Source organism: Vibrio sp. K4 (assembly GCF_051122595.1).
Taxonomy (GTDB): Bacteria; Pseudomonadota; Gammaproteobacteria; order Enterobacterales; family Vibrionaceae; genus Vibrio; species Vibrio owensii.
Genome location: NZ_CP178577.1, coordinates 1,671,549 through 2,132,921, shown reverse-complemented (window position 1 = coordinate 2,132,921; position 461,373 = coordinate 1,671,549). Strand labels below are relative to the sequence as shown.

At 45.4% G+C, this 461,373-nt stretch carries 391 protein-coding genes, 2 tRNA genes, 2 pseudogenes, 1 riboswitch and 1 other annotated feature (1 of these 397 cut by a window edge); of the genes and pseudogenes, 232 read left to right on the top strand and 163 right to left on the bottom strand.

The window, feature by feature from the left end:
* From ACLIIY_RS09535 to ACLIIY_RS09515, 5 genes are all read left to right on the top strand, one after another.
* Positions 1 to 2,802: the 3' portion of a DEAD/DEAH box helicase gene (locus tag ACLIIY_RS09535; protein WP_434527519.1), read on the top strand. It extends 441 nt beyond the left edge of the window; 2,802 of the gene's 3,243 nt are visible here — the last part of the coding sequence; its start codon lies beyond the left edge, outside the window; it ends in the stop codon at positions 2,800 to 2,802.
* A 153-nt stretch (positions 2,803 to 2,955) separates the two neighbouring features.
* Complete coding sequence (mads1, locus tag ACLIIY_RS09530) at positions 2,956 to 3,126, top strand: methylation-associated defense system helix-turn-helix domain-containing protein MAD1 (RefSeq protein ID WP_012127126.1); 171 nt, start codon at positions 2,956 to 2,958, stop codon at positions 3,124 to 3,126.
* An 88-nt stretch (positions 3,127 to 3,214) separates the two neighbouring features.
* On the top strand, positions 3,215 to 5,803 hold the full coding sequence (locus ACLIIY_RS09525) for a type I restriction-modification system subunit M (RefSeq protein ID WP_434527518.1): 2,589 nt from the start codon (positions 3,215 to 3,217) through the stop codon (positions 5,801 to 5,803).
* Between the two features lies 1 nt (position 5,804).
* The gene (locus ACLIIY_RS09520) at positions 5,805 to 7,070 is read left to right on the top strand and encodes a restriction endonuclease subunit S (RefSeq protein WP_434527517.1); all 1,266 of its coding nucleotides are present in this window, start codon (positions 5,805 to 5,807) and stop codon (positions 7,068 to 7,070) included.
* 12 nt (positions 7,071 to 7,082) lie between these two features.
* Positions 7,083 to 10,853: a type I restriction endonuclease subunit R, EcoR124 family gene (locus tag ACLIIY_RS09515; RefSeq protein ID WP_434527516.1), complete on the top strand. Its 3,771-nt coding sequence runs from the start codon at positions 7,083 to 7,085 to the stop codon at positions 10,851 to 10,853.
* Positions 10,854 to 11,365: 512 nt separating this feature from the next.
* Here the strand turns inward: ACLIIY_RS09515 and ACLIIY_RS09510 are convergent.
* Both ACLIIY_RS09510 and ACLIIY_RS09505 read right to left on the bottom strand, forming a co-directional pair.
* Positions 11,366 to 11,737, bottom strand: a complete 372-nt coding sequence (locus tag ACLIIY_RS09510; RefSeq protein WP_045400727.1) for a zf-TFIIB domain-containing protein — start codon at positions 11,735 to 11,737, stop codon at positions 11,366 to 11,368.
* Between the two features lie 117 nt (positions 11,738 to 11,854).
* Positions 11,855 to 12,652: a class I SAM-dependent methyltransferase gene (locus tag ACLIIY_RS09505; RefSeq protein ID WP_434527515.1), complete on the bottom strand. Its 798-nt coding sequence runs from the start codon at positions 12,650 to 12,652 to the stop codon at positions 11,855 to 11,857.
* 306 nt (positions 12,653 to 12,958) lie between these two features.
* Between ACLIIY_RS09505 and ACLIIY_RS09500 the strand changes: the two genes are divergently transcribed.
* From ACLIIY_RS09500 to ACLIIY_RS09465, 8 genes are all read left to right on the top strand, one after another.
* Positions 12,959 to 13,408, top strand: a complete 450-nt coding sequence (locus ACLIIY_RS09500) for a DUF3291 domain-containing protein (RefSeq protein WP_434527514.1) — start codon at positions 12,959 to 12,961, stop codon at positions 13,406 to 13,408.
* A gap of 498 nt (positions 13,409 to 13,906) precedes the next feature.
* Entirely contained in the window at positions 13,907 to 14,143 is a 237-nt protein-coding gene (locus tag ACLIIY_RS09495) for a hypothetical protein (protein WP_020195642.1), read from the top strand.
* 160 nt (positions 14,144 to 14,303) lie between these two features.
* Positions 14,304 to 15,851, top strand: a complete 1,548-nt coding sequence (locus ACLIIY_RS09490; protein WP_009707066.1) for an arylsulfatase — start codon at positions 14,304 to 14,306, stop codon at positions 15,849 to 15,851.
* Between the two features lie 171 nt (positions 15,852 to 16,022).
* Positions 16,023 to 16,235 carry a hypothetical protein gene (locus ACLIIY_RS09485; RefSeq protein WP_050567678.1) on the top strand — a complete coding sequence of 71 codons (213 nt, stop codon included), beginning with the start codon at positions 16,023 to 16,025 and terminating at the stop codon, positions 16,233 to 16,235.
* A complete protein-coding gene (locus tag ACLIIY_RS09480) occupies positions 16,232 to 16,747 on the top strand; it encodes a hypothetical protein (protein WP_208444199.1) in 516 nt (171 codons plus the stop codon). Before ACLIIY_RS09485 ends, ACLIIY_RS09480 begins: the two co-directional genes overlap by 4 nt.
* A gap of 349 nt (positions 16,748 to 17,096) precedes the next feature.
* Positions 17,097 to 18,590 carry a PTS cellobiose/arbutin/salicin transporter subunit IIBC gene (ascF, locus tag ACLIIY_RS09475; RefSeq protein ID WP_045413890.1) on the top strand — a complete coding sequence of 498 codons (1,494 nt, stop codon included), beginning with the start codon at positions 17,097 to 17,099 and terminating at the stop codon, positions 18,588 to 18,590.
* A 63-nt stretch (positions 18,591 to 18,653) separates the two neighbouring features.
* Positions 18,654 to 20,081, top strand: coding sequence for a 6-phospho-beta-glucosidase (locus ACLIIY_RS09470; protein WP_434527513.1), 1,428 nt, complete (start codon positions 18,654 to 18,656; stop codon positions 20,079 to 20,081).
* A 140-nt stretch (positions 20,082 to 20,221) separates the two neighbouring features.
* Positions 20,222 to 20,557 carry a zinc ribbon domain-containing protein YjdM gene (locus ACLIIY_RS09465; protein ID WP_005426222.1) on the top strand — a complete coding sequence of 112 codons (336 nt, stop codon included), beginning with the start codon at positions 20,222 to 20,224 and terminating at the stop codon, positions 20,555 to 20,557.
* Between the two features lie 74 nt (positions 20,558 to 20,631).
* On the opposite strand, the gene ACLIIY_RS09460 is transcribed toward ACLIIY_RS09465, so the two are convergent.
* Entirely contained in the window at positions 20,632 to 21,318 is a 687-nt protein-coding gene (locus tag ACLIIY_RS09460; protein WP_434527512.1) for a Crp/Fnr family transcriptional regulator, read from the bottom strand.
* 212 nt (positions 21,319 to 21,530) lie between these two features.
* On the opposite strand from ACLIIY_RS09460, the gene ACLIIY_RS09455 reads away from it, so the two are divergent.
* Together ACLIIY_RS09455 and ACLIIY_RS09450 are read left to right on the top strand one after the other, a co-directional pair.
* Positions 21,531 to 22,337, top strand: coding sequence for a class I SAM-dependent methyltransferase (locus tag ACLIIY_RS09455; protein ID WP_434527511.1), 807 nt, complete (start codon positions 21,531 to 21,533; stop codon positions 22,335 to 22,337).
* Between the two features lie 3 nt (positions 22,338 to 22,340).
* Positions 22,341 to 22,664, top strand: a complete 324-nt coding sequence (locus ACLIIY_RS09450; protein ID WP_009698239.1) for a cupin domain-containing protein — start codon at positions 22,341 to 22,343, stop codon at positions 22,662 to 22,664.
* Between the two features lie 80 nt (positions 22,665 to 22,744).
* Here ACLIIY_RS09450 and ACLIIY_RS09445 read toward each other — a convergent pair whose 3' ends face one another.
* Together ACLIIY_RS09445 and ACLIIY_RS09440 are read right to left on the bottom strand one after the other, a co-directional pair.
* Positions 22,745 to 23,614, bottom strand: coding sequence for a nickel/cobalt transporter (locus ACLIIY_RS09445; RefSeq protein ID WP_434527510.1), 870 nt, complete (start codon positions 23,612 to 23,614; stop codon positions 22,745 to 22,747).
* On the bottom strand, positions 23,614 to 24,279 hold the full coding sequence (locus ACLIIY_RS09440; RefSeq protein WP_434527509.1) for a DUF1007 family protein: 666 nt from the start codon (positions 24,277 to 24,279) through the stop codon (positions 23,614 to 23,616). Before ACLIIY_RS09440 ends, ACLIIY_RS09445 begins: the two co-directional genes overlap by 1 nt.
* 268 nt (positions 24,280 to 24,547) lie before the next feature.
* On the opposite strand from ACLIIY_RS09440, the gene ACLIIY_RS09435 reads away from it, so the two are divergent.
* From ACLIIY_RS09435 to ACLIIY_RS09380, 12 genes are all read left to right on the top strand, one after another.
* Positions 24,548 to 24,835: a DUF2607 family protein gene (locus ACLIIY_RS09435; RefSeq protein ID WP_434527508.1), complete on the top strand. Its 288-nt coding sequence runs from the start codon at positions 24,548 to 24,550 to the stop codon at positions 24,833 to 24,835.
* A 280-nt stretch (positions 24,836 to 25,115) separates the two neighbouring features.
* The gene (gene nikA, locus ACLIIY_RS09430; RefSeq protein ID WP_434527507.1) at positions 25,116 to 26,702 is read left to right on the top strand and encodes a nickel ABC transporter substrate-binding protein; all 1,587 of its coding nucleotides are present in this window, start codon (positions 25,116 to 25,118) and stop codon (positions 26,700 to 26,702) included.
* A 108-nt stretch (positions 26,703 to 26,810) separates the two neighbouring features.
* Positions 26,811 to 27,755 (top strand): nickel/cobalt ABC transporter permease, encoded by a 945-nt coding sequence (gene opp1B / locus ACLIIY_RS09425; protein WP_434527506.1) that lies wholly within the window; start codon positions 26,811 to 26,813, stop codon positions 27,753 to 27,755.
* Positions 27,752 to 28,576 (top strand): nickel/cobalt ABC transporter permease, encoded by an 825-nt coding sequence (gene opp1C / locus ACLIIY_RS09420; RefSeq protein ID WP_434527505.1) that lies wholly within the window; start codon positions 27,752 to 27,754, stop codon positions 28,574 to 28,576. The genes opp1B and opp1C overlap by 4 nt, the downstream gene beginning before the upstream one ends.
* The gene (locus tag ACLIIY_RS09415) at positions 28,573 to 29,379 is read left to right on the top strand and encodes an ABC transporter ATP-binding protein (protein ID WP_434527504.1); all 807 of its coding nucleotides are present in this window, start codon (positions 28,573 to 28,575) and stop codon (positions 29,377 to 29,379) included. Before opp1C ends, ACLIIY_RS09415 begins: the two co-directional genes overlap by 4 nt.
* A complete protein-coding gene (locus ACLIIY_RS09410) occupies positions 29,379 to 30,161 on the top strand; it encodes an ABC transporter ATP-binding protein (RefSeq protein ID WP_434527503.1) in 783 nt (260 codons plus the stop codon). The genes ACLIIY_RS09415 and ACLIIY_RS09410 overlap by 1 nt, the downstream gene beginning before the upstream one ends.
* Positions 30,158 to 31,462 carry an MATE family efflux transporter gene (locus ACLIIY_RS09405; protein ID WP_434527502.1) on the top strand — a complete coding sequence of 435 codons (1,305 nt, stop codon included), beginning with the start codon at positions 30,158 to 30,160 and terminating at the stop codon, positions 31,460 to 31,462. The genes ACLIIY_RS09410 and ACLIIY_RS09405 overlap by 4 nt, the downstream gene beginning before the upstream one ends.
* Before the next feature lie 172 nt (positions 31,463 to 31,634).
* On the top strand, positions 31,635 to 32,396 hold the full coding sequence (locus ACLIIY_RS09400; protein ID WP_434527501.1) for an ATP-binding cassette domain-containing protein: 762 nt from the start codon (positions 31,635 to 31,637) through the stop codon (positions 32,394 to 32,396).
* 20 nt (positions 32,397 to 32,416) lie between these two features.
* Complete coding sequence (locus ACLIIY_RS09395; RefSeq protein ID WP_434527500.1) at positions 32,417 to 33,265, top strand: ABC transporter ATP-binding protein; 849 nt, start codon at positions 32,417 to 32,419, stop codon at positions 33,263 to 33,265.
* A complete protein-coding gene (locus ACLIIY_RS09390; protein ID WP_434527499.1) occupies positions 33,255 to 34,769 on the top strand; it encodes an ABC transporter substrate-binding protein in 1,515 nt (504 codons plus the stop codon). Before ACLIIY_RS09395 ends, ACLIIY_RS09390 begins: the two co-directional genes overlap by 11 nt.
* Positions 34,770 to 34,773: 4 nt before the next feature.
* A complete protein-coding gene (locus ACLIIY_RS09385) occupies positions 34,774 to 36,525 on the top strand; it encodes an ABC transporter permease subunit (protein WP_434527498.1) in 1,752 nt (583 codons plus the stop codon).
* Between the two features lie 164 nt (positions 36,526 to 36,689).
* Positions 36,690 to 37,181 (top strand): hypothetical protein, encoded by a 492-nt coding sequence (locus ACLIIY_RS09380; RefSeq protein ID WP_434527497.1) that lies wholly within the window; start codon positions 36,690 to 36,692, stop codon positions 37,179 to 37,181.
* A 45-nt stretch (positions 37,182 to 37,226) separates the two neighbouring features.
* Here ACLIIY_RS09380 and ACLIIY_RS09375 read toward each other — a convergent pair whose 3' ends face one another.
* The 5 genes from ACLIIY_RS09375 to ACLIIY_RS09355 form a co-directional block, all read right to left on the bottom strand.
* On the bottom strand, positions 37,227 to 39,977 hold the full coding sequence (locus tag ACLIIY_RS09375) for a cation-translocating P-type ATPase (protein WP_434527496.1): 2,751 nt from the start codon (positions 39,975 to 39,977) through the stop codon (positions 37,227 to 37,229).
* A 68-nt stretch (positions 39,978 to 40,045) separates the two neighbouring features.
* Positions 40,046 to 40,876 (bottom strand): magnesium transporter, encoded by an 831-nt coding sequence (locus tag ACLIIY_RS09370; protein WP_434527495.1) that lies wholly within the window; start codon positions 40,874 to 40,876, stop codon positions 40,046 to 40,048.
* A gap of 10 nt (positions 40,877 to 40,886) precedes the next feature.
* Positions 40,887 to 41,216 carry an SMR family transporter gene (locus ACLIIY_RS09365; protein ID WP_005437032.1) on the bottom strand — a complete coding sequence of 110 codons (330 nt, stop codon included), beginning with the start codon at positions 41,214 to 41,216 and terminating at the stop codon, positions 40,887 to 40,889.
* 18 nt (positions 41,217 to 41,234) lie between these two features.
* Positions 41,235 to 41,609 (bottom strand): SMR family transporter, encoded by a 375-nt coding sequence (locus ACLIIY_RS09360; protein ID WP_029789077.1) that lies wholly within the window; start codon positions 41,607 to 41,609, stop codon positions 41,235 to 41,237.
* Between the two features lie 330 nt (positions 41,610 to 41,939).
* On the bottom strand, positions 41,940 to 42,602 hold the full coding sequence (locus ACLIIY_RS09355) for a Crp/Fnr family transcriptional regulator (RefSeq protein WP_029789078.1): 663 nt from the start codon (positions 42,600 to 42,602) through the stop codon (positions 41,940 to 41,942).
* A 219-nt stretch (positions 42,603 to 42,821) separates the two neighbouring features.
* Between ACLIIY_RS09355 and ACLIIY_RS09350 the strand changes: the two genes are divergently transcribed.
* From ACLIIY_RS09350 to ACLIIY_RS09340, 3 genes are all read left to right on the top strand, one after another.
* A complete protein-coding gene (locus ACLIIY_RS09350) occupies positions 42,822 to 43,907 on the top strand; it encodes a hypothetical protein (protein WP_434527494.1) in 1,086 nt (361 codons plus the stop codon).
* Positions 43,908 to 44,039: 132 nt separating this feature from the next.
* Positions 44,040 to 44,450, top strand: a complete 411-nt coding sequence (locus ACLIIY_RS09345) for a hypothetical protein (RefSeq protein WP_041055028.1) — start codon at positions 44,040 to 44,042, stop codon at positions 44,448 to 44,450.
* 267 nt (positions 44,451 to 44,717) lie between these two features.
* A complete protein-coding gene (locus tag ACLIIY_RS09340; RefSeq protein ID WP_434527493.1) occupies positions 44,718 to 46,355 on the top strand; it encodes a methyl-accepting chemotaxis protein in 1,638 nt (545 codons plus the stop codon).
* Between the two features lie 473 nt (positions 46,356 to 46,828).
* Here the strand turns inward: ACLIIY_RS09340 and ACLIIY_RS09335 are convergent, their stop codons facing one another.
* Complete coding sequence (locus ACLIIY_RS09335) at positions 46,829 to 47,455, bottom strand: winged helix-turn-helix domain-containing protein (RefSeq protein WP_434527492.1); 627 nt, start codon at positions 47,453 to 47,455, stop codon at positions 46,829 to 46,831.
* Between the two features lie 497 nt (positions 47,456 to 47,952).
* Here ACLIIY_RS09335 and ACLIIY_RS09330 point away from each other — a divergent pair, with 497 nt between their 5' ends.
* The 3 genes from ACLIIY_RS09330 (at position 47,953) to ACLIIY_RS09320 (ending at position 53,176) form a co-directional block, all read left to right on the top strand.
* The gene (locus tag ACLIIY_RS09330) at positions 47,953 to 49,089 is read left to right on the top strand and encodes an efflux RND transporter periplasmic adaptor subunit (RefSeq protein WP_020195666.1); all 1,137 of its coding nucleotides are present in this window, start codon (positions 47,953 to 47,955) and stop codon (positions 49,087 to 49,089) included.
* A 2-nt stretch (positions 49,090 to 49,091) separates the two neighbouring features.
* Positions 49,092 to 52,253 carry an efflux RND transporter permease subunit gene (locus tag ACLIIY_RS09325; protein WP_009707045.1) on the top strand — a complete coding sequence of 1,054 codons (3,162 nt, stop codon included), beginning with the start codon at positions 49,092 to 49,094 and terminating at the stop codon, positions 52,251 to 52,253.
* Positions 52,254 to 52,723: 470 nt separating this feature from the next.
* The gene (locus tag ACLIIY_RS09320; protein WP_005437051.1) at positions 52,724 to 53,176 is read left to right on the top strand and encodes a MarR family winged helix-turn-helix transcriptional regulator; all 453 of its coding nucleotides are present in this window, start codon (positions 52,724 to 52,726) and stop codon (positions 53,174 to 53,176) included.
* Positions 53,177 to 53,204: 28 nt separating this feature from the next.
* Here ACLIIY_RS09320 and ACLIIY_RS09315 read toward each other — a convergent pair whose 3' ends face one another.
* Positions 53,205 to 53,951, bottom strand: a complete 747-nt coding sequence (locus ACLIIY_RS09315; protein WP_434527491.1) for a FadR/GntR family transcriptional regulator — start codon at positions 53,949 to 53,951, stop codon at positions 53,205 to 53,207.
* Between the two features lie 239 nt (positions 53,952 to 54,190).
* On the opposite strand from ACLIIY_RS09315, the gene ACLIIY_RS09310 reads away from it, so the two are divergent.
* From ACLIIY_RS09310 to ACLIIY_RS09300, 3 genes are all read left to right on the top strand, one after another.
* The gene (locus tag ACLIIY_RS09310; RefSeq protein ID WP_434527490.1) at positions 54,191 to 55,438 is read left to right on the top strand and encodes a M20 family metallo-hydrolase; all 1,248 of its coding nucleotides are present in this window, start codon (positions 54,191 to 54,193) and stop codon (positions 55,436 to 55,438) included.
* A gap of 132 nt (positions 55,439 to 55,570) precedes the next feature.
* Positions 55,571 to 56,962: a YfcC family protein gene (locus tag ACLIIY_RS09305; protein ID WP_005437061.1), complete on the top strand. Its 1,392-nt coding sequence runs from the start codon at positions 55,571 to 55,573 to the stop codon at positions 56,960 to 56,962.
* A gap of 21 nt (positions 56,963 to 56,983) precedes the next feature.
* Positions 56,984 to 57,685, top strand: a complete 702-nt coding sequence (locus ACLIIY_RS09300; RefSeq protein WP_434527489.1) for a DUF1028 domain-containing protein — start codon at positions 56,984 to 56,986, stop codon at positions 57,683 to 57,685.
* Between the two features lie 96 nt (positions 57,686 to 57,781).
* Here the strand turns inward: ACLIIY_RS09300 and ACLIIY_RS09295 are convergent, their stop codons facing one another.
* Positions 57,782 to 59,926 (bottom strand): TonB-dependent receptor, encoded by a 2,145-nt coding sequence (locus tag ACLIIY_RS09295; protein WP_434527488.1) that lies wholly within the window; start codon positions 59,924 to 59,926, stop codon positions 57,782 to 57,784.
* Positions 59,927 to 60,068: 142 nt separating this feature from the next.
* Here ACLIIY_RS09295 and ACLIIY_RS09290 point away from each other — a divergent pair, with 142 nt between their 5' ends.
* From ACLIIY_RS09290 to ACLIIY_RS09270, 5 genes are read left to right on the top strand one after another with little or no spacing between them, the layout of a single operon-like run.
* The gene (locus ACLIIY_RS09290; protein WP_434527487.1) at positions 60,069 to 61,028 is read left to right on the top strand and encodes an ABC transporter substrate-binding protein; all 960 of its coding nucleotides are present in this window, start codon (positions 60,069 to 60,071) and stop codon (positions 61,026 to 61,028) included.
* Positions 61,012 to 61,995, top strand: coding sequence for a FecCD family ABC transporter permease (locus ACLIIY_RS09285; RefSeq protein WP_434527486.1), 984 nt, complete (start codon positions 61,012 to 61,014; stop codon positions 61,993 to 61,995). The genes ACLIIY_RS09290 and ACLIIY_RS09285 overlap by 17 nt, the downstream gene beginning before the upstream one ends.
* The gene (locus ACLIIY_RS09280) at positions 61,995 to 62,957 is read left to right on the top strand and encodes a FecCD family ABC transporter permease (RefSeq protein WP_434527485.1); all 963 of its coding nucleotides are present in this window, start codon (positions 61,995 to 61,997) and stop codon (positions 62,955 to 62,957) included. The genes ACLIIY_RS09285 and ACLIIY_RS09280 overlap by 1 nt, the downstream gene beginning before the upstream one ends.
* Positions 62,957 to 63,760, top strand: coding sequence for an ABC transporter ATP-binding protein (locus ACLIIY_RS09275; RefSeq protein ID WP_009705685.1), 804 nt, complete (start codon positions 62,957 to 62,959; stop codon positions 63,758 to 63,760). The genes ACLIIY_RS09280 and ACLIIY_RS09275 overlap by 1 nt, the downstream gene beginning before the upstream one ends.
* On the top strand, positions 63,760 to 64,620 hold the full coding sequence (locus ACLIIY_RS09270) for a (2Fe-2S)-binding protein (protein ID WP_434527484.1): 861 nt from the start codon (positions 63,760 to 63,762) through the stop codon (positions 64,618 to 64,620). The genes ACLIIY_RS09275 and ACLIIY_RS09270 overlap by 1 nt, the downstream gene beginning before the upstream one ends.
* Before the next feature lie 66 nt (positions 64,621 to 64,686).
* Here ACLIIY_RS09270 and ACLIIY_RS09265 read toward each other — a convergent pair whose 3' ends face one another.
* From ACLIIY_RS09265 to ACLIIY_RS09250, 4 genes are all read right to left on the bottom strand, one after another.
* The gene (locus ACLIIY_RS09265; protein WP_434527483.1) at positions 64,687 to 65,643 is read right to left on the bottom strand and encodes an AEC family transporter; all 957 of its coding nucleotides are present in this window, start codon (positions 65,641 to 65,643) and stop codon (positions 64,687 to 64,689) included.
* A gap of 179 nt (positions 65,644 to 65,822) precedes the next feature.
* Complete coding sequence (locus ACLIIY_RS09260) at positions 65,823 to 67,439, bottom strand: polysaccharide lyase 6 family protein (protein WP_434527482.1); 1,617 nt, start codon at positions 67,437 to 67,439, stop codon at positions 65,823 to 65,825.
* Between the two features lie 58 nt (positions 67,440 to 67,497).
* On the bottom strand, positions 67,498 to 69,285 hold the full coding sequence (locus tag ACLIIY_RS09255; protein ID WP_132697634.1) for a sodium:solute symporter family transporter: 1,788 nt from the start codon (positions 69,283 to 69,285) through the stop codon (positions 67,498 to 67,500).
* A 414-nt stretch (positions 69,286 to 69,699) separates the two neighbouring features.
* Positions 69,700 to 71,481 (bottom strand): sodium:solute symporter family transporter, encoded by a 1,782-nt coding sequence (locus tag ACLIIY_RS09250; protein WP_434527481.1) that lies wholly within the window; start codon positions 71,479 to 71,481, stop codon positions 69,700 to 69,702.
* 1,412 nt (positions 71,482 to 72,893) lie between these two features.
* Here ACLIIY_RS09250 and ACLIIY_RS09245 point away from each other — a divergent pair.
* The 3 genes from ACLIIY_RS09245 to ACLIIY_RS09235 all read left to right on the top strand — a co-directional run bounded on the left by ACLIIY_RS09245 (position 72,894) and on the right by ACLIIY_RS09235 (position 76,543).
* Positions 72,894 to 74,153 carry an alginate lyase family protein gene (locus ACLIIY_RS09245; RefSeq protein WP_434527480.1) on the top strand — a complete coding sequence of 420 codons (1,260 nt, stop codon included), beginning with the start codon at positions 72,894 to 72,896 and terminating at the stop codon, positions 74,151 to 74,153.
* A 71-nt stretch (positions 74,154 to 74,224) separates the two neighbouring features.
* Positions 74,225 to 74,941: an oligogalacturonate-specific porin KdgM family protein gene (locus tag ACLIIY_RS09240; RefSeq protein WP_020195684.1), complete on the top strand. Its 717-nt coding sequence runs from the start codon at positions 74,225 to 74,227 to the stop codon at positions 74,939 to 74,941.
* Between the two features lie 153 nt (positions 74,942 to 75,094).
* Positions 75,095 to 76,543, top strand: coding sequence for a lytic transglycosylase F (locus tag ACLIIY_RS09235; protein WP_045478794.1), 1,449 nt, complete (start codon positions 75,095 to 75,097; stop codon positions 76,541 to 76,543).
* Positions 76,544 to 76,649: 106 nt separating this feature from the next.
* Here ACLIIY_RS09235 and ACLIIY_RS09230 read toward each other — a convergent pair whose 3' ends face one another.
* The 4 genes from ACLIIY_RS09230 to ACLIIY_RS09215 all read right to left on the bottom strand — a co-directional run bounded on the left by ACLIIY_RS09230 (position 76,650) and on the right by ACLIIY_RS09215 (position 81,024).
* Positions 76,650 to 77,534, bottom strand: a complete 885-nt coding sequence (locus tag ACLIIY_RS09230; protein ID WP_434527479.1) for a DMT family transporter — start codon at positions 77,532 to 77,534, stop codon at positions 76,650 to 76,652.
* Between the two features lie 18 nt (positions 77,535 to 77,552).
* Positions 77,553 to 78,269 (bottom strand): 3'-5' exonuclease, encoded by a 717-nt coding sequence (locus ACLIIY_RS09225; protein WP_041055069.1) that lies wholly within the window; start codon positions 78,267 to 78,269, stop codon positions 77,553 to 77,555.
* On the bottom strand, positions 78,269 to 80,131 hold the full coding sequence (locus ACLIIY_RS09220; protein WP_434527478.1) for a putative nucleotidyltransferase substrate binding domain-containing protein: 1,863 nt from the start codon (positions 80,129 to 80,131) through the stop codon (positions 78,269 to 78,271). The genes ACLIIY_RS09225 and ACLIIY_RS09220 overlap by 1 nt, the downstream gene beginning before the upstream one ends.
* A gap of 173 nt (positions 80,132 to 80,304) precedes the next feature.
* Positions 80,305 to 81,024, bottom strand: coding sequence for a FadR/GntR family transcriptional regulator (locus tag ACLIIY_RS09215; RefSeq protein ID WP_020197014.1), 720 nt, complete (start codon positions 81,022 to 81,024; stop codon positions 80,305 to 80,307).
* 368 nt (positions 81,025 to 81,392) lie between these two features.
* Between ACLIIY_RS09215 and ACLIIY_RS09210 the strand changes: the two genes are divergently transcribed.
* From ACLIIY_RS09210 to ACLIIY_RS09195, 4 genes are all read left to right on the top strand, one after another.
* Positions 81,393 to 82,169: an SDR family NAD(P)-dependent oxidoreductase gene (locus ACLIIY_RS09210; RefSeq protein WP_005437107.1), complete on the top strand. Its 777-nt coding sequence runs from the start codon at positions 81,393 to 81,395 to the stop codon at positions 82,167 to 82,169.
* 119 nt (positions 82,170 to 82,288) lie between these two features.
* Entirely contained in the window at positions 82,289 to 83,005 is a 717-nt protein-coding gene (locus ACLIIY_RS09205; RefSeq protein ID WP_434527477.1) for a FadR/GntR family transcriptional regulator, read from the top strand.
* A 183-nt stretch (positions 83,006 to 83,188) separates the two neighbouring features.
* Positions 83,189 to 84,478, top strand: coding sequence for an MATE family efflux transporter (locus tag ACLIIY_RS09200; protein WP_434527476.1), 1,290 nt, complete (start codon positions 83,189 to 83,191; stop codon positions 84,476 to 84,478).
* Between the two features lie 261 nt (positions 84,479 to 84,739).
* The gene (locus ACLIIY_RS09195) at positions 84,740 to 85,810 is read left to right on the top strand and encodes a polysaccharide lyase family 7 protein (RefSeq protein ID WP_270051034.1); all 1,071 of its coding nucleotides are present in this window, start codon (positions 84,740 to 84,742) and stop codon (positions 85,808 to 85,810) included.
* Positions 85,811 to 85,932: 122 nt separating this feature from the next.
* Here ACLIIY_RS09195 and katG read toward each other — a convergent pair whose 3' ends face one another.
* Positions 85,933 to 88,113, bottom strand: coding sequence for a catalase/peroxidase HPI (katG, locus tag ACLIIY_RS09190; protein WP_434527475.1), 2,181 nt, complete (start codon positions 88,111 to 88,113; stop codon positions 85,933 to 85,935).
* A gap of 377 nt (positions 88,114 to 88,490) precedes the next feature.
* Here katG and ACLIIY_RS09185 point away from each other — a divergent pair, with 377 nt between their 5' ends.
* From ACLIIY_RS09185 to ACLIIY_RS09160, 6 genes are all read left to right on the top strand, one after another.
* Positions 88,491 to 88,988: a prepilin-type N-terminal cleavage/methylation domain-containing protein gene (locus tag ACLIIY_RS09185; protein WP_038867011.1), complete on the top strand. Its 498-nt coding sequence runs from the start codon at positions 88,491 to 88,493 to the stop codon at positions 88,986 to 88,988.
* A 625-nt stretch (positions 88,989 to 89,613) separates the two neighbouring features.
* On the top strand, positions 89,614 to 90,636 hold the full coding sequence (gene trpS / locus ACLIIY_RS09180; RefSeq protein WP_434527474.1) for a tryptophan--tRNA ligase: 1,023 nt from the start codon (positions 89,614 to 89,616) through the stop codon (positions 90,634 to 90,636).
* 100 nt (positions 90,637 to 90,736) lie between these two features.
* Positions 90,737 to 91,723, top strand: coding sequence for a permease (locus ACLIIY_RS09175; protein ID WP_434527473.1), 987 nt, complete (start codon positions 90,737 to 90,739; stop codon positions 91,721 to 91,723).
* Between the two features lie 33 nt (positions 91,724 to 91,756).
* Positions 91,757 to 92,005 (top strand): thioredoxin family protein, encoded by a 249-nt coding sequence (locus ACLIIY_RS09170; RefSeq protein WP_005437129.1) that lies wholly within the window; start codon positions 91,757 to 91,759, stop codon positions 92,003 to 92,005.
* Positions 92,006 to 92,087: 82 nt separating this feature from the next.
* Entirely contained in the window at positions 92,088 to 92,603 is a 516-nt protein-coding gene (locus ACLIIY_RS09165; RefSeq protein WP_434527472.1) for an RNA polymerase sigma factor, read from the top strand.
* 100 nt (positions 92,604 to 92,703) lie between these two features.
* Positions 92,704 to 93,258, top strand: coding sequence for a hypothetical protein (locus ACLIIY_RS09160; protein ID WP_434527471.1), 555 nt, complete (start codon positions 92,704 to 92,706; stop codon positions 93,256 to 93,258).
* 762 nt (positions 93,259 to 94,020) lie between these two features.
* On the opposite strand, the gene ACLIIY_RS09155 is transcribed toward ACLIIY_RS09160, so the two are convergent.
* Both ACLIIY_RS09155 and ACLIIY_RS09150 read right to left on the bottom strand, forming a co-directional pair.
* On the bottom strand, positions 94,021 to 94,980 hold the full coding sequence (locus tag ACLIIY_RS09155; protein WP_434527470.1) for a chromosome partitioning protein ParA: 960 nt from the start codon (positions 94,978 to 94,980) through the stop codon (positions 94,021 to 94,023).
* The gene (locus tag ACLIIY_RS09150) at positions 94,977 to 96,305 is read right to left on the bottom strand and encodes a sphingomyelin phosphodiesterase (RefSeq protein WP_039987305.1); all 1,329 of its coding nucleotides are present in this window, start codon (positions 96,303 to 96,305) and stop codon (positions 94,977 to 94,979) included. The genes ACLIIY_RS09155 and ACLIIY_RS09150 overlap by 4 nt, the downstream gene beginning before the upstream one ends.
* Before the next feature lie 341 nt (positions 96,306 to 96,646).
* Between ACLIIY_RS09150 and ACLIIY_RS09145 the strand changes: the two genes are divergently transcribed.
* The 3 genes from ACLIIY_RS09145 to ACLIIY_RS09135 all read left to right on the top strand — a co-directional run bounded on the left by ACLIIY_RS09145 (position 96,647) and on the right by ACLIIY_RS09135 (position 100,597).
* Positions 96,647 to 97,504 carry a YDG/SRA domain-containing protein gene (locus tag ACLIIY_RS09145; protein WP_434527469.1) on the top strand — a complete coding sequence of 286 codons (858 nt, stop codon included), beginning with the start codon at positions 96,647 to 96,649 and terminating at the stop codon, positions 97,502 to 97,504.
* 68 nt (positions 97,505 to 97,572) lie between these two features.
* Complete coding sequence (locus ACLIIY_RS09140) at positions 97,573 to 97,902, top strand: GFA family protein (RefSeq protein ID WP_434527468.1); 330 nt, start codon at positions 97,573 to 97,575, stop codon at positions 97,900 to 97,902.
* A 256-nt stretch (positions 97,903 to 98,158) separates the two neighbouring features.
* A complete protein-coding gene (locus ACLIIY_RS09135; protein ID WP_434527467.1) occupies positions 98,159 to 100,597 on the top strand; it encodes a M9 family metallopeptidase in 2,439 nt (812 codons plus the stop codon).
* An 89-nt stretch (positions 100,598 to 100,686) separates the two neighbouring features.
* Here ACLIIY_RS09135 and guaD read toward each other — a convergent pair whose 3' ends face one another.
* Positions 100,687 to 102,087 carry a guanine deaminase gene (gene guaD, locus ACLIIY_RS09130; RefSeq protein WP_434527466.1) on the bottom strand — a complete coding sequence of 467 codons (1,401 nt, stop codon included), beginning with the start codon at positions 102,085 to 102,087 and terminating at the stop codon, positions 100,687 to 100,689.
* Between the two features lie 404 nt (positions 102,088 to 102,491).
* Between guaD and ACLIIY_RS09125 the strand changes: the two genes are divergently transcribed.
* Together ACLIIY_RS09125 and ACLIIY_RS09120 are read left to right on the top strand one after the other, a co-directional pair.
* A complete protein-coding gene (locus tag ACLIIY_RS09125; RefSeq protein ID WP_434527465.1) occupies positions 102,492 to 102,749 on the top strand; it encodes a hypothetical protein in 258 nt (85 codons plus the stop codon).
* A 158-nt stretch (positions 102,750 to 102,907) separates the two neighbouring features.
* Positions 102,908 to 103,936 carry a metal-dependent hydrolase gene (locus ACLIIY_RS09120; protein WP_009705729.1) on the top strand — a complete coding sequence of 343 codons (1,029 nt, stop codon included), beginning with the start codon at positions 102,908 to 102,910 and terminating at the stop codon, positions 103,934 to 103,936.
* Between the two features lie 166 nt (positions 103,937 to 104,102).
* On the opposite strand, the gene ACLIIY_RS09115 is transcribed toward ACLIIY_RS09120, so the two are convergent.
* From ACLIIY_RS09115 to ACLIIY_RS09105, 3 genes are all read right to left on the bottom strand, one after another.
* Positions 104,103 to 105,446 (bottom strand): polysaccharide lyase family 7 protein, encoded by a 1,344-nt coding sequence (locus tag ACLIIY_RS09115; RefSeq protein WP_434527464.1) that lies wholly within the window; start codon positions 105,444 to 105,446, stop codon positions 104,103 to 104,105.
* A gap of 403 nt (positions 105,447 to 105,849) precedes the next feature.
* On the bottom strand, positions 105,850 to 108,015 hold the full coding sequence (locus ACLIIY_RS09110) for a heparinase II/III domain-containing protein (protein ID WP_434527463.1): 2,166 nt from the start codon (positions 108,013 to 108,015) through the stop codon (positions 105,850 to 105,852).
* A 2-nt stretch (positions 108,016 to 108,017) separates the two neighbouring features.
* Positions 108,018 to 110,183, bottom strand: a complete 2,166-nt coding sequence (locus tag ACLIIY_RS09105; RefSeq protein WP_434527462.1) for a heparinase II/III domain-containing protein — start codon at positions 110,181 to 110,183, stop codon at positions 108,018 to 108,020.
* Positions 110,184 to 110,603: 420 nt separating this feature from the next.
* Here ACLIIY_RS09105 and ACLIIY_RS09100 point away from each other — a divergent pair, with 420 nt between their 5' ends.
* The 4 genes from ACLIIY_RS09100 to ACLIIY_RS09085 all read left to right on the top strand — a co-directional run bounded on the left by ACLIIY_RS09100 (position 110,604) and on the right by ACLIIY_RS09085 (position 114,897).
* Positions 110,604 to 110,939 carry a cupin domain-containing protein gene (locus ACLIIY_RS09100; RefSeq protein ID WP_005450851.1) on the top strand — a complete coding sequence of 112 codons (336 nt, stop codon included), beginning with the start codon at positions 110,604 to 110,606 and terminating at the stop codon, positions 110,937 to 110,939.
* 34 nt (positions 110,940 to 110,973) lie between these two features.
* Complete coding sequence (locus tag ACLIIY_RS09095; protein WP_005437155.1) at positions 110,974 to 111,906, top strand: sugar kinase; 933 nt, start codon at positions 110,974 to 110,976, stop codon at positions 111,904 to 111,906.
* Positions 111,907 to 111,984: 78 nt separating this feature from the next.
* On the top strand, positions 111,985 to 112,608 hold the full coding sequence (locus ACLIIY_RS09090; protein ID WP_005388506.1) for a bifunctional 4-hydroxy-2-oxoglutarate aldolase/2-dehydro-3-deoxy-phosphogluconate aldolase: 624 nt from the start codon (positions 111,985 to 111,987) through the stop codon (positions 112,606 to 112,608).
* A gap of 531 nt (positions 112,609 to 113,139) precedes the next feature.
* Entirely contained in the window at positions 113,140 to 114,897 is a 1,758-nt protein-coding gene (locus ACLIIY_RS09085) for a sodium:solute symporter family protein (RefSeq protein WP_005437156.1), read from the top strand.
* Between the two features lie 130 nt (positions 114,898 to 115,027).
* Here the strand turns inward: ACLIIY_RS09085 and miaE are convergent, their stop codons facing one another.
* Positions 115,028 to 115,798, bottom strand: coding sequence for a tRNA isopentenyl-2-thiomethyl-A-37 hydroxylase MiaE (gene miaE / locus ACLIIY_RS09080; protein WP_005437159.1), 771 nt, complete (start codon positions 115,796 to 115,798; stop codon positions 115,028 to 115,030).
* A gap of 124 nt (positions 115,799 to 115,922) precedes the next feature.
* The gene (locus ACLIIY_RS09075) at positions 115,923 to 116,687 is read right to left on the bottom strand and encodes a hypothetical protein (protein ID WP_009705733.1); all 765 of its coding nucleotides are present in this window, start codon (positions 116,685 to 116,687) and stop codon (positions 115,923 to 115,925) included.
* A gap of 341 nt (positions 116,688 to 117,028) precedes the next feature.
* Here ACLIIY_RS09075 and cysB point away from each other — a divergent pair, with 341 nt between their 5' ends.
* On the top strand, positions 117,029 to 118,003 hold the full coding sequence (gene cysB / locus ACLIIY_RS09070) for an HTH-type transcriptional regulator CysB (RefSeq protein ID WP_005437164.1): 975 nt from the start codon (positions 117,029 to 117,031) through the stop codon (positions 118,001 to 118,003).
* Positions 118,004 to 118,056: 53 nt separating this feature from the next.
* Positions 118,057 to 119,253: a methyltransferase gene (locus tag ACLIIY_RS09065; RefSeq protein WP_434527461.1), complete on the top strand. Its 1,197-nt coding sequence runs from the start codon at positions 118,057 to 118,059 to the stop codon at positions 119,251 to 119,253.
* 93 nt (positions 119,254 to 119,346) lie between these two features.
* Here ACLIIY_RS09065 and ald read toward each other — a convergent pair whose 3' ends face one another.
* The gene (gene ald / locus ACLIIY_RS09060) at positions 119,347 to 120,471 is read right to left on the bottom strand and encodes an alanine dehydrogenase (protein WP_005437167.1); all 1,125 of its coding nucleotides are present in this window, start codon (positions 120,469 to 120,471) and stop codon (positions 119,347 to 119,349) included.
* Positions 120,472 to 120,627: 156 nt separating this feature from the next.
* On the opposite strand from ald, the gene lrp reads away from it, so the two are divergent.
* The 8 genes from lrp to ACLIIY_RS09020 all read left to right on the top strand — a co-directional run bounded on the left by lrp (position 120,628) and on the right by ACLIIY_RS09020 (position 130,210).
* Complete coding sequence (lrp, locus tag ACLIIY_RS09055) at positions 120,628 to 121,122, top strand: leucine-responsive transcriptional regulator Lrp (protein ID WP_005437169.1); 495 nt, start codon at positions 120,628 to 120,630, stop codon at positions 121,120 to 121,122.
* A 152-nt stretch (positions 121,123 to 121,274) separates the two neighbouring features.
* A complete protein-coding gene (locus ACLIIY_RS09050; RefSeq protein WP_434527460.1) occupies positions 121,275 to 124,574 on the top strand; it encodes a DNA translocase FtsK 4TM domain-containing protein in 3,300 nt (1,099 codons plus the stop codon).
* A gap of 61 nt (positions 124,575 to 124,635) precedes the next feature.
* Positions 124,636 to 125,262, top strand: a complete 627-nt coding sequence (gene lolA, locus ACLIIY_RS09045; protein WP_009705737.1) for an outer membrane lipoprotein chaperone LolA — start codon at positions 124,636 to 124,638, stop codon at positions 125,260 to 125,262.
* Complete coding sequence (locus ACLIIY_RS09040; protein WP_434527459.1) at positions 125,263 to 126,618, top strand: replication-associated recombination protein A; 1,356 nt, start codon at positions 125,263 to 125,265, stop codon at positions 126,616 to 126,618.
* Between the two features lie 91 nt (positions 126,619 to 126,709).
* Positions 126,710 to 128,017, top strand: coding sequence for a serine--tRNA ligase (serS, locus tag ACLIIY_RS09035; RefSeq protein WP_005437179.1), 1,308 nt, complete (start codon positions 126,710 to 126,712; stop codon positions 128,015 to 128,017).
* A gap of 203 nt (positions 128,018 to 128,220) precedes the next feature.
* Positions 128,221 to 129,090: a hypothetical protein gene (locus ACLIIY_RS09030; RefSeq protein ID WP_434527458.1), complete on the top strand. Its 870-nt coding sequence runs from the start codon at positions 128,221 to 128,223 to the stop codon at positions 129,088 to 129,090.
* Positions 129,090 to 129,803: a hypothetical protein gene (locus tag ACLIIY_RS09025; RefSeq protein WP_434527457.1), complete on the top strand. Its 714-nt coding sequence runs from the start codon at positions 129,090 to 129,092 to the stop codon at positions 129,801 to 129,803. Before ACLIIY_RS09030 ends, ACLIIY_RS09025 begins: the two co-directional genes overlap by 1 nt.
* Positions 129,804 to 129,943: 140 nt before the next feature.
* Positions 129,944 to 130,210 carry a DksA/TraR family C4-type zinc finger protein gene (locus ACLIIY_RS09020; RefSeq protein ID WP_005437185.1) on the top strand — a complete coding sequence of 89 codons (267 nt, stop codon included), beginning with the start codon at positions 129,944 to 129,946 and terminating at the stop codon, positions 130,208 to 130,210.
* A 69-nt stretch (positions 130,211 to 130,279) separates the two neighbouring features.
* Here ACLIIY_RS09020 and bioA read toward each other — a convergent pair whose 3' ends face one another.
* Complete coding sequence (bioA, locus tag ACLIIY_RS09015; RefSeq protein ID WP_434527456.1) at positions 130,280 to 131,560, bottom strand: adenosylmethionine--8-amino-7-oxononanoate transaminase; 1,281 nt, start codon at positions 131,558 to 131,560, stop codon at positions 130,280 to 130,282.
* 130 nt (positions 131,561 to 131,690) lie between these two features.
* On the opposite strand from bioA, the gene bioB reads away from it, so the two are divergent.
* Genes bioB through bioD form a run of 4 tightly spaced genes read left to right on the top strand, consistent with a single transcriptional unit; the run spans position 131,691 to position 135,367 of the window.
* Positions 131,691 to 132,743, top strand: coding sequence for a biotin synthase BioB (bioB, locus tag ACLIIY_RS09010; RefSeq protein WP_005378222.1), 1,053 nt, complete (start codon positions 131,691 to 131,693; stop codon positions 132,741 to 132,743).
* Positions 132,730 to 133,881 carry an 8-amino-7-oxononanoate synthase gene (gene bioF / locus ACLIIY_RS09005; RefSeq protein ID WP_434527455.1) on the top strand — a complete coding sequence of 384 codons (1,152 nt, stop codon included), beginning with the start codon at positions 132,730 to 132,732 and terminating at the stop codon, positions 133,879 to 133,881. The genes bioB and bioF overlap by 14 nt, the downstream gene beginning before the upstream one ends.
* Positions 133,881 to 134,687: a malonyl-ACP O-methyltransferase BioC gene (gene bioC, locus ACLIIY_RS09000; protein ID WP_039841673.1), complete on the top strand. Its 807-nt coding sequence runs from the start codon at positions 133,881 to 133,883 to the stop codon at positions 134,685 to 134,687. The genes bioF and bioC overlap by 1 nt, the downstream gene beginning before the upstream one ends.
* Positions 134,684 to 135,367 (top strand): dethiobiotin synthase, encoded by a 684-nt coding sequence (gene bioD / locus ACLIIY_RS08995; RefSeq protein ID WP_434527454.1) that lies wholly within the window; start codon positions 134,684 to 134,686, stop codon positions 135,365 to 135,367. Before bioC ends, bioD begins: the two co-directional genes overlap by 4 nt.
* A 93-nt stretch (positions 135,368 to 135,460) precedes the next feature.
* On the opposite strand, the gene ACLIIY_RS08990 is transcribed toward bioD, so the two are convergent.
* Complete coding sequence (locus ACLIIY_RS08990) at positions 135,461 to 135,628, bottom strand: hypothetical protein (RefSeq protein WP_005450789.1); 168 nt, start codon at positions 135,626 to 135,628, stop codon at positions 135,461 to 135,463.
* A 338-nt stretch (positions 135,629 to 135,966) separates the two neighbouring features.
* On the opposite strand from ACLIIY_RS08990, the gene htpX reads away from it, so the two are divergent.
* The 9 genes from htpX (at position 135,967) to ACLIIY_RS08945 (ending at position 143,191) form a co-directional block, all read left to right on the top strand.
* Entirely contained in the window at positions 135,967 to 136,836 is an 870-nt protein-coding gene (htpX, locus tag ACLIIY_RS08985; protein ID WP_009705745.1) for a protease HtpX, read from the top strand.
* Positions 136,837 to 137,048: 212 nt separating this feature from the next.
* Positions 137,049 to 137,468: a nuclear transport factor 2 family protein gene (locus ACLIIY_RS08980; RefSeq protein WP_005437198.1), complete on the top strand. Its 420-nt coding sequence runs from the start codon at positions 137,049 to 137,051 to the stop codon at positions 137,466 to 137,468.
* On the top strand, positions 137,465 to 138,190 hold the full coding sequence (locus tag ACLIIY_RS08975) for an SDR family oxidoreductase (RefSeq protein WP_434527453.1): 726 nt from the start codon (positions 137,465 to 137,467) through the stop codon (positions 138,188 to 138,190). Before ACLIIY_RS08980 ends, ACLIIY_RS08975 begins: the two co-directional genes overlap by 4 nt.
* Positions 138,191 to 138,202: 12 nt before the next feature.
* Complete coding sequence (locus tag ACLIIY_RS08970) at positions 138,203 to 139,513, top strand: NAD(P)/FAD-dependent oxidoreductase (RefSeq protein WP_434527452.1); 1,311 nt, start codon at positions 138,203 to 138,205, stop codon at positions 139,511 to 139,513.
* Between the two features lies 1 nt (position 139,514).
* The gene (locus tag ACLIIY_RS08965) at positions 139,515 to 140,333 is read left to right on the top strand and encodes a DUF1365 domain-containing protein (protein WP_434527451.1); all 819 of its coding nucleotides are present in this window, start codon (positions 139,515 to 139,517) and stop codon (positions 140,331 to 140,333) included.
* A complete protein-coding gene (locus ACLIIY_RS08960; RefSeq protein ID WP_434527450.1) occupies positions 140,327 to 141,583 on the top strand; it encodes a class I SAM-dependent methyltransferase in 1,257 nt (418 codons plus the stop codon). The genes ACLIIY_RS08965 and ACLIIY_RS08960 overlap by 7 nt, the downstream gene beginning before the upstream one ends.
* Before the next feature lie 6 nt (positions 141,584 to 141,589).
* Positions 141,590 to 142,102, top strand: a complete 513-nt coding sequence (locus ACLIIY_RS08955) for a DUF2878 domain-containing protein (protein ID WP_434527449.1) — start codon at positions 141,590 to 141,592, stop codon at positions 142,100 to 142,102.
* Positions 142,062 to 142,655 carry a chalcone isomerase family protein gene (locus ACLIIY_RS08950; protein WP_434527448.1) on the top strand — a complete coding sequence of 198 codons (594 nt, stop codon included), beginning with the start codon at positions 142,062 to 142,064 and terminating at the stop codon, positions 142,653 to 142,655. Before ACLIIY_RS08955 ends, ACLIIY_RS08950 begins: the two co-directional genes overlap by 41 nt.
* 17 nt (positions 142,656 to 142,672) lie before the next feature.
* Complete coding sequence (locus ACLIIY_RS08945) at positions 142,673 to 143,191, top strand: DUF3833 domain-containing protein (RefSeq protein ID WP_434528545.1); 519 nt, start codon at positions 142,673 to 142,675, stop codon at positions 143,189 to 143,191.
* A gap of 352 nt (positions 143,192 to 143,543) precedes the next feature.
* On the opposite strand, the gene purB is transcribed toward ACLIIY_RS08945, so the two are convergent.
* From purB to mnmA, 3 genes are all read right to left on the bottom strand, one after another.
* Complete coding sequence (purB, locus tag ACLIIY_RS08940) at positions 143,544 to 144,914, bottom strand: adenylosuccinate lyase (protein WP_005378198.1); 1,371 nt, start codon at positions 144,912 to 144,914, stop codon at positions 143,544 to 143,546.
* 153 nt (positions 144,915 to 145,067) lie between these two features.
* Entirely contained in the window at positions 145,068 to 145,685 is a 618-nt protein-coding gene (hflD, locus tag ACLIIY_RS08935; protein ID WP_005437207.1) for a high frequency lysogenization protein HflD, read from the bottom strand.
* Positions 145,686 to 145,695: 10 nt separating this feature from the next.
* A complete protein-coding gene (mnmA, locus tag ACLIIY_RS08930; protein WP_009705752.1) occupies positions 145,696 to 146,820 on the bottom strand; it encodes a tRNA 2-thiouridine(34) synthase MnmA in 1,125 nt (374 codons plus the stop codon).
* 190 nt (positions 146,821 to 147,010) lie between these two features.
* On the opposite strand from mnmA, the gene ACLIIY_RS08925 reads away from it, so the two are divergent.
* On the top strand, positions 147,011 to 147,280 hold the full coding sequence (locus ACLIIY_RS08925; protein WP_005437209.1) for a hypothetical protein: 270 nt from the start codon (positions 147,011 to 147,013) through the stop codon (positions 147,278 to 147,280).
* Positions 147,281 to 147,396: 116 nt separating this feature from the next.
* Positions 147,397 to 148,701: an inosine/guanosine kinase gene (locus ACLIIY_RS08920; RefSeq protein ID WP_009705753.1), complete on the top strand. Its 1,305-nt coding sequence runs from the start codon at positions 147,397 to 147,399 to the stop codon at positions 148,699 to 148,701.
* 135 nt (positions 148,702 to 148,836) lie between these two features.
* Here ACLIIY_RS08920 and ACLIIY_RS08915 read toward each other — a convergent pair whose 3' ends face one another.
* The gene (locus tag ACLIIY_RS08915; RefSeq protein ID WP_005437211.1) at positions 148,837 to 149,244 is read right to left on the bottom strand and encodes an H-NS family histone-like protein; all 408 of its coding nucleotides are present in this window, start codon (positions 149,242 to 149,244) and stop codon (positions 148,837 to 148,839) included.
* Positions 149,245 to 149,845: 601 nt separating this feature from the next.
* A riboswitch (Lysine riboswitch) is annotated at positions 149,846 to 150,026 on the top strand.
* Between the two features lie 109 nt (positions 150,027 to 150,135).
* Between ACLIIY_RS08915 and tet(35) the strand changes: the two genes are divergently transcribed.
* From tet(35) to hisIE, 9 genes are all read left to right on the top strand, one after another.
* Positions 150,136 to 151,737 carry a tetracycline efflux Na+/H+ antiporter family transporter Tet(35) gene (gene tet(35) / locus ACLIIY_RS08910; protein ID WP_009705754.1) on the top strand — a complete coding sequence of 534 codons (1,602 nt, stop codon included), beginning with the start codon at positions 150,136 to 150,138 and terminating at the stop codon, positions 151,735 to 151,737.
* Between the two features lie 180 nt (positions 151,738 to 151,917).
* Positions 151,918 to 152,056, top strand: a sequence feature (His leader region).
* Between the two features lie 53 nt (positions 152,057 to 152,109).
* A complete protein-coding gene (gene hisG, locus ACLIIY_RS08905; protein WP_020196974.1) occupies positions 152,110 to 153,006 on the top strand; it encodes an ATP phosphoribosyltransferase in 897 nt (298 codons plus the stop codon).
* A gap of 5 nt (positions 153,007 to 153,011) precedes the next feature.
* Positions 153,012 to 154,304: a histidinol dehydrogenase gene (gene hisD, locus ACLIIY_RS08900; protein ID WP_005437216.1), complete on the top strand. Its 1,293-nt coding sequence runs from the start codon at positions 153,012 to 153,014 to the stop codon at positions 154,302 to 154,304.
* 12 nt (positions 154,305 to 154,316) lie between these two features.
* Entirely contained in the window at positions 154,317 to 155,357 is a 1,041-nt protein-coding gene (gene hisC, locus ACLIIY_RS08895) for a histidinol-phosphate transaminase (protein ID WP_020196972.1), read from the top strand.
* A gap of 71 nt (positions 155,358 to 155,428) precedes the next feature.
* Positions 155,429 to 156,502 carry a bifunctional histidinol-phosphatase/imidazoleglycerol-phosphate dehydratase HisB gene (gene hisB, locus ACLIIY_RS08890; protein WP_005389832.1) on the top strand — a complete coding sequence of 358 codons (1,074 nt, stop codon included), beginning with the start codon at positions 155,429 to 155,431 and terminating at the stop codon, positions 156,500 to 156,502.
* Between the two features lie 26 nt (positions 156,503 to 156,528).
* Positions 156,529 to 157,143, top strand: a complete 615-nt coding sequence (gene hisH, locus ACLIIY_RS08885; RefSeq protein ID WP_017821716.1) for an imidazole glycerol phosphate synthase subunit HisH — start codon at positions 156,529 to 156,531, stop codon at positions 157,141 to 157,143.
* 12 nt (positions 157,144 to 157,155) lie between these two features.
* Complete coding sequence (gene hisA, locus ACLIIY_RS08880) at positions 157,156 to 157,893, top strand: 1-(5-phosphoribosyl)-5-[(5-phosphoribosylamino)methylideneamino]imidazole-4-carboxamide isomerase (RefSeq protein ID WP_434527447.1); 738 nt, start codon at positions 157,156 to 157,158, stop codon at positions 157,891 to 157,893.
* Positions 157,875 to 158,648 (top strand): imidazole glycerol phosphate synthase subunit HisF, encoded by a 774-nt coding sequence (hisF, locus tag ACLIIY_RS08875; protein WP_004749837.1) that lies wholly within the window; start codon positions 157,875 to 157,877, stop codon positions 158,646 to 158,648. Before hisA ends, hisF begins: the two co-directional genes overlap by 19 nt.
* Positions 158,645 to 159,280 (top strand): bifunctional phosphoribosyl-AMP cyclohydrolase/phosphoribosyl-ATP diphosphatase HisIE, encoded by a 636-nt coding sequence (gene hisIE, locus ACLIIY_RS08870; RefSeq protein WP_434527446.1) that lies wholly within the window; start codon positions 158,645 to 158,647, stop codon positions 159,278 to 159,280. The genes hisF and hisIE overlap by 4 nt, the downstream gene beginning before the upstream one ends.
* Positions 159,281 to 159,558: 278 nt before the next feature.
* Here the strand turns inward: hisIE and ACLIIY_RS08865 are convergent, their stop codons facing one another.
* From ACLIIY_RS08865 to ACLIIY_RS08850, 4 genes are all read right to left on the bottom strand, one after another.
* Positions 159,559 to 160,062, bottom strand: a complete 504-nt coding sequence (locus ACLIIY_RS08865) for a YchJ family protein (RefSeq protein WP_434527445.1) — start codon at positions 160,060 to 160,062, stop codon at positions 159,559 to 159,561.
* An 87-nt stretch (positions 160,063 to 160,149) separates the two neighbouring features.
* On the bottom strand, positions 160,150 to 161,364 hold the full coding sequence (locus ACLIIY_RS08860) for an EAL and HDOD domain-containing protein (protein ID WP_434527444.1): 1,215 nt from the start codon (positions 161,362 to 161,364) through the stop codon (positions 160,150 to 160,152).
* Positions 161,365 to 161,463: 99 nt separating this feature from the next.
* Entirely contained in the window at positions 161,464 to 162,201 is a 738-nt protein-coding gene (lpxH, locus tag ACLIIY_RS08855) for a UDP-2,3-diacylglucosamine diphosphatase (RefSeq protein ID WP_027726594.1), read from the bottom strand.
* 60 nt (positions 162,202 to 162,261) lie between these two features.
* On the bottom strand, positions 162,262 to 162,756 hold the full coding sequence (locus ACLIIY_RS08850; RefSeq protein ID WP_005437228.1) for a peptidylprolyl isomerase: 495 nt from the start codon (positions 162,754 to 162,756) through the stop codon (positions 162,262 to 162,264).
* Between the two features lie 204 nt (positions 162,757 to 162,960).
* On the opposite strand from ACLIIY_RS08850, the gene cysS reads away from it, so the two are divergent.
* Both cysS and ACLIIY_RS08840 read left to right on the top strand, forming a co-directional pair.
* The gene (gene cysS, locus ACLIIY_RS08845) at positions 162,961 to 164,343 is read left to right on the top strand and encodes a cysteine--tRNA ligase (protein WP_005437232.1); all 1,383 of its coding nucleotides are present in this window, start codon (positions 162,961 to 162,963) and stop codon (positions 164,341 to 164,343) included.
* 84 nt (positions 164,344 to 164,427) lie between these two features.
* Complete coding sequence (locus ACLIIY_RS08840; RefSeq protein WP_045413752.1) at positions 164,428 to 165,006, top strand: thymidine kinase; 579 nt, start codon at positions 164,428 to 164,430, stop codon at positions 165,004 to 165,006.
* 75 nt (positions 165,007 to 165,081) lie between these two features.
* On the opposite strand, the gene ACLIIY_RS08835 is transcribed toward ACLIIY_RS08840, so the two are convergent.
* The 3 genes from ACLIIY_RS08835 to ACLIIY_RS08825 are packed head-to-tail and all read right to left on the bottom strand — an operon-like array spanning position 165,082 to position 167,445.
* The gene (locus ACLIIY_RS08835; RefSeq protein WP_434527443.1) at positions 165,082 to 165,720 is read right to left on the bottom strand and encodes a YdcF family protein; all 639 of its coding nucleotides are present in this window, start codon (positions 165,718 to 165,720) and stop codon (positions 165,082 to 165,084) included.
* Positions 165,717 to 166,544: an NAD(P)H-binding protein gene (locus tag ACLIIY_RS08830; RefSeq protein ID WP_434527442.1), complete on the bottom strand. Its 828-nt coding sequence runs from the start codon at positions 166,542 to 166,544 to the stop codon at positions 165,717 to 165,719. Before ACLIIY_RS08830 ends, ACLIIY_RS08835 begins: the two co-directional genes overlap by 4 nt.
* A 28-nt stretch (positions 166,545 to 166,572) precedes the next feature.
* A complete protein-coding gene (locus ACLIIY_RS08825; protein ID WP_434527441.1) occupies positions 166,573 to 167,445 on the bottom strand; it encodes a LysR family transcriptional regulator in 873 nt (290 codons plus the stop codon).
* Positions 167,446 to 167,534: 89 nt separating this feature from the next.
* Here ACLIIY_RS08825 and ACLIIY_RS08820 point away from each other — a divergent pair, with 89 nt between their 5' ends.
* Complete coding sequence (locus tag ACLIIY_RS08820) at positions 167,535 to 167,957, top strand: PACE efflux transporter (RefSeq protein ID WP_434527440.1); 423 nt, start codon at positions 167,535 to 167,537, stop codon at positions 167,955 to 167,957.
* A gap of 86 nt (positions 167,958 to 168,043) precedes the next feature.
* On the opposite strand, the gene ACLIIY_RS08815 is transcribed toward ACLIIY_RS08820, so the two are convergent.
* Complete coding sequence (locus tag ACLIIY_RS08815; RefSeq protein WP_005437251.1) at positions 168,044 to 168,280, bottom strand: TIGR02647 family protein; 237 nt, start codon at positions 168,278 to 168,280, stop codon at positions 168,044 to 168,046.
* Between the two features lie 299 nt (positions 168,281 to 168,579).
* On the opposite strand from ACLIIY_RS08815, the gene focA reads away from it, so the two are divergent.
* The gene (gene focA / locus ACLIIY_RS08810; protein WP_009705769.1) at positions 168,580 to 169,440 is read left to right on the top strand and encodes a formate transporter FocA; all 861 of its coding nucleotides are present in this window, start codon (positions 168,580 to 168,582) and stop codon (positions 169,438 to 169,440) included.
* Positions 169,441 to 169,497: 57 nt separating this feature from the next.
* On the opposite strand, the gene ACLIIY_RS08805 is transcribed toward focA, so the two are convergent.
* Together ACLIIY_RS08805 and ACLIIY_RS08800 are read right to left on the bottom strand one after the other, a co-directional pair.
* Complete coding sequence (locus tag ACLIIY_RS08805) at positions 169,498 to 169,635, bottom strand: hypothetical protein (RefSeq protein WP_086027709.1); 138 nt, start codon at positions 169,633 to 169,635, stop codon at positions 169,498 to 169,500.
* A gap of 248 nt (positions 169,636 to 169,883) precedes the next feature.
* On the bottom strand, positions 169,884 to 170,684 hold the full coding sequence (locus tag ACLIIY_RS08800; RefSeq protein WP_041055232.1) for an ABC transporter permease: 801 nt from the start codon (positions 170,682 to 170,684) through the stop codon (positions 169,884 to 169,886).
* 463 nt (positions 170,685 to 171,147) lie between these two features.
* Here ACLIIY_RS08800 and torE point away from each other — a divergent pair, with 463 nt between their 5' ends.
* The 4 genes from torE (at position 171,148) to ACLIIY_RS08780 (ending at position 176,990) form a co-directional block, all read left to right on the top strand.
* Positions 171,148 to 171,327: a trimethylamine N-oxide reductase system protein TorE gene (gene torE / locus ACLIIY_RS08795; protein ID WP_005450728.1), complete on the top strand. Its 180-nt coding sequence runs from the start codon at positions 171,148 to 171,150 to the stop codon at positions 171,325 to 171,327.
* A gap of 50 nt (positions 171,328 to 171,377) precedes the next feature.
* Positions 171,378 to 172,562, top strand: a complete 1,185-nt coding sequence (torC, locus tag ACLIIY_RS08790; RefSeq protein WP_038894748.1) for a pentaheme c-type cytochrome TorC — start codon at positions 171,378 to 171,380, stop codon at positions 172,560 to 172,562.
* A gap of 26 nt (positions 172,563 to 172,588) precedes the next feature.
* On the top strand, positions 172,589 to 175,051 hold the full coding sequence (gene torA, locus ACLIIY_RS08785) for a trimethylamine-N-oxide reductase TorA (protein WP_434527439.1): 2,463 nt from the start codon (positions 172,589 to 172,591) through the stop codon (positions 175,049 to 175,051).
* Positions 175,052 to 175,250: 199 nt separating this feature from the next.
* On the top strand, positions 175,251 to 176,990 hold the full coding sequence (locus ACLIIY_RS08780; RefSeq protein WP_434527438.1) for a glycoside hydrolase family 36 protein: 1,740 nt from the start codon (positions 175,251 to 175,253) through the stop codon (positions 176,988 to 176,990).
* Positions 176,991 to 177,063: 73 nt separating this feature from the next.
* Here the strand turns inward: ACLIIY_RS08780 and ACLIIY_RS08775 are convergent, their stop codons facing one another.
* On the bottom strand, positions 177,064 to 178,278 hold the full coding sequence (locus ACLIIY_RS08775) for a putative manganese transporter (protein WP_434527437.1): 1,215 nt from the start codon (positions 178,276 to 178,278) through the stop codon (positions 177,064 to 177,066).
* Positions 178,279 to 178,485: 207 nt separating this feature from the next.
* Here ACLIIY_RS08775 and ACLIIY_RS08770 point away from each other — a divergent pair, with 207 nt between their 5' ends.
* Both ACLIIY_RS08770 and ACLIIY_RS08765 read left to right on the top strand, forming a co-directional pair.
* The gene (locus ACLIIY_RS08770; protein ID WP_005437259.1) at positions 178,486 to 179,391 is read left to right on the top strand and encodes a manganese-dependent inorganic pyrophosphatase; all 906 of its coding nucleotides are present in this window, start codon (positions 178,486 to 178,488) and stop codon (positions 179,389 to 179,391) included.
* 74 nt (positions 179,392 to 179,465) lie between these two features.
* Entirely contained in the window at positions 179,466 to 179,855 is a 390-nt protein-coding gene (locus tag ACLIIY_RS08765; protein ID WP_434527436.1) for a DUF2750 domain-containing protein, read from the top strand.
* Between the two features lie 122 nt (positions 179,856 to 179,977).
* On the opposite strand, the gene ACLIIY_RS08760 is transcribed toward ACLIIY_RS08765, so the two are convergent.
* The 6 genes from ACLIIY_RS08760 to pspF all read right to left on the bottom strand — a co-directional run bounded on the left by ACLIIY_RS08760 (position 179,978) and on the right by pspF (position 186,497).
* On the bottom strand, positions 179,978 to 180,760 hold the full coding sequence (locus ACLIIY_RS08760; RefSeq protein WP_005437261.1) for a peptide ABC transporter ATP-binding protein: 783 nt from the start codon (positions 180,758 to 180,760) through the stop codon (positions 179,978 to 179,980).
* Positions 180,757 to 181,752: a peptide ABC transporter ATP-binding protein gene (locus ACLIIY_RS08755; protein ID WP_039842531.1), complete on the bottom strand. Its 996-nt coding sequence runs from the start codon at positions 181,750 to 181,752 to the stop codon at positions 180,757 to 180,759. Before ACLIIY_RS08755 ends, ACLIIY_RS08760 begins: the two co-directional genes overlap by 4 nt.
* On the bottom strand, positions 181,752 to 182,639 hold the full coding sequence (locus ACLIIY_RS08750) for an ABC transporter permease subunit (protein ID WP_009705777.1): 888 nt from the start codon (positions 182,637 to 182,639) through the stop codon (positions 181,752 to 181,754). The genes ACLIIY_RS08755 and ACLIIY_RS08750 overlap by 1 nt, the downstream gene beginning before the upstream one ends.
* Positions 182,626 to 183,588 (bottom strand): ABC transporter permease, encoded by a 963-nt coding sequence (locus ACLIIY_RS08745; protein ID WP_005437264.1) that lies wholly within the window; start codon positions 183,586 to 183,588, stop codon positions 182,626 to 182,628. Before ACLIIY_RS08745 ends, ACLIIY_RS08750 begins: the two co-directional genes overlap by 14 nt.
* Positions 183,588 to 185,207 (bottom strand): ABC transporter substrate-binding protein SapA, encoded by a 1,620-nt coding sequence (gene sapA, locus ACLIIY_RS08740; protein WP_434527435.1) that lies wholly within the window; start codon positions 185,205 to 185,207, stop codon positions 183,588 to 183,590. Before sapA ends, ACLIIY_RS08745 begins: the two co-directional genes overlap by 1 nt.
* 279 nt (positions 185,208 to 185,486) lie before the next feature.
* Positions 185,487 to 186,497 (bottom strand): phage shock protein operon transcriptional activator, encoded by a 1,011-nt coding sequence (gene pspF, locus ACLIIY_RS08735; RefSeq protein WP_409929757.1) that lies wholly within the window; start codon positions 186,495 to 186,497, stop codon positions 185,487 to 185,489.
* Positions 186,498 to 186,730: 233 nt separating this feature from the next.
* On the opposite strand from pspF, the gene pspA reads away from it, so the two are divergent.
* The 7 genes from pspA (at position 186,731) to ACLIIY_RS08700 (ending at position 194,045) form a co-directional block, all read left to right on the top strand.
* Positions 186,731 to 187,402 (top strand): phage shock protein PspA, encoded by a 672-nt coding sequence (pspA, locus tag ACLIIY_RS08730; RefSeq protein ID WP_005425704.1) that lies wholly within the window; start codon positions 186,731 to 186,733, stop codon positions 187,400 to 187,402.
* A gap of 14 nt (positions 187,403 to 187,416) precedes the next feature.
* Positions 187,417 to 187,650, top strand: a complete 234-nt coding sequence (gene pspB, locus ACLIIY_RS08725) for an envelope stress response membrane protein PspB (RefSeq protein WP_005437276.1) — start codon at positions 187,417 to 187,419, stop codon at positions 187,648 to 187,650.
* On the top strand, positions 187,643 to 188,032 hold the full coding sequence (gene pspC / locus ACLIIY_RS08720) for an envelope stress response membrane protein PspC (protein WP_005437277.1): 390 nt from the start codon (positions 187,643 to 187,645) through the stop codon (positions 188,030 to 188,032). The genes pspB and pspC overlap by 8 nt, the downstream gene beginning before the upstream one ends.
* Before the next feature lie 156 nt (positions 188,033 to 188,188).
* The gene (locus ACLIIY_RS08715) at positions 188,189 to 189,220 is read left to right on the top strand and encodes an efflux RND transporter periplasmic adaptor subunit (protein ID WP_005437278.1); all 1,032 of its coding nucleotides are present in this window, start codon (positions 188,189 to 188,191) and stop codon (positions 189,218 to 189,220) included.
* Between the two features lies 1 nt (position 189,221).
* Positions 189,222 to 190,307 carry an efflux RND transporter periplasmic adaptor subunit gene (locus ACLIIY_RS08710; RefSeq protein ID WP_009705780.1) on the top strand — a complete coding sequence of 362 codons (1,086 nt, stop codon included), beginning with the start codon at positions 189,222 to 189,224 and terminating at the stop codon, positions 190,305 to 190,307.
* Entirely contained in the window at positions 190,304 to 193,414 is a 3,111-nt protein-coding gene (gene vmeI, locus ACLIIY_RS08705; protein ID WP_039842538.1) for an efflux RND transporter permease subunit VmeI, read from the top strand. The genes ACLIIY_RS08710 and vmeI overlap by 4 nt, the downstream gene beginning before the upstream one ends.
* A 70-nt stretch (positions 193,415 to 193,484) precedes the next feature.
* Entirely contained in the window at positions 193,485 to 194,045 is a 561-nt protein-coding gene (locus ACLIIY_RS08700) for a DNA-3-methyladenine glycosylase I (protein WP_122067764.1), read from the top strand.
* 8 nt (positions 194,046 to 194,053) lie between these two features.
* Here ACLIIY_RS08700 and ACLIIY_RS08695 read toward each other — a convergent pair whose 3' ends face one another.
* The 4 genes from ACLIIY_RS08695 to cls form a co-directional block, all read right to left on the bottom strand.
* Positions 194,054 to 194,911, bottom strand: coding sequence for a lipase secretion chaperone (locus ACLIIY_RS08695; protein ID WP_434527434.1), 858 nt, complete (start codon positions 194,909 to 194,911; stop codon positions 194,054 to 194,056).
* Between the two features lie 13 nt (positions 194,912 to 194,924).
* A complete protein-coding gene (locus ACLIIY_RS08690) occupies positions 194,925 to 195,827 on the bottom strand; it encodes an esterase/lipase family protein (protein ID WP_434528544.1) in 903 nt (300 codons plus the stop codon).
* Positions 195,828 to 196,106: 279 nt separating this feature from the next.
* On the bottom strand, positions 196,107 to 197,312 hold the full coding sequence (locus tag ACLIIY_RS08685) for a cystathionine beta-lyase (RefSeq protein WP_434527433.1): 1,206 nt from the start codon (positions 197,310 to 197,312) through the stop codon (positions 196,107 to 196,109).
* 190 nt (positions 197,313 to 197,502) lie between these two features.
* A complete protein-coding gene (cls, locus tag ACLIIY_RS08680; RefSeq protein ID WP_009705786.1) occupies positions 197,503 to 198,960 on the bottom strand; it encodes a cardiolipin synthase in 1,458 nt (485 codons plus the stop codon).
* A 372-nt stretch (positions 198,961 to 199,332) separates the two neighbouring features.
* Between cls and ACLIIY_RS08675 the strand changes: the two genes are divergently transcribed.
* The 4 genes from ACLIIY_RS08675 (at position 199,333) to ACLIIY_RS08660 (ending at position 204,333) form a co-directional block, all read left to right on the top strand.
* Entirely contained in the window at positions 199,333 to 200,760 is a 1,428-nt protein-coding gene (locus tag ACLIIY_RS08675; RefSeq protein ID WP_032802678.1) for a sodium-dependent transporter, read from the top strand.
* A 253-nt stretch (positions 200,761 to 201,013) separates the two neighbouring features.
* Positions 201,014 to 202,627: a methyl-accepting chemotaxis protein gene (locus tag ACLIIY_RS08670; RefSeq protein WP_409378299.1), complete on the top strand. Its 1,614-nt coding sequence runs from the start codon at positions 201,014 to 201,016 to the stop codon at positions 202,625 to 202,627.
* 49 nt (positions 202,628 to 202,676) lie between these two features.
* Positions 202,677 to 203,369 (top strand): TIGR01621 family pseudouridine synthase, encoded by a 693-nt coding sequence (locus tag ACLIIY_RS08665; protein WP_434527432.1) that lies wholly within the window; start codon positions 202,677 to 202,679, stop codon positions 203,367 to 203,369.
* 31 nt (positions 203,370 to 203,400) lie between these two features.
* The gene (locus ACLIIY_RS08660) at positions 203,401 to 204,333 is read left to right on the top strand and encodes a class I SAM-dependent methyltransferase (protein WP_434527431.1); all 933 of its coding nucleotides are present in this window, start codon (positions 203,401 to 203,403) and stop codon (positions 204,331 to 204,333) included.
* 92 nt (positions 204,334 to 204,425) lie between these two features.
* Here the strand turns inward: ACLIIY_RS08660 and ACLIIY_RS08655 are convergent, their stop codons facing one another.
* The 3 genes from ACLIIY_RS08655 to norR form a co-directional block, all read right to left on the bottom strand.
* The gene (locus ACLIIY_RS08655; RefSeq protein WP_434527430.1) at positions 204,426 to 205,469 is read right to left on the bottom strand and encodes a 2Fe-2S iron-sulfur cluster-binding protein; all 1,044 of its coding nucleotides are present in this window, start codon (positions 205,467 to 205,469) and stop codon (positions 204,426 to 204,428) included.
* A 76-nt stretch (positions 205,470 to 205,545) separates the two neighbouring features.
* A complete protein-coding gene (gene hcp, locus ACLIIY_RS08650; RefSeq protein WP_434527429.1) occupies positions 205,546 to 207,207 on the bottom strand; it encodes a hydroxylamine reductase in 1,662 nt (553 codons plus the stop codon).
* 544 nt (positions 207,208 to 207,751) lie between these two features.
* Positions 207,752 to 209,281 carry a nitric oxide reductase transcriptional regulator NorR gene (norR, locus tag ACLIIY_RS08645; protein WP_434527428.1) on the bottom strand — a complete coding sequence of 510 codons (1,530 nt, stop codon included), beginning with the start codon at positions 209,279 to 209,281 and terminating at the stop codon, positions 207,752 to 207,754.
* Between the two features lie 271 nt (positions 209,282 to 209,552).
* On the opposite strand from norR, the gene ACLIIY_RS08640 reads away from it, so the two are divergent.
* Positions 209,553 to 209,705, top strand: coding sequence for a hypothetical protein (locus ACLIIY_RS08640; RefSeq protein WP_434527427.1), 153 nt, complete (start codon positions 209,553 to 209,555; stop codon positions 209,703 to 209,705).
* Positions 209,706 to 209,774: 69 nt separating this feature from the next.
* Here the strand turns inward: ACLIIY_RS08640 and ACLIIY_RS08635 are convergent, their stop codons facing one another.
* The 8 genes from ACLIIY_RS08635 to ACLIIY_RS08600 form a co-directional block, all read right to left on the bottom strand.
* Positions 209,775 to 210,383 (bottom strand): CDP-alcohol phosphatidyltransferase family protein, encoded by a 609-nt coding sequence (locus tag ACLIIY_RS08635; protein ID WP_005450653.1) that lies wholly within the window; start codon positions 210,381 to 210,383, stop codon positions 209,775 to 209,777.
* On the bottom strand, positions 210,376 to 211,023 hold the full coding sequence (locus ACLIIY_RS08630; protein WP_009705796.1) for an ATP-binding cassette domain-containing protein: 648 nt from the start codon (positions 211,021 to 211,023) through the stop codon (positions 210,376 to 210,378). The genes ACLIIY_RS08635 and ACLIIY_RS08630 overlap by 8 nt, the downstream gene beginning before the upstream one ends.
* A complete protein-coding gene (locus ACLIIY_RS08625; protein WP_434527426.1) occupies positions 210,989 to 212,698 on the bottom strand; it encodes an ABC transporter permease in 1,710 nt (569 codons plus the stop codon). Before ACLIIY_RS08625 ends, ACLIIY_RS08630 begins: the two co-directional genes overlap by 35 nt.
* 9 nt (positions 212,699 to 212,707) lie before the next feature.
* The gene (locus ACLIIY_RS08620; RefSeq protein ID WP_434527425.1) at positions 212,708 to 213,865 is read right to left on the bottom strand and encodes an ABC transporter substrate-binding protein; all 1,158 of its coding nucleotides are present in this window, start codon (positions 213,863 to 213,865) and stop codon (positions 212,708 to 212,710) included.
* Positions 213,866 to 214,202: 337 nt separating this feature from the next.
* Entirely contained in the window at positions 214,203 to 214,880 is a 678-nt protein-coding gene (locus tag ACLIIY_RS08615) for a TVP38/TMEM64 family protein (RefSeq protein ID WP_434527424.1), read from the bottom strand.
* 69 nt (positions 214,881 to 214,949) lie between these two features.
* Entirely contained in the window at positions 214,950 to 215,720 is a 771-nt protein-coding gene (locus ACLIIY_RS08610) for a (Fe-S)-binding protein (protein WP_005442306.1), read from the bottom strand.
* Entirely contained in the window at positions 215,717 to 217,513 is a 1,797-nt protein-coding gene (locus ACLIIY_RS08605) for an FAD-dependent oxidoreductase (protein WP_434528527.1), read from the bottom strand. Before ACLIIY_RS08605 ends, ACLIIY_RS08610 begins: the two co-directional genes overlap by 4 nt.
* 21 nt (positions 217,514 to 217,534) lie before the next feature.
* Complete coding sequence (locus tag ACLIIY_RS08600) at positions 217,535 to 218,518, bottom strand: sulfurtransferase (protein ID WP_009705802.1); 984 nt, start codon at positions 218,516 to 218,518, stop codon at positions 217,535 to 217,537.
* 307 nt (positions 218,519 to 218,825) lie between these two features.
* Between ACLIIY_RS08600 and ACLIIY_RS08595 the strand changes: the two genes are divergently transcribed.
* The 4 genes from ACLIIY_RS08595 (at position 218,826) to ACLIIY_RS08580 (ending at position 223,871) form a co-directional block, all read left to right on the top strand.
* A complete protein-coding gene (locus ACLIIY_RS08595) occupies positions 218,826 to 220,631 on the top strand; it encodes a sensor histidine kinase (RefSeq protein ID WP_032802684.1) in 1,806 nt (601 codons plus the stop codon).
* Positions 220,621 to 221,217: a response regulator transcription factor gene (locus tag ACLIIY_RS08590; RefSeq protein ID WP_005442298.1), complete on the top strand. Its 597-nt coding sequence runs from the start codon at positions 220,621 to 220,623 to the stop codon at positions 221,215 to 221,217. Before ACLIIY_RS08595 ends, ACLIIY_RS08590 begins: the two co-directional genes overlap by 11 nt.
* Before the next feature lie 166 nt (positions 221,218 to 221,383).
* Positions 221,384 to 222,052 carry a hypothetical protein gene (locus ACLIIY_RS08585; RefSeq protein ID WP_045413692.1) on the top strand — a complete coding sequence of 223 codons (669 nt, stop codon included), beginning with the start codon at positions 221,384 to 221,386 and terminating at the stop codon, positions 222,050 to 222,052.
* A gap of 328 nt (positions 222,053 to 222,380) precedes the next feature.
* The gene (locus ACLIIY_RS08580) at positions 222,381 to 223,871 is read left to right on the top strand and encodes a SulP family inorganic anion transporter (protein WP_039842559.1); all 1,491 of its coding nucleotides are present in this window, start codon (positions 222,381 to 222,383) and stop codon (positions 223,869 to 223,871) included.
* Positions 223,872 to 223,976: 105 nt separating this feature from the next.
* On the opposite strand, the gene ACLIIY_RS08575 is transcribed toward ACLIIY_RS08580, so the two are convergent.
* Positions 223,977 to 224,423: an META domain-containing protein gene (locus tag ACLIIY_RS08575; RefSeq protein WP_020194913.1), complete on the bottom strand. Its 447-nt coding sequence runs from the start codon at positions 224,421 to 224,423 to the stop codon at positions 223,977 to 223,979.
* A gap of 220 nt (positions 224,424 to 224,643) precedes the next feature.
* Here ACLIIY_RS08575 and ACLIIY_RS08570 point away from each other — a divergent pair, with 220 nt between their 5' ends.
* Complete coding sequence (locus ACLIIY_RS08570) at positions 224,644 to 224,892, top strand: DUF1289 domain-containing protein (protein ID WP_020194912.1); 249 nt, start codon at positions 224,644 to 224,646, stop codon at positions 224,890 to 224,892.
* A 226-nt stretch (positions 224,893 to 225,118) separates the two neighbouring features.
* On the opposite strand, the gene ACLIIY_RS08565 is transcribed toward ACLIIY_RS08570, so the two are convergent.
* Together ACLIIY_RS08565 and ushA are read right to left on the bottom strand one after the other, a co-directional pair.
* Positions 225,119 to 225,340: a hypothetical protein gene (locus ACLIIY_RS08565; RefSeq protein WP_009705808.1), complete on the bottom strand. Its 222-nt coding sequence runs from the start codon at positions 225,338 to 225,340 to the stop codon at positions 225,119 to 225,121.
* Between the two features lie 446 nt (positions 225,341 to 225,786).
* Positions 225,787 to 227,490 carry a bifunctional UDP-sugar hydrolase/5'-nucleotidase UshA gene (gene ushA, locus ACLIIY_RS08560; protein ID WP_054822706.1) on the bottom strand — a complete coding sequence of 568 codons (1,704 nt, stop codon included), beginning with the start codon at positions 227,488 to 227,490 and terminating at the stop codon, positions 225,787 to 225,789.
* A 348-nt stretch (positions 227,491 to 227,838) separates the two neighbouring features.
* Here ushA and ACLIIY_RS08555 point away from each other — a divergent pair, with 348 nt between their 5' ends.
* Positions 227,839 to 228,543, top strand: a complete 705-nt coding sequence (locus ACLIIY_RS08555; RefSeq protein WP_434528526.1) for a GNAT family N-acetyltransferase — start codon at positions 227,839 to 227,841, stop codon at positions 228,541 to 228,543.
* Positions 228,544 to 228,558: 15 nt separating this feature from the next.
* Positions 228,559 to 229,074, top strand: a complete 516-nt coding sequence (locus ACLIIY_RS08550) for a GNAT family N-acetyltransferase (protein ID WP_032802687.1) — start codon at positions 228,559 to 228,561, stop codon at positions 229,072 to 229,074.
* Positions 229,075 to 229,305: 231 nt separating this feature from the next.
* Here the strand turns inward: ACLIIY_RS08550 and rplY are convergent, their stop codons facing one another.
* Complete coding sequence (gene rplY / locus ACLIIY_RS08545; RefSeq protein ID WP_005442281.1) at positions 229,306 to 229,584, bottom strand: 50S ribosomal protein L25; 279 nt, start codon at positions 229,582 to 229,584, stop codon at positions 229,306 to 229,308.
* Between the two features lie 422 nt (positions 229,585 to 230,006).
* On the opposite strand from rplY, the gene ACLIIY_RS08540 reads away from it, so the two are divergent.
* Positions 230,007 to 230,741 (top strand): glycosyltransferase family 2 protein, encoded by a 735-nt coding sequence (locus tag ACLIIY_RS08540; protein ID WP_020194908.1) that lies wholly within the window; start codon positions 230,007 to 230,009, stop codon positions 230,739 to 230,741.
* Positions 230,742 to 230,755: 14 nt separating this feature from the next.
* On the top strand, positions 230,756 to 232,117 hold the full coding sequence (locus ACLIIY_RS08535; RefSeq protein WP_434528525.1) for an LssY C-terminal domain-containing protein: 1,362 nt from the start codon (positions 230,756 to 230,758) through the stop codon (positions 232,115 to 232,117).
* Here ACLIIY_RS08535 and ACLIIY_RS08530 read toward each other — a convergent pair.
* The 3 genes from ACLIIY_RS08530 to ACLIIY_RS08520 form a co-directional block, all read right to left on the bottom strand.
* Positions 232,114 to 233,463, bottom strand: coding sequence for an ATP-binding protein (locus ACLIIY_RS08530; RefSeq protein ID WP_005442275.1), 1,350 nt, complete (start codon positions 233,461 to 233,463; stop codon positions 232,114 to 232,116). The genes ACLIIY_RS08535 and ACLIIY_RS08530 overlap by 4 nt on opposite strands.
* A complete protein-coding gene (locus ACLIIY_RS08525) occupies positions 233,453 to 234,112 on the bottom strand; it encodes a response regulator transcription factor (RefSeq protein WP_005442273.1) in 660 nt (219 codons plus the stop codon). The genes ACLIIY_RS08530 and ACLIIY_RS08525 overlap by 11 nt, the downstream gene beginning before the upstream one ends.
* Positions 234,113 to 234,200: 88 nt before the next feature.
* Positions 234,201 to 234,620 (bottom strand): PepSY domain-containing protein, encoded by a 420-nt coding sequence (locus ACLIIY_RS08520; RefSeq protein ID WP_005442271.1) that lies wholly within the window; start codon positions 234,618 to 234,620, stop codon positions 234,201 to 234,203.
* Between the two features lie 339 nt (positions 234,621 to 234,959).
* Here ACLIIY_RS08520 and ACLIIY_RS08515 point away from each other — a divergent pair, with 339 nt between their 5' ends.
* Positions 234,960 to 236,303, top strand: coding sequence for a GGDEF domain-containing protein (locus ACLIIY_RS08515; protein WP_258491833.1), 1,344 nt, complete (start codon positions 234,960 to 234,962; stop codon positions 236,301 to 236,303).
* A 74-nt stretch (positions 236,304 to 236,377) separates the two neighbouring features.
* On the opposite strand, the gene ACLIIY_RS08510 is transcribed toward ACLIIY_RS08515, so the two are convergent.
* Entirely contained in the window at positions 236,378 to 238,132 is a 1,755-nt protein-coding gene (locus tag ACLIIY_RS08510; RefSeq protein ID WP_434528524.1) for a DEAD/DEAH box helicase, read from the bottom strand.
* A gap of 74 nt (positions 238,133 to 238,206) precedes the next feature.
* On the opposite strand from ACLIIY_RS08510, the gene rsuA reads away from it, so the two are divergent.
* The 3 genes from rsuA (at position 238,207) to ACLIIY_RS08495 (ending at position 241,240) form a co-directional block, all read left to right on the top strand.
* Positions 238,207 to 238,908, top strand: a complete 702-nt coding sequence (rsuA, locus tag ACLIIY_RS08505; protein ID WP_009705818.1) for a 16S rRNA pseudouridine(516) synthase RsuA — start codon at positions 238,207 to 238,209, stop codon at positions 238,906 to 238,908.
* 467 nt (positions 238,909 to 239,375) lie between these two features.
* Entirely contained in the window at positions 239,376 to 240,578 is a 1,203-nt protein-coding gene (locus ACLIIY_RS08500) for a Bcr/CflA family multidrug efflux MFS transporter (protein ID WP_434528523.1), read from the top strand.
* A complete protein-coding gene (locus ACLIIY_RS08495) occupies positions 240,578 to 241,240 on the top strand; it encodes a DUF2913 family protein (RefSeq protein ID WP_434528522.1) in 663 nt (220 codons plus the stop codon). The genes ACLIIY_RS08500 and ACLIIY_RS08495 overlap by 1 nt, the downstream gene beginning before the upstream one ends.
* A gap of 153 nt (positions 241,241 to 241,393) precedes the next feature.
* Here the strand turns inward: ACLIIY_RS08495 and ACLIIY_RS08490 are convergent, their stop codons facing one another.
* Together ACLIIY_RS08490 and ACLIIY_RS08485 are read right to left on the bottom strand one after the other, a co-directional pair.
* A complete protein-coding gene (locus tag ACLIIY_RS08490) occupies positions 241,394 to 243,298 on the bottom strand; it encodes an alpha/beta fold hydrolase (protein ID WP_434528521.1) in 1,905 nt (634 codons plus the stop codon).
* Between the two features lie 210 nt (positions 243,299 to 243,508).
* Positions 243,509 to 244,948, bottom strand: coding sequence for a DUF2867 domain-containing protein (locus ACLIIY_RS08485; protein WP_434528520.1), 1,440 nt, complete (start codon positions 244,946 to 244,948; stop codon positions 243,509 to 243,511).
* A 95-nt stretch (positions 244,949 to 245,043) separates the two neighbouring features.
* Between ACLIIY_RS08485 and ACLIIY_RS08480 the strand changes: the two genes are divergently transcribed.
* From ACLIIY_RS08480 to fabV, 8 genes are all read left to right on the top strand, one after another.
* A complete protein-coding gene (locus ACLIIY_RS08480; protein ID WP_039842568.1) occupies positions 245,044 to 246,420 on the top strand; it encodes an MATE family efflux transporter in 1,377 nt (458 codons plus the stop codon).
* A 129-nt stretch (positions 246,421 to 246,549) separates the two neighbouring features.
* Entirely contained in the window at positions 246,550 to 247,221 is a 672-nt protein-coding gene (locus ACLIIY_RS08475) for an ABC transporter ATP-binding protein (RefSeq protein ID WP_005428554.1), read from the top strand.
* Positions 247,202 to 249,655 (top strand): ABC transporter permease, encoded by a 2,454-nt coding sequence (locus tag ACLIIY_RS08470; protein ID WP_009705823.1) that lies wholly within the window; start codon positions 247,202 to 247,204, stop codon positions 249,653 to 249,655. Before ACLIIY_RS08475 ends, ACLIIY_RS08470 begins: the two co-directional genes overlap by 20 nt.
* Complete coding sequence (locus ACLIIY_RS08465; RefSeq protein WP_434528519.1) at positions 249,655 to 250,779, top strand: lipocalin-like domain-containing protein; 1,125 nt, start codon at positions 249,655 to 249,657, stop codon at positions 250,777 to 250,779. Before ACLIIY_RS08470 ends, ACLIIY_RS08465 begins: the two co-directional genes overlap by 1 nt.
* A 329-nt stretch (positions 250,780 to 251,108) precedes the next feature.
* Positions 251,109 to 252,281, top strand: coding sequence for a Na+/H+ antiporter NhaA (gene nhaA / locus ACLIIY_RS08460; protein ID WP_009705825.1), 1,173 nt, complete (start codon positions 251,109 to 251,111; stop codon positions 252,279 to 252,281).
* Between the two features lie 428 nt (positions 252,282 to 252,709).
* Entirely contained in the window at positions 252,710 to 253,336 is a 627-nt protein-coding gene (locus tag ACLIIY_RS08455) for a TetR/AcrR family transcriptional regulator (protein ID WP_020194896.1), read from the top strand.
* Between the two features lie 69 nt (positions 253,337 to 253,405).
* On the top strand, positions 253,406 to 255,691 hold the full coding sequence (locus ACLIIY_RS08450) for an acyl-CoA dehydrogenase (RefSeq protein ID WP_434528518.1): 2,286 nt from the start codon (positions 253,406 to 253,408) through the stop codon (positions 255,689 to 255,691).
* Between the two features lie 178 nt (positions 255,692 to 255,869).
* Positions 255,870 to 257,072, top strand: a complete 1,203-nt coding sequence (gene fabV, locus ACLIIY_RS08445; RefSeq protein ID WP_132697567.1) for an enoyl-ACP reductase FabV — start codon at positions 255,870 to 255,872, stop codon at positions 257,070 to 257,072.
* Between the two features lie 114 nt (positions 257,073 to 257,186).
* On the opposite strand, the gene ACLIIY_RS08440 is transcribed toward fabV, so the two are convergent.
* Both ACLIIY_RS08440 and ACLIIY_RS08435 read right to left on the bottom strand, forming a co-directional pair.
* On the bottom strand, positions 257,187 to 258,869 hold the full coding sequence (locus tag ACLIIY_RS08440; protein ID WP_005442250.1) for an aspartate:alanine antiporter: 1,683 nt from the start codon (positions 258,867 to 258,869) through the stop codon (positions 257,187 to 257,189).
* Between the two features lie 180 nt (positions 258,870 to 259,049).
* Positions 259,050 to 259,316: a GrxA family glutaredoxin gene (locus ACLIIY_RS08435; RefSeq protein ID WP_005428550.1), complete on the bottom strand. Its 267-nt coding sequence runs from the start codon at positions 259,314 to 259,316 to the stop codon at positions 259,050 to 259,052.
* A gap of 359 nt (positions 259,317 to 259,675) precedes the next feature.
* Between ACLIIY_RS08435 and ACLIIY_RS08430 the strand changes: the two genes are divergently transcribed.
* On the top strand, positions 259,676 to 260,920 hold the full coding sequence (locus tag ACLIIY_RS08430; protein WP_045478596.1) for an iron-containing alcohol dehydrogenase: 1,245 nt from the start codon (positions 259,676 to 259,678) through the stop codon (positions 260,918 to 260,920).
* 78 nt (positions 260,921 to 260,998) lie between these two features.
* Here the strand turns inward: ACLIIY_RS08430 and ACLIIY_RS08425 are convergent, their stop codons facing one another.
* The 5 genes from ACLIIY_RS08425 to ACLIIY_RS08405 form a co-directional block, all read right to left on the bottom strand.
* Positions 260,999 to 261,853, bottom strand: a complete 855-nt coding sequence (locus ACLIIY_RS08425; protein WP_005442248.1) for a MurR/RpiR family transcriptional regulator — start codon at positions 261,851 to 261,853, stop codon at positions 260,999 to 261,001.
* Positions 261,854 to 262,165: 312 nt separating this feature from the next.
* Positions 262,166 to 263,812 carry a pyridoxal-dependent aspartate 1-decarboxylase PanP gene (gene panP, locus ACLIIY_RS08420; RefSeq protein ID WP_009705831.1) on the bottom strand — a complete coding sequence of 549 codons (1,647 nt, stop codon included), beginning with the start codon at positions 263,810 to 263,812 and terminating at the stop codon, positions 262,166 to 262,168.
* 121 nt (positions 263,813 to 263,933) lie between these two features.
* On the bottom strand, positions 263,934 to 264,446 hold the full coding sequence (locus tag ACLIIY_RS08415; RefSeq protein WP_005442243.1) for a hypothetical protein: 513 nt from the start codon (positions 264,444 to 264,446) through the stop codon (positions 263,934 to 263,936).
* A 208-nt stretch (positions 264,447 to 264,654) separates the two neighbouring features.
* A complete protein-coding gene (locus ACLIIY_RS08410) occupies positions 264,655 to 265,560 on the bottom strand; it encodes a lysine exporter LysO family protein (protein ID WP_045413660.1) in 906 nt (301 codons plus the stop codon).
* A gap of 103 nt (positions 265,561 to 265,663) precedes the next feature.
* Entirely contained in the window at positions 265,664 to 266,584 is a 921-nt protein-coding gene (locus ACLIIY_RS08405; RefSeq protein ID WP_009705833.1) for an HDOD domain-containing protein, read from the bottom strand.
* 370 nt (positions 266,585 to 266,954) lie between these two features.
* Between ACLIIY_RS08405 and ACLIIY_RS08400 the strand changes: the two genes are divergently transcribed.
* Positions 266,955 to 267,542, top strand: a complete 588-nt coding sequence (locus ACLIIY_RS08400) for a TfoX/Sxy family DNA transformation protein (protein ID WP_009705834.1) — start codon at positions 266,955 to 266,957, stop codon at positions 267,540 to 267,542.
* A gap of 211 nt (positions 267,543 to 267,753) precedes the next feature.
* Here the strand turns inward: ACLIIY_RS08400 and ACLIIY_RS08395 are convergent, their stop codons facing one another.
* The 3 genes from ACLIIY_RS08395 to ACLIIY_RS08385 all read right to left on the bottom strand — a co-directional run bounded on the left by ACLIIY_RS08395 (position 267,754) and on the right by ACLIIY_RS08385 (position 270,943).
* A complete protein-coding gene (locus ACLIIY_RS08395) occupies positions 267,754 to 268,302 on the bottom strand; it encodes a hypothetical protein (protein WP_005442235.1) in 549 nt (182 codons plus the stop codon).
* Between the two features lie 206 nt (positions 268,303 to 268,508).
* Positions 268,509 to 269,006, bottom strand: coding sequence for a response regulator (locus ACLIIY_RS08390; protein WP_434528517.1), 498 nt, complete (start codon positions 269,004 to 269,006; stop codon positions 268,509 to 268,511).
* Positions 269,003 to 270,943 (bottom strand): ATP-binding protein, encoded by a 1,941-nt coding sequence (locus ACLIIY_RS08385; RefSeq protein ID WP_434528516.1) that lies wholly within the window; start codon positions 270,941 to 270,943, stop codon positions 269,003 to 269,005. Before ACLIIY_RS08385 ends, ACLIIY_RS08390 begins: the two co-directional genes overlap by 4 nt.
* Positions 270,944 to 271,128: 185 nt before the next feature.
* On the opposite strand from ACLIIY_RS08385, the gene ACLIIY_RS08380 reads away from it, so the two are divergent.
* The 4 genes from ACLIIY_RS08380 to ACLIIY_RS08365 all read left to right on the top strand — a co-directional run bounded on the left by ACLIIY_RS08380 (position 271,129) and on the right by ACLIIY_RS08365 (position 276,885).
* Complete coding sequence (locus tag ACLIIY_RS08380) at positions 271,129 to 272,391, top strand: DUF945 family protein (protein WP_020194890.1); 1,263 nt, start codon at positions 271,129 to 271,131, stop codon at positions 272,389 to 272,391.
* Positions 272,392 to 272,522: 131 nt separating this feature from the next.
* A complete protein-coding gene (serC, locus tag ACLIIY_RS08375) occupies positions 272,523 to 273,617 on the top strand; it encodes a 3-phosphoserine/phosphohydroxythreonine transaminase (protein ID WP_033006684.1) in 1,095 nt (364 codons plus the stop codon).
* A 233-nt stretch (positions 273,618 to 273,850) separates the two neighbouring features.
* Entirely contained in the window at positions 273,851 to 274,954 is a 1,104-nt protein-coding gene (locus ACLIIY_RS08370; RefSeq protein WP_009705839.1) for a sugar ABC transporter substrate-binding protein, read from the top strand.
* Entirely contained in the window at positions 274,951 to 276,885 is a 1,935-nt protein-coding gene (locus ACLIIY_RS08365; RefSeq protein WP_434528515.1) for a diguanylate cyclase domain-containing protein, read from the top strand. Before ACLIIY_RS08370 ends, ACLIIY_RS08365 begins: the two co-directional genes overlap by 4 nt.
* Before the next feature lie 174 nt (positions 276,886 to 277,059).
* Here the strand turns inward: ACLIIY_RS08365 and ACLIIY_RS08360 are convergent, their stop codons facing one another.
* The 5 genes from ACLIIY_RS08360 to ACLIIY_RS08340 form a co-directional block, all read right to left on the bottom strand.
* Complete coding sequence (locus tag ACLIIY_RS08360; RefSeq protein ID WP_009705841.1) at positions 277,060 to 277,446, bottom strand: hypothetical protein; 387 nt, start codon at positions 277,444 to 277,446, stop codon at positions 277,060 to 277,062.
* A 576-nt stretch (positions 277,447 to 278,022) separates the two neighbouring features.
* Positions 278,023 to 279,036, bottom strand: a complete 1,014-nt coding sequence (locus ACLIIY_RS08355; protein WP_027726588.1) for a helix-turn-helix domain-containing protein — start codon at positions 279,034 to 279,036, stop codon at positions 278,023 to 278,025.
* A gap of 574 nt (positions 279,037 to 279,610) precedes the next feature.
* On the bottom strand, positions 279,611 to 280,558 hold the full coding sequence (locus tag ACLIIY_RS08350; protein WP_020194885.1) for a helix-turn-helix domain-containing protein: 948 nt from the start codon (positions 280,556 to 280,558) through the stop codon (positions 279,611 to 279,613).
* 68 nt (positions 280,559 to 280,626) lie between these two features.
* Positions 280,627 to 281,562, bottom strand: a complete 936-nt coding sequence (locus tag ACLIIY_RS08345) for a helix-turn-helix domain-containing protein (protein ID WP_270050636.1) — start codon at positions 281,560 to 281,562, stop codon at positions 280,627 to 280,629.
* A gap of 166 nt (positions 281,563 to 281,728) precedes the next feature.
* Positions 281,729 to 282,736 (bottom strand): helix-turn-helix domain-containing protein, encoded by a 1,008-nt coding sequence (locus tag ACLIIY_RS08340; RefSeq protein WP_434528514.1) that lies wholly within the window; start codon positions 282,734 to 282,736, stop codon positions 281,729 to 281,731.
* Positions 282,737 to 282,810: 74 nt separating this feature from the next.
* Between ACLIIY_RS08340 and ACLIIY_RS08335 the strand changes: the two genes are divergently transcribed.
* The gene (locus ACLIIY_RS08335; protein WP_132697556.1) at positions 282,811 to 283,611 is read left to right on the top strand and encodes an EAL domain-containing protein; all 801 of its coding nucleotides are present in this window, start codon (positions 282,811 to 282,813) and stop codon (positions 283,609 to 283,611) included.
* Between the two features lie 3 nt (positions 283,612 to 283,614).
* Here ACLIIY_RS08335 and dsdC read toward each other — a convergent pair whose 3' ends face one another.
* Complete coding sequence (dsdC, locus tag ACLIIY_RS08330; protein ID WP_122067727.1) at positions 283,615 to 284,556, bottom strand: DNA-binding transcriptional regulator DsdC; 942 nt, start codon at positions 284,554 to 284,556, stop codon at positions 283,615 to 283,617.
* A 211-nt stretch (positions 284,557 to 284,767) separates the two neighbouring features.
* Between dsdC and ACLIIY_RS08325 the strand changes: the two genes are divergently transcribed.
* Positions 284,768 to 286,099 (top strand): D-serine ammonia-lyase, encoded by a 1,332-nt coding sequence (locus tag ACLIIY_RS08325; RefSeq protein ID WP_434528513.1) that lies wholly within the window; start codon positions 284,768 to 284,770, stop codon positions 286,097 to 286,099.
* Between the two features lie 87 nt (positions 286,100 to 286,186).
* Here the strand turns inward: ACLIIY_RS08325 and cydC are convergent, their stop codons facing one another.
* From cydC to trxB, 3 genes are all read right to left on the bottom strand, one after another.
* On the bottom strand, positions 286,187 to 287,911 hold the full coding sequence (gene cydC, locus ACLIIY_RS08320) for a heme ABC transporter ATP-binding protein/permease CydC (protein WP_038895754.1): 1,725 nt from the start codon (positions 287,909 to 287,911) through the stop codon (positions 286,187 to 286,189).
* Complete coding sequence (cydD, locus tag ACLIIY_RS08315) at positions 287,904 to 289,691, bottom strand: heme ABC transporter permease/ATP-binding protein CydD (RefSeq protein ID WP_434528512.1); 1,788 nt, start codon at positions 289,689 to 289,691, stop codon at positions 287,904 to 287,906. Before cydD ends, cydC begins: the two co-directional genes overlap by 8 nt.
* 103 nt (positions 289,692 to 289,794) lie before the next feature.
* Complete coding sequence (trxB, locus tag ACLIIY_RS08310; RefSeq protein WP_009705851.1) at positions 289,795 to 290,754, bottom strand: thioredoxin-disulfide reductase; 960 nt, start codon at positions 290,752 to 290,754, stop codon at positions 289,795 to 289,797.
* A gap of 371 nt (positions 290,755 to 291,125) precedes the next feature.
* On the opposite strand from trxB, the gene ACLIIY_RS08305 reads away from it, so the two are divergent.
* The gene (locus ACLIIY_RS08305; RefSeq protein WP_009705852.1) at positions 291,126 to 291,782 is read left to right on the top strand and encodes a 2OG-Fe dioxygenase family protein; all 657 of its coding nucleotides are present in this window, start codon (positions 291,126 to 291,128) and stop codon (positions 291,780 to 291,782) included.
* Positions 291,766 to 293,001 carry a cysteine desulfurase-like protein gene (locus ACLIIY_RS08300; RefSeq protein ID WP_434528511.1) on the top strand — a complete coding sequence of 412 codons (1,236 nt, stop codon included), beginning with the start codon at positions 291,766 to 291,768 and terminating at the stop codon, positions 292,999 to 293,001. The genes ACLIIY_RS08305 and ACLIIY_RS08300 overlap by 17 nt, the downstream gene beginning before the upstream one ends.
* Before the next feature lie 79 nt (positions 293,002 to 293,080).
* On the opposite strand, the gene ACLIIY_RS08295 is transcribed toward ACLIIY_RS08300, so the two are convergent.
* Positions 293,081 to 293,905 carry a DUF2797 domain-containing protein gene (locus ACLIIY_RS08295; protein ID WP_434528510.1) on the bottom strand — a complete coding sequence of 275 codons (825 nt, stop codon included), beginning with the start codon at positions 293,903 to 293,905 and terminating at the stop codon, positions 293,081 to 293,083.
* A 341-nt stretch (positions 293,906 to 294,246) separates the two neighbouring features.
* Between ACLIIY_RS08295 and ACLIIY_RS08290 the strand changes: the two genes are divergently transcribed.
* Complete coding sequence (locus ACLIIY_RS08290) at positions 294,247 to 295,584, top strand: GGDEF domain-containing protein (RefSeq protein WP_005443285.1); 1,338 nt, start codon at positions 294,247 to 294,249, stop codon at positions 295,582 to 295,584.
* Between the two features lie 243 nt (positions 295,585 to 295,827).
* On the opposite strand, the gene ACLIIY_RS08285 is transcribed toward ACLIIY_RS08290, so the two are convergent.
* From ACLIIY_RS08285 to ACLIIY_RS08275, 3 genes are all read right to left on the bottom strand, one after another.
* Entirely contained in the window at positions 295,828 to 297,198 is a 1,371-nt protein-coding gene (locus ACLIIY_RS08285) for an SLC13 family permease (RefSeq protein ID WP_005443284.1), read from the bottom strand.
* Between the two features lie 246 nt (positions 297,199 to 297,444).
* Positions 297,445 to 298,191, bottom strand: a complete 747-nt coding sequence (locus tag ACLIIY_RS08280; protein ID WP_005443283.1) for a SanA/YdcF family protein — start codon at positions 298,189 to 298,191, stop codon at positions 297,445 to 297,447.
* Positions 298,192 to 298,357: 166 nt separating this feature from the next.
* Entirely contained in the window at positions 298,358 to 300,046 is a 1,689-nt protein-coding gene (locus tag ACLIIY_RS08275) for an NAD-dependent malic enzyme (RefSeq protein WP_434528509.1), read from the bottom strand.
* A gap of 237 nt (positions 300,047 to 300,283) precedes the next feature.
* Here ACLIIY_RS08275 and ACLIIY_RS08270 point away from each other — a divergent pair, with 237 nt between their 5' ends.
* The 4 genes from ACLIIY_RS08270 (at position 300,284) to ACLIIY_RS08255 (ending at position 306,099) form a co-directional block, all read left to right on the top strand.
* Positions 300,284 to 302,638, top strand: coding sequence for a helicase-related protein (locus ACLIIY_RS08270; protein WP_434528508.1), 2,355 nt, complete (start codon positions 300,284 to 300,286; stop codon positions 302,636 to 302,638).
* A gap of 119 nt (positions 302,639 to 302,757) precedes the next feature.
* Positions 302,758 to 303,516, top strand: a complete 759-nt coding sequence (locus ACLIIY_RS08265) for a phospholipase A (RefSeq protein ID WP_005443280.1) — start codon at positions 302,758 to 302,760, stop codon at positions 303,514 to 303,516.
* A gap of 235 nt (positions 303,517 to 303,751) precedes the next feature.
* On the top strand, positions 303,752 to 304,129 hold the full coding sequence (locus tag ACLIIY_RS08260) for a hypothetical protein (RefSeq protein WP_005443279.1): 378 nt from the start codon (positions 303,752 to 303,754) through the stop codon (positions 304,127 to 304,129).
* Positions 304,130 to 304,422: 293 nt separating this feature from the next.
* On the top strand, positions 304,423 to 306,099 hold the full coding sequence (locus tag ACLIIY_RS08255) for an alkaline phosphatase D family protein (RefSeq protein WP_434528507.1): 1,677 nt from the start codon (positions 304,423 to 304,425) through the stop codon (positions 306,097 to 306,099).
* Positions 306,100 to 306,203: 104 nt separating this feature from the next.
* Here the strand turns inward: ACLIIY_RS08255 and ACLIIY_RS08250 are convergent, their stop codons facing one another.
* The 8 genes from ACLIIY_RS08250 to ACLIIY_RS08215 form a co-directional block, all read right to left on the bottom strand.
* Positions 306,204 to 307,307, bottom strand: a complete 1,104-nt coding sequence (locus ACLIIY_RS08250; RefSeq protein ID WP_434528506.1) for a phosphoribosylaminoimidazolesuccinocarboxamide synthase — start codon at positions 307,305 to 307,307, stop codon at positions 306,204 to 306,206.
* Positions 307,308 to 307,511: 204 nt separating this feature from the next.
* Complete coding sequence (locus tag ACLIIY_RS08245) at positions 307,512 to 307,904, bottom strand: SulA-like leucine-rich domain-containing protein (protein ID WP_434528505.1); 393 nt, start codon at positions 307,902 to 307,904, stop codon at positions 307,512 to 307,514.
* A gap of 458 nt (positions 307,905 to 308,362) precedes the next feature.
* Positions 308,363 to 308,650 (bottom strand): hypothetical protein, encoded by a 288-nt coding sequence (locus ACLIIY_RS08240; protein WP_434528504.1) that lies wholly within the window; start codon positions 308,648 to 308,650, stop codon positions 308,363 to 308,365.
* Between the two features lie 279 nt (positions 308,651 to 308,929).
* Positions 308,930 to 309,115 (bottom strand): hypothetical protein, encoded by a 186-nt coding sequence (locus tag ACLIIY_RS08235; RefSeq protein ID WP_009705862.1) that lies wholly within the window; start codon positions 309,113 to 309,115, stop codon positions 308,930 to 308,932.
* 177 nt (positions 309,116 to 309,292) lie between these two features.
* Positions 309,293 to 310,273, bottom strand: a complete 981-nt coding sequence (locus ACLIIY_RS08230; protein WP_009705863.1) for a J domain-containing protein — start codon at positions 310,271 to 310,273, stop codon at positions 309,293 to 309,295.
* A 76-nt stretch (positions 310,274 to 310,349) separates the two neighbouring features.
* On the bottom strand, positions 310,350 to 311,009 hold the full coding sequence (locus ACLIIY_RS08225; protein ID WP_005443271.1) for an OmpA family protein: 660 nt from the start codon (positions 311,007 to 311,009) through the stop codon (positions 310,350 to 310,352).
* 165 nt (positions 311,010 to 311,174) lie between these two features.
* On the bottom strand, positions 311,175 to 311,870 hold the full coding sequence (locus tag ACLIIY_RS08220) for a DUF2786 domain-containing protein (RefSeq protein ID WP_005443269.1): 696 nt from the start codon (positions 311,868 to 311,870) through the stop codon (positions 311,175 to 311,177).
* A 153-nt stretch (positions 311,871 to 312,023) separates the two neighbouring features.
* On the bottom strand, positions 312,024 to 312,707 hold the full coding sequence (locus tag ACLIIY_RS08215) for a DUF3334 family protein (RefSeq protein WP_418106002.1): 684 nt from the start codon (positions 312,705 to 312,707) through the stop codon (positions 312,024 to 312,026).
* A 257-nt stretch (positions 312,708 to 312,964) separates the two neighbouring features.
* On the opposite strand from ACLIIY_RS08215, the gene ydiJ reads away from it, so the two are divergent.
* Complete coding sequence (ydiJ, locus tag ACLIIY_RS08210; protein WP_171370207.1) at positions 312,965 to 316,000, top strand: D-2-hydroxyglutarate dehydrogenase YdiJ; 3,036 nt, start codon at positions 312,965 to 312,967, stop codon at positions 315,998 to 316,000.
* Positions 316,001 to 316,094: 94 nt separating this feature from the next.
* Entirely contained in the window at positions 316,095 to 316,556 is a 462-nt protein-coding gene (locus ACLIIY_RS08205) for a methyltransferase family protein (protein ID WP_033006935.1), read from the top strand.
* A 115-nt stretch (positions 316,557 to 316,671) separates the two neighbouring features.
* Here ACLIIY_RS08205 and ACLIIY_RS08200 read toward each other — a convergent pair whose 3' ends face one another.
* From ACLIIY_RS08200 to hutC, 6 genes are all read right to left on the bottom strand, one after another.
* Positions 316,672 to 317,397 carry a DUF3581 domain-containing protein gene (locus tag ACLIIY_RS08200; RefSeq protein WP_009705868.1) on the bottom strand — a complete coding sequence of 242 codons (726 nt, stop codon included), beginning with the start codon at positions 317,395 to 317,397 and terminating at the stop codon, positions 316,672 to 316,674.
* Positions 317,398 to 317,655: 258 nt separating this feature from the next.
* A complete protein-coding gene (gene hutH / locus ACLIIY_RS08195) occupies positions 317,656 to 319,191 on the bottom strand; it encodes a histidine ammonia-lyase (protein ID WP_033006955.1) in 1,536 nt (511 codons plus the stop codon).
* Positions 319,192 to 319,202: 11 nt separating this feature from the next.
* Positions 319,203 to 320,900, bottom strand: a complete 1,698-nt coding sequence (hutU, locus tag ACLIIY_RS08190) for a urocanate hydratase (RefSeq protein ID WP_020194865.1) — start codon at positions 320,898 to 320,900, stop codon at positions 319,203 to 319,205.
* A 65-nt stretch (positions 320,901 to 320,965) separates the two neighbouring features.
* Complete coding sequence (gene hutG, locus ACLIIY_RS08185) at positions 320,966 to 321,979, bottom strand: formimidoylglutamase (RefSeq protein ID WP_434528503.1); 1,014 nt, start codon at positions 321,977 to 321,979, stop codon at positions 320,966 to 320,968.
* A 1-nt stretch (position 321,980) separates the two neighbouring features.
* Positions 321,981 to 323,231, bottom strand: a complete 1,251-nt coding sequence (hutI, locus tag ACLIIY_RS08180) for an imidazolonepropionase (RefSeq protein ID WP_434528502.1) — start codon at positions 323,229 to 323,231, stop codon at positions 321,981 to 321,983.
* Positions 323,232 to 323,351: 120 nt separating this feature from the next.
* A complete protein-coding gene (hutC, locus tag ACLIIY_RS08175; protein WP_005536165.1) occupies positions 323,352 to 324,059 on the bottom strand; it encodes a histidine utilization repressor in 708 nt (235 codons plus the stop codon).
* A gap of 193 nt (positions 324,060 to 324,252) precedes the next feature.
* Here hutC and ACLIIY_RS08170 point away from each other — a divergent pair, with 193 nt between their 5' ends.
* On the top strand, positions 324,253 to 324,996 hold the full coding sequence (locus ACLIIY_RS08170; RefSeq protein ID WP_005443164.1) for a sporulation protein: 744 nt from the start codon (positions 324,253 to 324,255) through the stop codon (positions 324,994 to 324,996).
* 5 nt (positions 324,997 to 325,001) lie between these two features.
* Here the strand turns inward: ACLIIY_RS08170 and ACLIIY_RS08165 are convergent, their stop codons facing one another.
* The gene (locus ACLIIY_RS08165) at positions 325,002 to 325,991 is read right to left on the bottom strand and encodes a DUF3187 family protein (protein WP_434528501.1); all 990 of its coding nucleotides are present in this window, start codon (positions 325,989 to 325,991) and stop codon (positions 325,002 to 325,004) included.
* 295 nt (positions 325,992 to 326,286) lie between these two features.
* Here ACLIIY_RS08165 and thrS point away from each other — a divergent pair, with 295 nt between their 5' ends.
* From thrS to pheT, 17 genes are all read left to right on the top strand, one after another.
* Positions 326,287 to 328,215 (top strand): threonine--tRNA ligase, encoded by a 1,929-nt coding sequence (gene thrS, locus ACLIIY_RS08160; RefSeq protein ID WP_009705874.1) that lies wholly within the window; start codon positions 326,287 to 326,289, stop codon positions 328,213 to 328,215.
* A 3-nt stretch (positions 328,216 to 328,218) separates the two neighbouring features.
* Positions 328,219 to 328,770, top strand: coding sequence for a translation initiation factor IF-3 (infC, locus tag ACLIIY_RS08155; RefSeq protein WP_074050532.1), 552 nt, complete (start codon positions 328,219 to 328,221; stop codon positions 328,768 to 328,770).
* 117 nt (positions 328,771 to 328,887) lie between these two features.
* Positions 328,888 to 329,082 (top strand): 50S ribosomal protein L35, encoded by a 195-nt coding sequence (gene rpmI / locus ACLIIY_RS08150; protein WP_009705876.1) that lies wholly within the window; start codon positions 328,888 to 328,890, stop codon positions 329,080 to 329,082.
* 40 nt (positions 329,083 to 329,122) lie between these two features.
* Positions 329,123 to 329,476, top strand: coding sequence for a 50S ribosomal protein L20 (gene rplT, locus ACLIIY_RS08145; RefSeq protein WP_004727974.1), 354 nt, complete (start codon positions 329,123 to 329,125; stop codon positions 329,474 to 329,476).
* 214 nt (positions 329,477 to 329,690) lie between these two features.
* Positions 329,691 to 330,236, top strand: coding sequence for a GNAT family N-acetyltransferase (locus ACLIIY_RS08140; RefSeq protein ID WP_434528500.1), 546 nt, complete (start codon positions 329,691 to 329,693; stop codon positions 330,234 to 330,236).
* A 59-nt stretch (positions 330,237 to 330,295) separates the two neighbouring features.
* Positions 330,296 to 330,580, top strand: coding sequence for a MazG nucleotide pyrophosphohydrolase domain-containing protein (locus tag ACLIIY_RS08135; RefSeq protein WP_331404503.1), 285 nt, complete (start codon positions 330,296 to 330,298; stop codon positions 330,578 to 330,580).
* A 15-nt stretch (positions 330,581 to 330,595) separates the two neighbouring features.
* Positions 330,596 to 330,976, top strand: a complete 381-nt coding sequence (locus tag ACLIIY_RS08130) for a RidA family protein (protein ID WP_009705879.1) — start codon at positions 330,596 to 330,598, stop codon at positions 330,974 to 330,976.
* Between the two features lie 10 nt (positions 330,977 to 330,986).
* Positions 330,987 to 331,376 (top strand): VOC family protein, encoded by a 390-nt coding sequence (locus ACLIIY_RS08125; RefSeq protein WP_434528499.1) that lies wholly within the window; start codon positions 330,987 to 330,989, stop codon positions 331,374 to 331,376.
* Between the two features lies 1 nt (position 331,377).
* Complete coding sequence (locus ACLIIY_RS08120; RefSeq protein ID WP_434528498.1) at positions 331,378 to 331,692, top strand: heavy metal-binding domain-containing protein; 315 nt, start codon at positions 331,378 to 331,380, stop codon at positions 331,690 to 331,692.
* A gap of 547 nt (positions 331,693 to 332,239) precedes the next feature.
* Positions 332,240 to 333,049, top strand: a complete 810-nt coding sequence (locus ACLIIY_RS08115) for a helix-turn-helix domain-containing protein (RefSeq protein ID WP_009705881.1) — start codon at positions 332,240 to 332,242, stop codon at positions 333,047 to 333,049.
* A 170-nt stretch (positions 333,050 to 333,219) separates the two neighbouring features.
* Complete coding sequence (locus ACLIIY_RS08110) at positions 333,220 to 334,008, top strand: TetR/AcrR family transcriptional regulator (RefSeq protein WP_009705882.1); 789 nt, start codon at positions 333,220 to 333,222, stop codon at positions 334,006 to 334,008.
* Between the two features lie 202 nt (positions 334,009 to 334,210).
* Positions 334,211 to 336,589 carry an efflux RND transporter permease subunit gene (locus ACLIIY_RS08105; RefSeq protein ID WP_434528497.1) on the top strand — a complete coding sequence of 793 codons (2,379 nt, stop codon included), beginning with the start codon at positions 334,211 to 334,213 and terminating at the stop codon, positions 336,587 to 336,589.
* A 40-nt stretch (positions 336,590 to 336,629) separates the two neighbouring features.
* Complete coding sequence (locus ACLIIY_RS08100; RefSeq protein ID WP_434528543.1) at positions 336,630 to 337,421, top strand: outer membrane lipoprotein-sorting protein; 792 nt, start codon at positions 336,630 to 336,632, stop codon at positions 337,419 to 337,421.
* 9 nt (positions 337,422 to 337,430) lie between these two features.
* Positions 337,431 to 338,612 carry a hypothetical protein gene (locus ACLIIY_RS08095; RefSeq protein ID WP_434528496.1) on the top strand — a complete coding sequence of 394 codons (1,182 nt, stop codon included), beginning with the start codon at positions 337,431 to 337,433 and terminating at the stop codon, positions 338,610 to 338,612.
* Positions 338,613 to 338,788: 176 nt separating this feature from the next.
* A complete protein-coding gene (locus tag ACLIIY_RS08090; protein ID WP_009705886.1) occupies positions 338,789 to 339,913 on the top strand; it encodes a GGDEF domain-containing protein in 1,125 nt (374 codons plus the stop codon).
* A 284-nt stretch (positions 339,914 to 340,197) separates the two neighbouring features.
* A complete protein-coding gene (pheS, locus tag ACLIIY_RS08085; RefSeq protein WP_434528495.1) occupies positions 340,198 to 341,181 on the top strand; it encodes a phenylalanine--tRNA ligase subunit alpha in 984 nt (327 codons plus the stop codon).
* Positions 341,182 to 341,199: 18 nt separating this feature from the next.
* Entirely contained in the window at positions 341,200 to 343,587 is a 2,388-nt protein-coding gene (pheT, locus tag ACLIIY_RS08080; protein WP_009705887.1) for a phenylalanine--tRNA ligase subunit beta, read from the top strand.
* Positions 343,588 to 343,688: 101 nt separating this feature from the next.
* Here pheT and ACLIIY_RS08075 read toward each other — a convergent pair whose 3' ends face one another.
* On the bottom strand, positions 343,689 to 344,414 hold the full coding sequence (locus tag ACLIIY_RS08075) for a metallophosphoesterase family protein (RefSeq protein ID WP_434528494.1): 726 nt from the start codon (positions 344,412 to 344,414) through the stop codon (positions 343,689 to 343,691).
* Positions 344,415 to 344,751: 337 nt separating this feature from the next.
* Here ACLIIY_RS08075 and ACLIIY_RS08070 point away from each other — a divergent pair, with 337 nt between their 5' ends.
* Complete coding sequence (locus tag ACLIIY_RS08070) at positions 344,752 to 346,383, top strand: glycoside hydrolase family 32 protein (protein ID WP_434528493.1); 1,632 nt, start codon at positions 344,752 to 344,754, stop codon at positions 346,381 to 346,383.
* Between the two features lie 85 nt (positions 346,384 to 346,468).
* On the opposite strand, the gene ACLIIY_RS08065 is transcribed toward ACLIIY_RS08070, so the two are convergent.
* Complete coding sequence (locus ACLIIY_RS08065; protein WP_434528492.1) at positions 346,469 to 347,386, bottom strand: aminoimidazole riboside kinase; 918 nt, start codon at positions 347,384 to 347,386, stop codon at positions 346,469 to 346,471.
* Positions 347,387 to 347,622: 236 nt separating this feature from the next.
* Here ACLIIY_RS08065 and ACLIIY_RS08060 point away from each other — a divergent pair, with 236 nt between their 5' ends.
* Complete coding sequence (locus tag ACLIIY_RS08060; RefSeq protein WP_334422172.1) at positions 347,623 to 348,618, top strand: LacI family DNA-binding transcriptional regulator; 996 nt, start codon at positions 347,623 to 347,625, stop codon at positions 348,616 to 348,618.
* 11 nt (positions 348,619 to 348,629) lie between these two features.
* Here the strand turns inward: ACLIIY_RS08060 and ACLIIY_RS08055 are convergent, their stop codons facing one another.
* Entirely contained in the window at positions 348,630 to 349,508 is an 879-nt protein-coding gene (locus tag ACLIIY_RS08055; RefSeq protein ID WP_434528491.1) for an AEC family transporter, read from the bottom strand.
* A 526-nt stretch (positions 349,509 to 350,034) separates the two neighbouring features.
* Here ACLIIY_RS08055 and ihfA point away from each other — a divergent pair.
* Complete coding sequence (ihfA, locus tag ACLIIY_RS08050; protein WP_005427969.1) at positions 350,035 to 350,331, top strand: integration host factor subunit alpha; 297 nt, start codon at positions 350,035 to 350,037, stop codon at positions 350,329 to 350,331.
* Positions 350,332 to 350,474: 143 nt separating this feature from the next.
* On the opposite strand, the gene ACLIIY_RS08045 is transcribed toward ihfA, so the two are convergent.
* A complete protein-coding gene (locus ACLIIY_RS08045) occupies positions 350,475 to 351,251 on the bottom strand; it encodes a RelA/SpoT domain-containing protein (RefSeq protein ID WP_005439815.1) in 777 nt (258 codons plus the stop codon).
* A gap of 336 nt (positions 351,252 to 351,587) precedes the next feature.
* Here ACLIIY_RS08045 and ACLIIY_RS08040 point away from each other — a divergent pair, with 336 nt between their 5' ends.
* Entirely contained in the window at positions 351,588 to 352,238 is a 651-nt protein-coding gene (locus ACLIIY_RS08040; RefSeq protein WP_434528490.1) for a thiopurine S-methyltransferase, read from the top strand.
* A gap of 79 nt (positions 352,239 to 352,317) precedes the next feature.
* Here ACLIIY_RS08040 and purT read toward each other — a convergent pair whose 3' ends face one another.
* Positions 352,318 to 353,493, bottom strand: a complete 1,176-nt coding sequence (gene purT, locus ACLIIY_RS08035) for a formate-dependent phosphoribosylglycinamide formyltransferase (protein WP_180825435.1) — start codon at positions 353,491 to 353,493, stop codon at positions 352,318 to 352,320.
* 207 nt (positions 353,494 to 353,700) lie between these two features.
* Between purT and ACLIIY_RS08030 the strand changes: the two genes are divergently transcribed.
* Complete coding sequence (locus tag ACLIIY_RS08030; RefSeq protein ID WP_009705895.1) at positions 353,701 to 354,399, top strand: hypothetical protein; 699 nt, start codon at positions 353,701 to 353,703, stop codon at positions 354,397 to 354,399.
* 49 nt (positions 354,400 to 354,448) lie between these two features.
* Here the strand turns inward: ACLIIY_RS08030 and cdd are convergent, their stop codons facing one another.
* From cdd to ACLIIY_RS07995, 7 genes are all read right to left on the bottom strand, one after another.
* The gene (gene cdd, locus ACLIIY_RS08025; protein ID WP_005439818.1) at positions 354,449 to 355,336 is read right to left on the bottom strand and encodes a cytidine deaminase; all 888 of its coding nucleotides are present in this window, start codon (positions 355,334 to 355,336) and stop codon (positions 354,449 to 354,451) included.
* Between the two features lie 265 nt (positions 355,337 to 355,601).
* On the bottom strand, positions 355,602 to 356,279 hold the full coding sequence (locus ACLIIY_RS08020) for an LrgB family protein (RefSeq protein WP_434528489.1): 678 nt from the start codon (positions 356,277 to 356,279) through the stop codon (positions 355,602 to 355,604).
* Between the two features lies 1 nt (position 356,280).
* Positions 356,281 to 356,655: a CidA/LrgA family protein gene (locus ACLIIY_RS08015; protein ID WP_005439820.1), complete on the bottom strand. Its 375-nt coding sequence runs from the start codon at positions 356,653 to 356,655 to the stop codon at positions 356,281 to 356,283.
* A gap of 58 nt (positions 356,656 to 356,713) precedes the next feature.
* On the bottom strand, positions 356,714 to 358,135 hold the full coding sequence (gene sbcB / locus ACLIIY_RS08010) for an exodeoxyribonuclease I (protein ID WP_434528488.1): 1,422 nt from the start codon (positions 358,133 to 358,135) through the stop codon (positions 356,714 to 356,716).
* A 162-nt stretch (positions 358,136 to 358,297) separates the two neighbouring features.
* Complete coding sequence (locus tag ACLIIY_RS08005; protein ID WP_434528487.1) at positions 358,298 to 358,978, bottom strand: DUF1826 domain-containing protein; 681 nt, start codon at positions 358,976 to 358,978, stop codon at positions 358,298 to 358,300.
* 224 nt (positions 358,979 to 359,202) lie between these two features.
* Positions 359,203 to 360,576, bottom strand: a complete 1,374-nt coding sequence (locus ACLIIY_RS08000) for an L-cystine transporter (RefSeq protein ID WP_020194842.1) — start codon at positions 360,574 to 360,576, stop codon at positions 359,203 to 359,205.
* Between the two features lie 192 nt (positions 360,577 to 360,768).
* A complete protein-coding gene (locus ACLIIY_RS07995) occupies positions 360,769 to 361,464 on the bottom strand; it encodes an NAD(P)H-binding protein (protein ID WP_208445438.1) in 696 nt (231 codons plus the stop codon).
* 676 nt (positions 361,465 to 362,140) lie between these two features.
* Here ACLIIY_RS07995 and ACLIIY_RS07990 point away from each other — a divergent pair.
* The 9 genes and pseudogenes from ACLIIY_RS07990 to btuD all read left to right on the top strand — a co-directional run bounded on the left by ACLIIY_RS07990 (position 362,141) and on the right by btuD (position 370,778).
* The gene (locus ACLIIY_RS07990; protein ID WP_017190319.1) at positions 362,141 to 362,752 is read left to right on the top strand and encodes a flavin reductase family protein; all 612 of its coding nucleotides are present in this window, start codon (positions 362,141 to 362,143) and stop codon (positions 362,750 to 362,752) included.
* A gap of 19 nt (positions 362,753 to 362,771) precedes the next feature.
* Positions 362,772 to 363,815: a nicotinate-nucleotide--dimethylbenzimidazole phosphoribosyltransferase gene (gene cobT, locus ACLIIY_RS07985; RefSeq protein WP_434528486.1), complete on the top strand. Its 1,044-nt coding sequence runs from the start codon at positions 362,772 to 362,774 to the stop codon at positions 363,813 to 363,815.
* Positions 363,815 to 364,621, top strand: coding sequence for an adenosylcobinamide-GDP ribazoletransferase (locus ACLIIY_RS07980; RefSeq protein ID WP_434528485.1), 807 nt, complete (start codon positions 363,815 to 363,817; stop codon positions 364,619 to 364,621). The genes cobT and ACLIIY_RS07980 overlap by 1 nt, the downstream gene beginning before the upstream one ends.
* Complete coding sequence (gene cobU, locus ACLIIY_RS07975; protein ID WP_434528484.1) at positions 364,618 to 365,166, top strand: bifunctional adenosylcobinamide kinase/adenosylcobinamide-phosphate guanylyltransferase; 549 nt, start codon at positions 364,618 to 364,620, stop codon at positions 365,164 to 365,166. The genes ACLIIY_RS07980 and cobU overlap by 4 nt, the downstream gene beginning before the upstream one ends.
* A pseudogene (gene cobC, locus ACLIIY_RS07970) lies at positions 365,163 to 365,777 on the top strand (alpha-ribazole phosphatase). The gene cobU and the pseudogene cobC overlap by 4 nt, the downstream one beginning before the upstream one ends.
* Positions 365,778 to 365,859: 82 nt before the next feature.
* On the top strand, positions 365,860 to 367,659 hold the full coding sequence (locus ACLIIY_RS07965) for a M3 family oligoendopeptidase (RefSeq protein WP_017190315.1): 1,800 nt from the start codon (positions 365,860 to 365,862) through the stop codon (positions 367,657 to 367,659).
* A gap of 238 nt (positions 367,660 to 367,897) precedes the next feature.
* Complete coding sequence (locus ACLIIY_RS07960; RefSeq protein ID WP_005439838.1) at positions 367,898 to 368,926, top strand: succinylglutamate desuccinylase; 1,029 nt, start codon at positions 367,898 to 367,900, stop codon at positions 368,924 to 368,926.
* Positions 368,927 to 369,028: 102 nt separating this feature from the next.
* Positions 369,029 to 370,024: a vitamin B12 ABC transporter permease BtuC gene (btuC, locus tag ACLIIY_RS07955; protein ID WP_434528483.1), complete on the top strand. Its 996-nt coding sequence runs from the start codon at positions 369,029 to 369,031 to the stop codon at positions 370,022 to 370,024.
* The gene (gene btuD, locus ACLIIY_RS07950; protein WP_434528482.1) at positions 370,011 to 370,778 is read left to right on the top strand and encodes a vitamin B12 ABC transporter ATP-binding protein BtuD; all 768 of its coding nucleotides are present in this window, start codon (positions 370,011 to 370,013) and stop codon (positions 370,776 to 370,778) included. Before btuC ends, btuD begins: the two co-directional genes overlap by 14 nt.
* A gap of 53 nt (positions 370,779 to 370,831) precedes the next feature.
* On the opposite strand, the gene ACLIIY_RS07945 is transcribed toward btuD, so the two are convergent.
* The 4 genes from ACLIIY_RS07945 to ACLIIY_RS07930 form a co-directional block, all read right to left on the bottom strand.
* Entirely contained in the window at positions 370,832 to 371,155 is a 324-nt protein-coding gene (locus ACLIIY_RS07945; RefSeq protein WP_434528481.1) for a hypothetical protein, read from the bottom strand.
* Positions 371,156 to 371,390: 235 nt separating this feature from the next.
* Positions 371,391 to 371,966: a nucleoside triphosphate pyrophosphohydrolase family protein gene (locus ACLIIY_RS07940; RefSeq protein ID WP_005445519.1), complete on the bottom strand. Its 576-nt coding sequence runs from the start codon at positions 371,964 to 371,966 to the stop codon at positions 371,391 to 371,393.
* Positions 371,967 to 372,076: 110 nt separating this feature from the next.
* Positions 372,077 to 372,658 carry a DUF1415 domain-containing protein gene (locus ACLIIY_RS07935; RefSeq protein WP_009697385.1) on the bottom strand — a complete coding sequence of 194 codons (582 nt, stop codon included), beginning with the start codon at positions 372,656 to 372,658 and terminating at the stop codon, positions 372,077 to 372,079.
* A gap of 82 nt (positions 372,659 to 372,740) precedes the next feature.
* Positions 372,741 to 373,952 carry an MFS transporter gene (locus ACLIIY_RS07930; protein WP_434528480.1) on the bottom strand — a complete coding sequence of 404 codons (1,212 nt, stop codon included), beginning with the start codon at positions 373,950 to 373,952 and terminating at the stop codon, positions 372,741 to 372,743.
* 112 nt (positions 373,953 to 374,064) lie between these two features.
* Here ACLIIY_RS07930 and ACLIIY_RS07925 point away from each other — a divergent pair, with 112 nt between their 5' ends.
* Complete coding sequence (locus tag ACLIIY_RS07925) at positions 374,065 to 374,934, top strand: LysR family transcriptional regulator (RefSeq protein WP_434528479.1); 870 nt, start codon at positions 374,065 to 374,067, stop codon at positions 374,932 to 374,934.
* Positions 374,935 to 375,000: 66 nt separating this feature from the next.
* On the opposite strand, the gene ACLIIY_RS07920 is transcribed toward ACLIIY_RS07925, so the two are convergent.
* The 4 genes from ACLIIY_RS07920 to ACLIIY_RS07905 form a co-directional block, all read right to left on the bottom strand.
* Positions 375,001 to 376,020 carry an FUSC family protein gene (locus tag ACLIIY_RS07920; RefSeq protein WP_434528478.1) on the bottom strand — a complete coding sequence of 340 codons (1,020 nt, stop codon included), beginning with the start codon at positions 376,018 to 376,020 and terminating at the stop codon, positions 375,001 to 375,003.
* 133 nt (positions 376,021 to 376,153) lie between these two features.
* Positions 376,154 to 377,155, bottom strand: coding sequence for a DUF2955 domain-containing protein (locus tag ACLIIY_RS07915; protein ID WP_434528477.1), 1,002 nt, complete (start codon positions 377,153 to 377,155; stop codon positions 376,154 to 376,156).
* Positions 377,145 to 378,251: an HlyD family secretion protein gene (locus tag ACLIIY_RS07910; RefSeq protein WP_434528476.1), complete on the bottom strand. Its 1,107-nt coding sequence runs from the start codon at positions 378,249 to 378,251 to the stop codon at positions 377,145 to 377,147. Before ACLIIY_RS07910 ends, ACLIIY_RS07915 begins: the two co-directional genes overlap by 11 nt.
* 284 nt (positions 378,252 to 378,535) lie before the next feature.
* Entirely contained in the window at positions 378,536 to 378,763 is a 228-nt protein-coding gene (locus tag ACLIIY_RS07905) for a glutaredoxin family protein (RefSeq protein ID WP_005439862.1), read from the bottom strand.
* Between the two features lie 284 nt (positions 378,764 to 379,047).
* On the opposite strand from ACLIIY_RS07905, the gene ACLIIY_RS07900 reads away from it, so the two are divergent.
* The 10 genes from ACLIIY_RS07900 (at position 379,048) to ACLIIY_RS07855 (ending at position 390,309) form a co-directional block, all read left to right on the top strand.
* The gene (locus ACLIIY_RS07900; protein WP_010446562.1) at positions 379,048 to 379,968 is read left to right on the top strand and encodes an IS5-like element ISVa2 family transposase; all 921 of its coding nucleotides are present in this window, start codon (positions 379,048 to 379,050) and stop codon (positions 379,966 to 379,968) included.
* Positions 379,969 to 380,323: 355 nt separating this feature from the next.
* The gene (locus tag ACLIIY_RS07895) at positions 380,324 to 380,665 is read left to right on the top strand and encodes a hypothetical protein (RefSeq protein WP_434528475.1); all 342 of its coding nucleotides are present in this window, start codon (positions 380,324 to 380,326) and stop codon (positions 380,663 to 380,665) included.
* 480 nt (positions 380,666 to 381,145) lie between these two features.
* Entirely contained in the window at positions 381,146 to 381,649 is a 504-nt protein-coding gene (locus ACLIIY_RS07890; protein ID WP_270050688.1) for a hypothetical protein, read from the top strand.
* A gap of 75 nt (positions 381,650 to 381,724) precedes the next feature.
* Positions 381,725 to 382,138: a hypothetical protein gene (locus ACLIIY_RS07885; RefSeq protein ID WP_434528474.1), complete on the top strand. Its 414-nt coding sequence runs from the start codon at positions 381,725 to 381,727 to the stop codon at positions 382,136 to 382,138.
* 64 nt (positions 382,139 to 382,202) lie between these two features.
* Positions 382,203 to 383,123, top strand: coding sequence for an IS5-like element ISVa2 family transposase (locus ACLIIY_RS07880; RefSeq protein WP_010446562.1), 921 nt, complete (start codon positions 382,203 to 382,205; stop codon positions 383,121 to 383,123).
* A gap of 185 nt (positions 383,124 to 383,308) precedes the next feature.
* Complete coding sequence (locus ACLIIY_RS07875) at positions 383,309 to 386,080, top strand: TcfC E-set like domain-containing protein (RefSeq protein WP_434528473.1); 2,772 nt, start codon at positions 383,309 to 383,311, stop codon at positions 386,078 to 386,080.
* A gap of 8 nt (positions 386,081 to 386,088) precedes the next feature.
* The gene (locus ACLIIY_RS07870; protein ID WP_005439867.1) at positions 386,089 to 386,811 is read left to right on the top strand and encodes a hypothetical protein; all 723 of its coding nucleotides are present in this window, start codon (positions 386,089 to 386,091) and stop codon (positions 386,809 to 386,811) included.
* 2 nt (positions 386,812 to 386,813) lie between these two features.
* Positions 386,814 to 387,863, top strand: a complete 1,050-nt coding sequence (locus ACLIIY_RS07865) for a hypothetical protein (RefSeq protein WP_045423624.1) — start codon at positions 386,814 to 386,816, stop codon at positions 387,861 to 387,863.
* A gap of 1 nt (position 387,864) precedes the next feature.
* Positions 387,865 to 388,617, top strand: a complete 753-nt coding sequence (locus ACLIIY_RS07860; RefSeq protein ID WP_434528472.1) for an outer membrane beta-barrel protein — start codon at positions 387,865 to 387,867, stop codon at positions 388,615 to 388,617.
* A 213-nt stretch (positions 388,618 to 388,830) separates the two neighbouring features.
* A complete protein-coding gene (locus ACLIIY_RS07855; RefSeq protein ID WP_180825413.1) occupies positions 388,831 to 390,309 on the top strand; it encodes a hypothetical protein in 1,479 nt (492 codons plus the stop codon).
* A 162-nt stretch (positions 390,310 to 390,471) separates the two neighbouring features.
* Here ACLIIY_RS07855 and ACLIIY_RS07850 read toward each other — a convergent pair whose 3' ends face one another.
* A complete protein-coding gene (locus ACLIIY_RS07850; RefSeq protein WP_078607284.1) occupies positions 390,472 to 390,819 on the bottom strand; it encodes a winged helix-turn-helix domain-containing protein in 348 nt (115 codons plus the stop codon).
* A gap of 165 nt (positions 390,820 to 390,984) precedes the next feature.
* On the bottom strand, positions 390,985 to 391,230 hold the full coding sequence (locus ACLIIY_RS07845) for a hypothetical protein (protein ID WP_041055587.1): 246 nt from the start codon (positions 391,228 to 391,230) through the stop codon (positions 390,985 to 390,987).
* Positions 391,231 to 391,570: 340 nt separating this feature from the next.
* Between ACLIIY_RS07845 and ACLIIY_RS07840 the strand changes: the two genes are divergently transcribed.
* The 5 genes from ACLIIY_RS07840 (at position 391,571) to ACLIIY_RS07820 (ending at position 398,473) form a co-directional block, all read left to right on the top strand.
* Positions 391,571 to 391,885, top strand: a complete 315-nt coding sequence (locus tag ACLIIY_RS07840) for a hypothetical protein (protein ID WP_052447901.1) — start codon at positions 391,571 to 391,573, stop codon at positions 391,883 to 391,885.
* 11 nt (positions 391,886 to 391,896) lie between these two features.
* The gene (locus ACLIIY_RS07835; RefSeq protein ID WP_434528471.1) at positions 391,897 to 394,227 is read left to right on the top strand and encodes an ATP-binding protein; all 2,331 of its coding nucleotides are present in this window, start codon (positions 391,897 to 391,899) and stop codon (positions 394,225 to 394,227) included.
* Positions 394,228 to 394,399: 172 nt separating this feature from the next.
* Positions 394,400 to 395,260, top strand: coding sequence for a helix-turn-helix domain-containing protein (locus ACLIIY_RS07830; RefSeq protein WP_005439877.1), 861 nt, complete (start codon positions 394,400 to 394,402; stop codon positions 395,258 to 395,260).
* Positions 395,250 to 396,434, top strand: coding sequence for an EAL domain-containing response regulator (locus ACLIIY_RS07825; protein WP_434528470.1), 1,185 nt, complete (start codon positions 395,250 to 395,252; stop codon positions 396,432 to 396,434). Before ACLIIY_RS07830 ends, ACLIIY_RS07825 begins: the two co-directional genes overlap by 11 nt.
* A 326-nt stretch (positions 396,435 to 396,760) precedes the next feature.
* Positions 396,761 to 398,473 carry a GMC oxidoreductase gene (locus ACLIIY_RS07820; RefSeq protein ID WP_045482690.1) on the top strand — a complete coding sequence of 571 codons (1,713 nt, stop codon included), beginning with the start codon at positions 396,761 to 396,763 and terminating at the stop codon, positions 398,471 to 398,473.
* 211 nt (positions 398,474 to 398,684) lie between these two features.
* On the opposite strand, the gene ACLIIY_RS07815 is transcribed toward ACLIIY_RS07820, so the two are convergent.
* Entirely contained in the window at positions 398,685 to 399,890 is a 1,206-nt protein-coding gene (locus ACLIIY_RS07815) for a collagen-like protein (protein WP_434528469.1), read from the bottom strand.
* 396 nt (positions 399,891 to 400,286) lie between these two features.
* Here ACLIIY_RS07815 and ACLIIY_RS07810 point away from each other — a divergent pair, with 396 nt between their 5' ends.
* From ACLIIY_RS07810 to ACLIIY_RS07795, 4 genes are all read left to right on the top strand, one after another.
* On the top strand, positions 400,287 to 402,215 hold the full coding sequence (locus ACLIIY_RS07810; RefSeq protein ID WP_167371675.1) for an Ig-like domain-containing protein: 1,929 nt from the start codon (positions 400,287 to 400,289) through the stop codon (positions 402,213 to 402,215).
* Between the two features lie 564 nt (positions 402,216 to 402,779).
* The gene (locus ACLIIY_RS07805; RefSeq protein WP_418097276.1) at positions 402,780 to 403,295 is read left to right on the top strand and encodes a M48 metallopeptidase family protein; all 516 of its coding nucleotides are present in this window, start codon (positions 402,780 to 402,782) and stop codon (positions 403,293 to 403,295) included.
* The gene (gene rlmF, locus ACLIIY_RS07800; protein WP_434528468.1) at positions 403,282 to 404,448 is read left to right on the top strand and encodes a 23S rRNA (adenine(1618)-N(6))-methyltransferase RlmF; all 1,167 of its coding nucleotides are present in this window, start codon (positions 403,282 to 403,284) and stop codon (positions 404,446 to 404,448) included. Before ACLIIY_RS07805 ends, rlmF begins: the two co-directional genes overlap by 14 nt.
* Positions 404,449 to 404,648: 200 nt before the next feature.
* The gene (locus ACLIIY_RS07795; RefSeq protein ID WP_434528467.1) at positions 404,649 to 405,779 is read left to right on the top strand and encodes a GGDEF domain-containing protein; all 1,131 of its coding nucleotides are present in this window, start codon (positions 404,649 to 404,651) and stop codon (positions 405,777 to 405,779) included.
* A 43-nt stretch (positions 405,780 to 405,822) separates the two neighbouring features.
* Here the strand turns inward: ACLIIY_RS07795 and ACLIIY_RS07790 are convergent, their stop codons facing one another.
* From ACLIIY_RS07790 to ACLIIY_RS07775, 4 genes are all read right to left on the bottom strand, one after another.
* A complete protein-coding gene (locus ACLIIY_RS07790; RefSeq protein WP_041055605.1) occupies positions 405,823 to 406,593 on the bottom strand; it encodes a hypothetical protein in 771 nt (256 codons plus the stop codon).
* 27 nt (positions 406,594 to 406,620) lie between these two features.
* Positions 406,621 to 407,295 (bottom strand): GntR family transcriptional regulator, encoded by a 675-nt coding sequence (locus ACLIIY_RS07785; protein ID WP_434528466.1) that lies wholly within the window; start codon positions 407,293 to 407,295, stop codon positions 406,621 to 406,623.
* 140 nt (positions 407,296 to 407,435) lie between these two features.
* Positions 407,436 to 408,968 carry an aldehyde dehydrogenase (NADP(+)) gene (locus ACLIIY_RS07780; RefSeq protein WP_434528465.1) on the bottom strand — a complete coding sequence of 511 codons (1,533 nt, stop codon included), beginning with the start codon at positions 408,966 to 408,968 and terminating at the stop codon, positions 407,436 to 407,438.
* A gap of 18 nt (positions 408,969 to 408,986) precedes the next feature.
* The gene (locus tag ACLIIY_RS07775) at positions 408,987 to 409,988 is read right to left on the bottom strand and encodes a 4-hydroxyproline epimerase (protein WP_434528464.1); all 1,002 of its coding nucleotides are present in this window, start codon (positions 409,986 to 409,988) and stop codon (positions 408,987 to 408,989) included.
* A gap of 110 nt (positions 409,989 to 410,098) precedes the next feature.
* On the opposite strand from ACLIIY_RS07775, the gene ACLIIY_RS07770 reads away from it, so the two are divergent.
* The 9 genes from ACLIIY_RS07770 to tsgA all read left to right on the top strand — a co-directional run bounded on the left by ACLIIY_RS07770 (position 410,099) and on the right by tsgA (position 420,126).
* On the top strand, positions 410,099 to 411,355 hold the full coding sequence (locus ACLIIY_RS07770; RefSeq protein ID WP_434528463.1) for an NAD(P)/FAD-dependent oxidoreductase: 1,257 nt from the start codon (positions 410,099 to 410,101) through the stop codon (positions 411,353 to 411,355).
* 121 nt (positions 411,356 to 411,476) lie between these two features.
* The gene (locus tag ACLIIY_RS07765) at positions 411,477 to 412,550 is read left to right on the top strand and encodes a polyamine ABC transporter substrate-binding protein (protein ID WP_434528462.1); all 1,074 of its coding nucleotides are present in this window, start codon (positions 411,477 to 411,479) and stop codon (positions 412,548 to 412,550) included.
* Positions 412,551 to 412,655: 105 nt separating this feature from the next.
* Positions 412,656 to 413,627: an ornithine cyclodeaminase family protein gene (locus ACLIIY_RS07760; protein WP_434528461.1), complete on the top strand. Its 972-nt coding sequence runs from the start codon at positions 412,656 to 412,658 to the stop codon at positions 413,625 to 413,627.
* Positions 413,628 to 413,683: 56 nt separating this feature from the next.
* Positions 413,684 to 414,598: a dihydrodipicolinate synthase family protein gene (locus ACLIIY_RS07755; RefSeq protein WP_009705942.1), complete on the top strand. Its 915-nt coding sequence runs from the start codon at positions 413,684 to 413,686 to the stop codon at positions 414,596 to 414,598.
* Between the two features lie 74 nt (positions 414,599 to 414,672).
* A complete protein-coding gene (locus tag ACLIIY_RS07750; RefSeq protein ID WP_434528460.1) occupies positions 414,673 to 415,812 on the top strand; it encodes an ABC transporter ATP-binding protein in 1,140 nt (379 codons plus the stop codon).
* The gene (locus tag ACLIIY_RS07745; RefSeq protein ID WP_434528459.1) at positions 415,809 to 417,089 is read left to right on the top strand and encodes an ABC transporter permease; all 1,281 of its coding nucleotides are present in this window, start codon (positions 415,809 to 415,811) and stop codon (positions 417,087 to 417,089) included. Before ACLIIY_RS07750 ends, ACLIIY_RS07745 begins: the two co-directional genes overlap by 4 nt.
* 2 nt (positions 417,090 to 417,091) lie before the next feature.
* Positions 417,092 to 417,940: an ABC transporter permease gene (locus ACLIIY_RS07740; RefSeq protein WP_434528458.1), complete on the top strand. Its 849-nt coding sequence runs from the start codon at positions 417,092 to 417,094 to the stop codon at positions 417,938 to 417,940.
* A 224-nt stretch (positions 417,941 to 418,164) separates the two neighbouring features.
* A complete protein-coding gene (gene deoD, locus ACLIIY_RS07735; protein ID WP_434528457.1) occupies positions 418,165 to 418,872 on the top strand; it encodes a purine-nucleoside phosphorylase in 708 nt (235 codons plus the stop codon).
* Between the two features lie 87 nt (positions 418,873 to 418,959).
* The gene (gene tsgA, locus ACLIIY_RS07730) at positions 418,960 to 420,126 is read left to right on the top strand and encodes an MFS transporter TsgA (protein WP_171370259.1); all 1,167 of its coding nucleotides are present in this window, start codon (positions 418,960 to 418,962) and stop codon (positions 420,124 to 420,126) included.
* A 72-nt stretch (positions 420,127 to 420,198) separates the two neighbouring features.
* Here the strand turns inward: tsgA and ACLIIY_RS07725 are convergent, their stop codons facing one another.
* Positions 420,199 to 420,873 (bottom strand): Crp/Fnr family transcriptional regulator, encoded by a 675-nt coding sequence (locus tag ACLIIY_RS07725; RefSeq protein ID WP_005439924.1) that lies wholly within the window; start codon positions 420,871 to 420,873, stop codon positions 420,199 to 420,201.
* 9 nt (positions 420,874 to 420,882) lie between these two features.
* On the bottom strand, positions 420,883 to 421,311 hold the full coding sequence (locus ACLIIY_RS07720) for a hypothetical protein (RefSeq protein ID WP_434528456.1): 429 nt from the start codon (positions 421,309 to 421,311) through the stop codon (positions 420,883 to 420,885).
* 305 nt (positions 421,312 to 421,616) lie between these two features.
* On the opposite strand from ACLIIY_RS07720, the gene ACLIIY_RS07715 reads away from it, so the two are divergent.
* Entirely contained in the window at positions 421,617 to 424,061 is a 2,445-nt protein-coding gene (locus ACLIIY_RS07715; protein WP_434528455.1) for a collagenase, read from the top strand.
* Between the two features lie 116 nt (positions 424,062 to 424,177).
* Here ACLIIY_RS07715 and ACLIIY_RS07710 read toward each other — a convergent pair whose 3' ends face one another.
* From ACLIIY_RS07710 to ACLIIY_RS07670, 9 genes and pseudogenes are all read right to left on the bottom strand, one after another.
* Complete coding sequence (locus ACLIIY_RS07710) at positions 424,178 to 427,888, bottom strand: M66 family metalloprotease (protein ID WP_434528542.1); 3,711 nt, start codon at positions 427,886 to 427,888, stop codon at positions 424,178 to 424,180.
* A 412-nt stretch (positions 427,889 to 428,300) separates the two neighbouring features.
* Positions 428,301 to 430,097 carry an aminopeptidase P family protein gene (locus ACLIIY_RS07705; protein ID WP_434528454.1) on the bottom strand — a complete coding sequence of 599 codons (1,797 nt, stop codon included), beginning with the start codon at positions 430,095 to 430,097 and terminating at the stop codon, positions 428,301 to 428,303.
* Positions 430,094 to 431,027, bottom strand: a pseudogene (locus ACLIIY_RS07700) (ABC transporter ATP-binding protein). Before ACLIIY_RS07700 ends, ACLIIY_RS07705 begins: the two are co-directional and overlap by 4 nt.
* Before the next feature lie 9 nt (positions 431,028 to 431,036).
* Positions 431,037 to 432,020 (bottom strand): ABC transporter ATP-binding protein, encoded by a 984-nt coding sequence (locus tag ACLIIY_RS07695; RefSeq protein WP_434528453.1) that lies wholly within the window; start codon positions 432,018 to 432,020, stop codon positions 431,037 to 431,039.
* A 9-nt stretch (positions 432,021 to 432,029) separates the two neighbouring features.
* Entirely contained in the window at positions 432,030 to 432,962 is a 933-nt protein-coding gene (locus ACLIIY_RS07690; RefSeq protein ID WP_434528452.1) for an ABC transporter permease subunit, read from the bottom strand.
* A gap of 9 nt (positions 432,963 to 432,971) precedes the next feature.
* Positions 432,972 to 433,892, bottom strand: coding sequence for an oligopeptide ABC transporter permease OppB (oppB, locus tag ACLIIY_RS07685; protein ID WP_434528451.1), 921 nt, complete (start codon positions 433,890 to 433,892; stop codon positions 432,972 to 432,974).
* Between the two features lie 163 nt (positions 433,893 to 434,055).
* Complete coding sequence (locus tag ACLIIY_RS07680) at positions 434,056 to 435,666, bottom strand: peptide ABC transporter substrate-binding protein (RefSeq protein WP_434528450.1); 1,611 nt, start codon at positions 435,664 to 435,666, stop codon at positions 434,056 to 434,058.
* Between the two features lie 317 nt (positions 435,667 to 435,983).
* Positions 435,984 to 437,090 carry a M20/M25/M40 family metallo-hydrolase gene (locus tag ACLIIY_RS07675; protein WP_434528449.1) on the bottom strand — a complete coding sequence of 369 codons (1,107 nt, stop codon included), beginning with the start codon at positions 437,088 to 437,090 and terminating at the stop codon, positions 435,984 to 435,986.
* A 610-nt stretch (positions 437,091 to 437,700) separates the two neighbouring features.
* A complete protein-coding gene (locus ACLIIY_RS07670; protein ID WP_331419911.1) occupies positions 437,701 to 438,165 on the bottom strand; it encodes a TetR family transcriptional regulator in 465 nt (154 codons plus the stop codon).
* A gap of 391 nt (positions 438,166 to 438,556) precedes the next feature.
* Here ACLIIY_RS07670 and hppD point away from each other — a divergent pair, with 391 nt between their 5' ends.
* The 5 genes from hppD to ACLIIY_RS07645 all read left to right on the top strand — a co-directional run bounded on the left by hppD (position 438,557) and on the right by ACLIIY_RS07645 (position 443,349).
* Positions 438,557 to 439,630, top strand: a complete 1,074-nt coding sequence (hppD, locus tag ACLIIY_RS07665; RefSeq protein WP_434528448.1) for a 4-hydroxyphenylpyruvate dioxygenase — start codon at positions 438,557 to 438,559, stop codon at positions 439,628 to 439,630.
* Positions 439,623 to 440,753, top strand: coding sequence for a homogentisate 1,2-dioxygenase (locus ACLIIY_RS07660; protein ID WP_434528447.1), 1,131 nt, complete (start codon positions 439,623 to 439,625; stop codon positions 440,751 to 440,753). Before hppD ends, ACLIIY_RS07660 begins: the two co-directional genes overlap by 8 nt.
* A gap of 9 nt (positions 440,754 to 440,762) precedes the next feature.
* The gene (locus tag ACLIIY_RS07655) at positions 440,763 to 441,800 is read left to right on the top strand and encodes a fumarylacetoacetate hydrolase family protein (RefSeq protein ID WP_434528446.1); all 1,038 of its coding nucleotides are present in this window, start codon (positions 440,763 to 440,765) and stop codon (positions 441,798 to 441,800) included.
* Between the two features lie 20 nt (positions 441,801 to 441,820).
* Entirely contained in the window at positions 441,821 to 442,489 is a 669-nt protein-coding gene (maiA, locus tag ACLIIY_RS07650; RefSeq protein WP_434528445.1) for a maleylacetoacetate isomerase, read from the top strand.
* Between the two features lie 197 nt (positions 442,490 to 442,686).
* Positions 442,687 to 443,349: a DUF2726 domain-containing protein gene (locus tag ACLIIY_RS07645; RefSeq protein WP_005439975.1), complete on the top strand. Its 663-nt coding sequence runs from the start codon at positions 442,687 to 442,689 to the stop codon at positions 443,347 to 443,349.
* A gap of 108 nt (positions 443,350 to 443,457) precedes the next feature.
* Here the strand turns inward: ACLIIY_RS07645 and ACLIIY_RS07640 are convergent, their stop codons facing one another.
* On the bottom strand, positions 443,458 to 444,390 hold the full coding sequence (locus ACLIIY_RS07640; protein WP_434528444.1) for an alpha/beta hydrolase: 933 nt from the start codon (positions 444,388 to 444,390) through the stop codon (positions 443,458 to 443,460).
* 170 nt (positions 444,391 to 444,560) lie between these two features.
* Here ACLIIY_RS07640 and ACLIIY_RS07635 point away from each other — a divergent pair, with 170 nt between their 5' ends.
* The 4 genes from ACLIIY_RS07635 to ACLIIY_RS07620 all read left to right on the top strand — a co-directional run bounded on the left by ACLIIY_RS07635 (position 444,561) and on the right by ACLIIY_RS07620 (position 446,319).
* Entirely contained in the window at positions 444,561 to 444,899 is a 339-nt protein-coding gene (locus tag ACLIIY_RS07635) for a hypothetical protein (protein ID WP_009697431.1), read from the top strand.
* 179 nt (positions 444,900 to 445,078) lie between these two features.
* Positions 445,079 to 445,155 (top strand) — tRNA-Val (locus tag ACLIIY_RS07630).
* A 46-nt stretch (positions 445,156 to 445,201) separates the two neighbouring features.
* Positions 445,202 to 445,278, top strand: a tRNA-Val gene (locus tag ACLIIY_RS07625).
* Between the two features lie 219 nt (positions 445,279 to 445,497).
* Positions 445,498 to 446,319: a mechanosensitive ion channel family protein gene (locus ACLIIY_RS07620; protein WP_009705994.1), complete on the top strand. Its 822-nt coding sequence runs from the start codon at positions 445,498 to 445,500 to the stop codon at positions 446,317 to 446,319.
* A gap of 54 nt (positions 446,320 to 446,373) precedes the next feature.
* Here ACLIIY_RS07620 and ACLIIY_RS07615 read toward each other — a convergent pair whose 3' ends face one another.
* The 3 genes from ACLIIY_RS07615 to ACLIIY_RS07605 all read right to left on the bottom strand — a co-directional run bounded on the left by ACLIIY_RS07615 (position 446,374) and on the right by ACLIIY_RS07605 (position 451,801).
* Positions 446,374 to 447,297, bottom strand: a complete 924-nt coding sequence (locus ACLIIY_RS07615; protein ID WP_434528443.1) for a LysR family transcriptional regulator — start codon at positions 447,295 to 447,297, stop codon at positions 446,374 to 446,376.
* 181 nt (positions 447,298 to 447,478) lie between these two features.
* The gene (locus ACLIIY_RS07610) at positions 447,479 to 450,613 is read right to left on the bottom strand and encodes an efflux RND transporter permease subunit (protein WP_434528442.1); all 3,135 of its coding nucleotides are present in this window, start codon (positions 450,611 to 450,613) and stop codon (positions 447,479 to 447,481) included.
* A 9-nt stretch (positions 450,614 to 450,622) separates the two neighbouring features.
* Positions 450,623 to 451,801, bottom strand: coding sequence for an efflux RND transporter periplasmic adaptor subunit (locus ACLIIY_RS07605; protein WP_409584819.1), 1,179 nt, complete (start codon positions 451,799 to 451,801; stop codon positions 450,623 to 450,625).
* Positions 451,802 to 452,165: 364 nt separating this feature from the next.
* On the opposite strand from ACLIIY_RS07605, the gene ACLIIY_RS07600 reads away from it, so the two are divergent.
* The gene (locus ACLIIY_RS07600) at positions 452,166 to 453,086 is read left to right on the top strand and encodes a LysR family transcriptional regulator (RefSeq protein ID WP_434528441.1); all 921 of its coding nucleotides are present in this window, start codon (positions 452,166 to 452,168) and stop codon (positions 453,084 to 453,086) included.
* A gap of 169 nt (positions 453,087 to 453,255) precedes the next feature.
* Complete coding sequence (locus tag ACLIIY_RS07595; protein ID WP_434528440.1) at positions 453,256 to 454,230, top strand: porin; 975 nt, start codon at positions 453,256 to 453,258, stop codon at positions 454,228 to 454,230.
* Between the two features lie 370 nt (positions 454,231 to 454,600).
* Here ACLIIY_RS07595 and ACLIIY_RS07590 read toward each other — a convergent pair whose 3' ends face one another.
* The 4 genes from ACLIIY_RS07590 to ACLIIY_RS07575 all read right to left on the bottom strand — a co-directional run bounded on the left by ACLIIY_RS07590 (position 454,601) and on the right by ACLIIY_RS07575 (position 458,853).
* On the bottom strand, positions 454,601 to 456,418 hold the full coding sequence (locus ACLIIY_RS07590) for a DUF3413 domain-containing protein (RefSeq protein WP_434528439.1): 1,818 nt from the start codon (positions 456,416 to 456,418) through the stop codon (positions 454,601 to 454,603).
* Positions 456,419 to 456,536: 118 nt separating this feature from the next.
* Positions 456,537 to 456,881: a DUF3316 domain-containing protein gene (locus ACLIIY_RS07585; RefSeq protein ID WP_033006832.1), complete on the bottom strand. Its 345-nt coding sequence runs from the start codon at positions 456,879 to 456,881 to the stop codon at positions 456,537 to 456,539.
* A gap of 308 nt (positions 456,882 to 457,189) precedes the next feature.
* Complete coding sequence (locus ACLIIY_RS07580) at positions 457,190 to 457,786, bottom strand: short chain dehydrogenase (protein ID WP_418097097.1); 597 nt, start codon at positions 457,784 to 457,786, stop codon at positions 457,190 to 457,192.
* 167 nt (positions 457,787 to 457,953) lie between these two features.
* Positions 457,954 to 458,853 (bottom strand): LysR family transcriptional regulator, encoded by a 900-nt coding sequence (locus tag ACLIIY_RS07575; RefSeq protein WP_418097096.1) that lies wholly within the window; start codon positions 458,851 to 458,853, stop codon positions 457,954 to 457,956.
* Positions 458,854 to 459,016: 163 nt separating this feature from the next.
* On the opposite strand from ACLIIY_RS07575, the gene ACLIIY_RS07570 reads away from it, so the two are divergent.
* Positions 459,017 to 459,313, top strand: coding sequence for a DUF1330 domain-containing protein (locus ACLIIY_RS07570; RefSeq protein WP_418097095.1), 297 nt, complete (start codon positions 459,017 to 459,019; stop codon positions 459,311 to 459,313).
* Between the two features lie 520 nt (positions 459,314 to 459,833).
* Complete coding sequence (locus ACLIIY_RS07565; protein WP_230599413.1) at positions 459,834 to 461,300, top strand: lytic polysaccharide monooxygenase; 1,467 nt, start codon at positions 459,834 to 459,836, stop codon at positions 461,298 to 461,300.
* Positions 461,301 to 461,373: the final 73 nt, after the last annotated feature.

Genomic DNA, 461,373 nt, shown 5'->3' with positions numbered 1-461,373 from the left:
TCGGGTAACTGCCGGGAAAGAGCGATCTTAGCGGTTCTACTGTCTCAAACGACGAATTTATGTGAAGTCGTGAAGCCAGTTCGTGAGCTATTTAAAACCAACCAGATTACCAAAGAGGGTCGATGGGAAGATGAATTGAGGTATCTGGATCAATATTTTGATACAGATCCGTTAGTCGTTTCTCAGCTTGAAAGCAGTTTGAGCAAGCCTTGTGAATCTGATGTGTTAAGAGAACACTTTTCATCGCTTCAAGATGCGGCGCTCTACCTAGCTAATTGTTGGAACAAAGACTCAGGCGAAACCGATGAAACTAGCCATCTATTTTACCATTTTAGAGTGGAAATTCGTCGACTAGTGGCGCGCTGTTGTGCTGGAAGCTTGCAAGCAGACTTGTTCATCCTAGACGAGTTCCAACGCTTTCAGTCTTTAACAGATCAAAGCTCCGATTCCGAAGAGTCGTTAATTGCTAGGCAGGTATTTAGTGATAAGGACAAAGCCCAAAAAGCAAAATCCAAAGTACTTTTGTTGTCGGCAACGCCTTTTAAAGCGATGACGACAATTAACGATGAGGACGATGAAAGCAGTCATCATGAACAATTGCATAAGTTACTCGATTTTCTATCGCACAATGACGTGGACTTTGTTTCTCAATACGAAATGAACCGTAATCTGCTTCATGGGGATATGTTAACCCTGTCTTCTGGCAATGCAGATTTTGAGTCTATCAGCGATACCAATGCGCGTTCAGTCGAAAAGTTACTGCGAGAATACATTGCCAGAACTGAGCGGAGCCAAATTAGCAAAGGCTTTGAGCAGCTTATTTATTCCAATGAACTATGTTGTGGTTCTGACTTTAGTGTTGAAGAAGTCCAAGGTTACCGAGCGATCGAAGCGTTAAACGCAGTGCTGCCTAAGGGGCGTGGAGGTGTATCTCTTATCGAGTTCGCTAAGTCAGCACCTTGGGCTATCTCCTTCCTAAATGGTTATGCATTTAAGGAACTATACCACCGCAATATCAATAATCCTGATGTACGTACGCTGCTAAGAAAGTCTAAAAGTAGTGACCAAACTCAGGCTTGGCTCTCTCATGCGAACATCCAAAACTATAAATTGAATGTTGAACAAAATGCCCCGAACGCAAAGATCAAAGCGTTAAGTAAAGTGATTTTCGAAGGTTCGCCGGAGAACTTGCTTTGGTCCCCACCTTGCAAACCTTACTACCAATTTGACGGTGTATTTAAAGGAAATGAGAGTTTTACCAAAACGCTGTTATTTTCATCGTGGGCGCTTGTGCCAAAGGCTTTAAGTTGCCTGTGGTCTTATGAGGCCGAACGTCGAGTCATAAAAGGGAAGGGTAAGAGGCCACAGTACCATAGTGATAAAAACGCTTCACCTTTACTTCGATTTGAAGGTCAATCAACTCTCAACGTATGGCATTTACTTTATCCTTGTAAATCGCTAGCTGAGGTGTCGTATTTGGGTGGGAGCCTAGATGAGGTATTGGCTCAACAAACCATGTTAATCCAGAGTAAATTAGCTTGTTTAAAGCAATATGAAAGCGAAGAAAGGACCAGTAGCGATTGGTACGTGCTTGCTCCTATGCTGCTGGATCGACAAGCTGGGAAGACAGGACATTTCGAGCAATGGTTAGAGGTGATTAAGTCTCGCTTGAGCACAGAAGGCCGCATTAAGCATTTTGCCAAAATTAAGCAATACTTTGAGGGGAGTGAGCCATTCTCTCTAGGAAAAATGCCAGATGACTTAGCCAAAGTACTGGCATATTCAAGATTAGCTAATCCTGCTACCTGCGCGATGAGGACCATTCAAGCGCTGTGGTCAGAGGGCATATCTGAATTCGATTTGGTTAGTTACTCTGTTCAATTTGCGGAGCTTACAACCAGACTGTTCAATCATGAGTACGCAATTCCCATTGTGAAGCGTAACGTTAAACACACTCTGCTATCTGGACAGACGGCTTCACCCGCTTGGTATAAGGCCTTGGTCTATTGCGCACATGGTAACTACCAATCAATGTTGGATGAATACTGTCACTTACTTGCGACATCAGGCAGTGATGTTCATGCCGCAACAAGTAAGCTGGAGCATGCCATGGGAATACGAAGTTCATCGGAGCAGGTTCACTTCTGGGAGAATAGAACAAAAGCGAAAGATAAATGTTCATCGTCTATGCGTTGTCATTTTGCTGTTCCGCTCGGTAATCAAAAACTCAATGATGATAGCGGCTTGAAACGAGTAGTGAGCGTACGTGACGCGTTTAACTCCCCATTCCGACCATTTGTGTTGAGTTCGACATCAATAGGTCAAGAAGGGCTCGATTTTCATTGGTATTGCCGTCGAGTCGTTCATTGGAACTTACCCAACAACCCTATCGATATTGAGCAACGAGAAGGGCGGGTGAACAGGTATAAGTCGCTTGTTGTTCGTCAACGTATAGCAGAAAACCACACTCCAGATTTTGGCAACAAAGCGGATGTTTGGGAGCAGCTATTCGCACAAGCAGCCAATGATGATGCGAATAAAACGAGTGACTTAGAGCCGTACTGGTTTACTCCTAATGGGAAGGCTCGAATTGAACGAATTGTGCCGACTTACCCAATGAGTAAAGAAGTTGCGAAATATGCTGAAGTGAAAAAAATACTGGTGCTCTATCGCTTAGCGTTTGGGCAACCGAGACAGCAAGAGCTCTTGGAAAGCTTCGCAGCCTGCGATATAGAAAGTGAAGAATTTAATCGAGCGAAGGACTCGTTGATCATCGACCTTGCCCCTTTGAATGCTGTCTGATTCATCCCCACTAGCTTTCGCTGGTGGGGATATGTATTTTTTCTATGCACTCAGTCTTGTATTGAGTTATCTCACATTGCCCATTCCCCAATTTTTCCATATTCTCTCACTATTAATTCTGATGAATAAAACCAACATGAGATAATACTCTGAATGGTAGACCAAATTTTAACCTTGAAAGAGGTGGCTGCTTACCTAAAGTTGGCCGAAAAAACAGCGTATAGATTAGCGAGTGAAGGAAAGCTTCCTGGTTTCAAAGTTGGCGGCTCTTGGCGCTTCAAACGTGAAGACCTTGAAGCGTGGATACAAGAACAAAAAAGCTAAGACTGACTAACCTCAAAAATACCGAATTACTTCAATGGGCGACTATCTTTTCAAAGTCGCCCAACAGTAGAAATGAATTGAGCAGAACATGAATAAACAACAACTAGCAGCAAAAATCTGGGAATCAGCAAACCAGATGCGTTCAAAAATCGAAGCCAATGAATACAAAGACTACATCTTAGGCTTCATTTTCTACAAATATCTGAGCGATACCCAAGTAAGCTTCCTTATCGAGCAAGGGATGACACAGGATGACATCAAAGCATTGGTCGAAGATGACACAGAAACAGTAGATTATATTCGAAGAGAGAAAGGGTACTTCATTGCCTATGGCAACCTATTCTCAACTTGGGTGGATTCAAGTACAGAGTTTGATGAGTCGAATGTTCGTGATGCATTGTCTGCCTTTAACCGTCTAATCAATAAAAAACACAAAAAACTGTTTGAAGGAATCTTCACCACGTTAGAAACGGGGTTGAGTAAACTCGGTGAAACTTCTGGCAAGCGAACCAAAGCAATCAGCGATTTACTTCACCTCATTAAAGCTATCCCGATGACGGGTAATCTTGGCTATGATGTGCTGGGTTACATTTATGAATACCTGATCGAAAAGTTTGCCGCCAATGCGGGCAAAAAAGCGGGCGAGTTCTATACGCCGCATGAAGTTTCTCTGTTGATGTCTGAAATCACCGCGCACGAGCTCAAACATAAAGATGAGATTGAGATTTACGATCCAACCAGTGGTTCAGGCTCATTGTTGATTAACATCGGTAGCTCAGTGGCCAAATACGCTAAGAGCAAAGATGACATCAAATATTACGCCCAAGAGCTCAAACAAAGCACCTACAACTTAACTCGTATGAATCTGATCATGCGTGGTATTTTGCCAGATAACATCACCACCCGTAACGGCGATACACTAGAAGACGACTGGCCTTACTTTGATGAAAGTAATCCACAAGAGTCTTATCAACCTCTGTATGTGGATGCAGTGGTCTCTAACCCACCTTATTCACAAAAGTGGGACCCAGAAAACAAAGAGAACGATCCACGTTACGCACGCTTTGGCCTAGCACCAAAAACCAAAGCCGATTTTGCGTTTCTTCTCCATGATTTATACCACCTAAAACCCGATGGCATTATGACCATTGTGCTGCCACACGGTGTACTTTTCCGTGGTGGTGAAGAGGGCGAGATCCGTAAACAACTGATCGAGAACAACCATATTGATGCCATCATCGGCTTACCAGCCAACATCTTCTTTGGTACGGGTATCCCAACGGTTATTTTAGTGCTCAAGCAGAAGCGTGAAAACAATGACGTATTGATTGTGGATGCCTCAAAACACTTTGTGAAGGAAGGCAAAAACAACAAACTGCAAGACTCAGACATCAAGCGCATCACCGATGCGGTGATTCATCGCCAAGATAATGACAAGTTCTCGAAAGTGGTGAGCAAGAAAACTATTCAACAAAACGAGTACAACCTCAATATTCCGCGCTATGTGGACTCATCACCCGCTGCGGAAACGTGGGATCTCCACGCGACCATGCTAGGTGGTATTCCAAACCGTGAAATAGCCGCCCTAAAAGAGTACTGGGATGCCTTGCCAGAGCTTCATGATGCTCTGTTTACTGCGAAATCATCTGACTACAGCGAGTTGGCGGTTGAAAAGAGCCAAGTGCAAACCACCATTGTACAGCATCCGCAACTGCTTGCGTTTATTGAAACATACAATCAAGCATTTGATGGCTTTGATGCGTACCTAAAAACCACCTTAATTGAGGGGTGGGAAAGCGTCAACCGTAACCAACAACAAGCGCAATTGAGTGTTGAACTGTTTAAGCGGATGCAGCCGATTGCCTTGGTGGATAAATACCAAGCCTACCAGCTCCTTAGTGACCTGTGGCAGATCATTAGCGCCGACCTAGAGATGATGCAAACCGAAGGGTTTAAGGCAACCACGCAGGTTGATGCGAATATGATTATCAAGAAAGTCAAAGGCAAAGAGAGTGAAGTACAAGACGGCTGGAAAGGACACATTATGCCGTTTGACTTGGTACAAAAAACGCACTTAAACAATGAATTGTTGGCCTTAGCTAAACAAGAAGCTCGCTTAGCAGAGATCACTTCACTATTTGAGGAGATTTTAGAGTCACTTTCTGAAGATGAAAAAGAAGCGGAAACCGTAAAAGAGTCGGGTGATGGTTTTGTCAACGCGCAAGTCAGCAAAGAGGCCAAGGTGCTAGCGAAAGAAGCGAAAGCAAACGGTTCATTTGATGAAGACAGCTATGAAGCCAAAATCATTAAAGTTGCTACGTTGATTGAAGAAGAGAAAAAACTCAAGAAAGCCTTTAAAGAAGCGACAATCGCACTGCACCTAAAAACCAAAAAGACAATTGAAGCACTAACCGACAGCCAAGTGAATGACTTATTAGAGCTTAAGTGGATCACGCCGCTATGTGGTGAACTGGTAGAGTTGCCGAATGCCGTGGTTAATCGCCTAACCAACAAAGTGCAGCACCTTGCAGACAAATACGCTGTGACCTACTCCCAAGTGGCAAGTGAAATTGAAACTTCAGAGCATGAACTGGCTGAAATGATGGGGCAACTGACAGGTAATGAGTTTGATATGCAGGGTTTGGCGGAACTGACTAAATTGTTGAAGGGGGCTTGATATGGGCGCTGAGAAAAAAATGCCTGAAGTACGCTTTAAGGAATTTAGTGACAGTTGGAAGTCCTCATCACTGAATAAAAACATTGAAGTACTAGATGGAGACCGTGGTCATAATTACCCTAGTACTGGTGATCTTAAAGAACAAGGGCATACGCTATTCTTGAGTGCGTCAAACGTCACAAGGAGAGGGTTTGAATTTAATTCTAAACAATATATTACACTCGAAAAATCACAGAGTATGGGCAATGGAAAGCTAGCTCTAAATGATATTGTATTAACATCGAGGGGCTCTATTGGACATATCGCTTGGTACGACGAAATCGTAAAACAGAAAGTTCCTTACGCAAGAATTAATTCAGGTATGCTAATACTGCGTTCAAATGACAGTATGTGTCCAAGTATTGTTTCACAATATTTAAAATCACCCATAGGGGCTAAGAAAATAGATTTGATTAGCTTCGGTAGTGCACAGCCACAGTTGACGAAGGCTAGTGTTTCAAAGCTAAAAATCACTATCCCAGAGAACAAAACTGAACAATCTTTAGTAGGCAGCTACTTCCAAAAACTTGACACCCTTATCAACCAACACCAACAAAAGTACGACAAGCTCAGCAACCTGAAAAAAGCCATGTTGGAAAAAATGTTTCCTAAGGTAGGCGAAACTGTGCCGGAAATTCGTTTTGATGAGTTTAGCGGAGATTGGGAATCAAAAACTTTAGGAAGTGTGGCATCGTTTCATAAAGGTAAAGGCTTACCTAAAAGTTCGATACAAGACGATGGTGTTTACTCTTGTATTCATTATGGGGAACTGTTCACCAAATACTCTGAAGTAATTGAAATGGTCACGGGTCGAACCAACCAAAATGATAATTTCTTTTCGGTTAGTAATGATGTTTTAATGCCTACATCTGATGTTACTCCGAAGGGTTTGGTTAAACCTTGTTGCGTTAAACAAAGTGGTGTTGTTTTGGGTGGTGATATTTTGGTCATTAGACCCAATGTTCAAAACCTTATCGATGGTGCGTTTTTAAGCCGCTTCATTAGGACTAGAGAGCAACAGGTGTTGCAAAATGTTACTGGATCAACAGTTTTCCATTTATATGCGTCCTCAATAGAAAACCTAGATATTGCGTTTTGTTCTATTGACGAACAAAAGGCTATCGCAAACTATTTCCAAAAGCTCGATTTGCTAATTAGTCAAAATAACCAACAAATCACCAAACTCAAAAACATCAAGCAAGCATGCTTAGATAAAATGTTCGTGTAACAAGGATAGCCGATGACCATTTTTAAAAGAGAAGCGGATTTTGAACAAGCTTTTATCGAGGTATTGATTGATAAAGGTTGGGAGCGCGAGGTTCTTAAAAACAAAACCGAAGCCGACTTGTTACAAAACTGGGCAAAAATTTTATTTGAGAACAACCGTCAACGTGATCGCCTTAACGATGTGCCTCTCACGAGCGGTGAGATGCAACAGATCATCGAGCAAATCAAAGAGCTTAAAACTCCGTTTAAGCTCAATGGTTTTATTAACGGTAAAACTGTAGCGATCAAGCGCGATAACGAAAATGACCCAGAACATTTGGGCAAAGAAGTTAGCTTAAAAATCTACGACAGACAAGAGATAGCGGCAGGGCAAAGCCGCTATCAAATCGTGCAGCAACCTAAGTTTGAACGTGGCAGCCCACTGCGTAATGATCGCCGTGGTGACATTATGCTGCTGATAAATGGCATGCCTGTGTTCCACATTGAGTTAAAACGCAGTGGCATTCCTGTCAGCCAAGCGGTGAACCAGATAGAGAAGTATTCCAAGGAGGGGATCTTTAGCGGCTTGTTCTCACTGGTGCAAGTGTTTGTCGCCATGCAGCCAGAAGAGTCGAAGTATTTCACCAACCCAGGTGCTGATGGCAAGTTCAACCCCGACTACCAATTTAATTGGGGTAATGTGAACAATGATCCAATCAATCACTGGAAAGAGGTCGCGTCAAAACTGCTTTCGATTCCTATGGCACATCAGCTGATAGGTTTTTACACCGTAGCGGATAATACCGATGGGGTGCTCAAAGTGATGCGTAGTTATCAGTACTACGCTGCTAATGCCATCTCTGATAAGGTTGCGAAAACCAAATGGCGACAGATTAACTCGAATACTGATCGGCTTGGTGGTTATGTTTGGCATACCACGGGTTCGGGCAAAACCATGACGAGTTTTAAGTCGGCTCAATTAATTGCTCAATCTCGTGATGCCGATAAAGTGGTGTTCTTGATGGACCGCATCGAGCTTGGCTCCCAGTCACTCAAAGAATACCGCAACTTTGCCGATGACAGGGAAGAGGTGCAAGCCACCGAAAACACCGATGTGTTGGTCACTAAGCTAAAAAGCTCAGACCCAAAAGAGACATTGATTGTTAGCTCTATTCAAAAAATGAGCAATATCTTTGAAGCGGTCGACGACCAAGGTACCGCCACCAACTCTGCGGATATTGATCTCATCCGAGAGAAGCGAATCGTATTTATTGTTGATGAGGCACACCGTTCAACGTTTGGTGACATGCTAACCGTTATCAAAAAAACGTTCCCTAAGGCGCTGTTTTTTGGCTTCACCGGCACACCAATTCAAGGTGAAAATGAGATAAAGGGTACAACCACCCCCGATATTTTTGGCGATGAGCTGCACCGCTATAGCCTTGCCGATGGTATCCGCGATAAAAATGTGTTGGGTTTTGACCCATACAAAATACGCACCTTCAAAGAGCGGGAACTCAGGCAAGCGGTCGCTTTGCAGCAAGCAAAAGCGCAAACAGTGGCTGAGGCAATGGCAGATTCCAAAAAGAAGAAAAAATTTAACCACTTTATGAACGATGTGCCGTTGGCTGGGGTACGGTTGCCTGATGGTAGTTATGAAAAAGGCATTGAAGATTACGTGCCTAAAACTCAATATGAAACGGATACACATCAAGAGCAAGTTGTCGTAGATATCATTGAGCAGTGGGAAGTATTAAGCCAAGCGAATAAATTTCATGCCATTTTAGCAACCAGCAGTATTGCGGAAGCGATCGATTACTATCGTCGATTTAAAGCCGCCAAACCTGAGCTCAAAGTGTCGGCGCTGTTTGACCCTAACATCAACAATGAAGGGGAAAATAGTGTAGATGGTTGCGCAGAACGTGGTCCAACCTTTAAGGCAGACGGCCTTGAAGAGATTATGGCGGATTATAACGCGATGTTTGGTCAAGACTTCGACTTCGGCCGTCACCCGAAGTTCAAGCAAGACATGGCGGCGCGGATGTCGCACAAACAGCCGTATGAAGGCATCCATAAAGAGCCAGAGAAACAGCTTGATTTGATGATTGTAGTTGACCAGATGTTGACGGGGTTTGACTCTAAATGGGTGAACACGCTCTATTTAGACAAGGTGATCAAATACCAGAATATTATTCAAGCTTTCTCACGCACAAACCGCTTGTTTGGTCCAGACAAGCCGCATGGCACCATTCGTTATTATCGCTATCCAGACACAATGGAACGCCATATTGATGAGGCAGTGAAGCTCTATTCTGGAGATAAGCCTTTAGGCCTGTTCGCGGACAAGTTAGAAAGCAACATTGAGGCGATGAACGAAATTTTTGCTGAAATCCAAACTGTGTTTAGCAATGCGGGTGTGCAAGATTTTGAGTGTCTGCCAGAAGATGATGAAGCCTGTGCGAAATTTGCAGCACTGTACCGTGATTTCAATAAGCACCTTGAAGCAGCGAAAATTCAAGGTCTAGATTGGACAGATGATTTGCTAGACTGTGGTGAGCAAGTGTATCTTGGTTTGGCTCTGCGATACCGAGAACTGGCAAGTCAAAGTGAGCGCGATCCTAGCGGCTCACAATCAGATATACCATTCGATATCGTGGGCTATTTGACTGAGATTGATACGGGTCGAATCGATTCGGACTATATGAATAGCCGATTCGAGCGATATTTACGAGTTTTGAGCAGTGGTGTTAGCGCTGAGGAGACAGAGCGGACGCTTAATGAGCTGCATCAGTCGTTCTCATCCCTCACACAAGAAGAGCAGCGATATGCTAGGTTGTTTTTAAATGACTTGCAGCGTGGTGACGCTCGCCTTAGTGAAGGCAATAGCTTTAGAGATTACATTAATCGCTATCAAAACCAAGCAGAGCGTGCCCGCATCGATGGTATTGTGAATGCGCTAGGGTTAGACAAAGACTTATTGTTGCAACTCACCAATGGGGTAATCAACGAAGAAAATCTTAATCGTTTTGGGCGTTTTGATACTCTTAAATCCACTGTAAACAGAGATAAAGCGAAAGCGTTCTTTGAGCAGTTGGAAGGAAGAACGATTCCACCATTTAAAATGAATATGCTCATCGATAAGCACCTAAGAGCGTTTATCTTTGAACAGTCGGAAGTGTTTAATGTGGATGAGCCAGTTAACGATGATGTTCAACAGTCATTGAAGCCAGAACCTTTAATGATTGGTGATGTGAAGCTTTATCGCGCTGACCAGCTGCAATCTCTACCAGGGGCACTAGAATTAGGTTCAATTACGTTTAAAACTGATGCGCCATATCTAGATAACCCAGCTTCGCTATTAGCAATGAGCTGCTATGGCGAGTTAAAAGCGCTAGGAGTTGTCTCTTCTGACGTTTTGGATATCACCGTGACTGCACTTCTAGAGCTTGAGCAGGTTACTAAGGAGCTTGACCTTCCTCTTTATCAAGAAGGCCAGAGTGGTATTGTGTGGGCGCTTAAAGAGGTAAGAGAAGGGAGTGTTTATGATACTTTCGTCGCATTTTTTGTAGAGGCAGCATCTGATCCTGCCGCCTATGTAACAACCGCTGTATGGGAAGGATCAAAGTGGATTGCAGGCAAGGCAATCGAAGCTGGTTTTACTTTGATTCCTGAACGCCTAAAAGCGAGTAAAAAAGCAAGGGTTGAAGCACAAGAAACCCAAGATGCAATTGATCGTTCTCCGAATGTAATTGATTGCAAAATACATCCAAAGTTGAAGGAAAAATGGAAAGGCACTACGCACTAATCTTAAGCTCTCCACTAGTGCTATCACAGGCTCTTGCAAGGCCTGCGATAGCAACATATGAGCATTAAAAATGACAGTGAAGGTTCCACATATTATCCACATTGATAATTTTTTATGTAATGCTTTTGATTTATCTTTTAAGTTATTATTAAAATCCTGTTATTTAACTCACCGCCACATTCTAAAGCCCCAGCAGAAATGCTGGGGCTTTTTCGTTTCTGAATGTCTTTGTCGAAGCTTGAAAAATATATTGGCTGAGTTTTTACATGAGTGCATGTTTAGAGCGAAGTGGGACTGTTTCGAAATCTATAGAGCGTAGCGTGTTCAAGAAGGTGCTCGTCAGTCAGTTCAGCCCGTATATCAATATTTTCTAGCGGTTGTTTTGGTGTTCAGTAGAGAAACACTTTCAGTACTTCACTGGTTTCTTGATTGATAACATCGATTTTGACTCTACGGTAACCGTCTGATTCATGAATGCGCTCTAACTCATCTATCTCAAGTGTTGTCATCAACTAAACACGTTCAACCAAGCCGAATTTCTTGAAAAAATCCGATAGGTCGAGTGTTGCTAGGTCTTTAAATTCACCAGCGTCGTAGAAGCGGCCTTTACACGTCGGGCAGCTTTCAAACCAGATATGTGGCTGTTTAGGGTCTACTAAACGAAGCAATTGGTTATTTGGACAGACTGGGCAGTCGATACGGTCGATAACATTAAACGCTTTACCGATTTCTTCATCCCCAGAATCAATCACATCTGCTAAGGGTTTCATTGCCTCCACTTCGTAAGCGTCTATCCATAAGCCTTTACATTCTGTGCATCGTTCGACATCACCTAGCGGAGTTTGAAGCTGTTCAAAGTCAGAATTACATTTCGGACATTTCATTTGGTTTTCCTTTTTTATTTTCTAAAGAGAAGCGAGCCTAGTACTCTCAGCTCTCTTTGACGACAAATCAAAATACGACATCTCTCGTGCCATATGTTTTGAATCTTCTAATGCTATCTAGATCGTTTTCTTAGCAACGACGAGTCCATGATTGCTTGAGCCTAATAAGCTACTTTGTCTGCATGTATTTAAGTGGTATTCCAACCATGTTTGATATTGCGAAGGCGTAAAGCTATTAATGCCTTCCGAGATATAGCGACCAAACCCATCAGTAGCGGCATGGTCGAGGATGTTGAAAGTGTGCGAGCGCAACAAATGTTCAATTTCTTCAGGAGAGGCAAAGTAGCCAACTCTGAAAAAACGATCTGCCTCAGAGGCTGTGACTGTGCCATTTGTATAAAGCTCAGATAAAGTCGATGGAGTTACGAGGTGAGGAAACTTTTGTGCGAATAGTCCTGCGACGAAGAATCTAGAAATATACGCTACCGCTAAGATTCCATTTGGTTTTAGGATGCGCTTTACTTCACTGATTGCTTGATCGCGTTCATTCTTGGTTTTCAAGTGATACAGAGGACCAAGTATTACGCAAAGGTCTTGTGAGTCGGATTCAATGAAAGGGACATGACAAGCACTGCCTAGATGGATATCTATGGGTAAGTCCTTTCTTTCCGCATTTTTTTTCAAGATCTCTACTTGGTCTGGAACCAGTTCTACCGAGGTCACGTTACAACCCATCTTTGCAAAGCTAAGAGAGTAGCGACCTGTTGCTGCTCCAAACTCACATACATTGGCACCTGACTTTAAATAGGGAGCGAGTAGGTGCATTGTGGTATCAAACTCTATCTTCGTAATGTTCTGACGAGTAAGTCGAGAGTCTTCATCTGCTCCAGTATATTGAGCAATCAGTTCATCCATAAATATTAAGTCTTTAACCAGCTGTCACTTGCTTTCGAATTCGATCGAGAACAGTTTCATCTTTGCCGAATGTCACGCTTTTGAATGATTCAATTTGCTTAGAAACATATTGCTTATTTCAATGTGTTAAAAGGTATTGAAAAGTTATTTGAATTAAAAGAGGTAGCGCGTCGAAGTGAGACGAGTAACCGCACAATCTTATAAATTTGAAAAACATAGAAAAGACAAAAGATAGCTCGGGTTGGAAGAGGGGAATGAAAGGAAGGCCGATCGCTGTTTTTGTTAGGAACGATCAGGGAGGATCGAATGAAGCTTGCTCAATTGAATATTGCGTTGTCAAAGTATCCGCTGGATGCACCGGAGCTAAGGGATTTCGTCGATAATCTCGATTTGGTGAACGGTATAGCGGAACAGAGTGAAGGCTTTGTTTGGCGGCTCAAAGACGAATCCGGTGATGCGACCAATATTAAGTTGTTCGATGACCCAAATATGATCGTCAATATGTCGGTGTGGGATAACGTGGATGCGCTGAAGAACTTTATGTTCCGAACCCATGATCGCGATTTCATGCGTCGTAAGGGGGAATGGTTTCATCGCTTGGCAGAAGATACCTACGCATTGTGGTGGGTTCAAGACAATCATCAGCCCACGCCAGAGGAAGCTCTAGAAAGGTTAAAATATCTGCGTGAAAATGGAGATACACCATACGCGTTTACCTTTAAAACGAACTTTACTGCTAAGGATTTGGGCGAGTAATCCAATGAGCCAAGACCGTAAAAAGCAGCTTTGAGCTTTTGGAAAGTCGTAGGATTCGCCTTTCTGCCTATTGTCATCGGCTATCAAGTCTTATGGAGTCGATACTTTGCCGACGCCCCTCAAGAGTTTTGGACAAATGGGATGTATCACAACGCATTGCTTGTAAAGTTAAGCAGCGAGTTGCTTATGTATTTGTTTATGCTGTGGTATTTAATGTTCAAGACGTCTTCTAAATATACGATCAGCAAGCCCATAGTGAATAGTATTTTCCTTATTATCATTCTTTATACCAGTTACGGACTATTAATAGAGTTATATTCAATATAACTTTTAGTTTTTAAATAATTTGTTTTCTTATATATATCCACATTGGAAAGGTCATCTTTCCTTGTCTGTTTTTTATTATCTCTACTACTATGAAAATGAAGTTTGAGTAGAAACGTTCTCAAATTATTAGAAGTAAAATATTTTAGAAAAAGATTAAGAGAGAGGGTATTTATGAAAAGACTGATAATCCTAAGTCTCGCAATTTGTTTTGGCAACGCAGCTGTCGCGGGTGAAGGCACATACACTGGTACGATTGATATGACGATGCCAGAAGGCAATCAAGTACAGTATGAGCGTGTTCAACCAGAAATGACGCTCAAAGGTCGAAATGACTCACGTGCTGGTGGCTCAGTGACCCGAAGTGAAGTTGATGAATCTCAGCCAATTGAATTGAGAGGCCGTAGTTAACCCTTCGTCGTATATTCAATAAAGGTGGTTGTTTATATATCACCACCTTTACTCTTCTTAATTAAATAATGTTCTTGTGCTCTATAGAAAGTGAATACGCTTCTTTTTATTTAAATACTCATTAATTCACTCAACCAAGAACTATTATAGAAATAATATTATGAAGATAAATAAATCTACACTAACGCTTGCGATGGTGGCCGCCACATCATCAGTTGCAGCCCATGCGGCCTCTAAACCTAACATGCTGGTTATTTTTGGGGACGATGTCGGTTACGGCAATATTTCTGCATATAACCAAGGCATGTTGGGTTACGAGACGCCAAATATTGACCGTATTGCTCAAGAGGGTGCTTTATTTACCACTTACTATGCACAACAATCTTGTACCGCAGGACGCAGTACATTTATTACAGGTCAGATGCCAGCTCGTACTGGTTTGACGAAAGTAGGTCTACCTGGTGCCGCGCAAGGCATGCAAATGCAAGATATCACCATGGCAACAGCGCTAAAAGACATGGGCTATGCCACGGGGCAATTTGGTAAAAACCACTTAGGCGACAAAGACGACATGTTGCCAACCAATCATGGTTTTGATGAGTTTATGGGGAACCTGTACCACCTAAATGCGGAGGAAGAACCAGAGAACCCAGACTACCCGAAAGATCCCGAGTTTCGTAAGAACTTTGGCCCGCGTGGTGTGATTCACTCTTATGCGGATGGCAAGATCGAAGATACAGGGCCGCTCACACGCAAACGCATGGAAACGGTCGATGAAGAGACCCTTGATGCCGCGATGAACTTCATGGAGCGTCAGGTCAAAGCCGATAAACCATTCTTCTTATGGTATAACGCAACGCGCATGCACATCAGCACTCATGTGAAAGCAGAGCACCGCACAACAGGGCTTGGCGAATACGCAGACGGTATGGTTGAGCACGACAACATGGTTGGGGATTTGCTTGATAAGCTCGATGACTTGAAGATTGCGGATAACACCATTGTGATTTACACCACGGATAATGGCCCAATGAATGCGACGTGGCCAGATGCGGCATTTAGCCCATTCCGTGGCGAGAAGAACACCGGCTGGGAAGGGGGCTTCCGAGTACCAGCAATGATTCGTTGGCCTGGTCATATACAGCCAAACACCAAGCTGAACGACATGTTCGCGAGTGAAGACTGGTTCCCAACGCTACTATCCATTGCAGGTAATGACACCATCAAGCAAGACTTGCTAAAAGGATATAAGTCTTCGTCGGCAGACCAGACTTACAAAAACCACCTTGATGGCTACAACCAAGTTGATTTCATTACGGGTAAAACAGACAAATCAGCGCGTGATGAGTTCTTCTATTGGTCTGATGATGGTGAGCTGCTTGCTATGCGTGATAAACGATTCAAGATGCACTTCAAGATCCAAGAACACGAAGGCTGGGATGTTTGGACCAAAGAGCTGACTAACTTGCGTTTACCAATGATCTTCGATCTTCAAGTCGACCCACTTGAGAAAGGCGATCAAGGCTTTGGCTACAAGAAATGGCAGTTTGAGCATGTGTTCTTGTTGGTTCCTGCTCAACAGAAAGTCGCAGAGATGTTGAAATCATTTAAAGAGTTCCCTCCACGACAAGAGATCCCAAGCTTCTCAGTCGACAAAGTCATGGAGCAAATGACCAACCTTCGTAAGTTGGAAGAAGCGAAAAGCTAGCAATCACCCCTACTAAAGCAAAGCCAGAGCATGACTCTGGCTTTTTTGGTTCCAAACTTAACGTTTTATAAATGTCACTTGCTCTATTTATTGAAAAATGACATGTTACGAGCTTCATTGATAAGCAACCTTTTGATTAAAGGTGTGAGAAGTTCACGATAGGGAAATGAGATGGACATCGTTGTAGGAATGATCATGACTGCAATTATCGTAGTCGGTTGGGCCTTACCCTTTATGTTAATTACCACCTCTCGACAAACGGGAAGACCTGAAAAAGTCTTATGGGTTTGTGCGTTGTTGTTTTTGTCGTGGTTCTGCTGGGTTATTTATTTGCTTGTTGCACCACTCAAACCGATTCACGAAGAGGATTGGGAGGGGAAATGAGCTATCTCTTATCATTCATGCGTTTCCTTAACCCTAATTACACCAAAACACACCTCTACTTGGTAACGTTAATCTTACTCTCCATTGTTGGTTTGATTGTCTATCAAGTTAACTCAGGACCAACCGAGGAAGAAGTTAAGTACTATAAAGGAACGGTCACGCGCGCATCAGGTGGTGTGGTGGTTTTTGATGTCCCGCCTGAAGGGTTTATTGTCTCGTCTGGCAGCTATTACGATCTGGAAATCCACCCGAATGGATTGATTGTGGAAGCTTTTACTGACTCTGGCACTGCAAACGGACTGCTCAATCAAGAGGTGAAGTTTGGTGTGATCTTCGCAACAGGCAGACATGTTGCTGCGCCCTATAAATTGGTTTATCTAGAGCAAAATCGACAGGTAATCCTTTCTCTGGAAGAGGGCTTGGATAGCCGTTTTAGTTGGCTCCATCTGTGCTTGACTATATTTGCGCTACTCGCATTGATGTTACGCGTTAGTCGCATGACATTTCATTAGTTCTCGTTTGAACCCAACTCACATTTATCTGCTTAATCCTCTCAAATGATGGTTTCTTGCTCATATGCAACATCATTAGCTTCATCAATGAAATGGCGGATCAGATTTACGTCTTTGAGAACGTGAATCATGTTTAGATTTCGCTGTTTCATTCACCTTGCAGTGGATTCCAGCCATTATCCCACTTTGAACTTGTTCTCCGAATACGCGGTTTATTTACCGATAGTTACCAGTAACATGTTACCGGTAACTTGGTTGTTGTGTTCGATTTCGTTGATTCTCATTTGAAGGTTCGCAGCAAGAAAACAACCTCCCTACAGGTTGATGAATAATAATTGGAGTGAGAAAGATGGCGAAAGATTACGGCATCATTGCTCGTTCAGTACTAGAGAAGCTGGGCGGTGCAGAAAACGTAGTGGCACTAACACACTGCATGACGCGATTGCGTTTTGTATTAAGCGATGAAAGTAAGATAGATGCAGAAGCACTGAAGGGCATCAAAGGTGTGATGGGCGTGGTTCACAACGGTGACAAATGTCAGGTCATCATTGGCAATAACGTCTCTTATGCGTACAAAGAAGTGATGGCGTTGTGCAACCTTTCTTCATCAGAATCGAGTGAACCAGAGAAAAAGGTCAAGCTTACTCCAAAAGTGATTGGCGCAAAGATCCTTGATGCATTAGTCGGCACGATGTCGCCACTGATTCCAGCGATCATCGGTGGCTCAATGGTGAAGCTGCTGGCTATGGTTCTTAAGATGACAGGCTTGCTTGATGATGATTCTTCAACACTGATCATCCTCAATGCGATTGGCGACGGTGCGTTCTTCTTCCTACCCGTTATGGTTGCCGCGTCTGCTTCAATTAAGTTCAAAACCAACATGTCCCTCTCCATCGCGATTGCGGGCGTGTTGATTCACCCGAACTTCATGGAGTTGATGGCGCAAGCGGCTGATGGTAAGCACGTTGACTTCTTCAGCATTCCAATTACTTCGGTGAAATACACTTACACCGTTATTCCTGTGTTGGTGATGACTTGGGCGCTGTCTTACATCGAACGTTGGGTTGATAGCATCACACCTGCAGTGACGAAGAACTTCCTAAAACCGATGCTGATCGTATTGATTGCAGCACCGCTAGCCATTGTTTTGATTGGTCCACTAGGTATTTGGATTGGTACTGCGCTTTCAGCATTGGTTTACACCATTCACAGCACACTAGGTTGGTTGTCGGTCGCGATCATGGGCGCACTTTGGCCACTATTGGTTCTGACAGGTATGCACCGCGTATTTACACCTACCATCATTCAAACCATTGCTGAAACTGGCCGTGAAGGCATGGTTATGCCATCGGAAATTGGTGCCAACATCGGCATGGGTGGCGCTTGTCTTGCGGTTGCATGGAAAACTAAAAACCGCGAACTGAAACAAACCGCGAGTGCAGCGGGTGCGTCTGCTATTTTTGCGGGTATCTCAGAGCCTGCGCTTTACGGCGTGCTTGTTCGTCTGAAACGACCACTTATCGCGACCATGATCACTGGTTTCATCGTGGGTGCACTTGCTGGCATGGCAGGGCTGGCGAGTCACTCAATGGCAGCGCCGAGCTTGTTCACTAGTGTGCAGTTCTTTGATGTGAACGACCCGATGAGTATCGCTTGGGTATTTGGTCTGATTGCACTGTCGATTGTGCTTTCTTTCGCTCTGACTTTAATCCTTGGGTTTGAAGACATCCCGAACGATGAAGACGAAGAGGGCGAAGCTATCGCAAACAAAGACGTCGCAAATAAAGAAAAAGCCGAAGAACAAGAAACGGTGTTAGAGCCTGCAAAACCAGCTTCCGCATAACCAAGATTTGAATAATGGATAGAGCCGCCTTTGCTGGTGGCTCTATGTTAAGAGGTAAATAAGATGTCTAAATCTGTGTTTCCAGAAAACTTCCTATGGGGTGGGGCAATCGCAGCAAACCAATCAGAGGGTGGATACCGAGAAGGTGGCAAAGGGCTGACGACTGTGGATATGATCCCTTATGGTGAGAACCGAATGCCAATCAAACTCGGCCTTGTCGATTCGGTGGAATTGAGTGAAGAAGAGTTCTACCCAAGCCATCAGGCCATCGATTTTTATCACCGTTATAAAGAAGACATCGCGCTTCTAGCCGAGATGGGTTTTAAGACCTTTCGCATGTCGATCGCATGGAGTCGAATCTTCCCGAAAGGCGATGAACTCGAGCCAAACCAAGCAGGCATTGATTTCTACCGCAGCGTATTTGAAGAGTGCCACAAGTATGGTATTGAGCCGCTTGTCACGCTGTGCCATTTCGATGTGCCAATGCATCTAGTGAACGAGTATAGCTCTTGGCGAAACCGTAAGATGATCGGCTTTTTTGAACGCTACGCAAGAACCTGTTTTGAAGCTTTTGATGGGCTAGTGAAGTACTGGCTGACGTTCAATGAAATCAACATCCTTCTGCATAGCCCATTCTCAGGTGCGGGTTTGTTGTTCCAAGAGGGTGAAAACCGCGATCAAGTAAAATACCAAGCTGCGCACCATGAGCTTGTTGCAAGCGCCTTGGTGACTAAGATTGCTCATGAGATCAATCCAGAAAACCAAGTAGGTTGCATGCTGGCGGGTGGTAACTTCTACCCATACAGCTGTAAGCCGGAAGATGTGTTCACCGCGATGCAAAAAGATCGTGAGAACTTATTCTTTATTGATGTTCAATCTCGTGGCTACTACCCATCTTACGCACAGAAAGTGTTTGATGAAAAAGGCGTGAAGCTGGAGATTCTTGAAGAAGATTACGAGACGCTGAAAAACACGGTCGATTTCATCTCATTCAGTTACTACGCCTCACGTTGTGCATCAGCAGAGATGAATGCCAATAACACCAGTGAAGCCAACGTCGTGAAGTCGATTAGGAACCCGCATTTGCCTGCCAGCGATTGGGGGTGGGTGATTGACCCGCTTGGCCTGCGTATTACTATGAACACCCTTTATGATCGCTACCAAAAGCCATTGTTCTTAGTAGAAAACGGTCTGGGCGCGAAAGATGTGCCGGATGAAAATGGCGAGGTACAAGATGATTACCGCATTGACTACCTGCGCCAACACGTAGAAGCCATGGCCGATGCGATTACCGATGGCGTTCCGCTGATGGGCTTTACACCATGGGGTTGTATCGATTTGGTTGCGGCATCAACGGGTGAGATGAGTAAGCGCTATGGCTTTATCTACGTGGACAGAGACAACCTAGGCAACGGTACGTTAAACCGCACACCGAAGAAGTCTTTCCATTGGTATAAGCGTGTCATTGCGTCTAACGGTGCAGATCTTTAATCAAACAGAAACACGCCCTTATCTTAAATGCCTTTCCAAAGAGGGAAGGCTAAGTTGTGAGGGCGTTTTTTGACAAATCTACTCGATAAGGTGAGCAATACCCTTTACCATAACGGCAAATTCATAACTCGTAATTACTTATGTCTCTACCTCCTTGCCCAAACTGTAACTCAGAATACGTTTACCCAGACCAAGACCATCTTGTTTGCCCAGAGTGTGCCTATGAGTGGAACCCGACTCAGGCGGCAGATGAAGATGCCGTAAACGTGAAAGATGCCAACGGCACGTTGCTGCAAGAAGGTGATAAGGTCACGTTAGCGAAAGACCTAAAAGTAAAAGGCAGTTCGCTGGTACTTAAGATCGGTACCAAAGCGGTGATTCGTCGCATTAAAGACGGCAAAGATCATCAGCTAGATTGCAAAGTTGATGGCGCTGGCGAGATGATGGTGACGGCGCAGTTTGTGAAGAAGGCGTAATACCTGCATTGGAATATCGCTTTCAGAAACAATAAAAAACAGCTCACTAGGAGCTGTTTTTTGTTTTAGGGCGCTTAAGCTAAATCTCGCTGGAATATTTCTGGAGCTAACTCCACCGCTTCGCACATGGCGGGAATATCTAGCAGCGTGATATGACTTTCGCACTCAGAAATAAAACCATCGTTTTTCAGTTTTTTGAACGTTCTAGAAAGCGTCTCTGGCGTCATCCCTAGCTGTGTTGCAAGCAGCTTTTTTGTCACGGGTAACGTGATTTTCCCTTCGTTTCTTGATTGAGCGCGATAGAAGTCAGCCAATTTCATCACCAGTCTTTGGTTCGCGTTTACTTGCGTCAAAATGTTCACGGTATCCATCAGCTGGTGGATGCGATTGGTCATGTAGTTCATGACTTTTAATGAAGTTTGTGGAGATTGCGTAAACACCGTTAACACATCTTGGTAATGGAACACAGACAACTCCGTATCCTGATCGACACGGGCACTCATCGGATAGGTTCTTGGAGACATAAACATCGCCATTTCCGCAATCATTTCTCCCGCCATAAACACCCGAAACAGCTTTTCGTCGCCGTTTGGCATCAAACGAAACAGCGAGACTTTTCCTCTCTCTACCAAATACATATTTTCCGCAGGTTCCCCACGTTCAAACAGTTGATGTCCTGCATCGCAATGCAAAGGCGAGCGTTTTGAAAAGAGTTGCGTTTTTTCTTCTTCGTTAAGTAGCGAAACAATAGAGCCGGGCACGCTGTTTTCCTTAGCTTGATAATTATCAAGCAGCAAATTCGGAATTGGGGGATAAGATACAAATAATAATCATTATTGATTGATGTGCCAACTTATCCAACCTGAGAAAGGAGAACAGTTATGGACGGTATTAGCCACGTATTTCGATGGGTTGCCTTGTGCGGTCTGGTCGTTCTTTTTGTTCCCGTCGTCATCTTTGCATAGGAGTCATTATGTCTAAACGATTAGCGATGCCCAATGAAGGGCGAGAAGTGACAAAAACACCGGGACACTGGGTACTCGCTCAACTGGGTAAGAAAGTACTGCGTCCTGGTGGCAAAGAGCTAACACAAAAAATGCTGCAAGGGTTGGCAATTACCAGTGATGACCGCGTTGTCGAATTCGCGCCCGGTATGGGTTACACGGCACGTTTGTGCTTGGAAAAATCCCCTGCAAGCTACACCGCTATCGAACAAAATGAGCAGGCAGCGGAGATTGTTCGCTCTTACTTACACGGTTCAAACCAACGTTGTCATGTCGGGAATGCACAAGAGACAGGGTTAGAGCCAGAATGCGCTTCTGTGGTTTATGGCGAAGCTATGCTGACGATGCAATCCGATGCGCGTAAAAACGAAATTATTGCTGAGGCTGCTCGAATCCTCGCGACTCATGGTCGTTACGGTATCCATGAGTTATGCATTACGCCAGATACTATCGATGAAGATAAAAAGCGCGCGATTCAAAGAGAAGTTTCCGAGACCATTCAACACCCCGCCAAACCCATCACACCCGCAGAGTGGAAATCTCTGATGGAAGAAAATGGTTTTGTCGTTGAATTTGAAGCCGTTGCTCCAATGCATTTACTCGAACCAAAACGCGTTATCGCCGATGAAGGCTTGAGTGGGTTCTTAAAAATCGTGAAAAACGTACTGACTAAACCGCAAGCGAGAAAGCGTGTGTTAGGCATGCGTAAGATTTTCCGTAAGCACGAAAAGAACCTATCTGCGATAACGCTTGTCGCAAGAAAGAAGGAAAGCTAAATCATGTTTGAATACACTTTATATGAAGATCTCGCCAGCGAAGTGGATATCCCCAAAGCAGGTATCACGAGTTGCCCTGTGTACAAAAGTGAGCGTTTGCGAGGTGTTATCTTCGGGTTCGCTGAAGGTGAAGAAATGAGTGAACATACTGCAGCAGTACCAGCGATTGCACAAATACTCGAAGGAGAATGTACGTTCACGTTAGAAGAAGAGGCGAAGGAACTAAAAGCTGGCGCTTGGTTGCTAATGGACGCACATTTGCCTCACAGCATTATCGCAAAAACGCCATTGAAGCTGATGCTGTACCTGTTGCGAGAGCCCAAGTAACACGCAGTATTGAAATACAAATCAATATAAATTCAGCCCCAACCAAGTGTTGGGGCTTTTGCGTTTTTTGCTGTTGGTACTTATCTGACGAAGTTCTGCAATCCTGCCACGCTGGCAAAGTTATAGAGAATAAAACCCGATGCCACCATAGTAACTGCCAAAACAAGGTTAAGCGTATCGCTCAAGTTGGCATTAGGTTTGGCGCTGTGGTTTTTCATTTGGCGTTGAATCGTTAAAGCGTTGAACACCAATATCGAGTTGGTCATTGCCGTTCCTAAAGCCATCACGAATGTCGCGACCATGCCCCACATTAAGTTGCCTAGCATGTTAGAGAGAAACAGGACCAGCACCGCACCGGTACAAGGGCGGAAGCCGATAAGCAGTAGTGCTTTCCATGAAATATTGCCGTTAGACTCTGCGGAATCATCATCTTCTTGAGAGGGTGTTTGTTTGATGCGGCGTTTAACCACCGACGCAAATTCTTTCAACGCCAATAAGATAATAAACACCGCACAACCTTGCGTCAGCAGACGAACATTATCGGAAAGGCTGAAAGCAAACTGCTCTGCAATCTTAGCGGTAATCACGAAAAGAATGCACGCGCTTGCGGCTTGCAGGGCGGCAATAATCACGACCAATACAAGCGCTTGTCGACGACGGTAGCCATGAATCAGGCTCATTGATGTCACTGCCGTTTTACCGTGCCCAGGGGCAACTGAATGCAACAAACCATACAGAAAGCTAAAACCCAACAAGTACCAACCGTACAACAGTTGCCCTTGGCTGATGAGCATCAGGTATTCACTGAGCGAGTTTACCGTGTCACGTTGAAGCCGAATCAACTGCATCCAGTAAGCAGGGAAGTGATTCCAAATATGCAGAGTAATGGCTAACAGCACCACGCTAAACACAGCGAACAGGGCACGTTTGAAGGCTAACGAGTTTCCCATTAGCTCTCCTCCGGATCACAGGTGAAGAGGGCTTTTTGGGTAAAAAGCTGACCGAGTTCGTTATCTGGGTCTGCATCAACAGAGAGTGACATCGCGTAAGTCACTTGCTCAGGCGTTGGGTTTGGTTCAACCACGTCGATATGACAACGATCTGCATAAGGCTTATTGATGGTGATGGCATGTTTGTGTTCCCAACTCATATCTACGAAGTAACTCGGGTCAAAGATAAGCAGGCGTAGATCAGGTGTGTAGATACTGGTGGGCTTAGCGAGTTCAAGGTTGAACTTCAATGTTGCTTTTGCGCCATTCATCTCGATAGACCCTTCTTCCACCATCTTGTAGCGAATCGGTTCATCGTCGGCATAAAAGTAGGTGAAGTAATGGCTAGATAGAAGGTTGTAAATCACCTGACTAGAGAGTGTCGAAAGTACTTCATCTCGATTTTCGTCGGTGAGTTTCTCTCCCGCGAGCATGTAAGCCGTGGTCATGGCGTCAAACTCCCAGTTCATTGAGAGCGATTGAATCTTATCTTCTTTGATATTGATTTTGGTTTCCATCGTCACCCAAGAATGAGGGTGGGCGTGGACAAAACAAGAAAACAGCAGTGAGAGAGCAGTAAGAGTTAGGCGTAATCTAGAAAGAGAAAACGATCCAAAAATGGACATCCGATTACCTATGTGTGAAGCAATATGAAAAGTGGAAATTGTTATAACATAACATTTTGGTGATTTGAACGCGGTTCATTTCTTATCACTAAATTTTATAAGAATTTGCCTGTTTGAGGAGAAGAGGGCGAGGTTTGATGAATATGTATCGAAAGTAAGATTAATTCTCATTATTTTTCAAACTTAGGGTGTTAACTTGATCTAGATAAAGATTTAGCACGCAATGCGGTGTTACATTTCGCCCCATCATCATCACTGGATGTGGAATTTGAACTACTTTTCTCGCTTTACCCACAATGCGCTGTTAATGCTCGCACTGCTCATGCTGCCTGTTGGCTTGAGTACGCTGTCGATCGTGCACGATTTGGAAATGGAGCCAGAAACGCATCTTCAACATCAGTGCGAAATCTATGACGCGATTCAAACGGCTGTTCACAGCAGCGATTTTGAATTGCCTGTCATCAACCAAACCCCAGAATATCATCATACAATTCTGACCGAGGCGCATCTCAATGTTTATGAGCTGCCACGTACTCGGTCGCCTCCTCACGCGTAATTGCGTGCTCATTTCCTATCAGCTTTAAACTTCTGTTCGTCTGCCGTAGTTGCGAGATTGCGGGACTTAACGCCTGTTGTTTTCAGCATGTTTTCTGGTGACTGTGCCAGATACGCCCACGAGCACAACTAAATATTTTTCTATCTAAATCATTGTCTTATTTTTTATGAGCCAATGAACATCAGTTTGATGCCATTAAGGGCTTGATGATTATTGCCCTTATTGTAGTATTAATATAATTAAAGATAATAATTATCATTAACATTTAAAGGTTTTGTTTATGCCGTCTAAAAAACTGATCGCCGCGGTTGCGGTAGCTGCTTCTGCCATTCTTCCCATTCAAAGTGCTTTCGCAGAAGAGAGCACACTGACGTTTGCCAATTACCGCGACATTCGCGACCTTAACCCGCATCTTTATGGCGGTGAGATTTTTGCGCAAAACCTGATCTTCGAAGGTTTGGTTCACCTTGGTGACAACGGCGTTCTTGAACCTTGGTTAGCAACCAGCTGGAGCACATCAGAAGACGGCAAAACCTACACATTTAAGCTGCGCGATGACGTCACTTTTTCTGATGGAACAAAGTTTGACGCTAACGTCGTGAAGGCAAACTTTGATGCATTGCTAGATAATGCAAACCGCCACACTTGGCTTGAGTCAATTCGCCTAATGGTTGAAGTCGAGAAGTCTGGTAAAGAGAGTGTTCGCGTGGTTGACAACAACACCATCGAAGTTGAATTTGCTGAATCCTACTACCCATTCCTTGTTGAGCTTGGTGTGACACGCCCGTTCCGTTTCCTTTCTCCAAAATGTTTCAAAGACGGTACAACCAAAGATGGCACTAATTGCTACGTCGGTACGGGTAGCTATGTCCTAACGGACAACTTAGTAGATCAACGTGCAACGTTTGAACGCAACGAAAACTACTGGGGTGAAAAGCCTCAGGTTGACAAGATCATCGCGAAAGTGATTCCAGACAACCAATCGCGCCTGTTGTCACTACGCAGTGGCGAAGTAGACATGGTTTACGGTTTGCAGCTGATCAGTGCTCAATCATTCAAACAGTTTGAAAAAGATCCACGTTTTGGCACTAACCTGTCAGATCCGGTTTCTACACGTATGCTGATTCTGAACTCAGCGAGTGAAAGCCTGAGTGATACACGTGTTCGCCAAGCGTTAAGCCATCTAACCAACAAAGCGATCATTGCTGAGCGCATTATGCTAGGTCTTGAAAAACCAGCAGACACGCTATTGGCGCAAAACGTACCTTACGCAAACATCGAGCTGACGCCATACCAATATGACGTTGCTCAAGCAGAAAAACTGCTGGATGAAGCGGGTTGGAAGAAAGACGGCAAAGTGCGCAAGCTTAACGGTAAGCCTTTTGAAATCACGCTTTCTTACGACAGCGACAAAGTGGTTGAGCGTACTATCGCGCAATACCTACAAAGTGAATGGTCAAAAGTGGGTTTGAAAATGAACCTTGTTGGTGAAGAAGAACAGGCACACCGTGACCGTTTGAAACAAGGTAACTTTGACCTATCGTTCAACATCTCTTGGGGTACGCCTTACGATCCTCAATCGTTCCTAGGTGGTATGCGTAAACCGGTTTACGGCGATTATGCAGCGCAGCAGGGCATTCCTGAAAAAGCAGAAATCGATAAGAACATCCTTGAAGCACTAGAAGCGATTGATGAAACAGAGCGTCAAGCGCACTACACCTACGTATTGAAAACACTGCACGAGCAAGCGATCTACATCCCGATCAGCTACGAGCAAAACCGTGCGATTTTCAACAAACGTGTAGAAGGTGTGGGCTTTAACCCATCTCAATTTGAGATTCCTTTGCAACGTATGTCTGTTAAGTAATCTCACCAGTCGGTGGACAAAACACTGACTCAAAGTATCACGACTGACACTCTGAATTGGGTGTCAGTCTTTTTACTTTTCTAACTAAAACGTAGAGAAAGTATCTGCATGGCGAAATACATAATCAAGCGGCTACTGAGTGCAAGCGTGACACTTTTCTTTGTCTCCTTTATCGCTTTTGCCTTGGTCAATATCATTCCCGCTGATCCTGCCGAAGTTGCATTGCGTGTTAACGACACGACGCCAAGCCCAGAGGCGATTGAAGAAATTCGCCAAGAGCTTGGTTTAGATAAACCGTTTTTGGTGCGTTACGCTAATTGGCTGGTGACATCACTACAAGGTGACTTTGGTGTGTCTTACACCAACACCAACCGCCTTGTGTCTGAAGAATTGGCGCGCAGCTTCCCTTACACCTTAAAGCTTGCAGGGTTGTCGTTGATTTTGCTGGTGTGCGTGAGTATTCCGATGGGCGTGCTCAGTGCTGTGTATAAAGATCACTGGTTTGATCGCATTGTGAGAGTGTTTATCTTCGCCAGCACAGCGATGCCAAACTTCTGGCTCGCGTTTATTCTGATTTGGTTCTTCTCAATTTACATGTACTGGCTGCCAAGCAGCGGGGCATCGACCTTCAGTCATTTTATTCTGCCATCGATTACGTTGTGTATGGCGTATGTGGCAACGTACATTCGTCTGATCCGCAACTCGATGTTGGATTCGATGAATCATAACTACGTGGTTTATGCGCGAGCGCGTGGCATTCCCGAATATCGCGTGGTGTGGAAACATCTTCTTAAGAACTCGCTGCAAACCTCTATGACAGCTTTTGGTATTGGTATCGTGCGATTGATCGCGGGAACCGTAGTTATCGAAAGCATCTTCGCCATTCCGGGCTTAGGGCGTCTTGCACTCGCAGCAATCTTCAATCGAGATTACCCAATCATTCAAGCTTACATCTTGGTGATGGGTAGCTTGTTCGTGGTATCGAACTTACTGATCGATATCTTACATACGGTGGTGGATCCTCGCCTGAAATCAGGAGGTAAGAACCAATGATGCAACGTCTCTTTAGCAACAAAACCGTTGTCGCTTGTTTGTTTATTCTTACCGTGATTTGTTTGATGGGGGTATTTGCACCTTATCTTGCGCCGCACGATCCAAACTTAGCCGACGTAATTAACACCTTGATGCCAATGTCGGCGGAATACCCGCTGGGCACAGACCATTTAGGGCGTTGTATTTACTCACGTCTTCTTTTTGGTATTCGCACCACGCTTTACTACTCCTTGTTGACCATGGTGATCACCGCTTTGGTCGGTGGCTTTATTGGTGTCGTTTCTGGTTACGTGCGTGGCAAAGTTGATGCTCTGATCATGCGCGGTTGTGAGGTCATGCTGTCTTTTCCTTATAAAATCATCGTGCTAAGCATCGTCGGCATCATGGGGCCGGGCATCACCAACATCATCGTGGCGAACTTCATTGCCAAGATTGCATGGTATGTACGCATCGTGCGTAGCTCGGTGATCGCGTTTAATCATCAGAACTACATCATGTATTCGCGCACGGTAAAAACACCGCAAAGCTTTATCTTCCGTAAGCACTTGGCTCCGAATATTGCTGCTGAGGTCATCATTCTCGCTACCTTGGACTTGGGGTGGATCATCCTAAGTATTTCGACCCTGTCTTTCTTGGGGTTGGGCATTCAACCGCCGACACCGGAGTGGGGCGCAATGCTTAGTGATGCTAAAGAGGTGCTTTTCTCTAACCCTGAACAAATGTTGATTCCGGGCGCGGCGATTATGGTGGTGGTAGCGTGTTGTAACTTGCTCGGTGACTCACTGCGCGATGTGTTAGACCCAAGAACGGAGCAACGATGATGTTAGAAGTGAAGAATCTTGCTGTTACATTGGAGAAACCTACTCATCGTGAATTGGTTTCTGATGTCAGCTTCACGCTGAAAGAAGATCAATGCTTGGGCATTTTAGGTGAGTCAGGCAGTGGCAAAAGCTTGACTTGTAATGCGATTAACGGCTTGTTGGGCGAGCACTTTACCATCTCTGGTGAGGCTATTTTTGAGGGCGAAGATTTATTCTCGATGCCGCAAAAGCAGCGCCGCCAAATGCGTGGCGAAAAAATCTCGATGATCATGCAAAGCCCAATGACGGCGTTCAACCCGCTGTTCACGATTGGCAACCAAGCCGTCGAGACGATTAAACAGCACTCAGCGATGAGCAGTAAAGACGCGACCGAGTTATTCTGCGATGTGCTCACCCGAGTTAACTTAAAATCGGTGCAATCTTTATTGAAGAAATACCCGCACGAGCTGAGTGGCGGCATGCTGCAACGCATCATGGTAGCGCTGGCTTTGGTGTTAAAACCTAAGCTGGTTATTGCCGATGAGCCAACCACGGCGATCGATTACATCTCACAACGAGAGGTCATCAAAGAGCTGCAATTTGTGCGAGAGCAGTTTGGCACTAGCCTGATTTTCGTCAGTCACGATTTAAGTTTGGTTTCGCATATTGCCGATAACGTGATGGTGATGAATCAAGGCAAGGTCGTGGAATATGGCGACACCAAGCAAGTGTTTACCAACCCACAAAGCGAGCACACACGTTATTTGGTTGATACCCGTATGGCGTTGATTAATCGTTTTAAATCCGTGATGGAGAGTGCCTAATGTTGATTGATGTTCGAAAAGTCACTAAGGCTTTCAAAAACGATGACAGTTGGTTGTTCCCACGCTATCAGCATGTTCTCAATGGTGTGTCGATCACCGTAAATGAAGGCGAATGTGTCGGTATCGTTGGCGAATCAGGCAGCGGAAAAAGCACTTTGGGCAAAGTTGTTTTAGGCTTGGAATCTGCCGATAGTGGTGAGGTGGTACTAGGTGAAGCGATTGCTAGCTTACCGACACACAAAGCCATCAGTGTGGTCTTTCAAGATTACAACACCTCGGTGAATCCACGCTTAACCGTGCGTGAAATCATTAATGAACCGCTGATTACTGAAGCAATGAGTAAAGCGCAGCGCGAAGCCTTGTTAGTTCAATTGCTCGAAGAAGTGGGGCTAAAAGCAGAAATGCTGGAGCGTTACCCGCATCAATTGAGTGGCGGTCAATTGCAGCGCGTTTGTATTGCGCGTGCAGTCGCACCGAACCCTAAATTCATCCTGCTTGATGAAGCGGTAAGCTCGCTTGATGTGTCGGTTCAGGTACAGATCCTCGACTTGCTACAAAAGCTCAAACAAGAGCGCAATATTTCATACCTGTTTATCACTCACGATATTGCGGTAGCGAGTTTCTTGTGTGATCGTCTGATGTTTTTCAAAGGCGGTCAGATTGTTGAACGCGTTGATGATATGCGTAATCTCAAGCACGTACGCGACCCATATACGAAAGAACTGCTAGAAGCCGCTGGCTACCTAGAAATCCCATTTGAAACTGAGTTTAACCAAGAATGAATCTGACTCATAAAGACTATTTTAAAATCGCATTTCCTTTCATCGTTTCTACTGTTACCCAACCATTATTGGGGGCGGTGGACACCGCGGTGATCGGTAAACTCGGTGTGGCTGAGATGATTGGTGGTGTGGCGATCGGCACCGTCATCATGAATACCTTGTATTGGCTGTTTGGCTTTTTCCGCGTCAGTACTACCGGGCAAAGTGCAATTGCATTAGGTAAAAATAGCCCAGAAGATCAAGCGAGCAGCTTATTCCGCCCTTTCGTGCTTTCGCTCTGCCTTGGCTTGATTTTCATTGCGTTGCAGTCCGTGATTTGGTTGGGGGCAGAGCTGATTATCTCCCCTGATGCCGTCGTGGCAGAAAACGCGAAGATTTACTTCGATATCATGATCTTTGGTGCGCCGTTTGTGCTGCTGAACTACACCGTGATTGGTTGGTTGATGGGGCAGGCGAAAGCCAAAGAAACCTTGTTCACGCAAGTGTTTGGTAACGTTCTGAACATCGTGCTGGATATCGTATTTGTGTTGTACTTCGATATGGGCATTGCTGGTGTTGCGGTGGCGACACTTATTGCGCAAATCTCGACGTTTGTTATTGGTGCGGTGCTGGTGTTGAAAACCTGTCGCTTCCCACTGTTTGATTACATTCAAACAGCGAAAATGACGCGTAAAGATCTTAAAGTTATCGCGTCTTCCAATATGGATCTGCTGCTTCGTACTGTGTGTCTATTGGTATTCTTCAACATGATGGCGCGTGTAGGCTCTCAGCTTGGTTCTGATGTGCTCGCGGCGAACGCAATCTTGATGCAAGTAACCTTCATCGTTAGCTATATGTTTGATGGTGTGGCGAACGCGTCGAGCGTCTTTGCAGGTAAAGCGGTAGGGCAGAAGAATCCGACATTGCTTGATAACGTGATTAAGCTAAACACGCAATGGACCGCGGCGTTCGTTGTTGTATTGACCTTGTTGTTGGTACTGTTCAAACACCAATTAGTGTCGTTATTTACCACTTTGCCAAACCTTGTTGAGCTGTATCTAGACATGAGCCCTTGGTTATTGGCATTCCCGTTGGTTGCTGGTTTTGGTCTGACGTTTTACGGCATCTTTACTGGCACAGGGACGACGCGACCAGTTCGTAACTCTACCTTCCTAACCATGGTGTTGTTCTTAGTGACTCAATTTATTGCGGTGCAATATTGGGGTAACCACGGTTTGTGGCTGGCATTCACTTTGTTCTACGTTGGGCGCTTTGTCTTCTTGTTCCCATACCTCGATCAAGTCAAACAAAAGTGTCAGTAATTCACGCTTTTACAATCGGTTTTATTTCAATTTTTTATCGCAAGGGCGGAGCCATCTGCCCTTGCTGATAAAAGCGTGAAAAAGGTGATGAAATAACCCCTCTGAGTTGTTTTCTTGCTCAGACCTGCGTGATATTATCGTTATGTTATATTGTTACATTTAGTTTGATGTCGTGATTTCTCAACCAATACTCTCCGTTAATAATCTCAGCCTTACAGACTCAGAACGCACACTCTTCAAAGACATTTCTTTTGAGCTGTTTCAAGGTGAAGTTCTTGCCATTATGGGACCTTCCGGCATTGGTAAATCCATGTTGTCGAAAGCCGTCGCAGGTTTTTTGCCGTCTGATATTTGGGTAGACGGAAGTATCCAGCTTAACAGCACTGAAGTCGCACAAACTGCCATGCTGCAACGCAGTCAATCACAGCGTCCCGCGGTCATTTTCCAAGATGCACTTAAAGCGCTGAATCCATTGGCGTCTGTTGAACAACAACTGTGTTTGGCATTGACGGGCAACAAAACACGCTTGTCTTCAGCAAACCGAGACACGGTGACGACCTTGTTGTCTCAACTCGGATTTGCGGATCCAAAAGCAGCATTGGCGCAGCATCCGAGCCAGCTATCTGGTGGTCAGCGCCAGCGTATTTGTATTGCGATTGCGTTGCTTGGTAGTGCCAACTTGATCATCGCAGATGAGCCCACCAGTGCGCTCGATCCAATCACCGAAGCGGAGATCCTTGAGTTGTTCCGCAGCAGTGTTCAGCAACGCAACATCAGTGGTTTGTTGATCACGCACGATCTGTCTGCGGCTTTGGCATGTGACAAAGTCTTGGTGATTGCGGACAACACCATGGTGGCTTATGGCGCACCGTGGCAAGCCATTCAGCAAAGTTCGCATCCTTTCTGCCAACAACTTGCGCAACTGCTGCCTTAACCTCATCTCTGGAGCCTATTTTGACTAAGCACAACTTGAGCGGGCACACGCAGCCTAAATCGGCGGAAGTTCGCTTTGAGCAAGCCAGTGTTAACTATTACTCCAAACCAAGTTGGTTGGGGGGCAAACCGTTTAAAGCGCTCGAACAATTGGATCTTTCCATCGACACAAAGAACATTGCGATTGTTGGTCCTTCTGGTGCGGGTAAATCGACTTTGATTGAGCTTCTGTTTGGTCTTCGTAAACCCACATCTGGTGAAGTGTATGTGTGTGGTTATCCGTTATCGCGTAGCTCGGCTAAGCTGCGACAAGAGTTGTGTCAGCACATTCAGCTGATCCCACAAGAGCCGCAATCGAGCTTGAATCCGTACTACACCGTTCGCCAGATCTTACTGGAGCCGCTAAGCAACATTGGTTTGACGCAAGAGCTCAACGAGAAAGTGGAAAAGGTCTTGGCGGATGTCGGTTTGGATCTCTCATTGTTGGATCGTAACCCGCAGCAATTATCAGTTGGGCAAGCGCAACGTGTGGCTATCGCCAGAGCGTTGATTGTCGAGCCTTGCGTGTTGGTTGCCGATGAGCCAACCAGCAGCCTAGATCCCGTCAGTCGTAAACAGATTCTCGACTTGTTGGCAGGCATCCAAAAGAGTCGTCAGATGCGCCTAATTTTGGTGACACATGACCTCGATGCGGCACAAACCCTATGCGATGAAATCCTAGTGTTAGACAAAGGACGCGTTGTCGAGCACGGCACAGCACAAAACGTGACAAATAACCCATCACACTTGATCACGAGAGCCTTGATGAGCGCTCAACACAAAAGTAATGAATTCACAAAAACCATTGGAGAGGTTTCTTATGCACCTTAGTACTCCCAAGTTAGCTTTGTCGCTGGCTTTAAGCGCACTGCTGACGGGTTGTTTTGACTCTGGCGAAAGCAAGCCAGAAGCGGAAAAAGCAACTGCACCGCAAGCGACGGAAATTCGCGTTGCCATGATGCAACCACCACGCACAGGTTTGTCGCCACTTTCAGATGACGCGTTCAAACTGTCACGTTGGAGCACGGCAGAAACGCTGGTGAACCTAAACGATCAGTCGGTAGCAGAGCCTATGCTGGCAACAGAGTGGGAACAAGTTGACCCGATGACGTGGCAATTTAAGGTACGTAAAGGCGTGAAATTCCACGATGGTTCTGAGCTTGATGCCAACGCGGTCGTGAACTCTCTGCAAAAAGCATTAGATGCCGCACCTAAACCACGCATCTTGGACGGTATCGAATGGCAAGTTCGCGCATTGGACGACTTCACTGTTGAAATCAAAACGACCTTTAACGATCCACTGTTGCCAAGCCGTCTTTCTAGCCCACAGCTAGCGATCCTTTCTGGTGCTGCATATCAAGAAAACGGTCGTGTTGTGCCAATCAATGCGGGTACGGGTCCATTCGTTCTGACAGAAATCAACGGGACAACCAGCGCGAAACTGAAGCGTTTTGACGGTTACTGGGGCGAAAAAGCAAAAGTAGACAGTATCTTTGCTGAATACGTACCAAACGGTTTTGCTCGTGCTGCTGCACTACGTACCGGTGAGGCGGATGTAGTTGAAGCCGTTCCTGTTTCGCAAATCGCGATGATGGAATCTTCACAACTGCATGAAGTTGCAATGCCACGTACCAACACGCTTTACCTAAACAATAAATCAGATGTGTTTAGCCAGTTCGGTTTGCGTAAAGCAGCGGCTCAAGCGGTTAACCGTGAACAAATCATCAAAACGGTTTACGAGAACCACGCCGATTCAGCAAAAGGTTTGTTAGGTCCTGCATTGGCATGGGCTCAACCAATTCGTGATGCGAACCCTCGTATGGAAACCATGGAAATGCGCCACGCGAACGGTGAGAAGATCACCATCGGTACATTTACCGACCGTGCTGAGTTGCCAGAAGTAGCGGTGCTGCTAAAGCAACAACTTGAAGCGGCTGGCTTTGTGGTTGAGCTAGACGTTCGTGAGTACGCACAAATCGAAAACGATGCACTAGCAGGTAAGTTCGATGCGTTCTTGTTGTCACGTGCAACAGTGCTGGATTCTGGTGACCCAGTGGCGTACATGCAAAGTGACTTTAGCTGTAAAGGTTCTTACAACCTAGGACAGTTCTGTTCTGAAGAGGTGGACGCAGCATTGAAACACGCTGATCGTCAACCATTGGGTGAGAAACGCCAACAAGCGATCATCGAAGCAGAAAGCAAAATCCTTGAGCAATACGCTGTGATTCCACTGCTTCACGAGCGTGTAATCCAAGGTGAGAGTGACCGCGTGAAGAATGCACAACGTGACCCACGTGAGCGTCGCCTGATCGACCAGTTTACTGAGGTGAACTAACTCGATGTCGTCTGTTGCCAACATGCGCTCTCGTTGGAGCGCTTGTATGCCTGAATGGTTTACGCGTTTTTTGTCGCGCTTCCTGTCACTCGGGGTAGTGGTTGTGCTGGTGGGTTTGATGCCGGATATTGCCGGTATCGACCCAAGCCAATCAATCCTCCGTGCTCGTGCGGGTGCTCAACAATTGCTGACGGCAGAAGCTCTGCAAGCAATTCGAGAAGATCTTCAACTTGACCGCAGCGCTGCTGAGCGATTGTGGGATTGGCTGACGCTTGCCATGCAAGGTGACTTAGGTGTCTCTTGGGTGAGTGGCGCATCCGTGATGGAGAGCGTTCAACAAACCGCAAAAACGTCGCTATTACTGATGCTTACAGCGCTAGGCATGGCATTTGTAATGTGCATGGCGAGCGTGTTTTACACTGTGCGTCGTTGGCAACAGAATCGTTTAGACAAACATCATGACACGCTCAGTTCGGTGCTGGTCTCACTGCCAGAATACGTGATTGCTTCATTGCTGATCATGGTGTTTTCCATCTGGTTAGGTTGGTTCCCACCTTATGGTTGGCAAGGCGTACAAAACCTCTGGCTACCCAGTTTGGCAATGGCATTGCCTGCTGCTGGCTTGTTCGGGCGCCTACTCAATGACAGCCTCAAGCGTGTATTAGATGAGCCTTGGGTGATCACTTGGCTATCGGCGAACGTCAGTCAGTTTCAAATCTTACGCTTTGCCTTGTGGCGTGCCGTTAGTAACTTGATTCCTCAAATCGCAATGACGGTGATTGGTTTAACCGGCGGTGCGGTTGCTGTGGAACAAGTGTTTTCCATTCCGGGTATCGGACGACTAATCTTAGGCGCAGCGAAGTCACAAGATCTGCCGATGCTTCAAGGTGGCTTGTTGGTGTTGCTGGTGTTCTCAATGTTGATCAGCAGTGCGAGCATCTTATTGCAACGCTGGTTACTCGGGCACAGTGTCACGAGTGGCAAGTTGATCAGCAGTCACAGCACGTTCCGTTTTACCCAAAGCACCACCAAACGTATCGTCAGTGCGACAATCTTTGCCTTGCTGATTGGTTGTGCGGGATGGGCGTTAATGCGCGATCCTTACACTATCCAATTTACTCGCCTTGAATCGCCTAGCTTAGCAGCACCGTTTGGTGCCGATGCGGTTGGTCGAGATCTGCTTGCTCGTGTTGGCGGCGGTATGATGTCGACAATCAAAATGGGCATCATCGCAACCTTCCTTAGTTTGGTGATTGGTTTGCTGCTCGGCTTTGTGACTCGTTATAGCCAAGGCTTAATTGAGATTACCAAAGGTGTGCCATACATTGTGGCGGGTCTGCTGATTGCTGGTCTAACGGGGATGAATCCAAATAGTGCCTTGATTGCGATTGTTATGGTGTCATGGGCACCATTAGCAGCGCACTGTGCGAGCTTGTTGATGGAAGCCAAAGCGCAGCCTTACACGCATCTTGCGCCCATTTGGGGAACCAGTCAGTGGCGAGTACTCCGTTACTACTTGTTGCCTTATGTGCTGCCGCCATTGATTCGCCACGCGTTTCTGCGTTTGCCGTACATTACGCTTAGCCTGACTTCTCTGAGTTTTATCGGACTTGGCGTTAAACCGCCAGAACCTGAATGGGGCTTATTGATTGCGGAAAACTTGCCTTACATCGAGCGCTCACCATTAGGTGTCTTGCTGCCAATCTCAGGCTTAGTTTTGATGGCAATTGCAATCAACTTGTTGTTCGACGATTAAACCGGACTCGTGAACTTTCCAACAGCCTCAATAGCGATATTGAGGCTGTTTTCTTTCTGTTTCATTATTCGCCATTGTGCGTCCCAAAAGCCACCCATACATTTGCGCTCTGACGTGCCATTCTTAAGCTGACTTTCTCGGTTTTTATCATGATAGGAAAGGGCATGAAGGAATACGCGCCGCAGTACAGCAAAAAAGAAAAGATCATCAGAGTCGCTATCGCTGGCGTATTTGGCCTTCTAGTTGGTGTGCTGTTTAAGCTTGAGGGAGAGCCTCTGCTGCAAGCAGTCGCCGAAGCGCCGGAATGTTATGAAGTGTTCGGTATGCAGGGATTAGAACTTCTGGTTCACATACTGTTCTTTTGGATGCCACTGTCCGTGTTTTTACTTTCTGCGGTATTGATGTTGCCTCTCGGTGTACGTGGCTTGATTGAAGGTCAGTTCCCACCAAAAGGCGTCAAAGTATTCAGACCCACAGTGATTCAACGCGGCAAACTTGGTACGCTTAAATCCCTTATTCATCTGTTGTTCCCCTTATTGTGCTTTGGTTTTGTTGTGTGGGGTAATGTTCAAATTGAACCCATGATGGAGATGCTTAATGGTGAAGATATGAATGTGACTTGCCAAAGTGGAAAAAGAGGGGACAAGCCCCTCTAAGATAATTTATGTGGATGGTTTAAGGTCAACGTCTTTTGTTCATGATTACAGAACCTTAGTTTTGGTGAGCTCTTTGATGGCAGACAGTACCGCGGTTGGCAGTGCTGCAACGCCTAAAATCATGGCAAGGTGCCTAAGCTCAATCGCCTCGGTGCTTAAAATCAGCTGACCCAAGTTGGTGTAAATCACCCCTAATGACAGAATTGCCGATGTGGCGATAGCGCCTAGCAGGTATTTGTTAGTAAACGGGTTTACTCGATACAGAGACGTGAACGTTCGGCTATCAAACAAGTGCCACAACTGACCAAAAATCAAAGTAAGAAACGCCACGCTCTGTGCGTACTGGGCACTGAAACCATGACTCAAAGCCATTAAGAAAGCGCCAAAACTTACCCCGCCTAATGCTAACCCTCGAATCACGATTCGGGTTCCTAAACCATCGGAGAAGAATCCTTGGTCACGCTTACGTGGCTTTCGCTCCATCAGGTCTTTTTCTTTTGGTTCAACCCCTAATGCTAGGGCAGGTAAACCATCCGATACCAAGTTCACCCAAAGAATCATCAGCGGCGTTAGCGGAAGGATAGCCTCTGGTCCCATCACTAAGAATGCAAACAGAATCACCGACACTTCTGCTACGTTTGCGGTTAGCGCTTGGCGGATAAACTTACGCAGGTTATCGAATATTTGACGACCTTGGCGTACCGCTCGAACGATGGTGCTGAAGTTGTCATCCAGCAAAATCAGATCGCCGGAATCTTTGGCGACAGAGGTTCCCGTAATACCCATAGCGACGCCGATATCGGCGCTTCTAAGTGCTGGTGCGTCATTGACTCCGTCTCCAGTCATGGCGGCAATTTCGTTGTTTCTTTGTAGCGCTTGGACGATGCGCAGTTTGTGCTCTGGTGTTACTCGGGCAAACACAGCGGTTTCTTCAGAGGCATATTCTAAGGTTTGCTCGCTCATGTTATCGAGTTCAGTACCCGTGACCACACGTTTGTATTGTCCATTGATAATGCCAATATCTTTGGCAATCGCCGCCGCCGTTGCTGCATGATCTCCGGTAATCATTACGGTGCGAATGCCAGCGTTGTAACACTCTTTTACCGCAGAGCGGACCTCCGGACGAGGCGGATCCATGATGCCAAATACCGCCAGCATACTGAGGTCGTTTTCCAGTTCGCTCACATCTGCGTCAAGCTCAGTTTTGTCCAATCGACGGCAACCTACCGCCATCGTACGCAAGGCTTGCTTGGCAAAGCTTTCAATCGCGCCATCAAAACGCTTGCTGAGATCTTTGCCGATACACTGGGAGAGTTCATTGAATCGGTTTGGCTGCTCTTCCATAGGCACTAATCCACCTTCAACCATATAGTTGCTCGATTTCTGCAGCATAAAGTCGGGCGCTCCAGCCACGGCTAAAAAGTGCTGTCCGCTTGGATCTTGGATAATCACCGAAGACATCTTACGCTCAGAATCAAACGGGAAGCGTTTTAGAATCTGATAACCTTGTTTCTCTAGATTCTTTGGCGTAATTCCAAGCTTTGCGGCTGCCACTAATAACGCTCCCTCCGTTGGGCTGCCTCGCAGACTCCATGCGTCTTCGATAAAGGCGAGCTCAGACTCATTCGACATCGCTGCAACGATCAATCCCATCTTCATTGCAGAGCTTTCTAGAGCATGTACACCGTGACTCTGAGGGACAAATTTACCTTTCGGTTGGAAGCCGTTTCCGGTCACTTCCCAGTAACGTCCAAAACTGTCGTACGCTTGCATCACCTGCATTTGATTTTGGGTTAATGTCCCCGTCTTATCGGAGCAAATGACAGTTGTTGAGCCTAAGGTTTCGATTGCCGAGAGTTGCTTTACCAAGGCGTTGTTCTTTGCCATTTTGGTTGAGCCCATGGTCAGCACAATGGTGAGCACGGTAGGCAAGCCTTCTGGAATAGCTGCAACAGAGAGCGAGATACCCGTGGTTAGGATGTCCAGCCAATCCATGCCGTAGGCAAAACCAATCGCGCAGATAACAGCAACCACGCCCAAACCAATAAACAACAAGGCTTTGGCTAAGGTATCCATACGCACTTGCATCGGTGTTTTTGTGGTTTCAGTTTGCGTCATCATGTGCGCAATACGACCGACTTCCGTCTGCATGCCCGTGTTGGTGACGATCCCTAATCCGGAGCCAGTTGTGACGATGGTCGTCATAAAGCCCATATTAATTTGGTCACCCAAGCTGACTTGTTTGCTATGGATAGCACTGACTTGCTTTGTCACTGGTTCTGATTCACCAGTGAGTGCCGCCTCATCAATCGACAGGCGGTTTGCTTCGACAATGCGCACATCGGCAGGAAGAATGTCACCTGTGCTGATTTTAATCACGTCGCCAGGCACTAAGGTTCGAGCTGGAACATGTATCCATTTGTTGTCACGCAGAACATCCGCTTCAGGTGCCGCCATATCACGCAGTGCTTCCATGCCTTTCTGGGCTTTGTATTCCTGCCAAAAAGAGATGCCGGTATTAATTACGATGATGGTGCCAATCGCAATGGCATCAATGAGGTGTCCGGTAAACCAAGACACTAAAGCACCAACCAATAGGATGTAAATCAAAGGGTTTTTGTATTGCTCTAAATAGAGTTGCCAAGCCGATTTCGATTTGTGCGTCGCCAGTGCGTTGTCACCATACTTATTGAGGCGTTGTTGATGTTCTGTATGAGAAAGTCCGGCATTGGTATCAGTAGCCAAATGCTGCTCTATCTCTGACGTTGATTGCTTAAACCAAGGTTTTATAGTCATAAAAATTACTCCAAATTTCCTTCCGGTGGAGTGGTGAATGAGTGAGTTTGTGTTGTCTTCTGATGTGCTCAGAACAAGATGAAATTAACGATGTTGAAATAAATCCAGATGCCCGAGATATCGACGAGAGACGCTAAAACCGGACTCACCAAGATGGCTGGGTCGAGCTTTAGCGCACGCGCACCAATGGGCAGTAAGCCGCCTAATACCGTCGATATCGTGACTTGAATAAACAGTGCGATGGCAACCGCAGTGGCGATCAGTGACAACCCAAATCCTTCCGACGAAGCGGCGGGTGTAAACAGGGCTATTCGACCGACAATTACCAAAGCCAGAATACCTGCGAGTAGGAGCGCAACACGGCTTTCTTTCCACAGTACGGCTCGCCATTGGCGGTTTTTAATCTCTCCGGTGGCTAATGCTCTCACCACCAAAGTCGCAGCTTGTGATCCTGTGTTACCGCCGGCAGCCGCGATCACTGGCATGTAGATCGCAAGCAAAACCAACTGGCTGAGTAAATCTTCGTAGCTGGCGATGATAAAGCCCGAAAAAATGCCGAAGATGGCAAGTAACACAATCCATCCCACGCGCTGCTTAACGTGTTCCAACACACCAGTTGAGAGATAGTCGTCAGCGGGCTCTGCTTCCGAATGAACAAAGCCCAACTGAAATGAGAGATGGCTAGCGGCTTTGTCGAAGCCATATTTTTCCATCTTTACTATCCAATATTGCACGTAACCTAAAGGGCAGTAGGAGAGCAAATCGACGACCTCATCGGTATTGGTATGAGCAAGCCAATGGATTTTTTCTGCTTCACTTAGCGCGTAAAACTGAGCTAAATGCGGTTGCTGATGTTCGCCAAGGTTGATTGGCTTACCGGACTCGCTAACAGTAATCATGGTGACGTCACTAAGCGGTTTTCATGATGATCACCGAAGCAATCACCGTAAAAATGCCGACCCAACCAATTGGTTTGAGTTTTTGTTTAAACAAGAACCAACCACCGAGTGCGGTTCCTAAAATACCGATGGCTCCCCAACTGGCGTAGGCAATGGCAAGGTCGATTTCTTTCACGGCTTGTGCTAGTAAAGTGAATGCAGCGAGCACAAGTACAATGGCAGAAATACCCCAACCCTTGTGTTCAAAGCCGCGTGATTTAGTCAAAGACATGTTCGCCGCGATATCGAGCAGTGCCGCTAAAACGACGTAACCGAAAGAGACGGTGAGAAAAGCGTTCATGGTTATACTCCAAGGCAATTAGTGAGGTTGAATTAGCATTGCGTGTTCGTCTTTCTTACTTGGCTGGTGGTGCTCTTCACCCAGTGTGACTAGTACCACTCCGACAACCACAAGCGCGAGACCAAACAGCTCTTGTGCATTGAGCTGAGAATCGAAATAGAACATGGATACGATGGTGATTAAGGCAATGCCAAGTCCTTCCCAGCAGGCGTAAGCCACGCCAATGGAAATCTTTTTCGCTGCGAGAGAAAGGAAGTAATAAGAGAGCGAAATAAGAACGTACATGCCGAGATAACCGGCGTAGCCTTCGTTGCTGCCTGCGACATTCATGAGGCTAGTGCCCGCAACTTCAGCGATGATAGCGAGTAATAAAAATAGTCGTGCTAATAACATGATTTAAAAACCTGAAAATAAAGAGTCGTTAAACAAGTCCATGTTTATTGCCACGTCACTGTGAAGAAATATTCGAAGCAATATTTGTTGTCTCGAACGATATTTATGGTGGCATAGATAATTTAAAACCTGATGCACTGAGAGTGCATTTGGCGTGATAAATATGTTGTGGAGAATATAAGTGTTTATTTCCGTGTGGGAATTAGACGTAAAGTGACATGGCAGAAAATAGAAATAAAACCAAGAAGAGAAGATGATAGAAAACAAAAAAGACGGCTGAGATAAGCCGTCTTTTTATAAGCAGGTAGAGAGAGAATAGGCTGAGAAAGGTTAAAACACCATGCCATCCGTGATGGAGGAGAAAGGCTCTGTTGAGTTAAACGTCACTCTGGCTTTACTGTTGGTGATCGCACCTTGCTCCTCCCAATAATCGAGCGTCTTACTGACGGTGTTACGAGACATACCCAGCATGCCTGCGAGGTCTTCGACCGAGATTGGGATGGAACGTTTATTCGTGACGCGGTAGAGGCTATCTAGTGCCAAGCCGACTTTGCGATTGGAGTTTCTCTCGTGGCTAATGAAGAGAATGCGGGAGGTAAATAAGAGTTTCTGTGAAAGGTGTTGTGCCGTTAACTTATTAAACTCTAGGCTGTTTTCGTACAGTTCCAACACTGTACTTATCGGCAGAACAAGGGCGGTCATGGTCTCTTGAATGTGGTAGCGCCCATACAATTTGGTTTGATTCAAAATTGCCGATTCACTGTACATAAAGCCTGGAGGAATAAAACCCGCAAAGCGTTCTGCACCATCAAAGTTCTGTCGGTAAACGCTGATTAGCCCACTAAATACAAACAAAAAGTTTTCTAACTCTTGTCCCTGTACCTCAAGAATTTCTCCTGCTTCGATGGTTTGAACTTCTCCAGCTTCAAGTAACTGTGTTGCGAACTCTTCAGAAAGACCGAACAAATCCATGAGTGATTGTTTGGGTGTCATCGTTATTTAACCAAGCGCTATTAATCAACCACTTAGATCTTAGCCAGACAAAACAGGCTTTGCAAACCGATTATTTTTCCTCAAATGCACTCTGAGTGCATTAGGCTGATTGGTATTTTTGTTAGCTTAATAATTAACTTATGAACAGTGTTCATTTAATCATCATTGATTGAATGGAAATAATTCATTCGAGATTCGATTAATAATTAAAGGTTAGTTATGAAAAATACGATTAACGATATTTTTGAAGTGTTGCGATGTTACTTATTATTGCATGAAGACAATCGTTCAAAAATTCTCAGCTTATACATTAATACTGACAGTAAAAATCCAGCCAACCATCGTGAACGCCCTGCTTGGCAGATCGAAGTGAGCAATCAACTGGCCGCATTGCGTGAAGAGCACGGTGACGAAGGTATTCGACATATTGATTCCACACTCACATGGAAAGAAGTGGAACAACGATTGGTCAACAAGGTACTGGAAATGCGCCCGACAGGACGTTCTTTGGTGATCTTTACTGATTTGCTCGACGACATCCTGATCGAGTTGCCGATGCCTGTCGAAACAAAAGCGTACTTTGGTCAACCTCAGGTAAAGCACTTACTCTCTCAGCTCCATCGATACGGCAAATATCTCGTTATCCTTTTCTCTGAAACGGAGCACCGAGTAGTTTCCATAGACGTTCCGACGAGTTTGGGAGAGGGCACGATGGAATCGAGTATTGAATCGGGTGTATTTCTTCGCCCTGGCGGAAGAAAGTCGCGAACTCAAGCCTCAGAGCGTCGAGACTTGGATTCTGAGCGTCGTGTTATTCGCGAAGCGGCGAACGAAATCAATCGCTACTTTATGGGTGACCCGACGTTTGACCGCATTGTGTTCGGCGGCAACCTAAAAATCGCTCATCGCGTAAAGGGTGCGCTGCATCATACGGTCTCTGAAAAGTTGGTTTCTATCGAACCAATTCCTTTTGATGCCACCACAGAGCAGCTAGAACGCACGGTTAAACTGCTGGCGGATGAGTACGAAGAGTTGCATGACAATACATTGGTATTGGAACTACTGATTCGTCGAGATACTTGTGGTCGCGGCGTAGCGGGCTTGGAAAATGTATTGGAAGCACTGGAAAACGGACAGGTAAGAAAAGTCTTTTTGCCTTACCCAATTCAATCGGATGCGTTCGACCTCATCCTCGTCGAAGCTTTGATGGCTAATGTTGAGGTTGAGTTGGTGCATGGTAAAGCGGCGGATACACTGAATGAACTCGGTGGTGTGGGCGCATTGCTTTATTACATCATTCACTAATTCGTTTATAAGATTAAAGGCAGCGCTTCACCCTAATGATTCCTCGAACATTGATCGCTGATCACTGATCGCTTGATTGCTCATTGGACACCCCTAAAGAAGTGTTGCCACTCTCTACTTTCCAATATCACTATGAATACCGTTACCTCTACAAATGACGTCGTTGACGATGTGTATCCTTTGTTTGATCTGAATGAAGATGAAATGTCAGCGCTCGTCGCCTTATATACGCTTGAGAAAACTGAAGGCACAGCCGCGTATGCTGTCGATGAACAAATTGGTGTTTGGCTGTCCGATCTCAAGTTCGATTTGAACCAACAGCTGCATAACGACCTCGGTATCTACACCATTGAGTGGCAAGTTCTGGAGCAACTCAAAGCAAAACGATTCGTTACTCATGAACGCTTACCGAATACAAAAGTCGATTGGCTTAAGGATGGCGTATGCCTGTACCGTCTGTGTCCGAACGCAAAACAAATGGTTGGCGCGTGGCTAACAGTCTGCCAAGTCGAAATGCCGCTGTTGGTTCACTTCAATATCTAGTGATCAAAAACGACTCGGTCTGAATGCACTGTTTTAATTTATCTAAGCCTCGTCCTGAGGCTTTTGTTATTTGGCACAAAGAAGGTTTCAGTTTGTGACCTTGCTTCCTAGAAAAATCGTCCAATAAATCAGTTATTTGTTGAATCTAAAATATTAGTCGAAAAGACAAAAATAATTAGAGGACGTTGAACTGTATAAGCAATTTTATACGCCTTTTGTTTGATAAACTCGGTGGTGAATTGAACAATAAAACAAAGGTATCTATTCATGTTCAACAACCTTTCCATCAAGCAGAAGATAGTTCTCCCGCTGTCTTTGATGATTGTATTACTGACGGTAAGTTCAGTATTAAATGTTCTCACCATGTGGAAACAGACCGAGCTTAGTGACACGCTCAATGACCAAGTCATTCCGAGCTTATTCACTCTTGAAGATGCGTATCGCGACCTTTATCAAGCGACTTCTGCGATTCAAGGTTTGGCGTTGGCACAGACTCAAGAAGAAATTGACCACCACTTGTTTGAATACAAAGACAACGCTTACAAAGCTCTGCCTCGTATGAAGAAAGTCATGTCACTTTCTGATCAAGGCGTTCTGCCGCGAAGCCACGGTAGTGAAGTTCAACAGTTGGTCTCAACGGGTGAGCAATGGCTGCAAAGTTATGAGGCAATGATCAGCAAGCCACAATCACAGTGGGTAAACTACTACGAATCAAACAAAGCCGAATTTGAACACCAATTTGGTGCGGTCCGCGATCAATTGAACGTAGTGAAAGATGCGATTGAAGCAAAGCAAAATACGCTAAAAACGGACATTGCGGCAGCGGCGTTTCGTGCAGAAGTCATTTTAGAAGCAGGTATTGCGATTGTAATTCTAGCGGCACTTGGCATGGTGGTTTTGTTGCTTAAAACTGTAGTGAAGCCAATCAACGACATCAAAGAAGCAATGGTGCAAATTGCGTCTGGAGAAGGAGACTTAAGCCAGCGCATCAGCATCAATTCTCAAGATGAAATTGGCCAACTGGCTGGTGGCTTTAACCAGTTCGTCACTAAGATCCAAGCGACGGTGTCACAAGTGGTAGAAAGCTCAAACACACTGCGTCAGGAAATGAATAACCTAAATGCGCTGACTTCGACCATCGCAGATTCAACGGTAGGCCAACAGCGTGACAGCGAAGCCGTTGCCGCAGCTGTTCATGAAATGCAGGTGACCAGTCGTAACGTGAGTGATAGCGCAACAGAAGCTGCATTGGCAAGCCAAACCGCGAACGAGGAGTTGTCGAATACCAATGTGATTTTGGAGCAGACAGTCGCAGCTATCCGTGACCTTGCGGGTGAGATTGAAAGCGCAAGCCAAGTCATCAACACACTAGACAATGACGTAAGCAACATTGCTTCGGTATTGGACGTTATCCGTGGCATTGCAGAGCAGACCAACTTGTTGGCATTGAACGCGGCGATTGAAGCAGCGCGTGCTGGCGAACAAGGTCGTGGTTTTGCTGTCGTGGCAGATGAAGTTCGTTCCCTAGCGAGCCGAACGCAAAAGAGCACCGGCGAGATCCAAGCCATGATTGAGAAACTGCAAGCAGGTGCTGCTCAGGCGGTGGAGGTGATGCAGGGCAGTAAAACCAGCAGCGAAGACACCATCCAATCGGCAGGCTTGGCGACAGAGTCGTTGGCTGAAATCCTCAACGCGATCGCACGTATGAACGAGATGAACACGCACATTGCAACAGCAGCAGGCCAACAAAGCTCAGTGAGTGATGAAGTGAACAGCAACGTTCAAGGTATCGCAGACAGCAGCACGTCCATTGTGGATGTAGTGAGCCAAGCGCAACAGTCACTGTCTATGCTGTCTGAACAGACACAGCAGTTAGATAAGCAAGTCAGCCAGTTCCGCGTATAAAACAGCGCTATACCTATTACGCTCTACCTGAAATAAAAAAAGGCACCTTTGATTATCAAAGGTGCCTTTTTGTAAGTTTCTTTAGAAGCGGTAAGCATCAGTATAAGCAGCGGAGCGTCATATTCTTTAGAGTTCTCTCTGCTCTGCCGAAAAAGAGCAAACTGCATTGTTCATCTAGATAGTAGATACGATTGTGGCGCATGGTCACCGGCTTTTCATAGCTCAATACAATGTATTCGTTTCCCTTAGATTTTGAATATTCATATTGATAGTCAAGCGATTGATACTCTGTCACTGCGCCACCGATAGGTGAGTAGTGATTGCGGGTCTCAATGTTATCTTTATAGAGCCTAGTATAGGTCGTCCACCTGTATTGCATCGCTTCTACTTTGCCAAAAAGTTGTACTTTTGACTGGTGTGCTGTGAACAAGAGAATGCCGTTGAACACAACCAATGCGATCAATATTTTGAATTTATGGGCATTGAAGTAAAAGCTGATCTTTGTGATAAATGCATTCATGGTTGTTAATTGTCACTACCGTTTTTCCGTCATCGGAACGTTTTATTTCTGGGTAAACTTTGGCTCTTAGCACTTGTTCAAAGTCGTGCTTGAAATACAGTGCTTTCGTCGTTTCATAAAGATTAAACAGCGTCACAAACAGCATGACTATAAAAAGTGCATTCCATAGTTTTGCGTTTTGCTTGCTGGTTGACTTGAGAGCACACTGTTCTGGCTTGGTCATTGGCTTTAAAACTGGCTCTTCTGGAGCAAATTTAAAATTGAGGGAATAGCCAACCCCAGGGGTATTAACCAGAATGGTCTTTTCGTTATCTTCCAACGTTCGTCGGGTGCGATTAATCAGCTGCGGCAAGCTCTCTTGTGAGATATGCTCATAGCCCCAAACCTGCTGAATAATCTCTTTATTGCTGATCGTGTTTGGATACGCATCAACAAGGCAATTTAACAACGCTTTTTGTTTATTGGTCAGCTTAACCGCTTCTTGTTCTTCTGCTTTGCCATTCAAAGGGGATGGCTGTAAATAGTGAGTCGTCCTGTCCCAAAGGTAATTCCCTAATACTAAAGAGTTATTATTGTTCATAACCAACTTATTTCGTATGTCAGGTTGTTTAGGGGGAGCGAATTATAGGGTAATAAATACGGAAATCAACGCTTATATTTGCAATTTATTTAATCAAAGCGAGCTTTAAATGTTCAATTAATGATGCAATGTTAAGCGAGTGTAAATTCTTGTTTTTTCATTTATTCTCACGATATTTAATAAGCTTTCTTTTCTCTGCGATAGCAAGATCACTGACTAATAGGTTTGCTTTGTCACGAATTCTCTGGTTTTGTCTACTCTTTTTTACTGTTTTTATTAAGAAAAATCTGATTTCGATTGCTCACAGAAAATTTATTTTTCCAATAAAAAAGCGTTCAAATTGAGAGATCAACGACAGCTTTCGAATAAACATTTTTGTCTATCGTAAAGAACGTTAAATTTTGTTGTATGTACAACATTGAATAATTATCATCCCGACTAATATTTGCTGACTTTTTATTGAGTCACGTTGTTTTAGTTAGGAAGAGAGAATTTTCATGACACGTAGAACCACGCTATCGCTCTTGATTGCGTCGAGCCTATTATTGGTCGGGTGTGAACAGAGCCAAGAAGGACAAGCGCAAGGTGGTCCAGCGCCGACACCAGAAGTGACGGTATTGACGGTAGAACCTGTTCGCCAAGCGCTAACAGTAGAACTGCCAGGCCGCAGCCGAGCGTTTAAAGAAGCAGAAGTTCGCCCACAGGTAACGGGTATTATTTCTGAGCGTAATTTTGAAGAGGGTGGTGTGGTTGAGAAAGGTCAATCGCTTTACCAGATCGACGATTCTACGTTCCAAGCAGACCTATTAAGCGCAGAAGCTGAACTGATCCGTGCTCAAGCATCGGAAGAGTCAACGTACTCAACGGTTCGTCGTTACCGTGCGTTGATCACCAAGAAGTCGATCAGCCAACAAGATCTAGATGAAGCAGAAGCGGCTTACAAAGAAGCAAAAGCGCAAGTGTTGGTCGCTAAAGCGAGAATCAACACAGCGAAGATCAACCTGTCTTACGCACAAGTGAAAGCGCCAATCAGCGGTGTGATCAGCAAGTCTAACGTAACGGCGGGTGCGCTGGTAACGGCAAACCAAGCGGCGACGCTAACGACTATCCAGCAGCTAGACCCAATCAATGTTGATATCGTGCAATCTTCTGCTCAGTTACTCCGTTTGAAAGCAGCGATGTCACAAGGTCACTTGCAAAAAGACGAGTCTGCTCAAGTAACACTAACACTTGAAGACGGTTCGACTTACGCGCACAAAGGCACCATGAAGTTTACTGAAGTAAACGTAGACGAAAGTACGGGCAGCGTAACGCTACGTGCAGAATTCGCGAACCCAGATGGCTTATTGCTACCAGGCATGTTCGTGCGCGCAACGGTAACAGTAGGTGTGGACCCTGTGGCGATTCTTATCCCGCAAAACACAGTAACGCGTGACGCAACTGGCAAAGCTTCAGTCATGACTGTGGGTGCGGACAACAAAGTGTCTATCACTCCAGTGACGACGGCAGAGTCTATTGGTAACCAATGGCGCATCACAGAAGGCTTGAAAGTGGGTGATAAAGTCATCACAACTGGTCTGCAAATGGTGCAACCGGGTAACCCAGTGACCATTCAATCAGGTGAGCAGGCATAATCATGGCACGATTCTTTATCGATCGTCCGGTATTTGCTTGGGTACTTGCGATTCTGACCATGTTGGCGGGCGTAATGTCCCTGTTCAACTTGCCGGTTTCTCAATACCCGACGATTTCACCGACCACGATCTCAATCAATGCCCGTTACCCGGGTGCTTCTGCGAAAACCGTAGAAGACTCAGTGACTCAGGTTATCGAGCAAAACATGACGGGTCTGGACTACCTACGCTACCTAAACTCAAGTAGTGATGCGTTTGGTAACGCGACCATTACGCTGACGTTTGATAGCGAAGCGGATCCAGATATCGCGCAAGTTCAGGTGCAGAACAAACTGCAATTGGCGATGACGTCGCTTCCGATGGAAGTACAAAGCCAAGGTATCATCGTAAACAAATCCAACACCTCATTCTTGATGGTTGTGGCGGTTTACTCTGAAGACCCTGAATTCACAGAAAACGACATTGGCGACTTTGTTGTTACCAATATTCAAGACCCGATCAGCCGTGTTACTGGTGTAGGTCAAGTGCAAGCGTTTGGTTCTCAATACGCAATGCGTGTTTGGCTAGACCCATTCAAACTGACTCAGTTCAACCTAACAGCAATCGACGTTGCGAACGCGATTCGTGAACAAAACGCACAGGTTTCTTCGGGTCAGTTAGGCGCAGCACCTGCTCAGTCTGGTCAGTTGCTTAACGCGACGATTTCTTCAGCAAGCCGACTAACCAGCGTGGCTGAATTCAGAAACATCATTCTTAAATCAGAAGCGAACGGTTCGAACGTTTACCTGAAAGACGTGGCGCGTGTTGAGCGCGGCGCAGAAAGCTACGACATCAAAGGTCAGTACAACGGCTTCCCAGCGGCAGGTCTTGGTATCTCTCTCGGTACTGGTGCGAACGCGCTAGAAACGGCAGAAGCTGTAAAAGAACGCCTTGGTCAGCTAAGTGCGACTTTCCCAGATGGTTTGAAGATCGCTTACCCGTTTGAGACAACGCCATTCGTTGATGCGTCGATCAAAGAAGTAATCAAGACACTGCTTGAAGCGATCGTATTGGTATTTTTGATCATGTACCTGTTCTTGCAGAACTTCCGTGCAACGATCATCCCAACGATTGCGGTTCCGGTGGTATTGCTCGGTACTTTCGCGATCCTTTACGCGACCGGCTTTAGTGTTAACACCTTAACCATGTTTGCGATGGTTCTGGCAATCGGCTTGCTGGTGGACGATGCGATCGTAGTAGTTGAGAACGTGGAACGTGTAATGCACGAAGACGGTCTCGATCCAAAAGAAGCGACGAAGAAGTCAATGGGGCAGATCACTGGCGCGCTAGTGGGTGTTGGTCTGACGCTGTCTGCGGTATTCGTACCGATGGCATTCATGTCTGGCTCAACCGGTGTTATCTATCGTCAGTTCTCTATCACTATCGTAGCGGCGATGACGCTCTCAGTATTGGTGGCGATCATTCTTACTCCGGCACTTTGTGCGAGCTTGCTGAAGAAAGGCGATGCAGAATTTTCGGATAAGAAAGGCTTCTTTGGTTGGTTCAACCGTAAGTTTGATGCAGCAACGGCGGGTTACGAAGCGGGCGTAGCGAAAATGCTAAAACGCACTGGTCGTATGCTGTTGGTGTTCGCGGCAATGAGTGCGGGCGCAGGTTGGTTGTTCATGAACCTACCAACGTCGTTCCTGCCTGATGAAGACCAAGGGACGGTGTTCTCAATGGCAATCTTGCCACCGAACTCGACTCAAGAGCAGACTGAAAAGACACTAGAGAAAGTCCGTAACTACTTCCTAGAAGAAGAGAAAGACAACGTTGCGTCAGTGTTCTCGGTAGCGGGCTTCAGCTTCGCGGGTCAAGGTCAGAACATGGGTATGGCGTTTATCGGTCTGAAAGATTGGTCAGAACGTGAAGCACCGGGTTCGGATGCGGCTTCGCTGACAGGTCGTGCGATGGGTTACTTCTCAACGATTAAAGAAGCAATGGTGTTTGCGTTTGCACCACCAGCGATTCAAGAGTTGGGTAACGCGACTGGTTTCGACTTCTACCTACAGGACTCAACCGGCAACGGTCATGAAGCATTGGTAGCGGCTCAATACCAAATCCTAGGTATGGCAGCACAAAACCCGAAACTGGTGGGCGTGCGTCCTAACGGTCAGGCAGATGCGCCGATGTACCAAGTTCATATCGATCACGTAAAATTGCGTGCGCTTGATGTGAGCATCAACGATGTAAACCAAATCCTAGCTTCGGCATGGGGTGGTGCGTACATCAACGATTACATCGACCGCGGACGCGTGAAGAAGGTAATGGTGCAAAGTGATGCTGAACACCGCATGCAGCCGAAAGATTTCGACTCATGGTATGTGCGTAACTCACAAGGCGAAATGGTGCCATTCTCGGCATTCGCAACGGGTGAGTGGACTTACGGTTCTCCGCTATTGCAACGCTTTAACGGCCTGCCTGCGATGAATATCCAAGGTGGTGCGGCTCCGGGCGTAAGTACTGGTGAAGCGATGGCAGAAATCGAAGCCATGGTAGAAAAACTGCCTCCTGGCTTTACGGTAAACTGGAACGGCATCTCTTACGAGGAACGTCTGTCTGGTAACCAAGCGCCAATGCTTTACGCGCTGTCGATTCTGGTTGTCTTCCTTGTACTAGCTGCACTTTATGAGAGCTGGTCAGTACCATTCGCGGTTGTACTTGTAGTACCTCTAGGTGTGCTAGGTGCGGTACTTGCGGTCATGACTCGCGGCATGGATAACGACGTATTCTTCCAAGTAAGCTTATTGACCACTGTTGGTTTGGCAACGAAGAACGCGATTCTTATTGTGGAATTCGCCAAGGAATACTATGAGAAAGGCGCGGGCTTGATTGAAGCAACGCTGCACGCGGTACGTGTTCGTCTTCGTCCTATCATCATGACCTCGCTTGCGTTTGGTCTGGGTGTAGTGCCACTAGCGATCAGTGCGGGTGTAGGCTCTGCGGGTCAGAACGCGGTAGGTACGGGCGTACTTGGTGGTATGGTAAGTGCGACCTTGCTTGGTATCTTCTTCGTGCCTGTGTTCTTCGTTGTGGTTGAGCGTTTGTTCGACCGCCGCGCAAGAAAGGAAGCACAAAAAGAGCAAGTGGAATCTACTTCACAGCCAACGGCAAGCCAAGAGTAAGACTTAGCGCTCAAGACTAAGTTATACTATTGCTAATAAGTACAAGAAAAGGGCGCTTCGGCGTCCTTTATTTTTGGATTCAATTGGATAGTTTGCGTTTGAGGTTTAATTTTTACGTCATTCTGAACAGCGAGGGGCGAGCATGATTCAGAATCTGCTCACCGAGTGCTGCAACTTGATGTGAAACATTGAGCCAAGAGCGTGTGGCAATTAGATTCCTGATCTCGCCTAGGCTCGTCGGAATGACCGAGATTTGAGTGTTGAAAGAGATCCCCAACTCGCTCGTCCCTCGCTCTTGAGGATGACGGACGTAGGGTCTCTGAGGCTCATCAGAATGCTCGGAATATTGAATTGAGCATGTCACTCAACAACGCGTCATTCCCGAAGGCGACGAAGGAGCGTAGTCGGGAATCTCTTGTAAACGCAGTACTATCCAAATGAAAACAAAGCCGAAAGTAGAATAGGCAAGTATGAAAGATCAGAAGATTTCTCCGATATCCGTGTTGGATCAAAGCCCGATGTTTGTGTGCAGCGTGATGAACCGAACCTTCCGCAATCGTGCCCAAGCAGAGCTATCGCGTCAGGACTTAATGACGTTGGAAATGGCGAGTGCCTTGGCGGCGTTAGAAGAGTTTCAACCGATGAGTCAGCAAGAACTGGCGGATGCGGTTCTAACGGAGCGAAGCGTCGCAAAACGCATGGTGGATAACTTAGAGAAACGAGGTTTTGTTAAAGTTTCTAAGAGCGAAACCAATCAGAGATTAAAGATTCTGACACTCACCAAAGAAGGGGTAGAAGCGGTACGCAAAGTGCACCGCATCATGACCAACCTTAAGCAAGATTTCTTTTCTTGTTTGACGGAGGAAGAGTCCGACGAATTCTTCCGTTTGGTGCGTAAAATGACCTTAGCCAATCACGCTTAATTCTGCATTTCAAACGATGGCGAACCAATTAGCTTTCTGTGAGGAAACGGTTCGCCACTTCAGCTTCTTGCTTCTTCATCAATTGGTGCGCGGTCAGCATGTGTTGTTCCATCACTTGTTTGGCTTTTGAAGCGTCACCTTTACGCAATGCTTCCACCAGTGCACGTTGGCTTTGCACGCCCGTTTGCCACAGTTTGTGGTTACCCGGTTCATACAGTTTTCGATAAATCGTTAGCTCGGTAAGCATCTGCGCAGTAAAACGAACCACAAACTTCAGCAGTTCATTTCCAGAGTAACTGGCTAATAGACTGTGAAACTCTATCGATGCAATGTGGTGTTCGCGCTCTTGATACACGTCTTCTGGTGGCGTTTGATACTTATCGATTTGCTGATCGAGCGTAACAAGCTGTGCTTCTGTTAATGTGCCTGCTAATGAGGCAGCGATTTCTGGTTCAAGTGACAAGCGGATTTGGTACAGGTCAGAAATCGAAACGTCTTTAAAGAACAGGTAGTTGCTTAGCAGTGCCTGAGCTTTGTTCTCACTCATCTCGCTAACAAACACACCGCCTTTTGGCCCTGTCTTGGTTGATAGAATGCCTTGTGCCTCAAGGATTCGCATGCTTTCTCGCACCGTGCTTTTGGAAGCATCAAAGGTTTCCATGACTTCGATTTCACTCGGCAGACGATCACCGGGCTGCAAAGCTTGATCGACGATCCAAGTTTTGATCGACTCGGCCAGTTGTTGAGTTCTACGTCCTTTCGCGCTGTTTGCCACATTTTCCTCGCTGGGTTATCTCGCGGTATCTATTGAATTTTGAAGGAAATTCAAAGGATGTCACCTGTTTTCTGCCTTTCATTTTCTGAAAAACGAACACGGTTTTAGTTATGAAACCATCCGATTATCGATCGAATCGCACTCACAAAAAAGTCTATTTATCATGATAAATGTCTTTCATTTGATATTTATCATGATAAATTAAAAAATGAACATGGTTAGAAATAGAGCGATTCAAGATGGAAAAATTTGTAGAAACGGCCAGTCTAGCGTGGGAATGGTTGGAAGATATTGCTCAATGCAGCCAAACCAATGACCCGGATAGCGAAGGCGTGACGCGTTTGTGTGCCAGTGAAGAGCACGCGAGAGCAAACGAAAAGCTACGCGAGTGGATGTTGTTGTCTGGCATGGAAGTGCGCATGGATAACGCGGCTAACCTTATTGGTCGTTACCACAGTCCGAACCCAAATGCGCAGACGCTGATCTTTGGTTCCCACCAAGATACCGTGCCAAATGGTGGCAAGTACGATGGTATTTTAGGTGTCATCCTACCTATCGCTTTGGTTCATTATTTCCATCAGCATAAATTTGAATTTCCTTTCCATATCGATGTGATTGCCTTTAGCGATGAAGAGGGCACTCGATTCCAATCGACATTACTTGGTTCAAAAGCCATTGCCGGAACGTTTGACCCGAGCGTTTTGGATGCACGCGATGCTTACGGTATTACGATGCGTGAAGCACTGACTTCATTCGGTTGCCATCCAGAACTTATTGCGCAAGATGCTTACGACAAAGACAAGGTGTTGGGCTTTGTGGAACTCCACATTGAGCAAGGCCCGCAACTTGAGCAAGCGAATTTGCCTGTGGGTGTGGTTACGGCCATCACCGGTATCGAGCGCCATACTTTGTCGGTTATAGGGAAAGCTGGTCACGCGGGTACAGTGCCAATGGACATGCGCCAAGATGCGCTAGTTGGGGCTGCGCAGGTCATTCATATGTTCGACCAACTGTGTAAGCGTGAAGACGACCTTGTGGGTGTAGTGGGCAAAATTGCCAACTTCCCGAACGGTGTGAATGTGATTCCTCAGCAAACGGACATCACCATCGAATTGCGCTCACCAAATGATGCTTCCCGTATTGCCGCACGACAAGAAATGTTGGCAAACATCGAAACTTTAATGTCGCAGTACAATCTTGCGTATCGTCACGAACAGACTTACGAGCAAGCGGCAGTTACTTGTTCTGATTCGCTCTCTTCGGCACTCACTCAGGCGATCTCGCTATCCAATATTGAAGCTAAGCACCTATTTAGTGGTGCAGGGCATGATGGCCTTGCGGTGTGTGAATTAACGGAAATTGCGATGTTGTTTATGCGTTGTACGGACGGGGTTAGCCACCATCCAGATGAAGCGATTCTACAAAAAGATCTGATGGCCGCAGTCGAAGTGCTGAACCATTTCTGCATGCTGATGAAGCATCAATAACACGCGAATAAAACAAGAGAGGGTGGGGATTCATCCTCTTTTTTACTTTTAAAACCAAGTGTTGGTTTTGCTTGCAAACGTGATTGCTCAAACGAGTGAGCTTTCATTCCTATACTAAGGAGAGATTTTGTTATGGATATGACAAAGAAGATGGAGACGACAGAGAAAAAGGCTTGGTACAAAAGCATGCCGGACCCGATGGTCCTGATCTTTATGATTTTAGTGGCGACTTACCTACTGACCTTTGTTGTGCCTGCGGGGGAATTCTCACGCGTTGTTGTCGATGGCCGAACCACGGTTGTGCCGAACTCATTTGCCTATCTGAATGACGTTCCTGCGGTGCATTTCTTTGATATTTTTGTCGCGATTCCGAAAGGCTTGATCAGTGCGGCGCCTTACTTGTTCATCGTATTTATTGCTGGTGGCTTGTTCCACATCTTGCAACGCACCGGAGCATTAGAGAACGCAATTGGTGTGGCGGTAAACAAAGCGGGTGTGAAGAACCGTAATTTGATCATCACCATCGGCACCTTTATCTACGGCTTCTTTGGCGTGGCGGTAGGCTTTGAGAACAACATCGCACTTGTTCCGGTTGCAGTTCTGATTTCTGCAGCGGTTGGTTACTCCAGCCTTGTCGGTACGGTAATGGCAGTGGGCGGCATCGGAGTGGGCTTTGCGCTGTCACCAATCAACCCTTATACCGTGGGTGTGGCTCAAGGTATTGCTGAACTGCCAACTTTCTCGGGCGCTTGGCTGCGTGCAGCGATGGTGATTTCCTCTCTTGCATTGTTGTCTTACTACATCTGTACTCGCGTGGCGAAGATGGAGTTTAAAGAGCCAGATTCAGCAGAAGGCTTAAGCAAAGATCTATCGGAATACCATCTAGAGAAGAAAGACAAACTGACGCTGGGCGTATTCCTAGCAGGTCTAGGTGTGATGCTTTACGGTGTATTTGCCAATGGCTGGTACATCAACGAGATCGCAGGCTTGTTCTTATTGATGGCTATTGTGATCGGCGCAGTCAACGGCTTAAGCGCCAATGGCATTGTGAAGCAAATGATGGAAGGTGCATCGGGCGTAACCGCAGGTGCATTGGTGATTGGTGTTGCGGCATCGATTCAAATCATCCTCGACCAAGCACAAATCATCGACACCATCGTTAACGCGTTAAGCTCACTGATCCAAGATATGCCGATTGCCATCTCTGCGATTGTTGCGAGTGTGGTGCAAGGTGTAATCAACCTATTCGTACCATCGGGCTCTGGTCAGGCAATGGTGACCATGCCAATCCTAATTCCTGTAGCTGACCTTACTGGCATGAGCCGTCAGCTGATGATCACCGCATTCCAAGTGGGTGACGGTCTGACCAACCTTATCGTTCCGACTTCTGGTGGTACGCTAGCAATGTTGGCACTTGGTCGCGTGTCTTACGAGCAGTGGCTCAAAGCTATCATGCCATTCATGGCGTTCGTTTATGTTCTATGTTGGGTAGCCTTGTTTGTTGGACAAATGGTTGGTTACTAACGCCTTTTATATTGAGAATCTATGACGATTTCACTTATCCACGTTAACCCAGAAACAGGGTTATCGGCTTCCATTACAGCGACTGGCGGCGTTGCCGTCGGTGGCTACGTAAACCACAGTTGGCGTGGGATTGGCGCGTGTGCCACCCAAGGCTTGTTTACCAACCCTTGGTATGCGGACAACGCTAAGCGATGGTTATCTCAAGGGCTTTGTTGCCATGATGTGGTTGAGCGTTTGAAAGAGGGCGATGCTGAATTTGCTAAGCGCCAATGCATGGTAATGGATAAACATGGCCACGCGGCGTTTATCAATGGTGAAGAGAACATCGCGCACGTGGGTTCTCTTGCTTTTCAAGATCTCGCCGTTGCAGGCAACATGCTAGAAAGTGACGCGGTCATAGAAGCTTTTGCGGATTCGTTTATGGCTCAAACAATGTTGAATGCCGATCAAGTGAGAGCTGGGGACAAACCTCATTATCATGAGAACTACGAAGCAAGGTTAGCGGAAGTGCTCATTACTGCACTAGAAGCCGCGTTGGAAGCGGGTGGCGATAAGCGCGGAACGTATTCCGCTTCGCTTCGTATTGAAAGCTACACGCAAGCACCGATTGATATTCGCGTTGATTGGTCTGATGACAGCTTGATTGAAGACATGAGAAAGGTACTGAGCCGCGTACAAGCGCCGAGCTTCCAAGAGTTTCTCGACGGATTGCCGAATCAATAAATCGATAGTTTTTCTGAGATTTGTTAATAGACAAAAACAAAAAAGCCGAACAGCGTATCACTGTTCGGCTTTTTCATATCTTAACGAGGTGAGGGATTAGTACCTCACTTCGTAGTTCAAGTGGAAGCGGCGACCCGGTGCGTTGTAGTAACGTGAGTTGTTACGCTCTGATTGCGCGTACGCCGTCATGTAGTCTTCGTTGAATAGGTTTTCTACAGCGAAGCTTAACGTACCGAATGGAAGATCGTAGTCCACACCTGCGTTTGCAACGAAGTAGCTGTCTACTGCGTATTTCGCGCCAGAAGTGATTTCATCTTCTTTATCACGGTTGCCTGAGTAAACCAGCGTCATGTTGTAGCGACCGAATTCGTAAGCGTCGTAACTGATAACAGACGTTACTTTCAATGGTGCGATACGCGTGCCGTCTAGTGGTTCCCAGCCGCTGTCTTCGTTAAGTTTACGCTCACCTTCTTGCCAAGAGATTGTGCTGTCTGTACGAAGGTTAGCAAGAATGCTGTAACCAAGCGTTGCTTCCGCACCCCAAACTTTCTCTGGTGCACGAGTACTTTCTAGCGCATCGCCTGCTTCGTTTACGTTCAGCGTCGAACCTAGGTCAGATTCACTGTAGAACGCTGCAAGAGAGTAGTCCGCTTCACCAAGGAAGCCGCGCACACCCACTTCGTAGTTGTCTGTAGTAATTGGCTTGATAGCACCTTCAACGGTCGAGCTGTTACCAGAACGAATGTCACGTAGTGCTTCGTTCGTTGACATACCTTGCGCGAAAGATGCAAACAGCTGGTGGTTGTCGGTCAGATCGTGTGTCACACCAATGTTGAATAGGAACTCGTCAAAGTACGGATCACCGCCTTGAACTTGATCACCTGCATTGTTGTGTGTGTTACCTACCGTGAAATCATCCACGCTTAGACGTACGTACTCGTAACGGATACCGTAAGAAAGAACGGTGTTGTCGCTTACATCAGTGATGAACTGTGCGAATGGTGCGATAGCAAACTGCTCTACATCCGGTGTGTTGTTGTAGAAACCGACGCTGTTTGGCTGTTTGAACGACTGTTGTTCAACGTCCATACCCCAAGTCACGAAAGCCCAATCAATTTGGCTAGAGATGTTGGCTTTCACGCCGAAACGATCAAAATCTGTCTCGTTGTGGCCATATAGCGTTTGACCAAAGGTTGGAGAATTTGGGTTCTTATCTTTCATCGCAAGCGTGAACGTCTCAGTATCTTGAGCCATCCAGTAACCCGTTACATCGAGCATACCTAAGCTAAAGCCCAGATCTTGGTAACGCGCTTGGTAGTTAGCGAACGTACGTGTCACATCGTTTGGTTTCGCGCCATCTTTGCCTGCAACGCCGTTGTTGTAACCTGGGCCACAGTGAACCGCTTCTGCAGGTTTGCCGTTAGCTGCATCGCCATTCGCTGCACACCAACCGTCGTTGTCAGTAATGTTACGAACGCCAACAGTCAAAGTCAGTGAACGATCTTCGTCGATGTTACGGTTCCAAACGCCGTTTACGTTTAGGTTGTCCATGTCATCTTCGTTGTTTACCGAAGGTAGGCGATCACCATTAGCATCGTAGCTGCCGCCACGTTGCTCGTAACCCAGACCAAAACGCCATTGATCTTTCTCATCACCGCCAGTCGCTTCTTGGTACACGTTCCAAGTGAACGCATCGCTACCAAACTCTTGGAAGCTTGTGCCAACTTTAGTGCGGTATTCTACTGCGCCTTCTTCTGGCATTTTGGTGATCACGTTGATGATACCGCCCTGTGCGCCAAGGCCGTAAACCGCAGAACCACCACGGATAACTTCGATACGCTCTACGTTTTGCGGATCAATAGCCGACAACTCTTGGCCGAAGTCTAGGAAGCTGTTGTTTTGTGCAACGCCGTCAATCAATAACAGAACGCGACGACCACGAATTTGGTTTTGACCTTTGCTGCTCAGGTTACCGTGAACAGAAGTACCCATACCCGGAACCAACGTTGAAAGCACATCGTTGATGCTGCGGCTTTGGTTTAACTGAGATTGAAGTTGTTCTTGATCGATAACGGTCACAGAGCGAGGAACGTCGTTAAGCAGCTGTTGAGAACGGCTTGCGGTAACAACCATTGTTTCCATTGCTTGGACTTCGTCGTTACTTTCTGCTGAAACGCCGAAAGATGAAAGAGTAATTGCACTTACCACTGCAATATTTAGCTTAGATAGTTTGAGTTTCATAACTTCCTGCAACTAAAAGTTGTCTTTTATAAACTTGTTAATAAATCGATTTAGCTAGCGATTATTGAGCACTTTGTAATTGCGTGGTAGTCTAGCACGCAAAGAAGTAATGTAAATATCAATAATTATCATTTGTCATTTAATGAGCAATTTTACTGCAGTCGTTATCATTTCAATAATTAGCCAAATGCTGTCTATTCAGCTTGCTTATGCAAGTGGATTAAACGCATCAGTTGTCGATGATCTAGACCATACGATATCGACATCGAATGTGACCCATTTCCCGCGTGTTGCAAGCGTATCTACTTTTGGTGCAGAGCTAGTAATCGCAATGGGTGAGAAGCCTGTTGGTGTATCCAATTATCCTGGTGGATTTCCTCCTTATCTCTCTGCTTTAAATGACGTGCCAAGTCTTGGTAATCGTTCAAGAACCAGCTTTGAAGCTTTGTACGATGTTAAGCCAGATTTGGTCGTTGGTTTGGGGCGAATGTTAGAGCCTTACTATCAGCGCTTCGTCGAAATCGCACCGCCTCTCGGTTTTGATTTGATTACTTTAGAAGACAGTTTTTCTGCGGTAGAGCGTGCAAGCATGGCAATGGGGCGAGAAGAGCAAGGAAAATCACTAAACATGTGTTTTCAGGCTTTTCTTGATGAAATGCAATCAAATCTCGGTAATAGACAGTTTTCTGGTTTATTTCTGACAAGTGCAGGCGTCACTCCGCGAGCATACTACTCACACTTTATGTCCGTCGCTCTTATGGAAAAATTGAATATCCGAAGTGCGAATGGTGACTCGCCGTACGCGACGAAAACGCCTTTTTCTGGGCAAGTGGGTCTTGAGTGGTTGGTGAAACTCGATCCCGATGTGATTTTCATGTACCAGAACGCCGAGCCACAATTTACCGAATCGAAAATTTGGCAAAGCCTAAAAGCGGTGAAGAACAATCGAGTTTACTTGGTTGATATGACATGGCGAGAGCCAGAAGGGCCGCTTTCACGAATTTGGGTTGCGATGGATATCGCCCACAAAGTGTATCCCGATCTTTTCCCTGCGCCTTCTGTTGAACGAGTTTATGAGGTGATCAATGGCTCATGTTCTTAGGATAACCAAACCAAGTGTGGTGATGGTTCGCAGTTTGGCGACGGCTTTGTTACTAGCTGTGGTTTATGTGTCTTTGTCGAGTGGCATTTACCATTTTGATGCCCAGCAGATCATGGCGTTTTTGATTTCTGATTCAAGCAGCCAAGCATCTTTAGTGTTTTGGGAACTACGTTTACCTCGCACCTTAATCGCACTCTTTGGTGGGGCGGCGTTGGCGGTATCCGGCTCGCTCATGCAAGACATCGTTCGCAACCCGCTAGCGTCTCCAAACCTGACCGGTGTGATGTCTGGCGCTGCGCTTAGCGTGTTAACGGCGACCATGTTCTTGCTGCCATTGCCAACTTTGTTTTGGGGGATTGTAGGTGGTTTGTTTGGCGGCGCCATTACCTTATCCATCAGTTGGAAACAGGGCGTCACACCAGCGCGTTTGGCGTTAGCTGGCATTTCCGTGAGTGCGTTTTGCCAAGCAGCGGTGACCTACATTCTTCTGTCGGATCGCGTAGACAGTGAGTCACTGTTTTTCTGGTTAACGGGCAGTAACGCAGGCGCGAATTGGTCGGTGTTTATGCCGCTTATCTACACCGTCATTCCTGCGTTTATCTTGCTTGCGGTGACACATCGACAGCGTAGTTACTTACTACTGGATGACACGGTTGCTCGTGGTCTAGGTATCGCAATTAACCGTTATAGGTTGGCGTTTGGTTTTGTCTCTGTCGTGCTTACTGCGGTTGCGGTTGGTGCATTTGGCCCTGTTGGTTTTGTTGGCCTTGTTGCTCCTCATCTCGCTCGCATGATGGGGTTGGGACTTGGCGGTGCAGCTGTGATTGGTGCGGCACTCGTTACCGCAGCGGATCTCCTTTCTCGAACCCTGCTTATGCCGTTGGAAATTCCTATTGGCGTCATTACCGCGACTTTAGGTGCGCCTTGGTTTCTTATGTTGATTGTTCGTAAGCTGAGAGGGAATTAATGAAAACACGTTTCCTATTCCCTTGCTTGGCATTGCTGGTGTTCGCTCCTGCACTGTTTATCGCTTCTAACCCAGAGCTTAGACAAGCAGGCGAGCTGTTTATTACTCACGGTACTTATCACCCATTTTGGTCGCTAACCCTACCAAGGTTTTTGCTGGCAATAATGGCGGGTATGATGCTGGCAGTATCAGGCTTATTGCTGCAAACCACCCTCAAAAACCCGTTGGCAGATAGCGGTATTTTAGGTGTGAACGCTGGTGCTTCTCTTGGTGCCGTCTGTGCGATTTTGTTGCCCGCCTGGTTTAATTGGAAAATCACCACAGAAAGCGCGTTGTTGCTGTTCTCAATGGCGGGAGGTTTGCTCAGCGCGATTCCTGTTTTGATCGTTAGCAGAATCGGAAATACCAGTCTCACTCTACTCACAGGTGTGGCGATCACGGCCATTCTTGGCGCGTTTAGTTCGGCGCTGATCTTCACTATTGGTCAGGGTAAAACCGACATCGCATTGCAATGGATGGCGGGTGGTATGTATGGACGAGGTTGGGAGCAAGTAAGTTATCTTCTGCCTTGGTTCTTGGCCTGTTTAGCGTTCATTGCTTTGGTGTATTTGCCACTAAAATGGGTACGCTACGATGACGCGATTTTGCGTGGTATTGGTATCAACGGTGCTTTGCTGCGTTTGGGGATTCTTTTAGGTACGGTATTTATTACTGCACCTGCCGTTTCAGCGGTTGGGCCGATTGGTTTTGTGGGATTGGTGATTCCGCACATTGCACGTTTGCTCAGTGCGAATGATCCTTTGCGAACCATGTTCACGACTTTGATTTTTGGCGCTGGCTTCCTCGCACTTTCAGATGTTTTAGCCAAACACTTACTGTTCCCAACCGAAATTCCTGCGGGTGTGATTACCGCACTGCTTGGTGTGCCATTTTTCCTCTTCTTGTTAAGGAAACACTCATAATGACCCTATCTTCAAAAGGGCTTGAAGGGCAATCGCTCACTTCAGGCTACAACGATACGATGATCTTGAACGATGTGAACATCCGTCTTCAAGAAGGTAAGGTGACGGCGTTCATTGGCCCAAATGGGTGCGGTAAAAGTACGCTGATGAAGACCTTAACCGGTGCGATAAAAGCGAAAAAAGGCGACGTGACTTTTAAAGGCAAAGCACTTAACCAATGGAAGCTTAAAGATCTCGCTAAGCACATTGCGATTCTGCCTCAACATCCTACGGCACCAGAAGGTGTATTGGTCGAGCAGCTTGTTGCGCTTGGTCGTGTTGCGCATCGCAAGTGGTATCAGGGCAACAGTGAGCGTGACCAAGAAGTGATTACTGAATCGCTTGCTTCTGTCGGGTTGGCTGGTTACGAAAAGCGTGTAGTGAGTACGTTGTCGGGTGGTGAGCGTCAGCGCGTTTGGCTGGCAATGTGTTTGGCGCAAGAAGCTCAGTGGTTATTGCTGGATGAACCAACCAGTTATCTCGATTTAGGTCACCAACTCGAGCTACTCGAAGTACTCGATAAGTTGAACAAGGAACGCAACTTAACCATCGTTTATGTTCTCCATGAACTCAGCCAAGCTGCACAGTTCTGCGATGAACTGGTACTAATGAAAAAAGGCCAGATCTTAAAACAGGGAGCGCCTTTGGATGTGCTCACTGAATCGACCCTTGAATCGGTGTTTAAAGTGGAAGGGAAAATGGAAGTCATTGATGGCTACGTTTACTGTTTACCAAAAGCTTATGTTCGTGAGGAAGTGCGTTAATGGAAAACCTGTTTAATCAGTTTCGTACTTTGGTGGCTTTGCCTGAGAATGTTAAAGCTATGAGTATCAGCGATCAGCAAGCCATCTTGAATCGACACGAACCTTTCTTCCGCTTACGTTTTGTTGAACAGCCGAAAGGCACTAAAGCCAGTGAATGGTTTGAGAATGATTTTCCTGCTGTTGTGCAAGATTACGCAGATTCTATTGAGGCGAAATTGCCATTTGCCGTGCCTATCTGGCAGAAAGTGTTCAACGCGATTTTGCTGACTTCGCTGGTCGGTCACCGTGTGGTGTTTGATCGTGTGTTGCAGTTAACACTCGATGATCTGTATCTGACGATTGGTGAAGACCATCGCGTAGCAAGCATTGAAGTGTCGAGTGCAACGCCTTTCTTTGCTCTTGAGAGTAGCAACGAAAACGCAATGCAAGTGGAATCGGAACTGGCCTTAGACGAGAAACTCGCGCAAGTTATTACGACGCTCTCTGAGCCATTGGTGCCGTTGTACAAAAAGCAGAAAGTTAGCCCGAAAGTGTTTTGGGGAAATGCCTTGTACGCGTGTGATTTGGCGTTTTCTAAACTTGCGCATCAGCCATTAGCCGATGACACGGTAGAGCTAGACGTGAAAGCTACATCAAAGTGGCAGCAAAACCTATTTAACGCCGTAACACCCAAAGGCGGTGAGTTAAACGCAGTGAAAAAGGTGACCTTTAATGGCTTTCAAAAGGTCTACGTGAGACGAGAAACGTGCTGTCTGAAATACAAAATTGAAGGCAAAGAGAAGTGCTCAACCTGTAACTTGCACGATTCAGAAATCCAAGAAAATATCATGCGTAACAAGCTGCTCAGTGCCATCGCATAGCTTTGCCTGCACCGCTTGTTGATATCTCTTCTCTCATCGGCGATTTTCCAATTGAGAATCGCCGTTCTAAATCAAACCATACGCTTTTAAAATCACAATCCCTACGGTACAAGTCACTGTTGAAAGCACGGTTGTTAAAGCAATGATGTTCGCTGCTAAGACGGAGTTCCCTCCCATCGAGCGTGCCATCACATAACTTGCTGCCGCCACAGGAGAGGCGTTCATAAAGAACAGAATGCCAAGCTCAATCCCTCTAAAGCCAACTAAATATGCACCTGTGGTAATCACGATAGGGGCGACGACCAGTTTGTAGCTGCTAGCAAACCAAGATGGTCCTTTCTCTTTCTTCATCAAACTTAAATCGAGTGAGCCTCCGGTACACAAAAGGGCGAGGGGAAGTGTCATTTTCGATAGATAGTTGCCAGCATCAATCGCCACATCCGGAACCGGAATCGACAGAAGGTAGAACACCATGCCAGAGACAATTGCGATGATCAGTGGGTTGCGCGTTAAGGTTCTCACCATCATTTTGGCGGCTTGAGATCCAGACGTTGCCCCTTTTGGAGACAAACAAATCACCGCTTGCACGTTATAGATAAAGGTGGTCACCGCAACATAAAGGGCGGCCAGAGCGACACCTTGTGAACCATAAGCATTCGCCACATACGCAATGCCGATGATGCCCGTATTGGCACGAAAGCCACCTTGGATTAAAACGCCTTGGTCGGGTGAAGATTTGAAGAACAGTTTGACGGAAATAAAAGTGAAGATGAAAAACGCGATGCTGGCAACAATGCCGTAATTGACGAAGCCGCTAGCCGCAGAGAAATCATGCTCGGAGACGACGATACTCAAGAACAACATCGCAGGTAGCGTGACCTGAAACACCAGTTTAGAACCGACTTCGATAAAGTTGTCGTTGATAAGCCCAATGCGTTTGAAGATAACGCCCAAGACAAGCATTAAGCAGATGGGGCCAGTGATCGACAATGAGAATTGCAACTGATGTAAAACAGCATCCATGAGTGTATCCGCAGCAAAAGAAAAGAGTTTTATAATTGTCATACAATTAAACCACAACTCAATCTTGGGAGACAGTAGGGTGGTGAAATTTTCTTCAGTTATTGTGGGGTTACTGGTGAAAGGAGAGGAAAACCAGTCTGGCTTGTATCACCAGACTGGAAGCAAACTCTAAAGCAGAATTACTTTTGAGCGTTTGAAAGGAGGTAATCAGGACCGGCTGTTTCCGCCGTTACTACAGACAGCTTGCTAGTATCCGCACCAACGTCTTGGTATTGAGTAAAGCCTTTCACTTGTTCGCTTTTTGGTAACTCTACCGAGTAAGAAGCGATTTGCTCTGCGTTAGTCACCGTGCCGACGTACACTTCGTTGTTGTAAGTAGGATTCACCAGCGGTAACTCTTCTGTCGCACGTACGCTGACGAATTGCTCTTGCTGGTGGTTATCAACCACGTTGCTGTCGAAGTGAACGTCAACGCCAGCGAAAATGTTCTTCACTTCACTGTTATTGAACAGGCTCACACGGTGCGTTTGGTTGCCGTAGACAATGCCCCATTCTGTATCCACAAGCGTGTTATTACGAATGGTGATGTTCTTTGGTGTCCATTGTTTGTTGAGCTCTTTGCCTTTCACTGCTTGGTCGAGCTTCTCGCCGTTTGCTACATCAATAATGCCCGTATTAATCACGATGCCGCCGCGCAGATCCGCATTACCTTCAATCTTGCCATCACGACCGCGCGTGCCAGTGATGTAGTTGTTCTCAATCACGTGGTCTTCATCGTAAATACGCATACCGCCAGTCAGTAGTTTTTCGTTACCGAGAATTACGTTGTCTTTCACCACGTTCGCTTTACCGTGACGAAGAGAAATTAGAGAGGCACTTTCAAAGATGGTGTTGCCAGAGATTTCATTGCCGCCTGACTTAATCGAAATCAGCTCGCGCTCACCATCCATATCGATCATCAGGTTGTTGGTGAACTTAGAGTTTGATGCCCATTGAGACGATTTAGAGTCACCAATTCGAATCGCTTCCCAGCTGTTACCGTTGTAGCGAATCGCTTCTTTGATATCGAATTCATTGAACTGGTTTGGTTTTTGGTCCAAGAAAATGTTGTTAGCAATAAGGTGGTTGTCTGGTGTGTCGTCTTTTTGTACGCCAATTAAGGTGCCGCGCTTTTGCTTACCTTCAAAACGGTTATTGATCACCTTGCCATCTTTACCCCACAGTGAAACCCACAAGTATTTCGGGTATTCAGAGCGACGTTCGTCCGGTTGGTATTCGTAAGCGTGGTTGAAGTAGTAGAACGTAGAGTTTTGCAAAGTGTTGTTGTTACCCATCATACGCACGCCGCCGAAACGTTCAGCAGGGCCGCCTTCGGTAAACACCAAACCGTCGACAGTGATGTTGTTACCTTCAAGGCGAAGCTGAGCCAAACCCGTTAGCCAAACGCTGCCAGGTTGCTCCGCCTTGATGGTAATGTCGTTAGATTTCACCGTGACGATATCAAGATCCGCGTATTTACCCGCAGGAATCGTGATTGTTGTACCGTCTTCGGCATTCTCCATTTGTTGTTTCAATGCTTGCACAGTGTCTGCTGATTGCGCTTCAAGTGCGCTGCCATCCACTGTGTTTAAGCGATCCGTAGCAAGCAAGTAATCGCGAGTGATGTCATTCACTGCGGTTTCAACAACAACGGGAGCTGCAGCTTCCGTAGTTTGAGAAGGTGAAGTGTTACAACCTACTAGGGTTAGGGCAGAAATGGACGCGGCAACCACGCCAGCAAGCATTGTTTTTTTCATAATGTATCTCTTTGTAGAAGCACAAAAAGCGGTTGAATACTCAACCGCTTGTTTCTCGTTATGAGTTCTCCGTTATTGGAGCCCCCTCAGAAGCGCGCTCTGCGTTGCCATCGACTGCTCTCATCAGCGCCACGCCGACGCCAAGAACAATCACACCACAGAACACGAAAATCATGCGTCCCCAGAATGGGTTAGGCAGTAAGAACATCGCCATCACACCCACACCAGACACCGCAATCAACGAACCCAACATTTGGCGTTGTTTGTTATCCAGTTTTTTCTGTTCCGTTGAGTCAGAAACCAACGGTGTTGCTAAGTTATTGAAGAAGCGGTCAACGTCTTGTTGGCGTTTCTCTTCAAGCGGTTTGTAGAACAGTGTCGACAGAGCAAAGAAGCCTGCGGTAAACACCAAGTGACCAATCAAACCAACCGCAACTTTTAGATCTGACCATTCACGACCTGTTAGAGGCTGAAGATCAAACCAGTTTTGAATCATTTCCGGTGTGATGACAAAACCAACCGTGTAAGACACGATGCCACCTACCACCAATGTGCCCCAGCCAGCCCAGTCCGGTGTTCTCTTGATGAAGAAGCCACAGAACGCAGGAATCGTCATTGGGAAGCCAATCAACGCGCCAACGTACATCATGGTGTCGAACAGGCTCAGACCTTTTAGCGAGTTGATGAACAGAGCAATCAAGATGATCGCGATGCCGAAGAAGGTAGAGGTGATTTTCGATACGATCATCAACTCTTTTTCTGTCGCGTTCGGGCGCAGAATCGGCAAGTAGAAGTTCATCACGAAGATGCCTGAGTTACGGTTCAAACCTGAGTCCATTGACGACATCGTCGCTGCAAACATCGCTGAAATCAGCAGACCAACCATGCCCGCTGGCATGTATTTCTCAACAAAGTACAAGTAAGCAAAATCACCTGCTTTAGAGCCTGCTTCTGGGTAGTGCGCCGACAGGTCAACACCTTGGCTTGCAATGAACCAAGAAGGGGTAAACCAAATCAATACGCCCACTGTCATTAGTACACACGCAAGCAGTGCAGCTTTCTTAGCGTTCTTAGAGTCTTTTGCCGCTAGGTAACGGTGACAGTTCAACATGTTGTTGTTGATAGAGAACTGCTTTAAGAAAATGAACACTGCCCAGATACCAAAAATACTGAGGTAGTTCAGGTTGTTACCCGTTACGAAAGACCCGTTTTCTTGAACAGGGAAGTTCGCAATGATTTCTGTAATACCGCCGCCTTTTACGACCGCAACCACTGCACACGTCACTGTTACTGCCATGATGATGACCATCTGCATAAAGTCAGATGCGATAACCGCCCATGAGCCGCCCGTTACGGACATCATCAGTACCACTAAACCCGTGATCCAAATGGTGGTTGTCATATCGAAGCCGAAAATGCCCGATGCGATGATCGCCAAACCATTCAACCAGATACCCGCAGAAATCACGCTGCTTGGCATGCCAGACCAAGTGAATACTTGCTCGTTAAAGCGACCAAAGCGCATGCGAATCGCATCGATCGGCGTGATAACGCGCAGCTGGCGGAATTTCGGTGCGAAGTACAGGTAGTTCATCAAGTAACCGAACGCATTCGCTAAGAAGATAGTCGCTACAGCGAAACCATCGGTGTACGCTTTACCGGCCGCACCAGTAAATGTCCAAGCACTGAACTGGGTCATAAACGCCGTTGCGCCTACCATCCACCACAGCATGTTGCCGCCCCCGCGGAAGTAGTCACTGGTGGTGCTTGTAAATGTTCTAAACATCCAGCCTATCGCAATGAGGAATAGGAAATAGATGCCAACAATCAGGGTATTGAGTTCCATTTTTCGACCTTCTCATAGTCATTGATTTCTGCCGGATATATTATCCGTTCGATTATTTATTTGTACTACAATAATTCAATTGTGTGATGAAGTGATTAATACTGGAAATCTGCTTGACCCAGTACATTCTTCTACTTCTATCTACACAAACTGATGGTTGTGAACTTAAAATATATTATTCAATGGCTTATGATGAGTTTTGTCAGTATGGAACCCCGTTAATTACATTCGCTTATCGTTTCAACAAGAAACTTTGGTTATACATTTCGCTTATTTTGTATGATTATTTCTTTGTTAAATTCGCTGGTTATTTAATGTCTCAACCGCAACGGACTTAACAAAAAAGTAAACAAATAGACCTGAGTGATAAGGGAGGAATGAAGCGGCTGTGTACAACCGCTTCATAAGGTAGATTTAGCTTTCGGTTACCGCTTGTTGGGTTTGAGTACCGTTGTCGTCAACCGCTTTAACAAGTAGTAGACCAACACCACCAACAATCGCACCACACAAGATGAAGACTAAGCGTCCCCACATTGGGTTTGGCAGTAGCGCCATCAACATTACGCCTACACCAGCGACTGCGATGAGTTTGCCAAGCATTTGACGTTGCTTGTTATCAAGAACTTTCTGTTCTGCAGATTCAGCAACAAGTGGTGTTGATAGGTTGTCGAAGAACTTATCTACGTCTGCCTGACGTTTCTCAGTTAGAGGCTTGTAGAACAGCGTTGATAGAACGAAGAAGCCACCCGTTAGCGTAATGTGGCCAACTAGACCAATCGCGACTTTAACGTCTGACCATTCACGGCCTGTAAGCTGTTCAAGACCGAATGCTGAAGAAACCATGTCAGCAGTGATAACAAAACCAACAACGTAAGAGACAAGACCACCGACAATCAGCGTGCCCCAACCAGCCCAGTCTGGCGTTTTCTTAATAAAGAAGCCTAGGAATGCAGGGATTGTCATTGGGAAGCCGATCAAGGCACCAACGTACATCATGGTGTCGAACAGGCTCAGGCCTTTTAGTGAGTTGATGAATTGCGCAACCAGGATGATGGCAATACCAAATACCGTTGAGGTAATTTTCGATACCGTTACCAGCTCTTTCTCTGATGCTTGGCCACGGCGAATCACTGGTTCGTAGAAGTTCTTAACGAAGATACCAGAGTTGCGGTTTAGACCTGAGTCCATTGAAGACATGGTCGCGGCAAACATTGCTGCTACGAGAAGGCCAACCATACCCGCTGGCATGTACTCTTGTACGAAGTAAAGGTAAGCGAAGTCGCCTGCTTTGCTACCTGCATCTGGATAAGCGGCTGATAGGTCTACGCCTTGACCCGCAATGTACCAAGAAGGCATGAACCAAATGAATACACCGCCTAGCATTAGAACACATGCTAGCAATGCTGCTTTCTTCGCATTTTTCGAGTCTTTTGCTGCAAGGTAGCGGTAAGAGTTCAACATGTTGTTGGTAATAGAGAACTGCTTAACAAAGATGAAGAACGCCCAAATGCTAAAGATGCTTAGGTAGTTCAGGTTGTTACCAGAGACGAAAGAACCACCTTCTGCGACAGGGAAGTTACTGATGACTTCAGTAATGCCGCCGCCTTGAACGATCGCAACAACTGCACAAGTTACCGTTACCGCCATGATGATCACCATCTGCATGAAGTCAGACGCGATAACTGCCCAAGAGCCACCCGTTACTGACATCATCAGTACCACCAAACCGGTAATCCAGATGGTTGCTGTCATATCAAAGCCGAAAATACCAGAAGCGATGATCGCCAGTGCATTCAACCAAACACCAGCAGATACCACACTGTTTGGCATTGAAGACCAAGTAAAGACTTGTTCGTTCGTGGTGCCGAAACGCATACGAATCGCTTCAATTACCGTTACTACACGTAGCTGGCGGAACTTTGGTGCGAAATACGCAAAGTTCATGAAGTAACCGAATGCGTTTGCTAGGAAGATAACCGCAACCGCGAAACCATCGTTATAAGCTTTACCAGCAGCACCAGTAAACGTCCATGCAGAGAACTGCGTCATGAAGGCCGTTGCACCAACCATCCACCAAAGCATGTTGCCGCCGCCTCGGAAATAGTCACTAGTCGTATTGGTAAACGTTCTGAACATCCAACCTATTGCAATTAAGAATAGAAAGTAGATGCCTACAATAAGGGTATTGAGTTCCATCTTTAGACCTTTTGATCGTTATTTAATGTCTTGAGGCAATACTAACTATCAGTTTACTTATTTGTAGTACAATAACTCAAAAGCGTGACGAATGATCCGGAATGGGTCATTTCAATAATCATACAAGTGATCGTGATCGGATATTGACATTGCACTCAAAAGGGGAAGGGTGCACCAAGTCAATATCACGGCAACTTATCAATGACTTTGGCGTGCACTCGATTGGTTCAATAGCGTTTATAGCCTTAGTTAATAAGGGTTATAACGGCGTAAGAAGGTGTGAAGTATTGTCAGATTTGTATGACTATTGCAGATAAAAAAACGCCCACGACATGCCTGTAATGCGTGGGCGAAAACGGTATTGATACCGTCTGAGCCAAGGGTTCTGTTGGATTGCAATAGAACAGTGAAACGAGGTTCTGGATGTAGCTGAAAGATACTCGAGGGGTATATCTCTCATCGCTGCTAAGCACGTTACGCTGTAAGATCTTCGACAATCATTGCAAAGTTCAACAAAGCTAGGCTCTGTAAAGTGTTGTTATGATATGGGAGCAACTATACCAATCGACACAAGTCATCATCCTCGTCTGATCGATCTCGGCGCTTTTCTTATGCCGATTGGTATTAAACATTTCCCACTTAAGTAACTACTCCTAAAAACTCAATTAGTCATAACCAATTAAGCGTTTTCCTTGGCTTGTTACCTATTGATAGCGAAACCAGGCTGTTGATTTGTCTCTATAAGTGTCTGTTACAAAAGACAAACCGCTACAGCCACTTAAGTCCAATGAGAACCACAACCGTTGGAAGCAACAACAAGCTGCTTAGAACCATCAAGACTTGAGCAACAGCGAGTAGGGATGACAAAACAGTATTCTTCAATGTCGAAAGTTTCACTGGTCGCGTCCATCTTGTTCGCTGCACTTTGCTTCTATTTGCTATTTCTTGTGCTTACTTATTTCTTCTATCCCCTTATGTCTCAGCCTGACATAAGTGACCTTTGCTTATATAGCCTCGGCCTTTCTCATTTCATCTCTATAACCAAGCGATGCTTAACCTGTTATTGGACTCTATGTAGAAAAGGACAGAGCGAAAAAGTGCGCGTCAATAGCAATTTGATGTTCTGTGTCTCAAAAACTTGAAATGATTATATTGTATGACAAATAAAAATGAACTCATTTGGTGCAAAAATATGCGGTAGAGCACATTTTTAGCCTAAATATTAAGACAATTAATGAGCCGTAAATATCGGTAATATATTTAATATCAATAAGTTAATGTCAACTTTGGTGGTTGTAACAAAGTTTGATAGCGTGGATAAATCATACAATTAGATCTAATTCACAGAACGCTCAACATCGGCTGGGTACTATATTTGTAGTATTTTAACTCAAGATATAAGGCCGATAATAATGAAACCCCTACGACCTCTACATCTAGCAACCTGCCTCAGCGCCATTCTTTTCAGTGCTAACACTCTTGCTGCAGACTTTGTGTTCCTTGATGAAGCAACGCTTGAACAAAACCGCGCTGTTTTACAGTCAGATAAAGCGAGCGATTCAATGAAAGACGCGTACGACCGTCTTATTGAAGAAGCAGAACTGGCGATGAAAGATGGCCCGTTTACGGTAACGGCGAAAGGTATGACGCCACCAAGCGGTAGCAAAAACGATTACATGAGCATCAGCCCGTACTGGTGGCCAGATGAATCGAAAGAAGATGGCCTTCCTTGGGTTCGTCACGATGGCAAAACTAACCCAGCATCGAAAACAGCTGAAACAGATTCTAAACGTATTGGTCACTTCACTCGTTCTGTTCGCGCATTGGCATTGGCTTATTACTTCAGCCAAGACGAGAAATACGCAAAACAAGGTATCGAATACGTTCGTACTTGGTTCATGAATGATGAAACTAAGATGAACCCGAACGTGAATTACGGTCAGGGTGTACCTGGTCGTGCAGAAGGTCGTCGTGGCGGCATTATTGATACACGTACTCTGGCCGATCGCATGCTGGATTCGATCGCCATCCTTTCGCTTTCTCCTGCTTGGACGGATAAAGACGAACAGCAAATCACGAAGTGGTACGGCGAATACCTAGATTGGTTGATCATTGATGACCTATCAGGTGGCCCGAAAGGCGAAGCTGCTGCGGCAAACAACCACGGTACTTGGTATGACTTCCAAGTCGCCAGTATTGCTTACTTCTTAGGTAATGAGCCTCTCGCAAAGCAGATGGTTCAAAAAGGCAAGATGCGTGTAGACACTCAGTTCGAAAAAGACGGCTCTCAGCCTCATGAAATCGAACGTACTCGTGCATACCATTACCACTACTTCAGCTTAGATCCATTGGTCGGCATCGCTCAAATCGGTGACAAAGTCGGCATCGACCTATGGCACTACCAAAACAAGAAAGGTGGCTCATTAGCGCAAGGTATTCAGCTAATGGCGACTTATCAAGATCCTGCGTCTGACTGGCCATACACCGCGAAAGACAATCCACGCCGCGTAGAGCGCATGACACCGATTTACCTAAAAGCAGGTGTGGCGATGGAGAAACCTGAGTGGGTGAAACTGGCAACCGAAACTGACTTTAGCCGCTTCACAGTGAAGAAGAACTTGGCAGAAGTTTGGGCTCAGCGCGATATCGAATTGCTTTACCCAAAACAATAAAACCCTAAAAAGGGCGGCGTGTATGCGCGTCGCCACTTTGAAATACAATTTATTTACAGTGGAACATTACTATGACTTCTAAAAAACAAATTGCTTTAGCGATCGCGACAACCCTTTTTGCAGGTAGCATTTCAGCCGCGTCACTAGACTTCCGTGAAGAATACAAACACGATTCAGAGCAGTGGGCAGGTCGTATCAAAATTGGTGGCAGCACAGGTAACCATTACTACGGCGTCGAGATGAAGCACACTGGCAACTTGAGCGAGCTTCAGCGTGGTGATAGCGAATTCGAATACGGCTACCACTTCAAATTTGATAACAACTGGCGTGTAACTACATCGATGCCAATTACTTTTGGTGACGAAGCCGTAACGTACAAACCTCAGGTTCGTGTTCAATACAAATTCGATTCTGGTATCACAACCAAGCTTCGCTACCGTCACGAGTTCCGCAACTACGCATCTGGTAAAACATCAACAGGTCTAGACGGCAAACAACACGATTCACTGAACGCGAGTAAAATCACGGGTAACATCGATTACAACTGGAACGCTTGGCAATTTGGTTTTGAAGCAAACTACAAAGAAGATTTCTTCAGCGATGAGTGGAAGCTAGGTAACCGCGATGGTAAGTACGAATGGGACTACAACTTTAAACTAGGCTACAAAGAGAAAGGTTGGGATTGGCGTCCATACGTAGAATTCGGTAACGTTCAATGTAACAGCTCTTGTGATGACAGCTCATCACGTCAGCTACGTAGCCGTGTTGGTGTGACGTACAGCTTCTAATCCAAGCCACAAATAAATTAAGATTCTTCCCAATAGCCCGCCGCCGAAGCGGGCTATTTTTGTTTTTGAACAAGGTCAGGCTCAGACCTAAGACATGCCAGCGAGCTTTTATTGCTAAAATTGTCATTAATGATTTGGCGAACGGATAAGCTCATGGTGGGTAAAATACTTTGCATCGTCCTATGTCTTTGGTCTTTCTCTCATACCAGTGTCGCATTGGAACTCTCTCCTTTAAAGTCTGACCCCTACGTGGGGGATTTAGATACCCTGAAGGAAAAGAAAGCCGTTCGTATTTTGGTGTCTGCTGATCTGGGTTTTTACTACATCCAAAATGGTAAGCCGAAAGGCATTATCTCTGAGCTTATTTATGAATTTGAACGCTATTTAAGGAAGAACAAAAAGGCGATCAACATTCAGGTTATTCCGGTCGCAAGAAACGAACTCATCCCCAAATTGATTGCTGGTTATGGTGACGTCATAGTTGCGAATCTAACCATTACCAATGAGCGCAAAGAGCAGATTGCGTTTAGCGACCCGGTGCGAGAAAACGTCTCAGAAATCATTGTGACCAACACCAGATACTCGGACATCAAAACCGTGGATGATTTGAGTGGGCTGGATGTTTGGGTGAGAGAAAGCTCGAGTTACCATAAGAGCCTAACCAAGGTAAATAACTACTTCACGATACAAAACAAACCGTTGATTAATATCTTGTTTCTTGATGAAATCATGCAAGATTATGAGGTTCTGGAAATGGTCAGTGCGGGCATTATCGATATCACCGTACTCGACCGACACAAGACGGGGATGTGGGGGAATATCTTTCCCGGCGTGGCGTTTCATAATCAAATCACCATCAGGGAAAATGCCCAGATTGGATGGGGAATACGACAAGATTCGCCTCAGTTAGAAGAGGCGGTGAACAAGTTCATCAAGGAAGTTCGGATAGGAACTTTGTTCGGCAATGTTGTTAATGAAAGGTATCTCGAAAACGACAAATGGTTGAGAAAGTTCCTTAACCGAGACAATGCAGTTCGTTCTAAAGAATTGCTAGATATCTTCTACGCGTATTCTCAGGAGTATCAATTCAACCACCTGTTGATGTTGGCTCAAGGCTTTCAAGAATCCGGATTGAACCAAAACGTCATTTCTCACAAAGGGGCGGTGGGCATCATGCAGATCTTGCCGACTACGGCGAGAGATAGAGCCATCAACATTTCCAATATCTACGAGAAAGAACCCAATATTCACGCTGGTTTGAAGTACATGCATTATCTTCGAAAGTACTTTTTTAACGATGAAAACATCAGCGAAAACGACATCATTTACTTCTGCCTCGCAGCCTACAATGCAGGGCCGGGTAACATGAGGAAGATGAGAAGAATCGCCAAAGAGAAAGGGTATGATCCCAATGTCTGGTTTGGCAATGTCGAAGTGGTGACGAGGCAATACATTGGACTTGAGCCGATACGTTACGTCAGCAACATTAACCATTATTTTATTGCCTACAAGTTGCTAGAACGACTCAACAATCGTCGTAGTGAGCTCGAACCTTACCTTCATCCGCCATACAAACTCGAAACCATTAAGCTCTATTACTAACGAGAAAAGTGTTAGCGGAAAAGGTATTCGCAAGATAGCTTAAGCACACTAAAGAAAAGAGGAGTGTTGTGCTCTTCTTAAGTATTTATCTTATTGCTTAAAGTGATTAAGACACTTCTTGCGCAGTCTCTACTCGGCGCTTGTTACCCAGTAAACGCTGCCAATTGAGCGGCATCATCGGCAGCACAATCAGGACGATACCGAGTGCAGTAAACAAGTCGGGTATTTCATCAAACCACATCACACCAAACAGTGTTACAAACGCCAGTCCGGAATACTCAGCCAATGCAATCTGGCTTGCTGGTGCACGCTTAAACGCTTTGACCACCAAGGCATGGTAGGCAAGTACAAACAAGTTAATCGCCACAATCCACATCAGGTGTTGCCATGTAATGGCTTGCCATTGAGGGTAGGCGAGCAATAAAGCGACTGGTAATGTCATTAACGTTGTCCAAAATAAGGTGCACACCAAAGGCTGCTCTTGTGGCATCCGGCGAATAAGAATGTTGCCCACTCCGATGGCAAGCGCGCTGCCGAGAGCAATGATCGCAGCCCAATGGAAATGTTCGGGACGAAGTACAATTAAGACGCCACCAAAACCAATCAAAGTACCGAAAATCTTTCCTTTGGAGGGCTTTTCTTTAAGGAAGATAACCGACAGCGGCAGCACCAATAGTGGGCTGACATAGAAAATCGCATTCGCTGTCGCCAATGGTAGATGCGTGATCGCTACCATAGCGCTGGCACTGCCTATCAGAATTAATTGCGCGCGCCAGAAGGTGATCCAATCGCATCCCATTTGACGTTCTCGTTTATCCAAACGAAGCCAAAGAGGTAACAGCAACACCAGACTGATTAATTGGCGAATAAAGACGTATTGAAAAGTGGGTACTTCGCCATTAAGCATTTTGAGGGAAACGTCAGAAAGAGACGCAACCAAGTTCGCCGCCACCAAAAGGAAGATGGCGCTAGAGACATCAGATTTTTTCATATTGGAATGGTTAGAGAGTTAGAGACTCAATCGATAAAGGGTACCGATGGTGGTTTTTCCTTGAGGAGTAATGCGAGTTTTTTGTGCTAACAACAGCTCTGCCGTCGCAACCGCATCCGCTAACGCATTGTGTCCGTTGTACTCAGGCAAGCCATAACGAGCGCGAGTGCCAGAGAGAGTGACATCAATTTCGTCACGAGGATTAATCGCTTTCTGTAGATGCTTTTCAATGCACATGGTGTCGAGCCAAACCAAAGGTGGTTCGCTGAGTTTAAACACCCGCTGTAGATATTGATTGATGAACTGGGTTTCGACCACACACGCGTGAGCGACCAAGATCTTACCTTTGGCGGCATGAAAAAATGCGCGCATGGCATCATGGATAGAAACGCCTTCGGACAGCATTTGCGGCGTAATATGGTTGATCACCGCGGTTTCTGGTTTGATTTGCGAATCACTATTGATATACATGTGCTGGCTGGTGGCCAGATCCACTTTGCCATTCGCTATGTCTACCCAACCGATCGACAAAATCAGATCTTCTTCGCTGTCTAAGCCGGTCGTTTCCAAATCTAGCACAATGTAATTGGCGTCTTGTGCGAATTGCGCCGCTTCCAGACGTGGCGTTTGAACCAGCGCTTTGATGTGCTCTGGCATGGTTGTCTGTTTCACGTATTGCTCGCGCTTTCGATTCAGACGCGAGCAAGGATGAAAGTGTTCTAGGATTCGCTTCATTAACGGCTCCCAAAGCGCACTTTCGCCGCTTCCTGCAAATCAGCAATGATACGGAACGCGTCTTTCAGGTGTTGGCGTTCAAAGCTACCGAACGTATTTGGATCGATGTGGTTATTTGGCTCTTCGCCACGTTTCAGCGCCTCTAACTGATGACCAAAACGGAACGACAAGATGAACTGGTACGCGTTAAGGATGTTCTTGTACGCATCTTCACTTAATACGCCCGCTTCATTCGCGGCTTTGAAACGCTCGTCGGTTGCCGTTAAATCACACTCAACCGCCAAACCGTAAATGCGCGCCAAATCGATGATCAGATTGATGGCGTACTTCTTCACATCGAGCGTCTTCTTGTTCTCACCTGACTTCTCCAAAACCAAACTGTTGAAGATGCCCAACGGTGGGTTGGTGTTCACCGCATCGTTCACAAGCATGGAGAGGAACTCACGATTGCTGCGGATGTTGGTGTGCAGCTCATCTCGCAAGATGCTTTCGTAATCTTTATTGCCGTAAAGGGTACGAATTTCCAAGAACACGCTGATGTTTAGCAAGCGCTCGTACTCTGGGTTGGCAACCCATTTCTTGTAGTACTTCTTCCAGACGCTCAGAGGTTGGCACCACTTTGGCGTTGCGGCCATAAATTTGCCAGGACACAAAGGGTAATCACAGCTCGCAAGGCCGTTACTGACGATCATAGCAAGGTGCTTGAAGTAAATTCGGTCGTTCTCTGTCGCGTGGTCAGCAAGGACGATCGCGCTGTCTTGATCCGACAACATGTGGACTTCGTTTCGAGCGTGAGAGCCAGCCACGATCCATGAGAACTTACATGGCGGTGGACCAAGTTTATCAATCGCGATTTGAATCAAGCGCCGCGTGTAAGCATCCATGATCATCGTCATCACTTTACCGATGACTTCTGGTGAAACGTGCCCATCAACTAGCGCTTCAAAGATCGCTTGGCGCTCTGGGGTAAAGCTCGACAGGGATTTTACGCTGCCTGCGTACTTGATTTTCTCGATCAAGAAGATCGCTTGCACACGGTGGTTTTGCACAAGGTGTGTCGTAGTCAGTACGCCGACGACCTTGTTGTTTTCCACTAATGGCAGGTTGCGAATATTGTGCTGCATCATCATCGATGCGGCATGCAAAACGAGATCATCCGGCTTGATGGTTTGTGGATCGTACGTCATCACTTCAGAAATAGGGCGGTCAGTACTTACCCCTTGTGCGATAACGCGCTTGGTCATATCGCGGTCGGTAATCAAGCCAACGATTTTGTCGTTCTCGTAAACCACGGCGCAAGGCGAGCATTTGGTTAGCATCTCGTTTGCAACGGTTTGAATCGACTGGTCGGCAGTCACCACTGCAACGCGACCGCTGGCAACCTCACCAACGCGGCGAATGAACAAGCCTTTCTCTTTGTTTGACCACACCACATCCAGCGCGGATTTCAAACGAACTTGCGCTTGAGAAGCAAAGTGCTCTGCACATTCAGGGTGGGTTTCGAACAGTTTTTTAAGCGCCGAGTTGGGAATAACATAAACCAGTGAGTTTTCAATCGCGATGGCACGGTAGCCTTTCGTGCTGTCGATTTGGCTGCCAAGAAAGGTAAAACCGAAGATGTCTTCTGGCCCCAGTTTCGCACGTAGCACACCATCGGACTTTCTTTGCTCCATAGAGCCAGTACGTATGATGTAGAGTGACTTTTCTTGGCCTGTCACGCATTGGTCAATGACTTCACCTTTGCCAAGGTAGGTAATCTGCACGTGCGATGCGAGTTCACGCAAGGCAGGTTTTGGGATCTTGTCGAATGGGTCGATTTGCCCAATAAATTGCAGGATGTTTGGCAGCAAAGATTCAGTCATAACACAGCACTTTAATAAATTTAATTTGTATTATTATATATCTAAATTTAATCAAAGTATCACTGAATAAGAAGTTTTTTGTGAGGAAAGAGAGGGTTCTTGCTGAAGCAAGAGGGGAGTAGAGACAAAAAAGCACGCGAAGGACGCGTGCTTTCAATGGTTTGTCGCTGAACTTATTTTACTGGCGCTAAGCGGTGCTTAGAGTCTAATAAGTGATTCGCTGATGCTTGGCGCGCTTTGTCAGCGTTGCCTGCCATGATTGCATCGTAAATCTGACGGTGTTCTTTGATACAAGTGCTGCCTTCTTCCGAAGAGTGCGCAATAAAGTTAACGAACATCGTCGTTAGGATATTGCCGAATGGTAGGTAGAAGTCGTTACCTGTTGCATTGAAGATCAGGCTGTGGAAGCGAGTGTCCACTTCCATCCATTTTTCGTGATCAAACTCTTCCGCTTCTGCAACGTCGACCATCTGTTGGAAAGTTTCAGATAATTCAATACGTTGTTCCGCGGTCGCGTGGATAGCAGCAAGTGCACATGCCTCTGGCTCGATCGCACGGCGTAAACCAAGGAATTGGCCACAGAACTGGTCAGTATCTGCAAGACCGTCCATCCATTCAATCAGCTGAGGATCTAAGAAGTTCCAGTAAGCACGGTTGATGACGCGAGTACCAACTTTAGGACGCGACTCAAGTAGACCTTTCGACGTTAGCAATTTCACTGCTTCACGTAGTGCAGTACGGCTGATGCCAAATTGCTCACAAAGAACCATTTCGCCAGGTAGGATAGAGCCCTGAGGAAGCTTACCAGACAAAATACCACGTGCGATTTCACGCGCTACTTGCACATGAAGGCTTCGCTTAGAGCCTGAGATAGAATGAAATTCGCCAGACATAATCTTCACTTAATTACTAAATATGTATTATTTAAGCCGTACTATAGCACTCTTGCCCCCACCCACCAAGCAGATGTGAACGTAATATAAGAAGGTTCACATAACGCGTGTTTTCACTAGACACAATCAATGATTGCGTTGACTTGACCGCTTCTTCAATATCGTTTTTATCGCTATCGGGTTGTTAAATTATTCATACAAATAATGGCTGTAAAATCCTACTTGTTGTGACCCAAACCACAAATGCAGCGCAAAACTGACGAATTTTGCCGGATCTCGCTCAATTGGGCGCAAATACGCTTGCGACTGAAAGATCTTATTGTATGATTTATTTCGAAAGCACGAATAACTAACATAGGTAAACCGTCATGTTTAACGATTTGAAAGGTAAGCGCGTACTTATCACTGGTTCTACGTCAGGTATGGGCCTAGCGGCGGCACGCGTGTTCGCAAAATACGGCGCTAAAATCGGCATTAACAGTCATCAAACCGGTCCTGACGCAGATGCAGCAGTGACTGAGCTAACTGCACTTGGTGGCGATGTTAAGTTTTTCCAAGCGAACCTTATGGTGACCGCAGATTGCGAAAAACTGGTTAAGGAATTTACCGATCATTTCGGTGGCATGGACGTGCTAATCAACAACGCTGGTGGTCTTGGCGGTCGTGAAAACCTAGAAAACATCGATGATGAGTTCTACAACCGCGTGATGGATCTGAACGCTCGTTCTGCGTTGATGACAACCAAATACTCAATTCCGCACCTACGTGCGTCGGCAGCGGAATCTGGTGAGACAGCATGTGTGATCAGCACTGGCTCTATCGCAGCTCGTGAAGGTGGCGGTGTTGGTGCTGGTATCTACGCAGCATCAAAAGCGTGGTTACACGACATTCACCGTAACTGGGTGAAAGAGTTCACTAAAGACAACATCCGTTTCAACATCGTTTCTCCAGGCACTATCGACACCGCATTCCACGATGGTAAATCTGACGAGTTGAAAGCAGCAATCGCAAGCGGTATCCCTATGGGTCGCTTCGGTCGAATCGAAGAAGTAGCACCAACGTTTGCTTTCTTCGCTTCACATGCATGTTCTGGTTACATCACTGGCCAAGTGCTGGATGTAAACGGCGGACAAATGGCGCCATAAGCGCTGACCTATTTCGTTTCAGACGAATACACTGACCTCAAAAAGCCAGCTTCGTCTGGCTTTTTTTGATCATTTATCAAGTGTTACGGCACTGGAAGCATAATTATAAGGAGCGTCAAATGGCAAAGTTTTCTCTTGTGGAGGATTCACACCGCAAGATCCATGTGCAAGTTGCCAGACAAATCGCCCGCAAAATACTGTCAGGTGAGCTAAACCAAAATGAAAAGCTACCCAATGAGATGGATCTCTGTGACGCGTTTGGCGTGAGTCGCACAGCATTACGTGAGTCAACCAAACTGCTCTCAGCAAAAGGGTTAATCGAGTCAAAGCCGAAAGTGGGAACGACCATTCGCGCGCGCAGCCACTGGCATTTTCTCGACCCTCAACTCTTGGAATGGATTCAAGATTTAGAAGATACCGAGCCGTTTCTGGCTCAGTTTTTGGGGCTGCGTAAAGCGATTGAACCAGAGGCTTGTGCCTTAGCGGCGAATAACGCAACGGCAGAGCAACGCAAAGAGTTGTCGGTTATTTTTCAGCGTATGACCATGGCAGCCAATCGTTTCGATTATGACGATTGGACGGTCAATGACCACCTGTTCCACCAGACAATATTCCTTGCAACAGGCAATCAATTCTACATTCCGTTTAGCAATATCTTGTCGACCATCTTCAAGCAGTTTATCGATCATTCAGCTGAAGGCGGTCGTTTCTGTATTGAAGAGCATCGCGCGATTTACGATGCCATTATGGCGGGAAATGGAGACCAAGCTCGCATCGCGTCGCATACATTGCTTAACGATGAAAACCAAAAACTGGCTCAGGTCGCCAACGGTTGATGAATCAACGTGTATTTGGCTTTGCTCTAACGGTGAAAGGATAGGGCAAGGCCAACGTTTAGCGGCAACGGCTTGCTTGCTAGTTGCGCTTGTGACAACTCCTAAAGGTCTACCATGTCTTCCCAACCCTATATAAGAAAAAATCTGTCCCTTGCTTGGCCGCTGGCCTTGAACGCATTATTAATGCAGTCGATGTTAATGATCGACACCTTCCTTGTCTCACCACTCGGTGAAGTTTCCCTTGCTGCGATGGGCATTGCCACCACCATCGTCTCCTTTGTTTTAGGTATCCAAATGGCGCTGGCGAACGGCTCACAGTTGGTACTCAGTCGAGCGGTTGGATCTGGGCAACGCCTATCTTTGAATAAAGGCTTCTGGGCGGGCTTAATTATCAACGTTTTGGTCGCGGTTGTGTTTTGGACACTGATTACCGCCTTCGACAAAGCGTTGATCAGTAAGTTGACCGACAACGTTGCCCTTTATGCAGAGACCGAACGTTACCTCGCTGTGGCCAAGTTCATCATCATCTTCAACGCGATTACTCAAGTTATGATCGCCTTGTTTAATGCCCTTGGCCGAACCAAAGTGCCGTTCAAAGGTTACTTGATTGAGCTGCCGGTCAACATGGCAATGTCGTACGTGTTGATTCATGGCTTTGCTGGTTTTGAGGGGATTGGTGTGCAAGGCGCGGCAGCAGGCAGTTTAATCGCCATCACCATTCGATTACTGTACCTAACTCTTTGTATTCGATGGGATGATTCCATCGTCTTGTCGATTAAGAACCTAGATGCGTCACTGAAGGCCAACACGCTAAATCACTTTAAAGAGATATTCCCCGTTGCAGCGAACGTGACCATGTTGCAAACCGGCGCGACTATCTACATGTTGTTGTACTCACAGCTGACATTGAACGCGTACGTAGCGATGACCATCGTGATGCCTTGGATCAAAGCAGGGACTCAGTTCATCACGGCTTGGGCACACTCGTCGGCGATCACGATCAGCCAAGCGATTGGTTCACGACAAATGGATGAACTGCGTAAGAATGTTGATATCAGCATCGACATGGCTGTGATGATCTCATTTGTCTCGGCGGCGTTCTTCTTAGCCTTAAGTTTTGTTCTACCGGATTTATACCCAGATCTAGATCCAAGCACTTACGTTGCCCTTGCTTCTATCGCGCCGTTATACGTCTTTCTGCCGATTGTTCGTGGCTATAACACGGTACACGGTCACGTGTTACGTGCGTTGGGTAAGACCACAGAAGTCTTTAAGATCAACTTCACTGGTCAGTGGATTGTGTCCATCCCATTGTGTGCATTGATCATTCTGCATTGGGATCTCTCTTTCTTTTGGGCGTTCGCCGTTATGCCATTTGAAGAAATAGTGAAAGCACTGCCATTTAGGCACTTGGCGCGTAAATCACTCAACGAGTTTGATCTCAAGAAAGCTGAGAAGCTTATGTATGATTAATTTGTCGTTTTTATTTTGATTTTTCGTCTAGTAAAGAGCCCATCAATGATGAGGGCTTTTTTGTCTCTATAGTTTACTGCTGAGTGTTTGGTTTAAATAACCTGCTTTTATCTATCACTTTTTCTTAAAGTTTGATCCAAGTAGAACTTGCGATGATCAAACTGTGAGCGATTTTACACACCCGATTTTCCATTCAGTTTAATCTCTGGATTAACAATTAATATGTACGACAATAATACATAAATAAGGAAATCCAAATCCATGTGTAATAGCAAAAGACTGAACAAGAATCTTCTCGCTGCCGCTTTACTTACTACGCTACCAATGACTGCTTTGGCCCACAATCAGACACCTCATCCAGTGCCTGCAGATAAGTTCGATATGATGAACTGGAAAATCACCTTGCCAATGGACAAAGACAACAACGGTCGAGCGGATGAAATCGAAGGGGTGGCGATGCTCAGTTACTCACATCACCAATTTTTCTTCTTAGATGAAAACGACAATATGGTCTTTGAAGTGCCGAACATGGCGGTGACAACAAAGGGCTCTACAAACGCGCGTTCTGAGCTGCGCCAAATGGGGCGAGGCACTGATGTCGATATCAGCGTGAAAGCACCAGAAAACAACTGGGCGATTGCGGCGCATCCTCAAGCGGAATCGTTCAGCGCAGTGGGAGGAACATTAGAAGCGACGTTGAAAGTAAACCACGTTGCTACGCGCTCTAAGAATCCAGAAAAATACCCGGCGTATTCCGTCGTGGTAGGGCAGATTCATGCGGGCAAAGATCCGGCTCAGTTAGAGGCGAACACAGGGTTTGGACACGGCAACGAACCACTAAAAATCTTCTACAAGAAATGGCCTAACCATAAGATGGGATCGGTGTTCTGGACATACGAACGCAACCTCGCGAAAGCGGATCCTGATCGTACAGACATCGCTTATCCAGTATGGGGTAATACATGGGAAAACAACGCTGAGCCGGGAGATAAAGGCATCGCACTTGGTGAAGAGTTCAGCTACAGCGTTAAAGTCGAAGGTAACATTATGCAGCTTGCATTCGAAGCTGAAGGCCACCCAACCGTGAAGTATGAACTCGACTTGAGCAATAACGTCGACGCCTATGGAAAAGTGGATAAGAAAGACTTCGCGAAAGGTTATGCGAACGAGTGGTTCTACTTTAAAGCGGGCGCTTACGGACAATGCAGCGTGAAAACTGGCGATAACTTCTGGGCGACAGGCTGTGAAGGAACAGGAGATTTCGAGACGGATAAGAAGAACGGCGATTACAGCAGTGCAACCTTCTCTGTCCTGAAGTTAAACGGCAAATAAGCCCCAAATTAGGTTTCTTGCTAAAAAAATCCCTACCACGTGGTAGGGATTTTTAGTTGGTTGCTAAGTTTGTTGGTGTTTATGTTTATCGGTATCTATGTTTGTCGGCGTCTGGGAAAGCGTTATAGATCGAAGCGATCGTTGTTCATCACTTTCACCCAAGCTGCGACAAAGTCTTGGACAAACTTCTCTTTGTTATCGTCCTGAGCGTAAACCTCAGCGTAAGAGCGCAGTACCGAGTTAGAGCCGAATACTAAGTCGACACGTGACGCTGTCCATTTGGTTTGGCCAGAAGCGCGTTCGCGGATTTCGTACTCGTTATCACCGGTTGGATGCCATGTGTAGCTCATATCAGTGAGGTTAACGAAGAAATCGTTGGTCAGTGCGCCGACGTTATCGGTGAATACACCTTGGCTTGTACCACCATAATTGGTGCCAAGAACACGCATACCACCAATGAGCACCGTCATCTCGACAGCGGTCAGTTGCATCAATTGGCTTCTTTCCAATAACAGCTCTTCGGCCGTTACGACGTAATCGGATTTCAGCCAGTTGCGGAAGCCATCGTGAATTGGTTCGAGCACGTCAAACGAATCGGCATCGGTCATAGCGTCCGTCGCATCTCCACGTCCTTGGCTAAATGGGACAGAGATATTCATACCTGCGTTGGATGCCGCTTTCTCGATACCCACGCCACCCGCCAGCACAATCAAGTCTGCCATGCTAATTGGCGAGTTGTGTGTGGTGCGAATATCGTCGAGCACGCTCAACACTTTCTGCAATCTTTCTGGCTCGTTGCCCACCCAATCTTTTTGCGGAGCAAGACGAATACGTGCGCCATTAGCACCACCGCGACGGTCAGAGCCACGGTAAGTACGAGCACTGTCCCATGCGGTAGAAACCAGCTCAGCAATGCTCAATGCACTATTGAGAATCGCCATCTTGAGCGCGTCGATGTTCTCTTCAGATAGGTGGTAAGAGACAGGTGGCACTGGGTCTTGCCAAATCAAATCCTCTGCTGGCACATCGGGGCCGAGGTAGCGAGATTTAGGGCCTAGATCGCGGTGAGTCAGTTTAAACCAAGCGCGAGCGAAACAATCTTCGAAGTACTTAGGATCATCACGGAAACGCTCTGCAATCTTGCGGTATTCCGGATCAAACTTAAGCGCCATATCCGCATCGGTCATCATTGGATTGCGACGGATGCTTGGATCTTCCACATCCACCGGCATGTCTTCTTCTTTGATGTTCACCGGCTCCCACTGAGCAGCACCCGCAGGGCTCTTAGTAACCCACCAGTCGTACGTGAACAACAAGTGGAAGTAACCGTTATCCCATTTGGTTGGGTTAGTGGTCCACGCACCTTCCACGCCACTAGTGACGGTATCACGTCCTATGCCGCGAGAGGTTTTGTTGAGCCAGCCAAAGCCTTGGTCTTCGATTTCTGCGCCTTCCGGTTCAGGGCCGAGTAGGGAAGCATCACCATTACCATGTGCTTTACCCACAGTGTGACCACCCGCGGTGAGCGCTACGGTTTCTTCATCGTTCATTGCCATGCGTGCAAAGGTGACACGCATATCGTGTGCAGTTTTGATTGGGTCAGGTTTGCCATCGACCCCTTCAGGGTTTACGTAGATCAAACCCATCATTACGGCTGCAAGTGGGTTTTCTAGATCGCGTTCACCAGAGTAACGATTGTTCTCGCCGCCACTTGGTTGCAACCACTCTTTTTCTGCGCCCCAGTAGATGTCTTTTTCAGGATGCCAAATGTCTTCACGACCGCCAGCAAAACCAAACGTTTTAAAGCCCATGGATTCATAAGCCATGTTACCAGCAAGAATCATCAAATCGGCCCAAGACAACTTGTTGCCGTATTTTCTTTTGATTGGCCAAAGTAGGCGACGTGCTTTGTCTAGGTTGCCGTTATCTGGCCAACTGTTGAGTGGAGCAAAACGCTGGTTACCTCGGCTTGCACCGCCACGACCATCTGCAATTCTATAAGTACCCGCAGAGTGCCACGCCATACGAATCATCAAGCCACCGTAATGACCCCAGTCCGCTGGCCACCAATCTTGGCTGTCGGTCATTAGATCTTTTAGGTCTTTTTTCACTTCCTCTAAATCGAGAGAGTTAAAAGCATCGGCATAATTAAAATCCGCGCCCATTGGGTCGGTTTTTTGGTCGTGTTGATGAAGAATGTCGAGGTTGAGGGTTTTCGGCCACCAATTGAATTCAGCTGCCTGTTGGTTGGTATTCGCTCCATGCATGACAGGACATTTGGAGTGATTGTTTTTGTCGCTCATCTCTTGCTCCCTAACTGGGGTTAGTGTTCCCAAAGTTTAGTTACAGGTTGCGTATTTCGCCCTTGCGGTTTTACGTTATATTTCGGGATTTTGTTCAAAAGATGATCAGTGTCATTCTTCAATAACTTAACCGTATTTAATGCTCAATATTGACGTTGGATCTCAGTAATTCTTTTCGAAGATAAAGGATGAAGAGGATGGTTTCCGCAAGCTTAGTCTAGTGCGAGAAAATGAATCTCAAAGCGTCGCTTCACCCTTGCCACTTTGTCAGATTGTTCTCGAACCCGATGTAAGATTTCCCAATCCAATGTTGGCCAATAGTAATCTCATTTCACCGCTCTAACATGTGTCCTAAGTAACAAATACAGGGCTTTTAAATGAGAACAGCAAAGGGTTTCACCTTAATTGAATTAGTCGTGGTTATCGTGATTCTTGGGATATTAGCCGTGACCGCCGCACCACGTTTTTTGAATATTCAGGGCGATGCGAGAGCGGCAGTGATTGAAGGCGTAAGAGGCGCTGTGGTGAACGCGAACCAAATTGCCAATGCCAAGTATCAGCTTGGTTATGGCGTATCGATTGGCTCCACGGCAACAGACAATACCTTTTTAGATTTGAACAAAAATGGCGCGCAGGACGATGGCGAACCATTGATGGTTTGGGGGCATTTAGACAACGTTTCGGTCGAAGAAATGGTGAACCTTGATGGCGATTTGGTGGTGTCTGATCCAGAGGCGCCGGGCAAGAACAAACTCTATATTGGTTTTGCTCAAAACGCTGATGCATTAGAGAACGGTCAATGCTATTTCCTTTACACCCAAGCATCGGGAGAAGGCTCAGAACCGAGTTTTGAAACGGTGACATCCGGTTGCTAATTGCTTCGAGTGTTTACTGTTTTGCACAATAAATCTGGCCGTTTTTAATAGACACGTCTCTGTAAACCTTGTCGGCTTTCATTGCACTTGTTCTAACGTCATCACACTTCTTGGACTAAGTGGTTTAAGTTTTCGCCAAAAATCGTAACGCTGTGTGCAACAGAGTGAACCGAAGATTGTTTGGCGTATCGATTCACCGGAAAGGATTTATCACTGTTCAACTTAGTATCAGAGCGGAGCAATCAGCGTTGCTCTACGTGCTCTAAAGTCGAGAAGTAAAGGATGAGAAGCAAACAGAATAAAGCGGTATTGTGTGCGTTTGTATCGGGTAGCCTATTTGGTGCTGCACTGGTCATCGCCATGTATATCCAGATTTGATGCTGTGCTGGCAAAGCGTGCCAAAACTGAAAAATCAAATTGTACAAGGAGTAGGGTTGTTTTCAGCTCTGCTCCTTGTTAGTTTTAAAAGCATGAAAACGACATTCACACCTTCATCAAACTTCTTCTGGTGGCGCTCTAATTAGAGCGGCGCGGAATCCTTACATTCTTACGCTGCTGGACGGTAGCTAAGAGTGTCATGCCTTTTTATCTCCAGTAGCGATCTATTTTTATTCGGAGATAAGTTATGAACACCACACAAAACACTCAACAACGCGAAGTCATTCTCACTGGCGACCGAGCCACTGGTCCTCTGCATTTAGGTCATTACGTCGGCTCGCTACAGCAGCGAGTTGCGCTACAAAATCAGCACGATCAAACCATTCTCGTTGCCGATATGCAGGGCTTAACCGACAATGCACATAATCCTTCCAAAGTCTCTTCCAATATCTTGAACGTCGTCGCTGATTACCTTGCCGTTGGCATCGATCCGATTCAAACCACCATCTGCTTGCAGTCTCAAGTTCCGGCGCTTGCTGAGCTAACCATGTATTACAGCAACTTGGTTTCTATCGCACGCTTGGAGCGTAATCCGACGGTGAAAAACGAAATCCAAAGCAAAGGGTTTGAGCGTTCCATTCCGGCTGGATTTTTGACTTATCCAATCTCTCAAGCGGCTGACATTACCGGCTTTCACGCGACACTTGTTCCCGTTGGTGATGACCAATTGCCAATGCTAGAACAAACCAATGAAATCGTGAGAAAGATAAACCATCTGGGCGGGAAAGCCATTTTGAAAGAGTGTCGTCCACTGCTCAGTGACGCGCCGCGTTTGCCAAGCACGGATGGCAAAAACAAAATGTCGAAAAGCATGGGTAACGCAATCAACTTAGGAGCGACAGAGAAAGAAATCAGCGCAGCGGTGAAGTCCATGTACACCGATCCAAACCACTTACGTATTGAAGACCCAGGCCAAGTGGAAGGCAACATCGTATTCACTTACCTTGATGCATTCCATACTGATAAAGCTTATGTGGAAGAGTTAAAAGCGCATTATCGCCGTGGTGGGCTGGGTGACGGAACAACCAAGAAAGTGTTGGAAGAGTGTCTGCAAGAGATGCTTCGTCCAATCCGAGAAAAACGCGCCATGTTCTTAGATGACAAAGCACAACTTATCGAGATCTTAAAACAAGGCAGCCAACGTTCGCGTGAGAGAACCGAGCAAGTGCTATTTGATGTGAAAGGTGTGTTTGGTTTGAATCTGTTCTGAAATCGGCTCTGCAAATCACGACCAAAAAATAATTCAAAAAAGTGTGCATCCTTTTGCGACCTCAAACGTGTTAGAGGTAAATCGTTTAGAGGGTGCCACTATGTTGGACATTTTTACCCATTTTGCCGACTGGCTGACGTATTCCATTTTTAACTTGGAAGCCAGCACTTCAATGGCAAAAGGTGTTCATTTTTTTATTGAAGACACAAGTAAGATCCTAGTCTTACTGGTTGTGTTGATTTACGTTATCTCCGCACTGAGAGCCAGTCTGAGTGTGGACAAAGTTCGCCAGTATCTACAAGGCAAGCACCGCGGTGTGGGCTACTTTCTTGGCTCTCTATTTGGTGCGATTACCCCGTTTTGCTCGTGCAGCTCTATTCCTCTGTTCATGGGTTTTGTCTCCGCGCGCATTCCTATTGGTGTGACCATCGCATTTCTTATTACCTCGCCTCTGATCAACGAGGTGGTGGTCATCATGCTTGGCAGTGTCCTCGGTCTGAAATTCACCATCATGTACGTCGTCATTGGTATGTTGCTTGGCATTTTTGCCGGCTTTGTCTTAGATGCTTTTAAAGCCCACCGTTGGTTACAACCTTTCCTCGCCGAGGCGTATCAAAAAGCTAATGAGCTAGATGCGCTGCCTCAAACGGCGATTGAGTCTCCGCCAATGACGTTGAAACAGCGCCACGAATTTGCAGTGAACGAGACCAGCACGATCTTCAAGCGCATTTGGGTTTGGGTATTTGTTGGGGTAGGGATCGGTGCGTTTATTCATGGTTTTGTTCCGGCTGATTGGTTCGAGCAAAACCTCGCACATGGGCAATGGTGGACGGTGCCACTTGCCACGCTCAGCGCTATTCCGATTTACACCAACGCTACGGGCATCGTGCCAATCATGGCGTCGTTGATAGACAAAGGCATGCCGCTGGGAACCACGCTTGCGTTTTGCATGGGAGCGGTCGCCGTGAGCTTGCCAGAGTTCATGATGCTTAAACAAGTCATGCAATACCGATTACTTGGCGCGATCGCGGGTTACTTGCTGGTGGCGATTTCCATCACGGGTTGGTTGTTTAACTTCTTCTATTAATCACAGCAGAGCAAATGCTCACAGGAGTCTGATATGAAAAGCATTCAAGTTTATGGTTCAGGTTGTAAGAACTGCATCGTCACCGCAGAACGTATTGCCGAGGTTGCACAAGAGTTAGGGCAGCAAGTCAGTATTGAAAAAGTCACCAGTTTAGAAGCTATCATGAAAGCGGGCATTATGAGCACACCGGGTGTCGCGATTAATGGCGAGTTGAAACACACAGGTTCGGTGCCATCTGTTGATCTGGTTCGCGATTTGCTCAAAGAAGATGTTGTAGCGTAAAGGCAAGGAAAGCGTGTCGCGCGTGCGGATTGTTTGAATGAGCACGCGCGACGACTATTGAGATTTAAGAATGAAATGTTTGATGAATGCGTGGAATCATGCAGAACCGAGCCTTTATGGTTGGCTACTAAAACAAACCCAAAATCCGCATGAAGCGGAAGACATCATGCAAGAAGTGTTTCTGAAAGCTTTGGAGAACAGCGAGCGTTTCTGTACATTGCAGGACGGTAAATCATGGCTGTTTAAGATGACCAGAAACCACTTCGTCGACCAATTAAGACGGAGAATCCAATCGCTAGAAATCGAAGAGTTTGTGACGCCAACAGAAATCTCTCCCGCGATGGTTCAACTTCAACGTTGTCTTCCAAAGGTCTTAGTGAAACTTACCGAGCAAGAGCGAGATGTAATAGAGCAATGTGACCTCAACGGCATGGCACAAAAAGCCTACGCAGAGAAACACCAGATCAGCCTGCCCGCAGTGAAGGCGCGTTTACGTCGAGCCCGAATAGAGCTCAAAAGCACTTTGGTGAGCGAGTGCAAAGTGACCCAAGACCAAACGGGCGTCTGCTGCTTTAAGTCCTTTCAAGCTGAACCTTAAATTTTTCTGACAGTAACGTTTCTGATTTAAATTTATTGATAATAATTCTCATTACGTTATGTTTGTGGTCTCAAATACACTCATTGTTGCGGAGACCAACATGGAACACTCGGATATTACTCAACTGCTTATTCCAAAGAGTGATTGGGCATCGCCTGATCTTTTTCTTTATGAAGGGGAAGACAAACTTCGTCTGAGCTTAGAAGGCGCAATTCAATACAGTGGATTGAACAGCATTGGTGGCGTGGTTCTGGGCTTTAGGATGATCCAATACGCGGTGCAACTGGCGGCGGGTGATCAGTCTTTGCAACGAGATGGCATCAGTATTTATACCGCGTTCCCTGGGCGAGGCGCTCAAGATGCCTTTGAATACACATGCCGCGCACTGCGTGATAAACGCTACTGCTGCGATACCACATTGCACCACCCAGCAGCGCAAACCGGGCAACGTGGCCAGTTCCTATTTACGATTCGTTTGAATGAACAATCTATGGTGATGACACCAGCAAACGGACTACCAAGAAAAAGCTACTTTGAAGCCGACCGACATTCGCAAGACAGCCGAGAAGCGGCATTGAAATGGCGCGATGAGAAGATCAACTTTGCTAATACGCTCTTGAGCTTGCCTCCGAAAGAGTGCTTACGCGTGTTGTAACCCTTGAGTTGTATCAAAGAATGAATAACAAAAGGTCGCTCGCTTTCAATTGAGCGACCTTCTTGTATCAAGCATTCGCGGGAACCAGATTCCTAGTCGCGCTTAGGCTTGATGGAATGACACGGTTTAAGTTTTGAGTTAGTGGAGGACTTATTTGCTATCGATGACCATGAACTCAAACATCGCCATTTCCCAGGGCGAAGATGAATGAGTAGGGAAGCTCATTTCATACTCATGCTCTAAACTCCGTCATTCTGAAAAACGAGGGACGAGCGTAATTCAGAATCTACGCACGAAGTGCTGCTGAACCTTGGTGTTCTCGCAAATCTACAGCTCGTTGAAACCAGATTCCTAGTCGCGCCTAGGCTTGCTGGAATGACACGGTTTAAGTTTTGAGTTAGTGGAGGACTTATTTGTTGCCTACGATCACGACCCCAAACAGCGTCATTCCCTAGAGCGAAGATTGAATGAGTAGGAATCTCATTTCATACTCATGCTCTAAATACCGTCATTCTGAAAAACGAGGGACGAGTGTAATTCAGAATCTACTTACCAAGTGCTGTTGAATCTTGGTGTTATCTCTAATTCACAGCTCGTCGAAACCAGATTCCTAGTCGTGCTGGAATGACCCCGTTTAAGCTTTGAGTTAGTGGAAGCCGTATTTGTTGCCTACGATCACGACCCCAAACAGCGTCATTCCCTAGAGCGAAGAATGAGCGAGTAGGGAATCTCTCAGTTCCAATTGCTCAGACAAACGTACCATCAACCCGCAAAGAACTCGCGACGAAAATCTGCCACCTCTTGTTGGTAATAACGCTGCCATTCCGAGTCCGATAAACCCGCGTGGCTGGTCGCTCTTTGTGTGGCCAGTTTGGATTCAAGCTGCTGCAACTCACTCTGATAATCGCGTACTTGCTGCTTTTGCTCGGTGACTTGTTGTTCGCGAGCGTGTATCTCTTCACTCTCTTGCTCAGAAAGGTAAGTGTGTTGAAGCTCTTCAATCAAAGCCTCGCGCTCTGTTTGGCTTGCGTTATCCGGAATTAACGCCACCGCACGCTCGTACTTTGCTTGCTCGCTGGCTAATCCCAACGTTTCCTCATTGCCTTGCCACTCTTGAACTAAATCCCCAAATGCTTGCACGTAGTCTTGAGCGGGAGTCGAATTCAACTGCTCTGCCTGCAAACTAAAATCGTAAAGGGCAAACTCATCAGCAAAAATCACTTCGGCCAGCTCACCCCATATCTTTCTTGCTTCCGCTTTGAGAAGGGCAACACGAGAGGCGAGCGGTTGCTGCTCATCAAACAACAAATCACCCACACTTTGCTGCCACAAACTATTGAGCTGATGGTAATTCGCCAGTAAAGCAAAGCGCTCACCCGACATATAACTTTCCAGCTCGGCCAGCTTAGATTCGCAGTTATGATCAGACATACACGTGTGCCAGAAGGTCTCTATTTCGGCTTTTAATGCACGACCTTTGGCGTCATTCAAACGCCCAGCAATCGCTTTAATCGGAGAAGGGGTATCTTTGGCTTTCGGTACGATTTTTTTACTGGCAGTTTGATTTACTGATGAAGAAGAATGGCCACTGGTATCTTGTTCAGCACGGCCTTCAATCACAGAATAAAACGGCAACAAGCTTTCACGCTTATCACCCGCCATTGAGAACCAAATCGTGCCCGCCACAACGGCGGACACAGTAACTAACGCAATACGCTTCATGGTTTGATCACAGCGCTAACAGGGAAGTGATCCGACAGATTGTAATGCTTCCACAAGCTCTCTGCGGTAGAGCGCGGAACGTCGACACGGTTATCGTTAAACGACTTCACGCCATACTCATTGCTCACCATCACGTAGTCGAGGTACTCCACATTCTCGCCACCAGATAAAGCCTCTCCGGCAAAGTTGTTGATGCGAGGATCGAAGGTCGAAGCCGTATAACCTGAGTACTGAGGTTCTATCGCACTTAAGTTTGCAATCATCTGCTGGTAGTCACCTGGGAACTTCAACTTGTTCACGTTAAAGTCGCCGCTGTAAACCACAGTCTCGTTGGTAGGGATATTCAGAGATTGAGCCATTGTGCGCATCTGCTTGAACTGGCGCTGACGATATTCGCGCGCCGTATCCGTATCAAAAGACGCAGTATGAGTCGCGAACACATGGTAAGCCTGACCGCCTTTGATGATCTCCGCATAATTCACGCCCTTATCGGCAAAACAATCCGTGCCCGAGCAATCTGGGAAGACGTATTGAGCCTGATTCACGATAGGGTAACGGCTCACAATGATCACGCCGCCGTCGTAAATATTGAAGCCATCTTTATCCAGCATCTTAGTCTGGTAAGGGTATTCTTTTGCAAGCTCACGCAAGAAAGCATCACGTCCACTTGCAAACACCTCTTGCAATGCCAGTACATCATAACCTTTGACGTAATCAGGAATTAGCTCATAACGATCGCCAATGTGAGACGCAATCGCAGGCAATGCCCAGATGTTATAAGTCATCAGCTTCAGGTTCTGCTCATCGGTATCGACGACTTCATCCACCTTGTTCGGTGTGATGGTGTAATACAAATCATCATAACGAGCTGTGCTAGCAGATTTAAACGCCAGTTCTGACGTGCGGTCGCCAAATGCATCGGTACGAGAGCGGTGAATATTGCGATCGTCTTTGAGTGCTAAGCCCACATCCGCCGCAGACAAGCCATATTCAATCGTAGAGTTATACCAATGGCCTTCCATCACTTGGTTAAGCGTGATGCTCTCACCTTGTGGGTTAGACACCACGGTTTCAAAGCGATAGTTCTGACCAGATTTCACGCCTTCCCAGCGATTAAAGCTCAGTACGGATTTGGTTTCCCAAGGGCCAAGCACTTGCACATGCTGCTGCCATTCTTCTCCGTATTTAAGCAAATCGCTGCCTTCGTGTTTCACTTGAATGGTTAACGGTTGGTCTGAGTTATTGGTGAGGTATACGTCCGTATCCGCCAAGCTTGGTAATGCCACTAAACCGCTTAGCAAAAGACTCCACTGCGAAAATTTCATCTTGTTTATCCATAAGTTGTGTTAGAGCAATAATTCTTATTTATAAATATGACTAGCACGTTAAATATGGATGACAGAAAGGTACTCAGCAGAAATAGTTAGCGAGTTGTGATCTTTGTTCGGATTGAATTGCAATTTGAGCGACTTTGTTTACCCGATGCTGCTCGCTATCTATATGAAAATAAACGATTGTCACCATAAAAACTTCTTGTGAAAAATGAGAAGGTTTCACGCATATAAACCTGATTGACTGTGATACCGTCAGCGTATGTATCAGTTGGAAATTCGTCACTTTTCTCGACACGTTCTCCCACTGAGTAATACACATACAAGGGTTTACTATGAGAGTTTTTGGACACATACCCGATACTGAAGTCGGTTACATGTTCGAAAATCGAGCCGCGTTAGCCAAATCTGGCATCCATCCTCCAACGCAGGCTGGTATTAGTGGCGGCGCGAAAGAAGGCGCTGACTCAATCGTACTTTCCGGTGGTTATGAAGACGACGAAGATTTTGGCGACGTGATCATCTATACCGGAGCTGGTGGCCGTGACGAAAACACCAACAAACAAATTGCCGATCAAAAATTAGAACGCACCAACCTCGCTCTGGCTAGAAACAAGCTGGAGGGTTTACCCGTCCGCGTTACTCGAAGTCATAAACACCAAAGCCATTATTCTCCAACCAAAGGTTACCAATATGCGGGTTTATACCGCGTTGAAGACTATTGGTGCGAGCGTGGATTGTCTGGCTTCAAAGTATGGCGTTACAAACTTGTCCAAATTGATTCGGAACCTGCGGCAGAGGTGCAAGACACAAGCAAAGCACGTTATGAGGTAACGTCTCGCCAAGCCGTTACGGTCAACAAGATCGTCCGAGACTACAAAAAGGCAAAGCAGGTAAAAGACTGGCATCAATACCAATGCCAAGTATGCGGTTTGGCCATTGATACTGGAGCAGGGTACTACGCAGAAGCTGCACACATTCAACCGTTGGGTGAGCCGCATCGCGGACCTGATGTGGTCGAAAATATCCTGTGCTTATGTCCAAACCATCACGTGATGTTTGATAACGGTGTGTTTTCTATCGCAGATGATTTCAGTTTGATTGGTCTAGACGGACAGTTAACTCTGAACAAGAAACACAAGATAGAACAGAAGTTTCTTCAGTATCACCGAGAGCATTATTTTAAGATTTAGATGCCGACCATGGATGATGAATTTTTGTTAAAGTAACCAAGACAGAATTTGGAATGGAATCTTTGAATATGGAAATCACATGCCATTGCGGGAACATCGTTGTTCAAGCTGACGTACCCAAAGAGATAGCATCATGTAATTGCTCTATCTGCCGTCGGTATGCAGCATATTGGGCCTACTACTCGCCAGAGCAAGTATCAGTTCGCTATTTGAAAGAGCCTTCTGTCTTTTATATCTGGGGTGATAAAGAAGTCGAGTTTCACCGCTGCAATCTGTGTGGGTGTTTGACACACTACGTAACGACACAGAAATGTGACGCTGATATCGTCGCCATCAATATGAGGATGGCAGAAGAGGAAGTCTTGAAAGGTATCCCGCTGAGACTCATTGATGGTTAGCGCTACTAACCAAAAAGCCAGGCACATGTCTGGCTTTTCTCTTTCTAGTTAACAGACTTTATCTTTGATATTTCAATCAGTTGTGTAACGTTTTCGGCGAGAGATAATCTGCAAATTTGGCAATTGGTTTATAAATTAGAGTTAAATATCTAATTTCTGAACTAACTTCATAAATCCTATGCAACTCAATTCACCTTGTTTGTTGTAAGGAATATAACAGCGCCCTCAAACATATAACTAATTAATGAGTGTTGTTATGTCTCATACCCGTCTATTCCCACGTCATCGCTTGGCGCTAGCTTGTATGCTTGCCAGTGTTTCCAGTTTCTCATTCGCTCAAGAACAGTGTGATATTCCTGATCTTCAACAGGCGTCTGATCTTGCTTTGGCTGTTTCTGAAGCGACTCATCATTGCTATAGTGCTTGGTTCTCTGCACCTGCAGATTCACTGAACGATATCTACAGTGAAGCGAGCTTAAGCCGTATTCAAATCGCGTTAAACCAAGCCATTGCAAGTTACCGCGGTGAGGCAGAACAAGCGCGCAAACTCGAAAACCTTGGTGAGTTTGTCCGCGCGGCTTATTACGTTCGTTACAACGCGCAACAGCCGGACTTTTCTCAGGCATTAGGCCAACGTTTTGCTCAGTCGATTAATGCGTTTTTAGCGAATCCACACGCGCTAGATCAAGGACGCGAGCAAGTAGGGGCGATGAAAAGCCTGACGTTGATGGTCGACAATGTGAAGCAACTTCCTCTAACGATGGAAGCACAACTTGCGGCACTGCGTCACTTCAATCGCGAAACGGCGCAAGACACACAGTGGGTCGATGGGTTGAATAACCTTTTCCGTGCGATGGCTGGCTATGCTTCGCGAGATGATTTTTACCAATACATGGCGAGCCATACGCAGCACATCGATACGTTAGCGGCGTTTGCTCGTGATAATGCTTGGGCATTGGATACGGATGCGAGCTTCTTGGTTTACAACGCCGTTCGCGAAACCGGACGTTTACTAGCCAGCCCAAACCAAGCAACCAAAGAGAAAGCGCTGCGTGTGATGCAACAAGTGATGGAGCAAAACCCGCTTGGTAGTGAACACGATAAGCTTTGGTTAGCCGCAGTAGAGATGATGAGCTACTTCGCGCCAGAGGGTTTGAATGGTCTGGATTTAGATCAAGCGAAGCGTGATTTGGCGGCTCGCGTGCTACCGAATCGTCATGAGTGTGATGGTCCGGCCATCATCCGTTCTCAAGATTTAACCCAAGCCCAATCTATTGAAGCTTGTGAGGTTTTAGCCGCAAAAGAGGCTGACTTCCACCAAGTGGCGAACACAGGGCATCAACCTGTGGCGGACGACAACAATGAGCGAGTAGAAGTCGCAGTGTTTGCGAACAACGGCAGCTACGTGGATTACTCGTCTTTCTTGTTTGGTAACACGACGGATAACGGTGGTCAGTACCTTGAGGGTAACCCAGCACAAGCAGGCAACGTGGCGCGCTTTGTCGCTTACCGTTATGACAATGGTGAGGCGCTTTCTATTCTCAACCTAGAGCATGAATACACTCATTACCTAGATGCGCGATTCAACCAATATGGCTCATTCAGCGATAACTTGGCACATGGTTACATTGTTTGGTGGCTAGAGGGCTTTGCTGAGTATATGCATTACAAGCAAGGTTACGACGCGGCGATTGGGCTGATTACTGACGGCAAGATGAGCCTATCAGACGTGTTGGCAACCACTTACTCTCACGATACCAATCGCGTTTATCGTTGGGGCTACTTAGCAGTTCGCTTTATGTTGGAAGAACATCCACAAGAGGTAGATAGCTTACTGGCGCTTTCTCGTTCTGGTCAGTTTGCTGAGTGGGCAAATCAGGTTCAATTATTGGGTGAACAATACAATGGCGAGTTTGACCGTTGGTTAGATTCTGTCTCTAGTGAACCACAACAACCTGATCCAAACCCAGACCCAAATCCGGGTGAGCCAACAGAACCTTCCGAGCAAGTAACGCAGCTTGTCGCAAACCAAAGTGTGGTGCTCAGTGGCGCAGCATACAGCGAGCAACTGTTCTATGTGGATGTGCCAGAGAACACAAATCACTTTGACGTGGCGATTCATGGCAATAGCCAAGGCGATGCCGATTTGTACATGAGCTTTGAGAAAGAAGCCCATTACTACGACTTTGAGTTCAGTCAATATGGCGATGGCAGCAACGAGATGGTGACGTTAGAGCCGGAGCAATCGGGTTACATAAAACCGGGTCGTTACTACATCAGCATTGCGGGCCGTTCTGACTTTAATGACGTGACGTTACAGGCGTCATTAGTGACAGAAACCCCAACACCGCCAGCACAAGAGCAAGATGACTTAACCCCAGTGGTATTGGAATCTGGCCAAGCGCAAACCTTAACGGTGCACCAACAGCGTTACGCAGCGGTTTATGTACCGCAAGGCGTACAAGAGGTGCGAGTGTGGCTAACCGACAAAAACGGTAACGCAGACAATGGCAACGTTGATCTGTATGCGAGCAAAGCTTATTGGCCAACAGCAGGGCAGCACGAATACGCATCAAACTACTGGGGCAGTAATGAATACCTGCAAATCCCAGTGACAGAAGAAGGCTATGTCCACTTCTCTTTGAATGCTGATCAGCAAGGGGATGAGGTCGAGATGTTGGTCTACTTCTACTAACTCGCCATACCGAAATCAAACCCTCAATAAAACCAAAGCCGGACATCAGAGTCCGGCTTTTTGCTATTTGTGCGCAGGGCCTAATCTGCTTAAATTGGCTCGTTCACTTTGCTCTTTGTCGCGACTTTGCCTTCGGTAGAATACGCAAGCTCACCTGCAATGTAAGTGGCTTCGACGTTTCGTTCGTCACCCAACATCATTAGGGCAAACAATTTGTCTTCTAAGCTCTTGGAATGCTGGTAACGCAGCTTCTGCAAATCCGTTGCTGCCCAGTTAAGGACAACAAAATCGGCCTCTTTCCCTGCTTCGAAATTGCCTATCTTGTCATCGAGACTCAGCGATTTCGCACCGCCCAATGTTGCTAAGTACAAGCCTTTAAACGCAGAGAGTTTCTTTCCTTGTAACTGCATGATTTTATAAGCCTCATTTAAAGATTCTAACTGAGAAAAACTGGTGCCTGCGCCAACATCTGTCCCCAAACCGACGCGTATATCTTTTTGCTCTGCTTTTTCTAAATCAAACAGACCGCTACCGAGAAATAGGTTGGACGTCGGACAAAAGGAAATCACGGAATCGGTACGCTGAAACGCACTCCACTCTTTATCCGTAAGGTGAACCGCGTGGGCAAAGATGGAGCGCTTGCCAGCCAAGCCATAGTGCTCGTAAACATCGAAGTAACCTTCACGATCGGGGAAGAGTGATTTCACCCATTCGATTTCGTTTTTGTTTTCTGACAAGTGCGTATGCACATACACATCGGGATACTCGGCTTTGAGCTTTCCGGCAGCCGCTAACTGTTCTGGCGTTGAGGTTGGCGCAAAGCGGGGCGTAATGGCGTATTGCAATCGCCCTTGGTTGTGCCATTTGTTGATCAGGTTTTTGCTTTCTTGATAACTCGTTTCTGGTGTGTCGAGCAGGTAGTCTGGCGCGTTGCGATCCATCATGACTTTCCCTGCGATGATGCGCATGTTCTTGTCCAGCGCTTCCTCAAATAACGCTTCTACAGATTGGGGGTGTACCGTGCCAAACACTAACGCGCTGGTGGTGCCGTTCTTCAGCAGTTCATTGATAAAGAACTGGGAGATGGCTTTGGCGTGAGCTTTGTCTTCAAACTGCTTTTCTGTGGGAAAGGTGTAGGTTTCTAGCCACTCCAGCAGTTGTTCACCATAGGCGGCGATCATTTGTGTTTGTGGGTAGTGGATGTGCGTGTCGATAAAGCCCGGCACGATGAGTTTTCCCCTGTGATCGACAATCTCTTGGTATTGTGTCGTATCGCTTTCACTGAACGCTTTGATGGCTTTGATGTGTCCATCTTCAATCACTAACAAACCGTCTTCGAAGTACTGGTAGGCATCAGGCAGGTGTTCAACCTTGGCAGGATCATTGATGAAATGTAATAGGCTAGAGCGGATGGCGGTGACGTCCGCCGCCGCATGAGAAGAGAAGAAAGCCGTACCGAGTAAAGATAGAAGGATCGCGTTTTTGTTCATAAGTCACTCCATTGAATCGTTTGAAAATCCATGGTTTTTGACTTATTCGAGTAAGCCCTTGTCAATAGAGTGTAACAACCGAAAACCATTAAAAGCGAAGTGACTATTGCGAGATGTATGCCAATCAACGACAAAGCGGTTAATGGTAGGCAGTACAAGGCTTGAGGGCGAACTAACGAGACAATAAGTAGGTGTTCGCTAACCATGATGGTGAGGAAAAACAGGCAGTTGAACCGATGTGGTGCATTTCATGTTTTGCTAATAAATGACCTTTGGCTGCAATAAAGCTGTCATGTTTGGGTTATAAGTTGTGCGACTTAAATGGCTATGCCAGATGAGAAGCCCAAGCCAGATGAAACAAGTAAACCATGTGGCTAACAACGTAACCAGTAGATTGGAGAACCATGGCAAGAGTAGTAAACGCAGCCGATGAAGTGATCATTAAGTTGCTCCAAAACCAAGGCTTTATTAAAAGCGAAGCTGAAGCCCGCTTGAAAGAAGAAGTGTACCGTTTACACCCACACGAAATCGAAAAAGTGAAAAACTACGATCAACACTTTGGCATCAATGCAAAAGAGAAATTGATTGATGAGATTTTAGAGCTTAGACGTGAAGCATTGATCAAGAAAATATACCGCCCAGAGACTGCTGTTTTTAAGTAACTTGTCCTCAAACTATCCAAGACATTTGATCGACCCTCAATGTGTAAAAGTAAGTAAATAAGAGAGTCAAAGTTAGTGAGTGGTTTGACACTTATGGAAATGCGTTTTAGTTTTCGATTCAATCAATCTTTGTCATGAATGGGTATAGATAGCAGGATATGGATTCAATCACACAAGCTGCATTAGGCGCGACCGTCGCCGGTGCGATTGCTGGTAAGCGCTGTAACGCGAAGGTATTACTGATGGGTGCTGCGCTCGGCACTTTGCCGGATCTGGATGTGATTCTGGATTATGGTGACGCAGTACAAAACACAATCAAGCATCGCGGCTTTACGCATTCACTCTTGGTGTTACCTCCTTTTGCTTTGCTGATTTCTTGGCTTTATTGCCGCTGGCGACCAGATACGTTTTGGACGCTTTCTCGTGTGTTCTTTTTAACCGTGAGCGTGTTCGTTACCCATACTTTGTTGGATGCAATGACAACGTATGGCACGCAGTTGATTTGGCCATTTGAGGGCTATTTTGAGCTGCGGAACGTGTTCATTATCGATCCGCTTTACACTCTGCCTTTGTTGCTTGCGATTGGTGTGGCTCTGTTTTCCAAAACTCGCGGCGGACGCTGGTGTCAGAGTGTGGTGCTTATCTCCACGCTTTATCTCGGTTGGGGTTACGCATCGCAGCAAATGATCGCGTCTCGCGTGGAGCAAAACTTAGCAGCGCAGAACTTACCGAATCAACAAGTTCTGATCACGCCAACACCGTTTAATACCTTCCTGTGGCGAGTGGTGGTGATGGATGATGGTCAATATTACGAAGGCTTGGCATCGGTACTCGATAGCGATGAGCGTATTGATTTTGTCTCACACCCGCTAGGCAGTTGGCCTTTGGCAGATAAGCCAGAGACGTTGAAAGGGCTTAAGGCTTTCTCTCATGACTATCTGAACTATCGAGTGGAAGATGATGCACTGATTGTGTCTGACTTGCGTTTAGGAATGTCGAACAACCTTTCCTTTGAATTTATCTTTGCGGAGAAGGGCAAAGATGGCGATTGGCAGTTGTTGGAATCAACACAACGCTACCCAAGTGAGCGTAGCTTGGATTTGCTAGGCCAACTTTGGGAAAGGTTGAAAGGCGACCAGAGCATTGATGCGAATTTGGAACGTGTGGAGTTAAGCGCGCGTTCCTAGTTTAGGTGTATAGCGATCCCAACTCGCTCTTGAAGATGATGAGACGGGAGCGTGTTGTCGGGAACCTCTTCATCAAAATGAATACTAACACCAAACTGAATAAAGAAAGCCGGACGTGATGTCCGGCTTTTTGGTATTTGCTTTAATCAACTATTGGTCGAACTCACTACGGGAATTGATACCCGTCGTGCGAGTTGGTTAGGTAGTAGAACGTCGCTTGAACATAGTCAGTTGGGTCACCTGAGTTGTTTTGGTTGTACACGCCTGCTTTAAAGTACATGTATTGGCCGCCAACATCGTAGCCGCTGGTGGTCATATCTACCGTTTCGGTGACGTCTTCGTGGTCATCACGTTTAATGGTGACGATAAGTTGGTTGCCTTGCACTTCGATTCGGTAGAAGAATAACTCGTTCAGTGCGATGCCATCTTCAGGCTCTGAAGCGTTGGATGCTGAGCTACCAATAAGATTAATGAACTGCTCTGGATCTGATGACGCGTCTTCGTTAGGTTCATGCGCAAAGTAAAGCGAACCTTTGGTGTGGCCGGGCAATAAACGGTAGTAGAGGCGGATTGGTTCATCGTTGTTTGCGTGGATCTGGCCAACGATCACGCGACCCACTTGGCTAGAATCACCCGTTGTCGTTACCGCGTTCACGGCCAACGTTGCTTCAAGTATGCCGTCCACACCGCCAGAATTGTTTTGATCATCGCTTGGTGCGCTCGCGAATACCCAGTTGTTTTTGGTGATGCCCGTGGTTGAGATACTGGTGTCGCCACGACGGAGCATTTCACGCATTTCTGAACGTGTGTATTTGGTATTTGCAGATGTGGTTGCGCCTTCGACGGGAGAGATGAACACCAAACCGCCGTCATCACCCGTGTAGAAGAACTCGCTGTTCTCAAAGCCGCTAGAGAGTTCGCCTTCTTTCACTTCTTGAGCATCGCCAGACGCATTGCCGTTATCATCAACTGGCAGGTCGAGTTTCCAATCCAATAAGTCGAAGTTGCCTGATGGCGGCAGGGCAGGGTCGAGATCGAAGACAGGCAATGAAGTGGTCGGTGGGTCGATGATTTCAGAAGATGTGAGTCTGAAGAGATCGACACGGCCCTCAGCGCCACTGTATTCACCAAAGACAGTGATTTCCGTTGAATCTCCTGAGTTGAAGGTAATGGTGGTTTGCGCCCAATCTGAGTTTGAGGCGGTTTTACTAAAGGTGTCGCTGCCAACATTCACGCCGATGTTCGCATCTGCCAGCACGTACGCGCTCAGTGTGTATTCGGTATTGCTTGTGACAGGAACTGACTGCTCTAGACGTGCACCATTGCCAGAGAATTTTGCTGACTTTGTGCCGTCATAGGCAACACCGGAGACAGCTGTTGGATCCACCTCTATCCATCCAGAAAAATCTTGTTCAAAACTTGGGTTAACGAGATTGACTTCGGCACTATGTGCGGCAAAAGAGCTCAGTAAAACGGCACTGCCGACAATATTGACTAACTTGCTTTTCATGTTGTTCTCCACGGTTTTCAACGATGGCTTATCTTCTAATCCTGTAGAAGTAAGTTGTGCTTCATGTATTTTAATAACACAAATGGGCGTTAGTTCTTTCTCTGGAGAACAAAGATGAAGATGAAAAGCGAACTTCTGTATTTTGGTTGCGGCTAACTAGCGATCTTACGCAACTATTTGCAATGTAATTCTTTAGCATGCTGCGTTGATCTGGAAGCGCGATGGCATTTTGTAGCCGTCAAAGCAAAGAAAAGTCTTTCAGGAATAGAGGGTTACAAGCTATACAATATGAATAATTGTGAGCGAAGATCGGTTTTATAAAGGCGAAAAAAAAGCCGGACATGACGTCCGGCTTTGAATTAGTTCCCGATTTTTACATTAATTTTTAGTGACTAGCTAAAGATTAAATTTGTGCGAATGCGCCTTCCCAAGTGTAAGTCACACCGTCGAACTCAACGCGATGTGCCGCGTTCTGTTTGTCTTCGTCTAGGTTGCAGATAGCGAAGTGGTAAGCGTTGCCTGTGGTTGTTTGCAGGCGAATCACGGTACCCACTTCGTTGTTGCCAACGACGGTTACTGATTCTACTAGGCCACGAGCGCCAACCGATGCTTCGATAGACTCGTTGAAGTAACCGTGTGTCTCTAGCACAGAAGCAAACACATGGTTCTGACCAGATTGACGTAAGATCAGTGCTGGTTCGCTCTTCAAGTTGAAGTCTGGATCATTTGCGCCAGTGCGAGTGAAGAACACTTTGCCGCCGTTTGTTGCGCTTGTGATTAGTGAGTAGTAGCTGTTGTCGTGCAACCAACTTACTAGTGAGCTGCCTTGAACTTGGCCTGAACCTACATTCCATAGGTGTTGGTAGCCATTGTCTTCGCCCATTGGGCGCAGCGTGCTTTCGACATCGTATTCAAAATCCGTACGGATGATTTGACCAGAGTAGTGCACTGGCAGGTCGTATTGGTGCTCTTGATCTGCTTCGATGCGGTAAACATCAATCACAAGTGGTTTTTCGAATTCTGGCAATTCAGCAAGAATGATGCTGCGCTGCATGTCTACACCGTTGTAGTAACCAGAAATACGACCGCTCATGCCTTGCAGTTTTTCGTCATCAGCTTTGAAGAAGTGCTTAGAACCGAACTTGGTTTCTGCTAGCGCTGTGTCGAAGTTGTTTTGCGTCTTTTGATCAACCGTTACTGTGTTGTGCGCGACTGTCTGCTTACAGTAAGACTTGTTCTCTGGGATGTAACGACCGCCAAATTTAGGCTCAACGTTTACCCAGCGACCAAAGCCGTAATCGTGCAGCACTTCATGACCGCGGTTAAACACGCTCAGGTGAAGACCATCGTAGTGACCGTGGTCCAGCGCTGAGTGGTACTGGTGATCGCTGCCGTGTTGACCAAACCAGATAAGCGCCATGGTGTCGTCGTCTTGCTCGTCACGGTGGCGAAGAATGCTTACGCCGCCTTTTTCGCCTTCTGGGCCGTCTGTTACGAATAGGCTACCCCAGTTGAATGGCTTGATGTTGTCTGCAGCTGCAACCGCGTCAGACAATGTTTTACCTGAGATATGAACCCAAACGTCTTGCTGGTGGTCTGCCATGCCAAGTAACGTTTCAGACTGCTCGTAACGGTGGAAACATACTGACGTTGCCATGATTACGCCTTCATCGTTGATCGAAATCGTCTTCGATGAATCGTTCAGTGCTGGCAAAGTACCATCTGGGAATGCCGTCTTAAATACTGCGTAAGACGTGGTCTTGATGACTGAATCGTTGAACTCGTAAATACCAAGCTCAGGCTGACGACGTTCAATCGCTTCTGCAAATAGGTAGATTGGACGCAGCGAGAAACGGTGGTAGTAAGGACCTTCCATGTAGTAGCCGTCTGGCGAGAACAGTTGGTCCAACTGAGCTAGGAAGCCGCCGCTCACTTTGTCCAGTTTCAAGCCGTAAAGCGCTTTGTCTACTGCATCTTGATCGTTAATTGCGTAACCACAGATACCTACTGCTGCTACTGCCCACAGACCGTGGTTGTGTACGATGTCGAAGTCGTGACCGTAAGTGACTACGAATAGCTCAATCATTTGTTTGAACAGGTCGTTTTCAATCAGTGTTTTTTGCTCTTCTTCCAATGTGTGGTAAATGCAGCTGTACGCACAAGACGCGTATAGCATCCACATGTTCTCGTTCAGAGTTTGGTGGAAGATCTTACCCGGAGGGTTAGAGTCACGGCTGGTGTTGCTTTCTAGCGTCGGGTAAACCTTCGCGTAAGCCGTTAGCATGTCCACGATGTAATCGCGGTATTTCTGTTCGCCAGTGATAAGGAATAGGCGACCCGCTAGATCAATGTGGATGTAGTTTTGCTTGTGGCGGTTGTGCTCGTAACCGCCGCCTTCGCCGTGACCTGGAACTTCAATACCCACCTCGGCCATGTAAGCGTCAGTTTGTTTGATGTCACGTGCTAATGCTTTTCCTAACAGGCTATCCGTGCCAAGTGCTTTGCTTAGTTCTGCCGCTTCTTCAAAGTTCATTAATAGCGGTTGGTAAGACTGGGTTTGGTAGCTCATTATTATTTCTCCTGCCCGAATGCGTTCACTTCTAGAGAGTAGAAGCCATTCCAGCTGTAGGTTTTACCGTTCAATTCTACTTGGTGTGGGGTTTGGTCGTCAGCGCCTAGCACATTGCTGATCATCACAGTAACCAGTGATTTTTCAGTCGTGATTTCTACGATGCTGCCAACGGCGTTGTAACCCACGACGCGGATATCTCTCACCTGACCACGTGCATTCACCGACTGCTCAAACTCTTCGTTGAAGTAGCCGTGTGTTTCTAGAACAGAAGCAAATAGCATCGATTCGCCCTTGCTGCGTAGAATGAATGCCGGTTCGCTACGTAGGTTAAAGCTCGGGTCATTGGCGCCAGTGCGAGTGAAGATAACTTCATTATCGCCGTTCTGTTTCGCGCTGCTGCTTGTGCCTAACCAAGTGTAGTAGGTGTTGTTTTGTAGCCAGCTAACCAGCGCCGTATCTTGCACTTTGCCGCTCGCTACTTTCCAAAGGTGTTGGTAACCGAAGTCATCGCTAAGCGTGTTCAGTTCACCAAAGCTTTGGTAATCAAAGTTAGTACGTACGATTTGACCATCGTATTGATGAGAGTAGTCGTACTGATGCTCGCCTTCACCTTCGATGCGGTAAAGGTCTAGCAATAGCGGTGCTTCAAGCTCATCGAGGTTAAGCATGAACACACTGCGCTGCATGTCTGTGTTCGGGTAATGGTCGTTCGCAAACGCGCTCATACCGTTTATTTCAGTGCCTTCTACTTTAAAGAAGTGAGGTAAACCATGCACTGAATCAGCGCGGTCTACATCGAAACCGTTCTGACATTGCTCATCAATCGTTACCGCGTTGTGCGCGATAGTTTGACGTGCGTACGATTTGTTTTCGTCTAGGTAACGACCGCCGAATTTAGGCTCAACGTTTACCCAGCGGCAGAAGCCGTATTCACGCAGTACTTCTTGACCACGGTTGAAGAAGGTAATGCCAAGCGTATCGAAGTTACCATGTCCCATGCCGTGTTGACCGTAGTTCATTACAAGCTGTGACACATCACCGGTTTTATCCTGCATACGGATAAAGCCTTGTGCACCGTTGTTACCAGTTGGACCTTCGTTGAGCTCCACACTTGGCCAGAAAGGCATGCCGATTTCACGGTCTGCGATGGCTTTATCGTAGGCTTGAGAAAGCTCAAGACCACAAGGGTGCATCCAAACGGCGTTTTGAATCTTCGCCATGCCTAGGATGTTGTCATCCATACCGTAGTGTTTGCTGTAAACGCTCACTGCAACTTGAACACCCATGTCGGTAATGCTCATGGTACGAGATGCGTCGTTTAGGGCAGGGAACTCACCATTCGGGTAAGCCGTTGCCAGCATCGCTTGTACTGTGTTGCCAATCACTTTGTCTTTGTAGTTGTAGATGTCTACTTCAGGCATGTGACGGTGTACTACTTCTGCAAATACACAAGTTGGACGAATCGCATAACGATGGTAGTACGGACCTTCCATGTAGTAACCAGAAGGAGCGAACAGCTGCGAGATTTGCGCTAGGAAGCCACCGGTATCATCACGGTCTTGACCGTATACCGACATCCCTAGATATTCAGGTTTGCCAATGGCTAGGCCACAAATACCAACAGCAGCAACTGCCCAGATACCGTGGTTGTGAATACGGTCGAAGTCGTGCGCGTATTTCACGGTGAACATGTCTAGCATTGGTTCGAAAATGCGCTCAACAACGGCTGTGCGCTCTTCTTCTGTCATCACTGATGCCACGCAAGAGTAAGCAAGGCTAGTAAACATTAACCAACAGTGTTCATTAAGGATCTGGTGGAAAAGACGACCTGTAGGGTTAGTGTTTTTCTGTACGTGGAAATCAAAAGTGAGGTACTTCTCTGCGTAAATAGCGAGAAGATCTTTAACGAACTGCGCGTACTTTTCTTCTTGAGTAATCAAGAACAAACGACCCGCTAAGTTCATGTAGGTATAGTTTTGTTTGTGGCGGTTGTGCTCGTAGCCACCCGCTTCGCCGTGACCTGGTACGTCTAGAGGCAGACGCATGAAGGCTTCAAGTTCCTTGCGATTCGCTTCAATAGATTTGCCCATTAAGCTCGGCTTTCCGACTTCCTTTCTTAGTAGTTCGACTTCTGCTTCAGTCAACAAAATCGGTTGTGTAGTCATTTCTTTACCACCCTCAGATGAAGTGTGTTGTTTTCTTAAACTTTCTATAAAGTAATACAATATTAGGTTTGGGTGTAGTTTTTGTGGCAAAAAGGGAGAGTGAAATCACGCGAATTTAGCTAACTCATTGATTTATATTGTTGTGGTAATCCTTGTTGTGGTTGATGTTTCGACGTTATCAATCGTTAAGTGGAATGCTTTAGCGAGCACCATTTGATGAATATCACATATTTTTAGATATATTGTATGACAATTAAAATAGATCGGATATGCTCGTTACCAATTCGACAGCAGACCCTTTCGCTTTGCGTTTCACTTTTATCAATACGACGCTTTTTAAGAGAACCTTTTAATAAAAGCATGGTTAAGAATGAAGTGCCGTAGGGTTCGCTTTAATAGAGACTTTTTAGGAGTATGACGATGAATTCTTTCTTTGTATTAGATGAGAACCCGTGGGAAGAGCTAGGCGGCGGTATCAAACGTAAAATTGTTGCTTACACAGATGACCTAATGGCGGTTCACCTATGTTTCGACAAAGGCGCGATTGGCGCTCCGCATACTCACGAAATTCACGATCAAATCGGTTACGTAGTACGTGGCAGCTTTGAAGCAGAAATCGAAGGCGAGAAGAAAGTACTAAAAGAAGGCGACGCATACTTTGCTCGTAAGCACATGATGCACGGTGCGGTTGCACTAGAGCAAGACAGCATTCTTCTAGACATCTTCAACCCAGCTCGTGAAGACTTCTTAAAATAATCTATAGCGCAACCTCAGTTGCTAAGGTGACAACATGAAATCATTAAACATCGCGGTCATTGGCGAATGTATGGTTGAGCTACAGAAAAAGGAAGGTCAGCTAAAGCAGTCATTCGGTGGTGATACGTTGAATACCGCACTGTATTTATCTCGTTTGACCAAAGCTCACGATATTAAAACCAGCTATGTAACGGCTCTGGGTAACGATCCTTTTAGCCAAGAAATGCTATCAGCATGGCAAGAAGAGGGCATCGATACTAGTCTGGTTCTTTCCGTTAAAGAAAAGCAACCAGGTATCTACTACATCGAAACCGATGAAACTGGCGAACGTTACTTCCACTACTGGCGTAACGAAGCGGCCGCTAAGTTCCTATTCGAGCAAAACGAGTCTCCGCTATTAGTCGACAAACTTTACTCGTACGATGCGGTTTACTTGAGCGGTATTACATTAGCGATCCTTACTGAAGAAGGTAAGACGCAACTGTTTGGCTTCCTTGAGCGCTTCAAGGCACAAGGTGGTAAGGTTATTTTCGATAACAACTACCGTCCTAAATTGTGGGAAAGCCGCGAGAATGCCATGTCTTGGTACCTTAAGATCCTTAAGCACACGGATATCGCACTGCTCACATTTGAAGATGAGCAAATGCTTTACGGTGACGAGCATCTAGAACAGTGCATTGAGAGAACCTCTGCACTGGGTGTGGATGAAATCATCATCAAACGTGGTAGTAAAGATTGCTTGGTTGTGGCGAATGGCGAAGCACAATACGTGGCGCCAAACAAAGTCGACAACGTGATTGATACAACAGCGGCTGGCGATTCTTTCAGTGCAGGCTTCTTGGCGAAGCGTTTGACTGGTGGCAATGCTGCGGAATCGGCTTACTCTGGCCACTGTATGGCTGGCGCGGTAATTCAACATAAAGGTGCCATCATTCCACGTGAAGTGATGCCAGATCTTCCTTTGTAATTCTTTTGCGGAGCGTTGAGTAATCAGCGCTCCGCAGTGATTTATTGAACTCAAGTTAACGACGACGAGTACACTCTTATGACGACATTAAACGAACAATTAGCAAACCTAAAAGTAATTCCTGTTATTGCCATCAACAAAGCAGAAGATGCGATCCCTCTAGGTCGCACTTTGGTTGAAAACGGTATGCCTTGCGCTGAAATCACGTTCCGCACAGAGTGTGCTGCAGAAGCGATTCGTGCTATGCGCGCTGAGTTCCCAGAAATGCTGATCGGTGCAGGTACTATCCTAACCAACGAGCAAGTTGACCAAGCGATCGAAGCTGGTGTGGACTTTATCGTAAGCCCAGGTTTTAACCCTCGCACGGTTCAATACTGCCTAGACAAAGGCGTGGCTATCGTACCTGGCGTAAACAACCCAAGCCTAGTTGAGCAAGCGATGGAAATGGGTCTGCGTACACTTAAGTTCTTCCCTGCTGAGCCATCTGGCGGTGTTGGTATGCTTAAAGCACTAACGGCGGTTTACCCAGTGAAATTCATGCCAACAGGTGGTGTGAGCCTAGGTAATGTAGACGAGTACCTGTCTATCCCTTCAGTACTGGCATGTGGCGGCACTTGGATGGTTCCAACAAAACTTATCGATGAAGGTAAGTGGGATGAACTAGGTACACTGGTTCGCGACGCAGTAGCTCACGTAGCATAAGTGTCGTAACACCCCGATAAAACTAGCGAAAAGAATGAAAAGCGAGCCTCAGGGTTCGCTTTTTTTTGTGTTTGAAAGTTTGAAAGAGGCGAGATTGGAGAGGTAGAAATGGAAAGCGCTGGATTTTCCTCACGTCATCCTCGAGAGCGACGAAGGAGCGAGTCGGGAATCTTACTTTTTACATTCATCTAAATCCCACTTTCTATCCAATTCCTTCGAAACATCTCATTACGTTTCCCTCAAAGAAATACCACGCATTTTTGATCTTCAGACAAAGCGTGAAGAAGAAAAATATTCCATACTTTAATGAATTTGCAATAGATTATTTGTATTACAATATAATTACTTGTTGAGTGGCGGATATTCTGACTTAGAATGTCATTAGCCCAATAAAATAAAGGTTTTCTCGCCAATTTTTCAATGAAATAACTTATGTTCCAGATCACAATTAAAGCTTATTGTAGTACAAATAAAATAATGAACAGAGTAGTCTAGGCGTTAGAAAATGATCAAACTTGAAAGGCTGAAAAAATGACTATTGATACTCTTGTTGTTCTTGCCTACTTCTTCTTCTTAGTTGCAATTGGTTGGATGTTCCGTAAGTTCACTACCTCAACCAGTGACTACTTCCGAGGGGGCGGTAAGATGTTATGGTGGATGGTAGGTGCTACCGCCTTCATGACGCAATTTTCAGCATGGACGTTTACAGGTGCCGCAGGACGCGCGTTCAACGACGGTTTCGTTGTTGTAATCCTATTCTTAGCCAACGCATTTGGCTACTTCATGAACTACCTCTACTTCGCTCCAAAGTTCCGCCAGCTACGTGTAGTGACGGCGATTGAAGCAATTCGTCAACGTTTTGGTAAGACTTCAGAGCAGTTCTTCACTTGGGCTGGTATGCCAGACAGCTTGATCTCAGCCGGTATTTGGTTGAATGGTCTTGCGATTTTCGTGGCAGCGGTCTTCAACATTCCTATGGAAGCGACCATCATCGTTACTGGTTTAGTGCTAATGCTAATGGCGGTAACGGGCGGCTCTTGGGCAGTTGTTGCATCTGACTTTATGCAGATGTTGGTTATCATGGCAGTGACGATCACTTGTGCGGTGGCGGCATACTTCCACGGTGGCGGTATTGGCAACATCGTGTCGAACTTCCACGGCGACTTCATGCTGGGTAACAACCTGAACTACGTCAGTATCTTTATCCTTTGGGTAGTGTTCATCTTTGTTAAACAGTTCGGTGTAATGAACAACAGCATCAACGCTTACCGCTACCTATGTGCAAAAGACAGTGAAAACGCACGTAAAGCAGCAGGTCTTGCATGTGTGCTGATGATTGTTGGTCCTATCATTTGGTTCCTACCACCTTGGTACGTTGCGGCATTTATGCCTGATTTCGCAGAGCAATACGGCTCAGTAGGTGGTGATGCAGCTTACCTAGCATTCGTACAAAACGTAATGCCAGCAGGTATGGTGGGTCTTCTGATGTCAGCAATGTTTGCGGCGACTATGTCTTCAATGGACTCTGGTCTAAACCGTAACGCGGGTATCTTCGTGATGAACTTCTACAGCCCGATTGTACGCCCACAAGCGTCACAAAAAGAGCTGGTTATTGTGAGTAAAGCAACGACTATCGTGATGGGCTTCATCATCATTGGTATCGGTCTATTCATTAACTCACTACGTCACTTGAGCCTGTTCGATATCGTACTGAACGTGGGCGCATTGATTGGCTTCCCAATGTTGATTCCTGTACTACTTGGTATGTGGATTCGTAAGACGCCGGATTGGGCTGGTTGGGCAACACTGGTTGTTGGTGGCTTTGTTTCTTACATCTTCGGTATCTCACTACAAGCAGAAGACGTAGAGCGCCTATTCGGTCTAGAGCAAGCGTTTACAGGCCGTGAGTGGGCTGACCTGAAAGTTGGCTTGAGCCTAGCAGCACACGTTGTCTTCACTGGTGGCTTCTTCCTACTGACAACACGTTTCTACAAGGGTCTATCACCTGAACGTGAGAAAGAAGTGGCTCAATTGTTCGAGAACTGGAACACGCCACTTGTGGCTGACAGCGAAGAGCAGCAGAACCTAGATACAAAACAGCGCGGCATGCTTGGTAAGCTTATCAGCGTAGCGGGCTTCGGTATCCTAGCGATGGCTCTGATTCCAAACGAACCATCAGGTCGACTACTGTTTATCTTGTGTGGTGCGATTGTTCTCTCGGTGGGTGTTCTATTGGTGAACGCAGCACGAGGGCCTAAAAGCCCAAAGCTAGCTAACGCGAAAAGCTAACCACAGTTAACGACTCTCTATGAAAAATCCCACAGTATCGCTACTGTGGGATTTTTTTATTTTCGACTTTAAGCACTAAGAGAAAACCGAGTGATTAGATTGTCTTGCTTCTTGCTCAAGGCAGTTCGACTTAAGCAGGAATACCACTGTGGAATTTGAAGTCTTCGTCTGGCGTTGAAATCAGTTCAGCTTCGATGCGTCCAAACTCTGCAACGCGCTCACTAATATCTTTACCTGCGATTTGTTCTGCAAGGACTAGGTAGTCTTGGTAATGACGGGCCTCTGAGCGAAGCAGAGAAACATAGAACTTCGCGATGTCTTCGTCCATGTGTGGAGCTAGTTTCGCAAAACGTTCACATGAGCGAGCCTCTATGTAGGCACCAATGATGAGCTTATCAATCAAGGTTTCTGGCTCATGTGTTTTCATGTTCGAAATCAGCGTTTTTGCATAGCGGCTTGCTGGAATGTTTTTGTATTCCACGCCACGGCTTTCCATGATTTCTAGCACTTGGTAGAAGTGATGCAACTCTTCTTTGATCAGCAGAACCATCTTGTCGATCAGATCTTGGCTGTACGGCGAATCTGATTTAGCGATGATGGCTTTTGAAATGTTGCTCTTGCCTTTAAGCGTCTCTAGTGAGCCTGTCTTACGGTAGGCAAAGTCTTCATATGGTTTGAACCAGTCGAGTAGGGCATGTGAGCTTGCTTGGTCTACTGCGTACTTACGGATCAGGAACATTGCCGACTGGCCCGCTTTGAGTTCGCACAGTAGGTGGTCTAATAAAATGGTTGGAAGGTTTTCAGGCTTCTTTGCTTCCTCAACCCATTCATCTGGGGTGCTGCATTGCAAGAATTGGTTAATTGGAGCAAGAAGGTCCTGATAGGCGTCGAGATTAATCATTTTAATTTTTAGTACTTTACATTCAATTTTGGTTTATCCGGCCAATGTCTATTCAATCAAGAAGACACAAAAAAGGCTGCAAACGCAGCCTTTAATCGGATAGGGCGGAAAGCTTAAGCGGAGTTTACCACTTTTTCTTCTCGCCGAAGAGCGCATCCATATCACTGTCGCGTTCTTTGTCGGCAATTTGCTGCATTTCTGCTTCATTCTTGTCTTGGCGCTTCTTATCCAAGTCACCAAGCATTTCTTCGAGCTTTTGTTTTGCTTGAATCGAGTAAGCATCATTTTTGGTGCTTAACGCATCAATGCCTTTACGAAGCAGTTGCAGAGCGGTTCCCGGTTGACCGCGAGCAATAGAGTCATTCGCACGCTTAATCACGTTCTCGATGTTGATGCGAATTTGCATCGTTTCAAGACGCGCGTTTTCTGTTACGTAAGTCTGCGTATCTAAACGGCCTTTGTTGTGCTCGTTACGAACCGCATCGCGAAGGCGTTTCACGAGCTTTAACATTACAATGGCTTGTTTATCGCTGCTTGGCATCTTGAATGTGGTGCTTTCACCGTTTGCACTGCTCTCATTCAATTGAGCAATTTGCTGCTTCATGTTTTCGATGCGCTGCACGAGCTGCTTGTTCTTTGGATCAAGGTCGCGCATGCTTTCAAGTGCATCAAGAATACGGTTGTTAAGACACAGCAGTAAGTCCTTGCTGAAAGGAATATGATGAGCGTGCCCGATGAGCTCTTCAGTACCGTCAATCAGTGCCACATAGCGAGCAGATTCCTGTCTTTTCGCGGTCTCTACTTTTACCTTGTACTGCAACATGATGTTATAGCCAAGGATCAATACCAGTAGGATGGCAACCAAAGCAATTATTAAAGGCATATTCATATTTTTGCTTCTACTACTTGTTATTTTTCTGTGTCCAGCGTTCAAGAATACATGAATCTTATCTTTCTCGGCACCCTATTTATTTGATTATTTTGCTCCAAACACGTTTTCCTGTGGATTTAAGCACAGAATGCGGTGAGCCGTTTAAAAAAGCGAATTTTGAAGGTTCAACTCCATGCATATTTAGAGAAGGTGAGTAATTCGCTATGAGCTTGAGCTATAAGTTAGAAATTACTGTTCATTTAGTTGCTAACACGTTATAACTAATCATTATATCTACTCGGGTGAGTAGACTGGATAAGTATGACGTTATTATCTCAATCAATGAGTAAGGGATTACGATGAAACTGCAACAACTGAAGTATATTGTTGAGGTTGTGAACCATAATCTGAATGTGTCTGCGACAGCAGAAAGCCTATACACTTCTCAGCCGGGCATCAGTAAACAAGTCCGTTTATTGGAAGATGAGTTGGGTATTCAGATCTTCGAACGAAGTGGTAAACACTTAACGCAGGTGACACCCGCCGGTGAAGAGATCGTGCGAATTTCTCAAGAGATTCTAGCGCGTGTTGAAAGCATCAAAGCCGTGGCAGGGGAGCATACTCACCCTGAAATGGGCACACTGAACATTTCTACTACTCATACCCAAGCACGTTACGCACTTCCTGACGTGATCAAAGGCTTTACGGCACGTTACCCGAAAGTATCGCTGCACATGCACCAAGGTACGCCTTCGCAAATGTCTGAAGCGATTGCCAAAGGTACGGCAAACTTCGCGATTGCGACCGAAGCACTTCATTTATATCAAGATGCCATTATGCTGCCTTGTTACCACTGGAATCGTTCTATCGTGGTACCAAAAGATCACCCATTAGCGAAGAAAGACCGCGTAACTATCCACGATTTGGCGGCTTACCCGCTAGTGACTTATGTATTCGGCTTTACAGGCCGTTCTGAGTTGGATACTGCATTTAACCGTGAAGGTTTAACACCGCGCGTTGTGTTTACTGCAACGGATGCCGACGTGATTAAAACTTACGTTCGTATGGGTATTGGTGTTGGTGTGATTGCGAGCATGGCAGTTGATGAAGACCAAGACAGCGATTTGGTTGCGATTGATGCAAGCCACTTGTTTGGCGCGAGCACAACGAGCATTGGCTTCCGTCGTGGTACCTTCCTTCGCTCTTACATGTTCGACTTTATGGAGCGTTTTGCACCGCATTTAACTCGTCCTGTGGTGGAGCAAGCGATCTCGCTTAAATCAAACACCGAAATTGAAGAGATGTTTAAAGACATCGAGCTTCCGGTCAGATAACACTTCATTGATGTTTCGATTCCCTCTACAATGCGCTCGTTGTAGGGGGAGCTATGAAAACGCAATTTCAATTTATTAATGACTGCTTAATCGAAAACCAATCTTTGTGGCGATTCGAGCCGTTTAAAAGCAGCATTCACGCATCATTACCTTGGCAAGAGCAACATCCTCAGTTGTGCCAGTGGTTAGCGTCTATTTCTCCCTCTCAGATTGAAGAATACAAAGCGGAACCGGAACTTGCCTTAAAAGCACTTAGTCCATTCTTGCCTGAACTTGAACAACTTTCAGTACTCACTCGCTTAGAACCGCTAGTTTTAAAAGGCTTGGAACTCGTTCGTGGTTTAGATAACGGCATTCCCGGTCGTAAGTTAGAGCAAATTAGTTCGATGGGTGAAGCGGCGATTCAGCTTCATCATGGTGACGAATGGTTAGAGTGGTGCTCAGGCAAAGGTTATTTGGGGCGAATTCTGACCACACAAACCGATCAGCCTGTCACCAGTTTTGAATACCAACAAGCGTTGTGCGATTCGGGGCAACAAGCAGCCAATGAGTATCATTGGAAGATGACGTTTATTCAAGGCGACGCGTTCGATAGCAAAGCGAAAGCGGTGTTTAAGCCAACTCAACACGCAGTTGCCCTTCATGCCTGCGGTGATCTTCATGTTCGCCTAATGCAGTATGGCAGTGAAAACGGCATTGCTGCGATGACAATCTCGCCTTGTTGTTACCACTTGATTCAGTCTGAGCAATATCAGCCGATGTCAGTGCAGGGCAGGGCTTCTTCTCTCTCATTGTCTAAGCAAGAACTGCGTATTCCGTTACAGCAAACCGTTACTGGTGGTGAACGTGTACGACGTCATCGTCAGCAGGAAATGGTGTTCCGTCTTGGGTTTGATTTGATCACGCGACAAGTTTTGGGGATGGCAGAGTATCAGCCTGTGCCGAGTATCCGTAAGTCGCAATTGAGTGATGGTTTTGAATCGTTATGTCGCTGGGCAGCGGAACAGAAGGGCATCGATCTTCTACAAGAAATCGACTTCGACCATTTTGAAAAGTTAAGCGAACAGCGCTTTTGGCAAATGGAGCGTTTGAGTCTGGTTCAATTAGTATTTCAACGACCGTTGGAAATTTGGCTTGCTTTAGACAAAGCACTTTATCTTGAAGAACGTGGTTATCGTGTTAGATTGGCAGAGTTTTGCGCTAAATCAGTCACACCTCGAAACATTTTAATTTGCGCTTATAAGATTTAGATCTGTTTTATAATTAAATGCTCTATGCAAAAAAGCCCACTTTAGAGTGGGCTTTTGTAAACAAAACGTGACAATTTATGCGTTATTTTGTCATTAGTTGAACATTGCAATAGCTTGCGCTGGTTCAACATATTCTAGGTCAAAGCTCTCAGCAACTTCTTTGCAAGTCACTTTGCCGTGGATAACGTTTAGACCTTCAAGGAAACCATTGTCTTCTAGAAGCGCTTCACGGTAGCCTTTGTTTGCAAGCTTCACGATGTATGGAAGCGTTGCGTTGTTCAGTGCAAATGTTGAAGTACGAGCCACTGCACCTGGCATGTTTGCAACACAGTAGTGAACCACTTCGTCAACGATGTATGTTGGTTCTGCGTGCGTTGTCGCGTGAGAAGTTTCGAAACAACCGCCTTGGTCGATAGCAACGTCAACCACCGCCGCGCCTGGCTTCATCTTAGCGATGTGCTCTTTTGTTACCAATTTAGGTGCTGCAGCACCAGGGATTAGAACCGCACCGATCACTAGGTCTGCTTCTAGAACATGCTTCTCGATAGCGTCTTCAGTAGAATAAACCACTTTAGCGCGACCTTGGAATTCTTCGTCAAGCTTACGTAGTGTATCTACGTTACGGTCAAGGATTGTTACGTCCGCACGAAGACCTACAGCCATACGAGCTGCGTTCGCGCCAACGACACCACCGCCGACTACAACAACTTTCGCTGGCTCAACACCAGGTACGCCACCTAGTAGTAGACCACGACCGCCGTGTGATTTTTCCAACGTTTGCGCACCTGCTTGAATAGACATCCGACCTGCCACTTCTGACATTGGTGCTAACAGTGGCAAACGACCCATATTATCTGTTACAGTCTCATACGCTATACAGACAGCTTTGCTCTTGATTAGCTCTTCAGTTTGTGGAAAATCTGGTGCTAGGTGTAAATAAGTAAATAAAATCTGCCCTTCGCGGAGCATTGCTCTCTCGACAGCTTGGGGTTCTTTTACTTTTACAATCATATCTGCTTTTGCAAAAACGTCTGTAGCAGTAGGAAGAATGGATGCGCCTACAGCGATGTAATCATCGTCTGAAAAACCAATGCCGGCACCTGCATTGGTCTCAACCAAAACTTGGTGACCATGTGAGATAAGTTCTCTCACGCTAGCTGGGATCATACCCACACGGTATTCGTGGTTTTTGATTTCCTTAGGTACGCCAATGATCATCCTGTGTCCTCTTTCTAAAATGGTTGTATTAACTGTTTGTAGGGTGTTATTGTCGAATTAATATCTAGTATAGATGTTGGTTTGTAATATTTGGCACCAAATATTAAAAAGTTGTAGTATATTTTTTTGCAAGGAAGTAATAAGGTGGAATAAAAAATGGCAGACAACTATAAGAAGCCGTCCAAGGAACTAGACCGTATCGACCGCAACATTCTTAATGAACTGCAGAAAGACGGTCGTATTTCGAACGTTGAACTTTCAAAACGTGTAGGACTTTCTCCAACGCCGTGTTTGGAGCGTGTGCGTCGCTTAGAGCGTCAAGGTTATATCACTGGGTACACTGCGTTATTAAACCCGCAGTTCCTAGATGCATCACTGTTGGTATTCGTAGAAATTACACTTAACCGTGGTGCGCCTGATGTATTCGAACAGTTCAATGCGGCTGTTCAAAAACTAGACGATATCCAAGAGTGTCATCTAGTATCAGGTGATTTCGACTATCTTCTAAAGACTCGTGTATCAGACATGGGTGCTTACCGTCGACTACTAGGCGATACGTTACTGCGTCTTCCAGGCGTGAATGACACTCGTACCTACGTAGTTATGGAAGAAGTGAAGCAAACTAACCAGCTTGTGATTAAAACTCGTTAAATTCTTGCAAAGAAAGCGGTAAATGCTTCCGCTTTCTCGATAGAGTAATTGGGTTTTTCTCTTTGATATGGTTAAATCAATTTACCGAGCGGCTTTGTGCCGCTCGGAATGTTTTGCTTATTCCTAATTCATTTCCATATTCAAGTTGATTTATGTTCAAAGAGAACGCAAAGAAAGTCGAAACCATCATCAAAACCAGTGAAGAGCCTCAGTCTTCACGATTAAATGGCTTCCAACGCTTAAAAGAGTGCTGCTTTATCGTTGGCGTTCTTAGCTCGATATTGCTGGCCGTTGCATTATTTACCTTTAGCCCAGCCGATCCGTCTTGGTCCCAAACTGCTTGGGGCGGTGAGATCGATAACGCTGGTGGCCTGTTCGGCGCTTGGTTAGCCGACACGTTATTCTTTACCTTTGGTTCCCTCGCGTATCCATTACCCTTCCTGTTAACCGCAGGTGCATGGGTAATTTGTCGCAAGCGTTCTGAAGACGACCCTATCGACCTTATGTTGTGGGGCACTCGTCTACTTGGTTTAGTTATCCTTATTCTTACCAGTTGTGGTCTTGCTGATATCAACTTTGACGACATTTGGTATTTCTCGTCTGGTGGCGTTGTTGGTGACGTACTGACGAGCTTGTCTCTGCCTACATTAAATGTGCTGGGCACAACGCTTGTACTTCTTTTCCTATGGGGTGCTGGCTTCACACTATTTACTGGTATTTCTTGGCTTAACATTGTTGAGTGGTTGGGCGATCGTGCACTTGGCGTTGTTGCAGCGTTAACAAATAAAGCTCGTGGTACCGAGCATGAAACTCTAGAGCCGCAGTTAGATGAGTTTGCTGAAGATCGTGTAATGAGCAAACGTGGTTCAGATGACATGGAAGACGAGCCTATGCCTCATCTTACTGCTTATGATGTCGAAGAGCCGAAACAAGAAACGCCAACACACGAATACCCAATCTACATGCCACAATCGGCAGTAGAACAATCGACTTCAGATAAACCGAGACAGCAGCAAGCTAACGTTCAGCCAACGCCGCAGCCTGCAGTTGTAAATGCCGCGCCTGTGCAGCCTCAAATTCAATCTCAGGTTCAAGAGCAAGCTCAAACTGTTGAGCCAGTGCGTGCGGTGAGCACAGATAATGTGGACCCATTCGTTGAACGTACTAAACAACTGAACGTAACGATTGAAGAGCTAGAAGCGGCGGCACAACAAGCTGATGACTGGGCAGATGAAGAGCCACAGGTTCAAGAAGCGCAAATTGCACCTGCTCAAACTCAGCCTGAAGTTCCACAGTCTGTTTCTCAGGAATTTGCTTCACAGCAAGCTGAGCATCAACAAGCGCCACAAGAGCCGTTTGTGACACCTGAACCAACCGTCTCTGAACCGTTCGATAACGCACCAAGTTACGACGAGTATGCTCAGTTTGAGGCAGAGCAGGCTCAACAAGCCCAAGTTAATCAAGAACAAGCGCCTGTTCACGCGCCAATCGAACAGCCAACCACAGAGCTACCTTCACACGAAGAACCTGTGATTAGCTCTTCTGCATTGGATAACATTGCTGAACAAACAGAGCCAAGCCAACACATCGAACCGACAATTTCGAACTTCGATGTATTGGATGACGAAGATGATTACCCGGCGCAGCAGCCAGTTCAACAAGCTCAACCGGCTTATGCTGAGCCGCAGCAACAAGCTATTCAGCCACAAGAACCAGTTCAGCAATCGCCCGTTCAAGAGCAACCTGTTCATCAGCCTGTTGCAGTTCAACCTCAACCGGTAGCGCCTGCACCTTCCGCTACCTTTGAACCTGCACCTCAAGAAGTCGAGGTAGAAGAGGTTCAAGACGGCGATCAAGATGTGGCTGCATTCCAAAACTTGGTATCGAATGCTCAAGCGAAAGTGGCTGCTCAGCAGAACCCATTCTTGGTACAGCAAGAGCAAAACTTGCCAGTACCAGAAGAGCCATTGCCAACACTAGAATTGCTTTACCACCCCGAGAAGCGCGATAACTTTATTGATCGTGATGCTCTGGAAGAGGTGGCTCGTTTAGTTGAAACCAAACTTGCGGATTACAAGATCAAAGCAGACGTAGTCGGTATTTACCCAGGTCCTGTTATCACTCGATTCGAGCTTGATTTGGCGCCGGGCGTTAAAGTAAGCCGCATTTCTGGTCTGTCTATGGACTTGGCACGTGCACTTTCTGCAATGGCGGTACGTGTAGTCGAAGTGATTCCGGGCAAACCTTATGTGGGTCTAGAGCTGCCTAACATGAGCCGCCAGACGGTATTCTTATCTGATGTAATCAGTAGCCCTCAGTTTGAACAAGCAACGTCACCAACGACCGTTGTTCTTGGTCAAGATATCGCGGGTGAAGCGGTGATTGCAGATATTGCGAAAATGCCTCACGTACTGGTAGCAGGTACAACCGGTTCTGGTAAGTCTGTAGGTGTGAACGTGATGATCTTGAGTATGCTTTACAAAGCATCACCAGAAGATCTGCGTTTCATCATGATCGACCCGAAAATGTTGGAGCTTTCAATCTACGAAGGTATTCCTCATCTACTTTCTGAAGTAGTAACAGATATGAAAGACGCGTCTAACGCACTACGTTGGTGTGTGGGCGAGATGGAACGTCGTTACAAACTGATGTCTGCATTGGGCGTACGTAACGTGAAAGGCTTTAACGAGAAGTTGAAGATGGCAGCAGATGCTGGCCACCCAATTCACGACCCATTCTGGCAAGAAGGCGACAGCATGGACACTGAGCCGCCGTTGCTTGAGAAACTGCCTTACATCGTTGTGGTTGTCGATGAATTTGCCGACCTGATGATGGTGGTAGGTAAGAAGGTTGAAGAACTGATTGCTCGCTTGGCGCAAAAAGCGCGTGCGGCAGGTATTCACTTGATCCTTGCGACACAGCGTCCATCGGTTGACGTTATTACCGGTCTGATTAAAGCGAACATCCCAACACGTGTGGCGTTTACCGTATCAACTAAGACCGACTCACGTACTATCCTTGACCAAGGCGGTGCGGAATCGCTATTGGGTATGGGTGATATGCTTTACTTACCACCAGGTTCAAGCCATACGACCCGTGTTCACGGTGCGTTTGCATCGGATGATGATGTTCACGCGGTTGTGAACAACTGGAAAGCTCGTGGTAAGCCAAACTACATCGATGAGATCATCAGTGGTGATCAAGGTCCAGAAAGTCTGCTTCCGGGTGAACAAATGGAGTCGGATGAAGAAGTGGATCCATTGTTCGATCAAGTTGTAGAGCACGTAGTGCAATCGCGTCGTGGTTCGGTTTCTGGTGTACAACGTCGATTCAAGATTGGTTACAACCGAGCGGCTCGTATTGTAGAGCAGCTTGAAGCGCAAGGCATCGTAAGTGCTCCGGGTCATAACGGTAACCGTGAAGTACTGGCTCCTGCGCCACCAAAAGATTAATGAACTTGTGTTACTCACCTCAGTCCAACTGAGGTGAGTGGTTCTAACAATAGGTATCTGAATGAAAAAACTATTTTCAGCGAAACTTTTCTCTGCGCTTGTTTTAAGCTTTTCTCTCTTCTCTACTGCACACGCCGCGTCTCCCAAAGATGAACTAAACAAACGCCTTTCTATGAATGATGGCTTCAGTGCGGATTTCTCTCAGCAAGTTATCAGCCCAGAAGGCGAAACGGTGATGGAAGGAGAAGGCACGGTTGAAATCGCTCGCCCAAGCCTGTTCCGTTGGAGCACAACATTCCCAGATGAAAACCTTCTGGTTTCTGACGGTAAAACATTGTGGTACTACAGCCCATTCATCGAGCAAGTGAGTATTTACTGGCAAGAGCAAGCAACAGAGCAAACGCCATTTGTTTTGTTAACGCGTAATCGCGCAAGTGATTGGGATAACTACAAGATTTCTCAAAAAGGTGATGAGTTCATCCTCATTCCTACTGCAGTAGACTCCACACAAGGTCAATTCCAGATTAATATTGATGCTAAAGGTGTGGTGAAAGGCTTCAATGTGGTTGAGCAAGACGGTCAAAAAGGTTTGTTCACCTTTAATAACGTGAAGCTTGGTAAACCAAAAGCAGACAGATTCACATTCACAATTCCAAAAGGTGTGGAAGTGGATGACCAAAGGAATTAATTGGTAGTGAGCAATTACACATTAGATTTCTCGGGGGACGAAGATTTTCGTCCCCTTGCTGCTCGTATGAGACCGGAAACGATCGAACAATACATCGGACAGCAACACATTTTAGGTCCCGGTAAGCCACTGCGCCGTGCGCTAGAGGCGGGTCACATTCACTCGATGATCCTTTGGGGACCTCCGGGCACAGGCAAAACGACATTAGCGGAAGTGGCTGCAAACTATGCCAATGCTGAAGTAGAGCGCGTGTCTGCCGTGACGTCTGGTGTGAAGGAAATTCGTGCAGCAATTGAGAAAGCACGTGAGAACAAAATGGCGGGTCGCCGCACCATCTTATTTGTGGATGAGGTGCATCGCTTCAACAAATCTCAGCAAGACGCGTTTTTGCCGCATATTGAAGATGGCACAGTTACCTTTATTGGAGCGACGACAGAAAACCCATCGTTTGAGCTAAACAACGCATTGCTGTCACGTGCACGTGTGTACAAGCTAACGTCTCTCGACAAAGATGAAATCTCGTTGGCGTTGAACCAAGCCATTAGCGATAAAGAGCGTGGGCTGGGTAATACGCCAGCACACTTCGCTGATAACGTATTAGACCGCCTAGCAGAACTAGTAAACGGTGATGCTCGTATGTCTCTCAATTATCTTGAGCTGCTTTACGACATGGCAGAAGACAATGCGCAAGGTGAAAAAGAGATCACGCTTAAGTTGCTTGCGGAAGTAGCAGGTGAGAAGGTCTCTCGCTTCGATAACAAAGGTGACATTTGGTACGACTTAATCTCTGCGGTTCACAAATCAATTCGTGGCTCAAACCCGGATGCTGCGCTGTATTGGTCTGCGCGTATGATTGCTGCTGGTTGTGACCCTTTGTATATTGCTCGACGCTTATTGGCGATCGCTTCTGAAGATGTAGGTAATGCTGACCCTCGCGCAATGCAAGTGGCACTGTCTGCTTGGGATTGCTTTACCCGAGTTGGTCCAGCAGAAGGTGAACGTGCGATTGCACAGGCGATCGTGTACTTAGCGTGTGCGCCGAAAAGTAATGCTGTTTACGTGGCGTGGAAACAAGCGTTCACAGACGCTCATAACTTACCTGAATATGAAGTGCCGCATCACCTTCGAAATGCACCAACCAGTTTGATGAAAGACATGGGTTACGGTGCAGAGTATCGTTATGCTCACGATGAGCCTGGCGCTTACGCTGCGGGTGAGCAATATTTGCCACCTGAAATGGGCGATCGTAGGTACTATCAGCCGACAAATCGTGGTCTAGAGACCAAAATCGGCGAAAAGTTAGATTACTTGGCTACTTTAGACGCAAATAGCCCACAAAAGCGCTATGAAAAGTAGGCGTTTTTGGATACATTTGTTCAGTAAATTTTTTTAACGCGTACGCTTGGAAAGTGCGCGTGATTTCACAACAAAAAGCATAGGATTAACAATGCTGGATTCTAAATTACTTCGTACAGAGCTGGATGAAACAGCTGCTAAACTGGCGCGTCGTGGCTTTAAGCTAGACGTAGATACTATTCGTAAACTTGAAGAACAACGTAAGTCCATTCAAGTAGAAGTAGAAAATTTACAATCCACGCGTAACTCCATCTCCAAGCAAATCGGCCAAAAAATGGCGGCTGGCGACAAAGAAGGCGCAGAAGAGATCAAGAAACAAATCGGTACTCTAGGTAGCGATCTTGATGCGAAGAAAGTTGAACTTGAGCAAGTAATGGCTCAACTAGACGAATTCACGCTTTCTGTACCAAACATCCCAGCAGACGAAGTGCCAGATGGCAAAGATGAAAACGACAACGTTGAAATCTCTCGTTGGGGTGAGCCAAAGTCTTACGACTTCGAACTGAAAGATCACGTTGACCTAGGCGAAATGGGCGACGGTCTAGACTTCGCAAGCGCAGTTAAGATCACTGGCGCACGTTTCATCGTGATGAAAGGCCAATTTGCTCGTCTACACCGCGCAATCGCTCAGTTCATGCTGGATCTTCACACTGAAGAGCACGGCTACACAGAAATGTACGTACCTTACCTAGTAAACTCTGACAGCCTATTCGGTACTGGTCAGCTTCCTAAGTTCGGTAAAGATCTTTTCCACACTGAGCCGCTAGTAGAAAAAGTAAACGACGAAGAGCCACGTAAACTGTCTCTAATCCCTACTGCAGAAGTGCCTGTAACGAACCTAGTTCGTGACACGATTTCTGACGAAGCGGATCTACCAATTAAGATGACAGCTCACACGCCATGTTTCCGTTCAGAAGCAGGTTCTTACGGTCGTGATACTCGTGGTCTGATTCGTATGCACCAGTTCGACAAAGTTGAGCTAGTACAAATCACTAAGCCAGAAGATTCAATGAACGCACTAGAAGAGCTAACAGGTCACGCTGAGAAAGTTCTACAACTTCTAGAGCTTCCTTACCGTAAAGTGGTTCTATGTACAGGTGACATGGGCTTCGGCGCTCGTAAGACTTACGACCTAGAAGTTTGGGTTCCTGCTCAAGAAACTTACCGTGAAATCTCTTCATGTTCTAACATGTGGGACTTCCAAGCTCGTCGTATGCAAGCGCGTTTCCGTCGTAAAGGCGAGAAGAAACCTGAGCTTGTACACACGCTAAACGGTTCTGGTCTTGCTGTAGGTCGTACAATGGTTGCTATCCTAGAAAACAACCAAGAAGCAGACGGCCGCATTGCGATCCCTACAGTACTTCAGAAGTACATGGCGGGCGCAACGCACATCGGTTAATCCATTAACCACTAGAACACCAAAACCCAGCCTTAGTGCTGGGTTTTTTGTTATCTGCGTCGAGTGAAAATACGTTGTTATGTAAATATAGGATGAGGTATTGCATAGTTAGCCTAAATTATTAAAACCAGTCCCTAATGATATTTTTCTAAGCTTCATTGAGCGTGACAAGCTCCTCCAAAATATAAAGATGAGGTACTTTCATGGCTTCAATAAGAATAAGCGGCTCTGTTGGCTTGGGTGGTAAAAATGTGGATGCTGATATTCGTACGGTACAAAGGTCTATTAACCAATTGCTTGGTTCTTTAAGGGGAATAAAGGAACTTAAAGTGGATGGGAAACTGGGCTCTAGACCGGAAAACTCCAAGACTGTCGCCGCAATTAAAGCTTTTCAGAAAAACCTTGTTGGGATGGCTCGTCCAGATGGAAGGATAGATGTGAATGGAAGAAGCCATCGTAAGTTGATGCAAGGTATCACGGTTTTGAGTGCGAAGAAGGCTTTGCCTGTCTCAACCTCCCTCAAAATGAAGCTCAAGGCTAAATTAGAGCAATATGAGGGAAGAGTCGAGCATATGTATTTGGATACCAGAGGCTATATCACTGTTGGGGTAGGTAGTATGTTAAGCGACGTTACCGCAGCAACAAAGCTCCCATTTGTTCACAATTCTACAAATGAACCGGCTACTTACGAGCAAATCAAAGAAGAGTTTTTGCGTGTTAAGGCCCGGCCTTTTGGAGAGTCAGAGCCAGCTTCAAGGTTTAAGCCTTTTACAGCCCTCAAATTAACTGAAAGCGTGATGAACGAGCAAGTAGCACATCACATACAGTCTTTCGAAAAAGAGCTTAAGGTTATCTATGGAGATGAAGCGTTTACATCTTATCCGGACAACGTAAAGCTAGCGCTTTTTGACATGATATTTAATTTAGGTATGCCAAAACTTAAAGATACTTATCCCAAGTTTAATGGGCATATTCGAAACGGAAATTATCAGCAAGCGGCCCTCGAGTCGAAAAGAAATGGTGTACAAGCAGAAAGAAATGCTTATGTAGCAAACTTATTAAGGTCTCATTAATGAAATCACTCTTCCTTTTACTAGGTTTATCTTCTTCTAGCTTATTCGCAAACCCAATTTCGATAGAGCCCTTCTATAGTCCTTACAATAACTCTGATCGTTTTTTTGTCGAAAAAGTGACCTTCTTAACTCAGGATAATGTCAGAGCAGTTTATGGAGCGGAGTGGTATTTTGAGTTCCCACTTAAGTCCGCTTCTGGAGAAGTCTCAGTAGCTAAAAGTTGTGCAGAACTCGAGCTGAAAAGCCAAAAAAACTTTAGCGCTAAAATAGACTCAGAGCATTCTGCGTTAATGGCAACAAAAGTCTTATGTGAATCTTGGAAAGTGATGGGATCTCTTAAACCATCTAATACTTCTTACATATCAGAAAGCATCATTAATGAGAGTCTTCCGGATATATCTCCATCAGAGTTGAGTTTTATCATCTCTGATGAACAATTGAGAAAATCAAAAGAAGCACATCGATGGGCTGATATGGATAAAATCACTAGTTTTGAGCGATTGAATGACTTCCAGGCTGTATTTTACGATAACTCCGATGGTTACCAAAAAGTTACTCTTCTTGCGACCGGAGACTACAATGATGATGGTTTGGAAGATGTAATACTGTTAAAGGAAAACAGTGTGTTAAGCGGAAGCTATGGTTCTACTCACGGGTATGTTCTTTCAAGGCTTCAGGAGAATGAGTCATACCAACTAATTATAGAATGGTAATTGGTTTTAGGTTATCTATTTTTACCAAAACGTAATAGTGTTTTTGAATTTACCCTAATTATCTTGTTATTTGTAATCGATATAATCATCCACCTTACCACGGTAAGTAGATTTTCTCATTCAAGTAACGAGGAGGGCTTATGGCCGTAGGGTGGGCAAACGACGATAGCGTCAGCCAACAAATTCAAAACACAATAGACGACGAGATTTCCCGTGTTCGTGGCAGTATCACAAAGGGTGAGAGCGCCCATTACTGCGATGAGTGTGGTGATGAGATCCCAGAAGCGCGTCGTCTTGCAATGAAAGGCGTTCGTTTGTGTATCGAATGTCAGTCAACAATCGAATTGGTATCTCAACGCCAAGCATTGTTCAATCGACGAGCGAGTAAAGACAGTCAACTTCGATAGCTTTACTGCTCTAATAAATAACGAGACGGTTTGAGTCTCATACTCAAACCGTTTTCGTATTGAATTGGATTATGAAGCGAAGCAGTCTTTACGTTGCAACGCTGCATCAATCGCGTTAACTAGCTTCTCAATATCTTCCGGCTTGCTGATGAACGGCGGCATCATATAAATCAGTTTGCCAAATGGACGAATCCACACTCCATGTTCAACAAACAAGGCTTGGATGGTTTCCATATTTACCGGGCGATGCGTCTCCACTACGCCAATAGCACCCAACCAACGAGTGTTTTTCACCAAGTCGTATTCTTCAAGTTTTGGTAGCAACTCAGAAAACAGCGTTTCAATTTGTTGGGTTTGTTGCTTCCAATCACCTTGCTCGATCAATTCCAAACTTGCTGTAGCTACAGCACAAGCGAGTGGATTCCCCATAAAGGTTGGGCCATGCATAAAACAACCTGCATCACCGCCACAAACGGTGTCTGCGACGTGTTTGCTAGCGAGGGTCGCAGAGAGGGTCATGTAGCCGCCAGTGAGTGCTTTCCCGACACACAGAATGTCTGGTTGAATATCTGCATGTTCGCAGGCAAACAATTTGCCTGTGCGTCCAAAACCGGTAGCGATCTCATCTGCAATCAATAACAAACCGTATTTGTCACAAAGTCTACGCACACCTTTGAGAAATTCTGGATGGTAGATACGCATGCCGCCTGCGCCTTGAACAATAGGCTCTAGGATCACAGCAGCAAGTTCTTTATGGTGCGTCTCAATCTTGTGCTCGAAGTCGGTAAGGTCTTCTGGCTTCCATTCATCCCAATAACCACAAGTTGGTGACTCCGCAAAGATATGCTCAGGTAAAAAGCCCTTGTAGAGAGAGTGCATTGAGTTATCGGGATCGGTAACCGACATCGCCGCAAACGTATCGCCGTGATAACCGTGTCGCAAAGTAAGAAACTTCGGTCGGCGTTCACCTTTTGCATGCCAATATTGCAGTGCCATTTTTAAGCTGACTTCTACGGCAACGGAGCCTGAATCGGCAAGGAATACATGTTCAAGATTACTTGGTGCTAGGGACAGTAGCTCCTTACACAAACTGATTGCTGGCTGGTGGGTAATCCCGCCAAACATCACGTGAGAGACTTGATCGATTTGCTGGTGAGCGGCTTGATTTAAATGCGGATGGTTGTAGCCGTGGATCGTCGACCACCAAGAAGACATGCCGTCGACCAGCTCAGTACCGTCTTCCAATTTAATGTGAACACCATTTGCCGATGCTACTGGGTAGCAGGTCAGAGGTGTCAATGTCGAAGTGTAGGGATGCCAGATATGCTGGCGGTCGAAGGCGAGATCCATGTGCGATTCCAATAGTAATTGAGATTGAAAAATAAACAGGTGTAAACTTTGTTCTTTTGTGTTGTGTTGACAGTTTATCGAGACTCAGTAGACTGTCAACACAACAACAAAAGTGACTAAAGGAATACACGTGGAAGTTCGTCATAACTGGACGCATGCTGAAGTGCGCGATCTCATGGAAAAACCATTCATGGATCTCCTATTCGAAGCGCAGCTTGTACATCGTCAATATCAACAAACCAACCATGTTCAAGTAAGCACGCTTCTGTCGATTAAGACAGGTGCTTGTCCAGAAGATTGTAAGTACTGTCCTCAGAGTGCTCGTTACACCACAGACATCGAAAAAGAGCGTCTGATGGAAGTTGAACGCGTACTTGATGCTGCGCAAAAAGCCAAAAACGCGGGTTCTACTCGATTCTGTATGGGCGCAGCATGGAAAAACCCGAAAGAGCGTGACATGCCGCATTTGACTGACATGATCAAAGGCGTGAAGGGCATGGGTTTAGAAACGTGTATGACATTAGGCATGTTGACGCCAGATCAAGCAAAGCAATTGGCAACCGCAGGTCTGGATTACTACAACCACAACCTCGATACCTCACCTGAATTTTACGGCAACATCATTACCACACGTACTTACCAAGACCGTTTAGATACTTTGTCTCACGTTCGTGATGCTGGCATGAAGATCTGTTCCGGTGGCATCATCGGTATGGGTGAAAGTGCTAACGACCGAGCAGGTTTGTTGGTTGAATTGGCTAACTTACCGGTACACCCTGAAAGCGTTCCAATCAATATGCTTGTGAAGGTGAAGGGCACACCACTGGAAGAAGTGGATGATGTTGAGCCATTCGATTTCATTCGCCTGATTGCGATTGCACGAATTATGATGCCTCAATCAGCCGTTCGTTTATCCGCTGGCCGTGAAAACATGAACGAACAAATGCAAGCGCTGTGTTTTATGGCGGGTGCAAACTCCGTCTTCTATGGCTGCAAACTGCTGACCACGCCAAACCCTTCCGAAGACAAAGACATGATGCTGTTCAACAAGCTCGGCATTAACAGCCAAGAGGTGTCTCAAAAACCTGATGAAATCGAAGAAAACGAGTTGCTGGATCGCGTCGTAGAGCGCGTTGCTGCTCGCCCGACAAAAGACGACCTTTTCTACGATGCCAGCGTTTAAATCTCGTATCGAGTCCGCCCTTACTGAGCGTAAGACGCAAGGGTTGAATCGTTCTATGAATGTGGTGTTTGCCGGTAACCAGTCCGTTTTGGAACACGAAGGCAAACGCTACATTAATTTCTCAAGTAATGATTATTTAGGATTGGCCAATGACCAAGCGCTTGTTCGGGCTTGGCAGCAAGGTTTAAGCGTATACGGCAGTGGCAGTGGAGCATCGCCAATGGTCACTGGCTTTAGTGCCGCACACAGCAATTTAGAAGCCGCACTGACCGAATGGCTGGGTTACGACAGAGCAATTCTGTTTGGTTCTGGATTCAGTGCTAATCAAGCCTTGTTGTTCGCCTTGTTGGAAAAATCAGACGTATTGATCCAAGACCGTTTGAACCATGCCTCACTGATGGAAGCGGGGGCGTTGTCACCAGCTAAGATGAAGCGCTTCAAACACAATGACATCGAGCACCTAAAGTCGCTGATTAATAGCGAAGACAACCATCTAGTTGTGACTGAAGGGGTATTCAGCATGGACGGTGACTGTGCGCCGCTCACCGATATAGCTGAAGTCACTCGCAGTAATGATGCTTGGTTTGCTGTCGATGATGCTCATGGTATTGGCGTTCTTGGTCAATCTGGTGGTGGTTCTTGCGAGTTGGCAAAGGTTAAACCTGAGATACTGATCGTTACTTTCGGCAAAGCGTTTGGTATGTCTGGCGCGGCTATTTTATGCGACCACGCAACGGGAGACTTTTTGACTCAGTTTGCTCGTCACCATGTGTATTCCACAGCGATGCCTCCGGCACAAGCCTATGCGCTAACGCATGCGGTTTCTATCGTTCAAGAGCAGTCTTGGCGACGTGAAAAGCTTTCAGAGCTTAGTGAAGTGTATCGAGACTGCCTCTGCGATCTTGATGGCTTTGTTGAGACTCAAACTTCGATTAAGCCGTTTGTGATTGGTGAATCTGAACTGGCTTTGCAGGTTGCGAGCGCTTGTCGCCAAAACGGCATTTGGGTTACCGCTATTCGACCACCGACGGTGCCTAAAGGGACGTCTCGCCTTCGAATCACACTCACTGCCAATCACACCAACGAACAAGTTAAAACGCTTTCAATGGCATTGAAGCAAGCATTAGGAGCGCTGTAATGGATAATGCAGAAAATATGACATTGGAGAGCTTTTACCAAGACAAAGAAGCGATTGCCTCTTCGTTTGGTAAAGCAGCAGAAACGTACGACAAACACGCAGCTTTTCAGCGTGATGTTGGACATCGCTTGCTTGATAAACTTCCTGAAAATTTGACGGGAAAACGTATATTGGATTTAGGATGTGGCACGGGTTACTTCTCCCAACTGCTTCAACAACGTGGTGCGGAAGTTGTCTGCGGTGATATCTCTCAAGCCATGTTAGACAAAGCAGAGTTGCGTTGTGGTGCAGTACGAATGCATTACCAAATTGCTGATGCTGAAAACTTACCATTTGACGATGAGAGCTTCGATTACGTGTTTTCAAGCTTAGCGCTGCAATGGTGTACAGATTTAAGTTACCCACTCAGAGAAGCGCGCCGTGTACTAAAAACCGGTGGAAAGGCGTGTTTCTCTACGCTGGTTGATGGTTCGCTTTATGAGTTGCGCGAGGCTTGGTCAAAAATTGATACATATCAACACGTGAATAACTTTATTACCCACAATCAGGTAAAAATTGCGTTAGCGCAATCTTGGTGCCACAACCATCATCTAGACTTGACCCCCATCACAGTTTGGTACGATTCAGCGTTTTCTGTCATGCGTGATCTCAAAGGCATTGGTGCAAATCACGTAAGCGGGCGCTCACATGGCCTGACGAGCCGTCGCACTTTATTGCAAGTTGAGCGCGCGTACCAAGCATTTAGAAACGATCAAGGTCTTCTACCTGCAAGTTATCAGGTTTGTTTTGGAGTCATAGTTAAATGATTGATGCATTTTTTATTGCTGGTACGGATACTGATGTAGGAAAAACGGTAGCGTCTAAAGCTATTTTGCAAGCACTCGGTGCGAAAGGGCTTAACACCATTGGTTACAAACCAGTGGCAGCAGGAAGCGATAAGACGGCAGAAGGTTGGCGCAACTCGGATGCATTGCATCTGCAAAAAGCGGCAACGCTGGATATCGCGTACGACGATGTAAACCCATACGCTTTGGAATTGCCTGCTTCTCCTCACATCGCCGCAAAGCATGAACATGTAGAAATTAAATACGAAGTATTGAGTGAAAAATTAGCTCAACACAAAGAGCAATCAGACATTGTTCTAGTAGAAGGTGCTGGTGGTTGGCGTGTGCCTGTGTCTGACACAGACAGTTTGTCGACTTGGGTGCAACAAGAACAGTTGCCAGTTGTACTGGTTGTCGGTATTAAACTGGGCTGTTTGAGCCATGCATTGCTCACTGCTGAGATCATCAAAGCGGATGGTCTGAATCTCGTCGGTTGGGTGGCAAACCGCGTTAACCCAGGCACGGAGCACTATGCAGAAATCATCGATATGTTGGAAGAGCGTCTAGACGCGCCGAAACTCGGTGAGATCCCATACATTCCAAGTGCGAAGCGCAAAGAGTTGGGTAAATACATCAACGTCGAACCGTTGCTAAACATATAATTAACCGACAAACAAAAATACAAAAAGGGCTGCATCATGCAGCCCTTTTCTCATGTAAACCTTTGTGCCTAATCGTAAGATTCGACGCTTAGTTTATTTCTCTTGGCTAAGCCCCATCAACGCTTGTTGTGTTTCTGCAACACGCTTTGACATTTGAGCATCAGTTGAAATACCTAGCTGTTGTTTTGCCTCATCCTCTGAGATACCTAGGTGACAACAAAGTAAATCGATAGCCATTTGATAGTCGTTAGTTTCTACCATGATTTTTCCCTCAAGACATGGAAGTTTGGAGCTGCTTAATTGTCCTAAAAGCTAACCCCGTTTCGTTCATCTAACCCGAATCTAGCACGTACAGATAGTCACACAATAAGACCAAAGTCTATACTCGGTCTAAAGTGCTGATTTAAGAGTGTAAAAAGGTGTGTATTATTTCAGTCTCGAAAACAAATGTTGCAATTTATTGCTTAACCTTGTTTTTAACGCGGATAGACTATATCTATAACGCAACAGAGCTTGAATCTAGCGAAATCGCCTCGTAGAGTTCTGTTTCATATAACAACCGTTTTTATAAAAACGATAAGCTTCCTCGGAGAAAAGTAATGAAGCGAATTATGTTATTCCTAGCAACTAACCTAGCAGTCGTGCTAGTGCTTAGTGTTGTTCTGAATATTGTTTACGCTGTAACTGGAATGCAGCCAGGCAGTCTGTCTGGTCTACTACTGATGGCAGCAGTGTTTGGTTTTGGTGGCGCATTCATCTCGCTAATGATGTCTAAGAGCATGGCACTACGCTCGGTAGGCGGCATGGTGATTGAGAGCCCACGTAACGAAACTGAACATTGGCTTCTAGAAACAGTTGGTCGCCAAGCTCAACAAGCGGGCATCGGTATGCCAACCGTCGCTATTTATGATGCGGCAGACATCAACGCATTTGCAACCGGTGCTAAGCGTGATGATTCGCTAGTTGCAGTATCTACAGGTCTTTTGCACAACATGACGCGTGATGAAGCGGAAGCGGTACTTGCGCATGAGGTTAGCCACATCGCTAACGGTGATATGGTGACTATGACGCTAATGCAAGGTGTCGTGAATACCTTCGTTATCTTCCTATCTCGTTTCATTGCTAACATTGTTGCTTCGAATGACGATGAGGAAGGCCAAGGTACAAACATGATGGTTTACTTCGGTGTGTCTATGGTGCTTGAACTGGTATTTGGTTTCCTAGCTAGCTTCCTGACTATGTGGTACAGCCGTCATCGCGAATTCCACGCTGACGCGGGCGCAGCGCATCTTGTGGGTAAAGAGAAGATGATCGCGGCGCTTGAGCGTTTGAAGATGAGCCACGAATCTCAACTGGATGGCACTATGATGGCGTTTGGTATCAACGGTAAGCGTTCGATGACTGAGCTTCTAATGAGCCACCCACCGCTAGATAAGCGTATTGCGGCACTACGTAGCCAACAGTACTAATCATTCAGCAAATAAATAGTTAATCTCCTGAAAAGGCTTGGTTTTTTGACCAAGCCTTTTTTTGTATCTATTGATCGCTACCGCACTCCATCACGTATCACTCTACAGAAACAAAGTTATACAAAAATATTTTTGTACAACTTTTCATGATTGGTCTATCTTGTACATATAATAATTTTGTACAACTGTTGAAGTAGTATAGGAGCATAGAAATGGACATTCATTCAGTTGGCAACATATATCAAAAGCTGAGCAAAGCGAATTTGCACTTGCTTGAAGGGGTATACCACCAAGACGTGGTTTTTGAAGATGCTGCTCATCGTCTAGAGGGCTGGCCTGCGCTTTCCGATTATTTTCAATCGCTCTACACCAACGTTATCCGTTGTGACTTCATTATTCACGATCATCAACAGGTGGGCGAGACAGGGTTTCTTACTTGGACCATGGATTTACAGCACCCAAAACTGCAGAAAGGCGCGCCGATTTCAGTCAATGGTGTTTCTCATCTCAAGTTCAGTGAAGGTCAGGTTATCTACCATCGAGACTATTTCGATCTAGGAGAGATGCTGTACGAGAATCTGCCTCTACTTGGCTCTGTCGTTAGAACCATTAAGCAGAGGCTAGGACAATGAGCGGTTCAGTTCTTATCACTGGCGCGACGTCTGGCATTGGTAAGCAGCTTGCTTTGGATTACGCCGGTGAAGGTTGGAAAGTGATTGCGTGCGGCCGCAACGAAGCGGTGTTGGCTGAGTTAGAAGCTGCGTCGACTAACATCTCGACATTACGCTTCGATGTGACTCAGTACGATGAAACGATTCACGCGCTTTCACAACTTCCGTTCACTCCTGAAACTTGGATCTTTAACGCTGGCGACTGTGAATATATGGACGACGGCATAGTGGATGCGAAACTCATGGCGCGTGTCATGAACGTTAACGTTGTAGGTGTGGCGAATTGTGTTGAAGCGTGTCAGGGACAGTTTGAACGTGGGCATCGCGTTGTAATTGTCGGGTCAATCGCATCAGAGGTGGCATTGCCTCGCGCAGAAGCCTATGGCGCGTCCAAAGCGGCAGTCAGCTATTTTGCCCGCACACTAGCCGTCGACCTGAAAAAGAAAGGCATCAAAGTCGTGACGGTGTTTCCTGGCTTTGTTGAAACGCCACTCACAGATAAGAACACCTTTGATATGCCGATGATTGTTACGGCCAATCAGGCCTCCGCTGCCATCCGAAAACAATTGGATGCCAATAAAAGCCATATTTATTTCCCAGCGAGATTCACCGGAATTTTACGTTTTATCTCGTTGCTTCCATACAGCTGGCAAGCTCGGCTAACCGAAAAACTCGTATCATAAGAAGGAAGAAGCATGAACACGGCAGGAAGAAAGAAAATCGCCATCGTTGGAACGGGTATCTCTGGCCTTACTTGTGGCTATTACTTGCATAAAGAACATGACGTAACGCTGTTTGAAGCGAATGATTACATTGGCGGCCACACTGCAACCGTCGATGTCAGCCTTGATGGTAAAGAGTATGCAATCGATACTGGGTTTATCGTTTACAACGATCGTACGTACCCAAACTTTATCAAAATGATGAACGAGATTGGCGTTGAAGGTCTACCGACTCAAATGAGCTTCAGTGTCAGAAACGATGGGAACGGACTAGAATACAACGGCCATACCGTGTCGACATTGTTTGCTCAAAAACGTAACTGGGCAAACCCTAAATTCTATCGTTTTATCTTCGAGATCTTGCGTTTTAATAAACTTGCAAAGCGCTTTGCTAACGATCCATCAACGCAATCTCAAACGCTTGGCGCTTTTCTGGATGAGCACAAATTCAGTGCATTCTTTTCTGACAATTATATTCTGCCAATGGGCGCTGCGATTTGGTCTTCGACTTTAGCGGATATGCGCGCGTTCCCGCTCATGTTCTTCTTGCGCTTCTTCCTCAACCACGGTTTGTTGGATGTGACCAACCGACCACAATGGTATGTGATTAAAGGTGGTTCACGTTCTTACATTCCACCATTGACCAAAGGTTTTGCCGAGAATATTCGTCTAAACAGCCCTGTCGAAAAAGTGATTCGCAACGAAAAGGGCGTTGGCGTTCAAGTTCTCGGAGAAACACATTGGTTTGATGACGTGATCTTCGCTTGTCACAGCGATCAAGCAATGCGAATGCTAGAGGATATCAGCCCAATTGAGCAGGAAATATTGGGGGATATGACGTACCAAGCTAATGAAGTTGTTCTTCATACCGATACCTGTCTATTGCCAAAACGTAAGGCGGCGTGGGCATCTTGGAACTACCTATTGGAAGGCAGTGAGGATGAGCAGCAACGTCTTCCTTCGCTCACTTACAATATGAACATCCTTCAGCACGTTCAATCAGAACATACATTTTGCGTAACCTTGAACAGCACCAATCAAATCAACCCAAACAAGATTTTGCGCTCATTCACTTATCATCATCCTGTGTTTACTACGGAGTCGATTGCAGCGCAGCAGCGCAAAGACGAAGTTCAAGGTAAACAGAGCACATGGTTCTGCGGCGCTTATTGGTACAACGGTTTCCATGAAGATGGTGTGCGTAGCGCGATTGATGTAGTTAAAGGGCTAGAAGAAAAGTATCGCGAACAAAATGTGGTTCCTTTTGAAAAAGGCGCGGCATGATATGGATAGCCAGATGAACAGCCGATTGTTTATAGGAAACGTTCGCCACCGTCGATTTACGCCTGTGAATCATGAGTTGAACTACTCATTGTTTATGCCTGCCATTGATGTAGATGAGCTTGATGCTTTAGAGAAAAAAGTATGGGGCTTTGGTTCGCGGTGGTGGCATTGGGCACGCTTCAAGCGCAGTGATTACATCGGCGAAGGTAGCGTTAAGTCGGCAGTGCAGAACAAAGTTGAAGAGCTGACTGGTGTTCGCTGTACTGGCAAAGTCGTCGCAGTTTGTCACTTGAGATATTTAGGGCTGTATTTTAGTCCAGTTAATTTCTACTACGTTTATAACGAGGAAGGTGAATGGAAATACCTCCTAGCAGAGGTGAGTAATACCCCTTGGAATGAACGACATTATTACGCCGTATCGGCAGACAAAGAAGACAAGGAATTTGGTTGGGAGCAAGACAAAGCGTTCCACGTTTCACCATTTAATCCGGTTGACCAACTCTATCGTTGGAAAGTTAAACCTCTTACAGACAAGTTGAATATTCATCTTGAATGTCACAAAGGGGAAAAACACTTCGATGCCACGATGGCAATGAAAGCCAAACCGCTTTCAAGCAAAACCTTTTTGAAATGCTTGATCGTTACGCCAATTCAAACGGTAAAAGTAATGGTTGGTATCTATTGGCACGCTCTCAAACTATGGCTTAAAGGCGCGCCGTTTTATTCACATCCTAAATATGCTCAACCTGAAACGACAGAGCCTGAGCAAGTGAGTAAAGAAGAAAAGAATAATAAGCACAAGGAGAACTCTGCATGTTAAATACGACTTCTATGGCAATGCCGCGTGAATTAACGACGACTCAAAAAGCGGCTCGTGGAGTTCTTTTCCAGTGTCTGCAAAAAATGGAAATTGGCTGTCTGACGGTGATTGAAAGCTTCAAGACCGAGACGACGGAGCGCAGTGAGCGCTTTTCAACCCCAAACGGAGACTACAATGGCGAACCTGTGGTGGCGACCATTGAAGTGAAGCATCCTGGGTTTTACTCGCGTTTATTGCAAGGTGGCAGTATTGCCGCTGGCGAAGCTTACATGGACGGGTGGTGGGACAGTCCAGATTTGACGGCTCTAATGAAGCTGATGGCGCTTAACTTGCGTGCGCTCGACAAACTGGAAGAGCAGGGCAGTTGGCTTACTAAACTGCTGTACAAGTTCAGCCATTGGTCCAACAGAAACTCTGAAGAGAACTCGCGTAAAAATATCCATGCCCATTACGATTTGGGTAACAACCTTTATGAAGCGTTCCTTGATACCAATATGTTGTACTCGTCAGCGCTTTACAATCATGCGGATGACTCTCTAGAGCAGGCTCAAATCAACAAAATGGATCGTCTATGTCAGCAACTTGAGCTGAAGCCTACTGATCATGTTGTTGAAATTGGCACTGGGTGGGGCGCTATGGCGATTTACATGGCCGAACAATACGGTTGTCAGGTTACCACCACAACGATATCTGAAGAGCAGCACGCGTACGCGGAGCAGAAGATCAAAGAGCGTGGCCTAGAGAACAGAATCACACTACTCAAAGAAGATTACCGCAACCTAACTGGTACGTATGACAAGCTTGTTTCTATTGAAATGATTGAAGCCGTGGGCAAACAATTCCTACCTTCGTACATTAAGGTTTGTGAGTCTTTGTTGAAGTCTGGTGGCTTGATGGCGATTCAAGCGATTACGATTGCCGACCAGCGTTATGATTACTACAGCAACAATGTCGACTTCATCCAGAAGTACATTTTCCCTGGTGGCTTTTTACCTTCTGTAACCTCACTCACTCAAGCAACAACAAAGTACAGTGACTTAGTGACGCGAGATTTGTTCGATATTGGTTTGGACTACGCCAAGACGCTGAACGAATGGCACCTTCGTTTTAATCGAGCAGAGAGTGAAGTGCGCTCATTTGGCTACGATGACCGCTTTGTGCGTATGTGGCGCTACTACTTGAGCTACTGTGAAGGTGGCTTTTTGGCTCGCACGATCAGTGCCGTTCACATGACGTTTCAACGCCCGTAGTTCGTTATGAAGGTATTTCTTGCTTCGACATGGTTCCAACTCTGCTGGTTTGCTGCAGTGCTTGGAACCTATCAATGGCAATGGGTGACGTTATTCCTTACTTTGGCAACCCTACTATATTGTCTAAAAACCGACGCATCTTCGCTCAAAAGTATTGGTGTGATCGTCACGATCGGGCTCGTGCTTGATACGCTCAATCAACAACTCTTTGTTTTTGTCTTTCCAACCCCATGGCTGCCTGTCTGGTTATTATGCTTGTGGGTTTTGTTTTCTTGGTATGCCTATCAACTTAAGTCAATTTTGTACCGTTTCCCAAAAATCTACGTATCAATAGTAGGCGGACTCGGAGGAACAGCGAGCTACTTTGCTGGCTATAAACTCCAAGCCGTTGAATTTGGATTTAGCGCTGGCACTACTCTCATGATCTTATTCGTCGAATGGTGCGCAATGATGCTGTTGATACTCAAGGTGTACGGAAATGAAAAGCTTGAAGAGAAATTGGAAACGGAAGCTGACTAGCAGTGTAATGGCCGCCTCCTTGTTCTGTGCGGTGCCTTTGCAAGCTCAGAATGTCGCGGGCTCTAGTATCACAACAGACACGAGCAGTTGGCAACAATGGCAGACGGTGGGTGAAGCTCAACTTACTTGGTTTATTTTTGACATTTACAAGTCTCGTTTAAAAACGCCCGACGGGCAGTATCAAGTGTCTGGTGACGTTTCACCACATCCTTTTGCGTTAGAGATTAACTACCAGCGCGACATAAGCAAGGAACAGCTTCTGGATGTCACTGATGAACAATGGCAAAAACTGGGATTTACTCAGGCTTATCGTCAGCAGTGGATTTCCGAATTGAACACTATGTTCCCTGATATAAAGAAAGGCGACGAGCTTACCTACCTCACCGATGGTAAAAACGGTCAGCTAATTTATCGCCAAGCAGGCAGCAAGCCTTACCGAACCGTTGGTTATGTTAAGGACGAGCGCCTCAATGATGCATTCCTTTCTATTTGGCTGTCGCCACAAACAGAATTTCCCAAACTTCGTAAACAACTGATAGGGCAGGTAAGGTAGTGAAATTACTAAAACGAATGCTCAAAGCCCCCTTGATTGCGGCGGTAACGCTGCTCAGCGCGTGCTCTGCTGACATTGATAATTACCAAACGTCATCGCCAGCCTTTAACCTATTTGGCTACTTTGAAGGCGATGTCAAAGCGTGGGGAATGGTGCAGGACTACACCGAGAAACAAACTCGTCGGTTTGAAGTCGATATCGTCGGCACGGTTGAAGGCAATGAGCTCACGCTGGTGGAAGACTTTGTTTTTGATGATGGCGAGCTGGACCAGCGTATATGGGTCATTACCAGACTCGAAGACGGTACTTATCAAGGTAAAGCGGACGACATCATCGGTGTTGCCACCGGTAAAGAGATAGGTAATGCGCTGCAATGGCAATATGACTTCGAGTTAAAGATGGATGATTCAACTATCACGGTATCGTTCGATGACTGGCTTTACCGCCAAGATGAAATGCACGTGTTTAACCTCACCAAGATTAAGAAGTTTGGCGTTGAAGTAGGGACGATTACCCTTTTCTTCCAAAGGCAATAGAAATAAAGAATCGAGATTTGGGAGCGCTTGGCTCTAGGAGTCGAGAGTGGGGCGCTAGTATTTCAGTGAAGGAAAGTTAAATTTGGGATGTGTTGGCTGTGGTTGTCTCTTGAATGGATATAACCGAGCTTTATCTTTTATCCCGAATCTTAGTGTTCCATAGGGCAAAGCCCGTTCCCATAAAAAGAAAGGGTTGACGCTTTCACGTCAACCCTCACAATTATCCGATTCTCGATTCTCGATTCTCGATTCTCGATTCTCGATTCTCGATTCTCGATTCTCGATTCTCGATTCTCGATTCTCGATTCTCGATTCTCGATTCTCGATTCTCGATTCTCGATTCTCGATTCTCTTACAGCTTATCTGTCAGTTCGATTGCTTGACCGATGTAGTTCGCTGGCGTCATCTCTTTCAGACGTGCTTTCTCGTGCTCAGGAAGCTCAAGACCGTCGATAAAGTTACGCATTGCTTCGCCGTCTACACGCTTACCACGAGTTAGCTCTTTTAGCTTCTCGTATGGCTTCTCGATGCCGTAACGACGCATTACTGTTTGTACTGGCTCTGCTAGTACTTCCCAGTTCTTGTCTAGTTCAGCAAGAAGCGCTTCACGGTTTACTTCTAGCTTGCTGATGCCTTTAAGCGTAGAAGTGTAAGCGATGATTGCGTAGCCAACACCAACACCAAGGTTACGTAGAACTGTTGAGTCAGTTAGGTCACGCTGCCAACGAGAGATAGGCAGTTTCTGTGCTAGGTGGCCGAATACAGCGTTCGCAAGACCTAGGTTACCTTCTGAGTTTTCAAAGTCGATTGGGTTAACTTTGTGAGGCATTGTTGAAGAACCGATCTCACCAGCAATAGTTTTTTGCTTGAAGTGGCCTAGTGCAATGTAACCCCAAACGTCACGGTCGAAGTCAATCAGGATAGTGTTGAAACGAGCGATAGCGTCGAACAGCTCAGCGATGTAATCGTGTGGTTCGATTTGAGTTGTGTAAGGGTTCCAAGTTACGCCTAGAGACTCAGTGATGAACTCTTCAGAGAACTTGTGCCAATCTAGCTCTGGGTAAGCAGAAAGGTGTGCGTTGTAGTTACCTACTGCACCGTTGATTTTCGCTAGGATCTCAACGTTTTCGATTTGCTTGAATTGACGCTCCATACGGTACGCCACGTTTGCCATTTCTTTACCCATAGTAGATGGAGAAGCAGGCTGACCGTGTGTACGAGATAGAAGAGGAATGTCGCGGTATTCCACTGCTAGCGCTTTGATAGCGTCGATTAGGTTACGGATTTCTGGAAGAATCACGTTCTCACGCGCTTCTTTAAGCATTAGAGCGTGTGATGTGTTGTTGATGTCTTCAGAAGTACATGCGAAGTGGAAGAACTCGTTTACTGCGTGCAGTTCAGGAACGTCTGCTACTTTCTCTTTTAGGAAGTACTCGACCGCTTTTACGTCGTGGTTAGTTGTACGCTCGATCTCTTTGATACGGCGTGCATCTTCTTCAGAGAAGTTTGCAGCAAGGTCGTCTAGGAATTGGTTTGCTTCTGCGCTAAACGCTGGCACTTCTGCAATTTCAGCAGTAGCAGCAAGCTTTTGTAGCCAGCGGATTTCAACGATAGTACGGTACTTTAGTAGACCGTATTCACTGAAAATTTCGCGTAACGCAATTGTCTTGCTTCCGTAACGGCCGTCTACTGGTGAAACAGCAGTCAATGCTGACAGTTCCATGATGTTCTCCTGAATTGGGTTTCTAAATTTCGTGAGCTTTATACCAATAACTGTGGCAATTGTCACGAATATTGCGCAAACGTTTGCGCGAGATTTGTTTTGGTCGAAAAAAATGAGCTCGCGATAAACGCGAGCTGCTTACTTGATACCTTATTACATTCGAGCAAGAAGGATTTGTGCTTGCTCTACCATCTTCTTGCGTCCGAAAATCAGGTGGCGACGCTTGCCGCCAACTTGACGCCAGAGTACTGCGCTACGAATACCCGATAACAACAGCGCACGAACTTTGTGCTGGTTAGAGGTTTGTTGCAGTACCGATGGAGTACCAGTTACTTGAATACGAGGACCAATAGGGCTGACTACATCCAAGTAAATGCTTGCTAGGTTGCTGATCATTTGATCATCTAGCAATTCAAAATGTTCCGTTTGACGCTGAGCCATTTGAATGCGGTCACCAAGTTGTGACATTGCATCGTTACGACCCGATAGCTTGCGCTCTAATGCCATTAGGCTGATGATGTAGCGAGTGACTTCACTTCCCGATGGGGTGCTATCAATCCCTTTCACCAAGCATTCAAGACCCAGCTTAAGGTCGGCCTCACGGCCGAAAACACCAATGGTGTTCGCTGGGCTAGTATTCAAAATGGCGTTAATTGACGTTTCAAAGGCATCTTGATCACAATGTCCGTTTCTCGCTACCTGTTGAACTAAGGCAACAGCTTGGCAGATACCTGCAAAAGCGATAGTACGGTCATAAAGTGTATTCGCCACGTAACGACTCCTAAGCTTGAGAATATTTAATGCGTTGCTCGATGATGCCGCCACCTAGGCACACGTCATCTTTGTAGAACACTGCTGATTGACCTGGAGTTACAGCAATTTGTGGCTCGTCAAAGATCACTTTAATGTTTTCATCATCGATAGGGATGATTGTACAAGGAATATCTTCCTGACGGTAACGAGTTTTCACTGTGCACTTCATAACATCGCGAATTGGCTCACGATCTACCCAGTGAAGTTGTGATGCAAGTAGACCTTCTGATTTCAACATTGGATGGTCTTTACCTTGAACGGCAATCAAAACGTTACGCTCTAGGTCTTTCTCACCAACGAACCATGGGTCTTCGTTACCACCGCCGCCTTTACGGCCACCGATGTGTAGACCTTTACGTTGACCAAGTGTGTGGTACATAAGGCCTTGATGTTGACCAATCACTTCGCCCTCAGGTGTTTCGATATTACCTGGTTGAGCTGGAAGGTAGCGACCTAGGAATTCTGTAAACTTGCGTTCACCGATGAAACAAATACCCGTAGAGTCTTTTTTCTTCGCTGTGATCAGGTCTTGCTCTTCTGCGATACGGCGTACTTCTGGCTTCTCTAGATCACCAACAGGGAATAGGCTACGTGCGATTTGCTCGTTGCTTAATGTGTACAGGAAGTAGCTTTGATCTTTGTTGCCATCGAGACCACGTAGCATTTGTGGTTTTTCACCGTTTTCAGGGAAAGAACGACGCACGTAGTGACCCATTGCAATGTAATCCGCATCAAGCACTTCATCAGCGAATTCTAGGAACGCTTTGAACTTGATTTCTTTGTTACAAAGAATGTCTGGGTTTGGTGTACGACCTGCTTTGTATTCTGCAAGGAAGTACTCAAATACGTTATCCCAGTATTCAGCAGCAAAGTTGATGGTGTGTAGGTGAATGCCCAGCTTGTCACATACTGCCTGAGCATCAGCAAGATCTTCTGCTGCTGTACAATACTCTTCGTTGTCATCTTCTTCCCAGTTCTTCATGAACAGGCCTTCTACTTGGTAGCCTTGTTGCTTTAGAAGATACGCAGAAACAGATGAATCAACGCCGCCGGACATACCGACGATGACTTTCTTTTGGCTGTTATCAGACATTACTAAACACCACTAAAATTAACGGGACGCAGATTCTACCAGAATCCACTGACCGGTGACAGATCCGAGATCGAAATCACACTTCGATTTTGGCTTAAATTTATCCAAATGCGAAGGTGAGGATTAAATTCGATAAGTATAGAAGGGTTATATATGGCATAGTTGGCAAAAATCCAAGAGGAAAAAGCAAATGACTGAAGAAAACCAATTTATGCAAGAAAGTGAGTTGATTGAAATTGTTGAAAATCAGCTAGAAGATGGCAATCCGCTCAAGGTAAAAGAAACCTTGATGCGTTTAATGATGACAGGTACACCACGTGAAGATGCGGTTGCGATGATGGCATGCGCAATGTCGATTGAGATTTTCGACGTGATGAAAAACGAAGGTGAATTCAATCTGAAACGCTACAGCGAGCACCTTGATCAATTACCAGATTTGGGTTTCATGGAAGGCGAATAGGCCGATTTAAAGAAAAAAGCAGACTGCAAACGTTTGCTATAATTGCCTTTATTGCTGCTTTAATAACGGCGGTATAGAATCCGTTCTCCTTTTCATCCCTTACTCAGACTAACAATATGAAATTTCCTGGACAACGCAAATCCAAGCACTATTTTCCTGTTCATGCTCGTGACCCATTGGTGAGCCAAGCACAAGAAAGCAAAAAGATGACGCGCACTCACATCATCGGCATTGATCAAACGCTGGTTGATATTGAAGCGAAAGTGACAACGGATGTGATTGAAAAGTACGGTTTGAGTAAAGGACACTCGTTGGTTATTGATGACGCTACAGCAGAAGCTTTGTACCAACAGCTAAAAGCAGAATGCCTTATTACTAATGAGTATGCAGGCGGTACGATCGGTAATACGCTGCACAACTACTCAGTGTTGGCCGATGACCGCTCAACACTTCTGGGCGTAATGAGCCAAGATATCAAAATCGGCAGCTACGGTTACCGCTACCTATGTAACACATCTAGCCGTATGGATCTGAACTACCTACAAGGCGTTGATGGTGCAATCGGTCGTTGTTTTGCTCTGATTACCGAAGATGGTGAACGTACTTTCGCAATCAGCGAAGGTCAAATGAACCAACTTCACCCAGACAATATCCCTGAGAAGATCTTCAAGAGCGCATCTGCTCTAGTTCTTACTGCATACCTTGTTCGTTGTAAAGAAGGCGACCCAATGCCAGAAGCAACGATGCGTGCTATCGAATACGCGAAGAAGCACGATGTACCAGTGGTATTAACGCTAGGTACTAAATTCGTTATTCAAGATGATCCAACATTCTGGCAAGAATTTATTCGTGACAATGTTTCTGTTGTTGCAATGAACGAAGACGAAGCAGAAGCATTAACGGGCGAGTCTGATCCTCTAGCTGCTTCAGATAAGACGCTTGAGTGGGCTGATCTGGTTCTTTGTACTGCTGGTCCTGTAGGCCTGTTTATGGCGGGTTACACTGAAGAAAGCGCTAAGCGTGAAACTTCATTGCCACTGCTTCCTGGTTCTATTGCTGAATTTAACCGTTTCGAATTTAGCCGTCCTGCTAAGAAGGACTCATGTGAAAATGCAATTAAAGTATATTCACATATCTCTCCATACATGGGTGGCCCTGAAAAAATTAAGAACACTAATGGCGCAGGCGATGCGGCATTGTCTGCGGTTCTTCACGATATGGCAGCAAATAAATACCACAAAGAAAATGTGCCTAACTCAAGTAAGCACAGTAATGAGTATTTAACTTATTCTTCGTTCTCTCAAGTTTGTAAATACGCGAACCGAGCAAGTTACGAAGTGTTAGTGCAGCATTCTCCACGTCTTTCACGTGGTCTTCCTGAGCGTGAAGATAGCTTGGAAGAGGCATACTGGGAACGTTAATTCATTCTGTTGAATTACCCAACTTTGCACATAAGTGAAAAAATGGCGCATTTCGAATGCGCCATTTTTGTATCTATTTATAGATAAATAAAAAGGTTCCCATTGGGAACCTTTTTTAAATTCATAAATCTTTTATTAGATTAGGAAATCGTCTAGAGATTTACCTGCATCAAGTTGCTCTTGGATTGCAGAAGGTGTACGACCTTGACCTGTCCAAGTTTTTTCTTCGCCGCTAACGTCAGTGTATTTGTATTTAGCTGGGCGAGGAGCGCGTTTAGATTTTGCTTTAGTTTTTGTTTCACCAGCAAGTGCGCTAATTAGTGCTTCAACGTCGATACCGTCTTGAGCGATTTGCTCAGCGATAGCAGCTAGTTTTGCTTCTTGCTCAGCTTGTGCTGCGCGGTCTGCTTCTTCTGCTTCTTTACGCTCTTCAACAACGATAGTTAGTTTATCTAGAGCTTCTTCTAACTGTTCTAGAGTCAGCTCACGAGAAAATGCACGAAGGCTACGGATATTTAGAAGTGTTTTAGTCAGCTCTGACATAACGATTCCTATTAATAGGTTAAAAGGTTCGACATTGCTTATCGAGACGATAAATTAAATGCGAAACTAGAATTAAAACATAGAGTCCTTATATTTAACTTTATCTTTCTCATATGTGCAAATGCTAATTCATGATTTAGATTAAATTTCTTTAGTTTTTTCGGTAATCAACAATATTAATTAATCAAATTGAAATCTAATTAGCCATTTCTAACACTTTTTACTTTATAGATACTGTCTTTTTCTCGATCACCATCATGTTTATTTATAGCTTGAATTAAATTTCCATTTTTCTGACAGAAAAGGACGAGCTGTCGAATGTTCGTATCGTCATATTTCTTTCATTTATTGTTGCACGTAAAACTATGGCGAATTTAATAGTAGTAATAAAGTTTCATAAACATCAAGGTTGAAGCGATTGCAGTTGCACAATGTATGATTGGATCACATTTCATTTATAAATCAAAAGCTCGATTATTTATTCATTTAATTTAGTTTGATGTGTTGCATTGGGAGGCTTCATAGGTACAATGACTGTCACCTGATGCAATATTGCAGACAATTTGTTGCTAATTTGTACAATTAGCAGTTAAAAGTTTGTTATTGCCGTAGAGGTGCAGTCTCGAAGAGTAGCTATTATTGGGGTGATGCCAATGAATAATAGTGGAAGGCGAAGATTGCCGAAGTAAGTGGCCTATCGAAACCACTTGCTGGGGTTGTCTCTGAAAGGAACAACACTGCCATAGTATATTTACATTAAACTATGGAGCGCTACTGTAGGGTTGGGTGAAGTGTTCGCTTCCCTGTCGCTAAGTTCAACATGAGCACGTATCGTATGCTACGTGACTTGTCTGCAGTAGATCTCTAGCCAAACTTTGGTTTTTGAAGATCATGAATTTAATAGATTTTGCACATTCTCCTGTTTCGTTATTACCGCCTATTGTCGCGCTGACGCTGGCGATTCTAACTCGACGTGTTTTAGTTTCTCTTGGTGTAGGTATCGTACTTGGTGCGGTTCTACTTAACGATTGGTCTATCGGTAACACGATAGGTTATGTAAGTTCTCAAGTTTCTTCTGTCTTTATTGAAGACGGTGGTATCAACACTTGGAACATGAGTATTGTTGGCTTCCTTATCCTATTGGGAATGACCACTGCGCTGTTAACACTTTCTGGTGGTACTCGAGCTTTCGCTGAGTGGGCGCAAACACGAGTGAAAAGTAAACGCGGCTCTAAACTTCTTGCAGCCTTCCTTGGCGTGTTCATTTTTGTCGACGATTACTTTAACAGTCTTGCTGTTGGTGCGATCTCTCGCCCAGTGACAGACCGTTTCTATGTGTCTCGCGCTAAACTTGCGTACATCCTTGACTCAACTGCTGCACCAATGTGTGTGATCATGCCTGCTTCTAGCTGGGGTGCTTACATCATTACTATTATCGGCGGCATCTTGGTGTCACACGGTATCACTGAGTACTCTGCTCTTGGTGCTTACGTTCGTCTTATTCCTATGAACTTCTACGCAGTATTTGCTCTACTAATGGTATTTGCAGTGGCGTGGTTTGGTCTAGACATTGGTAAGATGCGTGAGCACGAAATCGCAGCTTCTCAAGGTCGCGGTTTTGACAAAGATAAAGAAAACGATACTCAAGAAGCGCATGAGCTGAACGAAGAGCTAGATATTCGCGAAAGCGAGAAGGGCAAGGTTTCTGACCTAGTACTTCCAATTGTTACGCTTATCATTGCTACAATCGCTTCGATGCTTTACACCGGTGGTCAAGCACTAGCAGCAGATGGTAAAGAATTTGCGCTTCTAGGTGCGTTTGAGAACACAGATGTTGGTACTTCTCTTATTTACGGTAGTTTGCTTGGTCTTGCAGTGGCACTGTTCACTGTAATTAAGCAAGGCATACCAATGGTAGAGATTGCACGTACGCTTTGGATTGGTGCTAAATCAATGTTTGGTGCAATCCTAATCCTAGTGTTTGCTTGGACTATCGGTTCTGTTATCGGTGACATGAAGACAGGTTCTTACCTATCTACAATGGCACAAGGCAACATTAACCCACACTGGCTACCAGTTATCCTATTCTTGTTGTCTGGCCTAATGGCGTTCTCAACAGGTACTTCATGGGGTACGTTCGGTATCATGCTACCAATCGCGGGTGACATGGCTGGCGCAACAGACGTAGCGCTAATGCTACCGATGCTAAGTGCGGTTCTTGCTGGTGCGGTGTTCGGTGACCACTGTTCACCAATCTCAGATACGACGATCTTGTCATCGACTGGTGCACGTTGTAACCACATCGATCACGTATCAACACAGTTACCTTATGCATTATCAGTCGCGCTTGTTTCATGCGTGGGCTTTATTGCTCTTGGTATGACAGCTTCAATTGCGTTCTCTTTCATCGCAGCGTCGATTACATTCGTTATCGTTTGCGCGATTTTGTCATGGCTTTCAAAGTCAAAAATGGCATCTTGCCAGAGCGCGTAATTCACTGAATTAAAAAGTAAAATTATAGGAGGCTTCGGCCTCCTTTTTTATTTGTATTATACAATTCGATTTTTTTTAAAATTAAGGGTTGAAAAAAGTAATCAGCTTAGTTAGTGTGGTTACTAACAAAGCAAATGAGAAGAGCCTTGAAATAAGTATGCGTAATTTTGTAATGAACATTCATCACCATCATCACCCAATTTAGTCTTTCGGGAGATGTACGCATACCCGGGAGATAGGAAACTCCCGGAGGTGAAAATCAAAGTGAAAACAGATTTCAAACCCTCGGGAGACCAAAATCTCTCGAGGGTTTTTTAGTTTTACTGGTTTATAAAATATTTAAATTACCGAATCTGGCACAGGGATAAAGCAATGCAAACACAACGCTTAAGAATTGCAATTCAGAAAAAAGGTCGTCTTAGCAAAGAGAGCCAAGCTCTACTTAAAAAATGCGGCGTGAAATTCAACGTGATGGGTGAGCGCTTAGTTGTTCATTCTGAAAATATGCCAATTGATTTACTTTTGGTTCGTGACGACGATATTCCTGGTCTAATTATGGATGGTGTTGTTGACCTTGGCTTTATTGGTGAAAACGAACTTGAAGAAGTTCGTCTTGATCGTAAGGCGCTTGGCGAGCCATGTGAATTTGTTCCACTTCGTCGTCTAGATTTCGGTGGCTGCCGTTTGTCTATCGCAATCAATAAAGACGAGGAGTACAACGGTCCTCAAGATCTCGCGGGCAAACGTATCGCAACCACATACCCGCAACTGCTAAAAGCTTACATGGATGAAGCGGGCGTTCCTTTCTCAACATGTATGTTGACAGGCTCGGTAGAAGTAGCACCTCGCGCTGGTCTTGCTGATGCGATCGCTGACTTAGTCTCTACTGGTGCAACGTTGGAAGCGAACGGCCTTAAAGAAGCAGAAATCATCTTCAAATCAAAAGCGACATTGATTCAACGCACCGGCGAATTTGATGCAGATAAAGTCGCGCTAATCGAAAAACTTCTGACTCGTATGCAAGGGGTACAGCAAGCAAAAGAGTCTAAGTACATCATGCTACACGCACCAGCTGAGAAGCTAGACCAAATCAAAGCTCTACTTCCTGGCGCAGAAGACCCAACGGTATTACCTCTATCTGCTGACAAGCAAAAAGTTGCGGTTCATTTGGTAAGTACTGAAAACCTGTTCTGGGAAACCATGGAACAGTTAAAGGAACTGGGTGCGAGCTCAATTCTGGTACTACCAATTGAAAAAATGATGGAGTAATCGCAATGAGAACAGTTGTATGGCAATCGCTGAGTGAAACTCAACAAGACTCGATTCTAGAACGTCCGGCAATCGCAGAAGGCGCAAACATCACTGCTGCGGTTTCTGAAGTAATCGCAAAAGTTCGTAAAGAGGGTGATGCTGCATTATTGGAGCTGACTGAGAAGTTTGACCGTGTGAAGCCGGAATCCATTCGTGTATCAGCGCAAGAAATCGATGAAGCATCTGCTCGCCTTTCTGAGAAGATGAAAGGTGCGCTTGAGCAAGCTTATGCAAACATCTCGAAGTTTCACAAAGCACAAAAGCCACAACCAATTAAAGTTGAAACTCAGCCGGGTGTCCTTTGTGAGCAGGTAACGCGCCCAATTCAAAAAGTGGGTTTGTACATTCCTGGCGGTAGTGCGCCATTGCCTTCGACTGTTCTAATGCTAGGCGTTCCTGCAAAAATTGCGGGTTGTCGTAAAGTGGTGCTTTGTTCTCCACCGCCAATCGCTGACGAGATTCTGTACGTAGCGAAACTGTGCGGCATTGATGAAGTGTACAATGTCGGTGGTGGACAAGCCGTCGCTGCAATGGCTTACGGCACAGAGACTGTATCGAAAGTCGATAAGATCTTTGGTCCTGGTAACGCTTATGTGACAGAAGCAAAACGTCAGGTTAGCAATGATTTCCGTGGTGCTGCGATTGATATGCCTGCAGGCCCATCAGAAGTGTTAGTGATTGCCGATGAAACCGCAGATGCAGACTTTATCGCTGCGGATCTTTTGAGCCAAGCAGAGCACGGTCCTGATTCTCAAGTGGTACTTGTGACTCCTTCTCCTGTTATTGCTGATCAAGTGACGGATGCGGTTCAACGTCAGCTTAAGGAGCTATCTCGTGCGGACATCGCAGAGCAAGCATTGGCTTCAAGCTTGATCATCATTGCCGAGTCTCTTACTCAATCGGTTTCCATTTCGAATTACTACGGTCCTGAGCACTTAATTGTTCAGACTAAGAACCCACGCGAGCTTTTACCTCTATTAGATAACGCAGGTTCTATCTTCCTAGGTGATTGGTCGCCTGAATCAGCAGGTGATTATGCATCAGGCACCAACCACGTTCTTCCTACTTACGGTTACACACGCACGTATTCAAGCTTAGGTTTGGCCGATTTCTCCAAGCGTATGACGGTTCAAGAACTGTCTGCTGATGGCCTAAAGAACCTTGCACCAACGGTGGTCACCATGGCGGAAGCGGAAGGCTTGGATGCACACAAACGTGCAGTGACGATCCGTGTAGAAAAACTGGCAGCTAAGTAAGAGGATATTGAGATGGAAAAGCTAGCGCGTAAACAAGTCCAACAACTTACCCCTTATATGTCGGCTCGTCGAATTGGTGGTACAGGTGACGTATGGTTAAACGCCAACGAATCGCCATTCAATAATGAATACAAAACAGACTTCGCTCGTCTTAATCGTTACAGCGAATGTCAGCCTAAAGAACTGATTTCTGCTTACGCAGCCTATGCGGGTGTGAAACCAGAGCAAACACTAACATCTCGCGGAGCGGATGAAGGTATTGAACTATTGATTCGTGCTTTCTGTGAACCGGGTGAAGATGCGATTCTTTACTGCCCACCGACTTACGGTATGTACGCCATCAGTGCAGAAACCATCGGTGTAGAGCGCAAAACCGTGCCGCTAACGTCAGATTGGCAACTAGACCTTGCAGGCATCGAAGCCAATCTGGATAACGTGAAACTGGTTTTTGTATGTTCGCCAAACAACCCAACAGGTAACTTGGTTAAGCGTGAGGACATTGTGTCTCTGCTTGAGATGACAAAAGACCGTGCAATCGTGGTGATGGATGAAGCGTACATCGATTTTTGTCCAGAAGCGTCAACGGTAGACCTACTGGCGCAATACCCGAATCTTGCGATTTTGCGTACTCTGTCGAAAGCTTTCGCGCTTGCTGGTCTGCGTTGTGGATTTACGCTTGCGAACGAAGAGCTGATTAATGTACTTCTTAAAGTTATCGCACCTTACCCAGTCCCGGTTCCAGTGGCAGAAATTGCGACTCAGGCGCTTTCGGAAGCTGGTTTAGCGCGAGCGAAGTTCCAAGTTCTTGATCTGAATGCAAACCGTGCTTACTTGCAAGTTGGCCTTTCAATGATTCCGAGTTTGGAAGTGTTTGAAGGGTGGGGGAACTACCTATTGGTGAAATTCCCAGATGGCGATGATCTTTTCAAAGCGGCTTGGGATACGGGCATTATTTTGCGTAACTCGCCAATTGAGAACTGTGTACGTATCAGTGTTGGTAACCGCGACGAGTGTGAAAAAACGCTTGGATTTATTAGAAACTACTACGCATAAGTAGAGACAAAATTAATCGCTCTCGCTCAATTGCGGGAGCGCCAAAAGAATAGCAATAAGGAAGTTCCCGAGTGAGCAAACAACAAAAAATCCTTTTTATTGATCGTGATGGCACCTTAATTGTTGAGCCGCCGATTGATTTTCAAGTAGACCGTTTAGACAAACTAAAGCTAGAGCCATTTGTTATCCCAAGCCTGTTGTCGTTGCAGGATGCAGGATACCGTCTAGTGATGGTCACGAACCAAGATGGTTTGGGTACTGACAGCTACCCACAAGCTGATTTTGATGCACCACACAACATGATGATGGAGATCTTTGAGTCTCAAGGTGTGAAGTTTGATGACGTGCTGATTTGTCCTCACTTCGATGAAGATAACTGCTCTTGCCGTAAGCCTAAACTGGGCTTGGTAAAAGAGTACCTTCAAGGTGGCAAAGTTGATTTTCAAAACTCCGTTGTGATTGGCGATCGTCAAACCGATCTTCAACTTGCAGAAAACATGGCAATTCGTGGCATTCAATACAACCCAGAAACCATGGGTTGGAAACAGATCTTAAAAGATCTGACGGTTAAGGCACGCGTTGCTGAAGTGGTTCGCACCACAAAAGAAACAGACATCAAAGTATTCGTTAATCTGGATGAGCAAGGCGGTAACGATATTTCTACAGGTCTTGGCTTCTTTGACCACATGCTGGATCAAATCGCGACGCACGGTGGATTCCAAATGGTGTGCAAAGTGGAAGGTGACCTGCACATTGATGATCACCACACGGTAGAAGATACCGCTCTTGCGTTGGGTCAAGCGTTGAAAGAAGCACTGGGTGACAAGCGTGGTATTGGTCGCTTTGGCTTTAGCCTTCCAATGGATGAGTGTTTGGCACAATGCGCACTAGACCTATCTGGTCGTCCTTACCTTAAGTTCGACGCGCAATTCAGCCGTGAGCAAGTGGGTGACCTATCAACAGAGATGGTGGTTCACTTCTTCCGTTCTCTGACTGACACCCTAGCGTGTACGCTGCACCTTTCTTCTGCGGGCAACAATGATCACCACATCATTGAAAGCTTGTTTAAAGCGTTTGGTCGTACTTTGCGCCAAGCAATCAAAGTAGAAGGCACTGAGCTACCAAGTAGTAAAGGCGTGCTTTAAGGCTAACGTTAGCAAGGAGAAAAACAGTGACAGAACAGAAAGTTGTCATTATCGATACTGGCTGTGCCAACGTCTCTTCGGTGAAATTTGCTATTGAACGCCTAGGCTATGACGTAACAATTTCAAAAGATCCGCAAGTTGTATTGTCTGCAGATAAGCTATTCCTACCGGGCGTGGGAACCGCCAGCGAAGCGATGAAGAACCTAGAAGAGCGCGATCTTATCAGCTTGGTAAAACAGGTAGAAAAGCCGCTGTTAGGTATCTGTTTAGGCATGCAACTGCTGGGCAAAGTGTCTCAAGAGAAAGGACAGAAAGCCGACGAGTTGGTTGAGTGTCTCGGACTTTGTGATGGCGAAGTGAAGCTATTACAAACTGGCGATTTGCCGCTGCCGCATATGGGTTGGAATACAGTGTCTGCAAAAGCAGGTAATCCACTTTTCAAAGATATTGAAGAAGGAGAGTATTTCTACTTCGTGCACAGCTTTGCAATGCCTGTTGGGGATTACACGATTGCTGAATGTGAGTACGGCAACCCGTTCACAGCAGCAGTACAAAGCGGTAACTACTACGGCGTGCAATTCCACCCTGAGCGTTCTTCAAAAGCGGGCGCGAAGCTTATTCAAAACTTCTTAGAATTATAAAAGGGATTTAGTGTGATTATTCCAGCTCTTGATTTAATTGAAGGACAGGTGGTTCGCCTTTATCAAGGTGATTACGGCCAAGTAACCGAGTACAAAGTCGACCCAGCAGAGCAGTTCAACTTGTACCACCAAGCAGGTGCTAACTGGTTGCACTTGGTGGATTTAACTGGCGCGAAAGACACGACAGCACGCCAGCTTGATTTGATTGCAAAGCTACTAGCAAGTACACCAGCAAACATCCAAATCGGTGGTGGTGTGCGTACAGAGCAAGACGTGATTGATCTGTTAGAAGCCTGTGCTCAGCGTGTTGTTGTTGGTTCTACAGCAGTAAAACAGCCAGAGCTTGTGAAAGGTTGGATGGAAAAATACGGCGCAGAGAAAATCGTTCTCGCGCTAGATATCAACATCGATCAAGACGGCACACGTAAAGTGGCGATCTCTGGTTGGCAAGAAGATTCAGGCGTGACCATCGAAGCTCTGATCAACGATTACTTAACGGTAGGTTTGCAGCACGTGCTTTGTACGGACATTTCTCGTGACGGTACGCTAGAAGGCTCAAACGTAGAGCTTTACGTTGACCTATGCAAACAGTACCCACAAGTGCAGTTTCAATCTTCAGGTGGCATTGGCTCATTAGCAGATATCGAAGCGCTAAAAGGCAGCGGTGTGGCTGGCGTGATTGTTGGTCGTGCGCTGTTAGATGGTAAGTTCACAGCAGAGGAGGCGTTTGCATGTTGGCAAAGCGAATAATTCCATGTCTTGATGTACGTGATGGACAAGTGGTCAAGGGCGTCCAGTTCCGTAACCATGAAATCATTGGCGACATCGTTCCTCTGGCACAGCGTTATGCGGAAGAGGGCGCTGACGAGCTTGTGTTCTACGATATTACTGCTTCAAGTGATGGTCGTGTCGTCGATAAAAGTTGGGTCGCTCGCGTTGCAGAAGTGATTGATATCCCGTTCTGTGTCGCTGGTGGTATTAAATCAGCGGAAGACGCAGCGCGCATTCTTGAGTTTGGTGCAGACAAAGTGTCTATCAACTCACCTGCATTGGCGAACCCGCAATTGATTACTGACCTTGCTGATAAGTTTGGTGTGCAATGTATCGTGGTGGGCATTGATTCTTACTACGACAAAGAGACCGGCAAGTATCAGGTTTACCAGTTTACCGGTGATGAAGAACGCACCAAAGCAACTCAATGGGAAACGCGTGATTGGGTGCAAGAAGTACAAAAACGCGGCGCTGGTGAAATCGTACTGAACATGATGAACCAAGACGGCGTGCGTAACGGCTATGATATTGAACAACTCAATATGGTGCGTGAAGTGTGTAACGTGCCATTGATTGCATCGGGTGGTGCAGGTGCCATGGAGCACTTCGCAGAAGCCTACCAAAAAGCAAATGTGGATGGCGCGCTTGCCGCATCGGTATTCCACAAGCAAGTCATCAATATTGGTGAACTAAAGCAGTATTTGAAACAACAAGGCATTGAGGTACGACTATGAGTGTGAAAGCCGCCGAAGTAAGTTTGCTAGCTGAGCGAATCAACTGGGAAAAGGTGGATGGTCTGGTACCTGCCATCGTACAAGATTTCCAATCAAGCCAAGTGCTGATGATGGGTTACATGAACCAAGATGCGTTGGCAAAAACGGGTGAAACAGGTCAAGTGACGTTCTTCTCTCGTACCAAGCAACGTCTTTGGACGAAAGGTGAGACCTCCGGCAACGTATTGCAACTAGTGAACATGCAGCTCGATTGCGACAACGATACGCTACTGGTGAAAGTGAATCCCATTGGTCCTACGTGTCACTTGGGTAACACAACTTGCTGGGATGTGGACCCTCAAGAGGAGACACAAATGGTGTGGCTTCATCAACTTGAGCAGCTATTGGCTGCCCGCAAGAGTGCCGACCCAGATTCCTCTTATACTGCCAGTCTTTATGCCCGTGGCACCAAGCGTATTTCGCAAAAAGTGGGCGAAGAAGGCGTTGAAGTCGCGCTTGCGGCGACGTCGGGCGATAAGGCGGAGCTAGTGTGTGAATCAGCAGACTTGATTTACCACTTGTTGGTATTGCTTCAAGACCAAGGCTTATCGATGAATGACGTAGTGAATAAACTGAAAGAGCGTCATAAATAAACCTGCTATAGATAAATGAAAGCCCCTATGCTCTCGAGTCTAGGGGCTTTTTTAATTTAGTGTTCTTGGTTCGGGGTAAAACCCGACAACAGTGCTAGTAGTGATTAGACTCTGAATCACGCTCGTCTCTCACTGTTCAGAATGACGGTATATTTTCTAATGGCGCTGCAGTAGAGTTATTTACGTCAAACAGGTACATTTATTCACGTCATTCCGACGAGTCTAAGCGAGGTCAAGAATCCAATTAAATCGAGCTTAATAAGCTAAGCGTGGATGCTTTACCCACAACACTTCTTAAATTTCTTACCGCTTCCGCAGATACACGGGTCGTTGCGACCTACTTTTAGGCTACTCACTGGCTGGTTTAAGCGTGAGTCTTGTACTGGTTCTTCTTCTGGAAATGTGCCGTCAATGTAATACCAAAGCCCATCTTCTTTCACGAAACGAGAACGCTCGGTCATGCAGTAGCGTTTGCCGTCTTCATCAAAGTAAGCGTTGAATTCAACAAAACCTTCATTCTCGTTGCTGCTCGCTTCCGATTTTACTACCTCAAGCTTGCACCAATCGCTGTCGATGGATTGGGCAATGCCTTCGCGTTGCTCTTCTGCATTACAGCTTGGGTGGTACGTGTTCACCACGTAATCCACTAGACCTAACACATGCGCACTGTAACGAGAGCGCATTAACTGCTCTGGAGTGGTGACGTCAGCGTGGTTATTGTGGGCAATTTCACAACACTGTTGGTAGGTGCGGTTAGAGCCGCAAGGACAAGAAGAAGCCATAAAATGAAATCTCGATTAATTAAGCGGTAAAAACAAACAACCTCACATAAGTGAGGTTGCAGGTATTCTTTGGGGCATTATAGCGGTTTAGGGCGTTTGAGACAGCAGTTCTTGAGCCCAAGCCGTGGATTGGCTAAACGCTTTGGCTAATTGTGGCTCAGTGAGTTTTAGGGCGGTACAGTATTTCTCTGTCATTTCCCAATCCGCTTTCTCGTACGCGATGATCATTGATAGAAGGTAACCCAAAACGCCTTTGTGTCCGGTTAAGGCATGTTTGATTTCTTCATCGACTGGAATATCACTGATCACATCTTCAAGAGGTTGATCGAGGAGAGAACCCAACAGTGAAAACATTCCAGTAAGAAATGCCTGACCAGGATCGTACTTGGTGTGCATCTGACTCAACAGAATCTCACACATCCGTGCGCGTTGAATCGCTAATGAATAGAGAGAATCAGGTTTGTCTTCATGCACAGAAGCAATCGCGACAAGTGAAATGAAACGTCTTAAACGGTCTTCACCAAGGTACACTAATGCTTGTCGGAACGATTTGATCTTCGTTGTGAGCGTGTAACCCGAGTTTACATAAGTCAGTAGCTTGTATGACAGAGTGACATCAATAGAGAACAAACGCTCGACCTCATTAAAGTCGATAGGTTTATCTGCAATCTCTTTACATAGCTGAATTACCGTTAGAAACGCGGGATTGAGGCGCTTCTTCTGAATCATTTCAGGCTTACTGAAAAAGTATCCTTGGAAGAAGTCAAAACCAGCGTCCATCGCTTGTTCAAACTCTTCATAGGTTTCGACCTTTTCGGCTAAGAAATCAATGCCAAAATGGCCTAGCGACTGAATATAAATGGCCGCTTTTTCGATCGGGATTAAGCGAATGTCGAATTTGATTATTGCGACGTAAGGTAAAAACCGCTTCCAAGCTTTGGTTGGAACAAAGTCATCTAATGCAACGCGATACCCGGATGCATGCAGTTGTTTTATCGCATGAAGCAGTTCATCTGTCGGCTCACAATCTTCTAATACCTCAACAACTAATGATTCGTTAGGAAACAGTGTAGGAACGAGGTTAACCAAGCTTTGGTAAGGAAAATTAACAAAGCCGAGCTTATCCCCCAAAGTACTGTAGTGTGTGGTAAGGAAATGATCAGATAGAAGTCGACTAGTAGCCAGCTCGGGTTCTACTTCTGGGAAGGTATTTTTCGGACCGTCACGGAAGAGAAGCTCATACTCTATGGTACGCTTTTCTCTGTCCAATATCGGCTGGCGAGCTACGTATGAATACTTCAATGCGGTACTTTGTTCCGTTTAACTGAGTAATACGATAATAGCGATTTTTTTCAAAATTTCTATGCTTTGCGCGTCAATCTTCAACACGCTCGACATGCTTTACTTCAATTCTGTGTCAAACGGTCGTGTTTGCAAGTCAAAATGGTCAGAATTTACTTTTAAAACTGAGCCTTGGGTATACCAATCGCCTAAAACAATACGAGTGTTTTTAGCACCATTTAGGTCAAAAATATGTGTATTTGGTCGATGCGTGTGACCATGAATCATCAAGTTGACGCAATTTTGAGACAATACTCGCTCAACTTCGCCTTGGTTGACGTCCATGATGTCGAGAGACTTGTTTTTTTTGTCGTCTCGAATGTCAGATTGAACTTTAGCGACAATTCTTTTTTTAACGAACCACGGAATGCGATTGAACAACCATTGTAGCCATGGTTTGTGAACGGTTTTTCTAAACTCTTGGTATTTCACATCGTCAATGCAAAGCGTATCGCCATGTAGGATTACGGCTTTTTGACCATAAAGATCAATCGTGCAGACATCATCGAGTAATGTCATTCCAGTTTCTTTGCAAAAGCGTTTCCCGAGTAAAAAATCTCGATTGCCTTGGATGAAAAAAGTTGGCACACCGGTATCCGTCAGTGCTTTAAATTCCGCGCGGATTTGGTCTGCAAAAGGGGTGTTGTCATCGTCACCAATCCAGAACTCGAACAAGTCACCAAGCACGTACAGTGCGTCGGCATGGATTGCTTCATTACGCATGAACGTCACGAAACATTCCGTAATGTCTGGACGAGAAGGGGTCAGGTGGAGATCAGATATAAATAATGTCGTCATAGAAATAAGGGGAGGCTAAGCCTCCCCACAAACTTATCTCTTAATAGCAATTCTAAAGAATTACTCTTCGATTGTAGTACCAGTGATCATTACGTCTTCTAGAGGTACGTCTTGGTGCATGCCGTAAGAACCAGTGCTAACACCTTTGATCTTGTTCACGATGTCCATGCCTTCGATCACTTCACCGAATACACAGTAACCCCAACCGTCTAGGCTTTCGCTACGGAAATCTAGGAATGTGTTGTTGTTTACGTTGATGAAGAACTGAGAGCTTGCTGAATGCGGCTCCATAGTACGCGCCATAGCAAGTGTACCCACTTTGTTGCTAAGGCCGTTGTTTGCTTCGTTCTTGATAGGTGCACGTGTTGCTTTTTCACGCAGACCAGACTCCATACCACCACCTTGGATCATGAAGCCGTCAATAACACGGTGGAAAAGCGTGTTGTCGTAGAAACCGTCGCGGCAGTATTGAAGGAAGTTTGCGCTAGTTTCTGGCGCTTTCTCTTCGTTTAGTTGAATCTTGATGTCACCAAAATTAGTGTGAAGGGTGATCATGCTATTTTCCTTTACTGTGTTGTATTCAAAGAGGGATTCTAGCCTAAGTTAATACGCATGGAAAACTCAGGACAATGAAAATATACGCTTTGTGCTTGAAGTTTAGCCGATTATCGTTTTATCCGTTAATTGCTATTACCTAATAAGGTCGGAGTTGTTATACTCCTTCTTCTCGTAATTCATTCACAAGCATAGATAGAGATCATGTTAAAGATATATAACACACTCACAAGACAGAAAGAGGAATTCAAACCAATTACAGCCGGCAAAGTTGGCATGTATGTCTGTGGAGTTACCATCTACGATCTCTGTCACATCGGTCACGGTCGTACATTTGTTTCTTTCGATGTAGTGTCTCGCTACCTTCGTTACCTTGGTTATGACCTAACATTTGTACGTAACATCACTGACATCGATGACAAAATCATCAAGCGTGCAGCAGAAAATGGTGAGTCTTGTGATTCACTGACTGAACGTCTTATCGGCGAAATGCATGCTGACTTCGATGCTCTGAATATGAAACGTCCTGACGTTGAGCCTCGTGCGACACAGTTCATTGCTGAAATCATCGAATTGGTTGAAAAACTAATCGAGCGTGGTTTTGCTTACGTTGCAGACAATGGCGACGTCATGTTTGAAGTAGGTAAGTTCAACGAATACGGCAAGTTGTCTAAGCAAGACCTTGATCAGCTTCAAGCTGGTGCGCGTGTTGATATCGAAACGGCAAAACGCAGCCCGCTAGACTTCGTACTTTGGAAGATGTCTAAACCGGGTGAACCAACATGGGAATCACCTTGGGGTCCAGGTCGTCCAGGTTGGCACATCGAATGTTCTGCAATGAACTCGTCAATCCTAGGCAACCACTTCGACATTCACGGCGGCGGTTCTGATCTTCAGTTCCCACACCACGAGAACGAAATCGCGCAATCATGCTGTGCACACGACACTCAATACGTGAACACATGGATGCACAGCGGCATGGTAATGGTAGACCGTGAGAAAATGTCAAAGTCTCTAGGTAACTTCTTCACTATCCGCGACGTTCTAGGTCACTACGATGCTGAGACAGTTCGTTACTTCCTAATGTCCGGTCACTACCGTAGCCAGCTAAACTACAGTGAAGATAACTTAAACCAAGCACGCGCGTCTCTTGAGCGTCTATACACATCTCTACGTGGTTTGGATCTAAATGCTGCGCCTGCGGGTGGTGAAGAATACGTAACTCGCTTTACAGCAGCGATGAACGATGACTTCAATACACCAGAAGCTTATTCAGTACTGTTTGACATGGCGCGTGAAGTAAACCGTCTGAAGACAGAAAACCTAGAGAAAGCGAGTGAGCTAGGTGCGCTAATGCGTGAACTGGCTGATGTGATCGGTATTCTTCACCAAGATCCAGAAGCATTCCTAAAAGGTGATGCAGGCGACGACGACGAAGTGGCTGAAATCGAAGCTCTAATTAAGCTACGTAATGATTCTCGTGCAGCAAAAGACTGGGCTAACGCAGATATGGCTCGTGACAAGCTGACGGAAATGGGCATTGTTCTGGAAGATGGTCCAGAAGGCACAACGTGGCGTCGTAAGTAATCGAATCTTTTAAAAGGGCTGATGATTCAGCCCTTTTCTTTACAAGCTTTTATAAATTCTAAACTTTAACGAAGGTAGTGCTCTGTGGCTCAGATGTATTTCTATTACTCGGCAATGAATGCGGGTAAATCGACAACTCTTCTTCAATCTTCATTTAACTACCAAGAACGTGGCATGACACCTGTGATTTTCACAGCAGCGTTAGATGATCGCTACGGCGTAGGTAAAGTGAGCTCTCGTATTGGTTTGCAATCAGACGCGCATTTGTTCCGTCCAGATACCAACCTTTACCAAGAGATTGCAGCACTGAATGAAGTTGAAAAACGTCACTGTATCCTAATTGATGAGTGTCAGTTCTTGTCGAAAGAACAGGTTTACCAACTAACAGAAGTGGTTGATAAGCTGCATATTCCTGTACTTTGCTATGGTCTTCGTACCGATTTTCTAGGCGAACTTTTTGAAGGCAGCAAGTACCTGCTATCTTGGGCAGACAAATTGGTTGAACTCAAAACGATTTGTCACTGTGGTCGCAAGGCAAACATGGTTATCCGTACTGATGAGCACGGCGTTGCAATCAAAGAAGGTGATCAAGTCGCGATTGGCGGTAACGACCGTTACGTATCGGTTTGTCGTCAGCACTACAAAGAAGCACTTGGTAAGTAAGCCAATCTAGATAAGAGAAAGCCACCGAATTCGGTGGCTTTTTTATTGTCTGATTGTTGGTCGCTGAACGAAGGATTACGAGAGACCAAACTCGAACTTTTCTCTCAGTGCTTGGTAAGAAGATTCAACGTGAGCAGGGATTTCTTGTTCTGTTTGAAAGCCTTTCTCTGGGTAAGTCTTCACACGAGAAAAATCTTCCATCAATGCTTCCAGTACCATCATCAGGGGCATTTCTTCGTTGATGTATTCAAAGAAAGGATGCGCAGTAGAAGTTACTTGGAGTTGTGAATAAGGCGATTGCCACTGTTTTTCAAAGGTTGCAATGGCGCGTCGTTCCATAAATGGCTTTTGAACCAAGATGAGAGAATCACAGCTAATCCCTTTATCTTTCAACAACTGTTCGGTGAAGCGAACGTTCTCGCCGCTGTTGCTGGATTTTATCTCTACTAATATTGCTTCACTTGGCACGCCCGCTAGCTTTGCGATTTCTGCAAATGTTTCTGCTTCGCTTTTGTCAAACAAGCCATCCGTAAAACGCCCTTCGCCACCAGAAAACACAATGAGTGGCGCAAGTTTTTGTTTGTAGAGTTTGGCCGCGTATTCGGCAACACGTAAGTCATTGCTGCACATAACAAATAAGCAGTTGGCAGGTTTTAGCTCCTGCTTGAGTTGCATGTAATCCCACAGGGTTTCAATGTGTTGATAAAGCTTCATAGTGCGTCCAGCGTTGAATTGAATTGGAACTGATAGCCAAGTGCGACAAGTTTGTCTGCTAGGATTCGTTTATCGGCGGTTTCTGTGACTGGTGGAAGTGCTATATCTAAATCGCTTTGGGTAATCGCCGCTTGGTAAAATTCGGCTTTGCTTACGGTATTTGGTGTTGTGGCGTTTACCACTTCGTTATCAATTTGATTAAGCGCGAAAGCTGTCGCGGCTACCGCATCGTTTTGATGCACCATGTTTGCAGGGGCCTTACGGCTCACTTGTTTTAATCGCATTGCAAAGCGAGAAGGGTGGCGGTCAGAGCCAATCAACCCACTACAACGAACGATGGCATAGTCGATGCCAGAATCAATCACGTATTGCTCGGCTTGCAGCATGATGCGAGCGTTGTCTGAGAAGTGTTCGCTCGTTTGGGCTAAGGCGAGTGTGGCGTCTTCTTCTTTCATATCGACAGCAAGGTTTGGATATACCGTGGTGGAGCTCACCATGAGCAGTTTGTTTACACTGCTTTGTTTGGCTGCTGAGACTAAGCGTTGCCATTGCTGTGCGTACTCTTGCCCGTTGCCTTTACGAAATCCTGGTGGGAAAGCGCCAACAATGCGTTCAATTTGGTGTTGCTCGATAAGCTCAATAAGCTGTTGCTGTGAGTGCGGTTCGCTGAGATCTAGTAGAGCAGGTTGAACGGAAGTGAGCGGGAACTCATCTAGCCTAGTTTGGCTTCGACGAGTCACCGTAACTTGATGTCCTTGGTCAATCAAAGTTTGTGCAAGTGGGGTGCCTAACCAGCCTGCACCTACGATCAATGTATTTGCCATCTGTGTGTTCCTACTGTTAGCCCTGAGATCACTCAAACAGGGTTTGTAATTCTAATCTGGCTTGTTGGTGTAGGGGATCGGAATGCCATTTCTGATGTTGTATCAAGTCAATGTTGACCTGCCAAGCCAGGTTTGTGAATTCTTCGCCAATTTTGATCAGCGTATTCGGTGCGTAAGACACCAAATGCTCAGGAAGAAAGCACCAACCAAATCCCTTGTTCGCCAGTTCTAATAATATGTAGTAATCATCAGCGTACCAGATATCTGGGCTAAACGCCTGATTAAGGCCGCTAACATCTTCATTCTTTGAGCGGATAACGAGTTGACGATGTTGCTTGAGTTCATCGATGTTGCGGATCTTTTGTTGTGCGAGTGGATGTTCGGATGAGGCAAATACATCAAAGCCGATATGACCTAGGTTAGATAGGTCGATGTTTTTAGGCATCTGTAAGTCACTTAATATAATGCCTGTGGTAGCACGCTCTGATTTAACCAACTCGATGATATCTGGACTTGAAGCCGTGAGACATTCCACTTGAAGGTTAGGAAACTTTTGTTCCAAATGTTTTAAAGCAATGGGGAGACGGGTTAATGGAATCCCCTCATCAACCGCAAGAACGAGCTTACTCGCTGGTGCAGAAAAGAGTTGAGATGCTTTGTTATTCAGTCGATCTAGTTGGCTCAAGGTAGCGAGGGCATAGGGCATCAACTGATGGCCTTTCTCGGTCAGTTTAGGATAGCGGCCTGTACGGTCAAACAAATCAACGCCACAATCAAGTTCCATATTCATGATGTGTTGGCTGATCACCGATTGAGCTCGCCCAAGCTTACGCGCTGCTGCGGAGAAAGATCCGGCTTCTGAAGTGGTGACGAACGCTTGAAGTTGTTCAATAGTAAACATATCGTTTTTACCGATGGTATCTAACTTTTACTTATCTAAATGATAGATAAAATGCCAGTCATTGAGTAGAACTATTTAGGTAAAACATCATGACTCGTAACGAACGTATCTTTCACGCTGTACTATTTGAAATGATTGCATTGGCGATCATCATTCCTACGGCTTCTTTGATAACAGGGAAGGGATCGAGTGACTTGGCAGTGGTAGGTATTGGCTTGAGTCTTTACACCGTAGTTTGGAACTACATTTATAACCTGTACTTTGATAAATGGTTTGGCTCGAACCGAGAGGACCGCAGTTTAACAATGCGAATTGGCCACACGCTTGGTTTTGAGGGCGGATTGATTTTCCTATCGATTCCGGTCATTGCGTGGTTCTTGCAAATTACTTTATTACAAGCGCTTGCATTGGAAGCTGGTTTTCTAATTTTCTTCTTATTTTATGCAACGGGCTTTAACTGGGCTTACGATAAAATTCAGCCTTTTGGAAAAATGAGAAAATTAATCGCCTAATATAGTGAGTCTAGATAAATATAATTATCAAAAAAGCCACCAAGTATGGTGGCTTTTAATTTTAGAACTTGCTTATTTATATGAGCTTATTCTGCAGTTAGTACGCGAAGAATTTTATCGGCGTGTTCTGCAACTTCAATGCCTTCATCAGTTAGGTAACCGCCGTCCGGCTGTGTGCAAAGTTGTTTCTCATACAGACGAGCAACCGCTGCCTGCATTTCTTCTGAAGCTTCTTTGTGGACTTTGATGCCCGTTGCTGCGCTGCTTAAATCGAATTGAAGAAGTAGGTTCAGTTCGGCAATGTGGTCAGCTGAATATTTCATAGATATTTCCTTCGTACTTTTTTATCCAAGCTAGTCTGAAAACTAAGGTTGAGCAATAGAAAACACTTAGAAATGTTAAGTGCCGCGCTATAGGCCTGATATAACGCGGGTTTTTTATTCTAAGGTAAACATTTGACCCAAATATTAATAATGGTTAAGACAAGAACTCATAGTTGAATTTTATCGATTACTCTCTCAGCAACAACAAATTTAGTAAACATGAAAAATAGCCCTTGAAAAAGTCTGGAAATGGAGCGATTATCCGCGCCTCGTTAATTGTTTCTAAATGTTACACTTCCATGAACTTCAATCAGTTTGACTCACTATTACCACCTCAGGCTGCTGAACGTGCCGCCGAAGTAGGTGTTGGCAAAGCAACTAAAGCTCCGATGAAATCTTTCCTGTTGGCTATTTCTGCAGGTCTTCACATTGGTATCGCTTTTATTTTTTATACAACCGTAACCACAGGTGCTGGTGATCTCCCTTGGGGCATAACTCGCCTTATTGGTGGTTTGGCATTCAGCCTTGGCTTGATCTTGGTGGTGGTAACCGGCGGTGAGCTATTTACTAGCTCGGTTCTTACGCTGGTGGCTCGTGCAAGCGGCAAGATTTCATGGAAAGCCTTAATGAAAAACTGGGTGGTCGTGTACTTCGGTAACATGGTCGGCGCGGTTTTACTGGTTGTTTGTATGCTGATCACTAAGCAATACATGTTCGACGGTGGTCAAGTCGGTTTGAACGCGATGGCAATTTCGCAACACAAACTGCATCACGGTTTCTTCCAAGCTATCGCGCTGGGCATCATGTGTAACGTTTTGGTCTGTATCGCAGTTTGGATGACGTTCAGTGGGCGCACACTAACGGATAAAATCGCAGTAATGATCTTGCCTGTCGCTATGTTCGTTTCTGCTGGCTTTGAGCACTGTATTGCGAACATGTTCCAAGTACCAATGGCGATCGGTATTAAGTACTTTGCTCCAGAATCGTTCTGGCAAATGACAGGTGCAAACATCGCAGACTATGCGGATCTGAACATGATGGGCTTTTTGGTGAACAACCTTATCCCTGTAACGATTGGTAATATCATCGGTGGTGGTGTCTTCGTTGGCATGTGGTACTGGATGATTTACCTACGTGATGAAGACAAGCATCTTAAGTAATTTTTAAGAAAGGCAAGCCCAGTGGCTTGCCTTTTTTGATCTTTCCAAACTTAGTGTTTAAACCAACTCTTCATTGACGCCATATTCGTTTGGCGTCCAATGAGACGTCATCTCTGAGGGTTCTTGCACTAGCCAATCCACTGGCGTGTCTAATAATAAGTCTTCGACCTTTTCTCGCGTGATTAACATATCCATGTGAGCTCTCCCGTTGTCGGTTAACCGCACTTTAGAGGAGTAAAGTGACGGTTCAATGACCAATCAATGACCATTAAATTTCTCAGAAGAGGGTCGACCGAAATGACGCTTATGTTTCTGGTTGCTTATGGGTTTTAGGGGTTTATCCACATTTTCTGTGGATAACCTGTCGCAAAGATCGTGAGTATCTATTGTGATCCAGAAAAATTCATAAAATGAGATGCTTATATGACTATTTAGTGAGCACGCTAGGCTTTCTCTTTGTTGATAAACTTCACTTTTATGCGTCCTTCTTTAGTTTGTACACAGGTAAGTGTCATCTCTAAGGTAATTGCGACCGACACACTTAGCATGACAAAAATCGCCAACATGATGACCAGTTGATACTTGATTGCCACCATAGGGCTCGCTCCTCCCAGAATTTGACCTGTCATCATCCCAGGGAGGGTCACTAACCCTGTAGTCGCCATCGAAGCAAGGATTGGAGCAAGAGATTTACGAAGCGCTTCTTGAAGGAAAGGGAAGGAAGCGTACTTAGGTGCAGCCCCAAGAGAAATGGCTGCTTCATATTCAGATTTTCGCTGTTCGAAAGCGGTGAATAAGTTCTGTAGTGCGACGATGTTACTACTCAAGCTGTTGCCAAGTAGCATTCCCGCTAGAGGGATCATGTATTGTGCGTTATAGAAAGGCTCAGGCTTTACAAGGCCCAATGCGATGGCGGCAAGAAGTGGAAGTAAACTGCATGACAATCCGGTGATAAGGGGCATCATTAGAGGCTTTTTAGGGAGGTTTGCTTTACCCACAATTGAGCTCGCGCCAACCACCACCATAATCGCTAGCCAAGCTAAGTTCACCATCAAGCTATTTAGTTCAAATAGATACTCAAGGTACACACCAACCAAAATTAATTGCACGGTCATACGGGCAACACTGATGGCAGTGTCTTTAGCTATGCCTAATTTGTATCGAGCATTAATGGTAAGGGGAACGATAAGAATCAAACTAAAAAGTGCGAGTTCAAACCAATTTATATCAACAACCTGATTCATAAACCTTCTCCCAAAATTAACCGTCTGATTTTAACGGAGCTCATTTGGTTTATGAATTGCAGAACTCTGTTTTTTTGCAATCTTATGTCCAGAAAAAAGCAGACATTTGGTGAGGTTTTATTAACATTTGGATCACAACTTCTTGTCTTTAGTCGAAAAAATAGCGATTTAGTAGCACGAAAAAATCCATAAAATTGTAAACAAAGTTAATCTTATGTTGTATTCTTAACATGTATGCAAAAGACTTATTTCTTCACATCCATTAATATTTCTTCACAAAGAATATCAATCAAACACATCTCTGGATGAGCTCAAAAAAGTGTTGGATAACAAGGGCTGGAGCGTCAGATTTGATTGAACCTTACTGTTAGTATGGTCTAACATTTTCCAATAGAGATTGTAAAAAACTTAAGCTTGGTAACGCGAGCTTTTCAATAACACTAGATACAAAATAGGCAAATGTATGAGTGATGTTAACAAAATTGAGAGTGGTGAAAAACGCTCACTGGAGTGGAAGTCTTTCCTCTTCATTGCAGTTGTTCTCTTCCCAATTCTGAGTGTGGCTTTCGTAGGTGGCTACGGATTTATCGTTTGGGCACTACAAGTGTTCTTCTTTGGTCCTCCAGGTGCACACGGCATGTAAGCCAGTGAGCTCACAACCACACTTTAGAAAAGATTTTAAGAGAGCAAATAATGAAATCATTAATCATTAAACTGTGGCGTACGATGACGCGCCCGGCAGTTCATATCAGCCTTGGCGTGCTGACTATGGGCGGTTTCATCGCTGGTGTTATTTTCTGGGGTGGCTTTAACACAGCCCTAGAAGCGACCAACACAGAAGAATTCTGTATTAGCTGTCACACAATGCGTGACAACGTATACGTTGAACTACAAGACACTGTTCACTGGAAAAACCACTCTGGTGTTCGTGCTACTTGTCCTGACTGTCACGTTCCACATAACTGGACAGATAAGATCGCTCGTAAAATGCAAGCGTCTAAAGAAGTATTTGCACAAGTATTTGGCAACTACGACGAACCGGGTGTTTTCGAAGAGCGTCGTATCGAACTTGCTAAACACGAATGGGATCGTTTCTCTGCAAACAAATCCCTAGAGTGTAAAAACTGTCACAACTACGATTCAATGGACTTCGAGCAAATGTCTCCAACAGCTCGTATCCAAATGAAGCAAGCAGCTGAGAAAGATCAAAGCTGTGTTGACTGTCACAAAGGTATCGCACACAAACTACCAGCTGGCATGGACAGCATCGGTGGTATCGTTGGTGACCTAGAAGGTATGACTTCAAACACAGATTACGGTGTTGGTCAGCAACTAGTAAGTGTTCGTCACCTACCAATCTACTTCGACGATAAAGGTACTGAAGAAGCAGGTCTTCTAAACCCTGCGTCAACAGTTAAAGTTCTTGAAGATAAAGGCGACTACGTTGAAATCGAAATCGATGGTTGGCGTAAAGCGAAAGGCTTCGGTCGTGTAATCCAAGAAGACTTCGGTAAGAACATTGCAGTAGCATCGCTACTAAAAGAAGCAGCAACAGACGCTAAAGTAGTTACTGCTGGTGAGAAGAAAGTTGATGAGCTAACTGGTCTTCCTTGGGAGAAAGTAGCTGCGAAAGTATGGATCAAGAAAGAATCTATGCTGAACGACATCAACCCTGTATGGGAAAAATCTGCAGAAGCTTACAAAACTAACTGTTCTGTATGTCACACACAACCAGCTGAAGCGCACTTCGATGCGAACACATGGCCAGGTATGTTCGACGGTATGCTAGCGTTCGTTAACCTAGATACAGACAGTGAAGCACTGATCTTGAAGTACCTACAGAAGCACTCTTCAGATTATGCTGAAGGTCACCACTAATAAGCGTCGGATTGGAGTAAATATAAATGGCTATTACACGAAGAAGTTTTCTTAAAGGTGTAGCAACCACAAGTGCAGCGTCAGTTATCGGTCCAAGCTTATTGGCTTCAGCATCTGCGAACGCAGCTGAGACTACAGGTACTTGGAAAGTAACAGGTTCACACTGGGGCGCGTTCCGCGCCCACATCTACGCGGGTAAAGTTCAAGAGATCAAACCGCTAGAACTAGACAAGAACCCAACAGAAATGTTGAACGGCATCAAGGGCATCATCTACAGCCCATCACGTGTTCGTTACCCAATGGTTCGTCTAGATTGGCTGAAGAAGCACAAATACAGCGCGGAAACGCGTGGTAACAACCGTTTCATCCGTGTTACTTGGGATGAAGCACTAGACTTGTTCTACCGTGAGCTAGAGCGTGTTCAGAAAGAATACGGTCCATGGGCTCTACACGCAGGTCAAACTGGTTGGAACCAAACTGGTGCGTTCAACAACTGTACAGCGCACATGCAACGTGCGGTAGGTATGCACGGTAACTTCATCACTAAAGTAGGTGACTACTCGACTGGTGCGGGCCAAACCATCATGCCTTACGTACTAGGTTCAACAGAAGTTTACGCACAAGGTACGTCTTGGTCTGAAATCCTAGAGAACTCAGACAACATCATTCTTTGGGCAAACGACCCAGTGAAAAACCTACAAGTAGGTTGGAACTGTGAAACGCACGAGTCATTCAAATACCTAGCGCAACTGAAAGAAAAAGTAGCGAAAGGCGAGATCAATGTTCTTTCTGTAGACCCAGTTAAGAACAAGACTCAACGTTACCTAGAGAACGATCACCTATACATTAACCCGCTAACAGACGTAGCATTCATGCTTGCTGTAGCGCACGTACTGTACAACGAAGATCTATACGACAAGAAGTTCATTGAGACTTACTGTCTAGGTTTCGAAGACTTCATCAAGTACGTTCAAGGTGAAACGAAAGACAAAGTTGTTAAGACTCCAGAGTGGGCTGCGCCTATCTGTGGTGTGAAAGCGGACAAGATTCGTGAATTCGCACGCATGCTAGTGAACGGCCGTACACAGATCCTTATGGGTTGGTGTATCCAGCGTCAAGAGCACGGTGAGCAGCCATACTGGGCAGCAGCAGTAGTTGCAGCAATGGTTGGTCAAATCGGTCTACCTGGCGGTGGTATCTCTTACGGTCACCACTACTCAAGTATCGGTGTACCTTCAACTGGTTTCGCGGGCCCTGGTGGTTTCCCTCGTAACCTAGATACAGGTATGAAACCGAAGTGGGACAACAACGACTTTAACGGTTACAGCCGTACTATCCCAGTTGCACGTTGGATCGACTGTCTTCTAGAGCCAGGTAAAGAGATCAACTACAACGGTGGTAAAGTTAAGCTTCCAGACTTCAAGATGATGGTGATCTCGGGTAACAACCCATGGCACCACCACCAAGATCGTAACCGCATGAAGCAAGCGTTCCAGAAGCTTCAAACGGTTGTGACTATTGAATTTGCTTGGACGGCGACTTGTCGTTTCTCAGACATCGTTCTACCTGCATGTACGCAGTGGGAACGTAACGACATTGACGTATACGGTTCATACTCGAACAAAGGTCTTATCGCGATGCATCGCCTAGTGGACCCATTGTTCCAATCTAAGCCAGACTTCCAAATCATGAGTGAACTGACTCAACGCTTTGGTCGTCGCGACGAGTACACTCGTGGCATGAGCGAGATGGAGTGGATCCGCAGTCTTTACAACGATTGTAAGAAAGCGAACGATGGTAAGTTTGAAATGCCAGAATTTGATGAATTCTGGGAACAAAGCGTACTAGACTTCGGTGAAGGTAAGCCTTGGGTTCGTCATGCGGACTTCCGTAAAGACCCAGAAATCAACCCACTGGGTACACCTTCTGGTTTCATCGAGATCACTTCTCGTAAGATCGGTCGTTACGGTTACGAACACTGTCAAGAACACCCAATGTGGTTCGAGAAATCAGAACGTTCACACGGTGGTCCTGGCTCTGACAAACACCCGTACTGGCTACAATCTTGCCACCCGGACAAGCGTCTGCACTCTCAGATGTGTGAATCTGAAGATTTCCGTGCTACTTACGCTGTTCAAGGTCGCGAGCCTGTATACATCAACCCAGCTGATGCGAAAGCAAAAGGCATTAAAGACGGTGACTTGGTACGCGTATTTAACGACCGTGGTCAACTTCTTGCTGGTGCGGTTCTAACAGACAGCTACCCACGTGGTGTTGTGCGTATCGAAGAAGGTGCGTGGTACGGTCCTCTAAACGAGAAAGTAGGTGCAATTTGTACTTACGGTGACCCTAACACACTAACTCAAGATATCGGTTCTTCTGAGCTAGCACAGGCGACTTCTGCGAACACATGTATCGTAGACTTCGAGAAATTCACTGGTAACGTTCCACCAGTGACTTCATTCGGTGGTCCAATCGAAGTTGCTTAATAACAGCACTAAGCTTTAAATGAAATACCAGCCTTCGGGCTGGTATTTTTTTAACCAAAATTTCAGTGAGCACTCTCTCAATACCAAATCTAAGTATCTGCACGACCGCTAGATTCGTGATGCTGATAACGAATTGGGTAGGAGAAGCGGAGGATAATGAGCCAAACTAAACAATAATAATCAAGTGAGTAGATTTTCTATGGCTCAAACCATTCAATTGGCCAATCACACCGAACTAACGGTGCATGATAACGATCTTCTGTTTGAAGTGATGGGCAACCAAGTTCATTTTTCGTTTGCAGGGATCCACAACAAAACCTTTACCGATCGTGAAGTCCTGTTCGAAATGCCTTTCCTCTACGAACAAGGCGCAACCGTGTTAGGCGACGGTTTCCAAATGTTAGCGCAGACCAGTGGCACCATTTCTCAACCTGTCGACGTTGGTCGTTGCCCGGATAACAACAAATCTTACCGTATTTACCCTGAGAATTCCCCAAAGCGTTACTACAACTATCTAGCTGTTGAAGACGCCGCAGGTTATACCTTGTTCGGTTTTACGTCTTGTCATCGCTTTGCTGGCTATTTTGAAGTGCAGCAGCATGGTGAGCATTGGGTACTTTCTGCTTCTATCGACGGAGAGCAGACCCAAGTGGCTGATTGGGAGCACAACAAGCTAGAATCTGTTGCGGTACTTCGTGGCAATTCTCTCTCTGAGTTATACAAACAGTACAGTGAGATGCTTGCCGAGCATCACCCAATCCGTAACGGTGTCACACAAGATACCCCAATTGGCTGGTGTTCTTGGTACGCATACTATGCGGATGTGACAGAAAATAACGTATTGGAAAACGTCGAATGCATGCAAGACAACCTAGCTGAGCTTGAATGGGTACTGCTCGATGACGGTTACCAAGCATTTATGGGGGATTGGCTAACGCCTTCAGATAAGTTTTCTGGCGGTGTGAAAGAGCTTATTCACAACATTCGCGCTAAAGGCAAAAAACCAGCGATTTGGATGGCGCCATTCATTGCTCAACCAGAATCGGAGATCTTCCAAAAGCATCCTGATTGGTTTGTGCGTCACCAAGATGGCAGCCTATTGAAAGCAGAAGAGGTCACCTACGGCGGTTGGCGCTGTACACCATGGTACATCCTCGATACTTCAAACCCTGAAGTGCAAGATCACCTGACTCATGTGGTTTCTGTCATGCGTCAAGAGTGGGGCGTTGAGCTATTCAAATTAGACGCAAACTACTGGGGTACTTTAAAAGGTAAGCGAAGCCAATCGGGTGTCACCGGTGTAGAAGCCTACCGCATGGGTATGGAAGCGATCGCTAAAGGGGCAGGGGATGCATGGCTGTTAGGCTGTAACGCGCCAATGTGGCCTTCTTTGGGCTTAGTTGATGCAATGCGTGTCTCTGACGACGTAGAGCGCCATAGTCATCGCTTTGAACAAATTGCGAAAGAAACCTTCTTCCGTAGTTGGCAGCACCGAAAGTTGTGGCAAATTGACCCTGATTGCGCGACGTTCACTTCATTACCTAACCAAGCAGCCTCACGTGAAGATTATCAATTCCATCGTAACGTGCTGCTAGCGTGTAGCGGTCTGCTGCTTTCCGGTGATCCTCTACCAGAAATCACCCCATTTGCGAGTAAGACGCTAGCGAAATTAATGTTGCGTCAGCGTCGTAATCAGGAATCGGCCAAGTTTACCGCGCTAGGTTTAAACCATGCTTTCCTGCCGCTAACATCTAAAAACGATCTGCACTGCTTATTTAATTACACCAATGATGAAGCGACAGAGTTTACGCTCACTGCAGACCAGCCTACCGATTGGTACGATTACTGGACAGGAGAGAAGCTCAACCAAGAGCCATGCCAGCTATTGTTGGTGAGTTTAGACAAAGGCCTCAATGCTAAAGCTATCGTGACAGCTTAACCTTGCGCGCTTCCGAAAAACAAAAGAGCCTCGATTGAGGCTCTTTTTGTATCCATTGCATCTGAACCTAAAGCTAGTATTCGAATAGGAAAAAGTAACCGTATCCGACAATCAAAGCTGGTATCGCAGAGTAGATAGTGGCGACAAGCGCAGCTTTAGGAGCCATTGCAATCGCAGGGAATAAGGCGTCACCATCATTGGAAATGGCATTAGAAAGCTGTGCTGATAATGGCGCTGCGCCGGATATATAAAGACTCGTAACTAGAATTTGCGGGCCACAGCCTGGCAAAATACCAATAGCCAAACCAATGAGAGGCATCCAGAACCCCCAGTTTGAGAACGTCGCTCCCAAGTCTAAACCCGAGAAATAGGTTGTAAGTTCAAAGGCTAAGAAAGCCAAAATAACCCACGCGCTAACAAAGTTTGTGTCTTGAGCCGCTTTTTGAATTGGGTGCGAGTCGATGATTTTGTCATCTTCAGATACCGTTGATTTGTAATCACCTAGCTCTTTGGTCATCGCCCACAAAAACATACTGACAACTGCAAATGTCGCACCTAACCATTCCATACTGTTTTCTTTGAGGCCAAGTAATTGGTTGGTATCCACTTGGAATGAGCCCAGAACGGCAATGATGCTTGCAGGTATCAGCAGCCATTTCCAGAATGCTCCTTGAAGATTGATAGCACGTTGCTCAACTGGCGTGTGCGTATCACTATGGCTATTACAGCATTGAGCTTGTGGAACATCCTCTTTTTGCTTTGGGCGCAAGAAGTCATCAGCGTGAAATGCATTCACTACCCACCCAGATATTGCACCTACGACAATACCTAAAGCAATAACACCAAACCCTGTTGCAGGTTCTGCTGCGAGTAATAAGAAGGCAGCATCACCCATGGTCGAGGTTAATACTGCAACAATAGCACCAAAGCCAACTCGGCCACTGATGAACTGAGTGGTGACAACGATAGCACCACCACAACCAGGCAAAGCTCCAAGGAGTGCAGCAAAGAAAACTTGATGGCTACGAGAACTGTGGTAAAGCGCAGTGAGTCGATTTGTCTTCGACATGAAGTTCGAAAGGTAATGGTAGATAGCTAAGGTAGCTGCAACGTAACAAGAAACCGCCCAGAAAGAATCAGATAGGGTAGCGACGGTGACTTCTCTTGTGGTTTCACTAGCTAACAGAGCGAGCAATGCGATAGGCAGCAATAGCCTCTTATAGGTTAGACGAAATTGAGTTGGCTGCAGTAGCTGATGCGCCGAGTGGAAAATTTTTGTTGCGTTCATAGTAAGCTCAAATGCAAATAGGAATGATTCTCATTATATGAAAGTGAGAATTATTCGCAATAGGCGGTAACAACTTTTCTTCGTGTCAATTTCCCTCAAATCAGGTAAAGTATCGGCCTTTGTGAGCAAACCCGCTTCCAAGGTGTAATTCGTTATGCAATTCACCCTTTTAGGAAGCGCATCAAACTGACTTGAATAGGAAGAAACATGATTCTAGTTGTAGGTCATAAGAACCCAGACAGTGACAGCATCTGTAGTGCACTAGTTGCAACTGAACTTCTAAAGGCGCGTGGCGTTGAAGCAATGCCAATCCGCCAAGGCGAAATTAACCGTGAAACTCAGCACATCCTAGAAGTAGCTGGTGCAGAAGTTCCTGAACTTCGTACATCAGTAGCGGGTGAAACTGTTTGGCTAGTAGACTACTCAGATCTAGCGCAAGCACCAGACGATATTGCTGAAGCAGAAGTTGCAGGTATTGTTGACCACCACCGTCTAGGTGACGTGATGACAGTAAACCCAATGGAAGCATGGATCTGGCCTGTTGGTTGTACTAACACAGTACTGTTCAACATGTTCAAGATTGAAGGTCACGAGATCAAGCCTCAAATCGCTAAGCTAATGATGTCAGCGATTCTTTCTGACACAGTAGGTTTCGCTTCTCCAACTTGTACTCAAAAAGACAAAGATGCTGTAGCTGAGCTAGCGGCTATCGCAGACGTACAAGATGTTGACGCATTCACTAAAGATCTTCTAATCGCTAAGACAAACATCGAAGGTCTATCTGCGGCTGAACTTGTTGAAAAAGACCTTAAAGGTTACCCATTCAACGGTCGTGACGTGGTAGTAGGTCAGGTTGAACTTGCGACTCTAGAGCAAGTTGACGGCATGATCGAAGCACTAGAAGCGGATCTAGAAGCTCGTTGTGCGAACGACAACCTAGCATTTGCTGCTGTTATGCTAACAGACATCACTACTGCTCAAACTCGTCTTCTTTACAAAGGTGAGTGGGCTGAGAAGCTTGTTAAGCACGAGAAAGACGGCATGCTAATGATGGAAAACACTCTAAGCCGTAAGAAGCAAGGCTGGCCTTGGCTTCAAACTGAGCTTGTGTAATTTCATTATTACCAACGTATACTTTAAATGCCCGCCAATAGGTGGGCATTTTTCTATGGGAATAGGAGACAAACATGTCTGAAGCATTAACCCAAGAGCAAATGGACACCATCAATCGCTACAACGAAGAACAGCGTTTGAAATACTGTGTGAAGGAAATCGTAGCAAACCGCAAAGTGTGGATTCTGAAAGATGAACACGGCTGCGTGATGCTAAATACAGAAGATGACGATTGTGTGCCTGTGTGGCCAAACGAAGAGTTCGCACAACAGTGGGCGACAGGTGACTGGAAAGAGTGTGAACCAGAAGCTATCTCTTTGAACAAATGGCACAGCCGTTGGACATCTGGCCTAGAGGACGATGAGTTGTCTGTTGTGGTTTTCCCAAACCAGAACGAAGAAGGCGTAGTTCTATTCCCTGACGAGTTTGATTTCGAGCTTCGCAAACAAGAGAGCCGTCGCTAGTTGCTACAAAGTGTGCTCTCAAATTCAGAGAATAAAAAAGCCTGCGTTGATGCAGGCTTTATTGTTTTTAGAGAAAGGTCTTTTGAGAAAGCGAATACTAGAAATTTACTGCTCGCTCAATTCTAGTGGTTTGGCGCTTTGTAGAAGTGACTCTCTACCAGTCGTTGAGTAATCGCATGCTCTGGGTTGGTCAGCACTTGGTTTGTCTCACCAAATTCGACTACTTCGCCTTCATGCATCACCATCACCTTATCCGTAATGTGCTTCACGATGCCGATATGTTGAGACACGTAAACAAACGACAATCCCATCTCTTCTTGTAGCTCCAAGAACAGGTTAATGATTTGAGAGCGCATTGCCATGTCGAGACCGTTTAGTGCCTCATCAGCAACGATGATAGACGGTTGAAGAATCAAAGCACGAGCAAGACACACACGCTGCTTCTGACCCGCTGCTAGCATCTGTGGGTAGAAGTAAGCATGCTCAGGTAACAAACCTACGCGTAGCAACGTATCCTTCACACGCTTCATTCGTGCATCCGGCGGCATGTTGGTGTTTCGTTTAAGCGGCCCTTCCAAAATACGACCGATCTGAATTCGAGGATTCAAAGAGGTGTTTGGATCTTGGAAAATCATACGAATCAGCTTACAGCGCGTCGAATAATCTTTGTGTTCTAGACGCTCACCATTCACGCGAATCTCGCCAGAGCTTGGCTCAACCACACCAGCAAGCATACGTGCTAGGGTTGATTTACCTGAACCGTTTTGACCGATAAAGCCAATGGTTTGGCCCGGTTCTAGAGTAAAGCTAACCGGTTTTACCGCTTCCTTGACTGTGCGTTTGAACAGACCTGAGCGCGTGACAAACTGTTTCGATAGGTTATCGACTTCAAGCAACGCACTCATGAATGTTTCTCCGTGTTCAATGGGAAGTGACAGCTAAATTTGTGATTCTTAATACGCTTAGTGTGTGGAATCTCTACACATTGCCTTTGTGCATAAGGACAACGCGGCCCTAAGCGACAACCAATTGGTAAGTGCTGCAAAGGAGGGATGGAACCCGGCAGCGATTGCAGTTTCTGCTTATGAGGGATCCAGTCATTAAAGTCAGGCATCGCTTTGAGCAGTGCTGCGGTATACGGGTGTTTTGGAGCCGCAATCAGTTTTTCTGTATCGGCGGATTCTACCGACTGGCCGCAGTACATTACCGTAATACGATTCGCCCATTGAGTAATCGTGGTCAAGTCATGGCCAATCAACACAATCGTGGTGTTGTTAAGCTGATTCATTCGGCTCAACAAACGCAAAATTTGTGACTGAGTAATCGGGTCAAGGTCGTTGGTTGGTTCGTCGGCAATCAAGATTTTTGGCTTGGTTGCAATCGCCATTGCGATCATGACTTTTTGACATTCACCGTCTGTCAGCTCGTACGGGTAGCTGCCCATCAAACGTTTGTGATCTTTGATACCGACTTTGTGGAGTAGGGCAATCGCCTGCTTCTTACGCCACTTGAAGCGCTCCCACCATTTGCCTTCGAAAGAGCGAGAAGGGATCGATTCGATCAACTGACGTCCTACTTCTTCAGAAGGATCTAAACAGGTTGAAGGCTCTTGGAAGATCATCGCGATGTCACGCGCAATCACTCGTCGGCGCTCTTTCGGCGTCAATTGAAGTAAGTCAATGTTGCCAAGTCGCATTCGGTCAGCGGTGACTTTCCAGTTGTCTTTACAAACCCCAACAATCGCTTTGGCGACGAGACTTTTACCTGACCCTGATTCACCCACTAGACCGCGTATTTCCCCTTCGTTTAGGGTGATGCTCATGCGGTCTACGGCTTTCACCAGGCCCGATGGTGTTTCAATTTCAATGGTTAAATGTCGAATATCTAATAACGGCATTATTCGATCCCCGCATTGAGCGCTTGGCGTACACCTTCACCCACTAAGTTTAGAACAACAACAGTAAACATAATGGTGAGACCGGGTAGCGTCACCGTCCAAGGTGCGATGTAAATCAATTCAACAGAGTCACCAAGAATTGCACCCCATTCCGTACTTGGCGCCTGTGCACCAAGACCTAGGAAACCCAGTGCGGTGATATCAAGAATCGCAACAGAAAGTGCTAGGGTGATTTCTGCCGCGATGACTGTTAACACGTTCGGTAGAATCGAGTTCCAAAGCAAGTAGAAGTCGTTAGCGCCATCCAAGCGGGCAGCCATGATGTAATCTTTCTCAACTTCGGTATGCACGGCAATATAAACCGAGCGAATAAAGCGCGGAATCAAAGCCAAACATATCGCCAATAGAATATTGAATTCCCCAAAGCCCAAGAAAGCCACAAAAATGATGGCAAGCAGCAGTGATGGAATTGACATGACGGTGTCGAGAAGGTGGTTCAGTGTGCTAGATAAAAGACCTTTGGTCATACCCGCTAACACGCCAATAAAGCAACCGATAAGAGCTGCAATTGCTGTGATTGCAACCGCTGCGCCAAACGTCAACTGAGAGCCCATGATAAGGCGTGAAAGAATGTCACGACCTAAGTCATCGGTTCCTAAAAAGTAATCAACAGTGCCTGCCGGTGCCCATGATGGCGGGACCAGTAATTCGCCCGATTGCGCTTGCGGATCGTAGGGTGCTAGCAGTGGAGCAAAGATGGTAATCAGTACAACGAAAGCCAAACACCACAAGCCGAACATTGCCAAGCTGTTCGCACGGTAGCTGCGCCAGAAACGTTCGAACTGGGTTGGAATGCGTTCTTCCTGATAAACGTTATTTGTTAGCATACCATTCCTTTCTCACCAGAGGGTTAATCATGGCACCAATCAGATCCGAAAGGATGTTGGCAGTTAAAACAAGGGTTGCTAGAACCATTACACCCGCTTGAATCGAAGCATAATCTTGATTGGAAAGGGCGTCTAACAACCAGCGGCCAATGCCAGGCCAGTTGAAGATGGATTCAGTGATGATCGCGAGAGTAATCATGCTCGAAAGTTGAACCCCAACCTTTGGAATGATGGGTGGAATCGCATTTCGAAGTACGTGTTGAGTCACGATCTCGCGGTTCGACAAACCTTTGATTCGCGCGGCACGGATGTAGTTTTGGCTCATCACTTCCGCAACCGATGCTCGCATCAAGCCAATGACCTGAGTGGTTGGCGTTAATGCCAAGACCAAACATGGCAAAATCATATGCTCAATAACACTTTGCAGTGCATGCGCTCGGTATTCACCTTTTGCCATGAAAGCATCAATGATGGCGAATCCTGTTACGTGGTCGATTTCATAAAGTAAGTCATAGCGTCCCGCAACTGGGAACACATGATACTGAAGTGAAAACACCATAATCAGCATGAGAGCCACCCAGAAGATTGGCGCAGAGTAACCTGACATCGACACAAATGAGATACTGGTATCAAGCCATTTACCTTGCTTCATACCTGCAATGGTACCCAGTGGGATGCCGATAAGTAGCGACACTACAAATGCAAAGAAACACAGCTCTAACGTCGCAGGGAAAACGACAGCGAGTTCTTCGTAAATTGGATTGCCATTTTTACTGATGCCGAAATTAAGCTGAGACAACTCGACTAAATAACTTTGCCAACCCGACCAAAATTCAACGTTTGCCCAATGGGAAGTGGGATCCAAACGCAGGAGTGAAAAGCCCACTAACGTGAGAATCATCAAAGTGATGACAAACAGATTAAGACGTCTTACGGCGTACCAAAACATTAATGAATTCTCTCAACTCTATCAAAAGGTTGTGCATTGAAAGGGCTCGACTTAAAGCCTTTCAGCGATTTATCGTGAACACGGAATTGAACACCATGAGCTAGCGGAATCACCGGGAACTCTTCGTTCAATATGTTTTGCGCTTGGCGGTATAAATTCAAACGATAACGTTGTTGCTCTGTTTCTAACGCAAGATCCAACAAGAAGTCGAAGTCGTCGTTACACCACATTGAAACGTTCAAACCAACGCGCTCAGATTCACACGAAAGCAGTGGACGGAAGAAGTTATCCGGATCGCCTGTATCACCAATCCAGCCCGTTAGCAGTAAATCGACATCATTGATGGTTTCTAGCTGAGTGCGCTCAAAACGGTCATCGGTCAGAAGTCGTAAATCAACGCCAATATCCGCAAAGTTAGCTTGAATCAGTTCAGCGGTTTTGCGTGGGCTTGGGTTGAAAGCGCGTGGCTCTAAAGGTACCCACATTGTTAACTGAAGCCCTTTTTCGTAACCCGCTTCTCGCAATAGGGCTAGGGCGTAGTTACGGTCGTAACGGATTTTTACGCTGTCTTTTTGGTAAGCCCAAGAATTAGGAGGAAGTAGGGTATAGGCTTGAGTACCGGTTCCGTAGTACACCGAATCAAGAATGTTCTGACGATTGATCGCAAGATTCAGTGCTTGTCGAACACGAGGGTCGCGAAGCGCAGGGTGACCAGTGTTAATCGCAATAAAAGAAACGTTGTTCGCAGGTGTTGCGGTTAACTCAAGGTTTTCCGTTTCTTGAATGATTGGTATCTGGCTAGAAATCGGTGACGCCAAAACGTCACATTCATTTCTCAATAGTTTGGCCAGCGTGCCTGTACCGCGGTGAGAAATGTCGAATACCACTTGTTCCATCTTTGCCGGCGACTTCCAGTATTTTGGATGACGTTCCAAGCGAATCAAATCGTTTACTTGATACTCTTTTAGTTGGTAAGGGCCAGTGCCAATCGGCAACATATCGATTTGTGCTTTTTCATCCTTCTCTGCCAATTGCTGCCCGTATTCGGCAGAAAGCAAAACAGCATGACTAGTGGCGATATTTGCCAAAAAAGCAAAGTTAGGCTGAGAAAGTACGAACTTAACCGTGTGGTCATCTAGAGCAATCACATCTTTAACGAGGTTTTGGAAATCCAAACCTGCAAACCATGGATAAAAACCACCACCGACGTCGTGAAACGGATGGTCTACATCAATGATTCGCTTAAAGCTGAATACCACATCTTGGGCGCTAAACGGACGAGTTGGTGTGAACCAAGCGGTTTTTTGAAACGCGACGTCTTGTTTTAAGCTAAACGTGTATTCCGTGCCTTCGTCGTTGACCGACCAACTTTCCGCAAGGTTTGCGATAGGTTGGTGAGATTTAGGATCGAGAGTGAGCAGCGTGTCGTACAGCTGAGGACTTAATGCTTCGGCTGTGATGCCGCTGTCAATGAGCTGAGGGTTAAACGTGGTTGGCTTACCTTGCCCACAAAACACAAAACCATTCTCTCGAATATCATTGTGATCGATTTCGTCACCACATGCGGTGAGTAAGCTAATACCAATAAGGCTCAGCGATAGTCTTATAAAAGCTTTCATAATATGAAATGGTCATTGGACTTTGCTTGTTCCTTCTGCTTTTTGCATCAGGGATGACAAGCGAAAATGATCCCGCTAATTTATCACCTTTGCCAACTCGCTCCAAACATAAAATCGTTGTGTAGCGAGGTGTTAGATCAAATTACCGTATCATTTCTGGTTGGCGACCTTATTTGCCTCTCAAATTGCTCACTATGTGTGTGATTTGCCGCTGGTTAGGAAACGGCTTGTTTTCCTTAGTATAGTGAGACAACGCTAGAGTGAGAGGGCAGGTGCTATTTATCCTTGACCAACTAAGCCATATTTTCTGACCATGCCTCTGAGCTGGTGGTAACTTAGCCCTAATAGCTCTGCCGCTTGGCGTTGATTAAACTTCGCTTCTTCTAAAGCGCGGTTAAGCAGTTCGATATCTTGGTCTTCTTGCCACTGTTTGTAATCCAGAGGGAAGCGAATCTCAGCTCTCGGCGCCGTTTCTGCAGGTTCTGATTCTTCTTGATTTGCTTTATGGCCCAACGCATTATCCCAACCCGCTTCAAATGGGTTAAAGATAAGATGTTCGATCGGGTCAGAGTTTAAACCATGACGATAAATCGCACGCTCAATCACGTTCTTTAACTCACGTACGTTGCCCGGCCACGCGTAATCCAAAAGTGATTGCTGTGCTTCTTCCGTAAAGCCAACAAAGTATTCTAACTGCAATTCACGGCACATCTTGATCGCGTAATGCTCGGCAAGGGAAAGAATGTCTTCCTTTCGCTCTCTCAGTGGTGGAAGCATGATGACGTCAAACGCCAAACGGTCGAGTAAATCTGCGCGGAAGTCGCCTTGTTCCGCCAGTTTTGGTAAATCGGCATTGGTTGCACAAACTAAGCGAACATCAGCAGTCAGTGCGGTATGTCCGCCCACACGTTCGTACTCGCCATATTCAATCACGCGTAGAAGTTTTTCTTGAACAAGAAGAGGAGCCGTCGCCAATTCATCCAAAAATAAGGTGCCACCTTCTGCGCGTTCGAAGCGGCCTTTGTGCTTACCTTTAGAGCCTGTAAATGAACCGGATTCGTGGCCAAACAGTTCTGAATCAATCAGACCTTCGCTTAATGTCGCACAGTTTAGAGAAAGCAGTGGCTTATCCCAACGCTTTGATAAATAGTGTAAACGTTGCGCGATGAGTTCTTTACCTGTACCTCGTTCCCCAATGATGAGAACAGGACGTTCAATCGGCGCAAGTTGTGATACTTTATCTAGTACGGCGAGAAAAGCGGGCGATTCACCTATGAGGTTCTGCTTCATAAAATCCTTCTTATTTTCTATCTAGCCACGATTTACAGTATTGGAGTTGGTGAAATTTACCAACAGTTGGTAAAAACCATCATAGCATAACGGAGTGTAACGACAACAAAATGCGTAAAGTACTGTTTATTAAAGAAAATAAAAGTTGGCACGCTACTTGTTATATCTAAAGGGAGACACAAGGTGAATCACCACCTTGTCGAGTTTAAATAGGAAAAAAGAGGAGTTCCGTTATGGGTATTTTTTCTCGTTTTGCAGACATCGTTAACTCAAACATCAGTGCATTGCTAGACAAGGCGGAAGATCCTGAAAAAATGATCCGTCTTATCATCCAAGAAATGGAAGACACGCTTGTAGAAGTGCGTACTAACTCGGCTAAAGCGATTGCAGACAAAAAAGAGTTGGCTCGCAAAGTTGAAGCTTTAGAAGAGCAAATCACTGAGTGGGGTCAAAAAGCAAGCCTAGCTCTAGTGAAAGAGCGTGAAGATTTGGCACGTGCTGCTCTGATTGAAAAGCAAAAGCTGGAGCAAGTGATTAAAGGTCTTCACACTGAGCAAACGCTAGTCGAAGAAACCATTGAGAAATTGACTGGCGAAATCGGTAAGCTAGAAGCAAAAATCACAGAAACTCGTGCGAAGCAGCAAGCGCTAGCGATTCGTAACCAAACGGCATCTAACCGTCGTGATGTACAAAAGCAACTTCACGCAGGTCGTACAAACGAAGCGATGGCAAAGTTCGAGCAATACTCTCGTAAGATTGACGAGATGGAAGCGGAAGCGGATCTATACGCGAAAACAGGTAACGCAAAGTCGCTAGACCAAGAGTTTGCTGAGCTACAAGCACAAGACGAAATTGAAAAAGAGTTGGCAAAACTGAAAGAACAGATGTCATCGAACGATAAATAAGAAAGGAGCCATTTATGTCGACATTTTTTATTACTGGACCATTGATTGTCTTTTTAATCTTTGTCGCTCCACTATGGCTCTTCTTACACTATCGCAGCAAACGCAAAGCAGATAGTGCACTGTCGAGCCAAGATCTAGAGCGCCTTCAGGTACTGTCTGAAAAAGCGGAAGCGATGCAGTCTCGAGTTGAAACATTAGAGCGTATCCTAGACTCGGAGTCCCCAACATGGAGACGAAAGTATGAATAGGCGAGAACTGTATCGTGACCCAGTAAACGGCAAAATCTCCGGTGTGTGTGCCGGAGTCGCAAACTACTTTGGCGCGGAAGTTTGGTTGATTCGTATCGTCGTGATCTCCGCAGCCTTGCTAGGTGGTACTTTTTTAGTCTTGTTGGCTTACATTGCAATGACCTTCATGCTAGAGAAGCAACCAATGACTTACACCGAGAACATTAAGTCACGCGAAGAACATACGTTGAAGAGCAAACCGTGGCAAAAAGGACAGAGTCCAGATCAGCTGTTAAGCGTGCTGGAAAATGACTTTAACCGTCTCGATGGAAAAATTCGCAACATGGAAGCGTATGTCACTTCTGACACTTATCGCGTAAACAGAGAGTTTAATAAGCTCTAGTGATTAGTTACTAATTTATTGATAAAGCAGGCTTCGGCCTGCTTTATTTTTGTCTCAAATTGCTATTTTTAAAGAAATTTTTTGCTCTGATGCTCTAGAAGAACACCATAAATTCATCTACTTTAAAAGGAATGGATCTTAAATGGATGAATTAACATGAGAAAAGCGCTCATTCCAATCGCTGTCATGACGGTTCTCTCTGGGTGTGGAAAAGAGCTGCCACCAGTCCCTGAACCCGAATCTCGGCCCGCCAAACTCTTCACGGTCTCTGTAGGCAATGCTCAGTTTGAACGACATTTTCCTGCCACCACAGAAGCCGGCGACCGAGCAGTACTCGCATTCCGTGTGCCTGGTTTGCTTCAGTCGATTGAAGTCAATGCTGGGCAGATGGTCAACAAAGGCGATGTGCTTGCTGTACTCAACCCTGACGAGTATTCATTACTCGAAAAACAAGCTCGTGCGAATTACACCCTAGCGGATGTTCAATACGAACGTTCGAAAAAGCTTCGTAAAGAGCAAGTAGTGTCTGAGCAAGATTTTGATGCAGCGAAAGCTAATCATAATTCTGCAAAAGCACAGTGGAATCAGGCTAAAGCAAACCTGAGATACACCAAGCTTGTTGCCCCTTACGATGGCACTATTTCTTACCTTCCGGCGGAAAACCATGAATACGTGGCGGCAAAAGAAGGCGTCATGAACATTCAAACCAACCAAGTGATGAAGGTGTTATTCCAGTTACCAGATCACTTGTTGAGTAAGTTTACGCAAGGTGCCAACGCGCATGCGTCAATGACGTTTGATGCGTTTCCAGAGCGTTCTTTCGAATTGACCTTCCAAGAAATTGATACCGAAGCAGATCCTAAAACGGGCAGTTACAAAGTCACCATGGTGATGGCGCGCCCAGAAGGGGTCGGTATCTTACCGGGTATGTCTGGCAATGTGCATTTGGTGTCTGAAAATGCAGGTGCCACAAGAATTCCGAATTCAGCACTGTTTACTGAGAACGATAAAACGTGTGTTTGGCGTGTGAATGACCAAGGCATCGTTGAGAAAGTGACGGTAACGCTGAACGAGAAACAGCAGATTGCGTCCGGCCTAGAAGATGGTGACCAAATCATTATCTCTGGCGTCAACGTGATTGAGCCTGGCATCAAAGTGCGTGAGTGGGTTAAGGAGCGAGGACTGTAGTATGAAAGGAATCTTAGCTTTAACCACACTTTGCTCAGCAATGCTATTGGCAGGTTGTGGTGACAAAGGGCCGGAACGAGAACTTGAAACGCCGCGCGTTCGAGTGGCTTCTCTGGAAGGTAAGAAGGTTGACGATAACCTTTATTTCCCTGCTGTCGCCAATGCGGCTGACCGTTCACACTTAAGCTTCCGCGTTGCGGGTGAGGTAAGTCGAGTCTTGGTCAAAGAAGGTGATAAGGTCACAAAAGGTGATGTTATTGCGACGCTGGACCCTACCGATTACAAGCTTGATGTTGATAACGCATCGGCGCGTTTTTCTGTGGTTGACAGCCAATACCGCCGTTCAGCGCCTCTAGTGAAAAAAGGTCTATTGGCAAAATCACAATTTGATGAGATTGCAGCACAGCGTCAAATTGCGCTTGCTGAACTTGAATTAGCCAAGCTTCGTTTGTCGTTTACAGAGCTAAAAGCACCGGTTGATGGTGTTATTTCGCGTGTAAACGTAGACCAGTTTGAGAACATTCAAGTTGGTCAGTACATCGTGAACATTCACAGTGTGGATCGCGTCGAAGTACTGATTCAGCTTCCTGACCGTTTATACGTTAATCAGCCTCCGACTGAAGAACATCTGACGGGAATCAATGCCGTGGTTCGTGTTCCAAGCGGCAATGAATACAACGCTCAAATCAAAGAGTTCACCACAGAGCCAGATCCTAATACTGGCACCTTTACGGTGACGCTGTCTCTGCCTATGCCAGAAAACGAATACATTCTTGATGGTATGGCAGTGGACGTGACCTCTAAAGATGAAAAGACAGGTCTAGACCTCAACATCGGTATCAACGTGCCAATCGAAGCCATCTTTAATGCCGATGGTGATGATTTGGATCGTGAAAACAAATTTGTTTGGGTCTTGAATGACGACAATACCGTAACTCGCAAGCAAGTGCGTGCTGGTAAAGCGTCACAAACCTCGGTTCAGATCCTTGATGGCTTAGAGCTTGACGACAAAGTGGTTGTCGCTGGTGTATCCCGATTAAGAGATGGCATGAAAGTGGAAGTGGTTAAGCAGGAGGCAACTCAATGAGTGAACAAAATAACGTTGCGCCTCAAAAAGATGATGATGAAAACGTAACGGGCATCGCGGCGTATTTCATTCGTAACCGTGTAATTAGTTGGATGGTATCGCTGATCTTCTTAATCGGTGGTATCTCTGCGTTCTTTGGTCTAGGTCGTCTTGAAGACCCAGCCTTTACCATCAAAGACGCAATGGTCGTCACTTCTTACCCTGGCGCGACACCGCAACAGGTCGAAGAAGAAGTAACTTATCCAATCGAAAAAGCGATTCAGCAATTAACCTATGTCGATGAGGTTAACTCCATTTCCAGCCGCGGTTTATCACAAATCACTGTGACCATGAAAAACAACTATGGTCCGGATGATTTACCGCAGATTTGGGATGAATTACGCCGTAAAGTTAACGACCTAAAAGGCACATTACCGCCAGGTGTTAATGATCCATCGGTCATTGATGACTTTGGTGATGTATACGGCATCTTGTTGGCCGTAACTGGTGATGGCTACAGCTATAAAGAACTGCTCGACTATGTGGACTATTTGAGACGTGAGCTCGAATTAGTCGACGGGGTGAGCAAGGTTTCTGTATCAGGCCAACAACAAGAGCAAGTCTTCATTGAAATTTCGATGAAGAAGCTGAGCAGTCTTGGTCTTTCTCCAAATACCGTCTTTAACTTACTATCGACCCAAAACGTTGTTTCTGACGCAGGTGCGATCCGAATTGGCGATGAGTACATTCGTATTCAACCAACCGGTGAGTTCCAGAGCGTTGACGAACTCGGTGATTTGCTACTGACAGAGTCGGGCGCGCAAGGCCTGATCTTCTTGAAAGACGTAGCAGAGATCAAACGTGGCTATGTCGACGTTCCAACCAACATCATTAACTACAATGGTGAGTTGGCGCTCAACATGGGTATTTCGTTTGCCCAAGGCGTTAACGTAGTTGAAGTGGGCAAAGCGTTTGACCGCCGAGTGGCGGAGCTTAAATACCAACAGCCGGTTGGTGTTGAGATCTCAGAAATCTATAACCAGCCAAAAGAAGTAGATAAGTCGGTAAGTGGTTTCGTTGTCAGCTTGGCGCAAGCGGTGGGCATCGTAATCGTCGTTCTGCTCTTCTTTATGGGTTTACGCTCGGGTCTTCTCATTGGTCTGATCCTATTGTTGACGGTATTAGGTACCTTCATCTTTATGAAGTACTTTGCCATAGACCTACAGCGGATCTCTTTGGGTGCTCTGGTTATCGCGCTGGGTATGCTGGTGGATAACGCCATTGTGGTCGTGGAAGGGATACTCATAGGTACTCAGAAAGGACGAACGAGGCTACAAGCTGCTACAGACATCGTAACGCAAACTAAATGGCCGTTGTTAGGTGCAACCGTGATTGCAGTAACGGCATTCGCACCAATCGGTCTGTCAGAAGACTCGACGGGTGAGTACTGTGGTACCTTGTTTACTGTACTACTTATCTCTCTGATGCTGAGTTGGTTTACTGCGATCTCACTAACGCCATTCTTTGCTGACATCTTCTTTAAAGGTCAGAAAATCAAGAGTGGTGAAGGGGAAGACAACGACCCTTACAACGGCATCATCTTTGTGGTGTACAAAAAGTTCTTAAACTTCTGTATGCGCCGAGCATGGTTTACGGTTGTTGTTTTGGTGGCAGGTCTTGCGGCAAGTGTGTACGGCTTTACCCATGTTAAACAAGCCTTCTTCCCATCATCAACCACTCCTATCTTCCAATTAGACGTTTGGTTGCCTGAAGGTACAGACATTCGTGCGACAAACGACAAACTGAAAGAGCTGGAAGGTTGGCTAGCTAAGCAAGATCACGTTGAGCACATTACTACTACTGCGGGTAAAGGCTTACAACGCTTCATGCTGACTTACTCACCAGAGAAGAGTTACGCAGCCTACGGTGAAATCACGACGCGTGTAGAAAACTACGAAGCGTTGGCACCACTGATGGACCGCTTTAGAGATCACATCAAAACCAACTACCCAGAAATCAACTACAAGTTGAAGCAAATTGAATTGGGTCCTGGTGGCGGTGCGAAGATTGAAGCGCGTGTTATCGGTTCAGATCCAACTGTACTTCGTACTATCGCAGCGCAAGTGATGGACGTGATGTATGCCGATCCTGGCGCGACCAACATTCGTCATGACTGGCGTGAACGTACTCAAGTGCTAGAGCCTCAATTTAACGAGAGCCAAGCACGTCGTTACGGTATCACTAAGTCTGATGTGGATGATTTCCTATCTATGTCATTCTCAGGTATGAATATCGGTTTGTACCGCGATGGTACGACGCTGATGCCAATCGTAGCTCGCCTTCCTGAAGATGAGCGTATCGACATTCGTAACATCGAAGGCATGAAGATTTGGAGCCCTGCACAGAGCGAGTTTATCCCGCTACAGCAAGTGACGATGGGTTACGACATGCGTTGGGAAGACCCAATCATCGTTCGTAAAAACCGTAAACGCATGCTAACAGTGATGGCTGATCCAGATATCTTGGGTGAAGAGACGGCGGCAACATTGCAAGCTCGTCTACAACCACAGATCGAAGCGATCGAAATGCCACCAGGTTACTCACTAGAGTGGGGTGGTGAATATGAGTCATCAGGCGATGCGAAGGCGTCATTGTTCACAACGATGCCAATGGGTTACCTGTTCATGTTCTTGATCACCATCTTCTTGTTCAACTCGATTAAGGAGCCGCTGATTGTTTGGTTGACGGTGCCTCTGGCATTGATCGGTGTAACAACCGGTCTGCTCGCCTTGAACACGCCGTTTGGCTTTATGGCGTTGCTTGGTTTCTTGAGTTTGTCGGGCATGGTATTGAAAAACGGTATCGTACTGCTTGACCAGATTGAGATTGAGATGAAATCAGGTAAAGATGCGTACGACGCAGTTGTGGATGCAGCGGTAAGTCGTGTGCGCCCAGTATGTATGGCGGCAATCACTACCATTCTTGGTATGATTCCTCTACTACCGGATATCTTCTTTAAACCAATGGCTGTAACCATCATGTTTGGTTTGGGTTTTGCGACTGTACTGACACTAATTGTTGTGCCAGTGTTGTATCGTCTATTCCACAAGGTGGCAGTGCCAAAGTAACGACTGAGTTTTAAGAACGTTCTAAAGCGCCTCTGGCTGACCGTCAGGGGCGTTTTTATAAGGATTAAATATGGAACAGAATACGTGTGCATGGGCAATGAACCATCCACTTGAACGAGAATATCACGATGCAGAATGGGGCATCCCTGTGCATGATGATACCGTGTTGTTTGAGTTCATCACGTTAGAAGGCGCGCAAGCTGGCTTGAGTTGGATTACGATTCTGAAAAAGCGAGAAGGCTATCGTGAAGCATTTGAGCACTATGACTTAGATAAGTTAATTCAACGCGATGAAGAGCGCACAGAGTTCATCGTGGAGAACTACGACGTGGTTAAGCATCGCGGTAAAATCAATTCGGTATTCAGCAATGCCAAAGCGGCCAAGCAATTGATTGAAGAATACGGAAGCCTTTCCGCTGCGCTATGGCAATTTGTTGATGGCAAGCCAATTGTGAATCACTGGACAGACATGAGCCAAGTGCCAGTATCGACAGAGCAGTCCAAAGCAATGAGCAAATTCCTCAAAAAGAAAGGCTTTAAGTTTGTGGGCGAGACGATTTGCTACGCCTTCATGCAAGCAGTAGGCATGGTCGATGACCACATTGTTGGTTGTCCTAAAAAGCCTAACTAGACATCGAATTAGTTGTTCGCTTCACTATCATGAATCCTCTCTAAAGCTTCGACGCGACGCCATTGGTTTTGCTCGAAGCTTTGTTGTCTTAATCCGGCGATTTCTGTTTTCTTTTCTTCTTCGCCGAGGAAATCATTGTTGATGATCTCCGCACGTTTCTCGAAATAATCGTTGAGTGATGCATTAAACGAGGCTCGTTGTTCGTCCAAAGCCTGAAGTCGTTCGGCGCCTTCTTCGCCCACCAAATCAACACGAGCCAAATACTTCTCTTGTGCAGACATTCCCGAGGTCTGATTTAGTTCAATCACTAGTGCGTTATTGCGCTCACTTTGCTGAATATATTCAGGTTGAGAGGCGAGGTTTTCTTCGAGCATTTGTTGTTGCGAATCCGCGTCTAATTCAGTTTCTTGAATGGCGAGTTTGTCTATTGCTAGCTGGCGTAAGCGATTTTCTTCATCAAAAAGTTGAGCAATTTGTTCGTCGGTAAAAAATTCGCTCTGCATCGACAAGATGGCGTTGTTCAGTTGTTCCAATTCCATCAATGACAGTGAATTTCCTTCGAACGGTTCTAGCTTGGATAACGCTTCTTTGTAGGCGAGGTAAGTTTCGAACAGCTCAGCGTTGATACCCAGTGAATTTGATTGTGATTCGCCGGCTTTTACGTTGGCTTTGATTTCTTCAAGGCTTTGCTCCCCAAGACTGCTCAATGAGTACTCAAAGAAGTCTTTCTGGGAGGAAAGATCAACTGTAGTGTCTTGTTGTGAATGCGCCTTTGTTGGCTGCGCTGACTGAGGTTGAAACAAATAAACCGCTCCTACACTAACGAGTGATACAACGGACACAATGACAAGAGCGGCTTTCTTCATGATAAGTTCCTTTTTATAGACCTTGCAGTTTCAGGCGATTTGCATGCTGACGATACAGTGTGACTGGGTCAGTTTCGAATAAGTGATGAATGCCAAGTAATCCGTTGATTTCATCCAGATGATTCATCTTATAGTTGTCACGAATCACCTTACCTAGGTGAGTACTGCATGCTCCAACAAGGCCATCGTTCGGACCATCAAATGCCAAGCCTAATACGACCATTGCGCCGTCAGTAGGGTCAAATAGATTGGTAAAGTTTGAAGCGCCCGTCCATGAGTAGTAATACACGCCATTGGATGCCAATAAATCACCATCTCCGCATTCACTGGTTGGGATGCCTTCCGGATAATATTGGTTGAACGCCAGAGAACCTTCGCTGGTTAGAGCTTCTAAAGAGGCCAATGGATCTTGGTCGAGGTCTGTGCCACCAGAAAGTAGGTTGATCAGTGTCACGAGCCCTTCTGCCAACTTCACGGCCACGCCTTCACTGATAGAGCCTTCAGGCACCGTACCGCGCACAATATCTGCAACTTTAGAACCCTTATTTACCCCTGCGATACTGGTAACGGATGCCACTAAATCTGGGCGTATGGAGGCGACATAGCGTGTTGTCGGGCCTCCGTGACTGTGTCCAATCAAGTTGACCTTCTGTGCGCCTGTTGCAGCAAGCAGCGTTTCAACCTGTGCCAAAAGCTGCTCACCGCGAGCTTCACTACTGTTGGTCGCAGACACTTGGGCAACATAAACCGTTGCGCCATCTTTGGTCAGAGAGTGTGGGATGCCATAGAAGTAATCGACACCGGCTAAGGTATCAAAGCCAAACAACCCATGAACAAGAACGATGGGATATTTAGTCTCCGTGTAACCACTGGCGTTGGCAGATGCAAAGGGTAGGGTGCTTAAAACGAAAAGCATTGTTGTTATGAATCTGAGTTTCAAAACTATCTCCTTGTGGTATGACCTCTTATGAGTTTTATAAAATAGGAGATAAGTTTTGCGGTTGAGAAGTTCGTCTGTGGCACATTGTTTTAATCTGTGATTACTCAAAAGAAAATCAACAAATTCAATTAACATTGGATTGATGAATATTAGAATGTTAGTTAATTCTAATTAAGACAATGGGTTAGTAACTCTGTAATGAGCGGCAAAAAATAGCCTCGCAGTATGAGGCTATTTAATAATTGTTCTGAATGCTTATAAAGAGGCTTCTTTTTCGAGCACGAGTGCGTTGTATCGCTCGAAGCCAGCTTCAAGATCTGCAAGGAGATCTTCAACATCTTCAAGACCGATGTGCAGGCGGACAAGTGTGCCTTCGAAGTTTGGATTCGCCACTGTGCGCAAGCTATTAAAGCTCTTTGGCTCGTTAGCTAGAATCAAACTCTCAAAACCACCCCATGAATAACCCATGCTGAAGTGTTTCATCCCATCCAACAATGCTGTGGTGGCTTTCGGGTACGAGCTTTTCAATACGAATGAGAACAAGCCATTACCACCGGTAAAGTCGCGTTTAAAGAACTCATGACCAGGGCAGCTTTCTAGAGCAGGGTGGCGAACGTGATCGACTTCAGGGCGGTTTGCCAACCATTGTGCGACTTTCAGGCTGTTCTCTGCATGCTGGCGTAAGCGAACATCCAGAGTACGAATTCCGCGCAGACCAAGGTATGCATCATCAGGAGAAACGCATTGTCCCATAAGGTAGCTTTGTTCGCGCAGCTGGTCCCAGTATTTCTCTGAAGCGACTGCCGTACCCAACATTACATCTGAGTGACCAACAATGTACTTGGTTGCAGCTTGGATAGAGATATCAACGCCGTGCTCGAATGGTGAGAAATTCACACCGGCACCCCAAGTGTTGTCTAACATGACGATGATGTCTTGCTCATGAGCAATGTTCGCCATCGTTGGGACATCCATCACTTCCATGGTGATCGAGCCAGGAGACTCTAAGAACAAGATCTTGGTATTCGGTTGAATAAGCTCACGAATACCTTCACCAATCATAGGATCAAAGTAAGTTGTCTCGACGCCCATCTTCTTCATGATGGTGTCGCAGAAGTCGCGAGTAGGTTCGTAACAGGTATCCACCATTAAGATGTGATCGCCCGTTTCAACAAAAGACAGGATGGCATTAGAAATCGCAGCAGTACCACATGGGTATAGGGCACAACCCGCACCGCCTTCGATTTCAACCATGGCATCTTGGAAAGCAAAGTGTGTATTCGTACCACGGCGTCCGTAGAAGAGTGTTTTATTTGTACGGTTGATCATTGCTTGGTTCTTTTCAGCAACCGTATCAAAAACGATGGTTGAAGCGCGCTGTACTGGCGGGTTTACCACGCCGTTAGTCCATTTCTTATCTCGACCTGCGGTAACGAATTTGGTCTTTTTGCCTTCTGACATAAAAATTCCCTGTCTAAATTACGATTTTCAATATTTAAAACATGGACCAAGGGTGGTTTGCAAGGGAAAAATGGAAATGACAGGACTCGTCAGAGCATCATGTGAACATGAGGAGTAAAGAGGGGGATAAAGAAAACCGACAGCGTGAATCTGTCGGTTTTGTATGGATTTATCGGTTTTACTCTATTTATTACAGTAATGGGTTAAATAAATAGAAAACACGCTCTAGGAATCGAGAAAAAATGCTGCGCTTTTCCCATTCGACTTTATCAACCGTATGAGACTGACTGATGTAAGTATCCTGTAGCCACGACATTTGTCTTGTGAACTCTTCGTCGTCTACCGCAAGCGTTACTTCAAAGTTCAGCCACAAGCTTCGCATGTCCATGTTGACCGTACCAACCAAACAGAATTGTTGGTCAATCACCACCGATTTCGTGTGTAGCAAACCGCCGTAAAATTCATAGATTTTGACGCCTGCAGCAAGTAGCTCACTGTAAAACGCACGTGAAGCCCACTGAACCATCATTGAATCGTTCTTATGCGGAATGATGAGCTCCACTTCTATACCGCGTTGTGCGGTCATTTTAAGCGTTTCCAATAAGTCTGTGCTCGGCACAAAGTAAGGCGTCGTGATTCTGACAGAGCGGTTCGCTTGGTTAATTGCCAGCGTCAGTACTTGGTAAATCAAGTACTCTGGCATCCCCGGACCAGATGGAACCACCTGAATTGGATGTTGAAACTCATCGCTGTTGTCAATACGGCACTCTGGGTGCTTTGGAAACTGACGCTCGCCAGTCTCTACTTCCCAATCCCAACAATGGATAGCACTTAATACGTTTACCGTTGGTCCTGTAACACGCACCATGATATCGATCCATTGGCCCACGCCACTGTTCTGTTTAAAGAAAGCAGGATCAACCAAGTTCATAGAACCTGTATAGGCTATCTCGTCATCAATCACGATGATCTTACGATGCTGACGCAAATCCAATCGGCGCAGGAAAATACGCCACATCTTTACTTCTAATGCCTGCACCACATCGATGCCAGCATCTTTCATCATCTTGTACCAAGGGCTACGGAAGAAGCGAGGGCTACCGGCTGAGTCGAGCAGCAGCTTAACATCCACGCCACGCTTCGCAGCTTGAATCAATGCAGAAGCAACAGAGTCGGCCAAACCGCCCGGATGCCAAATGTAGAACACCATTCGAATGCTGTGTTGTGCGTTTTCGATATCTTCAATGATTGAATGGAGAATCTCATCCGGCGATTGTTGAAGTGAAAGCGTGTTACCACTCAGTGCTGGAAGGCCAAGACGGTTGTTACATAACTCATCGATGCGATAGATGTGACGTCCCATGGCTTCTGGAACATGCGCGTTACAATCATTTAACTGAGTGAACCACTGCTGGAACGGCGTGAACATGACTTTGGCACGTTCTGCACGTTTTCGACCAAGGTTGAGCTCACCAAACAGGAAGTAACAGGCAACACCAAGCACTGGCAGGATGTAGATGATCATGAGCCATGCGAGAGAAACGCTGACAGCGCGACGTTTTAATACGACACGAATAGTAACACCAGCGACTAGGAACCAATAAAGTCCGATGCTGGCTAGGGTGAGAAAGTGATAGAACTTGTCCATATATGCCAAAAGTAATAAGCCCAATATGGATATTAAGCGTAAATGGCGGAACGGGAAACTATTTTCATACCATCACGGATAAGTGATTTTGTGTTGTGAAATGAATTTTATAACGGGGGTTTGTGTTACTGAGGTGTGAAAAGTTGGATGAAACTTTAACTTTTGCGCAAAAAAGCAGCATTTAGCGTGAACAATGATACATTTGTGCGATAAATGTGCTGATCGGGGTTCCAATTTTAAATTGAAACTGCTTTACTTGCCATACATAGAGCGTCATACAAACATCTTATAAAGTGTACATTATTTTTTACACGAACATATTCTAGACGCCTATCTCTATGCAAACACAACAATACATTTTGGAGAAAAAGCGTGGCTACAAATACAGCAGCACCACGTGATACGTGGGGGTCTAAACTAGGCTTCGTAATGGCAGCAGCGGGTTCCGCTGTCGGTTTAGGCAATATATGGAAATTCCCTTACACAGCTGGTGAGAGCGGCGGCGGTGCGTTCGTTGCAATCTACCTTCTATTTGTTATTTTTATCGGCTTTAGCGTAATGCTTACTGAATTCGCTATTGGTCGTAAGACAGGTCTTTCAGCAGTAGGTGCTTTCAAATCTACTGACCGTCGTTGGACATTTACGGGTGTTATCGGCGTACTAAGTGGTCTACTGATCATGGGTTTCTACCCTGTAGTAGGTGGCTGGGCGCTAGCATACATCTTTAAAGTAGGTGGTGGTCTACTAAGTGCTCCTGAAGCCATTGGTGACAGCTTCGGCGGGTTCATTTCTGATCCAGTTCAACCGCTAATGTGGATGGGTATTTACCTGTTCCTAAACATCGTTATCGTAATGAAAGGTATTTCAGGCGGTATCGAGAAAGCGGGTAAAATCCTAATGCCTCTTCTATTCCTTATCCTGATCGTTGTATCGGTGAAAGGTCTGATGCTACCGGGCGCAATGGCAGGTCTTGAGTTCCTATTCATGCCAGACTTCTCGAAAGTAGACAGCAATGTCGTTCTAGCGGCGCTAGGTCAGGCATTCTTCTCTCTAAGTCTAGGTATGGGTTGTATGATGACTTACGGTTCTTACCTGAAGAAGAAAGAGAACCTAGTTCAAACAACCGGTATGGTTACGGCAATGGACACGGGTGTTGCAATCCTAGCGGGTGTAGCAATGTTCCCAGCAATGTTCGCATTCGGTATGGAGCCAGCAGCAGGTCCAGGTCTGGTATTCGTAGTTGTACCTCAACTGTTTGCTGAAATGGGCGGCGTAATTGGTCTTCTATTTGCTCTGATGTTCTTCATCGGTCTAACAGTAGCGGCACTGACGTCTTCAGTATCTCTACTAGAGGTTGTGGTTTCTTACCTAATCGATGAGAAAGGTCTGAAGCGTTCAACGGCGGTTATCTCTGCAAGTGTTGTAATGGCAACACTGTGTGTGTTCGCATCGCTATCACTTGGTGGTGTTGGTCCAACACTATTCGGTACGGGCGCATTTGATATCTTCGACCTACTAACGGATAAGATCTTCCTAGCAGTTGGCGGTATGTTGGTATGTATCTTCGCAGGCTGGCGTCTAAACCGTGCTGACCTAGAGAAAGAAATTACTAACGACGGTAAAGTATCTTTCCCACTGTTTGGTCTATGGTACAACCTAGTTAAATACGTAATCCCAGTTGCTATCGCAATCGTAGCCTTCATGGGTATCAAGTCTGGTTTCGACAGCGGTAAAGGCGAAATCATGCTACTAGGTATTGGTATCATCGCAGTCGCTGGTATCTTCTCTAGAAAGCTATAAATATCTAGATTAAACAAACGATAGAAAGCGGGAGTCTTAACAGGCTCCCGCTTTTTATATTTATAATTTATAAGAATGAGTTAATTCATATTAATTATGGGTATTAATTGTGAGATCACTCGCAAAGAGATTTAGATCACAAAAAAATGTATTAAAGTTGCAGTTGTTCGTTCCGATAATCCTTACAAAGCATGTGTAAATGTGTGGATAAACCAAGTTAAAAAATAGAAGACAAGGGTAAGGAAGGTTATTAGTGACAATGTCTGTTCGTAAAAAACTGTACGCGAGTTTCGGTGCCATTTTGGCAATCATGCTAGTGATGATAGGGATCATTACATTAGAAGTGTTGAACTCGCACAAAGTAGCTGATGAGGTGAGAACGGACGATGTTCCTGAAACCGTTAACTACTTAATCTTGATTGATGAAGCAGGTGACGTGTACCGCGATGCTTTAGGTAGCATCGTTAATGTTGCGGGTGCTCAAGCGGATTACCAATCCAATAAGCTAGAGTTCGCAGCCGCAATTGAAGAAGTGAAACGTCTTGAGACGGTTGGTGGGGAAGATTACCGTAATATCGAGAAGATGGAACGTTACATGGCGAACTTCACCCAAGATTTTGAATCTCAGGTGCTAACCAACCTTGGTTTAGAAAACGTTGAAGAGAACGTTGCGCGCCTTCGCTCTCTTTATGACGCTAACCTAGCGCCGATTGAATCTATCCTTGATGCAGCATCAACGGATGGTCGCCAAAGTACCAGTGAAGCGCTACTGGATCTTTCTGATTCATTCAACAGCATTGAGCTGACGATTTATGTACTTGGCTCGATTGCGCTAATTGCAACCGCGGTTATTGCGTACTTGTTGTCTAACTCGATTACTCTTCGTTTGAGTAAGTTGGACGAGTTGGCACAACGTGTCGCTGAAGGTGATTTAACGGTAGAACCGATTGACGATAAATCGGGTGACGAGTTGGCGAACCTAGCTACCTCTCTGAATAAGATGCAGGCGTCTTTGACCAGTCTTATCGGTTCGATTTCACTCGTGTCGGAAGAAGTAAAGTCTGTTACTGGTGAACTGTCCGTTGTGAGCCAAGATATTGTGTCGGGTGCAAGTAGCCAATCTGATAAAGCAAACTTGATTGCGACTGCGGCAGAAGAGTTGAGCTTGACTATTTCTCAAGTTGCCGAGCAAGGTGCAGCGACGTTTGAAGAAGCACGCAAGTCGGAATCAACTGCTGAACAAGGTCGCACTGTGATTGTAGAGATGGTGGAAAGCATTCAGCAAGTATCACAGCAAATGTCGGATATGTCGGTGCAGATGAATAGCCTAGGCTCTCATGGTGAGAAGATCGGCGCGGTTATCAAAGTGATTGAAGACATTGCCGAGCAGACAAACTTGTTGGCATTGAACGCGGCGATTGAAGCGGCACGTGCAGGTGAGTTTGGTCGTGGCTTTGCTGTGGTTGCCGATGAAGTACGCGCTCTGGCTGAACGCACAACAAAGGCAACACAAGAGGTCGGTGAGATCATTCAAGCGATTCAAGTCGGTACTCAAGAGGCCGTGACTTACACGGAAGATGGCTGTCGTTTGGTTGAGATTGGCGTGAGTCAAAGCTCGGGAGCGGTGAACTCATTGGAAGAAATCGTTTCTGGTGCGGCGCATGTTCAAAGCATGGTGAACTCAATCGCGACGGCCGCGGAAGAGCAAACTGCAGTGACGAAAGAAATTGCGGCAGACATTACCTCGATCAGCGATATCTCAAACCGTTCATTACAATTGGCGAATGATAGCTCGCAAAGCGTAGAAGGTCTGAATCGTAAAGTTCAAGAATTGGAAGCGCTGGTGGGTAAGTTTAAGCTCGCCTAATTGCTTAGAATCGGTATACTTCTGGCTCCAAACGTGGAGCCAGTTTTTTATGTTCGACATTCTACACACCCATCCAGATTTTCTGATCATCAATAAACATCCCAACGTCTCAGTACATAAGGACGATGGTGATACCATGTTGCTACAAGAAGTAGCGAAACAAAGTGGTGATGAGCAGTTGTATCTTATCCACCGTCTCGACAAAATGACGTCTGGAATTTTGCTTTTGGGTCGCAACGCAAAAGCAGCAAGTGCGTTGTCGCAAGCATTTGCAGATCGTGAAGTTGAGAAGTTCTACCTTGCGATTGGTTCGAAAAAGCCTAAGAAGAAGCAAGGACTGGTAGTGGGTGACATGGAACGCTCTCGTCGTTCGTCATGGAAATTGGTTAACAGTAAAACGAATCCCGCGATTACCCAATTCTTCTCCCTCGCTGCAGAGCCGGGAGAGCGCCTGTTTTTATGCAAGCCGCATACTGGCAAAACACACCAAATTCGCGTGGCATTAAAATCCGTTGGTTCGGGTATTGTTGGCGATCCTATTTATAATGCAGGCAATGAAGCCGACCGTGGCTACTTGCATGCATTTTCGTTGTGTTTCCCATATCAAGATGAAACGCATTGCTTTGTTTGCGATCCACGTGAACACAAAGCGCTTGGCTGCAAATGGCACAATGAAACGGTATCCCGAGGTATCGACACTTGGCTCTCTCCGTGGGAGCTGAACTGGCCTACGATTAAATAACCATCACAAAGAAAACGAATAAGAGAATTCGATGCAAGCATCACAACTTCCGCTGTTTTTTCAGCATTTAGAAGCCGAGCTAACACAAGCTCCCAATGAAATCCGCCGACTGTTTCACGGTCGTGGTCGTCGCTTCGAAGGTTTAGAGCAAATCACATGTGATTGGTTACAAGGTCAGTTGATCATCAACCTATTTAAAGAAGTGGATGAGACGTTTCTTAGCGAATTAAAAGCAGGATTGAACGTGCTTGCTGAATCTGCTCTGTGGGCAGAGAAACAAGGTCGCACTATCGTGATTCAGCACCGTTACGCTGACGGCGCACCTTCTGAAGTTCTGTTGGGTGAGCTAGATGCTCGACCTGTAGTTGAAGAAAGTGGCTTAAAGTACCAGTTAGACATCGGTCGCAACCAAAACTTCGGTCTGTTCCTTGATATGCGCTACGGTCGTGATTGGGTACGTGAAAATGCGAAGCACAAAAATGTACTTAATCTGTTCGCTTACACTTGTGGCTTCTCGGTTGCTGCAATTGCTGGTGGCGCAGATAAAGTGGTTAACGTGGATATGGCGAGAGCATCGCTATCTAAAGGTCGTGAGAACCATAAGCTGAATGGTCATAACATCAACCAAGTGAGCTTTATGGGACACGACATTTTTAAGTCATGGGGCAAGATCAAGAAGTCAGGTCAGTACGATATGATCATCATTGATCCGCCGTCATTCCAGAAAGGCAGCTTTGCACTAACTAAAGACTACAAAAAGATTCTACGTCGTTTGCCAGATTTGTTGGCAGAAGGTGGTCAGGTGTTAGCGTGTGTTAACTCACCATTAGTGACCAGTGATTTCTTGATTGAAAGCATGAAGGAAGAAGCGCCAGAGCTGACATTCCGCGAGCGTTTGGATAACCCACCAGAGTTTATGGATGTGGATAGCGAAGCCGCACTCAAGGTTTTACTGTTTAGCTGAGTTTAGATAAAGAAACTTCCGAGTTTAATAACACTTTTCCATAAACAAAAAGCGCCTAGTACGGCGCTTTTTTAATGTTCGTATCAACGGCTTTAACCAATCTGTACTTCAAGATCGGATTCAATCATCGAAGAGCAGGCAAGTACATAGCCTTGCTCAATTTCTTCTGGGGTCAACGTTTCAAGGCTAGTTGAAGAAACGCTGCCTTTGCGAACCTTACACTTACAAGAGCCACAAATGCCGCTTCGACAAGCGACGATCAACGGTAATCCAGCACCTTCCAATACGTCTGCAAGGACTTGGCCTTTTTGCGCATCGATCGTTTGAGCAAAGTCAGGTACTGACACACTGGCCTTTTCATCTGACACTTCAGCTTCTTCGCTGGCAGCAGGAGTAAAGCTTTCTTGGAAGAAGTTCGCCATATCAAAGCCAAGGTCACTCAGGTAGCTTTGGACATCAAGCATAAACTGATTTGGACCGCATAGGTAAACCGTGCGCTGTTTAAAGTCGGGCACCAGTTCTTTTAACCACTCGGTATTCAAACGACCTTCTGGATAAAGCGTTTCACCACGGTTTTTCAGTAGCAATTTCAAATTGAAATCTGGATAAACCGAATGGTAGGTCTCCAGCAAATCAAAGTAGATGGTTTCCGGCTTAGAACGGGCAATGTGCAGGAACTCAATATCAACACCAGCGTCGTTGCCTAGCCATTCTTTTGCCATCGCGAATACAGGCGTAATGCCACAGCCCGCACTAATGAGCAGTGCTTTCTTTCTACCGTTGACCGCGATTGGTGGATGATCAATGCAGTTGAAATCACCCGTAGGAGGAAGCGCTTGAACTGTATCGCCAATGAGAAGCTTATCGATGATGTAGTTGGATACCTTACCGCCTTCGACACGCTTTATCGTTAGTTGCAGACAGTCGTCACCGGAAAGAGAGCTGAGAGAGTAAGCACGAAACTCCATCTTGCCATCGATTTCAACGCCAAGGTTGATGAACTGACCGGCTTTAAATTCAAACAAGAGCGACTCTGACAGGTCTGCCAACTTGAGGCTCACTGCATCAGCAGTTTCGTGGTATTTGTCTACACAGCGTAACGTGACAGGTTGACTGCCTTGCCATTCAAAAAACATAACAATCTCTTTGGTTATCGAGTACTCAATAGATAGAAGCGCCCCCAACTAAGGAGGCGCATGATAAGCGAGGCGATTATGCTGCTAGGATGGTTTTAAGGTCGTCCTGAACATTGCCAATGCTGCGCATGTCGAACTTCTCTTGGATAATCGCAATCAAGTTTGGCGTTAGGAATGCAGGCGCTGTTGGACCTGTGTAGATGCCTTTCACACCAAGAGCGAATAGCGTAAGCAGGATCACAATCGCTTTTTGCTCGAACCAAGACAGAACAAGCGTTAGAGGAAGCTCGTTGATGCCGCAATCGAACTCTTTTGCAAGTGCTAGTGCAAGCTGGATTGCTGAGTACGCATCGTTACATTGGCCTACATCCAATAGGCGAGGGATGCCATTGATGTCGCCAAATGTGTTCTTGTTGAAACGGTATTTACCACAAGCCAGCGTTAGGATTAGCGTATCTTCTGGCGCTTCTGCAGTGAAGTCGGTGTAGTAGCTACGCTCTGCTTTGTCGCCATCGCAACCACCTACTAGGAAGAAGTGTTTGATATTGCCTTGCTTCACTTGGTCGATAACCGCTGGTGCTGCGTTCATTAGTGCGTTGCGACCGAAACCAACCGTGATGTTGTGTTCGATTTCGTCATGCTGAAAGCCTTCTTGCGCTAATGCACATTCAACCACTTGGCTAAAATCGTCACCTTCTAGGTGAGCGACACCCGGCCAACCAACAATGCTGCGTGTGAATAGGCGGTCTGCGTATTGGCCAACATTCGGGTTCAATAGGCAGTTTGATGTCATCACAATCGCGCCAGGGAAGTTAGCGAATTCTTTTTGTTGGTTCTGCCAAGCGCTACCGTAGTTACCCACTAGGTGAGGGTATTTTTTCAGCTCTGGGTAGCCGTGTGCAGGCAGCATTTCACCGTTGGTGTAAACGTTAATGCCTTTGCCTTCAGTCTGTTGCAGGATTTTCTCTAGATCGTGAAGGTCGTGACCAGAAACAAGAATACATTTGCCTTTCACTGGCTTAACGTTAACAGTGGTTGGTTCTGGGTGACCGAACGTTGCTGTTTCACCATGATCCAGCATTTCCATCACTTTGTAGTTCATAAGACCGATGCGCATTGAGCAGTCTAATAGCTCGCCTAGATCTTCTGGGTCTGTGCCAAGCCAAGCCATGATTTCGTGGTATTCGGCGAAGATGTCATTGTTGGTTTGCTCAAGTACGCGTGCGTGTTCCATGTACGCTGCAGCACCTTTTAGACCGTATAAGCAAAGCAGACGTAGACCGATAACGTCTTCGTGTACTTGGTCTTTACCACGGTTTACCGCCACTTGTGGAGCAAATGCTAGGATTTCTTCTGCACTGTTTGGCAGCTCGAAGTTCGCAACGTTAGGTACGTTCAATACGACTTCGTCAGCAAGTGTTGCGGCAGACATAACTTGGTCTTTTAGCAGTGCTTTGTATGCCGCTGCTTGAGAAGTTAGCTCAAGGATACGTTCAGGATCGAAGTTTACGTTAGTCAACGTAGAGAAGAATGCTCTTGGAGCCCATTGGTTGATTTCATCATTGATGATGTTGAATTCAAGCGCGCGTGCTGCCCAAAAAGAAACCCCTTGCAGAGTGTAAACCAACACGTCTTGTAGATCGGATACCTCTGAAGTTTTGCCGCACATACCTTGTGCGAAAGAACAGCCTTTTACAGCTGGGGTTTGGATTGTCTGTTCACATTGAATACAGAACATATTGGGTTCTCCAGTGATTGTAGTAATAGTCGTTTTGTTTTTCTGTATAGAGCAGAATGCGTGCCAATTGTTATCTCATTGATTTTAAATGGTTTTACTGCTTTTGGAGGGCGTAGTTGATGTAATTGTGACAACGTGAATGATGTGCAAATGACAACGAAAATACAGATGTGGTGAGAAAAACAACGCGTGAGAAACGCTTTAACAATCGAAAGTGGAAGTACTTGTTAAACAGAAGAAAAGTTAATGCGGTTTTGTGGAGGCGAGGGATTCCCGATTGCGCTCTTTTGGCGTTTTCGGGAGTGACGCAAAACGGCAACTGAAAACTTGGCGAGTTTAAAGAGTCAGAAGAAAGCAGAGATTAGAGCGGTTTAGTTATTTTGAATGAGGAACAGGGAATGAAAAGCGAGAAACCAGATGGGACAGTTAGCCCATGTGCATTGGTGTTGGGTGTCATTCCGGACGAGTCTAAGCGAGCTATCCGGAATCCCTCTGTTCAAGAGGTAACTTTTTCCTTCTAGAGAAAAGAGCGAAGTAGGGGCTTCTATTTGCTAATTCCGAGCTTTTTACCCATGCGATACAAGTTGCCTCGATCCATTTGTAAAAACTCTGCTGCTTTTGCCCAAACACCGCCAGTTTGGTTTAAAGCGTGTTCAATCAAGTCACGTTGGTAGCTCTCAACTAACTCGCGCATTGGCTGACTCTCTTTCGGCAAGTAATGTGATGTGCTTTTTACATCATCCAATGCCAATGAAGTATCAAAGTGATTGAGCATGATGGTGCTCGCGCCTTGCTGAATTGCATGTAACGCTGCTCGCGTTAAGGTGTGTTCAAGTTCTCGAACGTTACCATACCAAGGCAGAGATTCTAGTTGAGTTAGTACCTTAGGGTGAACGTGAAGGTTTGGTGCGTTAAATTGCTGACGTACTTTTTCTAACAAATATCCCGCAAGAACTGGAATGTCGCCATCACGTACACGCAGTGGTGGCACTTTGATTGGGAATACATTTAAGCGATGGAACAAATCCGCACGGAATGTGCCGTCTTCCACTTCTTTTTCTAACTGTCGGTTGGTGGCTGCGATGATGCGTACGTTGACCATCAAATGCTGATCGCTACCCACACGTTGCAACTCACCTTGCTGGATAACTCGCAGCAGTTTTGCTTGTAAAATCAATGGCAGTTCACCCACTTCATCTAAGAAGATTGTCCCGCCATCAGCCAGCTCAAACTTACCTGCACGATGACTATTGGCTCCTGTAAAAGCGCCTTTCACGTGGCCAAACAGTTCGCTTTCCGCCAGACCTTCGGGTAGGGCGGCGCAGTTTACGTAGATCATCGGTTTATCATTGCGATGAGATTGAGCATGGACAGAGTGAGCAACAAGCTCTTTACCCGTCCCTGTTTCTCCCGTTACCAATACTGCATAATCCGACTGAGCAACGGTCGCAATGTTGTTTCGTAATTGATTGATTTGTGGGCTTAAGCCAACCATGTCACCGTGTTGTGAGCGTGCCTGTTGGATCAGGGTTTGCGTGACGCTCTTTTGCTTTTGGTTCTGCGCTTTAAGGGCTTTTAATTGTGCAATGTTACGCAGTGTTGCCGCTGTTAGTGCTGCGAACGTTTCGATTGCTACTGGGTCGATATTATCAAACGCACCAACCGCAAGTGCGTCCATGGTTAATGCGCCGACAAGCTGCCCCTCAACGTACAAGCTAAAGCCCATGCAGTCATGGACGTCAATACATTGGTCTTCGGTTAACAGTGTTCCATCAAATGGATCGGGCAGGGCGCAGTCGGCATCAAAGCGAACAGGCTCGCGACTATGAATGATGGCATCCAAACGCGGGTGAGCTTTAGGAAAGTAACGGCGACCGAGAACTGAACTCGACAAACCTTTTACTGCGACTGGCGTAAGGAAGCCATCTTCATCAAAGATAAACAGGCAACTCGCATCGCAAGGGAACACTTGCGCCACCCCGTCAATCAGGTTTTGGTATTGCTGCTCATGAGAGCGATTTGAGCTCAGATTGAGTGCGATATTGAGAAGTACGTGGTCGACAGTAGGAGTCATAACAAGCCCAGAGTTATCTTGAATGGGCTCATGCTAGCAACTTGATGTCATTTGAACATCGAAAGGTGTGAGAGATTGATGTTCCATTGACGACGATCAAGTGACACAACAAAACTGTGATACAAACAAGTGCAACTGATTGAGCTTAAGAACTAGGAGTGAGGGATTCAACCTCCGCAAATAATATTATCCGAAATTGAATTTTTCCGTTGACCTTAAGTTAACTTGAGCTTTTATCCTCCATCTGTAATACACGTCAGGAGGACAGGTTATGCATAATAACTACATTAAAGAGTTAGACGTAAAGAGCTACCAAGAGAACCTACAAAAAGAGTATTACCGCGCTAAGCAGCGGACGTGGCATTTTCCGAGTTTTGTCTCTGGAATTGTGCTGACGCTGGTGGTGAGTGGGATGCTTTATTGAGGGATGATGGAATAGAGATTCCCGACTGCATTCCTTCGTTGCAATCAGGAATCTCTCTTGAAGTTTTGTTTATGGTTTCAGCGTATGAAACCCGGAGTAAATACGCGTAAACGTAGTAAACCAACATGCTGCACCAAAGATGTACGCAATCACGGCAAAATGTTGCGGGAACAAACAGAACAGCACGAAGCAACCTATGGTCTCTGTGCCTTCTGTCAGGCCGCTCATGTAGTACAGAGATTTGTGCTTGTAGACAGGGTTATCGATACCACGTTTACCCGCCATGATCGCGAAAGCTAAGAAGCTGCTTCCTGTACCAATAAACGAGAAGATCAAGAACGCGCCCGCGACAGCGTTTTGTTCTGGGTTTGCTAGTACAAAGCCAAATGGAATCAGAGAATAGAACAAGAAGTCTAGGCTTATATCAAGGAAGCCGCCCGCATCGGTGATGCCTTGAATTCTCGCTAGAGCACCATCCAATCCATCACAGATGCGATTCAGCAGAATAAACGCTAATGCAAGCGTGTATTGCTCTGCCATCAATGCAGGTAAGGCAAAACAGCCAAGGGCGAAGCCAAACAAGGTGGTTTGGTTAGCCGTCACGCCACATTTATCAATGAGTTTTGCGCTCTGTGCCAATGGCCACTTAATGATTTTGATACTCAGGCTATCAAGCATGGCTTGTCTCCCAAGGCCAGTTCAGGCAGCGACTGCCCTCAGGAATATCATCCTCATCGTGCGTCACCATCAAAGCAGGAATATTGGCTTGTTGAAGCTGCTCCACAACCCAATTGCGAAATTGCACGCGCAGATCTTTATCGAGCTTGCTGTATGGCTCATCGAGTAGGGCAACTTTCGGTTTTGCCAATAACATGCGGGTGAGAGCAATACGTGCGCGCTGGCCGCCAGAGATTTGATCAGGGAAAGACTCTGCAAGTTTAGTTAGCGAGATGTGCTTCAAAGCCTGCATTGCACGCTCTTTGCGTTCTGCGCCTTTGATTGAATCGGGTAGCGCGAAGGCCAGATTCTCCCATACGGTGAGGTGCGGGAAGAGCAAGTCATCTTGGAACAGAATACCCACCTGACGTTTGTGTGCAGGTAAAGCATCCAGCTTTTCGTTATCGAGCGTGATTGAGCCTGAATAGTCGAACTCGGAAGACAGGTGACCAGCAATCGCATCCAACAAGGTGGATTTTCCGCAGCCGCTTGGGCCCATCAGGGTAACAATTTCACCTTTCTTCACGGTCATGTTGAACGCAGAGAAAAGTGTGTCGCCATTGGTTTTACGGATGGCGAGGTTTTCGAGACAAAGACTCATTCGGTAGTAAACCTTTAATAGACAACCGGCGATACTTAACGTGTAAACGACTAAGTAGAATCGCAAAAGAGAAGAACATTAACGGCAAGAGCGCTTGCCAAATTGCGTAAATCGCGGTGACACGACGGTCGAAGCCACTTGAGAGGGCTACCGCTTCTGTTGTTATGGTGCTGATGCGACCTGCGCCTAGCACGAGTGTTGGTAGGTATTGCGCCAAGCTCACACTAATTCCCACTGCCCAAGCAAAGGCAATGGCAGGCAGAAGAATCGGCAATTTCACTTTCAACCACGCTTGCATTGGTGATTTACCAAGGCTTAGAGCGACACGAGTCAAACCGTTGTCGAAGCTGCGCCAAGGCCCATCCAATGACAGATAAACGAATGGGAAAGCGAAGAAGACATGTGCCCAGCACACCCAGAAGAAATACGCATTGCTGTCGAGATACAGAGTAGCGACCTGCATACCAAACAACACAGAAAGCTGTGGGATCAACATAGGCACAGCGATGATGTACCCGGGCACCTGCCAACGGTATCGTAGGCGGTACTCATGAGCGATCAGCGCCAGTACAAGGGCAATAGATGCACTGATAACTGCAATCAACATGCTTTGCTCTAGCGTGCCAAGAATGCTTTGCCACTCGTATTCCCAAAAACGTAAGCTATAGCGGCTTGGTAATAAGTCAGGAAAACGCCAACGCTGTGCAAAGCTCCACACCACCATCAAAGGCACCATTAACAGTGCTAGTAGGCCTATCAGAGAGAACAAGGTCTTACCCGGTAAGCGAAAACCGCTACGGCCGGAGTATTGCCAGCGTTTGAAGCCTTTGGTGATGCTCCATTCGACGAGTCGTGCAAAACCAATCAAAAGGCTTGCAATGGCAAAAAGCACCACCGCACCCGCCGCAGCTCTTGGTAGGAGCGACAAATCAGGGTCGTTAAACCACTGCCATACCAACACTGCAAACGTAGGAGGGTTGGTTGGTCCGATAATTAGCGCCACATCAACAACCGACAAGCTGTAAGCCAGAACAGCCAACATTGGGAAACGCAGCTTCGCTAACCATTGTGGGAAGACACATTTCCACCACGCTTGGGCGGAACTGTAACCCATCGAATGGCTGACTTTTTCAATCTTCTCAACTTTTAATTGCTGAAGAATAGGAATGCTCATCAACAATAAAAACGGCACTTCTTTAATAGCGAGCATGACGATCAACCCCAGAGCATGTGGGTCTTTGATCAACAACGCTAAGTCATTCACCGTTTGCGCATTTGGATCGTAACCAAACAATTGATTGAGCACGCGAACGCCCATGCCTGTTGGTGCGAATAGAAAAGCGAAGCCAATAGCAAACGCGACATGCGGCATTGCAAGAAGAGGGGAAAGACTCATTTCAATCTTGCGCCAGAACTTGCTGCCCCATGAGGCTTGAAGAATCGCGAAAGTGATCAAACAAGCAAGGTAGCTGCTGAAAATGGCGGAATAGAAAGTCAGTCCAATCGACGTCCACACACCTTCCCAGTCAAACACAGCATGAAAGCCATCCAGTGAAAAGTGGTGCAAACCAATAGGGGGTACATAGCCGAGCGCAGACACCACCACCCCGAGTAGCCCCGGGATGGTTGGTAATATACAAACTGCGATAATAACTAGATACAGCGCTCTTAACATGGGTGTGTATTAATTTCCGTAGCGTTTCAGCCATTCTTTTTCTAACGCTGCTTGCCAGCTTGGATGTGGCTCCGCGATAGATTTGAACTGTTTAGTATTCTTAGCTGTGCCAGTTAGGTACTGGCTGTTTAGCACTGAAGGATCACCCCAGATGTTGATGTCACCTTTGCGAGACTGTGCTTCAGGGCTTAATAAAAAGTTTATAGCAACTTGCGCGCCTGCACTGGCATTTGCGTTCCAAGGAATCGCTAAGAAGTGGATGTTCGACAGTGCGCCAGCGTCCATCGCGTATGCTTTGGTGCTTTCTGCTAGGTTGCCGCTTGATTGTGCTGAGTAAACTGCGTTCGGGTTGAATGTGACAGCTAGGTCAATCTGACCATCATCTAGCAGTTGTACGGTTTCTGCTGTTCCGCCAGGGAATTGTTTACCGCCGCGCCATGCAACAGAGTGGAATTCATCTAAGTAAGTCCATAGAGGTTGCGTAACGGTTTTGAATGCTTCGTCGGTCACTGGTTTTTGCAGTGCAGGATCGTTGTTACTTAACTCTATGAGTAGAGATTTAATGAAGCTAGTGCCATGGAACTCTGGTGGGCGAGGGTAAGTAAGGCTGTTAGGAAACGCTTTTGCGTAACTTAGCATTTCTGCGTACGAGCTTGGTGGGTTGTTGAGCGTCTCTTCATCGTAGATAAAAACAAGTTGACCGACACCCCATGGCGCTTCAAGGCCATCAGTTGGTTCTGAAAAATCAACATCTACTGGTAGTGTTTTGTCGACATATTGCCAACTTGGTAGACCGTCAACAAAAGGACCAAACAGCAGTTGGTTGTCTTTCATTGATTTAAAGTTTTCACCATTAATCCAAACCATATCTACGCTGCCACCGCTGTTCTTCCCTGCGGCTTTTTCTGCGATAAGACGAGTGGTGGTTTCAGAAATGTCGGTGACTTTTACGTGGTTAAGCGTCACGTTGTAGCGAGATTTAAGCTCTTTGCCTGCCCATTGGATATAGCGGTTGATCTCTTGGCTACCACCCCAAGCATGGAAATAAACAGTCTGACCGTCGGCTTGTTGCTCGATTTTTTGCCATTCTTCGGAGTGAGAAGTGGCATAAGAGGAGGTGGCAAAAGTGGTGGCTAAAATGCCAATGGTGCTAAGTAGCTTTTTCATACGTAATCCGTGTTTCTTTATCTTTGTTTTCATTTTGGAGCTTTGTTCGCCTATGTGATGAAAAACGTCTATTTTCAATACTCAACATAGGGGTATAAACAGGCTGAACGCTCCGTTCCCTCTACATGGATAGTAATCTATCTCGCTTTATTATCAACGCGAATTTGATAATAGTTTCATAGAATTATTCGCCTTGTGAGGTCATACCAATTCACGTCAGTTTTTGGTTTTAAAAGTCGCCAAAAGAGGCACAAACTGTGAGCAAATTAGTAAGAATGAAAAGAGTGCAACTCCCGATAAGTCGCACTCTTTTGGCGTCAATAATGGATAGACCGGATTACTTCGCTAATTCTTCCATGTTGATGCCTTTTTTCTTCGCGATGTATTTTGGAATCAGAGACATGCCAAACAGGATAAGACCCGCAACCGCAAACTTCACTAGCAGCATCGCAGACACGCCGTTTGTTGCAATATCACCCGCCATGTAAGCGAAGATGAACGCGCCTGGTGCCATTGTTAGTAGAGAAACCAGAGCGTAAGTGCCAAGGTTTAGGCTGGTTAGACCGTAAGCGTAGTTCTGTAGGCTGAATGGGAATACAGGCACGAGACGTGTTAGGATCAAGAAGCTTGTGCCGTTTGCTGCTACGCCATCGTCGATTTTCTTGAAGATTGGGTTATCGCCAAACTTCTTCATGATGGTGTTACGAAGCAGGAAGCGCGCCACGATGAATGCCGCCACCGCGCCAAGCGTCGCAGACAACAGCGCTAAGATACCGCCTTTGATAGGGCCAAATACGATACCCGCTACGATGGTGAATGCACTGCCCGGTAGTAGGAAAACACACGCAAATACGAATGCTGCTACGAATACCGCGTAACCCCAAACGCCAAAGCTTGCGATCCAATCTTGTAGGCTCTTGATGTCTGTGATGATTTCAAGGATGCCAGTTTGTTTTGCTGCAAATAGAGCGAGAGCGATAACAGCAACAATAAGAGCGATTTTTACGAATTTCATAAGTTCAACTTCACTTAAACCTAATAATTAAAAAGATGTAGCTACAAAAACGTAGCTACAGAGACACAGTTACACAGACATACACTTGATTAGGCCCGCTTTAGATTTGTAGCGGTTGAACCAAGCTTTCACAGGGCTAGCGAGCACGTTTACTGGCGGCTCATCACCTTGCATGATTACAGGGCCGAACATCAGATCCAGAATGTGCCAAGATTTCGTACCAACACCCATCATGGATGCGCGACAAGCCGAGCAGTAAACCACAACGTAGTCTGTCTCAAACTCTTCCACGCGGCGTTTGATTACGCGTGTTGCGACGTCTGGGTTTGCTGGCACTACCATGCCACCGAAACCACAACAGCGTGTGTTTTCACGTGTGTGTTCTGGTTCTGAGGTTTTGTAGCCAAGCTCGTTCAAGATCCAGCGGATACCGTCTTGCAGTTCTTTTTCGTAGCGAGTAGAACAAGAGTCGTGAATGGTGAATACCACGTCACTGTTTTTCGCTTTACCGCGTAGCGCTTCTGGTAGACCGATCTCTGGAAGCAGTTTCCACAATGAAACCGGCTTTTGTGTGCCGCCAGATTTCTTGATCATGCCGTAGCAGCTTTGACACGCCACAATGACTTCTTGTGCGTCTAGCTTATCGAAGTCCGCTTGAAGCTGGCCGTAACGCTCTTTGAACTTCTCAGTCTGACCGATAGCAGCGGTTGGTTTACCACAACACTTCTGCACTGCGCCCATGTCTGGGTACACTTCTTTTAAGTAGCTCGCAATTGCTGCTACGCCTTCTGGTGAGTAGGATGGCAAGCTGCATCCTGGCATAAATACTTTATTACTCATTTTGTCGATACCGCTCGTTTTGCCATAGTGAAGATTTTTGAGAAGCCCAGCTTCTGGTGCATGTTGATTGCTTTGTGTCCCGGCATTGGTGATTCACCATTGTTTGCCTTAACAAAGTCCGCACGTGCGCCTAAGAACATTTCCTTCATTGGGAAGTCTTTCGGACATACGATGGTGCACTGGTCACAGGCGTTACATGAGTAAGCCATCAATGGGTCCATTGACTTGTTGTTCACAAAGTCAGAGAAGATGGTCTTCGGACAGTCACTGAAGTCATTCATCATGATGCACTCGGTCATACATAGCTTGCAGCTACATTGCAGACAGCGAGATGCTTCTTGTTTGATTTGAGCTTCAGTAAAGCCTAAATCCACTTGTGCAAAATCTTGTTTACGCTCTTCAGCGTTACGCAATTCACCGTGTAGGCGAGGGGTATCTACCGTACCTTTTGGTAGTGGCACGTCTAGACGAGATGAGTAGCTGTATTCTTGCTCGAAGTCGCGACCTTCAGTCAGTGGGCGAGTCGTTAGGAAGCGCTCAACACTCATTGCAGCTTTGCGGCCTAATGCCATCGCTTCAATCACGATATTACCGCCACACGCGTCACCAGCTACGAAGACGTCTTCAAGGCTAGAAGCTAGCGTTTGTTTATCGACTACGTAACGGCCGCCGCGAGTTTGTTCCAGTGCGCCGCCAGTGATGTCAGCCACAACTTGACCCGTAGCGAAAACAACCGTATCCACAGAGATAGTTTTGCTTTCTTCGCTGTACTTAGGCGCAAAGTTGCCTTGCTCGTCAAAGATAGACACTACTTTCTTGATAGTGATGCCGGTTACTTTGCCGTTTTCGTGTTCGATAGCAACTGGGCCCCAACCTGCGTTGAACTCGACACCTTCTTCTAGCGACTCGTCGATTTCGATTTGGCTTGCAGGCAGGTTTTCAAGGCTCTCAAGCGAACATTGGTAAACGTCGCTTGCACCGATACGCCATGAAGAACGCGCACAGTCCATTGCCACGTCACCGCCGCCGATAACCATCACGCGTTTGCCTGCACGTGGGAATTGGCGAGTTTCAGAAATCTCTTTCAAGTATTCAACTGCAGAGAACACGCCGTCGTTGTCGTGACCTGGTAGCGGAATGATAGAGCCTATGTGTGCACCGTGAGCCAGAATCACAGCATCGTGTTCGCTACGTAGAGTGTCGAAGCTGATGTCTTTGCCGATTTCAACACCGAAACGAGTCGTCACACCTAGCATTGCTAAGTAGCTGTATTCGAAGTCGATAACGTCGCGTGGTAGACGGTATTCAGGGATGCCCACACGCATCATGCCGCCGTATACGTCTAGCTTTTCGTAAATCGTTACTTCATGGCCTTGACGACGAAGCTCAATAGCCGCTTGCGCGCCAGCAGGGCCTGCACCCACGATCGCGATGTGTTTGTTGGTTAGGGGCGCGATGTTAAGATCCCAGTGATCTTGGTTATCCAGTTTTTCCGCAACGAAGCGTTTGATGCCTGCAACGCTGATTGGCTGACCGAATTCAGTGTTACGACGACAAGAAGCCTCACAAGGGTGTGCACAGATGCGGCCAAGCGTTTGAGGTAGGAATAGTTTGCTGCGGATCAGATCCAAAGCACCTTGGAAATCACCTTCGCCTGCCATGCGAACGTATTGTTTTACGTCTGTGTGCATTGGACATGCGGTTTGACATGCCGGATCGGCATCACCCATACAGCCATCGACAATCATTTGCGCGGTGTCGTATAGCTTTTGGCTAAAAATTACATTGTTCATTAACTGCGGTTTCCGTGTTGATTAGCTCTTGCCGTTGATAACGTTCACTTCAGGATTCTTCTGCTCGTAGTGAGCATGGCTGTACTCGATCCATGAGCCGTCGTAGTTGTAGACGCCTTCTGCACCTAATACTTCAGTAAGAATCATGGTGGTGTGGGCAGAGCGAACACCAGATTGGCAGTAAGCGATAACTTTCTTGCCTTTGATGATGTCGCCGTAAAGGGCTTGCAGTTCTTCTGCTGATTTCAGCGTTGTGTCTTCGTTCAACGCTTTGGTCCAGTTAATGTGAACACTGCTTGGGATAGTGCCCGGACCGTATGCGCCAGACACCGCTACTTCACCGCTAAATTCGTCGTTGCCGCGCGTATCTAGGATCACCCAATCAGGGTTGTTTTGCGCTGCGATAACCATATCCAGCGTTGCTAGTGTGTTGTTGTCTTGTTTTGTATTCGGAGCTTTGTATTCAACCGCTGCAACGCTTTGGTTTGCGGAGCCAGTTGGGAAACCTGCGCCCATCCAAGCGTTTAAGCCACCGTCTAGGTAACGAACATCTTGGTGACCAAGGTTATGGATTTGCCAGTAAAGACGTGCAGCATCGTGGTGAGAGCCTGCCGCGTAAACGACGATTGTGCTGTCTGTTGTTGCGCCAAAGCTACCTAAGATGGTTTCCATCTCTTCTGTGCTGTTACTCATACCGCCGAAATCGTAAACGCCTTCCGCCGCAGAGTAATCGTTACGCCACATAGTGTAAGAACCAGAGATAGGGCTGTCTGGCTTGATAGGGTTTAGCGCGCCGATCACAACCACGTCTTTGTCACTGTCCATCAGTGATTTCAGTTGTTGTGCAGAGATGAAGTGCTCTGGGTGAGCGTATTCAGTGAACTTTTGCTCTTGTGCTGCGGCATCCACTGTCACTGCTTCAGCTGAGAACATCGTATTGTAAGCTGAGTAGCCAACAGCTGCGACAGCCGCCAACACACCCAACGCAATCGTCGATTTTTTCATGAGTTGCTTCCATATTTTAATTTAAAGTTTTCCTGACGAGTCATTTTGCTCGGCAGTTAGAATTTTTTGCAGCTAGGAAGAAGGCGCATGAACTTTGTAATTTTTCATAAGTGTTCATGGTGTATTAACACTATTAAAGAGTGCATTCGCATCTAGCCCTTTATTGGTAGGCATTTTGAGGAAATTGATACTTAGGGGGTATTGTGGTTTCCCACAATAATGAATCCGAATTGATCTAAAGCAACAAACTGATAGGGGGATGTGATGGTAAAATGTGCTACAAACAAATTTTCATATTATTTATTAAGTGATTAATAACCATTCTCATAAATTCGTCCGGTTGATACTCCTTGTTTCCCTTTTCTTCTCTTCTTTTAGTTTTTCGGACGAGCAAAAAACACAAAGAATGATTTATGACGTCGGTGTATTAGCACTGCGCGGGCACGCACATGCGCGAGAAGCATGGCAACCTACTTTGGATTGGTTAGAGGCTCAAAATCCCGGTTATAAATTCAATTTACATACTTACGACTTTGACCAACTCGAAGACGCGTTTTTACACGGTTGGCTCGATTTCATCCTGACCAGTCCGGGGCAGGCGACCAAGCTTGCTCGCGAGTACCCAATCAACTGGTTAGCAACGCAGAAAACTGCCTACAGTAACTTGCCAAACAAATCGATCGCATCTGTCGTTGTAGTGCGTGAAGCTTCACCATACAAAACGCTGCGTGACATCAATAAAGCGAACGTTGCGGCAGTATCAGAAAAAGCGTTTGGTGGATTCTTAGCCCTGCGCTACGAGCTAGATAAATTGGGTTACTTCAACTCTTCTTTCTTCGAAAAGATCCACTTTACTGGCCCGCCGACTGATCAACTGATTTTGGACGTGATCAAGAATGATCTCGATGTCGCGATCGTGCCAGCTTGTACTCTGGAGAACATGGCGAAAGAGGGGCGTATTCAGCTGCATAACTTGCGCGTTCTAAATGAAAAGCGTCCCGCCGATTCTGTTTGTGCGGTGAGTACACCTTTGTACCCAAACTGGACGATGGCAATGACAGAGCGAGCACCTGCGGATGTGGGGCAAATGGTGGCGCAAACCTTATTCGCAATGCCTGAAGAGCACCCTGCAGCGATTGCTGCGAATAACGTGGGGTGGATGTTGCCAGCGCCGAGCATCAATGTCGATAAAGTCTACAAGCACTTAGACATGCACCCATTACAGAAATCTTGGGGACAAAAAGCACAAGAATGGCTACATAAGAACCAAGCGATTGCGATGGCCTCTTTGCTGACTCTGTTGCTATTAACGGGCTATCACTTTTGGTTGGAGTGGAAATTCAAACGCAGCCGAGAAGAGCTGCAAGCAACGATGAACGACTTGCGTCGTAAGAGCTCGATGCTTGAGCATGCTCAGCGCATAACGATTGTTGGTGAGTTAGGGAGTAGCCTTGCGCATGAAATCAATCAACCACTTGCCGCAATCAAGAATTACAGTCAGGGCGCGAAAGTGCGAATGGAGCGGGGTGCGACAGCAGAAGAAATGTCGCCAATCCTAGATAAAATTCAGCAGCAAGTTACGTCCGCGAGCGACATTATTCAGCGTCTTCGTAGCTTGATAAACAAAACGCCGATTGAAAAGAGCTGGGTAGATTTACCTTTCTTAATCGAAGAAGCGATGAAGCTGGTGGATTACGAATTCCAACGCCATCGTATCCAACTTGGCGTGCTGTACTCCGGCGAACCGCAAAAAGTGTTTGCCGACGTTACCGGTTTGCAGCAAGTCATTCTTAATGTTCTGAACAATGCCAAAGACGCCTGTTTGAGCCATTCACCGAAACGAAAAGACTTGTACGTGGATCTGCACGTCAGTTTTTGTGATGAGATGGTCATCATTGATGTGACCGATAACGGAATTGGTATTGAAGAAGAGAGCACGCCACTTGATCAAGCCTTCTACACCACCAAAGAGAATGGGCTGGGGTTAGGTTTGGCAATTTGTCGTGATGTGCTTGATGCCCACCAAGGCAGCATTCAATTTAGGTCAATTGAGCCAACGGGGTGTCAGGTGACCATTGTATTACCGTATCAGGAGGCTTGTCATGAGTCGTAACCTTTGTCCGCTCTATATCGTTGATGATGAAGAGCCAGTATTGGAATCCATGGCATTTATGTTGGAAAGCTATGGTTATGAGGTTGAGACTTTCTCTAGCGGGATGGCGTTTCTCGATAATGCCGATTTATCATCACCCGGTTGCGTTTTGCTTGATAGCCGCATGCCAGAGATGCGAGGCCAAGATGTTCACCACTTTATGAACGAGAAGTTTAGTCCAATCAGTGTGATTTACCTGACAGGGCATGGCGACATCCCGATGGCGGTGGATGCACTCAAAGATGGTGCGTTAGATTTCTTCCAAAAGCCGGTTGATGGCAACGCTCTGGTGGTCGCCGTAGACGATGCGATGGCACAGTCGATCAAAAACTGTGAAAAGCTCGGAGCAAAACAAGTTCTGCAGAATCTGACTAAGCGCGAAAGGGAAGTGCTTGGCTTAGTGGTGAAAGGAATGAAAAACCAAGAGATGGCGGATTTGTTATGTGTCTCTTTGCGGACGATTGAAGTACACCGTTCCAACGTGATGAAGAAACTCGAAGCGGAAAGCCTTGCTGTACTGATTCGTAAAGTTGGACATTTAATCTAACAAAGTCGTATTCGGTGAACAAAGCGCATAATTGTGGGTAATGAACCTATCTAGGTCGAAGTAAATACGGTAACTCAATGATAATTAGGGAAAGGTTTGCTCATTTAGTATCTGGAAGATAACATCGGTAACCAGAATCAACCTTACTCTTAATTAGAATCCAACTATGTTTGTCGATACCGTTAAAAGCGCTTTCTCATCATTGAGTGCAAATAAACAGGCTATTGCGAAAGCAACGGCGTTACCCATTCTCCTTTCTTTGATGCTGGATCTTGTTTTGAACTCAGCGCAAGGGGATGTCGCTCCTATTCTTGTTCAGATCTTGATGGCTCTTTTATCTGCAATCGTTGCAATCAACGTTCACAGCATCATTTTGAAAGGTCCCCAATCTGTGCCGCAGTGGGGACGTTTCACGTTTGGAAAAATCGAAATGTGGTTTATCGGCCACTACTTGGCCATGACCGTTGCGGTGGTCGCAGTGGCTGCGATTTTCGCGATGATTAATCTTATCCTTGCAGCTATCGCGCTATTAGCGTTAAGCGTTGTGTGTTGTCGATTAGTCTTGGTTTTTCCTGCCATCGCGATTGGAAAAGGTGTTTCTTTTCCTTACGCGTGGAATCTTACTAAAGGCCATACCTGGTACATGATGAGTGTTGTGGTTATTGTGCCGCTTCTGTTTGGTTTGGCTATGTCTCCACTTGCGTTTTTACAGCTTCCTTTTCTGATGAGTCTTTTAAGCTTCTTCGTCACGATTGTTGGTATTGCCATTCTTTCCAAAGCTTATGAGCAATTAAGTGGCTTTGATGGAGAAGGTTACTCTCAGCAGTCATTCTAAAAACGGTTGGTGAGATAATCCCTTATCCTGTAAGGCATAGAGATGATAAGAACGCTTCCTTTGTGAGGCGTTTTTTTGTGGCTTTCTGTAGGATTATTGACTTCGTTTTGTAAGAATTGATTACAATTTACATTTTTATAGTGATATAAAGCACACTTCTTTTGAGGGGAGCACTCGCTGTTTGTCCTCATTTTTCGGCCCATCAACAGGAAAAGGAAGGTGCTTTTTGCTCATTAGTCCGCCTTAGAACGATCTCTCAGGTGCGTTTGCATCACTCCCTTCACCGTGCGCAATGCACCAACTAAGGCAATACGTTTATGAGAGATTTATGTTTAAATTTACAAAAGATACTTGGTTCAACAATGTTAAAGGAGATTGTTTATCAGGAGTTGTTGTAGCGCTGGCACTTATACCAGAAGCTATCGCATTCTCTATTATCGCGGGATTAGACCCTAAAGTTGGTCTGTACGCCTCGTTTTCAATATGTGTCGTTATTGCGTTCACAGGCTCAAGGTCCGGAATGATTTCCGCGGCGACTGGAGCGATGGCGCTATTAATGACCACCTTAGTCAAAGATCATGGTTTGCAGTATCTGTTAGCGGCTTCTTTTTTCGCTGGTGTGCTTCAATTATTGATTGGGTATTTGAGACTAGGGGATCTCATGCGTTTTGTATCCAAGTCGATCATGACGGGATTCGTTAACGCTTTGGCTATTTTGATCTTTATGGCTCAACTGCCTGAACTGACGAATGTTTCTTGGCCAGTTTATGCATTGACGGCATTAGGATTAGCCATTATTTATCTGTTTCCATACTTACCTAAAATCGGAAAAATGTTGCCTTCTCCATTGGTGTGCATTATCTCGGTGACGGTGATTGCGTTGATGTTTGATATCGATATCCGAACGGTTGGAGATATGGGGGATTTACCCGATTCGCTCCCTGTGTTCATGATTCCCGATATTCCCTTCAACCTTGAAACGCTCCAAATAATTTTCCCGTATTCGTTAGCACTCGCCATTGTTGGTGTGCTGGAGTCTCTTATGACGGCGTCGATCGTTGATGAGCTCACTGATACCGAAAGCGAAAAGAATGATGAGTGTAAAGGGCAGGGCATTGCGAATATGGTGGCGTCACTGTTTGGTGGCATGGCCGGATGCGCGATGATTGGTCAATCGATGATCAACATTCAATCTGGTGGTAGAACACGTTTGTCTACGCTTTGTGCGGGTGTGTTTTTGCTGATAATGGTGGTGTTCTTAGGAGATTACCTTAAGCAAATACCGATGGCTGCTTTGGTTGCTGTGATGATCATGGTCTCTATCAGCACGTTTTCTTGGCGCTCGCTTGCTGAGATGCGTAAGCACAGTTTACCAACTAACGTGATCATGGTATCCACCGTCATTGCTGTTGTTGCGACTCATAACCTCGCAATTGGCGTCTTAGTCGGTGTTTTGCTTGCGTGTGTGTTTTACGTGAATCAAAGCCGCACCTTAATGAAGGTATCGGATGAGGTCATCATTGATAATGACCATACGATTCACAAAGTACACGGCCAAATCTTTTTCGCTTCTGCTTACAGCTTTACTGATATGTTTGATTTCGAGAATGCGACTAAGTACATCACGATAGATTTATCCGATGCGCACTTCTGGGATATCACGGCAATATCTGCATTAGATAAAGCGATCATCAAGTTCCGAAAAGGTGGCTCTATTGTCGCTGTGAGAGGAATGAATGAAGCAACGCTGGATATGATTGATCGTCATGCGATTTATGATGATCCGGAAAAGCTTGCTAAACAAGGTATGGGACACTAGAAACAAAAAAGCAGCCAAAAGGCTGCTTTTTTAGGAACTTATGTATTTAGAGGCGATTGGTTTACACAGTAAGGTTTTAAAACCGCTCTAAAACTTAAGTTATGATTAGTTTACCCACTCACGCAGTGTGAACGTTAGTTCGTGATCTGCGTTTTTAAGTACTAGACCTTGGTCAGTCAGAGTAACGTCGCTCCAATCAGAAAGCGTTTCAGACATTACTTTTTCAATCTTCATTTGATCGCCTACACACATCATCATGGTCATGCCCATTTTTTCAATGCGTAGTTGGTTGTCTTTCAGTTCAGCTTGGCCGAAGAAGTTGTTACAACCTGCGTTGCCGTTCGCCGTTAGGTTTTCACCGATTTCCAGACGAGGGGCTTTTTGTTGTTCTTCCAATGCGATGTTTTTGCCATCGATTTGAACAAGCTCCCAGTTATGGTGCTGTAGATCCTGAGCCGTAATTTCTTTCACATTATCACCGTTGCTAGCGCATGCAGTCATTAGAACTGGAAGAGAGATTGCTGCTACTAACGTTTTTAGGCTAAGCTTCATTTTATTGACTCCGTTTTTAGAAAACGTGGTAAGTATAGGTAATAAAACACTGTTTTTGTCAGCATACGGTTATGGTTTCGTATGTTTTTAAACACAGCGTATTTTATAACAGAGATCCCATTCCCGGTATTGAAATTCACAGAAAACTTCGAAATTTCTTACAGTTATTCGACTATAAGCGAATCGGGTCTTGATGAGATAACCAAAGAACGGGTTGAGCATGGAGCAACTGGAGTTTTTTACCGTCCCGAGTCCTTGTGTCGGAGTGTGTACCTCAGACGAAAAGGGCTATTGCAAAGGATGTATGCGTAAAAGAGAAGAGCGGTTTAATTGGCTGAGCTTTACGCCAGCGCAGCAATTGCACGTGATTAAGTTGTGCCGTCAGCGTTATAGAAGAAAAGTACTGGCAGGAAAGGGGAAGGCAGAGCTACCTAAAGATGATTTGTCACCGCAACAAGATTTGTTCTGATGGATGGATTTGGTTTTCACTATTTAAACTGTCATATCTATTCGTCGGCTGAGCACCTATTCTATCGGCTTAGCTAACCAATTTATCGACGTTACCCAGTTTATCGACTTATTTACCTATTGATTGTCCAGTTCAACAACTATTCCCGGCCCAGTCTGAGAGGCTCATCCATAAGAGCCGGGAAGTTCCTATCCATTTTCTCGTCCAAAAGAGTGAGCGTTTGGCGTTATTTTAAAGACCATTGGTCGCTTACCCAGCCTCCTGCTTGTTCGTCGAAGTGACTCCCGGCAAAGCGGTGGTTTTGTTCAACCTCTAGTTTACTCGCGGGCATTTCATCCATCAGTCGATGGATATAGTTTGCCATTGGATCAGTACACGATTCGCGCTCTCTACGAGTAACCACTTCTTTAATTAATTGCAGTCTATAGCTGTTGCTGGCTCGTTTCATTTTTGACCTCCAGAACTCGATGGCAGCAGTTTGAACACATTGGCGTTCATATCGCTGCTCATTGGCGTGAGCGTAGAAGCCCATCGCCTTCGTTTGAAGTCTGAGAGACAAATTGTTTGAGAGCAGTGTTTGTAACGCCATTCACGTCTTTCTCAGAATCATTGACTGCATGAATCAAAAGTGACTCCAAAAACTCAGTTAATGAATCTGCATATTTGAAAGACCTTATCAAACATAGAAGCCGCACACAGGGGCGTCAATAACACAAATGAACATTTTTTGAACGATTTGTGAAGGTGGCGTTTTATCAGAGATTTAGCACCAATAAAAAAACCGGAGCCACTTGGGCTCCGGTTGGTCTTAGAGTCAGTCTGACACGCCTTTGTTTCGATTGTTATGCAACCGAATGGCTGTCAACGTCTAAGTGTAGACAATGTCTAGATAGATTAGCTACCAGAAGCAGGACAACCTTTCACTGGCTGACCGTTGCTGAAGTACTGGATGTTGCCTAGGTTTTTCTTGAAATCATCTGCTGAAATCTGAGGGTTCTTAGCAAAGAACTCACGTAGCACATAAGCATCTGTTAGCTGAGTAGATTCAACATCAATGATCGGGTAGTCATCGCCGCCCGCTGCGCTGAAGCTGATTACAGAGAAGGTGTACGTCGCTGCTGGATCGAAAGCTTTATTGTTGATTTCAGTAATCGTTACGTCACTTTCGTCACAGTTAACAGATAGTTTGATGTTATCCAGTTGAGCGTAAGCACCAGAACCCGCTGACTTAGTTGCAACTACGTCTAGGTACTCTTTCACTTCTGCACCCGTCATGGTCGCTTTAGTTACGAAGTTACCAAAAGGTTGTACCGTTAGTACGTCGCGGTAAGTGATGTCGCCAGTTTGGATTGAATCACGCACACCACCTGAGTTCATTACACCGAAGTCAGCGTTAACTAGCTCATAAGTACGGTACGCTTCACCCAGTAGGTGACCAAGGTTAGTTTGCTCAGAACGAACAACACTACGGTCACCTTCAAGTTTACCGTCAGTTGCTGAGATCACTTCATCTAGCAGGTCTTGACCTTGTTGTTGGTAAGGTAGAAGGATCGATTTCACTGTCGCATCGTGCTTGATGTATTCACCGATAACTTCATCGTTATCATCAAGAAGGTTCACAGGGATCAGAGCGTAGTTCGCTAGGTGAAGTTTGCCATCGTAGTATTCGAAGTCAGCACGACCTACGTATTTACCCCACTCATGCGCTTGCATGATGTAAGTACCGTTTTGTTGATCTGGCGTACAGTCATCACCTGGTTTGAAGTCAGCGTAGTTATTGGTACCTGGCTCCATACATACAGGGTTTTGAGAGTGGCCACCGATGATTGCGTCTAGCTCACCTTCTTCAAGAGAACGTGCAAGTAGAACATCACCAGGTGCTTCGCTGCCGTGTTGACCATCTTGGTAGTGGCCCATGTGAGTTGTAGCGAATACTAGGTCAACTTTTTCGTTTGCTTCGATTTCTGCAAGTACTTTTTGGATTTCAACTTGTGGATCTTCGAAGTAGATATCAGCAACGTTGTCTGGGTTTACCAGTTTCGCCGTGTCTTTTGTTGTAAGACCGATTACCGCTACTTTAAGGCCGTTAATCGTGAATACTTTGTAAGGGGCGAAGTAACGCTCGTCAGTTACTTTACCGTCTGCATCTTTCTTGTAGATGTTCGCTGCTAGCATAGGGAAGTCTGCTAGCTCAGCTTGCATGTCTAGAACATCTAGAGAGTTATCGAATTCGTGGTTACCCACTGCCATTGCATCGTAACCAATCAGGTTCATACCTACGAAGTCTGGTACTGCATCTTGCATATCTGACTCTGGTACACCTGTGTTGATGTCACCACCAGATAGAAGAATACTCTCACCGCCGTTTGCAGCAACTTCTGCACGAATAGACTCGATAAGCGTTTTACGAGCAGCCATGCCGTACTCGCCATCACTGTTGTGCCAGAAACGACCGTGGTTATCGTTAGTGTGTAGAACCGTGAACTTAGTACATGAGTCTGCTGTGTCACAGGTCACTGGAGAGTTGTCGCTGTCTGAGCCACATCCTGCTAGCGCAGCGCCGACCGAAAGTACCAAAAGGGATTTGGAAAACTTCATAAGGGATCCTTTCTTTGTGATTTTGTTATTGTTACGGCGTGCAATATACGGAAATAGTGTGAAACTTTAGTGATCTACTTCTTATTTATAGTTTTGTTGAATAAGGGAAATTACGGCACTGCAAAGCATGTCGATAAATAAACAGAAATCGTATTTAGTAAAGGTTTGTTCCATTATTGAATTAAAAGTGTGAGCGGTTTAATTGAATGCATTTTGTTTATGTGAATCAATACGCGTTTTGGTGAGATATAAAGCAAACTTTGGTGATTATTTTGCCAAATTCATGTCTTCTTAATGCCAAAGAAACAAATAGTTATACTTTTCTGTACGCTGTGTTGAGAGGAAGGGATGCTCAAAAAAACAACCGCGCTTGCCGCAGAAATCGATTGCTCATGGCAGAAACTGTTCAACGTGAACGGTAATTTGTACAACGGCTATTCTTATGACCCACATTATTGGCAAAAGTTCTCCGATCTTTGTGCTGTATTCTTATACCAATCTGATGCCTGTACGTATATATCCTGTCCTCCAAGTTTATGGGAAAGAATTAAACATTTTCAGACCAATGAGCTGGAGAGAAAATTAAATAACAAGCAATTGTTCTGTGAATACGACGATGTCGACTACTATTTATTTAATGACGATAACGTCAACAGAGACGACGAAGTGATTTCTCTTTCTATTGAGTCGGATCGTGAGTTGCTCGAATCCTTTTTAAGTCGTGAGAGTGAAGAAGATATTTTAAAGGCGGATTTTGACCTCGATAGCCATTTTTTCTATGGCATCTTCGACAACAAAGAACTGGTCGCTGTGCTTGCTTCATACTGTTATCAAGGAAAAGAACCATTCGAGTCTTTGTCCATATTAGTTTCCCCAAATTCGAGAGGGAAAGGTTATGGGAAACGGCTGCTTGGCCACTTAATTAATGAAGTGAAGACTAGGCAGCGCACAATTAGGTATCGAGTAAATATTGAAAATACGATCTCAATAAAGCTGTGCCAGTCATTAGGTTTTGAAGCGTACAGCCGTCAGAGGGTGTTTACTCAGGAATAACGAGAAAGGCGAGCAATGGGATATACAGTTAGAAATGCAGTGAGAGACGAAGCGAGTTATATCGCCAAGATACACGTTGATTCCTGGCAAGTTGCTTACAGAGGGTTGATGCCGCAAAGCTACATTGACCAGTTCACCCGAGAGCGTCGAGAACGCATGTGGACGCGAGTGATGACGGAACAACTGGCAAACCTCATCGTTGTCGAAAAGCAAAAAGAGATTGTCGGTTTTCTGAGTTATGAACTGCCTAATCATTCAAGTGAAGACAAAACGGCGATTGTAACCTGTTGCTATGTTTCCCCTTTATATTACGGACAGGGTGCAGGCAGTGCATTGATTGATGAGTTAGAAACAAGATTGCTCTCAACGCCTGTGATGCAAATTAGCCTTAAAGCATTAGATACCAATAAGCAGGGGCTGAATTTCTATAAGAAGTGCGGTTTTGTGCGCTCTGGAGAGGAAGAGGCCGAGGTTATTGATGATATGACGCTAAACGACGTTACATTGGTGAAGTATATAGCGCGAACCTAGTGCTTAAGCTCACATTTGTCTGAACTGAAATGCCCAATGTAAAGCTTGGTTGAATAGAGAGTCATTTATCAGACTCTAAGTGTAGGGGAGATTTACGTTTACCCTAAATAGTAAAACCCCGGAGGTGGTAAGTCTCCGGGGTTTTGAAATTTTTTAGATATCTCGGTTGGTAAGTCCGATAATCTTTATGCAAAAGGTTTGGATTTTATCCGTTAATTCCTTGGTAGGGAATTAGATACGGATGAAGTCCATGTGCTCAACTTTTGGCTTGTAAGCGTGACGTTGAACGTCTTGTGGCTTAACTTTAACTTCAGCGCCGTCGATCACTAGAACGATACCTTCGTAGAACTCAGGCTTGTCCATTTGGTTAACGATGTCGTCGTGGTTAAGAACGATAGCAACTGCTGCTGCTTCACCGCCGTATACAACTGCAGGGAATTTGCCAGCGTGACGTAGGCGGCGGCTCGCACCTTTACCTAGTTCAGTACGTACTACTGCTTCGAATTTCATAGTATTTACTCTCAAATTAGTAAAAAATAAAACTTTACAAACACAATGCGACCTTGTGTTCGTAGTAAAGCTTGAAACAGGAACTGTTCAAGCGAGCGCGGATACTATCATCCTGCTCTACATTCAGCAACCAAAATTGTACCTAAATCACCAAAAAGCCAGTAATTCTTCGTCAAGAAGAGTGTCTGTTTTGTGGTGTCGGCAAAACTTTGTCCGCATTGCGCTGATTTTAACCTATTTGGCTCTTTGTCAGCACGTTTTTATTTGCCTAGGACTCAATCCTCTTCCCAAGTTAATTCATTCATTAACGACATCTGTTATTCACAAAATGAACGCAAAATGAATGTTGACCTCAGTAACCGTTAAGTCAGTCGGTTCTATTCTCCATCGTACATAAACGGACAACCTCAATGGAGCACATTATGAATCCTATCAGTATCGTGATTATTACCCTCAATGAAGAAAAACGTATTGGTCGACTACTTGAAGACTTAACCAAACAAACTCACCAGAACTTTGAGGTGATCGTGGTGGACTCGAACAGCGAAGATTCGACACGTGAAGTTGCACAAGCTTACGAAAGCTCATTACCAGAACTTACCGTTCATCAGATGGAGACTCGTGGTGTCAGCTTAGGACGTAACACGGGGGCAGAATTAGCGAAATACGAACGCATTCTTTTCTTGGATGCAGACGTACGTTTGCCAAGCGATTTTCTAAGTCGTGCAATGAGCAAGTTAGAAGACGCCAAGTTAGAAGTTGCTGGTGTCTATATGGGCGCTAAAGACTTACCAATGGCGCACAAGCTAGGCTATGGCATGTTTAACGCGGGTTTGTTTATTACTCAGTACACATTCCCAACTGCGGTAGGTGCTTGCATTTTCTCTACCAAGCGTGCGCACAAAGAGATAAACGGCTTTGATGAGTCTATTACGCTTTGCGAAGATTGTGATTACGTGAAACGCGCTTCAAAAACATGGCGATTCCGCTTTTTACCAATGACGTTCGAATTCGATCCGCGTCGTTTGGAGCAAGATGGTTTCTTTAAAATGGGCATGACCTATTTCAAAGCCAATGTGCGTCGATTCTTCTTTGGAGAAATGCGTAACAACGAAATGGAGTACAAATTCGGTCACTATAAAGATCAACACTCATAATCGTCGGAGGCTGTATGCTGGAAGCGATCAGTCTGTTCTTCGGGGCATTTCTGGATGCGACGATCGGACCTAATCTCTTTGTCCCGGGCGAGCCGTTTTTGCTCGCTGCGGGCTATCAATTACACCAAGGCATCATTTGGGGCGTAATCGCCGTCCTCGTTGGTGGTTGGCTTGGTGATCAACTCAGTTACTTTATTGGCAAACATTCGGGCTCTAAAGCTCAGAGAAAGCTGATTCGTTGGCAAGCTAAGACGAAGCGCCCAATTGCTCGTTGTCGCTTGCTAATGAAAAAGCGTGGTAACACAATCTTGATCTTTGCACGTCTACTCGGCCCAGTCGCTTGGGTCGTGCCATTTATGGCGGGTTCAGCGAACGTCAGTTGGAAGCGCTTTACTGTCTGTTCATCAATAGGTTTGATACTCGGTGTTGGGCAATTTGTCGTTGCTGGATACTTGCTTGCTGCAGGTTTACAAACTTGGTTGCCACTGGATTCCCTAAAGTTAATCTTAATCGAACATAAACTTCTTATCGCTTCGGTATTGGTGGCTGTGACATTTACCGTTGTTGCGTGGAAAAAGAATTGGTCACGCAAGTGGACCAAATCACTGACGGCATTAGTGCTGTGTTTGGTTGCTGCGAATTACGGGCATTTTTTCTATCTTGCTGACGATAATGTTGAGCAAGTCGAGCCCACTGAGATTCAACCAATCGCGTTTAACGATCTTGGTTTTAAAGTGTATCCAGGACGTTCCAATGTGTTTGATGCTCAGGCCGTAAACTTGGTCTACGTCGGTGAATCACCGAGAACCTTAATGCAAGAACTCGGTTGGCTAGAAAATCAAACATTCTCAAGAAACGACATTGAGTTGTCTGATTATGTGAGTTTGTTGAAGCAAAAGCTGCCTCCTGTGTCGGATTTGTTTTGGAATGGCAAACCACAAGCGATGGCATTTCAAGAACCTGGAAGCTTACTTAAACGTTCTCATATACGCTGGTGGCAAGCAGGACACGAGGCAAGCTCAAATCAGTCGGTTTGGGTAGGGGCGATAAGCTATGATGATGGACTCAAATTAGCGCATTACTCCGGTATTGTGACTATGCTGCATCGGATTGATCCAAACGTAGACAGTGAAAGAGACCGTCTGGCGAATCAAATTGAAATGAGTCATCTAGCCTTAGTAGGGGAATTACATTCGTTGGCGCAACCTGTCGCAATGGACAATAAACATGACTATTACTCAGATGGGAATGTATTGCTGATTAGCGAGTCTTCACTTGCTTTAAATGTTCCTAATCAGCTCCCGGATACAAAAATGGCACCTAACGATGAAGCATCGATAAGTGCCATTTCAGAGTTATCACCGGATGTGATTTAAGCTCGACTCTTTTGCAAAATAAGGGTGGCTTTTAAACCGCCCATTTTACTTTCTGAGAGTTCAAGTTGGCCTCGGTAACTGTGTGCCATTTCATTCACGATGTTCAAACCCAAACCAGAACCCGGAGTGGTTTCATCAAGTCGGTAGCCACGCTTAATCACTTGACATAGTTGCTCTGCAGGAATCCCCGGACCATCGTCTTCAATAACGATGTGAATGTTGTCTTTGTCCAAGGTTGAATGAACACGAATAATGCTGTTTGCCCACTTGTAGCCGTTTTCTAGCAAGTTACCTACCATCTCATCAAGGTCAGTTTTCTCTACGGCCACATTCAGTTCAGAATCGAGCTCGTTAATCAATGTGACATCACGATGTGCATAGACTTTATCAAACGCCATCGAAATGGCATCAACACGCTCTGAAGGGTTCGATTTCACCGAAAGGATGTTCATTGAGCCAGCCATTCGAGCACGACCTAAGTGATAGTCGATGTGCTGTTGAATCTGCGTGATTGGCGCGTTCAAGCGATCTTGTTCTTCGGGCTTTAAGGTTTGCACTTCGTTTTTCAAAACAGAAAGTGGTGTTTTCAGCGCGTGAGACAAGTTCCCAGCATGGTTACGAGCACGCTCAAGCAGTTCTTGATAATGGAAGAGCAGGGCGTTGAGGTCTGAGATTAGCGGCGAAATCTCTTTCGGGTACTCTTCTTCCAGCCCTTTTTTATTGCCGGATTTTAGCTCGGCCAATTCTCTTTGTAACTTGGTCAGCGGGCTTAAAGACCACGCAATTTGCAGCAAGATAACGGCAAGTACGCCAGCAAATAGCAATCCCAAGATAATCCAAAGTTGCCCAGTTAAAGATTGAATCGTGCCTTCAATTGGGTCTTCGTCGATACCGATGATGACATCAATAGGGCCATCGTAATCAGGAAGGTAAAGGGTCTTCTTCAACGTGATGAGCTTTTCATCGCGCGCGCCAAAAGCATCTTTATCCAAACCTTTGTATTCGATTTTTTTGTCCCACAGAGAGCGAGAGCGTTCTAAGCTCGTCTCGGTAGAAGCGCTCCAGTATAAGCCACTGTATGGGCGGCTAAATCTTGGGTCGGAAAGTTGGGTAGGGAGGGTGAGTTTGCCTTTGCTGTCGACTTCAAGTTGGGCGGCGATTTCGTCCATGTAAACATTCAATTGCGAACGAGTGTCGTCCACCATGTAGCTATAAACTTGAGTCGGGATTGTTACACCAGCAGCAAGGATCATTGCGGTCAGCCAAACGACCGCAGCTAAAACTAAGCGACTCTTGATACTGAGCCGCTTAAGTACATGTATGGAAGGCCTTGCTTTATTCGGCATTCAGTTGATACCCCAAGCCACGAACGGTCTTGATGATTTTCGGTGCGATTTTCTTACGAATACGACCAATGAACACTTCAATGGTGTTTGAGTCGCGGTCGAAATCTTGCTTATAGATGTGCTCGACCAACTCGGTACGGGAAATGACTTTTTCAGGGTTGTGCATGAAGTACGCCACCACTTTGTACTCTAGCGCGGTTAAGCTGACAGCTTGGCCTTGCCATAGAACTTTTGATGAGCGCGTATCTAAGCTTAAATCACCAATCTGCATGACAGGTGATGCGTTACCTGAAGCACGACGCAGTTGAGCGCGGAGACGTGCAGTAAGTTCCACCATTTCAAATGGCTTAGTTAGATAGTCGTCGGCACCTGCATTCAAACCTTCAACACGTTGAGATAGAGTGTCACGCGCACTCAAAATCACCACGGGTGTATTAATGTTTTCGTCTCGAATGCCTTTTAGAACCGTCAAACCATCGAGTTTTGGTAAACCAAGGTCGAGTACGATCGCATCCCATTCTTCAGAAGTAGCGCGATACAAAGCATCGATGCCATCTTGAGAAAGCTCTGGCACCCAGCCATTGTTTTCTAACGTTTCTAAAATCTGTTCGCCTAAGCGAGGTTCATCTTCGACAACAAGTATTTTCATATTCTTTCTTCTTATTATGCTTAGTGACTATTTATGATTGATCAGATTATGATTGATCAGATTATGAGTAATCAGTGCTTGTGATTGATTACTGTGGCTTGAGTGCTTTATTAAAGTTACGGCCTTTGATTTCGAGCATTTCCAGCGTTGCTGCGTCGTATTCCACTTTGATTACGCTGTCATTGAACAGGATTTTCAGCTCGTATACCCACTCATCATCGTCTTCTTCAAGTTCTACTTTAATAATACGCCCATACAGATCATTCTCCACTGCTTCATACATATCAGAGAAAGGGCGAATATAGCCTTTCTGAACGGCGCGGTAGACTTCATCCTGATCTTCATCGAACTCGATTCGTGTTCCTGGTTTTTCGACGTCACGAACAATGGCATGACCGTCTTTGTCATCATGATGATCATGGTGAGACGCAAAGCTTGGTGCAGACAATAAAAGCGGTACTAAACCTAGCAGCACAGGCAGCTTGCGTGGTGTGAAGGATGTAGACATAGCAAAGCCTTTTTCGGAGAGTTAGCAAAATTATATCGGCTCGTACATGAATGGAAAGTGAATACGAAATCGAGTTCAAATTTTTCTACCTTCGTTACGATAAAAAAATAATTTCTGTAATTTAAATGGCTTATAGAGAGATTTAACAGTAATTAGGCACTGGTCGGATTTGCATTTCGCAATATGCCTATAAACAAAAACCTAACAAATGTATATTTTTCGCGCTATACGCTGCTGATATAAATATTACATATAATTGGTCTGGACAAATGATAGGGCATTTTAATTGGATAGCTCGGTACAGTTCCTAGTGTATGCATGGAGTTCTTAGGGTAGAGAATGCTTCTGTTTAAACTGTCGAAAAATCCTCTGGTCATTTCGTTACTGGTCTATGTTGCCGTCGTTTCTTCGATGAGCTTTTGGGCGATCAATCGCAGTGAAAAAGAGTTCGCTTCCATCGCCAATTATCTGGAGCTCTACAAAAGCACGGCGGTCCTAACTGGATTGAGAATTCAGTCTGACCTAAAACACGATTCTCCAGTCTCCCTTACATCAGAGCATATAAACCAATCGCAACGAGTTAAATCGTTAAACGATGACGAACTCAACCACAGCGAAAAGATTGCGTTCACCGTATTAGAAGACCTTTATCAGTACAACCGCGAGCTTGCGGAAAGACCCAACGTTCACATTTACTATCGCTCTTACACGGGGCAAAAGCTTATCTTCTCGAAAGCAGGGGACAACCTTGCTATTGAGCCTTCAATGTTCGATCCCGCTTTATGCAGTCAAACTCGCGATTGCACGTTGAATATGCACGACTCTGACTTAGCCGACCGAGTTGTCTTTTCTGAAAACTTTAATAACACCGAGACGGGAGAAACGACATTCAGCATCTCGAGCCCTGTTTATAGTGACGGGAGCATCGTTGGTGATGTGGTCGTTGAAGTTCACGTTAACTATGAGTTTTTGGAAGGGCAGAGCTTATCGACGGAGAAAGTGAACGGGCACTATTACGTCACTATCGGGCATGCAAATTACCCGTTTTATGATCTCGCTGGAGGGCTAATATTGCCGCTTGATAACGTCAGCGTGGTGATCTATCAATTGCCTGTCGTGAAGGTGATCATCGATAACCTTTGGGTGTTGCTGGTGACTTGGGTTTTGGTTCGAACTTATCATCGCCTTTATTCTTCGAATATCAAGCACAGAGATCACTTGGCGCATGCGATTAAAAGTGCCAGTCGGGATGAACTGACCGAGTTGTACAATCGCAAGGTATTTGAAGATCAAGACTTTGAAGATGCACTTAAAGATGGGCACTATTCGGTGATTCTTATCGATGGCAAAAAGTTTAAGCAAATCAATGATACCTATGGACATAAAGCGGGTGACCTAGCGCTTATTCATATCGCTAGAATGATGAAATCGACCTTTAGGCAGAGTGATTGGTTGATTCGCCTTGGTGGCGATGAGTTTGTGGTTGTTATGCCACATTGCCCGCTGGAGTCTGCAGAGGAGCTTGCTGCCAATTTGCGAGATAGCATCGCTGCACGACCTTTAGTGCGTTATGGCATAGAGGTTGGTGTGACGACGGGGGTGGCTAAAGGAACGAGTGACGAGTCTCTGCTTGATGTGATTGAACTGGCTGATCAAGACATGTATCAGTACAAGGACATTTGAGTCTAAGTCTTAAAGTGAAACAGCGCCGAAGTGGGCGCTGTTTATCATTGTATAGCTGGACGATACTTGAATTTTTACTGCTTGAGTTCGTCTTCGAAGATCTTATCACGAAGCTTCCAGAATCGACCTGATTTACGAGCAATCACGAATTGAGGTAAACGGAAACGATGTTGGTTTGCCACCACTTTCGTTGGTGATGCTTCTTCAAATGGGCGATGTTTGTCGGCAAGGTGAGGGCGCACAAACTGGTCTTTGAAGGTTTGCTTCTGTTTTTTGGTATTCAATGACCAAAACTCATGCACCAATGCGTTCCCTTCACCTTGATAGGTTTCACCAGAGTACGTCACTTTTAGTTGTGACTTACCGTCACTGGACTTAAATACCGACAAATCCATTTCTGTACATTCGAAGATCAGCGCATCTTTCAGGTTTAATGCTTCTTTGAGTTTTTTGTCTGGGTCGACAAGGGTGGCATCGCATTCATGACAAATACGCGCCGCAATGTCGTTATCAGCGCCACATTCCCCGCAGTATTTCGCTCTAAAGCGATAACCACAGTGTTCACGCTCTCCGGTTTCATCATCTTCAAAATATCCTTGGCAGCGACGACCAAAGTGCTCAAGCAAAAAGCCGTTGCTGTCTAACTTGCCCCAGAAGTTGTTATTAAAGCCGCAAGCAGGACAAGGAATGGTGATAATTTCGCTGGTGGAATCGGGCTTAGGGTCGCCCACTTCAGGTTGATATAAGTCATAGCTGTTGCCAGCGTAATCCAGAACTAAACATTCAGATTTGCCTTCCGACAGACGCAAACCACGACCAACAATTTGTTGATACAAGCTGACCGACTCGGTTGGGCGCAGAATCGCTATTAAATCCACATGTGGCGCGTCGAAGCCTGTGGTCAAAACGGACACGTTGACCAAGTACTTAATTTCACGGTTCTTGAACGACTGAATAATGGCATCGCGCTCAGGTGTTGGCGTGTCACCAATCACTATCGCGGTTTCACCTTCAGGCAGCAATCCATGGATTTCTTGCGCATGGCGAACCGTGGCAGCAAACACCATCACACCTTTGCGTTCTCTAGCGTATTGAATGATTTGCTCAACGATTTGCGGCGTCGCACGTTTGGCTTTGTCTATCACCATGTCCATTTCCGCTTCTTTGTATCGACCTGTGTTCGCTGGTTTTAGCTGCGAGAAGTCATAAGATAAGACGGGCGCATCCATCATGCGTGCTGGTGTTAAGAAGTTTTCATCCAGCAAGTAACGGATAGGAAGCTCGAAGATACAGTCACGGAAAAAGCGGGACTCTTCTGTTCGAACCTGCCCACGGGTGTGATACTGGTAAATCCAACCCATACCTAAGCGATATGGTGTTGCGGTTAAGCCCAAAACTTTAATGCCCGGGTTAAGCTCTCTCAGGTGAGTAATGACTTTTTGATAGCTACTGGTTTTTTCGTCTGGTACACGGTGGCATTCATCAATAACGAGCAAAGAAAACTGGTTCTTGAAGGAATCCAGATTACGCACCACAGATTGCACCGACGCAAACACCACTTGTTGATCGGTTTCTTTTCGCCCAAGCCCTGCTGAAAATATTGAGCCTTTGAGTCCGTAGCCTTCGTACTTGGCGTGGTTCTGTTCCACTAGCTCTTTTACGTGAGCAAGTACCAGTACTCGACCTTTGGCAAGCCTTGCTAACTCTGCAATGACCAAGCTTTTCCCCGCACCTGTAGGCAGCACAATGACCGCTGGTGTGGAGTGTTTACGAAAATAGTGAATCACCGCTTTTACAGAGTCGGCTTGGTATGGTCGAAGGGTGTACATGAAAATCTGTGAAATTGCTCAACTATTCGAATTAGGATCGCTATAATACCCGACCTTAAACATTAGAGGTATTCATGCGTTTAGATAAATATTTGTGTGATGCACTGGGCGCGACTCGCAAGCAGGCAACGAAGATCATCAAAAGTGGTGAAGTAACGGTTGATGGTGAAGTACAAAAGAGTGGCGCTTTCAAAGTGCCAGAAGGTGGTGTAGTTGAGTGGGAAGGACGCGAAGTTGGTGCTCCTGGTCCTCGTTACATCATGCTGTACAAACCTGCGGACTTTGTGTGTTCACATGAAGATGGGCACAACCCAACTGCATTCGTGTTACTTGATGAGCCAAAGGTAGAGAACCTTCACTTTGCTGGTCGTCTGGATGTGGACACAACCGGTCTTGTGTTGATCACAGACGACGGTCAGTGGTCGCACCGTATTACGTCACCAAAACACAAATGTGAAAAGACGTACCGTGTATGGCTAGTGGATGCGATTCAACCTGATTATGTTGAGAAGTTTGCTGAAGGCATTGAGCTACGTAACGAGCGTGAAGCGACACTGCCAGCACACCTAGAAATCGTCAACGAAGCAGAAAACGAAGTACTTCTAACGATTGTGGAAGGTAAATACCACCAAGTGAAACGCATGTTTGCTGCACTCGGCAATAAAGTAGAGCACTTACATCGTGAACGTATTGGTTCTATCGTGCTTGATGAAGCATTGGAGCCGGGTGATTACCGATTCTTAACCGAAGAAGAAGTCGAATCAGTTTGGAAGTAATCCATTCTATTCGGAAATAATTGCTGTTCTGGGAAATTGTTTAATTCCCGATAGGAACTAGTGTTTTGGTAGGAAATCGCTCAAAATGAGGGTTCCTACCAAATATGTCTTAGTGTCTGAACAAGACGCACATTCGCCGCTCGTAAACGCAGGCAGAACTGTATTTAATCTGAGAAAAGTCTTTTCTCTTGTTGGTCCTTACTGACGATAAGTACAGACGGTGTTAACGTCACCGCCTCTTCGTTTTAGCTCGGTTATTTTGTCGTTCTGCATACTGATCATGCAGGTTATAGCGTCGAGTTAGTCAAGACCGTCTTGGTATACTTTCGTCTTTTATGATCTTCTCATTAGTAAGGAAACTATGCTCTGTCTCCGTAACTACTACGAATTCAGGGTAGGAGAAGCGTCAATCATCTATCTCAATCAATGTGGAATGTTGATGGGAGGACACAACAAGAGGTAAAGCAATGACAGAAAAAGCCCAAAGTGCTCCCCAGTCACAAATCAGTTTTTTATTGTTTCTTGTACTCGGTGCTATTGGTGCGTTGACGCCACTTGCTATCGATATGTATCTGCCAGCTATGCCAACCATCGCAAAAGATCTTGGCGTAACCCCAGGTGCGGTACAAATTACATTAACGGCTTATACGGCAGGTTTTGCTATAGGTCAGTTAATTCACGGTCCTTTAGCAGACAGCTACGGTCGCCGACCAGTACTCATTTTAGGTGTGCTCTTTTTTGGTTTGGCAGCGGTAGTCAGTGCAACCACTAACGGTATTGATGCGCTAACTTATGTGCGCACTGCACAAGGTTTTGCTGGCGCTGCGGCTGCTGTGATCATTCAAGCGGTCGTGCGTGATATGTTTGACCGTGAAGATTTCGCGCGTGCAATGTCATTCGTGACCTTGGTGATCACGATTGCGCCTCTGGTAGCGCCGATGATTGGTGGTCACCTTGCTATCTGGTTCGGTTGGCGCTCGATCTTCTGGGTTCTAGCTATTTTTGCCGTTGTGGTGATTTTGCTGGTTCTATGGATGATCCCAGAAACGCTGAAACCAGAAAACCGTCAGCCACTAAGATTTAGAACTACGATTCGCAACTATGCGCGTCTGTGTTCTAACCCTGAGGCATTAGGTTTAATGCTTTCAGGTGCGTTTTCGTTCTCGGGTATGTTTGCATTCCTGACTGCGGGTTCGTTTGTTTATATTGATTTATATGGTGTTCGACCGGACCAATTCGGTTACCTATTTGGTTTGAACATCATCGCGATGATCATCATGACCAGCCTGAACGGCCGCTTGGTCAAGAAAGTTGGTTCACACGCCATGCTTCGCTTTGGTTTAACGATTCAGTTGATTGCGGGTATTGGTCTGTTTGTTGGCTGGATGCTTGATCTCGGTTTATGGGGAATTGTGCCATTCGTTGTGCTGTTTATCGGTACTTTGTCTACGATTGGTAGTAACTCGATGGCGTTGCTACTTAGCGGTTACCCAACAATGGCAGGTACGGCATCTTCGCTTGCGGGTACACTGCGCTTTGGTACGGGTTCATTGATTGGTGCACTCGTTGCAGCAATGCCGGGTGGTGTGTCGTGGCCGATGATCATCATTATGTTTGCTTGTTCAGTGCTGTCTGCACTGTTTTATTGGACTTTAGGAAGAAAGGCGTAATGTCTAATTACACCAAAGAAATTCAAAACTTAGTTAACGCTGGTCTGGCGGATTTAGACCAAGAGCATCGCTCAGGTAAATTGGCGAATGCGCCAGTAGCGAACAACCATTACTTAGTTCGTTGGGTAACCAAGGCGCTGAAATCACAACGTTTTGGTCGCACTGTGGGTGATGACTTAACGCGTTGGCAAAAAGCTGGTCGCTCAAAAGGTAATGATGCGGGTTTGCTATTCATCTTTAAACGCATCTCTGGCTTTTACGCGCAGTTTTTCCCAAAAGGTGAAGAGCCTAAAGTGATCAAAGATTCTGACATTGAAGCGTTCCTTGATGCAATGGAACAAGCGGGTTGGGAAGTGTCTACGTCTGAGCAACTGGTTGGCTGTGGCAAAGTGCAAATCTTCACTGAAGGTCAAAACTCACTAGCCCTATGTGCTGACCAGTGCGAAAGCTGTTTTGATGGTGAGCTACTCGTTAAACCAATGAGTTGGTTTGTTCGTGGCAACCATGCTGAGTTTGTTGAAAAAGCATCACAAGCGGGTTATATGGTTCATAAAGTGACGGATTACAAATCCATGGTGAAATACCACGGTGAATACCTGATCTTCCCTGCAAACGAAGGCAATCAGCTGGCAGAGATCCCGCTGTCATTCAAAGCAGACTAGACCGTATTTAGCATCTCAATAAGTAACCGAGCTTCACCTATAGGTGAGTTAAGAACGTTACTTATCGGAGATTATGGCTCTTTAAAGCGTACATACTGTGGTGTGTACGCTTTTTTTGTTTTTGAGGGCATGACATTCACTTCTATCAAGCGATTAAACAAACTTATGGCTGTGATCGTAGAAGTTCATGATTCGCTTCAGGGCCCAATCTCGATATCGGTCGGATTCAATTAAAATGTCATGTCTTGCATGAGGAATGCTTAAAAGCCTCGAACTAGCACAATGCTCATTGAATAAGTCTTGGGCAGGCAAGGACACAACGTTATCACCCCCTGGTTGCACGATTAAAATCGGCGTTTTAATGTCTTTGGCTTGAGCTAAACAATTTTTACCCGCAGCAACGGCTTCACTGATCCACTTCGGGCTAACACCACCGAGTCTCAGGTTGGGGTGGTTGCTCAACAAATCACTATAAGCTTTAAAGCGATTAGGGCTACTTGTATGGTCATTACCTTCAAAGGTTTTGGTCACAAATGCCGTTTGGGTAGGGGCGAAATTCGGTGTTTTCTGAAGTTGACTGATGAGTTTAATGGTGGCCGTTTGAATGCCGCCAACCACTTTGGGTAATTTGATACCAAACATTGGGCTTGTTAGGGCGCACGCTTTAACGTTGTGATCATAACTCGCGAGGTATTGAGTTGCGACAGCGCCTCCCATCGAGTGGGCGAGCATCATAACTTCGTCTTTATGTTGGCTCTCTACAACCTCTTCAAGAAACTGAGCTAAGTCTTCAACATAATGCTCAAATTGGTCCACGTGTCCAAGTTCGCTGTGCTCTGCCAAGCGTTGCGACTCTCCCTGGCCTCGATGATCAAAGGAATAGATATTGAAGTATTGGCTGAGTTCGTAAATGACTTCTTTGTACTTCCAAAACGATTCATTTCGCCCCTGAACGATGACTAACGTTCTTGTATGGTTTTGAGGGTTCACGTTGATCCAAGCGATATCATTATTCATCGCGCCTTTGAAGTAACCGCTCTTTCTGTTTTGCCATACATCATCTATTTGTTGGTGATAATCATGGTTATGGTGACTCAATTCAGATGTAATGGGGTGATAGCGTTTATAAGGCTTGTGAGGAATATTGAGTTTTCTTCCTATGCTGGTCACAAACAAGCGGCCCAGTTGAGCACCGTGCAAATAATCCGCATCGAGTTGTTTTTTCGTACTCTCAACAACCGAAGATTGTAAGTTCCGCGCTGGAGAGATTTCGTAAATGTTTACATCATCAGGAGGAGAGGCGAGAAAGCGTCGAGTTTGTCGATAAGTTTCTTCGTGTTTGAGCAAAATAGCTGATAGCTCACTCATTGTTTTGGATGGCGCGCGCTTTAGCACGGCTTCTATTAAAGGATGATGCTCGTCAAAGTCGATGGGCATCGTCCGGATCACCACGATGTGTTTGTAACCTCGACGATAAGCTTCTTCAACTGGGATTGGTGCAGATACACCGCCATCTAACCAACGTGCGCCATTGAACACAACGGGCTTTTTGTGCAGAGCGGGAATAGCACAAGATGCTCTAAGCACATCTTTCCAATTATCAACGGTGACATCAAAACACTCTGTCGTTAGGTTTCGTGCGTGTGTTGCGACGGCGACGACTTGCTTTGTTTTGAGTAAATCAGACCCTTTTTCCCAGTTTAAGGGAATGCTTGTCTCGGCATTGTCTACTAAAAAATCTAAGTCAAATCCTTCCCCATTGAGCAAGTATTTCGTGAGTTTAAAGAACTCAGGGCGTCGTGTTGTTTCTGTGATGATTTTGTAGGCATGCCCTTGATGCCCACAGACATACGAGGCGAGGTTGAGAGAGCCAGCAGAAGTACCAATCAGTAAGTCAAAAGGATTGAAATCAGCATGTAGGAAGGCATCTAACACGCCTGCAGTAAAAATGCCTCGTTGGCCGCCTCCCTCTGTCACCAACGCGATCTTATCGACGTGTTGCTGACGAAGCATAAAGTTATCATGGTGTTTACTGCTAATGATGTATCGATTGCCCATTGTGATTCCAAAATCTGCTTAACGTTATAGTCACTAAGTTCAGAACAAAGCCGGTCTAAAAAGGTATGAGCTAAGAATAATATGGGGATTGCACTGAAATAAATTCAATTAAATTTACAGAGTGTTAATCAATATAGAACCTTTTCAATAGCACTCTCAAATCGTCTTTATTTGCTGAAAGTGCTATGAGCGGCCAAGTGCAATGGGGCGTTATTCCTGCTCTAGATGCTCTGCTTCTTTGGCGATCGCTTTTACCATACCTTTGAAGATGAATAGGTGTGCTGGCATCATCGCAAACCAATAAAGCAAACCGGGGAAGCCCTGCGGATGCCACCATGCGGTGATATCGAATTCGCGCTCTTCGCCATCGTCTTTTATTGTAATTTCTAAACGACCAAGCCCCGGACCTTTCATCCCAAAAAACAGTGAGAGGAACTGGTTCTCTTCGCAGCGAATGACCTTCCATGAATCAATGAAATCACCTACTTTGAGCTCTGGCCCTGGTGGTGAAACTCGAATGGGTTTTCCTCCACCGAAGAAGATATCAAGCCACTCTCGGGTGCGCCAAAGGATGTTGGCAAAGTAATAGCCCTTTTCAGGGCTCCCGATCTTTTGTGCGACCTTCCAAAGTGATTCTGCAGAAGCTTTTGTCTTAATGCTGGCTCCTGCCTGTTTTGGGTAATAGCCGTAGCCCGGTTGCCAACGTTTGAGTGCCGCTGGTTCAAACCCCCATACGTTACTGCGCACAAAAGTTCCTTCCGTAGCGATGGTGTCCGCTACGGATTGTTCATAGCTGATTAGCTCTTGTGGAAATCGTTCGTGAATGGCTTTGGTATCGGCAATGTAATCGTGCTCCAAACCAGCAAGCAGCGCTTTACCAATGCTTGCAGGAACTGACGTCACAATAGCTAACCAATACGACGCCATTTTGGGTGTCAGCAGTGGAGTTGACCAAAGTCGGTAAGGTTTTTTCGTGATCTTACAAATGACTTCAAATTGCTCGCGATAACTTAATGTATCCGGACCACCGACTTCGTAGATTTCACTTTCTGCTGGTTTGGTTTCTGCCAGTTTAAGCAAGTAGTGATTGAGGTTGGGTAGGGCGATTGGGTTAGCTTTGGAGTCGACCCACTTAGGCGCGATCAGAATCGGCAGGTTGTAAACGAAGTCACGCATGATCTCGAATGCTGCAGACCCTGGCCCAATAATCACGCCTGCGCGAAGCTCGGTGACAGGAACGCCGGCTTGACGAATGATCTTCCCAGTCGCTTTGCGTGCTGCTAAGTGTTGAGAGTTGCCGGTTTGGGGCTGAATCGCACTCAAGTAGATCACGTGTTCTACGCGACTTTTCTCAAGCGCATTTTTGAAGTTCTCTGCGAGGTTTAATTCGTACTCGACAAAGTCGTGACCTTGCGCCATACCGTGCACAAGGAAGAACACCAAATCAAAATCATTCACGACTTCGAGCGTTGCTTCTGCGTCTGCGAGGTCTAAATAAGTGAGTGTGAGATTAGGGTGTGGCTGCGTTCGAGATTCTAAATAGTCAATATGACGCGCTGCTGCCGTGACAATGTAACCTTGTTCAAGCAACTGTGGAAGAAGCTGTGAGCCAATGTATCCGGAAGCCCCAAGTACCAACACCTTTTTCATTCTGAGTCCTTTTTATTGCTGGTGGATTAGTCACCACTGGGTATAATCATGAGACACTTTTCTCGTTCTATCAATAAGTTGTCGTCGGAGCGTGCATGACTTTTTTCTCACAACTGGTTACTCATGCCGATAAGTCGTTTTTACGTCGACTATTTGCCATCGCATTACCCATCACTTTACAGAGCATGATGTTCTCCAGCCGAAGCCTCGTGGACGTACTGATGCTTGGTCAATTGGGCGAGGCGGAAATTGCAGCGGTTGGCGTTGCAGCAAGAGCGACATTCGTTACGACCATCATGCTCCTTGGCGTAACAACTGGCGGTGCGTTGTTAACCGCGCAGTACTGGGGAGCGGGAAACAAAGTAGGTGTAAGGCAAAGCACATCGCTGACGTGGATGATTTCCATGGTATTCGCTGCCCTTACGGTGGTGTTATTCGTTCTGTTCCCAGAACCTATCATGCGCTTGACGACAGATTCGGAAGAGGTGATTCGCCTTGGTGCTGATTATCTCGTTATTTCATCGGTTAGCATGTTTGCTGTTGCCTGTGTCGCAAGTATGGCGGTGGGTCTCCGTGCTATGCATCAACCCGGTCTAAGTACGTTTTTTAGCGGAATCGGCATTCTGTCCAACATCTTCCTTAACTGGGTGCTTATTTTCGGGCAATTCGGCTTTCCTGCGATGGGTATTAAAGGGGCTGCCATTGCCACCGTCATCAGTGGTGCTATTGAAGTAACTTGTTTATTCAGTTACCTGTGGTTTAAAAAGCACATCATTGCTTTTGGTTTGGATGATATTCGCGCCAGCTTAGTGTTGGATAAAATAACCCGTTTCTTAAAACTTTCCCTTCCGACAACATTTAATTTCCTTGCATGGGCGGGCGGCTTGTTTGCTTATCACGCGATTATGGGACAAGCAGGCGTGCAGGGCTTAGCGGCATTGTCAGTAATGACGCCGGTAGAGTCGATTGCTCTTGCTATGATGATCGGTTCATCCAACGCTGCTGCGGTATTGGTGGGAAATCAATTAGGCGCCAAGAACTTTGGTCCGGTTTACTATCAAGCGTGGGCAACCGTGATTCTCAATGTATTGATAGCCGTCGTTGTCGCGATTTTACTTCTGCTCTCAAACCAACTTATTCTCGATGCCTTTAGTGCTCTGACGCCAGAAACGCGCCACCTAGCTGAACAGTTTATGGTGATTCTTGCTGTCGGGGTGGTACTTCGTTCTGTTCCTATGATGGCTATTGTCGGTGTGCTTCGCGCAGGTGGGGATGTGAAGTTCTGTTTGTACCAAGATCTGATCGCGCAATGGGTAATAAGTATTCCATTAGCCGCATTCGGTGCTATCTATTTAGGCTTTGAGCCGCAATGGGTTTATTTACTGTTTTTGACCGAAGAAGTGGTGAAGTGGGGGACATGCCTACACCGCATGGCGAGCAAGAAATGGATGAAAAATTTGATCGATGCTTAGGAAGGGTCGCGAGACAAGTTGCATTTGTACTCTGATAGTGTGATCAACTATTCAAAATACTTCCTACCAACAGGATTTTAGTGTAGATTCTGATTCCAATTTTTAAACACCATTTGAGCGGCAAAATCAATGTTAAAACTGTCAGACCTATGTAAAGGCTATGTAGACGGGGGAGAGTTTCATCCTGTACTACAAGGGGCAGAATTAACATTACAACAAGGTGAACAAGTCGCATTAATGGGTGAAAGTGGATCGGGGAAAAGTACGCTCCTTAACCTTATCGCAGGTCTTGATACTGCCGATTCGGGCGAGATTCAATACCCGAGCTTTGCAATGCACAGCGCACCTGAACATCTTAGAACACTCTACCGCCGCAACAACATTGGTAATATCTTCCAGCAGTTCAACTTGCTTCCTACCTTGAATATCGCTGACAACATCCGCTTCTGCCGCCAATTAAAAGGCTTACCAGAAGACAAAGGCTTGTGGCGTCAAATTCTTTCTGCTCTCGATCTTATGCCGCTTTTAGGTCGTTACCCTGAAGAAGTGTCTGGTGGTCAGCAACAACGTGCTGCGATTGCTCGTGCTTTGTATATGGAGCCGAAAATCCTGCTTGCCGATGAGCCGACAGGTAGCTTGGATGAGCGTAATGCTGAAGCGGTAATGCGTCTGCTAACCAGCCTTGCACGCCAATTAGAGTGTACGCTGCTGTTGGTTACGCACAGTGAGAAAGTCGCAGAGCACATGGAAGGTAGAATTCGTCTTCAAGGAGGACAGCTGCATGTTATGGCCCGTAGTTAAGGCACTACTCGGTCATTACCGTCGCTATCCACTTCAAATTATTCTTGTTTGGCTTGGTTTAACCTTAGGTGTATCACTTCTTGTCGGTGTGACATCGATTAACCAACACGCAAAACAGAGCTACGAAACCGGTGAGAAACTCTTTTCAAACCCTTTGCCTTACCGTATTCGTACCAAGCATTCAGCTAATAAAATCCCTCAGGGTTTTTACATTCAACTTCGACGTGCTGGTTTTAATCAGTGCGCGCCATTCGATGTTCTTCATCTCGATACCAAAGCCGACTTGAGCCTTATGTTGGTTGGGGTAGACCCAGTTGCGTTACTGCCTTTGCAGCAAGGAAAGTCGCTAAAAGACCTTCCTATGCTGACGTTGATGACGCCGCCTTACCCAATTTTAGTGAGCCAAGACTTAGCGTCTCACATGTCATGGAATGATGGTGATTTTATCACTCTCAACGATGGCAGCAGATTAGGGCCGTTGAAAGTCGACAGCGACAACTTACTTTCAGGCACACGCTTAGTGACGGACATTTCGCTTCTTCGCATGTTAAAGCGTAGCTCTGGCTTGTCCGCGATTGCTTGTGGCGAAATGCCAGAAGAGAAGGTAGTAGCGCTGAAAAATATGCTGCCAAATGGCATGACGCTGGTACGTAATAGCCGCTCAGAATTGGAATCTTTGACGAAAGCATTCCACATGAACCTGACAGCAATGGGCATGCTATCGTTTCTGGTTGGCTTGTTCATCTTCTATCAAGCGATGTCTTTGTCTTTCATTCAACGCCAACGTTTGGTGGGGATTCTTCGTCAAACCGGTGTGAATGGTATGCAGTTGGCACAAGCTTTGATGCTGGAGCTGACCATACTTGTTCTTGTCGCTTGGGCATGTGGTAACTTCTTCGGTTTGATTCTCGCTAACGAGCTTATTCCTGCCGTTTCATCAAGCTTGAGTGATTTATACGATGCCAACGTAGGACTGACGATTGGTTGGTCTTGGGAGTCCAGTCTATACAGTTTGGCAATGTCGGCATTGGGTGCGTTGATTTCCTGTCTGTGGCCGTTAATCCGCTTATTAAAATCACAACCTATTCGCTTATCTTCTCGCTTGTCCCTAATGCGTTTCGCTGGGCGTGAGTTCTCTTGGCAAGCTTTCGCAGCTTGTGGGTTCTGTGTGGCTGCTGTTGCGGTTTATCAGGCACCAAAAACGCAAGAGTCAGGTTTTGCGATTATCGCACTAATGTTGATCAGTGTGGCGTTGTTTATGCCGTTCCTGATGTGGCACATGTTCCAAAGCTTCTCTTATTCATTACGATGGGTTCGTGTACGTTGGTTCTTTGCTGACGCGGCGGCAAGTATGAGTTACCGAGGTGTAGCGACCATGGCGTTTATGCTTGCACTTGCGGCAAACATTGGTGTTGAAACCATGGTGGGTAGCTTCCGCGATACGACAGACAAATGGCTGAGCCAACGCTTAGCGGCCGATCTCTATATTTACCCAACCAACAACTCTGCTGCGCGCATGAGTTCTTGGTTAAAAGAGCAACCAGAGGTTGATTCGGTTTGGTGGCGTTGGGAAAAAGACGTCCCGACTGAACGCGGTGCCTTGCAGGTTGTGAGTACAGGCTCTTCCGAGGGCGAGTTGGACTCTCTAACAGTGAAACTTGGTGTGCCTAACTATTGGTATCATTTACATCACTCTAAGAGTTTGATGGTGAGCGAATCCATGGCATTAAAGCTCGACATTCGCCCTGGTGATTACATAGACCTGCAACCTCCATTAGGGGGAGGGTGGCAAGTTGTCGGTGTCTACTACGACTATGGTAACCCATACAATCAAGTCATGATGTCGCATCGAAATTGGCTGTATGCGTTCGCAGGCTCTGGCAACGTTGGACTTGGCGTCTTGCTCGAAGACAACGTTAATGGTGAAGGTTTAAAGCGTCGTCTAGAGAACGTATTCCGCCTGTCGCAAGACCGAGTGTTTGACAATAACAATATCTATAACCAAGCCATGCGCGTGTTTGACCATACCTTTGCGATCGCGGGTACGCTGGGCAACATTACGTTGATTATCGCTGTATTTGGTTTGTTCTTTGCAACGCTCGCGGGTGAGCTTTCTCGTCAACGACACTTCTCTTTGTTGCGGTGTATGGGCGTTTCAGGCAAAGAACTCGTCTTGTTAGGCGGTTTGCAGTTGTTCGCCTTCGGTATGATTTCTGCGATTATCGCGGTTCCGCTGGGCTTAGCGTTGGCGCACTTGATTGTCGATATCATCATTAAGCAGTCCTTCGGCTGGTCGTTGGAGCTTCAAACCATTCCTTGGGAATACGTTCAGACGATTGCTTGGGCGATGTTGGCCATCATGATCGCAGGGGCACTGCCTGTGATAAGAATGATCAAGAGTACGCCGATGAAATCGTTAAGGGATGCGCTGTAATGAAAAAGATGACCCCAAAAAAGACGTTTTCTATTTCTGCGCTGGTGTTTGTTGTGTTTATCGCATTAGCGGGTGTGACTTTGTACGTTACACATTGGGCAGAAGCGACGGCAACAGAACAAAGTGAGATCAGCGATGTTCTAAAACGCGAGAGCAAAACTATCTTTGAGCCGGTGCTACCAGATCAACATGTTTCGTTACCGCAGGATTTTCGTTTCCACCCTGACTATCAACATGAATGGTGGAACTACTTTGCCAAAGTTCAAGACAAGAATGGCAAAGTGTATAACGTTCAATGGAGCTACTTCCGAGTTGCTACGGACGAACGCGATACTCGTGGCTGGCAGAACCCACAATTGTTTATCTCCCATATCGTTGTGAGCTCTGGCTCTCATGTGTGGAAAGAGCAGAGAGTTGCACGAGGCGGTATTGGACAGGCTGGTATGACGAATCGCCCGTTCCGCTTGTGGATTGATAACTGGAACTGGCGAGCACTAGGCTCTACTCCATTTCCGGGTAACCTAGACGTAACTACCGACACGTTTGCGCTTGATTTGAACACCACAACCAATGGTCCATTTGTAGTAAATGGTGATCAGGGCTTTCAAGTTAAACACGCACTTCAATCTATTGCTTCTTTCAGCTTCAGTGCGCCGTTCCTTAATGTAAAAGGTACACTGACCTTAAATGGTCGTGAAATTCCAGTCTCTGGCTCTGGATGGACGCAGAAAGAGTGGGGAAGCGGCCTGATTGGTGAAGGGCAGCAAGGTTGGGATTGGTTTGTATTTAATCTTGATGATGGCCGCGCATTGACAGTAAGCCGCTATCGACACAATGGTCAGGTGCCACATCTATTTGGCACACTATCAACGCGTTCTGGCAAGGTGATTAACCTTACCGAAAAAGATTTAACCATGACGCCACTACAGGTGACCAACTTGTCCAATGGACGACGTTTACCGCTGCAGTGGATCATTAATGTCCCCGATCAGAAGATTAATTTGACGACGAGGATCATAAAATCGGACATGTGGCTGCCCTTTGTGATTCCATATTGGGAAGGCCCGATACTCGCATCGGGGTCCAATGAAGCCTGGGGATTTATGCAACTCACCGGTTACTAGGATACGAAAAAAGCCATCCAGAAGGGTGGCTTTTTTGTTAATGAAACACGCAGTTTTCGACGCAAAACCGCACGTTAATCACGAAAATTCATCAGATATTATACTAACTTAATAGTAGTCTATGTTAATAGATTGAGCTTATAAGGAGATAGGCAGGTCTTGTAAATAATTATGTTCTTGTTGAAAAATACGATGTTTTGTAAATGAAACATCGGAAAAATCGAAGTTTAAACTCTAAACAAGCGATTATTCTAAAATTTTCAGCAGCTATACACTCTCATCATTCTTTGTTAATCGTTTATTAAGATAATAAATATAAGGGCGAAATCATGAACGATGTCATTCGTGACTTTTTCAAAATGGAATCCGCTGGTGGTATTCTTCTGGTAATTGCTGCGGCAATTGCGATGACCATTGCTAACACCCCACTTGGCGAAACTTATCAAGCTATGCTGCATACTTATGTATTTGGTATGTCAGTTTCTCACTGGATCAACGATGGCCTGATGGCTGTGTTCTTCCTACTAATCGGTCTTGAAGTAAAGCGCGAGCTACTTGAAGGTGCACTAAAATCGAAGGAAACCGCAATCTTCCCTGCTATTGCAGCGGTAGGCGGTATGTTGGCTCCGGCACTTGTTTATGTTGCATTTAACGCCGGTGACCCAGAGGCGATTTCTGGTTGGGCAATCCCAGCTGCGACAGACATTGCTTTTGCTCTAGGTATCATGGCGCTTCTTGGTAAGCGTGTGCCAATTAGCCTGAAGGTTTTCCTACTGGCATTGGCTATTATCGATGACCTTGGTGTTGTTGTTATCATTGCGCTTTTCTACACAGGCGATCTATCTACAATGGCACTAGTGGTTGGCTTTATCATGACGGGCGTGCTCTTTATGTTGAACGCGAAAAACGTCACCAAGTTAACGCCGTATATGATAGTTGGTGCGATCCTTTGGTTTGCCGTACTGAAATCTGGTGTACACGCAACGCTAGCGGGTGTAGTAATCGGTTTTGCTATCCCACTTAAAGGTAAGAAGGGCGAGCACTCTCCACTGAAACACATGGAGCACGCACTGCACCCTTACGTAGCATTCGGTATCTTGCCTCTGTTTGCCTTCGCAAACGCTGGTATCTCACTAGAAGGCGTGTCGATGTCCGGTCTGACTTCTATGCTACCTCTAGGTATTGCACTGGGTCTGTTGGTTGGTAAGCCACTTGGTATCTTCACATTCAGCTGGGCTGCTGTGAAAATGGGTATTGCTAAGTTGCCAGAGGGCGTGAACTTTATGCACATCTTCGCTGTATCGGTGCTGTGTGGTATCGGCTTTACGATGTCGATCTTCATCTCATCACTGGCATTCGGTAACGTAAGTCCTGAGTTCGATACTTATGCTCGACTAGGTATCTTGATGGGCTCAACAACGGCAGCAGTGCTAGGTTATGCGCTATTGCACTTCTCTCTACCTAAGAAAGCGGCAGAAGAAGTAGCGGTAGAAAAAGCGTAAGAAAAGACGATTACACTTTAAAAGCCTCCCAAATCGGGAGGCTTTTTTGTATCCAGAAGAAAGTCATTTGACAAAGTCTCAAACGACAGACGAAAAAAAGCCCAGACGAAAAAGTGTCTGGGCGGATACAAACATAGGAGTTAATAAGAAAAAGCAGCAATGTAGCAACTAGATAGAAACAAGTTTGACGGCCAGTAAAACTTTAAATGCCCTAGTTGTTACAGTAATTCAGACCGGAACAATTCCAAACAGTTCCATTTTTTTTAGAAGTTTTTTTCACAAAACAAGAACCGCTTTAAATTCATCTCGTTAACTGCACACTTTCCTCGTCTGGTCAGACCAATGAGTGAAAATGTGATGTTAATCATTTGTTAATCTCAAGTTTCGGGAGTATATTTTCAAACAGTTGTTTAATACGAGTGATTGAAATGGCCCCGAGAAGTACAACAAAAGAAAAAATACTCGATGTAGCAGAAGGACTATTTGCAGAATACGGCTTCAATGACACATCACTGAGAACCATTACTGGCAAGGCGAACGTGAACCTAGCTTCGGTCAACTACCACTTTGGCGACAAGAAAACGCTTGTAAGGGCAGTACTAGACCGATACTTAGAGGCGCTAATGCCGAGCATCAAAACGTCTTTGATCGAGTTAAACACACGCGACGATTACAACATGGATGAAGTGTTTGAATCGCTACGTTTACCTTTACGTGCACTGAATGACGTGAGACCGAACGGCACAGCGTTATTTATGCTGCTGATTGGTCGAGGATACACCGATGTACAAGGCCATTTACGTTGGTTTATCAGTACAAGATATGAAGAAGTGTTGAACCTGTTTATGTTCTCCATCATGAAGGCAAACCCTGAAATGACTGAAGAACAACTTTTCTGGAGATTGCATTTCACACTTGGCACTTGTGTTTTCACTATGGCATCGAGCCAAGCGTTAACCGAGATTGCAGAAAGCAAATTTGAAAAAGAGGTGGACGTGAAGTCTGTCGTTGACCTACTGATTCCTTACTTGTCGGCAGGTATGTCCGCTAAGTAAAAAACATTAAATCAATAAAAAAGATAAGTGAAAGCCGCGAGCGGTGACGTGAACAAAAGGATCTGAACTATGAGCTCTCTACGAAGAAAATGGATTAGTGACCCAGCATTCAAAATGTTTAAGAAAGTATTGCCTCCATTGTCGAGCACTGAAAAAGAAGCAATGGAAGCGGGTAGCGTTTGGTGGGATGCAGAGTTGTTCTCTGGCAAGCCTAACTTTACAACGTTACATCATTATCCAAAGCCTGCATTGTCTTCTGAAGAGCAAGCTTTTATGGATAATGAACTCGAAACACTGCTTGAAATGCTTAATGACCAACAAATCGTGAAAGATGATCGAGATCTTCCACCTGAGGTTTGGGATTTCTTACGCAAAGAGCGTTTCTTCTCACTGATCATTTCAAAAGAGTATGGTGGCCGCGAGTTTTCTGCTCTGGCTAACTCAACTATCGTATCTCGCATTGCAACACGAAGCATCAGTGCGGCAGTGTCTGTGATGGTACCAAACTCTCTTGGTCCAGGTGAGCTGCTTTCTCACTATGGTACTCAAGAACAGAAAGATTACTGGCTGCCACGTCTAGCGGACGGTACTGATATCCCTTGTTTCGCATTGACTGGCCCTGAAGCTGGCTCAGATGCGGGCGGGATTCCTGACCAAGGCGTGGTGTGTTACGGCATGCATGAGGGTGAAGAAGTCCTTGGTATTCGTGTTAGCTGGAACAAGCGTTACATCACTCTAGCTCCGGTAGCAACCGTACTTGGCTTGGCGTTCAAGCTTCAAGACCCTGATGGTCTGCTTGGCGACAAGAAAGACGTTGGTATCACCTGTGCATTGATTCCTGCCGACCATGAAGGTGTGGAGATTGGTGAGCGTCACGACCCGCTAGGTTCTGCGTTTATGAACGGTCCTACTCGTGGTAACGACGTGTTCATTCCTATGGAATGGCTGATTGGTGGTTCAGAATACGCAGGTAAAGGCTGGCGTATGCTGGTTGAGTGTCTATCGGCCGGTCGCGGTATTTCCCTTCCTGCATTAGGTACCGCGATTGGTCACCTTACTACGCGTACTACTGGCGCTTATGCATACGTTCGTAAGCAGTTTGGTATGTCGATTGGTAAGTTTGAAGGTGTGGCAGAAGCAATGGGCCGTATTGGCGGTTTGACTTACCTGCTTGAGGCGACTCGTACGCTGACGACGACTTCTCTGGATATGAAAGAGAAACCGGGCATCGTGACCGCAATTGCCAAATACCACATGACAGAAATGGCTCGTACTATCCTGAACGATTCTTTCGATATTCACGCGGGTCGAGCGATTCAAGATGGCCCTATGAACTACCTAGCGAAACACTATCTAGGTATTCCAGTCGCGATTACGGTTGAAGGGGCAAACATCCTAACTCGTAACCTAATGATCTTCGGTCAAGGCGCGACACGTTGTCATCCATACGTGTTGAAAGAGATGGAAGCTGCTGCGAACCCAGATTCGAAAGTAGGCGCAAAAGAGTTTGATGATCTGCTGTTCAAACACATCAAACACGCAATGGGTAATACCTTTGGTGCGTTGGGTGCGGCATTGACCGGTTCTCGCTTCGTGAAAGCGCACATGAGTGGCCCTACACAGCAATACTACAAAGACATCACTCGCCTAAGTCGTGCACTGGCAGTGAGTGCAGACTTTGCAATGCTAACGTTGGGCGGTGACCTGAAACGTAAAGAGATGATCTCTGCTCGTCTTGGTGATGGCTTGAGCTATCTATACATGGCGTCAGCGGCGCTTAAGAAATACGAAGACGAAGGCCGTCAACAAGGTGATTTGAACTTTGTACACTATGCCGTTCAACATTGTTTGTACAACGCTTCGAAGTCGCTAAATGAAGCGTATTCAAACTTCCCTGTGAAATACGTGGGTGGCGTTCTAAAAGGTTTGTTATTCCCACTAGGTAATCACTTCAAAGCGCCAAGCGACGAGCTGTGTGTGAGCCTAGCAGAAGCAATGATGACGCCAGGAGCACAACGTGACCGTATGACGAGCTTGTGTTACATCGGTAAATCAGAGGACGACAGTGTTGGTCTGATGGAGCGTGCGTTCTTAGCGATGTACGATGTGAAGCCTCTAGAGCGTAAACTGATGAAAGCGGCGAAAGATGGCAAAGTAGCGCGTAAAGGCCTACTGCATGACCGTCTACAGCAAGCGTTTGAAGCAGAGGTACTGACAGAGCAAGAAATCGACCAAATCATGGCTGCAGATAAGTTGCGTTACAAAGCGATTCAAGTTGACCACTTTAGCCACGATTTCTCAGAAGTTCGTACCAATGTGACCACGAAAAAATCGCATCTGAACTCAGCAGCATGAAGCGCTTGAGTATAAAATGAGAGAAGCACCTCAATTGAGGTGCTTTTTTGTGTTTAAGGCTTTTGCTTTTCGACTGAGTGCTCCAACCACTTGCATTTTCGCAGCATTTTTACAGAAATTAGGTGCGAAGTAGGGCTGAACCTTTTATCCTAGCAACGTTTTTTAAAGGAAGTTGAATATGATCATCAAACCTAGAATTCGTGGATTTATCTGTACTACTACGCACCCAGTGGGTTGTGAAGCTAACGTAAAAGAACAAATTGCTTACACTAAAGCACAAGGCCCAATTAAAAACGCACCAAAACGCGTTCTTGTTGTGGGTGCATCAAGTGGCTACGGCCTATCTTCTCGTATCGCTGCGGCATTTGGTGGCGGCGCTTCAACTATCGGTGTTTTCTTCGAAAAAGAAGGCACAGAGAAGAAGCCAGGTACAGCAGGTTTTTACAACTCTGTTGCATTTGAAAAGCTAGCTCGTGAAGAGGGTCTATACGCGAAAAGCCTAAACGGTGACGCGTTCTCAAATGAAGCAAAACAGAAAACAATCGATCTGATCAAAGAAGACCTTGGTCAGGTAGATATGGTGGTTTACTCACTGGCTTCTCCAGTACGTAAAATGCCAGAAACGGGTGAACTGATCCGTTCAGCACTTAAGCCTATCGGTGAAACTTACACGTCGACCGCTGTTGATACGAACAAAGACGTCATCATTGAAGCAAGCGTAGAGCCTGCTACTGAGCAAGAAATCCAAGACACAGTAACCGTAATGGGCGGTGAAGACTGGGAACTATGGATTAACGCACTATCAGACGCTGGCGTTCTAGCAGATGGTTGTAAAACAGTGGCATACAGCTACATCGGTACTGAGCTGACTTGGCCGATCTACTGGGATGGTGCTCTAGGTAAAGCGAAAATGGACCTAGACCGCGCAGCTGCAGCACTTAACGAGAAACTGTCTACAACTGGCGGTAGCGCAAACGTAGCGGTACTTAAGTCTGTTGTGACTCAAGCAAGTTCTGCAATTCCTGTAATGCCTCTATACATCGCTATGGTATTCAAGAAAATGCGTGAAGAAGGCGTACACGAAGGTTGTATGGAGCAGATCTTCCGTATGTTCAGCCAACGTCTATACAAAGAAGACGGCAGCGCAGCAGAAGTAGATGAAGTGAACCGTCTACGTCTGGATGACTGGGAACTACGTGAAGATATCCAACAACACTGCCGTGACCTATGGCCACAAATCACCTCTGAAAACCTAAAAGAACTGACTGACTACGTTGAGTACAAAGAAGAGTTCTTGAAGCTATTTGGCTTCGGTGTTGACGGTGTGGATTACGAAGCAGACGTGAACCCAGCAGTAGAAACAGATTTTACTCAAATCTAATCGTTTCTAACGGAATTAAAAAAGGCGCTCAATGAGCGCCTTTTTTGTGTCTTGAATCTCTGTGTTGAATAAGGAGCGCTGCATAAGCTGTTCTGCAACGCCCGCTTAAAGTGATTAACTCAGAATAATCAGAATTGTACCAGCTAGGGTCATCAAGATATTGGCAATCGCGTACGTACCTGCGTAGCCAAGTGCTGGAATCGTCGACTTCGCGTATTCGTTCACTACGTCCATTGCTGGTGCACATGTACGAGCACCGATGATGGCACCAAAGAGTAGGGCACGGTTCATCTTAAGCACGTAAGCGCCAACTAGGTATGCAAGAACGACAGGCACAACGCTGACGATAAACGCCAAACCGATGATCTGCGGACCCACTTGAGTTAAGTGTTCAAACATCTTGCCACCGGCGCTTAAGCCGATGCCGACCATAAAGAACATCAAACCTAAGTCTTTGACCATGTTCAATGCCCCTTGCGGTACATAACCGAAAGTAGGGTGGTTCGCTCGTAGGAAGCCCAACGTGATGCCTGAAAGCAATAGGCCAACGGCGTTGCCTAGGCTGAATGACACCTGACCAAACGTCATTGTCACCAAACCAAACATAATGCCTAGAATAAAGAAGCTACAGAACGCAAGTAAGTCTGCCATTTGACTGTGGATCGAGATGAAACCGATTTTCTCAGCAAGACCATGAACACGGCTTTTCTCACCACTTACTTGGAGCACGTCACCTTTGGCCAGAACGATGTCTAAATCCATTGGCATTTCGATTTGAGCGCGCACTACGCGGTTCAAGAAACAGCCGAATTCCGATAGGTTCAAATCAGACAAACGCTTACCAGCAATCGCATCACTTTTAACGACGATCTCTTCTTCGACAATTCGAAGGTCAAGTAGGTTACGGTCGAATACTTCTTTACCGTTACGGAAACTCGGGTCAAGACGTGCGTGGCTGTCTGGGAAGCCTACTAGTGCGATTTCGTCACCTTCTTGCAGGATAGCGTCACCATCTGGGTGGGCAAGAATACCGTTACGACGAATACGTTCGATGTAACAACCTGTCTGGCGATAAATGCCCAATTCTCGAAGGTTTTTACCATCTGTCCAGTCAATTAGCTCAGGACCAACGCGGTATGCACGGATGATTGGCAAGTAAACCTTACGTTGACTAGAGTTGCCTAGGCCACGTTCTTGCGCAATTTGCTGAGCTGAATCCGATAGGTTCTGTTTTTGCAGTTTTGGCAGCAGTTTGGCGAACATAATCATACTGATCAAACCCACCAGATAAGCCATCGCATAACCAACCGATAGATTTTCTAATACCAAAGAGAAATCCATATTACGTGGAATGGTTGCAAGGCCAGAGTTGAGCGCATCTTGTGCACCTACCAGAACAGGCGTCGCAGTAAGGGCACCTGCCATCATACCGGCAGACAAACCAAAATCGAGGCCCATATAGTGGCTGCAGAAATAGGTGAGACCTACCGCAGAAACGAGTACGGTCATACTCAAAATAAAGTAATGCTTACCGTCTCGGAAAAATATGCCGAAGAAGTTTGGGCCCGCTTCAATACCCACACAGTAGATAAACAGCATAAAGCCGATGGTCAGTGCTTCTGCATTAAAAGAAAAGCCAAGATGGCCCATTACGAGAGACGTAATGAGAACGCCAATGGAATTACCTAACTGCAGCTTTCCAAAGCGAATTTTACCAATGGCAAGACCAATTGCTAATACGACGAAGATTAGAAGAATGGGGTTTTGTTCAAGAAGGTGTACGACGTCTATGTTCACAGCGTGGCTCGGTAAGGTGTGTGCCAAATAAAAATTAAGAATTTCGAATTGTAACTAAATATAGCAAAAAGATAAGTGAAATTTTTTAGGTTTTACTATTACTTGACGTAGGGGAGTAACAATTTGAATACATAATAAAAAAGCCGCTAATAGCGGCTTTTAAAAAATCAGTTATTCGAATTACTCGTCGAATAGACCTAGGTGCTCTTTTGCGTAAGCTTCAAAGTCATCACAACCACCGATGTGCGTTTGGTCGATGAAGATTTGAGGAACAGTTTCTACTGGCTTACCAACTGTTTTCTCTAGGTCAGCTTTAGAAATACCTTCAGCATGGATGTCTACGTAACGGTAGTTGAAGTCATCACGTTTTGCTTTAAGTGTCTCTGCGTGCTCTTTTGCGCGAACACAGAATGGGCAAGCTGGGCGACCAAAGATAACTACGAACATAATCTTATTTCTCCTAAAATCTATTCTTGTTGAAAGCACAACTAGACGTCATGTCGGTACATGCTTTCGTTTGTTGGGATAACTATGCCCGATCCAGATACGGAAATAAAGCAGCATTTACCTCTTGGCTCGATAGGTGAAATCTATCGTATAAAAACTAAACACGCACTAAGCTTAAAGCCAAGAAAAGTCACTTTTGGGGATGATTCTTAACCGCAAAATCGCTGCAGTTAAGTATGTGAAGTGACGCATAAAAACACACTTTTTGAAGGGTTAATGGCGGCAAGGTGCACTCGGTCAACTTTTTTTTGCTGAAAGCATAGCACTCTAGTGTGAGTTGTTGTTTGGGGAGGAAGTGTATGTTTCAGTTTATGACTGCGACACGGATTATCTTCGGCGAGGGAGCGCTCCAATCTTCGCTGTCTGTAATCAATCAATTTGGCTATAGCGTTTTACTGGTCACTGGTAAAGACACGCAACGAGCCACACCTATCATTAATTATCTAAAAGCGCAGAACATGCGCTATCAACACGTCGCCATCAATGGCGAACCCAATATCACTATGGTGGAAGAAACTGCCGTGCTTGGGCGCAAGTTTCAACCAGACATGGTCATTGCGATTGGCGGGGGCAGTGTCATTGATATGGGCAAAGCACTTGCCGCGATCATTCCCAACCAAGGTGATGTCTATGATTACGTCGAAGTGGTTGGGCGAAACGTACCTTTAAAAACCAAACCGATTCATTTTATTGCGATTCCTACTACGGCAAGCACCGGCTCTGAGGTAACCAGAAACGCCGTACTTAAATCCGGGCAAGACCAAGTGAAGGTCAGTTTAAGAAGTCCGGAAATGCTTGCTGATGTGGCGATAGTCGATCCAACGTTAACCTATGGCACTGACCAATATACCTCTGGTCGCGGAGCAATGGATGCCTTCACGCATTTGATGGAAGCATACGTATGTGGTGATCCAAACCCTCTCACCGATATGGTGTGTGAAGAAGGACTACGTCGATTAAGTCGTTCGGTCATTGCGGGCTGTAAACAGGATAATCATAAGGCCAGAGCAGACCTTTCTTTTGCGGCACTTTTAGGTGGGATGGCCATCACCAACGCTAAACTTGGTGCGGCACACGGATTAGCCTCTGCACTAGGTGGCAAGCTCGATGCCCCACATAGTGTTATTACTGCGCGTTTGGCTCCTCATGTTATGCAAGAAAACATCAATGCCGCAAAAAGAGCAGGGCGCAGTGATGTGATAAGCCGTTACAAGCGATTGGCACAACTCGTCACGGAAAGAACCAATGCCAACGAACATGATGGCGTACTTTGGGTGAGAATGGTGCTGGATAAGCTTGAGTTGCCTCAGCTTGGTAAATTTGGTGTGTGCCAGACGTCGTTTGAGCAGGTCGCCGATGATGCACTAAAGTCAGTTGCCATCAAAGGTAATCCATTACCGCTTACGCAAGATCGTTTGGTGTACATTCTTCGCCAAGTTTGTGATTGCAGTGACGCCTGCATGAGCGAGAGTGAAGGCAGTCAACATGTCAGCTCAGTAGAGGTGTTGGAGTCACGCTCGGATCTTTCGGATGTGAATCAGTAGAAATACGATCGACCAGATACGAAAAGGGGAGCTATTTAGCTCCCCTTTCTATTTTTTATTACAGACTAAGTCGATTCGTTAGTATTGACTTAGCTTGTCGTAGCGGCTGTCTTTCAGCGCGTCTTTTACTCGCTTCAAGTTTTCACGGAAACCAGTACCACGGCGTAGCGTGAAGCCTGTTGCTAGCACATCGATGACCGTCATTTGCACCACACGACTTGCCATTGGCATGTATACGTCTGTGTCTTCAGGTACATCTAGCGTGATAGCCAGTGAACTCGCTTTTTCTAGCGGTGAGTCTTTTGCTGTGATGGCAATAACCGTCGCGCCGTTTTCACGAGCAAGATTTGCAATCTCAACTTGGCTCTTAGTGCGACCAGTATGAGAAATCAGAACGATAACGTCATTGTCACTACAGTTGATGCAGCTCATGCGTTGCATCACGATATCTTCGAAACAAGTAATTGGAATATTGAAGCGAATAAACTTGTTTTGAGCGTCACGTGCAACAGCAGAAGAAGCACCTAGACCGAAGAATGAGATGCGCTTAGCTTGAGTCAGAAGATCAACCGCACGGTTAACTTGCATCGAATCAAGACTGTTTTTCGCTACGTCTAAGCACGCCATTGTCGATTCGAAAATCTTGTGCGTGTAAGCATCCGGACCATCGTCTTCTTCGACATTACGGTTTACGTAAGGCGTACCATTGGCAAGGCTTTGCGCAAGGTGAAGTTTAAAATCTGGGAAACCTTTAGTATCCAGACGACGACAGAAACGGTTAACAGTAGGCTCACTCACGTCAGCCATTTTCGCTAACGTTGCAATGCTTGAATGAATTGCAGTTTGTGGAGACGCCATAATTACTTCTGCAACTTTGCGCTCTGACTTACTGAAATTCTCCAGGTTTTTTTGAATTTTTTCTAATGTATTCATAGTGTTCACGAGGGTATAGAGAACAACTCGCTGGCTCTGTTAACGTATGGAAACCCAAGGGGCTTCTCTGTCTAGAGGGGCGTTAACGAAAACCACCAGCGCCATAAATTCAGTATAAACCCGATCCTTTATCTGGCTAAAACAAATACCGTTACTATTTCGTGAGAATTTGACAAGCCTCAAACAAAATGTTGTAAAAACTACAGAATTGAAGGTGGGATCGTTGGTTTGTTGCTCTAGTGGCACAATAATGATGTCTGAGTTACACCAAAAAGAAAGAAATTTTCACTTTGATGTAACTCACATTGGCGACTAAGAATTGAGAATGTCGTCGACAGTTTCTTCAATCTTAGCCATCAAGCTCGGTGCTTGCTGAGCAATTTCTCTTTGCTCACTCAAAACCGCGCTCAAGATATCATTGGTGGTTAATGGGTTAGCAAGAACGACGCGGAATACAATGGTGTTCATGCGTTGCCATTGGTCTGGATTCAGTCGAGTACGAGAGACAAACGACTTACCCGTTTCACGCTGACGTTTCTGAATAAACTGAGTGAGCTGGTTGATTAGCTCATTAAGTTTTTCTTTCTGAACGCCCTGTGCTTTATCTAACGCCGCGCGCATATTGGTTGGCAGATATCGGTAGGTTAACAAACAAAGCTCAGGCTCAGACACCAATTCGAAGTCTTCTTGTTGGTTAATCAGATCAGCGAAGTAACGTGCTTTCTCGATACTTTGGTCGATCAGTAGTTCGTAACCTGGGCGACTGATGATGTGCATTGCTGCGTAAACCAACATTGCCATACCAGATCGAGAGCCCTCAAGCGTATGACTGCCTAAGTCTTTAGAACCTTTGCGCAAGATGTACTGTGCATGATGCTCGATAGACTTCATCGCATCTGGATCTTTAAACAGAACCATGCCAGCGCCCATCGGAATGTAAAGCTGCTTGTGAGCATCGATCGTTACAGAGTCGGCGAGTTCAACACCACCAAGTAGGTGACGATGGTTGTTCGACATCAATGTCGCGCCGCCCCAAGCTGCATCCACGTGGAAGTGGCAGTTGTGCTCAGCACATACTTCTGCAATTTGAGGTAGTGGGTCAACACTGCCAGTCTCTGTTGTACCAGCAACACCAACCACAGCGATAGGTTTGATGTTCTGTGATTCGAGCTCGGCGATTTTTGCTTTTAGGTCGTCAACAATGATGCGGTTGTTCGCGTCTGTTTTGACGGCAACTAGGCCCTCTTGACCAAGACCAAGAACGTCTGCCGCTTTCTTCAGTGAGTAGTGACCTCGTTCAGAAACCAAAATCGCTAAGCCTTCGTAGCCATAATGTTTCATGGCTTTGAACAGGCCTTCTTTCTCTACACCTTTGAATGCGCCATCAGCCTTCAGTGCTTTATTGCGAGCAACCCAAAGCGCAGTGATGTTAGCGATGGTTCCGCCGGAGCAAAATGCACCAAGAGAGTGTTTCGCGCTGTGCATCCATTTACGGTAGAACTTATCGTCCTGACCATAGATAAGGCGATGCAACATACCAAGAACTTGACGCTCAAGCGGTGTGAAAGCTTTTGATGTTTCGATTTTCACCAAGTTTTGGTTCAAGGCAATCATGATCTTCGACAACGGCATTAAGAAATACGGCAGGGCAGAAGTCATGTGGCCAATAAAGCTTGGTGCAGAGGTATGAACCGAGTGAGATACCAAGGTATCTAGCAGGTGCTCGGTATGGTCTGACACGAACTCAGGTTGCTCAGGAATCTGAGCAGAAGAAAAGTCTTTCTCAATTTCACGTAAAGGCTTTTCTTCTGCCACGATGTGTTCACGAAGAAATTGATTCAAGTTCTGCGAAAGACTTTCATCAATTTTAGTCAACGTTGAATCTGGACCTTCAGGGATAGTGAAGATCTTTAACAAGCTCTCGAAGCTAACGTCAGCGGTTTTTTGTTCCTTAACCATAGCAAAGAATCTTTGTAGTTATTTTGGTAATGCGAGCGGCACAATCTAAACCAAAACGGGCGCAAAGTCCCGTTTTAATTATTGAAACCCATATTGCTGAAATGAAATTCAAGGGTGGGATTTATTCACATTTCTGCTTCTCAATCTTAGCAATTGATTGATTATACTTGTTAAGCGCAGAATCGATCTGTTTTGGGTGGCTCAATAAGTCAGCAAATGCAGAGCGTAGGTCGTAGTTCTTTGGATGGTTTGCAGATTGACGATCGCTGAAGGTTTTCTTCGCCGCTTCCCCTAAGGCATCACTGCGTGTCGCCAGTTGCTTCACATCATGTTGTTCTAGCTTCAACCATGCCTCAACCGGTTGCTCTGTTGCTACTCGGCTTGGATCGTTTTCTAGAAAATAATGTACTGCTTCACGGTTGAGTTCGAAGTGGTGTTTACGGCCTTCTAAGAACCATTGGCTAACTTCGTTTAAGTCAGGGTATTGAGTCACAGTTAGGTCTACGAGGTCTTGATACCACTGTAGGGAAGCATCAATGTAGCCATCGTATTTAGTTGCAAGACATTGCTGATCAGCAGCAAAAGTAAAAGTTGAGCTTGTAGCGAGGAGCGCCGCAACGACAAAGCGTTTCATTATTATTCCTTTTGGTTGTATTCCCTTTGTAACCCCAATAGACATATGCCTTGCCTGTCAATGATTACCGATCCAAGAGTTAAAAATTAAAGGGCTCGATAACAAAGCGGTGAACTAGAAAATTCTCTTCGAATTGAGCATTTTGAGGTTACTTGGGTATTTGAATTTTTGCCGTATTGTAATGGATGTTAATGAATATTCCTGAGATCTAGCTAGCAAGAGACACAAAGAAAAGCATCATAACTGGCACCAATAAGCTCAAGATAAAGCCACTAACAATGGCAACAGGCACACATCGAACACCGCCAGTGGTTTGAATGACAGGCAGCGTAAAGTCCATCGCTGTCGCACCAGCGTAGCCAATTGCTGTAGATGGATAACTGCGAATAAGCAGTGGGATGGCAATCAAAGCGACCAACTCACGCATCAGCTCAATTAAGAAAGAAGCGCCGCCAAAGATAGGGCCAAAGGCGTCACCCATCAAAATGCCAGCCAGTGAGTACCAACCAAAACCGGAAGACATTGCCAAAGCTTGATAAAGAGGAAGATCCAAAATCATTGCAGCAATTACGCCGCCAAGCATACACGTTGTAATGATCACTGTCGCAATCGCCATGCCTTGCTTGTTGAGTAGAATTTGTCTGAGCGTCAAACCACTATTACGCAGTTGAATGCCGATAAAGAAAAGCAAAAGGAATAAAATCCACTCGCTTGCAGTGTCTACCCAAGACAAGCCAATAGGAAGAATCAAGCCAGCGACTAGGCCACCACCCACAACAACGACAAGCTTGATTGACTCTAAGGCCATTGACGAAAGGGGGAGCTTCTTTTGATTCTGATCGGTTTGCAAAGGAAGTAGCTTATCGACCAAAGGTAAAGCGAGTAGGTTGCAGGCTCCCAAGCACACAAAGAAGGTGCCCGCGTATAGAAGGATGGTTTGTAGATTGCTACCTAAATTATCCAGCGCAGCCAAACTCAAGCCCATCAGGGAAAGAATGACGTAAATAAGGTACGACGTCGATTTATTGATCTTCTCCAATACTGACGCGCGAGAAACTGGAATTAAATAACCCACCACGAGTGGGGCGAAGATAAATAGCATCCCTGAGAACATAAAGCCCAATGATTCCTTTCTGGATAAAGAACAACAGAGCCACGAATCAACGTATCAGAATACTATCTGACGATTATCGTGGCTTGGTTTGAAGCTGTTAAGATTAAAGACCGCTTGCGCTAAGTACTTCTTTAATTTCACTTTGGAAGTCAGTATCACTCATATTACTGAGATCGTACAAGACTTCTGCACCTGTTAAATTAAATTCTACTTCGTGATCTTCAATGCGTTCATCTTGATTGCGGAACATTAATAGATGGTTTGCGATACGAGCAATATCTAAATAGCTTACTTCAGGGCGAGCAGATTCGAACTTCTCATTCGAGGAGACTTCACGGAAATCATTATCAAAGCCCCATTTTTCTAGCACTAATTTACTCGTAGCAGAACAGCGGGTTTGGAATATTTGTAGCGCGATATCGGCATCAAGGTAGTTGCCGCGATCGAGATAGAGGTGGTATTCATTGATTAGGCAGAATAAGCCAATGTCGGCTAACAAGCCAACCAGCAGTGCCTTTTCTTGCTCCAGATGCCCATAGGTCGCCGGCTCATGCTTACGAAACTCTTGAACCACTAACACCATGGTTGCGCCAAGCTCACGTGAAACCGCCGCACTTTTCACCAAGATGCTATTACACTCTTTAGTTAGGTTCACAGAGTGCTTCAACTGTTCAATCGCTTGTGCAGTGACGATATCCCTCACTCGCAGAATCCCAAGGCGTGAAACTGCCGTCGTTAGGTCATTGCATGTAATGTTGCGACGATTAAAGATGACAGAGTTTGCCACGCGAACAACAACTGCAGCCAAACCTGGATCTTCCAGTAAGGCATTTGCTACATCTGCAATGGTCGTGTGTTCTTCAGTGCAAAGTTGTTGGATCTTGAGGACGACATCTGGGATGGGAGGAAGGGAAATTTTGCCAGTAGAAATCGATTGTTCTACCAGCTGAGCGAACTCAGATTCGAGTGCCTTTATGAGCTTATCTTTATTATTAGGTAGCCAAAAAAATGATAAATGTTCCATTATGACGCTGTGCTTGAGAGCTTTCGTACAGTGTACCCTCACAGTATGTTAGTTATCAATTAAATACCTAATTCGCTCTCGCAATTGCCGTATTAATCACCATGATGCTTATTTTTTGGCACTTACTGCGTCAAAAAAACATCGGATGAAGATAAGTAAGTGTGAAACTAATCACGTATGTTGAATTTGTAGTTTGGCATCTGTGACATAGATCCTAACTTATTTTTCAACGTTAAGTATGATTAAGACAGTTGGTGAGCGCAATTCACAAAAATATCGCCAACATAACGACAATTTTTAATCGCTATAAGCTGCTGTTCAATCTGGTGACATCGCTAATCGGGGTAATTTATTCCAATTAAAGAGGTCAATGGACATGACAGACCAAGCTTTTTTTAACTATGTAAGCAATTTTAGTGAGTACCAAAAACGTTCAATGTTTGGTGGTATTGGTTTATTCAGCAATGACGCAATGTTCGCGTTAGTAAGTAACGACTGTTGTTATTTACGCGGCGGAAATGGGTTGGATGATGAGTTTACTCAACTAAACTGCGAAAAATATAAGCACGTCAAAAAGCAAACGACGGCAACCGTAAACTATTACGACGTAACAGACCTGTTTGATTCAAGCTTTGATGGGCTAGACGAACTGTTACAAAAATCAATTGAATGTTCTATCAAGGAACGCAAATACCAAAAGTCTTCCGCCAGTAGACGTTTGCGCGATCTGCCAAATATGCAGTTAACGCTCGAACGCATGGTAAAGAAAGCCGGCATTGATGATGTCGACACATTTTTAGAACTTGGACCGGTAGAAGTGTTCAACAAAGTCCGAGTTGCTTACGGCAGTGACGTTGATGTGAAACTTCTATGGAAATTTGCTGGTGCGATCGATGGTATCCACTGGAAACTAATCCAAGAGCCACGCAAGAAGCAATTGCTAGCCATGTGCGAGTAAGGCGCTTTAGTTTCACGATGATTGACTCGTTTAGGATGAAGTTAGCGAGTCATAAAAGGTGAGTGTTGAAAGCGACAAAAGGAAGTTGATGCTTTTAGCCACTTCATTCGAGTTAGTCATTGCTACAAATCAGTTATCAGAAAAGAAAAACCGAGGCAGATGCCTCGGTTTTTTTATTTGTGCTTCTAGGGCTGTTCAATCAAGGGATTGATTAGAACTTGAAGCGAGTAGTGAACATCACTTGGTCACCGTAGAAGTCGTTAATGCGCGCTTCTGCACCTAGAGAGAATAGCTCTGTAGAGTGGAAACGAGCGTAAACAGAACCAATCCAATCGTCATCGTTATCGATAGATACGTAGCCTGCTTTACCACCCACTTCTAGTTGTGGACCAAGCCATTGGCGTACACCAAGGTTCAGTTCCATACCAACGTCTGTGCTGCTTGAGTTTGATGGTTGTACAACACGCATTAGCATTGCACCTGTTAGGTCAGCCCAGTTGTTTAGTGGAGAGTGGAAGCCAAAACCCGCTGCTGAATCGAAATCGCCATCGAATTCAGAATCGATGCGAGCAATTACGTGTGCATTTGGGTGGATTGATTTGCTGAAACCAGCACCGAATGTTACTGGGCTTGCACCAATGCGAGCTTCCATGTAGTCGTAGCTAAAGTTGCTCATTGTTGCTGGAGCGTTGTAGTCGTTCGCAGCTAGAGCTTGGCTAGATGCCAGTAAAAGGGCAGCGGCTAATAGTGTTTTACGCATAACTAACGATAAACCTTGTCTTATAGTTCCATGGATCCAAGTAACCACTTGAACCGTAATCTGATTTGTTCGACATCATAATAAAAACCAAGGGCGACGACCAACAAAAAAGTGTCGATGTTTTGTCAAATGAGTCAATTGTGCCAAGTTAACAGCAAAAAACGCGCCATGTTGAGGTGACGTGGCGCGTTTTTGTGTTCAAAGAATTATTCGCCGAAGCTTGCTCGTCTATCTGCCATGGCGTTAAGAATCGCTTCTGCGTCTAAAATAGAAGTCCAGGATAGGAGATTATCATCGTTTTCTATCATAAAAGCAGTCAGTTGCGAGATAATTGCTTCTCTTAATTCTTCACCTTTCCAAGGTTTTGCAATGTAGTAATCAAGACTGGCGTGGTTAACTGCTTCAACAGTGTCTTCAAGCCCTGCTTGTCCGGTAAGGAGTACTTTTCGAGCGGATTGAGTGTCACCATTTTGACTGAGCTCGATTAAGAAGCTGATGCCCGTTTGTTCCGGCATGATGTGGTCACACAGAATCAAGGCGAGCTGAATGCTATCTTCCGCCATTTCTTCAATCACTTGTTTCGCTTCCGTAACAGATTCCGCGCCTTCGACCACAAAGTTATCTTCAAATGGCATCAAATCCTGAAGGACACTATCCAAGACTTCTCTTTCATCATCCACACATAAAATCAGATATTTAGTCATGCTTCATCTCCTTCTTGAGTGATAGGTAACCAGACGGTCATGCAAGTGAAATGGTTGAGCTCAGATTCCACTTCTATCCAGCCTTTATGGCCCGCCATGATTTGTTGGCAGATAGAAAGTCCGATTCCTAAACCGAAATTACCTTCTTTCTTCGTTGTAAAGTTGAGTTCAAAAATGGCTTTTTGTTGTGATTCTGGAATGCCGCATCCGTTGTCTTTGAATGAGATGACGGCATAAGTTTGACTGTCTTTCTCGATCAATCTCGACTGAATCACCAATTCCCCTTTGTCTGGGAAAGCATCAATCGCGTTGGAGATAAGATTGGTCCACACTTGTTGTAGCGCAATTGGCTGACAAAGGGTGTTTGGTAGCTCAGCATAATCGGTCGTGACCTTGTGCATTTTGAGTTTGTTTTCAAAGATCACCAACGTATCTTCTATGCCTTCATGCAGATCCGCATAATGCAAACTCTCATCATCAGAGCGGGCGTAGCCCTTCAAGCTTTTCACCATGTCAGCAATCCGAGCGGCGCATACATTTATTGAGCGCAGAGAGGCACCAACTTGGTGATACTGTTCTAGGGTTCCCAAGGCGTGCAAGGATTCGGTTTTTTGACGGTTGAGCTGCGCTATCAAGGCTTGGTCAGATTCGAGTCCGAGATTAACGACTTTCTTAGCGAGCGCTCTGTCGGGTAGGTCGGTGCTTAGTTGTTTCACTCGCTCCCGTAGCTCGGCCGTAGAAGCGGGTTTGACGCGTTGGGCTTTGGTCAATAAGGCAACGCCTTTTTCTTGAATGTCATGGCTAGGAAGCTCTTTAAGCAGATTCTCTAACGTTAGCGTCAGGTTTTCTACACCCCGCAAAATTGCCGCAATAGGGTTGTTCAGCTCATGAGCGACCCCAGCGACAAGCTGGCCAAGCATTGCCATCTTTTCACGCTCGATTAATTGCTGGTGGGCGGATTCTAATGACTCTAAGGTTTTTTGCAGTTGTAGCTTGGTATTAATGCTGCGCTGCAAACGTCGGTTGAAATGGCGCAACAACAAGTTAGTAAACAAAGGCAGCAAATTTGAATCGCTCTGCATTACTTTACGAAAGACTTTTCTATCCAGCTTGATCACTTCGGTTTTGGTGAGCGTTAAGGCTGTCGAGAATGAACTTTCTCCAGTAACAAACGACATGCCGCCAACAATGTTACCTTTCGAATGTCGAACCACTTCGCGCTGCATACCAAGCTCGTCGCGTTTGTAGAGTGCCACTTCACCGCTGGTAATAAACCACAAGAAGCTGTTTGGTTCGCCTTCTACCGTGAGCAAGTGTTCTGGTGAGTAGGTACGGCAAGCTTTGGTATCGTCATTTTGTTCAAAGAAATGTTGCAGAGCACTGATGACTTGTTCTGCCAGTTCTCCGTCGGAAAGGGCGTGATAGTCGTTTAGGAAACCAGCTTGGTAGTTACTCATCTGATTTTCGATGTGCGCACGAAGCAACTTGTGCTGGTCGAGAATTTGACTATAGCTGAGTAAGTCTTCTCTGTCGTAACGCAGAATAAATTGGGTGAGCTCTTTCTGTGCTGTATTGAAAAGAACCTTGTCAGGGAGTGGCTTAGTTAAGCAATGGTCGAGTCTGCCTTCGTTGACGGCGGTTAAAATGGCTTCAATATCTGAAGAACAGCTGATCAGTATTTTGCGCGCTTGTTCAGTATGAGGTTTGCGATCCAAGCCAATAAGGAAATCGACGCCGTTAAAATGTGCGTGATGACTGGCAATAACGAGTGCCACTTTTTGCTCTCTTTCTTCGAGATATTCGAGAGCGCTCTGTGCTTCTTCTATCGATTCCACAGAGAGAATATCAAACTTACTTGAGAAGGCTGACAACTCCAATCGAAACTGTTCGGCACTGATTGGATTGTTGTCGAGGCACAATACAGCGTAACGGTTCACAGCGGTTTGAGCTCCGGTTAAAACTTGGCACTAACAACATATCAATTAAATGTAAGAATGGGTGGGAGCTGGGTATTATTCTCGATTAATGAACTAAAATAACCATCAATAGTCTGATATATCTCAATGTTTTATCCGCTTTGGGTTTGGGTTAGACTGAGCACAAATACTCAATAAGTGACGTTATGGAAAATCTAAAAAAAATCGGTGCCATTGGTGGCGCTATTTCTCTTGCGCTATGTTGGCCGCTAGCGGTTGGTCAGATTGGTCAAACTATCATTGAAGATGGCATCGCCAACATGAACGATGAAATGGTCAAAGGTGAAATCGTGGAATATGACCGCGGTTACCTGTCTTCAGTCGTTCTGACGCGTTACACCGTTGTCGACCCAGAAATCAAAGCGCAGCTTGAGCGCGATGGTCTGCCGACTGCATTTGATGTAACCAGTGACGTGACTCATGGTTTAACAAGCCTAAGTGCTGACTCTAAATTGGTGGATGCTGACTTCTTGCCACTGACGATGCACAGCAAAACCCAGTTGAACGGCAACACCGATTTTACGTTGGATCTTGCTAGCTGGAATTACCAGAATGATGCTCAAGGTATGCACCTTTCTTCAAGCCCTGCTCAAGTGAAAGGTAATGTAACGGTACTGGGTGATTTGAACTACCAAGTGTCGATTCCTTCGGTACAAATTGATTTTGAAAATGGCGAAGAGATTCACCTAACAGAGCTAAAAGGTGAAGGCAAAGGTAAGCAAGCAAAAGGTTACTGGCTTGGTGAGCAGTCTTTCTCACTACAAAAGTTAGATATCGTGGATGCGCAACTTGCTCCTATGTTCCTGATTGAGAACGCAAGCTACAGCGGCAATACCTCGCTTAACGAAGCGGGCGATAAGCTGAGCACGAAACTGGTGCTGGATGCGAAGCAAATGCGTTTAACAGATGGCACAGACGTTGATAACTTTAAGTTGGATTTTGCTATTGGCGATGTAGACAGCAAATCCTTTGATGAAATCATGTCAATTTACCAAAGCTCGCCAATGCTGGATGAGCAAGAAGTTCAAAAACTATTGCCACACATTGATACGTTGTTTAGCAAAGGCTTCAACCTATCTGTGAATGAATTGTCTTTGGCATTTGGTGAAGGTAAGTTCCGTAATGAATGGCAATTGTCTGTGCCTCAAGGTACTGACCACATCACTCAAGACCCAATGAAGTTGATGACGGCGACAAATGGTTCTCTAAACACCTACTTCTCGGATGAACTCGTGGATCTTTACCCATTCATTCAAGAAAGTGTGGATGAGCTGATGGTGATGGAGCTTATCCAGAAAAAAGACAAAGGTTATGAACTAAAAGCGCAAATTTCTGATGGGAAATTGAAGTTCGAAAACGGACAAGAGTTTCCTTTAATCGCACTGCTTATGCCAGCCTTGATGCAATAGAGAAGTTTACAAAGTAAGTTTTTAGCTTTTTCAGTTTAAAAAGAGGTCGTAAGACCTCTTTTGTTGTTTTTATCCCTGCAAAAACGTGATATTAATTTCGTAATCTTTACTTAGCAGGAGCAATGAGCATCATGGAACAAAATACGGACAACGTATTTAACTTCAGTGCAGGGCCAGCAGGTCTGCCAAAAGCAGTCATGCAGCAAGCACAAAAGGAGCTAATCAACTGGCAAGGTCTTGGCACTTCAGTGATGGAAATCAGTCACCGAAGCAAAGAGTTCATCAAGGTTGCAGAAGAAGCAGAGCAAGACCTTCGTGATCTTCTGAACATCCCAGACAACTACAAAGTACTGTTTTGCCAAGGTGGTGCTCGTGCTCAATTTGCCGCTGTTCCACTTAACCTTTTAGGCGATGCGGAAACTGCGACTTATATTGATGGCGGTTACTGGGCAGAAAGCGCAGTAGCAGAAGCGAAAAAGTACTGTGAACCAGACGTCTTCAACGCAAAGACTGTCATCGACGGCAAAGCAGCTGTATTGCCAGCGGCAGAATGGAAAATTTCTCCTGACGCGGCTTACGTGCATTTCTGCCCAAACGAAACCATTGACGGTATTGAAATTAACGATATGCCGGTGACGGACAAACCAATCGTTGCTGATATGTCTTCAACCATTCTTTCTCGTGAAATCGATGTCTCGAAATACGGCGTGATTTACGCGGGTGCGCAGAAGAATATTGGTCCTTCAGGTATCGCTATTGCGATCGTTCGTGATGATCTGCTTGGTCTAGCGAAAGAAGTACTACCAAGCATTTTGGATTACAAAGTGTTGGCAGAGAAAGAGTCAATGTTCAACACGCCGCCGACGTTTGCTTGGTACCTGTCTGGCCTCGTATTCAAGTGGCTGAAAGCGCAAGGCGGCGTAAAAGCGATTGAACAAGTAAACCGTGATAAAGCCGCGCTGCTTTATGATTACATTGACCAATCAGACTTCTACCGCAATGGTGTGCATTCTGCGAACCGTTCTCTAATGAACGTACCATTCCAACTTGCTAAGCCTGAGCTAGACGGAACGTTCTTAGAATTAGCAGACGCGAAAGGTCTGAAAGCGCTAAAAGGTCACCGCGCGGTTGGCGGTATGCGTGCTTCTATCTACAACGCAATGCCACTAGAAGGTGTACAGGCCCTTGTCGACTTTATGCGAGAGTTCGAGCAAGAATACGCTTAATCGCGACCTGTGATACAATCTTTCAAAGCGTCGCATTAGCGGCGCTTTTTACTTTCTGCAGAATCGCTATTTTCTAATGGAAGCACACGCACATTTCCAAATGGCGATTTTGAACAACCATCCGCTGTTCGCTATCTTTGTAACATCATCAATTTTCGAGAAATCTAGTGAGAAACCTCTGTCTGACATTTCTGCTGTGCTTATCTTCCTTTGTAAATGCACAAGAGATCCAAGTGTGGAGCGGTATTGAGTACTCAACCGTTGCTGAGATCCAAGAGCGATTTGAGGCAGAGACGGGCAACAAGCTAGCGATTCGTGAGTTTGACGTAAACAACATTCGCTCAGAGCTGTTATTAGCGAAACAGACAGGGATTACGGTACCAGATGTGATTTGGGTGCCTTCAGATTTTCTAGGGCTACACGATTATTTCGATTTGGCTAAAATCCCTTCGAGCTGGATTGATGAAAAGAGTATTGAGCCAAAAGCGCTAGAGCTGGTCTCGGTTGACGGAGCCATTTATGGTGTGCCTCTTGGATTGGGCAATCACCTTGTGTTGTACGTGAACACAAAGCTAACCAAAGATCTTGAACCGACGTGGGAAGAGCTGCTTGAAGAGGCTGAGCAGGGAAGAACGACGCTCGCGATGCAATATCCGAATATGTATTTTTTGATGTCGTTTGTCCCAATGTTTTCTGACCATCGCTCGAAACCGGTCACAGACATTGACGTTGGTGCTTTAGCTGCTGCGCTGAAGTTCTATGGTGAGCTTCCTGTCGTGGGCGTTTTAAAAGGCGAATACGGCCAAGATCAGGCACGACAGCAGTTTATCGATGGTGAAGTGGCGTACTTAATTGATGGTGACTGGGCGTTAGGGGAGCTTAAACAACACTTTTCAAAAGAGCTGAAAATCAGCGGCTTGCCGACTTACAACAACCATCACATGCATTCGTTAAGTGGTGGCAAAGTGTTGGCGTTTAATGCTGAAGCAATGGCAAACCCAGACAAACGCCAAGCCATGCGAACCTTAGCAACGATTGTACAGAAACCTGAGTTCATCGAAGACGTTATCATCAACCAGAATCTGATTTCGACCAACCGCTCAATCAATCGTAAATGGTATGACGCAGACAGCACTTACTACAGCGATCTCTATACTCAGTTGAACCCAGCTTATGTTATGCCGAGTACTGTCGAAATGGCGGTGACATGGGAAGCGTTGATTCGTGGCTACAAACGCTTCCGCGCAGGCATGCCTGCTGAATCCGCAGCAGAGTTTGTGGTGGATTTCATCCAAAAACACTCTCAGCATATCCATAAACGTAGGAAGTCATCATGATAAGTTTACGTAACATCCTAACTTTGATTGTGGTGCTAGGCTCTTTGCTTCCTGCTTATTGGGTCGGGACTAGTATGATCGAAAAACACCAAGAAGATCTGCTGGTGGAGAAAGAGATCAAGCTTGTTAATACCAATCAAGGTATCAAGAAAACAGTGACGGAAGATCTGACGTTCGTCGCGAACTTAACACGTTGGTACTCCAAAGACCGTTTGTTGGTTCAAGGCATGGATAACGTGCTGTATTCAAGCATCATCTGGCAGATGATCGAAACGTTTGAAGAATTGGCCGTTAACGTCAGTACTACTTACATCATCGACAAAAACTGGCAGCCAATGTACGAAAGCAATGGCTCCGTTTACCACTTAGAAACCAGCAAACTGCTAAACAAAATACGCGCCGCTAACGATGTTTATAAACAGGGTAAAATGTTCCACACCACCTACTTTGATGAAGGATTAGTTTTAGATGGGGGACAAAGTGGTATTGCCTTCGTTAGTCCGCTTTTGCCGTATACGCTGTTGCCTGGATCAGAGTACGAGCCGCAAGGTTATTTGGTGGTGTTGGTTTCGTACCAAGATTTGATTCGTATCTCTCAACCTTTTCTCTATGCACAAGAGAGCGTGAACTTCCACTATGGTGACATCAACAAGCTAAAGACGGATAACTCTCGCCATGTGAGTGAGATAGAGGTGAACAACAGTAACTTTGTAGAGCCGCTTGAAGTCACTATGGTGCACACTGTTTCTGACGCTGTGCGTAACCAAGACCTTATGCGTTCGAAGCAACAGCTGCTCAATATTATCATCGCGACGCTCATTGTGACTCTGTGCTTTGCGATCGTCGCGAGCCGCTGGTTGACTCAACCTATCAGGAAGATGGAGCGGGTGGTACGTAGCTTTAAAAACAACAAGCGTCCGGATCTTCAACCTAAGCAGTTCCAGTTTAAAGAGTTTAGGCAATTGATGAGATTGCTCGACTCGTTGTGGCTTCAATTGACCAATCACATGGATGAATTGGAGATCAGAAACCAAGCGCTGCGAAAGGCAAACCTACAAGTCCAAGAAACCAACGCACAGTTAGCAAACTTTAACCAAGAGCTAGAGCATCGCGTTGATGAACAAACAGCAGAGTTACGTGCGAACTTGACCCGAGAAGAAGCGCACCAAGCTAAATTGATGACCTTGATTAATTTCACCACCAGCCACGCGGGAGTGGGGTATCACGCCATACCGGAAGTGATCAATTCAGGTTTGATCAAGCTATTCCCTGATTCAGATATGCGCTTTAGCTTTGAGAAACCGGATTGTGAACGCGTCAAAACGATGCGCTCATCAACGGGTTCTGAGCTAGGTTATTTCGACTACGGCACTTATTCGATGAACGAAGAGGAAGGCATCCTTCTAGAGCTATTCAAGAAGCAGCTCTACTCTTGGCTTGAATTGGAAGAGTTCGCTCGTCGAGATAAATTATCCAAAAGCTTTAACCGAAAAGCGTTTGATGAAGACTATGAGTATGCGCGCCAGTCTGTTGCTCAGGGGCGTTGGCATAGGATGTCGATTCTTATCATCGATATTAACGGATTGAAGACGTTGAATGATACCTACGGGCACGATCGTGGTGATCTGTTAATTGCTAAATCCACTCAACTGATTAAGACAGTACTTCAAGGTAAGCACGCCCTGTATCGGATTGGTGGCGATGAGTTTGCGGTGATTGCACAAGATATGAATGCCGAAGCATTAGATGAACTGATTTCAGCTTTGGAAGCATCTCAGCAAGACAAATGGATAGAGCTATCAGGGCAAAACCGTCACCCAGTTCAGTTCTCAGTTGGCGGCGCATCGAGTGAGTCAGTGGCGTTGGAAAATCTGTTCTCCATCGCAGATGAGGCCATGTACGAGAAAAAACGTGCGTTCTACCAAAAGTAAACCGCTATCAGAGTAGGGCATAGAGAGCCGAGTCTATTGATCTAGCGTTACTCACCTGAATATAAAAAAGCCCTTGCTGTTCATGCAGCAAGGGCTTTTTATTTGAATATGTTAGCAGTCATTGTGCATCTGAGCCCTAGCTGTTGCTTTGGGGGCTCTTTACATCATGTACCTCTACTTTAAATGCAGGGTTAGCGGCTTTGAGACTGCGATAGATTCAATCGGTGAAGCGTCATCAAGTGGGTAAGAAATGCTAGAGCTAATAATGCCTGCATTGTAGAGGCAGTACACAAGATCCAATTTGATGTTGTTCTGCTCTAACTCCACACCCGTAAATACCGAACCGCAATCCGAGATCTCGGTAAGGTTCACCGCCTTTTGCAACGATATTTTTAGTAGACGATCTTCTGCGTCGTAGCTAAACGCTCTTACTGCAAAATCATCAATGTCGATAATGGACTGATTTTCCTCGTCAGTATCAAGAAAAATTGGATTTACTTTGTCCCTGTATCGGATTGAGAGCGTTCCGTGCAAATCAAATGGGTAGCGAATCTTTTTCATGCGTTTCACCTGTGAATAAACGTATAGCACTTTAACGTTTCATCTTAACGACTATGAAGCTTGATAAGATAGCATTTACAAATTGATACATACCCCTATTGCTAAGTATGGGTATATTCAATGAGTTGCGTTTGTTTTTTGTACGATACGCTGTCGATTGAGCAGTGATACCTAATGAGTTCTCAACGCGGATATGCACGGATTAAATGCTCTAACTTAATCAATCCTAAGCATATTATAAAAAGCTAAACTGTTATCTGCCTACGTAATGCAGCAAATAGGATTTAGAATGGAAACCAATAAGTCAGAGCGTTCAGTTTTTGGTTCAAGTTTCTAGCTAAAGTTTCTAGCTCTAGTTTCTTAGTAATACGCTCTGGATACGTTACCGTTGAACTCGTTGATGGCCGTATGCGTGATGTAAGGTCGAAAACTAAATGCGGGTGACGTGGATAATAAAAAGGCCAATCACAACAGGTAAGGAGGGAGAGTCTGCTGTTATTGACCTTTTGATGAACAGTATCGTTCAAGCACAGAGCGGGGCAGCTGAATGCCGAAACTTTCGTTCTTTGTCGCTAATTAACAAATGCAGTCAGGGTGTTCCGTACAGGTGTCACACTGGCGGTGAGTGCAAACGCCGCAACAAGTGAGCAAGTAGAGAAACTCGGGCTGCGTGAACAGTTCACTGGTTTCAATATACATGATCGCTCTGGTGTAACGCTTAGACCCGACTTTAATCGCACCAACTGGGTTTTCACCTTCGTAAGCGGCGACACTAAAGCCCATTTTGAGCATAACATCGACAGAACTCTTGAGTGTGACACTCGCGTAATAGTGATGAATATGCGCATTTTGAGCCAAAAAGGTAAATTCAGTGTGTAACTGCCTTCGGAAAACACGTTCATTCTTCGAGTGTTGACTGATGGCGTAGTAAGAATATACCCCTTTATCTTTCAGCGGTTTGGTGAGTCTTAGGTCAATGACATCGATCGGTAAGCGGTTCTTCTTTACTCGATCAATTTCATTCTCTAACGTTGGCTCGGTAAAAAACATGCCAATGTTATGTCCTACTAACTCTCCTCGAGAAAGATACTTGTAAGCAATTGCGCGACCATCCTTTTGGTATTCCACCAAATCGATAGTAGCTAAGTTGTGCTTAATGTTGAGCGACTTCAATTGATTGTGGAAGTTGTTCAAACTGTGAATGAACTCTTGTTCATTACTTTGGCTGAGCTCTTCCTCTTCAATATTATTGTGCTCTACCGGACACGGAGTATTGTAATCAATCCCCGAGATGATCGACATCGCGTCCTGGTAGCGTTGCTTCAACGACAGTTCAAATTGCTCAACTTCATCCTTTAAAGATGAGTCTAATCCCAAACTGCACAGATAAGGCAGCAAGTTGTTTTCAAACGCTCGTAGGACTCTTACTCGACGGCTTAAGCTTGGTTGAGTAATGCCCCGTTCCCATCGACTGAAAGTGACACAGTCTATATTAGCTAAATCACCACCTAATAGATTTAACCTTATCGATGCTTGCTCCTGAGTTAACCCTAATGTGGTTCTTATTGCTTTTAGATAACTCCCGAACACTTTACTTTCCCCCATAGGTTTAAAACATGTCCATAGCTAATTCTTATTTTTCGTTTAAGTTATGTGCATGACATTCCTCTGCCAAATATGTCAATTGTTGGAAATGTTATTCCATTTACTTACGACCCTTTAAAATTGACTTGGCTTATAGGAGGTTGAAAATGCATTAATATTTATGTTGTGTTTGATCATAAATATCATGCAAATCATATTGTGTTTGTTATTAAATTGAGAAGGCATTGTGCTTATTAAGTCGATTGAAGATGCCTAGTGATGGCCAATACTGTCCTAAAATAGATGAAAATAGCCTTGTAATTACAGTCTTTTTTAGTACTTGGTCACGTAGGTTGATGAAATTTATACAATTATACGTTCGGTAAATCATTTTTTGCTGTTATCTTAAAAATGAGAAAGGTTCACGGGAAAGAACATATTTCATATGAGTATATTAGATATAAATATAAGGTCCTTTCTTCACTGAATTTATTATTTATCGATTAGTGCCAATGCACTAATAGGCGCCGTAAGTGAATTTACGGCGCTTAATATATTTCAGGAATGCCTTATTTAGCGTTTAACGTTTTGCAGTATTTGCTTGGTGTTGATGGAGTAGATATATCATTGAAGGCTGTGCAAGAAGTACGGCTGTATCCACTTTGAGTAAGCATTTGCGGTAAGACGTTTTGCCTATGGTCACTGACCCCGCCTTGTCCGGCGTGTCATAAGCGACTTTCTCAGCCCCCAAGCTCACTAAATAATCGGTAAATTGATTATCGAACGCATAATAGTACAACTCGGTGATATTGGAACGTCCTGCCAAGTAATCCACCAACGTAGGATGCAGCATCATAAAGACTTGTTCGCTGGCGGCATATCGGCTCAAGCAACATAGTGCCATGCCTCGGTTTTCTGAGTAAGCGCGAGCTTGGCTAAACGGCAAGGTTTGGCTTGGGTTATGAAAATGAGCGTCCAAATCTTCAATCCGGAAAAGGAACGAAATCGAGTGCCCACGCACTTTGTTCGTCTCGCTGTCTTTGTAGACTTTGGCGATTAACTTATCGTCATTGTGCATCGCCACGTAATCGAGATCGAACATCCCTGGGTAATGCGCGTCTGAATTGAGAAAGAAGTTTTTTAAGCGAGCCAGATCGGCATCAACATGCTCAGTGAAAAGCGTCTCTTCAATGATCTCAACTTCTTTACTCGGTTTTAGTTCTTCGTATCCCGATGTTAGGAGCATTGCTCGTTGTGAGTGAAAGCGGTCGTATAAGATGTCATCAAGCATGGTGCCATTTTCTGGAGACGGAATGGACAACAAAAATGGCTTTAAGTCCAATGCGAGTTCACGAAGTACTCGGATCGCTTTAACCGCGTTTGGTGATGTCGTGTTTCTTTCCCATCGACTGATCGTTACAGAGTCGATAGAGGCAAACTCTGGGTTTGCGAGGTTGAGCTTTGTGGCAAGTTCCCTTTGCGTCAAGTTGAGCTGATTTCTCAACTGTTTTAAATAGTCTCCAAACATACACTTACCTTGTTTTTATTATGGAAAGGAAGCCAAAACTAATTGGCTTCTTACACTAGGGTAGTTGATTATTGAGGATATTGTCTTTTGAGAAGGAGGAGCAACTCAGGGCGTGTCAGCCAAATCGCACTGTCGAGTTTAAGTAAACAGCGCATGTACTTTTCTGCACCGATTTTGACGATGCCTTGTTCGCTCGGTGCGTCGAAAGCCACTTTTTCGGCGCCGATCCCAATCATATAGTCTGCCGTGAGTTTATCGATGGCATAGTAGTAAAGGTCTTGAACATTCGCGTGAGTCGCGAGGTAGTCAATACCGGTTTGATGGTCAATCCAAAAGGTAGGCTCATCAGAGCAAAAATGGGTTAACGTACAGATTGCCATCTTTTTGTTGCTTGAATAGGCTTTGGTCTTTTTTATCGGGATCTTAAGAAACGGCGAACAATAATAGTCTTCTAAATCGTCGGTATGGAAGAAGAAAGACAACGAATGCCCCAGCAATCGTCCAGATAGTTTATCGAGATACTTCTTGCCGTAAATCTTATGATCTTGCTGATATTGGTACAGGTCGACGTCAAACAAGGTGTCGTGCTCAATGCCAATTCCACTCAAGAAGTTCTTCAAACCCGCTTCGTATTTTTCCCCTCTGGATTCAAACAGTGGTGCCTCAAGCACATTACATGCTTCAACCTCTTGGTTTGATTGATACGAAGTATTCATCAAGACATCTTTAGGAGAATGGTAACGCTCTTTCAGATAGTGATTAATCTGAGTCTTGTCCTCATCAATCTCTATGGAGAGAAGGTAGGGCCTTAGATCGTTGGTAAGGGTTCTGAGTACTTTAACCGCTTTAACCGGATTCGGTGCGGTAGTATTGCGCTCCCAACGACTGACCGTTACAGAGTCGATAGAGGCGAACTCTGGGTCTGCTAAGTTAAGTTTTACCGCAAGTTCCTTTTGCGTAAGATTTCCCTCGATCCTAAGCTGTTTCAGGTAATCCCCGAACATACATTGCCCTCATAATAACTTGAATCGTGTTTCTTACACGTGCCTACATTAATTGTAGAAACTATTTTTATGCTAGGCAGTGTCGCGTTCAATCATGTCAATAATATGTCTGGATTTGGTTATATCCTGTTCATCTATATAAGAAAGAAGTGACACTTATTAATAATTATTCGCGTTTTAGAAGCTCAATGATCTCTGGTCTGGATAACCAGATAGCGCTATCAATTCGGTATAAACAGCGTTTAAAAGATTGATTGCCAATTTTTACAATGCCGTTTTCATCGGGTGTATCAAAAGCAATTTTCTCTGCATCTAAGCTATTCATATAATTGACTGACCAGTGGTCAACAGCATAAAAGTACATATCATGAATGTTGGCATGTGAGGCAACGTATTTCGCACCAAATGCACTGTTTTGCCAAAATACAGATTCTATTGATGAATAACGAGAGATGGTACAAACCGCCATGGCTCGGCTCGTGGAATAAGGGCGAGCTTGCTGCAATGGCACTGGATAAAATGGCGATGAGAAATACTGATGTAATTCGTTAGCATCAAATAAAAACGAGATACTATGGCCCAGAATTTCTTTACTTTCTTCATCCGTGTATTTGCGAGCGACCATTTTGTTATCGAGCTGATATTGGTACAAATCGATGTCGAATAGCGCTTTGTTATCGAGCGACAAACTATTAAAAAAGTGTTTTAGGCTAGTTAGGTAATCATCCTGATCGCTTTCTAACAGCTGACTTTCCGTAATCGCATTGCATTTCGATTGTGTGTCATAAGAGCTGCTCATTAATGTTGCCCAAGGCGACTTAAATCGATATTCAACAATCTCTTCGAATATGCCTTTTCCTGATTCAGATGGCAGCGTGATGAGAAAGGGCATTAAGTCAGTGGTGAGTACTCTCAGGATCCTGATGGCTTTTACCGTCGTTGGAGCCGTCGTTCCTCTTTCCCAGCGGCTAATAGTTACTGGGTCAATCGAGGCGAAATCTGTGCTCGCGAGGTTCAGTTTGGTCGCGAGTTCTTTTTGTGTCAGTCCAATCTCTTCCCTGAGTTGTTTTAAGTATTCCCCGAACATCAATTTCCTCGCATTTTTTGTTCTGTAATAGGTTATTGATTGCTCTGTCATTATAGGAGTCGCATAGCAAAGCTCAAGCAAACCCATTTTTCGATGCCTACTATTGTGTATTACGTTCCCTTAATCTTTATATTAGAGATCTATTGTTAACGGTAAGACCCATGAAAAATTCAACGAGGGAGGATGAATGTAAAACGGTCTTTGCGGATATTCGTAAAGGCGCTTTCTATCCCATCTTTCAACCAATCTATGGATTGCAGCACGGCCACAAAATTGGTGCTGAAGTGCTAACGCGATGGAATACGCCAAGATGTATCGAAAAATCTTTCCGTTGTATCGAGGAAGAAGGGTACGCCAATTTTTTTACTAAACGATTATTCAAAAAGCTTTCAACGTGTTTGGATGAGCTTCCTGAATCGATTGGCTTCATTTCGGTAAATATTCCACCTTCTTATCTTTCCAGTCTGTCTTTTTTTGCCGATGTGTTGCCCTTATTGAACGCATGTAAGCGTATGGGAAGCACGTTATGGCTTGAACTGACCGAGCAAACGCAGTATCCAACAGAGGTGTGCGATAAGTTGATGTTTAAGATCAACTTACAACTATGCCAAAATTTGGGAGTAAAAATTGCGCTGGACGATTTTGGTCGAGACAATCATAAGAATGAATCCATCATTCGATATGTATCGCCAGATGTGGTGAAGCTCGATCGAAGCTTACTCAGAAGGCAAGGGATTCAATATGAGAAGTTCTGGCAACGTTTGGCGTCTTGGAAGCACCAATACAAATTTGATTTGGTTGCCGAAGGGATTGAAACATCCGATGAACTGAACTTCATGCAAAGTTTGGATGTGAGCTATGCGCAGGGTTATTACTTGCACAGACCAAGTATGGTCTCGGATTTATGCCCAACACTCTCTAAGCCCAGCTCAAACCATGGCTCATCGGCGATGTGGGCATAACATTTAGCAGTTCCCTGCTTGCTGATTTAACCAACCAATGAAAAGTGCCAACTTACGCGAGTGCTTTTCATTGGCGGTGACCACATAGTATTTCTGTTTACAGCGAAGTGCTCTCGCAGAAAAAGGCGTAATAAGTGCGCCGGATTTCAACAAGCTTTCGACAAGGGAAAGTCGGCCAATGGCAACGCCGGCGTTATGCATTGCCGCTGTAACCGCAAGATCGGAACGATCAAACGAGATACTCGGGATCCCTTCGATGTCGTCGAGCCCATTTTCACCAGCCCAAAGCGCCCACTCATCATGATGCGAGTTGTAGTCCCATGCTTGTTTGTCATGCAGTAATGTAGCGCTCACAAGTTTATCTGGGGCATCAATGAGTCCCAGTTTTTCTGCGTACTCTTTGGTGCAAACTGGAACAATACTTTCTTCCATCAGCTCTTGGTGCCACAGTTTTTCTGGCATCTGCTCGTCGAAGTAAATGGCGGCATCAATGCCATAGCCTTGGAAATTCACGTTCTCATTACCCGTTAGTATGTTTAGCTCAATCGACGGAAATTGCTGTTTAAACGAGTAAATGCGGGGAACCAACCAGCTTTGTGCAAAGGAAGGGCGGGAGTAGATGGTCAGTTCGCCCGAGACATCGCCACACTTCACTTCCATTACTTCTTGGTTTAACTCATTCAACGTTCGGTTAAGGGCTAGATATATCCGTTCGCCTTCTTCGGTCAGGGTTATCTTTCGATGTGACCGTACAAACAGCTTGATGCCAAGTTCTTCTTCCAGTTTGTTGATGCGATGTGAGATGGCGCTAGGGGTCATGGAAAGCTCTTCCGCAGCAAGGGAAAAAGAACAGTGTCTCGCTGCTACTTCAAAGGTGTGTAACTTAGAAAGCTGAAAGCTGTTGATGCGCTGATGCTTACCGAAAATGGTGTCGTTGGTGTACATGGCTAATGAATGATTTGCTGCTGTTGATTGGATAATAGGGCTTTTGTGTGTTGTATGTTGAGCTAAAAAGACTTCTTGTCCACAAAATTCCAACTTAATCACGTTTTTGTTTTAATCTGGTTCATGTGAAAGTGATTTTTGATCGTTTGTCATCTTTGGCGAGAGTTTGGTTAAATAACGATTAAAGACAGTAACTTGCAACTAGGAACCAATGACAACCTACAATGCACACACACTTGCTACCGAGTTTCCTCTGGTTAAGCGATTGATTGATTTGGAAGAGGTGGTTTGGTTCAACCCAAATATCACCACACTTAAAGAAGGTCTACCGTACGTTGGCTTAGATGCTGCCAACATCAAAGACGCGAGCGAGCGATTAAAACGCTTTGCTCCATACTTAATGAAAGCTTTCCCTGAAACGGCGGCCTCTAATGGAATCATTGAATCAAACGTGGTCGGCATCGACAAGGTGAAGTCGTGTTTGGAAGCGCAATACGATACTCAAATTCTTGGGCGTTTGATGCTTAAAAAAGACAGCCATTTGCCTATTTCAGGTTCTATCAAGGCGCGTGGCGGTATTTATGAAGTGTTGACACATGCAGAGAAGTTGGCGATTGAAGCTGGGCTTCTGAGTGAAAGTGATGATTACAGCAAATTGGCGAGTGAAGAGTTTCGTCAGTTCTTTCAGCAATACAGCATTGCCGTAGGTTCAACCGGAAATCTGGGCATGTCTATTGGCATCATGAGTGCAAAACTTGGCTTCTCTGTATCGGTTCATATGTCGGCAGATGCTCGAGAGTGGAAGAAGAACAAACTGCGTTCTCACGGCGTGAATGTCGTGGAATACGAGCAAGACTACGGTGTTGCTGTTGAACAAGGGCGCAAAGAAGCGGAGAAAGATCCAACTTGCTTCTTCATTGATGATGAAAACTCTCAAACCTTGTTCTTAGGTTATTCCGTTGCAGGTGAACGCTTAAAGCAACAGTTTGATGATATGGGTATCATCGTTGATGCGGAGCACCCTCTGTTTGTTTACCTACCTTGCGGGGTGGGCGGAGGTCCTGGTGGTGTAGCGTTCGGCTTGAAGATGGCTTTTGGTGACCATGTGCATTGTCTCTTCGCGGAGCCGACACATTCTCCGTGTATGCTGCTTGGTGTGCACACTGGTTTACATGATGACATCGCGGTTCAAGATCTTGGCATCGACAATATCACTGCAGCTGACGGTTTAGCGGTAGGTCGTGCGTCAGGCTTTGTTGGTCGAGCGATGGAGAGACTGCTTGATGGTTACTACACCATGACGGATGAGCGCATGTATCACCATCTAGGCGAGTTAAGTGAGCTGGAAGATATTCGTTTAGAACCATCAGCGCTAGCGGGCATGATTGGTGCGGTGCATGTTTCTAACGATAGGGATTACCAAGAGAGAATGCAGTTTACTGAAGAGAAGTTAAGCAACGCGACTCACTTAGTTTGGGCGACCGGTGGCGGCATGGTACCGGAAGAGGAAATGTCAGCTTATCTGGCCAAGTCAGGTCGTTAAAGAATTTTGCACTTGTTATGGGAACAGCGAGAGCAAAAGAAAAGGGCTCATCAATGGATGAGCCCTTTGTCTATTTGAATCCCAGTATTACAGAGATTGTAACAGCTGGTGGTAACGACCTTTTTCTGCAAGCAGTGCTTGGTGGCTACCTTGTTCGATGATCTCGCCTTGTTCCATCAAACAGATGTTGTCCATGCTTTCCAGCTCAATCAAACGGTGAGTAATGAATACGACCGTCTTATTGGTGAAGTGTTGCTTGAACAGTTCCATCACTGTTTGCTCAGTACGCTTGTCTAGACCTTCAGTTGGTTCATCAAGCAGCAGAATAGGAGCGTCACGCAATAGCGCGCGAGCAATACCGATGCGACGCTTCTCACCACCAGACAGTTGACGACCGCCGTCACCTAGCCAAGCATCCAGTCCTGGTTCGTCTAACAGATTCGCCAAGTCTACTTTAGTCAGAATATCAGCCAACTGTTCATCCGTTGCTTCTGGAGCCGCAAGCAATAGGTTGTCACGCAGTGTGCCATTAAGCACATCCACACGTTGACTAACTACTGTGATCGCAGCGCGCAAATCGGATTCGCTCCAATCTTGCAGAGGCGCACCACCAATGCTCACTTGACCTTGGTTTACATCCCAGTAGCGACAAAGCAATTGAATAAGCGTCGATTTACCTGAACCGGTTTGGCCAACAATCGCCGTTTTTGAGCCCAGAGGCAGTGACAGTGTCAGGTCTTTCAGCACTTTTTGTTGACCGTCAGGGTAGGTGAAATCAACCTTGTCGAACTCAATATTTAACGGTTTATCACCTTCACGCTTCGATGTTTCTGGGAAAACAACGTCTGGCTCCGCTAAGGTGATTTCGTTCAATCGACGCGCGGACGTCAATGTTTGACCTAGGTATTGGAAGGCACCAGCAATTGGCATCAGAATTTCAAAGCTTGCCATGGTTGCAAACGCGAACAGTGCAATCCAAGGATCTGGTGCACGACCGCCAACACCATCCGCAGCAAACCAAAGCATTGCGACAAGGGTTAAGCCGTTAGCGAGCATCAACAAGCCAGATGCCATACCAGTGAGGTTTGCGTTAACAAACTGGTTGGATAGCAGCTGTTTTTGCTTTTCTAGAATCACGTTACGGTAACGCTCTTCTGCACCAAACAGACTCAGTTCGCTGTAACCTTGTAGCCAGTCCAGTGTTGCTACGCGCAGTTGTGCTTTGTTTTGAGTCAGGTGTTCGCCGTTATGTTTGCCCAGTTTGTAGAACAATACCGGCCACACCAACAGCATTACCGTTAGGATACCGCCAAGCAGTAGCGCAAGGTGCCAGTCAAAGAAGGCAAGTACTGCGGTTAATGACAAGATGCCGAAGATGCCAACAATCACAGGGCTGACAAGACGCAAGTACACGTGATCCATCGCGTCTACGTCTGCCACTAGGCGGTTTAGCAGATCCGCATCACGCAGAGTCGAAACGCGACCAGGGATCAGCGGTGCAAGCTTCTTGAAGAAGAAGATACGCAGATCCGTCAGTAGTTTGAATGTTGCATTATGGCTAACTACACGCTCGCCCCAACGGCCCGCAGTACGCGCCATCGCAGCGCCACGAACGCCAGCGCCCGGAAGCATGTAGTTGAAGGTTTCACGAGCAATGGTCAAACCCGCGACGGCAGCCGCAGAGATAAACCAACCGGATAAGGTGAGTAGGCCAATAGAAGCAGCCAGCGTCAGAAAAGCCAGAAGCATACCGAGCGACAAACCAAACCAATGCTTTTTATACAGTTTTAGATAAGGGAGTAAATCACGCATCTAAGTTCCCCTTGTCTGATTCACGTTGAGCTAGGTTGGCAGCCAACATTTCTTTAAACAAACCATCTTGCGATGCCAACGTTGCGTAATCACCACGTTGAACGATTTGACCCTCTTGCATAACCAGAATCTGGGAGACATTCTGCAGCGGCGCGAGTTGGTGGGTGATCATCAAGTTAGTGGTGGATTCGGTGTATTTACCGATGCCTTCCATAACCAATTTCTCGCTTCGAGCATCCAAACTTGCAGTTGGTTCATCAAGTAGCCAGAAACGGCCGTTTTGTAACATCGCACGAGCAAGAGCAAGACGCTGTGCCTGACCAACAGACAAACCGCCAGAGCGATCAGAGATTTGGTAATCCAGACCGTGCATTTCAACAAATTCTGCAGCGTGGGAGTCACTCAGTACAGAGTTGACTTGCTGGTCTTGAATATCTTGCTTACCTAGGGTGACGTTGTCACGAATACTGCCGTGCAAAAGCATTGGGTTTTGACCAATCCAGCTGATGGTTTCGCGCCATGTCGCCAAATCCAACTCGGAAAGTTCACAGCCGTTAATCTTTAAGCTGCCTTTGTATGGCATAAAACCAAGGATGGTATTTACTAAGCTGGTTTTACCTGCACCACTTGGGCCAACCAGTGCGGTGCTTTGATTCGCTTCTAGCGAGAAGGATAAGGGCCCAGCAAGTTGTTTACCTTCGGGGCTGAAGATAACAAGGTCTTGAGCTTCGATATGAATCGCTGCGTTTTGCTCTACAGCCTTGTTGCCGTCTTTTACTTGGTCTACATCTAGCTCTAGAAATTCAACAATGCTTTCTGCTGCGCCAACGGCTTGTTGCTTGGCATGGTAGAAGGTACCAAGGTCACGCAATGGCTGATAAAACTCAGGCGCAAGGATCAGAATAAACAGGCCTGCGAACAGTGTTACACCTGTGCCGTAGTAACCGAAGTTGAGCTCTCCGATATAGCTAAAGCCAAAGTAAACTGCCGTAATCGCAATTGAGATAGAAGTGAAGAACTCAAGAACCGCTGAAGATAGGAATGCAATCTTCAATACATCCATTGTGCGAGTACGGAAAACTTCAGATGCACCTTTTAATGTCTCGGTTTCTGATTGAGTACGGTCGAACAAACGGATGGTTGTCATTGCTTGCAAACGGTCATAGAAGTGACCAGATAAACGTTGCAGCGCTTTGAAGTTCTTACGGTTTGCGTCAGCGGCTTTCATACCCACCAATGCCATAAACATTGGAACCAATGGTGCAGTAATCAGGAAAATTAAACCCGCTGCCCAGTTAATTGGGAAAACCACCACTAGGATGATGAAAGGCACCAAAACAGACAACGACATTTGCGGAAGGTAGCGCGAGAAGAAGTCTTGCATGTCTTCTACTTGCTCTAAAATCAACGTTGCCCAGCTACCAGCTGGCTTGCCTTTGATATAAGCAGGACCAAGTTGGTGAACTTTATCGAGAATCAGTTGGCGGATGTAAACGCGGATCTGTTCACCGCAACGATATCCAGCGATTTCGCGTCCCCAAGTACAAGCTGCGCGACCGATAACGGTGACACCAAGTCCGACGAAGTACCAAACGAGTTCGGATTTGTCGACTTGTTCAATAATGAGTTGGTGGAGAATGGAGGCGAGCAGGGCTGCTTGAGCCAATAAAAACACGCTTGATAGTACGCCTAGGCCTATCGCAACCATCAGCCAGCGCTTGGCCAACTTACTTTGTTGCTTAAGCCACTTATTCAAGCTGCTTTGCTTTTTCTTATCCATCGTGAAGGCTTAATGATAATTGTTTTAATGAGGCGGTAGTATACAAAAGAAAACCCAGCGGGAATACCGCTGGGCTTTAAGGATATGACACAAATGTGAAAAGTTATTTGTCAGTAAGTGCGTCTAAGAAGCGTTCTGCATCTAAAGCTGCCATACAGCCAGTACCTGCAGAGGTGATTGCTTGACGGTAGTTATGATCCATCACGTCGCCTGCTGCAAACACACCTTCGATGCTTGTTTGCGTCGCGTTACCTTCAAGGCCGGATTGAACGAGGATGTAACCATCTTTCATATCGACTTGGCCTTCGAAGATTTGCGTGTTTGGTTGGTGACCGATTGCGATGAATGCACCCATTACATCGATATCTTCAGTTGCACCGCTGTTCACGTCTTTAATGCGAACACCCGTTACACCCATGTCGTCGCCTAGCACTTCATCTAGTGTACGGTCAGTGTGAAGAACGATATTACCGCTTTCAACTTTATCCATCAGGCGTTTTACAAGGATCTTCTCAGCGCGGAATGAATCGCGACGGTGGATCAGGTGCACTTCTGATGCAATGTTTGATAGGTAAAGCGCTTCTTCAACAGCAGTGTTACCGCCGCCCACAACCGCCACTTTCTGATTGCGGTAGAAGAAGCCATCACAAGTTGCACAAGCTGAAACGCCGCGACCTTTAAATGCTTCTTCAGATTCAAGACCTAGGTATTTCGCTGATGCACCAGTAGAGATGATCAACGCATCACAAGTGTACTCACCAGAGTCACCTTTCAGACGGAATGGACGTTGAGACAGATCCACTTCGTTGATGTGATCGAACACGATTTCTGTTTCGAATCGTTCTGCGTGTTCTTTCATGCGTTCCATCAAACCTGGGCCAGTAAGACCTTCTGCATCACCAGGCCAGTTTTCTACTTCAGTTGTGGTCGTTAGCTGACCACCTTGCTGCATTCCCGTTACTAGCACAGGGTTTAAGTTAGCACGCGCTGCGTATACTGCTGCGGTGTAACCTGCTGGGCCAGAACCAAGAATTAATAATTTACAGTGTTTTACGTCGCTCATTATGGCTCCATAGAGGGCTGAACATTTCTCCCGATTGTATGGAAATTCTTAGTGCTTTAAAAGCATAAACGAAAGGAGCGGATCGAATTATTGGTTATAGGTTAGAACTTGCTGATGTTTATGGAGAGGCGTTCCAGACTAGAATAAAATTCTGTTTATAGTAGAGAGTTCTAGTTTCAAATACTGCGCAAGCTCCGTTCTGAATGTTTAAACTGCTGTTGATATTAATTGCAGTGCTAAGTGTCGTTTTTTCTTTTTTGTTGAAGCTATCAACGTCAAATTCTGGTAATTGCAGAATATTTGCGTATCCTAGAATGTAAATTAAATGTTAATTAAAACAAGCTAAATGTGCCTCATTAAAGGAGCCAATGATGTTACATTCACGAGAGAACACCCTACATTTAACTCAGCTCAGCATGGCAGCGATTGAGCAACTTTCTCCTTCCTTCGAAGGCCTACCTCGTACGGAACACGCCGACGGCCAATATCGTCTTCGTCGTTACTCTGTAGTTGGGTTTGAAAACGGTCAGGTGGTCGATTTAAACAAGAACAGCTTTGTACAATCTTCTGATATCAACCGTTTCCAAGGTGATGTGATTCGCCAGTTTGAGCCGATTGAAAAAGGGATTCTTTCCAGTGAAGGTTTCCGTGAAATGTGTGAGTTGTTCGTTAACGCAAACCACTTACCAGACGGTCAGGAAATCGAGATCCATCAAATTCGAATCACCGCGATTTACGATGAAACCCAAGTTGCACCGGAAGGGGTACACCAAGATGGTTTTGACCACATCGCGCTAGTAGGCGTAGGGCGTCACAACATCATGGGTGGCGACATCATGCTTTACAGCAGCCACAACCAAGCGCCTTTTTTCCGCAAAGTATTGGAAAATGGCGAAGTGGCAATGCTGGCAGACAGCAAACTGTGGCACAACGCGGTGCCAATTCGCTCAGTGATTAATGACCAAGAAGGTCATATGGATGTATTTGTACTGACAGCGACGGACAAACGAAATGAACTTCAATCTTAATCAGATCCGAGAACAATTTCCCGCACTGGCGCAATACCACAATGAACGCCCAGTGACCTTTTTTGATGGACCCGGTGGTTCACAAGTGCCACAGTCGGTACTCGATAGCATGGTGAGCTACCTTGGACGATTCAATTCGAACCTCGGCGGACATTATTTCTCAAGCCAAGCGACGGTTGATGTAATGCAATCGGCTCGCGAATCGGCACAAGCTCTGCTTAACGCACCTTCCTCGGGCAATATTATGTTTGGCGCGAATATGACCTCGCTGACATTCCAGCTAAGTCGCGCTATTAGTCGAGATTGGAAAGAGGGCGATGAGATCATTGTTTCAGCCCTAGACCATTACTCTAACGTGTCGAGTTGGCAACAAGCAGCAGAAGACAAAGGCGTGGTAGTTCAACAAGTCAGAATTAATGAAGAAGATTGCACGCTGGATCTAGCGCATCTTCAGAGCTTGTTGAATGAGAAAACGCGTTTAGTGGCGGTGACTTACGCATCGAACACTACCGGCTCGATTGTTGATATGCACCAAGTGGTCAAAATGGCACACAGTATCGGCGCTCAAGTTTATGTGGATGCCGTGCATTATGCGCCACACCATTTAGTCGATGTGCAAGCATTAGGATGTGATTTCTTGGCATGTTCTGCGTACAAGTTTTTTGGACCACATGTAGGAATTGCGTACGTAGCAGACCAGTGGTTGCACAGTGTTAAGCCCTACAAAGTTGAACCTGCAACCAACATTGGACCGGGACGTTTCGAAACCGGAACGCAGAGCTTTGAAGGCTTGGCAGGCGTCACTGCTGCGGTTGAATACCTAGCCCAGTTTGGTGATGAAGATGCATCACTTCGTCAGCGTTTAGAGCAAAGCTATTCGTTATACAGCCAACATGAGCAGCAATTGAGTGAGCATTTCTTGCAGCGTTTAGGGGCGTTGGACGGCGTGAATTTGTTTGGTATTAACAACGAAAGTAACCAACTGAGAACGCCAACTTTTGCGCTGACTTTTGATAAATACGCTCCAGAGTTCATCGCGAAGACTTTGGGCGAGCACAATATCTGCGTCTGGAATGGGCACTTCTATGCACTAGGACTCGTTCGTCAATTAGGCCTAGAAGAGTCGGGTGGCGTGGTGCGCATCGGTTGTATGCATTACAACACGACGGCAGAAATCGATATGTTGTTTGATGTGTTGGAAAACATCCTCGACGCCTAAGAATCGACGATTCCACAAACTAAAAGCTCGAGCCAGGTGCTCGAGCTTTTTCGTTTCTTTTGTTCAATTAACCGAGAACTTATTCGCTCACTTCAACTTCATAAGAGGTGAACTTACGCACGTTGATTACGCCAGTATCAAAGATCAGGTATTGGCCTTTAATGCCTTGCAATGTACCCGTTACAACTGGGTTTTTATCGAAGTTGTGTGAGGTGATTTTAGTCGGATGCTGTTGAACTGGGTAGCTTAGAGAGGTGATGTTTTCACTTAACACTTCAATTGCGTCATCACCATACTGTTGTTTAATTTCAGCGATTTTGTCTTCTACTAATGGCAGCAGTTCTACGAAGCGATCTTGCAGTTCAATTGGGTCGCCGTCGCCTTTCAGAAGCGTTCGCCAGTTTGTCTTATCAGCAATGTGTTTCGCTAATTCGATTTCAATCAAGCCAGAGATATGACGAGTCTTTACTTTGAAGATAGGCAGACCTTGTGTCGCACCTTGGTCTATCCAACGGGTTGGAATTTGAGTATGACGCGTGATGCCCACTTTCAAACTTGACGTGTTAGATAGGTAAACGAAGTGGTCCACCATGCAGTTCTCTTCCCCCCATTGCGGCTCGCGACAGGTGCCTTGTTCGTAGTGACAAGTTTCTGGCTTCATGATGCACATGTCGCAACTCGCCAACTTCTTCATACACACAAAGCAGTGGCCTTGAGAGTAGCTCTTCTTGGTTTTCTTACCGCAAGAACAACAGTAGATGTTGCCAGTGTGAGTTAGGGTGAGGGTTTTACCAAGAAATGGGCTCAAATCCACTTCTTCGTCACCCACAGGTAGACGATAGCTTACTGCACCATCCAGAGAAGCACGCATTTTGTTTAGCGTGCCTGTAGCAATTATTGACATGACATTACTCATTATTGTGTTTTTGCACAGTATATACCGAAGCGGTCTCGATATGCAGAGGTAAGCAAACAAGTCTGTGGTTTTGTGTTCTCTTTGGTGCCTTTTTAATCAAGGTGACGTTGATTGACGTGAGATGCTTCGCACAAACGCTCAAGTGGGAAAAATCCTACATACCTGAAGCAAGATCACGCTTCTTAAATGAGTAATATGTATCGAGAGTGAGAATGTGAGTCAAAAATCACTTTTTAACTTGATAAATAACTTTATTTGAAATGTGAAATAACTTTCAGTACATTTGCTTAATATAAACAGAACGATAGTCAGTAACTAGGTTAGTCACGATGAAGTGGATACACAGATTAATTTTTGCATTATCGATATGCACCATCAGTTTAGTGGCGTTATACAGTTTGCTTGGTGATACCCGTAAGCTAGAAGTCACGCCTGATCAATTTAATATTCATGTCACAAGCGATGCCATTGCTGGTGGTCTGAGTGAATCTGATATTACTTATCAAAACCACAGTTTGGTTCTTAACTGTGACCTAAAAGAAAGTAAGTACGCGTGGCCTTATTGCGGTATCTCCGTTTACACCGATGTGAAGCAAGCGACTAAAGGTTTGGATCTTTCTAGTTACCATACCGTTCGTCTTAAAATTCGTTATGAAACGGCGGGAGAGGGACAAAGTCCAAGCAAAAACTTGCGCTTGTACCTGCGTAACTTCAATTCGGCCTATTCAGATCCGAATGATGAATACACCATCAAATACAATGGCATGCAGTTTTCGCCTTCAGACTTTAGCGAAGTTATCGAGATCCCAATTGAAAACCTCCAAGTAATGACGTGGTGGCTGAATGACAACGATGTTGCGATTGAGCACTCTGCGCCTGAGTTTGCCAATATTACTCGCATTGATTTGGCTACCGGCGCGGGTGCGGCACTCGGTAAACATAAGATCGTTATCGATAAAATTGAGTTTGAAGGTGCGTATGTTCAGCAATCCACACTCTTGTTTGCGCTGTTGTTCTCTTGGATGGCACTTGGCTTGGCTTTCTCACTGCATGAAATGCGCAAAAACAAAATCGCGTATAACAAAGCACGCAAGCGTCATCGCCATTTAGAAAAAGTGAACAGTACACTGCGTGCCCAGAACTATGAATTTGCAGAACTGGCACATCGCGATGCGCTAACTGGAGCAATGAACCGACATGCGGTACAGAACTGGTTGGAGCAACAGGCTCGACAAGTTCGTTGGGGGCACGATTCCTTCTCTATCCTTTACATGGACTTGGATAAATTCAAACGAGTAAACGACAAGTACGGTCATCAGATGGGTGACGATATTCTGCGGGAGTTTGTCATGGTGATCGCTAGCTCTATCCAACCAGATGATCGTTTGGTTCGTTGGGGTGGGGAAGAGTTCGTCGTGTTCTGCCCAAACACCGATATTGAGCAAGCCGTGAAGAAAGCTGAAGTCGTGCGCCAGAACGTTGAAAAACACCTCTGGGTTCATGGTGAATCGCTAACGTGCAGTATTGGTGTCGCCCAAATGCAAAACGAACGAGTCTCTGAGACGATGGCTCGTGCAGATGAAGTCTTGTATTTGGCTAAGCGTAACGGCCGAAACCGAATAGAAGTGAATTACGGTATGCAAAAGAAGTCGGATATTGCTTCATAACTAAGACTTCATAACTAAGGTTTCATAACCTAAGCTTCATAACTCAAGCTTCCTAAGTGCCGCGCTCACCATTGGCGTGGAAAAGAAAAAAGGTGGCCGACCGACCACCAAAAGGGAAACTGCTGAACATGACTAGGGGGTAGTAGTTAGGTATTCAATTTGATTACCGAGAACAGCAGTTGTAGTGCTAGTTTTGATAAGAGAGCTGCGTTTGGGCGCAGCTCTTTTTTATTTGAGCAATGTTTACCAGAACAACCAAGCGAATAGAGTCAGCGCGCCGATACATGCAACGTTCAGTACCATACCGATTCGCATCATCTCTTTCTGTTTGATATGACCCGTCGCAAATACAATCGCGTTCGGTGGCGTTGCTACTGGCAGCATGAAGGCACAAGATGCTGCTACAGCAATCAGTGCTGATAGAATGACTGGCGATAGACCAAGCGCTTCTGCAATGGTGGCAAATACTGGCACCAATAACGCCGCACTTGCTGTGTTACTTGCAAACTCGGTTAGGAAAACAACAAACGCAACCACAGATAGAATCGTGAGTAGGACACCAGCTTGCTCAAGGAAACCAGCTAGACCGTTAGCCAAGAAGACACTTGTGCCCGTTGCTTTTAGTACGTTACTTAGACAGATACCGCCACCAAACAGGATCAAAACACCCCAGTCAGTTGTCTTTTCAATGTCTTTCCACTCTACTGCGCGAGATGCACCAAGTAATAGAATCGCACCAATTGCAACCAGCGTATCGAACTTCGCAAAACCGCCAAGCATCGCGTTGATTGGTTTGCTGAAAATCCAGAATGTCACTGTTAATAGGAAAATCGCTAAGGTGATCTTCTTGCCGTTTGTCCACTCAACTGGCTGGTGGTCAAGTTCGAACGTGTGGCTTAAATCTGGCTTTGTCATGGTGTAAAGCACCAAGATCGCGATAGGCATGAGAATCAAAGAAATTGGTAAACCCAGCTCCATCCACTCTGTAAAGTTCAAACCGACTTCTGCAGCTGCGATAGCATTCGGTGGGCTACCTACTAGCGTTGCGATACCGCCAATAGACGCACTGTAAGCGATACCAAGTAGCACGAACAGGTAAGTGCTGTGACTCTTCTTCGCGTCTAGTTTGCTCATAACGCCTAGAACCAATGGCAACATCATCGCTGTCGTTGCGGTGTTTGAGATCCACATTGATAGGCCAGCGCTCACACCAAACAACATGAAGACCGCGACAGACATCTTACCGCGCGCAATCAGTAATACTTTGTCGGCAATCGCTTGGTCAAGCTTTTGCTTGTGTAGAGCTGCAGCTAATGCGAAACCACCCAAGAACAAGAAAATGATCGAGTTAGAGAAGTTGTTTAGTGCTGCTTGGGTATTGAATACGCCCAAAAATACCGCAAGTAACGGGATTAGCAGGGCAGTGATGCTTACGTGAATGGCTTCCGTTAACCAAAGTACGGCAACGAAAATCAAAATACATAAGCCGGTTACGACTTGAGGCTCAAACGGTAGGGTGTTGAACAAAATAGCGAACAGCAGGACATTAGACGTCAATATCATGCTGTTGCGTGTGAAGAACCAATTCTTCAATGTCACAGCGAGTGCGGTCATGGGTTGTGCTCCTTTTGCATTGCCTTAGTGTTGGTTTTTTATGGCAAAGTAACTGACTTGTAGTTATTTATTGATTAAATGTTACTTCGGATGCGAAAGGGTGTTTTGCCTGAATCGACGGCAGAATAAGAAAGTGTGAGGTTGGGAATTGTAAATGGGTAGAAAGCTACCCATTTACTTTTAATGAATTGTTACCGGTGTGTAATGCAGAGCGAGAATGTTGAAAGCAGCAACACTTTGGTCGACTTAATGAACCGGAATGTTACGTTCGTTTTCGATGATTTCTTGTTTTTCTTCCACCGTATCTTCCACCGCAACGATTGGCTCTTGAGGACCAAGGAAACGCGGTTGCGTATTCATGATGTACAAGTCCAAAAACGCTTTCACACGAGCCATAAGTTCACGTGTTCGCATGTTGATCTTCTGCTTACTTGCCGTTGGTCCAGCTACGGCTAAACACTGCGCATCAATATTGTAAGCGTCAGCAATAAACAGCGCGCGTTCACAATGGAATCGTTGAGTGACAATCAAGAAACGCTCAGAGGCGAATATCTTTTTAGCACGAACGATGGAGTCCAGAGTTCGGAATCCCGCATAGTCCAGATGAATGACTTCTTCTGGCACTCCTGCTTTGAGTAGATCACGTTTCATCGTCCACGGTTCATTGTAAGAGCGATGTGCGTTGTCTCCACTCAACAAAAACTGCTTCACTTTTCCTTGTTTGTACAGTTCGATAGCGGCGTTGATTCTGTGGGTGTAGTAAGTATTGAGGATCTTCCCAATGTATTTACTGGTGCCGAGAACGACCGCGACTTCATGCTTAGGCACTTGCTCGTAGTCGGTAAAGATTTCTTCTTGTGCTTGAAGCACTACCCAACGGTCAATAGCAATAATTGTGACGAAAAGGCCGAGTAAAGAGATCGACAAAACCAAAGCCAGACGCTTCCATGAGAACTTGAGCTTCCACTTTGACTTTATGCGAGAAAACAGCAAAACGTTCGATGTCCTTATTTCAATGTGTATCCCTCATCATATCTGATAGAAATGAAAAGAGAGAAGCCCATTTATGCCAAAATATGGTTAGGATGAGAAAAAAGAGCATAAAAAACAAAAGCCCTCGGAGTGCGAGGGCTAATAATTATACAAAACGTCTTAAAGCTTAGAATGCTGTGCGTTTGTAACGACGGTAAACCGGTTGCCAGAATGCTTGGTCAATCGCGTCATTTAGCGCTTCATCGGTGATTTCTAGCGCGACACCTTGCTCAATCGCTTTCTTCGCAACAGCGAATGCAATCTTCTTCGATACCAAATGAATTTCTTCTAGTGGTGGAAGCAAAGCACCGTTGCCGTTGATCGCTAATGGTGAGCATGTCGCCAATGCGCGGCTTGATTCCATCAACATTTCGTCTGTTACGCGCTTCGCCTTTACCGCAAGTACACCTAAACCAATACCAGGGAAGATGTAGCTGTTGTTACATTGCGCGATAGGGTAAGTGTTGCCTTCATGAACCACTGGCTCAAATGGGCTGCCTGTTGCAACTAACGCTTCACCGTTTGTCCAACGAATGATGTCATTTGGTGTTGCTTCTACGCGGCTTGTTGGGTTCGAAAGCGGGAATACAATCGGACGCGCGCAGTGCTTGTGCATCTCTTTGATCACTTCTTCACTGAAGAGACCAGGGGCACCAGATACACCAATTAGCACGGTTGGTTTCGCATTGTGCATCACATCAAGAAGTGAGAAGCCATTTCCTTCATTTTCCCACTTCTTCGTGTTGTCGAACTTCTGAACCAAGCGCTGTTGGAAATCAAGAAGGTTAGGCATGCCTTCTTGCAACAGACCCCAACGGTCAACCATGTAAACTTGCGAACGTGCTTTCTTATCAGAGATTCCTTCCGATACCATTTGCGCGATGATCGCTTCAGCAATACCACAACCAGCAGAACCAGCACCCAAGAAAGTAATGCGTTGATCAGACAGCTTAGTACCTGCCGCTTTACATGCTGCAAGTAGAGAACCTACGGTTACCGCCGCTGTACCTTGAATGTCATCGTTGAAACAACAGATGCGATCTTTGTAGCGCTCTAGAAGTGGCATTGCGTTTTTCTGTGCAAAGTCTTCGAACTGGATCAGGGCATCTGGCCAACGGCGTTGTACTGCTTGGATAAACTCTTCAACAAACGCATCGTAATCAGGACCAGTGATACGAGGGTGACGCCAACCCATGTACATCGGGTCTGCAAGACGTTGCGGGTTGTTGGTACCCACGTCAAGTACGATTGGTAGTGTGTAAGCTGGGCTGATACCGCCACACGCTGTGTACAGAGAAAGCTTACCGATTGGAATACCCATGCCGCCGATACCTTGGTCACCCAAGCCCAAGATACGTTCGCCATCAGTGACTACTATTACTTTAACGTTGTGGTTTGCTGCGTTGTTTAGCAGGTCATCGATACGGTCACGGTTCGGGTAAGAGATGAACAGACCACGGCCACGACGATAGATGTTTGAGAAGTTCTCACACGCTGCACCAACGGTTGGTGTGTAGATGATAGGCATCATCTCAGAAATGTGGTTTTGAACTAGGCGGTAGAATAGCGTTTCGTTCGTGTCTTGGATGTTGCGCAGGTAAATGTGCTTGTCCATGTCACTTTCAAAGCTTTTGTACTGTTGGTACGCACGCTCTACTTGCTCTTGGATGGTTTCAGTCGTCTCTGGTAGAAGACCTTCCAAGTTGAATGAACTACGTTCTTCTCCGGAGAACGCACTGCCCTTGTTCAAAAGAGGGGTAGCTAAAAGAGCCGGACCCGCATATGGGATATAGAGTGGGCGCTTGTCGTTGTTCATTGGGTGCCTTAAATGTAGGGTTGAAGGATGCGTGCAAAATTCTAACGGGTTCACTATTTAGTTGTAAACATTCGTTGATGCACATCAACGTAATGTCGCAAAAAAATCCAATTCCCGACGAAAATATCGTCACTGAAACAATAATACTGTCATTAAATGGCCAGAAACGATTCCTAAAGCAGGAATTTCTCACTCAGGTATAATGCCTCGCAATCCATTATCACGTTCTTATCTTTTATGTCTCAATTACCTATCGATAGCTTACAAGCGGAATTTGACCAACTCGTGAATCACCATCATTTGGTGGTTGAGGCCGAAACTGGTTCAGGTAAATCCACGCGATTGCCACTTTGGGCTGCTAATCACGGTCGAGTATTGGTGATTGAGCCACGCCGAATCGCTTGTACCTCGTTAGCTGAATTTCTTGCCGAGCAATCTGGTCAACCTTTAGGTAAGCAGATTGGTTACGCGATCAAGCTTCACGCTCACTATGATGAAAAGACTAAAGTCGTGTTCGTGACGCCCGGTGTTGCGCTGCGATGGTTCGCGGAAGACAAACTGGCTAGCTTCGATATCGTGATGGTGGACGAATTTCATGAACGCCGCTGGGACATTGATCTCCTTACCGCGATTTTAAAGCAAGAAAAACAGCACCGTTTGATTGTCACATCAGCCACTTTAGAAGGCGAAAAACTGGCGAGCTATCTGGATGCCAAGCGCCTGCGTTCTGAAGGGCGTTGCTTTCCTGTCACCGTGATTCATCGCTCGATGGACAGCCGTTATTTGCCGAACAAGAAAGGTTGTGAGAATGATGTTGTGCGCACAGTAAAAGAAGCACTCGAAGACGAAGAGGGCGACATTCTCGTTTTCTTACCGGGTCGAAAAGAGATCACTCAATGTGCACAAATGCTGCAAAGTATTGATGATGTGATGGTCGTGAAGCTGCATGCATCGGTGAGTGATGAAGAGCGCCATCGTGCGTTAACGGTGCAAAAGCAACGTAAAGTAGTGTTGGCAACCAACGTTGCAGAGACCTCTTTGACCATTCCAAACATCCGCGTGGTCATCGATAGTGGTTTGGAACGCAGAACCGTGCAACGAAATGGACGCACAGCACTCACGTTAACCAACATCTCTAAAGCCAGCGCGGCGCAGCGAATGGGTCGAGCAGGTCGTGTTGCTGAAGGGGCGTGTATTCGCTTGTTTGGTGAGCATGCACCGTTGGAACTGGTGACGCCACCTGAATTGCATCGCGAAGAACTCGTAGAACCAATGCTCGCTGCGGCTTGTTGTGGATACAGGCTTTCCGAACTTTCCTTCCTCGATTCTGTACCTGAAAAGTCACTTAACTCAGCACTCCAAATCTTGCAGGGGATGGGAGCGATAGACGAGCAAGGTGACATCACCGAGCACGGTAAAAAAGTTTACCCTCTACCAATTGATGCCTTATTTGCAGACTTAGTGACTCGTATCCAAACCAAATCAGAAAGAGAAGCAATGATCGATTTAGCGGCAGCGCTTTCTGTGCCCGCTCAGTTGTATCAATTGCAAGGCGGTGAGTCTGCCGAAGCATTAGCTCAAGAAGAACCATTTGGCTGTGATGCCTCGTTGATGATTCGCTTGGTGCGAGGGGAGCAACTTCCCGGCATTAACCTTGACGCGAGTGTGCTTGAAGAAGCGCAAGGGTTAGCAAAACAAATGCGAGAAGTGTTTGAACTGCCGGATCTTGAAGTCGCATCGCGATACAAACGTGATGAATTGACCAAAGCCATTGCCACGTTACATCCAGAGCTTATATTTGTTCGCCGAGAACGACGTCGTGACGCGCTAGGCAATGGTTTGATGGAAATGATGGTTGGGCGCAATAGCCGTTTTCCGGAAAAAAGTGAAGCAGCTTTGGTGCTAGATAGCCACAGCGTACCCGGACGAGGTGTAAAACAGACACTCAATCTTGCCTCCGTAATGCTGCCAGTTTCCCTCAATCTGCTGCGAGAATTAGAGCTTGGTGAGTGGCAACAAGGCGAAACCAATTATGAGAAAGAAGCCCCACGCGCGACCATGCATTTGATCTATGCAGGACGAACCATTTGTACGGAATATCAAGCGCTTGAAGGCGAAGTTGCCGTCCAATCTATTGTTGAGATGATTGAAGACGAAACGCTGTTACCGGGTTTTGCTCCATTGAGAAAACAGCAAATTCAGCACTGGAAGATCTATAACGCGCTTGGGTTAAATCCTGAGCCTATTGAAAAAACGGAACTCGACGGTTTGTCTTTCGCTACTTGGTTAGTCGAGCAACTGGAAACGCTTGGCGTAGAAAGTGTGGAAGATATCGAGCTGTTTGAAGCTGATGAAATCCCATTCGAAGGTATTCCAGACTGGGAATATCAAGATTTTGCTGGGCAGTTCCCTTTAAAGTTGATCTTGGCGGAACTGAAACTCGATGTGGAATACTTTGTGTCTCGTAAATTGGTTCATGTCATTTACACCGAAGGCAGCCGAAAAGGCGACCCTAAACGTTGGGAGCTACCACGCTGGGCAGGTTGGAAAGTGCAGTACAAAAAAGCCAGTCGTGTACTTGATGTAAAATAAGGATATTTATAAGCCGGAACGATAATTGCTTTAATCCGTTTCCCTTGCAGTTTATGACCTGATTATTAGGTGATAAGGAATGAATTTGCCGCTCCGGTTGAGCGGCGTGAAGGAAAACGATGAAGTATAAAGCGATTCCACTATTGTTATGTCCGGTACTAGCGTACGGCAAAAGCATCACACACATCTCAACATACGAAGACAACTACGTTCTGGGTACCTATACCACAGACATCAATCAAGACGCCTACAACGAACTCGGTTCAGATATGGACTCACTTCAGCAGTTTGAAGTGAAGTTTCAAATCTCGGCTTCTATCCCATTCTACCGATTCAGTTCCGGTACGGCCTTGATGGGGTCTTACACGCAAAAGTCTCTCTGGCAACTTGCTAACTCTGACATTTCTTCTCCGTTCAGAGAGACCAATTACAAACCTCAAGTGTTTCTTGCACATCAATCAAACATGCTGCTGTTCAACCACTTAGAAGTGGGGTACAAGCATGAGTCAAATGGCCAATCAAGTAAGCTATCTCGTAGTTGGGATCGCCTTTATATCGCAGCAGAGCGTTTTTCTGGTCCTGTTGAATACGGTGCGCACGCTTGGTGGGTGGTCACCACCGAAAATGATGACATGGAAAACTATTATGCCCCGTATGAACTGTGGGCAAAGGTCTACACTGGTGCTGGTGTGTTTAATACCCGAGGCTTCTATAACTTTGCCGATGATAAAGGTGGCGTAGAATTGGGGTACACCTTGTACTTCAATGATATCTTAGGTTTGTATGTTCAGGGCTACCATGGCTATGGTGAAACCTTGATTGATTACGACCATTCACAAACGCGTGTTGGGCTTGGGATCAGGTTGGTTAACTTATAACGCCGATCTGCTTGTATCCCTTGTTGCCCCTTAGTTTTAGTTTGGCGTTTAAAATATTAATCAATTGGATGCTTATATATGGCGAAGCTGTACATCATTTGTTACAAAGCTGGTTTTAATATTTCCTTTTGAGGTTAAATTAGGGCATAAAAGACCATTGTTTTATATCCTATTGCTATATCAAAATAATTGAACGATATTTTGTATATCTCATTTCAGAGTGTCGAGGCATAGGATGGAGCAACAAGGAAAGACATGCATTGAATTCGACTACACAAGCTTCCTAGGGGCAACAGGAAGTAAGAAGTGGACCTTCTTGGAGGCATTCGCCACCATCGCTCCCATTTTTGGCCTGATGTGGAAACAGAACATCGCGGAGTTAAGCCAACCAGAGGATCGCCTTTGGGATGCAGCCTTAAAATCGATGTCTTCTCGTCAGAGCGATGAATCCAATCTAGTGATGTTGGTGAAGCTAGCAAAACATGAAGGGATCCATGAATTACGTGTAGTTATGCCTTATTCGTTAGACTCAAAACAAATAGAGTACATTGAATCTCGAAGTAAACTAAAAGTAGAAACTGCAGAGCAAGATGTGCTTAATTTGAAGCTCTAACACCCAAGGAACATTTCCCCCAAACACAAAAGCGACCAGCAACGGTCGCTTTTTTTATGTTTGTTCTGTTAATTCTATAAATTGGTTTTCAATTTGTTGGAACTGTGATGAATATAGAGTATTTACACTTAAAGTAACAAAAAATTAACATCAAGAAATGCAATTGTCATAACTAGCTTCTAACTTAATGTTTTTTAGAGTAATTAGCCAAACGACCCCAATGCCTAAATTGGCTCGTTACTCAGCGCAGGAAAACGCGCATCGATAAAAACACAATAACAAAGGAAGTTACTATGTCATTGTCTCGCAGAGACTTTATAAAAGTCGTCTCTTCAGGAGCCGTTGCTACCACGCTGACTGCTTGTGGGAGTGATGATAACAATACCGCCACTGCTGCCTCATTCGAGCATGGCGTCGCCAGTGGTGACCCAACTCAAACTCAAGTGATCATCTGGACACGGGTGACTACGCAGGCGAGTTATGTCGATGTTTCTTGGCAGGTGTCTGCAACTGAAGACTTTTCTAGCATCGAGCAAAGTGGCATTTTTACCACAGATACCAGTCGCGATTTTACGGTTAAGGTCGATGTGCAAAACCTTAATCCAAGCTCCCAGTACTACTACCGATTCATGGTGGGAGAGAATACGAGCATCATTGGTATGACACAGACCTTACCGGAAGGCAGCGTGACCAAAGCGTCTATGGCAGTCGTGTCTTGCGCAAATTATCCGGCGGGGTATTTCAACGCCTACAAAGAGATTCTTGTACAGCATCAAAAGGAAGCGTTCGATGTGGTTTTGCATCTCGGTGATTACATTTATGAATACGGCGCTGGTGGTTATGCGAGCGAAGATGCAGCTGCGCTAGGTCGTGAGCCGAGTAAAGGCACAGAATGTATTACGTTAGATGATTATCGAAAGCGCTATGCTCAATATCGCCAAGATGAAGATCTGCAAGCTTTACATGCCGCGTTACCAATGATCGCAGTGTGGGATGACCACGAGTTAGCTAATGATGCATGGAAAGAGGGAGCGGAAAACCATCAAGACAATGAAGGCAGCTTTAATGACAGACGCGCCGCGGCAGCAGCAGCTTGGACTGAATGGCTCCCTGTGCGAGAAAACACCTTCTCAAACATGTTGATTTATCGTCAGTTTGCTTTTGGTGACTTAATCAATCTAATGATGCTCGACACTCGATTGGTAGGCCGCGACCAACCTTTGGATTATTTCTCTCTCACCGCACCAACAATGGAAGCGATTGGTAGCCTAGTCGCTCAGTCACGCAGTACCGAACGAGAACTGCTTGGTACAGAGCAGTTAGCGTGGTTGATGAATGCGTTTAATAGCCAGAATGCAAAGTGGAATGTGCTAGGACAGCAAGTGCTGATGTCACGCATGGAGCTTCCGAGCTCGGTAATGTTAGCGATGTTCCAACTATTTACCGCGACCGATGAGCAGAAGATGGATGCATTATTGGCAGTGAACAATGCAATCGCCGGTTATCTTGCTGACCCAAGTTCGGACACGATTAAGCTGCCGTATAACCTCGATGCTTGGGATGGTTATTACGTCGAACGTGAGCGCGTTTATGAAATTGCTAAAGCGAGCTCTGGCAACTTTGTGTGTTTGGCGGGCGATACACATAATGCATGGACTAGTGAGTTGAAGGATGTGTCGAACAATCCTATTGGCGTTGAGTTCGCGACAAGTTCGGTCAGTTCGCCGGGCTTGGAAGAATATTTAGCGTTGGAGCCGGTTGCGATTGCTCAGATGGAATATTCACTACCGAATTTAGTTTCTGAACTGCAATGGACAGACATTAAGCAACGCGGTTTCATGCGTGTGACCTTTACGCCAGAGAAAGCGCAATCAACGTGGTACATGCTTTCCACCATTAAAGACAAAGACTATCAAGTGACAACCAAGTCGGCATCCACAACGGATGGTCTGACGCTCGATATCGAGTAGGGCAGTAAACGAATACGTTTAGACGGCCGCGCTTGAAATAAGAAAGTCCGCACTTAGCGGACTTTCTTGTTGGTTAATCTATTAGCTCAGTACGGAGGCTGGCTTTAGTCGATTAGACCGTATTCTTTGCTCAAGATTTCGATGATCTCTGCTTTCGGATTATCGCTCAACTTGATTGGTTGCCCTGTGATTTTTTCTGCAATGCCGATATACGTGTGAGAGATATCCATCAAGGATTCCACTGGCAGGTCGTTATCACGAGCAAGAGCTTCACGCTCTGGCATGCGTTCTTTGTTAAGCAGAATATCAGGATCAGGGAAGTGGTTTAGTAAGAACTGACGGAAACCTTCTTTCGAGTTCTCAACGATGTTACCTGCTTGGTATTCTTTCGTATCCCAAATACGTGACGAGTCAGGCGTACCGACTTCGTCCATGTAAATTAGCTTTTCGTTACCGGCAGCGTCGTGCACGTAACCAAATTCAAACTTTGTATCTACGAACGTTTGGTCAACGGCTTCAAGCGCATTGCTGATCACGTTAAAGCCTTCTTTCAATAGCTTTTCGTACTGTGCAATGTCTTCTGCACTTGAGAAGTTGAAAGCTTCATAGTTGTCCACGATGTTTTGGCGAGTGATGTTCACATCATCCGCTTCAGGAACGCCTGGAATGCCTTTCAAGATACCTTTGGTTGAAGGTGTCATTAGTAATTCAGGTAGCGCTTTATCTTTCTCAAGACCTTCAGGAAGCTGAATGCCACAGAATTCACGCTCGCCATTTGCGTAGGCACGCCACATAGAACCTGTGATGTACTTACGGCAGATTGCTTCGATCTTAACTGGCTTCGCTTTTTGTACAATCCAAACAAATGGGTGAGGGATGTCCAAGATATGACTATCAGCAAGGCCGTTGTCTTTGAACAATTTGAACCAGTGGTTAGAGATCGCGTTGAGTGCAGCGCCTTTACCCGGAACACCTTTGAGTCCACCTTCGCCGTGCCAGATACAATCGAATGCAGAGATACGGTCACTGATCACCATGATGGCCAACGGGGCATCAGGAGCGACATCATATCCTTTTTCTTTGATCAGTCGTGCGCTGTCTTCTTCAGTTAACCAGTAAACAGAGCGAACTTTTCCGCTGTGAACAGGCTTGTGGGTGCGAATTGGCAGGTCGTCATTGACGGCAAGTACTTGATTAGCAAGGCTCATTGCGACATTCCTATCATCTTAATCAAACGTCATAAAGAGAAGATATCCAGCGAAAAGAGCACGCTGAATAAATCGAATGAGGGCATCATACCAGAACTATTTTAACTCGCCAGAGAAAAAGCAAACGTTTGCCTTAATTTGTTAAAGCACAAAAAAAGCCCCCTTAAAAGGAGGCGAGATGCAGGATGGATAACGTCGATCTTGTTAGTGGTACTTGTTCACTCTGCCTTCGACGAAAAAGACTTCACACTGATAACGTTGAGCAATATCGCGAAGCATTGATTGATTCATTAGGGCAATCTTGTTCGATGCGACGACAGCGCTAGCGTTACCAGACTGAATAGCTTTAATCACGATTTCCACTTCAGAAAGCTGTTGAGACGGCTTCATCTGAACGATGTTTTGACAGCGAATGTTGGAAGCAGCAAGTTGCTCAAAATCAGGACGAGGGCACTCAGCGGTAAACAGAATCCATTGCTGTTGTTGAGACAATACTGCCAACTTAGAAAGAAGTTGGTCCGACACATCCATAGGTTGTGTTGCTTGTGCCAATACGTTGTAGCGAGAGTATGTATGAGATTGAGTTTGTAACTGCATCTTACTGTTCCTTTATACATGCTGTATGTGTATACAGTAGTTTGTTTTTGATGCCTGATCAACCGATTTTTATGAATTGAGTTGAAAAACTTTCCCGTACTTATGACTTGATTTTCGTATAAGTTGTTGAAATTAAATTATAAAGTGTGATTTTTGATATGTTTTATAAACATGATGAAATGTGAGGTCACCTGCATTCCAGAGCTGTATATACAGGTGGTTACTACTGTATATACAGTAATTTCGGCTTAGCTATACAGTGGTTTTAACCGGTTTATACAGTGCTTTTTCGTGATGGCACGCAGTAGTGTTAGTGCTTTTGAGGAAGAAGAAAGGAAGAGAAAACAAGAAAGGCAGAGACAGAATGTTCAAGAAAGCGCTTTGTTTTTACAGACAACGATAAAAAGCAGGCTGCGAATACGCAGCCTGAAAATACAAGGATCGATGTTTAATAATGGTTAGAATTCGGTTTTTGCACGTGCGATTTCTGTTTCAAATTGACCGATGTTGCCAGCCCTTACAAGCTGAACCATAGTTTGAAACATAGTGCGAATTTGTTCGATGTTACCTGAATTGGCGCGGGAGCATAAACTGCCAAGGTCGGAGTTTGCTAATCGCAATAATCGACTTTTGTTAGGGCCAGAGACTTTTCTTTTAATTGTATTTTTCAAAACCATCAACTCGCCAGTTGCAACGGCTTCAGGAGGCTGGCGAGCAATAATTGCTTCCGCTTCATCTGTGTACATATGGTCACCTATTTTTTGTTTGAGCGACAAAACTATACTCCAGATGTATCGTGGGTTTGACCCGCTGACAGGGAAAACCATCAACATCACTATGAAATAAGTGACACTGTTTTTAATAGGTCAATTAATAGCCGATTTGAGAGTGTGAGAACCACCAGAGGACTAGAGAATGTGATTGCGGAGTGTTTTGGTTGTGAGGGCTTCACGTTCTAATGAAGGATCAAAAAAGCGCCTTGTGATAAGGCGCCCTTGAAAATCAGTTCCGTTGATTTGTTCTATTTAGCTTGCTCGTTGTTCCAAACGCTCGCGCATTTGCAATTCGCCTTGGTTGAATAGGCGGACATCGATTTTCGCGATGTCGTAGCAAGAGCTGCATGAACGATGGTATTTACCATCTACGTAATCATGACGAGTTACAAAGCTAGGTTTTTTACACCAGTCACAGGTGCCTTCTTCAGTGAACATTGATTTTCTCCCCACCTACATAAATTTGAGTCGCTAGGTGTTATTTTTCACCTGGCATTATGGCATATAAAAGATGGTCAAGTTAAATGTCTGTTAATTTGTTTGAGAGGGAGATCGATTGCGAGCCTTTATTTTCTAGGATGAAAAGCTCGCGAGATAAAGGTGTGTGGCTAAGTTTTACTCTTTTGTAACATTTTGTGAAATGGTTTTAAACGCCTGATTTAAACGCTTCATCTCTTCTTCACTTCCCCTAGAATCAGGATGGTAGAGTTTAGATAATTGTCTGTAGCGCAACTTCACTGCTTTACTGTCTGGAATGGTTTGCGGGGTATAGCCAAACATTGCACAAGCGACGAGAAGTTTTTGGTTCTCAGATTGACCTTTTATCTTCTTAAACTCTTTAAATACTTTTTCGAGTTGGCGCTTAAGTTGTTTATTGGCAAATTGAAGTTCTTTCACTTGTGTCTCTAATTGCAGAGAGCGTGACACTTCATTCGCTGCAGTGGCTTTGGTCTTTTGTGTATGCCTGCGGTAACCGAATGCTCCGCCACCAAGAAGCAAAGCAAAGCCCAGAGCGCCAGAAGCATACCAAACGTTGGAGTTTTCAGCTTTCTTTGCTTGTTGAATTTCAATGGTCTCTTTCTGTTCTTCGTCAGTGGCTTGCTTATCCAACTCTACAATCTCAGAAACTTGTTTGGCCCTGAGTTGATTGAAGCGATCTTCCAAAAACTGGTTATAGGCTTCTTCTGCCTGAGGGTTTTTAAGTGCAGACAGTTGATACCAAGCTTCGACAAGATCAGAGTTCGATACTTCCGCTTGATGGTGTTGGACAAAATCGGCCAACAAAAAGCCACGGTCGGTAGGATCGTTTAACGCAACAGAAGTGAACCAATAAATCGCTTGGGTGAAATCCGTGTTGCCAGTTAAACCACGAGCGTAATCTTCTGCTAATTGTTTTTGAGCGGGTAAGTAACCTTGATGTGCTGCTTGTTCTAGCCAATAACGTGCGTCAGTGGGTGATTCTGGATTGGGTTTCAACGCCAGTTGTTGCGCAAGGTCGAATTGGGCTTCAGGTTGTGTCGGGTTCTGAGAAGCAAATGCAGTGCTCGTAAGGCAGGCACTTAAAGCAAAGGTGAGGGCAGTGGTTCTGAAAGACATTGGGTATGTCAGGTCTAGCGAACGACGCTAGACCTGCTCCGGTAATCATTATTATTACCGATATGGTGCAACCAAATTACTTCAGTGGCAAGATCTGGATTTCAACACGACGGTTGCAAGCACGACCTTCAGAAGTTTGGTTTGAGCAAATTGGGTTACGCTCACCGTAGCCACGTGCGATTGCGCGACCTGGTGCAACGTTTTGTGATACTAGGTACTGACGTACTGATTCAGCACGACGCTCTGATAGCGTTTGGTTGTAAGAATCGCTACCTGTGCTGTCTGTGTAACCATCGATCACAAGGCTTGTGTCTGGGTATTCAACTAGGATACGAGCCACACCACGAAGTGTGTTGTGGATGCTTGCGTCTAGTTGGTAAGAGCTTGAAGAGAAGCCAATGCCGTTTTCCATGCGAAGAAGCAGTTGGTTTTCGCCAACACGTTCAACTTGTACGCCAGAGTTTAATAGAGCACGACGCAGTTCCGCTTCTTGTTGGTCGAAGTAGTAACCAACACCAGCGCCTGTAGCACCACCAGCCGCCGCACCAATCAATGCGTGTTTACGACGTTCTTTAGCGTCGTCACCAGTCGCAAGACCAATTGCTGCACCCGCAATCGCACCGATAAGCGCACCTTGCGTAGTTGAGTTAGTTTCGTATTCACCTGTAGTTGCGTTTTGGCGTTGTGTTGCTTGACAGCCAGTAAGAGCCAGCACTAGCGCAAGTGCAATAGACATCTTTTTCAAGGGAAAATCTCCGTATAAGCCGAGGCGCAAGTGCGCCTCATAATGGGATGTGAATTATGGAATAGAAGGTATTGATATTTGTTATGCGAACGTCAGATTGATAGAAGCTTTGTAAGCTTTTTCTTATAGTTGGCGATGTTGTAATCAGTTCCAGAGTTATTTAGAAGGGTTATCCAACATTTTTCTCGCCTGCTCTCCGCCAACACCTCGGTTAACGGAAACTTTGCGGCCTTTTTTCAAGCCGACTTCGTAATCTGCAGTAATGTTCTTCATCGCTTCCTTGAGCTGTTTCTTGAACGTCTCACGGTCGATGTTTTTAAATTCTTTATCAATGTAGTTATTGATTTTGTTTGCGGACTCTTCGTCTGGTGAGATCACAGGTAGCTTTTCGAGCGCACCTTCTACCCAACCAGAAACGAACGAGTTAACACGACGCGTTACTTCCATTGAAGAAGTGCCTGAACCCGCGAAACTATTGCGGAACTGTCCGGTGCTCTCGTTCATCTCACGATAGATAATATCAAAGGCAAAAGCCGCAAAAATCGCGCGGTCTGCTTCACCGATAAACTCCACTCGTTTTAGCCCTTTATGGTTCAGAAGAACCGCCTCAACACCGAACTTAGTATTGATGCCGCGAATCACGCGCAATATCGTCGAGCTAATGCTTGCTGGCAAGAGATGTGAAGACTGAGTCTTACCCATCTTGATAAACTCAATATCGTCCTTATCCAAGCCATATTTCAGCATGAGACGATGCGCCATCTTGATAGCGTTCGCCGCTTCATTAACGTTGGCGGAGTTGCCCAGTTCTAAACACTTGGCGATTTTTTTCAGAGCTTTTTGTTTATCCATCGACGACCAGTACCGGGAACTGAAAATTTAGGAAGTCGGATATATTACCTTTTTTGATGGAAAAACGGAATAACGATGGAGAGGGAAAACTGTGCTGCAAAAAGAAAGCCCCTTATGGAAAGAGGCTTTGAGAAAGGTCGTTGTTTGACAAAATTACAGACCAAGCTGGTCTAGCAGATCATCCGCATCACTTTTTGAGTTTGCTGACTCTGCTGCTTTTTTGTCAGCCATACTTTTGCGAGTGGCTTCTAAAATATCATCCGGGCTTTCATCCTCAGCCACTTCAAACTCTTCAAGTTGGATAAACTCGGTCTTGTCCATCGCAAGTTCTAGGTAGAAGATATTATTGTTCTCTGTAGAGAAGGTGACTCGGCGCGCTTGAGGACGGTCTAGATTGGTATCAACTTGCAGAATCACTTGCTTGTTCAGTGAAAGCATTTTTGGTTGGTTCTGCGTGATGTTGGTCTGAAGCTCTTTACGAATCTTATTGGTGAAGTCGCCGACCAATTGGTTCATCAGCTCACCAAGCACATCGCCCACTTCATCTGAAGTGTGTGAGATCGCTAACTCTTCCTCTGGCATGCCCATATTACGCATGTAGTTGGTGTAAATCTCTAAGGCCGCTTTTGCTGTAAAGTTAATCACAACAAGGCCAGTGAAGCCTCCATCAAACAATACAAAACAACCAAAATCCGGCTTGAGGCTGGTTTTGTTGATCTTTTGCACCATGGCAGAGTAGTTAACTTGAGAAGAGGTTGCTGAAGTAAGTACGCCAGAAACCGACTGGCAAAGTTTTAGAAGGATATCTTCAGTGGTTACAACTTTATTTTTTTTCATCCTGAAAGCTCATATTGAAAGGCTATTTCTTTTTCAATGTAAGGCATCAAGCGTTATAAAATAAAGCATAAGTTTAATTCTTGTATTGAGATTCTGATTTGAACGCCTTTTTAAATGTTGTAAAGTGACGTAATTCAAAGAAAACAACCTCATTCATACCTCTAACTTGCCAGTGGTTTTGGTCGTTGATGGTGAGAATGATTAAAAATTAGATAACCCGCAGCTGATTGGATCAGCGCAGTAGGGGCAGGAAGCAAATGTTACCAAGATTACACTCGCAAACGGATGTCGATCCTCTTGTTCTTAGTTTTCTCAAAGAGCTTGAGCACTCCGGGTTCACTGGCGATATCGAAAGCCAATACTCTAGCCGTCTCGCGGTGGCCACTGATAACAGTGTCTACCAGCAACTTCCTCAGGCTGTTGTTCATCCCAAAACCACCCAAGACGTTTCCCTCATCGGCAAACTTAGCAACAAAGAAAAATACGAGCGTATTACCTTTTCTCCTCGTGGTGGCGGTACGGGTACGAACGGTCAATCTTTAACGAAGGGCATAGTGGTTGATTTGTCTCGCCACATGAACCAAGTTCTAGAGGTAAATGAAGAAGAAGGTTGGGTTCGTGTTCAAACGGGTGTGGTTAAAGACCAACTGAATGATGCTGTTCGTCCGTATGGTTATTTCTTTTCGCCAGACTTATCGACCAGCAACCGTGCAACGATTGGTGGGATGATCAACACCGATGCGTCCGGTCAAGGCTCGCTTAAGTACGGTAAAACCTCAGACCACGTTCTTTCTCTTCAAGCGGTTTTTGCTGATGGTTCGATTTTGGAATCCGACCTTTCTCATGGCTTGCCAAATGAAGGGGAGTTTGCCGATACGGCAATGCGTGTGACGGAATCGGTATGTCGTGACAAGCGCCAACAAATTAACGATAAGTTTCCACCGTTAAACCGCTTCTTAACTGGCTACGACCTTAAAAACGCATTTGATGAAGAGGCAGACAGCTTCGATATAACTCGTGTTTTGTGCGGCGCTGAGGGCTCATTAGCGTTCATCACCGAAGCGAAGCTCAACCTAACCCGCATTCCTAAAGCGCGAACTCTGGTTAACGTGAAATACAACAGTTTTGATTCGGCTCTACGTAATGCGCCATTTATGGTGGAAGCGAAAGCGTTGTCTGTTGAGACAGTGGATTCAAAAGTTCTGAACTTGGCGAAGCAAGACATTGTTTGGCACACCGTCAGTGACTTGATTACCGACGTACCTGATAAAGAGATGCTCGGCATCAACATGGTCGAGTACGCTGGTCAGGATGAAGAGGAGGTGGCTTCTCAAGTCGCGTTCCTAACGGCCAAGCTCGATACCATGCTAGAAACGGAAGAAGCGGGCATCATTGGCTATCAAGTATGCAGTGATGTAGCGAGTATCGGCCGTATCTACAACATGCGCAAAAAAGCCGTGGGGTTATTAGGCGCAGCAAAAGGGCGTGCTAAACCTGTGGCGTTTGCCGAGGACACTTGTGTTCCGCCAGAAAACTTAGCGGACTTTATCGTTGAATTTCGTGACTTGCTAGACGCAAAATCACTTAACTACGGCATGTTCGGCCACGTTGATGCTGGTGTTCTCCATGTTCGACCGGCATTGGATCTATGCGATCCTCATCAGGAAGCCTTGATGCATGAAATCTCGGATGAAGTGGTTAAGCTAGTGGCAAAATACGGCGGCTTAATGTGGGGTGAGCACGGTAAAGGTTTCCGCTCTGAGTATGGCCCTGAGTTCTTTGGTGAAGAACTCTTTACTGAATTGCGCCGAGTGAAAGCCGCTTTTGACCCACACAACAAAATGAACCCAGGCAAGATCTGTACGCCGCTGAATAGCGATGCTGAGCTTGTGAAAGTGACTGACACCAAACGCGGCTACTTCGATCGTCAGATTGACGTACAGGTACGTGATAGCTTCAAGCAAGCGATGGAGTGTAACGGTAACGGCCTGTGTTTTAACTACGACACCAGCTCACCTATGTGTCCTTCAATGAAAGTCACTGCAGACCGCCGTCATTCGCCGAAAGGGCGTGCAGGTTTAGTTCGTGAGTGGCTACGCCAGTTGACTGAGCAGGGCATTGATATTCTCGACTTAGAGAAGCAGACGCTGGAAAACAAAACGTCCATCAAAACCATGATCGACCGTGTGCGTCATTCGATTAACCGTCGTCACGAATATGACTTCTCCCACGAAGTGTATGAAGCGATGAATGGTTGTTTGGCGTGTAAAGCGTGTGCGAGCCAGTGCCCGATTAAAGTGGATGTACCTAGTTTCCGCTCTCGCTTCCTCAATATTTACCACTCTCGTTACCAACGCCCGGCAAAAGACTATTTGGTATCGAACATTGAATCCATGTTGCCATTGATGGCCAAAGCGCCAAGTGTCGTGAATAGTGTGCTCAAGCAATCTTGGGTGCAAAGTCTAACGGCTTCGACGGTGGGTTATGTTGATGCTCCGTTATTGTCTGTACCGACTTTGAAAGAGCGAGTCGAGACGTTAACCACGGCTTATGACCTACAAGCACTAAGTGGCTTATCAAGTGAAGACAAACAAAAGCATGTGCTGATTGTTCAAGACCCTTTCACCAGCTACTACGATGCAGAGGTGGTGGAAGACTTCATCAAACTGGTTAAGAAGTTAGGTATGAATCCGGTTCTTCTGCCATTTAAGCCAAACGGCAAAGCGCAGCACATCAAAGGTTTCTTACGTCAGTTTAAGAACACTGCGCAAGATACCGCGAAGTTCTTGGAGATGGTCGCGGACTTAGATATCCCATTGGTGGGAGTCGATCCTGCGTTGGTACTGTGTTACCGCGACGAGTATGCTGAAGTATTGGGTAGCAAGCGTGGTCAGTTTGATGTGCTGACTGCACATGAGTGGCTTCATCCAAGACTGGACGATTTCGATGCTCTTGAGTCTAAAGAGCAAGCACCTTGGTATCTGTTCGCTCATTGTACTGAGAAAACCAAATTGCCAAATGCAGAGAAAGAGTGGGGAGCTATCTTCGCTCATTTTGGTGCGGTGTTGAACACTGTGCCTGTAGGCTGCTGTGGCATGGCAGGGACCTTTGGCCATGAAGTCGATAAGCTATCGATGTCGCGTGACATTTATGATCTGAGCTGGAAGCCGAACTTGGACAAACTTGACAACGAGCGTTGCTTGATTACGGGGTACTCCTGCCGAAGCCAAGTCAAACGCTTTGAAGGGGTAAAACCTAAGCACCCAGTTCAAGCTTTGCTAACCTTGATATAATGCTTTTTACGAAAGCCCAGTCTAACTGGGCTTTTTATCATTTAAGAACCGTTACTGACGATGACAACGTTTTATTCTCATAAGGATATGAAGATTGAAAAAGCTTGAGCTTAAAGTGCCACCTGTCGCTCTATTTTTGTTGATGGTATTGCTGATGTACTGGCTGAAAGACGTCGTGCCAGAAATGAAAATTACCGTACCGTTTGTTGAGTTTGTTACTGCTGGGCTTGTTTTGATAGCAGGGTTTGTGGGCATTGCTGGTGTTTACGAGTTTCGTAAAGCCAAGACGACAGTAAACCCCGTGAAACCAGAAACTGCTTCGCTGGTGGTCGATACAGGCGTATTCGCTTACACACGCAATCCAATGTATGTAGCGCTTTTGCTTGTCATTATCGCTATTGGTCTGTGGTGGCAACATCTCAGTGTTATTTTGTGCGGTGTATTGTTTGTCGCGTACATGAATCGCTACCAAATTAAGCCAGAAGAACGCGCTTTGGAAAGACTATTCGGTGAAGATTACCTAGATTATAAGAACCAAGTCCGTCGCTGGATTTGATGAATAAACAAACCGCAGATAAAAAGAAAGCCCAGCATATTTGCTGGGCTTTCTATTGAATTTCTTTTTTGGAAAGAGCGGCAGGGTTTGTCTGCTGGAGCGTTGCTTCCGAAGACTAAGCTGCCTTAGCGAACTTTGCTAAGAAGGCATCCTTACGCTCGTTAAAGCGTTGTACCAAATCGTCAACTGCATCTTGGTCGTATGGTTTAAGGCCACTTGCCACCATACGTTTGATGCCTTTACCAACGACTTCACCGTCTTGTTTGAATGCAAAGTTTAACGTTACAACACCACGTTTGCCTTCCACATCAAACGTTGCGCCTGTGAAATCGACTTCTGGGTGAGTTAGGTCTAGGCGACAGAACTCAACTTCCATGCTTTCGTAAATCACCAGTGGACGTTGGCAGTTGATCATCATTTGTTTCTCTTCCATTAGAGGAACCATGATGTGAGGGAAGTTCATGCCAGAGAATTGAACGTAGTTAGTCACCACGTGTTCAATAAATGCTGGATCTTGGTTTGTTTCGCCTTCACGAGACATGTGTAGGTATTCTTTACCTGCTTCATCGACCACGGCGCTTTCTTTTTCACACTTATTTTCGATGTGAAGTGCAACGCCATCATTCACCATTCCAGAGAAATCGAAACGCATCTTTTGGCTTACGCCTTCTTTGCTCAGCAAGACTGCAAAAAGCAGATCGCCCGGGACACAAAAGCGTTTGTTGTCTTCATCGTGAATAGGGTTGTAATCACCAGCTACGCGTTTTGCGAAGTGACTTGCTTGCTCACGAGTGAACTGAAATTGGTGATTAGTGTTTGAAAAATAAGGTGTTAGAAACATAATTTTTACGTAGTAACCAAAACTGTCAGGGATTATATGCGAATATCTGCGTAGCAATGGTCCATCCAGTGAAAACTTCACTGTATCTTAACAATGAAACGATAACGCAGCGGAATAAAGCACCAAAAAGAGCGCTTTTGTTATGCATTATTCAGTATGGCCATAAATCCGCGATTTACCATATTATTGAGGGACTTGATGCGTATAAATACAATAAAGGCTCCAAGAAGGAGCCTTTAGGGTCATTAGCACAATAGATTAATGCACGCTTGGCAGTAAGCTTTCTGGCATCAATGCGTTATGCAAAGCGAGCTTGAGTAGGGCATTGGCTTGCTCAATATCTGGCGCGAAGTAGCGGTCTTTATCGTAGAACGAGACTTTCTCGCGCAGCATTTGCTTGGCAATTTCGATACGCTCAGAAGATTTGTTTGGTGCACGGAAATCCAACCCTTGCGCGGCAGACAAGTATTCAACCGCCAAAATACCACGCGTATTTTCTCCCATCTCTTTCAGACGACGAGCGGCGAAAGTCGCCATTGATACGTGATCTTCTTGGTTTGCAGATGTAGGCAAGCTATCGACAGAAGCAGGGTGAGCCAGTGTTTTGTTTTCACTCGCCAGCGCTGCCGACGTCACCTGTGCAATCATAAAGCCCGAGTTTACGCCGCCATTGTCGACCAAAAATGGAGGAAGCTTAGACAGAGCACTATCAATAAGCAGTGCCATACGACGCTCTGACAAGCTACCAATCTCTGCAATCGCAAGCGCAAGGTTATCAGCCGCCATAGCAACTGGCTCAGCATGGAAGTTACCGCCAGAGATAATGTCGTTGTCTTCTGCAAACACAAGCGGGTTATCTGACACAGAGTTGGCCTCTACTTGCAGAATGTCTGCCGCATTGCGAATTTGCTGTAAACAAGCCCCCATAACTTGAGGCTGACAGCGTAATGAGTAAGGGTCTTGAACCTTCTCACAGTTGGTATGGGATTCACCAATCTCACTGGTCGCTTCTAGTAGGTGTCGATACGCTAACGCCGCATCCATTTGGCTACGATGGCCACGAACACGGTGGATACGTGGGTCGAACGGACGACGGCTACCTAGTGCTGCTTCTACCGACATCGCGCCACAAACGGTCGCTGAAGAGAACAGGTCCTCGGCAATGAATAAACCTTCGAGTGCAAACGCCGTTGACGCTTGAGTACCGTTAAGCAGTGCAAGACCTTCTTTCGGTGCCAGTGTGATTGGCTCTAGACCTGCAATTTGCAGAGCTTCTAAGCCTGAAATGACTTTACCATTGTGACGCGCTTGGCCTTCACCAAGAAGTACCGTACTCATGTGAGCCAGCGGCGCTAAGTCACCCGATGCGCCTACTGAGCCTTTTTGTGGCACGCATGGGTACACCTGCGCATTCACAAGGTCAATCAGCATGTTGATCACTTTCAAACGTAAGCCTGAGAAGCCACGCGCAAGACTGTTGATTTTCAGCACCATCATCAAGCGAACGGTTTCATCTGACATAAATTTGCCGATGCCCGCAGCATGAGAAAGCACAATACTGCGTTGTAGTGTTTCTAGATCTTCTGGTGCAATACGAGTGTTCGCGAGTAGACCGAAACCCGTATTGATGCCGTAAACAGTCCGATCTTCTGCAATCACTCGGTCGACAACTTGAGTACTTTCCTCAATGGCCGGAATGGCTTCTGGATCGAGAGTAAGGTTGACAGGCGAGCGGCTCACCTGACGTAGTTCGTTTAAGCTAATATGGCCCGGCTTTAGCGTTAAATTGAGCATGTCTTTCATCCTTACTTCAGCTTTTTCAGTTCTTCATTGAGCATTGGCAAATCCAGTTTTTGCTCAGCTGCGCATTGTTTTGCGATGTCATATCCCGCATCGGCATGACGCATGACACCCGTCGCTGGGTCATTGTGAAGCACACGAGCAATGCGCTCAGACGCATCATCACTACCGTCACAACAAATCACCATACCTGAGTGTTGAGAGAAGCCCATACCAACGCCGCCACCATGGTGAAGTGATACCCAAGTTGCACCACCTGCTGTGTTCAATAGGGCGTTAAGTAATGGCCAATCTGATACGGCATCAGAGCCATCCATCATACCTTCGGTTTCACGGTTCGGGCTGGCTACCGAGCCAGAGTCTAAGTGATCACGGCCAATAACAACCGGTGCTTTCAATTCACCGTTTTTCACCATTTCATTAAAGGCTTGGCCAAGGCGCTCACGGTCTTTCAGACCTACCCAACAGATACGTGCAGGCAGACCTTGGAACTGAATGCGTTCACGTGCCATGTCTAGCCAGTTGTGTAGGTGAGGGTTATCTGGGATCAGCTCTTTAACTTTTTGGTCGGTTTTGTAGATGTCCTCTGGATCGCCGGACAACGCTGCCCAACGGAAAGGACCAATACCTTCACAGAACAAAGGTCGAATGTAAGCTGGCACGAAACCTGGGAAATCAAACGCATTTTCGACGCCTTCTTCCAACGCCATTTGACGGATGTTATTACCGTAATCCAGTGTTGCAGCGCCGCGGTTTTGCAGCTCTAGCATGGCTTGAACTTGTACAGCCATTGATTGTTTCGCCGCTTTCACTACGCCGGCTTCATCTTGCAAGCGCATTTCTGCTGCATGAGACATGCTCCAACCTTGAGGTAAGTAGCCGTTCAGTGGATCGTGTGCAGAGGTTTGGTCTGTTACTACGTCTGGCGTGATGTTACGTTCCACAAGCTCAGGGAAGATGTCTGCAGCGTTACCTAGTAGACCGACAGAAATAGGCGTGTCGGACTCTTTGATCATCGCCAGGGCTTCATCCAGCGATGTGGCTTTCTTGTCAACGTAGCCTGTGCGCAGGCGGTAATCGATGCGTGACTCGTCACACTCAACAGCAATCATTGAGAACCCCGCCATTGTACCAGCTAGAGGCTGAGCTCCGCCCATACCGCCAAGGCCGCCAGTTAAAATCCAACGACCTTTTGCATCGCCGTTAAAGTGCTTTTTAGCTACCGAGACAAAGGTCTCGTAAGTGCCTTGAACAATGCCTTGTGAGCCGATGTAAATCCAGCTACCTGCAGTCATTTGTCCGTACATCATCAGGCCTTCTTTATCGAGCTCATTGAAGTGCTCCCAATTGGCCCAATGTGGTACGAGGTTTGAGTTCGCAATCAGAACGCGTGGCGCATTTTTATGAGTCGGGAAAACGCCCACTGGTTTGCCTGATTGAACGAGAAGAGTTTGGTCATCGTCGAGTCTTTCTAACACTTCAACAATCTTATCGAAGCATTCCCAATTTCGTGCTGCTCGACCGATACCACCGTATACAACGAGCGAGTGAGGGTGCTCGGCTACGTCTGGATCAAGGTTGTTCATCAGCATACGAAGTGGGGCTTCCGTCAGCCAAGATTTGGCGCGCAGGTCGGTACCGCGTGGAGCACGAATTGTTCTGCTGGTATCAAGTCGTGGATCTTGTCCTTGGCGCTGTGTCATTTTAAGACTCCTTTAGTTTCACGTGTACACCAAGTCTGTGCTTGGCTATTTAATCGTTATTGGGTTTATTTAGGCTCGTCGTTTTTCTCTGCCATAGCATTAGCGATGTCCCAACATAGGCGGGCTGCCAATCGAGCTGTTTGACTATCGACGTCATACGTGGGGTTGTACTCGGCAATGTCTGCCAGCATGAGCTTGTTTTTGTAATGTAGGATTCGATCGAGAAACGGCGAAATGATGTCGTAGCTGACTCCTCTCGCTGCTGGGGCGCTAACACCCGGTGCTGTTGCCGCAGGGAATACGTCCAAATCAATCGTTAGATAGAGGTAATCGCAGTCATCGATAAAGTGCTGTAGCTGCGTTAAATGGTAACTGTGGTTCATGTAGCAAAGCTGTTTGTCTTCCACATACCAAACGTTGAGTTCGTCCGCTTTCTGGAATAGTGCTTTAGTATTGCTGCTGCGACTGACACCGATGCAAGCGTAATGAAACTTCCAATCATTGTGTTGGCAGAAGTGATGGATTTGATTAAATGGTGTCCCTGAGCTCGGTTTTACATCTGCCAGCGAACTTTCAAAAGCGCGTAGGTCAAAATGTGCGTCGAAGTTGATTATGCCAATCTTCGGCTGCTTTTCTGGGTGATGAGTTTTGAAGTATTCGGCCAACCCAGAAAATGACGCCCATGCGATCTCGTGTCCGCCACCAAGGACGACGACAGGTGAATGGGGTAGTGCTTGAGCAACCGTGGCTGCGCATTGCGATTGGCTGCTCTCTAGTAGGTCGTCTTCGCACACGACAGTGCCGAGATCGTAAAGTGGTGCATCTTGGTGCCAAGCGAGATTGGCTAGGGCACGACGGATTAAATCCGGTGACTTTTTCGCACCAATACGGCCTTTATTTCTGGCAACACCCGCATCGGTCGCAAAACCAAGGATTGAGACGCCTTCGCTTCTGCCCGGTAACTCTTCAACAGAAATATTTTTAATCACGTGGTGAACGCGCTTACCCAGTTCTCCATCTTCTGCATCGTGGCGACCTTGCCAGTGAAATGGAGTGGTATTTGGATCTGATTGAGCCATGTTACAGTCCTCCGTGAGAGACATATTCACCATTGACTATACGACCTACCAAACGTTTTGCGCCGACTTGGTAACTGAGGTCTGCTGGGTGTTCGATATCCCAGATTGAGAAGTCAGCGTCATAACCGACTTCAATCACGCCACGAGATTCCCCATAACCCAGTGCTTTTGCTGCGTTTTGAGTGACGCCACGCAGTGCTTCTTGTGGCGTTAGGCGGAACAGAGTGCAAGCCATGTTCATCATCAGGGTTAAATCTGCGAACGGTGACGTGCCAGGGTTGATATCCGTCGCTATCGCCATTGGTACCTTGTGCGTTCTAAGCAAATCGATAGGTGGTAATTGGGTTTCACGTAAGAAGTAAAATGCGCCAGGGAGCAAGGTTGCCACGGTAGAAGAGTTGGCAAGGGCACGTACGCCAATTTCATCGAGATATTCAATATGATCGGCAGAAAGACCATTGTATTGGGCGGTTAGAACCGTACCACCTAAATCAGAGAGCTGTTCAGTATGACCTTTCACATGCAAGCCATGTTTTTTTGCCGCTTCAAAGACACGCTCTGTTTGCGCTAAGTTAAAACCAATCGATTCACAAAACACATCGACGCTGGTGGCGAGCTTTTCTTCTGCCACGAGGGGAATAATGTCATCACAAATATGTTGGATGTAATCGTCAGCTCGATCTTTAAATTCTGGTGGAAGTGCATGAGCGGAGAGCAGGGTTGTGGTGATTTTTACTTTGCGCTCTTGCTCTAAAGCTTTGGCTGCTCGCAGCATCTTGATTTCATCATTTAGCGTGAGACCGTAACCAGACTTAGCTTCGATAGAGGTAACGCCACTGGCAAGTAACCCATCTAAACGTGGTAGGGCGAGCTGGATAAGTTGTTCTTCAGTGGCGGCACGAGTAGCATGAACGGTAGAGAGAATACCGCCACCTTGCTTGGCGATTTCTTCATAAGGCACACCATTGAGGCGCATTTCAAACTCGTTGGCTCGATTTCCGGCGTAAACAAGGTGAGTGTGACAATCAATCAAACCTGGCAACAAAAGCTTGCTTTGAAGATCAATGGTTTGTTCGTAGTAGTCCGGATTCAGGATGGATTCAGTTTCTGCACTGTCTTCGCCTTTTGCAGCTGTACTGAGTGCAACAATTTTTCCTGACCGAATGCCGACGCGAGCAAGGGGAGAGGGTAGGTAACCTTGTTCTCCTTCTTGCATAGTGACGAGGCGTGCATTTTCAATCAGCAAATCCATTCTGATGTTTCCTTCTGATTTGTATCTTCAAATGTATATACAAATAAATAGGAGAAAAAAGCATCACTGACAAGGCTAATGTTGCTGAAATGTGATCAAAACGAAGAAGTAACGCCTAGTTTATAGCAGGATCTTAGAGCTTAATTTGTACTTGTTGCCCGGATGATAAAGGAGGGCAGTGCTGACCAGCTTATCTTGGCTCCACGTACGACGATTCAGCAGCAAACACGGCTCGTTGGCTTGCATTTTTAGGTCTTGTTTTACGCGAGCGTCGGGGATAATCGCTTCGACAGTATGTTCGATGGCACTGAGTGGACAGTTGCCCGACAAGTACTGGTTTGGCGTCATACAAGTGAAATCTTGTTGCAAGTAGTTGGGCGCATATTGGCTGTTGACCCAACGCAGTTCTAGTTGGATAGGAGTGTGATCTTCAAAATGGACAATCTCACTGTAAAACACAGTTGTGCCAAGCATGACGCCAAGTTTGGTCGCAATACTGTCATCGGCTTTGATGGAGATTTGTTGCAACACTTCACTGTGATGCTCTCGTCCGCGATTGCTGATTTCATCGGCAATGTTGCGAATGTCTAAAAGTGGAGATTCAGACTTTTCTGCCGGATCGCAAACAAAGGTACCTAGGCGTGGTCGGCGTTGAAGTTTGCCTTCATTCACTAAGTCTCGGATCGCTTTGTTGACGGTCATACGGCTCACACCAAACTGTTCCGTCAATTCGATTTCTGTTGCGATACGATGACCAACCATCCACTCACCCGAATCAATTTTATCGAGGATAAATCGTTTGATTTGCATATAGAGTGGTGCAGACATAAAGGCTTCCTTTTATTTGACTATACAAATATTGCGTAATCTATAGACAAATTGCAAACAGACATACGTATTTTGTGCAGTGATAAAAGGAATTAGTCCGCATTCTTGTCGTCTATTGCTTGCAGGAGTTTCATCAGTTGTGTAAACAGAGACTTATCAGAATAACGAAAACAGACAGTCACAAAGGAATCGCATGTTTAAAAAACTAAAAGCGTCACTCGGTATCGGCTCAGCAAAAGTAGATACGATTTTAGATGAGATGAGTGTGTATCAAGGCGCGACTTTGCGTGGTCACGTTCAAATTAAAGGCGGTGATGTTGAGCAACAAATCGATGCCATTACCATTAAATTGAACACAGAAATGAAAGTGGAAGAAGACGATAGCGTTAGCTACCAAACTTTCACCATTGATCAATTGAAAGCGGTTGAGCCGTTTGTCATTCAACCGAATGAAGAAAAACAAGTACCTTTTGAACTCAAATTGCACGATGAAACGCCCATCACAGCCGTTAACGCACATAAAAACCAGTGTCATGTTTGGGTAGAGACCACACTGGACATCGGCTTTGCGATAGACCCTCGCGATCGTGATTACATTGAGGTGAAACCTTTGCCTGTTGCTGCTCGTGTGATTCAAGCGATCGAGCAAGCCGGTTTTACAATGGTAAAAGCTGATGTTGAAAAAGGCTTCTTGCGTGGGAATACCTTCTCTTCACGTTCGGGTATTTACCAAGAATTAGAATTCCGCAATAACGGCTTCGTTTCTACGAAAGAGATAGAGCTTTCCTTTATCTTAGATGGTGGGACTATCCATTGTTTAGCAGAGATTGACCGTTCGTTTAGTATGTCGGGTGACCAATACCGTTCATTCTCATTACCGATAGGGGCTTCTGATTCACAAGTTGCGGCAGCTATTGCGCCGACATTGAACCTGTAATATTTCTAGCTCTCATTATCTGGAGCGAACAAGTACCGATATCCAAATGTAAAGGCGATATCGGTACTGTTATCCATATTCCTCGCATTCTCAATCGCCATGACTTCTATGGCAGAGTTCTCCATTAAATAACGATACCCAATCACGAACTCATTCGATGCGTCGGCAAACTCACTTGGCCCTTCTGTCGAACCTTGATACCAATGGTATTCAAGTATGAAGTGGTGATTGTTTTTTAGTGCATAGCGATAACCGCCAGCAAAGGCGGCTGTGTTATGTCGATAGGGGAGATCAGCGAGTGCTTTATCACTGTTTCTAAAGGTCATTCCGGCCATCGAATAGAACACATTGGCTGCATTGAATCGATAGGTGTAGTTGATTTGTACCCCTTGCTCAAAACTGTTGCCTTTGAAAGAGCCATGAGCAACATCGTTATAGTAGAGACTTCCACCAACAGACAAACCATGATGTTCACTTTGTATTATTTGGTATTGGATATACGTTGAGAGGTTGTTCGCTAGCGTTTCACCTTCAAAATCCTCTATTAAAATGTCGTAGTCAGGCATCGACATATAAAAGCGGTTCTTGTCGACTTCATCACGTCCATTTTGTCCAATACCAAACAGGTCGTGAAAGCTTTCGGTCAATCCATCTAAATGGTTATCCGCAGCAAAAACCCAACGATAGTTCAGTTCCCATTGCCACTTTTCATTGATTTGCCACTTACCGCCTAACTCGAGTTGGTTGTGGTAATAGTCGAGTGAATAGTCGCTGGTATGTGCCCAGACACTCGCAATTGTGCCCGAACCATACGCTTCAACATAACCAGAGGGGAGGGCATATCCGGAACGAAGTATGTTCGTGTGACCGACAACTTGCACTGGAGATTGAGCATAGGAACGTAGTGGACCATACAAATCTGAAGCACAGATTGCTGGCGCAGATAGGAGAATGGCGCAACTCATGAGCGTAGGTTGCCATCTTAAATCCATCATGATGAGAGCCTAAAGTGAGATTACTCAATAGATTAACTATAGTCTTATCATGTTTTGAATGCCGTTCAATTGTATTAATTCCTCATTCTGTGCTTATCGATGAATTTGCTGTGATGAAGTTTCAATGACATTTTGAAATCGCACTTTGCATTCTAAATGTGAGCTATGTACAATCCTTGTTCCGATGAAGGTCCGGTATTCGTGTTACTGAGCGACCGTCATCGACTCTCGAAATATCTTCTAATTTGAATAACATGTGTTGCTTGGTGTGCAACACCACTGTAAAGGACATAGCATGCCTATTATTACTCTTCCTGACGGCAGTCAGCGTCAATTTGACAACCCAGTTTCTACTATGGAAGTTGCGCAATCGATCGGTCCTGGTCTTGCAAAAGCAACTATCGCTGGTCGTGTAAACGGTAACCGCGTTGATGCGTGCGATCTAATTGAAGAAGACGCAAGCCTTGAGATCATCACAGTAAAAGATGAAGTCGACGGTCTAGAAATCGTTCGTCACTCATGTGCTCACCTTCTTGGTCACGCTCTTAAGCAGCTTTACCCACAAGCAAAAATGGCGATTGGTCCAACCATCGACAATGGCTTCTACTACGACATCGACTTAGATGAGTCTCTAACGCAAGAAGATCTTGAAAAGATTGAAAAGCGTATGAAAGAGCTAGCGAAAACCAAGTACGAAGTTGTTAAGAAAAAAGTGAGCTGGCAGGAAGCACGTGATACGTTTGAATCACGTGGCGAACCATACAAAGTGGAAATCCTAGACGAAAACGTATCTCGTGATGATCGTCCAGGTCTTTACCACCATGAAGAATACATCGACATGTGTCGTGGTCCTCACGTTCCTAACATGAGCTTCTGCCAACATTTCACTCTATTGAATGTTGCGGGTGCTTACTGGCGTGGTAACAGCGACAACAAAATGCTTCAACGTATCTACGGTACTGCTTTCCACGATAAGAAAGCACTGAAAGCGCACCTTACTCGCTTAGAAGAAGCGGCGAAGCGTGACCACCGTAAGATCGGTAAGCAACTAGACCTATTCCACATGCAGCAAGAAGCACCTGGTATGGTGTTCTGGCATCACAATGGTTGGTCTGTTTTCCGTGATCTAGAAGTATTCATCCGCTCTAAGCTAGATGAGTACGGCTACCAAGAAGTAAAAGGTCCGCTAATGATGGACCGTGTTCTTTGGGAACGCTCTGGTCACTGGGACAAATACGCAGATGCAATGTTCACGACTTCTTCTGAAAACCGTGAATACGCAATCAAGCCAATGAACTGTCCAGGTCACGTACAGATCTTTAACCAAGGTCTTAAATCGTACCGCGACCTACCGTTACGCATGGCTGAGTTTGGCTCATGTCACCGTAACGAACCATCTGGTGCACTACACGGTATCATGCGTGTACGTGGCTTTACTCAGGATGACGCTCACATTTTCTGTACTGAGAGCCAAATTCAAGAAGAAGTAACAAACTGTATCAAGATGGTGTACGATACGTACCAAACATTTGGTTTCGACAATATCGTAGTGAAGCTGTCTACTCGTCCAGAAAAACGTGTAGGTTCAGACGAAATCTGGGATCAATCTGAAGAAGCATTGAAACAATCTCTTGAATCGATGGAAATCCCATACGAAATTCAAGAAGGCGAGGGTGCATTCTACGGTCCTAAGATCGAATTCACACTATACGACTGTCTAGACCGTGCGTGGCAGTGTGGTACTGTTCAGCTAGACTTCAACCTACCAGGTCGCCTAGGTGCAACTTATGTAGGTGAAAACAATGAACGTCTTGTACCGGTAATGATTCACCGTGCAATTCTAGGTTCACTAGAGCGTTTCATTGGTATCCTTATCGAAGAATATGCTGGTTTCTTCCCAACTTGGTTGGCGCCAGAACAGGCAATTCTTATGAACATCACTGATAAACAATCAGAATATGTTCAAGAAGTAGTACAAAAACTACAAAAAAGTGGAATTAGAGCTAAAGCGGACTTGAGAAATGAGAAGATTGGCTTTAAAATCCGCGAACACACTTTGAAGCGTGTACCGTATATGCTTGTAGTCGGTGACCAAGAGATGGAAGCAGGCGAAATCGCAGTACGTACTCGTAAAGGTAAAGATCTCGGTAAATTTAAAGTGGATGATTTTATCGCATACATCCAAGACGAGATCTCTAGCCGTAAGCTCAATCTGGAGGAATAAGCTATTAAAGGCGGAAGACGCGGCCAACAGCCGGTAAAACAAAACCCACACCGTATGAACGGTGAAATTCGTGGCGTTCGTGAAGTTCGACTAACTGGCGCTGACGGTGAATCAGTTGGTGTTGTATCGATTCAAGAAGCGATCGCAGCTGCTGAAGAAGCAGGCATGGATCTTGTGGAAATCAGTCCTAACGCTGAGCCGCCAGTCTGTCGTGTTATGGACTACGGCAAATTCCTCTTTGAAAAGAGCAAATCTGCTAAAGAGCAGAAGAAAAAGCAAAAACAGGTTCAGATTAAGGAAGTAAAATTCCGTCCTGGAACTGATATTGGAGACTATCAGGTAAAACTACGCAACCTGACGCGTTTCCTTGAAGAAGGCAACAAAGTGAAGGTAACAATTCGCTTCCGTGGCCGAGAAATGGCACACCAAGACATCGGTGTTGACGTTCTTCATCGCTTGAAAGAAGACACTGTAGACTTTGCTGTAGTGGAATCTTTCCCAAGTAAGATCGAAGGTCGTCAGATGATCATGGTTCTTGCCCCTAAAAAGAAGTAATTAACGGCTCATCAAGTAATTAAGACCTGGCCGTTTCCCTTTTAAAGGTAAACGGCTGGGTTTTGTTCGCCCTAATTACGTTGTTTATTAAACCTACTCAATGCGGAGTTATTCATCATGCCTAAGATGAAAACCAACAAAGGTGCTGCTAAGCGTTTTAAGAAAACTGCTGGTGGTATTAAGTACAAGCACGCTACAAAACGTCACATTCTGACTAAGCGTACTACTAAGAACAAGCGTCAGCTACGTCCAAATGCAATTCTTCCACGTTGTGAAGTTGCTGCAGTTGTTCGTATGTTGCCATACGCTTAATTCTTTTTAGTTATCAATCGTTTAGTTTAGGAGAAGCATAATGCCTCGCGTAAAACGTGGTGTACAAGCTCGTGCACGTCATAAGAAAGTTCTAAAACAAGCTAAAGGTTACTACGGTGCACGTTCACGTGTTTACCGCGTAGCTTTCCAAGCAGTTACTAAAGCTGGTCAATACGCTTACCGTGACCGTCGCGCTAAGAAACGTCAATTCCGTCAACTATGGATTGCACGTATCAACGCAGCATCTCGTCAAAATGGTCTATCTTACAGCCGTTTCATCAACGGTCTTAAGAAAGCATCTATCGAGATCGACCGTAAGATCCTAGCGGACATCGCAGTATTCGACAAAGCAGCATTTGCTGTTCTAGTTGAAAAAGCGAAAGCTGCTCTTTAATTAGCAGTTTAGGATTAAGAGAAGGAGAGCATTAGCTCTCCTTTTTTATTGTTTTCTGTTTCCCTTACCACAAACTCTCCCATTTCCCATTTCCCATTTCCCATTTCCCATTTCCCATTTCCCGTTCATATCCCAACTCTGACCAAATAAGTTGCTCTAATGGTTGGATTTGTTATTTTGCTTCCTCTCATTAAGTCATGGATAAGGAGCATCTGTGTTACCGAGCTATTGGGAATCAAAGCGTTTAATCTTTTCTACTTTTGATACAACACAGGCTGAGCTAGCCAAATCTCTATTCGATTCTAATCATCAAAAAGTGGCTTATGACCATACTTTTCGTGATTGGCCAATTGCAGAATATCAAGCGCTGATTTCAAAGAGTGCTCTACCAAAAAATCCCGATGACCTCGAAGCTTTTTACCTCAGAAAAATATCGACACAGGAGGGGGAGCCGATAGGTTATATCCAACTCGAACTGAATTTTCCGTACAAAGGGTGTTTATGGATCCCTATGTTGTGTCTTGTTCCTGACTATCAATGCAGGGGATTAGGAAAGGAAATCGTCGATAGTGTATTGGACGTTGCTCTTGAGTATGCGCCTTTCAATAAAGCCATGCTAAATGTGTACGTTGAGAATACTGACGCTTTTCGCTTTTGGTTTAAGCAAGGCTTCAATCACATAGAGCAATTTGATGATACTGAGCATGAGTTAGGGCGCGAGTATCATTGCATTGTGCTCAGTAAAGGAATATCGCGTTAAATCATTCTGTTATCTACTTATGGTAGGGTTTATTAGGATTACAAACAAAAGGATTAGAAATGGACATTCGACAACTACAAGCGCATATAAAAGAGTTTGATCACGACCCAGAACAGAAACAGCATTATTTCCTCAAACTGATTGAAGAAGTGGGTGAGTTGTCTGAATCGATTAGGAATGACGCCACTGGACAACCGACAGAGGACACAATTAAAGGAACAATCGCGGAAGAACTCTACGACGTACTCTATTATGTTTGTGCATTAGCCAATGTTTATGAAATAGATTTAGAAAAAACGCACGAAGTAAAAGAGATACTGAACAAACGAAAATACAACCGCTAGGGAAGGGGAAACTACATGGTTCAACGAATCAGTTACGAATTTTTGCCGCAAATTTCTGGTCCTTATGTTCATGCGACAAGACATTGTGAGACCTTGTATGTGTCAGGGCTGACAGCTATGGGTTCACCAAGTCAAAGTGAGAGCCTAATCGAGCAAACGAAAACGATTCTGTCTTATTTGTCGCAGATACTCACTGAAGAACAAAGAGAGAAACGCGATCTCGTCAAGCTGACGATATTTGTAACCGACATGAACCAATTGCCAGAGATCCGATCGGTATTATTCGACTTCTATGAGGGGTATTTACCTGCTTGTTCTTTAGTCGAGGTGAGCCGTTTGATTCACCCCGACCTATCTATTGAGATTGAGGCAGTCATCTCATCTGAAGCATTGTAGAGAGGCTTTAATGAAAATAAACCGCTTGGATCACCTTGTACTGACCGTTAAAGATATTCAAACCGCACTGGATTTCTATACACAGGTTCTCGGTATGGAAAGTGTTACTTTTGGCGAAGGGCGTGTTGCTTTGGTATACGGGCGACAGAAAATCAACCTTCATCAGCTAGGCAATGAATTTGAACCTAAGGCGAGTCAGGTGGCCTCTGGGAGTGCCGACTTGTGTTTTGTATGTGATACGCCAATTGCAAACGTGCTCTCCCATTTAGACTCCCACTCTGTCGAGGTTATTGATGGCCCCGTTCAACGGACAGGTGCAATTGGTAACATCCTATCGGTTTACATTAGAGACCCAGATGGTAACTTAATTGAGTTATCTAACTATCTTACTGAGGTATAACATGATTTATTCAACAACCGAGACGATTCCTGGGCGAGAGATTGCTGAGATAAAAGGTGTTGTGAAGGGAAATGTGGTTCAGTCAAAGCACATTGGGCGTGATTTCATGGCTGGCTTAAAAAGCATTGTTGGTGGTGAGATTCGTGGCTACACCGAAATGATGACGGAAGCCCGAAATATTGCTATTCAACGAATGGTAGAGGATGCTGCGAACCTAGGAGCAGATGCTGTTGTCGGTATTCGTTTCACCACCAGTTCGATCGTTGATGGCTCTTCAGAGATTCTTGCATTTGGCACTGCAGTAAAGCTTGTCTAAGAGCGACTGGCCAAGACGATGTGTTGCTAACTCATGATCAATAGAATGGGGTAGTAAGTTCCAACTCGATTATCCATTTCAAGTGAAACGCAGAATCTCGATAGTGATGTTCTGCGTTTGCATTTCTGACGCCTACCTAATGTTCCTACATACTCACCTTATTGATCCTGATCGTAGCGTTCACAAAAAATAATAGATAGAGATTTAGCATATTCAATTTGAATGATTATGCATTTTTGGGTGCATGTTTTGTAGGGTAAATATTCTAAGTTTTTGTGATGTCTTAAGTCGGAAATACTCTGAGAAAACGCTCAAGTTAGTAGTTAATGCGACGAATAGCATGTTGATTAACATGTTTATAATCTATTTTGATAACAACTTATAATGAAACTGAATGCATTTTAAGTGCCAATATTAACATCATAAATGTGAATGAAAGTATATTAATTCAAAGTTTTCTTATAAAAATATGAACTTATGCCTTGCGAAGTGATTCTAAATTGTTACAAATACTATACAGCTGTAACATTGCCATAAGGAATTGTAGATGAGAGAACTCACTCCCGAGTACTTGTTAGCCGCATTACGACAAGCGATAAAAACTAAAGGGCTAACATATCGAGAGTTATCTGAGAAAATGGGCATGCCGTTGTCCACTTTTAAACGTCATTTAACTAGTACTAACCTTGCTTTAGATAAGCTACTCGAGTATTGCCGCGCGGTTGACTGCACCCTTGATGAGTTGCAGAAGTTGGCAAATCAACTTCAAGCTGAGGATCAAGATTACTTTAGCCACACGCAAGACGAAGTCTTTTTCCAATTTCCTCATCTTTACGATTTTTATCGAGAATTACGGATGCTTCGTGGGAAAGACGGCTATACCATCCTAATGAAAAAGTATGACCTCTCGAAACAAAGTATGTCGGACTATTTAGGCGCGCTAGAATTACTTGATCTGGTTTATGTTGATGAAGAAAACAACATTACGCTGCATGGTCCGCTTTACTACAGCTATGCTGAAAACTCGAAGCTTAACGACAAGTACACAGAGATCATCAAGGATCAAACGACCACGCACGAGAAGTGTGTTCGAGTCGCTTTGTCTCGCATGAAAATCACAGAAGAACAACTGCTTATCTTGGAAGAACAGGTCGCGAATACTGTGCTTGATTTTCATTCAAAAAATGTAGTGGCAGAGAACTTTAACGTATCCGATTTTACCAATGTCCTTTTGATTGCAGGCCCTCATCAGCCCGTTACTTTTTCAGATGGTATCGTTCAAACAGAGACAAACTTTATTGATGATATTCGTTATGCGATAGCATCCGCAGGGGATAAGCCGAGTCTCTCGATATAATCTCTAGTTATTTTTGGTGATTTATAAATTCATTCTTGAAATGTTTATTTGTTGAACTATTATGACGAAGTGTCAATTATGACGATTCGTCAGAAATGTGATGTCGTTTCTGCAAACCATATTCGTGTTACACTTCATTTGGGTTACACAGGGATACGGAACAGGGAAATATGTTTAACTTTGGCTGCAAGAAAAATGACAAACAAGAAGGGTGTCGTGTGGTTTCTGGTTTGACTAAGAAACAACAAGCGATCGCCGATCGTGAGGTGGAGTTGATCCAACTTGCAAAGTCATTGGTTCAAGAGCAGGGGTTTGCGAATCTCACCATGGATAAGCTGACCGCCGCAAGCCCTTACTCAAAAGGGACAATCTACAACCATTTCTGCAGCAAAGAAGATGTGATTCTCGCGCTTTGTATCCATTCTCTAAAAAGTGAGGCGGTGTTTTTTGAACGCACGGCCAACTTTGATGGCAATACTCGTGAGAAGATCATTGCAATGCATGTGGGCTACCGTATCTACGCTCGCATGGAGCCTGTCTTATCGACGTGCGCAATTGTTGCTAAAACCCCTTGGGTGATTGAGAAAGCCTCTCCGGCCCGCCTAAATGAATTGAATAAGCTTGAAGAGGAAGTGATTTCTGGTGCGGATGCATTAGTGAACCATGCGGTAGAAGTTGGAGATTTAAAATTCTCACCCGCAGTAGGCTCTGATGCCATTGTATTCGCAAACTGGTCTATTGCTTTTGGTTCTAATGCGCTTGCGCAAAATGCGTCAAATAGTCGATGCATACAGCGCTTGCAAGACCCTTTCTCAGTGCTCCATAACGCCAATATGTTACTTGACGGTTTGGGTTGGTTACCGCTCTCAACTGAGTGGGATTACCGCAAAACCTGGCGTCGAGTAGAGCAGGAATTATTCAGTGAAGAACTTGCTTATCTTGACTCAGTCAATCGTTAAGTAAGTAACAAGCCAATCAAATTAGCGGATTGGCTTTTTAATCACACTATTTGACGGATCGTCAATAACGATGATTTTTACACCGATACCTCTAATTAAATCGGTGTAGAGATTGCGTTAGAAACGTATCCGGAATTAGAGAACAGCATAAGCTGCTTTTTTAACTCCGTTTTATGACGAAACGTCACAAAGGGAGAGTGTGATGAAACACCACCAAGCTCAACAAGCTTCCTCTGCTCAATGGGGGAAGATTCCAACCAAGTACAGTATATGGGTACTACTGGCCACGGTATTACTCGTTGTTATCGCGACAATAGGAGGAAAGAACCTTTATTTTCGTGGTGACTACAATATCTTCTTTGATGGTACCAATAAGCAGTTATTGGCGTTCGATGAAATTCAAACCACTTTTGCTAAAACAGACAATCTCGCCATTGTCGTTGCACCAGCCAGCAACGACGTCTTCACTCCGGAAATCCTCCAACTTATACAAAGCCTCACCGTCGATTCGTGGCAGGTGCCTTATTCCAGTCGTGTTGACTCTATCGCCAACTACCAACATACCGAAGCGTTCGAAGACGATCTTCTCGTCGAGGATTTGTTGTATGAAGACTATGAGTTAACCCCTGAGCGCATCGCTAAAGTCAAAAGCATTGCGTTGTCAGAAGCTGTATTGAAAAGCGCATTGATTTCGGAAAAAGGGGACGTAACGGTTGTGAACATTACTGTTCAACTGCCAGAAATAGACAAGACGGCCGAAGTGCAAGAGGTGATGTACCATATCAGCGCAATGCTAGAGCGTTACCAACAGAACTACCCAGATGTTGAGTTTCATAAAGCAGGCATTATCGCCATGAACTATGCGTTTATGACGGCGGCGCAAGAGGACAGTTCGACGCTGGTGCCAACCATGCTGTTAGTGATCTTGGTGTTTTTGACCATTATGTTGCGCTCATTCTTGAGTGTCGTCGCCACCTTGATCGTTATCATCGGCTCAGTCATGGCGACAATGGGGCTTTCTGGTTGGGCGGGCATGTTCTTGAGCACGGCGACCGTTAATGTGCCAACACTGGTGATGACACTTGCCGTTGCTGACTGTGTGCATGTCATCACCACCATGCGTCATTCGATGCAAAATGGCTTTAGCAAAGCGCATTCTATTGAGAGAAGTATTTCACTTAACTTCATGCCAATTCTGATCACTTCAGTGACCACTGCGATCGGCTTTTTGATGATGAATATGTCCGATTCTCCTGTATTGAGAGACTTTGGCAACTTATCAGCGTTAGGCGTAATGATCGCATGCTTCCTTTCTGTCACGCTTCTTCCTGCCTTGCTGAAGTTGCTTCCTATCAATGTTAAGCAAACGCCTTCGAACGGAAAGTCTGACTTTATGGATAAACTGGGCGACTTTGTTGTTACACATCGCAAAGCGTTACTGCCTGTATCTGTTTTGGTTATTGCAGTCAGCGCGAGTTTGATTCCTTTGAATCGCGTCAATGATGAATCCGTGAAGTACTTCGATAACCGCAGTGATTTTCGCCAAGCTGCCGACTTTATGGAAGCGCGCATCAGTGGCATGACTAACATCAGTATTGCGATTAAAACTAACGAGTCACAAGGGATTGCAGACCCGGTATTTCTCAATGCTATTGGTGGGTTTACGGATTGGCTGCGAGTTCAGCCAGAAACTGACCATGTTGCGACGCTAGTGGATGTGTATAAACGTCTCAACAAGAACATGCATGGCGACGATGAAAGCTACTACGCGTTACCACAAAATCGCGAACTGGCTGCGCAATATCTGTTGCTTTATGAGATGTCCTTGCCGTATGGGCTCGACCTAAACAACCAAATCAATGTTGATAAATCGTCAATTAAAATGGTTCTCACCGTCGATAACTTAGGCAGTGTTGAATTGGTTGATCTTGAGAATCGTATCTATGCTTGGTTTGCTGACAATGCCCCTCAATATGAAGTAGTTGCTTCGAGCCCTTCTTTGATGTTCGCCCACATTGGTGAGACCAACATGGCGAGTATGCTCTCTACTTTACCTATTACATTAGTGCTCATTTCCGCATTGCTTATTTTTGCTCTTCGCTCTCTCAAACTTGGTTTGATCAGCTTGGTGCCAAACATCGCCCCCGCCGTGATTGGCTTTGGTCTCTGGGCGCTTATCTCAGGTGAAATCAACCTCGGGCTATCTGTTGTTGTCACACTGACGCTCGGGATTGTGGTCGATGATGCTGTTCACTTCCTTTCTAAATACCAGCGTGCTCGAAAAGAAGGCCAAACCGCCGAACAGGCAGTGCGTTACGCCTTCCATACTGTTGGGCGCGCGCTGTGGATTACCACTGTTGTCTTGGTGGCAGGCTTTTCGGTGTTGGCCATGTCGAGCTTCCGTTTGAATGCTGATATGGGCCAGCTCAGCGCCATTGTCATCTTTATCGCTTTATTAGTGGATTTCTTATTCTTACCGACTTTGTTGATGCTGTTTGATAAGGCCGCTTACTCACAAAACACAGGGACGAAAAAAACACCTTCAGAATCTGAGAAAAACGTTACGGCGACACCGTTGTAATCGAGAAACGAACTTCAGGAATTAAGACAAGGAACATATGATGAAACTAGTTAAAACACCATTCAAAGTCGCCGCGTTATCGGTTTCACTTTTGCTTTCGTCATTTGCGTGGGCAGATGAGGTAAAAGGATTAGAGATTGCACAGGAACGCAAAGCTCGTGATGAAGGTTGGGGGGATTCGGTGGCAACCATGCAAATGATCCTTCGCAACGCACAAGGGGAGAGCAGTACGCGTTTGATGCGCTTGAAATCACTTGAGGTTGCCGATGATGGTGATAAAGGGTTGACCATTTTTGATGAGCCACGTGATGTAAAGGGCACAGCATTTCTGAACCATTCTCATACAGTTGGTGCTGATGACCAGTGGCTCTACCTACCGGCTCTTAAGCGTGTAAAACGTATTGCTTCACGCAATAAATCCGGTCCGTTTATGGGCAGTGAGTTTGCTTATGAAGACCTGAGCTCATTCGAGGTCGAAAAATACCGTTTCAATTACCTAAAAGATGAAACGGTGAATGACCAAGAGACGTTTGTGTTAGAGCAAATCCCGACAGATAAAAACTCCGGTTACACCAAGCAGGTGGTTTGGTTGGACAAGGCGCACTATCGTCCTCTGAAAGTAGAGTTTTATGACCGTAAAGGTGCGTTGTTAAAAACACTTTTATTCTCCGACTACAAACAATATCTGAATCAATACTGGCGCGCTCACACCATGGCGATGACGAATCACCAAACGGGCAAAAGTACGGAGCTGACGACCAGCGAATTGACGTTCCAGACTGGTTTGAAAGACAACGATTTCAACAAAAACGTCCTTAAGCGCGTTAAGTAGGGAGGTTGAATGATTAGGGCAATCGCTGCAAGCCGAACCTTGGCTGGCATTACGGCCATGCTGTGTTCTTCGCCTTTACTTGGCGTTGAACTAGCGGGGCAGGTCAATATCGAGCATCGCCAGTTTTTCTCTGACGGTGCTCAGGGGCAAGACAAAGGGCAGACATCACTCGTGTTGCAACCCGAGCTTTATTGGGATCTGCAAGACGGTGATGCGAGTTTCACTTTCACGCCTTTTTATCGCTGGGATAGCATGGATGATGAGCGCACTCATGGTGATATTCGAGAAGCTTTATATTTAACCTATTGGGATGATTACGAACTGCGAGTTGGCATTAGTAAGGTGTTTTGGGGCGTCACAGAGTCTGCGCACTTGGTTGATGCTGTAACCCAAATTGATGCGATAGAAGCGGTTGATGGAGAAGATAAGCTCGGCCAACCTATGGTTCATTTTACTTCTATCAAAGATTGGGGGACGGTGGATGCGATGTTATTGCCCTATTTTCGTGAGCGAACATTTGCAGGTAAAGATGGACGTTTGAGGATTGATCCTGTTGTCTCTGATGATGCGCTGTATGAATCTAGCCGAGAAGAAAAGCATGTGGATGTCGCTTTTCGGTACGCACAAATGTTCGGCGATTGGGATGTCGGTTTAAGCTATGTCTATGGAACAAACCGTGACCCGTATTTTCGGCTTGATCAAGGAGAGCTAAAACCTTACTACGCCCTCATGAGCCATGTTGGACTGGATGTTCAAGGCATCGTGGGCGATTGGTTATGGAAGCTAGAGAGTGTCTACCGCGATAGCTTCGACAATCATGTCGGCGTCGTGACGGGTTTTGAATACACGATAGTAGGCGCTTTTGATACGGTATGGGACGTAGGCATTATTGGTGAGTATCTCTATGATAGCCGTGGTAACAATGCGCAAAACATCGGTCAGAATGATGTCTTTGCAGGCATTCGTTTAGCACTCAATGACGAAGACGGCACAGAAATCTTAACGGGTATAACGCAAGATCTCGACAACTCCGATGTGTACAACGCAAAACTTGAGGCTTCCAGCCGCATTTCAAATCATTTCAAGTGGCAAATCGATGCTTGGTTGTTTAAAAATGACACGCCAACGGACCTGCTTTATTTCGCACGGGACGACGACTTTATCGAACTCTCTATCCAGTATTATTTTTAAATTGGTAGATAAACTAATCGAAAAGTTGGAGGCAAGTAGATCCACGTCATTATTTTGACTGACTGCTAAAGCGTTAAGGAAGATTTGTCGATACTATTCCTTATGTTTATTGTGGTATTGATAGTTGTATATAAGCAACTATCAATACTCACTGGTTTTACTCAGGAGTAGTAGCGTTGAATTCATTTCGTTGGGACACATATTTCGAAACTGGAATCGAACAAGTTGATGAGCAACACCAGTATTTAGTCGGCTTCATCAATAAGTACGGCGAACTTTTGGCGCAAAACAGCATCTCCTTGACCGATATTCAAGTCGCATTGTTTGATCTTTCTCGTTATGCAGAGTTTCACTTCAAAGAAGAAGAGAACTTAATGCGCGAAGTGGGGATCTATCCTGAGCATCTACAGAAACATATCCAAGTCCATCGCGCGTTTATGAGCGATATCATCAGCATGCAAAGCTTCATCAATGAAGAAAATAAGCGTGCGGCCGAACAGTTGCTGGATTTCCTTATTCATTGGCTGGCGTACCACATTCTTGGCATCGATCAGAATATGTCCAAACAAGTGGCGGCGATTCAATCCGGCATGTCTCCAAAAGCAGCGTATGAAGAGCAAGAAAAACAAGCTAATGCCTCAACAGAGCCACTGCTTGAGGCGCTAAATGCGCTATTTTCGCAAGTCTCTGAGCGAAATCGAGAGCTACTCAAGCTGAACCTAGTTCTAGAGGAAAAGGTGGACGAAAGGACGAAGCAGTTATCGAATGCAAATAAACAGCTAGAAGCCTTGTCCCTAACTGATTCGTTAACCCAGTTACCCAATCGTAGAAGCGCGATAAAAACGCTTAAGAAATTGTGGAAGGATGAGGACTCTAAAGACCTGCCTTTGGTCTGCATCATGATCGATGCGGATTACTTCAAACAAGTGAATGATACCTGCGGCCATGAAGCAGGGGACTTAGTCCTAACCGAACTCGCGCAAGCATTGAAGCACTACTTCCGCAGTGATGATATTGTTTGTCGTTTGGGTGGCGATGAGTTTTTCGTGATTTGCCCAGATACAGGGTTAGAGGGTGGATTGCATGTGGCAGAAGCGGTGAGAAAGCAGGTCTCCCATATGCTTGTTCCTACTTCATTCGAACCATGGCGAGGGAGCATCAGTGTCGGTGTCGCAGAACGTCGAGACAATATGGAAACCTACACGGATTTAATTCGAGTTGCTGATGAGGGCGTTTACTTGGCAAAACAAAACGGTAAAAACCGAGTTCAAACCGTACAAAAACTGACGCCTTTAAACTAGATTACTTCTCATATTCAATCGCCAAAGAAAACGGTCTTCTTTTCTCGCTTGATAAGAACAATACCAGTGACTTTCTTTGGCTTCTTATGCAAAAACAACCTCGATAAAATGGGCGTTATTCCTAGACAACGCTGCTTTTTTTACGTTTTTGTGTTCTTTTTATTCAATAACCTCTTCTTTTCATAATTCAATTTGGCTTTGGTGGCGGGTTTGGCTACTATGTACAGCTATCAAAAAACCAATCACTCCCTTATGGATACTACCAATAGGTAGATGAGGAAACGATGCAACATCTAGAAGAGATCATTGCTAACGCGAGCGCAGCAGTTGAAGCTGCAGAATCGCTAGTCGTACTTGATGAAGTGCGTGTTCAGTATCTAGGTAAAAAAGGTGAGCTAACTGCTCAACTTCAAAGCCTAGGTAAACTACCACCAGAAGAGCGCCGTGAAGCTGGTCAAGAGATCAACAAAGCGAAAGGCGTAGTTCAGCAAGCCATCGCAGCTCGTAAAGATGCACTTCAACGTGCAGAGCTAGAAGCGAAGCTAGCAGCAGAAACGATCGACGTGACACTACCAGGTCGTCGTATCGAGAACGGTGGTCTACACCCAGTTACTCGTACTGTTGAGCGTATTGAGAAGTTCTTTGGCGAACTTGGCTTTAACACAGAGTCTGGTCCAGAAATCGAAGATGCATTCCACAACTTTGATGCACTAAACATCGCAGCTGATCACCCAGCGCGTACTGACCACGATACTTTCTTCTTCAACCCAGATTTGATGCTTCGTACTCACACGTCAGGCGTACAGATCCGTACGATGGAAAATGGCAAACCACCATTCCGTTTCATCGCACCAGGCCGTGTATACCGTAACGACTACGACCAAACGCACACGCCAATGTTCCACCAAGTGGAAGGCATGTTGGTTGATGAGAACGTGAACTTCGCACAGCTGAAAGGCATCCTGCACGATTTCCTATGTAACTTCTTCGAAGAAGAAGTGGAAGTACGTTTCCGTCCATCTTACTTCCCATTCACAGAGCCTTCAGCAGAAGTTGACGTGAAAGGCAACAACGGTAAATGGCTAGAAGTACTAGGCTGCGGTATGGTTCACCCGAACGTACTACGTAGCGTAGGCATCGACCCTGAAAAATACTCTGGTTTCGCATTCGGTATGGGTGTTGAGCGTCTAACAATGCTTCGTTACGGCGTAAACGACCTACGTGCGTTCTTCGAGAACGATCTTCGTTTCCTAAAACAGTTCAAGTAATCCAGGGGATAAATCACTATGAAATTCAGCGAATCATGGCTTCGTGAGTGGGTTAGTCCTTCGATTACCACTGACGAACTAACTCACCAAATTACAATGGCGGGTCTAGAAGTTGATGACGTGCTACCTGTAGCAGGTTCGTTCAACGGCGTTAAAGTTGGTCACGTTGTTGAATGTGGTCAACACCCAGATGCAGACAAACTGCGCGTAACTAAAGTTGACGTGGGTGAAGAAGAGCTTCTAGACATCGTTTGTGGCGCACACAACTGTCGCCAAGGTCTGAAAGTAGCAGTAGCAACAGTTGGTGCTGTTCTTCCAGGCGATTTCAAAATCAAAAAAGCGAAACTACGTGGCCAACCATCTCACGGTATGCTTTGTTCATTCACTGAACTAGGTATCGACGTTGAGTCAGACGGCATCATGGAACTAGCAGAAGACGCAGTAATTGGTACCGATTTCCGTGAATTCCTAGGTCTAGACGACGTAACAGTAGACGTAGACCTAACAGCAAACCGCGCTGACTGTTTCAGCATCCGTGGTCTAGCTCGTGAAGTTGGCGTACTAAACCGCGCTGACGTGACTGAGCCATCAGTAGAAGCAGTAGCGGCTTCAATCGAAGACAAAGTGTCTATCGAAGTGAAAGCGCCAGCTGCGTGTCCACGTTACCTAGGTCGCGTTGTTAAGAACGTAAACGTTCAAGCTGAAACACCACTATGGATGCAAGAGAAACTGCGTCGTTGTGGTATTCGCTCGATCGACCCTGTAGTAGACATCACTAACTACGTTCTTCTAGAGCAAGGTCAACCAATGCACGCGTTCGATCTAGCGAAGATCGAAGGTGGCATCGTAGTTCGTATGGCTGAGCAAGGTGAGAAGCTAACACTTCTTGACGGCAGCGAAGCAGAGCTAAACGCAGATACACTAGTCGTTGCTGACCACAACAAAGCACTTGCAATCGCAGGTATCTTTGGTGGTGAAGAGTCTGGTGTAACAACTGAGACTAAAGACGTTCTACTAGAGTGTGCATTCTTTGCACCTGACCACATCCGTGGTCGCGCTCGTAGCTACGGTCTGCACACTGATTCTTCAATGCGTTTCGAGCGTGGTGTGGATTACGCACTACAAGTGAGCGCAATGGAGCGTGCAACTCAGCTTCTAGTTGAGATCTGTGGTGGTGAAGTAGCACCTGTTGTTGCAGTAGAGTCTGAAGCAGACCTACCTAAGCCAAACAAAGTTGCTCTACGTCGCACTAAACTAGACAACCTACTAGGTCACCACATCGCTGATGCTGACGTAGTAGAAATCCTAGAGCGCCTAGGCCTGACTGTTGAAGCTTCAGAAGAAGGTTGGATGGCAGTAGCACCAACATGGCGTTTCGATATCGCTATCGAGCAAGACCTGATTGAAGAAGTTGGCCGTATCTACGGTTACGACAACATTCCTAACCAACACCCTGCTGCAGCACTTAAGATGCACAACCACGTTGAAGCGGATCTTCCACTGAAACGTGTTCGTGATCTTCTTGTTGACCGTGGTTACCACGAAGCAATTACATACAGCTTCGTTGAGCCTGAGCAACAAAAGCTAGTTGTACCTGGTGTTGAGCCTCTAGTGCTTCCAAACCCAATTTCTGCAGACATGTCAGCAATGCGTCTTGGTCTTATCCAAGGTCTGCTGAACACGGTTGTTCACAACCAGAAGCGTCAACAGCCACGCGTTCGTCTATTCGAATACGGCCTACGTTTCATCCCATGTGAATCTGCAGAAAACGGCATGCGCCAAGAGCCTATGCTTGCAGGTGTTATTGCTGGTACTCGCGGTGAAGAGCACTGGGATATCGAAACCAACACTGTTGATTTCTTCGACCTTAAGGGCGATCTAGAAGCGATTCTAGAGCTATCTGCGAACGAAAAAGCATACTCTTTCGCTGCAGCTAAGCATCCAGCACTTCACCCAGGTCAATCTGCGGCAATCATCGTAGATGGCAAAGAAGTGGGCGTGATCGGTACAGTTCACCCTGAGCTTGAGCGTAAGTTCGGTCTAAACGGTCGTACTATCGTATTCGAAATCGAATGGTCTGCAATCAACAGCAAAGTGATCCCAGAAGCGGTAGCACTTTCTAAATTCCCTTCAAACCGTCGTGATATCGCGGTAGTAGTGGATGAAGCTGTTGCATCTGGTGACATCGTTAACGCTTGTCTAGAGCAAGGTGGTGAGTTCCTTAAAGATGCGAAACTGTTCGACGTTTACGTAGGTAAAGGCGTTGAAGAAGGTAAGAAGAGCCTAGCAATCGCTCTGACTCTACAGTCACTTGAGCGTACGCTTGAAGATGCAGATATCGCTGGTGCGGTTGACGCTATCGTTGCTCACGTTTCTGAGAAGTTTGGTGCGTCTCTACGTGACTAATCTCGCGTAACGTATTTTCTCAAGAAATGAAAACCCTGCCAGCTCGGCAGGGTTTTTTGTATTTTGGGAATAGGGAATAGGGAATAGGGAATAGGGAATAGCTATAGCCAAATTGTCTCCACTTTTATCCTCTCACCTTCAAAGCAAATCTTATTCACACCAATCCTTTCACTTCGGTTGTATTTCTCAAGACTGTGGTCAAAGCCATAAGCGGTGGCGGGTGCCATATGTTGAGTCATACCTTGACGCGTTACAGTCAGTGCATCATGTCCATGCCCGCAAATTACATCCTGAACTCGATGCTTTGCCAAAAGCGCAAGTAAGCTTACATCGTTCTCTAAGCAAATCGCTTTCATCCAGTCTGAGCCAACAGGAATAATGGGATGGTGGACAACGACGATCGGGTTGGCGACATGGCGAAGCTGTTTAGTTAGGACTGCTAAACCACGGTTATCAACTCGGCCAGAGCCTAAAGGGTGTCGCTTATCCAATGGCTTTGCACTTGAGTCCAAAAATATAACCTCTCGTCCATGGAGCTTGGCTTTATCGACAACGGCGATGCAACTTCCACGCAGTTCTTGTTTCATCAGTTCATGGTCATCATGATTACCAGCGATGGCGAAGATACGCTTGTCTCGGGTGTGTTGCTCTATGAAGTTGACTAGACTGAGGTAGTCGCCAGATTGAGGGTTGCAACACAGATCTCCAGTGAGAATAAGAGTATCGCAGGATGAATCATTTTGAGCACACAACAGCGCTTTGCGCAGGTTTTCAAAGCTAGATGGATCGCTTAAGTGACAATCGCTGATCTGGAAAATCGACTTCATGGAATTTCGCAATGTAACGTTTGGTTGAATGGTTTCAGTGTAACACTTAACCTCTTGGTTTTAATAGTAAACCTCTACGTTGCTTATTACCGCTTTGTAAGAAAGGTAGATCTAAATCTTCCACTGGTTAATAGGATTTTTTAGGGAACGTTCTCAAGTGTGAAGAGCAGCGTAGCAGCTAACGAGAACTTAAGTACTAAGCTATAAACTAAAAGATGCTTTAGAGCGTTAGGTTGATCACGGTTTTTGTTGTCTATGATCCGCTGTTATCTATGAATTCGTTATTTGATATGTTATTTTTGCAAACGTTCCCAATTTGAGTTTTAGGTTAAAGTAAATGTCGTTAGCACCATATATTGCCGTTTGTGGGGGAGTTGAAAACATCTCTCGCGTTTTGATTCCTGATTCAGACCTTATTTTTGAAGTGCGTGAACACACGCTAATTCAAGACTCTGAGCTGATTGAGCAGCTACAAGAAGTTCAGGGAAAAATGCAAGTGAGATTTGTGCGCTCAGATTCTGTCAGTGCGGAAGCATTACTTCAGCTAGGAGAGACGATCGCCAAAGAACAAGCGAAACGCTTTGAATCACTTCAAGAGCCTGTTGAATGTGAGTACCGTCCCTTATGGCATATAACGCCACCACAAGGTTTGCTTAACGACCCAAATGGTTTTGTGTTCCACAATGGCCAATACCACATGTTTTACCAATGGTATCCGTATGGGTGCGAACACAAAGATAAACATTGGGCACATTTAACCAGTACTGACTTGATCAACTGGGAATGGCAACCCGTTGCACTCACGCCTTCAGATTGGTTCGATAGTCATGGTGTATTTTCTGGTCATGCGCTTAGCCAAGAAAACGAATTGATGTTGTTCTACACAGGCAATACACGAATTGGGCCGCAACGAGATCGTCATACAACCCAGTGCTTAGCGACTTCAACTGACGGTGTGAACTTCGTTAAGCATGGTCCGGTGATTGGTGAACTACCTCCTGGTGTAACACCACACATCCGCGACCCTAAGGTGATTCGTCACGATAACCAGTGGCTAATGTTATTGGGTGCGCAGACGGAAGAGCTAAAAGGGCGCCTAGCGATTTACAAATCTGACGACTTGTATCAATGGACGTTTGACGGTTTGTATGGCGATGAGTTTGGTGATTTCGGATATATGTGGGAATGTCCGGACATGTTCAATTTGTCTGAGCAGAACTTTGTTGTCATTGGTCCACAAGGAATTCCTTCGTTTTCCGAATACAACTCAATTCCTCACCATAATGGCATTGTGAAGGCAAAGTGGAATGAAAAAGATGGCCTTCAGCTGAGCGAATTCCAGCATCTCGATTTTGGTTTTGATTTTTACGCGCCGCAAACCATGCTTACGCCAGATGGTCGCCGTGTTATGTGTGGCTGGATGGGATTACCAGATGAAATCGATCAACCGAGTTCAGACAATGGCTGGGTACATCAACTGACGACAATGCGTGAAATGAGCTTCCGTGATGGCAAGCTGTATCAATTTCCAATTCATGAGCTTGAATCGCTAATTGAATCAACAAACCAATTTGTGTTGAATTCCGATGGTATGGATATCGGAACCAAGTCTTTCGATTTAACTATCACGTTAGAATGGGGAGACGAGTTATGCCTCTTCGAAAATACAGCGCAAAAACTGACGATAAAAGCCGATGACGTTGAGCGTCGATTGATCTTAGATCGTTCTAAAACATTGAATCGAGCACAAGATACGGTTCGCGAGTTACCGCTAGAGTCTGGCAAGATTGAACTGCGTATCTTAGCGGATACTTCTTCTGTTGAAGTGTTTGTTAACGGTGGTGAAGCGGTGATGACGTCGCGTGTGTTTACTGATGTCGATGCGACACGTTTGTCTTTACAAGGTGGAGAGCGAGAAACAACTCTGCATTATTTGAAAGCGGCAAAAGCGCCTTTCCAAAAGGTTTAATTCTAAAAACGGCAAATAAAAAAATCCCCGCAATTGCGGGGATTTCTATTTTATTACCTGAGCTTCAACCTACGGAAATGTTGTTTTAGATGTAAGCCAACAAAGCATCTTGAGTTGGCAATGCTGTCATCGCGCCTTTTTGCGTCGTCGCTAAAGCACCACAACCATTTGCCCAGTTAACTGCTGAATGGATCGCTTCTTTGTTCGCCCACTCATTTTGTTGAGCTAAACGAGCCAGCAAACCACCCACAAATGCGTCGCCAGCGCCTGTTGTATCTATTGGTTTGACTGCTTGGCCTGCAATCAGCTCTTGTTCACCTTCGAATACAACCAACGCGCCTTTTGCACCTTGAGTAATAAGGACAAGCGTATTGTTGAATGCTTTGATGGCTTCAAGACCCGCTTCAAGGGAGTCCGTGTCGGTCAGGAACAGTAGCTCATCATCAGAGAATTTCACCACGTCAGCCAGCTCAATTGCTTGGCGAACCACAGGTTTTAACTCTTCTGGGTTCGCCCAAACTTCTTCACGCAGGTTTGGATCAAAGCTGACGAAGCCACCGGCCGCTTTAATATCTTGCATCGCTTTTAGTGTGCTGCTGCGGCTCGGTTCGTTTGCTAGTGCGATTGAACAAACATGTAGCCATTCACCCTGAGCAAATTCGGGGATGTCAGCAGGGATTAGGAATTGGTCTGCACTTGGCTTCACCATAAAAGTAAAACTGCGTTCACCTGAGTCATCTAAATCTACAATCACTGTTGATGTGCGCTGTGCTTCATCCAACAGCATGTAATCTGTGTTGACTTGTTCTTGTGCCAGCGTTGCTTTCATGAAGCGACCCAAAGGATCTTGACCAACGCGGCCAAAGAAAGCACTGTTACCGCCTAATCGAGAGATTGCGACTGCAACGTTGGCTGGCGCGCCACCAGGGCACTTCAAATACGTGCTTTCTGTATCTGGAATCAAATCAACAACGGCATCGCCAGTCACCCAAATCTTACTCATAACTACTACCTAAAATAGAATCTAATCACTAACTACATTTTTGCTAAATCGTTTTAGCTAATCAATGTTTATTTGAACCAAAAAGGTCAAAATGACGTTAATTGTGATCTTAACCATGATCTAGAGTGTTTGCCCAAGCGCAAAGTGGGGGATTGTGATGGCTTTCATAATTAACCTGAGTATCATTGGCGGGATAATAAAAAAGCCCAAGCTTAAAATAACCACGGAATGACCAGGTGAAGAACAAAAAATTAAAGCTAGCGGACATTGCAGAACTAGCCGGAGTCTCTAAATCCACAGTCAGCTTTGTCTTAAATGGACACGCCAAGAAACACCGAATCAATGAAGACACCGTAAAACGTGTCCAAGCTGTCGTCGCGGAACACAATTACGCACCAAGCCTTTATGCCCGCGCTTTAAAAGCGAAAAAAACGTATACCTTGGGCTTGGTTATTCCTGATTTGGCCAACATGGGTTTTGCCACAACCGCTAAGCAACTCGAGAAGCTCGCTCGAAGCAGTGGTTATCAGCTGTTGATCGCCTCTTCTGAGGATGAACCTGAGCAGGAGCAAGAAGCAGTAAAGAGCCTATTAGAAAGACAAGTTGATTTACTGATGGTCGCAACGTCTATGTCTGACGATAGCTTTTATCAAGAAGTCAGACAGTCTACGCCTGTGATCTTGTTTGACCGTGTTATTGAGCAGCAACAGATGACGACAATCAAAACCGACGCTCACAACGCCGCTAAGCAAGTCGTGGAGAAGTTGGGTAAGGAAGCAAAAGAGTGCGCTTACTTTGGCGGTCAGTTAGAGCTTTCTCCGAGTAAAGACCGTTTTGCCGGTTACCAAGCAGGGTTGGAGCAAGCCGGCGTGAAATTTGAAGCGGCATTGGTTAAACACAAGGATTACCAACCCGAGTCAGGCTATCAAATGATGCAGGAAACCTATCAAGAGTTAGGTCGCCTTCCGGAACGCTTGTTCGTTGCTTCTTACTCTATCCTTGAAGGGGTTTTGCGTTTTCTTTCAGAGCAGCAATTGTTAAATGAAGAGATGAAAATTGCGACGTTCGACAACTACGCTATTTTGGATTGCTTACCAGTTAAGATAGATTCGATTGAACAAGATTGTGATTTGATTGCGCAAAGCTTATATGAAGTTGGCAAAGCACTGCTTACCGATCCAAAACACACCCCACAGCAAGTGGTGCTTCCTGCGAAGATCCACTATCGCTAGGGCTGATTTGCTCAAGAGAGTGAAAGGGTAAACAACAGCAGTAGCGGCAATGTGATTATGCTGAAGAAATTACCAAACAACACCATTGAAGCGACTGTCATTGGCTCAATGTTCAGTCGCTCTGCAAACAAATAGTTCATGACGGCTGGTGGCAGCATAGTGAACAACACCATCATTTGCAGTTGCATTGTCGGCAGTGGGATAAACCAATAGATTAATGCAAATGCGATCGCACCAGTCCCAAGCGATTGCACGGTACACATAAGACCTACCTTTAAACCTCCTAATCTCAGGTTCAACATCTGGGCACCCAATGAAAGCAACATCACTGGTACCGCCGCTTGTCCGAGTAATGCGGTCGCCTCATACAACGGGTTCCAAATACCGATTCCAGAAAGATTAATGAACAAAGCGAGTGAAGCAGATAAGAAAATCGGCATCTTAATGATCTGTTTGAAGGGGTTTCCGCTACTGAGCAGTATTACACCCAAACTGATGTGTAAACAGGCTGAGACAACGAACAACAGCACTGCCGAGGGTAAAGCGAGTTCACCGAACGTATACGTGAACAGCGGGATCGCTAAGTTGCCGCTATTTCGAAACATGTGTGGTGGTGCCCATGCTTTAAATGAAAGACCGGTCAGCCTCGTAATTGGTAGCATCACAATGCCGGGAACGACGACAGCAATAACAGCAGAAACTAATAGAGGGGCTTGGTCCATGTCGAGGGGCATGTTTACCAGTGATGAAAAGACGAGTGCTGGCGTGAACACATCCATATTAATGCGATTGATGGGGCGAAAATCTGGTCTGACGTAGCGGCCAACGAGATAGCCAACAAAAACCAAAGCGAATACAGGGAAGAGAATGCTGACGACTTGGTGAAACATGTTGGCTCGCTAGTAAGAGGGCGGTATGTGAAAACAGTATCAATGTTTCCATTTGCCGTCATGGAGTAACACGCAGAATTTTGTCTTCGTTCAAGCTTTCGTTTTTCAATTTACCTAGCAGAATAGGTAAAAAAAGTATGCTGAATGTGACTGGTCAGATCTATTTTTGAAGTGACTCAAACTACTGAAAAACAGAGAAGTTTTGTGTCAATTGTTTGTAAAATAGCCAGTATCTGACATTTTTATTAAATAGTGATTAATGTTGTTTTAAGGTTTTAAACTAGTAATTTAAACTGGATATTTTTCTCGATAGAGAGGGAATTAAAGTAAAATCTGGAAATAATGGTAGGTAAAGTACCGCAGTGGTAAAACATTCGGTATATTAGCAAAGAAAAAAGTTGGCGAAAATCATAAGCTTGGCATACACTTCCTGATGTAACCCCGATATGTTGTTGAATTGGTAGGGTAAAACTGCTCTGGCGCTACACTAGGTAGCATTGTTTAACATAGCTTTGAGGAAAGTTTTATGGCGCTCACAAAAGCCGAACTTGCAGAAAACCTGTTTGATAAATTGGGATTTAGTAAACGGGACGCCAAGGAAACGGTGGAAGTGTTCTTTGAAGAAATTCGTAAGGCACTAGAAAGTGGCGAACAGGTAAAACTGTCAGGTTTTGGTAACTTTGACCTTCGTGACAAAAACGAACGACCTGGTCGTAACCCGAAAACTGGTGAAGATATTCCTATTACTGCTCGACGTGTCGTTACGTTCCGCCCGGGTCAGAAGTTGAAAGCTCGCGTAGAGAACCTAAAGGCAGACCAGTAAGCCATGTAACATGGAATGAGACCACGCTTTGTCGTGGTCTTTTTGTCTGTACGCTTCGTTACTTACTAAAGAACAAATAAACAACCACCGCAATTGCGGTGGTTTTCAGTATTGAGGAAATCAGTTTCTAAAAGACGGCTTGTTTATGCAGCTTCTAGGTGTGTCGTCAGGTACGGATGCCAAGCTTCTTGATACAAGTTTTTCGATTGAGTGCGCATGCTGCGAATCGATGCTGTCTCGATATCATTTAAGTTTCGACCTTCTACCAGAGCTTGACGCTCCAGCTTCTGAATTTGTTCGTACAAATCATGCTCCGGGCCATTCTTAACATCAGCAATGGCTTTAAGGTGCAGTTGAACTTCAGCAATCAAATTCGTCTTAGGGAGACGGACTAAAAGGTTCAAGTCGCGGTAGCCAGAGGCCGTTGGTTTCTTAAAGCGGTTTTTCACTTTAACGATGGTAGTTTCACGCTCTAACGCTTCGTAAACAGAGACAAGGCTTGCTACGTCATCCGCGACGATAGTTGCTCGTGCTAAGTCTGTAATTCGCTCTACTTGACCATCCAATTCGTGAGCAATTTTTTCTTCGGCACGATGTTGAGATTTAACGCCTGCGAAGTAAGGTTGGGCGTCAGTAAGAAGGGCAGTACTTTTACAAATAGTTTCTAACTCGAACTGCGCTTGGTGAGCTTTGCTGTAAAGTACGTCGAAATCTGAATAAGGTTGAGTTGGTTTGGAGTCGATTGACTGAATGCCATACAAACCACTAAGGCTATGCTTAAACAATTTTGAGCAAACTTCGTTTTGGCTAGCAGAACGGTTTTGTTGCTCGTTACTCGGGACATTTGGAAGTGCGGCGAACGCCGGCGCACGGCTTAGTACTAAAAGCATCAATGCTGTAGTACGTAAAAATAAGCTCATTCACTCTCCTTAACTTGCTTGCACTTAGAAAATGGGTAACGAAAAGGTCACTAAGATTCGCAAATCAGGTACTACCTAGTTAATGGGGGCTCTACGATAGATTCCAAGGCTGTTTTTTAGCCTTATGGTGGAATCGTGTTCTAGATCACCATTTTGCTTTCCTTTATTCTGACAACCAGAAAAAGGAAGGGTTCATTCTTGAACGATAGCCATACTACCATCGCAGTATTAACCAAAGATGAACGGCATAGACAAATTTGAAAAAATCATTAGTCTTACCCCACAAAAGCGAAGCGCAAAGCTCGAATCCACAATCAGCCGACAAGTAGAAGTAAAATGAGAGATCAAGAATTTTGGCACAGTAAATGGGCGAGTAACCAAATTGGTTTCCACCTAGATGACGTGAATCCACTGTTACCTGCATTCTGGCAGCATACCAATCCTAAACGCGAAGACACCGTGTTAGTTCCTTTGTGCGGAAAGTCAGAGGATTTGGTATGGCTTGCGACGAAGCATGATGACGTGCAAGGTGTCGAACTCAGCCTTATCGCCGTGCGTGCGTTTTTTGCTGAACACTTCTACACGCCGATTGTCACATCATTAAACGGCATGCATGAGTTGTATCAGTTCGATGAGTTGTCGATTTACACTGGCGACTTCTTTACTGCGCCTGTTTCTAACGCCGATATCATTTACGATCGTGCGGCGCTTGTGGCTTTGCCGCAAGAAATGCGAGAAGAATACGTAGCTCGTCTTAAGCAACTGTTGAACCCTGGCGGACGTATTTTACTTGTGACTCTTAACTACCCACAGGATGAGATGTCAGGCCCTCCATTTAGCGTGCCAGTAGAAGAGATTGAACAGCTGTTTGCGGGTTATAAGGTGACTTGTTTGAATGTCGACCAAGCCGACGAAAACCATCCCAAAATTGCGAAGAAAGGTCTAAGCCGCTTCTCTGAAGAAGTCTACTTAATAGAGAGCGAATAAAGGACTTTTCGAACCCACAGAAAGAAAAAGCGCAGCCAATTGAGCTGCGCTTTTGTCTATCTTTAGCTGATTAAAGAAATCAGTAAACGATCTGCACTTTAGATGCGTTATTTACTGCATCTTCAATCGAATCTTCAATAGTCTTACGACGCGTTAAAACAACGCCTAAGCGACGACGACCGTCGATTTCAGGTTTGCCAAACAAACGTACTTGAGTTTGTGGCTGAGCCAATGCCTTGGCAACATTGTCAAAGCGGATATCAGTTGATGTACCTTGGCCTAAAATAACCGCTGATGCTGATGGTCCATACTGAACTATGTTGTTGATCGGCATGCCAGTGAACGCTCGAACATGCAGTGCGAACTCAGACATTTCTTGAGAAATCATGGTTACCATGCCAGTATCGTGTGGGCGAGGGGACACTTCGTTAAAAATAACCTTATCGCCTTTAACGAACAGCTCTACACCAAAGATACCGTAGCCACCCAGTGCATTAACGACTTTCTCTGCCGTGTATTCAGCCGCTTTGATAGCGTTGTCTGACATTGCTTGTGGCTGCCATGATTCACGGTAATCACCATCTTCTTGACGATGCCCGATCGGAGCACAAAAGTGCACTCCATCAGCTGCGCGCACGGTTAGCAGTGTGATTTCGTAATCGAAGTCAATAAAGCCTTCAACAATCACACGCCCAGCACCTGTGCGACCACCTTCTTGTGCGTAATCCCAAGCCGTTTGAACATCTTCTTCTGATTTAATAACGCTTTGCCCTTTACCAGAAGAGCTCATCACTGGCTTAACAACACACGGGATACCAACGTGTTCTACTGCTGCTTTGAAGTCCTCAAAGCTGTCAGCAAACTGATAAGGGGAAGTGTTTAGGGCCAACTCTTCAGCAGCAAGGCGACGAATGCCTTCACGGTTCATTGTCAGCTTAGTTGCCTTCGCTGTCGGAACAACGTTCAAGCCTTTCTCTTCTAGCTCAACCAGTTTATCGGTCGCGATAGCTTCAATTTCAGGAACCACGTAAGCAGGTTGCTCTTTATTGATGATCTCTTCCAGCGCCTGTCCATCAAGCATGTCGATGACGTAGCTACGATGCGCTACTTGCATCGCTGGAGCATCGGCATAACGGTCGCAAGCGATCACTTCCAAACCAAGACGTTGGCATTCAATTGCCACTTCTTTACCAAGCTCGCCAGAGCCCAAAAGTAATACACGGGTAGCATGAGTGCTAGTAGCAGTACCGAACATAGTGTTCCCTTACAAAATAAAGTGATGAAACCGAATTTGCAGGGGATCATACTGATTTTTTGTAATGATGCAAACGTTTGCGTCATCGCTTGGCTTCTTCGTTTGTAATAATTAATATGCAATCAATCACAATAAATGATTATTCTCATTGAGAATATATTTCATATTGATAGATTTCTTCGCTTCTATAAAAAGGAGTCTAATATAATGAAATATATAAGAATAATCGGTTGTGCTATTGCAGTGATGCTTTTGTCTGGGTGTGTATCTCAAAAGGCGATGGATATCCCTTCAGACTTTTGGCAAACGGGTGGCGACAAAAATATCGCCGTTGCGTTTGTTCAGCCTCCAGAGATGGATGCGCACAGGAAAGGTGGTGAAGGTCTGCTGGATATGGCCATCAATGAAATGGTGACAGATAGTGTTGAATCTCATATCCAGTCACTGAAACACGATAAGTTTGAATTGGGTAAATCCAAGGTCGCGACACTTATCAAGAGCCGAGGAAGTCGCAGTGTGATTCTTCCAGAATACTATGAAGCGACCGATGAACATAAACTGCCGAAAGAAGAGCGTAAAAAGGGCTACTTTGACTACGATGTTTCTGCAGTAAAAGAACAGTATCAAGCGACCCACTTATTGGTAATTCAAACAATGGCTGCCGGAACGTTGCGTGATTACTATGGTTTTATTCCACTTACATCGCCACGTGGTTATGTTAATGCTGAAGTGACATTGGTTGATCTCAGCAATAACAAGATTGTCATGGAACACCAGATTCTTGAAGAGGTAATGCTACCGGAAGATGTTGATTGGGATGACCCTGACAACCAATATCCAGAGATTACAAAGGTGATCAACCTGGCATTAGAAAGAGCCGCGAATCGATTAACTGAATTCCTATAATAAAAAAGAGCCCGACGGGCTCTTTTTTATTTGTATTGAAGTTTATGAATTAAACGTTCACAAAACTCACTGGAATATCAGGGTTTAGCGCTTCTAGCGTTGATTGAGTATCGGCTAGGTGGCTGATCTTGCCTTGCGAGTTCTCAACCAGAGCTGCAGCTTTGATGTCTTCAAACTGCTCACCAGCCATCAGGATTTGAATCAGTGCAACCTGAAGCGGTGGAAGGCTAGGGTTGAACGCCGCGTTTTCTGCGTAAGCGCCTTGGAATACGCGACCACTGTTCATCTCAAGAGCAATACCGCTCAAGTTGTTAGTGTAAGGCGCGTGACTGATGTTCATTGCGCTCACCGCTTTTTGGATCAGAGCGTCATCTTCATCACACACAAACTCGTGTTTTACATCTGCCATTAGACCAGATTCGATGCCTAAGTCTGCAGGACCAAAAGCTTCTGGAAGGTAGTGGTGTAGTGACTTTTCTTCGCGTTCTGGCAATTGGATCTTAAGTTCTTTTGCCGTAGTTAGCTCATTCATGAACTGACGACAGTGACCACAAGGGCTGTAGTTGATGGTGATGTCTTTCACACCATGTTCGCCTTTCATCCAAGCGTGGCTGATCGCACACTGCTCAGCATGAACGGTTTGACCCAGTTGAACGCCGAAAAACTCCATGTTCGCACCAAAGTAAAGGCGACCAGATAGACCGCGAACAATCGCACCGACATAGAATTCAGAAATTGGAGCGTAAGAAAACGCTGCGGCAAAAGGAAGTAGAGCAACACGAAGCTCTTTGTCTGAAAGGTTGGTAGCGTTCAGCAGCTCATCAAACTGTTGCTCAGAAATAGTGGCATCAAAATCGTCAGCGAGAACGATAGGAGCAAGATGTGTTGAAAGTGCTTCAGGAGCGCTTGCTAGCGCCTGTTCAATGCGACTTTTCATGTTGAATCCTTGTTATTGCATGGACAGTTATTCTATGTGAAAGATGGAAATGTTCTGTGCTTTAGATCACGTTAATGTGTGTAATGATAATTTACGTTACATAATTAGAGTGAGCTCACACATGTATTCGATTTCACGACGATTTAACGTTATCTCTGTCCCACTAATAACTATATCAACGTATATTCATACTGCGAATTTTCTGGATGAGATTATGACCTGCTCACTTTATCGGGAAGCAAAGCAGAGCAGGTCAATGAGGTCTTTATTGGTATAACCAAACAGCCAAAGCAAAGAAGCTTGGCGCAAGAATAGAAGTGATGATGCCACACAGCACCAAAGCTAGAGATGAGAAAGCCGCATCACCAGGCTGTTTTTCAGCACATGTTGCTGTCCCAAGTGCGTGAGAGACAGTACCCATTGTCAGGCCGCGAGCGATAGGGTGCTTAATGCCGATAAGGTTAAAGATTGGGTAAGCTAAAATCGCCCCGAATAAACCCACAATAAGCACTAAAATAGCGGCAACAGCGGCTTCACCACCTAAGTGACTAGAGATTTCCATCGCGATAGGGGTGGTTACCGATTTGCCCACTAAGCTTGCAATGAGGCTGATGTCTGCTTTGAACGCAACAGCAATAAGTGTTGCCGTTAGCATCGACATCACGCTGCCCAAAGAGCAAGCCAGCGCGATAATGCGCCAATTGGCTTTGATTTGAGGCAGTTGCTCATAGAGCGGATACGCTAGCGCAACAACAGCGGGTTGAAGCAAGAAGCTAATATACTCGTTGTCGGCGTAGTAGGTTTCAAACGGCACTTTCAAAAAGGTGAGTAGAGGGATCAATACTGCAATGCTGATTAAAAGCGGGTTGGCGATTGGGTTGTTCACCTTAATCGAGATTTGACGAGCGGCAAGGAAAACCACAATAGTGACAAGTAACCACATATTAGTGTTTCTCCTTCAGCAAGTAATCTAAGAACCACGCTAAGCTGACCAATACGATCAGTGACCCGCCTACGGCACTCGCAATAATTGGCAGTGCATTCGCCAACAACATATCAAAGTGCTGCATCAAACCAACACTGATTGGGACGAACAATAAGATCATGTAGCGTATGAAAAGCGTCGCGCCAGGCTTAACCCATTCGACTTTAACGAAGCCAAGGGTCATAGAGAAAAACAGCACAAGCATACCGATGACACTTCCAGGAACAGAAACGCCAGTGAATTTTTGAATAGTGTTGCCGATGCCAAGTGCTCCCATGATGAGTGCGAGGGAAATGAGCAAATGGACCAGCTGTAGTAATCGATCTTTAATCATTTTGACAGCATATAAAACAACAAGCACACCCGAAGGTGCGCTTGAACAAGGTAAGAAATTAGGAGGCTAAGCTCTCTACATAACGATAGACGGATTTTAGTATCGCTATCTTCTTTTCGTCACTTTCATGTTCGTGAACTAAGTTTTCTAAATTCAGCATGTACTCTTCAATTTGGCTTTCGAAAACTTCACGACAGTGTTGTGCCCAACGTCTTTGTTCTTGTTCATCCAGTGTGCCTGCGTAGTGACGGGCACGGTAACGGAATAGCAACGGCTTGATGCGTTTGTCATCAAACTCAATGTCCAGCGCAGCAAGGTTATTTGGATCTGTTTCACGAATGATGTCCATCGCTGCGCGATCTGCTGGTGAAAAGAAGCCATCGTACAGTTGCGTATCCACATCATCGCTCTTTTCGAACTCACGCTCAATAGAGAATAGACTAATTAGCTTCTCACGGATTTCTGGGTGTTGACGCAGCAGCGCTAGATTACTCAAACATTTCTGACGGTCGATTCCGATTACTTCTGCGTTCTCTGCCGTTAACGTTTTAGCTGGAGCAAGAATAGGGCACTTGTTCAGATGCACGAGCTTTACGGGTACAGGCAGTAAGTCACCCAGTTCTTCACGCTTGGTGTACAAACGCTCTTTCAACTCTTCTGCTGAAAGCTCAAGGATAGGCTGAGGATCTTTGGCTAAATCAATCGTAATGACGGCGTTGTTGTTGGTTGGATGCCAAGCCACTGGCACAATCCAGCTTGTGTATTGGCACTCACGTCCCATCATGCCTGACACGTGCATCAATGGCGTCATGTTTACAATATCGACTAGCTCGTTCAGTTTGCGCTTGTTACGCATCGAGTAAAAGTAATCAAACAGCTTTGGTTGCGCGGCTTTGACTTTCTTCGCCATCTCAATCGTAGCAATTACATCTGCCATCGCATCGTGAGCATTGCTGTGTTCAATGCCGTTGGCGACGGATAAATGCTCAAGCTTGAAACTCGTAAAGCCTTCATCATTCTCCGGCCATTCCACACCTTCAGGACGAAGGGCATGACACGCTCGCATCACATCTAGCAAATCCCAGCGCGAGTTACCGTTTTGCCAGCTCCAGGCATACGGGTCGATAAAGTTGCGGTAACAAGTGTAACGTGTGACTTCATCATCGAAGCGGATGCTGTTGTAACCAAGGCTCGTTGTGTTTGGTTTAGAAAGCTCGGCGTGGATCTTAGCGATAAACTCAGGCTCAGGTAGGCCTTCTTGCACGGCTTTTTGTGGCGTAATGCCAGTGATCAAAGCGGCTTCAGGTGAAGGGAGATAATCAGCAGGTGGGCGACAGTACATGACCAAAGGTTCACCAATGATATTGAAGTTTTCATCAGTGCGAACGCCTGCGAATTGGCTTGGACGATCTTTGGCTGGACTTGTTCCCCAAGTCTCGTAATCAAAAAAGAAAAAAGTGGGCTGATTATCTTGGTGCATTCTGCTTACCGTTTACGGAACCGATTGAGGGTATTAGACCATTCAACGCCTTGACTCGCAACGAAAGATGCAAGGTGATGTTGTGAAAATGGAAAAGCCAACGGCGAACCGTCGGCTTAATATTTCGGAATTGACTAATGCTTAGACTATTGAGGTGTTGTATCACCCAAAATCTAAGGTTAATAGCAAGCGAGGCTCACTCGATTCAATGTTCGGAGACCTGTGTACCAGACCTCTGTTTTCATTGCCGCTCCAACGTTCACCTTTCAGAAGTGCAACATCACCCACAGACAAATGTTGAATGTCATTCTTTTTCATGTACAAACCTGATTCCGAGTCTGGGAGTCCATTGCTACCGTGCCCCAGTTTGGCGCGATTGACGGCATCGTTGGCTAGCCACTGTGTCGCAGTACCATGATATGTGGTTACCAATCGGCAAGGTACTTGGTCAACGTGAAAGCGGGGACACATCGCACTATTGAGCGTTGCGAGGCGTAATCCTGCATCTTTGAGTTCAAACAGATAGCAGAACATATCAACCAACTCAGCAATATTTCTTAGTAGCACTTCTGGTGCTTTTCCGTCAGTTGCGAATTGCAATGTTTCTAAAGCGTTTTCCGGGGAGACACTCAACGACTTACCAAAGGTGGGGTTTGACGTAACAAACGCTTTGCTTGCATCAATAAGCTGTTGATCAAATTGACGCTGCCAAATCGCGATATTGATGTCTTCCTGATAAATGTCTGCCAACACCGTCGGTTCTTTTCGTGCACTGAAACATGCAGTTTTGTGTGTGTTTCCCAAGGCTTCAGTTGTAATGGACTCGGTTAAAGTTGAAGTCATGATATAACCTCCGATGTTATTCGTATGCGCTTTAGTTTGTTAAAATGTTATATCATAACAATTAATACTAACAAACCCATTTGCCGCAAATGTTATTTAGACTCTGGTAAGTCTTTGAAAGAGGTTGGGGGAGATTCGTCATGCTTTATTTTAGCGAGCCTGAAAACCAAAAAAGCCGATGGGAAAACCATCGGCTCGTGTAAGAAATGTTTATTGAGTAGCGACTACGCTTTCTGTTCTTCCAACGCAGTTTCGCTATTGGTTGACTTTAATACTCGGCTGGTAATCGTTCCGGCTGTCATCGCGCCAGACACATTAAGTGCAGTTCGCGCCATATCGATCAATGGTTCGATAGAGATAAGCAACGCAGCAATTGTCACAGGCAAGCCCATTGCAGGTAGTACAATCAATGCCGCAAAAGTTGCGCCGCCGCCTACACCGGCAATACCGAATGAGCTAATCGTGATAATAGCAATCAGTGACAAAATGAAGTTGATGTCTAGAGGATCAATACCCATGGTTGGCGCTACCATTACCGCCAGCATTGCTGGGTAAATACCTGCACAGCCGTTTTGACCGATAGTCGCACCGAAAGACGCGGACAAGTTCGCAATCGCTGGTGGCACGTTTAGTTTGGTGATTTGTGCTTCAACGTTAAGTGGAATCGTTGCCGCTGAGCTGCGTGACGTAAATGCAAATGTCAGTACAGGCCAGATCTTCTTAAAGTACTCTGCTGGGCTCACACCAACGAAAGACACTAGCAGTCCGTGTACAAGGAACATAAGTAAAATAGCAACGTACGATGCCACGATGAAGCCTAACAGGTTAAGGATGTCACCAGCACTTGAGGTTGCAACGACTTTTGCCATCAGCGCTGCGATACCGTAAGGCGTCAATGCCATGATCATCTTAACTAAACGCATCACGATAGATTGAGCTGCCTCAACGAAGGTGCGAATAGGAGATTCTAGCTCTTCTTTTTCTGCCATTACTTTACGCGCAGCGATACCTACTAACACACCAAAGATAACCACAGCAATGATCGATGTAGAGCGAGCACCTGTGAGATCAGCAAATGGGTTGGTTGGAATAAAGCTAACTAGCATCTGAGGAATCGTTAGGTCGCTTACTGAGCCTACACGGCTTTCCAGTACCGCAATACGAGCTGTTTCACGCGCACCTTCTGTGAGACCTTCTGCAGAAAGACCAAACGTTGTGGTCACCAGAATACCAATCATGGCAGCGATAGCGGTCGTAACGAGAAGAACAGAAATCGTAAGGCCAGAAATCTTACCCAGAGAGCCGCCTTTTTCCAGCTTAACAACCGCTGAAATCATAGAGACCAGTACCAATGGCATAATGACCATCTTCAACAGGCCAACGTAACCACTACCAACGATACCAACCCACTCAAGCGTTTGAGCAATCACATCACTGCCTTCGCCATGAATCAGTTGTAAAGCAAGACCGAAAAGTGAACCAGTCACAAGACCAATTAACACAAGACGAGATAACGTGTTCTTTTTTTGTTGTTGGTTAAAAAGAAAGAATAATATGGCGATAAACACCGCCAGAGAGGCAACCACTGCGAAATTCATAATCTGACCTTATTAATCAGCGCCAAATGCTGACTGTTTTTTATACGGGGCTATATACTGGTAACGTAAGATACCGATCGGGATATAACTTTAAAAATGAAAAACAGGTATTAGATAGATCGAAAATGAATATAAAAGTGAGACGCATATCTCGTGCAATAACGTTTTAGCACGAGATTTATCCGATTTTATTTAGTCATAATGCTTGATGAGGTCCATCATCTCTCTTCTATGCAAATAGACGATTGGGTCTTGTTGATAGCTGAAAACTTGGTAAATCATCGCTTTGGCTACGTCTTGAGCTTGAATAGGCACAAAATTCGCCAGCTTCCCCAGCATAAGCGGACGAATTACTTTAGAAAGAGTCTGAACAACCTTCTCATCTGTACGAGGATTTTCTCGTTGCCCGACCAGAGGTCCCGGTCTTGCGAAGACCACTTCTTCAAAGCCCATCTTTTCAATATTTTTTTCCATGTGGCCTTTGCAAGCAAGATAGTGGGATGATGAAGAGGCTTTTGCACCCAAACTCGATACGACTGCAAGGCGTTTTACGCCAATCAACTTCATTTGCTGAGCCACTTTACACACTAACTCGACATCGATTTTCCTTAAACCGTCTTTGCTGCCGGCTTGCTTCAATGTAGTACCAAGACAAATGAAACCAACACGAGGGGTAGGCTGTTGTTCGTCCCAGTCATGAATGGTGAGTTCAGCATCGAGAAGTGGGATGATTTTATTATCAGGGTCGGCAATGTCAGTGAGGGCTCGTCGAGAAAGGGAATACAGAGTTTCGATGCTGGGCTGTGAGATCAGTTGAAGGAAGACTTCTCTACCAACCAGCCCTGTTGCGCCAGCGATTATGACACATGCATTTGAATCGTTACTCATTGTATTCTTCCTCATAGAGAACAGTTGCTTAGGCTATTGTAGCTTAATTGTTCAGCCAAGCATTAGGCATGCTATCAATGTTTGACGCACGACCCGTTTGCTCGCTCTTCAAACGAGGCAAATAAAAAGACCCGCGGGACAAACGGGTCTTTTTTCTTAGGAGAATGATAAGGGTATGGATCGCCGAGATTGGCGTGGTGGGTTTGGCTTGCCTCTCTTAGCGGGGCGACGACTTTGATTGGCAAACATAATTTCTCGCTTTTTGTGTTAGGGACGATTTCTTTAAAGCATCACACGTGCCAACTTTCAAAATACAGGCGATGAGGAAATCAGCTCTCGTTTCATTTACGCCTAATCTTTGTTAGACGTGCTATTGTATAGTTTTTATTTATCAATGCTTTAAGTTGTTTGGTTAGACTGATATTGACCATCAGACGTTATCAATTAGAGCGCTGAAAAATAAATGACTGAGACTGAGTTGGTTTAAGTTGAATTCTTTCTTTAGTGGAACAAGCTTGTTGAAATAACATTTTTATCAATATGACTGTCGAATTGACAAAAAGCGCTGTCAAAAAGAGAAAATCAGATGAAATTGCACGGGAGAGGGGTACACTTGTTCTCTCAATTTGTCGGGAGTCTTATCTCTCTCGCGGTTTTCTAAGACCAAGGACGTCGTATGAACATAGATCTCAGTACGCTTGCGCCAACGCAGGTGTACCATTTGATGACTCAAACTGTCATTCCTCGCCCAATCGCTTGGGTGCTCACAGACTCAGGTGAGCAAAACTTCAACTTAGCGCCATTTTCCTACTTTACTGCGGTTTCTAGCCGTCCACCTTTATTGATGATTTCTGTGGGAAAAAAGCCCAATGGAGACATCAAGGACACCACGCGAAATGCATTAGAAACTGGTAAGTTGGTTATCCATATTGCACCCAGCGATCTCGCGGATAAAGTCACTTTATCTTCTGCCACATTAGAACATGGGGAATCTGAACTGGAGACGACTCAACTTGAGACGGTTGATTTCCAAGGTTTCGAATTACCACGCTTAGAGGGCGCGCCAATTGCATTCGGCTGTAAGTTGCATGAAGTGATAGAGATGGGGGAGACACCGCAAAGTTTAATCTTTGCAGAGATTGAACACATTTATGTCGATGAGCGGGTCATATCCATGGAGGGTGACCGTTTAAAAGTTGATGCCTTAGCTGTAGACCCATTAGCTCGGTTAGGCGGTAATGAATACGCCACGTTAGAAAAAACTTTTTCTGTCGCTCGTCCAAAATAAAGAATAAGGAATCATCATCATGGATCGCTCTTTTGCCTCAGAAATTCAAGCTCGCATTGATAACAAAACCAAACCGTTAGGCGCTCTTGGTTTGCTCGAAAAAGTGGCGCTAGAACTGGCGTTAATTCAAAGCCAAGATAAGCCTCAAGCGGTAGAAACAATAGAAATTCGCAAACCAACCATGTTGGTATTCGCTGGTGATCATGGTATCGCAGAAGAAGGGGTGAGCATTGCGCCAAGTGCTGTGACTCAACAAATGGTGGCGAATTTTCTCGTTGGTGGCGCTGCTATTAACTGTTTCTGCGATCTCAACCAAATTGACTTTAAGGTCATTGATTGTGGCATGTTGTCACCGATCGATACCTTAGTTCCTGACTTTAAACATCATCCCAACTTGATTGAGAAACGTCTGGGAAATGGCACGGCAAACTTTGCTAAACAAACGGCGATGTCACTAGAACAAGTCGCGCTAGGCTTAGAATATGGAGCCCAGGTCGCGCAGCAGGCGATTGTTAATGGCTCGAACTTGTTGATGTTTGGTGAGATGGGGATTGGCAATACCAGTTCGGCATCGGCATTGTTAACTGCGCTGAGTCCATTGGAAGTCGACCATTGCGTTGGCTATGGCACGGGCATTACTCAAGAGCAGCTAAACCGTAAGATCAAGCTAGTCGCACAAGGTGTGAATCGCTGTTGTGATCTAGATACCAAAGGCGCGTTGGCTCAAGTCGGTGGGTTCGAAATTGTGCAAATGATTGGCGCATTCATAGAAGCGAAACGCCACAAAACGCCAGTCTTGGTCGATGGATTTATCGTATCTGTAGCCGCTTATGTCGCGACTCTATTGGATGAAGAGACGCGAGATTACATGTTGTTTGCTCATAACTCAGAAGAGAATGGGCACAAGTTTGTGCTGGAATGCCTACAAGCGGAGCCTCTCTTGGATCTTGGTTTGCGTCTAGGTGAAGGAACTGGAGCTGCGCTTGCTTTGCCACTGGTAAAAGCGGCAGCTCAGTTTTACAACAACATGGCGAGCTTTGAGAGTGCGGGAGTGACGGTTTAGTGTCTGCTTCTGATAATACACTCCATTCAGAGACTCGTTCTTTGCGCTACCAGAGTGAGCTTTTCTTGCTCGCAGTAAGTTTTTTTAGCCGTATACCAGTGCCTTCTGATTTACCTTACAGTGAAACGCGCATGAACCAAGCGGGCCGATATTTTGCTTTGGTAGGTGTGGTGCTAGGGCTACTGTGCGCAGCTGTATTTTCACTGGCAAGTTTATTGTTCCCAAACTCAGTTGCCATCGTGTTGACCATGGCATTTAGCCTGCTGCTTACCGGTGCGTTCCATGAGGACGGTTTAACGGATATGGCGGATGGTATTGGTGGTGGCATGACGTTAGAGCGCCGCTTAACCATAATGAAAGACAGCCGCATCGGGACGTACGGCGCGGCAACGCTAATGATGGCGCTGTTGGCGAAGTTTGTATTTTGGAGCGAGTTAGCCAATGAACCTCAATTTTGGCTGATGATCGTCGTGGCGTACACAGTGAGCCGAGCACTGGCTGCCACTCTCATATATGACATGCCTTACGTCAGTGACACGGATACCTCGAAAAGTAAGCCGTTAGCGAATAAGCAATCGAGCTTAGAAGTCGCAATATTGCTCTTTACTGGTGGGGTAGTCGCGTTGTTACTGGGTGTGACTCAGGCCGCTGTGATTGTATTGGTAATGACACTGTTTCGTGTGGGCTTTAAACGCTGGCTGACCAAACGTATCGGCGGATTTACTGGCGACTGCCTTGGTGCTGCGCAGCAGCTTGCAGAGTTGCTTGTTTATCTCACTCTTATCGCATTTAGTCATTCATTATGAAGCAACTTATTCTAGGTGGTGCGCGCTCAGGAAAATCGAGCTTAGCAGAGAGCAGGGCGCAACAATGGGCACAAAATAAAAACGGAACGCTTCACTATGTTGCGACGGCATTGCCTTTTGATGATGAAATGAAGCAACGCATTGCTCACCATAAACAGCAGCGAGGTGCTGGGTGGATGGAACATGAATGTCCGCGTAACTTGCCAGAGCTCATTTGTGAGTTTTCGTCTCAAGATGTTGTGTTAGTTGACTGCCTTACGCTTTGGCTCAACAACTGGATCTTTGAACTCGGTGATGACTGCTGTAATGAGCGGTTAGAGGAACAAATTGAGTTGTTGGTGAATGCGGCAGCACAAGCTGAAGCGACGCTGATTTTTGTCTCTAATGAAGTCGGGATGGGCATTGTGCCGCTCGGCGCCGTCAGTCGTTACTTTGTCGATAATGCGGGACGGATGAATCAAAAACTGGCGACCGTATGTGAGCGAGTCACGTTTGTCGCTGCGGGCTTGCCGCTTGAGCTCAAACCACAGGAAGGGAAGAGATGAAAACGCTGAATATCTATTTACTGCGACACGGGAAAGTGAACGCAGCCCCAGGTTTACACGGACAAGCCGATTAAAAAGTCGATGAAGCTGAGCAACGCCAAATTGCGCAAGCCTGGCAACAGACGGGTCGAGAGGTAGAAGGGATCATCAGCTCTCCCTTGTCACGTTGTCACGATCTTGCTGAGATACTTGCAGAGCAGCAACTTTTGCCTTTAAGTGTGGAACCACAACTTCAAGAGTTGGATTTTGGTGATTTCGACGGCATCCCATTTGACATGCTTTCTGAGCACTGGAATAAGCTCGATGCGTTTTGGAAAGCACCAGCACAATACACCTTACCGAATGCTGAGAGCTTGGATGATTTCTCTCATCGTGTAACTTGTGCTTGGTCTCAAATCATTAATGATATCAATGACAACTTGCTAATTGTCACGCATGGTGGCGTAATTAGAATGATTCTTGCCCATGTATTGGGTGTAGATTGGCGCAATCCGCGATGGTATTCGACATTAGCGATAGGAAATGCGTCAGTAACACATATAACAATTACCATCGATGATCAGATTTACGCCTCAGTTCGCTCGATAGGCGTACCACTATTTGAAAATTAGTCACGGAAGTAGCCAACGCTTGGATCTCTACCGAGTTTAAGAGAGAAAAGGGCTGGCTCGATTACATCAAAAGGAACCATAAATGACCGCTCCTAGCTGGGATTTATCCATCGTTTATAACGATCTCGCTGACCCACGAATTCAAGATGACATTGCCCTTGTAGAGCAATGCATTGACCTACTCAATAAACAGTCTGCTGATTGTAATTCTGTTGAAGTGATGCAAAACGCAATCTTAACCAGTGAGGCGGCAAGCCGTTTGGCTGGCACGATTGCGAACTTCGCTAACTGTTACGCGTCAGTGGATGCGACAAATGCAGAGGCGAAAGCACTGCTGGGTCGTATGACGCGTATTTTCTCTGAGCTTTCTCAAGCTTACAGTGCGTTTGAGCTTAAATTAACTCACGCTGATGAAGAGTTCATTACTCGCGTTTTGGATCATGAAAATCCAGACATCAGTGGTCAGGCGTTTTCAATCCTAAACTCACGCAAACTGGCTGACACACGCTTAAGCACCGAAGAAGAAAAGCTGTTAGCGGCGATGAGCGTGGATGGAAAATCTGCGTGGGGTAAGTTATACAACAACCTCACGGGCTCTTTGAAAGTGAAGCTTGACTACGCTGATGGTGAAAGCGAAGAGCTTGGCTTCTCGCAAGCGGCAAGCATTCTTTATGGCTCTGAATTTGATCGCCAAGAAGCTGCGTGGCGTGGCGTTCAAAAAGCGATGGCAACACATCAAGAGTCTTTTGCCTCTATCCTTAACGCGCTTTCAGGTTGGCGCTTAACAGAGAACAAAAAGCGTTCTACCAAACGTGATGTTCATTTCCTTGATCCAAGCTTGCATGGCAGCCGAATCAAAGCGGAAACGTTGGATGCCATGATGAAAGTCGCTAAAGACAGCCGTGAGATTGGCCAAAAAGCCGGTTTGCTAATGGCGAAGGTCCACGGTTTGGATGAGATGAAGCCATGGAATCATCTTGCAGCGATGCCTGCTTTGAGTGGCGAAGCGAAAGTTTATCCATTCGATGAAGCAATCGACGTCATTTGTGAAGCGTTCGAAACCGTGAATCCAGACATGTCCGAGTTTGTCCGCATGATGGTACAAAACGGCTGGATTGATGCCGCGCCTAATGCCAACAAACGCCTTGGCGCATACTGTACTAAGCTGCCGGCGACGCGCACGCCGCTCGTATTTATGACGTGGAGTGGTAGCCGCTCAGACCTGATGACGCTTGCTCATGAGCTTGGTCACGCATTCCACAACTGGGTGATTCGTGATTTGCCGCTTTGCCAAACATACTACCCGATGACGTTGGCAGAAACTGCTTCAATTTTCGCTGAAAACATCGTTCGCGATCATCTGATTTCAAAAGCAGAAAGTGTGGATGATAAGCTCGAAATGTTGTGGGAAGAGCTCTCTTCGGCGTTGGCGCTGATGATCAATATTCCAGTTCGTTACGAATTCGAAAAAGCCTTCTACGAGCGTCGCCAAGAGGGCGAACTGACAGCAGATGACTTCTGTGAGCTGATGTCAGAAACGTGGAAAGATTGGTATGGCGATGTGATGAGCGAAGCTGACCCTTATTTCTGGGCGAGCAAACTGCACTTCTCAATCTCTGGGGTGAGCTTCTACAACTACCCATATCTGTTCGGCTTCTTGTTCAGTAAAGGTATCTACGCTCAACGTGAAGCTAAAGGGGAGCGTTTCTACGACGATTACGTAGATCTATTACGTGACACTGGCAACATGATGGCTGAAGAAGTTGTAGACAAGCACCTTTCAATGGACCTGACGCAACCAGAATTCTGGCAGCAGAGTGTGGAGCTAGTTCGTGACAAAGTAGACGAATTTGAACGTTTACTCGCACAACGTGGTGAATAAACGCTAAAAGTTGATCAAATCATAATGATCTTCTTTAGGGCTGTGGTAAAGTTCACAGCCCTAACACTTTGTAATTGTTTAAAAAATAAACGCCTCAATGCTTGATTTGAGTGCATGGCGCGAAAAGGTATGGGATTTTAAATAAATTTGGCGGCTTCTACTCATAAGTGGGATCGCAACAACAAAAATCCTTTGTACAATTTATTAACATACCCGCCGTGCTATTAAGGAGTAACGCATGACGAAGTCTCTCTTTCGCCAATCGTTTTTAACTGACACGTTAGATGTTCATATTGATGTCGCGCCAGCGGAGCAGGTGCTGTCTAATGGTGTAAAACTTAAACTCTATCAGCGTGGTGTGCTAGAAGTGATTCCTGACGAATACACTCAGGAAACAAAGAACGTCATCATCTCTTGTGGTGTCCACGGGGATGAAACCGCACCGATGGAGCTGGTGGATTCAATTATCAAAGACATCGAATCTGGCTTCCAGAAAGTCGAGGCTCGATGCTTATTCATTATCGCTCACCCAGAATCGACTCTGGCGCATACGCGATTTTTAGAAGAAAACCTTAACCGACTGTTTGATGAGAAAGAGCACGAGCCAACCAAAGAGCTTGCGATTGCTGATACCCTCAAATTGTTAGTCAGAGATTTCTATCAAGATACGGCAGCGGAAACACGCTGGCACTTAGATTTGCACTGTGCGATCCGTGATTCAAAGCACTACACCTTTGCGGTGAGTCCGAAAACGCGTCATCCTGTTCGTAGCAAAGCTTTGATTGATTTTCTCGACAGCGCGCATATTGAAGCGGTGCTGCTTTCTAACTCGCCAACCAGTACATTTAGCTGGTTCAGTGCAGAGAACTACGGCGCTCAAGCTTTGACGATGGAACTGGGTCGAGTGGCTCGCATTGGTGAAAACGACTTAGACAAACTGACAGCATTCGATTTGTCACTGCGTAACCTAATTGCAGAGGCGAAAGCGGAGCACTTGTCTAAACCATGTATCAAGTACCGTGTTAGTCGTACGATTGTGCGTTTGCACGAAGATTTCGACTTTATGTTTGATGACAACGTCGAGAACTTTACCTCATTCGTTCACGGCGAAGTGTTTGGTCACGATGGTGACAAACCATTGATGGCGAAGAACGATAACGAAGCCGTTGTTTTCCCAAACCGCCACGTCGCGATCGGTCAACGCGCAGCATTAATGGTGTGTGAAGTGAAAACGCGCTACGAAGATGGCGAGTTAGTCTACGATTAATGCCATATCGCTTTAATTTCGGCGAATAAAGCGTAAGAACACATTTGCAATTTACCGAGGCTTAACTGTAAGGTTAAGCCTTGTTTGTATTTATCGGCTACTATGGATTTTCAACAACTTATCCTGAACAAGGAACGACGCTGGCAACGCAATCTTTTGATCATGTCAGTGATTCTCGTGCTGCTCTCTGCTATCCACTTGATGGTCGGAGAGGTATTCCTTTCTCCTTTTCAGTCTCTCTCTGCATTTGAACAAAAACTCTTGTTGGATTTACGCCTGCCACGTTTGGTTTCTGCCGCCATTATCGGGGCAGCATTGGCGGTCTCTGGTGCTACCTTACAAGTTCTACTCGGGAACGTATTAGCCGAACCCGGCGTTCTCGGGATCTCCGGTGGCGCGAGCTTGGCAATGGTGCTCGTCATGTTTGCCTTGCCAGTTTTACCGTCTCCAATGATCTTTATGTTGGCTGCCATTGCCGGTTCGATGTTGTTTACTGTTATTTTGGTTGGTATCGCTAGGGCAATGCATCTTACTACCGCACGGTTGCTGCTCGTCGGTGTAGCTCTGGGTATTTTGTCGAGCGCAATTGTGACGTGGGCATTCTACTTTAGCGATGACTTGAGCCTGCGTCAGTTAATGTATTGGCTAATGGGGAGCATTGGTGGAGCAAGTTGGTATCAGCACACGGTTACTTTGGTCATGCTACCTGTGCTAATTTGGCTCTGCTGCAAGGGCAAACCGCTTGATAAGTTGATGCTAGGGGAAATCCATGCCACTCAACTGGGCATTGATGTTCATCAGATGCGCTGGAAACTCATTATGGCAATCTCCGTACTTGTTGGTGGTTCCGTTGCGTTGGGTGGGATCATTAGCTTTGTGGGCTTAGTCGTACCGCATCTGCTTCGATTAGCGTTTGGTACAGAAAACCGTTACCTGTTGCCTCTGTCGGCAATATCTGGCGCAGCCTTATTGGTGTTTGCTGATATCGGCGCACGTTTGTTGCTTGATTCTGCAGAGTTGCCGCTGGGAGTGATGACCACTTCTATCGGCGCACCTATCTTCATTTGGATGCTGGTGAAAAGTCATGATGCACGTTAAGCACATCGCAGTGGGAAGCCGTCTACTACCGTTGTCCTTTGAATGTAAGCCGGGTGAGGTTGTCCATGTCGTGGGTCCAAACGGCTCCGGGAAAAGCACATTACTTGGTGCGATATCTGGCACCTTAACTCAGCGTGAAGGCGTGGGTGGGGAAGTACTTGTCGAGAATAACGACTTGCTAGCAATGCCACTTTCAGAACAAGCGTATATCCGTGGGTATCTGTGTCAGCAATCGAGGCCCGCATTCAATGTTGATGTCTTTCAATACTTAGCACTTTCATTGCCAACTGGTGCCAATATCAGCGACGCGAAAGTACGAGATGCCGTTAATATTGTTATTGAGCTAGTACAATTGCAAGACAAGCTTCATCGAAGCATTCAGACATTATCCGGCGGTGAATGGCAACGTGTCCGTTTAGCCGGAGTGTGTTTGCAAGTTTGGCGCACAATTAACCCTTACTCTAAGCTATTGATTTTGGATGAACCCGCAGCGCCGCTGGATATTGCCCAAGAAGGACTGCTATATCAGCTCATTAATGCCGTCGCTGCGCAAGGCATAGGGGTGTTGGTCGCAAACCACGATCTAAACCGAACGCTTAAGCATGCTGATAAGGTACTGCTGCTCAATAACGGCGTATTGCATTCTTCCGGTAACGCCGATGAAGTGCTATCAGAAGAAGGATTAGCTGAGGTGTTCCAAACTCAAGTTAAGAAGGTCTTGGTAGAAGAAAGGCCGTATCTAATTTTTGATTAGTATCCTAAAGAAATACAGAGCATCCAGATGCCAAGCGTTTATTTGGTGAGAGACTAAAACAGAGGCATCTGATGTGAATGGGACTTCTTGATATCTAATGGGTTATCGACCCCCTGAAAGTACTCCACCCAAACTTTATTACTTCTCGGAAACTCTCGTCGGAGGGCTTTCTTAATGTGTTTACGCGTACTGACCAAATCTCCTATCATTGTTTGATTGTGATACCCCGTTTCAACAACTTGGAACTCGCTATCTGCTAGACAATAAATCAGAAAACCGCGATCTCTCTTATAAGTCTTAAACTCTACCGCTTCTTTAGGCTGCAATTCTTTGAACTGTTTTTCGACTAACGGCAACACCTGAGATATATGAATCATAGGTAATCCACGATATGGTAACTGAGATAAGGTTATCAGAGAGATAGACCTCAGAAATATCAATAAATACTGAACAGATGTTTAGTGGCGTTAAAAGCATGGATTTAGCTTCATTGACCAGAGATTCAATGAAGCTTAACTTTTAAGTAATGAGGCTCTGAGCGGACATAAAAAAGCGCCCACAATATCGAGTATTGTGGGCGCTGAATTTTATCTGTTGTACCTAATCGACGACTTACTGTGTAAGTGGCTTAAGGTCTGCAGGGCGGTAGTAAACCGACTTTAGCACCTTGCCTTTACGTACCGTTTTGCCTTCAGATACAAAATCTTCTGCGCACTTCGCAATGATGTATTCGCCTTTTTGAACCGCCATTAGCTTGATGCCTTGTTCAGCGTAGAACGCTTCTGTTTCTGCGTATTCTTGTTCGTTGCGACACACTTTGCTCATGTTGCTTGAGTGCACTTCGTCCCAGCAAGGAATAAAGTCGATACCACGGTTCACCGCTACGTTAAGCAGTAGATCGATCAGGTAGCTGATCGCTAGGTTATCTTCAACTTTGCTGTCACCAAGGTGTACTAGACGGCCCATTAGAACGTAAACGCTGTCAATGATTGCGTCTGCTTGCTCGGTTTTGCAATCAGCTTCCGCTAGTTCAGTAAGCTCTTCGATCGCAAGAGAAGTGTGTAGCGTATCTGCTTGTGCGTCTAGGCTTGCAACATCCGCCACTGGTAGGTCGAAAGTGCTACGGAACTCGGTGATGTCACGGTATAGGTGATCAAAAATCTCTTGGGTTAGCTTTGACAGTTGCATTCTAATGTCCATTGAATCGATTGAAGTCGCAATCATATCAAACCGAACTTTAATCCCCAAGCGATCCCATTCTAACTGGTTAGAAATCTGTCTCTTGGGGGGAGTGAGTTTTAGCGGAATAGATAAGGGAAGAGCTTCTTACGTTCTTCCTCTGAAAGCGCTGAGACACGTGCAATATTGGTATCTGGAATGGACTCTGGATCAGGGTAGTGTTTAAGTACCTTTTCCATGCTCTCTTCACGGATCAAATGAAACACTGGGTATGGAGAGCGATTCGTCAGGTTTTCATCATCTTCTGGTTCTGCACCGCCAAAGCAGTAATCAGGATGGAAGGTGGCAACTTGGAAAATGCCTTCCCAATCTTGCTGTTTGATCAAGCCTTCAACCCAATCAATGAAGAAGTTGTAATCCCAGAAATCTTGCAGCATGTTTGGAACCACAACCAAGGTTGTCTCCAGTTTTTCTGGCTCGGTATTACTCAGTTCGATCAGCTGCAGCAAAATGTCTTCAAGTAGTGCTTCTTCTTGCGAGGCTTCACTCACGAAGATTTTGATTTGTTTATTGCGCTGTGGCTTAGCGGCGAACGGACAGAGATTTAACCCGATCACGACATCATTGAGCCATTGATCGACTTGCTCTGTGATCGCATTGATATCGGTGTTTGGTGATTCTTGTGTTGAGCGCGTTGGCATACGACTTTCTTGCTTTTATGAGTGTGGCGCAAGCATAGCAGACCAGCGCCTCAACATAAAATCAATAGGACTTAACGCTTCGTTAAGCCGGTAAGTCTGCATTATCACCAGCGTCGATTCGCTCTGTGATGTGTTTTAAGAATGCGATAGCAGCGAACATGGCAATGTACAGTGCACTGCCACCGATGAGTACACTCGACCAACCGCCGTTTTGCCAGCAAAAGAGCAATAGGAATCCACCTAAACTGCCGCCAATGTAGTAATGCACGAGATACAATGCGGTCGCCGTCGCTTTTGCTTGTGTCGCGTTTTGTCCAACCCAGCCGTAAGCGAGCGTGTGAGTAAAGAACGCGCCGAAGCTGATCAATAACAAACCTGTCAACATTACAGGTATGCTTTCAATTACTGCGATCCACATGCCAGCCATACTGACGATAGAGCCTAAAAACATGCCAAGTATCGGTGAAAAGCGTTTACTCCAATGTCCGGCACAACGGGAAGAAAACGTACCACCCAGGTAGCAAACAAATATGAGAGAAGCTAACCCGACAGGCACATTATGTGGCGCACTGACCAAGCGGAATCCCATTACCGAATAAAGATTAACGAACAACGCAAAGTTCAAACCGCCAATCAGCATGGCGAACCACACACGTTGATTTTTGAAGTGTCCGATAATAGCTTTATTGTGGTGCCTTAAACTGCTCGACGAAGGGGTAAAGTTTTTCTGTTTTGGTAGCAAGTAATGCACGCTAACCACGCCGATAAGGGTGAATAGCATCATAACTTCGATGGCGACGTCGATGCTGAAGTTGTCTGCCAGCAAACCTCCGCTGATACGTCCTGCGATCCCTCCCAATGAATTGGCTGCGATATAAGTACCAATCGCCATTGAAAATGCGTGTTTATCTAGCTCTTCCGCCATATAAGCAACGGCAACCGCAGCAAACGCGGCAAGCGCAATACCGATCAAAGCGCGACAAACCACTAAGAACAAAAACGAATCGCCAAGCAGCATTAATGCGGAGATAGCAGGGATCGAGAACAGACCAAACATCATTACAGGTTTGCGCCCAATTGATTCAGAAAGCACAGCCATCGGGACCAAGCTAAAGGAGAGAGCCAGTGTGGTGGCGGCGAATAGCCAGTTGACCTGCGTTTCCGAGATCTGAAAGTGCGCAGCAAAGCTTGGCAGCATCGGCTGAAGGAGATAAAGGTTTGAGAAAACCAAAAACGAGCCGAGCGCCAGAGATAGCGTAATGCGTTTGTATTCCGGAGTGCCGAAACTGACCATGAGTCCTGCCTAATGCGAGCGAGCAAATATAAAGAAACTGTGATCAATCTATCAGTTAGTTGTGGATTGAAAAAATATATTAAAAATATGGTTGGTATATATTTTTGATCTAATGGAATCGAAACAACTCAAACACTTTTTGGCGGTCGCGGAACACGGCAACATTACTCATGCAGCTAAGGCTTTGCACATTGCTCAGCCAGCGTTAAGTATTTCAATTAAGAAGTTCGAACAGTCTCTTGGTGTGACGCTGTTTCGCCGAGAAGAAAAGAAAATCAGCTTAACCAAAGAAGGGGAAACCCTGTTGGTTCATGCTAAGCGAGTGATTCAGCAGTTACACGATGCGCAGCTAGCGATTGATGAACTCAAAGGTTTAGCCAAAGGGGAAGTGCGCCTTGGTACGCCTTCAATGATGGGCAGCTATTTCTTCCCTCGAATTGTCATGGCGTTTAAGAGCCAGTATCCAGATTTAAAGCTGACGCTGGTGGAGGCGGGCACTCAGTCTATTCGTCGAATGTTACTTAATGGTCAGCTCGATATTGGCGTGATCAGCTGTGACGATGTACCAGAGGACTTAGAAACTGACCATTTGTTTACTAGCCAAATGGTCGCCGTTGTAGCTCCGGAACATGATTTAGCTCAGGGCAGTGCCATCACATTTGATCAGTTTTTCGAGCATGATTTGGTGATGTTCCAACATGGCTACTTCCACCGAGAATTCTTAGACCACGTGAGTGAAGAGCATGGCTTTACGATGAAGTCCTCATTCGAAACCAACTTGCTGCCGCTCATTCTGAGTATCGTTAAGCAAGAATTCGCTATTACCGCTCTCCTAGAACTGGTGACACAACATGAACAGGGTGTGGTGGGTATTCCATTTGAACCTAGCGTTAAGCTCGACCTTGCACTTGCGTGGCGAAAACAAGGCTATCTATCCATTGCCGACCGTACTTTTATTGACTTTGTGAAGCGGTATGTTTGATTTGCATCCAGTTAAAACCAAACTGTTCAATGGAAAGCCTCCCTTTAATTGGGAGGCTTTTCTTTTTTATGCAGTTATCTCTTTCTCATTAAGTGGTATCAAAACCCCAAGAGCCACCATGGCAGCGCCACCGATTACGGTGAACAATACTCGCTGCGAAAAGATCAATTCAGCCATTTCCGGATTAAAAGGGCCCACCGATACAGTAAGAATAAGCAGCATGATACAAGCTGTGGCAATGGTGTAGTTGTGTTCGAGATACACAAGGATGCCGTATAGCGAAGCGATGACCAAAACCCACATGGTTATTGTCATTGCCATGTCGGAGTTGAACGAGCCCAATAGCAATCCCACAGGCAAATAAACTAATGCGCCAAGCAAGGTTCCGTTCAAACGTTGCCAAGCTTTCGGTGCTAAATCTTTGCTGAACGGGCTGTGGATCATCATAAATAGGTAAGCACCTAAAACGGCTCCTGTGCCACCCCATATACCTAGCGACAGCACCAAGCCAATCCCTAGCGCTTTGCGGCTGGAGTACTTGAGATCAACACGACCAATTTTATGTGTGGTGCTCATCGAGCCATTCTGGGTGTTGGCGTTTGTCCAAACCAACGTACTAGCAATGATCGCCACAGTGATGCCAAGCACAACCGATACTGAACGTTGAAGCATCAGTTCTGTGGCTGGGATATCTACTGGCATCATCATCGATAACAACATAAACGTCAGCGGCAGAATGTACTTTGGTACTCCTTGATGGTGTTTATCGCGCTCTGTTATGACGAGCAAGAAGGCAAACAGCGCACTAGTAAAAGGTGCATAAGTGATAGGTACCATGGAAAGTGGTACCGCAATTAATGTCATGATCAAAGGATGAAGGCTACCTAATAGCGTGTCCTTTGTTGTGCTGTATTTGAGATTGTATAGATAATGGATGATTCCCACTTCCACCGCCACAAAAGCTTCTCCGACATCATAAAAATACGCGCTGATGATAAGCAGCACGATAGAAAGCAAAAACATGCGGTTGCCTAACACAAGGTAAGGCTTTGGTGGGATGAATTTTTTAGCGAGTGAATCGAGCATGGCGTATTTCCCATCCTTCAGTGAATAACAATATGGAAGGTATGAGATTACCAATTTGATGAAATATTCATTGCCAGTTTGCGACAATAGTGATGAAAGCTTGAGCAGCATAAAGTGCCCAAGCTTAATGCGACTACGCGGTCTTCTTGTCGCGAGATTCGAAGAAATAGGTGACAAATACCATGTAAGCAACGACCAACACTAACTGCCATATCCGAACGTAAAACTTATCGTCTAGCGCACCGCTGCTCATGGAGGTACCCATTAACACCATAAAGCCCGTAAATGCAGTGGCGTAGACTGGGGCTTTGGCGGGCTCGGTGTAAATCTTGGTACCAAGTAACGTAATAACCACCAACATCACAAGCATGTAGATGTACATATTTGGCACCAGAGAAATGGTAACGAAGGCTGCGAAAGCGAGTAGTCCTCCTAACACATTACTGATAACAAAAAACAATGATGTTTTGCCAGCTTTGTCACTGGTTGCCATCAGAGAAAGCAACATGACAAACGCAACCGTGAGCAATATTTGTGACAGTTGGAAATAGAAATAAAAACAAACCAAGGGAAACGACATCATCCAAGCTCGAATCGCAGCATTCCAACGCACTTCTTTGCTTAAGGGGGAAGGGGGAAAGCCAGCAAATTCAGTCGCATCCTCTTCTGGGAAGTAAACATGCGACACGCCGTAAAGCACGACAGCGACGATACCAGAAAACGCAAAACCGATGCCTACGTCTAACGCTGCTTGCTTGTCGATGATGGTAACCGATGGAATCAAAATCAAGGCAATCATTAAGAAAGTGGCAAACATTACCCATTTCGGATCGGTAAATAGGTAATAGCTCCACAACATGCCCAGCGACAGTACAGCCAAAAAACCTATTTTGTACTCTGGCAAGCCGCTCGATACCAAAAAGCCAATGACCGCGGTGGAGATCAACGCATAGCCAAGTTGTTTGACATGCAGAATATGAAATTGCGGTTTATCGACGATGAATTTTGCCGTCAAAAGAGGCGTACAAAATGCCAAAGGCCAGTTAAACCATAACGCCATAAAAGTAGCCAAACCTACAGTGACAACATAGCGCAGTATTCGACGTTCTTGTGCTTGGGTCAGACTATCTAACATAAGAGAATACGCTCACTAGATTGATCCAAATCTTACCCAGAAAGTTAAATAGAGTGTTGCTCTCGGTGTAGATCACTACATCTGCTTGTCCACCGATGCGCATGAAGTCAGCGGCATGTTTATCATCGAGCTTAATGGTCACGGGCATACGCTGTGTATCGCGAAGCCAGCCATTTTGATTTTTTACGGTGGCTAAGGTGCCTGGCTGATTATTCGCGCCCCATGCAACCCCTAAATCTACGGAAGATACTGTGCCATAGAAGGTTTGTCCGGGAGCATAATCGAGCGCAATTTCAACTTTATCTCCGGCGTTAATGTTGCCCATGCTGTTTTCACGGAAGAAGGCTTCAAGCCATAAGCCGTCGCTTTCAACAAACGTCATCAAGGGAGAACCTGCCGTGGCATAAGCGCCTTGAGACAAATTAAAATTGGTCACAGCGCCATCAGAAGGTGCTCGCATTGTTGTGCGTGATAAGTTCAGTTGCGCTTGTTGCAGTTCCAGTAAAGCCGATTGGATCTGAGCGTTTTCTTCACCTGCAGCTCCCACCTGAGCTTTTGCTTTTTCTAGATTCGCTTTGGCGTTAACGACATCGGCATTCGCTTTATCAATGGCTGCGCGAGTAGTGTCTGCATCTGATTTTGAAACCACGCCTTTTTCTGCCATGGCTAAAACTCGCTGCCCTTGGCGTTTAGCATTTTCTTGTGCGACGAGCGCGGTGGTCAATTGAGCTTGTGCTGACATCACCCCTGCCATTTGTGAGCCAACATTCTGTCCTGCGATCTTTAGCTTTGCTTCCGCTTGTTTGACCGCAATCTGGTGATCGGTGGTATTGATTTGTAGTAGCACATCGCCTTTTTTGACTTGGGTATTTGGTTTAACGCTGACACTGTCTACTTGGCCAGAAACTTGTGGGATCAATGAGACGACATTGCCTTCCACGCGGACATTATCGGTCGTCGGAATGATGCGATCTGCCACAATCGCTGTACCAATGGACACCATAGTGAGTGCAAATAATGCATTGGTTGTGCGCTTGACCTTATTAACAGGTTGCGGCGTCTGGCTTACTTGGTTTTCTGCTGCTGTCTCTGACATATTCACACTCACTGATGATAGAAAAGAACGGTCAGAGTTTATGAACGACGCAAGATAAGGCGCGAATTAAACTGAGACCGGTTGGCGTGAGTGTAAAAATACAGTGTGTTAGTCACTAAAAATTGCCATTACACGACATTTGCTAATTTTAATCGTAGCTAGGTTGAGCAGAGGATCGTAGATGCTCAGGCGAGATAAGGGTGGGGCAGATACAAAAAGAGCCTCTCTTTGGAGAGGCTCTTCAGTGTGGACTAAGTAACCGAGCAATTGGATTGGTTCGTCTCTTAGTTACTGTACATTTTTTCAAAGTTCTTTGGGTTCCAGCCAATCATGACTCGATCACCAATCTTCAGTACAGGCACTGAACGAGCACCCAGAGCATCGAGCTCTTTGCGACCGCGTTGCATTTTTGCGTTGCACAAGCGGTAGTTAATATTTTTCGAATCAAGATAACGTTGAGCATCTTTGCAGTGCGGGCATTTGTCTTTGACGTAAAGAACGACACGTTTCATTCAATTTCTCTCCATTATCGTCGGGAGGCGAAGTTTAGCGAGGTTTCAAGGGAAAGAAAAGCTTGGTGAACGACTAAATAAAGTAGGATTAACGGGAGGAAGAGCTTAGACATCAGAGAGATTGAGGATAAAAAAATCCCCTCCGTAGGGAGGGGGAATAATAAAGCATTATGTAGTTCAAGACTAAAGACGAGCACCATGAAAGGGCTTTGTTGCGTAATTCGATGGAACTAAATCAAGAAACTACGATCTGAGCGGCTACGCCCATCAATCGTCGTAGCCTCATGCCTAAACCTCGTTACAAAACAACTAACTGGAAGCAGTACAATAAATCCTTAATCAACCGTGGTTCTCTGACCTTTTGGATTGATGAGGAAGCGATAGCTGAGTGGAAGCAAAACAAACAAGGCAAGCGTGGTAGACCTCGCCGATTCAGCGACTTAGCCATTACTACCGCACTGATGGTGAAACGCGTTTTCTCTATGCCCTTGAGAGCGCTGCAAGGTTTTCTAGACTCCGTATTTAAGCTGGCTAACATCCCGCTTGTTTGCCCGCACTACACCTGTATAAGCCGCCGAGCTAAGGAAGTTGAAGTTTCATTTAAAACCAAAACCAGAGGAGCAATACAACATCTGGCCATTGATGCCACTGGCCTCAAGGTTTATGGCGAAGGTGAATGGAAGGTCAAGAAGCATGGAACTGATGGGAAGCGAAGAGTCTGGCGTAAGCTGCATATCGCGGTAGATACAAGCACCCACGAAATAGTCGCAGCAGAGCTGAGCTTATCTAACGTAACTGATGCCGAAGTGCTCCCCAACTTACTCAAGCAAACACGTCGTAAAATCATTGAGATATCAGGCGATGGCGCTTATGACACAAGGAATTGCCATGATGCCATACGGATCAAGCGAGCTGTTCCGCTCATCCCGCCAAGAGAAGGAGCAGCCTTCTGGGAACAAGGGCATCCTCGTAACTTAGCGGTAGGTTGCCAGAAGCTCTACGGCTCCAACAAGAAGTGGAAAAAGCGGTATGGCTATCATAAGCGCTCTCTGTCAGAGACCGCAATGTACCGAGTAAAACAGTTGCTAGGTGGGAAATTAAGTCTAAGAAATTACAACGCTCAGGTTGGCGAGACTTACGCCATGATCAAAGCACTGAACAAACTTACAGGGCTTGGTATGCCTGAAACTCAGTATATTGTATAACAGTCGCTCAACTTTAGGAGGTTTGGTTTCTCGTCTGAATTACGCAACAAAGCCCCATGAAAGTGCTACGAGAGGGATATTATGTAATTTTATAGGCATGTTATATAGCACTTCATATTAATTTGTATAAAGAATGCATACTATGGCTTAATAATGTCATAAATGAAAAATGCTATTTTATTTTATCCTTGATGAAAATGAGATTAAATAGCCTACAATTCACTAGTTTATAACTTTTATTAGCATGAATGTAAAACATAAAACAAGAAAGCTATTCTAGCTAAAAGATTCATTATGAAATTATCAATCAACCAAAGGATATGATGTTTAATGAATCAAAACTAGCGATAAGACCATGCCGAAAGATACGACAACCCGCGCGGAGCAGTTTATTATTAAAGCAAAAGAGAAATATGGAGATTTATACGATTACTCGAAAGTCGATTACCTCAACCAAAACACCTATGTGCAGATCATTTGTCTTGTACATGGCTCTTTCTACACATCCCCTAAAAACTTCCTAGCTGCCAACAAAAAAGTAGGGTGTCCCGTTTGCAACCGTCAAAGCCGACAGAGCAAATTGAGTCAAAAACAGGTTACTAAAGTCGCGTCAACAAAAGGATGCAACACCAACAATTTCAATGTGTGCGGGAGTGCCAGTAAGCATAAGCACTTACTGTGTGAAGTGTTTCGATAACAAGCTATTCCAAAACAATCACCAGTCTACCCATTAGATCGAAGGACTTTTCTCTATCTTCCATCTATCTCTACAGAACTTCAAAACATCATCCGATTGTGTATTGGGTGATGTACAACGCTCTCTGATTTTAACCACTTAGGCATCACCCTCTTACTCATCAGAATCTTGTAAACTCGAAAAATTTCTGTCCTTTTTGATGCTAAATAAAAAGAAAGTTCTTCTTATTGTCTTTTTAATCAATTTTATTTTTCTTATAGAGCATGACGTTGTCGTATATATGGGGGGAATATAGAAGATAAGTAATAAACACTTTGCCATAGGCAGTTATTTATATTGATTGTTTGAAATGCTCAATAAATTACTTCGAGTGATTTGCAAAATACACACATCTGGTCACGGCGGAGTGAGGAAACATATCCAACTGATTCAGATTAACTTACTTACATTGTGTATTTATATTTCCTAAGGAAGACAAAAATGAACAACTTCAAAAAAGCAGCACTAACTTCTCTAGTTTTGGCAGGTATGGCTATGGGTAGTGCTCAAGCAGCAGACGCAGTGGTAGTGTGGACAGGTAAAGTTCCTGCAATCAACGCAGATGATACTCTTGTTATTACTGGTCTTGGTGGTGATTTGAGCCCTGTAACAGGTACTCTTGCTCCAAATATCGATGGTACATTCGTATCACCAACTCTTCTACTAGAGTCACACGAAAACACAGGTACAGCTGAAGCTCCAATTGTCGGCGCTTTACAAAATGCGAACTGGACTCTAAAAGCGGCTGAAATCGCATACGCGGGCTCTCCACAGCTTGACCAAGTTTCTGAAGTTAAGATTAACGGCGAAGTCGTCGCTCTTAACGGTGTTGTATCAGACACTTCTGAAATCGGCGTAACTATCTCTCAAACTGCGGTACTTGCAGCAGACGTTAGTGGCCAAGATGTTCAAGCGTCAGTAACGCTACTTGCATCGGCAATGTAATAAGCCTTCTCTATAAGGTTTTATAGTTAGGGCTTGCGTCAAGCAAGCCCTATTAATTTTAGCTAGTGAATCGATATGAAAAAAACAACAGTAATGTTACTTGGATTTATGTTCATTAGCATGAATGTGAGTGCTTTAGAAAAAACACTAAGAGTAACAACAAACATAGATATTAGTAACCTTTATACCGATGCGATTACCAAGGTCGAATTCGAGCCTGCGTCATTACAACTTGATATTCAAGACGATAGATCAGGGTTCAAGAACGAAGTTACAACGATGAAAGTATCAACCGATATACCAATGAATACTTCGAGCGTCGGGTATACCTCTGAACTATTAAGAAATACAACAAGTTGTACTGATTATTTTGGCGAGGTGAATCCCCAAGATAATTTTACCTCTGTCTATTTTGATGGCGATTTGATTGCGATAGGTGAGAAGGCTTTGTTGGAAGATTTTAAGACTGATGATGGCTTTGTTGCGTAATTCGATGGAACTAAATCAAGAAACTACGATCTGAGCGGCTACGCCCATCAATCGTCGTAGCCTCATGCCTAAACCTCGTTACAAAACAACTAACTGGAAGCAGTACAATAAATCCTTAATCAACCGTGGTTCTCTGACCTTTTGGATTGATGAGGAAGCGATAGCTGAGTGGAAGCAAAACAAACAAGGCAAGCGTGGTAGACCTCGCCGATTCAGCGACTTAGCCATTACTACCGCACTGATGGTGAAACGCGTTTTCTCTATGCCCTTGAGAGCGCTGCAAGGTTTTCTAGACTCCGTATTTAAGCTGGCTAACATCCCGCTTGTTTGCCCGCACTACACCTGTATAAGCCGCCGAGCTAAGGAAGTTGAAGTTTCATTTAAAACCAAAACCAGAGGAGCAATACAACATCTGGCCATTGATGCCACTGGCCTCAAGGTTTATGGCGAAGGTGAATGGAAGGTCAAGAAGCATGGAACTGATGGGAAGCGAAGAGTCTGGCGTAAGCTGCATATCGCGGTAGATACAAGCACCCACGAAATAGTCGCAGCAGAGCTGAGCTTATCTAACGTAACTGATGCCGAAGTGCTCCCCAACTTACTCAAGCAAACACGTCGTAAAATCATTGAGATATCAGGCGATGGCGCTTATGACACAAGGAATTGCCATGATGCCATACGGATCAAGCGAGCTGTTCCGCTCATCCCGCCAAGAGAAGGAGCAGCCTTCTGGGAACAAGGGCATCCTCGTAACTTAGCGGTAGGTTGCCAGAAGCTCTACGGCTCCAACAAGAAGTGGAAAAAGCGGTATGGCTATCATAAGCGCTCTCTGTCAGAGACCGCAATGTACCGAGTAAAACAGTTGCTAGGTGGGAAATTAAGTCTAAGAAATTACAACGCTCAGGTTGGCGAGACTTACGCCATGATCAAAGCACTGAACAAACTTACAGGGCTTGGTATGCCTGAAACTCAGTATATTGTATAACAGTCGCTCAACTTTAGGAGGTTTGGTTTCTCGTCTGAATTACGCAACAAAGCCACTGATGATGGTACTTATAAATATAGCGAACACAGTATCGAATTAAAATTTATCCCTTTTTCTGAAGCCATATCAACAGGTCCTTTGAAAGAATGCAGTGGCGAAGTAGAGTTTAGAGTTGGAGTAGATATATGAACAACAAATTTAAGTATGCAAGCATTTCTTTCGCTATAGCATGCCAACTTTACTCAAATAATATTTTTGCTACAGGTGTTCCTGATGGCTTTGAAGATCATTTCAAGTTACAAGAGACGTTTGTTAAATTCCGAAACCTCGATGGCTCTTTTTCTGAGCCAGTACCTGTGTTGAGCTCATTTCAAACATTAAAAATTGATGAAAATAATCAAGACTCTTTAGATAAGATCGAAAAGTACCTCAACGATAACAATATTAAAGCCGATTATCACCAACAAATCATCTCAGTCTTAATTCAAGGAATAGAAGATAAGTCACAGTGCATTGGCAAAATTGAAAACTGTGAGATTTTCCCGGAAACCTTCGAAATTGTTCAAAACTATAACGACCAAGAAGTGTATTTGTTTGTTTCTCCGAGCATTCTCGAACTCTATAATTCAAACAAAAACCGCAGATATCATGAGCCCAAAAGTAATAGCAATGGTCTGATCAATTCTTTCGATTTGTATGTTAGTACCTATCATGAAAGGGATTCAGTTGTATCACTCAATGATGAAGTGACACTTGGTCTCCCTTATGGTTATTTAAGAAGCGATTTCAATTTAACCAATAGTGAAAATGGCTCAGAGCTGTACGAAGCGGCATATCATTTGGACGTGGACGCCTACGCTTTCAAAGCAGGACATTTTGAGTATGACCCAACCGTAAACTCCACAGATTACTTAAACAATACTGCTCGTTTGTCACAAAATTCGGTGACTTTTGCCACTTCAGAAAAGCTCTTAGTAGGCGGCAAGAACAGCAATAAAGTATTGAGTTTCTATGTTCCTTCGAGTGGTCTTGTACAAGTCTTTCGTGGTGAGCGAATAATCTATCAAGCGAATGTGCCAGAAGGCCAAAATTCAATCTCTTACAGTGAATTACCATCCGGACGATATGAGGCAAGAGTTGAAGTTTCTAATAATGGACAAGTGGTAAACACACAGTCATTCCAAGTCTACAACAGTACAAATGACACGCTTACTGAAGGAAGTGTGGACTACGCCCTCAGTGCAGGTTTGTTTGCGGAAAGTTACTACGACTATGAGGATAGCGGTGTCACAGAGATTAAAGACGATGCCTATGGCCGAGGGCTTATCAACTATCAGGTTTTGCCATCACTTCAGTTAGGAGCAGGGGCTCTGGTGACGGATACTGGAAACATGTATAGCCTAGGGGCTAACTACTACTTGCTCAACACAGGGATGGTATTGGAAGGCGTTCACAGCCAGTTTGATGACGCAGCGCACAGTAACGTCAACCTCGGTTTGCCTTGGTTTAATGTGTCATACGAATCGTTAGATAACGACAAAGGTGACCCAGTTGCCTCACATATGTATGGCTATATTGATTACTCTCGGTGGTCGGTCAACTCGAGTTATAACTTTGGGCAAGGCCGCTCCATTTACGCGATCTATACCCGCAGTGATGAGACATTACTCAATAATCAAATCGGTGGCGGAGGTCTTGAGCGAGAAACCAACCTTGTTTCTGTTGGTTACAGTGCGCCGGCAATTTTAGATTCTCGTTTGAACCTAAACTTTGACTACTCCGACGTCGATGAGAGCAAGAACATTAGCGTACTGTGGACTATTCCTCTCTCAGACTCAATGGACGCTATCGCGAGTATTTCGTCTGATACTGACACGCTAAACCAATTACGAACGTCAGTAAGAAAAAGCAACTTATTGGACTCTGATTCAGTGAATACGGCTTTAGAGGTTGGCAACACTTATAACCGTGACCTCGAAGATATGTATCAAGACGCTACGTTGAGTGCTGATGGCTACAACGATTATGCACGAATGAACGCATTGGCTTATGTCTCTTCGCAAGACAGCACTCGCGGTATTAACGCTGGCTTATCGAGTACACAGATTGTCACGACGGAAGGCGTTCATATAACCAAAGATCGTTCGGAAGCTTATACCTTGGTCAATATCCAAGATATTCGCAACACCGAAAATGATGAAGAGATAATTGAGAAAGGTTATCTAACGCTTGCTCGAGATGGCAAAACCAACAGTAAGTTTATCGTATATGACGATGACCAAATTGTTCCTTTGCGAAGTTACCATGAATACGATGCTAACTTTGATTCCCAAAGTGTCAATTTGTACAACTCAGGTGAAAGTAAGAAAAAAGTCTACACCCACCCGGGTACGGTTTCTTACCTATCTCCTAAGATCAGCCGCGTCGTTTCATTTGTGAGTGCGTTCAACAACATCTCTGATGAACCTATTACTGACGTCCAATGTGAGGGCATAGGATGTTTGGAAGTCAATGAAATGGCCGATGGTGTTTATCGAGTAACGGTTCTGGAAGGATTAGATTTTGAACTGACCTCAGATCAAAACGAATGCTTGTTACCTTATGAGTTTACATCAACGACTCAATTGAACTTTGGACAGAATTACTGCTTGCCAATTGCAGACGGTAATGAAGTTCAACAGATTGAGATTGATGAAGAGTTGTTTAGTGCCATTTTTCTAGGTTCCTATGAGGAGTCTGAACAATTAAATGATTCAGTTAAGAAGCTTAAGTCATTGGGATATCGAGTTATTCAAAAAGACATTGGTTCATTGAAGGCCGTTTATATTGCCCATAAAGCGTCGAATATGGCCGATATGTTAGCAAGTCATGAAAAAGAAATTGAAACGATCAAACTATTAGCAAAGCGTTTGTATAAAACTAATTCAATCAGTTACCCAGTTGCGAAAGTAAATTAAGGCATGTCATGAAATTAAAGAATATTACCTTACCATTGTTAAGTTTAGCTTTTACTGTTTTTTCTGTTCCATCACAAGCATTCAAGGTGGATAAAATGGTGATTGTTGGTGACGAAAGAGGTAATGGAATAATTACCCTGAGTAACGATCAAGATGTTCCACTGTTTATTAATACGGAAATCGATGAAGTTAATATTAATAATGGGGTGGATATTGATAAGGTCAATTACTCGAGAGACAACTTAGAAGATTGGAAGATCTCGTTAACTTATCAAAAGTTGGTGCTTAAACCTGGTGAAACGAAAGACATCGGTATTCGAAGCCTTTGTCACAATACAACTTGTGATAACTCAAAGGACTTAATGTTTATGTTGTCGTTCATTCCAAGTAAATATCAAGAAGGTGAAAGACAAACTTCTGGTGTTGATATCAACTATGGTTTCGCACCCGTTTATATCATTCCGACGACTGCTCCTCAGCTTAATTATGAAATCTTAAACAAAGGGGAAACGTTAGAAGTTAAGAACGACAGCAATACGATGATCAATATCTTCATAGATAGTTGTGATTCTCGAGTGACTGCTCAGTGTCGACAAAAGCTCACTGTTTTAGCTGGTCGCGAGAAAACCTTTAACTTGTTGGATACCATTCAGCGCGATGCGTTAAATATCATAGTCAACTCTCACGATGGTAGCTATTCCAAAGCTGAAATCATTAGACGGAGTAATTAAAAATGCACAAGGTGTTTCATCATTTCATAGCAACGAGTGCGTTGTTACTGTCTAGTTATTCTCATGGCGCTTTTTATGTCAATGCTGAAGTGAAATCGGATGGTATAAAATGGGACAACGTCACTTATGGTAAAGGCGATAACAAGGTGCCAAGTAAATGGGGAGTACCGCCCGCTTTGCGCTCAGTGCTTTCTTGGTCTGCCGGCTCTTTCCCCGTTGTCCCGCAAAGTTCGATTACCTTGAGAGGGGGGCTGAATGTAGAAACCACAGATAGCATTCCTATCACGATTACAGGTATTCAGTACAACACGACCGGTATTAACTTAACTGAGAGTACGAATACGATTGGCGGCGGGTGTACGCGAGATGAAGTAGCATTGCCACTCATTACGCTAGAGAGCACAGGTGCTGGATGTATTTCCTCAACGAAACTGTCTCCTGCGACACCTACATCGCCGTTTCTCTTGTTTCGTCCGATGTTTCAAATCGATGATATGGCGATCGTAAACGCCTTATATGGCAAGTCTGAAGGCAGTTATTCAGCATCAGCACCAATCATGATTCGCTATTACTACGAAAACACCAGTGGCATTTCGACATTCCGAAACATAAACGATGTGATCATTTTTAACTTCGATTACGACCCTGTAGAAATCACAGGTCTGGAAGTCAGAAGCGGGGACGGCATCATGACGCCAAACTACAACAGTACGGATCGTCGTGTGACTTCTGAAACTAATTACCGACTTGAGGCTATAGGCTTTTTCCATGATGGCATTGTGTTAACCATGCCGTCGCAAGATTACGAGATGGTGAACAGTACTTCTCCCGACGTCACCATTCCTTATAGCGTTGTGTGCAATGAATGCAGTGCGACCAAATTGGTTGATGATGGTGTTTTGCTTGAACAAGTCACGACGATTGGCGAGGGGAGCGGTATTCAAAAAAGCATTACTTTCAATCTGAAGTTCGATTACGACGTTGATGGTGAAACCTTAGTGTCCGGCGATTACGCCGATACAGTAACGATTATGGTAGGGCCGGGTATATAAGATGAAACAGTATTATTTATTAGCGTTAATGGCATCTGCGGCTTCCATATCTAACGCGCAAACCGTGGAGGTTGCCACGCCATATTATGTCAAAGGTGGACTAAACGCCTCTGTTTTAGATGACAGAAAAAAAGATGGTGAAGGGTTCGGTTTTGAAGCGATGGTAGGCTTCACCTATAAAAATGATATTTTTCTTGAGGCCGGATACCAAAATTTCGACTGGCGACGAGATGATGGTCTTGAACTTGATGCACTCTCGATTAAAGCGAATTGGCTGATGCCAGTCAGTGATTTTGCTTCGATTTACGCAGGTCCTGGCTTTGCATTTATTGAAAGCGAAGTAAGCCCATCAGCACAGCTGGGAATTCAATATCAATTATCAACCAATTGGTATGCGGATGTGAGTTATCAAGGTATCTTCAATATTGATGAACTGGATGATGATCTTTATTCATTCAATTTTTCATTCTTATATCGTTTCTCTGAGGCACAACCTGTGGTGGATGAGCCAGTTAGTCCGCCTGAAGAACCTATCATAGAGGAGCCTATCGAAGTTGTACCAGAACAGAAAGAGTGCCGCTTAGAAAGTTATCCTTACCAATTGGTTAAAGGAGATTACTTATTGAAAATCGCGCGTATTAATAACTTAACGCTGCGGGACATCGTGGAACTCAACCCTCAATTAAATGGGCGAAACTTGGATCTTGTTTATCCGGGAGAAGTCATTAACTACCCAAGAGCTGTTTGTGAATAAAGACAAAAGGCACTGTAATCACAGTGCTTTTTTTAACCCTATTTAACACCTCAGTCTTATTTTCAACGGCTAGCTAAGCCTTGACAACAAAAGCATTGCGCTCGAAGCAAACTCTATTGGCACTTGAATAGGCAACGATGAAAAAGTGCCCTATGTCTCTATGGCTGAAATATTTACCATAGCAAAATTCAATAAATGATAGGAAAGATGTCTATGCACCATAACCTTTACAAAAGGAAGTTCCCATACGCCGTGGTAGCGATGGCTATTGCCCTTGCCGGCTGTAATGGCGAAGGTGACAATGCAAAAGATACTGGTTCACCAGAAAGTACCGTACCAGCGACAATCGTTGCTCAAAACGCGACTTTTATTACTCAGCATGATGCGAACTACAAAGTGGATCTGTCAGATAAAGTCTCGGTAAGCGACGGCAAGAGCTTTAGACTTGTTGAGGTAACTTCACTAACGCAAGATGCAGAATGTTACCCACTTGAGCAAACTGAACAAGCGTTTACTATTGCGGCAGACACTTCGAAATCTTGTACATATGAATATAAAGTAGAAGTTGTTGATGCCCCTAGCACTGCTCAGGCAAGCATGAGCTCAGTTTCTGCTGCGAGTGCGGATTCGGCTCCGACTGATATCGCAATAACGCGTGTAGCAGTGACGAGCGCAGAAGCGACCGCGACCTCGGAAGTTGAATGGCCAGCGATCAGTGCTGTTACCTTTGTTGAAACAGAGGTAACGGTGGATATTAAAGACGAACTACTTTTTCAAGCGGCTATCAGCGTTCCTTCCGGTTTTAAGCTGAGTGAAGAAATTTCTTTACCTTATGCGTTTCCTGGGGCACCAATTACTGCGACAGTGAACTCGCTCAGAAACACCATTACTTACACGCCGTTCTTTGGCTTTGAAGGTATTGAACGTATCTTGTTCAGCTATATCAACGAATCAACAGGCGAGGTTTATCTCGGCACGTTAGATATCGCTGTTGCTTTTGATCCAAACTTGGGGCTTCAAGTTGAAAAGGGTGGCACTGTAGACAAAGTCAAAGTTGGAGAAAAGACGACGATTGATATCGCTCCTTTTGTGACTTCATTGGATGATGACCGATTCCAGTTGATACATGTTGATTCCTTTAATGCTGCCACTGCACCTCTCAACCCTGGCTTTTTAGGAAATACACAACTTACGTTTGAAACATCGGTCGTAGGTTATCACTATGTGTCTTTTGCAGTATCAGACAACAATGGTGCCTATGGATACGGTTTGGTCGAAGTTCCAGTGTATGATCCGAATAAAGCAGCTCAATGGAGTGGTATTCATAGTCAAGCGCAGTTCTTCACGGCACCATTGACGACTTCAGAAGCACTGATGGAACAGATTGAGTACAGCGGCTCCTTCGTTGATGACACGTTTACACCTGAGTTATCTCTCGCTCTGTTTAACTCAAGCAGTTCGCAAAGTTTTTGTACGAGTAATGCTTCTGGCCGCCTACCAACGTCTACAGAACTTAACGTCTTAAGTGCTGAAGATGTAGAAACATCGAATAACTGGCCTGTGTCACAACAGTACATTGCGAGTGATGCTGGTGTGTTCAAGACGGTAGATATGAAAACGGGCCTAGCGTCAGATTATGTCGATGGCAATTACCTTGTGACTTGTGTTCAGGATGAGCCGACACCTTTTTAATTTGGCTTAACTTAAAACAGAAACTAAAAGAGGGCATCATAAAGATGCCCTTTTTGCATTTATGGGTTAGGTCAGAAATCATGGGTTAGAGGTGGAATGGAGTACGAGTTTAAACAGCAGTGTTGGACTCAATGCTGATTCCCTTCAAATGTCTGACTCTTGTTAGAAGGTGACTTTGATTTTGGTTTGACGGTAGTACATCGCAACGTTCAAGCTATAGCCATGGCGCTGGATCGTTGAGATTTCCCAGAAATCCCCGACGAGATGCAGTTTTTTGCGTAAAGACATGATGGTCATTGGTAAAGAATTACTACCGACGTAGCTATCTGGCCAGCCGATTCGAAAAAGGTGTTCTTTGGAGAGATGTTTTCCGCAGTTGGAAGCAAGCTCTTTAAGCACTAAAAATTCACTGCGGGTCAAGGTTAGGCTAAATGGTTCCGTTTTCTTTTTATGACGTTTTTCTATTACGAGTGCGAGAGAACCAGCATGGAACTCGATATTGATCGGCATAGTAGTGACTAAAAGTTAAGAAATAACTCCAATCATCTATCTAAATACGGCCTCAGTTAAGGGCTGTTTTAATTTGCTGTACTCTGAAAGTGCTCATAGGCTTGTTCTAAAAGTAGGAAAGCGAATAACAGCCACTCAAGACGATTGAAGTGGCTGTTTTCAAATTCACATGTCAAAACTTACTATTTTTTGTTCTTCATTTCTTTTTTCTGCATTGGACTTAGTTTCAATTTTGAACTCCGATTTACACTTCTCATCGAGAGAATCAAAGTCGATCTGATTGCTGATTGGACGAGAAGAGCAGTCGAGACTAGGCACAACGCCAAACCACTTTACGGTCACATTTGCAGCTGAAGCATTGAAGGAAATAAAAGCCAAAACACTGAACATTGAAATAACAAAATAACGCATAGTAGGCACCTTTAGTTGTTAGGTTGGTTGGTATGCCTATTAGTATGCTGCTCATTTCCGAATTTTGTAAAATAAAAAGTTATAAATGCCATAGTGAGAGTTTGGCCATATTTTAGCTATAAAGTACATCGTCAACAAAAACGATTGCTTATTTCGGTGTGGGTTATTTATATCATTGTTTTTATTGGGTATTTATTGCTTCTTTCTGATGTTGTTGAATGTCAGGTTTGTGTCAGGTGATTAGCATCTTAGCTATGTGCTACATACAAATGCTATATGAAACATCGGTCAAATTAGGCACTGTACGCGCATTTGCACTTGTAAAGTAAGGTGAATTGCATTGATCAAATATCGAATAGATGAAGCGTTGTTTCAGAAAAGCACTGGTGCGGAGTTTACATCGAATAAAGGAATTCATTTTAGAAGGCTGGCAGTCAGTGGATTAAAAGCACTCCACGCAGATGTAATAGAACAAAGCTACAGCAATAAGACTTTAGCTCACCGATTAAAAGGTATTGTGTCTGCTTGTGGGCTCAATGATGTGGCCTCTGTATGTCAAAAGCTTGAATTGTATGATGGTGTACTTAATGAAAAGCGCACGAGAACAATAATCTCTGATATGGCACTGAACTCGATTTGTTCTTTAAGTATTTAATGGAACAGCCCATGTCTTTCAGAAATAAGATACTGATCATCAACGCAACTCTTTTTCTCGTTTTCGTTGGCATTTTTGTCTACGGGACGATTCAGTATGTTAAAGGGAGTTACAATAACCAGTTAGACAGTATTAAAGAGGGGATCATCGGTCAAAATACGAAATTACTACAAACGTTTGTTCAAAGCCAAGATGCCTTATTAGAAGAGAAAGCTGATTTTATTTTGGAGGAGGTGAAGTATCTATCTTTGGTTTTTGAATCTTCATGTGTACGAGGGTATCCAACACTTGATCATATAGGGGAGAGCCTACAATGCATCAACGATACAGCGACAGATTATATTAAAAGTATCGCATTTGTCGATATTTCTAAGAATATTCAAATTTCTTTGGCCGAAAATGGTTCAACATCAATACTCAGATATGATTCTAAGCACACGCCGCTGTGGGCGAGCGACAATGCTTTTAAATACAAAGTAGTACGAGATAATATTGCGAATAACTTTTATATACTGCAACCGACGAAAGGTTTTCCAAACGTATTATTAAAGTTTGAACTCGATTTGAAAATTTTTTCACGTTCGTTGTCTTTTGATGGTTTAGATAACAATCAGTATCGCTTTCTATTATTGGATGGTGAAGGCAATTTTATTGCATCGAACCTGCAGCAGAGTTTTCGCCGCTTATTAAACACAAAGATTGTGGTTGACGATCATTACGACACGTTACGCGATTACATTCAAAGTATGAAATCTGGCTCGTTTACCGTGAAAGCAAAGGATGACGTTTACAACATTATCCATCGTCAGAATCAGACCATGAAGTGGCGAGTAATATTAGTGACGCCGGAGTCTTATCTCCATTCTAGTTATGTCTCGACAAGAGAGTTGTTGCTTTACTCTGATAATCGATTAGTAGAAAAGATTCTGTTTTCTTCTCTTGCATTATTCACACTATTTCTCGTTCTTATTTATTTCACTGTGATGAAAACATTCCGTCCAGTGAATGATCTAATAAAACAAGCGAACTACTTAAAAGATAAAGACTTCACTAATGCTGCGAATATTGTTTATCACAACGGGGACGAGATTGAAGTGCTGTCTCAAGCTTATAGCGAAGCAGGAAGAACGATCAAGCTTCTCGTAGAAGGGCTGGAGGGTGAAGTAAAACTGCGTACCGAACAGTACGAAAAGGCTGCGAAAGAGGCCCTTGATGCGACGAAGAAAAAGTCAACGTTACTCTCTAATGTCTCACACGAAATTCGAACGCCTCTCAATGCCATCATTGGCTATTTACATATGCTGAAAATAGAAAAATGCGGCACGTATTGCAGTCATGAGCTTGAGGGAATAAGCACGGCGAGCAACACGATATTAGATATTGTAAATGACCTTTTAGATTTTGAACGACTTGATTCCGTAAACTATAAGCTTCACCCGAAACATGTGGCAATAAATAAGATTGCACGAGATCTAGAAAAAACATTTCATCCTCTCGCAAAACAAAAGGGACTCAAACTCAACATTGTTAAGGAGGGGATTGGAGGGGCACATCAGCTATTTATTGACGAGTTGCGATTTCAGCAGGCATTGTCGAACATTATCACGAATGCTATTAAGTTTACTGACATCGGAGAGATCGAAATTAGTATTTCAATGGATTCGTTTGACGGTCAGAGAATGGTGGTTTTTGCTGTTCGTGATACTGGTAGAGGAATTAGGCAAGAGGATCTTGAGACGATATTTAATAGCTTTGAACAAGCAAATCAAGAAGATAAACAGTTCGGATTCGGGTTAGGTTTAGCAATCACTAAGGCTATCATAAATCTGATGGGTGGTGTGTTAGCAGTGGAGAGTAAAATAGAACAAGGAAGCATATTTAAAATTGCGCTTCCAATCTCTATGCTAACTCATAACGTACTTTTAGCATCTGAAGAAGATGAAGGAAGTGCCGACGATGAAAATATTGAAATGCAGAGCTTTGAAGGCATTAAAGCGCTGGTGGTTGACGATGTTGAGTTCAATCGGGAAATATTACAGTACCACCTGAATTTGCTTGGGATTGAATGCGTGACAGCGATAGATGGAGTCGATGCGCTCAATAAATTAGAGAACGAAGTAGTGGATGTGATTTTAACGGATGTCTCTATGCCAAATATGGGTGGTGTCGAACTCGCAAACAGAAGTAAAAATATTGCCCCAACGTTACCTATTATTGCCGTCACAGCAAGAGCAACCGTTCAAGAGGAAGAAAAAATGAGTCACTATTTTGATAATTATATTACGAAACCTGTCAACGAAATTGATCTGATGACGGCATTGTCACTGACTTTACATAAATAAATGCCCATCGTTTTCCTTGCGTAGGACCGGAGGAAAACGCTTGTAATTACTCGTGTTGTTGCACTAGTTGAGCACATGAAAAAAAACAGTTTGAAAAGTGCTCTTATGTTCATGGCTAGTCATACAACAAAATTTAATCTTAGTTGATAAAGCAATAGATAAGTAGTCGCCTATGTTCGGAGAAATCATTCGCTCATTTAGAAAGCAGAGTGGCCTATCGCAATTGGATTTTGTTAACGCACTACAAAAAAGTAGCAGTAACTTTGACAATTTAGATGTCGTCACATTGAGTCGATGGGAAAGGGGAGCAACAAAACCGCACTTAAACAGGCAAAACGAGATTTTAGACATGTTGGGTGTCGATATCTTTGACGTGTGGTCGGCCGTCAATGACGTCAACAACTTGCCTGACTATACCAACAGAATAAACAACCACGGTTACTTTAATGAACGTGGTGTCGACGAAGTCGAGCTGATCGTACTTAACGCGACAAACCTAGACAGACTGGGCGAGGTGTTAAACCTTGTTGATGCGATCTTTGAATACGAAGAAAACGCAGTGTTAAAAGCGATGGAGTCTCAAGGATTAACACGAGAATCCATTGTCATGAAGATAATCAATCAATATGGAGGTGAGCTTACGATTGCAGTTAAGCATGGTCAAATATTGGGGCACTTGTTCTCAGTCAGTTACAGTCTTGCCACTGATTTTTTAGGTGAGGATATGTTGTTTCATGACAAGAATGTGCACTTTATTTTGTCATTTAACTGCTCACACATTGCTTCTCTGGTCGAGACATTAAGCCGAGAAGTCTATCGCTATATCCATAGTTTGGATCCAAATACAGAGCTGGTTTTGTATGTGAACAATCCAGTTATATTCAATCTGTTTTTCTCTTTGAGTTTCGAGTATCGAAGTGTATCGAGACAAGATGTGGTGTTCAAACTGATGAATATTGACATCAAGACTCTGAAATCTCAGAGGGTTTGGATGAACCTACTATCTCAATATAAGGATAAGCATGATGTATAAATCAGTACTTGTTGTTGATGACGTAGAGTTATCGCGAGAAATTATTAAAAGTGCGGTTTTGGCTGCGAGTGATTGTGCAAAGATCACCTGTGTCGAAAACGCTTATTCAGCGATCAATAAAATACGCAGTAAGAAGTTTGATTTGGTCATTATGGACATCATGATGCCAAATGGAGACGGCTTTGAATTGTTGAGCATGATTTCACAGCTGGCGATCTCGACGAAAATCATCGTTATTTCGTCACTTGATAGCGCAGTTATCGATTCAATGCCGCAAATTGGAAAACTGTATGATCTTAATATCTTCAAAGCCTTAGAAAAGCCAATTAACTCCAAGAATGTCACTGATCTTGTCACGGAGGTTTTTGCCCAAGACGATGAGCAGCGAGAAACGGTTCATCGATACGCCCATGATGTGAACATTTTTGACTTTCCGATTGGTGCTTATTATCAACCCCAGGTATCAACGGTTAGCAACGATATCATTGGCGTGGATATCAGTGGTAACTGGTTCAATAATGACGATGGACTGTTGTTGTCGACACACCTTCTGCCAGAAATTCGTACATTGACGAGTAAAAAACTCTTTAACCAGATCGTTATTGGAAGGTTCCTTCAAGACTACAAGGCGTATTTTATGGAACTAGCCAATCGGCTGTTTTTTACCCTTCATATTCACAGTGACTTCATTGACGATAGCTTCATTTACGGTTGCTTGATGGAGTTGGTTAAGTTTAATCCAAACCATCATTTTAGCCTGTATGTGGAGAGTGATGATGTACTTGAAGCCGATAGCTCGACGCGTATTCACCAGCTAGATGCACTGTTGGCCAATGGTGTTAGCTTGATTCTGGGCTCGGATAAGCTAACAGCGGAGCGTGTTATTTCAGCCTCGAAATTGCCTGTACGCGAACTAAAATTAGCCGGTCATAACGATCCTACATTCAGTGCGAATGATAATGCTGATTTACTGCTGAGTATTTCTAACGCGTCTAAGCAAAGTAACCTCAGTGTGATGCTCGATGGAATAGAAGATGCGGCACTGAGTCAGTTGGCGGCTTCCAATGGGTTGACAAAGCAACAAGGCATTTTATTTGGTGGGCCTGTCAATGCGGAAACACTCACCAAGACACTAATAAAACAGAATAGGGGCATACCGGAAGGGGAGGTTTAATCACCGAGCAAACTATGGCTTCGCTTTCCCGAGCCTTAATTTTCAATCAACACCAATCGTTTTCTTGGTTTGATTCTTCCCAAAGTTAATCCTCCGAGAAAAGTGTCTCACAGTGGCAATGGCATTATTTACTTCAAGCCCTCCATGTTTATTTAGTAGACACTTTTCTCTCAAGCCCTTGCACTTCATCTCCTATTGAATGCAAAGATATCTACTTAAACAAACCGAGCTTTTTCAATAGGTTTCATTCTGAAATGCTCTATTTTCCTGACGCTTAGTTCAATCAAAATAAGAATGACTTTAGTGTTAGCTCAAAAGGAGTTGTTATGAAACAAAACGATCGAAGAGGCTTTATTAAATCGTTTACCGCAACATCAGTCGCGGTTGGTCTAGGTGTTGCTTCAGCACCTTCAAAAGCCTTTTTCTTCAAAAAGAAAGAAGACACGGACCTAGATGTAGTGAAGGGCTCCCCTATATTAGAAAAGTATTTGCCCGAGCTTTTTGAGCGTCCGCCTCAGCTAAAACACCACACGCCAGTGCTGATTATTGGTAGTGGTTTTGGCGGAGCAGTCAGTGCGTATCGACTTGGCAAAGCCGGTATCAAAACTTCGGTGATTGAACGAGGTAACCGTTGGCCAGTAGACACTAAGCGTGCCGTGTTTGCTCACGATATGATTGCGGACAAGCGCATGTTTTGGCAACGAGATAAAACGACATTTCCTGCGCTGACTTTCGATCTACCATTCCTGCAAACAATCACTCCTCGAAATATCGAAAAATTTGGCGGGGTGTTGGATATTGTTGATAGACCGGGAGAAAACAATATCGATGGCTCTGATTTGCTACTCGGTACTGCAGTTGGCGGTGGCTCAGTCATTTACACAGGCGTGATGGTCATTCCCAAAGAGGAGCACTTCAACAAACTGTACCCTCAAGAGCTGTCATACAAAGAGATGGTAGAGACATATTATCCTCGTGTTCAATCTGTCCTTAAACACAGTGAAATGCCCGATGACATTTTTGCTAGTCTGCCTTTCAAACACTGCCGTGATTGGAATAAAGAGGTGAAAAAAGCGGGTTACCAGCCTTATAAAATTGAAGGCAACTGGAACTGGGATGTGGTTCGCAAAGAGCTAAAGGGGCAGAGCCTTCCTTCGTCGACTATCGGCCTGACTAACTTCGGTAATAGTAACGGTTGTAAGAACGATCTTGGTCAAAACTACATTCCTTTGGCTGAGGCGACAGGAAATGTGACAATCCACCATAATCACGATGTGCGTAACATCCGCATGAATGGTGATATTTACGAGTTAGATGTGGCGGAGATCGATGCGTATGGCAATGTTGTACATGAGCAAACCGTGACATGCGATAAGCTGATCATTTCTGCGGGTTCTTACCATACAACACGTATGTTGGTTCGTGCAAAAGGTCGAGGTGACTTACCTGATCTCAACCAATATGTGGGGCAAAACTGGGGAGATAACGGGAATCGAATGGGCTTCCGACAATCGCCATTTGGTCTGCCGTCTGGTGTTGCTCAAGGTTCGCCATCACCAACGGCCATTTACGTTGATGAAGATGGTAGAAGTCCGATAGCCGCTGAAAACTGGGCGAATGCGGGTATTGCAGACGTTGGTATTTCGATGATGTTGTCAGTGACTGCAGACTTCAAAAACCGTGGTAGCTTTAGTTACGATCCATCAACCGATGATGCAAAGCTCTATTATCCGAAAGCGTTAGAAAAAGATGCGACAGATGCACTCCGAGCAATCAATAACCGTGTTGCAAAAGCCAATTGGCAACGCATTGGGGCACAAGGTTTCTCTGATGTGATCTTTACTGGCGCACATCCGGTTGGTGGTATGGAGCTTGGTAAGGCGACGGACATGTATGGTCGTGTCCATGGTTATGAGGGGTTGTACGTGATCGATGGTGCGCTCATTCCTGGCAACAATGGTTGTGCTAACCCTGCACTGACTATTGCAGCACTGGCGGAACGAAGTATCGAAACGATTATTGCTGAAGACTTCGCTTAGCTTACGCTGAACAACCAAAGGCCTGATAAATTCGGGCCTTTTTTACGAGTGTGAGTTTTTAACGTAAGTACTATCGTTTGAGTGTTTACGCAACGGAGGGCCAAGCCGCTGCCATCAATGCAGATGCTGGATGAATCGACAGGCTAAAGGAGAGGGCAAGATAAAGCCACCTACACAGTAAGTGGCTTTACGGTTAGTTAGTTGTTGCTCATTAACCAAAAGAGAATGATTTAAAGCAACCTTGAATCCAAGCTTTACTGTCACCCTGAATATTGTAAGTTTTGTTCTTGCCACTGCCATGTGGGTAGAACTTAAAGCTTAGGCCACCTAGGTTATTGAACTTCACAGATGGTGTTGTACCACCGACGACTTTTTCAATCTTTAAACCAGATATGGATGATTCAAGCAATTGAATGCTGTCTATTCCTTTGCCCGGATCGTAGTTTCCATTCATAAAGAGTTTGAAGTAGAAGTCGTGTGCGTTGTATGCTGAGCGGCCTACAAATTCGATCGTCATCGCTTTTGGACCATGACCTGTATTGTTGGCAATTGGTAAGCCTTCCCAGCGTGCTCGGTTAGAGGTATTAACCTGACAAACTACGCCAGAATCACCACTTGGACCTTGAGGACCAGTCGCACCACGGGGACCGGTATAACCGCGAGGGCCAGTCGCGCCGCGAGTGCCCGTGTAACCGCGTGGTCCAGTTGCACCTTTAGCACCAGTTGCGCCTTTTGGTCCTGTTGCACCACGTTCTCCAGTATCACCTTTTGGGCCTTGTGGACCCTGAGCGCCAGTTTCCCCTTGCGGCCCCTGTGGACCCGTATCGCCTTTCGGTCCTTCTATTGCTCCTTTGCCAACCCATTCACCATTTTCATTGATCACCTCGGAACCGTTAATGCTAAGGGTTGAGGTATCAACAGAGTCAGGGGTAATGTCACCAGTCACGTTGGTTGCAATCTCCGCGACGCGTGAATACAGCACTGGCTTTACGGCGTATTTTAAGGTGTTATCCGTCAAGTTCGGTGTTTTTACACCAACCGAGACATTAGAAACATCGTAAGAGAGGGTATTTTCATCGATCAAATCAGGAATGTTGACAGAAAAAGAGATACCGGTTAGGTCTGTAAGAGAGGAGAGGTTTTGCTTAGAGATAGGAAGCGAACAAATGCCATTAAAAAAGTCACATTGATACTGCTCAGTGCCTATGGTTAGGCTGGTGTCATTATCAACAATCTCCACTTCAACATAATATTGTCCATCATCAATAGGGTCACCGGTTGTGATATCAAAAACATTCACAGCGAGCGCATGGGGTTGATCGAAGACATCACCTGCAAAGGTTGAGGTAGAAGCACCAAGTGCTACCGCAAGATATATTGCACTCTTGCTCAAACTGGTCTGTGTTAAATTAAACACTGTTTACACTCCTTGGTATTAAAATAGACAAGTTTCATATTTTCCGTATGTAATAAAATTAATCGCCAAACGCTCTAATTGAGAATTGCACGATTGCTATGAATTAATTTATTCGAATGTTCTAAATTAATTCATTTTTATTGAATAATAATTAACCTGAATGTGAATTGGCATTTATAAATAAAAGCATTTAAAAGAGCCTTTGAAGGTGTAGTGGTGTGTTTAACTGTCTGTATTTAATGGTTTTTTGATTTTTAATTGAAGTTATCTGATAACTTTTATGTATTGAAATTAGCAAAGTAAGCATCTCTGCAAATATTAATGCATACGTGCTGTTACTCCTTGTTACCTATATCGGTAAGCTTATATTCGCTCAGCAAATATAGGAGTAAGCGCATGAAAATAAGCACCTCAATAAGGTCTACATTACTGACTGTGCTGACAGTAATAGGACTTAGTGCATGTAACCACGGAGTGAAAGAACTGGTAGTGACACCAAAAGAAAACAGTGTTCCTATCGGTTTTCAACTTCAATTAAAAGCAGAAAAAGTAACAAAAAAAGGCAAAGTTACTGATGTAACCATTAGTGATGATGTTAAATGGAGCAGTTCAGACGAATCAATTGCAACGGTTGATGACAATGGACTGGTGTCTACAGGTGATGTCACAGGTGTTGTGAAGATCACTGCAGTGGGCACATTTAGTGGTAAAAAATACGAAGACACAGTGATTGTCGAAGTCACGGAAGCGGTTGTTACATCTATCACCGTAACGCCAAAAGATGCCTCGACACCTGTTGGTCTGACTCGTTCGTATACAGCGACGGCAAACTTCTCTAACGGCCAGGCTATCGATGTTACAAGCGATAGTTCGACCAGTTGGGATAGTAGCGATTTTAATGTTGCAACCATCTCAAATGATGAGGAAACCAAAGGCCAAGTGAAAGCGAAGTCTGTGGGAGAGTCGACGATCACGGCATATATTGACGTTGATGGAGAACGCTTTAGCGACAGTGCGACATTGAACGTCACTGAAGCAATTGCCGTTTCTTTGGAAATTACGCCAAAACTTCAGAGTGTATCGGTGGGGCTGACAGAGCAATTCTCGGCTATCGTAACCATGTCTGATGGTGAAAAGCTGGATGTTACTAATGAGAACTCAATCAATTGGTCAAGCAGTGAGACAGATATTGCAACGGTATCAAATGACGCGGGTTCAAAAGGTCTCGTAACGGGTGTTGATACTGGTTGGACAACGATTGTTGTTTCTGGCGAAGTAAACGGCGAGTTTGTATACGCAAATGCGGGTCTACAAGTAACGCGCGCGGTTATCACTTCTCTCGAAGTTACCCCTGAAACGGAATCAGTACCTGTTGGTCTTGCTAAGCCGTTCAAGGCATACGCGACATTGTCTAGCGGTGAAGTTATCGATGTTACCAACGACAGTGCACTAAGTTGGAGTAGCAGTGATTCTAAAATCGCGACGATTTCAAACTCAGAAGTGGATAAAGGCACAGCAACGGGTGTTGCGATGGGTGAAGTTACCATTACTGCCTTTGTAGAAGCGGACGGTGAAGAAATTACCGACACAGCGAAACTGGTTATCACTGAAGCGGTTGTGCTGAAGTTAGATGTGACGCCTAAACCTCAAGACAGCTTGGATACGCCTCAAATTCCATCAGGAAAGACAAAGCAATTCAAAGCAGAAGTCGTAATGTCAGATGGTGTTCGCATTGACGTAACAACAGCAGACAACCTTTACTGGAGCAGTGATGATCCAGAAATTGCAACCATCTCTAACAGTGCTGGTGAAAAAGGTCTTGCGACCGGTGTCGATGTTGGCAAAGTATTTATTACTGCGCGTCTACTAACAGATGATTACACCATCGAAGATAACGCTGAGCTAACGATTACGCCACCACATAGTGCTTCATTCTACGTATTTACAGAGCGTTCCGAGAATATCGTTCAAGGTGAGATGGTGCATTACATCGGCTATAGCCGAAACATCATGGGTCGCTATATCCCAACCTCTGGCTTCATGTACCTAAACAGTGCTATCCAATTCATCTACATTGATGGTGGTGAAGGTAAGCCAATTGAAGAACACAAATTCTTCTTTGGTCAAAGCAGTGAGGAGCCAATCTCAGGTGCTTTACGCTATGAAGCAACCTTTGAGTGGGATGACGGTACAGAAACGAAAGGTATCCTGGAATGGGATTTCGAAGAGAAAGTTTACTTCCTAACGGATCCTACCGTTGTTGAAAAGCTTCTTGATTTCGAATTGGACTTCAGTCTTATCGTTTCTAACGAAGGCGACTTCTAAATACCAATGAAGTAAAAATACCGATAGCAATCGTCATTGATGTAATGACCTGTCTAAGAGGGAGTGAGAAATCGCTCCCTCTGTTTTGTTTATCGCCTTATAAAACAAAAGAAATAACCACCGTCACATCTTCTGGAGGAAATATGCCTGATGTAGAGTGCATAAAAGATGAGTCAATAGAACTGCCCAACGCCTACCGATCTTGGCTAGAATATTGGGAAACCGTGCAAAACCAGCAAGCAACCAATTGTTGCAACTCTCGTTGCCTAGAAAGAGCAGAGTTAGGTTGTTTGGTTCGAAATAAAACAACGCAAGAAACCTTCGTTACTGCTTTGTGCCCATTGTGCGCAAGTGACACGAATAAGAAAGTGCACATAACAAAACGTTTACTCGCTAAAAAGCCATATACAAAATAAACGTATCTGCCGAGACGAGAAAATGTCGCTTCAGAGGAGCAGAGGGCACAAGATTGAAAGCCCATGTGAATAGTAATCCCAAGATGAAACTCTTGCTTATCTCAGGTATATTTAGCGCCTTTCTTTTGTCATAGCAGACTTAATACGCATGCATCCGTCACTTCGATACATTCAAGGTTATCCGCAGAACATTGTCGAGCAAGTCAGTTCACTCATCGACCGTGGTAAACTGGTGCCTTGGTTCGAAAAACGCTACCCAGATAGACACCAAATCAAAAGCGAAAAGGCGCTCTACGAGTACGCAATAGCAATCAAAAACCGCTACATGAAGAAAGCCGCGCCAATTAGCAAAGTGGTCTACGATAAGAAAATTCACGCCGTCAATAATGCACTTGGTTTGCATAGCGTGATCAGCCGTAACCATGGTGGCAAGCTAAAGTCGAAAAATGAGATTCGCATTGCGAACGTGTTTAAAGATGCACCTGAAGCGTTATTACGCATGCTGGTGGTGCATGAGCTGGCACATACGCGTGAGAAAAACCACGACAAAGCCTTTTACCAGCTGTGCTGTTATATGGAACCTGAGTATCACCAACTCGAATTTGATGCTCGTCTGTTTATGATTTACCTCGATTTAAAAGCGAATTCGAATGAAGACCAATAATCACAACGCGAAACAAGCTCAGCCAAAATCGGCGAAGTCTAAGCCGAGCAAAGAAATCGCCAAGATCAAACCAAAGCGTGTGAAAAATAAGCCGACAGCAAAAGCTACAAAAAGCACAGGTCTGAAAACTAACGCCGCGAACAAAAGCAGCGATGTGGAGGTGATCAAAATTGCTAAGAGTGGATTGCATGAACGTAATGCACATCGAGGTCGCTACGATTTCAAAAAGCTAATCACAGCAGTGCCTCAGCTCAAATCATTTGTGATAAAGAATCCGAAAGGGGAAGACTCAATCAACTTCTCCGATCCAAAGGCCGTCAAGATGCTCAATAAAGCATTGCTGGCGGCGCACTATGATATTGAATATTGGGATATCCCTGATACTTACTTGTGCCCGCCAATTCCCGGGCGCGCGGATTACGTTCATCGTGTAGCAGAGTTGCTAGATGGTGAAGTAAAAGGCAAATACGCCCACCATAAAGTGCGAGCGCTTGATGTCGGTGTTGGAGCAAACTGTATTTACCCGATTGTAGGTGTGACTCAGTATGGATGGCATTACACCGGTAGCGATGTTGATCCAAAATCGATTGGATCAGCACGAGCAATCACAGAGCGTAATGCCTCGTTAAACGGTAAGATCGAACTCGTACAACAAATCAGTGAGTCCAATATTTACCGCGGTATTATCCAGCCAAACGATCGCTACGATATTACGACTTGTAACCCGCCATTCCACCGTTCTGCTGAAGAAGCCGCGATGGGCAGTCAGCGTAAGTTAGACAATTTAAAAGCGAATCAGCGTAAAAAGGGCGTGAAGGTTCAAGCTAATCAAGCGAAAACGCCGCAAGTAAAAGCCAATAAACCCGCGCTTAACTTTGGTGGGCAAAATGCTGAGCTATGGTGTGAAGGTGGTGAAGCTGCGTTTATCCGTAAGATGGCGAACGAAAGCCACGAATTCAGTGCGCAAGTACTCTGGTTTACCACGTTAATCTCAAAGAAAGACAATGTTCGTCCGATGCGTAAACAACTTGAAAAGTTGGGTGTAAAAGCGATCCGAATCGTGGAAATGAGCCAAGGACAAAAAGTCAGCCGCTTTATAGCTTGGTCTTACATGGACAAATCGCAGCGTAAAGCGTGGATTGAATTAAAGTAATTATTCACCGCATACTTTTCCAACCAATAAAAATAGCACCACTCTGTTGGTGCTATTTTTTAACAATAAATTTATTAATTTAATATTTATAACAAATTTGGCTATTCTTCTGATTAATAGATTTGATTATAAGGGCTATCAACTTTAAATAACATGGGGTACTATTCCCCACAAGAAATAGTGTTAATACATGAATAGTTATGTCTGATAATGAACTTATCATTTTCCCTTGGAATCACAATTTTGAGACAGGGATTAAAAAGGTCGATGAACAACATTACCATCTCTTTTTATTGGTAAATAAATTAGCCAATACGTTGATTTATGATGATCAAATAGAAGTTGACGGTGTGTTTAGTGAATTAAAAGACTACGCTCAATACCACTTCTCTTTTGAAGAAAGCATCTGGAACGAACACTTTGTCGATGATGTTTGGAATGATGATCACAAGAAAAGTCATGCGTCGTTTGTCAACGAAGTCATCAAGATTCAATCTGAATCTAAAACCCTCAACTGGCAAGAATCTATCGAACATATTCTGCAGTTCTTAATTCGTTGGCTCGTATTCCATATCATCGGCGATGACAAGAAAATGAGTGTCGCGTTGAAAGAGTTGGAATCTACCGATTCTTTAGAGACGGCAAAAGTGAACGCGGTAGATACACTGCAGGGTATCAATGGTTTAGTCGCAGATACTGTTCTCAAAATGTATTTTGAAGTGTCTACTCAATCCATTGAGCTTGTTAGAGAAAAACATCGTCGTTTTGTGGCAGAGAAAGAGTTGAGATGCCTCAACAAAAAGCTGCAAGAACTTGCGATAACAGATGAACTATCGGGACTATATAACCGTCGATACTTCAACATCATGACGCCAGACATTCTTTCTAAAGCGCAAGCAGGAAAGCAAACTGTCAGCTTTATTTCCATTGACTTAGATTACTTCAAACAACTTAATGACGAGCTTGGCCACCTAAAGGGCGATGAAGCCATCACCAAGGTTGGGGCGTTATTATCTTCTCAGTTCAATGGTGTTGACGAAGTCGCTTTTCGAATGGGCGGGGAAGAGTTTTTGATTGTGCTCGTTGACTCAGAGCATGAACATTGCGTTGAGCGTGCAGAGTTACTGAGAGAATCGATCTCTAAACTTTCAATCCTATGTGAAAATAATGCACACACCCATTTATTAACCAGTTCGATTGGCGTATTTAGTCAGCGAGCAGAATCATGCTCAGATATTCGATATTTCTTGGATAAAGTAGACCAATGCTTATATAAAGCTAAACTGAGCGGCAGAAATACCGTAATCGCAGAGTCTATATTAACGATTTAATTTAAACAGTGGTTAAGGGATTAACTAAAATCAGGTTGTTTTGCTAACTCATCGTTTTGTTAGTGAATTGAGCAACCTGTTTTAATAAGTCGCCGTCAATGTCAGGCAACCCATCAGAGAAGAAAATCTGTGTTCCTGGAGTGCAACGCATTAATACGTTGGTGAGTTCACCGTCATCATTAGAAGTATTGATTGCATTGAGCTTGACTAGCTTGTTGTAAACTTCTTCTTCTAGTTGTTGGCGCTGTGCGTTGGTTAAGCGAATACGACCTACACAAATACCCGGATTTACCTCGTGAGATAAGGATTCTTTTTGGAAGCGTTCACGAAATAGTGAGTCGAGTTCAGAGCCTTCTTCCATCAAAAAGCGTCGCCCAGAACGGTAGAACAGCCCATCACCAAAATCTTCAACATAACCTAGCATTTCCGCTATGCGCAGATAAAAACGCAGACTGGTTTCTGATAACTGATAGGTTTTCGCAATGTCTTGCGGGTCGAGGTTACGAGACGTCACCATATAGATAAAGTCGAGAAGGTAGGGGTGTTCAAGAAATAACGCGCTTTGCTCCTCTGTCAGCATTTGTTCGTTCTCATGCTGAAGCTGATTGGCGAGGTTGGCTAGTTCAATTAGATCGGTGTTTAAATAGTTGAGATAGACAAGGATTTTATCCAAGCCCAAAGAAGGATTATGTAGGTGGCGTTTGATGCTCGACAACGGAATACCGCTTTTCTCCGACAAAGAGCTGTAGCACAGCCCCTCATCTTTGATCTTTTGTCGCAGCGCCGCTAATAGAAATTTAGGTCCGACATTCACTTCTTAACACCACCTTAACTGCTGAGCTTATTTTGATGTGTTCTGTTGTTCCAACAACAAGTTACGAATGGCGGTGCCAGCTTCCAAAATGTGCTTTTTCAGCAAATACTTAGCGCCGTCCACATCGCGATTTTGACACATTTCGAACAAGGTCAAATGCTCTTGCTCTGCCTTTTGAATGCCCGTCGTGAACAGCAGTTGCATGCGAATGTAGCGGTCGCACTTAGTGTTGAGGCTGTAAATCACATCCATGGTTTCTGGCATGTTTGCTGGGGCATACAGCGCTTTATGGAATTCGTAGTTGTAGTTGCTCCATTCTTCCACTTCATCGCCGCTGTTGACTACCGCTTCAAAACGTTCACGGACTTCACGTGCATGTTCGAGATCTTCGTCAGTCATGTTCTGAATCGCACGCTCTAAAATGTGGCATTCCACTACGGCGCGCAGTTCGAACAACTCGTCGATTTTATCTGGAGAGAGCTCGGTTACTGTTGCCCCTTTATGAGGCTCAAAACTCACTAATCCTTGTGCTTCCAATTGCACTAACGCTTCACGAACGGGAATACGGCTAACATTAAACTCTTTTGCCAACGCGTCCTGACGTAAAGGTTGACCAGTTTTTAACTCGCCCTTAAGGATCTGAGTTCGAATCGCTTCCTCAACCAGTTGAGTGCGGGTCTTAAAAACAGGTTTTTGTGACATTGAAGTCTCCCGTCAAAAATAAATATTGTATCCAATTTCTTTAGTTTATTGTTTTTCTGGATTAAGCCAACTGCAAGCGAAGGTTTTGAGATGTGGCGTGAAATAAAAGGCACCAACTGGTGCCTTTTTGAGCCAATGACTTAACTGTGAGCTGCTTTGCCATCTACTGCGCGCGCGATCTCCAATGGATTTTCTGCTTTTAACGAATCGGGCAGTAAGCTTTCTGGTAACGCTTGATAAGCCACCGGACGTAGCCAGCGGTGAATGGCTTCTGCACCAACAGAAGTCGAAGCCGAATGGGTCGATGCGGGATAAGGGCCGCCATGCACCATGGCATAACCAACTTCTACGCCTGTCGGCCAGCCATTAAATACCAATCGTCCGGCAATCTCTTCCAAACGAGGGATGAGCTGCGCTACTTGTGGGTAATCTTCTTCCGTTGCATGAATTGTCGCGGTTAGCGATCCTGCTAGCATTTCACTGAGCGAAAGCATATCAGCCACATTTTCACAAACGACGATCAACGATTGTGGACCAAAAATCTCTTCTTCCCACGCAGGATGTTTACGCCAGTTTTCACTGCTCGTAACAAAGAGAGCTGATGCCACATAAGGGGACTCCGCTTGAGAATAAGTGACGTCAATTCCGTCGTCAGAGCCTCGGCTGACGACCTGTGATTGGTAACTATCACGGATTCCGGGAGTAAGTAGAGTGGAAGGAGACTGTTGTCGAATAAGGGCTTGCGCGGTTTCAATAAACGCTTGTGTTTCCGGTGTATTCAGCGCAAACACTACGCCAGGTTTCGTACAAAATTGCCCACAGCCCATGGTCATTGAGGCAACAAATTGATCCGCTAAATCTGCTTTGGCTGTCATTGCAGAAGGGAAAACAAACGTCGGGTTAATCGCACCAAGTTCACCATAGAACGGGATTGGCTCAGGTCGCTGCTGCGCTAGGTTGAACAGGGCGCGTCCACCACCAACCGATCCAGTAAAGCCCACCGCTTTAATTTCAGGATGGCTGACTAGAGCTTGTCCTAAAGCGCGCTGATTTCCTTGTAGCAAGGTGAAAATTGCTTGTGGTAGCTGTTCTTGTTTCAGCGCTTGCTCGATACACTCTGCAACGACTTGGCTTGTACCTGGGTGCGCCGTATGACCTTTTACAATCACCGGGCAACCTGCCGCTAGGGCAGAAGCAGTATCTCCACCAGCAGCAGAGAAAGCCAAAGGGAAGTTGGATGCACCAAATACCGCGACGGGACCAAGTGCAATTTGTTGGCGACGAATATCTGGTTTAGGTAACGGGGCACGAGTTGGATCTGGCGTATCAAGAATGACTTGGTGATAACTGCCAGAATTGACTACGTCAGCGAATAAGCGAAGTTGATTAGCTGTACGAGCGATTTCTCCTGTCAGACGTGCTTCTGGAAGCGCCGTTTCTAAATGGGCTCGGGCGATAATGTCATCGCTTCTTGCTTCTAATTCACTGGCAATCGTGCGAAGCAGACTAGCACGCTTACTGTTACTTAAGCGGCGAAAATCGCGCGCGACTTTTGCTGCTGTAGTAGCGGCTTGATTGACCTCAACTTCCGTATGAACAGGAAAAGCTAAAGGGAGCGCCTCACCGGTAAAGGCGTTGGTCGCGTAAAAAATGTTGTCGGTTTGCGGGTTCATTGTGATTCCTTACTGTCCTTATTTCACTTCAAATCCATACGCGTATGGGTCTTCGTCATCCACCCAAATGGTGTTGTGTCCATACACTTGCGCCCAACCTTCGATGCTAGGCAGAATGGCTGCTCGCCCGTTCACTTCAGTGACGCCTTCAATACGTCCGTTAAACAGGTTGCCGATAATACTTTCGTGGACAAAGTCCTCACCTTGTTTAAGTTTGCCTTTGGCATGCCACTGCGCCATACGGGCACTGGTGCCTGTGCCGCAAGGGGAGCGGTCGAGGGCTTTGTCGCCGTAAAACACGGCGTTGCGAGCGGTTGCGTTTTCATGAGTAGGGCTACCTGTCCAAAGCACGTGAGAGACACCACATACGGTTGGATCGTCTGGATGCACACATTCCACCGCTTTTGAAACGGCTTCACGCACTCGGGGGGAGAGCATCAAAATCTCATCAGGTGAGTAGTGCTCAAGACCGGCATAGTTGGTTTGTGGGTCGACAATCACGTAGTAGTTGCCTCCATAAGAAACATCGACAGTGATTTCTCCCAGTCCTTCTACTTCAACGGTGACATCTTGGTGAGCAAGGTAAGCAGGAACGTTAAAGATCTTAACTGACGTGACCTTGTCACCTTTTGTTTGGTAATGCACTTCGATTTGTCCAGCAGGGACGTCAAGGATCAAACGACCTTCTTCCTTTGGTGTGATCAGCCGATTCTCAATTGCTGTGGTGACGGTACCTATTGTGCCGTGCCCACACATTGGTAAGCAGCCGCTGGTTTCGATAAACAAAATCGAGGCATCAGCATTGTCATTACAAGGCGGTAAAACGACGGAACCTGACATCATGGAGTGACCACGAGGTTCAAACATCAATGCCTGACGAATCCAATCATAGTGTTCCAAGAAATATTGGCGCTTCTCACTCATGGTATTGCCCTTAAGTGGAGGAACACCGCCCGCCACTAATCGGACAGGGTTGCCACAGGTGTGGGCATCGATACAGAAAAAGGTTCCTTGTCTCATTTTTCGCTCCTTGCTGAAAAAATGGGTTGAATCGAACAGGCTTAATGTTATCGTGATGTAAAATATATTGTATACAATCTGCTTTTTCAAATGTGACTTGGAGCATATTCATGTTGGTCAAGGAAGAAACTGGAAATCAAAATATAGCGATAGTAGGCGCGGGGATCATCGGCTTAGCGATTGGCTTAAAATTGCAGCAACAAGGGCATCAGGTGACGCTATTCGACCCGAATGGCGTGGGAAATGGTTGCTCGAAAGGGAACGCAGGACATATCGCCACTGAGCAAGTTTTTCCACTTGCAACACCGGGTCTGATTCCTCAGTTACCTAAGATGCTATTGAACCCAAAAAGTCCGGTCTCTATCCGTTGGCAAGATCTCCCTTCCACCATGGGTTGGATGCTTCGGTTCTTATCAAAAGCCAAACCATCATCGACAGAGCCTTCGACCAACGCCATCAAAAGTCTCAATTCAAGAGCAGTGAAAAGCTGGCAACAGCTGCTCGATTCCATTGAGAAAAAAGACCTGATCAAAATGGATGGCTCGTTATTGACCTTTGAAAGCGAGCGGCTGTTCGAACGTTATCAAAGTACGCTAGAAGAGCTAAAAAAACACGATGTGAAGTATCAAGTTTGGACGCAGAAAACCATCCGTGAACAACTTCCCGAGATCAGTCGCCAAATTCGTCATGGTGTGTTTTTTCCTGAGACGGGACATACAATAGACCCTTATTCCATCTGCGTTGAGCTCTATGATGCCTTTGAGAAGCAGGGGGGAACCATTGTTAATAAAACGATTGATGCTCTAAGTAAATCGGGGCAAGTGTCGGTGGAATCAAGTCAATATTTATTCGACCGTATCATCGTTGCTGCCGGGGTGCATTCCAAGCCTTTAGTGGAGCAATTAACTGGTATCGCTGTGCCTATTCAAGCCGAGCGAGGGTATCACTTAATGATGGATGATAAACGGCAAGCGCTGCCGTTTCCGATCAGCTCTGCCGACCGAAAATTTATCATGACGCCGATGGCGAGTGGGCTGCGTTTAGCGGGAACAGTAGAGTATGCGCACGTAGAATCTCCTCCGAATATGAAGCGTGCCGAGATGCTGTATCAACAAGGTGATGCGATGTTCGAAAGTGGATTAAACCCACTCAAACAACAAGAAAAGTGGATGGGAAATCGACCTTCAACGGTGGATTCGTTACCTGTGATTGACCAGATTTGCGAAGGAAAAGTGCTGCTGGCATTTGGACATCAGCACCTTGGATTAACCCAAGCTGCAATCACCGCCGAACTCATTTTGGAGCTTGTTGAAGGTAAAAGCCCATCGGTTGATCTTTCACCATTTATGCTCAAGCGATTCGCTTAAAAAATTTTAAGATTAAATATTGTATAAAATATATTTAATGCTAATGTTAACGAAAATTTAACAACAAGGTGTCCAGCAGCCGTATCCGGATACCTCCAGAAAACGACCAAAGGAGTAAAACATGTCACGAATGACGAAAGCACCACTGGCGATGTTGATTTCAGGAATGCTGTTGGGGACCTATGCATACGCAGAAGAGAAATTAACGATTGTGTCTTGGGGTGGTGCGTTTACCAAGAGCCAAGTTGAGGCGTATCACAAACCTTTTATCAAAAAGACGGGTGTAGAGATTGTCTCAGAAGACTTCAGTGGTGGTTTAGCCGAAATCAAAGCGCAAGTAGAAGCCAATAATGTGCGCTGGGATCTGGTATCACTAGACAAACCAGACATTGTACGCGGCTGTGCAGAAGGGCTTTTAGAGCCTGTTAATCCGAGTATTTTGCCGCCGGGTGCGGATGGGACACCAGCAGAACAAGATTTCATTGAAGGGGCGATTCACGAATGCGCAATCAACTCGATTGTGGTCTCGACGGTGCTTGCCGTTAATGAAGAGGCATTTAAAGGCAAAGCCGCACCAAGCAAGTTGACCGACCTTTTTGATTTGAACACCTTTCCTGGTCGGCGTGCGCTGCAAAAGCAGCCTCAAGGTAACTTAGAGTGGGCACTGCTGGCGGATGGTGTGAAGCCTGAAGAGGTTTATGCTTTGCTGGAGACCGAACAAGGGCGCGAGCGAGCATTTGCCAAGCTCGATACCATCAAATCACAAGTGTTGTGGTGGACCACAGGTGCTCAGCCACCACAAATGCTCGCCGACAAAGAAGTGGTAATAGCCTCGGCATTTAACGGTCGTATCCATAATGCCAGACAAGATGAAGGTCAACCATTTCGCATCATTTGGGACCACCAAATGGGATACATGAACGGCTGGGCGATTCCAAAAGGCAGTGCGCACACCAAGTTAGCGCTCGATTTCATCGCTTTTTCGTCGGGCACCAAGCCTTTAGCTGACCAAGCAAAATACGTTGCCTATGGTCCAACCCGCAAATCGTCATCGGCGCAGGTAAGTCCTGAGATTTTGGCAAACCTGCCTACCGCACCGCAGAACTTTAAAACAGCCTTTTTGATTGATGACGAGTGGTGGTCGGATTATGCCGATGAACTCAATGAAGAGTTTAATACGTGGCTGCTTAATTAGGCGTTAACTAAGCACTAACTCAGTTGAGTGTTACGTCTGAAGGGGCGGGCTTGATAATCAAAAGTTCCGCCTCTGATGTCCCCCCTTATTTGCTTTGGAGAAACCATGAACGTTATCGATGCGCAGCAAGTTGCCACGTGTTTGAGCATGAAGTCATTGATTGAAACCATGCGAGAAACTTATGCCCAGCCAGCTGCTATTCCCCAACGAAGAGTGATGCCTTTGGAAGAAGGTAAGTATGAAGCATTTGCTTTGCTGCCCGCATGGAACCAAGACTTAATCGCGGTTAAAGCTTTTACCTATTTTCCGCAAAACCCAGCAGATGGCAAAGATACGCTGGCTTCCAAAATCTTGGTGTTTAAAAGAGAAGACGGTCAACCCGTCGCATTGGTCGATGGAAAAGTGCTGACTTTTTGGCGTACAGCGGCGGCCTCTGCATTAGCTGCGGATTACCTAGCGCGTGAAAACGCCTCTCGGTTGCTGATATGCGGAACTGGCAATCTGGCACCATATTTTGCGTGGGCGTATGCTGCGGTTCGGCCGCTTAAACAGGTTTATGTTTGGGGACGAAGCTTGGACAAAGCGATGGCTACCGTTGATCGCATTGTCTCTTCGCCAGAGTATCAATCCTTGCCAATCGAACGTCAGTTTGCGGTGTCGGTGGTTGAGAGCGTCGATGAGACTCTTGAACACGTTGATATCATTAGTTGTGTAACCGCTTCCGCTACACCACTGTTTGATGGTGCAAAGGTTCTACCCGGCACACATATCGACTTAGTGGGTAATCATGATTCGGATAAACGAGAGTGTGACTCGACAGTTGTGCAGCGCGCACTGGTGTATGTCGACAGCCGTATCAATGTGTTAGCGGAAGCAGGGGATTTACTGATCCCAATCCAAGAGGGCGTGTTTAACGCCGAGCAGATTAAAGGAGAGTTGCCACAGCTTTGCGCCAAAGAAGTGAGAGGGCGTCAGAGTGATGAGGCGATCACCTTATACAAATCGGTGGGCAGTGCCTTAGCCGATTTAGCCGCTGTACAAGCGGTATTGAAAGAAAGCGGCATCAGCCTAGTTTGAGCATTTTCGCTCGCCTTCTAAAATTGCATACAATATACATATAGGGAAGAAAGTTAATGAAAGTAGAATGGAAAGGTGTCTATCCAGCGGTCAGTACTCAGTTTCGTCACGATCAGTCAATTGATTTAGATGCAACACAAACCGTTATCGATAACCAAATTAAGGATGGCGTCAACGGCATCATCTGTTTGGGTACAGTAGGAGAAAACTGCGCCTTGTATCCAGAAGAAAAACGTCAGGTATTGCAGGCAGCACAAGAAGTGGTCAATGGTCGTGTACCTTTGATTGCTGGTACGGCAGAGTCCATTACCACTGCAGCGATTGACTATATGCAAGACGCTCAAAAAATCGGTATTGATGGCTGTATGGTGATGCCTGCAATGGTGTACCGTACATCAGAAAGCGAGACTTTTGATTACTACCGCACTTTGGCGCAAGCGACGCCAGAAATGCCTATTATGATTTACAACAACCCAGTTTCTTACGGGGTGGATGTCAATCTCGACATCATGGCGAAGTTGGCTGAATTTGAAAGCATTGTGGCGGTGAAAGAATCCACCACGGATACGCGCCGCATTACGGAACTCTATAACCAATTTGACGACCGCTTTACCGTGTTCAGCGGCGTTGATGACATTGCGCTTGAATCACTAATGCTTGGTGCAACAGGCTGGATCTCTGGCTTGACCAATGCATTCCCTGAAGAGTCAGTAGCGATTTACAAGTTGGCAAGTCAAGGTCGTTACGCAGAAGCGTTGGAGATTTACCGCTGGTTCCTACCATTGCTGCGTTTAGACACCATCCCAACTTTGGTTCAGTGCATCAAGCTGGCGGAGCAAGTGTGTGGACGCGGCTCTGAGCAAGTTCGTGCCCCTCGTCAAATCTTGCAAGGCGCAGAGCGTGAACAGGTGATTCAATTGGTCGAGCATGCGCTTGCTACTCGTTTAGACCTAACTAAATACAATTTATAACCAAGCTGCTTAGCAGGGCGTTAACTGACGCTCTGCTTATTCTTGATGTTCAAAAAAGTGAGAGGAGGGAAGCCATGAATTCGGCGAACAAGGACTATGTCAGCTTTCAACACGTTAAGAAAACCTACGATGGCACCAACTTGGTTGTAAAAGATTTTAACTTAGATATTGCCCCTGGTGAGTTTGTCACCATGCTTGGACCTTCCGGCTCGGGCAAAACCACGTGCTTAATGATGCTGGCAGGGTTTGAAACTGCCACTGGCGGCGAAATTTATATTGATGGGGTGCCGGTGAACAACCTTGCTCCGCATAAGCGAGACATCGGCATGGTATTTCAAAACTATGCGCTCTTTCCCCATATGACCATTGCTGAAAACCTTGCCTTCCCGCTGAAGGTTCGCAAGCTCGACAGTGAAAACATTGAGAGTAAAGTGCAAAGCGCATTAGACATGGTGGAGCTAGGGCACGTTGCCAGTCGTTATCCCAAGCAGTTATCTGGCGGTCAGCAACAGCGCGTCGCCCTCGCCAGAGCCTTGGTGTTCGAGCCAAAACTTGTGTTGATGGATGAGCCGTTGGGTGCGTTGGATAAGCAGCTTCGCGAGCAAATGCAGATGGAAATAAAGCATCTTCACGAAAAGCTCGGCATCACCATTTTGTACGTGACGCACGATCAAGATGAAGCGCTGACGATGTCTGATCGCATTGCGGTGTTTAACCATGGCGAAGTGCAGCAATTGGCGCCGCCAACTGAGTTGTACGAATCGCCAAGCAATGCGTTTGTGGCGCAGTTTATCGGTGAGAACAACCAACTTACCGGTATTGTAAACACGTTAGATGATACTCGTTGCCAAGTGCAGGTCGGGAAAGCGGCATTCAATGCGAAACCTGTAAGAGTCAAAGAGCGAGGGCAGAGCACCACGCTTTCGATTCGACCGGAAAAAATCATCCTTCAGTCTGATGGCGATCAGTGTGATAACCAAGTTTCCGGTATCTTGCGTGAGCTCATTTACCATGGTGACCATTATCGCTTAGTGGTTGACGTTGAGACGGTGGGTAAACTCGTCGTCAAAGTGCCAAATGACAATCGCACCCATCTCTCACTTACTCCGGGCGCACAATGCCGCATCGGCTGGCAAAGTGAAGATTGTCACGCCCTTGATTGCTCACAACCTCAATCTCAACCGCAAACGGAATGCAATGAGGAGGCAGCATGAGTCGAGAGCTAACCTCATTGGACTCGGTATTGGAAATCGAGCGCCAAGTTCATGAGCAAGAACACGATCTCAAAGCTCAGCTGCAAAAAGCAGAACGGAGAAAAACCATCCGTTCGATCATGCTTACTGTGCCCTTGGTGTGTTTCATTTTAATCACCTTTGCATTTCCCATCTTAGAAATGCTGTATCGCAGTGTCGACAATCGAGCCATACCTCAAGTATTGCCAGAAACAATTCAAGCGCTGGAAAGCTGGGACTATCGAGGTCAGCCGCACCCAGAAGTGATCGCTGCGTTTTCTCATGAGCTATTGGGTTTGTATCAAAGCAAAACGCTGCCAAAAATCGCCAATCGCATGAATATTGAAGTTTCCGGAATGCGTAGCTTAATGATGAAAACCGGGAGAAAGTTATCTCGCCTTGAATCATTGCCAGCATCGATGACTGAGTTGTCTAAGCTAGATAAGCGCTGGGCAGAAACCAAGTATTGGGCGGCGTTTAAGAACCTCAGTGGTGCCATAACATTGAGCCACTATTTAGCGGCATTAGACATGCAAGTGAATGAGTTTGGTGAAATTGAAGCGCAACCAGAAAAACGCCAGATCTACGTCGACCTTTTCTTTAAAACCTTTTGGATGTCGGTCTTAATCACGCTCATTTGTTTGGTGATGGCATACCCCGTAGCGTACTTGCTAGCAAACTTACCAGATAAGCGCGCAAACCTATTGTTGATCGTTGTTCTTCTACCATTTTGGACTTCGTTACTTGTTCGGACTACGTCTTGGATTGTGTTGTTGCAAAACCAAGGTGTCATTAATGACTTACTGATTTGGTCTGGCTTAACGTCGGAACGGATTCAAATGATCCACAATACGTTTGGCACCGTGGTATCGATGGTTCACATCCTTTTGCCGTTTATGATTTTACCGCTCTACAGCGTGATGAAGGGCATTAGTCCGACTTACTTCCGCGCGGCTCGTTCACTCGGTGCCACGCCTTTAGTCGCATTTGCCAAAGTTTATATGCCGCTGACGCTACCCGGTATTGGCGCTGGTGCGCTGTTGACCTTCATTCTTTCCATCGGTTTTTACATCACGCCAGCATTGGTGGGTGGACGAAGCGGACAGATGATTTCCAACATGATTGCTTATCACATGCAAACCTCGCTGAACTGGGGCATGGCAGGGGCTTTAGGCGGTCTATTGTTGTTTGTGGTGTTAGCGCTGTTTTATGTGTTCAACCGCGTCGTGGGTATTAATAATATCAAGGTAGGGGGGTAATCATGGGACTGCCGAATTATGCATCCAAAGGCGAGAGAGTTGCCTACGCTGGGTATTTAGTTTTTTGCGGCTTAGTGCTGTTTTTCCTTATTGCACCGATTTTAACCATCATTCCTCTGTCGTTTAATGCCACACCTTATTTTACCTTTACTGAGGGCATGCTGAATCTTGATCCTGAGGCGTATTCAGTGCGATGGTATCAAGAGATGTTCACCAACGAGCAGTGGTTGTTAGCACTCAAAAACAGTACCTTCATCGCTTTGATGGCGACTTTGATTGCTACAGCGCTTGGCACATTAGCGGCACTAGGATTAGCCAGCAGTAATTTGCCGTTTCGCAATGCTATTATGGCGCTACTGATCTCGCCAATGATTGTTCCGGTGATCATCTCGGCGGCAGCTATGTATTTCTTCTATACACGCTTAGGACTGTCCCAGACATACATCGGCATCATTTTGGCTCACGCTGCACTTGGTACACCGTTTGTGGTGATCACGGTAACGGCAACACTTAGTGGTTTTGACCACAGCTTAGTTAAAGCCGCTGCTAGCCTTGGAGCTAATCCGGTATATACCTTTAAGCATGTGACTTTCCCTCTGATACGTCCGGGTATGATCTCCGGTGGCTTGTTTGCTTTCGGCACTTCGTTTGATGAAGTGGTGGTTGCGCTGTTCTTAACAGGGGCGGAGCAAAAAACCGTACCAAGACAAATGTGGTCTGGCATTCGCGAGCAAATCAGTCCGACCATACTTGCCGTCGCGACACTGTTGATTTTTATGTCGGTGTGTCTACTCATCACGCTAGAAATACTGCGCAGACGAAACGTGCGTATCCGCGGCATTCAAGAATAAATCTGGTTAAAGCAACAAGCCATTTTGCGGTTACCCTGAGCTTTCTCTGCAAAGAATTACTCACTTTTTTGATCGAATGCGCCTCCTTGTGGGCGCTTTTTTCGTTGAATACTGACGCTTTGCTCAGTTATGAGAGCTCGTACTTTCAAACCGGACTTTTGTCCTGAAACTTTGTCCTGCTTCCTCATTATGATTGCGCCATCAGAACGAACGAGGAAAACATTATGACTGCTCATATCGCAGGTTCTGCAGAAGATTTTGCTTCAACTGTTATCATGCCGGGCGATCCGCTACGCGCGAAATACATCGCTGAAACCTACCTAGATCATGCCAAACTGGTTACGGACATTCGTAACATGCTGGGCTACACCGGTTATTACAAAGGTCAGCGCATTTCAGTGATGGGGCACGGCATGGGCATTCCATCAATGGTGCTTTATGGTCACGAGCTGATTAATGACTTTGGTGTGAAACGCATCATCCGAATCGGCAGCATCGGCGCGACGCAAAAAGACGTTCACATGCGTGATGTTATCCTAGCCCAAGCGGCAGGCACAGATTCACCGACGAATGCTAAGCGCAGCAGTGGCTACCATATGGCAACGTCTGCAACGTTTGAACTGCTGCACAACGCTTACATGTCTGCGAAAGAGAAGGGCATTGATGTCAAAGTGGGTAACATCTTCACAGGCGATCTTTACTACGATCCGGATGAAGACATGATCCCAGCCCTAGAGCGCTTTGGCGTGCTTGGTGTGGATATGGAAGTAGCGGGCTTGTACGGCTTAGCACACCAATTCGGCATTGAATCGCTGGCGATTTTGACCGTGTCTGATCACTGCATTACTGGCGAAGAAACCACAGCAGAAGAGCGTCAGCTTTCTTTCAACAACATGATTGAAATAGCGCTGGAAACTGCGATTAAAGCTTAACCCTACAATTAAGTTTTCTTTGAGAGTTGGCTCGCTGGCTCTCTCTAATACTAAGAACATCTATCTCATGAGCCCTTGGAGTGAATTATGAAAAATAAAATAACACTCACCGCAATTAGCTTTCTCGCCAACTTCATCATGGCGGGTTTTGCGACCCAATTTGGTATGTTGGTTGAACCGCTTGCAAATACTTTTGATGCGAACGTTAACGAAGTCGCATCGATTTTCTCGCTGTTAAACGGCGGAGCACTTGCCGGCACGATCGCGGCTTTCTTTTTGATTGAAAAAGTCGGCATCAAACGCATGACCGTGCTGTGTTACGGTGCGATTGCCGCTGCGGCACTGAGCCTATACGTTGCGCCTTCTCTGTTTATCGTGATGCTCGGCATGACCGTAATTGGTTTCTGCGGCGGTGTCGGTCTTTGTATCGCGGGTACTATCGTGGTATCGGTATGGAAAGACAAAATTCAAAGCACCATGCTGGTGGTTCAAGACGCGACCTTTAACATTGCAGGCGTCGTCTTCCCATTGATCACCACTTATGCACTGACGAACGCAATGAACTGGAGCATCAGCTACCTGAGCGTAGGTGTAGTGGCGTTGGCAACTATGTTTGTTGCTCTGCTGACCAACTTTAACCAATGTGGTGGTGAAAGCGGCGCTGAGCAAGAAGCAAAATCTGAATGGAACTTCGGCATCATCAGCGGTGGCGTAGGTTTGTTCCTAGGTATGCTTGCGTTGTACACCTTCCTAACTTGGGCACCAATGTTCGTGAAAGAGAAGTTTGATATTCCATTTGAGCAAGCAGGCAATATCATCACTCAATACTGGTCTGCCGCTCTGGTTGGTGCATTGGTTTCTACCGTGATTGTTTCGCGCATGAAGATTCAGACATTTCTACTGACTATCATCTCGGTTGCTATGGTGATCACTAGCGTTATCGTCACCACGGATAAACTAGAATGGCTGTCATACCTGACTTACGGTTACGGCTTTGCTTGTGCAGCGCTTTACAATGCTTTCATCGCTTATGGTGTATCGTTTGTGCGCAATGCAACCAGTAAGAACGTGTCTTACATCTTAATCAGTGGCAGTGCGGGCGCGATGTTCAGCCCAGCCATCAGTTCAGTAATGGAAAGTGTGGTTGGTCTGCAAACCGTGATGTACGCCATTCCAGTTATCTACGCAGTAGTCGTCGCAATGCTGGTGGTTTCAATGAAATTTAAGACAGTAGAGCAAACGCAAACCGCTTAAATGAAGTTAAGTAAGAGAACAAAAAGGTCTGCACTGTGCAGACCTTTTCTCGTTTATAAGTGAAGAACTCAGCTATTCTTCAACAAAATTACGCAGTCCGTCCAAGTCGAGAATACGTAATCCTTTCTTTTCTTTAGCGATAAAGCCTTTGTTTTCAAGCTCTTTCACTGCGCGACGATACACACGGTCTGAGGTAGCAAATCGCTCCGCTTCCAAATAGTTCTTTTGGAATCCATCCACTGGCAGGTCATTTAAATACTGATGATAAATGTCGTACGCCACGTTATAAGTGATTGGGTAAAGTAATCGGCGAGAAAGAATCTCCACCGTATCTTGGTAATCAATCGCGATGGCGCTGGCAAAGTAAAGCGACAGTCGAGGCTGTTCTAACAAGCATTTTTGCAGCTTTTGCGCGTCAATAATCGCAACTTCAACCGGTTCTACCGGAACGATGTCCATTTGGCAGCGGTAGCCAGTAAAGAACTCCATCTCACCAAAGACTTGTTGTTCACACTCAAGCGTACCAAGCAGAAAGGTTTTGCCGTTTCTTGCTGTAACGCCCATAGAGATGCGCCCTGAATCGACCAGGTATAAGTTTTCGACATGCTCACCTTGGGTGAGGAGCTTTTCGTTTTCATCAAAAATTCGGCGCGTACAGATGCAATCTCGGATCGTTTTTTCGATGAGATGCTTATCTTCACTCCATTGCGCCTCAAAGCGTCCTTTACCTAGGGTTTGTAATTGCATCGACGTACCTTAAATGACAATTCCCGCGAGCTCAAAACGTGCCATTAATGGCTTGCTCTCTTGCTGATACCAACTTGCTGGCATGTTGGGTTTAAGCTGGGTTTTTTCTTGTTTGCTGATCACAACATAGCGCAAAAATGTGTCGAGTGTGCTCGCCATTATTTCAAAGCTCATGTCGCCATCTTTACTGATGGTTTTTAATAGTCCAACGACCGTATCTTCCGGTATCAATGGTTCGACAACCGCATGTTTGCGTTCGGTAATCGTCTTAGAGCAAGGTAGTGATGCTCGGGCAGTTTCCCAACACACTTTATTGGTTTTACTCACGAGGTTGTGTTTGTAGCAGTAATAGCTAAACAAAAAGCGTGACAGGTTTTGCCAGCGCTCAGCTTGAACTTCTAACCAAAGGTGTTGCAGCTCGATATCAGCGTCAGTCATGGGAATGCGTCAGAAAAGGAAAAGAGGGCGTAGTGTAACTTGCTTTTAAATGAACACCAATGCTCGCTTACATGCCGCACTAATAGCTAGCCGACAAACCTTCATCAAGCAAATAGATTTTATAAAGTTCGTCTTCTGGCAGATTGAGTACTAGAAACTGAGACCAAAGCTCTTGAATGTTAATGAATTGTTTCTTTTAAAGCTCAAGGCGCTTTATATGAGAGTGCTCTTTGTCGTGAGAAGAGTAAATGGTGATGCCTAAGTGGTAACGGCATTTAAGGAACTCATCATATAGAAGAATAAAGATGGAACTAAAAAATCTCACCGTCGCAATGGCGACCTTCTTTGCTAGTACGAATGCGCTTGCTTTAAGTGAGCCATCGCAGCAAGTCACAGAAATATATCAACATCACGCTCATCAAAGCGGTAATGATAGAGCGTTGCCAGATTATGCACCAACTAAGCTGCTTCCCCAGCAACCGAAACCGACCCTTCGTACCCTTTCTACTCGGTCTGCGGAGCAGGCCGCAAACGTGTGTGATGTAGAAGCTTTCACTTCGAACAGTAGCAACGATGTGCTCAACGCAATCAAAACCCAAGGATCAACTTGTGTTAATGCGCTTTTCTCAGCCGAGAGTCGAATACAAGAAGCGGCGTTCGAATCTGGGCACATGTACAACATTGCAAAGCACACGACCAGTTTAGCGAAAGCCTACGCTGGGGGCGGCAGTGATGAGCTTGAAGCTTTGTTCCTGTATTTACGAGCGGGTTATTACGCTGAGTTTTACAACAGCAAGGTCTCGTTTCTTTCTTGGGTGACACCTGCAGTACAAGAAGCCGTCGATGCCTTTGTTAATAATGCGAACTTTTATGAGAACAGTGACCCCCATGGCAAGGTGCTCAGTGAAGTCATTATCACTATGGACAGTGCAGGGCTCCAGCATGCCTACCTACCACAGGTTACGCAGTGGCTCACTCGCTGGGACAGTCAATACGCTCAGAACTGGTACATGCGGAATGCAGTGAATGGCGTATTTACCATTTTGTTTGGTGGTCAGTGGAATGAACAATTTGTGCAAACCATTGGTAATCAGACTGAGCTTGTTAAGGCACTAGGGGACTTTGCGTTACGCTCGTCAGCTATCGGTGCGAGTGATGAGTTTATGGCAGCGAATGCTGGTCGTGAGTTAGGGCGATTAACCAAATATTCCGGTAGTGCTTCCAGTACAGTGAAAAGCAAACTGACCGAGATCTTTGCTCAATACGAGATGTACGGTAGAGGTGATGCCATTTGGCTTGGCGCTGCCGATACGGTCTCTTATTACGCGGATTGTAGTGACTATGGAATTTGTAACTTTGAGTCCCAGTTGAAAGGCTTGGTACTTTCTCAATCGTACACGTGTAGTCCTACCATTCGAATATTTTCGCAGAACATGACGCAAGAGCAGCACGTCGCGGCTTGTTCGAAGATGGGGTACGAAGAAGGGTATTTCCACACTTCACTTGAGACAGGAAGACAACCTGTTGCGGATGACTACAACACGCAATTGCAGGTCAACATCTTTGATTCAAGCGATGATTACGGCAAATACGCAGGACCGATTTTTAACATCAGTACCAACAATGGTGGGATGTACCTTGAGGGCGATCCATCAACGCCGGGGAACATCCCTAATTTTGTTGCTTATGAAGCGCCTTACGCCAATCCGGATCACTTTGTGTGGAACCTAGAGCACGAGTATGTTCATTACCTTGATGGACGATTTGACCTTTATGGCGGCTTCGGTCATCCAACTGAAAGAATCGTGTGGTGGAGTGAGGGCATTGCCGAATATGTGTCGAAGGAGAACGATAACCAAGCTGCGATAGACACCATCAAAGATGGGTCAACGTTTACGCTCAGCGAGATCTTTGAGACCAGTTATGATGGCTTTGACGTCGATAGAATTTATCGTTGGGGTTACTTGGCGGTTCGATTCATGTTTGAGCGACATAAAGACGACGTTAATCAAATGCTGATAGAAACTCGTCAAGGCAATTGGGCAAATTACAAAGCAACCATCAATCAGTGGGCAATCTTATATCAGAGCGAGTTTGAACAGTGGCAACAAACTCTTGTTTCTGGTGATGTTCCTAATGCAGTCATAACCGCAAACAGTGAGGGCAAAGTCGGTGAAAGCATTACATTTAGCAGTGAAAACAGCACGGATGCAAACGGGAAGATCGTCAGCGTCTTGTGGGATTTCGGTGATGGCACGACCAGCACACAAACCCAGCCGTCGCACCTATATGGCAGTGAAGGGCAGTACACGATCAGCTTAACCGTGACTGATAATGATGGGCTAACGGCAAGCACGACACACAGTCTTACCATTACGGCGCAGGGCGGTTCTGATGCGCTACCACAAGATTGTGCAGTGCAAAGTAAAATCAGTGGTGGACGCTTAACTGCGGGACAAGCAGCGTGTTTGGCGACGCAACAAACCATTTGGTTGAGTATCCCAGCGGTCAATGAGCACACCAGTATGGCAATCACCACGGCAAATGGGGTAGGCGACCTGAAAATTGAGTACAGCAATGATGGTTGGCCAAACGGTTCAAATCACCATGCGTGGTCAGACAATGCGGGTAATGCTGAGTGTATTACCTTGTCCAATCAGCGCAATTACTGGGGGTACGTTAAAGTCTCTGGTGAGTTTGAAAATGCCGCGATTGTAGTGGACTTTGATACCTCAGGTTGTCGTCAGTAAACATTGTTTCTGTTAATTAAGATCAACTGGTCCTAGTAACAACAGAAAATGAAACGCCCAGCACGAGTTTACATTGTGCTGGGCGTTTTTTATTCATATTGAATATCGGTTAAGGCTTAGAAGTGTCCCAAATACTGCCAATCAGCGTTGTTCGGGTTTGACTCCGTTGGCCAAGGGAAATACCAGTATTTGCCGTCAATGAGGCGGTAGTAATGATAACCACCACGGAAGTGATACACGTAAATATCGTTTATCGTTCCCGTGTTGTTGTTCTCGCCCCAAACTCCCATGCGATCTTGCTTGTGCCAGTTTAAGATTTCGGCTTCAAACTTAGCTAGGTCACTGTTGAGATCAGCAATGTACTGTTCAATATCCGTATCGCTACCAATAAAGCGCCAATCAGCGTCAGAGGTGTTTTGAACTGGCAACGCGCTGTTTACTCCCGGACGTTTTTGCATAAAGTAACGGCGCTCACCGCTTTCATCGGTATCAATGAAAATAGCGTTCTCAGATAGACCCCATGTTGTTGAACTCGCTTGTTCCCAAGTTAGCAATTGACGTTGATTGAAGTAGCTGGCAACACGCTGTGCATTGTCGATGTTACTACGATCGACTTTCAGTGGGTTAAAACCAAACTGGACATGGTTTTCCGCTGAGCCTAGGTACTTCCAGCCTTCATTGTCTGCTTGGTTGGTTGGGAAATCCGCCGCAGAGATATCACGCATTAGGAAGTAATCGCGAGTGCCGATGACTGGGTTAGGGTACACGTAAAGTGCACCAGCGCGGCGTTCTGCGCTTGTCTCACCATTGTTCAGCACACCCGCTCCGTAGTTGTTTGCTACGAACTTGTCGAAGTCAGCCACAAAGCCAAAGTCGACGCGGTTTAACGCTGCGTTGTCGGCAAACATGACTTGTTCATCAATATATTGTTTGTAACCGTGCTCTTGACCAACAAAGATAGGACCAACAAGCTTATCGATCGCTGGGTTTTGATCAGGGATCAAGCTATCTAGTACTTGTTCACCATTCACGTCAGTACAACTTAAGGTGACACGAGTCGGTAGTGGCAGTTGCTCTAGGTTAAAGTGAAACTTATTGCTTTGTGAGTCGTTTAATCGGCTACTTGCAACCGCAATGTTTTGTACTGAACCATCCTGGCGCTCCACCGTAACTGCACAGCTACGTTGAGAGACCATACTCGGTTGATGCATTCCACCTTGATGTTGTGCGTAACGCCAATCTGCACCGTTGTTGTGTTTCACGCCACTAAACTGCTGGCAATGGGAAGAGGTAAAGTAGCCCGCACCATCATGGCTCGTGCCAGATTTATCAAGCACACAAAGTGGCACTTCGCCAATTTCGGCGTTCGGCGTGTAAGTCACAGCACCTTCTCCGTATTTAGATAGCAGTGAGTAGTCATGATCTTGAGAAATCATGTGCTCACGCTGACCATTGATGTTCCAGTACATGTCTTCGCTGCTTTCACAACGCGCCATATCTGCACTGACTGTACCAACGAAGTTTGCACTTTCGCCATTGCTTGCCGTGTAGGTGAACTGACAAATACGAGCCTGCTGGTTGTTGACCTTCATCGTCTGCCACAAATCTTGTTGAATTTGCTCGTCAGACAAAGAAGACACCGCTTGCCAACCTTCCGGATGAGAAGTTACGTCTGGTGCAGAAGGTAGCTCAAACACGTTGCCGTAGTTGGAGTAAATCAGTGGGTAAACTTGGCTTGCAAGTTCGTTACGCGGATCGTAAATGCCCAACATGGTGACAACAGGCACGCCTGCCGCGCTAGGTACTGGCGTGTCGGTTTGTGCTTCTTCGTAACTTTGGCTTTCTTGATTCCAACGAACATAACCAGTCGAGCTGTTTAAATTGACGTTAAAGCCGTTATTGAGCCAAGTTTGTACACGGCGAGACTGAGAAGGGTGCTCTAACGTGTAATGACTAATGGTGCCTAATAGTGCGGCTTCGCCACCGGCTTGAGCGTCACGCATAAAGCGGAATTCACCCGCAAATGGTGGTACCACTTCACCACCCACATCGTTAGTCGTGGCTTCACCTGTCCAGTGTAAGTTACCGATAAAGCGGCGATGCAGAGCATCCCAACCCCAACCAGATTCCAAATCGTGCGTGGAAGCATACCAAGGGTAGTGACCCAGACCGTAGTTATGTCCCAGTTCGTGCGACCATTCGTTACCTGTTGTTGCTGTTAACGTCACGATGCCACCTCCGCCACTGCCGCCATGGTCAATAATGCCGTTGGTGTACACACCGCGGTTGGTGTGCGCAGTAATGTGATTGAAGCGCTTATTGTAAGCTTGCGAATAACCAGCACTATCGGTAATGCCAACGTTCGCATTATTCACACCTGTAGATACCAGTGCTTTACCAATGGCTTCACGCATATCACCGCCGTGCCAACCACCTTCACCGTCTGAGCTTGTGGTGTAAACCTTACCATTTGGCAGCGTCACTTTCGGGAAATAAGCGGCAGTGTAATCCGCCATCACCAGTTTAGATGCTGGGATTTTCTGGAAGTAATCGGCGCTGAGTTTTGCCATGTTTTTGATCATGGTGTTGCCATCACGCGGCGCCGTGAGCATACCCATGTCGATGTTTTGAATGATAAGCTCCGGTGCGCCGCCAAAGACAAGTTCATTAGCAGCTAAGTCGCCTTGTCGATCAGTGTTATCGGTTAAACGTAGCGACAAGCCTGGCTTCATCCAATCCCATTGCAGCGGCAGTGACCACGCGTGATGGGAGAATACCACTTTAGAGCGTCCATTCTCTGGCTGATCAGAAGCCGCAAGCGCGCTTGGTGGCAGCATTGGAAGGCGAGTGATTACAGTGCCTTCAAAGCTCACTTCTACCCAAACTTGTTGAACGTTTTTGTCTTCTGGCGTGAATAAAAGCAGAGCTTCACGGTCGATCACCAAGTCAGGGAACAGGTTCACATCGTTTTGATTCGGGGCGGTGGTCGTATGGGTTTGAGCAAAATGGATAGAGCCAATCAAATCGCCATTCAAGTGATTTACTAGCGTTAATTCGTCTGCGTAACCGAGGCGTGCCGCACTTGTCGTGAACTCAATCTTTTGTGGCTCGATACAATCAATCGCATTACACGAAGAAAGCTCCGCCGTGTACCGAGTGTCTGGTTTCAGGTTACCAATGAACAAGCCAGATTGAACGTTGTCATAACGAACGGGCTCTGAACCTGATTCGGTCAACGTCAAAACCACATTGTCATTCGTGTTTTGCATAGCCCATTTTAGCTGAACACCTTGATCTGAAACGCTGGGTACGTTCAATGCATTGATGCTTGGCGCAGATAGGTCACCACAGTCAGAAGTCTCGATGTTTTGAATCATATCTGACTGCCAAATGTATTCGCCATTTGGACCCTTAGAGCCTCGAGCTGCAGGGATATATTCTACGTAGCAACCTGTGTCGTCTGGGTTCATCACGCCAAACTCTTTGTGCATCAGGTAGAAGCCACCGTTGTACATGATGAATTCCCATTCAGGACCGACGAAGTCCACCACATTGCGGTAGGCTTGGTCTTGATCGCCGAATAAGAATGGGAACTTAGGGTAGCCATCAAAGTTAACCCAGTATTCATAGCCTTGAAAATCAAGGTAGGTTTCGCCATCACGCTGGGACGTGCCTTGACCTTTGTCTGCTAACTGCTTGAGCATTTCTATGCGTTCAAAGGTTTGGTTACCGACTTCGACCAAGGTTAGGTCGTGGTTCGCGTTTGCGAAAGCGGCTGTACTTCCTAATAAGGATGAGATCAGCCAAGCGAGCGTGTTTTTCTTCATATTAGACTCTACTTTTGCCAATGGAATAGACATTTATGTGTCGCCAGAAGCTCGACACTGTATGGAGGGGATTACATAAGCAATCTCAATGTGAGTGGCTTACAGATTTGATTATCTGATGGGAATTGACGGCAAAATAGATAGCATGAATTGCGCTTGTGATTTCGCTTCCAGCTCTGATTTGATCGCGAAATTAGATTGGTATCTTATGTCCAAATTCATATTTATCTATCTATACAAAATGATGTTTCCTATGTATGCGAATGGCATGTTGTTCTAAGAAAAAAGGGATTTTTAGCGAGGACTGAATCAGTGAGAAGAAAAAAGCCAGCCCGAGGACTGGCAATCAAACTGAGTTATTTGAAGTTAACAAGAGTTTGAAATGAAAATGAAATTGGAGATGAAGAAAACGCTATTTTTCAACCATCTGGGTTGCACCTTGTAACCAAGTTTTGTCATGCGCATCTAATGATGGGCTGAGCGCTTTGTAAACCTGCGTGTGATAGTGATTTAACCAATCCACCTCGTCTTGGCTAAGTAAGGTGATATCGAGCATGCTGGTGGCTATCGGAGCTAGGGTAATGGTCTCAAAACCGTAAAATGTGCCAAATTCGTTTTGCTCGACCTCCACGACTTTCATGATGTTCTCGATACGAACGCCGTATTCACCTTCGCGATACACGCCCGGCTCGTTGGTGATCACCATGCCTGGTTTCAGTTCCACTTCGCGATGGCTTTGCGAAAAATTTTGTGGACCTTCATGAACATTTAAGCAAATACCAACGCCATGTCCCGTGCCGCATTTATAATCAATACCATGCTGCCACAACACACCGCGAGCCATGATGTCGAGATTGGCACCCGTAGAGCCTTTCATAAATCGAGTCTGAGTCAGTCGGATGACCGCTTTGAGCACTAAGGTGTAGTCTTTGCGCTGTTTAATGGTCGGTGACCCGAAATGGAAAGTACGGGTGATATCCGTAGTGCCGCCAAGGTATTGACCGCCAGAGTCAACAAGAAAGAAATTGCTCTCGTTGACGACGGCATTGCTTTCTTCATCGGCAGCGTAGTGCATTTTGGCACCATGGGCAGCAAAGCCGGCGATGGTGCGAAAACTGTCGCTCACATAATGGCGAGTTTGGCGGCGATAACTTTTTAACTGCGCCTCAGCAGACAATTCAGTAACAAGCCCACTTGGGACTTGGTCTTCTAGCCAACTCATGAACCTGACAACTGCCACACCATCGTCCTTCAATGATTGTTCGAGATTGGCTAGCTCGGTCGGGTTTTTGCTGGCTTTCATGTCGGTGACCGGGCAAGCCATTGGCTTTAGTGAAACGTTTTGCTCAATTGCACTGACCAATAAACTGTCGGTGTAGCTTGGGTTAAACGCAAGAGAAAGCCCTTCACATTGCTGATTCAAATATTGGCTTACGTATTCGTAATGACGAACGCTGACACCTTGCTCGTTGAGTTGCTTTTCTATCTCAGCTGGTAACTTCGCTTTGTCGATAAATGCGGTCGCGCGCGTTTGTTCCACCACAAGATACGCTTCAGATACTGGACAGTAAGGAGTATCTGCGCCGCGAATGTTTAGCGTCCACATTACATCGTCTAACGTTGACACCAATAAACTGTCAACGCGGTTGTCGCCAAGCCAAGAACGAAGGTCAGCTAACTTTTGCTTGGTCTCTATGCCGGCAAAGGCGACAGGGTGCTCAAAGATCATCTCAGTTGGTCTGCTAGGGCGGTCATGCCAGATCGGTGTCAGTAAGTCGAGATCGAGGATAATCTGGATGTTTTTAGGCTCAAGCGCTTGTTTGAGTTCTTGGTAAAATGCATAGCTGATAGAGCGCCCATCTACCGCGATGGTACTGTCGGCTTCTAACGTGCTGGCTAACCATTTTGGAATGCTTGGCGTCTCTGGTTGACGCGCTTTAAATAGGTTGAGTCCAGTACCATGAAGCTGTTCTTCAGCTTGAATGTAGTAGCGACCATCGGTCCATAATCCACCGCCTTGAGTGGTAATGACAACGTTGCCTGCCGAACCGGTAAAACCAGAAATCCATGTTCGACCAGCCCAATGATCCGCAGAGTATTCACTATTGTGAGGATCGTTATTCGTTACGATATAAGCTGCAACGCGATAAGTTGCCATCGCATCTCGCAGCGATGAAAGACGTTGATTTACCGAGTTTGTTGTATTCATGAAAGACTTCCTGAAATCATGTTTGAACAATAGATATGATGTTGCTCAGAGCCAATTTTTGCAGGGCTTTGCTGCCCGCAGAGTTGCGTCGCTTCTGGACATCGGGTTCGAAAGACGCAACCGCTCGGAGGGCTGAGCGGGGAAGGGAGATCGCCGGGCAGCAATTGGATCTCGCGGTTGCGTGCTAGTTGAGGGTTGGCGATTGGCACCGCAGAAAGCAACGCTTTGGTATAAGGGTGCTGCGCATCATCAAATACTTGATCGTAACGTCCGACTTCCATCGGCTTACCCAAATACATCACCATTACGCGATCACTAATATGACGTACCACGCTGAGGTCGTGAGCAATCATTACCAGTGTCAGTCCCATCTCTTGTTTGAGGTCATCGAGTAGATTGATCACTTGCGCCTGAATGGACACATCAAGTGCGCTAACGGGTTCATCACAAACCACCAAGTCAGGATTAAGAATCAACGCACGTGCGATGCCGACACGTTGACACTGACCACCAGAAAACTCATGCGGATAGCGGTTACGCTGGCTTGCGAGCAGTCCTACTTTGTCCATCATGGCGATGACTCGCTTTTCAACTTCGGCACGTTTAAGCCCTGGTTCGTGTGTTAGCAGTGGTTCGGCAATGCATTCTGAGACGAAGGGCGAGTGCGTTTTTGCCAAAGCCACGCATATCTTCACCTTTCCACGTCAGGGTGCCGTATGTCGGTTCAACCAACCGAAGTAGGGCGCGCGCCAATGTGGACTTACCACAGCCGGATTCGCCGACAATGCCAAGGGTTTCACCTCGGTACACATCTAAGTCAATGCCATTCACCGCTTTGACGATCTTTCTTCGACTAGGAATGATATGGCGCGATACTGGAAAGTGGACTTTCAGGTCGCGGGCAGACAATAACACTTCTTGTTGGGTCATAACGTTTCCTTAAGCCGATTGATGAATAAGAGAAATACTGCCTTGCGCTTTGACATGACAGGCGATGGATTGGCGTCCGTTAAGGGGCGCGAACCGAGGCGTCTGTGTTTGGCAACGTGGTTCACGATAGTCACAGCGATCTCTAAACGGGCAGCCCTTGTGATTGATCAAAGCGCTTGGAGGGTTACCTGCAATAGTTGGTAAACGAGGCATGTCTTCGGTAATCGATGGGATCGCCTTTAGAAGCCCTTGAGTATACGGGTGAGCTGGCTGGGCGAATAAGGTGTCCGTATCGGCTTGTTCCATTTTTTGTCCGCCGTACATGACTAAAACTCGGTCACACATTTCAGCGACCACGCCCATATCGTGAGTGATGAGCAAGATGGCGGTGTTGAACTCTTGTTGTAACTCACGCAAGAGCGTCAGGATTTGAGCTTGTACTGTCACGTCGAGTGCAGTTGTGGGCTCATCGGCAATAAGCAGTTCCGGTTTACACAGCAACGCCATGGCAATCATCACACGTTGGCGCATACCGCCAGAAAGTTCGTGTGGATATTGGTTCATGCGCGTTTCCGGAGAGGGAATTCGTACTGCATCTAGCATCTGAATGGATTCTGCAATGGCTTGTTTTCGGCTCATTCCTTTGTGCACCATCAGCACTTCACTGAGCTGTTTGCCAATCTTCATAAAAGGATTAAGAGAGGTCATCGGATCTTGAAAGATCATGCCGATTTTCTCTGCGCGAATGCGGTTTAGTTGCTTCTTCGACATCGCGAGTAAGTTCTCGTCATGAAAACGCGCTTCGCCCGAGACGTTCCCGTTATCAGCTGTTAACCCCATTAGCGCAAACACCGATTGGCTTTTGCCTGAGCCGGACTCGCCAACGATGCCTAGTGTTTCTCCCGCTTGAATCGCGTAAGAGAGGTTGCTAACCGCTTGCACTTGTCCGTCTGGCGTATCGAAGCGCACGTTCATGTTTTCAATTGATAGCATGGGAAGTCCTTATCGATCTTTCGGGTCAAGGGCGTCGCGTAAGCCATCGCCGATGAAGTTAAAACAAAACAGGGTTGCGACCAAAAACAGCGATGGGAAAAGTAGCATCCACAATGCCACGTCGATGGTTTTTGCGCCTTCTGAAATCAAGATTCCCCAACTGGTGTCTGGCGGTTGAACACCTAAGCCTAAGAAACTCAAGAAGGACTCAAACATGATGAAACCGGGCACCATTAAGGAGGAGTAGACCATCACGATCCCAAGTACGTTTGGCAGCACATGACGACGCACAATAGTGAATTTAGATACGCCGATGGAGTGCGCTGCTTCAATAAATTCGCGCTTTTTGATGCCGAAGGTTACGCCCCGTACCACTCGAGCAATACCCAGCCATGACACCATGCCAATCACGATAAAGATCAGATAGATGTTGTTGCCAAATAAGGTCACGAACAGGATGACCATGAACATAAATGGCACTGAGTCGAGGACTTCGATGATGCGCATCATAACGCTGTCTACCATACCACCAAGATAGCCAGAAATACTGCCCCAAATAGTGCCAATCACAACGGCAACCAAGGCACCAACAAAGCCAACTAAAATCGACAGGCGACCACCTTGCATCGTACGGGCAAATAGGTCTTGTCCTAGGTCGTCGGTACCAAAATAGTGCCCGCTGCTCAAAGAGGGTTTCCCTAACTCGTACGGGTCAGCAAGGATGTTCCAATCAATCTCATCATGTCCAAAGGCAGCAAGTGAAGGACCAAAGGTGATACACAAGATGATGAACGCGAGCACGTAAACGGAGGTCATTGCCGCGCGATTTTTGCGAAAGCGAGTCCACGCGTCTTGCCACAGACTGCGACCTTCTACAGCTTGGATATTATCAACAACTCGGTCTTGTAAGGATTGAGTATCCAGCTTTTTAATCGATAACATGCTCGGCTCCTAAACTCGGATACGCGGGTCGATAACGGTGTAGAGTAAGTCGACCACAAGGTTGAAAAAGATCGTCAGTAAAGCAACGATGAGAGTAATACCCATGACTAAGCCGTAATCGCGATTCAGTGCGCCGGAGACAAAGTGTTGACCCATACCGCCAGTACCAAAAAAGATATCGATGATGACCGAGCCTGTGACAACCGAGACAAAAGCTGGACCCAGCATGGCGACGACGGGGATCAATGACGGTCGCAGTGCATGATGGAACAAGATGTATGCGGTCGATAACCCTTTGGCTTTTGCAGTACGAATATAAGGTTGATTCAGTGTTTCAATCATGGCGCCGCGCATAACACGAGCAATACTGGCGATAGAGCCAATCGCAAGGCTTAGTACTGGTAGTACGAGAAAAGCGAGTTGTCCTCCTTCCCAACCACCGGCAGGTAGCCAACCTAAATGAATCGCAAATATCGTCACCAATACTGGCGCGAGGACGAAAGCAGGCACAACAACACCCGTCATGGAAAGGGTCATCAACCCGTAATCTAAACGGCTATTGCGCTTTAACGCAGCAATGGTGCCGAGCAACATGCCAAGTGGGACTGAGATACAAAAAGACAGAACGCCGAGCAGGGCAGAGACTGGCCAAGATTGAGCGACCAACTGAGTCACCGTAAAGTCTTGATAGACAAAGCTTGGTCCTAAATCGCCTTGAGCGAAGTTGGTAATATAAATCCAGAACTGAACCAAAAATGGTTCGTCGAGGTGAAATTTGGCTTCGATGTTAGCGCGAACCACTTCCGGCATAGGACGCTCCATGTCAAACGGTCCGCCGGGTGCGATATGCATCAACCAAAAAGAGACCAAAGCGATAAACAACAACGTCGGAATCGCGATGGCTAATCGTCTGAGAATGTACCAAATCATGATCCATCATCCTTTGGTCATTCGACGTCACATGTCGTCACGTCGAGAAAGAGAAAAAATTGGCCTGAGCTCATCACCGAGAGAAGAGAAGTTCGACACGATATGCCATGTACTCGCAATGTCAGTGCGTGTTACCGAGCCGACTCAGGCCGAAAGCATGCCATTAGTGGACTTTCACATAGACATTCTTGCGGTAGTACGAGGACTCGGGGTTAGTACGCTCGTAGCCACCAACATAAGGCTTGATCAAATATTGATCGTTGCCTGGACGGTAAACCGGGATAATCGCCATATCTTCAATCAGCATGCTTTCTGCTTCTAGATACAGCTTTGATGGATCATTCATGGTTTTAGAACGCGACATCAACTCATCATATTTGGGGTTGTTGTAGCGTGAATCGTTGTACTCGCCATTGGAGACGAAGATATCGAGCCATGTTGAAGCTTCGTTGTAGTCTGCGGTCCAGCCGCCACGAGTGATTTCAGTTGGCTCTTTTAATGCGTAGAACACTTTAGGCTCGAGTTGTTTGATGGTGATTTGCGCACCTAAACGGCTTTTCCACATGCCTGCCATTGCTGTTGCCATTTTCACGTCTTTAGAGAAGGTAGGAACAGTGAAAGTGAGTTTGAGTGGATTCGCTTTGTTATAACCAGCCTGTGCCAATAAGCGTTTGGCTTTGTCGATACGCTGATTTGTTGTCCATGTCGCGTATTCTGGGATGTGTGATTGAAAGCCATCGGTTTGTGGCGGCACCAAGGTAAACATTGGGATACCTCCGTTTCTTAAAATCGCATCGGTTAAGATCTTGCGATCAATGGCATAGGATAGGGCTTGTCGAACACGCAGGTCTTTGGTTGGACCCTGCTGGGTGTTGAGGTAATAAAACGTCGAGCCAAGTGACGCACTGGTGTCTGCGACTTCTTGTGGCAGCTTGGTGATTAGCTTTTTCTTTTGCGCAGAAGGAATCGACATCACTTGGTCTATTTCCCCCGCTAAATAGCGATTAAGCACAACATTGGCATCACCAATCGGCAGCCACGTGATTTTATCCAACACGACGTTGCTTGCGTCCCAATAATATGGATTTTTCACCATCACCATTTTTTCGTTTACCTTCCACTCAGAAACGGTAAACGCGCCATTAGTAACAATGTGTTTTGGTTGCGTCCAGTTGCTGCCGTATTTTTCAACCGTGGCTTGATGCACCGGAGCAAGAACCGGATGACTAAGCAGCTTGATAAAAAATGGAATCGGCTTTTCAAGCGTCACTTGGAAGGTTTTGTCGTCTAGCGCTTTTACGCCAAGTGTTTGCGGTGTTGCTTCGCCTTTCATAATCGCTTGTGAGTTTTGGATGTTTGGAATCGCGGCAAACCAAGCGTAAGGGGAAGCGGTATTGGGGTCGAGTAAGCGCTGCCAACTGTAGACAAAGTCTTGTGCAGTGACATTGTCACCATTCGACCACTTTGCATCACGAAGCTTGAAGGTGTAGACCGTATTGTTGTCGTTCACCGACCAAGATTTCGCAACGCCGGGAATGGTTTTTCCTTGTTTGTCTTGAATCGTTAACCCTTCGAATAAGTCTCGACCAAGGTTAAATGCGGGCTCAGCTGCTTGTTTAGCCGGATCGATAGACGTCACTTCTGCACCGTTATTAAGCGTGATCTCTTGTGCTTCGGCGAGTGTCACGCCCGATGGGTACGGCACAGCATAAGTCGAAGCCGCAAACATTGGGCTCATCACAGATGCCAACAAAAGTAGCTTAGGTAGTTTCATCCTTTCCTCACTCGATTCATCCTTGAAGGTGAGTTGAATGTATATTGTATAAATTGTTCAGACAATCGAGTTTTAACATACCTGTAACAGGGTGTTAGAAGCTGAGCTTTTTGGTCTCAAAAAGTGAGCCATTAGAATTTCAATCCATGAATTTATGCCAACTTGGCACAGTCAGATTCTCTGCCAAGAAGGCAGGGTAAAGAGAGAATGAAGAGAATAAAGCGGATAGAAACGAAAAATCCCCTTCATGCACGAAGCAAGAAGGGGATCACCATTAGCGTTTCAAATTCAGCGTAAACTGCGCTCTATTCTCTAGATTATTTCACTAGGAAGTGCTTAACGAATTCCGTGATTTTCACCATGTCGTCAACGGCAATGAATTCTTCAGTGGTGTGGACTTTCGCCATACCAGTTGAAAGGTTTACCGTTGTTAGACCTTTCTTGTTGAAGTTGTTTGCGTCGCTACCGCCACCAGTGCCTTTTGTAAATGCATCGATGCCCATGTCAGCGAATGCCGCTTTGATTGCTGATACGTGAGCATTGTCTTCTTCGATAACAAAAGCGTCGTACGCGCGGCTTGATTCGATTTCAACTTCTGCGCCGTGTTTTTCACATACTGACTCGAAGGTAGAGATCATGTGGTTCACTTGCGCTTCTAGCTTCTCGCCGTTTAGAGAGCGTGCTTCAGCAACAATTTTTAATTCCGGCATCACGATGTTTGTCGCTTGACCGCCGTTTACCATACCGATGTTTGCTGTGGTTTCTTCGTCGATACGAAGCAGCTTCATCTGGTTGATTGCATCTGCCGCTACCATGATTGCGCTGATGCCTTCTTCAGGTGCTAGACCCGCGTGTGCAGGGCGGCCTTTGATTGTCGCAACGATTTTTTGCTGACCAGGTGCCGCAGTCACGATAGTGCCGATAGGGCCGCCTGTATCCAGGACGATCGCTTCTTTAGACGTTACGTGCGTCATGTCGAAGTACTCAGAGCCGAACAGGCCGCCTTCTTCATGCACAGTGAAAGCAAGCTCTAACGTTTTGTGCTCTAGGTTTTCAGCTTGGATGCAGCGAACCGCTTCCATGATCGCTGCGATGCCTGATTTGTCGTCACCACCAAGGATCGTATTGCCTTTAGAGCGAATGATGCCATCTTCGATGATTGGCTCGATACCGATACCAGGCGTTACTGTATCCATGTGGCAGCTCATTAGGATAGAGCCTTCTTTCTTGCCTTCTAGACGTGCGTACACGTTGAAACCGTTAGAAATGTGTTCTGGTACTGGTAGTTTGTGAACCGTAAAGCTTAGTTCGCCCAGTTGCTCAGCCAGAGTTTCTGCAATTTGTTTTTCATTCATAGATTCGCTGTCGATGCGAACCAGTTGGCAGAAATGTTCAACTAGACGTTCTTGATTAATTTGTGTCATTTGGATGTCTCTTTCTTTCTTGGTCGAGACCGCAGCGGTATAGAGTGCGAGCCCGAAAGGGAACAGAACACCTCTTATTACACAGCTAATCCATGTGAAAACTGTCTTGAATCAAAAAACACCTCTGCCTGACATTATTCTGACCTGTGAATTACCGGATCTGATGCGGCGGTCACGAAAGTAAATAACAGCTAGGAAAGCACGAGGGTAAGAGCTACGTATGAAATCAGTGTTAGGGGGAATAGGACGCAGAAGAATGATGTGAGCTTTTTACGAATCTCTATATGTCGAGAAAGTCTCTGTTTTAACTGAAGTACTTCAGTATTTATGTACAGAGTCGAGCTATTTTTGTAATTGATGAAAAGTTAGCAGTATATGTGTAGAGCTGATTGTAATTTACCCTCTATTTATTGAAGCAATGTCACGAATGTGGATTAATACAATCTCTGTTTATTCATGTCCTCTCGCACTGCCTTTCTGGATAGACCGAACTCTGCAAAGGGTTCGGTCGCTTTAGTTTCAATGCTGCTAACCTTTTGTTTTTATGTATTCAACACCCTAAAAAAGCAAAAAGCCGAGTAGGGTACTCGGCTTCACTATTGATTTGACTTTATTCGTATCGATGAATGCTTAGCAGGGTTAATCCAATCAACCACTCAACCGTGCGCTGGCTATCTTTGTGCAACTTGTAAGAAGCCACTGCCTCTACCTGGTTTTGAAAGTCTTTGAGGTAAGGAGTGTGGTGCTCGCAAACGGTCATCAAGAATGCCAAGCGCCAGATCGCCATGAATTCAGGATCTTCGAAATGTTGCTTCCAGCTACTGACAAATGCCTCTTCGCTACCAGATAGGTCGAGCTTATCCATCAACATTTTTAGCAGTCTGCCTTGCAGAGCGCGAGGGATATCGGCTTTCTTTGCAAAGTGGTGGCTTATTCCCGTCCTCGATATTCCCGATTGCTCGCTCAACGTTGTGTAAGACATTTTCTCGTAGCCAAGCGTAATCAGTTGCTCTGTCGCGACATCGAGAATGGTGTTGATCGTAATTTGGGTATCTTCGTGAGTTCGGCGTGCCATAACTAATTTGCCAATGTTGTGGTTAAAAAAACGATACTAACACTTATCGTCTTGCATTCCATATAAATATCCTTAACGGGACCTTGTTTGAATGATAAATGCGCGTTACTGCCCAAAATAATCGCCGTGGTAACAAGTTGTTTACATCTTGCTGCGGTGTGTAAATTGATGTGGTATATGATAATGCATTGATATAGCTCGCTTTCTGTATAATTGTCGTAAACGTTTGCTATAACAAAATTGCGTGTAACATAAATTTTACAACTGCCGTTTAAAACTGCGTAAAGCCAGATTTCCACTCATGTATTCCAATTCTTCTCCTCCTGCGCCAAGTTAGAAATATCGAAAGAGAACGTATGTTCAAACACAACAATGACATAAGGAGAAAGTCATGGTGGACACCTACAACCCATTAGGCACGGATGGGTTCGAATTTGTGGAATACACAGCGGCGGATAGCGAAGGTATTGAACAACTTAAAGCGCTGTTTGTTTCGTTGGGTTTTGCAGAGATCGCAAAACACCGTTCTAAAGAGGCTTGGCTGTACCGACAAGGTGACATCAGCTTTATCGTTAATGCTCAGCCGCACAGTCAGGCAGAAAGTTTCGCTAAAGTTCATGGCCCTTCAGTTTGTGGCATGGCTTTTCGTGTGCAAGACGCGAACGTAGCACTAAAGCAGGCGCTGGATAACGGCGGTGAAGAGTACAAAACAGAAATCGGTCCGATGGAGCTGAGCATTCCGGCAATTTACGGTATCGGTGAGAGTCTTCTGTACTTCGTGGATCGTTACGGCAAACAGAGCATTTACGATGTCGACTTCCGTTTCTATGATGATGCAGAAGAGCGCCTAGCGAAAGCAGACGTTGGTATGTACGAAATCGACCATCTGACCCATAACGTGAAGCAAGGCAACATGGACGTGTGGTCAGGATTCTACGAGCGCATTGGTAACTTCCGCGAGATTCGTTATTTTGACATTGAAGGGAAGCTGACTGGTCTCGTTAGCCGCGCAATGACCGCACCGTGTGGCAAGATCCGCATTCCAATCAATGAGTCTTCTGACGACAAATCCCAGATTGAAGAGTTCATCCGTGAATACAACGGTGAAGGTATTCAGCACATCGCGATGACCACCGATGACATCTACCAAACCGTTCAAACACTGCGTGATCGTGGCATGGACTTTATGCCGACACCAGATACGTACTACGAGAAAGTCGACGAACGTGTCAAAGGGCACGGGGAAGACGTCAGCAAACTGCGTGATCTGCAAGTCCTTATTGATGGCGCGCCGACCAAAGACGGTATTTTGCTGCAAATCTTCACTCAGACTGTAATTGGCCCGGTGTTCTTTGAAATCATTCAACGTAAAGGCAATGAGGGCTTTGGTGAAGGTAATTTCAAGGCGCTGTTTGAATCGATTGAAGAAGACCAAATCCGCCGAGGAGTACTAAGCGATGCATAAATGGATCACATTCCCTCATCGGGAGGGAGTGTGCTCCAAGCAAGCACATGCTGATTTCCCGGAAGAGGCAATTTACGAACGTGAAGCAGGTCGAAGTGGGTTCTTCGGTCCTGCGGCACACTTTCATCATCAACACGCACCGACAGGTTGGTCTGAGTGGGAGGGCGATTTACGTCCGCGCGCGTTTGATTTCAACCTAGTCGAAACGGCAAGTCAGATTTCGCCTTGGGCAGTGACGCATCTTCTACACAACGCCAACTGTAAGATACGTGTATGGCGTATGGACGAGAAGATGGACTTCTTGGTGCGTAACGCCGATGGCGATGAGCTGCTGTTCATCCATCACGGTACAGCAGACCTTTATTGCGACTATGGTCATCTCAAAGTGAGCGAAGGTGATTACGTGATGATCCCACGCTCGACCAGTTGGCGATTAGAACCAAGTGAACCAATGTTTGTTCTGATGATTGAAAACACCGATGCCGCTTATTCTTTGCCAGAAAAAGGCATGGTGGGCAATCACGCTGTATTCGACCCTGCGGTTTTGGAAACGCCGTCAATTAACGACGAATTCCGCGCGCAATACTCAGAAGATCAAACTCAAGTTCATGTGAAGCGCCATGACAAAGTCAGCGTGATTACTTACCCATTCAACCCGCTTGATGCGATTGGTTGGCACGGTGATTTGGCCGTGGTGAAAGTGAACTGGCGTGATATTCGACCTTTGATGTCGCACCGCTATCACTTACCACCTTCTGCCCACACTACATTTGTTGGTGCTGGATTCGTGGTGTGTACGTTTGTACCTCGTCCAATCGAAAGCGACCCTGGCGCACTTAAGGTGCCGTTCTATCATAACAATGACGATTATGACGAAGTCTTGTTCTACCACGCAGGGGATTTCTTCAGCCGTGACAACATCGAAGCTGGCATGGTGACTTTCCATCCGGCAGGCTTTACCCACGGTCCTCACCCGAAAGCGTTCAAAGCGGGTCAGGAATATAAGAAGAAGTTTACCGATGAAGTGGCAGTGATGATTGATACGCGCCACGCGCTCGAGTTTTCTGACGAGCTCGATAAGGTTGAAAACAAAGAATACGTCTATAGCTGGCAAGAGAAGTAAGGGGCAAGGATGAAATTAGCAACCAAGAAAAATGGTACTCGCGATGGTCTGTTGATGGTCGTGAGCAAAGACTTGAAACAATGCGTTCCGGCAACCGAAATTTTCCACGCGATGCATCTAACACCCACCATGCAAGTGGCATTGGATAACTGGGGTAAAGTCGCTCCACAACTGGAAGAGCTTTATAACGCGCTAAACAATGGTTCGGTGTCAGGAAGTGAAGCGTTTGAATCCCACTATCTAGAGTCACCATTGCCTCGCGCCTATCAATGGGCGGATGGCAGTGCTTACGTCAATCACGTCGAATTAGTGCGTAAAGCGCGCGGTGCAGAAATGCCAGAAAGCTTCTGGACCGACCCTTTGATGTATCAAGGTGGTTCTGACGCATTTATTGGTCCTTGCGACAACATCGAATTTGCCAGCGACGAGTGGGGCATCGACTTCGAAGGTGAAGTTGCCGTGATCACTGGTGACGTGCCGATGGGAGCAAGCATTGCAGAAGCACAAGAATCCATTCGCCTTATCATGCTCGTAAACGATGTATCGTTGCGTGGTTTGATTCCGGCAGAGCTGGCAAAAGGTTTCGGCTTCTTCCAATCAAAACCGTCATCGGCGTTTTCTCCTGTTGCAGTAACGCCTGATGAACTGGGTGAAGCATGGTATGAAAACAAAGTTCATTTGCCTTTGGTTTCAACCTATAACAACGCGCCATTTGGTTGCCCAAATGCAGGCATAGATATGACGTTTGATTTCGCTGATTTGATTGTCCATGCCAGCAAAACCCGTCCACTTTCTGCAGGTGCAATTATTGGTTCGGGCACAGTATCAAACAAGCAGGGCACGGAGCACGGTACCTCAATCGGAGAGGGTGGTGTAGGCTATTCGTGTATCGCAGAAGTACGCATGATTGAAACCATTCGTGATGGCAAACCGTCGACGCGTTTTATGTCGTTTGGTGATTCAATCAAACTAGAGATGTTTGACGCAGATGGCAACTCGATCTTTGGCACGATTGATCAGCAAGTCAGCCAATACCTAAAACACTGAGAGTGAGGGGCAAGGGAAGTATGAGCGATAACATCACCCTCTATGGCTACTGGCGTTCTTCGGCGGCATATCGAGTTCGCATTTGTTTGAACTTAAAAGAGCTGAAGTACGAGTCCAAATCGATTCATTTGGTACTTAATGGCGGCGAGCAGCATAGCGCGGAATACCATGAGTTAAACGCCTCTGAGCTTGTGCCAGTGCTGATGGATGGTGATATTCAGTTAAACCAATCTCTTGCCATCATTCAATATCTCGATGAGCAGTATCCACAAGTTCGAGTGGTTCCAGAGAAATTGCCGCTTCGTTACCTTACTTTGGCTATGGCTCAGGATATCGCGATGGAGATCCACCCACTCAATAACTTGCGCGTGTTGCAGTACCTAGAAGGGAAGCTGTCGTGTAATCAAGAAGCGAAAGTCGAGTGGATTCATCATTGGGTAAATCAAGGCTTTACTGCGTTAGAAGAGAAGCTAAACCAGCATCGACAACAACATGGAAACTGCATCTACAGTGTGACTGACTCTCCCTCTGTTGTTGATATTTGCTTAGTGCCTCAAGTGTACAACGCGTTACGTTTTGGGGTGGATATGACTCCTTATCCGGTAATAAGCTCGATTGTCGAAGCATGTAATCAACTGCCTGCGTTTATTGATGCCATGCCAGAGAACCAACCTGACGCGAACAGCTAGCACTCTCTCTACATCTCAATGATTAATAAACGGGCTCTTAATGGAGTCCGTTTTTGTTCTCTCAACTTGACGTAAAAATCGTGTTCAAAACGTTGGCTACTGTTATCATCACCCCGCAAAATTTATCGGTTTTGTTGCTCTGGCTAAAATTTCCATTTAGGCTTTGAGCAACTAGTTGTTTTGGGCGCACTTTATCTATGACCAACATCTTTATCATTGTTGTTCTACTTGTTGTTTTCTTCTTTATCATTCAAAAGTACGTGATCAAAAACGATGACACGCGAGACTTCCCATACCGTTCGAAAGGTCCTTTATTAAAAGGGCAAGAAGGGGCGTTTTTTAATGCGTTAAGAGCGGCGGTTGGCGATCACGCAGTGGTGTTTGCCAAAGTAAACATGGCAACGTTGATCGCACCAAAAGAGATTAAGAACAAAAAGCAGTTCTTCATTGCCAGTAACCGAATTTCACGCAGCTACTTCGACTACGTTATCTGCGATCCTAGAACGCTTGAACCACGTGTAATTATTGAGCTTGATAACGGTCAGCAGCTGCATAAAGGCAAAGTCGAGCGCCAAAAACTGCTGATGCACGTGTGTAAATCGGCAAACCTTCCTTTGATTGGCGCATCGGTAAAACACAGCTACCAAGTAGGGCGTTTACGTCGTTTATTGGCAGCGCACATTGATCTGATTGAACCGGATAAAGAAGTCCGCTTTTGTAAAAAGTGTGGCAGTCCGATGATCATCAGAACCGCAAGCCAAGGTGAGTTTAAAGGTCGACGCTTCTTCACTTGTAGCCGTCAGCCAAACTGTACCTACACAGAAAACTACAACGTGGTGTTTGATACAGAAGACGAATAAACAATTCGCTCCCAGATATTGAGATAGAGAAAGGCTTCAACTGGATTGGTTGAAGCCTTTTTTTGCGCGGTTTAATGCCTTAATAAGAGTGAAGCGAAGTAAACCGAATTAAGCGATTGGAGCTCTGCGAGTTTTGATTTGTTTTGAAATTGAAGCGATACAGCGCTTTGCAGACTCACTTACTCCGGAGAGTTGAAAGAAACCATGGATAACGCCTGAGTAGCGTTCACAATTTACCTCTACGCCATGAGCGAGCATTAATTCGCACAATGTTTCGCCCTCATCACGTAAGGGATCAAACTCCGCAGTGATAATGGTCGTAGGAGGTAATCCTCGATAGTCTGCGCTCATGAGGTTTAGGTCCGGCTCAGAAAGCACTTTAGGATCGTTGTTGGTATACAAATCAAAACCAGACAGAAGCATGTTTGCGGTAATGATGTAGTCAGAGCCGTTTTCTTCGTAGCTCTGAGAGTTGCCTTTTGGATCCAACATTGGGTAAATCAGGATTTGTTGTTCTGGTAACCAAGTGGTCAATTTTTTGAGCCTTAACGTCGTCGCTAAAGCCAACTGGCCTCCGGCACTATCACCCACAAATACCATTCGTTCTGGATTCCCACCATATTTGTGTCCTTGCTCCTTAATGCCAAGTACAGCTTGGTATACGTCATCGTGTGCGGCAGGATATGTGTATTCTGGTGCGAGTCGATACTTTATACAGATGACGATCGAGTTGGATTGAACGGCAATCTGTCTCAACTGAGCGTCATGCGTTTCAAAGCCACCACTGATGAAGCAACCACCATGAAAATAAATCGTGAGCGGTAAGTTATCTTCATTGGTTGGCTTATAAACTTTGACCTGAATGCCATTCACTACATCCAAGAACTCTCTTTCTGGTATAGCGCTTTTACCCGCTAATACGGTGCTATTGAGATAACCAGCTCGTCGATCAGCAATAGTTTGTTTTGAAGGGCAAGGCTTACCATTGGATTGGAATTCTTCTACTAACTCTCGAATGCCAGGCTCAAGATTTTGGATCATTTTTTAACTCTTAACGAAAAAATCGACGAATCATAGAATAATCAAAAGACATGTATATACATACAGTTCAAATGTGTGATGAAGATTAAAAATAGCATTTCGCAACACTTATCAACACCCATTCTGGTAGCTCCTATACTTTGATAAAGAAAGAAGAATAGGGAAGCGTTATGCGATATGGATGGATTCTTTCAGCGCTGCTACTTACGTTCAGTAGTCATGCACAGCAGTCACTCAAACCACTAGAATGCCAATTAACTGATACACCTCAGGACCATTTCTTGTTTTATCGTGAGCAGATGGTTTACCACAGTGAGCAGTTTGCGATTTTCCAGAACTTTAAAGGGCGGGTAAGTACCCAAGTGGATCTCAAAACGGGCAAACTAATTCGTACCACGTTTATTGGTGAACCGTTCGAGCCTAAATACCAAATTTTGTTTGGCGATTGTCCAAACGTATCGCAAGTTTTGCAGATTTGGATGCTCAGTGAAGTGCCTTACGACAATTAACTCAAAACACAAAAGTTAAGTAGATCACACTTTTAACCTCACTCAAGCTGAGGCTTGACGATAAAATCGTCTGAAAACGGGTGTTGAGTTTAGATTTTCGCCAAACGATTCAAAGTTAATGAATTTATGCTTGCACCCCTCATAGGATATAGCTAATATCCTTCTCGTTCTTAAGGAATGGGTCCGTAGCTCAGTTGGTTAGAGTACTACCTTGACATGGTAGGGGTCGGCGATTCGAGTTCGCCCGGACCCACCACTCCTTAAAGTCATACTAAAACCAAAGTATGCCGAACAGTAAATTTGGGTCCGTAGCTCAGTTGGTTAGAGTACTACCTTGACATGGTAGGGGTCACCAGTTCGAATCTGGTCGGACCCACCAAATTTAGTTCTTCGTGAACAAACGCAAAGCCCGCTATTTTAGCGGGCTTTGTTGTATCTAGAGCCATCACACAGTATTCAAATCCCTTCTAGAATTCGATAAACCCGCCAATACAAACGAAAAGTGTGATTGTCTTTTTTAATCTTGCCTTGAGACAGTTGCAGTGGCCGATTGGTCGAACCAAAGTACCTCTTTTTTGATATTTAGAGAGGGATTCGCATGTGGGAAAACATTTCTTTAGAAACACTGTATGAGAAGTGCTTGGAGCTTTTACTGACGTTTGGACCAAAGTTTATCTTGGCTTTGATTGTTCTGTTCGTGGGCTGGTGGATTGTAGGCAAAGTCAGTCGTGCTATTGAAGTCGCGTTAGAAAAGATGAAGATAGAGCACGGCTTACGCGGTTTTCTTTCTTCCTTGGCGTCTGTTATTTTAAAGATCCTTTTGATCATTTCTGCCGCTTCTATGATTGGCGTAGAAACCACCTCGTTCATTGCGATGTTGGGTGCTGCGGGCCTTGCCGTTGGTATGGCGCTTCAAGGTAGTTTGTCCAACTTTGCGGGTGGAGTATTAATTCTGTTCTTCAAGCCATTTAAAGTGGGGGATGTGATTGAAGCGCAAGGGCACATGGGGAAGGTCGTTGATATCCAGATTTTTGTAACCGTGCTGCTGACTTATGATAACCAAAAAATCATCATCCCTAACGGCTCATTGTCTAACGGAACGGTGAAGAATCTGTTTTGTGAAGAGAAGCGCCGTATCGATATTGAGTTTGGTATTAGCTACGGTGACGATATCCATAAAGCCCGCCGTGTTCTAATGCAAGTGATGGAGAACTACGAGCTGATCATCAACGAGCCCGAGCCTACTGTGCATGTGAGCCAACACGGTGACAGCCACATCGGTATGCTAGTGTGGGCGTGGGTTGATTCAGAAAACTACTGGCCGGCTTACTTTGGCCTTTATGAACGAGTGAAAGATGCCTTTGATTCAGAAGACATCACGATTCCATTCCCTCAACGAGATGTTCATATCCACAACTAGCAAAAAAGGAGCGTCAGCTCCTTTTTTTGATTTACTCATTTGTTGTGAAAAACATTAACGAAAATAAGCTTCCCAGTTCGCTGGCGTGCCGATGACATCTTGGACGATGTCGATAAACTCTTTGAGCAAAGGTGAATGCTGTCGATGGGTGTACATCGCGTAGATATCGCCATGTGTTGGGATATCGTAATCCGCTAATAACTGAACTAACCCCATTGATTCCAACTCTTCATGCACCATAAACTGACCAATCTGCGCATAGCCTAGCCCGGCTTTTGCGCTTTCTATGATCAGTTCAGGCTCATTGACGCGGTAAGCGCTCGTCATTGAATACACATCCAACTGGTTTGGCTCTGTTTTAGAAATGAACTTCAATTTGTCTGCGTTAAAGTTTCCATTGGCATACACAATGGAAGGCAGCAAAGACAACGCTTGAGGGGTTTTCGGTTCACCATGTTTTTCAATAAACGATCGGGACGCCACAATAGCGACTTTGTTTTCTGCCAGTCTTTTCGCGACGAGGGTAGAGTCGCGCATCGGACCAATGCGAAACGCAATATCGAAGTTGTTGCCGACTACATCAACATGATGGTCATCTAAGAGAAGCTCAATCGATGCTTTCGGAAATTGCTCCAAAAAGCGCTGAATAGCGGGCTGCAAATACTGGCGGCCAAACATAGTCGAACTTGAGATCTTTAGATTGCCACTCAAATCCGTTTGGAATGAAGAGGTAAGTTGCTTCGTCTCGTCTAATAGTGTCGAGATTTTCTCGGCTTTCTCTATCACTTGTAAGCCAATTTGAGTCATGGAAAGAGAGCGAGTGGTGCGGTTTACCAGACGAACGCCAAGGTATTCCTCAAGCTGCTTGATGTGTTTGGACAGAACAGAACGGTCCATGTTCATGCGATCAGCCGCTTTGGCAAATGATCCCGCTTTGGATACTTCTAGCAGCAGTTCGAGTTTGTTTGCTAAATCCAATGGTGTGCTCCTTGAGTCGTTGGATTCACGTTATAAAGCCTTGCTTAGGTGAATGTCTAGTCCGATTTGTTTCGTCAGGCTTATTGATACAGCTAACGCAATGAAACTTATCGATAAAGCTATAAGTAAAAAGGAACCGAGCAATGTCGGTTCCTTTTTCTATTTAGTGGTCAAAAAAGCGTTATCTCTGTTTTCGACCTTTACTGACGAGCATGTAAAACACAGGGGTGAGTAGCAAACCGAAGAAGGTCACACCCACCATGCCGGAGAACACAGCAATACCCATCGCTTGACGCATCTCAGCACCGGCTCCACTACCTAACACAAGAGGAACAACGCCTGCTGTGAAGGCGATAGAGGTCATCAAGATTGGACGCAAACGCAAGCGACATGCTTCCAAAATCGCAGACAGATGATCTTTACCACTGCCTTTCAACTCGTTAGCAAACTCCACCATCAGGATGGCGTTCTTACATGCGAGCGCGACCAAGACAATCAATGCGATCTGGGTGAAGATGTTGTTATCGCCTCCAACCAGCCACACACCGCCAAGAGCAGAGAAGATCGTCATCGGGACAATCAAGATGATCGCCAATGGCAACTTCAAGCTCTCGTACTGCGCAGCAAGTACCATGAACACCAGCAATACAACCAATGGGAAAATATAAACCATGGTATTGCCCGCCAAAATTTGTTGGTAGGTAACATCGGTCCATTCATACACCATACCTTCTGACAAGTTCGCTGCTAGCACATCTTCTATGGCTTTTTGTGCTTCGTCCGAGCTGTAACCGAAGGCTGGGCTGCCATTAAGCTCGGCACTTGGGTAGCCGTTGTAATGCATCACACGATCGGGACCAATGGTCGGTGTAATTTCAAGTACTGCGCCAAGTGGGACCATCTTGCCTGATGCACTTCTTACTTTGTAAGACAAGATTTGCTCAGGGTCGAGACGGTAATCAATATCGGCTTGAGCGTTTACTTGGTATGTACGGCCAAACATATTGAAGTCGTTGACATACAATGAACCTAAGTAAACTTGCAGTGCGTTGAAGACTTCTTCCAACGGAATGCCTTGTAACATGGCTTGCTCACGGTCAACGTTGATATCCATTTGAGGTACCTGAATACGGAACGTTGAGTAAAGTCCCATAAGCTCTGGGCGTTTGCTTGCTTCTTGAATCACTAGGTTCAATTGCTGGAACAACTGGTCGAAGCCTTTATTACCACGGTCTTCAATTTGCAATTTGAAGCCACCTGTCGAGCCTAAACCTTGGATCGGCGGTGGTGGGAAAATAGCGACGAACGCTTCATCGATCACGGCAAATTTTTGGTTCAAGGCTGCAACAATGGCATTGGCTCCTAAACTTGGATCTGCTCGGTTTTCAAATGCGTCCAACGTAACAAAAACAATACCGCTGTTTGGGCTATTGGTGAAGCCATTTACAGACAATCCCGGGAAGGAAATGGTCTGTGAAACGCCTGGCGTCGCCAGAGCAAGCGTCTCCATCTCTCGAATCACTTCTTCAGTTCGATCTAAGCTCGCGGCATCAGGTAATTGAGCGATGGCAACCAAATACTGTTTGTCTTGTTGTGGAATAAAACCACCAGGTACGGCGTTAAACAGCGAGCCTGTACCACCAAGCAGAACGAGGTAGGCAGCAACGACAATCGCGCTGAAACGAACCAGTTTCTTCACCAAAGCTTCATATCGGTTTGAACCATAATCAAACAGCTTGTTAAACGGCTTAAACAGGAACTTGCCAAACACGGCGTCCAACATACGCGTTAAGCGATCGGGTTTTGCTCCTTTTTCTTTCAATAGCAAGGCTGACAAGGCTGGAGAAAGAGTCAGAGAGTTGATTGCCGAGATTATGGTTGAAATCGTGATCGTCAAGGCAAACTGTTTGTAGAACTGACCAGACAAACCGGTAATAAACGTCGTAGGGATGAATACCGCACACAGCACCAAAGCAATAGCGATGATGGGGCCGGTTACTTCTTCCATGGCTTTTTTGGTCGCTTCCAGCGGTTTTAAGCCATTGTGAATGTTCCGTTCTACGTTCTCGACCACAACGATCGCGTCATCCACAACAATACCGATAGCCAATACCAAGCCAAACAAGGATAGAGTGTTGATTGAGACGCCAAGCATTTGCATTACAGCGAAAGTACCAACAAGAGAAACCGGTACGGCAATGATTGGGATGATGGATGCTCGCCATGTTTGTAAGAACAAGGTGACGACGATAACCACCAATACAATCGCTTCAAGCAACGTGCTGATTACGGCATTGATTGAACCGCGTACGAAGACGGTTGGATCATAAGCAATCTCGTAAGACACGCCTTGCGGAAACTTCTTCGATAGCTCCGCCATGGTGTCACGAACTTCATTTGATAGCTCAATCGCGTTAGCGCCCGGACGTTGGAAGATAGGCATAGCGACCGCAGAGTTGCCGTTTAGCAGTGCACGCAGAGCATAGGTGTTTTGACCGAGTTCAATACGCGCTACGTCTTTCAAACGAGTCAAAGCGCCGTTATCACCTACTTGAACAATGATGTCTTTAAACTCGTCGATGTTCTCCAGACGGCCTTTTACGTTCAGCAACACTTGGAACTGATTATCGATAGTAGAAGGTTGTGCGCCAAGTGAGCCTGCTGCGACTTGTTGGTTTTGCTGTCTTACCGCATTAACCACGTCCATTGCTGTTAAGTTACGAGAGGCTAATGCGTCTGGATCGAGCCATAAGCGCATTGAGTACTCGCCGCCACCAAACAACTGAACGTCACCCACACCGCCAAGGCGAGCGATGTCGTCTTTGATGTAAAGGTTCGAGTAGTTCGCAAGGTAACTGACTTCTCGGCTGTTATCTGGAGAGTAGATATGTACCACCATGGTCAGATCTGGCGATGCTTTTTCTGCTACGACACCTAAGCGTTGTACGGTTTGAGGCAAACGCGGTAGGGCGCTGTTCACGCGGTTTTGAACCTGAACCTGAGCTTTATCGAGATCAGTGCCAAGCGCGAAAGTGACCGTTAGTGTCATTCGACCATCGCTGGTGGCTTGAGAAAACATGTAGAGCATATTTTCCGTGCCGTTTATCTCTTGTTCCAACGGTGTTGCTACCGTCTCTGCGATGATCTTTGGGTTCGCACCTGGGTAGTTCGCGGTTACAACAACCGTAGGAGGCACGACTTCTGGGTATTCACTCACTGGGAGTTGGAACAAAGAAATGCTACCAACAATCAGAATGAGTAGAGAGAGCATCGATGCGAAGATCGGTCTCTGGATGAAAAAATGCGCAAACTTCATTGAATCGCCTTACTCTTGTGCATTTGTCGTAGGTTGAGTGCTTTTAGAAGGGGCGGACGCCAAGATCAATGGCACAGATGTAAGGTCGAGCTCAACGTTTCTTGGTTGAATTTGAGTGCTAGGACCGACCTTTGCAGGGCCATTGACGGCAATGATGTCGTCTGAGTCCAAACCTTGTGTAATAGCGCGGTACTTGCCGTAACGCTCACCGACTTCCACTTGCTGATATTGCAGAACATGGTCTTTGTTCATGGTTAGAACAAAGCGGTTTTCTAGGTCAGTACCGATGGCACGTTCTGGGATCAACACTTCTTCTTTTGGCAAGCTGGTGGTGATTTGCACGCGGCCAAAAGAACCAACTCGCAACGGTCGATTGTTTGCGTTAAACACAGCACGAACCTGTAATGTGCCAGTATTTGGATCGATCGTATTGTTGATAAAATCGATGTAACCAAAGTAAGGGCGCTGCTCTTTGCCTGTTAACTGCAGGCGAGCCGGCGTCTTGCTTGCCGCGGTGGTGTCAGAGAAATTGCGGTTCCATGTACGCTCATCAACGTTGAAATAAGCGTAAACTTTGTCGTTGGAAACAATGTTACTGATGATGCTTTGGTTTGCCGTTACGTTGTTGCCTTCAGTGATAAACGCATTCGAGATGGTGCCACTAATAGGTGCGTAGATTTGTGTGAACTCAAGATCAAGCTTGGCAGATTTCAACTGAGCCTGAAGTGCCAATACTTCCGATTTTCGTTGTTTAACCGATGTCGAGCGAGATTCCGCTTGCTCTTGGGAGATGGCTCGACGCTCCACCAATTTTGATGCACGGCGCAAGTCACTCTTCGCTTGTTCTAGGGAGGCTTTCGCGCTCAGTAATTGCGCTTCAAGGCGTGCGACTTCTGCTTCAAAGGTTCTTGCATCGAGTGTTGCGAGTAGGTCGCCTTTTTGTACTGCTTGTCCATCTTCAAATTCAATGGTCTCAATCACGCCCGATACTCGTGGCATAAGAGAAACCTCTTGAGGCGCTTCAAGTCGCGTCGTAAAGGTAAACCACGATTGAACCGGTTCATATGCTACGGTCGCCACGTCTACAGGGACAAACGCAGGAGCTTGTTGTGTTGCTGGTTTGTCATCAGAGCTGCAAGCGGACAATACCGCTAGGCTAATTCCTGTAACCACTGCTTTTTTTAACATAATCAATCCTCGTCAAAAATTTGAGGAGGCGATTCTACTGATAGGAATTGTGGAGAATAAGTGCATAGATAAAACATATAGAATTGAAAAAAATGCACGAATCAATCAATGTAAACTAAATTCTTTTTAATTTTAGAAACTTAGAAATATAAACCCTGCGAATGTTGTTGATATATATATTAGTTCGAAATGGTTTATATCAATTTGTAATAGAGAAAATGCGTCGACAAAACACAGTTAAATCAAAGTTTAAATAGCCAAATGATGCATTTTTATCATTTCATTAGTGCAAAAATAACCATAATAATTATTGATGGATTTTGTAAAATCGGCTCTTCATCACAATATTAGGAGAGGGAGTTGGATGGATCTTGCTACACAGCTTGAGTTGTTATTGGACGTTGCGGAATTTGGTACGTTTGCCAAGGCAGCGGATAGGAACCACATTGATCGCTCCGCGCTGTCTAAGCAAATTAAAAGATTGGAAGATGATTTAGGATTGCGTTTGTTAAACCGCTCAACACGCTCTCTGTCTTTGACAAGTGCAGGTGCAGAGATGGTAAAGCAAGCCAAAAAGGTGAGGGAAGTTCTTAATGAAACCAAGAAGATAGCTGAAACGTTTCATGATGAGCCTCGTGGGCATCTGAAGATTTCTAGCTCAACGTTTTTTGGTCGAACTTACATCAATCGTGCTATTGAATTGTTCATCAAGAAATACCCGGAGATCAGTGTTGAGCTGGTGTTAGATGATAATCGGGTTGATGTGATCAGTGAAGGTTATGATGTGGTATTTCGAATTGGTCAAATTCGCGATTCCAATATGATCGTCAGAAAGCTTGCCTCCAATAAGTTGGCATTAGTCGCTTCAAGAGATTTTATTGATACGTATGGTATGCCAGAAACGCCAGAAGACTTGATTAAATTGCCATCAATCGTATATTCAAACGAAAACTTTATTGCTGATAAATTACGCATCCCGACGAGTCTAGACTCAGATGAAACAAAAACGTTTACTATGAGAGGACAATACTTAGTCAACGAAGCCGAGTCAATTATCGATTCTGTAAAATCTGGCTTAGGTTATGCGTTAATTGGCCAGTTTTATTTGCAAAAGCACATTGATGAACAAGGGTTAATTCGTTTGTTACCAGATTATAAATTACCCGATTCTGGCGAAGTTTATGCGATGTACTCTCATCGTGATCAGCAACCTCTTGGTAAGCTCTTTATTGATATGGTTCAAGAGGTGATTGGTAAACCTGCTATTTGGGAAAACTACCTATAATGTTCTAGTTTGTTTATTAGAATATAGTAATTATTTTATTTGTAAATGTTTAACAGGGAAGTTATTCGTTCAAAAATAACCATTTTAAATAGTAAAATTGTCGCTAATATAAAATAATAATTTGAGCATAATTGTCACCGCTTATTAACAAACAAGTAGTGGTAATTAAATGAAAATGAATAAAACAGCCTTCGCAGTTCTTTCTCTTATTGTAGCGAATGGTGCATCAGCAGCAGAAGTATTCTCTAACGATACAACAACACTCGATGTTCATGGCCGTATGCAGGGTATGTATTATTTCTCTGATGATAAAGACGTAGATGGCGATAACAGTTACGTACGTGTTGGCCTAAGCGGCGAATCTAAAATTAATGATGATCTTTACGCGTTTGGTCTTTATGAGCTTGAGTTTAAATCAAACCGTCGTGACGTTAACGGTGTTGAAGATGATGAGTTTGATGTACGTAAAGGCTATGTGGGTGTTGCGACAGATTACGCAACGTTCAGCTACGGTCGCCAATACGGTGCTGTGACGCTGGTTTCTGATTACACCGATATCTTCCCTGAGTTTGGTAACGAAGCGGCAGGCGTGAGTGCAGACGTATTTGGCACAGGCCGTTCAGACTCTGTCTTCAAAGCAACGGCAAGCATTGCTGGCTTAAACGTTCATGCAAGCTACCAAGCAGAAAATGATGAAGTATCGACTGACTCTAACTCATACGGTATAGCCGCGGATTACCAACTTCCGTTTGGCTTTAAAGTAGCACTAGGTTACAACGAAGGTGAAACACTTGCAGGTGGTAACGACGCTGAGTTATTCACTTCTGCCATCTCTTACGAGTACGATGCATTCTACGTAGCGGCGCTGTACAGTGATGGTGAAAACTGGGCAAAAGATGGTTCTGATGTAAACGCGGATTACACTGGTATTGAAGCCGTTGCAACGTACAAAGTGACTGATGATTTCCTTGCGTTGGTAGGTTACAACAACCTAGAGCGTAATGACGTTGACACTGTAGATTACATATCTATCGGCGCGGAGTACAACTTAACAGAAAACTTTAAAGCGCTAGCAGAATACAAAATCAATGATGTTGAAAACGAAGACGACGTATTTGCCGTTGCTGCTCGTTACTCATTCTAATCACTGATTAACATACAAGCCGATGAAGATAACTTCATCGGCTTTTTTGTGTCTGTTATTTCTGACGGCTATTTTTTCCATAATGAATGGATAATATAAATCGTGAGTGAACTCATGGTTTGATTTATTATTCTTTCCGTTAGCTAGTCCACTGCTAGGAAGGTTAACATTTACGTATATTTGTATTTCTTAATGTTTTGCAGCAAATTATTTGCTGCTTTTTTTTGCTTATAATTTGTACTTGTTATTATTTTTCCCAAAAATATTCTCGTTTCTCGTTTCTCGTTTCTCGTTTCTCGTTTCTCGTTTCTCGTTTCTGCTCAATATAAAAAAGCCCCGCATAAAGCGAGGCGAAGTAGTAGCCGGCAACTCAATAATAGAAACGGGACATTTCATCGAGTGCTCTCTGCATGGTTTCGACCGGAACTCGACCCGAATGATCGATGTGTAAATCATTTCGAAGCAGTTGCGAATGCCCGCCCGGGTTAACCACAAGCATGTTCTCTCTTCCGACTAGCGCGTAGTTGTAATAACTGCCAGCAATGAACCAATCACGAGATGCGTTTTCGTCAAACAAGTTATGACCGACACTGTAAGATTCGGGGCTCGTCGTCACGTCAAAGAGCTGATTCATGAGTGTAGGAACAATATCGAAATGAGTGGTTCGATAACGGATTGTTTGAGGCGCTTTCTTTGGCATATACACGTAAAGCGGAACGTGAACCTGAGTCGCACTGTAGTTGCCAGTATGACCCCAATAGTTCATCTGATGGTCGTTGAACTCTTCACCGTGATCGGAAGTGATTATAACGATGGTGTTGTCTAAATCCACGTTATCCAGCACTTGTGCAATCAAACTGTCGATATAGTACAGAGAGTTCTTATAGCGATTGTGATAAAGCGTGGCATCGAAGTCATTGTTAAGTTTGATGTGGTCGACACGCTTCCAATAAGGCGTGAACTTAGCAAATTCAGGCTCAGGAAAGCTGGTTCCATGTGCTGCATCATAGAACAGAAATCCGAAGTACGGGTCGTCACTTGTTTGGTTCTTAAATTCAATAAACTCATCAGTGATTTCTTGGTCTCGCTCAACCTGCGTTTTGCCATCGCGCTTAAGCGTCAGGTTTTCAACGTTTTTGAAAACGGTGCGTGACAAAGGAGGGCTTGTGAGTGAAGCAGAACCAAAGACGCCCATGCGATACCCTTGGCCTTGCAATGCATCCATAAACACAGGTGACTTTTGGCTCGCGTAAAAGCTGTTCCAGTATGTGGCGGGTAAGCTATAAAACAAGCTGAAAACGCCGGCCTGTGTTGAGTTGCCGCCACTCATGTGCTCAGAAAAGTTGATGGTTTGCTCTGCAAATTGCGTAATATTGGGCATGATCTCGGCGGTTGCGTCGCTGTAGCGCCAAGCGTCAATTAATATAAACAGGACATTCGGCTTTGTTTCTTTTGAAGAGACTGATAATGGCGCGAGGGGATAATTGAGAGACCCACTTTTGACGGCCTTCAGTTCAACTCGGTTCTGAGCCGCGATGGTTTGATCCACCAAATCATGTTTGTAGATAAATTTACGCGCAGTGAGCGGATAATAGAGAGGCCAGTTATTCGTGAATTGGCTTACCTCATCGTCATAGAGGGCGTTCTTATAGGCATGGATGAATTGCGTACTGAGCAATAGGACAAACCAAACACTGAACAACAGATATTTCAGACGGCTCGACGCAAGCTTACCGCTTAACCAAACCGTCATCACTAACCCTGAAATGAGTAGCGCGATCTCTCCAACGAAAATCAACCACGTCATCCAAGATATTTCAAATACCTCTTTTCCACCTTCAAAGAACATGCGGATAAGTAACGCGTTGATGTGGAGCTTGTACTGCTGAAAAACCAAAATGTCGACATTCAGCATGATCAAGAGTGCGATGGCAACGAGGATGACCGCACCTTTGAATAGATGTGATGGCAAGAACGAGAGCAACAGGCAGCAAAGTAAGAATGGCAGTGCAATCAGGCCAAGCCAAGCGTATTGAGTTGCGACCAAATAATACAATTGAAGGGCGGTAAGTGGTTCAGAAAATGAGTTTGAAAAAAGAAACGGATAGCAAACGATGGATAAATAGATGGAAAAACAGGCAAAGAAAGCCATCAACCACGCGCTATTATTCGCAGTTTGTTTGAACATAGTTTTTAGAAGTGTTATGTCACGAGAGTGATGAGAAGACGGGAAGTTTCCCAGATGAAAACAACCTCTCCACCGTAAGAGAGGGTGGAGAAGTTATCAAAAACGTGCGGAATTGAGCTTAGTTGTTGCCAGAGTCGCTTGCACGATAGTTGTAGAAGACATTCACGATCGCACGGTATTTTACTTCGTCACGTTGCTCTGAATATTCTTCTACCGTTACGTAAGTGTTGTCTAAACGGATGTCGCGTGCGAATCCATGACCAATAATGCTCAGTTCACGGCGCAATTCGGTTTGAGACATGTCTTGAATCTCGTTGATAAGATCAAAGCTTGCTTCGTAAGCGGATGATTTATCGGCGAAGTTATCCGTTACAATTCTCTGTGTACCATGCTCAGTGTGGATACCTGCAAAGGCAGAAAAACTTGCGAGCATAAGAGAAGTTAGAGTCATTAGCTTTTTCATAGTGTCACCTAAAGTAATATTTGATTAAACGGTAAAGTGTCTAACGAATCCCTGTTTCTTTACTTGACGGAAGAGATTGTGCCATGAGGTTTTTGTGACGTGAATCACTATGTTTTCCATTCATTGTGGTGAAATTGTCCCGATTCTAGACTTGAGAAAACCTCATTTAAATTAGGGAATTAGACAAAAACAATTGCCCACAAAAGCATCAAGAATGAGTTGGTTTTGATGTGGATTTAGAATGCAAAAAAGCGATGACCTCGATAAGGCCATCGCTCTTCAAAAACAGGGTTAGACGTTGTGTTTGGTTATTTAACGGCAGTGATGATCTCGCCAGTTGCACTGTATTCCAATAGGTTTACATACTGCTGAGCAACCTCGATAGCTGGCATGCCCGGTTCAGGATCCATACCCATTGCAACCATGGTTTCTGCGACCCACCCAGGAGACACTGCGTTGATTCGAATTCGATCAATCTCGGTGACCGCCGCTTTTATTGCCGCTTCTACTGCTGCATTTACGGTGGTAACGATGCCACTGCCTTGGAATGGGTGCTGAGCCAAAATACCAGTAGTAAGTACAATGACACCGTTGTCATTCACGTATTTCTCACCAAAACGAATGGTATTGATTTGTCCCATCATTTTGTTGTTGATACCGAATTCCCATTCAGAGTCCGGCGCGTCGGCCCACGGAGCCAAGTTTGCTACGCCTGCGGTACAGAAGATGGCATCAACTTTACCAATTTTCTCAAACAGCGCTTTAAGCGATTCGGGCTTAGATAAATCTACCGGATTTTCTGGGTGATTGAACGATGCACCAATTACTTCTGCTTTATCTTTTAGTAGCGTTTCAAATTGACGACCAATTAAACCAGTTGAGCCAAGAACGAGTACTCTTTTCATTTTTCTATCTCCGTTTCCGTTGTGTAATCACATTATTGGATAAAGAGATTTGTTCGTGTAGAGAGGTAAAGGTTGTTTTACTTGTAACTAAAAGTTTAAACTGATTGTAACCCGTTTTCATTCAAACCACTTGTGGTTAGCTAGGCGTTAACGTAATGCATAACCAGTTAAGAGGGGTAAGACTTGAGCTTCTCAACCATAAAGTCGATGAAAAGGCGTGTACGCTTGGGCAAGTTATCTCTAGATGAGTAGTAAATCCAAACGGGCTTAGGCTCGACCCAATACGATTCTAAGATGGGTACAACGCTGCCTTGTTCTAACTCTTCTTCTACATGCCATCTTCCCATGAATGCGATGCCTAGATGTTGCATTACTGCAATTTTGGCGGCGCTAATGTTAGATAGGCTAAGGTTACCTTTTGGAATGAATTGAACGTGCTCTCCGTGGGTGTCCTTCAATGGCCAAGTGTAGGACCGACCCGACGAAAGAGGGCGATAAACGATGCAGTTGTGTTGATGAAGATCTTCCACACTACGCGGGAGGCCAAACGTTTCAACATACTCTTTGCTCGCAAATATGCCGCTTTGCATTTGATAAATTGTTCGTGCCACCAAGCGGCTGTCTTCGTTTATCTGATTGCCAACACTCACATCGAATCCTTCATCGACGACGTCTAAGATGCGATCACTCAAGACCAAATCTAGCTCGATCCCCGGATACAAGTTCAGAAACTCGGCGATATGCGGCATAACAAACTTACGCCCAAAGCTGTCAGGCAAATTGACTTTAAGTTTGCCGGCAGGGTTTTTATTCTGCTCAGACAGACCATCAATGCTTTGTTCAATTTCCGATAGTAGCGGCGAGACGCGTTGATAAAGACTGGCGCCATCCTCTGTTAATGAAAACTGACGTGTGTTGCGATGGAAAAGCCTCACCCCAGTTTGTCTTTCCAAAGCGGCGACGCCTTTACTCACTGCAGCTGCAGAGATCCCTAGCTTGCGCCCAGCCGCAGAAAAGCTGCCTTCTTGAGCAGCCGCAATAAACAAAGGAAGTTGAGTCGGAAGCATAAGTCGTGATCCTTCAATTCGGGCTTTTTTGATGTAATGCGTTAAAGCATGGAACAGATTCAACTTCTAGTTATAACTGATTCAACGTGTTGAGATCTACCGTTACAAATCGAGAGGCGTATTGTGAGACTTACTGATTCAATCAAACCAATAGGCAATCAACATGACACCAATTTACCTTTATATACAGTTTAAAATTCAGGATATGGAAGCTTTCAGTGAGTATGCTGAGCGTGTTTCTGAAACCACTCAAATCTATGGAGGCAAGACGATTGCGATCAACAAATCACCAACGACATTACATGGCGATGTGGGGGCAGATGTTTGTGTCATTCAACACTGGCCATCTTTGGAAGTGGCACAAGCGTGGCATGACTCTCCTGAATACGCACCACTGAGAAAACTGCGTGACGAAAAAGCGATGAGAGATCTGAAAATTATCCCTGTGCCTGCTGTTTAAATAAGCAAGTAGATCAAATAGACAGCGCTAATATTGATATTATATTAAATTTATAATGAATTAATGGTTGGTATTATTACAGAAAATATTAGCGTTCGTTTATTTATTAATCTCTAATTATTCACATCATCATTCTTGGAAACTGAGTCACAAAATAATCAATTATATTTAATATTTATAAATGGTGTTTTTTATTAAACTATTTGCTCTAATCTTATGCTAAATTTCTTTTGTGATAATCATTTAAGTGATTGTAAATATTGTTATTTGTTAGTTTTTTGTCAGTATGTTCTGAAATTGTCTTTTTATTTAAATTTGTGATGTTTGTTCATATCGATAATCGTCAAACTTTCATTGATAGAACTTACGTATATTATTTTTAACTGTTTACTGATTAAAACTATAAACATGAAATAAGTAACAACGGTTATAAAACATCCGTTGAATCTTATTTGTACTATAAACGGTAGAGAGTGAAAAAGTGAAAGCAAATAAAAACATTCTTAAAGCAGCAGTGGGTATGGCGATGCTATCTGGCCTACCAACAGCAGCAAATGCTCACGGTTGGTCAGAGTTTCCGAGTGCTCGACAAAATACATGTTATGAACAAGGCGGAATTTGGTCGGGTAACCCACCAAATGCGGCTTGTGCTCAAGCAAAGGAAATTTCTGGTTCTTATCCTTTTGTTCAGCGTAATGAATACGCTAAGAACATTACGGATTTCAACAATATGGCGGCAGTAAAAGCTGCTATTCCAGATGGTACGTTGTGTTACGCAAATGACCCTCAGAAAAAGGGCATGGGCGCACCGCATACAGGTTGGACACGTACGGAACTAAACACAGGAACATTCGAATTTGTGTTTAACGCGACCGCACCTCACAACCCTTCATTTTGGGAATTTTACCTAACCAAACCAGGTGCAGATCTGAGCAAGGCACTTGCGTGGGGTGACCTAGATCTTATCCAGACAGAAGGTAACGTGCCAGTTAGCGGTGGTAAGTACCGCATGAACGTGACAATCCCTTCAGATCGTTCTGGTGATGCGATTCTTTTTGTTCGCTGGCAGCGTGATGATGCTGCGGGTGAAGGCTTCTACAACTGTTCAGACATCACTATTGTGGGCGGCGAGACACCTCCACCGGAGCCAACGCCACAGCCAGACCTTGTGAAAGGCGACCTTTACATTCCAGTTGATTTTGTCGGTCCAGATTTAGGCGATACGGTGAAATACGACATCATCAATAAATACGGTGAAGTAGCACGTAGCTTTGATATCGAAGTGAATGCATCAAACATCAATGATTGGGAACGTCTACTGGCTTCCGAAATCAACGGTTGGCACGCAGAGTTCAAAGACGGCGCAGTCTTCATCGGTGATTGGCATGAAGAAATGTCACACTACATGTACTTCCAGAACGATCCATCACGCAACTTCTTTAACTCAAAAGATAGCCGTGCATCTGGCATGATTTCAGTTATTGATGGCGATGAAGGCGGCGTGGAGCCACTGACTGGTGACATCTACGAGCTTGTTAAGAGTGACAAGGTTGTAAATGCTGGCGACAAAGTGGTTATTGCAACTAGCGAAGCAGCGAATCTAACGCAAACTCAAGGTTCAGCAGTTAGCATTCAGAACAATGGCACGGCTTCTATCGTTGTTGATACAACGGCAATCACACAAAATGAAACACTGTCGTTTGTTGCGAATGCAGTGAACAGCGAGCGTGCAGAGACATTCACGTTTGAAGTTATTGCAGATGACAGCACGGTAGACCCAGAGCCAACACCAGATCCGGATCCAACACCAGACCCAACGCCAGATCCAAGTGGTGATGCATGGGACGCTGCGAAAACTTACCTAGGTGGTGAAGTAGTATCTTACGCTGACCAAAACTGGAAAGCTCAGTGGTGGATCCAAGGTGGTGACAATCCACAAGCGACTTACCAAAAAGACAAGTGGGGTGTTTGGCGTCCAGCTAACTAATCTCACTCGTTAAAGCCAAAAGGAATTGGCTAAGGCAAGCATCAAAGCCATCGCTCTTATTAATAGAGTGGTG

Coding starts and splice junctions, on each gene's coding strand:
- mads1 (WP_012127126.1), top strand. CDS start 2,956: ATGGTAGACCAAATTTTAACCTTGAAAGAGGTGGCTGCTTACCTAAAG.
- ACLIIY_RS09525 (WP_434527518.1), top strand. CDS start 3,215: ATGAATAAACAACAACTAGCAGCAAAAATCTGGGAATCAGCAAACCAG.
- ACLIIY_RS09520 (WP_434527517.1), top strand. CDS start 5,805: ATGGGCGCTGAGAAAAAAATGCCTGAAGTACGCTTTAAGGAATTTAGT.
- ACLIIY_RS09515 (WP_434527516.1), top strand. CDS start 7,083: ATGACCATTTTTAAAAGAGAAGCGGATTTTGAACAAGCTTTTATCGAG.
- ACLIIY_RS09510 (WP_045400727.1), bottom strand. CDS start 11,737: ATGAAATGTCCGAAATGTAATTCTGACTTTGAACAGCTTCAAACTCCG.
- ACLIIY_RS09505 (WP_434527515.1), bottom strand. CDS start 12,652: ATGGATGAACTGATTGCTCAATATACTGGAGCAGATGAAGACTCTCGA.
- ACLIIY_RS09500 (WP_434527514.1), top strand. CDS start 12,959: ATGAAGCTTGCTCAATTGAATATTGCGTTGTCAAAGTATCCGCTGGAT.
- ACLIIY_RS09495 (WP_020195642.1), top strand. CDS start 13,907: ATGAAAAGACTGATAATCCTAAGTCTCGCAATTTGTTTTGGCAACGCA.
- ACLIIY_RS09490 (WP_009707066.1), top strand. CDS start 14,304: ATGAAGATAAATAAATCTACACTAACGCTTGCGATGGTGGCCGCCACA.
- ACLIIY_RS09485 (WP_050567678.1), top strand. CDS start 16,023: ATGGACATCGTTGTAGGAATGATCATGACTGCAATTATCGTAGTCGGT.
- ACLIIY_RS09480 (WP_208444199.1), top strand. CDS start 16,232: ATGAGCTATCTCTTATCATTCATGCGTTTCCTTAACCCTAATTACACC.
- ascF (WP_045413890.1), top strand. CDS start 17,097: ATGGCGAAAGATTACGGCATCATTGCTCGTTCAGTACTAGAGAAGCTG.
- ACLIIY_RS09470 (WP_434527513.1), top strand. CDS start 18,654: ATGTCTAAATCTGTGTTTCCAGAAAACTTCCTATGGGGTGGGGCAATC.
- ACLIIY_RS09465 (WP_005426222.1), top strand. CDS start 20,222: ATGTCTCTACCTCCTTGCCCAAACTGTAACTCAGAATACGTTTACCCA.
- ACLIIY_RS09455 (WP_434527511.1), top strand. CDS start 21,531: ATGTCTAAACGATTAGCGATGCCCAATGAAGGGCGAGAAGTGACAAAA.
- ACLIIY_RS09450 (WP_009698239.1), top strand. CDS start 22,341: ATGTTTGAATACACTTTATATGAAGATCTCGCCAGCGAAGTGGATATC.
- ACLIIY_RS09445 (WP_434527510.1), bottom strand. CDS start 23,614: ATGGGAAACTCGTTAGCCTTCAAACGTGCCCTGTTCGCTGTGTTTAGC.
- ACLIIY_RS09440 (WP_434527509.1), bottom strand. CDS start 24,279: ATGTCCATTTTTGGATCGTTTTCTCTTTCTAGATTACGCCTAACTCTT.
- nikA (WP_434527507.1), top strand. CDS start 25,116: ATGCCGTCTAAAAAACTGATCGCCGCGGTTGCGGTAGCTGCTTCTGCC.
- opp1B (WP_434527506.1), top strand. CDS start 26,811: ATGGCGAAATACATAATCAAGCGGCTACTGAGTGCAAGCGTGACACTT.
- opp1C (WP_434527505.1), top strand. CDS start 27,752: ATGATGCAACGTCTCTTTAGCAACAAAACCGTTGTCGCTTGTTTGTTT.
- ACLIIY_RS09415 (WP_434527504.1), top strand. CDS start 28,573: ATGATGTTAGAAGTGAAGAATCTTGCTGTTACATTGGAGAAACCTACT.
- ACLIIY_RS09410 (WP_434527503.1), top strand. CDS start 29,379: ATGTTGATTGATGTTCGAAAAGTCACTAAGGCTTTCAAAAACGATGAC.
- ACLIIY_RS09405 (WP_434527502.1), top strand. CDS start 30,158: ATGAATCTGACTCATAAAGACTATTTTAAAATCGCATTTCCTTTCATC.
- ACLIIY_RS09390 (WP_434527499.1), top strand. CDS start 33,255: ATGCACCTTAGTACTCCCAAGTTAGCTTTGTCGCTGGCTTTAAGCGCA.
- ACLIIY_RS09385 (WP_434527498.1), top strand. CDS start 34,774: ATGTCGTCTGTTGCCAACATGCGCTCTCGTTGGAGCGCTTGTATGCCT.
- ACLIIY_RS09380 (WP_434527497.1), top strand. CDS start 36,690: ATGAAGGAATACGCGCCGCAGTACAGCAAAAAAGAAAAGATCATCAGA.
- ACLIIY_RS09375 (WP_434527496.1), bottom strand. CDS start 39,977: ATGACTATAAAACCTTGGTTTAAGCAATCAACGTCAGAGATAGAGCAG.
- ACLIIY_RS09370 (WP_434527495.1), bottom strand. CDS start 40,876: ATGATTACTGTTAGCGAGTCCGGTAAGCCAATCAACCTTGGCGAACAT.
- ACLIIY_RS09365 (WP_005437032.1), bottom strand. CDS start 41,216: ATGAACGCTTTTCTCACCGTCTCTTTCGGTTACGTCGTTTTAGCGGCA.
- ACLIIY_RS09360 (WP_029789077.1), bottom strand. CDS start 41,609: ATGTTATTAGCACGACTATTTTTATTACTCGCTATCATCGCTGAAGTT.
- ACLIIY_RS09355 (WP_029789078.1), bottom strand. CDS start 42,602: ATGACACCCAAACAATCACTCATGGATTTGTTCGGTCTTTCTGAAGAG.
- ACLIIY_RS09350 (WP_434527494.1), top strand. CDS start 42,822: ATGAAAAATACGATTAACGATATTTTTGAAGTGTTGCGATGTTACTTA.
- ACLIIY_RS09345 (WP_041055028.1), top strand. CDS start 44,040: ATGAATACCGTTACCTCTACAAATGACGTCGTTGACGATGTGTATCCT.
- ACLIIY_RS09340 (WP_434527493.1), top strand. CDS start 44,718: ATGTTCAACAACCTTTCCATCAAGCAGAAGATAGTTCTCCCGCTGTCT.
- ACLIIY_RS09335 (WP_434527492.1), bottom strand. CDS start 47,455: ATGAACAATAATAACTCTTTAGTATTAGGGAATTACCTTTGGGACAGG.
- ACLIIY_RS09330 (WP_020195666.1), top strand. CDS start 47,953: ATGACACGTAGAACCACGCTATCGCTCTTGATTGCGTCGAGCCTATTA.
- ACLIIY_RS09325 (WP_009707045.1), top strand. CDS start 49,092: ATGGCACGATTCTTTATCGATCGTCCGGTATTTGCTTGGGTACTTGCG.
- ACLIIY_RS09320 (WP_005437051.1), top strand. CDS start 52,724: ATGAAAGATCAGAAGATTTCTCCGATATCCGTGTTGGATCAAAGCCCG.
- ACLIIY_RS09310 (WP_434527490.1), top strand. CDS start 54,191: ATGGAAAAATTTGTAGAAACGGCCAGTCTAGCGTGGGAATGGTTGGAA.
- ACLIIY_RS09305 (WP_005437061.1), top strand. CDS start 55,571: ATGGATATGACAAAGAAGATGGAGACGACAGAGAAAAAGGCTTGGTAC.
- ACLIIY_RS09300 (WP_434527489.1), top strand. CDS start 56,984: ATGACGATTTCACTTATCCACGTTAACCCAGAAACAGGGTTATCGGCT.
- ACLIIY_RS09295 (WP_434527488.1), bottom strand. CDS start 59,926: ATGAAACTCAAACTATCTAAGCTAAATATTGCAGTGGTAAGTGCAATT.
- ACLIIY_RS09290 (WP_434527487.1), top strand. CDS start 60,069: ATGAGCAATTTTACTGCAGTCGTTATCATTTCAATAATTAGCCAAATG.
- ACLIIY_RS09285 (WP_434527486.1), top strand. CDS start 61,012: ATGGCTCATGTTCTTAGGATAACCAAACCAAGTGTGGTGATGGTTCGC.
- ACLIIY_RS09280 (WP_434527485.1), top strand. CDS start 61,995: ATGAAAACACGTTTCCTATTCCCTTGCTTGGCATTGCTGGTGTTCGCT.
- ACLIIY_RS09275 (WP_009705685.1), top strand. CDS start 62,957: ATGACCCTATCTTCAAAAGGGCTTGAAGGGCAATCGCTCACTTCAGGC.
- ACLIIY_RS09270 (WP_434527484.1), top strand. CDS start 63,760: ATGGAAAACCTGTTTAATCAGTTTCGTACTTTGGTGGCTTTGCCTGAG.
- ACLIIY_RS09265 (WP_434527483.1), bottom strand. CDS start 65,643: ATGGATGCTGTTTTACATCAGTTGCAATTCTCATTGTCGATCACTGGC.
- ACLIIY_RS09260 (WP_434527482.1), bottom strand. CDS start 67,439: ATGAAAAAAACAATGCTTGCTGGCGTGGTTGCCGCGTCCATTTCTGCC.
- ACLIIY_RS09255 (WP_132697634.1), bottom strand. CDS start 69,285: ATGGAACTCAATACCCTGATTGTTGGCATCTATTTCCTATTCCTCATT.
- ACLIIY_RS09250 (WP_434527481.1), bottom strand. CDS start 71,481: ATGGAACTCAATACCCTTATTGTAGGCATCTACTTTCTATTCTTAATT.
- ACLIIY_RS09245 (WP_434527480.1), top strand. CDS start 72,894: ATGAAACCCCTACGACCTCTACATCTAGCAACCTGCCTCAGCGCCATT.
- ACLIIY_RS09240 (WP_020195684.1), top strand. CDS start 74,225: ATGACTTCTAAAAAACAAATTGCTTTAGCGATCGCGACAACCCTTTTT.
- ACLIIY_RS09235 (WP_045478794.1), top strand. CDS start 75,095: ATGGTGGGTAAAATACTTTGCATCGTCCTATGTCTTTGGTCTTTCTCT.
- ACLIIY_RS09230 (WP_434527479.1), bottom strand. CDS start 77,534: ATGAAAAAATCTGATGTCTCTAGCGCCATCTTCCTTTTGGTGGCGGCG.
- ACLIIY_RS09225 (WP_041055069.1), bottom strand. CDS start 78,269: ATGAAGCGAATCCTAGAACACTTTCATCCTTGCTCGCGTCTGAATCGA.
- ACLIIY_RS09220 (WP_434527478.1), bottom strand. CDS start 80,131: ATGACTGAATCTTTGCTGCCAAACATCCTGCAATTTATTGGGCAAATC.
- ACLIIY_RS09215 (WP_020197014.1), bottom strand. CDS start 81,024: ATGTCTGGCGAATTTCATTCTATCTCAGGCTCTAAGCGAAGCCTTCAT.
- ACLIIY_RS09210 (WP_005437107.1), top strand. CDS start 81,393: ATGTTTAACGATTTGAAAGGTAAGCGCGTACTTATCACTGGTTCTACG.
- ACLIIY_RS09205 (WP_434527477.1), top strand. CDS start 82,289: ATGGCAAAGTTTTCTCTTGTGGAGGATTCACACCGCAAGATCCATGTG.
- ACLIIY_RS09200 (WP_434527476.1), top strand. CDS start 83,189: ATGCAGTCGATGTTAATGATCGACACCTTCCTTGTCTCACCACTCGGT.
- ACLIIY_RS09195 (WP_270051034.1), top strand. CDS start 84,740: ATGTGTAATAGCAAAAGACTGAACAAGAATCTTCTCGCTGCCGCTTTA.
- katG (WP_434527475.1), bottom strand. CDS start 88,113: ATGAGCGACAAAAACAATCACTCCAAATGTCCTGTCATGCATGGAGCG.
- ACLIIY_RS09185 (WP_038867011.1), top strand. CDS start 88,491: ATGAGAACAGCAAAGGGTTTCACCTTAATTGAATTAGTCGTGGTTATC.
- trpS (WP_434527474.1), top strand. CDS start 89,614: ATGAACACCACACAAAACACTCAACAACGCGAAGTCATTCTCACTGGC.
- ACLIIY_RS09175 (WP_434527473.1), top strand. CDS start 90,737: ATGTTGGACATTTTTACCCATTTTGCCGACTGGCTGACGTATTCCATT.
- ACLIIY_RS09170 (WP_005437129.1), top strand. CDS start 91,757: ATGAAAAGCATTCAAGTTTATGGTTCAGGTTGTAAGAACTGCATCGTC.
- ACLIIY_RS09165 (WP_434527472.1), top strand. CDS start 92,088: ATGAATGCGTGGAATCATGCAGAACCGAGCCTTTATGGTTGGCTACTA.
- ACLIIY_RS09160 (WP_434527471.1), top strand. CDS start 92,704: ATGGAACACTCGGATATTACTCAACTGCTTATTCCAAAGAGTGATTGG.
- ACLIIY_RS09155 (WP_434527470.1), bottom strand. CDS start 94,980: ATGAAGCGTATTGCGTTAGTTACTGTGTCCGCCGTTGTGGCGGGCACG.
- ACLIIY_RS09150 (WP_039987305.1), bottom strand. CDS start 96,305: ATGAAATTTTCGCAGTGGAGTCTTTTGCTAAGCGGTTTAGTGGCATTA.
- ACLIIY_RS09145 (WP_434527469.1), top strand. CDS start 96,647: ATGAGAGTTTTTGGACACATACCCGATACTGAAGTCGGTTACATGTTC.
- ACLIIY_RS09140 (WP_434527468.1), top strand. CDS start 97,573: ATGGAAATCACATGCCATTGCGGGAACATCGTTGTTCAAGCTGACGTA.
- ACLIIY_RS09135 (WP_434527467.1), top strand. CDS start 98,159: ATGTCTCATACCCGTCTATTCCCACGTCATCGCTTGGCGCTAGCTTGT.
- guaD (WP_434527466.1), bottom strand. CDS start 102,087: ATGAACAAAAACGCGATCCTTCTATCTTTACTCGGTACGGCTTTCTTC.
- ACLIIY_RS09125 (WP_434527465.1), top strand. CDS start 102,492: ATGGCAAGAGTAGTAAACGCAGCCGATGAAGTGATCATTAAGTTGCTC.
- ACLIIY_RS09120 (WP_009705729.1), top strand. CDS start 102,908: ATGGATTCAATCACACAAGCTGCATTAGGCGCGACCGTCGCCGGTGCG.
- ACLIIY_RS09115 (WP_434527464.1), bottom strand. CDS start 105,446: ATGAAAAGCAAGTTAGTCAATATTGTCGGCAGTGCCGTTTTACTGAGC.
- ACLIIY_RS09110 (WP_434527463.1), bottom strand. CDS start 108,015: ATGAGCTACCAAACCCAGTCTTACCAACCGCTATTAATGAACTTTGAA.
- ACLIIY_RS09105 (WP_434527462.1), bottom strand. CDS start 110,183: ATGACTACACAACCGATTTTGTTGACTGAAGCAGAAGTCGAACTACTA.
- ACLIIY_RS09100 (WP_005450851.1), top strand. CDS start 110,604: ATGAATTCTTTCTTTGTATTAGATGAGAACCCGTGGGAAGAGCTAGGC.
- ACLIIY_RS09095 (WP_005437155.1), top strand. CDS start 110,974: ATGAAATCATTAAACATCGCGGTCATTGGCGAATGTATGGTTGAGCTA.
- ACLIIY_RS09090 (WP_005388506.1), top strand. CDS start 111,985: ATGACGACATTAAACGAACAATTAGCAAACCTAAAAGTAATTCCTGTT.
- ACLIIY_RS09085 (WP_005437156.1), top strand. CDS start 113,140: ATGACTATTGATACTCTTGTTGTTCTTGCCTACTTCTTCTTCTTAGTT.
- miaE (WP_005437159.1), bottom strand. CDS start 115,798: ATGATTAATCTCGACGCCTATCAGGACCTTCTTGCTCCAATTAACCAA.
- ACLIIY_RS09075 (WP_009705733.1), bottom strand. CDS start 116,687: ATGAATATGCCTTTAATAATTGCTTTGGTTGCCATCCTACTGGTATTG.
- cysB (WP_005437164.1), top strand. CDS start 117,029: ATGAAACTGCAACAACTGAAGTATATTGTTGAGGTTGTGAACCATAAT.
- ACLIIY_RS09065 (WP_434527461.1), top strand. CDS start 118,057: ATGAAAACGCAATTTCAATTTATTAATGACTGCTTAATCGAAAACCAA.
- ald (WP_005437167.1), bottom strand. CDS start 120,471: ATGATCATTGGCGTACCTAAGGAAATCAAAAACCACGAATACCGTGTG.
- lrp (WP_005437169.1), top strand. CDS start 120,628: ATGGCAGACAACTATAAGAAGCCGTCCAAGGAACTAGACCGTATCGAC.
- ACLIIY_RS09050 (WP_434527460.1), top strand. CDS start 121,275: ATGTTCAAAGAGAACGCAAAGAAAGTCGAAACCATCATCAAAACCAGT.
- lolA (WP_009705737.1), top strand. CDS start 124,636: ATGAAAAAACTATTTTCAGCGAAACTTTTCTCTGCGCTTGTTTTAAGC.
- serS (WP_005437179.1), top strand. CDS start 126,710: ATGCTGGATTCTAAATTACTTCGTACAGAGCTGGATGAAACAGCTGCT.
- ACLIIY_RS09030 (WP_434527458.1), top strand. CDS start 128,221: ATGGCTTCAATAAGAATAAGCGGCTCTGTTGGCTTGGGTGGTAAAAAT.
- ACLIIY_RS09025 (WP_434527457.1), top strand. CDS start 129,090: ATGAAATCACTCTTCCTTTTACTAGGTTTATCTTCTTCTAGCTTATTC.
- ACLIIY_RS09020 (WP_005437185.1), top strand. CDS start 129,944: ATGGCCGTAGGGTGGGCAAACGACGATAGCGTCAGCCAACAAATTCAA.
- bioA (WP_434527456.1), bottom strand. CDS start 131,560: ATGGATCTCGCCTTCGACCGCCAGCATATCTGGCATCCCTACACTTCG.
- bioF (WP_434527455.1), top strand. CDS start 132,730: ATGCCAGCGTTTAAATCTCGTATCGAGTCCGCCCTTACTGAGCGTAAG.
- bioC (WP_039841673.1), top strand. CDS start 133,881: ATGGATAATGCAGAAAATATGACATTGGAGAGCTTTTACCAAGACAAA.
- bioD (WP_434527454.1), top strand. CDS start 134,684: ATGATTGATGCATTTTTTATTGCTGGTACGGATACTGATGTAGGAAAA.
- ACLIIY_RS08990 (WP_005450789.1), bottom strand. CDS start 135,628: ATGGTAGAAACTAACGACTATCAAATGGCTATCGATTTACTTTGTTGT.
- htpX (WP_009705745.1), top strand. CDS start 135,967: ATGAAGCGAATTATGTTATTCCTAGCAACTAACCTAGCAGTCGTGCTA.
- ACLIIY_RS08980 (WP_005437198.1), top strand. CDS start 137,049: ATGGACATTCATTCAGTTGGCAACATATATCAAAAGCTGAGCAAAGCG.
- ACLIIY_RS08975 (WP_434527453.1), top strand. CDS start 137,465: ATGAGCGGTTCAGTTCTTATCACTGGCGCGACGTCTGGCATTGGTAAG.
- ACLIIY_RS08970 (WP_434527452.1), top strand. CDS start 138,203: ATGAACACGGCAGGAAGAAAGAAAATCGCCATCGTTGGAACGGGTATC.
- ACLIIY_RS08965 (WP_434527451.1), top strand. CDS start 139,515: ATGGATAGCCAGATGAACAGCCGATTGTTTATAGGAAACGTTCGCCAC.
- ACLIIY_RS08960 (WP_434527450.1), top strand. CDS start 140,327: ATGTTAAATACGACTTCTATGGCAATGCCGCGTGAATTAACGACGACT.
- ACLIIY_RS08955 (WP_434527449.1), top strand. CDS start 141,590: ATGAAGGTATTTCTTGCTTCGACATGGTTCCAACTCTGCTGGTTTGCT.
- ACLIIY_RS08950 (WP_434527448.1), top strand. CDS start 142,062: ATGAAAAGCTTGAAGAGAAATTGGAAACGGAAGCTGACTAGCAGTGTA.
- ACLIIY_RS08945 (WP_434528545.1), top strand. CDS start 142,673: ATGCTCAAAGCCCCCTTGATTGCGGCGGTAACGCTGCTCAGCGCGTGC.
- purB (WP_005378198.1), bottom strand. CDS start 144,914: ATGGAACTGTCAGCATTGACTGCTGTTTCACCAGTAGACGGCCGTTAC.
- mnmA (WP_009705752.1), bottom strand. CDS start 146,820: ATGTCTGATAACAGCCAAAAGAAAGTCATCGTCGGTATGTCCGGCGGC.
- ACLIIY_RS08925 (WP_005437209.1), top strand. CDS start 147,011: ATGACTGAAGAAAACCAATTTATGCAAGAAAGTGAGTTGATTGAAATT.
- ACLIIY_RS08920 (WP_009705753.1), top strand. CDS start 147,397: ATGAAATTTCCTGGACAACGCAAATCCAAGCACTATTTTCCTGTTCAT.
- ACLIIY_RS08915 (WP_005437211.1), bottom strand. CDS start 149,244: ATGTCAGAGCTGACTAAAACACTTCTAAATATCCGTAGCCTTCGTGCA.
- hisG (WP_020196974.1), top strand. CDS start 152,110: ATGCAAACACAACGCTTAAGAATTGCAATTCAGAAAAAAGGTCGTCTT.
- hisD (WP_005437216.1), top strand. CDS start 153,012: ATGAGAACAGTTGTATGGCAATCGCTGAGTGAAACTCAACAAGACTCG.
- hisC (WP_020196972.1), top strand. CDS start 154,317: ATGGAAAAGCTAGCGCGTAAACAAGTCCAACAACTTACCCCTTATATG.
- hisF (WP_004749837.1), top strand. CDS start 157,875: ATGTTGGCAAAGCGAATAATTCCATGTCTTGATGTACGTGATGGACAA.
- hisIE (WP_434527446.1), top strand. CDS start 158,645: ATGAGTGTGAAAGCCGCCGAAGTAAGTTTGCTAGCTGAGCGAATCAAC.
- ACLIIY_RS08865 (WP_434527445.1), bottom strand. CDS start 160,062: ATGGCTTCTTCTTGTCCTTGCGGCTCTAACCGCACCTACCAACAGTGT.
- lpxH (WP_027726594.1), bottom strand. CDS start 162,201: ATGACGACATTATTTATATCTGATCTCCACCTGACCCCTTCTCGTCCA.
- ACLIIY_RS08850 (WP_005437228.1), bottom strand. CDS start 162,756: ATGATCACCCTTCACACTAATTTTGGTGACATCAAGATTCAACTAAAC.
- cysS (WP_005437232.1), top strand. CDS start 162,961: ATGTTAAAGATATATAACACACTCACAAGACAGAAAGAGGAATTCAAA.
- ACLIIY_RS08835 (WP_434527443.1), bottom strand. CDS start 165,720: ATGAAGCTTTATCAACACATTGAAACCCTGTGGGATTACATGCAACTC.
- ACLIIY_RS08830 (WP_434527442.1), bottom strand. CDS start 166,544: ATGGCAAATACATTGATCGTAGGTGCAGGCTGGTTAGGCACCCCACTT.
- ACLIIY_RS08825 (WP_434527441.1), bottom strand. CDS start 167,445: ATGTTTACTATTGAACAACTTCAAGCGTTCGTCACCACTTCAGAAGCC.
- ACLIIY_RS08820 (WP_434527440.1), top strand. CDS start 167,535: ATGACTCGTAACGAACGTATCTTTCACGCTGTACTATTTGAAATGATT.
- ACLIIY_RS08815 (WP_005437251.1), bottom strand. CDS start 168,280: ATGAAATATTCAGCTGACCACATTGCCGAACTGAACCTACTTCTTCAA.
- focA (WP_009705769.1), top strand. CDS start 168,580: ATGAACTTCAATCAGTTTGACTCACTATTACCACCTCAGGCTGCTGAA.
- ACLIIY_RS08805 (WP_086027709.1), bottom strand. CDS start 169,635: ATGGATATGTTAATCACGCGAGAAAAGGTCGAAGACTTATTATTAGAC.
- ACLIIY_RS08800 (WP_041055232.1), bottom strand. CDS start 170,684: ATGAATCAGGTTGTTGATATAAATTGGTTTGAACTCGCACTTTTTAGT.
- torE (WP_005450728.1), top strand. CDS start 171,148: ATGAGTGATGTTAACAAAATTGAGAGTGGTGAAAAACGCTCACTGGAG.
- torC (WP_038894748.1), top strand. CDS start 171,378: ATGAAATCATTAATCATTAAACTGTGGCGTACGATGACGCGCCCGGCA.
- torA (WP_434527439.1), top strand. CDS start 172,589: ATGGCTATTACACGAAGAAGTTTTCTTAAAGGTGTAGCAACCACAAGT.
- ACLIIY_RS08780 (WP_434527438.1), top strand. CDS start 175,251: ATGGCTCAAACCATTCAATTGGCCAATCACACCGAACTAACGGTGCAT.
- ACLIIY_RS08775 (WP_434527437.1), bottom strand. CDS start 178,278: ATGAACGCAACAAAAATTTTCCACTCGGCGCATCAGCTACTGCAGCCA.
- ACLIIY_RS08770 (WP_005437259.1), top strand. CDS start 178,486: ATGATTCTAGTTGTAGGTCATAAGAACCCAGACAGTGACAGCATCTGT.
- ACLIIY_RS08765 (WP_434527436.1), top strand. CDS start 179,466: ATGTCTGAAGCATTAACCCAAGAGCAAATGGACACCATCAATCGCTAC.
- ACLIIY_RS08760 (WP_005437261.1), bottom strand. CDS start 180,760: ATGAGTGCGTTGCTTGAAGTCGATAACCTATCGAAACAGTTTGTCACG.
- ACLIIY_RS08755 (WP_039842531.1), bottom strand. CDS start 181,752: ATGCCGTTATTAGATATTCGACATTTAACCATTGAAATTGAAACACCA.
- ACLIIY_RS08750 (WP_009705777.1), bottom strand. CDS start 182,639: ATGCTAACAAATAACGTTTATCAGGAAGAACGCATTCCAACCCAGTTC.
- ACLIIY_RS08745 (WP_005437264.1), bottom strand. CDS start 183,588: ATGTTTTGGTACGCCGTAAGACGTCTTAATCTGTTTGTCATCACTTTG.
- sapA (WP_434527435.1), bottom strand. CDS start 185,207: ATGAAAGCTTTTATAAGACTATCGCTGAGCCTTATTGGTATTAGCTTA.
- pspF (WP_409929757.1), bottom strand. CDS start 186,497: ATGAAGCAGAACCTCATAGGTGAATCGCCCGCTTTTCTCGCCGTACTA.
- pspA (WP_005425704.1), top strand. CDS start 186,731: ATGGGTATTTTTTCTCGTTTTGCAGACATCGTTAACTCAAACATCAGT.
- pspB (WP_005437276.1), top strand. CDS start 187,417: ATGTCGACATTTTTTATTACTGGACCATTGATTGTCTTTTTAATCTTT.
- pspC (WP_005437277.1), top strand. CDS start 187,643: ATGAATAGGCGAGAACTGTATCGTGACCCAGTAAACGGCAAAATCTCC.
- ACLIIY_RS08715 (WP_005437278.1), top strand. CDS start 188,189: ATGAGAAAAGCGCTCATTCCAATCGCTGTCATGACGGTTCTCTCTGGG.
- ACLIIY_RS08710 (WP_009705780.1), top strand. CDS start 189,222: ATGAAAGGAATCTTAGCTTTAACCACACTTTGCTCAGCAATGCTATTG.
- vmeI (WP_039842538.1), top strand. CDS start 190,304: ATGAGTGAACAAAATAACGTTGCGCCTCAAAAAGATGATGATGAAAAC.
- ACLIIY_RS08700 (WP_122067764.1), top strand. CDS start 193,485: ATGGAACAGAATACGTGTGCATGGGCAATGAACCATCCACTTGAACGA.
- ACLIIY_RS08695 (WP_434527434.1), bottom strand. CDS start 194,911: ATGAAGAAAGCCGCTCTTGTCATTGTGTCCGTTGTATCACTCGTTAGT.
- ACLIIY_RS08690 (WP_434528544.1), bottom strand. CDS start 195,827: ATGCTTTTCGTTTTAAGCACCCTACCCTTTGCATCTGCCAACGCCAGT.
- ACLIIY_RS08685 (WP_434527433.1), bottom strand. CDS start 197,312: ATGTCAGAAGGCAAAAAGACCAAATTCGTTACCGCAGGTCGAGATAAG.
- cls (WP_009705786.1), bottom strand. CDS start 198,960: ATGGACAAGTTCTATCACTTTCTCACCCTAGCCAGCATCGGACTTTAT.
- ACLIIY_RS08665 (WP_434527432.1), top strand. CDS start 202,677: ATGTTCGACATTCTACACACCCATCCAGATTTTCTGATCATCAATAAA.
- ACLIIY_RS08660 (WP_434527431.1), top strand. CDS start 203,401: ATGCAAGCATCACAACTTCCGCTGTTTTTTCAGCATTTAGAAGCCGAG.
- ACLIIY_RS08655 (WP_434527430.1), bottom strand. CDS start 205,469: ATGTTTTTTGAATGGCAAGGCAGTCAACCTGTCACGTTACGCTGTGTA.
- hcp (WP_434527429.1), bottom strand. CDS start 207,207: ATGTTCTGTATTCAATGTGAACAGACAATCCAAACCCCAGCTGTAAAA.
- norR (WP_434527428.1), bottom strand. CDS start 209,281: ATGACTCCTACTGTCGACCACGTACTTCTCAATATCGCACTCAATCTG.
- ACLIIY_RS08640 (WP_434527427.1), top strand. CDS start 209,553: ATGCATAATAACTACATTAAAGAGTTAGACGTAAAGAGCTACCAAGAG.
- ACLIIY_RS08635 (WP_005450653.1), bottom strand. CDS start 210,383: ATGCTTGATAGCCTGAGTATCAAAATCATTAAGTGGCCATTGGCACAG.
- ACLIIY_RS08630 (WP_009705796.1), bottom strand. CDS start 211,023: ATGAGTCTTTGTCTCGAAAACCTCGCCATCCGTAAAACCAATGGCGAC.
- ACLIIY_RS08625 (WP_434527426.1), bottom strand. CDS start 212,698: ATGTTAAGAGCGCTGTATCTAGTTATTATCGCAGTTTGTATATTACCA.
- ACLIIY_RS08620 (WP_434527425.1), bottom strand. CDS start 213,865: ATGAAAAAGCTACTTAGCACCATTGGCATTTTAGCCACCACTTTTGCC.
- ACLIIY_RS08615 (WP_434527424.1), bottom strand. CDS start 214,880: ATGAAATTCGTAAAAATCGCTCTTATTGTTGCTGTTATCGCTCTCGCT.
- ACLIIY_RS08610 (WP_005442306.1), bottom strand. CDS start 215,720: ATGAGTAATAAAGTATTTATGCCAGGATGCAGCTTGCCATCCTACTCA.
- ACLIIY_RS08605 (WP_434528527.1), bottom strand. CDS start 217,513: ATGAACAATGTAATTTTTAGCCAAAAGCTATACGACACCGCGCAAATG.
- ACLIIY_RS08600 (WP_009705802.1), bottom strand. CDS start 218,518: ATGAAAAAATCGACGATTGCGTTGGGTGTGTTGGCGGCTGTCGCAGCT.
- ACLIIY_RS08590 (WP_005442298.1), top strand. CDS start 220,621: ATGAGTCGTAACCTTTGTCCGCTCTATATCGTTGATGATGAAGAGCCA.
- ACLIIY_RS08585 (WP_045413692.1), top strand. CDS start 221,384: ATGTTTGTCGATACCGTTAAAAGCGCTTTCTCATCATTGAGTGCAAAT.
- ACLIIY_RS08580 (WP_039842559.1), top strand. CDS start 222,381: ATGTTTAAATTTACAAAAGATACTTGGTTCAACAATGTTAAAGGAGAT.
- ACLIIY_RS08575 (WP_020194913.1), bottom strand. CDS start 224,423: ATGAAGCTTAGCCTAAAAACGTTAGTAGCAGCAATCTCTCTTCCAGTT.
- ACLIIY_RS08570 (WP_020194912.1), top strand. CDS start 224,644: ATGGAGCAACTGGAGTTTTTTACCGTCCCGAGTCCTTGTGTCGGAGTG.
- ACLIIY_RS08565 (WP_009705808.1), bottom strand. CDS start 225,340: ATGAAACGAGCCAGCAACAGCTATAGACTGCAATTAATTAAAGAAGTG.
- ushA (WP_054822706.1), bottom strand. CDS start 227,490: ATGAAGTTTTCCAAATCCCTTTTGGTACTTTCGGTCGGCGCTGCGCTA.
- ACLIIY_RS08555 (WP_434528526.1), top strand. CDS start 227,839: ATGCTCAAAAAAACAACCGCGCTTGCCGCAGAAATCGATTGCTCATGG.
- ACLIIY_RS08550 (WP_032802687.1), top strand. CDS start 228,559: ATGGGATATACAGTTAGAAATGCAGTGAGAGACGAAGCGAGTTATATC.
- rplY (WP_005442281.1), bottom strand. CDS start 229,584: ATGAAATTCGAAGCAGTAGTACGTACTGAACTAGGTAAAGGTGCGAGC.
- ACLIIY_RS08540 (WP_020194908.1), top strand. CDS start 230,007: ATGAATCCTATCAGTATCGTGATTATTACCCTCAATGAAGAAAAACGT.
- ACLIIY_RS08535 (WP_434528525.1), top strand. CDS start 230,756: ATGCTGGAAGCGATCAGTCTGTTCTTCGGGGCATTTCTGGATGCGACG.
- ACLIIY_RS08530 (WP_005442275.1), bottom strand. CDS start 233,463: ATGCCGAATAAAGCAAGGCCTTCCATACATGTACTTAAGCGGCTCAGT.
- ACLIIY_RS08525 (WP_005442273.1), bottom strand. CDS start 234,112: ATGAAAATACTTGTTGTCGAAGATGAACCTCGCTTAGGCGAACAGATT.
- ACLIIY_RS08520 (WP_005442271.1), bottom strand. CDS start 234,620: ATGTCTACATCCTTCACACCACGCAAGCTGCCTGTGCTGCTAGGTTTA.
- ACLIIY_RS08515 (WP_258491833.1), top strand. CDS start 234,960: ATGCTTCTGTTTAAACTGTCGAAAAATCCTCTGGTCATTTCGTTACTG.
- ACLIIY_RS08510 (WP_434528524.1), bottom strand. CDS start 238,132: ATGTACACCCTTCGACCATACCAAGCCGACTCTGTAAAAGCGGTGATT.
- rsuA (WP_009705818.1), top strand. CDS start 238,207: ATGCGTTTAGATAAATATTTGTGTGATGCACTGGGCGCGACTCGCAAG.
- ACLIIY_RS08500 (WP_434528523.1), top strand. CDS start 239,376: ATGACAGAAAAAGCCCAAAGTGCTCCCCAGTCACAAATCAGTTTTTTA.
- ACLIIY_RS08495 (WP_434528522.1), top strand. CDS start 240,578: ATGTCTAATTACACCAAAGAAATTCAAAACTTAGTTAACGCTGGTCTG.
- ACLIIY_RS08490 (WP_434528521.1), bottom strand. CDS start 243,298: ATGGGCAATCGATACATCATTAGCAGTAAACACCATGATAACTTTATG.
- ACLIIY_RS08485 (WP_434528520.1), bottom strand. CDS start 244,948: ATGAAAAAGGTGTTGGTACTTGGGGCTTCCGGATACATTGGCTCACAG.
- ACLIIY_RS08480 (WP_039842568.1), top strand. CDS start 245,044: ATGACTTTTTTCTCACAACTGGTTACTCATGCCGATAAGTCGTTTTTA.
- ACLIIY_RS08475 (WP_005428554.1), top strand. CDS start 246,550: ATGTTAAAACTGTCAGACCTATGTAAAGGCTATGTAGACGGGGGAGAG.
- ACLIIY_RS08470 (WP_009705823.1), top strand. CDS start 247,202: ATGTTATGGCCCGTAGTTAAGGCACTACTCGGTCATTACCGTCGCTAT.
- ACLIIY_RS08465 (WP_434528519.1), top strand. CDS start 249,655: ATGAAAAAGATGACCCCAAAAAAGACGTTTTCTATTTCTGCGCTGGTG.
- nhaA (WP_009705825.1), top strand. CDS start 251,109: ATGAACGATGTCATTCGTGACTTTTTCAAAATGGAATCCGCTGGTGGT.
- ACLIIY_RS08455 (WP_020194896.1), top strand. CDS start 252,710: ATGGCCCCGAGAAGTACAACAAAAGAAAAAATACTCGATGTAGCAGAA.
- ACLIIY_RS08450 (WP_434528518.1), top strand. CDS start 253,406: ATGAGCTCTCTACGAAGAAAATGGATTAGTGACCCAGCATTCAAAATG.
- fabV (WP_132697567.1), top strand. CDS start 255,870: ATGATCATCAAACCTAGAATTCGTGGATTTATCTGTACTACTACGCAC.
- ACLIIY_RS08435 (WP_005428550.1), bottom strand. CDS start 259,316: ATGTTCGTAGTTATCTTTGGTCGCCCAGCTTGCCCATTCTGTGTTCGC.
- ACLIIY_RS08430 (WP_045478596.1), top strand. CDS start 259,676: ATGTTTCAGTTTATGACTGCGACACGGATTATCTTCGGCGAGGGAGCG.
- ACLIIY_RS08425 (WP_005442248.1), bottom strand. CDS start 261,853: ATGAATACATTAGAAAAAATTCAAAAAAACCTGGAGAATTTCAGTAAG.
- panP (WP_009705831.1), bottom strand. CDS start 263,812: ATGGTTAAGGAACAAAAAACCGCTGACGTTAGCTTCGAGAGCTTGTTA.
- ACLIIY_RS08415 (WP_005442243.1), bottom strand. CDS start 264,446: ATGAAACGCTTTGTCGTTGCGGCGCTCCTCGCTACAAGCTCAACTTTT.
- ACLIIY_RS08410 (WP_045413660.1), bottom strand. CDS start 265,560: ATGTTCTCAGGGATGCTATTTATCTTCGCCCCACTCGTGGTGGGTTAT.
- ACLIIY_RS08405 (WP_009705833.1), bottom strand. CDS start 266,584: ATGGAACATTTATCATTTTTTTGGCTACCTAATAATAAAGATAAGCTC.
- ACLIIY_RS08400 (WP_009705834.1), top strand. CDS start 266,955: ATGGACATGACAGACCAAGCTTTTTTTAACTATGTAAGCAATTTTAGT.
- ACLIIY_RS08395 (WP_005442235.1), bottom strand. CDS start 268,302: ATGCGTAAAACACTATTAGCCGCTGCCCTTTTACTGGCATCTAGCCAA.
- ACLIIY_RS08390 (WP_434528517.1), bottom strand. CDS start 269,006: ATGACTAAATATCTGATTTTATGTGTGGATGATGAAAGAGAAGTCTTG.
- ACLIIY_RS08380 (WP_020194890.1), top strand. CDS start 271,129: ATGGAAAATCTAAAAAAAATCGGTGCCATTGGTGGCGCTATTTCTCTT.
- serC (WP_033006684.1), top strand. CDS start 272,523: ATGGAACAAAATACGGACAACGTATTTAACTTCAGTGCAGGGCCAGCA.
- ACLIIY_RS08365 (WP_434528515.1), top strand. CDS start 274,951: ATGATAAGTTTACGTAACATCCTAACTTTGATTGTGGTGCTAGGCTCT.
- ACLIIY_RS08360 (WP_009705841.1), bottom strand. CDS start 277,446: ATGAAAAAGATTCGCTACCCATTTGATTTGCACGGAACGCTCTCAATC.
- ACLIIY_RS08350 (WP_020194885.1), bottom strand. CDS start 280,558: ATGTTTGGAGACTATTTAAAACAGTTGAGAAATCAGCTCAACTTGACG.
- ACLIIY_RS08345 (WP_270050636.1), bottom strand. CDS start 281,562: ATGTTCGGGGATTACCTGAAACAGCTTAGGATCGAGGGAAATCTTACG.
- ACLIIY_RS08340 (WP_434528514.1), bottom strand. CDS start 282,736: ATGGGTTTGCTTGAGCTTTGCTATGCGACTCCTATAATGACAGAGCAA.
- ACLIIY_RS08335 (WP_132697556.1), top strand. CDS start 282,811: ATGAAAAATTCAACGAGGGAGGATGAATGTAAAACGGTCTTTGCGGAT.
- dsdC (WP_122067727.1), bottom strand. CDS start 284,556: ATGTACACCAACGACACCATTTTCGGTAAGCATCAGCGCATCAACAGC.
- ACLIIY_RS08325 (WP_434528513.1), top strand. CDS start 284,768: ATGACAACCTACAATGCACACACACTTGCTACCGAGTTTCCTCTGGTT.
- cydC (WP_038895754.1), bottom strand. CDS start 287,911: ATGCGTGATTTACTCCCTTATCTAAAACTGTATAAAAAGCATTGGTTT.
- cydD (WP_434528512.1), bottom strand. CDS start 289,691: ATGGATAAGAAAAAGCAAAGCAGCTTGAATAAGTGGCTTAAGCAACAA.
- trxB (WP_009705851.1), bottom strand. CDS start 290,754: ATGAGCGACGTAAAACACTGTAAATTATTAATTCTTGGTTCTGGCCCA.
- ACLIIY_RS08305 (WP_009705852.1), top strand. CDS start 291,126: ATGTTACATTCACGAGAGAACACCCTACATTTAACTCAGCTCAGCATG.
- ACLIIY_RS08300 (WP_434528511.1), top strand. CDS start 291,766: ATGAACTTCAATCTTAATCAGATCCGAGAACAATTTCCCGCACTGGCG.
- ACLIIY_RS08295 (WP_434528510.1), bottom strand. CDS start 293,905: ATGTCAATAATTGCTACAGGCACGCTAAACAAAATGCGTGCTTCTCTG.
- ACLIIY_RS08290 (WP_005443285.1), top strand. CDS start 294,247: ATGAAGTGGATACACAGATTAATTTTTGCATTATCGATATGCACCATC.
- ACLIIY_RS08285 (WP_005443284.1), bottom strand. CDS start 297,198: ATGACCGCACTCGCTGTGACATTGAAGAATTGGTTCTTCACACGCAAC.
- ACLIIY_RS08275 (WP_434528509.1), bottom strand. CDS start 300,046: ATGAACAACGACAAGCGCCCACTCTATATCCCATATGCGGGTCCGGCT.
- ACLIIY_RS08270 (WP_434528508.1), top strand. CDS start 300,284: ATGTCTCAATTACCTATCGATAGCTTACAAGCGGAATTTGACCAACTC.
- ACLIIY_RS08265 (WP_005443280.1), top strand. CDS start 302,758: ATGAAGTATAAAGCGATTCCACTATTGTTATGTCCGGTACTAGCGTAC.
- ACLIIY_RS08260 (WP_005443279.1), top strand. CDS start 303,752: ATGGAGCAACAAGGAAAGACATGCATTGAATTCGACTACACAAGCTTC.
- ACLIIY_RS08255 (WP_434528507.1), top strand. CDS start 304,423: ATGTCATTGTCTCGCAGAGACTTTATAAAAGTCGTCTCTTCAGGAGCC.
- ACLIIY_RS08250 (WP_434528506.1), bottom strand. CDS start 307,307: ATGAGCCTTGCTAATCAAGTACTTGCCGTCAATGACGACCTGCCAATT.
- ACLIIY_RS08245 (WP_434528505.1), bottom strand. CDS start 307,904: ATGCAGTTACAAACTCAATCTCATACATACTCTCGCTACAACGTATTG.
- ACLIIY_RS08240 (WP_434528504.1), bottom strand. CDS start 308,650: ATGTACACAGATGAAGCGGAAGCAATTATTGCTCGCCAGCCTCCTGAA.
- ACLIIY_RS08235 (WP_009705862.1), bottom strand. CDS start 309,115: ATGTTCACTGAAGAAGGCACCTGTGACTGGTGTAAAAAACCTAGCTTT.
- ACLIIY_RS08230 (WP_009705863.1), bottom strand. CDS start 310,273: ATGTCTTTCAGAACCACTGCCCTCACCTTTGCTTTAAGTGCCTGCCTT.
- ACLIIY_RS08225 (WP_005443271.1), bottom strand. CDS start 311,009: ATGTCTATTGCACTTGCGCTAGTGCTGGCTCTTACTGGCTGTCAAGCA.
- ACLIIY_RS08220 (WP_005443269.1), bottom strand. CDS start 311,870: ATGGATAAACAAAAAGCTCTGAAAAAAATCGCCAAGTGTTTAGAACTG.
- ACLIIY_RS08215 (WP_418106002.1), bottom strand. CDS start 312,707: ATGAAAAAAAATAAAGTTGTAACCACTGAAGATATCCTTCTAAAACTT.
- ydiJ (WP_171370207.1), top strand. CDS start 312,965: ATGTTACCAAGATTACACTCGCAAACGGATGTCGATCCTCTTGTTCTT.
- ACLIIY_RS08200 (WP_009705868.1), bottom strand. CDS start 317,397: ATGTTTCTAACACCTTATTTTTCAAACACTAATCACCAATTTCAGTTC.
- hutH (WP_033006955.1), bottom strand. CDS start 319,191: ATGCTCAATTTAACGCTAAAGCCGGGCCATATTAGCTTAAACGAACTA.
- hutU (WP_020194865.1), bottom strand. CDS start 320,900: ATGACACAGCGCCAAGGACAAGATCCACGACTTGATACCAGCAGAACA.
- hutG (WP_434528503.1), bottom strand. CDS start 321,979: ATGGCTCAATCAGATCCAAATACCACTCCATTTCACTGGCAAGGTCGC.
- hutI (WP_434528502.1), bottom strand. CDS start 323,231: ATGGATTTGCTGATTGAAAATGCACGCCTCGTCACTATGCAAGAAGGA.
- hutC (WP_005536165.1), bottom strand. CDS start 324,059: ATGTCTGCACCACTCTATATGCAAATCAAACGATTTATCCTCGATAAA.
- ACLIIY_RS08170 (WP_005443164.1), top strand. CDS start 324,253: ATGTTTAAAAAACTAAAAGCGTCACTCGGTATCGGCTCAGCAAAAGTA.
- ACLIIY_RS08165 (WP_434528501.1), bottom strand. CDS start 325,991: ATGATGGATTTAAGATGGCAACCTACGCTCATGAGTTGCGCCATTCTC.
- thrS (WP_009705874.1), top strand. CDS start 326,287: ATGCCTATTATTACTCTTCCTGACGGCAGTCAGCGTCAATTTGACAAC.
- rpmI (WP_009705876.1), top strand. CDS start 328,888: ATGCCTAAGATGAAAACCAACAAAGGTGCTGCTAAGCGTTTTAAGAAA.
- rplT (WP_004727974.1), top strand. CDS start 329,123: ATGCCTCGCGTAAAACGTGGTGTACAAGCTCGTGCACGTCATAAGAAA.
- ACLIIY_RS08135 (WP_331404503.1), top strand. CDS start 330,296: ATGGACATTCGACAACTACAAGCGCATATAAAAGAGTTTGATCACGAC.
- ACLIIY_RS08130 (WP_009705879.1), top strand. CDS start 330,596: ATGGTTCAACGAATCAGTTACGAATTTTTGCCGCAAATTTCTGGTCCT.
- ACLIIY_RS08125 (WP_434528499.1), top strand. CDS start 330,987: ATGAAAATAAACCGCTTGGATCACCTTGTACTGACCGTTAAAGATATT.
- ACLIIY_RS08120 (WP_434528498.1), top strand. CDS start 331,378: ATGATTTATTCAACAACCGAGACGATTCCTGGGCGAGAGATTGCTGAG.
- ACLIIY_RS08115 (WP_009705881.1), top strand. CDS start 332,240: ATGAGAGAACTCACTCCCGAGTACTTGTTAGCCGCATTACGACAAGCG.
- ACLIIY_RS08110 (WP_009705882.1), top strand. CDS start 333,220: ATGTTTAACTTTGGCTGCAAGAAAAATGACAAACAAGAAGGGTGTCGT.
- ACLIIY_RS08105 (WP_434528497.1), top strand. CDS start 334,211: ATGAAACACCACCAAGCTCAACAAGCTTCCTCTGCTCAATGGGGGAAG.
- ACLIIY_RS08100 (WP_434528543.1), top strand. CDS start 336,630: ATGAAACTAGTTAAAACACCATTCAAAGTCGCCGCGTTATCGGTTTCA.
- ACLIIY_RS08095 (WP_434528496.1), top strand. CDS start 337,431: ATGATTAGGGCAATCGCTGCAAGCCGAACCTTGGCTGGCATTACGGCC.
- pheS (WP_434528495.1), top strand. CDS start 340,198: ATGCAACATCTAGAAGAGATCATTGCTAACGCGAGCGCAGCAGTTGAA.
- pheT (WP_009705887.1), top strand. CDS start 341,200: ATGAAATTCAGCGAATCATGGCTTCGTGAGTGGGTTAGTCCTTCGATT.
- ACLIIY_RS08075 (WP_434528494.1), bottom strand. CDS start 344,414: ATGAAGTCGATTTTCCAGATCAGCGATTGTCACTTAAGCGATCCATCT.
- ACLIIY_RS08070 (WP_434528493.1), top strand. CDS start 344,752: ATGTCGTTAGCACCATATATTGCCGTTTGTGGGGGAGTTGAAAACATC.
- ACLIIY_RS08065 (WP_434528492.1), bottom strand. CDS start 347,386: ATGAGTAAGATTTGGGTGACTGGCGATGCCGTTGTTGATTTGATTCCA.
- ACLIIY_RS08055 (WP_434528491.1), bottom strand. CDS start 349,508: ATGTTTCACCAAGTCGTCAGCATTCTCTTCCCTGTATTCGCTTTGGTT.
- ihfA (WP_005427969.1), top strand. CDS start 350,035: ATGGCGCTCACAAAAGCCGAACTTGCAGAAAACCTGTTTGATAAATTG.
- ACLIIY_RS08045 (WP_005439815.1), bottom strand. CDS start 351,251: ATGAGCTTATTTTTACGTACTACAGCATTGATGCTTTTAGTACTAAGC.
- ACLIIY_RS08040 (WP_434528490.1), top strand. CDS start 351,588: ATGAGAGATCAAGAATTTTGGCACAGTAAATGGGCGAGTAACCAAATT.
- purT (WP_180825435.1), bottom strand. CDS start 353,493: ATGTTCGGTACTGCTACTAGCACTCATGCTACCCGTGTATTACTTTTG.
- ACLIIY_RS08030 (WP_009705895.1), top strand. CDS start 353,701: ATGAAATATATAAGAATAATCGGTTGTGCTATTGCAGTGATGCTTTTG.
- cdd (WP_005439818.1), bottom strand. CDS start 355,336: ATGAAAAGTCGCATTGAACAGGCGCTAGCAAGCGCTCCTGAAGCACTT.
- ACLIIY_RS08020 (WP_434528489.1), bottom strand. CDS start 356,279: ATGTGGTTACTTGTCACTATTGTGGTTTTCCTTGCCGCTCGTCAAATC.
- ACLIIY_RS08015 (WP_005439820.1), bottom strand. CDS start 356,655: ATGATTAAAGATCGATTACTACAGCTGGTCCATTTGCTCATTTCCCTC.
- sbcB (WP_434528488.1), bottom strand. CDS start 358,135: ATGCACCAAGATAATCAGCCCACTTTTTTCTTTTTTGATTACGAGACT.
- ACLIIY_RS08005 (WP_434528487.1), bottom strand. CDS start 358,978: ATGACTTCAACTTTAACCGAGTCCATTACAACTGAAGCCTTGGGAAAC.
- ACLIIY_RS08000 (WP_020194842.1), bottom strand. CDS start 360,576: ATGAATTTCGCAGTGGTTGCCTCTCTGGCGGTGTTTATCGCCATATTA.
- ACLIIY_RS07995 (WP_208445438.1), bottom strand. CDS start 361,464: ATGAGTAACGATTCAAATGCATGTGTCATAATCGCTGGCGCAACAGGG.
- ACLIIY_RS07990 (WP_017190319.1), top strand. CDS start 362,141: ATGAACATAGATCTCAGTACGCTTGCGCCAACGCAGGTGTACCATTTG.
- cobT (WP_434528486.1), top strand. CDS start 362,772: ATGGATCGCTCTTTTGCCTCAGAAATTCAAGCTCGCATTGATAACAAA.
- cobU (WP_434528484.1), top strand. CDS start 364,618: ATGAAGCAACTTATTCTAGGTGGTGCGCGCTCAGGAAAATCGAGCTTA.
- ACLIIY_RS07965 (WP_017190315.1), top strand. CDS start 365,860: ATGACCGCTCCTAGCTGGGATTTATCCATCGTTTATAACGATCTCGCT.
- ACLIIY_RS07960 (WP_005439838.1), top strand. CDS start 367,898: ATGACGAAGTCTCTCTTTCGCCAATCGTTTTTAACTGACACGTTAGAT.
- btuC (WP_434528483.1), top strand. CDS start 369,029: ATGGATTTTCAACAACTTATCCTGAACAAGGAACGACGCTGGCAACGC.
- btuD (WP_434528482.1), top strand. CDS start 370,011: ATGATGCACGTTAAGCACATCGCAGTGGGAAGCCGTCTACTACCGTTG.
- ACLIIY_RS07945 (WP_434528481.1), bottom strand. CDS start 371,155: ATGATTCATATATCTCAGGTGTTGCCGTTAGTCGAAAAACAGTTCAAA.
- ACLIIY_RS07940 (WP_005445519.1), bottom strand. CDS start 371,966: ATGCAACTGTCAAAGCTAACCCAAGAGATTTTTGATCACCTATACCGT.
- ACLIIY_RS07935 (WP_009697385.1), bottom strand. CDS start 372,658: ATGCCAACGCGCTCAACACAAGAATCACCAAACACCGATATCAATGCG.
- ACLIIY_RS07930 (WP_434528480.1), bottom strand. CDS start 373,952: ATGGTCAGTTTCGGCACTCCGGAATACAAACGCATTACGCTATCTCTG.
- ACLIIY_RS07925 (WP_434528479.1), top strand. CDS start 374,065: ATGGAATCGAAACAACTCAAACACTTTTTGGCGGTCGCGGAACACGGC.
- ACLIIY_RS07920 (WP_434528478.1), bottom strand. CDS start 376,020: ATGCTCGATTCACTCGCTAAAAAATTCATCCCACCAAAGCCTTACCTT.
- ACLIIY_RS07915 (WP_434528477.1), bottom strand. CDS start 377,155: ATGTTAGATAGTCTGACCCAAGCACAAGAACGTCGAATACTGCGCTAT.
- ACLIIY_RS07910 (WP_434528476.1), bottom strand. CDS start 378,251: ATGTCAGAGACAGCAGCAGAAAACCAAGTAAGCCAGACGCCGCAACCT.
- ACLIIY_RS07905 (WP_005439862.1), bottom strand. CDS start 378,763: ATGAAACGTGTCGTTCTTTACGTCAAAGACAAATGCCCGCACTGCAAA.
- ACLIIY_RS07900 (WP_010446562.1), top strand. CDS start 379,048: ATGCCTAAACCTCGTTACAAAACAACTAACTGGAAGCAGTACAATAAA.
- ACLIIY_RS07895 (WP_434528475.1), top strand. CDS start 380,324: ATGCCGAAAGATACGACAACCCGCGCGGAGCAGTTTATTATTAAAGCA.
- ACLIIY_RS07890 (WP_270050688.1), top strand. CDS start 381,146: ATGAACAACTTCAAAAAAGCAGCACTAACTTCTCTAGTTTTGGCAGGT.
- ACLIIY_RS07885 (WP_434528474.1), top strand. CDS start 381,725: ATGAAAAAAACAACAGTAATGTTACTTGGATTTATGTTCATTAGCATG.
- ACLIIY_RS07880 (WP_010446562.1), top strand. CDS start 382,203: ATGCCTAAACCTCGTTACAAAACAACTAACTGGAAGCAGTACAATAAA.
- ACLIIY_RS07875 (WP_434528473.1), top strand. CDS start 383,309: ATGAACAACAAATTTAAGTATGCAAGCATTTCTTTCGCTATAGCATGC.
- ACLIIY_RS07870 (WP_005439867.1), top strand. CDS start 386,089: ATGAAATTAAAGAATATTACCTTACCATTGTTAAGTTTAGCTTTTACT.
- ACLIIY_RS07865 (WP_045423624.1), top strand. CDS start 386,814: ATGCACAAGGTGTTTCATCATTTCATAGCAACGAGTGCGTTGTTACTG.
- ACLIIY_RS07860 (WP_434528472.1), top strand. CDS start 387,865: ATGAAACAGTATTATTTATTAGCGTTAATGGCATCTGCGGCTTCCATA.
- ACLIIY_RS07855 (WP_180825413.1), top strand. CDS start 388,831: ATGCACCATAACCTTTACAAAAGGAAGTTCCCATACGCCGTGGTAGCG.
- ACLIIY_RS07850 (WP_078607284.1), bottom strand. CDS start 390,819: ATGCCGATCAATATCGAGTTCCATGCTGGTTCTCTCGCACTCGTAATA.
- ACLIIY_RS07845 (WP_041055587.1), bottom strand. CDS start 391,230: ATGCGTTATTTTGTTATTTCAATGTTCAGTGTTTTGGCTTTTATTTCC.
- ACLIIY_RS07835 (WP_434528471.1), top strand. CDS start 391,897: ATGTCTTTCAGAAATAAGATACTGATCATCAACGCAACTCTTTTTCTC.
- ACLIIY_RS07830 (WP_005439877.1), top strand. CDS start 394,400: ATGTTCGGAGAAATCATTCGCTCATTTAGAAAGCAGAGTGGCCTATCG.
- ACLIIY_RS07825 (WP_434528470.1), top strand. CDS start 395,250: ATGATGTATAAATCAGTACTTGTTGTTGATGACGTAGAGTTATCGCGA.
- ACLIIY_RS07820 (WP_045482690.1), top strand. CDS start 396,761: ATGAAACAAAACGATCGAAGAGGCTTTATTAAATCGTTTACCGCAACA.
- ACLIIY_RS07810 (WP_167371675.1), top strand. CDS start 400,287: ATGAAAATAAGCACCTCAATAAGGTCTACATTACTGACTGTGCTGACA.
- ACLIIY_RS07805 (WP_418097276.1), top strand. CDS start 402,780: ATGCATCCGTCACTTCGATACATTCAAGGTTATCCGCAGAACATTGTC.
- rlmF (WP_434528468.1), top strand. CDS start 403,282: ATGAAGACCAATAATCACAACGCGAAACAAGCTCAGCCAAAATCGGCG.
- ACLIIY_RS07795 (WP_434528467.1), top strand. CDS start 404,649: ATGTCTGATAATGAACTTATCATTTTCCCTTGGAATCACAATTTTGAG.
- ACLIIY_RS07785 (WP_434528466.1), bottom strand. CDS start 407,295: ATGTCACAAAAACCTGTTTTTAAGACCCGCACTCAACTGGTTGAGGAA.
- ACLIIY_RS07780 (WP_434528465.1), bottom strand. CDS start 408,968: ATGAACCCGCAAACCGACAACATTTTTTACGCGACCAACGCCTTTACC.
- ACLIIY_RS07775 (WP_434528464.1), bottom strand. CDS start 409,988: ATGAGACAAGGAACCTTTTTCTGTATCGATGCCCACACCTGTGGCAAC.
- ACLIIY_RS07770 (WP_434528463.1), top strand. CDS start 410,099: ATGTTGGTCAAGGAAGAAACTGGAAATCAAAATATAGCGATAGTAGGC.
- ACLIIY_RS07765 (WP_434528462.1), top strand. CDS start 411,477: ATGTCACGAATGACGAAAGCACCACTGGCGATGTTGATTTCAGGAATG.
- ACLIIY_RS07760 (WP_434528461.1), top strand. CDS start 412,656: ATGAACGTTATCGATGCGCAGCAAGTTGCCACGTGTTTGAGCATGAAG.
- ACLIIY_RS07755 (WP_009705942.1), top strand. CDS start 413,684: ATGAAAGTAGAATGGAAAGGTGTCTATCCAGCGGTCAGTACTCAGTTT.
- ACLIIY_RS07750 (WP_434528460.1), top strand. CDS start 414,673: ATGAATTCGGCGAACAAGGACTATGTCAGCTTTCAACACGTTAAGAAA.
- ACLIIY_RS07745 (WP_434528459.1), top strand. CDS start 415,809: ATGAGTCGAGAGCTAACCTCATTGGACTCGGTATTGGAAATCGAGCGC.
- ACLIIY_RS07740 (WP_434528458.1), top strand. CDS start 417,092: ATGGGACTGCCGAATTATGCATCCAAAGGCGAGAGAGTTGCCTACGCT.
- deoD (WP_434528457.1), top strand. CDS start 418,165: ATGACTGCTCATATCGCAGGTTCTGCAGAAGATTTTGCTTCAACTGTT.
- tsgA (WP_171370259.1), top strand. CDS start 418,960: ATGAAAAATAAAATAACACTCACCGCAATTAGCTTTCTCGCCAACTTC.
- ACLIIY_RS07725 (WP_005439924.1), bottom strand. CDS start 420,873: ATGCAATTACAAACCCTAGGTAAAGGACGCTTTGAGGCGCAATGGAGT.
- ACLIIY_RS07720 (WP_434528456.1), bottom strand. CDS start 421,311: ATGACTGACGCTGATATCGAGCTGCAACACCTTTGGTTAGAAGTTCAA.
- ACLIIY_RS07715 (WP_434528455.1), top strand. CDS start 421,617: ATGGAACTAAAAAATCTCACCGTCGCAATGGCGACCTTCTTTGCTAGT.
- ACLIIY_RS07710 (WP_434528542.1), bottom strand. CDS start 427,888: ATGAAGAAAAACACGCTCGCTTGGCTGATCTCATCCTTATTAGGAAGT.
- ACLIIY_RS07705 (WP_434528454.1), bottom strand. CDS start 430,097: ATGAATACAACAAACTCGGTAAATCAACGTCTTTCATCGCTGCGAGAT.
- ACLIIY_RS07695 (WP_434528453.1), bottom strand. CDS start 432,020: ATGCTATCAATTGAAAACATGAACGTGCGCTTCGATACGCCAGACGGA.
- ACLIIY_RS07690 (WP_434528452.1), bottom strand. CDS start 432,962: ATGTTATCGATTAAAAAGCTGGATACTCAATCCTTACAAGACCGAGTT.
- oppB (WP_434528451.1), bottom strand. CDS start 433,892: ATGATTTGGTACATTCTCAGACGATTAGCCATCGCGATTCCGACGTTG.
- ACLIIY_RS07680 (WP_434528450.1), bottom strand. CDS start 435,666: ATGAAACTACCTAAGCTACTTTTGTTGGCATCTGTGATGAGCCCAATG.
- ACLIIY_RS07675 (WP_434528449.1), bottom strand. CDS start 437,090: ATGACACAAATTAATCAAGAACGTCTAGTTGAACATTTCTGCCAACTG.
- ACLIIY_RS07670 (WP_331419911.1), bottom strand. CDS start 438,165: ATGGCACGCCGAACTCACGAAGATACCCAAATTACGATCAACACCATT.
- hppD (WP_434528448.1), top strand. CDS start 438,557: ATGGTGGACACCTACAACCCATTAGGCACGGATGGGTTCGAATTTGTG.
- ACLIIY_RS07660 (WP_434528447.1), top strand. CDS start 439,623: ATGCATAAATGGATCACATTCCCTCATCGGGAGGGAGTGTGCTCCAAG.
- ACLIIY_RS07655 (WP_434528446.1), top strand. CDS start 440,763: ATGAAATTAGCAACCAAGAAAAATGGTACTCGCGATGGTCTGTTGATG.
- maiA (WP_434528445.1), top strand. CDS start 441,821: ATGAGCGATAACATCACCCTCTATGGCTACTGGCGTTCTTCGGCGGCA.
- ACLIIY_RS07645 (WP_005439975.1), top strand. CDS start 442,687: ATGACCAACATCTTTATCATTGTTGTTCTACTTGTTGTTTTCTTCTTT.
- ACLIIY_RS07640 (WP_434528444.1), bottom strand. CDS start 444,390: ATGATCCAAAATCTTGAGCCTGGCATTCGAGAGTTAGTAGAAGAATTC.
- ACLIIY_RS07635 (WP_009697431.1), top strand. CDS start 444,561: ATGCGATATGGATGGATTCTTTCAGCGCTGCTACTTACGTTCAGTAGT.
- ACLIIY_RS07620 (WP_009705994.1), top strand. CDS start 445,498: ATGTGGGAAAACATTTCTTTAGAAACACTGTATGAGAAGTGCTTGGAG.
- ACLIIY_RS07610 (WP_434528442.1), bottom strand. CDS start 450,613: ATGAAGTTTGCGCATTTTTTCATCCAGAGACCGATCTTCGCATCGATG.
- ACLIIY_RS07605 (WP_409584819.1), bottom strand. CDS start 451,801: ATGTTAAAAAAAGCAGTGGTTACAGGAATTAGCCTAGCGGTATTGTCC.
- ACLIIY_RS07600 (WP_434528441.1), top strand. CDS start 452,166: ATGGATCTTGCTACACAGCTTGAGTTGTTATTGGACGTTGCGGAATTT.
- ACLIIY_RS07595 (WP_434528440.1), top strand. CDS start 453,256: ATGAAAATGAATAAAACAGCCTTCGCAGTTCTTTCTCTTATTGTAGCG.
- ACLIIY_RS07590 (WP_434528439.1), bottom strand. CDS start 456,418: ATGTTCAAACAAACTGCGAATAATAGCGCGTGGTTGATGGCTTTCTTT.
- ACLIIY_RS07585 (WP_033006832.1), bottom strand. CDS start 456,881: ATGAAAAAGCTAATGACTCTAACTTCTCTTATGCTCGCAAGTTTTTCT.
- ACLIIY_RS07580 (WP_418097097.1), bottom strand. CDS start 457,786: ATGAAAAGAGTACTCGTTCTTGGCTCAACTGGTTTAATTGGTCGTCAA.
- ACLIIY_RS07575 (WP_418097096.1), bottom strand. CDS start 458,853: ATGCTTCCGACTCAACTTCCTTTGTTTATTGCGGCTGCTCAAGAAGGC.
- ACLIIY_RS07570 (WP_418097095.1), top strand. CDS start 459,017: ATGACACCAATTTACCTTTATATACAGTTTAAAATTCAGGATATGGAA.
- ACLIIY_RS07565 (WP_230599413.1), top strand. CDS start 459,834: ATGGCGATGCTATCTGGCCTACCAACAGCAGCAAATGCTCACGGTTGG.